The organism is Ewingella allii (genome assembly GCF_044430645.1).
In the GTDB taxonomy this organism is placed as follows: Bacteria; Pseudomonadota; Gammaproteobacteria; order Enterobacterales; family Enterobacteriaceae; genus Ewingella; species Ewingella allii.
The window spans coordinates 689,056-1,148,650 of record NZ_JAWUDN010000001.1 but is presented as its reverse complement, the minus strand read 5'-3'; the positions used below and the strand labels follow the sequence as shown (position 1 = coordinate 1,148,650).

The 459,595-nt window shown below is 53.6% G+C and carries 423 protein-coding genes, 3 tRNA genes, 1 other RNA gene, 2 pseudogenes and 1 other annotated feature (2 of these 430 running past the window's edge); of the genes and pseudogenes, 216 read left to right on the top strand and 213 right to left on the bottom strand.

Features of this window, described 5'->3' with window-relative positions; all coding sequences use genetic code 11:
* Window positions 1-606: the beginning of a maltose/glucose-specific PTS transporter subunit IIBC gene (gene malX, locus SBO83_RS05495; RefSeq protein WP_353502006.1), read on the bottom strand. Its footprint begins 1,008 nt before the window's first position; the window shows 606 of its 1,614 coding nt (coding positions 1-606); it begins with the start codon at window positions 604-606; its stop codon lies beyond the left edge, outside the window.
* 225 nt (window positions 607-831) lie between these two features.
* Here malX and malI point away from each other — a divergent pair, with 225 nt between their 5' ends.
* A complete protein-coding gene (gene malI, locus SBO83_RS05490) occupies window positions 832-1,863 on the top strand; it encodes a Mal regulon transcriptional regulator MalI (RefSeq protein ID WP_353502007.1) in 1,032 nt (343 codons plus the stop codon).
* 397 nt (window positions 1,864-2,260) lie between these two features.
* Here malI and SBO83_RS05485 read toward each other — a convergent pair whose 3' ends face one another.
* Together SBO83_RS05485 and manA are read right to left on the bottom strand one after the other, a co-directional pair.
* The gene (locus SBO83_RS05485) at window positions 2,261-3,814 is read right to left on the bottom strand and encodes a YdgA family protein (RefSeq protein ID WP_396130726.1); all 1,554 of its coding nucleotides are present in this window, start codon (window positions 3,812-3,814) and stop codon (window positions 2,261-2,263) included.
* Window positions 3,815-3,974: 160 nt separating this feature from the next.
* Complete coding sequence (gene manA, locus SBO83_RS05480; RefSeq protein ID WP_396130725.1) at window positions 3,975-5,150, bottom strand: mannose-6-phosphate isomerase; 1,176 nt, start codon at window positions 5,148-5,150, stop codon at window positions 3,975-3,977.
* Window positions 5,151-5,418: 268 nt separating this feature from the next.
* Here manA and fumC point away from each other — a divergent pair, with 268 nt between their 5' ends.
* Window positions 5,419-6,813 carry a class II fumarate hydratase gene (gene fumC, locus SBO83_RS05475; RefSeq protein WP_396130724.1) on the top strand — a complete coding sequence of 465 codons (1,395 nt, stop codon included), beginning with the start codon at window positions 5,419-5,421 and terminating at the stop codon, window positions 6,811-6,813.
* Between the two features lie 386 nt (window positions 6,814-7,199).
* On the opposite strand, the gene tus is transcribed toward fumC, so the two are convergent.
* Window positions 7,200-8,153: a DNA replication terminus site-binding protein gene (gene tus / locus SBO83_RS05470; protein WP_396130723.1), complete on the bottom strand. Its 954-nt coding sequence runs from the start codon at window positions 8,151-8,153 to the stop codon at window positions 7,200-7,202.
* Between the two features lie 139 nt (window positions 8,154-8,292).
* On the bottom strand, window positions 8,293-9,528 hold the full coding sequence (locus SBO83_RS05465; protein WP_396130932.1) for an MFS transporter: 1,236 nt from the start codon (window positions 9,526-9,528) through the stop codon (window positions 8,293-8,295).
* 192 nt (window positions 9,529-9,720) lie between these two features.
* Here SBO83_RS05465 and SBO83_RS05460 point away from each other — a divergent pair, with 192 nt between their 5' ends.
* The 4 genes from SBO83_RS05460 (at window position 9,721) to SBO83_RS05445 (ending at window position 14,546) form a co-directional block, all read left to right on the top strand.
* Window positions 9,721-10,626, top strand: coding sequence for a LysR substrate-binding domain-containing protein (locus tag SBO83_RS05460; protein WP_396130722.1), 906 nt, complete (start codon window positions 9,721-9,723; stop codon window positions 10,624-10,626).
* Between the two features lie 153 nt (window positions 10,627-10,779).
* Window positions 10,780-12,000, top strand: a complete 1,221-nt coding sequence (gene mlc / locus SBO83_RS05455) for a sugar metabolism global transcriptional regulator Mlc (RefSeq protein ID WP_034790343.1) — start codon at window positions 10,780-10,782, stop codon at window positions 11,998-12,000.
* Between the two features lie 206 nt (window positions 12,001-12,206).
* Window positions 12,207-12,893: a dethiobiotin synthase gene (gene bioD / locus SBO83_RS05450; RefSeq protein ID WP_396130721.1), complete on the top strand. Its 687-nt coding sequence runs from the start codon at window positions 12,207-12,209 to the stop codon at window positions 12,891-12,893.
* A gap of 162 nt (window positions 12,894-13,055) precedes the next feature.
* On the top strand, window positions 13,056-14,546 hold the full coding sequence (locus SBO83_RS05445) for an MDR family MFS transporter (protein ID WP_353502015.1): 1,491 nt from the start codon (window positions 13,056-13,058) through the stop codon (window positions 14,544-14,546).
* Here the strand turns inward: SBO83_RS05445 and SBO83_RS05440 are convergent, their stop codons facing one another.
* From SBO83_RS05440 to SBO83_RS05430, 3 genes are all read right to left on the bottom strand, one after another.
* Window positions 14,547-15,488, bottom strand: coding sequence for an ABC transporter substrate-binding protein (locus tag SBO83_RS05440; protein ID WP_396130931.1), 942 nt, complete (start codon window positions 15,486-15,488; stop codon window positions 14,547-14,549). It lies immediately after the preceding gene.
* An 11-nt stretch (window positions 15,489-15,499) separates the two neighbouring features.
* Window positions 15,500-16,597 carry an LLM class flavin-dependent oxidoreductase gene (locus SBO83_RS05435; RefSeq protein ID WP_396130720.1) on the bottom strand — a complete coding sequence of 366 codons (1,098 nt, stop codon included), beginning with the start codon at window positions 16,595-16,597 and terminating at the stop codon, window positions 15,500-15,502.
* 140 nt (window positions 16,598-16,737) lie between these two features.
* Window positions 16,738-17,658 carry a LysR substrate-binding domain-containing protein gene (locus SBO83_RS05430; RefSeq protein WP_396130719.1) on the bottom strand — a complete coding sequence of 307 codons (921 nt, stop codon included), beginning with the start codon at window positions 17,656-17,658 and terminating at the stop codon, window positions 16,738-16,740.
* A gap of 192 nt (window positions 17,659-17,850) precedes the next feature.
* On the opposite strand from SBO83_RS05430, the gene SBO83_RS05425 reads away from it, so the two are divergent.
* Window positions 17,851-18,474 (top strand): cysteine dioxygenase, encoded by a 624-nt coding sequence (locus tag SBO83_RS05425; protein WP_396130718.1) that lies wholly within the window; start codon window positions 17,851-17,853, stop codon window positions 18,472-18,474.
* Window positions 18,467-20,086 (top strand): rhodanese homology domain-containing protein, encoded by a 1,620-nt coding sequence (locus SBO83_RS05420; protein ID WP_396130717.1) that lies wholly within the window; start codon window positions 18,467-18,469, stop codon window positions 20,084-20,086. The genes SBO83_RS05425 and SBO83_RS05420 overlap by 8 nt, the downstream gene beginning before the upstream one ends.
* Window positions 20,087-20,135: 49 nt before the next feature.
* Here SBO83_RS05420 and SBO83_RS05415 read toward each other — a convergent pair whose 3' ends face one another.
* The gene (locus tag SBO83_RS05415; RefSeq protein ID WP_034790355.1) at window positions 20,136-20,402 is read right to left on the bottom strand and encodes a DUF3811 domain-containing protein; all 267 of its coding nucleotides are present in this window, start codon (window positions 20,400-20,402) and stop codon (window positions 20,136-20,138) included.
* A gap of 148 nt (window positions 20,403-20,550) precedes the next feature.
* Between SBO83_RS05415 and SBO83_RS05410 the strand changes: the two genes are divergently transcribed.
* The 4 genes from SBO83_RS05410 (at window position 20,551) to SBO83_RS05395 (ending at window position 24,994) form a co-directional block, all read left to right on the top strand.
* On the top strand, window positions 20,551-21,102 hold the full coding sequence (locus SBO83_RS05410; RefSeq protein WP_396130716.1) for a GNAT family N-acetyltransferase: 552 nt from the start codon (window positions 20,551-20,553) through the stop codon (window positions 21,100-21,102).
* A gap of 303 nt (window positions 21,103-21,405) precedes the next feature.
* Window positions 21,406-23,253, top strand: coding sequence for a hypothetical protein (locus SBO83_RS05405; protein ID WP_396130715.1), 1,848 nt, complete (start codon window positions 21,406-21,408; stop codon window positions 23,251-23,253).
* 275 nt (window positions 23,254-23,528) lie between these two features.
* On the top strand, window positions 23,529-24,644 hold the full coding sequence (locus tag SBO83_RS05400) for an ABC transporter substrate-binding protein (RefSeq protein ID WP_396130714.1): 1,116 nt from the start codon (window positions 23,529-23,531) through the stop codon (window positions 24,642-24,644).
* A gap of 23 nt (window positions 24,645-24,667) precedes the next feature.
* On the top strand, window positions 24,668-24,994 hold the full coding sequence (locus SBO83_RS05395; RefSeq protein ID WP_396130713.1) for a hypothetical protein: 327 nt from the start codon (window positions 24,668-24,670) through the stop codon (window positions 24,992-24,994).
* 1 nt (window position 24,995) lies between these two features.
* Here SBO83_RS05395 and SBO83_RS05390 read toward each other — a convergent pair whose 3' ends face one another.
* Together SBO83_RS05390 and SBO83_RS05385 are read right to left on the bottom strand one after the other, a co-directional pair.
* Entirely contained in the window at window positions 24,996-27,074 is a 2,079-nt protein-coding gene (locus SBO83_RS05390) for a TonB-dependent siderophore receptor (RefSeq protein ID WP_396130930.1), read from the bottom strand.
* Between the two features lie 545 nt (window positions 27,075-27,619).
* A complete protein-coding gene (locus SBO83_RS05385; protein WP_353502023.1) occupies window positions 27,620-28,003 on the bottom strand; it encodes a YebF family protein in 384 nt (127 codons plus the stop codon).
* Window positions 28,004-28,296: 293 nt separating this feature from the next.
* Here SBO83_RS05385 and SBO83_RS05380 point away from each other — a divergent pair, with 293 nt between their 5' ends.
* From SBO83_RS05380 to SBO83_RS05360, 5 genes are all read left to right on the top strand, one after another.
* Window positions 28,297-29,175 carry an NAD(P)-binding domain-containing protein gene (locus SBO83_RS05380; protein WP_396130929.1) on the top strand — a complete coding sequence of 293 codons (879 nt, stop codon included), beginning with the start codon at window positions 28,297-28,299 and terminating at the stop codon, window positions 29,173-29,175.
* Between the two features lie 294 nt (window positions 29,176-29,469).
* A complete protein-coding gene (locus SBO83_RS05375) occupies window positions 29,470-30,483 on the top strand; it encodes a 2-oxoglutarate and iron-dependent oxygenase domain-containing protein (protein WP_396130712.1) in 1,014 nt (337 codons plus the stop codon).
* A 59-nt stretch (window positions 30,484-30,542) separates the two neighbouring features.
* Entirely contained in the window at window positions 30,543-31,358 is an 816-nt protein-coding gene (locus SBO83_RS05370) for a MetQ/NlpA family ABC transporter substrate-binding protein (protein ID WP_396130711.1), read from the top strand.
* Window positions 31,355-32,344 (top strand): ATP-binding cassette domain-containing protein, encoded by a 990-nt coding sequence (locus SBO83_RS05365; RefSeq protein ID WP_396130710.1) that lies wholly within the window; start codon window positions 31,355-31,357, stop codon window positions 32,342-32,344. The genes SBO83_RS05370 and SBO83_RS05365 overlap by 4 nt, the downstream gene beginning before the upstream one ends.
* Entirely contained in the window at window positions 32,335-33,012 is a 678-nt protein-coding gene (locus SBO83_RS05360) for a methionine ABC transporter permease (RefSeq protein ID WP_236942770.1), read from the top strand. Before SBO83_RS05365 ends, SBO83_RS05360 begins: the two co-directional genes overlap by 10 nt.
* Here the strand turns inward: SBO83_RS05360 and SBO83_RS05355 are convergent.
* The 3 genes from SBO83_RS05355 to SBO83_RS05345 form a co-directional block, all read right to left on the bottom strand.
* Entirely contained in the window at window positions 33,009-34,058 is a 1,050-nt protein-coding gene (locus SBO83_RS05355) for an efflux RND transporter periplasmic adaptor subunit (RefSeq protein ID WP_396130709.1), read from the bottom strand. The genes SBO83_RS05360 and SBO83_RS05355 overlap by 4 nt on opposite strands.
* A gap of 5 nt (window positions 34,059-34,063) precedes the next feature.
* Window positions 34,064-35,701, bottom strand: coding sequence for an MFS transporter (locus SBO83_RS05350; RefSeq protein ID WP_396130708.1), 1,638 nt, complete (start codon window positions 35,699-35,701; stop codon window positions 34,064-34,066).
* A 202-nt stretch (window positions 35,702-35,903) separates the two neighbouring features.
* Window positions 35,904-36,359 carry a MarR family transcriptional regulator gene (locus tag SBO83_RS05345; protein WP_396130707.1) on the bottom strand — a complete coding sequence of 152 codons (456 nt, stop codon included), beginning with the start codon at window positions 36,357-36,359 and terminating at the stop codon, window positions 35,904-35,906.
* A 151-nt stretch (window positions 36,360-36,510) separates the two neighbouring features.
* Here SBO83_RS05345 and SBO83_RS05340 point away from each other — a divergent pair, with 151 nt between their 5' ends.
* Window positions 36,511-37,167: an SDR family oxidoreductase gene (locus SBO83_RS05340; protein ID WP_396130706.1), complete on the top strand. Its 657-nt coding sequence runs from the start codon at window positions 36,511-36,513 to the stop codon at window positions 37,165-37,167.
* Between the two features lie 135 nt (window positions 37,168-37,302).
* Here SBO83_RS05340 and SBO83_RS05335 read toward each other — a convergent pair whose 3' ends face one another.
* Complete coding sequence (locus SBO83_RS05335) at window positions 37,303-37,509, bottom strand: hypothetical protein (protein ID WP_396130705.1); 207 nt, start codon at window positions 37,507-37,509, stop codon at window positions 37,303-37,305.
* A gap of 239 nt (window positions 37,510-37,748) precedes the next feature.
* Window positions 37,749-38,369: a hypothetical protein gene (locus tag SBO83_RS05330; protein ID WP_396130704.1), complete on the bottom strand. Its 621-nt coding sequence runs from the start codon at window positions 38,367-38,369 to the stop codon at window positions 37,749-37,751.
* Between the two features lie 216 nt (window positions 38,370-38,585).
* Between SBO83_RS05330 and SBO83_RS05325 the strand changes: the two genes are divergently transcribed.
* Complete coding sequence (locus tag SBO83_RS05325; RefSeq protein WP_353502032.1) at window positions 38,586-39,281, top strand: GntR family transcriptional regulator; 696 nt, start codon at window positions 38,586-38,588, stop codon at window positions 39,279-39,281.
* 93 nt (window positions 39,282-39,374) lie between these two features.
* On the opposite strand, the gene SBO83_RS05320 is transcribed toward SBO83_RS05325, so the two are convergent.
* Complete coding sequence (locus SBO83_RS05320; protein WP_396130703.1) at window positions 39,375-40,268, bottom strand: LysR substrate-binding domain-containing protein; 894 nt, start codon at window positions 40,266-40,268, stop codon at window positions 39,375-39,377.
* A 159-nt stretch (window positions 40,269-40,427) separates the two neighbouring features.
* Between SBO83_RS05320 and SBO83_RS05315 the strand changes: the two genes are divergently transcribed.
* Both SBO83_RS05315 and SBO83_RS05310 read left to right on the top strand, forming a co-directional pair.
* Complete coding sequence (locus SBO83_RS05315; RefSeq protein WP_396130702.1) at window positions 40,428-41,273, top strand: SDR family NAD(P)-dependent oxidoreductase; 846 nt, start codon at window positions 40,428-40,430, stop codon at window positions 41,271-41,273.
* A gap of 1 nt (window position 41,274) precedes the next feature.
* Complete coding sequence (locus tag SBO83_RS05310) at window positions 41,275-42,180, top strand: SMP-30/gluconolactonase/LRE family protein (RefSeq protein WP_396130701.1); 906 nt, start codon at window positions 41,275-41,277, stop codon at window positions 42,178-42,180.
* Window positions 42,181-42,236: 56 nt separating this feature from the next.
* Here the strand turns inward: SBO83_RS05310 and SBO83_RS05305 are convergent, their stop codons facing one another.
* The 5 genes from SBO83_RS05305 to SBO83_RS05285 form a co-directional block, all read right to left on the bottom strand.
* Window positions 42,237-43,325, bottom strand: coding sequence for a sn-glycerol-3-phosphate ABC transporter ATP-binding protein UgpC (locus SBO83_RS05305; protein WP_396130700.1), 1,089 nt, complete (start codon window positions 43,323-43,325; stop codon window positions 42,237-42,239).
* 3 nt (window positions 43,326-43,328) lie between these two features.
* Window positions 43,329-44,294 (bottom strand): PfkB family carbohydrate kinase, encoded by a 966-nt coding sequence (locus SBO83_RS05300; RefSeq protein ID WP_396130928.1) that lies wholly within the window; start codon window positions 44,292-44,294, stop codon window positions 43,329-43,331.
* Window positions 44,295-44,323: 29 nt separating this feature from the next.
* Window positions 44,324-45,163 (bottom strand): carbohydrate ABC transporter permease, encoded by an 840-nt coding sequence (locus SBO83_RS05295; RefSeq protein WP_034790435.1) that lies wholly within the window; start codon window positions 45,161-45,163, stop codon window positions 44,324-44,326.
* The gene (locus tag SBO83_RS05290; RefSeq protein ID WP_353502039.1) at window positions 45,160-46,062 is read right to left on the bottom strand and encodes a carbohydrate ABC transporter permease; all 903 of its coding nucleotides are present in this window, start codon (window positions 46,060-46,062) and stop codon (window positions 45,160-45,162) included. The genes SBO83_RS05295 and SBO83_RS05290 overlap by 4 nt, the downstream gene beginning before the upstream one ends.
* A gap of 74 nt (window positions 46,063-46,136) precedes the next feature.
* On the bottom strand, window positions 46,137-47,381 hold the full coding sequence (locus SBO83_RS05285) for an extracellular solute-binding protein (protein ID WP_396130699.1): 1,245 nt from the start codon (window positions 47,379-47,381) through the stop codon (window positions 46,137-46,139).
* 352 nt (window positions 47,382-47,733) lie between these two features.
* Here SBO83_RS05285 and SBO83_RS05280 point away from each other — a divergent pair, with 352 nt between their 5' ends.
* Together SBO83_RS05280 and SBO83_RS05275 are read left to right on the top strand one after the other, a co-directional pair.
* Complete coding sequence (locus SBO83_RS05280; RefSeq protein ID WP_396130698.1) at window positions 47,734-48,906, top strand: ROK family protein; 1,173 nt, start codon at window positions 47,734-47,736, stop codon at window positions 48,904-48,906.
* Between the two features lie 386 nt (window positions 48,907-49,292).
* Window positions 49,293-50,564: pseudogene (locus tag SBO83_RS05275) on the top strand (cellulose synthase subunit BcsC-related outer membrane protein); the annotation flags it as partial.
* 39 nt (window positions 50,565-50,603) lie between these two features.
* Here the strand turns inward: SBO83_RS05275 and SBO83_RS05270 are convergent.
* Window positions 50,604-51,578 carry a helix-turn-helix domain-containing protein gene (locus tag SBO83_RS05270; protein WP_396130697.1) on the bottom strand — a complete coding sequence of 325 codons (975 nt, stop codon included), beginning with the start codon at window positions 51,576-51,578 and terminating at the stop codon, window positions 50,604-50,606.
* A gap of 143 nt (window positions 51,579-51,721) precedes the next feature.
* Here SBO83_RS05270 and SBO83_RS05265 point away from each other — a divergent pair, with 143 nt between their 5' ends.
* Entirely contained in the window at window positions 51,722-52,363 is a 642-nt protein-coding gene (locus SBO83_RS05265) for an HD domain-containing protein (RefSeq protein ID WP_396130696.1), read from the top strand.
* A gap of 47 nt (window positions 52,364-52,410) precedes the next feature.
* Here the strand turns inward: SBO83_RS05265 and SBO83_RS05260 are convergent, their stop codons facing one another.
* On the bottom strand, window positions 52,411-53,415 hold the full coding sequence (locus tag SBO83_RS05260) for a nitrilase family protein (RefSeq protein WP_396130695.1): 1,005 nt from the start codon (window positions 53,413-53,415) through the stop codon (window positions 52,411-52,413).
* A gap of 108 nt (window positions 53,416-53,523) precedes the next feature.
* Between SBO83_RS05260 and SBO83_RS05255 the strand changes: the two genes are divergently transcribed.
* On the top strand, window positions 53,524-54,396 hold the full coding sequence (locus tag SBO83_RS05255) for a LysR substrate-binding domain-containing protein (RefSeq protein WP_396130694.1): 873 nt from the start codon (window positions 53,524-53,526) through the stop codon (window positions 54,394-54,396).
* Between the two features lie 3 nt (window positions 54,397-54,399).
* On the opposite strand, the gene yqfB is transcribed toward SBO83_RS05255, so the two are convergent.
* Window positions 54,400-54,708, bottom strand: coding sequence for a N(4)-acetylcytidine aminohydrolase (gene yqfB, locus SBO83_RS05250; protein WP_353502057.1), 309 nt, complete (start codon window positions 54,706-54,708; stop codon window positions 54,400-54,402).
* Window positions 54,709-54,849: 141 nt separating this feature from the next.
* Entirely contained in the window at window positions 54,850-55,686 is an 837-nt protein-coding gene (locus SBO83_RS05245) for an oxidoreductase (RefSeq protein WP_396130693.1), read from the bottom strand.
* Window positions 55,687-55,867: 181 nt separating this feature from the next.
* On the opposite strand from SBO83_RS05245, the gene SBO83_RS05240 reads away from it, so the two are divergent.
* Together SBO83_RS05240 and SBO83_RS05235 are read left to right on the top strand one after the other, a co-directional pair.
* On the top strand, window positions 55,868-56,821 hold the full coding sequence (locus tag SBO83_RS05240; RefSeq protein ID WP_396130692.1) for an AraC family transcriptional regulator: 954 nt from the start codon (window positions 55,868-55,870) through the stop codon (window positions 56,819-56,821).
* 16 nt (window positions 56,822-56,837) lie between these two features.
* Window positions 56,838-57,218, top strand: a complete 381-nt coding sequence (locus tag SBO83_RS05235; RefSeq protein WP_396130691.1) for a nuclear transport factor 2 family protein — start codon at window positions 56,838-56,840, stop codon at window positions 57,216-57,218.
* Window positions 57,219-57,661: 443 nt separating this feature from the next.
* On the opposite strand, the gene SBO83_RS05230 is transcribed toward SBO83_RS05235, so the two are convergent.
* Window positions 57,662-58,189 carry a hypothetical protein gene (locus SBO83_RS05230; protein ID WP_396130690.1) on the bottom strand — a complete coding sequence of 176 codons (528 nt, stop codon included), beginning with the start codon at window positions 58,187-58,189 and terminating at the stop codon, window positions 57,662-57,664.
* Window positions 58,190-58,282: 93 nt separating this feature from the next.
* On the opposite strand from SBO83_RS05230, the gene SBO83_RS05225 reads away from it, so the two are divergent.
* Window positions 58,283-58,603, top strand: a complete 321-nt coding sequence (locus tag SBO83_RS05225) for a hypothetical protein (protein WP_396130689.1) — start codon at window positions 58,283-58,285, stop codon at window positions 58,601-58,603.
* A 19-nt stretch (window positions 58,604-58,622) separates the two neighbouring features.
* On the opposite strand, the gene SBO83_RS05220 is transcribed toward SBO83_RS05225, so the two are convergent.
* On the bottom strand, window positions 58,623-59,609 hold the full coding sequence (locus tag SBO83_RS05220; RefSeq protein ID WP_396130688.1) for a helix-turn-helix domain-containing protein: 987 nt from the start codon (window positions 59,607-59,609) through the stop codon (window positions 58,623-58,625).
* A gap of 71 nt (window positions 59,610-59,680) precedes the next feature.
* A complete protein-coding gene (locus tag SBO83_RS05215) occupies window positions 59,681-60,025 on the bottom strand; it encodes an antibiotic biosynthesis monooxygenase (protein WP_396130687.1) in 345 nt (114 codons plus the stop codon).
* 76 nt (window positions 60,026-60,101) lie between these two features.
* On the opposite strand from SBO83_RS05215, the gene SBO83_RS05210 reads away from it, so the two are divergent.
* The 3 genes from SBO83_RS05210 to ydfG all read left to right on the top strand — a co-directional run bounded on the left by SBO83_RS05210 (window position 60,102) and on the right by ydfG (window position 63,196).
* Window positions 60,102-60,788 (top strand): metalloregulator ArsR/SmtB family transcription factor, encoded by a 687-nt coding sequence (locus tag SBO83_RS05210; protein ID WP_396130686.1) that lies wholly within the window; start codon window positions 60,102-60,104, stop codon window positions 60,786-60,788.
* A gap of 128 nt (window positions 60,789-60,916) precedes the next feature.
* The gene (locus SBO83_RS05205; protein ID WP_396130685.1) at window positions 60,917-62,353 is read left to right on the top strand and encodes an MFS transporter; all 1,437 of its coding nucleotides are present in this window, start codon (window positions 60,917-60,919) and stop codon (window positions 62,351-62,353) included.
* Window positions 62,354-62,446: 93 nt separating this feature from the next.
* Window positions 62,447-63,196, top strand: a complete 750-nt coding sequence (gene ydfG / locus SBO83_RS05200) for a bifunctional NADP-dependent 3-hydroxy acid dehydrogenase/3-hydroxypropionate dehydrogenase YdfG (protein ID WP_034790494.1) — start codon at window positions 62,447-62,449, stop codon at window positions 63,194-63,196.
* A 68-nt stretch (window positions 63,197-63,264) separates the two neighbouring features.
* Here the strand turns inward: ydfG and SBO83_RS05195 are convergent, their stop codons facing one another.
* Window positions 63,265-63,591: a YnfA family protein gene (locus tag SBO83_RS05195; RefSeq protein WP_396130684.1), complete on the bottom strand. Its 327-nt coding sequence runs from the start codon at window positions 63,589-63,591 to the stop codon at window positions 63,265-63,267.
* Window positions 63,592-63,720: 129 nt separating this feature from the next.
* On the opposite strand from SBO83_RS05195, the gene SBO83_RS05190 reads away from it, so the two are divergent.
* Both SBO83_RS05190 and SBO83_RS05185 read left to right on the top strand, forming a co-directional pair.
* Window positions 63,721-64,092: a DUF1283 family protein gene (locus tag SBO83_RS05190; protein WP_396130683.1), complete on the top strand. Its 372-nt coding sequence runs from the start codon at window positions 63,721-63,723 to the stop codon at window positions 64,090-64,092.
* Between the two features lie 105 nt (window positions 64,093-64,197).
* Window positions 64,198-64,488, top strand: a complete 291-nt coding sequence (locus SBO83_RS05185) for a DUF1161 domain-containing protein (RefSeq protein ID WP_034790501.1) — start codon at window positions 64,198-64,200, stop codon at window positions 64,486-64,488.
* A 109-nt stretch (window positions 64,489-64,597) separates the two neighbouring features.
* Here SBO83_RS05185 and cbl read toward each other — a convergent pair whose 3' ends face one another.
* Both cbl and SBO83_RS05175 read right to left on the bottom strand, forming a co-directional pair.
* Window positions 64,598-65,557 (bottom strand): HTH-type transcriptional regulator Cbl, encoded by a 960-nt coding sequence (cbl, locus tag SBO83_RS05180; RefSeq protein WP_396130682.1) that lies wholly within the window; start codon window positions 65,555-65,557, stop codon window positions 64,598-64,600.
* Between the two features lie 173 nt (window positions 65,558-65,730).
* Entirely contained in the window at window positions 65,731-66,675 is a 945-nt protein-coding gene (locus tag SBO83_RS05175; RefSeq protein ID WP_396130681.1) for a 2-hydroxyacid dehydrogenase, read from the bottom strand.
* 247 nt (window positions 66,676-66,922) lie between these two features.
* Between SBO83_RS05175 and glgX the strand changes: the two genes are divergently transcribed.
* Window positions 66,923-69,211 (top strand): glycogen debranching protein GlgX, encoded by a 2,289-nt coding sequence (gene glgX / locus SBO83_RS05170; RefSeq protein WP_396130680.1) that lies wholly within the window; start codon window positions 66,923-66,925, stop codon window positions 69,209-69,211.
* 261 nt (window positions 69,212-69,472) lie between these two features.
* Here the strand turns inward: glgX and apbE are convergent, their stop codons facing one another.
* Window positions 69,473-70,537 (bottom strand): FAD:protein FMN transferase ApbE, encoded by a 1,065-nt coding sequence (apbE, locus tag SBO83_RS05165; protein WP_396130678.1) that lies wholly within the window; start codon window positions 70,535-70,537, stop codon window positions 69,473-69,475.
* A gap of 85 nt (window positions 70,538-70,622) precedes the next feature.
* Window positions 70,623-71,192 carry a DNA endonuclease SmrA gene (gene smrA / locus SBO83_RS05160; RefSeq protein WP_353502077.1) on the bottom strand — a complete coding sequence of 190 codons (570 nt, stop codon included), beginning with the start codon at window positions 71,190-71,192 and terminating at the stop codon, window positions 70,623-70,625.
* A 228-nt stretch (window positions 71,193-71,420) separates the two neighbouring features.
* Here smrA and SBO83_RS05155 point away from each other — a divergent pair, with 228 nt between their 5' ends.
* Window positions 71,421-72,218: a mannosyl-3-phosphoglycerate phosphatase-related protein gene (locus SBO83_RS05155; RefSeq protein WP_396130677.1), complete on the top strand. Its 798-nt coding sequence runs from the start codon at window positions 71,421-71,423 to the stop codon at window positions 72,216-72,218.
* A 33-nt stretch (window positions 72,219-72,251) separates the two neighbouring features.
* Window positions 72,252-73,472 (top strand): glycosyltransferase family protein, encoded by a 1,221-nt coding sequence (locus SBO83_RS05150; protein ID WP_353502079.1) that lies wholly within the window; start codon window positions 72,252-72,254, stop codon window positions 73,470-73,472.
* A gap of 56 nt (window positions 73,473-73,528) precedes the next feature.
* Here SBO83_RS05150 and SBO83_RS05145 read toward each other — a convergent pair whose 3' ends face one another.
* Entirely contained in the window at window positions 73,529-74,557 is a 1,029-nt protein-coding gene (locus SBO83_RS05145) for a TerC/Alx family metal homeostasis membrane protein (protein WP_353502080.1), read from the bottom strand.
* 163 nt (window positions 74,558-74,720) lie between these two features.
* Here SBO83_RS05145 and ogt point away from each other — a divergent pair, with 163 nt between their 5' ends.
* The 3 genes from ogt (at window position 74,721) to uspE (ending at window position 77,389) form a co-directional block, all read left to right on the top strand.
* Window positions 74,721-75,305 (top strand): methylated-DNA--[protein]-cysteine S-methyltransferase, encoded by a 585-nt coding sequence (gene ogt / locus SBO83_RS05140; RefSeq protein WP_396130676.1) that lies wholly within the window; start codon window positions 74,721-74,723, stop codon window positions 75,303-75,305.
* 199 nt (window positions 75,306-75,504) lie between these two features.
* Entirely contained in the window at window positions 75,505-76,260 is a 756-nt protein-coding gene (gene fnr, locus SBO83_RS05135) for a fumarate/nitrate reduction transcriptional regulator Fnr (protein WP_353502081.1), read from the top strand.
* A 169-nt stretch (window positions 76,261-76,429) separates the two neighbouring features.
* Complete coding sequence (gene uspE / locus SBO83_RS05130) at window positions 76,430-77,389, top strand: universal stress protein UspE (protein ID WP_034790525.1); 960 nt, start codon at window positions 76,430-76,432, stop codon at window positions 77,387-77,389.
* 82 nt (window positions 77,390-77,471) lie between these two features.
* Here uspE and pntB read toward each other — a convergent pair whose 3' ends face one another.
* Window positions 77,472-78,863, bottom strand: a complete 1,392-nt coding sequence (gene pntB / locus SBO83_RS05125; protein WP_396130674.1) for a Re/Si-specific NAD(P)(+) transhydrogenase subunit beta — start codon at window positions 78,861-78,863, stop codon at window positions 77,472-77,474.
* Window positions 78,864-78,873: 10 nt separating this feature from the next.
* On the bottom strand, window positions 78,874-80,403 hold the full coding sequence (gene pntA, locus SBO83_RS05120; RefSeq protein ID WP_396130673.1) for a Re/Si-specific NAD(P)(+) transhydrogenase subunit alpha: 1,530 nt from the start codon (window positions 80,401-80,403) through the stop codon (window positions 78,874-78,876).
* A gap of 535 nt (window positions 80,404-80,938) precedes the next feature.
* Between pntA and ydgH the strand changes: the two genes are divergently transcribed.
* Window positions 80,939-81,904 (top strand): DUF1471 family protein YdgH, encoded by a 966-nt coding sequence (gene ydgH / locus SBO83_RS05115; RefSeq protein WP_396130671.1) that lies wholly within the window; start codon window positions 80,939-80,941, stop codon window positions 81,902-81,904.
* 107 nt (window positions 81,905-82,011) lie between these two features.
* Here the strand turns inward: ydgH and SBO83_RS05110 are convergent, their stop codons facing one another.
* Complete coding sequence (locus tag SBO83_RS05110; RefSeq protein WP_353502086.1) at window positions 82,012-82,431, bottom strand: hypothetical protein; 420 nt, start codon at window positions 82,429-82,431, stop codon at window positions 82,012-82,014.
* 326 nt (window positions 82,432-82,757) lie between these two features.
* Here SBO83_RS05110 and rstA point away from each other — a divergent pair, with 326 nt between their 5' ends.
* From rstA to SBO83_RS05085, 5 genes are all read left to right on the top strand, one after another.
* Window positions 82,758-83,492 carry a two-component system response regulator RstA gene (gene rstA / locus SBO83_RS05105; RefSeq protein WP_353502087.1) on the top strand — a complete coding sequence of 245 codons (735 nt, stop codon included), beginning with the start codon at window positions 82,758-82,760 and terminating at the stop codon, window positions 83,490-83,492.
* Window positions 83,489-84,796: a two-component system sensor histidine kinase RstB gene (rstB, locus tag SBO83_RS05100; protein WP_396130670.1), complete on the top strand. Its 1,308-nt coding sequence runs from the start codon at window positions 83,489-83,491 to the stop codon at window positions 84,794-84,796. Before rstA ends, rstB begins: the two co-directional genes overlap by 4 nt.
* 24 nt (window positions 84,797-84,820) lie before the next feature.
* Entirely contained in the window at window positions 84,821-86,302 is a 1,482-nt protein-coding gene (locus tag SBO83_RS05095; RefSeq protein ID WP_353502089.1) for a carboxypeptidase M32, read from the top strand.
* A 451-nt stretch (window positions 86,303-86,753) separates the two neighbouring features.
* Complete coding sequence (gene asr / locus SBO83_RS05090; RefSeq protein ID WP_034790559.1) at window positions 86,754-87,185, top strand: acid resistance repetitive basic protein Asr; 432 nt, start codon at window positions 86,754-86,756, stop codon at window positions 87,183-87,185.
* Between the two features lie 300 nt (window positions 87,186-87,485).
* Complete coding sequence (locus SBO83_RS05085) at window positions 87,486-88,355, top strand: trypsin-like serine protease (protein ID WP_396130669.1); 870 nt, start codon at window positions 87,486-87,488, stop codon at window positions 88,353-88,355.
* Window positions 88,356-88,427: 72 nt separating this feature from the next.
* Here SBO83_RS05085 and SBO83_RS05080 read toward each other — a convergent pair whose 3' ends face one another.
* Together SBO83_RS05080 and hrpA are read right to left on the bottom strand one after the other, a co-directional pair.
* On the bottom strand, window positions 88,428-88,760 hold the full coding sequence (locus SBO83_RS05080) for a gamma-glutamylcyclotransferase family protein (protein WP_034790563.1): 333 nt from the start codon (window positions 88,758-88,760) through the stop codon (window positions 88,428-88,430).
* Window positions 88,761-88,773: 13 nt separating this feature from the next.
* Window positions 88,774-92,670: an ATP-dependent RNA helicase HrpA gene (gene hrpA / locus SBO83_RS05075; RefSeq protein WP_396130668.1), complete on the bottom strand. Its 3,897-nt coding sequence runs from the start codon at window positions 92,668-92,670 to the stop codon at window positions 88,774-88,776.
* A 296-nt stretch (window positions 92,671-92,966) separates the two neighbouring features.
* Between hrpA and SBO83_RS05070 the strand changes: the two genes are divergently transcribed.
* Complete coding sequence (locus SBO83_RS05070) at window positions 92,967-93,584, top strand: FMN-dependent NADH-azoreductase (protein ID WP_353502094.1); 618 nt, start codon at window positions 92,967-92,969, stop codon at window positions 93,582-93,584.
* A 127-nt stretch (window positions 93,585-93,711) separates the two neighbouring features.
* Here the strand turns inward: SBO83_RS05070 and SBO83_RS05065 are convergent, their stop codons facing one another.
* Genes SBO83_RS05065 through SBO83_RS05055 form a run of 3 tightly spaced genes read right to left on the bottom strand, consistent with a single transcriptional unit; the run spans window position 93,712 to window position 97,016 of the window.
* Entirely contained in the window at window positions 93,712-94,053 is a 342-nt protein-coding gene (locus SBO83_RS05065; protein WP_396130927.1) for a YdbL family protein, read from the bottom strand.
* 57 nt (window positions 94,054-94,110) lie between these two features.
* Window positions 94,111-94,320: a YnbE family lipoprotein gene (locus tag SBO83_RS05060; RefSeq protein WP_396130667.1), complete on the bottom strand. Its 210-nt coding sequence runs from the start codon at window positions 94,318-94,320 to the stop codon at window positions 94,111-94,113.
* Window positions 94,317-97,016, bottom strand: a complete 2,700-nt coding sequence (locus tag SBO83_RS05055) for a YdbH family protein (protein ID WP_396130666.1) — start codon at window positions 97,014-97,016, stop codon at window positions 94,317-94,319. Before SBO83_RS05055 ends, SBO83_RS05060 begins: the two co-directional genes overlap by 4 nt.
* Before the next feature lie 73 nt (window positions 97,017-97,089).
* Here SBO83_RS05055 and SBO83_RS05050 point away from each other — a divergent pair, with 73 nt between their 5' ends.
* Window positions 97,090-98,076 carry an NAD(P)-dependent oxidoreductase gene (locus SBO83_RS05050; protein WP_396130665.1) on the top strand — a complete coding sequence of 329 codons (987 nt, stop codon included), beginning with the start codon at window positions 97,090-97,092 and terminating at the stop codon, window positions 98,074-98,076.
* Window positions 98,077-98,715: 639 nt separating this feature from the next.
* On the opposite strand, the gene SBO83_RS05045 is transcribed toward SBO83_RS05050, so the two are convergent.
* Entirely contained in the window at window positions 98,716-99,000 is a 285-nt protein-coding gene (locus SBO83_RS05045; RefSeq protein ID WP_396130664.1) for a DUF333 domain-containing protein, read from the bottom strand.
* Between the two features lie 236 nt (window positions 99,001-99,236).
* Here SBO83_RS05045 and SBO83_RS05040 point away from each other — a divergent pair, with 236 nt between their 5' ends.
* Window positions 99,237-99,896 (top strand): MgtC/SapB family protein, encoded by a 660-nt coding sequence (locus SBO83_RS05040; protein WP_396130663.1) that lies wholly within the window; start codon window positions 99,237-99,239, stop codon window positions 99,894-99,896.
* A 235-nt stretch (window positions 99,897-100,131) separates the two neighbouring features.
* Window positions 100,132-103,665, top strand: a complete 3,534-nt coding sequence (gene nifJ / locus SBO83_RS05035) for a pyruvate:ferredoxin (flavodoxin) oxidoreductase (RefSeq protein WP_396130662.1) — start codon at window positions 100,132-100,134, stop codon at window positions 103,663-103,665.
* A gap of 414 nt (window positions 103,666-104,079) precedes the next feature.
* Here the strand turns inward: nifJ and SBO83_RS05030 are convergent, their stop codons facing one another.
* The 4 genes from SBO83_RS05030 to SBO83_RS05015 form a co-directional block, all read right to left on the bottom strand.
* Window positions 104,080-104,787, bottom strand: a complete 708-nt coding sequence (locus SBO83_RS05030) for a FadR/GntR family transcriptional regulator (RefSeq protein WP_185690009.1) — start codon at window positions 104,785-104,787, stop codon at window positions 104,080-104,082.
* Window positions 104,788-104,881: 94 nt separating this feature from the next.
* Window positions 104,882-105,658, bottom strand: a complete 777-nt coding sequence (locus SBO83_RS05025; RefSeq protein WP_396130661.1) for an SDR family oxidoreductase — start codon at window positions 105,656-105,658, stop codon at window positions 104,882-104,884.
* Between the two features lie 45 nt (window positions 105,659-105,703).
* Complete coding sequence (locus SBO83_RS05020) at window positions 105,704-107,818, bottom strand: heparinase II/III domain-containing protein (RefSeq protein WP_396130660.1); 2,115 nt, start codon at window positions 107,816-107,818, stop codon at window positions 105,704-105,706.
* 3 nt (window positions 107,819-107,821) lie between these two features.
* Entirely contained in the window at window positions 107,822-109,162 is a 1,341-nt protein-coding gene (locus SBO83_RS05015) for an alginate lyase family protein (RefSeq protein WP_396130659.1), read from the bottom strand.
* A 283-nt stretch (window positions 109,163-109,445) separates the two neighbouring features.
* Between SBO83_RS05015 and SBO83_RS05010 the strand changes: the two genes are divergently transcribed.
* Together SBO83_RS05010 and SBO83_RS05005 are read left to right on the top strand one after the other, a co-directional pair.
* Entirely contained in the window at window positions 109,446-111,230 is a 1,785-nt protein-coding gene (locus SBO83_RS05010; RefSeq protein WP_353502102.1) for a sodium:solute symporter family transporter, read from the top strand.
* A 217-nt stretch (window positions 111,231-111,447) separates the two neighbouring features.
* The gene (locus SBO83_RS05005; RefSeq protein WP_396130658.1) at window positions 111,448-111,678 is read left to right on the top strand and encodes a hypothetical protein; all 231 of its coding nucleotides are present in this window, start codon (window positions 111,448-111,450) and stop codon (window positions 111,676-111,678) included.
* 60 nt (window positions 111,679-111,738) lie between these two features.
* On the opposite strand, the gene SBO83_RS05000 is transcribed toward SBO83_RS05005, so the two are convergent.
* Window positions 111,739-112,563, bottom strand: coding sequence for a CPBP family glutamic-type intramembrane protease (locus SBO83_RS05000; RefSeq protein WP_396130657.1), 825 nt, complete (start codon window positions 112,561-112,563; stop codon window positions 111,739-111,741).
* Window positions 112,564-113,355: 792 nt separating this feature from the next.
* Between SBO83_RS05000 and SBO83_RS04995 the strand changes: the two genes are divergently transcribed.
* The gene (locus tag SBO83_RS04995) at window positions 113,356-115,863 is read left to right on the top strand and encodes a heavy metal translocating P-type ATPase (RefSeq protein ID WP_396130656.1); all 2,508 of its coding nucleotides are present in this window, start codon (window positions 113,356-113,358) and stop codon (window positions 115,861-115,863) included.
* A gap of 428 nt (window positions 115,864-116,291) precedes the next feature.
* Entirely contained in the window at window positions 116,292-117,227 is a 936-nt protein-coding gene (ttcA, locus tag SBO83_RS04990) for a tRNA 2-thiocytidine(32) synthetase TtcA (protein WP_396130655.1), read from the top strand.
* 73 nt (window positions 117,228-117,300) lie between these two features.
* Here the strand turns inward: ttcA and SBO83_RS04985 are convergent, their stop codons facing one another.
* From SBO83_RS04985 to SBO83_RS04975, 3 genes are all read right to left on the bottom strand, one after another.
* Window positions 117,301-117,984, bottom strand: coding sequence for a hypothetical protein (locus tag SBO83_RS04985; protein ID WP_396130654.1), 684 nt, complete (start codon window positions 117,982-117,984; stop codon window positions 117,301-117,303).
* Between the two features lie 294 nt (window positions 117,985-118,278).
* Entirely contained in the window at window positions 118,279-119,262 is a 984-nt protein-coding gene (gene zntB / locus SBO83_RS04980; RefSeq protein ID WP_353502108.1) for a zinc transporter ZntB, read from the bottom strand.
* A gap of 44 nt (window positions 119,263-119,306) precedes the next feature.
* Window positions 119,307-120,242, bottom strand: coding sequence for a LysR substrate-binding domain-containing protein (locus tag SBO83_RS04975; protein ID WP_396130652.1), 936 nt, complete (start codon window positions 120,240-120,242; stop codon window positions 119,307-119,309).
* A 101-nt stretch (window positions 120,243-120,343) separates the two neighbouring features.
* Between SBO83_RS04975 and SBO83_RS04970 the strand changes: the two genes are divergently transcribed.
* The 6 genes from SBO83_RS04970 (at window position 120,344) to SBO83_RS04945 (ending at window position 126,499) form a co-directional block, all read left to right on the top strand.
* Window positions 120,344-121,561, top strand: a complete 1,218-nt coding sequence (locus tag SBO83_RS04970) for an MFS transporter (RefSeq protein WP_396130651.1) — start codon at window positions 120,344-120,346, stop codon at window positions 121,559-121,561.
* 207 nt (window positions 121,562-121,768) lie between these two features.
* The gene (locus tag SBO83_RS04965) at window positions 121,769-122,848 is read left to right on the top strand and encodes an ATP-binding cassette domain-containing protein (protein ID WP_396130650.1); all 1,080 of its coding nucleotides are present in this window, start codon (window positions 121,769-121,771) and stop codon (window positions 122,846-122,848) included.
* The gene (locus SBO83_RS04960) at window positions 122,841-123,470 is read left to right on the top strand and encodes an ABC transporter permease subunit (RefSeq protein ID WP_396130649.1); all 630 of its coding nucleotides are present in this window, start codon (window positions 122,841-122,843) and stop codon (window positions 123,468-123,470) included. Before SBO83_RS04965 ends, SBO83_RS04960 begins: the two co-directional genes overlap by 8 nt.
* Entirely contained in the window at window positions 123,470-124,138 is a 669-nt protein-coding gene (locus SBO83_RS04955) for an ABC transporter permease subunit (protein ID WP_396130648.1), read from the top strand. Before SBO83_RS04960 ends, SBO83_RS04955 begins: the two co-directional genes overlap by 1 nt.
* 76 nt (window positions 124,139-124,214) lie before the next feature.
* Window positions 124,215-125,114, top strand: coding sequence for a glycine betaine ABC transporter substrate-binding protein (locus SBO83_RS04950; protein ID WP_396130926.1), 900 nt, complete (start codon window positions 124,215-124,217; stop codon window positions 125,112-125,114).
* A 50-nt stretch (window positions 125,115-125,164) separates the two neighbouring features.
* Entirely contained in the window at window positions 125,165-126,499 is a 1,335-nt protein-coding gene (locus SBO83_RS04945; RefSeq protein WP_396130647.1) for an NtaA/DmoA family FMN-dependent monooxygenase, read from the top strand.
* 59 nt (window positions 126,500-126,558) lie between these two features.
* Here SBO83_RS04945 and SBO83_RS04940 read toward each other — a convergent pair whose 3' ends face one another.
* The 3 genes from SBO83_RS04940 to SBO83_RS04930 all read right to left on the bottom strand — a co-directional run bounded on the left by SBO83_RS04940 (window position 126,559) and on the right by SBO83_RS04930 (window position 129,849).
* Complete coding sequence (locus SBO83_RS04940) at window positions 126,559-127,551, bottom strand: fatty acid desaturase (RefSeq protein WP_396130646.1); 993 nt, start codon at window positions 127,549-127,551, stop codon at window positions 126,559-126,561.
* 175 nt (window positions 127,552-127,726) lie between these two features.
* A complete protein-coding gene (locus SBO83_RS04935; protein ID WP_353502116.1) occupies window positions 127,727-128,110 on the bottom strand; it encodes a hypothetical protein in 384 nt (127 codons plus the stop codon).
* A gap of 104 nt (window positions 128,111-128,214) precedes the next feature.
* A complete protein-coding gene (locus tag SBO83_RS04930) occupies window positions 128,215-129,849 on the bottom strand; it encodes a peptide ABC transporter substrate-binding protein (protein ID WP_396130645.1) in 1,635 nt (544 codons plus the stop codon).
* Window positions 129,850-130,080: 231 nt separating this feature from the next.
* On the opposite strand from SBO83_RS04930, the gene mpaA reads away from it, so the two are divergent.
* Window positions 130,081-130,797: a murein tripeptide amidase MpaA gene (gene mpaA / locus SBO83_RS04925; RefSeq protein ID WP_396130644.1), complete on the top strand. Its 717-nt coding sequence runs from the start codon at window positions 130,081-130,083 to the stop codon at window positions 130,795-130,797.
* 5 nt (window positions 130,798-130,802) lie between these two features.
* Here the strand turns inward: mpaA and ycjG are convergent, their stop codons facing one another.
* Window positions 130,803-131,783 (bottom strand): L-Ala-D/L-Glu epimerase, encoded by a 981-nt coding sequence (gene ycjG / locus SBO83_RS04920; RefSeq protein WP_396130643.1) that lies wholly within the window; start codon window positions 131,781-131,783, stop codon window positions 130,803-130,805.
* Window positions 131,784-132,060: 277 nt separating this feature from the next.
* Here ycjG and tpx point away from each other — a divergent pair, with 277 nt between their 5' ends.
* A complete protein-coding gene (tpx, locus tag SBO83_RS04915; RefSeq protein ID WP_396130642.1) occupies window positions 132,061-132,564 on the top strand; it encodes a thiol peroxidase in 504 nt (167 codons plus the stop codon).
* A gap of 81 nt (window positions 132,565-132,645) precedes the next feature.
* On the opposite strand, the gene tyrR is transcribed toward tpx, so the two are convergent.
* Complete coding sequence (tyrR, locus tag SBO83_RS04910; RefSeq protein WP_396130641.1) at window positions 132,646-134,214, bottom strand: transcriptional regulator TyrR; 1,569 nt, start codon at window positions 134,212-134,214, stop codon at window positions 132,646-132,648.
* 256 nt (window positions 134,215-134,470) lie between these two features.
* Between tyrR and xthA the strand changes: the two genes are divergently transcribed.
* Window positions 134,471-135,280 (top strand): exodeoxyribonuclease III, encoded by an 810-nt coding sequence (xthA, locus tag SBO83_RS04905; RefSeq protein WP_396130640.1) that lies wholly within the window; start codon window positions 134,471-134,473, stop codon window positions 135,278-135,280.
* A gap of 14 nt (window positions 135,281-135,294) precedes the next feature.
* Window positions 135,295-135,690 (top strand): pyrimidine (deoxy)nucleoside triphosphate diphosphatase, encoded by a 396-nt coding sequence (locus SBO83_RS04900; protein ID WP_396130925.1) that lies wholly within the window; start codon window positions 135,295-135,297, stop codon window positions 135,688-135,690.
* Window positions 135,691-135,760: 70 nt separating this feature from the next.
* On the opposite strand, the gene SBO83_RS04895 is transcribed toward SBO83_RS04900, so the two are convergent.
* The 3 genes from SBO83_RS04895 to SBO83_RS04885 form a co-directional block, all read right to left on the bottom strand.
* Entirely contained in the window at window positions 135,761-136,066 is a 306-nt protein-coding gene (locus tag SBO83_RS04895) for a DUF1496 domain-containing protein (protein WP_353502125.1), read from the bottom strand.
* On the bottom strand, window positions 136,056-138,023 hold the full coding sequence (locus tag SBO83_RS04890; protein WP_396130639.1) for a DNA topoisomerase III: 1,968 nt from the start codon (window positions 138,021-138,023) through the stop codon (window positions 136,056-136,058). Before SBO83_RS04890 ends, SBO83_RS04895 begins: the two co-directional genes overlap by 11 nt.
* A 261-nt stretch (window positions 138,024-138,284) precedes the next feature.
* On the bottom strand, window positions 138,285-138,836 hold the full coding sequence (locus SBO83_RS04885) for an NAD(P)H nitroreductase (protein WP_353502127.1): 552 nt from the start codon (window positions 138,834-138,836) through the stop codon (window positions 138,285-138,287).
* Between the two features lie 201 nt (window positions 138,837-139,037).
* Between SBO83_RS04885 and sppA the strand changes: the two genes are divergently transcribed.
* The 3 genes from sppA to pncA all read left to right on the top strand — a co-directional run bounded on the left by sppA (window position 139,038) and on the right by pncA (window position 142,705).
* Window positions 139,038-140,894 carry a signal peptide peptidase SppA gene (gene sppA, locus SBO83_RS04880; RefSeq protein ID WP_353502128.1) on the top strand — a complete coding sequence of 619 codons (1,857 nt, stop codon included), beginning with the start codon at window positions 139,038-139,040 and terminating at the stop codon, window positions 140,892-140,894.
* 161 nt (window positions 140,895-141,055) lie between these two features.
* Window positions 141,056-142,066: an asparaginase gene (ansA, locus tag SBO83_RS04875; RefSeq protein WP_353502129.1), complete on the top strand. Its 1,011-nt coding sequence runs from the start codon at window positions 141,056-141,058 to the stop codon at window positions 142,064-142,066.
* 12 nt (window positions 142,067-142,078) lie between these two features.
* The gene (pncA, locus tag SBO83_RS04870) at window positions 142,079-142,705 is read left to right on the top strand and encodes a bifunctional nicotinamidase/pyrazinamidase (RefSeq protein WP_396130638.1); all 627 of its coding nucleotides are present in this window, start codon (window positions 142,079-142,081) and stop codon (window positions 142,703-142,705) included.
* A gap of 70 nt (window positions 142,706-142,775) precedes the next feature.
* On the opposite strand, the gene SBO83_RS04865 is transcribed toward pncA, so the two are convergent.
* Window positions 142,776-143,048: a DUF1315 family protein gene (locus tag SBO83_RS04865; RefSeq protein ID WP_396130637.1), complete on the bottom strand. Its 273-nt coding sequence runs from the start codon at window positions 143,046-143,048 to the stop codon at window positions 142,776-142,778.
* Window positions 143,049-143,156: 108 nt separating this feature from the next.
* Window positions 143,157-143,570 (bottom strand): peptide-methionine (R)-S-oxide reductase MsrB, encoded by a 414-nt coding sequence (msrB, locus tag SBO83_RS04860; RefSeq protein WP_353502132.1) that lies wholly within the window; start codon window positions 143,568-143,570, stop codon window positions 143,157-143,159.
* A 348-nt stretch (window positions 143,571-143,918) separates the two neighbouring features.
* Here msrB and gapA point away from each other — a divergent pair, with 348 nt between their 5' ends.
* Entirely contained in the window at window positions 143,919-144,914 is a 996-nt protein-coding gene (gapA, locus tag SBO83_RS04855) for a glyceraldehyde-3-phosphate dehydrogenase (protein ID WP_154147643.1), read from the top strand.
* Between the two features lie 76 nt (window positions 144,915-144,990).
* On the top strand, window positions 144,991-145,857 hold the full coding sequence (locus SBO83_RS04850; protein WP_396130636.1) for an aldose epimerase family protein: 867 nt from the start codon (window positions 144,991-144,993) through the stop codon (window positions 145,855-145,857).
* 93 nt (window positions 145,858-145,950) lie between these two features.
* Here SBO83_RS04850 and SBO83_RS04845 read toward each other — a convergent pair whose 3' ends face one another.
* The gene (locus tag SBO83_RS04845) at window positions 145,951-146,700 is read right to left on the bottom strand and encodes a MipA/OmpV family protein (protein ID WP_396130635.1); all 750 of its coding nucleotides are present in this window, start codon (window positions 146,698-146,700) and stop codon (window positions 145,951-145,953) included.
* 533 nt (window positions 146,701-147,233) lie between these two features.
* On the opposite strand from SBO83_RS04845, the gene yeaG reads away from it, so the two are divergent.
* Together yeaG and SBO83_RS04835 are read left to right on the top strand one after the other, a co-directional pair.
* The gene (yeaG, locus tag SBO83_RS04840) at window positions 147,234-149,168 is read left to right on the top strand and encodes a protein kinase YeaG (protein ID WP_353502135.1); all 1,935 of its coding nucleotides are present in this window, start codon (window positions 147,234-147,236) and stop codon (window positions 149,166-149,168) included.
* A gap of 34 nt (window positions 149,169-149,202) precedes the next feature.
* The gene (locus SBO83_RS04835) at window positions 149,203-150,477 is read left to right on the top strand and encodes a YeaH/YhbH family protein (RefSeq protein ID WP_353502136.1); all 1,275 of its coding nucleotides are present in this window, start codon (window positions 149,203-149,205) and stop codon (window positions 150,475-150,477) included.
* Between the two features lie 94 nt (window positions 150,478-150,571).
* On the opposite strand, the gene lpxO is transcribed toward SBO83_RS04835, so the two are convergent.
* Together lpxO and SBO83_RS04825 are read right to left on the bottom strand one after the other, a co-directional pair.
* Entirely contained in the window at window positions 150,572-151,477 is a 906-nt protein-coding gene (lpxO, locus tag SBO83_RS04830) for a lipid A hydroxylase LpxO (protein WP_396130634.1), read from the bottom strand.
* A 321-nt stretch (window positions 151,478-151,798) separates the two neighbouring features.
* Window positions 151,799-152,563, bottom strand: coding sequence for a DUF481 domain-containing protein (locus SBO83_RS04825; RefSeq protein WP_353502138.1), 765 nt, complete (start codon window positions 152,561-152,563; stop codon window positions 151,799-151,801).
* A gap of 506 nt (window positions 152,564-153,069) precedes the next feature.
* Between SBO83_RS04825 and nadE the strand changes: the two genes are divergently transcribed.
* Window positions 153,070-153,900, top strand: coding sequence for an ammonia-dependent NAD(+) synthetase (nadE, locus tag SBO83_RS04820; RefSeq protein ID WP_353502139.1), 831 nt, complete (start codon window positions 153,070-153,072; stop codon window positions 153,898-153,900).
* 152 nt (window positions 153,901-154,052) lie between these two features.
* Window positions 154,053-155,243 (top strand): Bcr/CflA family efflux MFS transporter, encoded by a 1,191-nt coding sequence (locus SBO83_RS04815; protein ID WP_396130633.1) that lies wholly within the window; start codon window positions 154,053-154,055, stop codon window positions 155,241-155,243.
* Between the two features lie 22 nt (window positions 155,244-155,265).
* Here the strand turns inward: SBO83_RS04815 and dadX are convergent, their stop codons facing one another.
* A complete protein-coding gene (gene dadX / locus SBO83_RS04810) occupies window positions 155,266-156,339 on the bottom strand; it encodes a catabolic alanine racemase DadX (RefSeq protein ID WP_396130632.1) in 1,074 nt (357 codons plus the stop codon).
* Window positions 156,340-156,413: 74 nt separating this feature from the next.
* Window positions 156,414-157,715, bottom strand: coding sequence for a D-amino acid dehydrogenase (locus SBO83_RS04805; RefSeq protein ID WP_396130631.1), 1,302 nt, complete (start codon window positions 157,713-157,715; stop codon window positions 156,414-156,416).
* 546 nt (window positions 157,716-158,261) lie between these two features.
* Here SBO83_RS04805 and SBO83_RS04800 point away from each other — a divergent pair.
* Window positions 158,262-159,797 carry a SpoVR family protein gene (locus SBO83_RS04800; protein WP_353502143.1) on the top strand — a complete coding sequence of 512 codons (1,536 nt, stop codon included), beginning with the start codon at window positions 158,262-158,264 and terminating at the stop codon, window positions 159,795-159,797.
* A 94-nt stretch (window positions 159,798-159,891) separates the two neighbouring features.
* Here the strand turns inward: SBO83_RS04800 and fadR are convergent, their stop codons facing one another.
* On the bottom strand, window positions 159,892-160,611 hold the full coding sequence (gene fadR / locus SBO83_RS04795) for a fatty acid metabolism transcriptional regulator FadR (protein ID WP_353502144.1): 720 nt from the start codon (window positions 160,609-160,611) through the stop codon (window positions 159,892-159,894).
* A gap of 242 nt (window positions 160,612-160,853) precedes the next feature.
* Between fadR and nhaB the strand changes: the two genes are divergently transcribed.
* Window positions 160,854-162,425, top strand: a complete 1,572-nt coding sequence (gene nhaB / locus SBO83_RS04790) for a sodium/proton antiporter NhaB (RefSeq protein ID WP_396130630.1) — start codon at window positions 160,854-160,856, stop codon at window positions 162,423-162,425.
* A gap of 192 nt (window positions 162,426-162,617) precedes the next feature.
* The gene (dsbB, locus tag SBO83_RS04785; RefSeq protein ID WP_034790680.1) at window positions 162,618-163,148 is read left to right on the top strand and encodes a disulfide bond formation protein DsbB; all 531 of its coding nucleotides are present in this window, start codon (window positions 162,618-162,620) and stop codon (window positions 163,146-163,148) included.
* A 72-nt stretch (window positions 163,149-163,220) separates the two neighbouring features.
* Here dsbB and SBO83_RS04780 read toward each other — a convergent pair whose 3' ends face one another.
* The 5 genes from SBO83_RS04780 to SBO83_RS04760 all read right to left on the bottom strand — a co-directional run bounded on the left by SBO83_RS04780 (window position 163,221) and on the right by SBO83_RS04760 (window position 166,959).
* Window positions 163,221-163,658, bottom strand: coding sequence for a hypothetical protein (locus SBO83_RS04780; protein ID WP_396130629.1), 438 nt, complete (start codon window positions 163,656-163,658; stop codon window positions 163,221-163,223).
* 503 nt (window positions 163,659-164,161) lie between these two features.
* Window positions 164,162-164,611: a YcgN family cysteine cluster protein gene (locus SBO83_RS04775; RefSeq protein WP_034790685.1), complete on the bottom strand. Its 450-nt coding sequence runs from the start codon at window positions 164,609-164,611 to the stop codon at window positions 164,162-164,164.
* A gap of 122 nt (window positions 164,612-164,733) precedes the next feature.
* Window positions 164,734-165,390: a fumarylacetoacetate hydrolase family protein gene (locus SBO83_RS04770; RefSeq protein WP_034790686.1), complete on the bottom strand. Its 657-nt coding sequence runs from the start codon at window positions 165,388-165,390 to the stop codon at window positions 164,734-164,736.
* Between the two features lie 22 nt (window positions 165,391-165,412).
* A complete protein-coding gene (locus tag SBO83_RS04765) occupies window positions 165,413-166,567 on the bottom strand; it encodes a lytic murein transglycosylase (RefSeq protein WP_396130628.1) in 1,155 nt (384 codons plus the stop codon).
* A gap of 119 nt (window positions 166,568-166,686) precedes the next feature.
* The gene (locus SBO83_RS04760) at window positions 166,687-166,959 is read right to left on the bottom strand and encodes a YcgL domain-containing protein (protein ID WP_353502150.1); all 273 of its coding nucleotides are present in this window, start codon (window positions 166,957-166,959) and stop codon (window positions 166,687-166,689) included.
* Between the two features lie 136 nt (window positions 166,960-167,095).
* On the opposite strand from SBO83_RS04760, the gene minC reads away from it, so the two are divergent.
* From minC to minE, 3 genes are read left to right on the top strand one after another with little or no spacing between them, the layout of a single operon-like run.
* Complete coding sequence (gene minC / locus SBO83_RS04755; RefSeq protein ID WP_034790690.1) at window positions 167,096-167,785, top strand: septum site-determining protein MinC; 690 nt, start codon at window positions 167,096-167,098, stop codon at window positions 167,783-167,785.
* Between the two features lie 24 nt (window positions 167,786-167,809).
* Entirely contained in the window at window positions 167,810-168,622 is an 813-nt protein-coding gene (minD, locus tag SBO83_RS04750) for a septum site-determining protein MinD (RefSeq protein WP_353502151.1), read from the top strand.
* 3 nt (window positions 168,623-168,625) lie between these two features.
* Window positions 168,626-168,895, top strand: a complete 270-nt coding sequence (gene minE / locus SBO83_RS04745) for a cell division topological specificity factor MinE (RefSeq protein WP_353502152.1) — start codon at window positions 168,626-168,628, stop codon at window positions 168,893-168,895.
* Between the two features lie 335 nt (window positions 168,896-169,230).
* On the opposite strand, the gene rnd is transcribed toward minE, so the two are convergent.
* From rnd to SBO83_RS04720, 5 genes are all read right to left on the bottom strand, one after another.
* Window positions 169,231-170,352, bottom strand: a complete 1,122-nt coding sequence (gene rnd, locus SBO83_RS04740) for a ribonuclease D (protein ID WP_396130627.1) — start codon at window positions 170,350-170,352, stop codon at window positions 169,231-169,233.
* A gap of 128 nt (window positions 170,353-170,480) precedes the next feature.
* Window positions 170,481-172,178: a long-chain-fatty-acid--CoA ligase FadD gene (gene fadD / locus SBO83_RS04735; RefSeq protein ID WP_353502154.1), complete on the bottom strand. Its 1,698-nt coding sequence runs from the start codon at window positions 172,176-172,178 to the stop codon at window positions 170,481-170,483.
* 206 nt (window positions 172,179-172,384) lie between these two features.
* Entirely contained in the window at window positions 172,385-173,029 is a 645-nt protein-coding gene (locus SBO83_RS04730) for a Slp family lipoprotein (RefSeq protein WP_396130626.1), read from the bottom strand.
* Between the two features lie 63 nt (window positions 173,030-173,092).
* Window positions 173,093-173,794, bottom strand: coding sequence for a tRNA (adenosine(37)-N6)-threonylcarbamoyltransferase complex dimerization subunit type 1 TsaB (tsaB, locus tag SBO83_RS04725; RefSeq protein WP_396130625.1), 702 nt, complete (start codon window positions 173,792-173,794; stop codon window positions 173,093-173,095).
* Window positions 173,795-173,863: 69 nt separating this feature from the next.
* Complete coding sequence (locus tag SBO83_RS04720) at window positions 173,864-175,777, bottom strand: ATP-dependent DNA helicase (RefSeq protein WP_353502157.1); 1,914 nt, start codon at window positions 175,775-175,777, stop codon at window positions 173,864-173,866.
* A gap of 143 nt (window positions 175,778-175,920) precedes the next feature.
* On the opposite strand from SBO83_RS04720, the gene SBO83_RS04715 reads away from it, so the two are divergent.
* Window positions 175,921-176,265, top strand: coding sequence for a RidA family protein (locus tag SBO83_RS04715; protein WP_353502158.1), 345 nt, complete (start codon window positions 175,921-175,923; stop codon window positions 176,263-176,265).
* Window positions 176,266-176,343: 78 nt separating this feature from the next.
* On the opposite strand, the gene SBO83_RS04710 is transcribed toward SBO83_RS04715, so the two are convergent.
* The 3 genes from SBO83_RS04710 to zwf form a co-directional block, all read right to left on the bottom strand.
* Window positions 176,344-176,985 (bottom strand): bifunctional 4-hydroxy-2-oxoglutarate aldolase/2-dehydro-3-deoxy-phosphogluconate aldolase, encoded by a 642-nt coding sequence (locus SBO83_RS04710; protein ID WP_353502159.1) that lies wholly within the window; start codon window positions 176,983-176,985, stop codon window positions 176,344-176,346.
* A 186-nt stretch (window positions 176,986-177,171) separates the two neighbouring features.
* On the bottom strand, window positions 177,172-177,867 hold the full coding sequence (gene pgl, locus SBO83_RS04705; protein ID WP_396130624.1) for a 6-phosphogluconolactonase: 696 nt from the start codon (window positions 177,865-177,867) through the stop codon (window positions 177,172-177,174).
* A 10-nt stretch (window positions 177,868-177,877) separates the two neighbouring features.
* Entirely contained in the window at window positions 177,878-179,353 is a 1,476-nt protein-coding gene (zwf, locus tag SBO83_RS04700; RefSeq protein WP_034790717.1) for a glucose-6-phosphate dehydrogenase, read from the bottom strand.
* 408 nt (window positions 179,354-179,761) lie between these two features.
* Here zwf and SBO83_RS04695 point away from each other — a divergent pair, with 408 nt between their 5' ends.
* The 6 genes from SBO83_RS04695 (at window position 179,762) to SBO83_RS04670 (ending at window position 189,608) form a co-directional block, all read left to right on the top strand.
* Entirely contained in the window at window positions 179,762-180,631 is an 870-nt protein-coding gene (locus SBO83_RS04695) for a MurR/RpiR family transcriptional regulator (protein WP_353502161.1), read from the top strand.
* Window positions 180,632-180,887: 256 nt separating this feature from the next.
* Window positions 180,888-182,330: a pyruvate kinase gene (pyk, locus tag SBO83_RS04690; RefSeq protein WP_353502162.1), complete on the top strand. Its 1,443-nt coding sequence runs from the start codon at window positions 180,888-180,890 to the stop codon at window positions 182,328-182,330.
* Between the two features lie 663 nt (window positions 182,331-182,993).
* The gene (locus tag SBO83_RS04685) at window positions 182,994-184,550 is read left to right on the top strand and encodes a pyridoxal-dependent decarboxylase (protein ID WP_396130623.1); all 1,557 of its coding nucleotides are present in this window, start codon (window positions 182,994-182,996) and stop codon (window positions 184,548-184,550) included.
* A 16-nt stretch (window positions 184,551-184,566) separates the two neighbouring features.
* Entirely contained in the window at window positions 184,567-185,871 is a 1,305-nt protein-coding gene (locus SBO83_RS04680; protein WP_449536232.1) for a lysine N(6)-hydroxylase/L-ornithine N(5)-oxygenase family protein, read from the top strand.
* Between the two features lie 23 nt (window positions 185,872-185,894).
* A complete protein-coding gene (locus SBO83_RS04675; RefSeq protein WP_396130621.1) occupies window positions 185,895-188,276 on the top strand; it encodes a GNAT family N-acetyltransferase in 2,382 nt (793 codons plus the stop codon).
* A 108-nt stretch (window positions 188,277-188,384) separates the two neighbouring features.
* A complete protein-coding gene (locus SBO83_RS04670; protein ID WP_396130620.1) occupies window positions 188,385-189,608 on the top strand; it encodes an MFS transporter in 1,224 nt (407 codons plus the stop codon).
* 73 nt (window positions 189,609-189,681) lie between these two features.
* On the opposite strand, the gene lpxM is transcribed toward SBO83_RS04670, so the two are convergent.
* The 3 genes from lpxM to znuA all read right to left on the bottom strand — a co-directional run bounded on the left by lpxM (window position 189,682) and on the right by znuA (window position 193,104).
* Window positions 189,682-190,653, bottom strand: a complete 972-nt coding sequence (lpxM, locus tag SBO83_RS04665; RefSeq protein ID WP_353502167.1) for a lauroyl-Kdo(2)-lipid IV(A) myristoyltransferase — start codon at window positions 190,651-190,653, stop codon at window positions 189,682-189,684.
* Between the two features lie 180 nt (window positions 190,654-190,833).
* Window positions 190,834-192,150: a murein DD-endopeptidase MepM gene (mepM, locus tag SBO83_RS04660; RefSeq protein WP_353502168.1), complete on the bottom strand. Its 1,317-nt coding sequence runs from the start codon at window positions 192,148-192,150 to the stop codon at window positions 190,834-190,836.
* Between the two features lie 21 nt (window positions 192,151-192,171).
* Window positions 192,172-193,104, bottom strand: coding sequence for a zinc ABC transporter substrate-binding protein ZnuA (gene znuA / locus SBO83_RS04655; protein WP_353502169.1), 933 nt, complete (start codon window positions 193,102-193,104; stop codon window positions 192,172-192,174).
* Window positions 193,105-193,199: 95 nt separating this feature from the next.
* On the opposite strand from znuA, the gene znuC reads away from it, so the two are divergent.
* Window positions 193,200-193,958: a zinc ABC transporter ATP-binding protein ZnuC gene (gene znuC, locus SBO83_RS04650; RefSeq protein WP_396130619.1), complete on the top strand. Its 759-nt coding sequence runs from the start codon at window positions 193,200-193,202 to the stop codon at window positions 193,956-193,958.
* Window positions 193,955-194,740 (top strand): zinc ABC transporter permease subunit ZnuB, encoded by a 786-nt coding sequence (gene znuB, locus SBO83_RS04645; RefSeq protein WP_278880501.1) that lies wholly within the window; start codon window positions 193,955-193,957, stop codon window positions 194,738-194,740. Before znuC ends, znuB begins: the two co-directional genes overlap by 4 nt.
* A gap of 66 nt (window positions 194,741-194,806) precedes the next feature.
* Here the strand turns inward: znuB and ruvB are convergent, their stop codons facing one another.
* The 6 genes from ruvB to aspS form a co-directional block, all read right to left on the bottom strand.
* Complete coding sequence (ruvB, locus tag SBO83_RS04640; protein WP_034790733.1) at window positions 194,807-195,811, bottom strand: Holliday junction branch migration DNA helicase RuvB; 1,005 nt, start codon at window positions 195,809-195,811, stop codon at window positions 194,807-194,809.
* Between the two features lie 8 nt (window positions 195,812-195,819).
* Window positions 195,820-196,434: a Holliday junction branch migration protein RuvA gene (gene ruvA, locus SBO83_RS04635; protein WP_396130618.1), complete on the bottom strand. Its 615-nt coding sequence runs from the start codon at window positions 196,432-196,434 to the stop codon at window positions 195,820-195,822.
* A gap of 96 nt (window positions 196,435-196,530) precedes the next feature.
* The gene (ruvC, locus tag SBO83_RS04630) at window positions 196,531-197,052 is read right to left on the bottom strand and encodes a crossover junction endodeoxyribonuclease RuvC (protein WP_154147776.1); all 522 of its coding nucleotides are present in this window, start codon (window positions 197,050-197,052) and stop codon (window positions 196,531-196,533) included.
* A 107-nt stretch (window positions 197,053-197,159) separates the two neighbouring features.
* A complete protein-coding gene (locus SBO83_RS04625; RefSeq protein WP_353502172.1) occupies window positions 197,160-197,903 on the bottom strand; it encodes a YebC/PmpR family DNA-binding transcriptional regulator in 744 nt (247 codons plus the stop codon).
* A 17-nt stretch (window positions 197,904-197,920) separates the two neighbouring features.
* A complete protein-coding gene (gene nudB, locus SBO83_RS04620; protein ID WP_353502173.1) occupies window positions 197,921-198,367 on the bottom strand; it encodes a dihydroneopterin triphosphate diphosphatase in 447 nt (148 codons plus the stop codon).
* Window positions 198,367-200,175: an aspartate--tRNA ligase gene (gene aspS / locus SBO83_RS04615; RefSeq protein WP_396130617.1), complete on the bottom strand. Its 1,809-nt coding sequence runs from the start codon at window positions 200,173-200,175 to the stop codon at window positions 198,367-198,369. Before aspS ends, nudB begins: the two co-directional genes overlap by 1 nt.
* Window positions 200,176-200,524: 349 nt before the next feature.
* Between aspS and SBO83_RS04610 the strand changes: the two genes are divergently transcribed.
* From SBO83_RS04610 to cmoB, 5 genes are all read left to right on the top strand, one after another.
* Window positions 200,525-201,100, top strand: coding sequence for a hydrolase (locus SBO83_RS04610; protein WP_396130616.1), 576 nt, complete (start codon window positions 200,525-200,527; stop codon window positions 201,098-201,100).
* A gap of 69 nt (window positions 201,101-201,169) precedes the next feature.
* Window positions 201,170-201,988 carry a DUF72 domain-containing protein gene (locus SBO83_RS04605; protein ID WP_396130615.1) on the top strand — a complete coding sequence of 273 codons (819 nt, stop codon included), beginning with the start codon at window positions 201,170-201,172 and terminating at the stop codon, window positions 201,986-201,988.
* A gap of 168 nt (window positions 201,989-202,156) precedes the next feature.
* Window positions 202,157-202,555 carry an MAPEG family protein gene (locus tag SBO83_RS04600; RefSeq protein WP_034790749.1) on the top strand — a complete coding sequence of 133 codons (399 nt, stop codon included), beginning with the start codon at window positions 202,157-202,159 and terminating at the stop codon, window positions 202,553-202,555.
* A 170-nt stretch (window positions 202,556-202,725) separates the two neighbouring features.
* Entirely contained in the window at window positions 202,726-203,469 is a 744-nt protein-coding gene (cmoA, locus tag SBO83_RS04595; protein WP_396130614.1) for a carboxy-S-adenosyl-L-methionine synthase CmoA, read from the top strand.
* Window positions 203,466-204,437: a tRNA 5-methoxyuridine(34)/uridine 5-oxyacetic acid(34) synthase CmoB gene (gene cmoB, locus SBO83_RS04590; protein ID WP_396130613.1), complete on the top strand. Its 972-nt coding sequence runs from the start codon at window positions 203,466-203,468 to the stop codon at window positions 204,435-204,437. The genes cmoA and cmoB overlap by 4 nt, the downstream gene beginning before the upstream one ends.
* A gap of 95 nt (window positions 204,438-204,532) precedes the next feature.
* Here the strand turns inward: cmoB and SBO83_RS04585 are convergent, their stop codons facing one another.
* Window positions 204,533-204,697 carry a hypothetical protein gene (locus SBO83_RS04585; protein ID WP_396130612.1) on the bottom strand — a complete coding sequence of 55 codons (165 nt, stop codon included), beginning with the start codon at window positions 204,695-204,697 and terminating at the stop codon, window positions 204,533-204,535.
* An 830-nt stretch (window positions 204,698-205,527) separates the two neighbouring features.
* Window positions 205,528-206,532 carry a hypothetical protein gene (locus tag SBO83_RS04580; RefSeq protein ID WP_034790757.1) on the bottom strand — a complete coding sequence of 335 codons (1,005 nt, stop codon included), beginning with the start codon at window positions 206,530-206,532 and terminating at the stop codon, window positions 205,528-205,530.
* A 457-nt stretch (window positions 206,533-206,989) separates the two neighbouring features.
* Between SBO83_RS04580 and SBO83_RS04575 the strand changes: the two genes are divergently transcribed.
* Together SBO83_RS04575 and SBO83_RS04570 are read left to right on the top strand one after the other, a co-directional pair.
* Window positions 206,990-208,078, top strand: a complete 1,089-nt coding sequence (locus tag SBO83_RS04575) for a tyrosine-type recombinase/integrase (protein WP_396130611.1) — start codon at window positions 206,990-206,992, stop codon at window positions 208,076-208,078.
* A 50-nt stretch (window positions 208,079-208,128) separates the two neighbouring features.
* A complete protein-coding gene (locus SBO83_RS04570; RefSeq protein WP_396130610.1) occupies window positions 208,129-209,169 on the top strand; it encodes a hypothetical protein in 1,041 nt (346 codons plus the stop codon).
* Between the two features lie 218 nt (window positions 209,170-209,387).
* On the opposite strand, the gene SBO83_RS04565 is transcribed toward SBO83_RS04570, so the two are convergent.
* From SBO83_RS04565 to SBO83_RS04405, 33 genes are all read right to left on the bottom strand, one after another.
* Entirely contained in the window at window positions 209,388-209,591 is a 204-nt protein-coding gene (locus SBO83_RS04565; RefSeq protein ID WP_396130609.1) for a hypothetical protein, read from the bottom strand.
* Between the two features lie 201 nt (window positions 209,592-209,792).
* Complete coding sequence (locus SBO83_RS04560) at window positions 209,793-211,322, bottom strand: recombinase family protein (protein WP_396130608.1); 1,530 nt, start codon at window positions 211,320-211,322, stop codon at window positions 209,793-209,795.
* 135 nt (window positions 211,323-211,457) lie between these two features.
* A complete protein-coding gene (locus SBO83_RS04555) occupies window positions 211,458-212,723 on the bottom strand; it encodes a translesion error-prone DNA polymerase V subunit UmuC (protein WP_396130607.1) in 1,266 nt (421 codons plus the stop codon).
* A complete protein-coding gene (gene umuD / locus SBO83_RS04550) occupies window positions 212,723-213,145 on the bottom strand; it encodes a translesion error-prone DNA polymerase V autoproteolytic subunit (protein ID WP_396130606.1) in 423 nt (140 codons plus the stop codon). Before umuD ends, SBO83_RS04555 begins: the two co-directional genes overlap by 1 nt.
* Before the next feature lie 113 nt (window positions 213,146-213,258).
* Window positions 213,259-214,452 carry a phage tail fiber protein gene (locus SBO83_RS04545; protein WP_396130605.1) on the bottom strand — a complete coding sequence of 398 codons (1,194 nt, stop codon included), beginning with the start codon at window positions 214,450-214,452 and terminating at the stop codon, window positions 213,259-213,261.
* Between the two features lie 17 nt (window positions 214,453-214,469).
* Window positions 214,470-215,480 carry a DUF6453 family protein gene (locus SBO83_RS04540; protein ID WP_396130604.1) on the bottom strand — a complete coding sequence of 337 codons (1,011 nt, stop codon included), beginning with the start codon at window positions 215,478-215,480 and terminating at the stop codon, window positions 214,470-214,472.
* Window positions 215,480-218,641, bottom strand: coding sequence for a TipJ family phage tail tip protein (locus SBO83_RS04535; protein WP_396130603.1), 3,162 nt, complete (start codon window positions 218,639-218,641; stop codon window positions 215,480-215,482). Before SBO83_RS04535 ends, SBO83_RS04540 begins: the two co-directional genes overlap by 1 nt.
* A gap of 80 nt (window positions 218,642-218,721) precedes the next feature.
* Window positions 218,722-219,339, bottom strand: a complete 618-nt coding sequence (locus tag SBO83_RS04530) for a tail assembly protein (protein ID WP_396130602.1) — start codon at window positions 219,337-219,339, stop codon at window positions 218,722-218,724.
* Window positions 219,340-219,386: 47 nt separating this feature from the next.
* A complete protein-coding gene (locus SBO83_RS04525) occupies window positions 219,387-219,737 on the bottom strand; it encodes a hypothetical protein (protein ID WP_396130601.1) in 351 nt (116 codons plus the stop codon).
* Between the two features lie 58 nt (window positions 219,738-219,795).
* On the bottom strand, window positions 219,796-220,503 hold the full coding sequence (locus tag SBO83_RS04520) for a Mov34/MPN/PAD-1 family protein (protein ID WP_396130600.1): 708 nt from the start codon (window positions 220,501-220,503) through the stop codon (window positions 219,796-219,798).
* 3 nt (window positions 220,504-220,506) lie between these two features.
* Window positions 220,507-221,259 carry a phage minor tail protein L gene (locus tag SBO83_RS04515; protein WP_396130599.1) on the bottom strand — a complete coding sequence of 251 codons (753 nt, stop codon included), beginning with the start codon at window positions 221,257-221,259 and terminating at the stop codon, window positions 220,507-220,509.
* 8 nt (window positions 221,260-221,267) lie between these two features.
* Window positions 221,268-221,606 (bottom strand): phage tail protein, encoded by a 339-nt coding sequence (locus SBO83_RS04510; protein ID WP_396130598.1) that lies wholly within the window; start codon window positions 221,604-221,606, stop codon window positions 221,268-221,270.
* The gene (locus SBO83_RS04505; RefSeq protein ID WP_396130597.1) at window positions 221,606-224,956 is read right to left on the bottom strand and encodes a phage tail tape measure protein; all 3,351 of its coding nucleotides are present in this window, start codon (window positions 224,954-224,956) and stop codon (window positions 221,606-221,608) included. The genes SBO83_RS04510 and SBO83_RS04505 overlap by 1 nt, the downstream gene beginning before the upstream one ends.
* Window positions 224,957-225,188: 232 nt before the next feature.
* Window positions 225,189-225,563: a phage tail protein gene (locus SBO83_RS04500; RefSeq protein ID WP_396130596.1), complete on the bottom strand. Its 375-nt coding sequence runs from the start codon at window positions 225,561-225,563 to the stop codon at window positions 225,189-225,191.
* A 63-nt stretch (window positions 225,564-225,626) separates the two neighbouring features.
* Window positions 225,627-226,097, bottom strand: coding sequence for a phage tail protein (locus SBO83_RS04495; RefSeq protein ID WP_396130595.1), 471 nt, complete (start codon window positions 226,095-226,097; stop codon window positions 225,627-225,629).
* Between the two features lie 33 nt (window positions 226,098-226,130).
* Entirely contained in the window at window positions 226,131-226,535 is a 405-nt protein-coding gene (locus SBO83_RS04490) for an HK97-gp10 family putative phage morphogenesis protein (protein WP_396130594.1), read from the bottom strand.
* Window positions 226,532-226,921 (bottom strand): hypothetical protein, encoded by a 390-nt coding sequence (locus SBO83_RS04485; protein ID WP_396130593.1) that lies wholly within the window; start codon window positions 226,919-226,921, stop codon window positions 226,532-226,534. The genes SBO83_RS04490 and SBO83_RS04485 overlap by 4 nt, the downstream gene beginning before the upstream one ends.
* Window positions 226,908-227,243: a phage head closure protein gene (locus SBO83_RS04480; RefSeq protein WP_396130592.1), complete on the bottom strand. Its 336-nt coding sequence runs from the start codon at window positions 227,241-227,243 to the stop codon at window positions 226,908-226,910. The genes SBO83_RS04485 and SBO83_RS04480 overlap by 14 nt, the downstream gene beginning before the upstream one ends.
* The gene (locus tag SBO83_RS04475; RefSeq protein WP_396130591.1) at window positions 227,240-227,566 is read right to left on the bottom strand and encodes a head-tail connector protein; all 327 of its coding nucleotides are present in this window, start codon (window positions 227,564-227,566) and stop codon (window positions 227,240-227,242) included. Before SBO83_RS04475 ends, SBO83_RS04480 begins: the two co-directional genes overlap by 4 nt.
* Window positions 227,567-227,576: 10 nt before the next feature.
* Window positions 227,577-227,840, bottom strand: coding sequence for a DUF7210 family protein (locus tag SBO83_RS04470; protein WP_396130590.1), 264 nt, complete (start codon window positions 227,838-227,840; stop codon window positions 227,577-227,579).
* Between the two features lie 56 nt (window positions 227,841-227,896).
* The gene (locus tag SBO83_RS04465; RefSeq protein WP_396130589.1) at window positions 227,897-229,117 is read right to left on the bottom strand and encodes a phage major capsid protein; all 1,221 of its coding nucleotides are present in this window, start codon (window positions 229,115-229,117) and stop codon (window positions 227,897-227,899) included.
* A gap of 9 nt (window positions 229,118-229,126) precedes the next feature.
* Window positions 229,127-229,975, bottom strand: a complete 849-nt coding sequence (locus SBO83_RS04460) for a head maturation protease, ClpP-related (RefSeq protein WP_396130588.1) — start codon at window positions 229,973-229,975, stop codon at window positions 229,127-229,129.
* 10 nt (window positions 229,976-229,985) lie between these two features.
* A complete protein-coding gene (locus tag SBO83_RS04455) occupies window positions 229,986-231,290 on the bottom strand; it encodes a phage portal protein (protein ID WP_396130587.1) in 1,305 nt (434 codons plus the stop codon).
* Complete coding sequence (locus tag SBO83_RS04450; RefSeq protein WP_396130586.1) at window positions 231,290-233,020, bottom strand: terminase TerL endonuclease subunit; 1,731 nt, start codon at window positions 233,018-233,020, stop codon at window positions 231,290-231,292. Before SBO83_RS04450 ends, SBO83_RS04455 begins: the two co-directional genes overlap by 1 nt.
* Window positions 233,021-233,023: 3 nt before the next feature.
* Entirely contained in the window at window positions 233,024-233,497 is a 474-nt protein-coding gene (locus SBO83_RS04445; protein WP_396130585.1) for a phage terminase small subunit P27 family, read from the bottom strand.
* Window positions 233,498-233,706: 209 nt separating this feature from the next.
* A complete protein-coding gene (locus SBO83_RS04440) occupies window positions 233,707-234,057 on the bottom strand; it encodes an HNH endonuclease (RefSeq protein WP_396130584.1) in 351 nt (116 codons plus the stop codon).
* 58 nt (window positions 234,058-234,115) lie between these two features.
* Window positions 234,116-234,346 carry a hypothetical protein gene (locus SBO83_RS04435; protein ID WP_396130583.1) on the bottom strand — a complete coding sequence of 77 codons (231 nt, stop codon included), beginning with the start codon at window positions 234,344-234,346 and terminating at the stop codon, window positions 234,116-234,118.
* Window positions 234,347-234,823: 477 nt separating this feature from the next.
* Window positions 234,824-235,309: a hypothetical protein gene (locus tag SBO83_RS04430; protein ID WP_396130582.1), complete on the bottom strand. Its 486-nt coding sequence runs from the start codon at window positions 235,307-235,309 to the stop codon at window positions 234,824-234,826.
* A gap of 87 nt (window positions 235,310-235,396) precedes the next feature.
* A complete protein-coding gene (locus SBO83_RS04425; protein ID WP_396130581.1) occupies window positions 235,397-235,630 on the bottom strand; it encodes a hypothetical protein in 234 nt (77 codons plus the stop codon).
* Between the two features lie 8 nt (window positions 235,631-235,638).
* Window positions 235,639-236,145, bottom strand: coding sequence for a lysis protein (locus tag SBO83_RS04420; RefSeq protein WP_396130580.1), 507 nt, complete (start codon window positions 236,143-236,145; stop codon window positions 235,639-235,641).
* On the bottom strand, window positions 236,142-236,774 hold the full coding sequence (locus tag SBO83_RS04415; RefSeq protein ID WP_396130579.1) for a glycoside hydrolase family 19 protein: 633 nt from the start codon (window positions 236,772-236,774) through the stop codon (window positions 236,142-236,144). The genes SBO83_RS04420 and SBO83_RS04415 overlap by 4 nt, the downstream gene beginning before the upstream one ends.
* Entirely contained in the window at window positions 236,771-237,058 is a 288-nt protein-coding gene (locus SBO83_RS04410; protein ID WP_034795801.1) for a phage holin family protein, read from the bottom strand. The genes SBO83_RS04415 and SBO83_RS04410 overlap by 4 nt, the downstream gene beginning before the upstream one ends.
* Complete coding sequence (locus SBO83_RS04405) at window positions 237,045-237,425, bottom strand: phage holin family protein (protein WP_396130578.1); 381 nt, start codon at window positions 237,423-237,425, stop codon at window positions 237,045-237,047. The genes SBO83_RS04410 and SBO83_RS04405 overlap by 14 nt, the downstream gene beginning before the upstream one ends.
* Window positions 237,426-237,598: 173 nt before the next feature.
* Between SBO83_RS04405 and SBO83_RS04400 the strand changes: the two genes are divergently transcribed.
* Together SBO83_RS04400 and SBO83_RS04395 are read left to right on the top strand one after the other, a co-directional pair.
* Entirely contained in the window at window positions 237,599-238,399 is an 801-nt protein-coding gene (locus SBO83_RS04400; protein ID WP_396130577.1) for a DUF3800 domain-containing protein, read from the top strand.
* Between the two features lie 288 nt (window positions 238,400-238,687).
* Window positions 238,688-239,341, top strand: a complete 654-nt coding sequence (locus tag SBO83_RS04395) for a hypothetical protein (RefSeq protein ID WP_396130576.1) — start codon at window positions 238,688-238,690, stop codon at window positions 239,339-239,341.
* Window positions 239,342-239,385: 44 nt separating this feature from the next.
* Here SBO83_RS04395 and SBO83_RS04390 read toward each other — a convergent pair whose 3' ends face one another.
* The 10 genes from SBO83_RS04390 to SBO83_RS04345 all read right to left on the bottom strand — a co-directional run bounded on the left by SBO83_RS04390 (window position 239,386) and on the right by SBO83_RS04345 (window position 244,660).
* The gene (locus SBO83_RS04390) at window positions 239,386-239,748 is read right to left on the bottom strand and encodes an antiterminator Q family protein (RefSeq protein ID WP_396130575.1); all 363 of its coding nucleotides are present in this window, start codon (window positions 239,746-239,748) and stop codon (window positions 239,386-239,388) included.
* 14 nt (window positions 239,749-239,762) lie between these two features.
* A complete protein-coding gene (locus SBO83_RS04385; protein WP_396130574.1) occupies window positions 239,763-240,785 on the bottom strand; it encodes a DUF968 domain-containing protein in 1,023 nt (340 codons plus the stop codon).
* Complete coding sequence (locus SBO83_RS04380) at window positions 240,782-241,471, bottom strand: phage antirepressor KilAC domain-containing protein (protein ID WP_396130573.1); 690 nt, start codon at window positions 241,469-241,471, stop codon at window positions 240,782-240,784. Before SBO83_RS04380 ends, SBO83_RS04385 begins: the two co-directional genes overlap by 4 nt.
* A 14-nt stretch (window positions 241,472-241,485) precedes the next feature.
* Window positions 241,486-241,860, bottom strand: coding sequence for a RusA family crossover junction endodeoxyribonuclease (locus SBO83_RS04375; protein WP_396130572.1), 375 nt, complete (start codon window positions 241,858-241,860; stop codon window positions 241,486-241,488).
* A complete protein-coding gene (locus tag SBO83_RS04370; RefSeq protein ID WP_396130571.1) occupies window positions 241,851-242,012 on the bottom strand; it encodes a hypothetical protein in 162 nt (53 codons plus the stop codon). The genes SBO83_RS04375 and SBO83_RS04370 overlap by 10 nt, the downstream gene beginning before the upstream one ends.
* Window positions 242,009-242,548: a phage N-6-adenine-methyltransferase gene (locus SBO83_RS04365; protein WP_396130570.1), complete on the bottom strand. Its 540-nt coding sequence runs from the start codon at window positions 242,546-242,548 to the stop codon at window positions 242,009-242,011. Before SBO83_RS04365 ends, SBO83_RS04370 begins: the two co-directional genes overlap by 4 nt.
* Entirely contained in the window at window positions 242,545-243,555 is a 1,011-nt protein-coding gene (locus tag SBO83_RS04360) for a conserved phage C-terminal domain-containing protein (RefSeq protein WP_396130569.1), read from the bottom strand. Before SBO83_RS04360 ends, SBO83_RS04365 begins: the two co-directional genes overlap by 4 nt.
* On the bottom strand, window positions 243,552-243,728 hold the full coding sequence (locus tag SBO83_RS04355) for a DUF4222 domain-containing protein (protein ID WP_396130568.1): 177 nt from the start codon (window positions 243,726-243,728) through the stop codon (window positions 243,552-243,554). The genes SBO83_RS04360 and SBO83_RS04355 overlap by 4 nt, the downstream gene beginning before the upstream one ends.
* A 175-nt stretch (window positions 243,729-243,903) precedes the next feature.
* Window positions 243,904-244,437 (bottom strand): YmfL family putative regulatory protein, encoded by a 534-nt coding sequence (locus tag SBO83_RS04350; RefSeq protein WP_084674157.1) that lies wholly within the window; start codon window positions 244,435-244,437, stop codon window positions 243,904-243,906.
* A 19-nt stretch (window positions 244,438-244,456) separates the two neighbouring features.
* Window positions 244,457-244,660 (bottom strand): Cro/CI family transcriptional regulator, encoded by a 204-nt coding sequence (locus SBO83_RS04345; RefSeq protein WP_396130567.1) that lies wholly within the window; start codon window positions 244,658-244,660, stop codon window positions 244,457-244,459.
* Window positions 244,661-244,764: 104 nt separating this feature from the next.
* On the opposite strand from SBO83_RS04345, the gene SBO83_RS04340 reads away from it, so the two are divergent.
* The 6 genes from SBO83_RS04340 (at window position 244,765) to SBO83_RS04315 (ending at window position 249,234) form a co-directional block, all read left to right on the top strand.
* Window positions 244,765-245,412 (top strand): S24 family peptidase, encoded by a 648-nt coding sequence (locus SBO83_RS04340; protein WP_396130566.1) that lies wholly within the window; start codon window positions 244,765-244,767, stop codon window positions 245,410-245,412.
* A 691-nt stretch (window positions 245,413-246,103) separates the two neighbouring features.
* Entirely contained in the window at window positions 246,104-247,027 is a 924-nt protein-coding gene (gene rdgC / locus SBO83_RS04335) for a recombination-associated protein RdgC (protein WP_396130565.1), read from the top strand.
* 80 nt (window positions 247,028-247,107) lie between these two features.
* Window positions 247,108-247,626, top strand: a complete 519-nt coding sequence (locus tag SBO83_RS04330) for an HD family hydrolase (RefSeq protein WP_396130564.1) — start codon at window positions 247,108-247,110, stop codon at window positions 247,624-247,626.
* Between the two features lie 13 nt (window positions 247,627-247,639).
* Window positions 247,640-248,143: a hypothetical protein gene (locus SBO83_RS04325; protein WP_396130563.1), complete on the top strand. Its 504-nt coding sequence runs from the start codon at window positions 247,640-247,642 to the stop codon at window positions 248,141-248,143.
* Window positions 248,144-248,269: 126 nt separating this feature from the next.
* Window positions 248,270-248,764, top strand: a complete 495-nt coding sequence (locus SBO83_RS04320; RefSeq protein WP_396130562.1) for a hypothetical protein — start codon at window positions 248,270-248,272, stop codon at window positions 248,762-248,764.
* A gap of 209 nt (window positions 248,765-248,973) precedes the next feature.
* On the top strand, window positions 248,974-249,234 hold the full coding sequence (locus SBO83_RS04315) for a pyocin activator PrtN family protein (RefSeq protein ID WP_396130561.1): 261 nt from the start codon (window positions 248,974-248,976) through the stop codon (window positions 249,232-249,234).
* A 250-nt stretch (window positions 249,235-249,484) separates the two neighbouring features.
* On the opposite strand, the gene cutC is transcribed toward SBO83_RS04315, so the two are convergent.
* Window positions 249,485-250,243, bottom strand: a complete 759-nt coding sequence (cutC, locus tag SBO83_RS04310; RefSeq protein ID WP_353502239.1) for a copper homeostasis protein CutC — start codon at window positions 250,241-250,243, stop codon at window positions 249,485-249,487.
* 112 nt (window positions 250,244-250,355) lie between these two features.
* Here cutC and SBO83_RS04305 point away from each other — a divergent pair, with 112 nt between their 5' ends.
* The gene (locus SBO83_RS04305; RefSeq protein ID WP_396130560.1) at window positions 250,356-251,504 is read left to right on the top strand and encodes a PatB family C-S lyase; all 1,149 of its coding nucleotides are present in this window, start codon (window positions 250,356-250,358) and stop codon (window positions 251,502-251,504) included.
* Between the two features lie 3 nt (window positions 251,505-251,507).
* Here the strand turns inward: SBO83_RS04305 and SBO83_RS04300 are convergent, their stop codons facing one another.
* The gene (locus SBO83_RS04300; RefSeq protein WP_396130924.1) at window positions 251,508-252,062 is read right to left on the bottom strand and encodes a VOC family protein; all 555 of its coding nucleotides are present in this window, start codon (window positions 252,060-252,062) and stop codon (window positions 251,508-251,510) included.
* Window positions 252,063-252,322: 260 nt separating this feature from the next.
* Between SBO83_RS04300 and argS the strand changes: the two genes are divergently transcribed.
* A complete protein-coding gene (gene argS, locus SBO83_RS04295) occupies window positions 252,323-254,053 on the top strand; it encodes an arginine--tRNA ligase (RefSeq protein ID WP_396130559.1) in 1,731 nt (576 codons plus the stop codon).
* Window positions 254,054-254,149: 96 nt separating this feature from the next.
* Here the strand turns inward: argS and murJ are convergent, their stop codons facing one another.
* From murJ to rimJ, 4 genes are all read right to left on the bottom strand, one after another.
* Window positions 254,150-255,685, bottom strand: coding sequence for a murein biosynthesis integral membrane protein MurJ (gene murJ, locus SBO83_RS04290; RefSeq protein WP_396130558.1), 1,536 nt, complete (start codon window positions 255,683-255,685; stop codon window positions 254,150-254,152).
* Window positions 255,686-255,838: 153 nt separating this feature from the next.
* Window positions 255,839-256,768 (bottom strand): Gfo/Idh/MocA family oxidoreductase, encoded by a 930-nt coding sequence (locus SBO83_RS04285; protein WP_396130557.1) that lies wholly within the window; start codon window positions 256,766-256,768, stop codon window positions 255,839-255,841.
* 10 nt (window positions 256,769-256,778) lie between these two features.
* Window positions 256,779-257,435 carry a DUF480 domain-containing protein gene (locus SBO83_RS04280; RefSeq protein ID WP_396130556.1) on the bottom strand — a complete coding sequence of 219 codons (657 nt, stop codon included), beginning with the start codon at window positions 257,433-257,435 and terminating at the stop codon, window positions 256,779-256,781.
* Window positions 257,436-257,444: 9 nt separating this feature from the next.
* On the bottom strand, window positions 257,445-258,029 hold the full coding sequence (gene rimJ, locus SBO83_RS04275) for a ribosomal protein S5-alanine N-acetyltransferase (RefSeq protein ID WP_396130555.1): 585 nt from the start codon (window positions 258,027-258,029) through the stop codon (window positions 257,445-257,447).
* Window positions 258,030-258,264: 235 nt separating this feature from the next.
* Here rimJ and mdtH point away from each other — a divergent pair, with 235 nt between their 5' ends.
* The 3 genes from mdtH (at window position 258,265) to SBO83_RS04260 (ending at window position 261,007) form a co-directional block, all read left to right on the top strand.
* Window positions 258,265-259,470, top strand: coding sequence for a multidrug efflux MFS transporter MdtH (gene mdtH, locus SBO83_RS04270; RefSeq protein WP_353502245.1), 1,206 nt, complete (start codon window positions 258,265-258,267; stop codon window positions 259,468-259,470).
* A gap of 139 nt (window positions 259,471-259,609) precedes the next feature.
* Window positions 259,610-260,257, top strand: coding sequence for a glutaredoxin 2 (gene grxB, locus SBO83_RS04265; protein WP_185689950.1), 648 nt, complete (start codon window positions 259,610-259,612; stop codon window positions 260,255-260,257).
* A gap of 186 nt (window positions 260,258-260,443) precedes the next feature.
* The gene (locus SBO83_RS04260) at window positions 260,444-261,007 is read left to right on the top strand and encodes a lipoprotein (protein WP_396130554.1); all 564 of its coding nucleotides are present in this window, start codon (window positions 260,444-260,446) and stop codon (window positions 261,005-261,007) included.
* Between the two features lie 94 nt (window positions 261,008-261,101).
* Here the strand turns inward: SBO83_RS04260 and SBO83_RS04255 are convergent, their stop codons facing one another.
* The 4 genes from SBO83_RS04255 to SBO83_RS04240 form a co-directional block, all read right to left on the bottom strand.
* Window positions 261,102-261,686, bottom strand: coding sequence for a molecular chaperone TorD family protein (locus SBO83_RS04255; protein ID WP_396130553.1), 585 nt, complete (start codon window positions 261,684-261,686; stop codon window positions 261,102-261,104).
* A gap of 57 nt (window positions 261,687-261,743) precedes the next feature.
* Window positions 261,744-262,484, bottom strand: a complete 741-nt coding sequence (locus SBO83_RS04250) for a phosphatase (protein WP_353502249.1) — start codon at window positions 262,482-262,484, stop codon at window positions 261,744-261,746.
* Between the two features lie 92 nt (window positions 262,485-262,576).
* On the bottom strand, window positions 262,577-263,518 hold the full coding sequence (gene ghrA, locus SBO83_RS04245) for a glyoxylate/hydroxypyruvate reductase GhrA (RefSeq protein WP_353503978.1): 942 nt from the start codon (window positions 263,516-263,518) through the stop codon (window positions 262,577-262,579).
* Between the two features lie 132 nt (window positions 263,519-263,650).
* Window positions 263,651-265,132 (bottom strand): oligopeptide:H+ symporter, encoded by a 1,482-nt coding sequence (locus SBO83_RS04240; RefSeq protein WP_396130552.1) that lies wholly within the window; start codon window positions 265,130-265,132, stop codon window positions 263,651-263,653.
* Between the two features lie 403 nt (window positions 265,133-265,535).
* On the opposite strand from SBO83_RS04240, the gene SBO83_RS04235 reads away from it, so the two are divergent.
* Window positions 265,536-265,625: transfer RNA gene (locus SBO83_RS04235), tRNA-Ser, on the top strand.
* Window positions 265,626-265,955: 330 nt separating this feature from the next.
* A tRNA-Ser gene (locus SBO83_RS04230) sits at window positions 265,956-266,045 on the top strand.
* Window positions 266,046-266,248: 203 nt separating this feature from the next.
* Here SBO83_RS04230 and SBO83_RS04225 read toward each other — a convergent pair.
* The gene (locus tag SBO83_RS04225) at window positions 266,249-267,343 is read right to left on the bottom strand and encodes a diguanylate cyclase (protein WP_396130551.1); all 1,095 of its coding nucleotides are present in this window, start codon (window positions 267,341-267,343) and stop codon (window positions 266,249-266,251) included.
* 273 nt (window positions 267,344-267,616) lie between these two features.
* On the opposite strand from SBO83_RS04225, the gene dauA reads away from it, so the two are divergent.
* Complete coding sequence (dauA, locus tag SBO83_RS04220) at window positions 267,617-269,308, top strand: C4-dicarboxylic acid transporter DauA (protein ID WP_353502252.1); 1,692 nt, start codon at window positions 267,617-267,619, stop codon at window positions 269,306-269,308.
* Between the two features lie 94 nt (window positions 269,309-269,402).
* Here dauA and kdsA read toward each other — a convergent pair whose 3' ends face one another.
* From kdsA to hemA, 6 genes are all read right to left on the bottom strand, one after another.
* Window positions 269,403-270,257 (bottom strand): 3-deoxy-8-phosphooctulonate synthase, encoded by an 855-nt coding sequence (gene kdsA / locus SBO83_RS04215; protein ID WP_034790806.1) that lies wholly within the window; start codon window positions 270,255-270,257, stop codon window positions 269,403-269,405.
* A 92-nt stretch (window positions 270,258-270,349) separates the two neighbouring features.
* Complete coding sequence (gene sirB1 / locus SBO83_RS04210; protein WP_353502253.1) at window positions 270,350-271,159, bottom strand: invasion regulator SirB1; 810 nt, start codon at window positions 271,157-271,159, stop codon at window positions 270,350-270,352.
* Window positions 271,160-271,161: 2 nt separating this feature from the next.
* Window positions 271,162-271,554, bottom strand: coding sequence for a SirB2 family protein (locus SBO83_RS04205; protein WP_353502254.1), 393 nt, complete (start codon window positions 271,552-271,554; stop codon window positions 271,162-271,164).
* A 54-nt stretch (window positions 271,555-271,608) separates the two neighbouring features.
* On the bottom strand, window positions 271,609-272,445 hold the full coding sequence (gene prmC, locus SBO83_RS04200; RefSeq protein ID WP_396130550.1) for a peptide chain release factor N(5)-glutamine methyltransferase: 837 nt from the start codon (window positions 272,443-272,445) through the stop codon (window positions 271,609-271,611).
* Complete coding sequence (gene prfA / locus SBO83_RS04195; RefSeq protein ID WP_353502256.1) at window positions 272,445-273,527, bottom strand: peptide chain release factor 1; 1,083 nt, start codon at window positions 273,525-273,527, stop codon at window positions 272,445-272,447. The genes prmC and prfA overlap by 1 nt, the downstream gene beginning before the upstream one ends.
* A 31-nt stretch (window positions 273,528-273,558) precedes the next feature.
* A complete protein-coding gene (gene hemA / locus SBO83_RS04190) occupies window positions 273,559-274,821 on the bottom strand; it encodes a glutamyl-tRNA reductase (protein WP_353502257.1) in 1,263 nt (420 codons plus the stop codon).
* A gap of 330 nt (window positions 274,822-275,151) precedes the next feature.
* On the opposite strand from hemA, the gene lolB reads away from it, so the two are divergent.
* The 3 genes from lolB to prs all read left to right on the top strand — a co-directional run bounded on the left by lolB (window position 275,152) and on the right by prs (window position 277,780).
* The gene (gene lolB, locus SBO83_RS04185) at window positions 275,152-275,775 is read left to right on the top strand and encodes a lipoprotein insertase outer membrane protein LolB (protein ID WP_353502258.1); all 624 of its coding nucleotides are present in this window, start codon (window positions 275,152-275,154) and stop codon (window positions 275,773-275,775) included.
* Window position 275,776: 1 nt separating this feature from the next.
* Window positions 275,777-276,637 carry a 4-(cytidine 5'-diphospho)-2-C-methyl-D-erythritol kinase gene (gene ispE, locus SBO83_RS04180; RefSeq protein ID WP_396130549.1) on the top strand — a complete coding sequence of 287 codons (861 nt, stop codon included), beginning with the start codon at window positions 275,777-275,779 and terminating at the stop codon, window positions 276,635-276,637.
* A 195-nt stretch (window positions 276,638-276,832) separates the two neighbouring features.
* Window positions 276,833-277,780: a ribose-phosphate diphosphokinase gene (prs, locus tag SBO83_RS04175; RefSeq protein WP_034790822.1), complete on the top strand. Its 948-nt coding sequence runs from the start codon at window positions 276,833-276,835 to the stop codon at window positions 277,778-277,780.
* 123 nt (window positions 277,781-277,903) lie between these two features.
* On the opposite strand, the gene ychH is transcribed toward prs, so the two are convergent.
* Window positions 277,904-278,176, bottom strand: coding sequence for a stress-induced protein YchH (gene ychH / locus SBO83_RS04170; protein ID WP_353502260.1), 273 nt, complete (start codon window positions 278,174-278,176; stop codon window positions 277,904-277,906).
* A 290-nt stretch (window positions 278,177-278,466) separates the two neighbouring features.
* Between ychH and pth the strand changes: the two genes are divergently transcribed.
* Window positions 278,467-279,057: an aminoacyl-tRNA hydrolase gene (gene pth / locus SBO83_RS04165; RefSeq protein ID WP_353502261.1), complete on the top strand. Its 591-nt coding sequence runs from the start codon at window positions 278,467-278,469 to the stop codon at window positions 279,055-279,057.
* A 78-nt stretch (window positions 279,058-279,135) separates the two neighbouring features.
* Here the strand turns inward: pth and SBO83_RS04160 are convergent, their stop codons facing one another.
* Window positions 279,136-280,617, bottom strand: coding sequence for a SulP family inorganic anion transporter (locus SBO83_RS04160; RefSeq protein WP_353502262.1), 1,482 nt, complete (start codon window positions 280,615-280,617; stop codon window positions 279,136-279,138).
* Window positions 280,618-280,991: 374 nt separating this feature from the next.
* On the opposite strand from SBO83_RS04160, the gene ychF reads away from it, so the two are divergent.
* Both ychF and yajD read left to right on the top strand, forming a co-directional pair.
* Complete coding sequence (ychF, locus tag SBO83_RS04155; RefSeq protein WP_353502263.1) at window positions 280,992-282,083, top strand: redox-regulated ATPase YchF; 1,092 nt, start codon at window positions 280,992-280,994, stop codon at window positions 282,081-282,083.
* Between the two features lie 155 nt (window positions 282,084-282,238).
* Complete coding sequence (gene yajD / locus SBO83_RS04150) at window positions 282,239-282,586, top strand: HNH nuclease YajD (RefSeq protein WP_396130548.1); 348 nt, start codon at window positions 282,239-282,241, stop codon at window positions 282,584-282,586.
* Between the two features lie 73 nt (window positions 282,587-282,659).
* Here the strand turns inward: yajD and SBO83_RS04145 are convergent, their stop codons facing one another.
* Window positions 282,660-283,469 carry a DeoR family transcriptional regulator gene (locus tag SBO83_RS04145; RefSeq protein ID WP_353503979.1) on the bottom strand — a complete coding sequence of 270 codons (810 nt, stop codon included), beginning with the start codon at window positions 283,467-283,469 and terminating at the stop codon, window positions 282,660-282,662.
* Window positions 283,470-283,719: 250 nt separating this feature from the next.
* Here SBO83_RS04145 and kbaZ point away from each other — a divergent pair, with 250 nt between their 5' ends.
* From kbaZ to SBO83_RS03975, 34 genes are all read left to right on the top strand, one after another.
* Window positions 283,720-285,012 (top strand): tagatose-bisphosphate aldolase subunit KbaZ, encoded by a 1,293-nt coding sequence (gene kbaZ / locus SBO83_RS04140; RefSeq protein ID WP_396130547.1) that lies wholly within the window; start codon window positions 283,720-283,722, stop codon window positions 285,010-285,012.
* Between the two features lie 24 nt (window positions 285,013-285,036).
* Window positions 285,037-285,510 (top strand): PTS N-acetylgalactosamine transporter subunit IIB, encoded by a 474-nt coding sequence (gene agaV / locus SBO83_RS04135; RefSeq protein WP_396130546.1) that lies wholly within the window; start codon window positions 285,037-285,039, stop codon window positions 285,508-285,510.
* A gap of 10 nt (window positions 285,511-285,520) precedes the next feature.
* Window positions 285,521-286,303: a PTS N-acetylgalactosamine transporter subunit IIC gene (gene agaW / locus SBO83_RS04130; protein WP_396130545.1), complete on the top strand. Its 783-nt coding sequence runs from the start codon at window positions 285,521-285,523 to the stop codon at window positions 286,301-286,303.
* A complete protein-coding gene (gene agaE / locus SBO83_RS04125) occupies window positions 286,293-287,168 on the top strand; it encodes a PTS N-acetylgalactosamine transporter subunit IID (RefSeq protein ID WP_353502269.1) in 876 nt (291 codons plus the stop codon). Before agaW ends, agaE begins: the two co-directional genes overlap by 11 nt.
* Window positions 287,169-287,183: 15 nt before the next feature.
* Window positions 287,184-287,618: a PTS galactosamine/N-acetylgalactosamine transporter subunit IIA gene (gene agaF / locus SBO83_RS04120; protein WP_396130544.1), complete on the top strand. Its 435-nt coding sequence runs from the start codon at window positions 287,184-287,186 to the stop codon at window positions 287,616-287,618.
* Entirely contained in the window at window positions 287,615-288,748 is a 1,134-nt protein-coding gene (gene nagA / locus SBO83_RS04115) for an N-acetylglucosamine-6-phosphate deacetylase (RefSeq protein ID WP_396130543.1), read from the top strand. Before agaF ends, nagA begins: the two co-directional genes overlap by 4 nt.
* Before the next feature lie 301 nt (window positions 288,749-289,049).
* Window positions 289,050-290,204: an SIS domain-containing protein gene (locus SBO83_RS04110; RefSeq protein WP_396130542.1), complete on the top strand. Its 1,155-nt coding sequence runs from the start codon at window positions 289,050-289,052 to the stop codon at window positions 290,202-290,204.
* 12 nt (window positions 290,205-290,216) lie between these two features.
* The gene (kbaY, locus tag SBO83_RS04105) at window positions 290,217-291,095 is read left to right on the top strand and encodes a tagatose-bisphosphate aldolase subunit KbaY (protein WP_396130541.1); all 879 of its coding nucleotides are present in this window, start codon (window positions 290,217-290,219) and stop codon (window positions 291,093-291,095) included.
* Between the two features lie 91 nt (window positions 291,096-291,186).
* Window positions 291,187-293,079 carry an enterotoxin gene (locus SBO83_RS04100; RefSeq protein WP_396130540.1) on the top strand — a complete coding sequence of 631 codons (1,893 nt, stop codon included), beginning with the start codon at window positions 291,187-291,189 and terminating at the stop codon, window positions 293,077-293,079.
* A 669-nt stretch (window positions 293,080-293,748) separates the two neighbouring features.
* Window positions 293,749-294,246 (top strand): type VI secretion system contractile sheath small subunit, encoded by a 498-nt coding sequence (gene tssB / locus SBO83_RS04095; protein WP_396130539.1) that lies wholly within the window; start codon window positions 293,749-293,751, stop codon window positions 294,244-294,246.
* Window positions 294,247-294,275: 29 nt separating this feature from the next.
* Window positions 294,276-295,823, top strand: coding sequence for a type VI secretion system contractile sheath large subunit (tssC, locus tag SBO83_RS04090; protein ID WP_396130538.1), 1,548 nt, complete (start codon window positions 294,276-294,278; stop codon window positions 295,821-295,823).
* Between the two features lie 14 nt (window positions 295,824-295,837).
* Window positions 295,838-297,190 (top strand): type VI secretion system baseplate subunit TssK, encoded by a 1,353-nt coding sequence (tssK, locus tag SBO83_RS04085; protein ID WP_396130537.1) that lies wholly within the window; start codon window positions 295,838-295,840, stop codon window positions 297,188-297,190.
* A complete protein-coding gene (gene tssL, locus SBO83_RS04080) occupies window positions 297,187-297,876 on the top strand; it encodes a type VI secretion system protein TssL, short form (protein WP_396130536.1) in 690 nt (229 codons plus the stop codon). Before tssK ends, tssL begins: the two co-directional genes overlap by 4 nt.
* Window positions 297,873-299,591 (top strand): OmpA family protein, encoded by a 1,719-nt coding sequence (locus SBO83_RS04075; protein WP_396130535.1) that lies wholly within the window; start codon window positions 297,873-297,875, stop codon window positions 299,589-299,591. Before tssL ends, SBO83_RS04075 begins: the two co-directional genes overlap by 4 nt.
* A gap of 2 nt (window positions 299,592-299,593) precedes the next feature.
* The gene (locus tag SBO83_RS04070; protein ID WP_034790858.1) at window positions 299,594-300,085 is read left to right on the top strand and encodes an Hcp family type VI secretion system effector; all 492 of its coding nucleotides are present in this window, start codon (window positions 299,594-299,596) and stop codon (window positions 300,083-300,085) included.
* Between the two features lie 298 nt (window positions 300,086-300,383).
* Entirely contained in the window at window positions 300,384-303,035 is a 2,652-nt protein-coding gene (gene tssH / locus SBO83_RS04065) for a type VI secretion system ATPase TssH (RefSeq protein WP_396130534.1), read from the top strand.
* Window positions 303,032-305,380, top strand: a complete 2,349-nt coding sequence (locus SBO83_RS04060) for a type VI secretion system tip protein VgrG (RefSeq protein WP_396130533.1) — start codon at window positions 303,032-303,034, stop codon at window positions 305,378-305,380. Before tssH ends, SBO83_RS04060 begins: the two co-directional genes overlap by 4 nt.
* Before the next feature lie 14 nt (window positions 305,381-305,394).
* Complete coding sequence (locus SBO83_RS04055) at window positions 305,395-307,647, top strand: hydroxyethylthiazole kinase (RefSeq protein WP_396130532.1); 2,253 nt, start codon at window positions 305,395-305,397, stop codon at window positions 307,645-307,647.
* A 4-nt stretch (window positions 307,648-307,651) separates the two neighbouring features.
* Window positions 307,652-308,284: a hypothetical protein gene (locus SBO83_RS04050; protein ID WP_396130531.1), complete on the top strand. Its 633-nt coding sequence runs from the start codon at window positions 307,652-307,654 to the stop codon at window positions 308,282-308,284.
* Window positions 308,285-308,565: 281 nt separating this feature from the next.
* Window positions 308,566-309,045, top strand: coding sequence for an XAC2610-related protein (locus SBO83_RS04045; protein WP_396130530.1), 480 nt, complete (start codon window positions 308,566-308,568; stop codon window positions 309,043-309,045).
* Window positions 309,046-309,257: 212 nt separating this feature from the next.
* Window positions 309,258-309,617, top strand: coding sequence for a hypothetical protein (locus SBO83_RS04040; RefSeq protein ID WP_396130529.1), 360 nt, complete (start codon window positions 309,258-309,260; stop codon window positions 309,615-309,617).
* Window positions 309,618-309,696: 79 nt separating this feature from the next.
* Window positions 309,697-310,464, top strand: a complete 768-nt coding sequence (locus tag SBO83_RS04035) for a hypothetical protein (RefSeq protein WP_396130528.1) — start codon at window positions 309,697-309,699, stop codon at window positions 310,462-310,464.
* A 205-nt stretch (window positions 310,465-310,669) separates the two neighbouring features.
* A complete protein-coding gene (locus SBO83_RS04030) occupies window positions 310,670-311,152 on the top strand; it encodes a hypothetical protein (RefSeq protein WP_396130527.1) in 483 nt (160 codons plus the stop codon).
* A gap of 165 nt (window positions 311,153-311,317) precedes the next feature.
* The gene (locus SBO83_RS04025; protein WP_396130526.1) at window positions 311,318-311,953 is read left to right on the top strand and encodes a hypothetical protein; all 636 of its coding nucleotides are present in this window, start codon (window positions 311,318-311,320) and stop codon (window positions 311,951-311,953) included.
* 284 nt (window positions 311,954-312,237) lie between these two features.
* On the top strand, window positions 312,238-313,359 hold the full coding sequence (locus SBO83_RS04020) for a hypothetical protein (protein ID WP_396130525.1): 1,122 nt from the start codon (window positions 312,238-312,240) through the stop codon (window positions 313,357-313,359).
* Window positions 313,356-316,772: an ImcF-related family protein gene (locus SBO83_RS04015; protein ID WP_396130524.1), complete on the top strand. Its 3,417-nt coding sequence runs from the start codon at window positions 313,356-313,358 to the stop codon at window positions 316,770-316,772. The genes SBO83_RS04020 and SBO83_RS04015 overlap by 4 nt, the downstream gene beginning before the upstream one ends.
* 38 nt (window positions 316,773-316,810) lie before the next feature.
* Complete coding sequence (gene tssA / locus SBO83_RS04010) at window positions 316,811-318,406, top strand: type VI secretion system protein TssA (protein WP_396130523.1); 1,596 nt, start codon at window positions 316,811-316,813, stop codon at window positions 318,404-318,406.
* Window positions 318,407-318,426: 20 nt separating this feature from the next.
* Window positions 318,427-319,464 (top strand): polymorphic toxin type 44 domain-containing protein, encoded by a 1,038-nt coding sequence (locus SBO83_RS04005; protein ID WP_396130522.1) that lies wholly within the window; start codon window positions 318,427-318,429, stop codon window positions 319,462-319,464.
* Window positions 319,461-319,916 carry a hypothetical protein gene (locus SBO83_RS04000; protein WP_396130521.1) on the top strand — a complete coding sequence of 152 codons (456 nt, stop codon included), beginning with the start codon at window positions 319,461-319,463 and terminating at the stop codon, window positions 319,914-319,916. The genes SBO83_RS04005 and SBO83_RS04000 overlap by 4 nt, the downstream gene beginning before the upstream one ends.
* 81 nt (window positions 319,917-319,997) lie before the next feature.
* Window positions 319,998-321,761, top strand: coding sequence for a type VI secretion system baseplate subunit TssF (gene tssF / locus SBO83_RS03995; protein ID WP_396130520.1), 1,764 nt, complete (start codon window positions 319,998-320,000; stop codon window positions 321,759-321,761).
* Complete coding sequence (tssG, locus tag SBO83_RS03990; protein WP_396130519.1) at window positions 321,725-322,801, top strand: type VI secretion system baseplate subunit TssG; 1,077 nt, start codon at window positions 321,725-321,727, stop codon at window positions 322,799-322,801. The genes tssF and tssG overlap by 37 nt, the downstream gene beginning before the upstream one ends.
* Window positions 322,773-323,312: a type VI secretion system lipoprotein TssJ gene (tssJ, locus tag SBO83_RS03985; protein WP_396130518.1), complete on the top strand. Its 540-nt coding sequence runs from the start codon at window positions 322,773-322,775 to the stop codon at window positions 323,310-323,312. The genes tssG and tssJ overlap by 29 nt, the downstream gene beginning before the upstream one ends.
* Window positions 323,312-323,746 carry a type VI secretion system baseplate subunit TssE gene (gene tssE / locus SBO83_RS03980; RefSeq protein WP_396130517.1) on the top strand — a complete coding sequence of 145 codons (435 nt, stop codon included), beginning with the start codon at window positions 323,312-323,314 and terminating at the stop codon, window positions 323,744-323,746. The genes tssJ and tssE overlap by 1 nt, the downstream gene beginning before the upstream one ends.
* Window positions 323,747-323,779: 33 nt before the next feature.
* Entirely contained in the window at window positions 323,780-325,144 is a 1,365-nt protein-coding gene (locus tag SBO83_RS03975) for a VasL domain-containing protein (RefSeq protein WP_396130516.1), read from the top strand.
* A 73-nt stretch (window positions 325,145-325,217) separates the two neighbouring features.
* Here the strand turns inward: SBO83_RS03975 and SBO83_RS03970 are convergent, their stop codons facing one another.
* Together SBO83_RS03970 and SBO83_RS03965 are read right to left on the bottom strand one after the other, a co-directional pair.
* On the bottom strand, window positions 325,218-326,300 hold the full coding sequence (locus SBO83_RS03970; RefSeq protein ID WP_396130515.1) for an oxidoreductase: 1,083 nt from the start codon (window positions 326,298-326,300) through the stop codon (window positions 325,218-325,220).
* Window positions 326,293-327,060, bottom strand: coding sequence for a DeoR family transcriptional regulator (locus tag SBO83_RS03965; protein WP_396130514.1), 768 nt, complete (start codon window positions 327,058-327,060; stop codon window positions 326,293-326,295). Before SBO83_RS03965 ends, SBO83_RS03970 begins: the two co-directional genes overlap by 8 nt.
* Window positions 327,061-327,319: 259 nt before the next feature.
* Here SBO83_RS03965 and SBO83_RS03960 point away from each other — a divergent pair, with 259 nt between their 5' ends.
* On the top strand, window positions 327,320-328,372 hold the full coding sequence (locus tag SBO83_RS03960) for an alpha/beta fold hydrolase (protein ID WP_396130513.1): 1,053 nt from the start codon (window positions 327,320-327,322) through the stop codon (window positions 328,370-328,372).
* Between the two features lie 10 nt (window positions 328,373-328,382).
* Here SBO83_RS03960 and SBO83_RS03955 read toward each other — a convergent pair whose 3' ends face one another.
* Window positions 328,383-328,646: a hypothetical protein gene (locus SBO83_RS03955; RefSeq protein WP_396130512.1), complete on the bottom strand. Its 264-nt coding sequence runs from the start codon at window positions 328,644-328,646 to the stop codon at window positions 328,383-328,385.
* Window positions 328,647-328,697: 51 nt separating this feature from the next.
* On the opposite strand from SBO83_RS03955, the gene SBO83_RS03950 reads away from it, so the two are divergent.
* Window positions 328,698-328,997, top strand: a complete 300-nt coding sequence (locus SBO83_RS03950; protein WP_396130510.1) for a YadA C-terminal domain-containing protein — start codon at window positions 328,698-328,700, stop codon at window positions 328,995-328,997.
* A gap of 144 nt (window positions 328,998-329,141) precedes the next feature.
* Here the strand turns inward: SBO83_RS03950 and SBO83_RS03945 are convergent, their stop codons facing one another.
* Together SBO83_RS03945 and ascF are read right to left on the bottom strand one after the other, a co-directional pair.
* Window positions 329,142-330,572 carry a 6-phospho-beta-glucosidase gene (locus tag SBO83_RS03945; RefSeq protein ID WP_396130509.1) on the bottom strand — a complete coding sequence of 477 codons (1,431 nt, stop codon included), beginning with the start codon at window positions 330,570-330,572 and terminating at the stop codon, window positions 329,142-329,144.
* A 24-nt stretch (window positions 330,573-330,596) separates the two neighbouring features.
* A complete protein-coding gene (gene ascF, locus SBO83_RS03940; RefSeq protein WP_396130508.1) occupies window positions 330,597-332,048 on the bottom strand; it encodes a PTS cellobiose/arbutin/salicin transporter subunit IIBC in 1,452 nt (483 codons plus the stop codon).
* Between the two features lie 280 nt (window positions 332,049-332,328).
* On the opposite strand from ascF, the gene SBO83_RS03935 reads away from it, so the two are divergent.
* Window positions 332,329-333,348, top strand: coding sequence for a substrate-binding domain-containing protein (locus tag SBO83_RS03935; protein ID WP_396130507.1), 1,020 nt, complete (start codon window positions 332,329-332,331; stop codon window positions 333,346-333,348).
* Between the two features lie 171 nt (window positions 333,349-333,519).
* Here the strand turns inward: SBO83_RS03935 and gdhA are convergent, their stop codons facing one another.
* Window positions 333,520-334,863, bottom strand: coding sequence for an NADP-specific glutamate dehydrogenase (gene gdhA / locus SBO83_RS03930; protein ID WP_396130506.1), 1,344 nt, complete (start codon window positions 334,861-334,863; stop codon window positions 333,520-333,522).
* Window positions 334,864-335,276: 413 nt separating this feature from the next.
* Between gdhA and SBO83_RS03925 the strand changes: the two genes are divergently transcribed.
* From SBO83_RS03925 to SBO83_RS03905, 5 genes are all read left to right on the top strand, one after another.
* The gene (locus SBO83_RS03925; RefSeq protein WP_396130505.1) at window positions 335,277-337,370 is read left to right on the top strand and encodes a sensor domain-containing protein; all 2,094 of its coding nucleotides are present in this window, start codon (window positions 335,277-335,279) and stop codon (window positions 337,368-337,370) included.
* 164 nt (window positions 337,371-337,534) lie between these two features.
* Window positions 337,535-338,293 (top strand): siderophore-iron reductase FhuF, encoded by a 759-nt coding sequence (gene fhuF, locus SBO83_RS03920; protein WP_396130504.1) that lies wholly within the window; start codon window positions 337,535-337,537, stop codon window positions 338,291-338,293.
* 166 nt (window positions 338,294-338,459) lie between these two features.
* On the top strand, window positions 338,460-338,768 hold the full coding sequence (locus tag SBO83_RS03915) for a hypothetical protein (protein ID WP_034790896.1): 309 nt from the start codon (window positions 338,460-338,462) through the stop codon (window positions 338,766-338,768).
* A 247-nt stretch (window positions 338,769-339,015) separates the two neighbouring features.
* Window positions 339,016-340,362, top strand: a complete 1,347-nt coding sequence (locus SBO83_RS03910; protein ID WP_396130503.1) for an MFS transporter — start codon at window positions 339,016-339,018, stop codon at window positions 340,360-340,362.
* 8 nt (window positions 340,363-340,370) lie between these two features.
* Window positions 340,371-341,243 (top strand): MurR/RpiR family transcriptional regulator, encoded by an 873-nt coding sequence (locus SBO83_RS03905; RefSeq protein ID WP_353502322.1) that lies wholly within the window; start codon window positions 340,371-340,373, stop codon window positions 341,241-341,243.
* On the opposite strand, the gene SBO83_RS03900 is transcribed toward SBO83_RS03905, so the two are convergent.
* The 6 genes from SBO83_RS03900 to SBO83_RS03875 form a co-directional block, all read right to left on the bottom strand.
* The gene (locus SBO83_RS03900; RefSeq protein ID WP_353502323.1) at window positions 341,240-342,328 is read right to left on the bottom strand and encodes an iron-containing alcohol dehydrogenase family protein; all 1,089 of its coding nucleotides are present in this window, start codon (window positions 342,326-342,328) and stop codon (window positions 341,240-341,242) included. The genes SBO83_RS03905 and SBO83_RS03900 overlap by 4 nt on opposite strands.
* A 323-nt stretch (window positions 342,329-342,651) precedes the next feature.
* On the bottom strand, window positions 342,652-343,632 hold the full coding sequence (astE, locus tag SBO83_RS03895; protein ID WP_396130502.1) for a succinylglutamate desuccinylase: 981 nt from the start codon (window positions 343,630-343,632) through the stop codon (window positions 342,652-342,654).
* Between the two features lie 24 nt (window positions 343,633-343,656).
* A complete protein-coding gene (gene astB, locus SBO83_RS03890; RefSeq protein WP_396130501.1) occupies window positions 343,657-345,000 on the bottom strand; it encodes an N-succinylarginine dihydrolase in 1,344 nt (447 codons plus the stop codon).
* Between the two features lie 31 nt (window positions 345,001-345,031).
* Entirely contained in the window at window positions 345,032-346,510 is a 1,479-nt protein-coding gene (gene astD / locus SBO83_RS03885; RefSeq protein WP_396130500.1) for a succinylglutamate-semialdehyde dehydrogenase, read from the bottom strand.
* Entirely contained in the window at window positions 346,507-347,592 is a 1,086-nt protein-coding gene (gene astA, locus SBO83_RS03880; RefSeq protein ID WP_396130499.1) for an arginine N-succinyltransferase, read from the bottom strand. The genes astD and astA overlap by 4 nt, the downstream gene beginning before the upstream one ends.
* Before the next feature lie 33 nt (window positions 347,593-347,625).
* A complete protein-coding gene (locus tag SBO83_RS03875; RefSeq protein WP_396130498.1) occupies window positions 347,626-348,837 on the bottom strand; it encodes an aspartate aminotransferase family protein in 1,212 nt (403 codons plus the stop codon).
* Window positions 348,838-349,569: 732 nt separating this feature from the next.
* Here SBO83_RS03875 and SBO83_RS03870 point away from each other — a divergent pair.
* The 6 genes from SBO83_RS03870 to SBO83_RS03845 all read left to right on the top strand — a co-directional run bounded on the left by SBO83_RS03870 (window position 349,570) and on the right by SBO83_RS03845 (window position 356,573).
* Window positions 349,570-350,559, top strand: a complete 990-nt coding sequence (locus SBO83_RS03870; RefSeq protein ID WP_396130497.1) for an autoinducer 2 ABC transporter substrate-binding protein — start codon at window positions 349,570-349,572, stop codon at window positions 350,557-350,559.
* A gap of 245 nt (window positions 350,560-350,804) precedes the next feature.
* The gene (locus SBO83_RS03865) at window positions 350,805-352,334 is read left to right on the top strand and encodes an ATP-binding cassette domain-containing protein (protein ID WP_396130496.1); all 1,530 of its coding nucleotides are present in this window, start codon (window positions 350,805-350,807) and stop codon (window positions 352,332-352,334) included.
* 7 nt (window positions 352,335-352,341) lie between these two features.
* Window positions 352,342-353,331, top strand: a complete 990-nt coding sequence (locus tag SBO83_RS03860; RefSeq protein WP_353503980.1) for an ABC transporter permease — start codon at window positions 352,342-352,344, stop codon at window positions 353,329-353,331.
* Window position 353,332: 1 nt separating this feature from the next.
* On the top strand, window positions 353,333-354,286 hold the full coding sequence (locus tag SBO83_RS03855; protein WP_100937187.1) for an ABC transporter permease: 954 nt from the start codon (window positions 353,333-353,335) through the stop codon (window positions 354,284-354,286).
* Between the two features lie 30 nt (window positions 354,287-354,316).
* A complete protein-coding gene (locus SBO83_RS03850; protein WP_100937188.1) occupies window positions 354,317-355,954 on the top strand; it encodes an FGGY-family carbohydrate kinase in 1,638 nt (545 codons plus the stop codon).
* Between the two features lies 1 nt (window position 355,955).
* Window positions 355,956-356,573, top strand: coding sequence for an SIS domain-containing protein (locus tag SBO83_RS03845; RefSeq protein WP_396130495.1), 618 nt, complete (start codon window positions 355,956-355,958; stop codon window positions 356,571-356,573).
* Between the two features lie 17 nt (window positions 356,574-356,590).
* Here the strand turns inward: SBO83_RS03845 and SBO83_RS03840 are convergent, their stop codons facing one another.
* Window positions 356,591-358,012, bottom strand: coding sequence for an aminotransferase-like domain-containing protein (locus SBO83_RS03840; RefSeq protein ID WP_353502334.1), 1,422 nt, complete (start codon window positions 358,010-358,012; stop codon window positions 356,591-356,593).
* Window positions 358,013-358,379: 367 nt separating this feature from the next.
* Here SBO83_RS03840 and spy point away from each other — a divergent pair, with 367 nt between their 5' ends.
* The 4 genes from spy (at window position 358,380) to SBO83_RS03820 (ending at window position 362,101) form a co-directional block, all read left to right on the top strand.
* A complete protein-coding gene (gene spy, locus SBO83_RS03835; protein WP_396130494.1) occupies window positions 358,380-358,880 on the top strand; it encodes an ATP-independent periplasmic protein-refolding chaperone Spy in 501 nt (166 codons plus the stop codon).
* 308 nt (window positions 358,881-359,188) lie between these two features.
* A complete protein-coding gene (locus SBO83_RS03830; RefSeq protein ID WP_396130493.1) occupies window positions 359,189-361,255 on the top strand; it encodes a carbon starvation CstA family protein in 2,067 nt (688 codons plus the stop codon).
* Entirely contained in the window at window positions 361,248-361,553 is a 306-nt protein-coding gene (locus SBO83_RS03825) for a YbdD/YjiX family protein (RefSeq protein WP_396130492.1), read from the top strand. The genes SBO83_RS03830 and SBO83_RS03825 overlap by 8 nt, the downstream gene beginning before the upstream one ends.
* Before the next feature lie 450 nt (window positions 361,554-362,003).
* Window positions 362,004-362,101, top strand: a non-coding RNA gene (locus tag SBO83_RS03820) — RtT sRNA.
* Between the two features lie 264 nt (window positions 362,102-362,365).
* Here SBO83_RS03820 and kdgT read toward each other — a convergent pair.
* Both kdgT and fsa read right to left on the bottom strand, forming a co-directional pair.
* A complete protein-coding gene (gene kdgT / locus SBO83_RS03815; protein ID WP_353502338.1) occupies window positions 362,366-363,364 on the bottom strand; it encodes a 2-keto-3-deoxygluconate transporter in 999 nt (332 codons plus the stop codon).
* A 323-nt stretch (window positions 363,365-363,687) separates the two neighbouring features.
* Window positions 363,688-364,353 (bottom strand): fructose-6-phosphate aldolase, encoded by a 666-nt coding sequence (fsa, locus tag SBO83_RS03810; protein WP_396130491.1) that lies wholly within the window; start codon window positions 364,351-364,353, stop codon window positions 363,688-363,690.
* Window positions 364,354-364,507: 154 nt separating this feature from the next.
* Between fsa and SBO83_RS03805 the strand changes: the two genes are divergently transcribed.
* The 4 genes from SBO83_RS03805 (at window position 364,508) to osmB (ending at window position 369,183) form a co-directional block, all read left to right on the top strand.
* Complete coding sequence (locus SBO83_RS03805; protein ID WP_396130490.1) at window positions 364,508-365,407, top strand: glycyl-radical enzyme activating protein; 900 nt, start codon at window positions 364,508-364,510, stop codon at window positions 365,405-365,407.
* Window positions 365,408-365,412: 5 nt separating this feature from the next.
* The gene (locus tag SBO83_RS03800) at window positions 365,413-367,845 is read left to right on the top strand and encodes a formate C-acetyltransferase/glycerol dehydratase family glycyl radical enzyme (protein WP_396130489.1); all 2,433 of its coding nucleotides are present in this window, start codon (window positions 365,413-365,415) and stop codon (window positions 367,843-367,845) included.
* Between the two features lie 55 nt (window positions 367,846-367,900).
* Window positions 367,901-368,647 carry a DeoR family transcriptional regulator gene (locus SBO83_RS03795; RefSeq protein ID WP_396130488.1) on the top strand — a complete coding sequence of 249 codons (747 nt, stop codon included), beginning with the start codon at window positions 367,901-367,903 and terminating at the stop codon, window positions 368,645-368,647.
* A 308-nt stretch (window positions 368,648-368,955) separates the two neighbouring features.
* Complete coding sequence (gene osmB / locus SBO83_RS03790) at window positions 368,956-369,183, top strand: osmotically-inducible lipoprotein OsmB (protein WP_034791472.1); 228 nt, start codon at window positions 368,956-368,958, stop codon at window positions 369,181-369,183.
* Window positions 369,184-369,416: 233 nt separating this feature from the next.
* Here the strand turns inward: osmB and yciH are convergent, their stop codons facing one another.
* Window positions 369,417-369,746: a stress response translation initiation inhibitor YciH gene (yciH, locus tag SBO83_RS03785; protein WP_353502342.1), complete on the bottom strand. Its 330-nt coding sequence runs from the start codon at window positions 369,744-369,746 to the stop codon at window positions 369,417-369,419.
* Between the two features lie 9 nt (window positions 369,747-369,755).
* Window positions 369,756-370,484, bottom strand: coding sequence for an orotidine-5'-phosphate decarboxylase (gene pyrF / locus SBO83_RS03780; protein ID WP_353502343.1), 729 nt, complete (start codon window positions 370,482-370,484; stop codon window positions 369,756-369,758).
* Between the two features lie 202 nt (window positions 370,485-370,686).
* Here pyrF and SBO83_RS03775 point away from each other — a divergent pair, with 202 nt between their 5' ends.
* Window positions 370,687-370,968: an Arc family DNA-binding protein gene (locus tag SBO83_RS03775; RefSeq protein WP_100937199.1), complete on the top strand. Its 282-nt coding sequence runs from the start codon at window positions 370,687-370,689 to the stop codon at window positions 370,966-370,968.
* A 233-nt stretch (window positions 370,969-371,201) separates the two neighbouring features.
* On the opposite strand, the gene lapB is transcribed toward SBO83_RS03775, so the two are convergent.
* The 3 genes from lapB to pgpB all read right to left on the bottom strand — a co-directional run bounded on the left by lapB (window position 371,202) and on the right by pgpB (window position 373,731).
* Window positions 371,202-372,371: a lipopolysaccharide assembly protein LapB gene (gene lapB, locus SBO83_RS03770; RefSeq protein WP_353502344.1), complete on the bottom strand. Its 1,170-nt coding sequence runs from the start codon at window positions 372,369-372,371 to the stop codon at window positions 371,202-371,204.
* A 6-nt stretch (window positions 372,372-372,377) separates the two neighbouring features.
* On the bottom strand, window positions 372,378-372,689 hold the full coding sequence (locus tag SBO83_RS03765; protein WP_396130487.1) for a lipopolysaccharide assembly protein LapA domain-containing protein: 312 nt from the start codon (window positions 372,687-372,689) through the stop codon (window positions 372,378-372,380).
* 271 nt (window positions 372,690-372,960) lie between these two features.
* Complete coding sequence (gene pgpB, locus SBO83_RS03760) at window positions 372,961-373,731, bottom strand: phosphatidylglycerophosphatase B (protein ID WP_396130486.1); 771 nt, start codon at window positions 373,729-373,731, stop codon at window positions 372,961-372,963.
* A 440-nt stretch (window positions 373,732-374,171) separates the two neighbouring features.
* Here pgpB and ribA point away from each other — a divergent pair, with 440 nt between their 5' ends.
* Window positions 374,172-374,762, top strand: coding sequence for a GTP cyclohydrolase II (gene ribA / locus SBO83_RS03755; protein WP_353502347.1), 591 nt, complete (start codon window positions 374,172-374,174; stop codon window positions 374,760-374,762).
* 72 nt (window positions 374,763-374,834) lie between these two features.
* On the opposite strand, the gene acnA is transcribed toward ribA, so the two are convergent.
* Both acnA and SBO83_RS03745 read right to left on the bottom strand, forming a co-directional pair.
* On the bottom strand, window positions 374,835-377,510 hold the full coding sequence (acnA, locus tag SBO83_RS03750; protein ID WP_034790961.1) for an aconitate hydratase AcnA: 2,676 nt from the start codon (window positions 377,508-377,510) through the stop codon (window positions 374,835-374,837).
* A gap of 272 nt (window positions 377,511-377,782) precedes the next feature.
* Complete coding sequence (locus tag SBO83_RS03745) at window positions 377,783-378,643, bottom strand: NmrA family NAD(P)-binding protein (protein WP_396130485.1); 861 nt, start codon at window positions 378,641-378,643, stop codon at window positions 377,783-377,785.
* Window positions 378,644-378,786: 143 nt separating this feature from the next.
* On the opposite strand from SBO83_RS03745, the gene SBO83_RS03740 reads away from it, so the two are divergent.
* Window positions 378,787-379,707, top strand: a complete 921-nt coding sequence (locus SBO83_RS03740; protein ID WP_396130484.1) for a LysR substrate-binding domain-containing protein — start codon at window positions 378,787-378,789, stop codon at window positions 379,705-379,707.
* A gap of 58 nt (window positions 379,708-379,765) precedes the next feature.
* On the opposite strand, the gene cysB is transcribed toward SBO83_RS03740, so the two are convergent.
* Together cysB and topA are read right to left on the bottom strand one after the other, a co-directional pair.
* Entirely contained in the window at window positions 379,766-380,740 is a 975-nt protein-coding gene (cysB, locus tag SBO83_RS03735) for an HTH-type transcriptional regulator CysB (RefSeq protein ID WP_034790971.1), read from the bottom strand.
* A gap of 357 nt (window positions 380,741-381,097) precedes the next feature.
* Window positions 381,098-383,695 carry a type I DNA topoisomerase gene (gene topA / locus SBO83_RS03730; protein WP_396130483.1) on the bottom strand — a complete coding sequence of 866 codons (2,598 nt, stop codon included), beginning with the start codon at window positions 383,693-383,695 and terminating at the stop codon, window positions 381,098-381,100.
* A gap of 436 nt (window positions 383,696-384,131) precedes the next feature.
* Here topA and SBO83_RS03725 point away from each other — a divergent pair, with 436 nt between their 5' ends.
* On the top strand, window positions 384,132-384,383 hold the full coding sequence (locus tag SBO83_RS03725) for a YciN family protein (protein ID WP_353503982.1): 252 nt from the start codon (window positions 384,132-384,134) through the stop codon (window positions 384,381-384,383).
* Window positions 384,384-384,532: 149 nt separating this feature from the next.
* Here the strand turns inward: SBO83_RS03725 and sohB are convergent, their stop codons facing one another.
* On the bottom strand, window positions 384,533-385,579 hold the full coding sequence (sohB, locus tag SBO83_RS03720) for a protease SohB (RefSeq protein ID WP_396130482.1): 1,047 nt from the start codon (window positions 385,577-385,579) through the stop codon (window positions 384,533-384,535).
* Window positions 385,580-385,948: 369 nt separating this feature from the next.
* On the opposite strand from sohB, the gene SBO83_RS03715 reads away from it, so the two are divergent.
* Together SBO83_RS03715 and cobO are read left to right on the top strand one after the other, a co-directional pair.
* Entirely contained in the window at window positions 385,949-386,710 is a 762-nt protein-coding gene (locus tag SBO83_RS03715) for a YciK family oxidoreductase (protein ID WP_396130481.1), read from the top strand.
* Between the two features lie 5 nt (window positions 386,711-386,715).
* On the top strand, window positions 386,716-387,306 hold the full coding sequence (cobO, locus tag SBO83_RS03710; protein ID WP_353502354.1) for a cob(I)yrinic acid a,c-diamide adenosyltransferase: 591 nt from the start codon (window positions 386,716-386,718) through the stop codon (window positions 387,304-387,306).
* 104 nt (window positions 387,307-387,410) lie between these two features.
* Here the strand turns inward: cobO and rluB are convergent, their stop codons facing one another.
* From rluB to rnm, 3 genes are all read right to left on the bottom strand, one after another.
* Window positions 387,411-388,304, bottom strand: coding sequence for a 23S rRNA pseudouridine(2605) synthase RluB (rluB, locus tag SBO83_RS03705; RefSeq protein WP_396130923.1), 894 nt, complete (start codon window positions 388,302-388,304; stop codon window positions 387,411-387,413).
* A 793-nt stretch (window positions 388,305-389,097) separates the two neighbouring features.
* Complete coding sequence (locus SBO83_RS03700) at window positions 389,098-389,718, bottom strand: L-threonylcarbamoyladenylate synthase (protein WP_353502355.1); 621 nt, start codon at window positions 389,716-389,718, stop codon at window positions 389,098-389,100.
* A 15-nt stretch (window positions 389,719-389,733) separates the two neighbouring features.
* On the bottom strand, window positions 389,734-390,630 hold the full coding sequence (rnm, locus tag SBO83_RS03695) for an RNase RNM (protein WP_278879370.1): 897 nt from the start codon (window positions 390,628-390,630) through the stop codon (window positions 389,734-389,736).
* 289 nt (window positions 390,631-390,919) lie between these two features.
* Window positions 390,920-391,021: a sequence feature (Trp leader region), on the top strand.
* Between the two features lie 44 nt (window positions 391,022-391,065).
* Between rnm and SBO83_RS03690 the strand changes: the two genes are divergently transcribed.
* The 6 genes and pseudogenes from SBO83_RS03690 (at window position 391,066) to SBO83_RS03665 (ending at window position 398,198) form a co-directional block, all read left to right on the top strand.
* Entirely contained in the window at window positions 391,066-392,628 is a 1,563-nt protein-coding gene (locus SBO83_RS03690) for an anthranilate synthase component 1 (RefSeq protein ID WP_396130480.1), read from the top strand.
* A gap of 1 nt (window position 392,629) precedes the next feature.
* Window positions 392,630-394,237, top strand: a pseudogene (gene trpD / locus SBO83_RS03685) (bifunctional anthranilate synthase glutamate amidotransferase component TrpG/anthranilate phosphoribosyltransferase TrpD).
* 3 nt (window positions 394,238-394,240) lie between these two features.
* Complete coding sequence (gene trpCF / locus SBO83_RS03680) at window positions 394,241-395,605, top strand: bifunctional indole-3-glycerol-phosphate synthase TrpC/phosphoribosylanthranilate isomerase TrpF (RefSeq protein ID WP_396130479.1); 1,365 nt, start codon at window positions 394,241-394,243, stop codon at window positions 395,603-395,605.
* 44 nt (window positions 395,606-395,649) lie between these two features.
* A complete protein-coding gene (trpB, locus tag SBO83_RS03675; RefSeq protein ID WP_396130478.1) occupies window positions 395,650-396,840 on the top strand; it encodes a tryptophan synthase subunit beta in 1,191 nt (396 codons plus the stop codon).
* On the top strand, window positions 396,840-397,646 hold the full coding sequence (trpA, locus tag SBO83_RS03670) for a tryptophan synthase subunit alpha (protein WP_396130477.1): 807 nt from the start codon (window positions 396,840-396,842) through the stop codon (window positions 397,644-397,646). Before trpB ends, trpA begins: the two co-directional genes overlap by 1 nt.
* A gap of 237 nt (window positions 397,647-397,883) precedes the next feature.
* Window positions 397,884-398,198, top strand: coding sequence for a BON domain-containing protein (locus SBO83_RS03665; protein ID WP_034790995.1), 315 nt, complete (start codon window positions 397,884-397,886; stop codon window positions 398,196-398,198).
* A gap of 84 nt (window positions 398,199-398,282) precedes the next feature.
* Here the strand turns inward: SBO83_RS03665 and ompW are convergent, their stop codons facing one another.
* Complete coding sequence (gene ompW / locus SBO83_RS03660; protein ID WP_353502361.1) at window positions 398,283-398,915, bottom strand: outer membrane protein OmpW; 633 nt, start codon at window positions 398,913-398,915, stop codon at window positions 398,283-398,285.
* A 288-nt stretch (window positions 398,916-399,203) separates the two neighbouring features.
* Here ompW and SBO83_RS03655 point away from each other — a divergent pair, with 288 nt between their 5' ends.
* The 4 genes from SBO83_RS03655 to yciA all read left to right on the top strand — a co-directional run bounded on the left by SBO83_RS03655 (window position 399,204) and on the right by yciA (window position 401,606).
* Window positions 399,204-399,605 (top strand): YkgJ family cysteine cluster protein, encoded by a 402-nt coding sequence (locus SBO83_RS03655; RefSeq protein WP_396130476.1) that lies wholly within the window; start codon window positions 399,204-399,206, stop codon window positions 399,603-399,605.
* 102 nt (window positions 399,606-399,707) lie between these two features.
* Complete coding sequence (locus SBO83_RS03650) at window positions 399,708-400,460, top strand: YciC family protein (RefSeq protein WP_396130475.1); 753 nt, start codon at window positions 399,708-399,710, stop codon at window positions 400,458-400,460.
* Between the two features lie 96 nt (window positions 400,461-400,556).
* Window positions 400,557-401,096 (top strand): septation protein A, encoded by a 540-nt coding sequence (locus SBO83_RS03645; protein ID WP_100937215.1) that lies wholly within the window; start codon window positions 400,557-400,559, stop codon window positions 401,094-401,096.
* A gap of 69 nt (window positions 401,097-401,165) precedes the next feature.
* Complete coding sequence (gene yciA, locus SBO83_RS03640) at window positions 401,166-401,606, top strand: acyl-CoA thioester hydrolase YciA (RefSeq protein WP_034791002.1); 441 nt, start codon at window positions 401,166-401,168, stop codon at window positions 401,604-401,606.
* A gap of 78 nt (window positions 401,607-401,684) precedes the next feature.
* Here yciA and SBO83_RS03635 read toward each other — a convergent pair whose 3' ends face one another.
* On the bottom strand, window positions 401,685-402,428 hold the full coding sequence (locus tag SBO83_RS03635) for an energy transducer TonB (protein ID WP_396130474.1): 744 nt from the start codon (window positions 402,426-402,428) through the stop codon (window positions 401,685-401,687).
* Window position 402,429: 1 nt separating this feature from the next.
* Between SBO83_RS03635 and SBO83_RS03630 the strand changes: the two genes are divergently transcribed.
* From SBO83_RS03630 to SBO83_RS03620, 3 genes are all read left to right on the top strand, one after another.
* Entirely contained in the window at window positions 402,430-402,654 is a 225-nt protein-coding gene (locus tag SBO83_RS03630) for a hypothetical protein (RefSeq protein ID WP_353502365.1), read from the top strand.
* Entirely contained in the window at window positions 402,642-402,938 is a 297-nt protein-coding gene (locus tag SBO83_RS03625) for a YciI family protein (RefSeq protein WP_353502366.1), read from the top strand. The genes SBO83_RS03630 and SBO83_RS03625 overlap by 13 nt, the downstream gene beginning before the upstream one ends.
* A gap of 144 nt (window positions 402,939-403,082) precedes the next feature.
* Entirely contained in the window at window positions 403,083-403,244 is a 162-nt protein-coding gene (locus SBO83_RS03620; RefSeq protein WP_218586968.1) for a YnfU family zinc-binding protein, read from the top strand.
* On the opposite strand, the gene SBO83_RS03615 is transcribed toward SBO83_RS03620, so the two are convergent.
* The gene (locus tag SBO83_RS03615) at window positions 403,245-403,427 is read right to left on the bottom strand and encodes a YciY family protein (protein ID WP_072009887.1); all 183 of its coding nucleotides are present in this window, start codon (window positions 403,425-403,427) and stop codon (window positions 403,245-403,247) included.
* Window positions 403,428-403,698: 271 nt separating this feature from the next.
* Between SBO83_RS03615 and cls the strand changes: the two genes are divergently transcribed.
* The gene (cls, locus tag SBO83_RS03610) at window positions 403,699-405,159 is read left to right on the top strand and encodes a cardiolipin synthase (protein ID WP_034791010.1); all 1,461 of its coding nucleotides are present in this window, start codon (window positions 403,699-403,701) and stop codon (window positions 405,157-405,159) included.
* A 71-nt stretch (window positions 405,160-405,230) separates the two neighbouring features.
* Window positions 405,231-405,554, top strand: coding sequence for an HI1450 family dsDNA-mimic protein (locus SBO83_RS03605; protein WP_013575941.1), 324 nt, complete (start codon window positions 405,231-405,233; stop codon window positions 405,552-405,554).
* Between the two features lie 188 nt (window positions 405,555-405,742).
* On the opposite strand, the gene oppF is transcribed toward SBO83_RS03605, so the two are convergent.
* The 6 genes from oppF to SBO83_RS03575 form a co-directional block, all read right to left on the bottom strand.
* Window positions 405,743-406,780, bottom strand: a complete 1,038-nt coding sequence (gene oppF, locus SBO83_RS03600; protein WP_051899470.1) for a murein tripeptide/oligopeptide ABC transporter ATP binding protein OppF — start codon at window positions 406,778-406,780, stop codon at window positions 405,743-405,745.
* A complete protein-coding gene (locus SBO83_RS03595; RefSeq protein ID WP_396130473.1) occupies window positions 406,777-407,802 on the bottom strand; it encodes an ABC transporter ATP-binding protein in 1,026 nt (341 codons plus the stop codon). Before SBO83_RS03595 ends, oppF begins: the two co-directional genes overlap by 4 nt.
* Window positions 407,803-407,813: 11 nt before the next feature.
* On the bottom strand, window positions 407,814-408,722 hold the full coding sequence (gene oppC, locus SBO83_RS03590; protein WP_034791020.1) for an oligopeptide ABC transporter permease OppC: 909 nt from the start codon (window positions 408,720-408,722) through the stop codon (window positions 407,814-407,816).
* A 15-nt stretch (window positions 408,723-408,737) separates the two neighbouring features.
* A complete protein-coding gene (gene oppB, locus SBO83_RS03585) occupies window positions 408,738-409,658 on the bottom strand; it encodes an oligopeptide ABC transporter permease OppB (RefSeq protein ID WP_396130472.1) in 921 nt (306 codons plus the stop codon).
* Window positions 409,659-409,834: 176 nt separating this feature from the next.
* Complete coding sequence (gene oppA, locus SBO83_RS03580) at window positions 409,835-411,481, bottom strand: oligopeptide ABC transporter substrate-binding protein OppA (protein WP_396130471.1); 1,647 nt, start codon at window positions 411,479-411,481, stop codon at window positions 409,835-409,837.
* Between the two features lie 1,164 nt (window positions 411,482-412,645).
* The gene (locus SBO83_RS03575) at window positions 412,646-413,293 is read right to left on the bottom strand and encodes a YchE family NAAT transporter (protein WP_353502371.1); all 648 of its coding nucleotides are present in this window, start codon (window positions 413,291-413,293) and stop codon (window positions 412,646-412,648) included.
* A gap of 530 nt (window positions 413,294-413,823) precedes the next feature.
* Between SBO83_RS03575 and adhE the strand changes: the two genes are divergently transcribed.
* The gene (gene adhE / locus SBO83_RS03570) at window positions 413,824-416,499 is read left to right on the top strand and encodes a bifunctional acetaldehyde-CoA/alcohol dehydrogenase (protein WP_396130470.1); all 2,676 of its coding nucleotides are present in this window, start codon (window positions 413,824-413,826) and stop codon (window positions 416,497-416,499) included.
* Window positions 416,500-416,603: 104 nt separating this feature from the next.
* Here adhE and SBO83_RS03565 read toward each other — a convergent pair whose 3' ends face one another.
* On the bottom strand, window positions 416,604-417,206 hold the full coding sequence (locus SBO83_RS03565; RefSeq protein ID WP_353502373.1) for a thymidine kinase: 603 nt from the start codon (window positions 417,204-417,206) through the stop codon (window positions 416,604-416,606).
* A gap of 659 nt (window positions 417,207-417,865) precedes the next feature.
* Here SBO83_RS03565 and hns point away from each other — a divergent pair.
* Window positions 417,866-418,273 (top strand): histone-like nucleoid-structuring protein H-NS, encoded by a 408-nt coding sequence (gene hns, locus SBO83_RS03560; protein WP_034791036.1) that lies wholly within the window; start codon window positions 417,866-417,868, stop codon window positions 418,271-418,273.
* 219 nt (window positions 418,274-418,492) lie between these two features.
* Here hns and SBO83_RS03555 read toward each other — a convergent pair whose 3' ends face one another.
* The 3 genes from SBO83_RS03555 to rssB all read right to left on the bottom strand — a co-directional run bounded on the left by SBO83_RS03555 (window position 418,493) and on the right by rssB (window position 422,086).
* Window positions 418,493-419,500: an NAD-dependent epimerase gene (locus SBO83_RS03555; protein WP_396130469.1), complete on the bottom strand. Its 1,008-nt coding sequence runs from the start codon at window positions 419,498-419,500 to the stop codon at window positions 418,493-418,495.
* An 8-nt stretch (window positions 419,501-419,508) separates the two neighbouring features.
* On the bottom strand, window positions 419,509-420,852 hold the full coding sequence (locus tag SBO83_RS03550) for a UDP-glucose dehydrogenase family protein (protein ID WP_353503984.1): 1,344 nt from the start codon (window positions 420,850-420,852) through the stop codon (window positions 419,509-419,511).
* Window positions 420,853-421,072: 220 nt separating this feature from the next.
* Window positions 421,073-422,086: a two-component system response regulator RssB gene (rssB, locus tag SBO83_RS03545; protein WP_353502375.1), complete on the bottom strand. Its 1,014-nt coding sequence runs from the start codon at window positions 422,084-422,086 to the stop codon at window positions 421,073-421,075.
* 208 nt (window positions 422,087-422,294) lie between these two features.
* Here rssB and SBO83_RS03540 point away from each other — a divergent pair, with 208 nt between their 5' ends.
* The 3 genes from SBO83_RS03540 to SBO83_RS03530 all read left to right on the top strand — a co-directional run bounded on the left by SBO83_RS03540 (window position 422,295) and on the right by SBO83_RS03530 (window position 423,942).
* Window positions 422,295-422,759, top strand: coding sequence for a YchJ family protein (locus tag SBO83_RS03540; RefSeq protein WP_396130468.1), 465 nt, complete (start codon window positions 422,295-422,297; stop codon window positions 422,757-422,759).
* A gap of 59 nt (window positions 422,760-422,818) precedes the next feature.
* Window positions 422,819-423,667, top strand: coding sequence for a formyltetrahydrofolate deformylase (gene purU, locus SBO83_RS03535; RefSeq protein WP_034791047.1), 849 nt, complete (start codon window positions 422,819-422,821; stop codon window positions 423,665-423,667).
* Between the two features lie 190 nt (window positions 423,668-423,857).
* Window positions 423,858-423,942 (top strand) — tRNA-Tyr (locus tag SBO83_RS03530).
* Between the two features lie 148 nt (window positions 423,943-424,090).
* Here SBO83_RS03530 and SBO83_RS03525 read toward each other — a convergent pair.
* Both SBO83_RS03525 and SBO83_RS03520 read right to left on the bottom strand, forming a co-directional pair.
* Window positions 424,091-426,190 carry a peptidase domain-containing ABC transporter gene (locus tag SBO83_RS03525; protein WP_353502377.1) on the bottom strand — a complete coding sequence of 700 codons (2,100 nt, stop codon included), beginning with the start codon at window positions 426,188-426,190 and terminating at the stop codon, window positions 424,091-424,093.
* Window positions 426,177-427,463, bottom strand: a complete 1,287-nt coding sequence (locus tag SBO83_RS03520) for an efflux RND transporter periplasmic adaptor subunit (RefSeq protein ID WP_396130467.1) — start codon at window positions 427,461-427,463, stop codon at window positions 426,177-426,179. Before SBO83_RS03520 ends, SBO83_RS03525 begins: the two co-directional genes overlap by 14 nt.
* A 573-nt stretch (window positions 427,464-428,036) precedes the next feature.
* Between SBO83_RS03520 and SBO83_RS03515 the strand changes: the two genes are divergently transcribed.
* Window positions 428,037-428,228 carry a chemotaxis protein gene (locus SBO83_RS03515; protein WP_396130466.1) on the top strand — a complete coding sequence of 64 codons (192 nt, stop codon included), beginning with the start codon at window positions 428,037-428,039 and terminating at the stop codon, window positions 428,226-428,228.
* 110 nt (window positions 428,229-428,338) lie between these two features.
* Here the strand turns inward: SBO83_RS03515 and SBO83_RS03510 are convergent, their stop codons facing one another.
* The 6 genes from SBO83_RS03510 to pspA all read right to left on the bottom strand — a co-directional run bounded on the left by SBO83_RS03510 (window position 428,339) and on the right by pspA (window position 432,438).
* Window positions 428,339-429,406, bottom strand: a complete 1,068-nt coding sequence (locus SBO83_RS03510; RefSeq protein ID WP_396130465.1) for a TIGR01620 family protein — start codon at window positions 429,404-429,406, stop codon at window positions 428,339-428,341.
* Window positions 429,403-430,800 carry a YcjX family protein gene (locus tag SBO83_RS03505; protein WP_396130464.1) on the bottom strand — a complete coding sequence of 466 codons (1,398 nt, stop codon included), beginning with the start codon at window positions 430,798-430,800 and terminating at the stop codon, window positions 429,403-429,405. The genes SBO83_RS03510 and SBO83_RS03505 overlap by 4 nt, the downstream gene beginning before the upstream one ends.
* Window positions 430,775-431,023: a phage shock protein PspD gene (locus tag SBO83_RS03500; RefSeq protein WP_034791061.1), complete on the bottom strand. Its 249-nt coding sequence runs from the start codon at window positions 431,021-431,023 to the stop codon at window positions 430,775-430,777. The genes SBO83_RS03505 and SBO83_RS03500 overlap by 26 nt, the downstream gene beginning before the upstream one ends.
* 69 nt (window positions 431,024-431,092) lie before the next feature.
* A complete protein-coding gene (gene pspC / locus SBO83_RS03495; protein WP_396130463.1) occupies window positions 431,093-431,452 on the bottom strand; it encodes an envelope stress response membrane protein PspC in 360 nt (119 codons plus the stop codon).
* A complete protein-coding gene (gene pspB / locus SBO83_RS03490) occupies window positions 431,452-431,679 on the bottom strand; it encodes an envelope stress response membrane protein PspB (protein WP_034791064.1) in 228 nt (75 codons plus the stop codon). Before pspB ends, pspC begins: the two co-directional genes overlap by 1 nt.
* Before the next feature lie 87 nt (window positions 431,680-431,766).
* On the bottom strand, window positions 431,767-432,438 hold the full coding sequence (gene pspA, locus SBO83_RS03485; RefSeq protein ID WP_034791066.1) for a phage shock protein PspA: 672 nt from the start codon (window positions 432,436-432,438) through the stop codon (window positions 431,767-431,769).
* A 286-nt stretch (window positions 432,439-432,724) separates the two neighbouring features.
* Between pspA and pspF the strand changes: the two genes are divergently transcribed.
* Window positions 432,725-433,735, top strand: coding sequence for a phage shock protein operon transcriptional activator (pspF, locus tag SBO83_RS03480; protein ID WP_396130462.1), 1,011 nt, complete (start codon window positions 432,725-432,727; stop codon window positions 433,733-433,735).
* 232 nt (window positions 433,736-433,967) lie between these two features.
* Here pspF and zigA read toward each other — a convergent pair whose 3' ends face one another.
* Window positions 433,968-435,155: a zinc metallochaperone GTPase ZigA gene (zigA, locus tag SBO83_RS03475; protein WP_396130461.1), complete on the bottom strand. Its 1,188-nt coding sequence runs from the start codon at window positions 435,153-435,155 to the stop codon at window positions 433,968-433,970.
* 227 nt (window positions 435,156-435,382) lie between these two features.
* On the opposite strand from zigA, the gene sapA reads away from it, so the two are divergent.
* From sapA to dtpA, 7 genes are all read left to right on the top strand, one after another.
* Window positions 435,383-437,053, top strand: coding sequence for an ABC transporter substrate-binding protein SapA (gene sapA / locus SBO83_RS03470; protein ID WP_396130460.1), 1,671 nt, complete (start codon window positions 435,383-435,385; stop codon window positions 437,051-437,053).
* On the top strand, window positions 437,050-438,015 hold the full coding sequence (sapB, locus tag SBO83_RS03465) for a putrescine export ABC transporter permease SapB (RefSeq protein WP_353502387.1): 966 nt from the start codon (window positions 437,050-437,052) through the stop codon (window positions 438,013-438,015). The genes sapA and sapB overlap by 4 nt, the downstream gene beginning before the upstream one ends.
* Entirely contained in the window at window positions 438,002-438,892 is an 891-nt protein-coding gene (gene sapC, locus SBO83_RS03460; protein ID WP_353502388.1) for a putrescine export ABC transporter permease SapC, read from the top strand. The genes sapB and sapC overlap by 14 nt, the downstream gene beginning before the upstream one ends.
* Window positions 438,892-439,884 (top strand): putrescine export ABC transporter ATP-binding protein SapD, encoded by a 993-nt coding sequence (gene sapD, locus SBO83_RS03455; protein WP_396130459.1) that lies wholly within the window; start codon window positions 438,892-438,894, stop codon window positions 439,882-439,884. Before sapC ends, sapD begins: the two co-directional genes overlap by 1 nt.
* A complete protein-coding gene (gene sapF, locus SBO83_RS03450; protein WP_034791080.1) occupies window positions 439,884-440,699 on the top strand; it encodes a putrescine export ABC transporter ATP-binding protein SapF in 816 nt (271 codons plus the stop codon). Before sapD ends, sapF begins: the two co-directional genes overlap by 1 nt.
* A gap of 243 nt (window positions 440,700-440,942) precedes the next feature.
* Window positions 440,943-442,154, top strand: a complete 1,212-nt coding sequence (locus tag SBO83_RS03445; RefSeq protein WP_396130458.1) for a CMD domain-containing protein — start codon at window positions 440,943-440,945, stop codon at window positions 442,152-442,154.
* A gap of 582 nt (window positions 442,155-442,736) precedes the next feature.
* Window positions 442,737-444,254, top strand: coding sequence for a dipeptide/tripeptide permease DtpA (dtpA, locus tag SBO83_RS03440; RefSeq protein WP_396130457.1), 1,518 nt, complete (start codon window positions 442,737-442,739; stop codon window positions 444,252-444,254).
* 68 nt (window positions 444,255-444,322) lie between these two features.
* Here the strand turns inward: dtpA and SBO83_RS03435 are convergent, their stop codons facing one another.
* Complete coding sequence (locus SBO83_RS03435) at window positions 444,323-445,309, bottom strand: alpha/beta fold hydrolase (RefSeq protein ID WP_396130456.1); 987 nt, start codon at window positions 445,307-445,309, stop codon at window positions 444,323-444,325.
* Between the two features lie 17 nt (window positions 445,310-445,326).
* Window positions 445,327-446,229, bottom strand: a complete 903-nt coding sequence (locus tag SBO83_RS03430) for an MBL fold metallo-hydrolase (RefSeq protein WP_396130455.1) — start codon at window positions 446,227-446,229, stop codon at window positions 445,327-445,329.
* Window positions 446,230-446,303: 74 nt separating this feature from the next.
* On the opposite strand from SBO83_RS03430, the gene SBO83_RS03425 reads away from it, so the two are divergent.
* From SBO83_RS03425 to gstA, 5 genes are all read left to right on the top strand, one after another.
* On the top strand, window positions 446,304-447,251 hold the full coding sequence (locus tag SBO83_RS03425) for a LysR substrate-binding domain-containing protein (protein ID WP_396130454.1): 948 nt from the start codon (window positions 446,304-446,306) through the stop codon (window positions 447,249-447,251).
* Window positions 447,252-447,370: 119 nt separating this feature from the next.
* Window positions 447,371-447,634 (top strand): hypothetical protein, encoded by a 264-nt coding sequence (locus tag SBO83_RS03420; RefSeq protein WP_353502395.1) that lies wholly within the window; start codon window positions 447,371-447,373, stop codon window positions 447,632-447,634.
* A 215-nt stretch (window positions 447,635-447,849) separates the two neighbouring features.
* Entirely contained in the window at window positions 447,850-449,523 is a 1,674-nt protein-coding gene (locus tag SBO83_RS03415) for a sensor domain-containing protein (RefSeq protein ID WP_396130453.1), read from the top strand.
* A gap of 112 nt (window positions 449,524-449,635) precedes the next feature.
* Window positions 449,636-450,502, top strand: coding sequence for a 4-hydroxy-tetrahydrodipicolinate synthase (gene dapA, locus SBO83_RS03410; RefSeq protein ID WP_396130452.1), 867 nt, complete (start codon window positions 449,636-449,638; stop codon window positions 450,500-450,502).
* Between the two features lie 137 nt (window positions 450,503-450,639).
* Window positions 450,640-451,245 (top strand): glutathione transferase GstA, encoded by a 606-nt coding sequence (gstA, locus tag SBO83_RS03405; RefSeq protein WP_353502398.1) that lies wholly within the window; start codon window positions 450,640-450,642, stop codon window positions 451,243-451,245.
* Window positions 451,246-451,332: 87 nt separating this feature from the next.
* Here gstA and pdxY read toward each other — a convergent pair whose 3' ends face one another.
* From pdxY to anmK, 5 genes are all read right to left on the bottom strand, one after another.
* Complete coding sequence (gene pdxY, locus SBO83_RS03400) at window positions 451,333-452,193, bottom strand: pyridoxal kinase PdxY (protein WP_353502399.1); 861 nt, start codon at window positions 452,191-452,193, stop codon at window positions 451,333-451,335.
* Window positions 452,194-452,304: 111 nt separating this feature from the next.
* The gene (tyrS, locus tag SBO83_RS03395; RefSeq protein ID WP_396130451.1) at window positions 452,305-453,579 is read right to left on the bottom strand and encodes a tyrosine--tRNA ligase; all 1,275 of its coding nucleotides are present in this window, start codon (window positions 453,577-453,579) and stop codon (window positions 452,305-452,307) included.
* Window positions 453,580-453,731: 152 nt separating this feature from the next.
* Entirely contained in the window at window positions 453,732-454,409 is a 678-nt protein-coding gene (pdxH, locus tag SBO83_RS03390) for a pyridoxamine 5'-phosphate oxidase (protein ID WP_396130450.1), read from the bottom strand.
* Between the two features lie 99 nt (window positions 454,410-454,508).
* A complete protein-coding gene (locus tag SBO83_RS03385; protein ID WP_396130449.1) occupies window positions 454,509-454,817 on the bottom strand; it encodes an MliC family protein in 309 nt (102 codons plus the stop codon).
* A gap of 100 nt (window positions 454,818-454,917) precedes the next feature.
* On the bottom strand, window positions 454,918-456,039 hold the full coding sequence (anmK, locus tag SBO83_RS03380; protein WP_396130448.1) for an anhydro-N-acetylmuramic acid kinase: 1,122 nt from the start codon (window positions 456,037-456,039) through the stop codon (window positions 454,918-454,920).
* A 441-nt stretch (window positions 456,040-456,480) separates the two neighbouring features.
* Here anmK and SBO83_RS03375 point away from each other — a divergent pair, with 441 nt between their 5' ends.
* Entirely contained in the window at window positions 456,481-456,951 is a 471-nt protein-coding gene (locus SBO83_RS03375; protein WP_034791109.1) for an outer membrane lipoprotein, read from the top strand.
* Window positions 456,952-457,105: 154 nt separating this feature from the next.
* On the opposite strand, the gene slyA is transcribed toward SBO83_RS03375, so the two are convergent.
* Window positions 457,106-457,543 carry a transcriptional regulator SlyA gene (slyA, locus tag SBO83_RS03370; RefSeq protein ID WP_396130447.1) on the bottom strand — a complete coding sequence of 146 codons (438 nt, stop codon included), beginning with the start codon at window positions 457,541-457,543 and terminating at the stop codon, window positions 457,106-457,108.
* Window positions 457,544-457,725: 182 nt separating this feature from the next.
* Between slyA and SBO83_RS03365 the strand changes: the two genes are divergently transcribed.
* The 3 genes in view from SBO83_RS03365 to SBO83_RS03355 are tightly spaced (at most 10 nt apart) and all read left to right on the top strand, a layout consistent with a single transcriptional unit that may run on beyond the window.
* Entirely contained in the window at window positions 457,726-457,962 is a 237-nt protein-coding gene (locus SBO83_RS03365) for a DUF1656 domain-containing protein (protein ID WP_034791113.1), read from the top strand.
* Window positions 457,963-457,966: 4 nt separating this feature from the next.
* Complete coding sequence (locus SBO83_RS03360; protein WP_396130446.1) at window positions 457,967-458,824, top strand: efflux RND transporter periplasmic adaptor subunit; 858 nt, start codon at window positions 457,967-457,969, stop codon at window positions 458,822-458,824.
* Window positions 458,825-458,834: 10 nt separating this feature from the next.
* Window positions 458,835-459,595, top strand: partial view of an FUSC family protein gene (locus SBO83_RS03355; protein WP_396130445.1) — the 5' end (the start) only. It continues 1,291 nt past the right edge of the window; the window shows 761 of its 2,052 coding nt (coding positions 1-761); it begins with the start codon at window positions 458,835-458,837; the stop codon falls past the right edge of the window.

The following is a 459,595-nucleotide window of genomic DNA, read 5'->3' as shown; positions in this document are numbered from 1 at the left end:
CCAAATCAGAGGAATGACCAGACCAACCAGACCTAATACTACGGTCGTGACAATAGGTACAAAACGGGTACCGCCGAAGAACGCTAGCGCATCCGGCAGGCGGATAGTGTTGTAACGCTCATGCAGCACATAGACGATTACGCCGACAATTACCGCGCCAAGAATACCGGTATCGATAGACTGGATGCCGAGGATCATCTGGATGTTGTTGGCTTTGAGGATCAGCGGGTCCACCGTCGGCAGCACGCCGCTGGCGGTCAGGTAGAAGTTAGTCGCCAGATTCAACACGGCGTAACCCACAAAGCCGGAGAACGCCGCGACGCCTTTATTTTCACGCGCCATACCAAGTGGAATGGCAATTGCAAACATCACTGGCAGGAAGCTGAAGGCGAACGAACCGACTTTGCTCATCCACGTGAAGATCAGTTGCAGGATGGGATTACCTAAAGCCGGTAACAGGGTGGTGACATCATTGCTGCTTAATGAGCTACCGATCCCCAGCATAATGCCGCAGAAGGAGAGCAAGGCTACTGGCAACATGAAGGTTTTACCTAAACTTTGGAAAAACTCCCAAAGCGTGACGCGTTGTCTTTTATTGGCTGGCATACTTATTCCCCTGAAGCGAAAAAAATGAACCGGATTAATCTTATGGCGGATAAGATAAAACGTTTTACCTAAATAAATCGTGCTTTGGTTCACATTACTCACGCATGCCCGCAAGATAAGCTTAGCGGTAGATTAAACGTTTAACCTAAAGTCGATTTATTCAGCATGCGGCGGGTGATGCAATAAACCCGCCACTCATGGAGTTTTAATGAAAGAAGTCACAGGATGAGCCAGAAAAAAGTCACCATAATTGATGTTGCCCAGCATGCAGGCACGTCCGTGACCACTGTTTCACTGGTGCTTAGTGGTAAAGGGCGTATCTCTCCAGCCACCGCCGAACGGGTGAATCAGGCCGTCGAGCAGTTGGGGTTTGTGCGTAATCGGCAAGCCAGTACGCTACGCGGCGGGGAATCCGGCGTGGTGGGGCTGATCGTGCGTGATATCTGCGAGCCTTTCTATGCCGAGATGACCGCCGGTCTGAGCGAGATGTTTGAAGCTCAGGGTAAGGTGTTGTTTTTATTGCAAAGTGGTTCGTCAGGCAAAGGCTTAGCGCGCTGCTTCGAGACGCTGTTGACCCATGGCGTTGACGGCATAGTGATTGCTGGTGGAGAGCACGCCCCGGCAGGACTGAAAGAGAAAGCCTGCGAGCAGGGCGTGCCGCTGATTTGCGCCTCGCGCGCCAGCGGCATCGACGGGGTTGATTTAGTGCGGCCCGACAATATGCTGGCGGCAAAAATGGCGACGGAATATTTAATTAAACGCGGCCATAAGCAGATTGCTTATCTCGGCGGACTAAGTGACTCGCTCACCCGCGCGGAGCGTTTGGGCGGCTTTTGCGCCACGCTGGTGCAATACGGGTTGCCATTTCGCAGCGAATGGATCATCGAGTGTGACTATCAGCAGAAGTGCGCCGCCGACGCCGCCGAGACGTTATTGCGCCACTATCCTAAGATCAGCGCCATCGTCTGCCATAAGTCGTCGGTCGCCATGGGAGCCTATTTCGGCGTAATGCGCACCGGCAATCTCATTGGTGGCGGCGCGGTAGATAACTTCTTCCAGCAGCAAATCGCGTTAATCGCTATGGAAGATGCCCCGGAGGCTGAACTCACCGAACCGCCGTTAACCTCCATCGCCAGCTCTGCCCGCGAGATAGGCCACGCCGCCGCTCGAAGATTGCTGCAGAGAATAGGGGGCCAGAACCTCGAAACGCAGAATATTATTGTGGCACCGGGGTTGATCGAGAGGGCTTCAGCGTAAGGGTTTTATGGGCGGCAGCCCTGACCTGCTTTTAAACTCTTTAACGTCAAATTCAAAACCGCGGGCTCGCCGCCCACACTGGCCCAAAGGGTTTTAAACGAAACCCTTTGGAATCCTGCGTTTTTTGCTGCTGGAAGATCGAGGCTGCGCAGGGTCGGAATGGACATGTTTCAGCGGCCACAGTGCTCGTCGCGAAGTGCCGCCGCTTAGGCGGTTCCCTCGCGGCGGGATTACAACCCGCGTAAAAAGCCACGCGGTTTTCCACCTCTTGCTCGGCGTCACTTCTGAACGCGACCTACTGGCATTTACACAGTGCCGTTCCAGTGGAGTGCTGTTCTGCTCAGTAATTAAAAAAAAAGCCCACCGAAGTGGGCTTTTCACTAAAAAAACTCAATTATTACGGCGTATTAGGCGCTACAGGGGCAACTGGTGGAGCCAGCGGGGAGGCTGCTGGAGCCTGGGTTTGTGGCTGAACCGTGCTGCCGCCGAAGATCCCGAACAGACCGGCGAACTCTTGCAGGGTCATCTTCTGGCCGTTCAAATCAACCTGATTGTCGGCGTAGTGGAAGCTGCTGGAGATAGCGTCGTCTTTTAGCGTGGTGATCTTGAACATCTGACCCATAGCTGCCAGACCTTGAACCTGCTGCTTAGCCAGTTTCTCTGCGTCATCGCCGGTATAACCTTCGATTTTCGCCGTCTGGGTGGTCAGCTCGGTGGCCATGGCCAGTGGAATGTTCAGTTTAGCGTCAAGCTTGCTCACCAACTGGGAAATCAGCTGATCTTCAGTCTGAGCCTGAGAACCGGCCGCCGGATCTTTAAGATCTAACTGAAGGGTGAAGGTACTTTCACCTTTGCTGTTCTTCCAGCTCAGTGGGTCGATACTGATGCTTGGGTTGCCTTTCAATAATAGAGGCAGATTATCCACTAACAGCTCAGTAGCCTGCTGCTGGTAAACGGCCGGGTCAATATCACCCGCCTCAGACAACAGCTGCTGTGACTGCTGGTTGTAGCTGTCAGAGAAGGCTTTCAGCGCGGCGGCGTCCAGTTTGTCGATTTTCACCGTCAACTTACCTGAGCCAAAATCGGTATTCTGAATCTTCAGCGCATCAATGGTGTAATCCTGCTGGCCTTTGATATTGCTGCCTTCTTCGCTGAATTTACTGACCAGCTTGAAGTTATCCAAAGAAGCCGCGTCTTTGCCATCAACATTGACAGCCACTTGCTTAATGGTCAGGTTTTGATCGCCGATGCCCACTTTAGACGCGCCCTGATTGGTGTCGCTATCCAAAGAGAAGCCGTTCAGGGTCACTTTTTCTTGCTGACCAAACTGGTTCTGAGAAGTGATGGCGATGCTGTCGCTCTTCGCATCCAACTTCATCTTGGTCAGCTCTTTATCCACCGCGACATTGATGTCCGCGCCGCCGAACTGCAACTTGCTGTTGTTCTTATCGTAATCAACCGGAATGAAGTTGATTGCTGAAGAGCTGTCGCCGTTATAGGAAACGCGCGTATCTGCCGTCACCAGAGACTTGCCCTTGGTCACGTCAAACAGCGGTTTCAGCGTGGCGGTGTTTTCCAGTTCGCTGTGCACTGACGCCATGCTTGGGATCAGATTGAATTTTTTCAGCTGAGCTGCCGGGAAGGGACCGTGATCGATAGTTTCGATAAAGGAGATTTCATCACCGGTTTTCAGCGCGCTGGTGCCAGCAGCGGCGGCCGCGGCATCAGGTTTCAGAATGATGCGCACCTGGCTGCTGAACAGCCCACGGTGGTAGTCTTGATAGGAGACGTTAACCCCGGCTTTCGGGAAAGAGGATTGGATCTGGCTATTCGCGTTGGTCGCCACTTCAGCCATATGCTGCTCAATCATTTTGCCCGTATACCACGAGACGCCTGTCCAGGCCGCGCCAAGTACCACAATGACGCTTACAGCGACTAACGATTTTTTCATAGTTCTGTTCATCCTTAGATAATGTCCCGAAATAAAAAACGCCTTACGGCGCGATTTATTGTGGTGTAAGTGGGGCGTCAATGGCAAATTTTTCACAAAAATGAAGCATTTCGCCTCAACCCACACTTATATTTACTACTTGATTACATCACGTTCAGCATCAAAGCTTATTAAACACACGTGCAATTCGGCCGTTGCCGCTCACTTCAACCGGCGATTCGCTGGCGGAAAGATAACCAGATTCCCCCGGCTTCAGCACCAGCGTCTCTTCACCTTTTTCCAACACCGTTTGACCTTCAATACAGAAGATAATCGCCGCGCTGTTTTGCGCCAGCGTTTGTGGCTCAGGTGACAAGCTGTGAATCGAGAAAGCAAAGTCTTCGACTGGGATCGGGAAGCTCAGCTCAGCGCCTTTTTCCACCGGCGAGGTTAAAAGCTCCCCAGCAGGTTTAGCAGTGAATTTCAGATTGTCCAGCAGCTCGGCGATATCAATGTATTTCGGCGTCAAACCTGCGCGTAACACGTTGTCCGAGTTCGCCATGACTTCCAGCGCCACACCGTTGAGATAGGCGTGCGGCGTTTCGGCATACAGGAACATGCCTTCGCCCGGCTTGAGGGTGATGACATTGAGCAGCAGAGGGGAGAACAGGCCGCTGTCGTCCGGATAGAATTCGCTGATACTGCGGATGGTGTCCCAAGGCTGGCCTTTCTGGTTATTCAGTGCCGATTTCAATACGCCCAGCGCCAGAGACTTTGCCTCGCCCTCAAGGCTCAGCAGGCTGGCGAACAGGGTGCGCAGATGCTCCACATCGGGGTGCGTGAGGAATTCAGCAATATGCGGGTTAGCGCCAGAAACCGGCTGCAACAGCGACACAATTTCACGCAGCTCGCGGAACCCATTCATCGCCTGGAAAGGCGTCAAGGCATAGACCAGCTCAGGCTTATGGTTGGCGTCTTTATAGTTACGTTCGGCGGCATCAATCGGGATACCGGCGGCGTTCTCTTTGGCAAAGCCACACTCCGCCGCACGCTTGCTTGGGTGAACCTGAATGGACAGCGGCTGATCGGCGCAAAGCACTTTAAACAGGAAAGGCAGCTCGCCGAAACGCGCGGCGACTTTCGCCCCTAGCTCTTGCTCCAGGTTGGCGCTAATTTGGCTGCGCAGGGCGATTTCCTGACCGTCGCTTCCTTTAACGTAGGAGCTGCTTTTTGGGTGAGCACCCATCCAAAGTTCGGCCATCGGCTTACCTTCAGGATTGGCAATGCCATAAAGGCTGGTCAATGCGTCGGTGCTGCCCCAGGCGTAGTTTTGTACACCGTTGTTCATTTTTTGCATATTTCGTCCTGAAATCCCCGTTATGCAGGGGATGATGTGAAGAAAATTACTGTGGCGTAGTAAACAATGAGCGCGGGCGGTTAAGCAACTCCTGATGATGAAAAAGTGCGGTAAATGCGAGAAATTATCAATTAGCGATTCTGAAATGCGATGCCTGACCTATACTCGACGAGTCGCCTAAAGAAGATCTGCGTGGCAGTTCCTGGCGGTAAACCTTTGCAAAGCATAAATATTAAATTTCACCAGAAACGAAATTAGGAGAAATATTATGGCGGCAACACGCACTGAAAAGGACTCAATGGGGCCTATCGATGTACCGGCTGATAAACTCTGGGGGGCACAGACTCAGCGCTCTCTCGAGCACTTCCGTATTTCCTCCGAAAAGATGCCTGAGGCACTGATCCACGCCTTGGCACAGACAAAACGCGCGGCGGCCAGCGTCAATCTGGATCTGGGCCTGCTGCCGAAAGAGCGCGCTGATGCGATCATTGCCGCCGCCGACGAAGTGCTGGCTGGCAAGCATCCTACCGAATTCCCGCTGGCTATCTGGCAGACAGGTTCCGGCACCCAAACCAACATGAACATGAATGAAGTGCTGGCTAACCGGGCAAGCGAGATCCTCGGCGGCGAGCGCGGAGAAGGGCGCAAGGTTCACCCGAACGATGATGTAAACAAGAGCCAAAGCTCGAATGACGTCTTCCCGACGGCGATGCACGTCGCCGCCGTCATTGAGCTGCGCGAAACGCTGCTGCCCGAGTTGAAAGAGCTGCACAAGACGCTGGCGGCGAAATCCGAGGCTTTCAAAGATATCGTCAAGATTGGCCGTACCCACCTGCAAGACGCCACGCCGCTGACGCTCGGCCAAGAGATCTCTGGCTGGGTGGCAATGCTGGCCCACAGCATGGTGCACATTGAAGCCAGTATCCCGCACATTGCAGAATTAGCCTTGGGCGGCACGGCGGTTGGCACAGGGTTGAACACGCACCCTGAATACGCGGTGCGTGTCGCCAAAGCCTTGGCTGAAGAGACTAAACAGCCGTTCGTCACCGCGCCGAATAAGTTTGAAGCGCTGGCGACCTGCGACGCTCTGGTGCAAGGCCACGGCGCGTTGAAAGGCTTAGCGGCGTCGCTGATGAAAATCGCCAATGATGTGCGTTGGTTGTCTTCCGGCCCGCGCTGCGGCATCGGCGAGATTTCCATCCCTGAAAATGAGCCGGGCAGCTCCATCATGCCGGGTAAAGTGAACCCAACCCAGTGCGAAGCCATGACCATGCTGTGCGCACAGGTGCTGGGTAACGACGTGGCGATCAACATTGGCGGCGCGTCGGGCAACTTCGAGCTGAACGTCTTCCGACCAATGGTCATTCACAACTTCCTGCAATCCATTCGCCTGCTGGCCGACGGCATGCGTGGCTTTAACGAGCACTGCGCCGTAGGCATCGAACCCGTCCGCGACCGCATCACCCAGCTACTCAACGAGTCGCTGATGCTGGTTACCGCGCTCAACACCCATATCGGTTACGACAAAGCGGCTGAAATCGCCAAAAAAGCGCACAAAGAGGGGCTAACCTTGAAAGACTCTGCGCTGAAACTGGGTTATTTGACCGAAGCCGAGTTCGACGAGTGGGTTAAGCCGGAGGATATGGTGGGGAGCATGAAGTAGGTTGTAAACTTGGGGCAGTTTTGGAGCCCCTTTTTAAATTCAACTTCAAATTCAAGGTCGTGGGCGTCGGCCCACACCGACCAAGGGAGGCGTAAACGCGCCTCCCTTGGAACCCTGCGTTTTTTCTTTTGTGAGATCAAGGCTGCGCAGGGTTGGAATGGACGTGTTTCAGGCACTTTAGTGATCGTCGCGAAGTGCCGCCGCTTAGGCGGTTCCCTCGCTGCGGGATTCCAACCCGCGTAAAATAACACGCGGTTTTCCACCTCTTGCTCGGCGTCACTTCTGAACGCGACTTACAGGCTTCTCAACCGTGCCTTTTCAGTGGGTTTGACTTTGCTCCCTCTCATTTTTAAGGAGAGGGCTGGAAGGGGGGTATTGCAGCAAACTCAGCTCTCAACAACTTGATCAGCCGACCAATCCGTATATAAATGCAGCCGCTTTATTAACAAGTTCAGCGACTGCGCTTCGGGCTTATATTTGTGCTTCACGGCACTCACATCGTAATCATGCAGCTCGCCAAGCTTGGGCACTTGCACATTGGGTGACTTCAAACAGAGGGCTATGAGGGGCAGTGGGCAAGGGTGCTGAACTTGCTTCTGGCTATTGCGATACCACACACGGGCGATGGGCTGGACCTTTACCGGGCGCTTAATCTTCAAAATAGCATGTTCCGGAATGCGCTTTACGTCATTGATTTCACGAGTGACGTTATCCATCCACTGCTCACGGCTGTAAGGCGGCACAGAGCGACCGGCTTTCAGGCTCTTGTCTAACTGGGCCAGAACATCATCGCGGCTGACATTCTTGATGATGTGCTTATTCGCCCAACCGAAGCGAACTGAATCCGGGTCATTCAAATAAGAAATGGTGCGGTAGGCATTCAAGGTAATCAGACCGCGCAGGTGAGTGTGCACAAATTCAAAACGCTGCTCGCGGGCAAGACCGGATTCCACGGTAACAATGTGTTCCAGCTCGGCTTTCAGCTTATTCACTTCCTCTATCAACAGCAGGGCTGCCTGATGTTCAGAAGCATCAACGGCGTAACACAGCACGCCGGGCAGGCGGACAGCGGACTTACTGCTAACATTCTCCCCCTGATGGTGAATAAACAGATTCTGGAAATGCTGCAGCGCCAGCTGCTGCGCGGCTTCACCGACGTAAGGCGTCACCTGAATTCGGTCGGCAGGGTTGTGCTCCTCGCCTTTGGCGATCTCTGGCAGGCTGAATACCCGCGCCTGTAAAAGCTCCAACTGCTTTAACAAACGGCTGAGATCGCCAAGTGCCAGTTCTAACTCATTGAAACAACTGTTCATTCGCCCAATCAGGTCGTAATTCGCCATACTGCCTCCATTTAGTTACAACATACAATATAGTCGAAAAGTAAAAGGGTGCACAACTCATCTTCTGAGACGTTTTTAAGGTTGAGGAAATTTTGTCAGGCAGAAAGAAAAGGGCGCGAACGCCCTTAGATGGAGGAAGTTACTTAACGGCGACTTGTCGGGATTCGGCGAGATGCATCAGGCGGTAGCCAACCAGCACGGCGACGGCAAGCATCAGGCAGATGAAGCTGGTGATGCCATTCCAGCCGAAGCTGTGCCAGAAATATCCGCCCAAGGTCCCGGCCACGCTGGAACCGGCGTAGTAGGAGAATAAATAGAGTGATGAAGCCTGACCTTTGGCGCGGCGCGCGCGGCGGCCGATCCAGCCACTGGCAACCGAGTGGGCCGCGAAGAACCCGCCGGTGAACAGCACCATGCCGATAAAAATGCTCCAGACAGCGGGCAAAGCGGTGATCAGAATGCCGACCAGCATCAGGCCAATTGACCCTAGCAGGACAGGGCCGCGACCATAAACCCCGGTCAACGCGCCCGCTTTCGGCGAGCTATAGGTTCCCATCAAATACACCACTGACAGCAAGCCAACTATGGCCTGACTGAGATGATAAGGGGTGCCGAGCAGGCGATAACCAATGTAGTTAAACATGGTCACGAAGCTACCCATGATCAGAAAACCTTCGAGGAACAGCAGCGGCAGGCCGCTATCGCGCCAATGCAGTTTGAAATTGATCACCAGTTTGCGGGGCTTCAGCGAACTGGCTCTAAAGTGTTTCGAAGCGGGCAGAATGCGCCAGAACATGATGGCGGAGCACAACGCAAACACCCCAATCACCGCGACGGCCACCCGCCAGGAGAAGAAATCGGTCAAGACGCCGGTCACCAGTCGGCCACTCATGCCGCCGATAGAGTTACCGCTGATATACAGGCCCATCGAAAAGGCCACCACGCTCGGGTGAATCTCTTCGCTTAAATAGGTCATGGCGACGGCGGCCACGCCGCTGAGGGAGAGGCCAATTAGTGCCCGCATCACCAAGATGCCGTTCCAGCTCTGCATAAAGGCACAAATCAGGGTACATCCTGCGGCAAGCATCAGCGCCACCACCATCACCGATTTACGCCCCACGGCGTCAGACACCGGGCCAGTGAACAACAGGCCAATGGCCATTAATCCGGTTGAAGCTGACAAAGAGAGGCTACTGGCCGCCGGTGACACGCCAAACTCTTGCGATAACACGGGCAAAATCGGCTGAACGCAGTAGAGCAGGGCAAAAGTTGCCAGACCGGCGGAGAACAGCGCCAGCGTCACGCGGATAAACTGCGGCGTGCCACGTTTAATAAAAGGTGTTTTGCTCAGAGGCGTGGTCGGCGTGGCGGGCATTAAGTCGTCATCGTTAATTGAGAGCCGATCTTCATTGGGAGTGGCGGTTTTTCGCCCTGCGATGTTCACTGGGTTTCCTTAGCGAGAGCCAAATTAATACAAAAAAGATGTAAAAATTTTATCAGTGAGACATCTTTTGTCTAATATATTAATCTCTGTTGATTAAGACGTTAAACCTCTCAATGGCTAATTATGAATAACATTGAACTTCGCCATTTGCGCTATTTTATTGCTGTTGCCGACGAGCTGCATTTTGGTCGTGCGGCGGAAAGATTGCACATCTCCCAGCCGCCGTTAAGCCAGCAGATACAAGCGCTTGAAGCCGCCATTGGAGCCAAGCTGCTCAACCGTAATAATCGCAATGTGAGCCTGACCGAGGCCGGAGAGGCGTTTCTGAAAGAGGCGCGGCAGATAATCAGCCGGGTCAACGACGCGTCGCTGCAAGCTTCAAAAATCCATCAGGGAATTGCCGGGAATTTGCGTCTGGGCTTGACCTCTTCCGCGCCGTTTCTGCGCCGCGTTCAGCGCACCATTCAACGCTTTCACCTGCAATATCCCGAAGTGAACATTCGGATCGAAGAGATGAACAGCACCCAGCAAATCGAACCATTATTAGAAGGAAGGATCGACCTTGGGATCATGCGTAATCGCCAACTGCCGGAGGTTTTGCACCACCAACTGCTGCTCTCAGAGTCGCTGGTAGCCGTGGTGCATGAGGACAATCCGCTGGTGAATCTTCCAGAAGGGGAGCTGACTTTCCAGCACCTGGCTGACCAGCCCTTTGTGTTTTTCTCCAAGGATTCGGGAACATCGATGTATGACGATATTCGCGCCTTGCTCGGTTCCCACGGCATCACGCCCTTTATTACTCAGGAAGTGGGCGAGCCGTTGACCATTATTGGTCTGGTGTCGGCGGGGCTGGGCGTGTCGATTTTACCTGCGGCTTATTTGCGCATTCAGGTGGACGGCGTGCGCTATTTGCGTTTCGGCAAGCAGCAGGGAAACACGCAGGTTTGGATGGTCAATCACCGTCATCGCGAGCTCAGTGCGCCAGCGACCGCTTTTATGAAACTTATGATGCAGGATAAAAATCCGTGAAACCGCTGTTTTTACAGTCAATTCTTAAAGGGTTTTAATTCAATATGTGCACCAAATCACATAACGAATCAAATAGTTGACGACATATAGCAAAAACCCCACCATAGCCATTAATCTTTATTTTGAAGCGCGAAAAATAACGGAGTTTTTTCTGTGATCCCTGATGGGCAGCCTGGGCATATTGATCAAATAAAGCAAACGAACGTCGGTGCCGTATACCGGCTGATAGATCAGTTTGGGCCCGTTTCGCGTATCGAGCTGTCGAAAAAAGCGCAGCTTGCCCCCGCCAGTATTACCAAGATTGTTCGTGAACTGTTACAAGCTCATTTGGTGCAAGAAACTGAGTTTCAGGAGCCGGGCAGTCGCGGGCGTCCCGCCATCGGTTTGGTGCTCGATACTAATGCCTGGCACTACCTTTCTGCGCGCATAAGCTTGGGTGCCATCACCCTCGGACTGCGTGATCTGAGCAGTAAACTGGTAGTAGAAGAGGAATTGCCTCTTCCCGCCGCCGCGGATAAGCCTCTGCTTGAGCGCATCGTCGCTGAAATCGATCAGTTCTTTATTCGCCATCAGCGCAAACTCGAACGCCTCACCGCCATCGCGATTACCTTACCGGGGATGATTAACGCCCGCGAAGGGGTGGTGCATCGCATGCCGTTTTACGCCGACGTCGATGAAATGCCGCTCGGCGCAGCGCTGGAAGCCCATACCGGCCTGCCGGTTTTCGTGCAGCATGATATTGGCGCCTGGACCATGGCCGAAGCCTTATATGGCGCATCCCGCGGCAGTCAAAACGTGATTCAGGTGGTTATTGATCACAATGTCGGCGCAGGGGTGATCACCGGCGGCCGCGTGCTACACAGCGGCAGCAGCAGCGTGGTGGAAATGGGCCATACGCAGGTCGATCCTTACGGTAAGCGCTGCTATTGCGGCAATCACGGCTGTCTCGAAACCGTCGCCAGCACTGATAATATTCTTGAGTTGGTTCGCCAGCGATTAACTCAGGCGGTCAACTCCAGCCTGCAGGGCATTCCGCTGACAATTGAGGCGGTATGCGACGCGGCAAATCGCGGCGACCAGCTGGCCCGCGATGTAATTATTAATGTCGGCCACAGCGTAGGGCGGATCCTCGCCATCATGGTTAACTTGTTTAATCCTGAGAAAATATTGATCGGCTCGCCGCTTAATTTCGCCAAAGAAATTCTCCATCCGGCAATAATGTCCTGCATTCAACAGCAGTCTCTGCCGGCATATAGCGAAAATATAAAACTCGAATCCACTGAGTTTTATAACAAAGGCACCATGCCGGGCGCGGCATTAGTCAAAGACGCGCTGTATAACGGCTCTCTGTTAATTAAACTGCTACAAGGTTAATTATTGGTATGAATTAACCTTGTTGGTTTCCCGCCAATATAATAAAAATCCCAAATTCAAACTTCTGTTTGCCAGTGGACAAAACATTGCGCTAACGCAAATCGTTATCGATTGGTATCGCCTAGACTTTCCCCTGTACATTGTCTCAGGCGCACTCGCCGGAGATAAATCCTCAGTTAAACGGAAGATCCTGGAGCCAACATTCCATGTTAACGCACTTTTTCGTCACGGGTACGGACGCTCGCGTAGGTAAAACCATCGTGACGCGTGCTTTGCTACAGGCTTTAGCCGCGCAGGGGCACTGCGCATTGGGCTATAAACCGATTGCGACAGGGAGTCAGGAACTGGCAGATGGCATTCGAAATAAAGATGCCGTGATACTGCAAGATTCATCTTCTATTTCTTACCCTTATGACAAAATAACGCCGCTGGCACTGTTAGATGAAGATATTTATGCCAGTAATACGCCAGATAATGTGTTTGAAATAATGACCTCTGGCCTGAAGTTTATGCGTCAGGGCGGTGATATTGTGGTGGTTGAAGGCTGTGATGGCTGGAGAACCTTGATCACCCCCGATCGTTTTTATTCTGATTGGGTTCGTCTGGAAAATATTCCGGTTATTTTAGTCGTGGGTATTCAAGAGGGCTGCGTGAGCCACGCCTTATTAAGTGCTCAGGCTATTAATACCGATGGGTTATCGTTAGCGGGCTGGGTCGCCAATCGTATTAACCCTTGCCTTGCGCATTATCAGCAAACAATTGATGCCATTAGCCATAATATTTCAGCGCCGCTGCTGGGGGAAATTCCCTATTTACCGCGCGCTGAATCTCGCGATATGGCGAAATATATCGATTTATCCCTGCTGCCTATTGGTCATAGCAAGACTGCCTGATTCATTGCAGTGAAAGTGACCACTTTTGCCCCGCCGGATGGCTCTCATCCGGCGGGGCTTTTTCAATTTCGTTAGCACGCGACCGATAAACCTTCCCGCAATCTCGCTGATATACTGCAAAATTCATTCTCGACTGAAACATAAGAACAACAGATTAAGCCTATGAATCAGACTGCTTTCGTCCCCTTAGTCAGCCACAAGCGCCGCCCCCTTATCCTTATCGCCTGCATGCTGTCGATGTTTATGGCGGCAGTCGAAGCCACCATTGTGGCGACCGCCATGCCCACCATCATTGCCGATTTGGGGGGATTCTCACTGCTCGGCTGGGTGTTTGCGGTCTATCTGCTGACTCAGGCGATCACCGTGCCGATTTATGGCCGACTGGCGGATTTATACGGCTGCCGAAAGGTGTTTTTCATTGGTACTACGCTGTTTTTGATTGGCTCAGTGCTCTGTGGCTTCTCGCCGTCTTTGCCGTGGATGATTGGCTTCCGCGCCTTACAGGGGCTGGGCGCCGGAGCGATCACCCCGATTGCCACCACGCTGATTGCTAATGTATATGGCCCGCAGGAGCGCGCCAAGGCGCAGGGCTACCTTGCTAGCGTGTGGGGCGTTTCAGCGATTGCCGGTCCACTGCTCGGCGCGTTTATCGTTTCGCATTTCCACTGGGCGGTCATTTTCTGGGTCAACGTGCCTTTAGGGCTGTTAGCCATGGCGATCCTCTGGCGCTTTTTACCGGCGGAAAGCCAGCGCAAGCAGCACATTCTGGACTTGGCCGGAACCACTTATCTGACCTTGTCGGTCGCCGCGCTGTTACTTGCCATGCTGCAAGCTGAGGCTTTTGGCTACTGGGCCTTAGCGCTGGTTGCCTTCGCGCTGTTCACCGGCTGGCTGCTGGTTCGCCAAGAGCGCAAAGCTCCTGAGCCACTTTTCCCGCTGGCCCTGTGGCAGAGCAAAGTGATTATCGCCGGGAATATTGGCGGGCTGGTGATTGGTGCCACCATGATGGGCATTAGCGCCTTTTTGCCGACCTTCGTGCAGGGGGTGATGGGCGGAACGCCATTAGAGGCGGGCACCACGCTGGCGCTGATGTCTATCGGCTGGCCGTTGGCCAGTATGCTGAGTGGCAGAATTATGCACGCGACGTCATACCGCGCTACGGCGATGATCGGCGGTCTGCTATTGGTCAGCGGCAGTCTGATTTTACTGCTGTTATCGCCATCTTCCGGCCTGTGGTGGGCGCGATTAGCAGCCTTAACTATCGGCGCGGGGATGGGGCTGTGTAACACCACGTTTTTGGTGTCAGTGCAAAACGCCGCCGAGCCAGCGATCCGCGGCATTGCCACGGCGTCAACGGTGTTTACCCGCATGCTCGGGTCGGCCATTGGCACGGCGCTGCTTGGCGCAACCTTGAACCTTAATCTGGAAAAACGCCTGCCGAATATTAGCGATCCGGTGCAACAGTTGATGGAAAAAAGCCAGCGGGCCAACATCGACTCCGCCCAGCTCAGCATGATCACCGACAGCGTGGCGGCGTCGCTGCATTGGGTGTTTATCGTGGCGGCGGTGATTTCGGTGTTTGCGCTCGCCGCCGGAAGATTAATTCCGGCGGGAGAACGCCCAGTGGGCGCAGCGCAGCGGGAAGGGCAGTGATTAAGGCTGTTTGACCTTAAAGCTTTCGTCGAAGGTGTTCTTCACCTCCAGCTTGACCGGCAGTAAGCCCTGATCATGGTAGAAATCAGCGGTTTGTTGCTGCTGGGTTTGAGTCTCTTCATCGATGGATTGCCAGTAAGATTTACGGCGTTCGAAGGAGAGACGAGCCGCAGGCAGCGGGAAGCCGATGATTTTTGCCAACTGCTGGCTGTACTCATCCAGATGCTGATAGGCCCACACTTGCGAATCGCTAAGGCGCTGCAAGTAGTCAGTAATGGCTTGGCGCTTGGCGTTATCTTTCAGCGCTGAATCGGTGGCGGCCAGGAAGCTGTTGCCAGACCACAGTCCGCGCCCATTCACCACTACCCGCAGATGATCCTGCGTTTCGGCGAAGGCGGTGTAAGGTTCCCACGTCGCCCAAACATCTACTGAACCCTGCGTCAGCGCCAGCTTGGCGTCGCTCGGCGGTAAGAAGCGGAAGGTAACATCTTTGGCGGAAAGCCCGGCCGAGGCCAATGCCTTCAGCGCCACGAAGTGACCAATAGAACCACGGTTAGTGGCGATGCTTTTACCTTTTAAATCCGCCGCTGTTTTGATTAGGCTGTCAGGCTTGACCAGCAGCGCCGTGCCGTAGGCGTCTGATTTATCCACCGCAATGGCTTTCACCTGCGCCCCGGCGGCTTCGGCAAACAGCAGCGGCGCGTCGCCAATGATCCCTACGTCCACGGCCTGCGCGTTGAGCGCTTCGGCGAGAGGCGCGGCGGCGGGGAATTCCGACCATTCGATTTTGTACGGCAGGTTATCCAGTTTTCCCGCAGCTTCCAGCTGGGCGCGCATATTGCCTTTCTGGTCGGCGACGCGCAGCGTCACTTGATCGGCCCACGCCAGATTTACGCTGCCCATCAGGGTGGTGGCAACCAGCAATTTTCCCAATGATTTCATTATGGTCATTTTTATACCGTCGATTCGTGTTGAGGGTGTTTTTGAGCCAGACGCGCGGCGATTTTTTTGCGCGTCAGCGGGATCAGCTCTTTGCCATATTCCACTGCATCGTTGAGTGGGTCGAAGCCGCGAATTAAGAAGGTGTGGATCCCTAAATCGTAATATTTCAGCAGCGCGTCGGAAACTTGCTCCGGCGTACCGACCAGCGCGGTGGAGTTTGAACCGCCGCCAATCAGCCCGGCAATGCCGGTCCACAGGCGTTCGTCGAGGCGATCCCCCTGAGCCACGGCGTTGAGCAGCCGCTCGGCGCCGACGCTTTGCGGTTTTGGCGCCTGAGACTGGCCATTGCGGGCAATCAGCGCGGCGGCTTTTTCGCGAATAGTTTCGGCCTTGGCCCAGGCTTCTTCTTCGGTACGGCCGAGAATAGGGCGAAAGGAGATGCTGAATTCAATCTCGCGCTGATGCCGCGCGGCGGAGGCTTTCACCGCCTGTACCGTTTCGGCGGCGCTGGCCAGCGGCTCGCCCCACAGGGCAAACACATCGGCCTGCTTGCCCGCCACGCGGATGGCGTCTTCCGAAGAACCGCCGAAGTACACTGGCAAATGCTGATTGAAAGGTTTGATGGCCGAGAAGGCGTTTTCCGCCTGATAAAACTCCCCTTGATGGTCAAAGTCTTTGGCCGAATACCACTCGTTTTTCAGCACATCGATATACTCGTCGGTGCGTGCGTAACGGCCGGACTTCGGCACAAAGTCGCCGTCGCGGCGCTGTTCGGCGTCGCTACCGCCGCTGATGATATGCACCGCTAAACGGCCGTCGAGCAGGTGATCGAGGGTCGCCAGCTTTCGCGCCGCAAGTGTCGGGGCTACAAACCCGGGGCGATGGGCTAACAGGAAGTGGATACGGGAAGTGTTGGCTCCCGCGTGCGCGGTGACTAAAAAGGCATCAGGTTGGTCGGAGGCGTAAGCCACCAGAATGCGGTCGAAACCCGCATCCTCGTGGGCTTTGGCGAAGTCGGCGATATATTTCTTATCGAATATTGGCCCCGTCGCGGGAATTATTTCGGAGGCCAAACGATGGCCGATCATACCAATGAATTGCACGCTCATGGGCTGTCACTCCTGGTTGCATAAGTTGCCAGCGCATAGGCGATGGCAGGAGCGTATTACCTTAGACAGCCTTTTACTATGTTAGAAATTAATTTTTATCATAAGTTAATATAAAAATTGTGCATTAAAGAGTTTGAACATTATACCTGCGGCTGGTCGACGGCCAAGGGAGCGAGATCCAGCCCTTGGGCGATGGCCGCCGCGAAGGCGTCAATGGCCGGAATTTGGCTGGCGGGCACGTTCGGGTACACCAGCCACAGCTGGCTGCGCGGCGCGAAGTCCTGCAAACTGTAAATTTGCAGTTGCGGGCGCAGGGCGTGGCGCTCGACCAAGGCGCGAGGCATCAGCCCTAATCCGCGACCTTCGGCAATCAGCGACAGCTGCAAGGTGACGCCAAACGCCTCGAGATTCAGCAGCAGCGGCAACCCCTGTTCCGTCAGGGCGCGTTGCAGCGCGGCGCGAAAACCACAACCTTCCGGATTCAAAATCCAGCCACGCTGATAGCCTTCCTCCAGTTTGCGCAATGGCGGCACATTGGGGTCATTCGGCCCAACCACCACTAAATCCACCGAACCTAACGCCTGACTTTCTAAGCCGGAAGGGAACTGCTTGCTGGCGGGAAACAGCACCACCGCCGCCTCCAGCTCCTGACGCTGAACCCGCAGCAACAGCTCTTCACCCCAGCCGCTGGAGAGGCGCGGCTGCACCTGCGGGAAGTCGGAAGACAACATTTTCAGCGCCGGCAGCAGGCTGGTTTCACTCAAACTTTGCGGCACGGCCAGACGCAGCAGTCCGGACGGCGGGTGGTCCGCCGCCACCAAATCGCTCAGGGCTTCTACTTCACGAAGAATGTTGCGGCACTGCTGGAAGACGCGTTTACCCATTAATGTCGGCTTGAGGGGTTTGGTCTGGCGATTGAGTAGCGCGATGCCCAGAGATTCCTCGAAGTTCTGCACCCGGCGGGTGATAGCGGGCTGGGTCAGCCCTAACTCCTCGGCGGCGAGGCGGGTGGATTGCAGACGGATCACTGCGACGAATGCCGTCAGATCTTCTATTTTCATAAGTGGAGCAGTCCCTTTAAGTCGCGTCTTCGAAGACGACAATCAGTCCAGCATAAAGCAAATCTTGGCCCTAAGTCGGCACTCACAGCACATTTTTATGTGTGATTTGCATATTAGCTTATCCATAAAATGAATTTTGCTTGGTCAGTGGCGATGCTAGCCTGCAAAAAGGGCTTATCTTAAGAGGCAATTATGACAATTCGACATTACGCGCCGTTACGCGAGTTTTTGGCGTCGCTCACGCGATTAGTGAGCGAGCCGCACGAGGAGCAGGAGGTGCTGGCGCAGGGGGCGGAGCTTTTGGGCCAACTGGTGGCGAATGACGTCTGGCTGGATGACGAATTTGCCGTGCCGCATCCCGACCATTACCAGCAATATCTGCTATATGCCGATCCGCTGTCGCGCTTTTCGGTGGTGAGCTTTGTTTGGGGACCGGGGCAAATCACACCAATCCACGACCATCGCGTGTGGGGGCTGATTGGCATGCTGCGCGGCGAAGAGATTAGCCAAAACTATGTGCGAAACGGTCTGGGCAAGCTGGTGCCAGAAGGCCAGCCGGTGCGATTAACGCCGGGAGCCGTCGAGAAAATCTCCCCGTCCGAGCTGGATATTCATCAAGTCAGCAATGCGTTTAGCGACCAGGTTTCGGTCAGTATTCACGTTTACGGCGGCAACATCGGCGAGGTGTCGCGCGCGGTTTACCTGCCGGACGGCCAGCAAAAAACTTTTATCTCCGGTTACTCCAATCGCACCTTGCCCAATGTCTGGGACCTGTCGAAAGAGCAACATCTATTGAAAGAGAAACAACATGACTAAAACTTCGTCCACGCCTTTACGTCATTTCGCCGAACTGCGCGACGCGCTGCTCAATCAACAAGAAGTTGCCCTGATCGATTTGCGCGAAGAGGCCGCCTTTGCCACCGGGCATCCGCTGTTTGCCGTCAATCTGCCATTATCCAAACTGGAGATAGAAGCAATGGATCGCCTGCCGCGCCGCAACACGCCCATCACTTTGTACGACAACGGCGAGTTTTGGGACGAAGAGCAGGGCATTCGCAAAACCACCCGCGCTCTGGCGACGTTTAAGGCGCTGGGCTATCGCGATATTGCGCTGTTAGCCGGGGATTTGGCGGGCTGGCGCGAAGCGGGCGGCGAAATCTTTATTGATGTGAACGCGCCGGGCAAAGCCTTCGGTGAGTGGGTTGAACACCATTATCACACGCCATCGTTCAGCGCCGAGCAGGTGCAGGCGCTGCAACAGCAAGGGGCGGACATCGCTATTCTGGATGTACGCCGCTTCGACGAATTCAACACCATGAGCATTCCCAACGGCGTCAGCGTGCCGGGCGGCGAGCTGGTTCTGCGCCTGCGCGACGCAGTGCCGAACCCGCAAACGCAGGTGATTATCAACTGCGCCGGACGCACCCGCAGCATTATTGGTACGCAATCGCTGATCAACGCGGGCATTCCTAATCCGGTGGCGGCGCTGCGCAACGGCACTATCGGCTGGACGCTGGCGGGGCAAGCATTGGCCCATCAGCAACAGGCCAGCTTCCCGCCGCTGTGTTTCTCTTCAAAACAGGCGGTGGCAGAGAGTGCCCAAAACGTAGCCCGTCGCGCCGGGGTGAAATACATTTCAGCCGAAACGCTGGACGAGTGGCAGCAAGACAGTTCCCGCACTCTGTATCTGTTTGACGTGCGCACGGCAGAAGAGTACGCGGCGGGGCATTTCCCCGGCGCGCGCCACGTGCCCGGCGGGCAATTAGTGCAAGAAACTGACCACTACGCCAGCGTGCGCGGCGCAAGAATTGTGCTGGCAGATGACCAGCAGGTGCGCGCCGAACTGGCGGCCTCTTGGCTGGCGCAGATGAACTGGGAAGTTGCGGTGCTTGACGCCGCGGCGGCGGATTTCACCGAGCAGGGTAACTGGCAGGCGAAAACGGCCGCGGCTCCGGCAGTGGAAGAGGTGCTGCCCGCCCAGCTAGAGCAGTGGCTGAAGGAGGGGATTACCGGCGTGATTGACCTGACGACCAGCGCCAACTTCCGCAATCGCCGCATTCCGGGCGCGCTGTGGACCACGCGCGCCAATATCGCGCAGGCGGTTCGCCGCCATCCGGCGGTGTCACGCTGGGTAGTCACCTGCACCAGCGGGCTGTTAGCACGTTACGCTGTCACCGAAGTGGCGGCGCTCACTGGCTCTCCGGCCTATCTATTGCAAAAAGGCACGGTGGGCTGGATTGACGCGGGCCTGCCGCTGGAGCACGGCGACTCTGTGTGGATTGAGAATGCGCAAGACCGCTACCGCCGCCCCTATGAGGGCACCGACGTCAGCCCGCAGGCGATGCAGGATTATCTCGACTGGGAGTATGGTTTAGTGGCGCAGTTGGAGAAGGACGGGACTCACGGCTTTAAATTATTACAGGCTTAGCGGGGAAGAATCAGGGCTCAATCACTGAGCCCTGTAAACAAAATGTCAATCAACGACGGCCGCGTGGATGCGTTCTGGCGGTCCAGTCGTAGGTTGCCGTCGAGCTGGGTACAGCTTTCAGACGACGCTTCTCGGCGCGCGCTTTAGCGGCAACTTTCTCTTTCTCTTCCATCAATTTATCAATGTAATTGTCTTTGATGCGGTTGGTTTCTGAATTGGTCAGATCACGACCTTGAGCTTTACGGCTCTGGTCAAGTAGCGTTTTAAGTTCGCGCTGTTCGCTTTCCGTCATATCTTGCTGGGTAAGTCTTTTCATTGTGCTGCATCCGTGTGAGGAAAGTGACATTCAGTGTAGCGCCTTTTCGGCCCCTTTCATCTATAAGATTTACTTATTATCCAATTCGTCACTGCAGGCATATTCTTTTGTTTAACAATGAAAATGTTAGCTTCTGAGAGAACAAAACATGTCTGTTTTAATGCGCGATACCATCACTCTGCATGATGCAACCATGGCCGACATGGTTCAGGTTCAGGCGATTTACGCTCACCACGTGATCCATGGCATTGCCTCTTTTGAAACTGAGCCGCCGACGCTTGACGAAATGCTCACCCGCCGCGAAAAAGTGCTCAGCCAAAATATGTGCTATCTGGTCGCCAAACGGGATAAACAGGTTTTGGGTTACTGCTATCTGGCACCTTATCGCCCGCGCTATGCTTACCGTTTTACCTGTGAAAGTTCGGTCTATATTGCCGAAGGGCAGCAGGGGCTGGGCATTGGTAAAAGGCTGATGCAGGAAGCTATTCGCCGCGCCACCGAAGGCGGCTGGCGACAGATGATTGCCAACGTTGGCAATAGCGAGAATTTAGGGTCTATTGGCCTGCATCAATCGCTGGGATTCCAGACCATCGGTACATTAAAAAGCGTCGGCTTTAAGCATGGCCGCTGGGTGGACACCGTGCTGCTTCAGCTGGAATTAGGGGAGGGCGATGTGACCCTTCCTTCACCTGCCGTTTAATCCTCCAACTCACGCCTTCTCCCCCTGCGACTGAAGGCGTAACGCCATACCCTGCTAAATTTACTAGGTTTTTTCGCTTTAACTTCCACCCTTGCAATACTCTCCGTGACAGGAGATCTGCATTATCTTCTGCACATCCCTCGCCAGGGTCACCAACCTCTGGACGCCTCATTGCTACCCGTTTTCAGCTGCCGCACGGCTATTGCCGTTGTGTCAGGGACCAGCAATCAACACATCATCGCCTCGAAGCGAGAAATTTGAAAACGTAGAGGTGCTCACTCCAAACATCAATAAGGAATCCCTATGAAAACGCTCAATACTATTTCTGAATTGCAAAACCAAGATCCACAAGAAGATATGAACGTATTTGTAAAAGGCTATTACTCGGCGGGTGACGGCGGCGGCGGGCACTATTATTGGGACCCGCCAAGCAGTAAACCGGTGAATCAGGGCACGGTAATTGGCTCGGACCACAGCCCGAGCGGGCGCTGGCTGCTGCTCGATCAGGATGTGGGCGATTTCCGCACCTTCGGCATTTTTGATAATACTATCCCCGCCGATGATGCCCTCGATGCCTTAGTGAATGACGCCGCGTTCAGTCAGATTTATGCCTACTCCGACCTGCTGTTTCAGCGCCGACATCGTTTTACGCGTTCAGATATCACCCTCGACTTCCAAAATCACACCCTTTATACCCACGGCATTGAGCCTACCGGGCCAGACGATCCCTTTGCCGCCGTGATGTTCTTTCAGGGCGAACTGGTCGGCTCGGCCATCACCTTCACACTCACCAATACCTTACCCGAACTGACGGATATCTACCCGGTCGGAGACTCCACGCAATTTAAGGTGGGGGATTGGTTCGCCGTCGAAGTCAAAGCCATCAAGGGTTCTGCCGAGCGCGAGCTGCAAAAGTTGGTGAAAGTGATCGCCATTATCGACCCAACGCATATTCAGGTGGGTTATGCCAACGGCTGGGAGCTGCAGCCAGGGCGGGTGATTAGCTGGCAGAAGGTTGAGCCAGTTCATCACGTTACGGTTCAAAATCTGCAATTTATCGGTGCCGGCACCGATCAGCTGACCGGCAGCCATCCTGTGGCTTTTGAATACGCCATTTATGCCAACGTGCAGGGCATTCACTCTACTGGCTCTTTCTGGCCGGTGGTGATGCGGCGCTGGAATACCTATTACTTCACCAAACAGTGTTCACTGATGAACCCGCCGAACACCGCCTACGGCGGCGCGGGTTATCTGACCCAGCAAATTTACTGTCTCTACGGCCACGTCAGTGACTGCAACGTCGCCAACGCGCGGCATTTAAATGACTTCACCGGCTCGGCCTATTGTCTGGTAGAAAACTGCCACGCCAACGGGCAAAGTGCCGAAAAGGGGCCATTCGTCACCCACGGCCAGTATGAGCATGACCTGACCTACACCGGCAACTCCGGGCTGATGACCTTCGCCAACTCCGGCGCAACCTGGGGCGGCAGCGCTAAACGCATTAATGTGCGCAAACAGCTTTGCCCGTGGTTTGTGGCGCAGTCCAGCGTGAGCGAACTGACGCTGGAAGACGTGGTGGTGATCGCCGACCCGGCAATTCCCCAGTCCGGCATGTTGTGGGTCAATGTCGATGGTCTGCACATGACGGGCTGTACGGCGGATCGCACACTGAGGATCAGTCAGGTGTCGCGGCGCTCGGCGCGCAAGAATGTGATTCAGCAGTGCCAGTTCTCTTTGCTGGATGACAAAGCGCCGGTGGTGAGGGTCAACGTCACCTCGCCGATCGTCTTTATTGATACGGTGTTCAAAGGGATCAACGGGCATCCGTTCGCCAGCACCGCGCCGCTGAGCTTTGTGCGCTGCGACTTCGTGGGTGATGTGACCAGCACGCCAATCCTGCTTTCTTCGACCCAACTGACCTTTGATAGCTGCCGGATTGATGGCGGGTTATTGACGTGGCAGGGGAGCGGGGCGGCGCAGTACAACATTTTTGCCTCAGTCTTCACCAATAGCCGCCTCGACTTCACGGCCTTTAACCCCGCGACCAGCTCATTGATCGCCGTGAACAATCGGCTGAAAAGTACCGCCGTCGTTGCTCAGCCTGTACCGGCTGACAATGTGATTTTGCAGCAAAATATCACGCTTCCCTAACCGCCAATGCCTGCGAAGAATAGGTCTTATTCATCGCAGGCCTCTACCTCGCCGCTAATCTGAAGAACGATCGGTTACTGATCAATGATGATCCAAGTTGGCGCCACCGATCTCCGCCCTCTATCTCATGAGCAGAGCGGCGCTGCCGTATGCCGCATGAACCCCAAATACACTCAGCGCCCGGACTCAAGAAAGCTTACCCAGATGAGACTCAATTGCGGAATTTAACGATAATCATTATCATCTTTTACCTGCCCATTTGATCCCGAGACGTTATGCGTATCACCTGCCGAATGTTGTTACTTGCTAGCCTGATAGCCCCGGCGCTGGCCAGTGCCAAAACTGTTGTAGATATCTCTAACCGCACTGTTGAAGTGCCCGATAACCCACAGCGCATCGTGGTGGGGGAAAGCCGGATGCTCTACACGCTGGCGCTGGTCGAGGATGGTAATCCGGCTAAAAATATTATTGGCTGGCCGGGGGATATGCAGAATCTCGATCCGCAAAGCTGGCAGTTGTATGTCAAAGCCTTCCCGCAAATCGCCCAGATCCCGCAAATGGGCAAAAACAATTTCACCCAGTTCAATGCTGAAAAAGTGATCGCACTGAAGCCGGATTTAGTGATTTTGCCGCGCTATGCCAAAACGCCGACCGACGAAGACCAAATGCTTGGCCGCCTGACTCAGGCAGGCATTCCGGTGATTTATGTCGATTTGCGCATTGACCAGCTCAACAACACCATTCCGAGCATCAAACTGCTGGGCGACGTGCTGAATAACCCGCAGAAAGCCGCACGCTTTATCGCCTTCTACCAGCAACATATGAACCTGATTAAAGAGCGGATTGCGAGCTACCACGGCAAGAAAACCACCGTGATGTTGCAACTCCAGCTTGGTCGCCGTCAGACCTGCTGCACCACGGTTTCTCATGGCAATCTGGCTGACTTAGTGGCCTTCGCCGGTGGCAACAATATTGCCGGAGGCATTTTCAAAAGCGTTTATGGCCAGATGAACCCTGAGGCGGTGATCGCCGCCAATCCTGATGTCTATATCAGTACCGGAATGGGCACGCCGGACGGCAAGTCGCAAGGGAATATCCAGCTCGGGCCTTTGGTGTCGCAGGAGCAGGCCGAAAGCAGCTTCCGGCAGGTGATGGACCAGCAGCCGCTGCTTGCCAATTTACAAGCAGTCAAAAATGGCCGCGCTTACAGCGTTTGGCATAATTTCTACCTTAGCCCTTATCATATGGTCGATGTGGAAGTGTTCGCCAAAACGCTCTATCCGCAACTGTTTGCTGACATAGACCCACAAAAAACCGTCAAAGCGATCTATGATCAGTTCTTGCCGATCCCGTTTAGCGGCACCTACTGGAGCCAGCTTACGGCTAAGTAGAAGTTAATTAACAAGGGGTTACTATGAAGTCTTTATCATTGGCGCTGTTGACCGGTGCACTTTTACTCTCAACTCAGGCTTTGGCCTCAAGCTCGGATGCCTGGGCGCAGCACGATGCCGACGTCAAAGCAGCCTGTATTAAAGCTAGCGGGTTGAAGAATGCGAAACCATTGGGGGATATCGTGCTTTTTGAGGACAACGTCGGTTCGGCGCTGTTATTGGAAGGAACTATTCCGAGCAAAAACAATAAGGTGCAGCGTGAGCGAAAACTTTGCCTTTACGAGCGCACTGGCGAACATAAAGTGCATATCACCAACGCTGACACCTTAATTGCGACTAAAAAGAAATAACTTAGAAATCGACCACGGCGGACAGCACCAGGTTACGCGGTTCGCCCTCGATAACCCGTAAATTCCCCGCGCTGGACGTGTAATATTCCTTATTAAATAGGTTATTAACGTTCAGCTTCAGTTGAGTATGTTTACCCAACAGCGGGGTATCCCAAGCGACAAACGCATCCGCCACGGTATAAGACGGCATGGTGAAGCTGTTTTCCGGGTCACCCGCGCGGCTGCCCACGTAGCGCGCACCGCCGCCCACCCGCACATCCCCTTGTAACGGCACCCAGCGCAGGGTGTGGCTCAAATACAGCCCGCCCATTTGCGTCGGCGCGTTCACCAGACGGTTGCCGACGTTGGCCGAGTTGATATCTTCGGTGATCTCCGTTTTGTCATAGCTGTAGTTGGCGCTGAGGTTCCAGTCTTTCGCCACTTCGCCATTCACTTCCAGCTCCACGCCGCTAGAACGCGCTTTCGGAATGCTGCGCGTCACGCCGTTAATAAACACCGACATGTCTTTTTCATCAATACGGTACAGCGCCAGCGTGGCATCAACCCGAGGTGACACCTGCCATTTGGTGCCGACTTCATAGGTGGTGCCGGTTTCCGGCTGGGCGACATTGCCGTCATCGTCGGTGTCGGTCGACGGAGTGAAGGAGCGGCTGTAGCTGCCGTAGAAGGATAAATCGTCGGTCAGCTTATACACCAGCCCCAGCTGCGGCAGGAATTTGTTATCGCTGTTATCCAGCGTTTCGGTCGGATTGATAAAGCCGTTAGAGGCTTTCTGGTTGTAATGCTGATAGCGCCCGCCGAGCACGCCGATCCACTGGTCGGTGAGATGGATGCTATCTTTGAGGTAGACCGATTTGTTAAACAAAGTGTTGCGCAGGTTGCTCTGCGCGTCGCTGTAGGTGCTGGCGTTGGTGATAGGTTCAACGCCATACGCCGGGTCGTACATGTTCAGCGGATTATTGCCTTTACCGCGATAGGAGTACTGTTTGTAGGTTTCGTCCTTCTCGTAATCCACCCCGAACAGCACGTCGTGGGTCATGCCGAAGATTTCCGGGGTGCCAATCCAGTCCCATGCGGTGTAATCCGTTTGATGGTTGAAGCCCCGGTTGGCGTCGGCGCGGCGCGACACAATACCGGTATCCACATTGACGGCGGTGGCGCGTACTTCGTTACTGTCGTAGCGGCGCTGCATCCAGCCGTAGGTCAGGCGCGTTTTCCAGTCGGAATTCAGCTCATATTCCCACGTAGTGTTCAGCCGTTTGTTGGTGCCCCAGGCGTGGTTAGCGAGTTCATCCAGACGGCGCTCATAGGGGATATCCAGCGGCTTGCCGTTAATAAAGGCGGTGCCACGGTCATAAGGGATATCATATTTGTACTGCTGATAGCTGATGTTGAAACTGGCTTTTTCGCCATACCAGCTTAGGGAAGGTGCCAGCAGGCTATGCTGGTCTTTGCCGAAGTTTCGCCAGTAGTCTTCCGACTGGCGCTCGGCAATCATGCGGAAAGCAAAGCCGTTGCCCAACGGGCCAGTGACATCAATCCCGCCCGTTCCTCCCCCAAACCCACCGGTGCTGCCGCTGAGGCGGGTGTTCCAGTCATATTGTGGCTTTTTGCTCACCACGTTAATGATCCCGCCGGGGTTCTGGATGCCGTAGAGCAGGGAGGCTGAGCCTTTCAGCACTTCGACATGGTCGGTGGTGGCGTTAAACCCCAGCCCCTGATTGCTGCGCACGCCGTCGAGGAAGATTGAGCCATCGCTGTTAGAGCCAAATCCGCGTTTAACAAACCCGTCTTCAATTCCCCCCAGCGTGTTGCCCTGCGCCACGCCGCTGACGAATTTCATCGCCTCGTCCAACGAAGTGATTTGGTAATCATTAATCATCGACGGCGTGACGACGCTTACCGACTGCGGGATGTCGTTAATCGGCGTTTTGCTTTTGCCAGCAACAGAAGCCTCGCTGGCACTGTAGTTCGTGGAGTAGGCCGGGTTATCGGCGGTAACGGTAAGGGTATCTTCTTTTGGCGCAGCGCTGTCAGTCGCCGCCAGCAGTGGAGAGCAGTGCAATACGGCCAACGCCAGTACGGATTTTTTAAACCCGCTTGTAGCGAAGTGGTTCTTTTTATGAGTAGACACGTGATTTTCCCTGAAATGCAAATGATAACGGTTTGCATTCTAATTAACATTTGTGTGATGTGCATCAGGAAAATGTTGTGAAGAGGCGTGTTGACGGGGGGCTTGGGGTTGCGACCCTTAAGGTCAAAACCGTGCGCTGCCGCCACACCGGCCTTAAGGTCAAAACCGTGGGCTCGCCGCCCACACTGGCCCAAAGGGTTTTGAACGAAACCCTTTGGAATCCTGCGTTTTTTTGCTGTTGGAAGATCGAGGCTGCGCAGGGGGGGAATGGACGTGTTTCAGTGGCCGCGGTGATTGTCGCGAAGGCACCGCCTAAGCGGCGACATTTTGCGGTGGATAACGGAAGCCCCTGAAACACGTCCGCCCAACGAGCGAAGCGCGCAGTGAAAGAGCCTGGGGGTCCAGGGGGCGGTGGCGATAAGCCGCCCCCTGGTCGGTGTGGGCCGACGCCCACGGTTTTGAATTTGCGGGATTGGGCTGCAAGCCCAAACTCAATCTACGCTCTCGTACTTAATGTAATGATTCGTGCAGTTGAAATGCCCCACATACTTCAGCTCGCCGCTCGCGCCTTTAGCCGTGAAGGGTACGCGGTAAGTGCCTTTCTCATCCTTCACATTATCGCTGACAAACGACAGAACAGGCACGGCGGTGCCGATATAGTCTTTATCGTTGCCCCAGTTTGGGATGCGGTTTTGCATAAAATCGCGGGTAACGCTGTCAATGGCGTTCTGCGCGGTGATGTCTTTACAGGCTTCTGGTGTGGTGCGCTGCATCCACATTGGGTACAGGTATACCGTGCCGAGCATCACCACCATGATAATAAACACGGCTGAAATCATGCCGATTAACACCACTTTGCTTTTATTTCCTACCACGTTCTCTCCTGAGCAGTCTGTGCATAGATATCATGCGATTTATAGACTACGTTGATAATCCGATGTAAATCATAACGTCACAACCGGGCATGTTACGATAGAACGCCCAGTGCTGGGACCCTTTTTTGTTGCCAAGATTGTCTCGCCGGGCAGGAAATAACCTCACCCAAGACGTTATTTGACGCATTCCGTTACAGAACCTGTGAGCTTTGGGCTACGGGTCAGTGCTAGCATTTTTTTCATTGCGATCACCACCAGCGTGATCCCGTTTCACATTATCAGGAGAAAGAATGATGAGTAAGAAACCCTCTGTAGCCGTACTGGGTCTGGGCGCGATGGGCCACGCGTTTGCGGCTAACCTGCTGAAAAATGGCTTTGAAACTCACGTTTGGAACCGTACCGCCTCGCGCGGCGAAGCGCTGGTGAAGGCCGGCGCCAAGCAGGGCAAAACCGTGCGCGAAACCGTCGAGGGTGTGGATGTAGTTATCGCCATGCTGGCCGATGGCCCAACCACCCAGTCAGTGTTTTCTGGTGATGACGGCCTGCTGGCAGGCTTGAAGCAGGGCGGCATTATTGCCCAAATGGGTACCATTGGCGTGGAGGCGAATGAAGCTCTGATGGCGCTGGTTAAACAGCAGCGCCCTGACGCGGTGTTCTTCGATGCGCCGGTATCTGGCACCAAAACCCCGGCGGAAAACGCGCAAATCGTGGTGCTTGCCAGTGGCGACCGTGAAGCCGGTCCGGCAGTTGAACCGGTATTTGCCGCCATTTCCAAAGGGGTGAAATGGCTGGGTGAAGCCGGGCGCGCCTCCAAAATGAAACTGGTGGTTAACGCCTGGCTAATCTCCATGATGGAAGGCATCGCCGAGAGCGCGCAGCTGGCCGACGAGTTTGGTTTCACCACCGATGACCTGTGGAACGTGCTGGAAGGCGGCCCATTGGCGGCACCTTATATTAAAATGAAAATGGACATGTTCAAAAGCGGCGATTACACCCCGCAGATGCATCTTACTTGGGCATTAAAAGATATTAATCTGGCGCTGAAAGCCGGTGAAAAATTGCAATTGCCGCTGATGAAAAGCATTAGTCAAACATGGCAAAACGCGGTGGATGCCGGATATGGCGAGCAAGACCTCAGCGTGGTTTACCGTTATTTAGGCGATAAGAAATAATATTGATTAATTATTGAGTTATAAAACTCGCCGCCCCCTCGACTTAAATAGAAGAGGGGGCATTCCCCTTTAGCAATTAAATGCAAAACCTCTCCCGCCGCTCGGCTTAAGTTAAATTTTTCATATCATTGAAAATAAAATACCACGTAGATTCAGAGAGATAACCACCGTTCACTTTCGGTTAGGTGGTGATTTATCATGCAATAAATTCAGGTCATAACTTAGATTTTTTAAATATTAGAGCCAGCAACATCGCCGGTGTTAGCGTTATTACAACCCGCTATATCGGAGAAAATGATGAGCACTATTCCATTAATTGATTTTTCCCAATTCGACGAATCTGGGGGATCTCGCGAAAAATTCCTCGCTCAGTTGCGCCACGCCGCGCGCGATATTGGCTTCTTTTATTTAAAAGGCCACGGCATCGATAAACAGTTATTAAGCGACGTCCAGCAAGCTGCGCGCGACTTCTTTGCCCTGCCGGAAGAGCAAAAACTGGCCGTCGGCATGATCAACTCCCCGCATTTTCGCGGCTATAACCGTGCGGCGTCGGAGATCACCCGCGGCCAGCCTGACTGGCGTGAACAGTTTGACTTGGGGGCCGAACGCCCCGCGCTGAGCATAGATGCCAAGACGCCGGGTTGGGCCAGATTGCAGGGGCCGAATCAGTGGCCGGCATCCTTGCCGGAGCTGCGTCCGCTGCTGCTGCGCTGGCAAAAAGAGATGACCCAGATGTCGCTGCGTCTGCTGCGCGCCTTCGCGCTGGCGCTGCACCTGCCGGAGAAAACCTTCGATCCGCTGTACGGCGAGAAGCCTAACGAACATATCAAACTGATTCGCTATCCGGGCCACAGCGCAGGCCAAAGCGGACAGGGCGTCGGCGCGCACAAAGACTCCGGCTTCCTCAGCTTCCTGCTGCAAGACCACCAGCGCGGACTTCAGGTGGAAGTAGAAGAGGGCCAGTGGGTGGATGCTTTGCCGATTGAGGACACGCTGGTTGTGAATATTGGCGAACTGCTCGAGCTTGCTACCAATGGCTACCTGCGCGCGACGGTGCACCGCGTAGTTTCTCCGCCGTCTGGGCAAGATCGCCTGTCATTAGCCTTCTTCCTCGGCGCGCAGCTCGACGCCGTGGTGCCGCTGTTCCCACTGCCGGCTGACTTAGCCAAGGATGCGCGCGGCCCGGCGAGCGATCCGCTGAACCCACTGTTCCGCGACGTCGGTTTCAACTACCTCAAAGGGCGTCTGCGTTCGCACCCTGACGTGGCCCAGCGTTTTTATGCTGACATTTTGGCGGCTACTGCCTGATTTGCTTACCAACGGATCGACATTTTCTACACACCATCAATAACAATAAGGGTCTCACCATGCTCAAAACTCTGGTCACACGTATTTCTGCGGCAGCTCTATTGGTCGCGTCAGTTTCTGCCTATGCCGCTGAACCCCTGCGCGTGGCGGCGGACCCCATTCCGCACGCGGAAATTCTGGCATATGTGAAAAAAATCGATCCGAGTCTGGATCTGAAAATCATTGAGATCACCAATGGGGTGAACTCCAACGAGCTGCTGGCCCACGGCGATGTGGATGCCAACTACTTCCAGCACGTGCCTTACTTGCGTTCGCAAGAGCAGGCGTTGGGGGTGAAGTTTGCCGTGGCCGCCACGGTACACATTGAGCCGCTGGGCGTTTACTCCAGCAAATACAAGAGTTTCAAGGATGTGCCGGACAACGCTAAGGTCGCCGTGCCGAATAACGTGACTAACCTCAGCCGCGCGCTCTATTTACTGCGCGATCAGGGTTTGATCACTCTGAAACCGGGCTTTAACGATCCGGCGAAAGATCAGGCCACGCCAAAAGACATCGCCGATAACCCGAAGCACCTAAAAATCCTCGAAATCGAGTCACCGCAAATCCCGCGCTCGCTGGATGATGTCGATCTGGCGGTGATTAACGGTAACTACGCCCTTGAAGCGGGCCTCAGCCCGGCGAAAGACGCGCTGGGCCTGGAGAAAGCCCAAGGCAACCCTTACGCCAACATTCTGGTGACCACCGAGAAACTGGCTTCTGACCCGCGTATCAAGCAGTTGGCGAAAGATCTCCAATCGCCAGAGGTGGCGAAGTTTATCGCTGATAAGTACAACGGTTCAGTGATCCCAGTGGCGGCGGCAGGCGATAAATCATGATAGTCGCCGAACATCTGACCAAACAGTACGCCGGACAGGGCGTCGCCGCGCTACAGGACGTCTCCCTGACCATCAACGACGGGGCAGTGTTCGGCATTATTGGCCGCAGCGGCGCGGGGAAAAGCACCCTGATCCGTTGCCTGAATTTACTAGAGCGGCCCGATTCGGGCCGTATTCTTGTGGATGGCCATGACCTGACTACCCTGAATGACGCCGATCTGCGCCGCCAGCGCCAGCGTATTGGCATGATTTTCCAGAACTTCAATCTGCTGCACGCCCGTAACGTCAGCGACAACGTGGCGGTGCCTCTACAAATCGCCGGCGTGGGTCGCGCTGAACGCAAAAAGCGCGTGGCGGAATTGCTCGATTTAGTCGGGCTGAGTGACAAAGCGCAGGCTTTCCCGTCACAGCTCTCCGGCGGTCAGAAGCAGCGCGTGGGCATCGCCCGCGCCTTGGCGGCACGGCCAAACTATTTGCTCTCCGATGAAGCCACCAGCGCATTGGACCCGGAAACCACGGACTCCATCCTCGCGCTGCTGCGCAGCATCAATAAGCAGCTCGGGCTGACCATTGTGATGATCACCCACGAGCTGAACGTGGTGAAATCCATCTGCGATCACGCCGCGCTGCTCTCAGGAGGAAAAGTGCTGGAGTCGGGTGCCATTTCTCAACTGCTGGCTGACCCGCAATCGCTACTCGGCAAGGCGCTGATGCCGGACTGCGGGCTGCCCGAAGCCGCGCCAAATCCGCTGTTGCCGGTCGCCGAACTCACTTTCTATGACACCCTGCTGGCGTCGCCGGTGCTCAGCTCGCTGGCCCAGCAGCACGGCGTCGGTGTGACCCTGTTTGGCGGCGGCGTGGAGTCGATTGCCGGGCAGAGGGTCGGGCGTTTGCGCGTCGGCTTCCAGCCACCCAGCGGCGGGGTGGATTTGAGTGAAGTGATGCTGTTCCTCAACCAGCGTGGAGTAAAAGCCGAATGGGTGTAAGAAACAGCATGGCGTGGGATGACCTCTATGATTTAGTGCTCAACGCCACCGGAGAAACTCTGTACATGGTGGCATTAGCGACACTTTTTACCCTGCTGGTTGGCCTGCCGCTGGGCGTGCTGCTGTTTATCACCCGCCGCCAGGGGTTAACGCCGTCGCCAAAACTCAGCGCGGTGCTGGGCACCATCGTCAATATTGGCCGTTCGCTGCCGTTTGTGGTGCTGCTGATTGCCCTTATCCCGCTAACGCGCTGGGTGGTGGGCACGACGCTGGGCAGTACGGCGGCGGTGGTGCCTATAACTCTTGGCGCTATTCCGTTCTTTGCGCGCATTGTCGAAAATGCCTTGGATGAAGTGGATAAAGGCCGCATTGAAGCCATTCAGGCGATGGGCGGCGGGCTGCGTTATGTGATTTTCACCGTGCTGTTGCCCGAGGCGCTCCCCGCGCTACTGGCGGGGGTGACGCTGACTATCGTGATGCTGATTGGTTTCTCATCTATGGCCGGAGTGATCGGCGGCGGCGGGCTAGGGGATTTAGCCATTCGCTACGGCTACCAGCGTTTTAACAATCAGGTGATGGTCGCCACCATCGTCATATTGGTGCTGATGGTACAAATCATCCAAATGCTCGGCGACCGGATCGTACGCTCGCTGGCGCACCGCCGCTAATCGCGCGCCTGCACCGCAGTATCAATATTCACCACCGTCGACATGCCCGGCCGCAGCTGATTGCCGCCGGGCTGGTTGTCATCAATCGCCACTCTGACGGTAATTCGCTGGGAGATTTTGGTGAAATTACCGGTGGCGTTATCGGCCTTCAATACGCTGAATTCAGAACCTGTCGCCGGAGCAATATAGGCAATATGGCCTTTGAATTGCCGATCCTTTAAGGCATCGACGGTAAAACTCACCGGCATGCCGACCCGCATCTCCGCCAGCTGGCGCTCCTTGAAATTAGCATTGACCCACACATGCTCCGGGGTGACGGAGGTCAACAGGCTGCCTGCCGAGACATACTGGCCGACCCGCGCGCTGACTTCACCCAGCTGGCCGTCAGTGGGGGCCACAATCTGCGTGTGTTGCAAGTTGATACGCGCCACCGCCACTTTGGCCTGTGCCGACTTTAATGCGGCCTGCAACGAGGCTTTACCGGCATCAATCAATCCCAGCTCCTGGCGAGCAATGTTTACCGATGCCTTGGCCTTCGCCACGTCGGCCTGCGCCTTGAGCAGCGCGGCCTGCACTTCGTCCCCGGTGGTTTTAGACACCACGCCGCTGGTGAGCAGCGGGGCATTGCGCCGAGAATCTTGCGCCGCTTTGTTGGCGGCGGCCTGCGCACTTTGTAACTCAGCCTGCGCCAGTTGCAGGCTGGCCTCCGCCGAGCCGCGATTTTGCCCAAAGTTATCCAGCGCCACCTGCTGCTGGGCCTCGGCAGCTTCGGCCTGTAACAGCTCCTGCCGATAGGTGCTGTCGTCAATGCTGAACAGCACTTGCCCCTGTTTCACCGCCATAAAATCCTGCACCTTTGCCGCCGTGATATAGCCTGAAACCTGCGGGCTGATGAGGGTCACGTTGCCGCGCACATAGGCGTTATCGGTGGTTTCCACCTTTGAGGTGAAGGGGAAAAGCTGCCAGCTGTAGAGCACGACAAAAACGCCAACGATGCCCAGACACAGCACAACCAAAATCGACGGATAGCGGAAAATATTCTTCATGGATTTTACGAGTTCTCTTTAGAGTAAAAACTGGCCACCCAGCGATGCAGCAACAGCACGGCGAAGCAGCCCAGCGCCATATAAAACACCACCATAAACACATCGTTGTAGGCCAAAATCCCGGCCTGCTGGGTAGCACTTTGGCTAAGGCGCGCAAGGCTCTGGGCCTGTAACTGGACATCATCGCCAAGGGCGGCTTTCAGCGCCTGGCGGTAGTGCGCCACGCGTTCGGCAATCAGCGGATTTTGCAGCTGGATGCTGTCGGTCATCACGCTGGAATGGAATTTCTCGCGCAGGATCTGGATAGTGCCGAGAAAGGCGCTGCCCAGCTGAGCACCAATGTTCTGCGTGCTGAGGAACACCAGAATAAAGCTGATGATCTGGCTCTGGCCGAACTGTAAGGCGCGAACAAATCCCAGCCACAGGGCGGTCGGCAGGAAAATCGCTCCCGCGAAGGCAATCATGCCCTGACTGAGATAGAACTGTTCGGGATGGGTATCAATGGTCGAGTGGGCGTCCATCCATGCACCGCCGGCGATCAGCAACATGGCAAACAGGTGGATGTAAACAATGCGCTCGGACTTATGAATGATGCTGATAAACACCAGTCCGGCAAAAGTCATCACCAGCACCACCCAAAATAGAGTGATCAGCTGGTCATTTTGCAGGCCAACCAGCGTCAGAAAGCCCACCATGCCGGTGGTTTGTTCACTCAGCAGCATACGGACAAACAGCATTGAGCCGGTAAACATCAGCATTTCCGGGGTCATCAGCCAGCGTAAATCGATAATGGGATTTTTACGTTTTAACTCCACCATAAAGGCCAGCGTTAAGGTCACGATGCCGACCACGAGCACTTCGCCCAGCCAGGTTTTTTCAAACCACCAGTAGTAACGCCCCATGGTCAGCACCACCGAAATACAGGCAATGGCGATACCAATCAGCGGGTAACTCAGCCAGTCGATTCGCTCGAAAACCTTGACTCGCGGCGGGTGGGTCAACGGCAAAACCCAAATGATGGCCAGACAGATCAGCGCCAGCCCTGACTCCAAAAATGCCAGTTGATGCCAGTGCCCGAGGTCCAGTAAATAGGGGGAGATAATGCGCGAAATCGGCAAGGCGATTTGGCTCCCCGCCAGCCCCAGGCACAAACCGGCCGTCAGTTTTTTGGCCGGCGGAAAGATTTCAAACATATAGAAAATCGCCAGCGGGCCGAGAGAAGCCATGGCAAAGCCCATCACGGCGCGAACCGCCACGGCAGTTTGAAAATCATGGGTGAAAACCTGTGCCAGAGAGACGGCGGCGAAAAACAGCAGGCCATATTCCCCGAAGCGGCGAATACCAAACTGGGTGCGAACCTTGTACAGCAGCAGCGTCCCGCTAATGCTGGTCGCGGTATAGGCGGCAACCAGCCAGTAACTTTCCGTGGCGGTAATTCCCAACGAGCCTTGAATGCCCGGCAGATTGGAGGCGACCAGATTAATGCCCAGCCCCTGCGTCATGCCGATAATAAAAGAGGCCATGGCATACACCATGATGCGCCAGCGCGGGTATTGGCTAAGCCATTGGCTCACCTGTTCAGCGAAAGGATGGTGGGGCGAGGCTGGGGCATTTTGCGGGGTTGGGGAAGAAACGGCTGTCATGATGCTGGGCTAAACCTCTTAACTTCTGCCTCAGTCGAGTGATTACCCGGCTAATATGTATCAAGCTACATGTTTAAAATAATGTAAACAGAAGTCACAGATGTGTCTAGCTGAATTATTCAATTTGTGGATATTTACAAGTGTGAATAGCTGAAATATGAATGGTTCAAACTGTCAGATAACCGCAAGCTGCCAAAGCTGACTACATAGCCGCCAGCTTGGCGCTAATGCTGGCCATCACTTTGCGCGCCACGGACACCTCTTCCTCGGGTATCTCCTGCATCACGTTCATGATGATTTCATCAGTCATCACCCGGACTTCATTGGCGAGGGCGGTGCCCGCTTCGGTCAGCACCACGTCTTTTGAGCGGCGATCCAGCTCGCCCGGACTGCGCTGTAGATAGCCCAGGGCCTGCAGGCTGTCGATCAGGCGAATGGCCGTGGGATGCTCGACATCCAGCAGGGTGGTTAACTCAGATTGCGGCAGTCGCCCCTGTGCGGCCTCGAGGTGCAGCAACACCTGACCACGCGCCAGCGTCAGTCCAATCGTCTTAAACCGCGCGTCACAGTAAGTGCGCAATTGGCGGCCGACGTGCATGGTTTCAGGTAAAAAACGCAGTGCTGGGGGGCGAGATTCAGGGCTGTTTGAGCGGGTCACGGGAGCTTCTCGGCAAAAGGTCATGGGATAACAATGTGCATGAGAATAGCACGAAAGGCCCCTCGGCGTGGAGCCAGCCCGCAGTGAAAAGTCTATGTGCTACAGTTAATGTTCCATGTGAAACATGACGTAAACCACCAAGGGAGTATTTATGACCAAGGTCGCAATAGTCGGAGCACACGGTCAAATTGGCCAGTTACTTATCAAACATCTGGTCGCGCAGGGGCTGGGTGCCGTCGGTATCGTTCGCAAAGAAGAGCAGGTTCCCACCATGAAGAAGCTGGGTGCCGAACCCGTGCTGTTAGATATTGAAAACGCCACCGCCGATCAGCTGGCAACCTGCCTGCAAGGGGCCGATGTCGACGCCGTGGTCTTCGCGGCAGGCGCGGGCGGGGGGTCTTCCGCCGAGCGTAAGCGCACCGTAGATTTCGCCGGGTCGGTACTGCTGGCCGAGGCGGCCAATCTGGCAGGCGTTCGCCGCTATGTGCAAATCTCAGCGATTGGCGTCGATAACCCAATCAAGCCAGACACCGATCCGGTTTGGAAAGCTTATATAGAAGCCAAACGCGACGCGGATATCGAGCTGAAAAAAACCGGCCTCGACTGGACTATTATTCGCCCTGGCCCGCTGACTGACGATCCGGCCACTGGGCTGGTCACACTCTCCCCAGACGCCGGGCGCGGTGAAGTCACCCGCGAAGACGTGGCATTGGTGGTCGCCGCCGTCTTACAGGCACCAAGTTCAATCGGCAAACAGTGGGAGTTACGCGGCGGTGAAACGCCAATTCGGGATGCGGTGAGTCAGTAATTTTTTGGTTAACGCCTTCTCCTCTCTGAGGAGAAGGTTGGGATGAGGAGTGGTTTAACTCTTTGTATTAAGCAACAAACCTCACCCCAGCCCTCTCCTTAAAAGGAGAGGGAGCAGACCTCATCGGCTTAAGGACTAATTTTTATCATTCCCTATGTTTATTTTAAAATAAGAGATGACAAAGCCCATAACTAAAGAAAGAGAAATAAGCCATAAAAAGTAATAATTGTTATTATCAATGCTGGTAGTTAAATAGTTAACAACGCAAGGGATTGAAAAAATATAAAAGGCATCATCGAATGCTTTTTTAAAAAAATCTTTGCCGAAACGGTTATTAGCCATATCAAGACCCCCCTCATTAATTCAACCGTATGAACCCCTTGCCAATAAATTAGCAGCACCTAGCTCATGCTAAAATGATAACCATTATCATTTGTTGTTAAGTGATGCTTAATGATTAACAAAGCGTTTGAAGTGAATTGGCGAGTAAACGGTTTTTCGCTCCTCCCCCTGGTAAGGGGGAGGCTGGGAGGGGGTATTGCAGCAAACTCAGTGGCTTATGTAAGAAATAGCCCACTGTTCTAGGCGTTGGCGCTTAAGGTTTTCAACGGTTCCTGACGGCGGAAGAAGGCGATGGCCGCGCCGAGACACAGCACGTAACCCATAAACTCTGTTCCTTCCTCGACGATGTTTTTCACCGTGCGGACATAGTCATCCTGCATCACGGCTCGCCACACTTCATTCATGCCGAACAGCCGTGAGAACACCAGAATCAGCACCAAACCGCAGACAATATAGTGACAGGCCGGATGGGCGAGAAACGCCGACAGCCCGCGGACGCTGGTCTTTGGCGTAATGGCCGCCCAAATCACACAGTACACGGCGAGCAGACTAGCGAAATAGACCCAGGCCCCTAAGTGGATCAGGTCAAACAGCGCGTCCAGTTCGCGAATAAACATACAGCCGAAGAATCCGCCAATAAGCACCATCCCGCCGCGCAGCGCGGGGTGGCGTTTAGCCTGTAAGAAGAACAGGGCGGAAGTACTCAGCAGCGCCGCTTCCTGCAAGATTTCCGTGGCGGAAATTTCGCCCAGTTGATTCTTGAAAATTGCCACGTCGAGATAGATCACCCCGACCACCAGAAAAGCCCCTGCACTGAGCAGTAAAAAGTTGACGACATGCCGTAAAATGACTTGGTTCATTTATAGTTTTCCCGTTTCTGTTCAATGAATCTTCTCCTCGCTACGGGCGCGACGAAAAGTCTGAAAAGGATACGGATGAGAACTATTATCTGCTGGGCAAACCGTGCTGCAATGATAAACTGAGGTGACAATATGTGCCTTTTTACGGCGAGTATTGGGTTTTCACCCGCACCATGCGATCACAGTCAGTCATAGAACACGAGGCAGCCGGTTTTAATGAGCAATCAACCTACTACCGCAAAACAGCTGGAAGTTCAGCGTATTGTCGACGTCCTTTCCAAAGCCATTGCTCAACACCGATTGCGCCCCGGCGCTCGCCTGATAGAAGCGCAGATCGTCGAGGCACTTAATGCCAACCGTAACCACGTGCAGGTGGCGCTACAGCGTCTGGCGATGCAGCGTATAGTCACGATTGAACCCAATCGTGGCGCGATGGTGGCCCAGCCGACCGCCAAAGAGGCGCGAGAAGTGTTCACCGCCCGCCGCGCCATTGAACGCGCCATTGTCGAAACCATTACCCCTGACTTGATGCGCCGCCATCGCCACCGCATCGCCAGCCACTTAAAGGGCGAGCGCGAAGCGACTAACTCTAGCGATCGCCGCGCCATCGTGCGCGAACTCAGCGAATTCCACCTGATGCTGGGCGAGATTTGTGGCAATGAAGTGCTGAGCGAAATCCTCAATAATCTGATGGTGCGCAGCTCGCTGATTGTCGCGCTCTACCAGCGTAACGACGTGCCTTCCTGCCAGTCAGACGAGCATCAGGCGATCATCACCGCGCTGGAAGCGGGGGATAACGAACAGGCCGCCGCCGTGATGATTGAGCATCTGGATGAGCTGGAGCAGCAGCTGGCGCTGGAAGAGAGTTCGTCGAGTGAGGTGAATTTGCGCCAGGCTCTGGCCGATCTTTGAACTAAGGATAAAGCCAGAATTAACTTTAGCTATCCTTATCATGGATAGCTAAGTTGATAAAATAAAAAAGAAATATAATAAATTCCGAATGAGTTAAGGCTTATCGAGCAAAGCCAGAAAATTCGCTAGCGTCGCAGCAACCGGCTGAGAGTCGGCCTGTAGCATAAACAGCGGGACTTCGGCCTGCGGCGTAGGTTCACTGAGTGGCAAGAACCGCACTTTATCATTCAAGGTAATCCCCCTTACCGATTCAGGTACCAGCGCCAATCCAAATCCGCAGGAAACCAGCGCAATCAGGGTGCTGATTTGTGCGGCATGCTGCACAATGCGCGGGTAAAAACCGGCGCTTTGACACAACTGAATCAGCTGCTGGTAGTAGCCTTCGCCGAGCTGCGGCGGGGTGAAGACAAAGGCTTCCTCGGCCAGCGCGGCGAGATCAATATCCCGCTGCGCCGCCAATGGATGCTCGGCAGGCAGGGCGACGACAATCTTTTCGCTCAGAAAGGGCGTCAGCAGGCCGTGTCGCAACTGCATGGCGGGCTGGCGGATAAAGGCTAAGTCACTCTCGCCCTGTTGCACTGCCTGAATTTGCATCGCCGACGGCATCTCTTTAATCACCAGCTCAACCTGCGGATAGTCTTGCCTGAACTGCCGCAGGGCGTTGAGCAACTGGGGGTAGGCCGCGAGAGACACCGAGCTAATGGTCAGCTTTCCCGCCAGCCCCTGCGCCACATTGCGCACGTGGTTCACCTGCGCGTCGAGGGATTGCAGCAGGCCGCGCGCGCTGTGCAAAAAGGCCGTTCCCGCCGGGGTCAGCGCCACACCGCCGCGATCGCGAATCAACAGCCTGACGCCCAGCTTCTCCTCCAACTGCCGCACGGCCACGCTCAACGGCGGCTGCGACATATGCAGCAACTCAGCGGCGCGGTGGAAGTTAAGAGTTTCCGCCACCGTGACGAACTGCTTCAACACTCGGGTTTCAATCATTTTTACTCTCGGACAGCACATTGTGCAGATACATGATGAGTAAGTGTAACCCATCACTTGATATTAATTTTGTATCAATGTCGCGGGCCATCGGTATTCAACTTTTGTTCACCAACTCGCTAGGCTTGGGTTTCAACACTTAACTCGGGGAGTATCAGGATGGATTTCACCAACAGAGTGGCCGTGATCACCGGCGGGGCGCGCGGATTAGGGCTGGCTTACGCCACGGCACTGGCAGAACGCGGGGCGCGGGTGGTGTTAGGGGACGCGGGGGCCGACAATTCGGGCCAGGGCAGCGACGAAAGTGTGGTGCAACAGGCGGCGCAGGCTTTACAGCGGCAGGGCTATCAGGCGCGGGCGCATCAGGGGGACTATGCGCAGGAGGCGGCTTGTAAATCGCTGATTGAGAGGGCAGTCAGTGAGTTTGGCGGCATCGATATCCTTATCCATAACGCCGGATGGGTGGACTATCAGCCCATTGAGCAGACGGACGGCGCATTCCTACAGCGAGTACTGGGCATCAATGTTTATGCGCCGCTGTGGTTATGCAAATACGGCTGGCCACACCTGAAAAAATCCGCCTGTCCTCGCGTGGTACTCACCACCTCGGACAGGGCGATGTTCGCCGACTATGCGCAGGTCGGGCTGGCGGGCTATGCGGCAGGCAAAATGGCACAGATTGGCATCATGAACGCGCTGGCGTTGGAGGGCAAACCGCAGGGCATTCTCATTAACGCGGTGTCTCCGGTAGCAAAAACGCGCATGTGGGGCGTGCAGGGCGCGCCGACAGATCTCACCCCCGAGTCCGTGGTGCCGGGCGTGCTCTATCTGGCGTCGGCTGAGTGTCGCGACAGCGGATATATCCTGCGCGCCAGCAACGGCCAGTTCACCGCCACGCGGTTTGTCGAGAATAAAGGGGGGGATTACCCGCGGGATTTGGCGCGCATCGCCGTGGATAACGCCGAAGACTTTGCCGAACGTTGGCCGCAGATAAGGGAGCAGTAAAATGGACGTTATCCAGTCAGCTCGCCATTTTGCCGGGGTTCAGGCCACTCTGGGGGAAAGCCCGGTATGGGATGCCGCGCGGCAAACGCTGTTTTATATCGACATTACCGCCGGTTCGATTTTCGCCATTCAGCCGGGCGATGCGCCGCAAGAGATTTATCGCTCAGCCCGGCGAGTGGGGGCACTGGCGCTGACAAGGGCCGGAAATCTGATTTTTACCGAAGATGCCCAAGTCGCCATGCTCGAACTTCCCGCCAGACGTGTGGTGGTACGCAGCGCCGAGGACAGCGTCAACCCGTCTTATCGCTATAATGACGGGGCCTGTAGCCCAGAAGGGCAATTCATTACCGGACTGATGGATGAGCAGCACTCCGCCCGTTCTGGCAGTTTGCACAGCTACGGGGCTGAAGGGGAAAAGTGCGATTTGCTCGCTGGAGTGGGGCTTCCCAACGGTATTGCCTGGTCGGCCGATGGCGGCACAATCTACTTTGTTGATTCTGTCGCGCAGGCGATTTATCAGGCCCCGTGGCCGCTATCCAAAGGCCAGCCGCTACAATCGCGCGTATTTGCCCAAACGCCCGCTGAACTTGGCAGACCCGATGGTATCGCCCTCGACGTAGACGGCAATCTGTGGGTTTGCCAGTTCAACGGCGGCTGCCTGCTTTATTACAGAGCCAGCGGCCAACTGCTGCGCAAAGTCGAGCTGCCGGTTCCACGCCCGACCAGCTGCTGTTTCGGCGGCGAGGACCTCAAAACGCTGTTTATCACCAGCGCCCGATTTGGCATGAGCCAAGAGGAGCTGCGGCGTTACCCGCTGGCTGGCGATATTTTTCAGCTCAAAGTGGACAGCCCCGGGCTTACGCCACATTGCTTCGACGACGGCCTTTGGCTCAAGGCCGCACCTTAATCCCTTAGCTCATCCCAACCTTCTCCTCTGAGAGGAGAAGCCGCTAGAACCTTAAATCATTCACTTTCCAGCCGTATCCCGGACTTGGCATCAAACAGATGAATGTTCCCGCTATTCGCTTCTAACCAAACTGGCTTACCGGCGGTGACGGTTGCGCGGCCCGCGCATTGGACGTGCATCGGGAAGCAGCTCCAGGTGACGTGCAGCAGGCTGCTCTCGCCGGTGACTTCTAACAGGCGCAGCTCGGCCGGGGTTTGCAGGCTGCTTTCAACAATTTTTACATCATGCGGCCGCAGACCTACCGTCACCGGCTGGCCTTCGGAATGGCGAGCCTGGGCCCACCACTTCTCGGGAAGAGGGAACCACAGCTGGCCGCAGGCCACGCCCGGCGTGCCACTCATATTCATAAAAGAACCGGCCAGAAGATTCATCGGCGGAGAACCGATAAACCGCGCCACAAAGGTGTTGGCGGGCTGGTCGTAAATCGACAGCGGCGAGCCTTGCTGCACAATATAGCCATCTTTCATCACCACGATATTGTCAGCCAGCGTCATGGCTTCCACCTGATCGTGAGTCACATACACCGTGGTGGTGCGGAATTGCTGATGCACGGATTTGATTTCGGCGCGCAGCTCCATTCGCAGCTGGGCGTCGAGGTTGGATAACGGCTCGTCGAACAGAAATACCTTCGGATTGCGCACCAGCGCGCGGCCCATGGCGACGCGCTGGCGCTGGCCGCCGGAGAGATCTTTCGGCAGACGCTGCAACAGATGATCAATCCCCAGTACCTTGGCGGCCTGCGCCACTTTGGCCTGCTGCTCGGCCTTCGGCACCTTTTTCACCTGCATGTGAAACGCCATATTCTCCGTGACGGTTAAATGCGGATAGAGCGCGTAAGACTGAAACACCATGGCGATATCGCGGTCGGCGGGATCGAAATTGTTGATCTTCACCTTATCCAGCAGAATATCGCCGTCGGACAGCGACTCAAGGCCTGCCAACAGGCGCAAAAGGGTCGATTTACCACAGCCGGACGGCCCGACCAGTACAGTGAAACTGCCATCTTTGATGGTCAGGTCCAGCGGCTTTAACACCTGCTGTTTGCCGTAGTTTTTGGCAACTTTTACTAATTCAACCAATGCCATCGATTATTTCTCCACCGAATTTTTTTCTGCCGAAAGTGAAAGCAAGACCTGCCAATCTGGATACTGACGCGGGTTACTGCTGATGGCGCTTCCCGCCACGCGCACGCCCCATTGCAGCGCCTGCTGCGGCTCTTGGCCATACACCAGCGCCGACAAGAATCCGGCGTTGAAGCTGTCGCCCGCGCCGATGGTGTCAACCACCTGCACCGGATCCGCCGCCTGATGCAGCTGCCCATGGGCCGACCATAGCCGCGCGCCGTCAGGGCCACACTTGGCGACCACAAAGGCGTTTTCCGCCATCTGCGACAGCAGGTAGGCTGCGGCGTCATCCAAGGTATTGCGGGCAGACATGCCCAGTGTTTCTACTTCGTTGAGCAGCAGCGCGTCGCAATAGCCCAGCCACGGAGTGATTTGCTGGCGGAGGGCGTCGCTCCAGTCCTGCGGCGGCCAGCCGCTATCCACTACCACCTGATAACCGCGCTGCTTGAGGGCCGACAGCAGTTGCGGATACTGCTCGAACAGCCGGGTGCAGAGGAAGGTGCCGCACAGCAACACCCAGTCGCCGGGTTGGGCCTGAGAAGGCAGTTGCAGCAGCACGTCGTCGAGATTCAGCCGGACAATGTGCCCCTGATTGCTGAAAAAGGTGCGTTCGTGGTCGGGGTGAGTCACGCCAAAAGTCAGCGAGGTTTCACACTCCACGGTCGGCCAGTGCGGCGCGCTCTGCGGGAACAGGCTCGCCAGCCAGTCGGTGAACTGGTCATTGCCCTGATTAGCCACCAGACGGTGCGGGGTCCCCAGCGCCGCCAGCGCTAATGCACAGTTTCCCGCCGAGCCGCCGGGGCGAATCGAGCTGGTTTCCAGCATGGTTTCAGTGCCTTTTTGCGGCCACTGGTGCAGGGTGCTCATGATCAAATCAACGTTCAGATTGCCCACCACGTATAGGGTGGACTGGATTTCTGGCTTATTCATGTTGTCGAAGTTTCCCATCATGCTGACATTCATCCCTTGCTGCCGCCGCTGGTTAAGCCGCTAACCAGCGTTTTTTGCAGCCACAGAGCAATAAACAGAGGCGGAATAGCCGCCAGAATACCGACGGCGGCGATCAGGCCATCGTCGGTGGCGCGCCCGGCGGTGAAACCGGCAATAGTCACGGGGAGCGTTTGGGCATCAATGTTGTTGGTAAACAGCAGCGCGTAGAAGAACTCATCCCACGCCAGCAGCCAGCCAAACATCGCCGACGCGCCCAGCGCGGGCTTGGCCAGAGGCAGCGTGATACGCAGCAGCACCTGCCAATAGCGCAAACCGTCGAGGCGCGAGGCCTGTTCGATATCCACCGGCAGGGCGTCAAACTGGTTTTTCAGCATCCAAGTCAGGAAAGGCAAAATCATCGAACAATAAACCAGCACCAGCCCCAAATGAGTGTTGAGCAGGGTGAGCTTTTGCAAAATGAAGTACAGCGGCAGCACGAAAGCCACCGGCGGCACCATGTAAATCGCCAGACTGCCGAACAGCCAGCCGTTGCGCCCCGGATAGCGCGAGAAGCTGTACGCCGCCGGGATTGCCAGCAGCAGCGAAATAATGGTCGCGCCGCAGGCAACCAGCAGGCTGTTGCCGAGCGCGTGCAGGAACAGCGCCCCCGGCTGCCCGGCTTGCAGGGTCAGCAGGCTGGCGTAGCGGCTAAAATCCCAGTGGCGCGGCAGCCATTCCAGCGGAATGCGGGTGAGATCTTCCGCCGAACTGACGCTCATCAAGAACATCCACAACAGCGGAGCTAGAATCGACACGGCCAGCAGCAGGGCGAAGGTGTAACGCAGAACCAGACGAATTTTCGATTTCATTCCACGCTCCCTGAACGGCGCTGGCGCAATAACATCAGCATGTAAATCAAGATTAAAATCCCGCAAATCAGGGTCATCAGAATGGCGTAAGCCGCGCCGCTGCCGGCTCTCAGGTAGCTAAACGACTCTTGATAGACGAAGAAACTCACCGTTTTGGTGCTATCGAGCGGGCCGCCACGGGTCATCACGTAGATGATATCGAACACTTTAAAGGCGTCGATGGTGCGCAGAACTAGCGCCACCGCCAGCGGAGCCGCAATCGCCGGGAAGGTGATTTTGCAAAAGCGTCGCCATGGCGAAGCACCGTCCAACCGCGCCGCTTCGAACAGGTCTTCGGGAATGGTTTGCAGCGCCGCCAGAGTCAGCAAGGTGATCAGCGGGTAGTTCTTCCAAATATCGGCGAACATCACCGCGTTCAGGGCTGAACTGGTATCGCCCAGCCAGCTACGGTAGCTATCCAGCACGCCGAGTTGGGTCAGCAGGGCGTTGATGCTGCCGTAATCCGGGTTGAAGTTGAGTCGCCACATGGTGGCGTTAACGATGGTCGGCAGCGCCCAAGGCAGGATAACCAGCACCCGCAGGGCACTGCGCCCCCAAAACTGTTGGTTGAGCAGCAGAGCAACCAGCACGCCGATAATGCCTTCGAACAGCACCGACACCAGCGTGAAATAGAGGGTGCGCCACAGCGCGGCGCGGAAATCCGGGTCGGTTAGGGCATAGATAAAGTTGTCGCTGCCCACCCAGTTAGGCGCGGTGCCGTCGCCAATCAGCCCGGCATCGGTAAAACTCAGCCAAAGCGTGCGGGCCAGCGGCCATGCGGTGAGCAGGAACATCATCAGCAGCATAGGCGCCAGAAGCAGCCAAGCCTGACGTCGCTCTCGTTGCGGTAAAGTAAGCATGTTCTACGTTCCGTGGTGTTGATTTGCCCCGCATATCGCTATTTGGGGCATTGGTTTCGCTAATAAAGTGGAACTTAACGCAGACGGTCTGCGGCTTCGGTCGCCGTGGTCATGCCATCTTTCGCGCTGACTTTGCCTTGCAGCACGCCTTGCAGGTTCTGCTGCAAGATGTTGGACAGGCGGGAGTAGTCAGGCGTGACCGGGCGAGAAAGCATCACGTTGAGTGAGGTTTTCGCCGCGGCGATCAGCGCTTCCTGATCCTTCTGCACGGCCGGGTCATCATAAGAAGATTTCCAAATTGGCAGGCTCAGCTTGGCGTATTTGTCCTGCACCGGCTGAGAGGTCATATAGGTGATGTACTGCCATGCCTGATCCGGATGCGTACTGGCCTTGGCGATGCCCAAGCCCATGGAGCCGTTGACGCCAGACGCCTGACCCGCCACCGTGCCCGGCGCAGGAATGACCCCGACCTGGCCCGCCACTTTGCTCTGTTTCGGGTCATTCGCCATGTTGTACATATAGGTCCAGTTCAGCGCGAAGGCCGCGTCACCGTTGGAGAAGGACTTACGCACGTCCTCTTCCAGATACTCGCGGGAGTTCGGATTAGTCAGGCCTTTATCCAACGTCTCTTTCATGAAATCGACGGCTTTCAGCGCGCCCGAATTGTTGAAGTTCAGCTTACCGTCTTTATAGAAGTCACCTTTAAACGCCGAGACCAGCGTGGTGTAGTCACACAGCAAGGCTTCTGACTGCGACCAGCTCCACACCAGTGGGAACTTGACGATGCCTTTCTCTTTCAGGATCGCAGACTGCTTCTCCACTTCAGCCCAGGTGGTTGGCGGGGTAGTGATCCCAGCTTTGGCCAGCATGGCTTTGTTGTAATAGAGATATTTAGTGTCGAGGATCCACGGCATGCCCCAGCGTTTGTCTTTGTAGGTCACGGTGGAGATAGCGCCGTCAAAGATTTTGCTGCTTTCGTCGGCGCTGATGCGCGATGTCACGTCTTGCAGCAGGCCGTATTTGTTGAATTCAGCAGGCCAGATGGCGTCGAACAGCACCACGTCATAGCCATTGGCTCCGGCACCACGCGCGGCGACGATTTTGTCATGCAGGGCTTCATAAGGAACGAATTCGAGATTGACCTTGATATCAGGATGCTGCTTGGTGAAGTCGGCGGTCATGGCACGGATATCGGCTTCGCTATAGGCTGCCTGAGTCATAAACAGCGCGCTCAGCTGGGTTTCAGCCAGCGCGTTGGTGGAATAGCTGAACGCCAGAGCGGATAGGGCGCAAAGGGTGGCGGCAGGGGTTAATCGCATATCTTCATCTCCAATAACTCGGTAATGGGTGGGTGGATAATTAAATCAATTTGATTGCTTTAATGGGCGAAAAAAAAGTTCCGCCCCTTGCCCATTTTGGGGCAGCATCCATGCCGAATTTCCATCGCTGCTACACGTGGTTTTAAAGATGACGATGAAGATAATGACGAATTTGTATTATCATCACGCAAAATTATAATAAAAACTTAACATGCTCATAACACCGAAAGCTGTGATAGCGGCGTCATTCTCAACACTTAGATCAGAGCAGGGTGATTAATAAAATCAATTTGATTGCTCAATTATCTATCAGCATACTGGTTTCAAGCTTTCCCTTGGTGCATAGGCAGTTATGACAACTTCTGGTACTAACCTCGAGCACGCTCGTGCTCACAATCGCCGCGTAGTTATCGAGGCGATTCGCCTTAATGGTGAACTCACTCGCGCCGAAATTGCCCGTATGACGGCCTTAACGCCGCAAACCGTCTCCAACATTGCCACCGAGCTTGAGCAAGCTGGCGTGCTCTCATCCCATCTGCCGCGTAAAGTGGGAGGAAGAGGGCAACCGGCCACGCCGTTGACGCTCAATCCAGACAGCGCCTACTCCATCGGCATCCATCTCGATCACCAGTCATTGCTCATCGTGCTGGTTGATCTCACCGGCACCGTGCGTTTTCGCCACTGGCTGGCGGTGCAAAAACCGCAGCCGGAACCGACGCTGGCCCTGATTGAGCAGATACTGCAAGAAATGCGCCAACAGGTGAAAATCGACTGGCGAAAAATGTTGGGCATCGGCATCGTAATGCCGGGCCCTTTTGGCGTTGAAGGTATCTCTTCCGAAGGGCCAACCACTTTGCACGGCTGGGATAACGTCGACGTCGAGGCGCGGCTGAGCAGCAGCACCGGCTGGCCGGTCACGCTGGAAAACGATGCCACCGTAGCGGCAATCGGCGAGCGGTTTCACGGCGTAGCCAAGCAGCTCACCTCCTTTATCTATCTCTATATCGGCACTGGACTGGGTGCCGGCATCTTTATGGACGGGCGGATTTACACTGGCCATGCACACAATGCGGGCGAGGTCGGTCACATAGTGGTGCAACCCGGCGGGCGAGAATGCTATTGCGGCAACAAGGGTTGCCTCGAGCGCTATCTGTCACTGCAGGCCGCCTATGAAGCCTGTGGGCTGGATCCGATGTCCGCTAAGCCGGAAGATCTGTTAGAAGTGGGTGACGACGCCTTCGAGCGTTGGCTAGATACCACCGTCGAACCCGCCTGCCAGGCTATCAATATTATGGAGTGCGTGTTCGACGCCGAATGCGTGATCATCGGCGGCATGATGCCGCAACCCCTGCTCGAAAAGCTGATGAAACGCCTGACGCCGCTCTATAGCTCAGTAAGAAGCCGCTATCCGCGCGGCATGCGCGTCAGAATGGGCATGTCCGGCACCGATACCGCCGCGCTGGGTGCTGCCGCACTGCCGATTTTTGATGAGTTTAATCCGCAATATGAGGTGTTGTTGAAGTAGAGCGACTTCTGGGCGCTTTCTTTTCAATTTCATCTTAAGGTCAAAACCTTGCGTTGCCACGCAAACTGGCCCAAAGGGTTTTAAACGAGACCCTTTGGAATCCTGCGTTTTTTTGTTGCTGGTAGATCGAGGCTTCGCAGGGTCGGAACGGACATATTCCAGCGGCCACGATGATCGCCGCGATGTGCCGCCGCTTAGGCGTTGCCTTCGCTGCGGGATTCCAACCCGCGAAAAAAGACTCGCGGTTTTCCACCTCTTGCTCGGCGTCACTTCTGAACGCGACTTACTGGCATTTCAACCGTGCCGTTTCAGTAGTTTTGCCGTTCTGCTCCTCCCCCTGACAAGGGGAGGCTGGGAGGGGGTATTGCAGCAAACTCAGTGGGTTGATGCTCGCCAGCGGCATGACCACCCAAATGCCTGCCGACAATGACAGTTACACCCGGCTGACGCGCAATCAGGCCGGGGATGAGTGGCTCAATCGCAGTATTCGTGCCGATGCCCATGACCTTTACCGGCAGCAGGACGTCAATTTCACTCTCGATCAGGATATGTCCACCAACAGCGGCACGCCGGGCAAATCCGACCTTAAAGCCAGCACCACCATGCTACAGGCCGATATGCCTTGGTATCAGGGGCGCGCCTTCCTGCGTTCCGACATTGTGCGCATGGATAACGGTTCCTTTGAGAATGTCACCAACGATGAGAGCCAGTACGACGGGTACAGCACCTTATTTGGCACCTGTAGCAGTCAGGTGAAATGTGACAGCGATTATGGTCAGCGGGCCAGCGGCGTGAGTCTCGGCGCGGGCTATAAAGACCAAACCTGGGAGGGCGATCTGGGCACCACGCCGCTCGGCTTCCCGGTGGTAGATTGGGTCGGCGGGCTGGCTTACAGCAGTGACTGGCAGGATATTGGCTGGACGGCGATGGCGTCGCGTCGGCCAATCTCCAGCTCCATGCTCTCCTACGCTGGGGCGAAAGATCCGCATACCGGCATCAAATGGGGCGGCGTGCGTGCCACGGGTGTCAGTCTCGGCGTCAGTTACGATCAGGGCAAAGCGCATGGGCTGTGGGGGGACATCAGCGCTCATCAGCTGACCGGCAAAAACGTGGCTGACAACAGCCGCGAACGCCTGATGGGTGGCTACTACTATAAAGTCATCAATGAGGATAACCGCCGCGCCACCCTGGGACTGAACTCCATGCTGTGGCACTACCAGAAAGACCTCAGCGGCTACACGCTAGGACAGGGCGGCTATTACAGTCCGCAGCAGTATTTCTCGCTGGCGGTGCCGGTGAACTATCGCCAGCGGACGGACAACTGGTCATGGGAAGTGGGCGGGTCGGTCTCTTGGTCGCGCTCCTCCACCAAGGACCAGAAGCGCTATCCGCTGCCGGGACTGATCCCTGACGGGTTGGTGGACAAAGACGCGATAGAACAGGGCAGCAGCAGCTCCGGTTTTGGTTATACGGCGCAGGCGCTGGTTGAAAGACGCGTCAGCTCGCACTGGACGGTCGGCGCGGCGATTGATATTCAGCAGGCCAAGGACTACACCCCGAGCCACTATCTGCTCTATGTCCGCTACTCGCTGGCGGGCTGGGAGGGGGATCTGGATATGCCACCGCGCCCGCTGGTGCCTTACGCCGACTTTAAGTAACGGCTTCAATCACTTCCTCTCCTCTATCGGGAGGGGAAGTTAAGCTTTCACCTCGCCATTAGCATAAAACTTCTTATACTGTGACGGTGTCACTTTAAGTTGGCGCAGAAATGCCCGACGCAAAATATCCACGCTGGAAAAGCCACACTCATCGGCGATTTGCTTAATCGCCAGCTCGCCGTTTTCCAACAAGGTTCTGGCTTGGAAGATGCGCTGTTGCTCCAGCCATTCTGCCGGAGTCTGGCCGATTTCCTGATTGAATAGCCGAGTCAGGTGCCTGACGCTAACCCCCATATGCTGCGCCATGGTCTGCACATTGTGCGGCGACGCCAGAGAGCTCAGCACCCAGCGCTGCACATCCTGTAACGCAGAACGGCCGCTGACCGAGGCTTTGCCGTGACGGCTAAACTGCAACTGGCCGCCGGGACGTTTGAAGAACATCACCAGTTGAGCAGCCACCTGCATGGCAACCTCCCGGCCTACGTCTTCCTCCACCATATTCAACGCCAAGTCTAAGCCGGAGGTCACGCCCGCCGCCGTGCGCAGCGGGCCGTCGCAGAGGAAAATGGCATCGGCGTCAACTTGCACCTGCGGGTAGTCACGCGCCAGCTGGTCAGCGACCGCCCAGTGAGTGGTGATGCGCCGGTTATCAAGCAAGCCGCTGGCGGCTAACAGCAGCGCGCCGCTGCATACTGAGCCATAGCGGCTGCTTTGCAAGGCTAGACGACGAATGGAAGCAAGCACCGAGGTATCGGAGACAAAGGTGTCGAGCACTGGCGCCCCGGCCAGTAAAAAGGTATCGATAGGCTGGGTTAGCTCATCAGACAGTCGCAAGTCCGGCAACAGGCGCGCGCCGGAAGAGGAGACAATCGGCTGGTCATCCAGCGCCATCACGCTCAGCTTATACAGCTCGCGACCCAGCTGGGCGTTGGCTTCGGCAAAGACGTCGAGTGGCCCTGAGACGTCAAGCAGCTGCACCCCCGGCACCGCCAAAATAATCACCTGTTTTACCATCTGAGCACTTTCCTCTGTTTTCCTGTCGCGTAACAACGCAATGTCGCTTTTAGTCGTAGTACGACGTTTGAAGACATTTATCATCCCCCTTATTCTCTGCTCATGCAACTCACTGCATCACTACTGACCAACGAGGAACAATCATGAGTCTAAACATTAACGGTATTCGCATTCCCGACAGCAAAATGGCCCGCGAGGCGACAGAACTGGTGCGCGACACCGAGTCATCATTGCTGTTTAACCACTCCAGCCGCGTGTACTACTGGGCAGCATTAGCCGGGCAACAGCGCAATCTGACCGTCGACCAGGAGCTGCTGTATATCGGCTGTATGTTCCACGACATGGGCCTGACCCATGAACACTGTAGCTGCGACAAACGCTTCGAAGTGGATGGCGCCAACACCGCCCGTGACTTTATGCAGCAGTACGGCGTTTCAGCTCAGGATATCGACAAGGTGTGGACCGCCATCGCGCTGCACACCACGCCGGGCATCCCGGAGTTTATGGACCCAGTGATTGCGCTGGTCACCGCCGGGGTAGAGATGGACGTGCTCGGCATTAACTACGGCGGCTATGAGGATAAAGTTCGCGAAGACGTGGTGGCGACTTTCCCACGCACCGCGCAATTTAAAGAAGACATTATTCAGGCATTTTACGACGGCATTAAACACAAGCCGGATACCACTTTCGGTAATGTGAAAGCCGACGTCATTGCTGATAAAGAGCCGAACTTTGTGAAAGGTAATTTCTGCCAGGTTATCCGCGCTTCGCGTTGGAAGGCGTAATTAAGAGGGATTGACCCGCGCCGCAGGCTGTGACGCGGGGTTTTGGCTTAATCCTGTTTGATATTGTGGCTGGCCACGGCGGTTTCTTCTGTGGAGAAACGCGCGCTGATGGCGTCGCGTTCATAGCCCTGTGGCTCAGCCAGAATCTGATACAACGCTGGGCGACGGCCGTAAATCCAGCGCCGCCCGGTGCTCAGCGGGATAAGCGTCAGATCCAGCTCGGCGGTGACCATCCTATCTGCCGCAGCCCAAGTTTCATTGATGATCCGCCCATAGGGGTCGAGGATCATCGCGTTGCCCGTTCGCACCTCATCGTCATCAGCCCCCACGCCATTGCTAAACAGGATAAACAATCCATTGTCGTGCGCCCGTGAAGGCAACCAGCGCATCAGCCATTCACGGCCATTCGCGCCACGGAAGGCGGCGGTAATTTCCTCTTTCTTTTCATGCCGCTGTTGCCATAAATCCAATGGAATCGGCTTCATACCGTGCGGGCTGCGGGAGTTCGTTCCTCCCGTTTGGTGCGGCGCAAGCAGGATATCAGCGCCCAACAGGGTAGTCGCCCGGACGTTTTCCACCAGATTGTTATCCCAGCAGATTAGAATGCCGACCTTCACGCCCCAAGGGGTATCAAACACGGTATAAGCATCGCCGCTGCTAATGGCCTGATGCTCGAAGGCGTGGAGTTTACGATGAGTGTGGAAGCTGCCGTCCGGCATGCAGGCCGCATAAGCATTGAACAGACGCCCGTCGTCGGCCAGCTCGATTAACCCAACGCCAATCAGTATATTGTGGCGCATAGCCAGCGAGCGAATTAGCGCCAGAGAAGGGCTGTCGGACAGCGGCTCAGCCAACTGCCGCACCTCATCCGCGCTGAGTTTCGGCACGTGCCAATAGCCGGTAATACACATCTCCGGGAAGGCGAGGATCTGAATCCCCTGTAGCGCGGCCTGCTCAATATACTTCTCAATCACCATCAAATTGTATTTCTTGTCACCCGCCTGGTGCTGAAACTGCACCACGGCGCTTTTAATCAGATTGCTACCAGTCATGTCATTCTCCCGTTCACTTCGGTTCACTGGCTGGTATTACAGCAACTTCACTGATAACTTTATAATGAAGTATTTTCTGATACTGATTACCAAATGGAATGCAAAACCATGAATATCAAGCTGCTGAAAGCCTTTGCGATGCTGGCTGAGAAGGGCAATTACGCCGAAGCAGCCTCAGCGCTGTCAATGACCCAACCCGCGCTGACCAAGCAGATCAATCTGCTCGAGGCGGAGCTTAACGTGCGGCTGTTTAGCCGTGGCAGGCAAGGGTCGCAGCTTACGCCCGGCGGCGCGCGGCTGCTGCCCGAAGCGCAGAAAGTCTTGAAGCAATCCGCCCTGTTTATGCAGCACGCCGGGCTGGTGGCTCAGGGAATGGAGGGCAAAATCGCCATAGGATTTGGCTTATCGAGCTTTGTCTATGCACCGCAAAGCGTGGCTAAGTTTGGCAAACGTTTTCCGGCCATCAATATCACTTTGCAGGATCTGCCTTCAAGCCAGCAGATACAGATGTTGCAGCAGGGCGAATTGCAGATTGGTTTCGTGCGCGTTCCGTCACCCAGCCCGCTGGCGCATTTGCCGCTGTTTGAGGACCGTCTGGTGCTGATCACCCCGGAGAGCCATTTCCTGTCAGTAGAAGAGTGGCTGGCAAAACATCCGCTGCTGCGGTTGCAGTCCGGGCGCGGGCAGGGGCTGAATCGGCAGATTGATCTGTTTATGCATGAGCAGCATTATCAGGCGAGGAGCGAACAATATGCTGCTGATATTCATACGCTTTTGGCTATGGTGCTCGCCGGGCTGGGCGTGGCTTTGCTGCCACAAAGCATTGTGCATATTGCGCCGTCGGACCTGAATATAGTGCCACTCACAGGGCGCAGCTTAAGCTGGCAGACGGGGATTGCCTGGGACCCAAGAATAGAGGATAGGGCGCGGGATAAATTCATTGAAATGGTGCAGCAGGAGGATCCCGCCGCAGGCAAATAGGCTTTATTTAAGCAGGCGGAACTCAATCATAAACAGCTCATTTAGCCCCGGATAAATCTCTGAAATCACCTGTTTGAGCTGCTCTAAAGTCATGTTTTCCTGATCCGCGTGACGCTGGTTTAACTCTGAAAACAGCACCGGCGTCACCGCAATCACTTCAATGTTGCAGAAAAACACCCCATCTTCGTAGCGCGAAACCCGGACTTTATCACCCGCTGAGAACTGGGCGTCGCTGGCTTCGCGCAGGGTAATGGTTTTGCGCTCGGCCAGAATGTCGGTTTCGAATCGCGAGAAGAAAGTGATGTTTTTCATTGCTGTTCCTATTATATGGCCGGAAAATTATTGCCTGATCATCTGATTGGCGAAAAGTCCCACATGGGCGTCGCCAGCCGTTTTACACCCATTGTATGAAGCGCCGGGAGAATGTAAACGACTGGCGATCATTAAGCGCGGCTATTGGCTGTCAGTTGAGCGAGTCAGGCTTTCCCATTGGTCAATTTCCTCACTCCAGCTGGCCAGTTTTTGTCGAACCAGTTGCAGGGCATCGCTGCCTAATAGCAGGTGAGCGGGTGGATTTTCACTGGCAATCAGCGTCAACATGGCGCGAGCGGCCTTCTGCGGATCGCCAAGCTGCTTGCCACTTTTGGCTTCGCGCGCCTGGCGAATTGGGTCGAACAGGGCGTCGTAATCAGTGAGCGAGCGCGGGCTGCGAACCATCGAGCGGCCCGCCCAGTCAGTGCGGAATGAACCCGGCTCAACCGCCGTGACGAAGATGTTGAAGGGCGCCAGCTCTTTGCTCAGCACTTCAGAAATACCCTCTAAAGCAAATTTGCTGCCGCAGTAGTAGGCGATCCCCGGCATGGTGATGAAGCCGCCCATGGAGGTGATATTCAGAATATTGCCCCGGCGGCGTTGGCGCATAAAGGGCACCACGGCCTTGGTGACGGCCACCGCGCCGAACACGTTAACGTCAAACTGGCGGCGCATCTCTTCCAACGGCGACTCTTCGAACACCCCTTCGTGGCCGTAGCCCGCATTATTCACCAGTACGTCAATTGGCCCGACGTTGTCTTCAATTTCAACAATGGTTTCGTCAATATAGGCAAAGTCGGTGACATCTAAAATGCGCGCAATGGCGTGAGTCGGATGCAGCGCGGTAAATTCTTCAGCGGCTCTTCCGTTGCGCACTGTGCCTATCACGCGATGGCCGTCAGACAGCGCCTCTTGCGCCAGAGCGCGACCAAAGCCACTGCTTACGCCGGTGATCAAAATGTTTTTAGTATCAGACATGGTTATTTCTCCAAGAGCATTGATAAAGCCAATACGGCTTTTCACGGAGCTCAGAGTAGCGCCAATCTGTCATCAGCAAGAGACCTGAAACTCGGAGTTTATTGCCTAAAACTATGAGTGCTGTTTTTATCATCATCACAACTTGCTACACTGCATCAGAGTAATCCATGAGGTGATTGGCATGAACGGCGTAAACGTGGGGCAGGTTGGGGCAGTGCAGCAGGAGATGGTGAAACTGCTGGAAAAGCTGGCGCCGGTTGAAGGCTATAACCTGTCACGGGTGCCCGATGTGCGTTTTTTACGCTCCAATCGGCCATTAAAACGCATGCCGGTGCTCTATGATCCGGGCATTGTGATTGTCTGTCAGGGGACAAAACGCGGCTATTTTGGTGACCGGGTGTACGTTTATGACGCACAGCATTTTCTCGCCGTGGCGCTGCCGGTGCCTTTCACCATGGAAACCGACGCCAGCGCTGAACAGCCGCTGTTAGCCATTTATATGCATCTCGATTTTTCTGTCGCCGCTGAACTGATCATGAAGATTGACCCAAACTCTGCTCAAGAGTCACCAAGGCCGCAAAGCATGGTTTCGACACCCATGGGCGAAGCCATGCAGCACTCCGTGTTGCGTTTTCTTCAGGTAATGAGTGAACCACTGGATGCCGAAATTCTAGGCCCGGCGCTGGTTCGCGAGATCTACTACCGCGTATTAACCAGCGAGCAGGGCGCGGGGATCCGCACCGCGTTACAGCTGCAAGGCCAGTTTGGCCGTATCTATAACGTGATTCGCCACATTCATAGCGCGTATAGTGAAAACTTAGATATCAATCAGTTAGCCCAAATGGCCAATATGAGTCCGGCGACTTTCCACAGCCACTTCAAGCTAATCACTGAGACATCGCCAATGCAATATCTGAAGTCTTTGCGGCTGCACCAAGCCAGACTGTTGATGGTCAGAAAGGAGATCACGGCGCTGACGGCGTCGCTACAAGTCGGTTATGAAAGTGCGTCGCAGTTTAGCCGTGAATTTAAACGCTTATTTGGCCGCACGCCGGTCGAAGAAGTGAAACGCATGAAAGAGAACTTCGCCGTGCCGCCTGAGCATCAGGCCACCGAGTTTATTTCTTCCCACTGAGATGGCTGACGAGCACATGACAAATGACGCCGATTTAATGCAGCACATCATCGAGCTAGAAACGCGTTTGCATCAATGCAATTCACGCCGCGATGATCAAACCCTCGAGCATTTGCTACATAGTGAGTTTGCAGAGATTGGCCGTTCGGGGCAGCTGTACAGCAGGAAGGATGTTGTCGAGGCGTTATTGGCTGAAACCCATCAATCGAAGATAGCAGCCGAAAACTTTGCGCTGGGCAAAATCAGCGAAGGCGTAATGATTCTGACTTATCAAAGTTTCGAGTTAACGGCAGACAACGTGAAAGTGCGGCGCACATTGCGCAGTTCAATTTGGCAATGGTCAGAGCCTTACGGCTGGCAGATGAGATTTCATCAAGGGACAGTAAGAAAGGAGTGACAGTAAGAAAGGCAGGGAAAATGGCGCAAAACTGCAGATCATCGAGCAACACAATGATAGCGCCAAAGCCCCAGATTCTACGTATCCTTATCTAGGTGCGCATAATGTATATTATGTTAAATTAGATATCATAGCGTACCAGCCTGACTGGCTTACCTCATCCCCTGTTGGTGCGTTTAAAACCCTGCTAGCGATAGCTTCAACTAATTCTGTCGGGCGTTGGGCATTTGGAATTAATTCATCGTTAAAATCTGAAATTTTCAGCTTCCTGTAAAACTTCGCCTATCCTGGCTCTAGCCTGTGTTACGGTGATTCTATGCATTTTAAGCCCCTCTGAAATGTACATTTCACTTACTTATATCACGTATTGCTCCCAGTCCAAAGCCACCATACGGTATGTGGTTTCTAGCATAAAAATTGCGACCTTTCGGCCGCAACTCTCTTTAACTCTTAACCGGCGGCGTTGGCGGAACTGGCAAAATAATTTCTGAAGCGATCTTCCATTCTTTTTTAACTTTCAACCAGTTATGAATCAACAGGAAAGGTTTCGGCTTCCCGTCTTGCCCGGCGTAGGACACGGTAATGGTCACCGGCGCGTAGCTTTGGGCCACATCTTTGGTTAATCCCACCACTTTTAACTTACTTAGATCCGGGGTCAAAACTACCGGGCCGGAGTGCGCGATGTCTGACAATTTCTGATCGATAGCCGCATTTCCCCACACTGCCGACCAATTGCCCTCCACTGCCGGATTGGCGCTTTTCGCTACCAACATGGCTGACGGCGATTGCCAGAACATATTGTGAATCCCCGTAATATCGTGCTTGTTCGCCAAATCCGCCAAATGAATAAAATCATTCCTGATGGTTTCTCGGGTGTGTGCTGATAAGGGATCCTGATCCGCAGCCACTGCCTTTGGCAAGCTGGCCAATGTCGAAAGCGTCACAACCAGCCCGACGACTACATTTTTCATCGCTTCATATCCTGCTATTAAGTAAAAGACACGCGGTGTAGCCAAAACCCACGACACTTCTCAGTTCATAGAGACATTGGCCTTAATTCATTAATGACCGATCGTGTACTGAACTTCACTCAGTCGCTGCATCACCAGTTAGCGGATAAAGGCATTAAAGTTCAAGTGGTTCTTCCAGGCGCGACGGCCACCGAATTTTGGGACGTGGCCGGAACTCACGCCTCCAACTTGCCGCAGGACTGGGTAATGAGTGCCGAAGCGATGGTGGACGCATCATTGCGCGGTTTTGATCAGGGCGAAATTGTCACCATCCCGCCGTTGCAGGACGGTGACAAATGGCTGGCTTATGATGCAGCGCGCGTTGAGCTTTCCGGGCTGTTTGCTAATAAAACTCCAGGCCCGCGCTATTTATAACCGATTGAAAATGCAGGCATTACTCGGCTGCGGGTGCCTGTTCCACATAGGGATGGCGGGAACGGATCTCCCGCAATAACGCCTGCGGCGGCTGCCCGAGCGTGCGTAAAAAGGCGCGCCGCATGCGTTCTTCATCACCAAATCCCGTTTTTAAAGCAATCTGAGCAATAGAAGAATGCCCAGCTTCAATCATCGATTTTGCAGCTTCAATGCGTAATTTTTCTACCGCTTTGGCTGGTGAATGGCCCGTCTGATGCTGAAATGCGCGGCTGAAATGTCTTGGGCTCCAGTGAACCTGCTCGGCGAGTTGCTCAACGTTTAAGGGTTCACACAAATTCTCTTTGGCGAATTCCAATGCTTTGCGAACGCGATCGGAATCTGGCTCCATTTCGGCCACGGTTGAAAACTGCGACTGGCCGCCAATTCGGCGATGATAAACCACCAGTTTTCGCGCCACGCTTTTGACCAGTTCCGCGCCTAAATCCTGCTTTACCATGGCGAGAGCCAAGTCAATGCAGGCCGTCATACCCGCAGAGGTCCAGATTTGGCCTTCATTAATATAGATTTTGTCCTGATCGACGCGCAATTTGGGGAATCTTTGTTGCAGCGCGGCCGCCTGTCCCCAGTGCGTGGTGGCGCTGTGGCCGTCTAAAAGCCCCGCCTCCGCCAAGATAAATGCGCCGCTACAGATGCTGGAAACGCGCCGCGTTTGCAACGCAACATGTTGAATTTGGCTGATTAATAGCGGGCCGACGTGTGGAATATCCGTACTGCCGCCGACCATAATGGTGTCGAACTCGAGCTGCTCAATCGGCTGGCTATCAATTTTGACCCCAGCCGAACTGCTGATCAGGCCCCCCTGACTCGAGACAATGTCGAACTGATAATATGGCTCTTCATGGCCGCGCATGGCCATTTCCAGATTGGCAATTTCAAAAACGGAGAGAGCCGCCAGATCCAGCATTTGAAATCCGGGGAAAATCACCAGTCCGATACGTAGCGCCATGATGTCCTCTTTTGAGGGAAGTGATATTTAATAGACTTTGCCATGGACGCCGTATTCAGGTCAATCAGCCTTTAACCATGACAGCATCGACTATCAGCCGGAGCCTGATCGCGCTCCTTCAGGCCATAATCTCGCACGACCTCGGCAACGCGCAGCCGGTAATCCGCCAGAATATTCTCCCGTCCTTTAGTCTGCGCCAGCCGGTGCGGCTCGAGGTTTCGCCACTGCTTTACCGCCTCTTCATCGCGCCAAAAAGAGAGAGAAAGCAGCTTGTTGGGATCGGCAAGGCTTTGGAAACGCTCGATGGAAATGAAGCCGTCGATTTCTTCAAGCAAGGGCTTCAGCTCAGCAGCAATCGCCAGATAACTTTCACGCTGGCCATCTACGGGTTGTAGTTCAAAAATGACAGCAATCATGGGCATTCTCCTGATGTGTTTACAGGTTGCGAGTTTATGACTGGCGCGAACGCCATACTTCGCTTAACCTCGAAGTATGGATAACATTGATTTTGAAGAACGGCTGGCGGCCCTCGCGGCGGCCATGGCCGACAAAACCCGAACCCGCATGCTGTGCCTATTAATGGACGGTCGGGCTTACACTGCCACGGAAATGAGCGCGGCGGTGGATGTCGCGGCATCCACAACCAGCGCACATCTGGCAAAACTGATGGAACAGAACCTGATAAGCTGCGTCAAACAGGGGCGTTATCGCTACTTTCGACTGGCCGGTTTAGAGGTCGCCCAGCTGCTGGAATCGCTGATGGCGATGGTCGGCGTCGAACGCCCGGTGGTGAAAAGCTCGACTCCTGGCGCATTGCAATTTGCCCGCACCTGTTATGACCACATGGCCGGTGACGTGGCGGTGAGGCTGCATGACGGCCTGTTCCGCGCGGGCTGGTTGAGTGGCGATCAGCACTACCAGCTAAGCGAGGAAGGTCGTGAAAATCTGACCGCCGTGGGCGTGGATTGCTCCCAGCCCGCGTCACGTCGCCATTTTGCCTGTAGCTGCCTTGACTGGAGCGAGCGCAAAGCTCACCTTGGCGGTGCTTTAGGCGCGGCAATATTAGCTACTTTTGAACGAAAAGAGTGGGTGTTGCGCCACCTCGACAGCCGCCAGTTGTCGTTCACCGCTAAGGGGAAAATCGCCTTAGCTCGCCATTTTTCACTTCATCTGGATTAGGTCGATTGCCCGCTCAATCCTGCTGCTTTTTATTACATTTCAGTAACATTCCCTGTGACAGCCTCCTCGTGAAAAGGTAGTCTGAACGTAAATGAGTGTCATCGTTAGTCGCCTTTTCGGAGTGGTTCATGTCGTTCAAATTCAGCCTCCCTGCTGGTTCCGCCTTGCCTTTATTAGTGGCGGGCGCATTCTTCATGGAGAACCTAGACGCTACGGTGATTGTCACCGCGCTACCGCAAATGGCGCAGGCGTTTGGCGTACACCCGGTCGATATGAATATCGGTGTATCGGCCTATATTCTTACTACCACGGTGTTTATTCCGGCCAGCGGCTGGATTGCCAATCGCTTCGGCACGCGTAAAGTTTTCTCGATGGCCATCGTGCTTTTTGCACTGGCGTCGATCCTCTGCTCGGTCAGTACCAGCCTCGCCACCTTTACCGCAGCCCGCATGTTACAAGGCTTTTCCGGCGCACTGATGGTGCCGGTTGGGCGACTGGTAGTACTGAGAAATACCTCCAAGTCTGATTTGATCCGCGCCATCGCCACTATCACCTGGCCGGGGCTGGTTGCGCCGATTATCGGCCCGCCGCTGGGTGGTTTTATCACCACTTTTGCCTCCTGGCACTGGATTTTCATCATTAACGTGCCGCTCTCTCTGGTGGCGCTTTATTTCAGCCAGAAGCTGGTTCCCGCGCTGCCCGGTGAAAAAGGGGTGCCATTCGACTGGCTGGGATTTATGCTGACCGGCGCGGCCTGTCTGGGCCTGATGTTTGGTCTGGATCTGTTTAATCAGCAAGGGGTGAGCTGGTTGCCAATCACCTGCGTGGCGGCAAGCATCCTGCTGGGAGCCTTAACGGTGCTGCACTCCATCCGCGCACCTTTCCCACTGCTGCCGATGGTGGCGATGAAGATAAAAAGTTACGCCGTCACTATTTATGGCGGTTCGCTGTTCCGTATCGCCATCGGCGCCCTGCCTTTCCTGCTGCCTTTGATGTTCCAACTGGGCTATGGCATGAGTGCTTTTGATGCCGGTCTGCTGGTGCTGGCGGTGTTTGCCGGAAATCTGGCGATGAAGCCTTTTACCTCGGCCATTCTGCATCGCTTTAAGTTTCGCTCGGTCATGTTGGTCAACGGGGTGCTTAACAGCCTGACTATTTTTGCCTGCGCGCTGCTGACTCCTGAGGTGCCGACCTCGCTGACATTATTGCTACTCTTCGCCAGCGGCATGACGCGTTCCATGCAGTTCACCGCGTTGAATACCCTGACATTTTCCCAGGTGCCGAGTGAGCAAATGGGCGGCGCGAACACCCTGGCTAACACTGTGCAGCAGCTTTCCACCGGGCTGGGCATTACCATTGGCGCCCTTTCACTGCGCGTGGCGGAGCATTTCCAGACCGACGCAGGAAGTTCGGTACACCTCGAGCAGTTCCACGTGGCCTTCATTATTATCGGGCTGTTTTCGCTGGTCGGCACCCTGAATAACCTGTCCCTTAGCCCGACCGCCGGGGATGAAATCCGCCGTAAAAAAGCCCCGTCGGCCTCTGCTGCCCCGGGCGGAAAATAATGGGTTAAGCACACTGCCGATTTGCCTTCATTTATGCTAATACTGTGTGCAGCTTCACATTTTAATGCGTGATAACTATTGAGGATTCTTGGGATGATTATTTTTGTAACAGGCGCAACCGCTGGTTTTGGCGCTGAAATTGCCCGTAAATTTGTTAAAGCAGGTCATCAGGTTATCGCCTCTGGACGCCGAAAAGAGCGTCTGGCCGATTTGAAATCTGAGCTGGGCGATGCGCTGTACGTGGTGCAGCTAGATGTGACCAATCGCGCATCGGTTGGCGAAGCGATCGCCGCGCTGCCTGCCGAATGGCGCAATATCGACGTGCTGGTCAACAACGCGGGCTTGGCCCTGGGTCTGGAAAAAGCGGACAAAGCCGATCTGGATGACTGGGAAAACATGATTGATACCAACGCCAAAGGCTTGGTGTACATGACCCGTGCCGTTCTGCCGGGCATGGTTGAGCGCAACGTGGGCCACATCATTAACATCGGCTCAACGGCCGGTAACTGGCCATATGCCGGCGGCAACGTTTATGGCGCGACCAAGGCTTTCGTTCGCCAGTTCAGCTACAACCTGCGTTCCGACCTGCACGGCACTCACGTTCGCGTGACCAATATTGAGCCGGGCCTGTGCGGCGGCACTGAGTTCTCCAATGTGCGCTTCAAAGGCGATGACGAAAAGGTCAGCAAAACCTATGACAACACCAACCCACTGACCGCGGCCGACGTGGCTGAGTCCGTCTTCTGGGTGTCAACGCTGCCAGCGCACGTCAACATTAATAGCATCGAAATGATGCCCGTCAGCCAGTCTTTGGCGGGCTTGCAGGTGCATCGCGAAGAGTAATTTTGCAAGCTGGAAAGCAAAAAAGCGCCGCTGGGCGCTTTTTTTATGGCTGAATCATGAGATAAGGCTTAACTCGCTTTCCAGCCAGAGACGATGATCAGCATTCCAGCCAGAGCCACGCAGGCTCCCAGCCAGTCGGTATGACTTAATTTCACGCCATCGACAAAACGTAACCACAAAAGCGCGGTCATAATATAGACTCCGCCGTAGGCCGCATAAACACGGCCACTGGCTGCCGGATGCAGGGTAAGCAGCCAGGCAAACGCCGCGAGGCTCAGCGCCGCGGGAAACAGCAGCCAAACGCTTCCTCCCTTTCTCAACCACAGATAAGGCAAGAAGCAGCCGATGATTTCAGCCAGCGCGGTGACAAAAAACAGTATGGTCGTTTTGAGCATGGCGGAAGTTTACAGTCCATAGTTCAATCAGGAATAAACCACTCGTCCGTCAAAGAGTGACGTTCGTGGTCGCAATGGTATAATTTATTTATTCGCCTGAGCGATGTGTAAACCTATAAGGAAGAGCTAATGAATACAATGTTTATGACCCAAATGACCCGCCGGTTGTTACCGGTTGCCCTGTTGGTCATCGCGGCAAGTTGGCAGGTTTCTGCACAGGCCGCAAATACCAACTGTTCCGGCGGTACCTGCGTGTTCAGCGGTACCGGCAGTGACGCGGTGAATAACGAAGCCGCGCGCCAGAGCAAAGAGCAGTGGAATGACACACAGCAGCTGCGTCATTCAATCAACCAGCGGGCGACCAAGAGCTTCAATAAGTTCGACAAAGCCGTGGATGCGCGCGATGCATGCGAAGCCAGCCAAAACCTGAATGCCTACTGGGAACCTAACACTGAGCGCTGTCTTGACCGCCGCACCGGCCGCGCCCTGTTAGCACCGTAACGCAGAGTTAACAGCCAACGAGCGTAAAGGCCCCCCTTTGCGCTCAAGCTGCTAAACTTAAGTAGAAGACCTTCTTTTACTTAATAATCATAAAAGGATTAGATGATGAAAAAAACCATGTTAGCCGGACTGGCCATTCTCGCCCTCGCGCCCTTAGCAGCTCAAGCATCATGCGACAGCGTGAAAGCCGATATCACCCAAAAAATCGTTGCTAACGGCTTGCCTGAAGCCAATTTCAAGTTAGATATCGTGCCAAATGATCAAGCCGATCAGGCTGGCGGACAGGTAGTGGGTCACTGCGAAAACGACACGCAGAAAATCGTCTACACCAAGACTTCCGATCGTATCGATGACAGTGCCAAGACTGGGACGAGTCAGGATGCACCAGCACAGTAATTTGCGCTTTTAAAAGCTTGTCAAATTCAAGGTCGTGGGCTCGCCGCCCACGACCTTGAATTTGAATTTGAATTTAAAGATTTAACAAGCAGGTCAGGGATGCAGCCCCTCAGATCTGATAATCAATAACCACTTCTTCCTCTTGTGGCTGTGCGAAAGCCTTCTCTTTAATCTCATTAACTGACAGCCGTGGGTTGCACAGCTCGATAAATCGCCAAACATAGTTACGTTGTAACTGCGCCCTTTTCAACCCTAGCCAGACGGTGTTGGCTTCGAACAGGTGTTCGGCGTTGATGAGCGTCAGGCCGCTGTCGCGCTCTGCTTCAAAGGCTTTGTCGGCGACGATACCCACGCCCAGACCTAACTCGACGTAAGTTTTAATCACGTCGGAGTCCTGCGCGCTCAGCACGATGTCCGGGCTGAGGCCCGCGCGGTTAAAGGCTTCGTCAATGCGCGAACGGCCTGTGATGCCCTGACGATAAGTGATTAACGGTTGCTCGCTCAGGTGTTGCAAGGTTAACGGTTGCTGGTTAATTAGCGGATGATCGTTAGGCACTACCACCGAGTGATGCCAACGGTAATAAGGGAAAGCGGCGACGGCTGGATCGTTGATCAGCCTTTCGCTGGCGATACCAATGTCCGCCTGCCCGCCTAACAGCATCGCCAACACTTCCTGCGGTGACCCCTGTTGCAGCTCGAGGCGCACGCCCGGATAAATAGCGCGGAACGCCTTGATCACCTTCGGCAAGCTATAGCGCGCCTGAGTGTGGGTGGTGGCGATAGTCAGAACCCCGGCATCTTCCTTAGAAAACACATCGGCCAGACGGCGAATATTTTGCGCCTCATTCAGAATTCGCTCAGCGACAGCCAGCAGCTCTTTACCCGGCTCGGTCAATCCCAGCAGGCGCTTGCCGCGACGGATGAATATCTCCACGCCCAGCTCATCTTCCAGCTCACGGATATGGCGGCTCACGCCCGACTGAGAAGTAAACAGGATGTTGGAAACTTCCGTCAGGTTGTAGTTGCATCTCGCCGACTCGCGAATAATTTTTAGCTGTTGGAAATTCACCGTTTTCTGCCTCTTGAAGTTCGTAAATGTGCGTAAATCTTTTGTGCTTAGCACTATTGTTACGGCCTGTTGCTGCGCAGGACAAATACGAAAAAACGGTTACTTATGCTTTTTCCGACTAAAGAAAAGAAAAACGCCGGAAACCGGCGTTAAGAAATGGCGGCTGATTTCAGTCAGGCACGGACGGGGGTCAGCACCGGCGTGCCGCCAAAATGGGCCAGCAGGTTGTCGATCACCAACGTCATCATGTTGTTCATCGCCTCGGGAGAGCGCCCGCCGATGTGCGGAGTGATCACCAGATTGGTCAGCGGGATGATCTCCTCCGGGACTTTTGGCTCGCCGTCAATGACGTCCAGCGCTGCGCCAGCGATGTCACCCTGCGACAAGCTGGCAACCAAGGCTTGGGTGTCGACCACGCTGCCGCGGGAGATGTTGATTAAGAAGCCCTTCTCGCCCAAGGCGCGCAATACTGACGCATCTACCAGTTTGGCGGTGCCCTGACCGCCCGGCGTGGCGACGACTAAATAATCGGCCCACTCTGCCAAGCCGTGCAGGCTGTCAAAATAGCGCCATAGGCTTTCTGTCAGCGGATTGCGGTTGTGGTAGCCCACCGCCATGTCGAAGCCACCGGCGCAGCGGCGGGCAATTTGTTCGCCGATATTGCCTAGCCCGAGAATGCCGAGTTTTTTGCCAAACATGCCGCCGACGTCAGTACCGGCGCGGGTCCAGTCGCTGCGGCGCACCTTGGCATCCATCTGTGGGATTTGGCGCGTGATCGCCAGCATCAGCGCCAGCGTATGGTCTGCCACCGACGAGCTATTAGTGCCAGGACCGTGAGTCACCACAATGCCGCGCTGCTTCGCGGCGGCCACGTCAACTAACTCATAGCCCACGCCCTGAGCACAGATAATGGCCAGATTCGGCAGCTTATCCATCTCTTCGCCCGTCAGCCCGATAGTGCCAATGGTCAATACGGCGCGGATGCTCTCGGCCACGGCAGGGTCGAGATTCGCCCGGCTTTCCGGAGTTATGGCGTAATGCAGCTGGAAGCCTGCGGCTGCAAAACGTTCTGGATAACCGGCTTCGAGGGGGACATGACTTAGCAGCGGGACATTCATGATAGCTCCTGATTAAACAACGAATATTGGCTTAAAGAGGTTTTGATTATGGTTTTGACTATCGGCGAATGGCACAGCCTTGTACAGCCAATAAGCGCATTATCAGAGGCTTAAAAGGTAAAAAATTGCATCAAGGTCTACACTCAATCGAGGCTTCGTGCACACGGCTTTATCTGCCGCTGATGTTCTTCGCTCAATGTTCCTTCAGGTTTTATTCTGATTTCCCTGTTCAGGAGTGACGTTAAGAATGGCAAAAAAAGCATCCCCTAAATCCACAACTTCCGCCGAAACCCCAGCCGCCAAGCCCTCCACCGCGCCTCACAAGCAAGTGAATGTCGCCGTGGATGAGGGTGGCGTCAGGATCATTCATCCCTACAGCGATGGTGAAATCGTCAAAAGCTTCGACTCGGGGCACCAAACGCGGGTCCGGGAAGGTTTACCCGTGCCTTTGGGCGCCACTTGGGACGGTTTGGGCGTCAACTTCGCCCTGTTCTCTGCTAATGCCACCAAAGTCGAACTCTGCCTGTTCAACGATGAAGGCGAGCAATATGATGTGATTGAACTGCCGGAATACACCGACGAGGTGTGGCACGGTTATCTGCCCGACGCCCGCCCCGGCCTGCTGTATGCCTACCGGGTGCACGGGCCTTATGACCCGCATAACGGTCACCGTTTCAACCCGGCCAAATTGCTTCTCGACCCTTATGCCAAGCAGATTGTCGGCGAACTGAAATGGGACGACGCGCTGTTTGCCTATGACATGCAGAGCGACAAAAAGGACCTGCACCTCGACAATCGCGACAGCGCCGAATTTTTGCCGAAGTGCCGCGTGATTGACCCGGCCTTCTCCTGGGCCAGATCGCGCAAAAACCATATTCCGTGGGAAGAGACGCTGATTTATGAAACGCACGTGCGCGGCTACACCATGCGTCATCCGGCGGTGCCAGAACATCTGCGCGGTACCTTCTCAGGCTTGAGCACCCCGCAAATCGTTGATTACATTAAGTCGCTGGGCGTGACTTCGGTAGAGCTGATGCCGATCCACGCCTTTACCGATGACCGCCACTTGCAGGAGAAAGGGCTGCACAACTTCTGGGGCTACAACACCCTGAGTTTCTTCGCGCCGCACCCACAATACATGGCGACCCACACGGTGAACGAATTCAAACAGATGATCGCCACCCTGCATGCGGCGGGCATTGAGGTGATCCTCGACGTGGTTTACAACCATACGGCGGAAGGCAACGAGCTTGGCCCGACCCTCTCCTTCAAAGGGATTGATAACGCCAGCTACTACCGCCTGATGCCGGACAATAAGCGTTATTACATCAATGACACCGGCACCGGCAACACCCTGAATCTGAGCCATCCGCGCGTGCTGCAAATGGTGACTGACTCCCTGCGCTACTGGGCGACCGAGATGCAGGTTGACGGTTTCCGCTTCGACCTGGCAACTATTCTGGGGCGTGAAAGTTACGGTTTTGATGAAGGCTGCGGCTTCCTCGACACCTGTCGTCAGGACCCGGTGCTCAGCCAGTGCAAACTGATAGCAGAGCCTTGGGACTGCGGCCCCGGCGGCTATCAGGTAGGCGGCTTCCCTCCCGGCTGGACCGAGTGGAATGACCGTTTCCGCGACTCCGTGCGCAAGTTCTGGCGTGGCGACGAAAGCCAGCTGGCGCAATTCGCCACCCGGCTCTCTGGTTCTGCCGACCTATTTAACCACCGCGGGCGCAAGCCTTACGCCTCGGTGAACTTTATTACCGCCCACGACGGTTTCACCCTCAACGATTTAGTCTCTTATGAGAACAAACACAATGAGGCCAATGGTGAAGATGGTCAGGACGGCAGCGATAACAATATTTCCGCCAACTACGGGGTTGAAGGACCGACTGACGATCCGGCGATTAATGAGCTAAGGCTGCGGCAAATGCGCAATATGCTGGCGACGCTGCTGTTCTCACAGGGCACGCCGATGCTGCTGGCGGGCGATGAATTCGCCCGCTCGCAAAACGGCAACAACAACGCCTACTGTCAGGATACCGACATCGCCTGGGTAAACTGGAACATTGAGGATAAAGGCAAGTCGATGATCCTCTTTACCTATCGGCTGATTGCGCTGAGGAAGCGTTTCCCCATTCTGCACCGTGGGCGTTTTCTGACGGGTGCCGTGCATGAAAAGCTGAATGTGAAGGATGTGAGCTGGTTCCAGCCGCGTGGTGAGGAGATGACTGACGAAGCCTGGGCCGATCCTCATGCCAAATGCATCGCCATGCTGCTGGATGGCCGCGCACAGCCTACCGGGTTACTGCGCTACGGCTCGCTAAGTACCGTGCTGCTGTTGTTTAACGCCTCACATGAAGAGGTGGTGTTCACCTTACCGTCGGTGGCTCACGGCGAGAGCTGGCGGCACATTTTTGACACCTTCCAGCCGGATGATGTCAATGAGCACAACTTTGATTTTGGCCGGGAATACATCTGCCCGTCGCGCACCGTGGCGCTGTTCGAGCTAATAAGCGCCGGTAAGCACTCGGCGTAAAACTTTACGTCACAACATCAGGGCGCGAGTCAGACGATTCGCGCCCTATTTTTTGCCTGTCATTTGCCACTGATAGCTTCGCGCAGCGACTGACGCGCCCTCTCCAGCGCGGTTTCCCGGCCAATGGCGCTCATGCTGACGCCTTCGGCGGTGATCACGCTGACGTCATTCATACCCATCAGCGCCAGAATAGAAACTAAATAAGGTTCCTGAAAATCGTGCAGCCGCCCGGCTTCTGAGGAGTAAATCCACTACCTTAGCTTACTCAGGATCGCGCAAATACGCCTTAAACTGCGGGGTCATGTGCACCTCAAAGCCGTCCGGAGTTTTGGTGATCAGGTACACCGCCAGATGCTCTTTCTCTGCCAATGCCATGGCTTTTTTGGTGCCGAGCACCATCAGCCCGGTGTCCCAACCATCGGCCTCCAGCGCGGTAGAGGCAATTACCGTGGCGGAAACCAGTTTATGGGTGATCGGATGGCCGGTCGCCGGGTCAATGATGTGCGACAGGCGCTTACCGTCCAGCTCGTAGTAGTTGCGATAACTGCCCGACGTGCTGATGCCCATGCCCTGTAGATCCACAATGGCCTGCACTTCATTATCTTTATCCGTCGGCTTCTGAATCGCCACCTGCCAAGGATTGCCCTTCGGGTTGTGCCCGCGAGATACCACGGCACCACCGACGGACACCAGATAGTTGCTAATGCCGTTAGCTTCCATCAAACGCGCCAAATGGTCGGTGGCGTAGCCTTCGCCCACGGTGGACAGGTCGACATACATGTTTGGCATATCTTTTTGCAGATACTGGCCGTCACTCTGCTGGATCACTTTCAAATGCTGTAAACCAATCTCCTGACGCGCGGCGGCAATTTGCTCTTCGGTCGGCGTTTTGGTGGGCTGCTTTTGCGGGCCGAAGCCCCACAAATTGACCAATGGCCCGACGGTGATATCCATCTCACCACCGGTTTTCTGCCCTACGCGCAGCGAGGTAACAATGGCGTCGGCCATGCCCGCACTGATGGGCTGCGGCGCAGTACCCAGATATTGGTTAAAGCGTGAAAGCACCGAGTCTTCTTTGTAGGTCGACATCTCGTGGTCATCTTCCGCCAGCTGCGCCTCAATCTGCTTACGCAGCTCGGGTTCGCGGCTCTTATCCACGCCTTGCAGGCTAACCCGGTAGAAAGTCCCCATGGTTTTGCCGTCGATGACCAGCGCATCTTTCGACGAATTAGTGACGTTGTCACAGGATGAGAGCAGGCTTGCCCCGGCAATAACTCCCGCCAGGCTTAATGCCAGCGAGATTGAGGAACGCTTAGAATGGAACATGTAATTGGCTCGCTAAAAAACAAACCGCCTGCAGAGCAAGCGGTAAAAGTGTTGGGACAGTACGACATGTCACTTAAACAAGGAATTAACGACTACGTTTCGCATGGCGTTCCCAGTTCTCTTGTTTAGCCTGGGCGGTTTTCTTCAACGCGACATAACAGGCCCCGGCCCCGCCGTCTCGCTGTAGCGCGACGCTGAACGCCTGCACTTCATCGAGCTGCTTCAGCCATTTTGCGACATAACTTCTGACAATGTTGGCGTGGCTGTCATCGTCGCGACCACGGCCATGGATAATCAGCAGCGTGCGTAAACTGTGAGTTTGTGACTCGCAGAAGAAGTTAAACAGCTCCTGACGACAGGTTTCGACCGGCTTTCTGAGCAGATTCAAACTGGCTTCTAACGGATATTTCCCCGCCCGCAGTTTATCCAACACGCCCTGCTGCACGCCGCTCTGTTTGTACTCTAACGGCTCATCAAAAGGCAGAATATCAAGAAAGCCGGTGGTAAAGGTGTTCTCTGGCCGCTCAGGTTCGGTTTCCACGCTATTCTTTGCCGCCGGATGCCCGCCGCTTTTGAGGTAAACCACGCGTTTATCGCTAGCCAGCGGCCTGACGTCGGCCATTTCCTGACTGAAGAGTTGCTCATCATCTTTCATCTAAACGCCCTCCGTTTACTCACTCAGTTTACCTAATTTTGCCCTTAGTAACAGTACCGTGCTGTAGCCGCTTAGAGGCTGGTTTAGGCTGCTGAAACCTTTCTCCCTTGCTCTCGCAAGTCGCCCCTCGCCCAGTGAATCTGAATTTTCCGTATATACTGAATGATTAGGGAGCGAAATAATCATTCGTGATTGTATTCGGTTCCTTAATGAAATTGAGGAGAAATAATGCCGTACCTTGATGATTCCTTGATCGTTTTTACCGATCTCGATGGTTCTTTACTCGATCACGACAGCTACTCTTGGCAACCGGCACAAGGCTGGCTGGAGAGGTTAGCCCAGCACCAGATCCCGGTGATTATCACCACCAGTAAAACCTCGGCCGAAGTCTCCTCCTTGCAGCGTGATTTGCAGCTCAGTCACTTGCCCTTTATCGCGGAGAACGGGGCCTATATTCATCTCCCCGCCAGTGAGGGGCCGCAGCATCAGGTGATTGGTGCGGATTATCAGCGAGTGCGTGAAATTTTAGTCCAACTTCGCCAAAGGTACGATTTTGAGTTTCGTGGCTTTGGCGATGTCAGCCCGCAGCAAGTCGCAGACTGGACCGGACTGTCTCTCGACGATGCGAAGTTGGCTATGCAGCGCCAAGGCTCGGAGCCTTTGATGTGGTTTGGCAGTCAGCCGGATTTCGCCCATTTGGAAAAACTGCTGGCGGAGGAAGGCCTGGCGCTAACCCGCGGCGGTCGTTTCTGGCACGTCATGGGCCGCGAGGCGGGCAAAGGACAGGCGGTCAAGTGGCTGACTGAGCACTATCAGCAGCAGCGCAGTAAGCCGCTGGTGAGTCTGGGTCTGGGAGACGGCCCGAATGATATTTCCATGCTTGAAGCCGTTGATTTCGCGGTGGTTATCCGTGGAAAGCATGACCAAAAAATGCCGCTAAACAAGGCGGATAACAATATTTATCGCACCACTTTGTATGGTCCGGAAGGCTGGAAACAAGGGCTGGATCACTTTTTATCCTTTTGATTTTAATACTTTACTCATTTACGGGAGTGTTCTATGAGCGATTTTTATCAGGATGGCATCATTACCAATTTCCACAATCTGACTCGTCGCAAGACTGAAGAGCTAGAGTATGACCTGCAGGTCTTCTCCGGTCGTCGCTCAATGGGGCTTATTTTACCTTCGCTGTTCTCCGAGTTGGAAGGTCCGGCGCTGACCAAGATTGTTGATGAACTGACCCAAGTTCCCTATCTGGATGAGATTGTCATCGGCCTTGACCGCGCTGACCGCGAGCAATTTTTGTTTGCCCGTGAATTCTTCTCGCGCCTGCCGCAGCGCCACCGCATTTTGTGGAATGACGGCCCGCGCCTAAAAGCGCTGGATGAAGAGTTGCAGCAGAAAGGACTGTCGCCAATGGAGCCGGGCAAAGGCCGCAACGTCTGGTTCTGCGTCGGTTATACCCTCGCCTCGCGCCGTACCTCGGTGGTCGGGCTGCACGATTGTGACATTGTCACTTATAATCGCGATATGCTGGCGCGCCTGATGTATCCGGTCGCCAACCCGAACTTCAACTATGACTTCTGCAAAGGCTATTATGCCCGCGTGGCGGACGGCAAATTTAACGGTCGCGTCGGCCGCCTGCTGGTCTTCCCGCTACTCAAATCGCTGCAAAAGGTCTACGGCAACTCCGATTTCCTCGACTATCTGCGCACCTTCCGCTATCCGCTTTCTGGCGAGTTCGCTATGCGCACCCACGTGCTGAATGACCTGCGCATTCCGAGCGACTGGGGACTGGAGATTGGCGTGCTGTCAGAGATGCACCGCAATACCGCCACCAAGCGTATCTGTCAGGTGGATATCGCCGACAACTATGACCACAAACATCAGCCGATGTCTGAGGAAGATGCCAGCAACGGCTTGCAGCGTATGAGTATTGATATCACCAAGGCGCTGTATCGCAAGATGGCGGTGCTGGGGGTGAATATCACCAGCGAGTCCTTCCGTATTCTGAAAGCGACCTACTATCGCAACGCGCTGGATATGATTGACGGCTTTGAAAATGACGCGCGGATGAACGGACTGTCCTTCGACCGCCATAACGAAGAGTCCGCCGTGGAGCTGTTCTCCAAAGCGATCATGGAGGCCGGTCAGGCCTTTGTGGATACGCCGAGTGAGAAACCCTTTATTCCGAGCTGGAGCCGCGTCCAGTCGGCCTTCCCGGATATGCTCGATCGGCTGCATGACGCCGTTGAGTTAGATAATGAAGGTGATGTGTAAACCAAAAAGTAAGAGCGCCACTGTGGGCGCCCTTTAAAGCAGGTCAAACGGGACGCTTAGGCGTCCTGTTGTTTTTTACCGGGGAACAGGAAGCTGGCGACGATGCCCAGCGCCAACACGCCCAGCACCACGTACAGGCTGGTCATGGCGCTGATATTGTAGCCGTGGTGCCACAGATGGTCACTGGAGTTCAGCGCCAGTTTCACCGCCACGAAGAACAGCAGTGAAATTACCGATTTTTCCAGATGCACCAGATATTTACGCAGCGCTTCCAGCACAAAATACATGGTACGCAGGCCCAGCACGGCAAACATCATGGCCGAGTAGACAATCAGCGGCTCGCGGCTAACGGCAATTACAGCCGGCACGCTGTCAAAGGCGAACATTACGTCTGAGATCTCTACCACCGCAATACACAGCAGCAGCGGCGTGGCGTAACGCACCCCCTGCTTCACTTTAAAACTAAAATCTTTGTTCTCGGGCTTGGCCAGATCGGCTTCCACTTCCTGACTAGTGACCAAAAATTTTGGCCCAATCAACTTCGGATACACAGGGAAGAAACGACGCACCAGGCGGTTGGCGATGTGGTCGGAGTAGTCATCAGACTCTTCGTCGTCATTGCCCGCGCGCATCATCAAAATCGCGGTCCAGAGAATCACAATGGCGAAAACCATTTCAACCCAAGGTCCTAGCGCCAGCAGGCTGGTGCCAATCACCACGAAAATGCCACGGAAGACGATGGCGCCAATCACGCCCCAGTAAAGAATGCGATGGCGGTAGCCGTCCGGCACTTTGAACCATGCAAAAATCGCCATAATGACGAACAGATTGTCGACCGACAGCACCTGCTCTAAGGCATAGCCGGTGAGGAACAGGCTGGCGACCTCTTTACCATGGTGATAATAGAGAAAACCGGCGAAAGAGAGTGAAACGGCGATCCAAAAGGTGGTCCACAGAGAGGCACTTTTCAGCCCGATAGGCTTGTGACTACGATGAGCCAGAATATCAATAAGCAGCGCCGCGACGGCGACGACAACAAAAACGGCGGTGGTTTCCGGCGGGAATCCCAAAGAGACTGACTGCATTGCACTTCCTGATAAGTAAACAAAAGCTAAACGATTGTTGCATTGTAAGCGGTTGTGCTGATGTTGGGTATTGAAAGTCGAAAAATGCTATGGGTCATGCAATAATTCGCGACGGGTCTTGGTCTTTGTTGAAGAAACTGTCGTAAAACTGTCGGAGAAACCTATGTTGACGTTAAAGAGTGAGACTATCGCCACCCCGCTTGGTGAACTTGAGATCATCACCGATACCCAAGGCCAGCTGCGCGCTCTGGAGTGGGCGGATTTTCACTCGCGTTTGCTGCAACTGTTAGTACGCCATTATGGGCCTGACCATTCGTTAAATCCTTCCGCAGCCTCAACCGCAAAATCTGCCGCTAAACCAGGTTTTTCCCTCCATCAAGATAATGTCGCGCAAAATATTCGCCAGCCAATCGAAGACTATTTCGCCGGAGACTTAGCCGCCATTGACACCCTGCCCGTTGCAACGGCCGGAACTGAATTCCAACGCACGGTGTGGAAGATGCTGCGCACCATTCCGTGCGGGCAAATTATGACTTATGGCCAGATGGCCGCACAGCTCGGCAACCCAGGCGCGTCAAGGGCCGTCGGGCTGGCAAATGGCTCCAATCCCATCAGCGTCGTGGTGCCTTGTCATCGGGTGATTGGCAGCAACGGAACGCTGACCGGCTATGCCGGTGGGGTGGAAAGAAAAAAATGGTTATTGGTGCATGAAGGTTATTTATTTGATCAACAAAATTCACTTTTTTAATACATTTAATCTAATTTAGATCTTATTGATTCTCGATTGACTTATTTTTTAGCAGTCGAGATCAAATAATAAGAAAAAAATCCCTTTAAAAATCGGGTATTTTAATAATTTAGCCCTTTTGGCCTATATTCCCCACTTATCAATTCTGGCAAAAGATGTTAAAATTGACCCATATCAATATTGCCAGAGTGAATCTATTATGATCCCGGAAAAACGTATTATTCGTCGTATCCAATCTGGTGGTTGTGCAATCCACTGCCAAGACTGCAGCATTAGTCAACTCTGCATTCCTTTCACGCTCAATGAGCACGAGTTGGATCAACTCGATAATATTATCGAAAGGAAGAAACCGATCCAGAAAGGCCAGGCGCTGTTCAAAGCAGGCGATGAGTTGAAATCCCTGTATGCCATCCGTTCCGGGACCATTAAGAGCTACACCATTACAGAACAAGGCGATGAGCAAATTACCGGCTTCCACCTCGCGGGTGATTTGGTTGGTTTTGACGCTATTGGTGGTTTAGAGCATCCGAGCTTCGCTCAGGCTTTAGAAACGTCCATGGTCTGTGAAATTCCTTTCGAAACCCTCGACGACCTGTCTGGCAAAATGCCTAATTTGCGTCAGCAAATGATGCGTTTAATGAGCGGCGAAATTAAGGGTGACCAGGATATGATCCTGCTGCTCTCGAAGAAAAATGCTGAAGAGCGTTTAGCGGCATTTATTTACAACCTGTCTCGTCGTTTTGCTGAACGTGGTTTTTCTCAGCGCGAATTCCGCCTGACCATGACCCGTGGCGATATTGGTAATTACCTTGGTTTAACGGTTGAAACTATCAGTCGTTTATTAGGCCGTTTCCAGAAATCGGAAATGCTTAGCGTGAAAGGTAAATATATCACTATTGAAAATCACGCGATGCTTTCCCAGCTGGCCGGTCACTCGGTACCCGTCACCGCGTAGCTCATAAGCTGCTCATAAATAAGTGCTCTCTCCGATCGGATCAGCAAAGGCAATAATTTGTTGATCCGACTCAATTTCTGCTCTGTCCGATTGCTTAATCTTGGTTTACTCTGTACTTAATACACTGAGCTATAACGCTGTTCAATCACAGGTGTTAAGGAGTTTCCTCATGGCTAAGTATCAGAACCTTCTGGTCGCAATTGACCCAAATCAGGATGACCAACCCGCCCTGCGACGCGCGGTTTATTTGGTCCAACGAAACGGGGGGCGAATTAAAGCCTTCCTGTCGATTTATGACTTCTCCTATGAAATGACCACCATGCTCTCCCCCGACGAGCGTTTAGCCATGCGTCAAAGCGTGATTAACGAACGGGCGGCGTGGATCGCAGAACAGGCTCACTACTATGTGGAAGCCGGTATCCCGATTGAAATCAAAGTGGTGTGGCATAACAAACCTTTCGAAGCCATTATTCAGGAAGTGATTGCCGGTGAGCACGACCTGCTGCTCAAGATGGCACATCAGCATGACCGTCTGGAGTCGGTGATTTTCACCCCGACGGACTGGAATCTGCTGCGCAAATGCCCTTGCCCGGTATGGATGGTGAAAGATCAGCCTTGGCCAGAAAGTGGCAAAGCGCTGGTGGCGGTCAACCTCTCCAGCGAAGAGCCTTACCACGACCCGCTCAACATCAAGCTGGTGAAAGAAACCATCGAGCTGGCGGACCACGTGAACCACACCGAAGTGCATCTGGTGGGCGCTTATCCGGTCACGCCAATTAATATCGCCATTGAGCTGCCTGATTTTGATCCGAGCGTTTACAACGACGCGATTCGCGGTCAGCACCTGATTGCGATGAAAGCTCTGCGGCAGAAATTCCAACTGGATGAGAAGTTCACCCACGTTGAAAAAGGCCTGCCGGAAGAAGTGATCCCCGACCTCGCTGAGCATCTGCAAGCCGGGGTGGTGGTTATCGGCACTATCGGCCGCACCGGCCTGTCCGCCGCCTTCTTGGGGAATACCACCGAACAGGTGATCGACCATCTGAAATGCGATTTGCTGGCGATTAAGCCAGATGATTTTGAATGCCCTATTACTTCTGAAGATGTTGAAGAGCACGACGACGAATAACGGGTTTTATTCACCGGGAAACGCCAAAGAAAAAGCCAGTTCATTACGAACTGGCTTTTTTGCTTTTACTGCGGGAAAACCGTCAAAGTGCGCGAAGAATATTCTCAACGCTCTCTTTCGCATCGCCAAACAGCATTTGGGTGTTGTCTTTAAAGAACAGCGGGTTCTGAACGCCAGCGTAGCCGGTATTCATTGAGCGTTTGAACACGATAACGTTCTGCGCCTTCCACACTTCCAGCACCGGCATACCGGCAATCGGACTGCGCGGATCTTCCTGAGCCGCCGGGTTTACCGTGTCATTGGCACCAATGACCAGCACCACGTCGGTGTCGGTAAAGTCGTCGTTGATTTCGTCCATTTCCAGCACGATGTCATACGGCACTTTTGCCTCGGCCAGCAGCACGTTCATATGGCCCGGCAGACGCCCTGCCACCGGATGAATGCCAAAGCGAACTTTGATACCCAGGGCGCGCAGTTTGGCGGTGATATCCTGAACCGGATACTGCGCCTGCGCCACCGCCATGCCGTAGCCCGGCGTGATGATCACCGAGCTGGCGCTTTTCAGCATTTCCGCCACGTCTTCCGCACTGGCTTCGCGATACTCGCCCATCTCTTCGGCATCGCCGGTAGAAGAGCCATCCGTACCAAAGCCGCCCGCGATCACGCTAATAAACGAACGGTTCATCGCTTTACACATGATAAATGACAGGATCGCACCGGAAGAACCCACCAGGGCACCCGTGACGATCAACAGGTCATTGCTCAGCATAAAGCCGGCCGCCGCCGCTGCCCAACCTGAATAGGAGTTGAGCATGGAGACGACCACCGGCATGTCCGCGCCACCGATGGAAGAAACCAAATGCCAGCCGAACGCCAAGGCAATCAGTGTCATGATCAGCAGTGAGAACACCTGCAAACCGACGCTATCGGTGCGAACAAAAGTGACCATCAGCAGGAATGAAATCACCAACGCGGCCAGATTCAGCTTGTGGCGATGCGGCAAGGCGAGTGGCTTGGAAGAGATAATCCCGCGCAATTTACCGAACGCAACGATTGAGCCGGTAAAGGTTACGGCCCCGATAAAGATGCCCAAGAACACTTCGGTGAGATGGATGTTTTCCATTACCGAGTCCATGGCAACCGCGCCGTGGTCAAGGTAGCTGTTGAAGCCAACCAGCACCGCAGCAAGACCCACAAAGCTGTGAAGAATGGCAACCAGCTCCGGCATTTCGGTCATTTCGACTTTACGCGCCAGATAGATACCAATGGCCCCGCCAATCACCATCGCCACGATTATCCAGCCAACGTTGCCGGAATCAGGCCCAAGAATGGTGGCAATCAGCGCGATAGCCATCCCAGTGATGCCGTAGATATTGCCCTGTTTTGACGTTTCGTGTTTAGACAATCCAGCCAGGCTGAATATAAACAGAATAGCGGCAACGATATAGGCTGCTGTAACTAATCCCCCAGACATATGCTACCCCTTAATTCTTACGAAACATCTTCAGCATGCGCTGAGTGACGGTGAATCCGCCAAAAATATTGATACTGGCAATCAGAACCGCAACAAACGACAGGAAGCTAACCCAGCCTCCGTGACCAATTTGCAGCAGCGCGCCAACGACAATAATCCCTGAAATGGCATTGGTGACTGACATCAACGGCGTGTGCAGCGCGTGGCTAACGTTCCATACCACGTAATAACCCACCACGCAGGCCAGAGCGAACACGGTGAAGTGAGACAAGAACTCCTTCGGCGCCACGTTCGCCAGCCAGCCGAACAGGATGATCGCCACGGCCATGATGATGTATTTGGTGTAAGGCGACGCGGGCTTGGACTCGACTTTCTCCTGCGGCGCAGCCTGTTTGGCGGCCTGAGGCTGGGCGGATACCTGAATCGGCGGTGCCGGCCAGGTGACTTCACCGGCTTTCACCACGGTCACGCCGCGTACCACGGTGTCTTCAAAATCGATCTCGATTTCACCGTTTTTCTCTTTGCACAACAGCTTCAGCAGATTCACCAGGTTGGTGCCATACAGCTGGGAGGATTGCGTCGGTAAACGGCTCGGTAAGTCGGTATAGCCGATGATTTTGACGCCGTTTGGCGTGGTGGTGATGGTGTCTGCGACCGTTAGCTCGCAGTTACCGCCGGTTTGCGCGGCAAGGTCAACGATGACGCTGCCCGGTTTCATTGACGCCACCATGTCGGCGGTGATCAATTTAGGTGCCGGACGGCCTGGGATCAGCGCGGTGGTGACGATGATATCCACTTCCGCCGCCTGCGCCGCGAACAGGGCCATTTCAGCTTTAATGAAGGCATCGGACATTACTTTGGCATAGCCGTCGCCGCTGCCCGCCTCTTCTTCGAAGTCCAGCTCGAGGAACTCCGCGCCCATGCTCTGCACTTGCTCTTTCACTTCAGGACGGGTGTCGAAAGCGCGGACAATCGCGCCAAGGCTGCCCGCCGCGCCAATCGCCGCGAGGCCGGCGACGCCCGCACCGATAATCATCACTTTGGCAGGAGGCACTTTACCTGCGGCGGTGATCTGCCCGGTGAAGAAACGGCCGAATTCGTGAGCGGCTTCAACAATTGCGCGGTAACCGGCGATATTGGCCATGGAACTCAGGGCATCCATAGATTGCGCGCGAGAAATTCTCGGTACGGAGTCCATAGCCAGCGCGGTCACATTGCGCTCGGCCAGTTTCTGGATTAACTCGGCGTTTTGCGCAGGCCAGATAAAGCTGACCAGCGTTGAGCCGGGCTGCAGTTGGGTAATTTCATCGCCTTCTGGGGCATTAACCTTCAACACGATGTCGCTGTGCCAGACGTCAGCCGAACTGACAATTTGTGCCCCGGCCTGAATGTAGGCCGCGTCGTCAAAGCTTGCCAGTTTTCCGGCGTCTTGTTCAATGGCAACCGTAAAGCCGAGCTTTAGCAGCTGTTCCACCGTTTTCGGCGTTGCTGCGACTCGGGCCTCATTGGTCAACCGTTCTCTTGGTACACCAATACGCATAGTTATTCCCTTCACCCTTTTTATTGATGATTAACACGCCGACAGCGCTTTTTTATTGCTGAACCTGTCGAATTGTTACCGTACCGAAGTTAATTTTTCCGACTGTTTATAACCTACTGAATTTGTGATTAATAATCTACGTATCGCAGTAATAGCCAGAGAATGAATGATTAATTCATGATGATGGGCAAGAAATTTGCCGCTAAGCGCTAAAAAATAGGGAGCTAATTAACGTTTTCGCAGCAGAACTGCCGCCGTTTGCCGAAAAGAAGAACATTCGGCTCCACGTCTAATCAGCCTTAAGGTTAGCAAAAGGTGAATAATTAACATTTATTTCACCTCTTGGAATATACCTAAAACTTATATAAGTTATGGGCTGAAAAAAAAGTGATGCAGGTAGCGGTTAGCAACATCATTAATGACATAAATTACTGAGACACTCGGTATTGTTACATGCAATAATCGGCCGCTAACCTGTTACACATCAAGAATTCAGCACGTTTCAACATTACTGCGCAAGGTGAAAGGATTTTTTATGAAGCTGACCAAAACGATCATCGCATCGGCTCTGTGTTTATCTTTAACGGCTATTTCCGCCTTGTCAGCAGCACAGGCAGCCCAGGAAATCGCTCCAGAAAAAGCAGCCGCCATCAAACCCTTTGATCGCATCGTAATTTCCGGTCGTTTCAACACGCTGGGGGACGCGGCTGACGCCGTTTCTCGCCGTGCTGATGCACTGGGTGCAGATTATTTTTATATTCAAGACACAAACAGCTCAGGTAACAGCGGTAACTGGCGCGTCGTCGCGGACATCTATAAAAAAGATGCGGCCGAAGTCAGTAAGAAAACCACTTACCGTGAAATTAATGGCGTAAAAGAATTACCGAAAGAAGAGGCTTATTTGCTTGAGCCTTATGACACCGTGACCGTCAGCGGCTTCTACCGTAGCCAGCCAGACGTGAATGATGCCATCACCAAAGCCGCGAAAGAGAAAGGTGCTTACTCCTTCTTCATCGTGCGTCAGGTTGATGCCAACAGCGGTGGCAACCAGTACATTACGGCTTTCATCTACAAGAAAGATGCTGCAAAACGCATCGTGCAGGATCCAGACGCTATCCCAGCTGATTCCGAAGCAGGTAAAGCCGCGCTGGCAGCTGGCGGTGCCGCGGCTAAGAAAGTGGAAATCCCAGGCGTTGCTTCTTCTGGTAGCCCAAGCCGTTCCGTGGGTCGCTTCTTCGAAACTCAATCTTCCACCGGGCAGCGTTATACCGTAACGGCGACCAACGGCGCGAAGATTCAGGAAGTGAACAACGTGACTGCAGCACAGATGGCTCCGTTTGATTCCATCACTTTCACCGGCCACTTCAACAGCATCACCGACGTATCTCAAGAAGTGGCGAACCGTGCAGCAGCCAAAGGCGCGAAGTTCTATCACATCACTCGCCAGTGGCAGAACAAGAGTGGTGGTAACCTGACGGTTAGCGCTGACTTGTTCAAATAATTACCGCGTTAGAAATAACAAAAGGCAGCCTGCGGGCTGCCTTTTTGCTAACGCTCTTTTACTCAATATCTTTATATTGTTACGGCCAACATCAAACTAAACGACGTTTAATGCTGATGCACAGGCTGCAGAATTTCCACACGCAAATGGTCATTACTTTGCACTAGCTGCAAGCTATGTTTGCATTCGCTTTTTATGGTATTCAACTGCTCATCGTTAAGCGCATAGGGCAAATTAATATCCACGCTATAAAGCCCCTGCTGTTCCGCCAATTCAATTAAACGCACAATATTGGTTTCATCGCTTACCTGCGTCGAAACCACTTGTAGCGCTAAACTTCTCAGGCGCTCCTGCTTAGATTTTTCTTGTGAGGTGCGGGATCGAAGTACCATGCCGAAGAAAGGCAGCACTCCATAAATCGCGTCGATAAAGCTCCACTGCTTTTTGCATGATGCAGAAAGGTATTCCATGTAATCGAAGGAAGCTTTTTCACTGCGCACATCGGGTATCAGGCGATTATCGCTCATCCCCTATTCCTCTCCTGGCCAGTGTTAGGACGGTTAAACGCACGAAGAATGAATCAGTTAATATAATGCAGCGTAATATATTTCGTTAAGTATATTCGCCTCTATAATGGCATATTTCACGAAGCGTGCGCTAGTCGGTTAAGCGGCCAAAACGCAATACTGTGTCGCATAATGTGAATGTTAAAATATTGTCAGTTTTTCTTCGTTTGTCTCTACAAAAGGGTCGAAAACTCTGAAAAACTGTCACTTCCTATTACGCATGTCATGTAGCCATAGCCTGTGTCTGCGGCTATGCTGACCATCGGATAATAATTAACAGCAATCCAATGAATAAAATCGTTTTTGTAGAAGATGATCCAGAAGTCGGTAACCTGATTGCGGCCTATTTAGGCAAACACGATATTGAAGTGTTAGTCGAACCCCGTGGTGACACCGCGCAGGATCGCATCGCGCGTGAAAAGCCCGATTTAGTCTTGCTAGATATCATGCTGCCCGGCAAAGATGGCATGACCCTCTGCCGCGACCTGCGCCCTACTTACAGCGGCCCCATCGTGCTGCTGACCTCCCTTGACAGCGACATGAACCACATTCTGTCGCTGGAAATGGGCGCTAACGATTACATCCTCAAAACCACGCCGCCTGCCGTGTTACTGGCTCGCCTGCGCCTGCACTTGCGGCAGCATGCGCCGCAATCGGCGGGTGAAGAAAAACCGGCCAGCAAATCCTTGCAGGGTGGCAATGCGCTGCACTTCGGCCAACTCTGTATTGATCCTGTGAACCGGGAAGTGACGCTGGTTGATGAAGTGATTGTTCTCTCCACGTCTGACTTTGACTTGTTATGGGAATTGGCAACTCACGCCGGTCGCATTATGGACCGCGAAGCCCTGCTGCTAAATCTACGCGGCGTCAGCTATGATGGCTTAGATCGCAGCATCGACGTGGCGATTTCGCGGTTACGCCGCAAGCTTTACGACAACGCCCTCGAGCCGTTCCGCATCAAAACCATTCGTAATAAAGGTTACCTTTTCGCCCCTAATGCCTGGGAGACAGGACAGGAATGAGAAAGCTTTTCATCCAGTTTTTCCTGCTGTTGCTGGTCTGTTTCCTGGTGATGACCATGCTGGTCGGCCTGGTTTATAAAGTCACCGCCGAGCGAACCGGGCGCCAGTCTCTCAACGACTTGATGAAAAGCTCGCTGTACTTAATGCGCAGCGAACTGCGCGAAATCCCCATTAAGGATTGGAATAAGACCATCAACACGCTGGATCTTAACCTCTCTTTTAAGCTGCACATTGAGCCTTTGGGCAAACGGGTTCTTAGCCCTGAACTGGATAAGCGCCTGAAAGATGGCGAAATTATCGCACTCGATGATGAATACACCTTTATTCAACGCGTGCCGCGCAGTCACTACGTCTTGGTAGTCGGCCCTATTCCCTATCTGTTCTACATGCACGAGATGCGCATTCTGGATCTGGTGGTCATGATGCTGATCGGCCTGTCGCTCGCCCTGCCGGTCTTCTTGTGGATGAGCCCGCACTGGAAGGATTTGCTTAAGCTTGAGAAGTCGGCCCAAAGGCTGGGCAATGGCTATCTGGACGAGCGAACCAATTTTGATTCCACCTCCAGTTTGAATCGTTTAGGCATTGCCTTTAACCAGATGGCGGACAACATCAACACGCTGATCGCCAGTAAGAAGCAGCTGATTGACGGCATCGCCCACGAATTGCGTACCCCACTGGTGCGTCTGCGCTACCGTCTGGCGATCAGTGAAAACCTGCCAGAAGCCGAGCAGCAGGCAATTAACCGCGATATCGGCCAGCTCGAATCTCTCATCGACGAACTGCTGACCTACGCGCGTCTGGACCGACCGCAGGTTGCGCTTAATCTTGAGAAAGTAAATCTGGCAGACTGGCTGGCGGATAAGGTTGATGACTTCCGCCTGATCAACGCCGAGCGCGGCATCACCCTGTCGGTGCCAGAAGGCGTAGATTTCGGCGGGGTTGATTTACGTTTAATGGAGCGTGTGCTGGATAACCTGGTGAACAACGCCCTGCGCTATGCCAACGACAAAATCCACATCAGCCTGTGGCTGGACGGCGAGAACGCCAGTTTGCAGGTGGAAGATGACGGACCGGGCATCCCAGAGGAAGAGCGCATTCGCGTTTTCGAGCCGTTTGTTCGCCTGGACCCAAGCCGCGACCGCGCTACCGGCGGCTGTGGCTTAGGGCTGGCCATTGTTCACTCGATTGCCGTGGCGTACCAAGGCCGCGTCAGCGTGGAGTCCAGCCCATCATTCGGCGGGGCCTGCATACGTTTCAGCTGGCCTGCCAAAACCGTTTTTAATCTCAATACAGAACCACGCTAAAAATAATTTCGAAGGAAGTAAATAATGACAACAGCTTATTCACAACTGCGCAGTACCTTCGCTCGCCTGTCCCGCTTTAACCATCTTTCCGCCATCGCTGGCTGGGATATGGCCGCAATGATGCCGCCCGCCGGTAGCAAAGCGCGCTCTGAAGCACTGGCCGAGCTGAGCGTTTTGTCTCACCAGATTTTGACCGCAAAACAGGTTGGCGACTGGCTGGAACAGGCCGAAAGCGAAGACCTGAACGATCTCGAGCGTGCCGACCTGCGCGAGATGCGTCGTAAATATCAGCAATCCGCCGTGCTGCCTGAAAGTCTGGTTGAAGAGAAATCCTTAGCCGGCGCGCGCTGCGAACACGCTTGGCGCGTGCAGCGCAAAGGCAATGACTGGGAAGGTTTTGCAGAAAACCTGCGTGAAGTCGTTCGCCTGAGCCGTCAGGAAGCGAAGTTGCGCTCAGAAGCGACGGGCGTCGGCCTGTATGACTCCCTGCTCGACATGTACGAGCCGGGAATGACTTCCGCCAAACTGGACGTGCTGTTCGGCGACCTGAAAACCTGGCTGCCAAATCTGCTGAAAACCGTGGTTGAGAAGCAGAAATCAGAAACGCGTATCACGCCAGTTGGTCCGTTTGATATTGAGAAACAGCGTCAGCTGGGCCTGCAAGTGATGGCACGTCTGGGCTTCAACTTTGACGCCGGTCGTCTGGACGTCAGCGCTCACCCGTTCTGCGGCGGTGTGCCAGAGGACGTACGCATCACCACGCGCTACAATGAACACGAATTCCTCAGTGCCATGATGGGCGTCATCCATGAAACTGGCCACGCGCGCTACGAGCAGAACCTGCCGAAAGAGTGGCTGGGCCAGCCGGTATCCAACGCGCGCTCAATGGGCGTGCACGAGTCGCAAAGCCTGCTGTTTGAAATGCAATTGGGTTGCAGCGAACCGTTCCTGAAATCTATCTATCCGCTGGTTATCGAGCAGTTCGGTCAGCGCGAAGGCTTAGACGAGAGCAACTTCATCAAGCTTAACCAGCGCGTTGAGGCAGGCCTTATCCGCGTTGATGCCGATGAAGTGAGCTATCCGGCGCACGTGATCCTGCGTTATGAAATCGAAAAAGCGCTGATTGAAGGTGAGATCGAAGTCGAAGACATCCCTGCTCTTTGGAACAGCAAGATGAAGGAATATCTGGGCATCGACACCGTGGGCAACTACCGCGACGGCTGTATGCAGGATATTCACTGGACCGACGGCGGCTTCGGCTACTTCCCAACCTATACTTTGGGCGCCATGTACGCAGCACAGCTGTTCCAGTGCGCCAACCACGCGATCCCAACTCTGCAAGATGATATCGCCCGTGGCGACCTGACCGCCCTGTTCCAGTGGTTGCAGCAGAACATCTGGCAGCACGGCAGTCGTTTCACTACCGACCAGCTGATTCAGAATGCCACCGGCGAGACGTTGAATCCGGCGTATTTCCGCAAGCATTTGGAAAATCGTTATTTGTAGGTTTTGCCTAAGCGAATAGCTTTGGAATTTGGCTTTGCTCCTTCTCCTCTGAGAGGAGAAGGCTAGGATGGGCGTGACTTAAATCACGCCCCATTCAGCAAACCTCGCCCCAGCCCTCTTCTTAAAAAGGAGAGGAAGTAAAACCACCCTCCCTGCTAAGAATCCTCTCAACAAATCTTCCAGATCCCATGATTTCTCAACGATTTGCGGTGCCACAGAGTGTTCAAGTACATAAATAACATTGTATGTTGTAACTAAATACAGGTTTCCCTACGTACAGAAGTTGACGAAACCGAAGTAACCCATTGATTTTATTGCCTTATGGAGTTTGTACAAAGCGTTACACGCCGACACCAATCACTCACTTACAAAGCAGACTGCCGCGCCTACTATTCTCCTACCGGCCCCGCAGTGGGGTGGACATATAAACGAACATTCTGAGGAATTTAAGATGAAAAAAGTATTAGCTCTGGTTGTTGCCGCTGCAATGGGTCTGTCTTCTGTAGCTTTCGCTGCTGACACTACTGCAGCACCAGCTCCGGCTGCTGCCCCTGCTGCAACTACCGCTGCTCCAGCGGCTGCTGCTCCAGCTGCAAAAGCACCAACTAAGCACGCTGTAAAGCATAAGAAAGCACACAAGAAAGCTGCTCAGAAAGCGCAAGCTGCTAAGAAACACAAAAAAGCGAAGAAAGCTGCCCCAGCACAGAAAGCCCAGGCTGCTAAAAAACACGTGAAACATGCTAAGAAAGCCGCTCCAGCACAGAAAGCTCAAGCTGCTAAAAAGCACGTAAAACACGCTAAGAAAGCGGCTCCAGCACAGAAAGCTCAGGCTGCTAAAAAACACGTGAAACACGCTAAGAAAGCTGCTCCAGCTGCTAAATAAGTAAGACTTTTGGTGAGTGATTCCACTCCCTTAGAGTAAGACTGAATATTAACACCCGGTTCGCCGGGTGTTTTTTTCTCCAGTTTTCAGATTGAGGTATTGATGGAAGATGCTGCGCCGATACCTGTTCGAAATCACCCTTAGCGCACTGATACTGTGCGGTTTAATTACCCTGTTCTTCTACTTGTGATATCACCTGAACAAAATCCCTCCGGTGATCACACCGCCAGTTGCAAGCGTCTATAATCACTCCATAATATACGATTCAAGGGATTTCCCTGCTTTCAAGGTCAGAATGTTATGCGCATCGCGTTACCTTTAGTTTTGAGCCTTTTTTGTTGCAACATTTCCTCTGTTCATGCGGACGTTCCTGAACCTGATTCAGATTCCGATGCGCCAACCATTAGTTTGAAAGAAAAGACTGCCCTGTTTTTTGGTCACGATCATCGCACCGCCGTCGCCAATACCAGCGACTGGCCGTGGCAAGCCATCGGACAGATTGAAACCGAAAGTGGCAATCTGTGTACGGCAACGCTGATATCCAAGCATCTGGTCTTAACCGCCGGTCACTGCGTGCTGGCTCCTCCGGGCAAGATTGATAAAGTCGTGGCACTGCGTTTTATTTCTCACAAGCAAAAATGGCGTTATCAGGTCACGGCGTTAGAAACGCTGGTTGACCCAAAGTTAGGCAAAAAACTGAAAGCCGATGGCGAAGGTTGGATTGTGCCCTCTAAAGCCGCCGCGTTTGACTTTGCGCTGGTTCGCCTGACAGATGAGAATATCGCCCTGCCGATCACCCCGCTGCCGCTGTGGGAAGGCACGCGCGACCAGCTTACTGCCGCGCTGAAGCAGAATGGCCGTAAGATCACGCAGGCGGGTTATCCGGAAGATCATCTGGATGATTTATACAGCCATCAAAACTGCCTGATCACCGGCTGGGCGCAGCCTGGCGTGCTGTCGCACCGTTGTGACACCCTGCCCGGCGACAGTGGCTCGCCGTTGTTATTAAAAACCGGCGATAAATGGTCACTGATTGGTATTCAAAGCTCGGCCCCGGCGGCGCAAGATCGCTATTTAGCCGATAACCGCGCACTGGCCGTTCCGGCAATTCGCGACGCACTGAACAAGCTCTCATCAGGTGCCGTGAGCGCCATGCCAGCTGCGCAATAATTGCCGGTAAAGGTGCAAAAAAAACCTAAGTCACATAAGTGGCTTAGGTTTTTTTATTGACGCTGCGGCGAGTTAGGCGTCAGCTTTCAACATATAAATGCAAGAAGTCACCGTGCTGCCGTCGGTGGTGGTTACTTCAACCGGCACGCGCTCGTAGCCCTCGCCTTCGAAATCATCCAGAATCTGCCAGTTTTCAGCGAGCTTTTCAGAGCTGAAGACAAAACCATTTACCCGGTTGCCGCTGTCATCAAGCACAATCCCCGGAAAGCCCATTTCGGCTCCCCAGCCTTTGTGCAGCAGGGTTCCCCCTACGTGCCCTTCTTGCCAACTGCCGCCAATCCCCTCGAGTACATGGGCGTTTGGGCGGCCTGGGCCTAAAGTGCCATAAACGAATAACGTTGCCATCTTCACTCCTTACTCAACCGGTGACTAACTGTTCCATGGTTTGCAAAATACGCTTGTCGGAAATCGGGTACGGCGTGCCCAACTGCTGAGCGAAATAGCTCACGCGCAGCTCCTCAATCATCCAGCGAACTTCTTTGACTTCTTCGCTCTGTTGGCGAGCCGGTGGCAATTTGTTTAGCCACTGCTGCCACAGCTTCTCGACGTGCTCGACCTTCAACATCTGGGCGCGGTCGCGATGAGGATCCATCGCCAGCTTGTCCATACGTTTTTCAATCGCGTTGAGATAGCGTAGCGTATCTGGCAGGCGTTTCCAGCCGTTCTGAGTGACAAACCCGCGGTAGATCAACCCTGACATTTGGCTCTTAATATCAGAGAGCGCCAACGCCATGGTCATATCAATACGGCCTTTAAGGCGCTTGTTGATATTGAATACCGCCGTCAGGATCTGCTCCACCTGCACGGCAATCTGCACCACGGCGTCATTGAGATGAGCGCGAACGTGCTCGTGAAGACGGGCAAACTCCTCCTCTTTCCACACCAGACCGCCACTTTCGGCAATCAACTTATCAATGCCGCAGGAGATACAGTCGTCGATCAGGTCCAGCACTTTGCCATAAGGATTGAAGTACAATCCCAGCTTGGCTTTGTTCGGCAGCTTTTCGTGTAAGTATTTAATTGGCGATGGAATATTAAGCAGCAGTAAACGGCGCACACCCGCCCACATCGCCTGCTGTTGCTCCAGCTCGCTGTCAAACAGGCGAATCGCGATGCTGTCTTTGGTATCGACCAGCGCCGGATAAGCCTTAACTTCGTAACCGCCGCGCTTTTGTTCATAGCGCTCGGGCAGCGTGCCAAAGCTCCAGACGTGCAAATCGCTCTGTTCGATGCCGTCATCGGCCACGGCAGACAGCGTCTGCTGCACCTGCTCTTTCAAACCTGCTTTCAGCGCCGTCAGGTCTTTGCCTTCGCGCAGGGTTTTGTTTTTGTCATCCAAAATACGGAAAGTCATTTTGAGATGGTCTGGAACCTGCTCCAACTGCCAGTCGTCGCGTGACACCGTCACGCCACTCATTTTGCGCAGTTCGCGCTCCATGGCATCCAGCAAAGGCTGTTCGAAAGGCTTGAGGCGGCCTAGCAGCGCGTCGGCGTAGTTCGGCGCGGGCACGAAGTTGCGGCGAATCGGCTTCGGCAGTGATTTAATCAGCGCCATAATTAGCTCGCGGCGAATCCCTGGGATCTGCCAGTCGAAGCCCTGCTCGTCAATTTGATTGAGCAGCGGCAGCGGAATGTGCACCGTCACGCCATCGGCGTCGGTCCCCGGCTCAAACTGATAGGTCACGCGCAGCTTGATATTGCCCTGATGCCAGAAGTTCGGGTAGTCGTGGGCGCTGATGTTACCCGCGCCCTCTTTGATCAACATGCTCTTTTCGAAGTTTAGGCTGTCGGCGGGCTGGGTCTTCCACCAGCTATCAAAGTGGCGAGATGACACCACCTCCTGACCAATGCGCTGCTCGTAGAACAGGTACAGCGTCTCGTCGTCGACCAAAATATCGCGGCGGCGGGACTTGTGCTCCAGCTCTTCCACTTCGCCACGCAGTTTGAGGTTGGCGCGGAAGAACGCGTGCCGCGTCTGCCAGTCACCTTCCACCAGCGCATGGCGAATAAACAGCTCGCGGGATAGTACTGGGTCAATGCTGCCGTAGTTCACTTTGCGGGCTGCGACGATAGGCAGGCCGAACAGGGTGACTTTCTCAGACGCGATCACCGCGCCCTGCGCTTTCTCCCAGTGCGGCTCGCTGAAGCTGCTCTTCACCAGATGCTTGGCCAGCGGCTCAATCCATTCTGGCTCGATGCGCGCGGCGATACGGCCCCACAGGCGGCTGGTTTCCACCAGCTCGGCGACCATCACCCATTTCGGCGGCTTTTTGAATAGACCGGAACCGGGGAAGACGGCAAACCGGGCATTGCGCGCGCCGGTATATTCTTGTTTATCCGCGTCTTTCATGCCGATATGCGACAGCAGCCCGGTCAGCAAGGCGCAGTGAACGCTGCGATAATCGGCAGGTTCGCTGTTCACCGGCAGGCCCAGCTCTTTCACCACTTGGCGCAGCTGGGTATAGATATCCTGCCATTCGCGCACTCGCAGGTAGTTCAGGTAATCGCTGCGGCACATTTTGCGGAACTGGGCTGAAGACAGCTCTTTTTGCTGCTCTTTCAGGTAGTCCCACAGATTCACAAAGGCCATGAAGTCGGAGTCTTTGTCGGCAAAGCGGCGGTGTTTCTCATCCGACGCCTGTTTTTTGTCCATCGGCCGTTCGCGCGGGTCCTGAATCGACAGCGCGGCGGTAATGATCATCACTTCGCGCATACAGCTGTCTTTGCGCGCTTCAAGCACCATGCGGGCCAGACGCGGATCCACCGGCAGTTGGGCGAGCTGGCGACCGGACTGCGTCAGGGTATAACGCCCGTCTTGCGCGTTATTGATTGCCCCCAGCTCTTCCAGCAGGCGCACGCCGTCCTGAATATTGCGTTTATCCGGCGCTTCCACAAAAGGAAACGCGGCGATGTCGCCCAGCCCCAGAGAGGTCATTTGCAAGATGACCGAGGCTAGGTTGGTACGCAGAATTTCCGGATCGGTAAACTCCGGGCGCGACAGGAAGTCTTGCTCGGAATAAAGGCGAATACAGATACCTTCGGAGACGCGTCCGCAGCGGCCTTTACGCTGATTCGCCGAAGCCTGAGAAATCGGCTCGATGGGCAGGCGCTGCACCTTAGTTCGGAAGCTGTAGCGACTAATGCGCGCCGTACCCGGGTCGATAACGTATTTAATCCCCGGCACGGTCAGCGAGGTTTCCGCCACATTGGTGGCCAGCACGATGCGGCGACCGGCATGAGACTGGAACACGCGGTTCTGCTCGCTATTGGAAAGGCGGGCATATAAAGGCAAGATTTCGGTATGCGGCAGATCCAGCTTATTCAGCGCGTCGGCGGTATCGCGGATCTCGCGCTCGCCGCTCATGAAGATCAGGATATCCCCGGCACTTTCACGCCCAAGCTCGTCCACGGCATCAAAAATCGCCTGAAGCTGGTCGCGGTCGGTGTCTTCTGCGTCATCCACCACCGGACGATAGCGCACGTCCACCGGATAGGTGCGACCTGAGACTTCGATAATCGGCGCATTATTAAAATGCTTCGAGAAGCGCTGAGGGTCGATGGTCGCCGAGGTAATAATAACTTTTAAGTCTGGGCGTTTTGGCAGCAGCTGACGCAGATAGCCAAGGATAAAGTCGATATTCAGGCTGCGTTCATGGGCTTCATCGATGATCAGCGTGTCGTACTGCATCAGCATGCGATCCTGTTGGATCTCCGCCAGCAAGATACCGTCCGTCATCAGCTTAACCAGCGTGTTATCCCCCACCTGGTCGTTGAAACGCACTTTATAGCCGACGGTGCCGCCCAGCGAGGTTTCCAGCTCGTCGGCAATACGGTTCGCCACGGTTCTGGCGGCCAGACGCCTTGGCTGAGTATGGCCAATCACGCCTTTAATGCCGCGCCCCAGCTCCATACAGATTTTCGGGATCTGCGTGGTTTTACCGGAACCTGTTTCCCCCGCCACAATCACCACCTGATGGTCGCGAATGGCTTTGAAGATGTCGTCTTTCTTTTGGCTAACCGGCAGATTGTCCGGATAGCTGATTTTAGGTCTTGAGGCTTCGCGGGCGCTGACTTTTTGCAGGCTCTGGGCGATAGCGTTTTCAATCTCTTGGGTAATACCTTCGACCGCTTTCGGGTCGTCCTGCGCTTTATTCAATAGCGCCTTAGCGCCGTGCAAACGTCGTTGCAGGCGTTGGCGGTCACGAAGCATCAGCCCGTCTAATTGCGCTGACAGTGCCGCGAGCGGAGATTTCACGTTCGGCATTCCTTGTTGCTCGTCAGGCGACTCGAGGATAAACCGCGATGTCGGCTGAATTTGAAAGGTTTAGTGTTGAAGTAGCAGCGGATGAACCTATGCCTGGTTAGCAATATGTTACCACAAGCTATTGAAGATGCTGAAAGCAGGCTGAATTTAGCGCCAAACAGAAGTCGTTCAGTAATATTGAACATAGCACTCGAAATATTACGCTATCACTGAATAACTTTTGTGAATAAAGTAACTTTCATTCCGGGGCAACAGCCCTTGCAACGCACTCAGTTAAGGATTTACTCATGAGCAAAGTACTGGTTCTGAAATCAAGCATTCTGGCGAACTTCTCTCAGTCAAACCAACTGTCAGACTACTTCGTAGCGCAATATCAGGCTGCTCACAGCGGTTCACAAGTTACCGTTCGTGACCTGGCTGCTGACCCAATCCCGGTTCTGGATGGTGAATTGGTAGGTGCTCTGCGCCCTTCCGACGCGCCATTGACTCCACGTCAGGAAGAAGCGCTGGCGCTGTCAAATACGCTGATTGAAGAGCTGCAGGCCAATGACGTGATTGTTATCGCGGCACCTATGTATAACTTCAACATTCCGACTCAGTTGAAAAACTACTTTGACCTGGTAGCCCGTGCTGGCGTGACGTTCAAATACACTGAGAAAGGCCCAGAAGGTCTGATTAAAGGTAAGAAAGTTATCGTTCTGACCAGCCGTGGTGGCATCCATAAAGACACTGGCAGCGATCTGGTTGCGCCTTACCTGTCACTGTTCCTCGGTTTCCTGGGAATGAGCGACGTAGAATTCATCTTCGCTGAAGGTATTGCTTACGGTCCAGAAGTGGCCACCAAAGCACAGGCCGCTGCGAAAGAAGCTATCGACGCTGCTATCAAGCAAGTCGCCGCAGCTTAAGACTTAAGATTGCCAAGTATTATCACAATCTGGAAGGGTCAATTCCCCTCAGAATCGGTTGTTAAACCCCTCTCCTGATGATGTTGTGATAACACCATTGCGCGCTGAAAAGCGCGCTTTTTTTTGCCTATTTTTGCAGCCACTGGCCATTAATCCCGCGCACATACTCCCCGGCTCCGGCGCGAGCCACTAGCTTCTGCCCCGCAAGTTTCGCCACGTCGTCGGTGGTCACCTGATTGTTTTGCGCCACTTGCTTATATTGCTCTTCGCGGCCCTGATTAATGCGTTTCACCAATGACAGGGTTTCCGCATCTTGCTTGACCGGCGCCAGATAGCCCGACAGGGTTTCGCCCACCCGACCTTGCTGTTTGGCCTCTTCCAGCGTCAGGGCAAAGGCCGTGCTGCTAAACAGCAGGGTTGAAACCAGCACCAGCAGCGCGGATTTCTTCACCGTGGCGGTTTTAAACATTTTTAAGGTTAACGCACGCATATCCACTCTCCACACCGGCTTGCCAGCCGCGCCAATTTAGAACAGGTCACTCTGGTTTTTCAGCAGATTTTCGACATCTTTATCGACCTTGATGTGGATCTCATGCTCAATCTTGACGTTCATATTGATGGTGATCGGCTCTTTCGGCGCAGAGAGTTCAATGCGCGGCACGCAGCCGTTAAGCATCACGACGGCCAGAGCGGTCGCCGTGCAGAGCGTGGTTCGGTAAGCGATAGCCAGCTTCATGGTAAAGTCCTCAAATTCTTATCCTTAGAGGGTGCATCCGGTTGCTGAGACAGGGAGTTCGCCGGCAGCGAGATCTCCTGTTGCAACCATTCTTGCAAGTTGTCGCCAAAGCGCAAACTGCGCCACAGCTGATAAATGTTTTCCTGATGGGTGTAATTCAGGTTCACTTCTCTGTCCTGCTTACCCGAGGTATTGGCTCCGGTAACGTGAGATTTCATGGTCAGCTCGCCGAGGTTATCCAGATTGACCTTGGCAATCATTTCGCGGATCTCCATATAACGGATCCACTCAATCACCAGCCGGTTAGCCAGATTGCCCGCCGCCATGGCATCGGCAAACTGTGGGTCGAGGCGCAGCGTCAGCCAGCCATCATTTTGTATCCAGCCGTCGCGCACAATCCAGTGCGGGTCATTAACATAAAGTGGCAGCTCGCCGTTGATATTACCGGACATCGCCAACTGTTTGGGTTTCAGCGCGGTGAACAGTTCGCTGAGACTGATTTTTTGCAGTTTAAGTACCGCGGCGTCATGCTGCGGCATGCGCAACGCCGACATGCTGATGTGGCCACGCAGGGTATCCACGCCGAGATTACTCAGGGTCAGCGGCGTGCTCTCCGACCAGGGATACGTCCCTTGCAGGTCGGCGGTAATGTTCTCCAGCTTAACGAGGTTATTCACTTCGCGGATCCGCAGCATTACCGGCTGTTTGACACCCAGCGTCCAAATCTGATTTTGCAGCCGATAAGAGAGGCTGAAGTCCATCCCACTGACGTCGCCGTCCGGCAACCACATGCCGCCGTCCTTCACCACCCAGTGACCGCCGCCGATAAATCCCTGCCCGCGCGCCATGGAGAAAGCCGCCTGCGCATAGAAAGTGCCCTCGCGCAGACGAATATTCAACTCCGGAGTCAGCAGCGACTGGAATACCGCCAGCTGCTGTTTCGGCCACCAGGCTTCACCGCGCAGACGTTCGCCATCCCAACGACCGTTGAGCTTGATCGGCCCTATCGGGTCGGCGTCCAGCGTGCCTTTCATGATGAAGCTCTGCGGGTCGCTACCACTGAGGTGCAGCATTAGCTCGCTGGGTGGCAGGTAGCCGCCGTTATCCAGCGCAATCTTCTTCGCCACCAGCTTGATGTCGCCCATAAACTGTGGCGGCAAATCCGGGAATTGTTTTTTGAAGCGTTCTGGTACCGGGCGACGCCAAGTCAGCGGTTTATCCAGCGTCAGGCGCGGCGCGTCCACATTAATCAAGCCGTAATGTAGCTTGTTAAAGCCGGTCGAGAGCGACGTCAGGGTGATTAAATTGTTATCCCAATTACCTTTACCGGCCATATCCCAACGTCCGGCCAGCGGCGGCAGTTTGCCATTGCCCCAGTATTTGAAATTCCACAGTCCTTGATCCGGCCAAAACTTCTCGGCCTTACCGTCAAGGTGCAGGTCGAAGCTCCCCCAGTAGGTATCCCGAGCTTTAACAATCGCCTGTAGCGGGCCGCTCACCCCTTCGGCAGAAACCTTCACCCCCGCCAGCGGCCAGCGGGCGTCCTGTAACAGTAGCTCAGGAGTAGGTTTGCCCCACGCGCGCAGCAGAGCGCCGCTGCGCAGCGCCAGCGTCGGATTAAGCACCGAGCCGCTCAGCGTACCCGGCAGCGAAGCACTCAGTGAGGTAGCCACCAGGTTAGCTTGGCCAGTGAGCTGGAAAGCCAAATCGCTGTCCAGCAGCCCGACCTTGCCCGGCCCCATGGTCAGCACCACGTTGGCTTTACCATTATGCCCCTGAGTCAGCACGTTGAGCCGCGCCGCGAGCTGGGTCTGGTCGAAAGTATCCGCCCAATCGCTCAGCGTCAGGTTGATGCCACCGGCGAGCGGCTGCGCGGCATAGGGCCAGTGCCACTGCCCCTGGGTTATCTGTAAATTCTTACCGTGCAGAGTCCACGGCAGGGTCGCCAGAGGCTGCTGGCTGCCCTTTTCGGCAATCGTCAGCACGCCTGAGGTTTGCTGCCATTGCAGTAAAATATCTAGCGGATTCGGCACCTGCGCGGTTTGCATTTCGGCGCGCAGTTCGCCGGTTTGCGGCAACTGGTTCAGCGTAGCGGGCAGCGTCAATTTGCCGCTCAGCGCAATGGGCTGTTGGCTGCCCGGCGGTGTCAGGCGCAGGGAGTTAATGGCGAGTTGTTGATTGTCGAGCGTGGCGTCCAGATTGAGATCTTCGCCCTGTAGCGTCAGGTGCTGGGTCGCGCCCTGATTGTCGAGACGCAGTTCACCGGCATAACGCTGCCACGGCGTCACCACCAGACGGTGAATGATCACATTGCCCGCAGGCAGGCTCTGTTGGATATCAGCTAATGAAAGAGGTGAGCTATCGGCGCTTTTCGGCAGGTTGCTCAGACACAGGGTATCGACATTCAGGCTATCGGCCTCCAGCGCCCAGCGGCCACTGGCATGGCTCAGACGCGCATTGGTGGCCTGCGCCAGTTCGCATTCTCCCGCCATATAGCGCATTCCCGGCAGCTCGAGAGTACCATTAGACCAGCTAGGTGACGCGGAAAGGCGTAGACTGGTCCCTGCCGGTAGCCAATGTTGGGCAACCTGAGGCAACCAACGAGGCACGGTTTTCCATAACACCCCGGCCAAAAACAGCAAGGTAAGCACGGTTCCCAGACACACCAGTGCAAAATATCTCAGTCCTTTCCTCATGATATGCCTTGTTTTTCACGAAACCGCTATAAGATACCATAATTAGCATAACAACTTATCGTGGAGAAATAGGATGAAACTCGCCGTTTACAGCACGAAGAATTACGATCGTAAATACCTCGAGTTGGTGAATCAGCATTATGGATATGAGCTGGAGTTTTTCGACTTCCTGCTGACCCCGCAGACGGCGAAAACCGCCATCGGCGCCGATGCCGTCTGTATCTTCGTCAATGACGATGGCAGCCGCGAAGTGTTGCAAGAGCTGAAATCGCTGGGCATTAAGACGCTGGCCCTGCGCTGTGCCGGTTTCAATAACGTGGATTTAGACGCCGCCAAAGAGCTGGGTATTTCGGTGGTGCGCGTTCCGGCTTATTCACCGGAAGCCGTGGCCGAGCACGCCGTGGGCATGATGATGTGTCTTAACCGCCACATTCACCGTGCCTATCAGCGCACCCGCGAGGCGAACTTCTCTCTGGAGGGGTTGATTGGTTTTAATATGCATCAGCGCACGGCGGGGATCATCGGCACGGGTAAAATCGGCGTCGCCGCGATGCGGATTCTGAAAGGTTTCGGCATGCATATTCTGGCTTATGACCCCTATCCAAGCCCATTGGCCCTTGAACTGGGTGCCGAGTATGTGGATCTCGATACGCTGTACGCTCAGTCGGACGTTATCTCCCTGCACTGCCCGTTAACGCCGGAAAACCACCACATGCTGAACGCCACGTCATTCGCCAAGATGAAAGACGGCGTGATGATTGTGAACACCAGCCGAGGCGCGCTGCTGGACGCCACTGCCGCCATTGACGCATTGAAGAAGCAGAAAATCGGCGCGCTGGGGATGGACGTGTATGAGAACGAGCGGGATCTGTTCTTCGAAGACAACTCCAACGAAGTGGTGCTGGACGACGTGTTCCGCCGCCTCTCATCCTGTCACAATGTGTTGTTCACCGGTCACCAGGCCTTCCTGACCAGCGACGCGCTGACCAGTATTTCGGAGACAACATTGCTGAATGTGGATCAGCTGGCGAAAGGGCAGCCATGTCCGAATTTGTTGTAGTTTTGGAAACTACAGGAAATTTTTAGGTCGAGACTGTGGGCTCGCCGCCAGACCGGCCTTAAGGTCAAAACCGTGCGCTGCCGCCACACCGGCCTCAAGGGGCGCCTATCGCCGCGCCCCTTAAGAATCCCCGGCTCTTTACTGCGCGCTGTCGCTGTCTGAATGGACATGTTTCAGCTACTTCCGTTATCCACCGCAAAATGTCGCCGCTTAGGCGGTGCCTTCGCCACGGGATTCGAGCCATAGGTCTCGAACCTCTCGCTCAGCGCCATTTTTGACTGCGGTTTTGATACATCTCAACCGTGCCGTTTCAGTGGGTTTCATATATGTTTTGCGAGGTGGAATGGAACGGCACGGCGTAAATGCTAGTAGGTCGCGTTCAGAAGTGACGCCGAGCAAGAGGTGGAAAACCGCGAGTCTTTTGCGCGGGTTGGAATCCCGCCGCGAGGGAACCGCCTAAGCGGCGGCACTTCGCGACGATCGCCGCGGCTGCTGAAACACGTCCATCCCAACCCTGCGCAGCCTCGATCTTCCAGCAGCAAAAAAACGCAGGATTCCAAAGGGTTTCGTTTAAAACCCTTTGGGCCCGTGTGGGCGGCGAGCCCACCGTTTTTTAAAAGCGCTCAAAGGCAGCCCGCCTTACCCCGCCGTACATCTCCCTGCCATTAACGCGTTTTCCGAACACTGGCGGCCATTCGACATTGAACACATGCCTACGCGGCTGCCGTCTAACTGAGGTGCCATTCGCAGCTGACCACCGGCCATGGAACATGCGGCGAAGGCCGGGCTGTCCATATTGACGCTGTGGTTAGAAAGGTTAACGCTGTTACCCTTCTGGGGAACCTCGTTGGAATCATCGTGGCTGCTACAGGCGGCCAACACCAGAACGGCTCCGGCCAATAATACGCGTAAGGCAGTGATCATCAGTCCTGCTCCTGAAGAATAACGGGGTGTCGGGGAATTAAGTGGAAATCATCATAGCCGAGCCATTCCGCCAGCGTCGAGTGTTAGCAAGAATTAATATCAACTTTTTCCTAAAAATAAACGATTAGATACACTTTATTTCGTTCCGTTATTTCTTTGGCTCATAAACTTAGGGCTCATTCACCGTTTTTGAGTATCAACTACTTAAAATAAGCACAACAGGGAGGCATTTTATAATGGTGACAGATTTTTTAATTCGTATTGCGCTGGCGGGCGTTTTGGGCGGGCTAATTGGTATTGAACGCCAGCTGCGGGCGAAAGAAGCCGGTCTGCGAACCCACGTATTAGTGGGTATCGGCAGCGCGATGTTTATGATTGTGTCGAAATACGGTTTCGCCGATTTACTCAACCTCACCCACGTCAGTTTTGACCCCAGCCGCGTTGCAGCGCAGGTGGTGAGCGGCATGGGATTCTTAGGTGCCGGGACCATCATCATCCAGAAACAGGTGGTCAAAGGCTTAACTACCGCCGCTGGATTATGGGTCACTGCGGCGATCGGTTTAGTTATCGGTAGCGGACTTTATGAGATTGGTATTTATGGCGCCTTCCTGACCTTAATTGTGCTGGAAGTATTCCGCCAAATAAGTAATAGACTGATCGGCCATCATCATCTGATTGAAATACGCCTCGCGCCGCAAAGCGTTCCTTCGGTATTAATTGCATTGCAGAAAATGCGTATTCGTCCGGGCCATATTAAAGTCAATCAGCGCGACGATGGTGATGAAAGTAAATGCGAATTAGTGATGGACGTGGTGTTAAAACCGAAACAAAGCGTTGATAAATTGTATGAAGCCATCATGACCGTTCAGGGTATTAAACGTATTGATATCAATTAACCTCTTACTGCGCTGACGCGTATTTTCTCAAGCTGCGAGGGGAATTGACCCTCGCAGAAGTAATAGAATTCCTACGCCTTCCCCTCTTCCAGTAACCCTATCATTTCACTCAACTATTAACCCTGCACACAATCAGGATAAATCGATCGATGCCCCGCGTGTAAACTTTTTCATATTCGAACCGGTTCGGCATCGCTGTTTCCGGCAAGCATTAGGAAATGAAAAAGGGGTTTTCATGATCACCACTGACGGTAATAACGCAGTTGCTTCCGTGGCCTATCGCACCAATGAAGTAATTGCTATCTACCCTATTACGCCAAGTTCGACCATGGCCGAAATCGCCGGCGCGTGGTCCGGTGAAGGTAAGAAAAATCTCTGGGGCGATGTCCCAACCGTGATGGAAATGCAGTCAGAGGCCGGGGCGATTTCTACCGTCCACGGTGCGCTGCAAACCGGCGCACTCTCCACCTCTTTCACCTCATCGCAGGGTTTGCTGCTGATGATCCCCACCCTCTACAAGCTGGCCGGTGAATTAACGCCGTTCGTGCTGCACGTCGCCGCCCGCACCGTGGCGACCCACGCCCTGTCTATTTTTGGCGATCACTCCGACGTGATGGCCGTTCGCCAGACAGGCTGCGCGCTGCTTAGCGCCGCCAGCGTGCAGGAAGCGCAGGACTTCGCGCTGATTTCTCAAGTTGCCAGCCTCAACAGCCGCGTGCCCTTTATTCATTTCTTCGACGGCTTCCGCACCTCCCATGAAATCAATAAAATCGCCCCGCTGAGTGATGACACCCTGCAGCAGATGCTGCCGCAGGCCCAGATTGACGCCCACCGCGCTCGCGCCTTAACGCCGGACCGCCCGGTTATCCGCGGCACCTCGGCCAACCCGGACACCTATTTCCAGTCGCGCGAAGCCACCAACCCGTATTACGACGCTACCTGCCAGCACGTCATTGACGCCATGGAGGCCTTCTCCGCCCTCACCGGTCGCGCCTATAAGCCTTTCGAGTATGTCGGCCACCCGCAGGCGGAGCGCGTGATTGTGCTGATGGGTTCCGGGATCGGGACGTGCGAAGAGGTGATCGAAACGCTGATTGAGCGCGGCGAAAAGGTCGGCGTGCTGAAAGTGCGCCTCTATCGCCCATTCAGCGCCAAGCATATGTTGGACGTGCTGCCGCAGAGCGTCAAAACGCTTGCCGTCATGGATCGCACCAAAGAGCCGGGTTCCCTTGCCGAGCCGCTGTACCTTGACGTAATGACCGCGCTGGCGGAAGCATACAGCCGCGGGGAACGCGACAGCTTGCCGAAAGTGATTGGCGGCCGCTACGGCCTCTCTTCCAAAGAGTTCGGCCCAGACTGCGTGCTGTCGATTTTCGACGAACTGGCCCTCAGCCAGCCGCGACCGCGCTTTACCGTGGGGATCTATGACGACGTGACCGGCCTGTCGCTGCCGGTGAATGATGAGCAACTGCCGCAGCACGCCACGCTGGAAGCCCTGTTCTACGGGCTGGGTAGTGACGGCTCGGTTTCGGCCACCAAGAACAACATCAAAATCATTGGCAATAGCACGCCGCTGTTTGCGCAGGGCTATTTTGTCTATGACTCCAAGAAGGCCGGTGGCCTGACGGTGTCTCACCTGCGCGTTAGCCAGCAGCCGATTAAATCGGCCTACTTGGTCAGCCACGCGCACTTCGTTGCCTGCCACCAGTGGCAGTTTATCGACCTGTACCAGATGGCCGAGCGCCTGCGCCCCGGCGGCATTTTCCTGCTCAACACCCCTTTCTCGCCACAAGAAGTGTGGGAACGCCTGCCGCTGGAAGTGCAGTCTTCGCTGCATAAGAACAGCGCCCGTTTCTACATCATCAACGCCGCGAAGATTGCCCGCGAATGCCAGCTAGGCGCGCGCATCAATACCGTGATGCAGATGGCGTTCTTCCACCTGACTCAAATTCTGCCGGGCGATCAGGCCCTGAAAGAGCTGCAGGGGGCGATTGCCCGCAGCTACAGCAGCAAAGGCGAAGAGCTGGTGATGCGCAACTGGCAGGCGCTGGGGGCGACTCTTGAACAGCTCATTGAGGTGCCGTTGCAGGCTATTCCAGAGCAGCCGCGCAAGCGTCCGCCGATTGTGTCTGACGCCGCGCCTGATTTCGTTAAAACCGTCACCGCCGCGATGCTCGCCGGTCTGGGGGACGCCCTGCCGGTTTCCGCCTTCCCGCCGGACGGCACTTGGCCGACTGGCACTACCCAGTGGGAAAAACGCAACATTGCCGAAGAAGTGCCCATCTGGCAGCCAGATTTGTGTACCCAGTGCAACCACTGCGTCGCCGCCTGCCCGCACTCGGCTATCCGTGCCAAAGTGGTGCAACCCGAGGTAATGGAAGGCGCGCCGTCCGCCCTGCAATCTCTGGATGTGAAATCTCGCGATATGCGCGGCCAGAAATACGTGCTGCAAGTGGCCCCGGAAGACTGCACCGGCTGTAATTTGTGTGTGGAAGTCTGCCCGGCGAAAGATCGCCAGAATCCAGAAATCAAAGCCATCAACATGGCGGATCGCATTGAGCATTTAGAAGAGGAGAAGGCCAATTACGACTTCTTCCTTAAATTGCCAGAAATCGAGGCCAGCCAGCTTGAGCGTATCGACATTCGCACTTCGCAGCTGATCACCCCGCTGTTTGAGTACTCCGGTGCCTGCTCCGGCTGTGGCGAAACGCCTTACATTAAGCTGTTAACCCAGCTGTATGGCGACCGCCTGCTGATTGCCAACGCCACAGGCTGTTCATCTATTTACGGCGGCAACCTGCCTTCCACGCCTTACACCACCAATGCAGAAGGGCGCGGGCCGGCGTGGGCCAACTCGCTGTTTGAAGATAACGCCGAGTTCGGTCTGGGCTTCCGCCTGACGGTAGACCAGCACCGCCGCCGCGTCACGCGTCTGATTGACTCGCTCTCCGAGCATATTCCCGCCGAGCTGTTGGGCGGCCTGCGCGATGAAACCTCAACGCCAGAAGTGAAACGCCAGCACGTGACCGAGCTGCGTAAGATTTTGGCCGAGATTGATTCTCCAGACGCCCGCCAGTTAGCCACCGACGCCGATTATCTGGTGGATAAATCCATCTGGCTGATTGGCGGCGACGGCTGGGCTTATGATATTGGTTTCGGCGGCTTGGACCACGTGCTGAGCCTGACGGAAAACGTCAATGTGCTGGTGCTCGACACCCAGTGTTATTCCAACACCGGCGGCCAGCAGTCGAAAGCCACCCCGCTGGGCGCCGTCACCAAATTTGCCGAACAGGGCAAGCGCAAGTCGCGCAAAGATTTGGGTGTCAGCATGATGATGTATGGCCATGTCTACGTGGCCCAGATTTCCCTTGGCGCGCAGCTGAACCAGACGGTGAAAGCCATTCAGGAAGCCGAAGCCTATCCCGGCCCGTCGCTGATCATCGCCTACAGCCCATGCGAGGAGCACGGCTACGATCTGGCCCTGAGTCACGACCAGATGAAGCAGCTCACCGCCACCGGTTTCTGGCCGCTGTATCGCTTCGACCCGCGCCGCGTAGAGGAAGGTAAAGCCGCGCTGGCGCTGGATTCCCGCCCGCCAAACAGCAACCTGACGGAGACGCTCAACAACGAACAGCGCTTCAGAAGGCTCAACGCCCAGCAGCCGGAAGTCGCCACCCAGCTGTATGCAGCGGCAGAGAAGGAGCTTCAGGAGAAATATGAGTTCTTGGAGCTGCTGGCGGGTAAGAGAACGAATGGGGAGTCGGAGTAAAGTTAAAGACGTTGTTTGCTCCTCCCCCTTGCCAGGGGGAGGAGCAGAACCAAACCCACTGAAAAGGCACGGCTGAGAAGCCACTAGGCCGTGTTCAGAAATGACGCCGAGCAAGAGGTGGAAAACCGCGAGTCTTTATTCGCGGGTTGGAATCCCGCAGCGAGGGAACCGCCTAAGCGGCGGCACTTCGCGACGAACACTGTGGCCGCTGGAACACGTCCATTCCAACCCTGCGAAGCCTCGATCTTACAAAAGCAAAAAACGCAGGATTCCAAAGGGTTTCGTTTAAAACCCTTTGGGCCAGTGTGGGCGGCGAGCCCACGGTCTTGAAGTTGAATTTAAAAGCGGGCTTGGGCGACGAGCCCCCGACCTTGACGTTGAATTTAAAAGCAGGCTTGGGCTGCCAGCCCAAAATCACCCCCCAAGTCGATGTTTATGCCCTTTCATCAGACTCAGCGATGCTGAATAAGCTGCGCCCTCATCCCCGGCCATAATGGCCTCATAAATCAGTTTATGCTCTTGCAAACACATGCCGCCTTCCTTTGAGGAATACTCAAAGAACCATTTAAAAATGGTGGTCAGCACGTTGCCGAAAGGCACGTAAAAACAGTTGCCAGAGGAGATAAAAATCATGCGGTGAAACTGGGTGTCGATTTCTACCCACTGCGCCTGGTCAAACTGCTCGGCGACCTGACACATCTGCCGATAAATGCGCGACAACTCTATGCGCTGCTCCTTGCTGGCGTTGACCGCCGCCAGCGCGGTGGCGTGCGGCTCAATGGCTTTGCGAAACTCGAGAAACTGCTGATAAATCTCTTCGGTGGCTTCCATCCCCTGCATCCACTCCAGCAGCTGCGGGTCTAGCATGTTCCACTGGGCGCGATCTTTCACTCGGGTACCCACTTTCGGCCGTGATTCCAACAGTCCCTTTGAGGTCAGCAGCTTCAAGGCTTCGCGCAGCGCGGTGCGGCTGACACCAAACTGCTCGCCCAACTCGATTTCGCTCGGCAAAATGGCGCCAGAGGCCAGCTCGCCGGAGAGAATTTTTCGGGCGATGTCGCGAGCGATGTGGGTGTTCAAACCACGGGTTAACCCGGCGGCTGTTTCAAACTGCATCGTCATGCTATTCCCTTTTATTGGTGCAGATGGCCGTCATGATAGTTCAGGATGCGGGGCGGCGCATGTCCTCGTCGCCCCGAATGTGCGCAAAGCCAGATCAAGGTGCCATTTGGCCGCCGTTGACGTCCAGTATCTGCCCGGTGATGTAGCCGCTACAGGCGTGGGAGGCGAAGAACAGATAGCTCGGTGCCAGCTCCTCGCTGGTGCCAAAACGGCCCATGGCGATGCCGCTGGAAATCTTATCGCGCACTTCCTGAGTTTTATCCGCATGGAAAACCGTGTCGATGGTGCCCGGCGACACCACGTTGAAGCGAATATTGTCCTTGGTGAACTCCTTCACCCAGTGGCGGTTCATATTGTGCAGCCACGCCTTGGACGCTGCGTAAATCGAGGCTCCCGGCCCGCCGCCTTCGCGCCCGGCAATAGAACCGGTGCTGATAACCGAGGTGGTTTCGCCGGTCTGCTTGGCCGCGCTGCGCAAGTGCGGAACGGCGAACTTGGTGACCATGAGCGCCGAGCGGGCATTGAGATCCATCACCTGCTGGTAGAACTCATCGTCAATCTCTTGTAGAGGTTTGCGCCCCACCAGCCCGCCGGCGTTATTGATGAGCACGTCCAGCCCGCCGAAGCGCTCCACGAAGGCTGCCACCAGCTGCTGGCACTGGGCGGTGTCGGTCAGGTCGGCGGCGAAATACGCCACTTCGCCCCCCAGCGCCGCCACCTCTTGGGCCAAGCTTTGCAGGCTCGGGTCATTGCGATGCCCGTTCAGCCCCACTTTCGCGCCAGCGCGGGCAAAAGCCTGCGCCGTCGCCAAACCAATGCCTTTGGTGGAACCGGTGATTAGCACGCGTTTGTCTTTCAAGTCATTGAACATAAAAGCTCCTCGGTAAGTTGCTAGGGTACAGGGTCGGGAAATAGGTCAGCCTTGCCACGTGGCGCAAAACGCCGCGCCATGCGCAGGCCGATCCTGATTATTAATGGAAACGCGCAGGCGGCGGCCATCCACACAGTGGATCAGCAACTCGCTGCCGGTGGCGTCTTGGGAGAGCACTTCTACCCGGCTCACCTTGCCCCGCGCGTCGCGCGAGGTTTCAGTGGCTTCGTCAAAATAACCGTGGCTCTCAATCACGCTGGCAAATATTGCGTCGGCCCCCTGCTGGCGCAGCAGCAGCGCAGGCTCATTGCGCAGGTTGAAATGCGGATCGCCCGCGCCGGTTCGTGCCACGATAAGCTCGCCGCCGAGGGGTAATGCGCTGATAAGCGAGGTGTAGCCGTGGCCGTCGAGCCAGCTATAAAGGATAGAGTGCTGAGGAGTGACCTCCGCCCGCGCGCAGTCCCACAGGTGTTGGTAGCCGTGATTGGCACCCAGCGGGTTGAGCTGCTCCGCCACCCGCAGCGGGCTGTCGCTGCGCACAAATTGCCCGAGATGATGCAGGCAGTAGTCATACTGGTGCAGCTGCTGGCTGCTGATGCGCAGCACGTCCACCAGCAGCGGATTTTCGAATTCGGCCAAATTGAGCATCAGCACCGTGCGCTGAAGGGTGACGCCGGGGTAGTAGTCGCGCAATCGCGCACTCATCCCCTGTCCGGCGGGATGCTCGCTGACAAAGAAGTGGCGCTCGCCGTGACGCTTTTCCGCCTCGGCGCTTTGGCCAAGGTTCTGACTCTGCTGATCCACCACCAGCGTGTTGTGCGCCACGGTCTGCTTGCAATAACTGTTATTTTCCGCGATGTAGCGCCCGCCGAATTTGGGTTCGACATTCACCCAGCGGCCAAAACCGTAATCCCGCAGTGTCTCGCGGCCGTGGCTAAACAGGCTCAGGTGCAGCCCGTCAAAGTGGCCGTGATTCAGCGCCGAGTGCAGTCGTGGAATGCTGCCATGCTGGCCGTACCACAGCAGCGCCATGGTCAGCTGGCCGTTTCGCGGCTGGCGAAGGATAGCCACTTCCCCCTGCTGGCCCTGCGGCCCGTCGGTAAGAGCCAAACTGCCCCAGTTCATCGGCTGGGCGGGCGTCTTCTGGGCCGCGTTGGAGAGAGCTAACCCAGCGGCGCTCACCCACAGGGAATCCTGCCAGTGGGCGGCGGCGATCCACTGCGGGTTGCCGTCGTAGCGATAGAAACAGACGCTGGCCGCCACCACCGCGCCGTCATCGCGCAGACTGATGGTTTTCGAGGAATCATTCAGCGCCGGTAAAGTGCCGTCGGGGAAAGCCACCTGCATCAGGGCTTCGCAGGTTTTGCGCACCACCTGATTGCGAAATTGATAAATGGCTAATTCCGGCTGGCGATGGTGAATCGCCTCGGCCAGCAGCAACAGCGGGCGCAGCGCAAATCGCTGATAGTACGGCCCTTCAATGTAGTAGCCGTCCGGGGAGAACAGCTGCGACAACTGGGCAAAGAAACCGCCGCTCTCGCTATCCCCCTTTAGCCCGTACAGGGCTTTATCCACCAGCGACGGGTCGCCTAGCACGTAGCCGCAAATCCCCGCCGCCGCCGCCGACCAGATGCCGTGGTTATGCACGATATCGAAATCCTTGGCGTGCAGCGTCAGCGCGTCGTCCACCATCACGCGGAACAGCTGGCTTTCAATCTTCTGGCACTCGGCGGCGCTCAGGCTGGGCTGAATACAGTGGTACCCCTCGACGGCGTAAAGCAGCCACATATTCTCATTGAGGGTTTGATGAAACAGCCGCCCCGGCGCATTGCCGTCTTTACTTACCGCACTGCCCAAACCGGGATAAATCTCGGCGTAGCCGTTGAGCAGTTGCAGAGCGAAATCGCGATAATCCTGCCGCTGGAAAATCAGCGACATGCGCCCCGCCAGATTGATGAAACGGTAATTCTGTTTGTGCTGCGCATGTTCCGGGCCGCCCGCCTCACCTTGGCCGGGGATCGCCACGGGCTGCGCCATAAATTCATCCAACTCGGCTATTTGCCTGCGCAGCACGCGGCCCATCAAGCTCTCCGCCGTTAGCTCTTCGCGTAACTGCTCGGCGTCGTCCGGGGTGATAAACAGCGGCTGCCAGTGATTCATGTTTTATCCTTCTGAAGACTTTAAGGCGGGCGTCGGCGCAACAAAGCCCTTGGCCCAGGTCGGCAGCGTCAATAGCCAGATTTCGCGCTGCGCCTCAAGGATCGCACCACGAGACACATCCTCGTGATAGCCCGATTTCTGCGACTTGGCGGCAGCGGGCAAGGTGAAACTGGCGCTGCGGATCTGCTGCTGATAACGCGGCTGGCCGGTGGCGTTGTCCGCCCAGGAGAGCAAAGTCACCGGGCGCACGCTGATCCGGTCGAGGGATTTGTAAGGCCACGGCTGGCCGTCGTCGGTATATTTCGCCATGAAATCCAGCGACTTGAGAATACCGCCTCCCCTCGGTGTCTGGTAATGCCACAGGTCAATGCCCTCTTTCTGCGCCAGCACCGCCATCAGGCTAATGGCCTGCAGATCAAAATAGCTGTAATGGAAGGAGCGCGTGCGGGCAAGTTCGGCGGGCTGGGTACCGTCAGGCATCAGTTGCACGTCGAGCTTACTCTTCATTAGCTTGACCATCTTTTTCACCACCTCGGGCTGGTCAAGATACCAGGCGATGCCCGCTACCTGCGTGGCATACCAGTTGCCGTGGTTGTTCTTGGTACGGCTCTCTTTGAGCGCCAGCTTGTTGGTTTGCAGCCAGTCGAGATATTCGGACATCCACTGGCGCATCGCCTCCTGGTCTGGCTTTTTCCACGCTGCGTTGCCGTCAAGCAGCACCAGCGAGTCGACAATTCGGGTCGAGAAGTAGCGCCCGTCGAGCACGCCCGCGTTACGACCCGCCGCAATCCCCGGCACGCCTTGGGCAAAATTCAGGTTCGGGTTCATGCGAGTTTCTGGATTGATGAACCACGTCCTTAGCAGACTGGCGGCCTTATCGGCATATTTCTGCTCGCCGGAGAAGTACCACGCCAGCGTCAGGTTCTGCACTCGCGCGGTAAAGTCGGCCAGGCGCACGCCGTCGCTCTGGTCATTTTTACTGGCCGGATTCACCTTGCCGTCTTTGCGTACCCACGGCAGGCCGTCCGGCTTGCTGCTGTCCGCCCACCAGTAGGCGCTCAGGCTGAGATAGTCATGCTTGGAGCCGCTCGGTGGCGTCATACCTTTGTCCGTCACGCTGAGGTTCGGCCTCTCCAGCGCCTTGTCAGCCGCCGCGAGCAGTTGGCGGTAAGCCTCTTGGGTCTGCTGCGCCGCCTGATGTTGCGCCAGCTGCTGTTTCACCACGGCCAACTGCGCGGGTTGTAAAAATGCCGATTCAGCCGCTAATAGCGATCCGCTAAACCCAAGGCTAATAGCCACCGCCAGTCGGGCAGATGGCCGAAAAATGGAGCTGAATAATGTCATGTCCTTCCCTTGTTCGCGCTGGTCTACCTTTCTTTTAGTAATACAAATAAAGCAGACTATTTTCGAATTTGCCACGTTTCGTTCCGCCTTTTCACTTCATTAATGCGATAAAAGGCTGACAAAGTGACACTCTTCACAACTTAGCAACAAATACCGCCTTTCTTATTTGTCCGACTTTTAATTTCAAATCCCTCTCCTACTATTGCTCACTGAGCATGCGCAAAAGATAACCAAAAGCAGCTTCTCGACAAACACTCACCCAACACCGAAGAGATTAACGACGATGGATATTAACGTTCTAGTGATGATCGGTTACTTCGTGTTAATGATTGCGATCAGTTACGCGTTCAAGAAGATGGCCTCCGGCTCGTCCAGCCACTACTTTCGCGGCGGCGGCCGTATGCTGTGGTGGATGGTCGGCGCGACGGCCTTCATGATTCAGTTTAGCGCCTGGACCTTCACCGGCGCCGCCGGGCAGGCCTATCGCTACGGGTTCAACGTGGTCAGCGTGTTCGCCGGTAACGTGTTTGGTTATCTGGTGGCATGGTGGTGGTTCGCCACCCGTTTTCGCCAACTGCGCGTCGATACCGCCACCGAGGCGATCAATCATCGCTTCGGCAAAGGCAATGAGCAGTTCTTCACTTGGATGATCATCCCGCTAAGCATCCTAAGCGCCGGGGTGTGGCTAAACAGCCTGGCAGTGTTTGCCAGCGCGGTGTTCCACCATGATGTCACCCTGACGCTGTGGGTTACCGGGCTGGTGGTGCTGGTGATCTCCCTGCTGAGCGGCGCCTGGGGCGTGGTCGCCAGTGACTTTGTGCAGACGCTGGTGGTGGCGATTATCTCCATCGCCTGCGCCGTGGTGGCCTTAATCAAAGTGGGTGGGCCGGTCAATTTAGTCACTGAGTTTCCCTCGGGATTCTTCACCGGGCCGGACGTGGGGCCGCACTACATCACGCTGCTGGTGGCCTGCTTCCTGTTCTTCTTCATCAAAAACGTGCAAAGCATTAATAACCTGCAAGATTCCTACCGATTTCTTAATGCCAAAGACAGTTTTAATGCCAAAAAAGCCGCGCTGTTTGCGCTGGTGCTGATGTTTATCGGCACGCTGATTTGGTTTATTCCGCCGTGGGCCGTGGCGGTGCTTTATCCCGACGCCGCCACGGCTCACCCAGAATTGGGCAAAAACGCCACTGACGCGGTGTATTTGATTTTCGCCGAGCGCGCCATGCCGTTGGGCACCGTCGGGCTGCTGATGGCGGGGCTGTTCGCCGCGACGATGTCGTCAATGGACTGCGCGCTGAATCGCAATTCGGGGATTTTCGTGCGCAGCTTCTGGACGCCTATCGTCAACCGCCACAGCGAGCGCAGCGATAAATACCAGCTGCGCGTGGGCCAGGCGGCCTGCGTGGTCAACGGCGTGTTGGTCATTCTGGTGGCGCAATACATGCACACCATGCAGACCGTCAGCCTGTTTGATTTGATGATGAAAGTCGGCACGCTGATGCAGGCGCCGATCGTCGTGCCGCTGTTTCTTGGGGTATTTATTCGCAAAACCCCTGACTGGGCGGGCTGGGCCACGGTGCTGTTCGGCCTGCTCGTGTCTTACGTGGTGGCGAACGTGTTTACCGCGCCAGATCTGGTGAAACTGCTCGGGTTAACTTTCACCAACCGCGAGATGCTGGATATCGCCATCATGTGGAATATCTTCTCCCATCTGCTGTTCACCGGCGGCTTCTTCTGCCTGACCACCCTGTTCTATCGGGAGCAAACCAGCGAACGCTCGGCCATTCGCGACGCCTTCTTCCGCGACATGCAGCGTCCAGTGTATGCCGATGATGAGCAAGACGAGTTTGACCGCCTACAACGAGACAAGATTGGTAAGATTTCCATGTACATGGGGGCTGGGCTGCTGCTGATGGTGCTGGTGCCTAACCCGCTGTGGGGCCGGGGCTTATTCCTCTTATGCGCCCTGAGCATTTTGATTTTTGGCTGGGTGTTGCATCGCAGTGCAGAACGCGGCGCGGCGCTAGCGGCCAGACAACGACTTTCGGCGTCGCAAAGGTGATCTGAGTACAAATTCGCTGCCAGAGGATTATGTCATAAAGACATACATTTAATATGGTTTTCATGTCAATACAGACAAATGACATACGGCGTTAAATAAATACTTCAGTAGTATTTAACCGATCACTTATTTAAATTTCGTCACCGGGGCAACTACATGAACGCTGATGGCGCTGCCCTAACCTTATTAGCCCATCAGCCTTATCAAGGAAAAGATAATGAAACAACTGACAACTCAAGAAATGGAATCAGTACAAGGCGGATTCCTGTTTGATGCTTTGAAAGGTGCACTGACCGCGGGTAACGATAACCCAGGTTATGATGTTGGACACGACGCTGGCAAAATGGTTAACGACGTAATCAACTGCACCCAGAACCTGACCTACAACGTGGCTCAGACCACGACTTCTATGGTGAAAGGTTTCTTCAGTGGCCTGTTCGGTCGCTAAGCCTTATCAGTAGAAGCAAGTAGTGCAATAAAGCCTCTGTTGAAACAGAGGCTTTTGCTTTTATGCCGCTTTGACGTGTTGCAGTACCGGATAGGTAAAGAACAGCAGTTGGCACAGGTTCAACCCAACGTGGAACAGCACCGCCACCCACAGTTTTCCACTCCACATCCACGCCAAGCCGTAAATCAGCCCGGCCAGAGTGGCAAAAATCACTAACAAAGCCCCACCCGCGAAATGCAAGGCACCAAAGAGCAGCGAGGCGATCACCAATGCCAGCACCGGATGCATTACCGACGCTAAACGCTGCTGAATATAGCCGCGGAATAACGCCTCTTCCGCCAGCGAAACGAAGAAGATATTCGCCAACACGAACTGGAACAACCACGCCGGATGGTGAAGTTCCACCTTCAACCCACCCATCGCCACCGCCACCATTAACAGCGCGGGTACCGCCACCACCAACGCCAGCCACTGCCAAGGCTTGGCCTGCGAATGGGCCGGGGCGGTGAATAGCGACTTCAGGCAGATAAGCAATACGAAAGGCACCAGCGCTTTGTCGAGGTTGTAATACATCGAGAACGGCGCGCTTTCCGGCCCGGCTTTAACGCCATCCAGCACTTTGAGGTTATGGAATCCGGGGATCAGGTGCAGCATCAGCCCTACCGAGACCATCACCAGTAAAATCTCCAGCCCAGTGCGCAGCGCCCTGCCGTTGAATTTACAGTAAACCCCGGCAATCACCGCCAGCACGACCAAAAACGCCAGCGCGCGCCAGTCAAGAACATGGGTGACTGCCCCAATAGCGGCAGTCACCACCAGCAGGGCAACGGACAGTTTTTTATTAAATTGGAGTACGAGTAATGATGCAGCCAGTAAGAACCACATATGCTTCCCTTAATTATGTTTTAGAAAATCGCGACGAAACATAGCATTAGGGAGGGGACTCGGGGAATTGGGCGAGATGTTTAAAAAAGTTTTCTTTGATTTCAAATTGAAAAGAAAGGGAAAACCGTGCGCTGCCGCCACACCGGCCTCAAGGGGCGCCTATCGCCGCGCCCCTTGAGAATCCCCGGCTCTATACTGCGCGCTCCGCTCGTGGGGTGGACGTGTTTCAGTTACTTCCGTTATCCACCGCAAAATGTCGCCGCTTAGGCGGTACCTTCGCTTCAGGCTTCGAGCCATAGGTCTCGAACCATTCGCTCAGCGCCATTTTTGACTGCGGTTTTGAGGCATTTAAACCGTGCCGTTTCAGTGAAGTTCTATTCGGCTCCTCCCCCTGACAAGAGGGAGGAGCAAAGCAAAAACAAACAAAAAATCTGAAACGGCACGGTTGAAATGCCAGTAGGTCGCGTTCAGAAGTGACGCCGAATGAATGGTTCGAGACCATAGGCTCGAAGCCTGAAATTCGGGAACCGCCTAAGCGGCGGCACTTCGCGACGATCACAAAGGTGCCTGAAACATGTCCATTCCGACCCTGCGAAGCCTCGATCCTCCAACAACCAAAAACGCAGGATTCCAAAGGGTTTCGTTTAAAACCCTTTGGGCCCGTGTGGGCGGCGAGCCCACGGTCTTGACCTTTGAGGTCGGTTTGGGCGACAGCTCAAAACAAACTCTTGACCTTCCCCTGACTGGAAGGTCTAAGCTTCCTGCAACACATCATGTTCAAGGAGTAACATCATGGCTCTTCCATCTAGCTCCACCCTATCCACGCGTCTGAGTTTGCCGGTCGAAGGGATGACCTGCGCCTCCTGCGTTGGCCGCGTTGAGCGGGCGTTAAAAGCCGTGCCCGGCGTGGAGACTGCGGCAGTAAATCTTGCCAATGAACGTGCCGATATTACCTTCAGCGAACAGGCTGACCCGCAGGCGGCGATTAAAGCGATTGAAAATGCGGGGTATGAGGTTCGCGAAGAAATCACCGAACTGGCTATCGAAGAGATGACCTGCGCGTCCTGCGTCGGTCGGGTGGAAAAGGCTTTCCGCAAACTGCCGGGAGTGCTGGAAGCGAGTGTCAATCTGGCGACCGAACGCGCGCAGGTACGTCATCTGGCGGGCGTGGTGACCATCCGCGACCTTGAAAATGCCGTCGAACAGGCGGGTTATAAATCCCATCGCTTATCGGAGAAAACGGCCGATTCGGCTGACCAGGACAGCGAACGCCGGGAAAACGAGGCCAAGTCGCTGCGTCGTTCGCTGCTGATTGCCTTCGTGCTCACCCTGCCGGTATTTATCCTTGAGATGGGGTCGCACCTGATCCCGCCAATGCATCACTGGGTGATGACCACTATTGGCGAGCAGAACAGCTGGTATCTGCAGTTTGTACTCGCCACGCTGGTGCTGTTTGGCCCCGGCCTGCGCTTCTTTCGCAAAGGGATCCCGGCGCTGTTGCGCGCTGGCCCTGATATGAACTCGCTGGTTTCGGTGGGGACGGCGGCGGCTTACGGCTACTCGGTGATTGCGACCTTTGTGCCACAAATTCTGCCGCAGGGCACGGCGAACGTCTATTTCGAAGCCGCCACGGTGATCGTCACGCTGATCCTGCTTGGCCGCACGCTAGAGGCCCGCGCCAAGGGCCGCACTTCACAAGCGATTAAACGTTTAGTTGGCCTGCAGGCCAAAACGGCACGCGTCGAGCGTCAGGGCGAAACCCTCGAAATCCCTCTCGATCGGGTCACCACCGGCGATATCGTGCTGGTGCGTCCCGGCGAGAAGATCCCGGTCGATGGCGAAGTGGTGGAAGGCTCCTCCTACGTAGATGAAAGCATGATCACCGGCGAGCCCGTACCGGTCTCGAAAAATGCCGGAGCCGAGGTGGTTGGCGGCACAATTAACAAAACGGGTGCCTTTAGTTTCCGCGTCACCAAGGTCGGTTCCAACACCGTGCTGGCGCAAATTATTCGTCTGGTAGAGGAAGCTCAAGGCTCGAAACTGCCGATCCAGGCGCTGGTCGATAAAGTCACCATGTGGTTCGTTCCGGCTGTCATGGCGGCGGCGCTGGTCACCTTCCTGCTCTGGCTGTTCCTCGGCCCGACGCCTGCCCTGACCTTCGCGCTGGTTAACGCCGTGGCGGTGCTGATCATCGCCTGCCCTTGCGCCATGGGATTGGCAACGCCGACCTCCATCATGGTCGGCACCGGCCGGGCCGCCGAACTGGGCGTGCTGTTCCGCAAAGGGGAAGCCTTACAGGCATTGCGCGACGTGAGCGTGATCGCCCTCGACAAAACCGGCACCCTGACCAAAGGCCGCCCTGAGCTGACCGACCTCGAGCCAGCCGCAGGTTTTGAGTATGACGAAGTTCTGTCACTGGTCGCCGCCGTGGAAACGCGCTCCGAGCACCCTATCGCCGAGGCTATCGTCGCCGCCGCCAAGCAGCGTGATATCAAACTTGCCGCCATAGAGAGCTTCGAGGCGACGCCGGGCTTTGGTGTCTCCGCCAAAGTAGATGGCCGCACCATTTCGGTCGGAGCCGACCGGTTTATGACCCAACTGGGGCTCGACGTGGCGGGCTTCCAGTCCACCGCAACGCGCCTAGGCGAACAGGGGAAAAGCCCGCTGTATGCCGCCATTGATGGCCGTTTGGCGGCAGTTATCGCCGTCGCCGACCCTATCAAGGAGAGCACCCCGGAGGCCATAAAAGCTCTGCACGCGCTGGGTCTGAAAGTGGCGATGATCACCGGGGATAATGCGGCAACGGCAGCGGCCATTGCCAAACAACTGGGGATTGATGAAGTGGCTGCCGAAGTCCTGCCGGACGGCAAAGTCGCCGCCCTGAAGCAATTCCGCACCGGCGGCGCGCGCGTGGCCTTTGTCGGCGATGGTATCAATGACGCCCCGGCGCTGGCCGAGGCCGACGTCGGTCTGGCAATTGGCACCGGCACCGACGTCGCCATCGAGGCGGCCGACGTGGTGTTGATGTCCGGCGACCTGCGCGGCGTGCCGAATGCTATCGCGCTCAGTCAGGCCACCATTCGCAACATTAAGCAGAACCTGTTCTGGGCATTTGCCTATAACGTGGTGCTGATTCCGGTCGCGGCAGGCGCGCTCTACCCATTCAACGGCACCCTGTTATCGCCTATCTTTGCCGCCGCCGCGATGGCGCTTTCCAGCGTGTTTGTGCTCGGCAACGCGTTACGTTTGAAAAGCTTCCGCGCGCCGATGGCAGTGGAAAGCTCGAAGGACGCGCAGTAAGGCAATTCAGCACTAAAAAAGGCTTCGCCCTACTTTGTTGGGGAAGCCTGTTCCATACTTTTCAAATCGTTATCCAACTGGATGCGCAGCGTGCGCATAAACTCCCGAGCACTCATCCCAACCTAACCCAGGGATTTACATTAACTATTAACAGATAAGAGTTAGCTAAATATCTAATAACTTTCGGGGATGGCTTGTGTAAGCCGCTGCAAGGATTTGCCCCTAAGATTGATGTGGATAGCCCTTTAAGCACGGAGACAAAATCCCGCCCCGCTCCCGCTCTTGGGCCCTGCTGCTACAAAACGCGCTGACATTCGTCGAGGTAATCCGTATTATACGCGGCACACTTATGCGTGATGCATAACCAGAATCTCGCGGGATAGGCGTTTGGCCTGTACTGCCCATGAACGAATCGGTCACAAAATAAAATGTTAGATAACGCAACTGCCAACAAGAAAGAACAGTACAACCTCAACAAGCTGCAAAAGCGTCTGCGCCGCGATGTCGGTAAGGCGATTGCGGATTTCGGCATGATTGAGGAAGGCGATCGCATTATGGTTTGCCTGTCCGGCGGCAAGGACAGCTACACCATGCTGGATATTCTGCGCAATTTGCAGCAGAGCGCGCCGGTGAATTTTGAACTGATCGCGGTGAACCTCGACCAGAAACAACCGGGCTTCCCGGCGCACATTCTGCCTGAGTACCTTGAGCAGCAGGGTGTGGAATATAAGATTGTCACCGAAGACACCTACTCCATCGTTAAAGATAAGATCCCAGAGGGCAAAACCACCTGCTCACTCTGCTCGCGTCTGCGTCGCGGTATTTTGTATCGCACCGCCACCGAGCTGGGCTGTACCAAGATTGCCCTGGGCCACCACCGCGATGACATCTTGCAGACCTTGTTCCTCAACATGTTCTACGGCGGTAAACTGAAAGGTATGCCGCCAAAACTGATGAGCGACGACGGCAAGCACATTGTTATTCGCCCGCTGGCCTACTGCCGCGAAAAGGATATTGAGCGTTTTGCCATTGCGCGCGAGTACCCAATCATCCCTTGTAACCTGTGCGGATCGCAGCCGAACCTGCAACGTCAGGTGATTGGCGACATGCTCAAAGACTGGGACAAGAAGTATCCGGGCCGTATCGAAACCATGTTCAGCGCGATGCAAAACGTGGTGCCCTCCCACCTTAACGACACCAGCCTGTTTGATTTTAAAAGCATTAAGCATGGTGACGCCGTGGTGGATGGCGGAGATTTAGCCTTTGACCGTGAAGATATTCCGATGCAGCCGGTTGGCTGGCAGCCGGAAGAAGATGACAATGCTGCGCCGATGGAGCGCCTGCAGGTGCTGGAAATTAAATAATTCGAAGCCATAAAAATAGCTGTAACGCGAATTCGCCCGCCTCATATTGATGCGGGCTTTTTTATCGCTGCCGCTAGGCCAGCGTGAACAGCCGCTGCCAGTTATAGCTGCACAGCACCAGCCGCACTGGAAGCTGGACTTGGCCAAAATCCAGGTGCTGGAAGCGTTTAAAGGCTTCGCGGATCTCCGGCGACACCACGTCGGCGCTGTAGCGCATCAGGGTACTGTGCCAAAACAGCTGCGGGATATCGCCAGAGGGATAACGCGCCCTAACCTTCTCGCGCCACGGGGAGTCCAGCAAAACATCGGCCAGACGCTGGCGCACTCGCAGGCTTTTCTCATCCGGGATGCCCGCCAGCAGAATCTGATTGGGCAGCGCCACCAGCCGCAGTTGGCTGATATGCATCACGTGGTCGGCACAGCACCGGGTGAAAATCGCCTGTAGCTGCTCAATGTTCTCGACCTCTTGCGGGCTATCGTAAATATCGCGGGTGATGGGGAAGAAGCTAAAATGCACCCCCTGCGGCGGATTGACGTCCACCAGCGGGTCACTCTGCGCCACCTGATTGAGCGCCATCAGCAGCTCTAACAGTGAATCACACAGATGCGGCCGGTTGCCGCTGGACACCGCCAGCCTGGTCGGATGGTAAAAAGGGGTCTCGATGGGGGTGCCGCGGCCAGCCGAGGTTTCCCACAATGCCAGCGAGTTATTAGTGACCTTCTCATATGCCTGATGAATAGCATCCTTCGACTGCATGGTATTTTCCTGCACAGTAATCGTTTTTCTTGCACGACAGGCGTCGCATAACCCACCGTCCGGCTAACAAATCGTCAAACGCTGGCAAAAATCCCCAAAAGGTTGAGCGAAATCAACATAAGGCCCGCTCAACAGGTTCAGTATCTATTTCGCAGGTGAATGCAACGTCAAGCGATGGGCGTTGTGCTCCATATTGTCTTATTTACTTATTTTAGAATTAAGCGAGTACACTTTAATTCGAACAGCGCCGGTCTTATGACCGGCTTTTTTTTGTCTTTTTTCAGTCACTTCCCGCTATAACCACTTACTCTTCTTCAGCCACCAGGCCACGCCAAGTACCAGAATCAGCAGCGACAGGCAGAAGATGCCGAAGCCGTAAGGCGAGGTATTACCCGGAATGCCGCCGAGGTTGACCCCAAACAGCCCGGTGAGGAAAGTTGTAGGCAGAAACACCATCGCCAGCATCGACATGGTGTAGGTACGGCGGTTCAGCGCGTCGGCCATCAGTGAGCCAATTTCATCCGCCAGCACGGCGGTACGGGCGATATTGGCGTCTAAATCGTCCAATCCGCGCCCCAGACGGTCGGCAATCTCCTGCATGCGGCGGCGCTCGTCGTCATTCATCCACGGCAGGCGCTCACTGGCTAACCGAGCGAAAACGTCGCGCTGCGGAGACATGTAGCGGCGCAGCACAATCAGCTGTTTACGCAAGAGTGCCATCTGCCCGCGCTCTGGCACCTGCTGGTCCATCAGGTCATCTTCGATATCGATAATTTTGTCATGCAGATCTTCAATGAAATCACTGGTGTGATCGGTCATCGCATCGCACATCTCCACCAGCCAGCTGCCGGTGTCGGTCGGCCCCGTGCCGTGCTGCATGTCGTTAATCAGCTCATCCATGGACAAGATTTTGCGATGGCGAGTGGAGACAATCATTTTGTCAGTGAGGTAAACGCGAATGGTCACCAGCTGGTCGGGTCTGGAATTGGCGTTAAGATTGATGCCGCGCAGGGTGATCAGCGTCCCCTCGCCCATGCGCACCACTTTCGGGCGAATGCTTTCCCCCGCCAGCGCTTCACGCACGTTATCAGGCAGGACGGGCGTGCTGTTAATCCACTGTTCGCTGGCCGGGAGCGTGTAATCCAGATGTAGCCAGCAAGGCTGTTGGTCACTGGCGACGCATTGGGTATTGATTTCACTTACACCGCCTTTGCCGTCGAGCTGGTAGGCGTACACCGCATCAGAAACCTGGAGTTCTTTACCCTTAATCACTTCCACGACATTCCTCGCTGTTGTCTTTATTGACTTTTATGCTTCTAATTCTAGCGCTCGCCGCTGGGGATGGCTATTTCTGCAAACTTTGGCACCACCTCACGGATCATGGCGATGAAAGTGCGCAGCCTGGCGGGATAGTAGCTGGAATAGGGATAAACCAGATACACCGGCAGCGCCACGGCTTCCCACTCCGGCAGGACATGCACCAGATCGCCGCAGGCCAAATCGTCGGCCACAATCCACGACGACACCATCGCCACGCCCAGCCCCGAAAGCGCCGACATGCGCAAGGCGTTGAGGCTATCTGTCGCCATTCTCGGCCGGATATTCAGATGATGCATCGAGCCGTCCGCGCCGTGGCGCAGCACCACTTCATTGCGGTAAAACAGGCTCAAGGCCACCCAAGGTGCCTGAGCCAACTCCTCGAGCTGGCTCACCGGATGCTTCTCCAGCAGCGACGGCGCGGCTACCACAATGCGCGGGATTTCCGCCAACAGCACTTTGATGGTCGCAGGATCATTGTCATGCCCCACCTGAATAACACAATCAACGTCCTCGGCGATGAAATCTGGTCGGGTGTCATTCAGGATCCAGTCAACGGTGACGTGCGGATAGCGTTGCAGATAGCGAGTCAGAGGCTCAATCAGCTGGTTTTGTCCAAACGCATGAGGAGCGCGCACCCGCAGCCTGCCCACCGGCTCGGCGTCGCCCACCCGCAGTTCGTCCTCCAGCGCCGCCCAGCGCTCAAGCAGCTGTTTGGCCTGCTCGTAGCAGCGTTCGCCATCGTCGGTGAGTTTCATGGCGTGGGTGCTGCGCAGGATTAACGTCACCCCGAGCATGCGCTCCAGCGTCTGCAACCGGCGGCTCACCGTGGGTTGGCTGGTATTAAGCTGTAAGGCCGCGGCGGATAAGTTTCCACTCTCGACGATACGAACAAAAGTTCGCATCAGGTCTATACGGTCTGTTCCGGAAGAATTCATCATGTTCATACGTTAAGTGTATAACAGTTTTACCTGTTAGCTGGCTACCACTTGCCTTTCTAATCATTAAGAATGCCGATCAAATTCACCGTTGAGAAAATAGCATGTCTGATACTTCGCTTATCGCGTCCTCGCCGAGTGCCGAATCTTTGCCACTTTCGGCCAAAATGATCTTCACCCTAGCCACGGCCGGTGGCCTGTCGGTGGCCTCGATCTATTACAGCCAGCCTATGCTGGGTCTAATGGGTAACGGCGTTGGCGCGTCGGAAGCCAGCATCGGCATGGTGCCGATGTTGACTCAGGCGGGCTACGCGCTGGGGATTTTATTGCTGCTGCCGCTGGGCGATCGTTATGACCGTCGTGCGATTATCCTGCTGAAAAGCCTGTTTTTGACCTTGGCTTTGCTGCTGTGTAGCCTCGTGCCCTCCATTCACGGCCTGCTGTTTGCCAGTCTGGTGACCGGGGTTGCGGCCACCATGACGCAGGACATTGTCCCGGCCACGGCGGCGCTGGCTCCAGAGGCCCAGCGAGGGAAAACCGTGGGCACCGTGATGTCCGGCATCTTGATTGGGATTTTGCTATCGAGAGTAGTCAGCGGCTTTGTGGCGGAATATTACGGTTGGCGAGTGATGTACCAACTGGCGGCTTTCAGTATTGCGCTGATTGGCATTGCGCTATGGCGGATCCTACCGCGCTTCACGCCGGGCGCGCGTCTGGGCTATGGCACCTTGCTGTTATCCATGTACCACCTGTGGCAGCGCTATCCGACACTGCGCCGCGCGGCGATTGCTCAGGGGTTGCTGTCGATGGCGTTCAGCGCCTTCTGGTCAACGCTTGCGATCATGCTGCATGACACTTATCACCTTGGCAGTGCGGTAGCCGGAGCCTTCGGCTTAGCCGGAGCAGCAGGCGCATTGGCCGCGCCGCTGGCCGGCGCCATTGCGGATAAATCGGGTCCGTCGCGGGTCACGCAGCTGGGTTCTGGAATTGTGATGCTGTCGTTCGCGGCGATGTTCATGCTGCCGCTGCTGTCGACAAATGCCCAACTGGTGCTGATCGTTCTCAGTGCGATCGGCTTTGACTTGGGCGTACAGGCCACGCTGGTTTCCCACCAAAGTATTGTGTTTGGGCTGGAACCGGCGGCGCGCGGCAGGCTCAACGCCGTGCTGTTCACCATCATGTTTATCGGCATGGCGGTAGGATCTTCGCTGGGCAGTATTGCGCTGCAAAGCGGCGGCTGGTCTGCCGTGGTGCTGGTCGCCACCCTCGCCGCCGCTGCCAGTCTTTGGGTGCGATTGAGAAGCCATCACCTGCACAACTAAATCTTCAAAAAACAGCGCTTTTATGCGCAAAACCTTCCAAGGCTATATATTTCGGTATATAGCCTTTTTTTGGCAATTCTTAGAACCATGATGGATTTGTGAATGCGATCGACTCTGCAATACTGCCCCGAATAGCGCACTGAAACTTAAGGGAAATCCCTGAGTTTTCAAGCACCGGCTGGGCAGTATGGGAAGTGAAAACGCATTATGATCCAACTCGAAAATATCAATAAGACCTACCCGGGCAACGCCCAGCACGCCATTCACTCGCTGAGTATCACCATTAATGATGGCGAGTTCTGCACCTTTGTTGGTCCCAGCGGCTGTGGCAAAACCACCACGCTGCGCATGATAAATCGTCTGGATATTCCCGACAGCGGCGAGGTCTATGTTCAGGGCCAGCCGCTGTCGACTGCCGATATTATTCAAGTACGGCGCAAAATCGGTTTTGTGATGCAAAGCCCGGCGCTGTTCCCCCATCGCACCGTGGCGGAGAACATTGCCACCGTGCCGCGCCTGCTCGGCTGGGACAAGCGCACTATCGCCCGCCGTATCGACGAGCTGGTGGCGCTGATGTCCCTCGACCCTTTTGTGCTCAAACGCTACCCCCACCAGCTCTCTGGCGGGCAGCAGAGCCGGGTGTCAATCGCCCGCGCGCTGGCCGCCGACCCGCCGGTGCTGTTGATGGATGAGCCTTTCGCCGCCATCGATCCCGTGGTCAGAGATAAGCTGCAAGGCGAGCTGCTCGAGCTTCAGGGGCGGCTGCGTAAAACCATTATTCTGGTCACCCATGACATTAATGAAGCCATTCGTTTGGGGGACCGCATTGCCATCTTCCAACAGGGTGGGCGCCTGGCGCAGTTCGACACGCCGGACAATATTCTCTCCTTCCCGGCCAGCGATTTTGTCCGCGATTTCATCGGCCCGGAGCCTAATCTCAAACGCCTCGGCATGATGCGCGTCGGCGACTTGCCGCACCACGGCGTTTCGCTGTTAACCCAGGACGGGCAGCCGCTGACGGGGGGATATCCCCTGCTCGGCCAGCCACGTGCTCTGGTGCTGGATAACAAGCGCCGACCACTCTACTGGCAGGAGAATGGCCAGCAAGTTGCGGTACAGGTCGCGGAGGAGCACTACTCATTGCGCAAAGCCTACAGCGATTTGCTGGAGGTGCCGCAGGGCGTGCTGGTGCGCGTGGCGGCCGACGGCAGCTACGCCGGAGCCATCGACGCCAGTTTGCTGAGTCAGGCGTTAAGCCATCATCAGGAGCTGCACACCCATGATTGAATGGCAGTGGATATCCGATAACTCGGCAATGATTGGCGAACTGACGCTGCAACATCTGCAAATGGTGCTGCTCTCTTTGGCGCTCGGCACCGGCATCACCGCGCTCATGCTGCTGGTTTCTATTGCCTGGCCCGCAGTGGCTGGCCCGCTGATTTCAGTCAGCGGCGTGCTGTTTACCATTCCCTCGTTGGCGCTGTTTATCCTGCTGCTGCCGTGGACCGGGCTGTCGATGACCACCTCGGTGATTGGCTTGACCCTCTATTCACTGCTGATCCTACTGCGCAACGTGCTGGCGGGCATGCAGAAGCTCCCCGCCGAAGTGCTGGAGTCGGCCCGCGCCCTTGGCTATACGCGCTTTGGTCGCTTTATCGACATCGAAATCTTCCTGATCCTGCCTTCTCTGTTTGCCGGGCTGCGCGTGGCCTCGGTGACGCTGGTCGGGCTGGTGATCGTCACCGCGTTGATTGGCCAAGGTGGCTTGGGGCAGCTGATGATCCTCGGCTTTAACCAAAACTTCCTGACGCCCATTCTAGTGAGCCTGCTGCTCAGTCTGGTGCTGTCGCTGACTCTCGATTTTGCGATAACCCACCTCGGCTATCGCCTGACAGGGTGGACGCGCTGATGAACATCATTACTGAAACCTGGCACTGGTTCTTGCAGGCTGACCACTGGTCCGGCGATTTGGGTATCTGGCAACGCTTTGGGCAGCACCTCTATTACGTGCTGGTCAGTCTGGTGATAGCCGTGCTGATCGCCCAGCCGCTGGGCATTCTGTTTGGTTACTGGAAGCGCGGCGGTTTTCTGGTTATCAACCTGTTTAACATCGGCCAGGCCTTCCCCTCGCTGGGCATTATTCTGCTGTGCATCATGTTGTTTGGCTTTACCGACGTGCCGGTGTTTATCGCGCTGGTGGCGCTGGCTATTCCGCCGATGCTGACCAACACCTATGTGGGCATCAGCAATGCCGACCAAACCCTGTGCGACGCCGCCAGAGCTATGGGCATGACGCCGTTACAGAGCCTGCTGCAAGTGCGCATCCCGCTGGCGATGCCGCTAATTTTCGCCGGTATTCGCACTTCGCTGTTGCAGCTGATCGCTACGGCGGTGGTCGCCGCCTACGCCGGGCTGGATGGGCTGGGGCGTTTTCTGATCGACGGGCTGGGCCAGCGCGACTTTCCTCAGGTCGTGGCGGGTTCATTGGTGATTTCGCTGCTGGCGATTATCTGCGAGCTGCTGATGTCGCTGGTCGCCAAACGCTGGCTGCATTTTTCGATTTCTAACGCGGGTTAGCCGCCTGCACCTAGTTCCACAAAAGCATTCACAACAATATCCATAACAACATCCACCCATAAAAGAGAAGACAATGATGATGATAAAAAATTGGTTGTCCGCAACAGGTAAAGGTTTCCGGCTGAGTCTGTTAGCCGCTGGGATGGCAAGCGCAGCCTTCGCGGCCCACGCCGAGACGGTGACTATCGGCGGTGCCAACTACTCCGAGCAAACCATTCTGGCTAACATCTATGCCAGCGCCCTAAAACAGCAAGGGATTGAGGTGAAAACGCGCCTGAACTTGGGTAACCGCGAAATCATTATTCCGGCGCTGAAATCTGGCGAGTTGGACGTGGTGCCGGAGTATCTCGGCGCGCTGCTCAACTACTATCACGGCGGCAGCAAGGCCACCACCGAGCAGGAAGTTTCTGACGAGCTGAAGCAAACGCTGCCAGCCGACTTGCAGCTGCTCAACGCCTCTCCGGCCGCTTCCATTACTGCGTGGGCAGTGCGGGCGGAAACCGCCAAGAAGTACAACCTGAAAACCCTGTCTGATTTGGCAAAAGTCGCCCCTGAGCTGGTGGTCGGCGGCCCGCCAGAAGTCGCCACCCGCGCCCTTGGTCTGCCGGGTCTGGAGCGCGTGTATGGCATCAAATTTAAGTCTTTCAAATCGCTGGATATCGCCGGGCCTCTGAGCCGTCTGGCGCTTAATTCGCGCAAAATTGACGTGGCGACCATCATCTCCACCCAAGGCGATTTGGCGAAAGAGAACTGGGTGGTGCTGGAAGACGATAAGCACGAGCAGCCCGCGCAGAATCTGGTGCCGCTGATCCATAAAGGCGCGGTATCGCCAAAAGTGGAAGAGGTGCTGAACAACGTTTCCGCGCACCTGACCACCCAAGACATTATCCAACTGAACAAGCAGGTGGACGTGGATCATAAAGATCCGGCCAAGGTCGCCGAGCAGTGGGTTAAAGACAAACTGGCGGCGAAATAGCGCCGTCCGCGGGCCAGGGAGGGTCCTCATCTTCACAGCGAGTAGCCGACATGTCGCAACAAACCGCCATATTCAATCTGTTTTTCTTCAATCCTCAGGGGGATTATCGTTTCTCATGGCGCCACCCCGACGCGCCGGGAAACGAGATCTTTACTCTGAAATATTTCGCCGATCTGGCTCGCAAAGCCGAGGCGGCGACGCTGGACAACATTTTCATCGCCGACCACGTGGCCGTCTGGGACACCGTGCCGAGCGGCATGGCCCACTACGCCAATCCGCGCCTGGAGCCGATCACCCTGCTCGCCGCGCTCTCTGCCGTCACCGAGCACATTGGCCTGATGGCCACCGCGTCCACCTCCTACAACGAGCCTTACAATCTGGCCCGCTATTTTTCCTCCCTGGACTTTCTCAGCGAGGGCCGCGCCAGCTGGAACGTGGTCACATCGTGGCTGCCAGAAGAAGCCGCTAACTACGGCTTAGAGCAGCTGCCGAAGCATGACACCCGCTATCAGCGCGCCGCCGAATTTATCGATGTCGTGCGCAAACTCTGGGACTCGTGGCAGGATGACGCGGTGCTGATTGACAAGCAGAGCGGCTATTTCACTGACCCGCAGAAAGTGCATCAGTTGAACCATGAAGGAGAATTCTTCAGGGTGCGCGGCCCGCTCAACCTGCCGCGCCCGCCGCAGGGCCACCCTATTGTGGTACAGGCCGGCTCTTCGGAATCCGGCAAACAGCTGGCCGCCGCGCAGGCTGACATTCACTTTGTATTTATGCGTGATATCGAAAAGGGGCTGATTTACCGCGCCGACATGGACCGCCGCCTGCGCGAAAACGGCCGCGATCCGGCGCATTTCAAAATCCTCGGTGGCGTGCTGCCGGTGGTGGTTAACAGTGAAGAAGAGAAACAGCAGCGCCAGCGGCTGATCGAATCGCTAATGAACGACCAGATGGCGCTCGACCTGCTCAGCACCTATCTGCGCATGGATCTGAGCGTGTACGATCCTCACGCCCCGCTGCCACCGTTGCCGGATGAGCAGGATTTCGATGGCCTGCGCACCGCGCTCAGCATTATTCGCGGCTACGACAAGAAGCTGACGGTGCTGGAGCTGGGCCGCCTGCTGCTGCAAAGCTCCGACAGCTGGCTGGTACTGGGAACTGCCGAAGAGGTAGCCGACAAGCTGACGGAGGCCTTCCACGCCGGTGCCGTCGACGGCTATAACCTGATGTTCCCCTTCCTGCCGGTGGATCTTGACAACTTTATTGAGCAGGTCGCGCCCCTGCTGAAAGCCCGTGGCGTGATGAAACAGGCCTACCAGCCCGGCACCCTACGTGAAAAGCTGGGACTGCCGCCGGTGGTTAACCAGTTCGCTAAACCTCAGTAAGTCTTCGAACAGAAAGCAAAAAGGCCCGACATGGGCCTTTTTTATCACCAGAGTGTAGTTCACTCCTTCTGCGCCTGTTCCTGCTGCTCAACCCGTCCGTGAGGGAAATAGGTATTGATTTCCACCTTGATGGGTTTAATCAGGTGTTCACGCATCAGCTCGCCATAGCCGTTGACCAGAAAGCCCTGATTGCGCGCCAGATAGTCAGCTTTATTGGCGCGGTAGACCTGCGGCAAGCCGTACCACGGCACGCGCGGCAGGTCGTGATGCACCGAGTGGTAGTTGAGATTAAGGAACAGCAGCCGCCAGAACCAGCCCGCCTCGTTGATCACCGTGCGGGCTTCGGGATCCTCCGCCGCGCGGTGCTCGAAGAAGGATCGCACCTTGGTCATCGCCAGCATCGGCCAGGTCACTGCCAGCAGATAGTAGATCACCCCAAAGTCGTGCTTCACCAGCCAGCCCAGCACCGGAATCAGTAACAGCAGATGCACCGACCACATCGCCATCGATGCCGGGCGGCGATAGCGAAAAGAGTGCCAAATATTGACGAAGGTAAAACGCATGGTTAGCAACGGCGTTAACAGTAGTCGCCCCGGAAAGGTATTGCGCAGTCGCACCAGCTGGCGCTGTAGGCCGTTAAAATGGTGCCAGCGGCGCTCGGTAAAATAGTAACTCTCGGGGTCGGTTTCCGGCACGGTGAGATCTTCATCAAAATGGTGCTTAAGGTGCAGGTCGCGATAGGTGCCGTACGGGTACCAGATGGAAAATGGCAGCAGGCCGAACAGCTGGTTCAGCCGGGGGAAACGGGTCGGATGGCCGTGCAGCAGCTCGTGCTGTAGAGACATATACCAGGTGCTGAACCAGATAAGCAGCAGGGTCGCGGGTAGCCGCCCCAGCGTCTGCCAGTAGGCCACGGTAACAAACCAGCCGCTATAAATGGTGATGATCAGCAGCCAGGTTGGCAGCTCCGTGCGCCACAACCAGCTGCGATGCAGCGCCTGCACCGCCTCGCGCTGCTGCTCATTTAAATAAACCGATGCCCTTCCACTCATGATGATCCACTGGCAAATGTGATGAATTAATCAGCCAGAGATTAATCAGCGAGGGGGAAACCACAAGTGATTTGAATTGCTAAGCTTAGTCACTGAATTGCTTAGAAGAATCCCCCGTAAATGCATGGTTTTACGGGGGTGAAAATAGCGGGGAAAATCCGTGCTGAATTCTCGACTACGCAGCTTTGAAAGCTTTGAGCTTTTTCGAGAAATAGAGATAAATAATGGTCAGAATATAGATCAGCTCGGCGCCCAGCATTTGCGGGTAGAACTCTTTGGGGATCGCCTTGCCGCTGAAGATGATGCCAATAATCGACATATCGAGCAGGATGACTATCGCCACCAGCCCCATCAGCAGGTTAATCGCTTTCACGCCCCCGCCGCGCGTGTTCATTTTAAATACCACGTACGCCACGATCAGCAGCTGTAGCGCCACGATATACACCGTCGGCCCCGACGCCTTCATGACAAAATCCCAGCCAGAAAGCATTTTTAAAACCAAGAATACCGCCAAAACCATCGCTAGTATCGGGCGCTTGGCTTTACTCACTTCTTCCATTTTCTAACTCCGTTTTATGGTTTTTTGTTCATCGCCGCCAAGAGAAAGAGCACCTCTGCGACAGGGTGCTCTTCTTTGCTGCGTTAACTGCTATGAGCCAAATATCAGTGCTTAATAATGTACATCTCTTGACTGTAAGCCACGTCTTCCGGGTTAGTGATCGGATAGCCTTTCACCCAAGGTTTGATCAGGCGGCCGTTGGTGTACTGGTAGATCGGCGCGATCGGAGCCTGCTCGGCGATGATCTGCTCGGCCCGGTTGTAATCGTCGTTGCGGCGCGCGTCGTTGGTTTCACGGCTGGCGTCACTCACGGCTTTGTCGTAATCGGCGTTGCTAAATTTGCTAATGTTGCTGTTGTGGGTAGAGGTCAGCAGCGACAGGAAGGTGGAGGCTTCATTGTAGTCGCCGACCCAAGAGGCGCGGATCACGTCGAAGTTGCCGGTATTGCGGCTGTCGATGTAGGTTTTCCACTCCTGATTGACCAGCTTGACGTCGGCCCCCAGGGTTTTCTTCCACATTGAGGCCACGGCGATAGCAATCTTCTGGTGGCTCTCAGAAGTGTTGTACAGCAGGGTAAGCTTGAGCGGCTTGTTAGGGCCATAGCCCGCCGCCGCCAGCAGCCCTTTGGCCTGCGAGTCCAGCTCTGCCTGCGAGTATTGCTGGAGAATACTTTTGCTCGGCTTGAAGCCGTTTGTGACGTCCGGCGTGAAGTGATAGGCCGGGATCTCGCCGGTGCCCAAGACTTTCTCAGCAATAATTTTACGGTCGATGCTGTAGGACAGGGCCTGACGCACGCGCGGGTCATCGGTCGGCGCACGCTTGGTGTTAAACGCGTAGTAGTAAGTCCCCAGCTGGAACGGGGTATAAACCTGCCCCGGAATGTCCTTCAGCAGCTTCTGATACTGGTCTTTCGGGAAAGATTCGGTGATGTCGATGTCATCGGCCAGATAGCGTTTAGTGGCATTGGACTCTTTGTTAATCGGCACAAAGGTCACTTTGGTCAGCACCGTATGGGCGTGATCCCAGTAGTGCGGATTCGGCTCGAGCACCAGCTTTTCATTCACCACGCGGTCTTTCAGTACGAAAGCGCCGTTACCCACCATATTGCCGGGCTTGGTCCAGTCTTCACCATATTTCTCAACCGTGGCCTGATGTACCGGGAACAGGCTGAAATTCGCCAGCAGGCTGACGAAGTAAGGCACCGGGCGCTCTAACTGCACTTTCAGCTGGGTGTCGCTGACGGCGGTCACGCCAAGTTTATCCACCGGCATTTTGCCCGCAATAATGGCGTCAGCGTTTTGAATTCCGGCCAGGCCAGCAAACCATGCGCCGGTGGACAGCCCTTTCGGGTCCACCAGTCGACGCCAGCTATAAACGAAATCTTTCGCAGTGACAGGGTCACCGTTTGACCAGCGCGCGTCTTTGCGCAGATTGAAGACGAAGGTTTGGTTGTCCTGCGTGTGCCAGCTTTCGGCGACGCCCGGCACGCTTTTGCCATTGGCATCCTGATTGACTAACCCTTCGAACAGGTCGCGCACCACCTGAGCTTCAGGCAGGCCAATGACCTTGGTCGGGTCGAGCGAGGCGGGTTCATCTTTGATATGACGGACAATTTCTTGCTTATCGGCCAACTGGGTCCCGGCCGGAACCTGCGCGGCGCTTACGGTTCCTAGTGACAGCGCCACTAAACCGGCGCAAAGCGAATAAGCGAAGAGATGAGACTGTTTTCCCTGAGGCATGGTCGACTCCCGACAAGCAATTGATTTAATGATGTTACTGAGTTGTACCATTCATTGAATTCATACCCTATAAAAATTCGTTACAGATTTGTCTTGGCGCACAAAACTTCGGCAAGCCGGCGCAGTTTGCAGAAAAAAGGTGATTCGCGCCCTGCTGTAGACAATAAAACTACATTCAACGGGCAAACTGCGGTAAAAAAAGTTATTCAAACCTCTAATAACGGAACTGTTATGAGCGCCTTAATTCCCCGTCCCCTGCGCGGAAAACTCAGTAATCTTGGATTGCCCTACGGCAAGTCGCTGCTTGGCGCGCCGCTGATCTATTTCCCGGCTGCCAAGCCCGATGACAGTACCGGACTGATTCTGGCGGGGACTCACGGCGATGAAACCGCCGCCGTGGTTTCTCTCTCCTGCGCGTTACGCTCGATTAAACCCGAGCAACTGCGCCATCACGTGGTATTGGCGGTAAACCCTGACGGCTGCCAGCTGGGGCTGCGCGCCAATGCCAACGGGGTAGATCTCAATCGCAACTTCCCCAGCGCTAACTGGAAAAGCGGCGACACGGTTTATCGCTGGAACAGCGCGGCGCAGGAACGTGACGTAGTGTTGTCGACCGGGGAAAAGGCCGGATCAGAGCTAGAGACACAGGCGCTGTGCCATTTGATCCACCAGCTTGCTCCGAAGTGGGTGGTGACGTTTCACGAGCCGCTGGCCTGCATTGAAGACCCGCACACTTCGCCGCTGGGGGCTTGGCTGGCTAACGCCTTCAGCCTGCCGCTGGTGACCAGCGTGGGTTACGCCACGCCCGGCTCTTTCGGCAGCTGGTGTGAGGACTTGGGGTTGCACTGCATTACGGCGGAATACCCACCGGTGTCGGCGGACCACGCCAGTGAAGTCTACCTACAGGCGCTAATCGACCTGCTCACCGGCGCGGCGGACGAGCCTTAACTTTTTTACTGGGCGGAGCCTGCGAGGTCAATCACTCCGCAGTGGAAAGCCAGCGGCGGATCGACGTCCTGCGCGAGCCAGGTTGGGCCGTCGAGGTCAACAAACTTCGCCCCGGCGGCCAGCGGTAGCGCGGCGCGCACCGCCCGTGACGTACACAACATGCAGCCCAGCATGATGTCAAAACCTAGCGCATGGGCCCCTGACGCCAACCTTAGCGCCTCGGTCAAGCCGCCGGTTTTATCCAGCTTGATGTTGACCATCTCATAGCGACCTTGCAGCGCCTCCAACCCTTCCAGCGTGTGACAGCTTTCATCGGCACAAATTGGCAGCGGATGGATGAAGTTCTCCAGCGCGGAGTCCTGCCCGGCGGGAAGTGGCTGCTCAAGCATCATGACGCCTAAATCCGCCAGCAGCTGGCAGCGCGACGCCAGCCCTTCGCTCTGCCACGACTCATTGGCATCAACGATTAACGTCGCGTGCGGCACGGCGCTGCGGATCGCCACCATGCGCTCGGCAATCATGCGATCGTCAAGTTTCACTTTCAGCAGGGTTGCGCCGTTTTTCTGGTGCGTTAAGGCGGCGGCGGCCATCGCCTCGGGGGTATCCACACTCAGGGTCTGGGCCATGCTGATGGAGGAAAGCGGCTCAATGCCGGTGAGATCCCAAAGGCTGCGCCCGGTCTGCTGACTCTCCAAATTCCACAGCGCGCAGTCGAGGGCGTTGCGCGCCGCTCCGGCGGGCAGCAGGCGCTGTAGCTCGTCGCGGCTGGCGCCCTGCTCGATAGCGGGCAGCACGCTGGCTATCTGCTCCATCACGCTGGTTTCGCTTTCGCCATAGCGCGGATAAGGGGTGCATTCGCCAACGCCGCGCACGCCATTGTGTTCAATTTCTACCGTGACCACCCTCGCCTCGGTTCGACTCCCCCGTGAAATGACAAAGGCCGTGTGTAACGGCCAGGCTTCTGGATAAAAGCGCACACTTCTCATAACGGCTCCCAATTTTCCTCTGCCACCTTCGGCCCATGCTCAAAGGTTTAACACCGCGTCTCTTTTTCCAAAGTAGTTGAAATTGGCGCTTTTCAGCAAGTCAGAAAATGACCTGAAGTTAATTTGGATCAGTAACTTGGGATATCGCGCACAGCCCCCGCGGCTTCGCCCAAAACTTCGACGGGAAAACAATTATTTAGCAAACTTTATATATCCAATTCACAATTGTTATCCTAAACTGAGGGCCGTTTGTCTCATCTGTACAAAGGAAAATATCATGACCCAGACAGTACATTTTCAGAGCAACCCGGTTAGCGTTGCTGGCCAAATCCCACAGGTCGGCGATAACGTTAAGCCTTTTACTTTAGTCGCAAAAGATCTCTCTGATGTCAGCCTGAGCAGTTTTGTAGGTAAACGCAAGGTGCTGAACATCTTCCCAAGCATCGACACCGGCGTTTGTGCGGCATCCGTGCGTAAATTCAACCAGCTGGCGGGTGAAGTAGACAACACCGTGGTGCTGTGTATTTCTTCCGACCTGCCGTTCGCGCAGTCACGCTTCTGCGGCGCTGAAGGCCTGTCAAACGTAGTTACCCTCTCCACCCTGCGCGGCGGCGAGTTCAAGAATGACTACGGCGTGGCGATCACCGATGGCCCATTGGCGGGTCTGACGGCTCGTGCGGTTATCGTGCTAGATGGCCAGGACAACGTGCTGCACAGTGAGCTGGTGAACGAAATCACTACTGAACCTAATTACGAAGCTGCCCTGGCCGTACTGAAATAGTAGCTCTGGCCTAAGGCTTACAAGACAAAGCCCTGCGTTTGCAGGGCTTTTTTATGATTTTGTTAAAGCTGAATACGGCGATTATTCGTCGCTGCCGTCGGGCTTGCGGCTGCTCAGACCGTACTCGCGCAGCTTGTTGGCAATCGCGGTGTGGGAGACGCCGAGACGCTTCGCCAGCTTACGTGTACTTGGATAAGTGCGATAAAGCCGGGTTAACACCGAACGCTCAAAACGCTTGCTGATGTCGTCCAGCGAGCCGTTCAGCGCCTCTTCCCCCAGCGCCACTTCGGCATCAAAGTCAGGCAGAACCACGTCCTGCGGGCGCAGCTCGCCGCCTTCTAACTGGGTTAACGCCCGGTAAATGGCGTTTTTCAGTTGGCGAACGTTACCCGGCCAGCCGTAGTGCGTGAGGTAATTAGCCAGTTGGGAAGAGAGCTTCGGACGCGGCATCCCCTGCTCGTCGGAGAAACGCGCCACGAACAGCTCGGTGAGCGGCATCACGTCGGCCTGACGTTCGCGCAGCGGCGGCAGCGTCACGGTGAGCACGTTAAGGCGATAATAGAGATCCTCGCGGAATTCGCCGCGCTGTACCAGCTCCACCAAATTCTTCTGGGTGGCGCACATCACGCGCACATCCACTTTCACCTCATGCTCTTCACCCACGCGACGGAAAGTGCCGTCATTGAGGAAGCGCAGCAGCTTGATCTGCATTCTTGGCGACATTTCGCCGATTTCATCCAGCAGCACCGAGCCGCCGTTAGCCTGCTCGAAGAAGCCTTTTTTGCCTTCTACCGCGTTTGGGTAAGCCCCGGCGGCGTAGCCAAATAGCTCGCTCTCCACCACTTCATCCGGCAGTGAGGCGCAGTTCAGGCCGAGGAACGGCTTCTTGCCGCGCGCGCTGCGCAGATGGCAGGCGTGGGCCAGTAAATCCTTGCCGGTGCCGGTATCGCCGACAATCAGCAGCGGCGCATCGAGCATCGCCAGCTTGCGCGCCTGCTCCAACACCTGACGCATTTTGCTGCTCACCGCCACAATGTGGTCAAACTCGCTGTCATCGTTGACGGTTAAGTCTTGCAACTGGCGGCCCATGCGCGCCGTGGATTTGAGCATCACCACCGCGCCGACCATTTCGCTGGCCTGCTGCTCGTCGTTCAGCTCAATCGGCGTCAGGTCCATCAGGAAATCCTGACTGCGGATCACCACGCGCTCGGAGTGCGGGCGGCTGGATTCATTCTCCAGCCAGCGGGTAATGTTATAGCCGGTGATCAGGCTGGCGGCGGGCTGTTGGCGAATTTTGTCTTCGTCCATTTCAAACAGCGCCAGCGCGGCCGGGTTGGCGAGATCAACCTTGCCTTTCATGTCGATGGAGAAAACCGGTTCTGGCATGGAAACCAGCAAGGCGCGCAGCGCACGGTGCTCGCGTTCAGAAGGCATGAATGCCACGGTGCGGACATCCGTCACGCCGTCGATGCGCCGAATTTCGGCCATCAACGCGCGGAAAGTGTCAAAATCCAGTTGGGAGAAATTAAGGTAAATACGACCACTGGCCGCAATCTCAATGCCGCGCAGATCAATGCTACGCAGAACCAATAAATCGAGTAACTCTCGGGCAAGACCCAAGCGGTCTTCGCAAAAAACTTCCAGACGCATCAGTGTTGACCTTTTTCTGCCGGTGCGGAAATCGCTGGTGAGAATAATACTCTCTCAAGTACAGCGGAAGAAGAGACTGTCACAAAATGTTGACAGAAAATTGTAATAATTAGCAGAAAAATCTTAGGACAAGACTCAATTATCTTCAATTTTTGAAAATATGTTCAAAAGCTGAGCAGTGCCGCCCTCGTACCATTGGCAAAAATTATCTGCTAACATCGGCTGCTGATTTCACCGTCTAAAATGGTTCCCGACTATGAAGTTCGTCTCCTTTAATATCAACGGATTGCGCGCGCGTCCGCACCAACTCGCCGCCCTTATCGAGCAACATCAGCCAGACGTTATCGGCCTGCAAGAAACCAAAGTGCATGACGATATGTTCCCGCTGGAAGAGGTTAGCCAGCACGGCTACCACGTTTTCTATCACGGCCAAAAAGGTCACTACGGCGTGGCGATGCTCACCAAGCAGGAGCCAGTTGCCGTGCGCCGTGGCTTCCCGGGCGACGAAGAAGACGCCCAGCGCCGCATCATCATGGCGGATATCGAAACCCCGCAGGGCCTGCTGACCGTGATTAACGGCTACTTCCCACAGGGCGAAAGTCGTGACCACCCGACCAAATTCCCCGCCAAAGCGCGTTTCTATCAGGATTTGCAGGACTACCTGACAAATCACCTGTCGGTACAAAATCCGGTGCTGGTGATGGGCGATGTGAACATCAGCCCGACCGATTTGGATATCGGCATTGGCGAAGACAGCCGCAAACGCTGGCTGCGCACCGGCAAGTGCTCCTTCTTGCCAGAAGAGCGCGAGTGGATGGATCGCCTGAAAGGCTGGGGCTTGGTGGATACTTTCCGTTTCGCCAACCCAGAGGTGAACGATCGGTTCTCGTGGTTCGACTATCGCTCTAAAGGCTTTGATGAAAACCGCGGCCTGCGCATCGACCTGCTGTTAGCCAGCACCCCGCTGGCGGCGCGCTGCATCGCCACTGGCATCGATTACGACATTCGTGCAATGGAAAAGCCTTCTGACCACGCGCCGGTGTGGGCCGAATTCGACCTGAAATGACCGACAAGGCGGCTCTGCCGATAGTGGACGTGGTGGCGGCGATCATTGAGCGGGATGGCAACATTCTGCTGGCTCGCCGCGACGCCTCCAGCGATCAGGCAGGCCTGTGGGAGTTCCCCGGTGGCAAAGTAGAAGCCGGGGAAACTCAGCCACAGGCGTTGATTCGTGAGTTGCAGGAAGAGATGGCCATCGATGTACAGGTGGAAGCTTGGGTTGCCAGTCACGACACTCCCCAGACGGCGCGGATCATACGCCTGCACGCCTGGCGCGTTTCGGCTTTCCAAGGTGACATTACGTTACGTTGTCACTCGGAATATGTTTGGGTGACGCCGCAACAGGCGTTTAGCTACGCGCTGGCCCCGGCCGATGTCCCCTTGCTGGAAGCCTACTGCGCTAGGCACTCAGGCTAGATGAATAAAACTAAGGGCGCCCTCTCGGCGCCCTTTTGCTATTCACTGATCACTTGCAGAACGGCTGGCGTTACTTCTTCATCCGTTCCCATTTCAAATCGTTAGTGCCCACCACCTGCGGGTCGCGCACGCACTGCAATACAATGCTGTCTGCTGTTACCACCGCCCCTTCGGTGTAGCTTTTGTTATTGTAAATGCAGCAGTTATGACAGGTCGGCGCGCTATTTTGATTGGCATTGGCGCTGTTCTCCCACACCTGCGGCGGCAGGGGAACCACGATATCTGCACCATTGCCGATGCCAGGGCGATTGGCCATCGCGGGCGCGGCCAGCAGCAGCGAACTGCCTAACACGGCCATTATCAGTTTATTCATCATGGGTCGCTTCCTTACCTTTTGGCGGTGCCTTACGGCGTTTAGGGGCGCTCTTCGCGCCTTTGGCACCGCTCGCCGCCTTGCCTGCACCCGCCGGTTTGGACGGAATACTGCGAAACGCCGACGATACCCGGTTGGTTTTCGCCTGAATGATCAGGCTCTGTAAGGTCGCGACCAGAGGCTGCATAAAGTCCTGATAGCGGCAATTTTTCTCACTGATACGGGTCAGCGTGGACTCCCAGTCAGCAGTCATATCCGGGCGTCCGGCAATGTCTGGCAGCGAGTGGATCAGCGCCCGGCCAGTGTCGCTCGAGTGAATATAGCGCCCCTTCTTGTAGAGGAACTCGCGGCGGAACAGCAGCTCAATAATCCCCGCGCGGGTGGCTTCAGTGCCTAAACCGTCGGTGGCGCGCAGGATTTTCTTCAATGCCTTGTCCTGCACGAAACGGGCGATCCCGGTCATCGCGGAGAGCAGCGTGGCGTCGGTAAAAGGCCGTGGCGGCTGGGTTTGTCGCTCGACCACTTCACCTCGTTCGCACAGCAATTCATCGCCCTTGGCGACCACCGGCAGCGGCGTGCCTTCATTCTCTTCGTCACGCTCTTTGCTGCCCAACAGGGTGCGCCAGCCCGCTTCGGCCAGAAAACGCGCCTTGGCAATGAACTTGCCCCCGGCGATATCCAGATCAATCACGCATTTGCGGAAAACGGCGTCCGGGCAGAACTGCATCAAATACTGGCGTGCCACCAGATTATAGATCTTCTGCTCGTCGTCGGTGAGATTGACCTTGCTGCTGCGCGCCGTCGGGATAATGGCGTGGTGAGCATCCACCTTTTTGTCATCCCAGCAGCGATTGCGTTTATCCACGTCCACCACCGGCTGCGGCAGTAAATCGGGCTGATGGATGCTGATGGCATTGAGCACCGAGTGCCGCCCGGCAAAATGCTCTTCAGGCAGGTATCGGCAATCCGAACGCGGATACGTAATCAATTTGTGCGTTTCATACAGCCGCTGGCAAATATCGAGGATTTGCTGGGCGCTGAGACCAAAGGCTTTCGAACCTTCAATCTGTAATGAGGAGAGGGAAAACGGCAGCGGCGCGGTGTCGTTTTCGCGCTTGTCGTTGTAGCCGGTGACTAGCGCGGGCTGGCCCGCAATGCGCGCCACCACGTGGTCGGCCAGCGGGCGGTGCAGCAGTCGGCCCTCTTCATCCTGATAGGGCTCGCAGGACTCGCTCGGCTGCCACAGCGCCACAAATCGCTCATCCAGCGGCGTGACGATATGGGCTTTGACTTCGAAATAATCTTTAGGGACGAAGTTTTCAATCTCTTCGTCGCGGCGCACCACCAGCCCGAGTACCGGCGTCTGCACCCGTCCGACGGAGAGCACGCCGTTATAGCCCGCGTTGCGCCCCAAAATGGTATAGGCGCGGGTCATATTGATGCCATAAAGCCAGTCGGCGCGGGAGCGCGCCAGCGCCGAGACGCAGAGCGGAATAAAGTCGCGATTATCGCGCAGGCGCTCAACGGCGCGTTCTACGGCCTGCGGGTTGAGGTCGTTAATCAGGCAGCGTTGCACGCTTTGGCGTTTTTCCGGCGTCAGTTCGAGGTAGTCCAGCACCTCGTCCACCAGCAGTTGCCCTTCGCGATCCGGGTCACCCGCGTGGATAACCTGAGTGGCTTCCAACAGCAGTTTTTTAATAACATTCAGCTGCTTAGCGACCGAAGAGCGCGGCTGAAGCTGCCATTTCTCGGGGATAATCGGCAAGTCGTTGAGGTTCCAGCGCGCATAGCGGCTGTCGTAGGCATCGGGCTGCGCCTGCTCCAGCAAATGGCCGACGCACCAGGTAACGACCTGATCGTTGCCGCAGGCGATAAAACCGTCGCCGCGACGATGAGGTTTTGGCAAAACGTCAGCGATAGCGCGAGCCAGGCTGGGCTTTTCGGCAATAAATAAACGCATCAGGCAGCATCCTTAACTGTCAGATTGGGTAATACCGTTTTTATCGCCCTGAGTCTCATCGTCCATCCTTTGTTCACAGCATCGTTGGGGGTGCAGGTAGGACTATGTTAGCCGTTGGCGGAGGAATTGGTAAGTCACGAAGGGGTCGAGAGTAGAATGGTCGCTCACAAAGTCAGCGAAATACCGGTTTATCGGAATAATGCCCGCTAAACCGGCGAATTTCAGAGCAGCGAATGGCGGTTTATCTGCCACTGAAGCTCATTACAGATAAGAGACGAAAGCGCTGCTGTCGGCCGGGATCACCTGAGTGCTGGACTTCAGCTGCGGCGTGCCGAGGTAGAGGAAGCCGACGATTTTGTCGGTTGGTCCACATTTGAATGCGGCGCGAACGTCTGGGTGATCGGTCCACGCGCCGGTGCGCCAGATGCCGTTAAAGCCCTGAGCCAGCGCGGCCATTTGCATCGCCTGCACCGCACAGCCCGCAGAAACCACCTGCTCCCACTCTGGCACTTTGGCGCTCTCTTTGCAGTTGGCGATAATGGTGATGATTTGCGGCGCACGCAGCGGTGCCTGAGTGGCCTTTTCAATCGCCTTCTCATCGGCACCGTCTTTGATGGCGGCGGCGCGCAGTAACTCGCTAAAGCGCGTCAGGCCATCGTTTTCGGCGATAACAAACTTCCACGGCTGTAAGGCTCCGTGGTCAGGGGCGCGCATACCCGCATTAATGATGTTTTGCAGTGCCTCGCCCGCCGGGGCTGGAGCCGCCAAGCGTGAAGCCGAACGGCGATTCAACAATAAGTCTAGAGCGTCCATTTAAATCTCCCTAAGCGCTTTTGATAATGATAGGCATTTACCTAACGTTAACATAAGCAGCCAGCCTTTTGCTAACCACAGATTTCGCCATAGCACCGCGTGATTACTGCCCCTTTGCCAAATTCTGACATGATTTAAAGCTGACATTTCTCCGGCGGGTCATTAGGATAGCGATACTTTTCCCGTCTTGTTGGAGAGACCATGCGCACATTGTGGCGAATAATCGCCGGTTTTTTTAAGTGGACCTGGCGTCTTCTTAATTTCGTCAGAGAGTTCATCCTCAACGTATTCCTCATCCTGCTCATTTTGCTGTGTGTCGGAGTCTATTTCTCATTCCAATCCAAACCTGCGGATACCACCACTAAGGGTGCCCTGCTGGTTGATTTAAGTGGAACCGTGGTGGACAAGCCGTCGGTGAACAACAAGGTTCGCCAGTGGGGACGCGAGCTGCTGGGTACTTCCAGCAACCGCCTACAGGAAAACTCACTGTTTGATTTGGTCGACACTATTCGTCAGGCCAAAGATGACAAAAACATCACCGGCATGGTGCTGCAACTGAGTGATTTCACCGGCACTGACCAGACGTCGCTGAACTACATCGGTAAAGCCCTCCGCGAATTCCGCGACAGCGGCAAGCCGATTTACGCCATCAATGACAGCTATGACCAGTCGCAATACTATCTGGCGAGCTATGCCAACAAGATCTACCTGTCGCCACAGGGCGCGGTGGATTTACACGGTTTCGCCACCAATAACCTCTACTACAAGTCGCTGCTCGACAAGCTGAAGGTCACCACCAATATCTTCCGCGTGGGGACCTACAAGTCGGCGGTTGAGCCGTTGATTCGCGATGACATGTCCCCTGCCGCGCGTGAAGCCGACAGCCGTTGGATTGGCGCACTGTGGAACAACTACCTCAATACCGTGTCGGCTAACCGCCAAATCACCCCTGAGCAGCTGTTCCCTGGCGCGGCTGGCGTTCTGGCCGGTATGCAGCAGACCGGCGGCGATATGGCGCAATACGCGCTGAAAGCTAAGCTGGTTGATACTCTGGCTTCACGCAACGAAGCGGATAACGACATGGTGAAAGCCTTTGGCTGGAACAAGCAGGCCAAAGACTTTAACTACACCAGCATCTACGACTACTCCACCAAGTCGAAGCCGGATAATAACGATCCGCAAATCGCGGTTATCTTCGCTAACGGTGCAATTAACGACGGTGAAGAGCAAGCCGGTGCAGTGGGTGGCGACACCACCGCTCAGCAAATTCGCGATGCGCGCCTTGATCCAAAAATCAAAGCTATCGTGTTCCGCGTAAACAGCCCGGGCGGCAGCGTCAGCGCCTCTGAAGTGATCCGCTCTGAACTGGCAGCAGCGCGCGCGGCGGGTAAACCTGTAGTGGTTTCCATGGGTGGCATGGCGGCATCGGGAGGCTACTGGATCTCAACGCCGGCGAACTACATTATTGCCAGCCCAAGCACGCTGACCGGCTCGATCGGTATTTTCGGGGTAATTAACACCTACCAAAATACCCTCGACAACTTTGGCGTGCATACCGACGGCGTGGCGACATCGCCGCTGGCCGACGTTGCCGCGACCAAAGCCTTGCCGCCGGAGTTCTCGCAGATGATGCAGTTGAACATCGAGAACGGCTACAAAACCTTCATCGGTTTAGTGGCGAAAGCGCGTAATAAAACCCCTGAGCAGATCGACCAGATTGCCCAAGGCCACGTCTGGATTGGTTCTGATGCCAAAAATGACGGTCTGGTGGACCAACTGGGTGATTTCGATGATGCCGTGAAGAAAGCCGCCGAGCTGGCGAAACTGCCAAAATGGCAGCTGAACTGGTACGTCAACGAGCCAAGCTTCACCGATCTGGTGTTTTCACAGGTGAGCGCCTCGGCGCACGCCATGCTGCCAGCGGCGGTTCAGGCTTACCTGCCTGCGCCGGTGACCAAAATGGCGCTGGAGTTGAAATCTCAGGCTGATTTGTTCAATAACATGAACGATCCGCAAAACCGCTACGCGCTGTGCCTGACCTGCGGCGACGTGAAATAAGTTTCTCCTCGCCCTGCCAAAAGCCCGTGCTTAACCGCCGGGCTTTTTTATTTTTGAGACAAACACCTTGTTGCCCTTATACTTCCAGCCATCGCAGTTTGTATTTCTGAAAAGCTCTATATTCCGAAAGCAATCTTTCTAAAAAAACAAAGAATCCTGTCATGACCAAAAAATCAATTTATGTCGCCTACACCGGCGGTACCATCGGTATGCAACGCTCTGAAAACGGCTATATCCCGGTCTCCGGCCACCTGCAGCGCCAACTGGCGCTGATGCCTGAGTTCCACCGCCCGGAGATGCCTGAGTTCACTATTCAAGAATACGCGCCGCTGATGGACTCCTCCGACATGACGCCGGAAGACTGGCAGCACATCGCCGACGATATTCTGGCCCATTACGATGAGTACGACGGGTTCGTTATCCTGCACGGCACGGATACCATGGCGTTCACCGCCTCGGCGCTCTCCTTTATGCTGGAGAACCTCGGCAAGCCGGTCATTGTGACAGGGTCACAAATTCCGCTAGAGGCTCTGCGCTCTGACGGCCAAATTAACCTGCTGAATTCGCTGTATATCGCAGCGAACCATCCGGTGAACGAAGTCTCGCTGTTCTTCAACAATCGCCTCTATCGCGGCAACCGCAGCACCAAGGCCCATGCCGACGGCTTCGACGCCTTTGCGTCGCCAAATCTTGCGCCGCTGCTGGAGGCCGGGATCCACATTCGCCGTCTGTCTACGCCTTCTATCCCGCCCGCCACTGGCCCGCTGAAGGTGCATGACATCACACCACAGCCGATTGGCGTGGTGACGATTTATCCGGGGATCTCTGCCGAAGTGGTAGAAAACTTCCTGATGCAGCCGGTTAAGGCCTTGATCCTGCGCTCCTATGGCGTGGGTAATGCGCCGCAGAAAGGCGACCTGCTGAAAGTGCTGAAAGACGCCTCCGAGCGCGGCATCGTGGTGGTTAACCTCACCCAGTGTATCTCCGGCCGTGTGGATATGGGTGGCTATGCCACCGGCAACGCGCTGGCGCACTCCGGCGTGATCAGCGGCTTTGATATGACCGTGGAAGCCACGCTGACCAAACTGCATTACCTGCTGAGCCAGCCGCTGTCGGCTGAGGAAATCCGTGTCTTGATGCAGCAAAACCTGCGCGGTGAGCTGACCGAATAACAGGAGTGCCCGATGAAAACCGCATTATTGTTGATCGACCTGCAAAATGATTTCTGCCCCGGCGGCGCGCTGGCGGTGCAGGAAGGCGATGCCACGATTAGCGTGGCGAATCAGGCTATTGAGACCTGTAAGTCACAGGGCATTGCCGTGGTGGCGTCGCAGGACTGGCACCCGCAGGCCCACGGCAGCTTTGCCGTAAACGCCAATGAAGAGCCGTGGACGCTGGGTGAACTCGACGGCCTGCCGCAGGTGTGGTGGCCGGTACACTGCGTCCAGGACCAGCGCGGCGCGGAATTCCACCCGCAGCTTGATAGCCAGCAATTCGATCACGTGGTGCGCAAAGGTCAAAACGTCGCTATCGATAGCTATAGCGCGTTTTTCGATAATGCTCATCGCGCCGCCACCGGATTACACCAATGGTTGCAAGAAAAGCAGGTGCAGCGCCTGATTGTCATGGGGCTGGCGACGGATTACTGCGTCAAGTTTACCGTGCTGGACGCGCTAGAACTGGGGTATAAGGTTGAGTTGCTGGTCGAAGGCTGCCGAGGCGTGAATCTCAACCCGCAGGACAGCCAGCAGGCGATTCATGAGATGCAGCAGGCCGGGGCTGAGCTTATTACCCTGGCTGATCTGAGCTAATACCTCTGACCACCAGATATGACAAAGGGCGCATTAGCGCCCTTTTCTTATTGCTCATAGTGCTGCGCGCTTATTCCGGTTTGATGCGGATTAAGGCTTCCTGAGCAAACTGCTGCTTCAGTTCCTGCTTGCTCTTGGTGACGATTTGGCCGTCAGTGCCAATGCTCATGTGCTGGGCATCGGTGTTGTGGCGGGCCTGATAGAGCATCACCATTTGCAGACTGTTCTCTTTCTGCTCCGGCGTCAGCTTCACGCCGTCCGGCCACTTCCCCAATTCCACGGCTTGCGCCAGTCGCTGGTAAATCTCCGGCGTCATCACGCCGACCAAATCATTAATTTCCATCAACCGCTCTCTCGTCTTGGCTAATTATTCATCGGGTGGTGAATAATGGCTGAATCGATTTTGTCGTTTAAATTACACCCCAGCTTTAACGGGTGTTTATCCCATCATTTAGCCCGCTGTTTTGTCGCCGTTTTCACCATCGATAAAGCTCATCGAGGCCGAGTTTACACAGTAACGGTCACCGGTTGGCTCTGGGCCGTCTGGGAAAACGTGCCCCAAATGAGCGTCACAGTTGGAGCAGCGGATTTCCACCCTTTCCATATTGTGAGAATTATCAGTCAGATACGTGATTGCGTCGTGGGTCACTGGCTGATAGAAACTCGGCCAGCCGCAGCCGGAGTCATATTTGGTATCGGAGTAGAAAAGCGGCGAATTGCACACCAGACAGTGATAGATCCCATCACGTTTATTGTGCAGTAATTTACCGGTATACGGGCGTTCGGTACCGCGCTCTTGCGTCACATAATGCTGGATTTCAGTGAGTTGTACTGAAGAAGATGGATCTTTGGATTCATTGGCCATGGTTGTCATTCTCTGCCAGATAGGAAAATCAACTAAAATAACAGCTTATTATAACAATAAATTAACAACGAGTCTGCACGTTTTGGCTTAAACTGTATGCCATCGGCGTTGAGCCAAAGGGCAATGTGATGCAGATCACATATTTGTACTTGATGCACTTTATATTCGGCGAAATGGCCCCCATGTCTTTTCTAGCCGATTAGAAAACGGAATGTGCAATATCCGAGCAAAAGTGAGTCTGAGCTTTGACTTACAGCAAGTATTGACACGATTCCGCTTGACGCTTAGGAAGGTTTTTGTAATTTTACAACCAACCTTTTATTCACTAAATAATAGCTGGTGGAATATATGACTATCAAAGTAGGTATCAACGGTTTTGGCCGTATCGGTCGCATTGTTTTTCGTGCTGCTCAAGAACGTTCTGACATCGAGATCGTAGCAATCAACGATCTGTTAGACGCTGACTACATGGCATACATGCTGAAGTACGACTCAACCCACGGCCGTTTCGACGGTACCGTTGAAGTTAAAGACGGTCATCTGGTTGTAAATGGCAAAACCATCCGTGTTACTGCTGAGCGTGATCCAGCTAACCTGAAATGGAACGAAGTTAACGTTGACGTTGTTGCTGAAGCAACCGGTCTGTTCCTGACCGACGAAACTGCACGTAAACACATCGCAGCTGGCGCTAAGAAAGTTGTTCTGACTGGTCCATCTAAAGATGACACCCCAATGTTCGTTATGGGCGTTAACCATAAAGAATACGCAGGTCAGGAAATCGTTTCTAACGCTTCTTGTACTACTAACTGCCTGGCACCTCTGGCTAAAGTTATCAACGACAAGTTCGGTATCGTTGAAGCGCTGATGACCACTGTTCACGCAACTACCGCTACTCAGAAAACCGTTGATGGCCCGTCTCACAAAGACTGGCGCGGCGGCCGCGGCGCATCTCAGAACATCATCCCTTCTTCTACCGGTGCAGCTAAAGCTGTAGGTAAAGTTATCCCTGCTCTGAACGGCAAACTGACTGGTATGGCGTTCCGCGTTCCAACCACCAACGTTTCTGTTGTTGACCTGACTGCACGTCTGGAAAAACCAGCTTCTTACAAAGAAATTTGTGAAGCGATTAAAGCTGCTGCTGAAGGCGAGCTGAAAGGCGTTCTGGGCTACACCGAAGATGAAGTGGTTTCTACCGATTTCAACGGCGAAAAACTGACTTCAGTATTCGATGCTAAAGCAGGTATCGCTCTGAACGACAACTTTGTGAAACTGGTTTCTTGGTACGATAACGAAACTGGCTACTCAAACAAAGTTCTGGACCTGATTTCTCATATCTCCAAATAATTGGCTGATGTGAAGAAATGATTGAAGGGCGACGCTAAGTCGCCCTTTTGCTTTCTGCCGATCAAGGATTCAACTCATGACCGCAAAACTCTTTACTCTACCCGTCTTAAAACAAATCACGCCGGCAATCAGCCAGCGTCAGATTGATGAATTACCGGTTCTGGTTATCACCCATCCTAAATTACGCGCAGCCATCACCTTACAAGGTGCTCATTTGGTGGCGTGGCAGCCTGAAGGCGAAGAACCTATTATCTGGCTGAGCAAAGAAACCGCGTTCAAGCCTGGCGTGGCTATTCGCGGCGGCGTGCCAATCTGCTGGCCTTGGTTCGGCCCGGCGGGTAAACCTTCGCACGGCTTTGCGCGCAATTTGGCGTGGGAACTGACTTCTCATAGTGAAAATGAGCAAGGCGTCGAGCTGGCTCTGACGTTGAAAGACAGCGCAGAAACCCGCGAACTCTGGCCACACGAGTTCCAGCTGACCGCCAAATTCACCCTCGGCGAGACCTGTCACATTGAGCTGGAGTCCACCGGTGATTTTGAAACCACCAGCGCCCTGCACGCCTACTTCAACATTGGCGACATCGACAAAGTAAAAGTGACCGGCCTCGGCCAGCCTTTCATCGACAAAGTGAATGGCGGGAAAGAATCTGAGCTGCAAGGCGATTTGACCTTCAACGGCCAGGTTGACCGCATCTTCACCCAGCCACAGGCCACCAGCCTGATCGTGGATTCAGCATTCAACCGCACGCTGGTGGTAGAACATCACCACAATAGCGACGTGATTGCCTGGAACCCGGGTGTGGAATTGTCCACCAGCATGAAAGACATGGCGGATGACAGCTACAAGACCATGGTGTGTGTGGAAACCGGCTGCGTCACGCAGGCGCAGAAGAGCACCGCGTCTAAACCAGCCAAACTGGCTGTAACTATTAGTAAAAAATAGTGCCCTGACTTTTTGTCGCACTGCAGATGTGCAAATGGGGCGAATCGCCCCATTTTGTAGCAAACTACGCCCCATTTTGGGGCGAGTCTGTTTTTAGAAGCTGTAAGTCACGCCAGTCCACAACATCCCGGAGTAAGATTTATCCACCATCGGGCTATCTTTAACTTCGCTATCCAGACGGATATAGCGGCCCATGAAGAAGGCTTGCCAATCTTTGTTGATGTCATACTTGGCAGACAGCTCTAAATACGGGCTGAAGCTGTCATCCGGCGAGTAGCTGCTCAGGCCGCTACGGCGTGATTCGTTGCTGTTAATACCGTAGTAGTATTGGTTTTCGTTACTGCTGCTCCACTGCACACCGATACCCGGTACCAGCGCCCAATTGTCCTGGTGGAAGGTGTAGAGGTAAGCCAGGTCAGCCACCATGCCATCACTGTTATCCAGCACGTCACCGTTGAAGGTGGTACGGATAGTACCCCAGTCTTCGATATGTGAATAAGCCAGACCCGCCATCAATGTCCCACGGCGTTTATCTAAACGCTTCATCTGAGAATCATCAGAATCGTCAGGCTTAAAGCCGAACGGAATGTAAGTCGCGGTCAGGCTGAATTTGTTCTGATCGTCTTTCCACAGGTAATAACCGGCAGTCAGCGTGTGGAAATAAAAATCATCGCCTTCATAACTGATGATCGGAACTGGGAGAACTTTAGTGTCATACCCTTTATACGGATTTACGTCGACTAATGCTGATGCACCCAGCGACCATGTCCCCGCCGCAGCGGCGTGGCTACACAGGACGGCTGCGGTTGCGATGGACAATGTTTTGAAATGCGAAATTTTCATTGTTATTAATTCCCTTAATTTAAAAACCGCCAGTAGTGTAAGCGAAGAATAATCGCTTCGCTTAGCATTTACAGTTGTCGTGAATAACTTACGCAGAAAAACCAAGGCGATCGCATAATTTATATGCAAAGTATGAAATAAAAATGACTAAACGCGAGGCATTACCCGCGCAGCCCACGTCCTACAAGGCTTCAAAGTAGAAACCCCTGAAGTGAGTCATTGATATGTCTTAAAAAATGGGATCTGAGGAGAGGAAATTTTTGTAATGCCAAACTACGCTTATTTATAGATGAAAGACTTCATCTGAGGCACTTCCCGACCCGCTGGTTCACGGCAGTCGCAATAATTTAAATCTGTTCGTGTGAAAAATGGGTTTCTGCAAGTTGGCATAAGGGTTGCTGCACTGAGATGGAGAGCTTTTTTCCGGGAGCTGTTTTTGATTTCCAACGCTCTCATTAACCTGTGCTATATCCAACGTCATTGAAGTCTCGGTTTCAATTGCCGCGGATAAATTAACGAAGGACGGGCAACGTATGAACATATTTGACCATTATCGCCAGCGTTATGAAGCTGCCAAGGACGAAGAGTTCACACTTCAGGAATTCCTTACCATTGCGAAGCAAGACAAAAGTGCTTACGTCAATGCCGCGGAACGCCTGTTGATGGCGATCGGTGAACCAGTGATGGTAGACACCGCGCTAGAACCACGCCTGTCGCGTTTATTCTCCAACCGGGTTGTTGCTCGTTACCCCGCGTTCGAAGAGTTTTACGGTATGGAAGAAGCTATCGAACAGATCGTTTCCTACCTAAAACATGCCGCTCAAGGTTTGGAAGAAAAGAAACAAATCCTCTATTTATTAGGCCCGGTGGGTGGTGGTAAATCCTCCCTCGCAGAACGGCTGAAAGCGCTGATGCAGCGCGTGCCTATCTACGTTCTGAGTGCCAACGGCGAGCGCAGCCCGGTGAACGATCACCCGCTGTGCCTGTTCAATCCGCAAGAAGATGCGACCATTCTTGAAAAAGAATACAACATCCCAACTCGCTATCTCGGCACCATCATGTCGCCGTGGGCCGCCAAACGCCTGCACGAATTCGGCGGTGATATCACCAAATTCAGAGTGGTCAAAGTCTGGCCATCCATTCTCGAACAAATTGCTATCGCCAAAACTGAACCTGGCGATGAGAACAACCAGGACATCTCCGCGCTGGTGGGTAAAGTGGACATCCGTAAGCTGGAAAACCACGCGCAAAACGACCCCGACGCCTATGGCTATTCCGGCGCTTTGTGCCGCGCTAACCAGGGTGTGATGGAATTCGTCGAGATGTTCAAAGCGCCAATCAAAGTGCTGCACCCGTTACTGACTGCCACTCAGGAAGGTAACTATAACGGCACCGAAGGCATCTCCGCCCTGCCGTTCAACGGCATCATTTTGGCTCACTCCAACGAGTCAGAATGGGTGACATTCCGCAACAATAAGAACAATGAGGCGTTCCTCGACCGCGTTTATATTGTCAAAGTACCTTATTGCCTGCGGGTGTCCGAAGAGATCAAGATTTACGACAAGCTGTTGAGCAACAGTGAGCTGGTGCACGCCCCTTGCGCACCGGGAACGCTGGAAACGCTGGCGCGCTTCTCGATTCTGTCTCGCCTGAAAGTACCTGAAAACTCGAGCAGTTACTCGAAAATGCGCGTCTATGATGGCGAAAGCCTGAAAGATACCGACCCGAAAGCCAAGTCTTATCAGGAATACCGTGACTACGCCGGTGTGGATGAAGGGATGAACGGCCTGTCGACACGCTTTGCGTTTAAAATCCTGTCGCGCGTCTTTAACTTCGACCACGCGGAAGTTGCCGCTAACCCTGTCCACCTGTTCTATGTCCTTGAGCAGCAGATTGAGCGCGAGCAGTTCCCGCAGGACGTGGCGGAAAAATACCTCGAGCACCTGAAAGGCTACTTGATCCCGAAATACGCTGAGTTTATCGGCAAAGAGATACAGACGGCTTACCTTGAGTCCTACTCGGAATACGGACAGAACATTTTCGACCGTTATGTCACCTATGCCGACTTCTGGATCCAAGATCAGGAGTATCGCGACCCGGATACCGGCCAACTGTTTGACCGCGAGTCACTGAATGCCGAACTGGAGAAAATCGAAAAACCAGCCGGGATCAGTAACCCGAAAGACTTCCGTAACGAGATAGTCAACTTCGTGTTGCGCGCCAGAGCACAGAACAGCGGCCGTAATCCGAACTGGACCAGCTACGAGAAACTGCGCACGGTTATCGAGAAAAAAATGTTCTCGAATACTGAGGAATTACTGCCGGTTATCTCATTCAATGCCAAAACGTCGACCGATGAACAGAAAAAACACGATGACTTTGTCGACCGAATGATGGAGAAAGGATATACACGCAAGCAGGTTCGCCTGTTGTGTGAATGGTATCTGCGCGTGAGAAAATCTTCGTAACAGAGGATCGTTGGCAACGTCGTTTGGGGGAAATATGACGTACTTTATTGACCGTCGACTGAATGGCAAGAACAAAAGCGCGGTTAACCGCCAGCGCTTTTTACGCCGCTATAAGTCGCAAATCAAACAGTCGATTGCCGAGGCCATCAACAAGCGTTCGGTTACCGACGTAAACAGCGGGGAGTCCGTTTCGATCCCCAATGAAGATATCAACGAGCCTATGTTTCATCAGGGTCGCGGCGGCTTGCGCCACCGCGTTCACCCCGGCAACGATCACTTTGTGCAGAATGACCGCATCGAACGACCGCAAGGGGGCGGCGGCGGCGGCAGCGGCCAAGGTGACGCCAGCAAGGACGGTGAAGGCCAGGATGAGTTCTCCTTCCAGATTTCGAAAGACGAGTATCTTGACCTGTTGTTCGAAGACTTAGCCCTGCCGAATTTGCAGAAAAACCAGTTCCGGCAGATGACCGAGTACAAAACGCACCGCGCGGGTTTTACCTCAAACGGTGTCCCGGCCAATATCAGTGTTGTTCGCTCTTTGCAGAACTCCCTCGCCCGCCGCACGGCGATGACCGCAGGGAAAAAACGGGAGTTGCGCGAGCTGGAGTCCACGCTGACGGAAGTCGAAAACAGCGAGCCCGCGCAACTGTTAGAAGAAGAACGGCTGCGCAAGGAGATTGCGGAGTTACGGCAGAAAATCGCCAGAACGCCGTTCATCGATACCTTTGATTTACGCTACAAGAACTACGAGCGGCGCCCTGAGCCTTCCAGCCAGGCGGTGATGTTCTGCTTGATGGACGTCTCCGGCTCCATGGATCAGGCGACCAAAGATATGGCCAAGCGTTTCTATATTCTGCTCTATCTGTTCCTGAGCAGAACCTATAAAAACGTCGATGTTGTCTATATCCGCCACCATACTCAGGCCAAAGAAGTGGATGAACAGGAGTTTTTCTACTCGCAGGAGACTGGCGGGACTATTGTATCCAGCGCGTTGAAGTTAATGGACGAAGTTATTCAGGAGCGTTACGACCCGGCGGCGTGGAATATTTACGCAGCGCAGGCGTCTGACGGCGATAACTGGGCCGATGACTCACCGCTGTGCCACCAAATATTGGCACAGAAGCTGCTTCCTATGGTGCGTTATTATAGTTATATCGAGATAACCCGGCGGGCTCATCAAACGCTGTGGCGCGAATATGAAGTATTGCAGCAGAAGTTTGGTAATTTCGCCATGCAACATATTCGCGAGCCGGAGGATATTTACCCGGTATTCCGTGAGCTGTTCCATAAGCAAGTTCAAGAAAATTAAGCGTGGCATACTCAAGTTGCCTAATAAAACGGCCAGTTAATTGATTTAACTGGCCGTTTTTCTATTCCGCCTAACCGTTAAAGAATATAATGACTTAACTGATACTCGGCAGAATAATAGCGGCCAAGATGCCAATCATTACCAACCATTTCAACGCATAATAGGTTTTACGGCTACGCGCTTTTAAGGCCTGCCCGCCGTTACGCAATGCATAGACATACTTGAATATCTTATTAATAAAACCGGTGCGGTCCTGCTCATCGTTAGGCGAACTGGCGGCTGACATCAGCGTGCTGCCAACCCAATGGTTAACGCGCTGCGCCCACGGCCACTTCATTTTGCGCTCTACGTCGCAGAAAAGAATAATGCGCGTTTCGTCAGTCTTGTTTTCCGCCCAATGAACAAAGGTTTCATCGAAAATCACCGGCTGGCCGTCGCGCCAGCTGTGCTTGATGCCGTCCACCTCGATAAAGCAGCGGTCATCATTTGGCGTCATCAGGCCAAGGTGATAACGCACGGAACCGGCATAGGGATCACGGTGTTTACCCAAATAGCTGCCCGACGGCAACTCGGCGAACATCGCGGCTTTAACAGAAGGAATGCTGTTTAACAGTTCCACCGTCTTCGGGCAGAGGTTTTCCGCCGACGGATGGTTGTCGCCGTACCACTTCAAATAGAAGCGTTTCCAGCCGCGTTTAAAGAAAGTATTAAAGCCTGCGTCGTTATTGGTCTGTGCTGCTTTAATATGGTCTTGCAGGCGCACGGCCTCATCACGAATAGTTTGCCAGTTATCGGTTAAACGCTGTAATTCCGGGAAATCTTCCGCCGGGAAATAAGGTTTCGACGGCAGTGCAGAAAAGCCGGTCATAAACATATTTACCGGCCCCATAAAAGTCGAGTGATCGAGTAGTTGGCGCGAAAACTTCTGTTTAACCTTGCCGCGCGAATGCGCATAAATAAAGCTAACCACAAAAATGGTAAGAATAATAATGGCCGTCATAGGGTCCATCCTCTACGAATTAGAAATATGACGATATTATAAATCAGATTTATTCTAAATTTGTAGTTACAATTTTATGCTATTTGTGCCTTTTAGGTACAGTTCCCAATGAGTTTAAACAGTAATTAAACCAGCTGTTGTTTTCTGAGATAAGCCGCACTCGCAATCAAATAAGCCCAGTTATTACATGGGTATTTAGCGGCTATTATTGGCAGTTAGCCTGATTGCAGGTAATAAAAAAGCCAGCCGATTGCTCCGCTGGCTTTTAAAACTCAAACTATTAACGACTTAATAAACTGGGGTAGCTTATTAATAGCGAACTTATAAACCGTAAACCAAATTGATTGAGGTCACAGTGTCGGTTTTATCCGGCGCACTGGCTGGTGGTTTGGTGTTGTAAGTCACGTCGTAAGCCAGTTTCAGAGAAAAATGATTGTTGATAGCAACCGTCAACGCCGTCTCTGAGTTATAGGTGGTTTCGTCGTTCGCTAAGACAGACAGGCCTTGGGTAAATTTAGCCGTGTCGCTGATTTTGTAGCTGTAAGCGCCAGATGCGTAAGCCAAAGCACGAGTCGAGTTACCGCCCTGCTCGAACTCATCGTGACGAACACCCGGACCGGCTTCCAGGTTCAGCGTGTGTACCGGACCACTCCAGATCTGACGACCGTAACCGACTGCACCGACATCGCGCGCGCGATAGCCGTTATAGCGGTCACTCAGCCAGCTGCCCTGACCGAACACATAGTTATTATCATCCAGGTTGTAGCGGCTACGCGCGCCAGCCTGATATTTCTCGGATGAACGCACACCGGAAGAAGAAGTGTTGCGTGCTGAACCCCAGATACTGTTAGCCGTATTGGTGTTGAACCACGTCATGGTGGTGTCAGCGCTCAGAGATGAGTTAGTGGTGTTACCGGTTTGCGCGGTATAACCCGCCTGAATATTACCTTCAAACGGCTTTTTCGCCGTAGCAGGATCGTCCAGTGCGGTGAAAATAGTGGTGTCTGCCAAACTTGAAATGCTGAACAGCGCAGCTCCGCAAACTACCGCGCAAGCTGGTAAACGACGAACAACCCGAAAAAACATTTTGCTTCCCCAATCGACTTAAGGCAAATAGTACAAGGTGGCCCAAGATGATTTAACTCTGGATCCCCCTACACATTGAGATAACTGCATATCGAAATAATTTTGCCGTTCATTTAGGTCCTTTAAGCAAACCTGGCAATTCCCTTCAATAGCGCACGAACTGATACATACTGGTTAAACCCGCAACGAATATACAGCACATAGTGGCTAATATCCTTTTTTAACCGGACTTTTTAGAGTGTTCCGAGTGACAAATATTTCCTGAAATAGAACCAAACGTAATCATTACAATTTGTTTCCATATTCTGAGCTTGCGCCCTTGAAAATTTTTTTAACCCGTTTCCCATTTTGGGCGCTCAACGTTTTCCACCCCAAGACTGCACAGATTTCGGCCGAACCGGATGCGCTATCTTGTCCTTTTGAACGAGGCGAGTTAGCTTTAGACCTGTTGAAAATATCTTATTGCGCCGCGAGTTCCTCGACGGCTGCCTTCAGGAGGAGTGGTCATGGCTTTACAACAAGAAATCATTCAGGCTTTGCACGTCAAACCGCAAATAGACGCGGCACAAGAAGTTCGCACCAGCGTCGATTTTCTAAAAAGTTATTTGCTGGCCCATCCCTTTATTAAATCTCTGGTACTGGGCATCAGCGGCGGGCAGGATTCTACTCTTACCGGTAAACTTTGCCAAACGGCAATTAGTGAATTACGTGCGGAAACCTCTGATGAGAGCTATCAGTTCATCGCCGTGCGTCTGCCTTACGGCGTGCAGGCCGATGAATCAGACTGCATTGATGCCATCGACTTTATCAAACCCGATCAGGTATTGACGGTAAATATCAAAAATGCGGTATTAGCCAGCGAAGCGACTCTGCGCGAAATCGGTATCGAATTAAGCGATTTCATCAAAGGGAATGAGAAGGCGCGTGAACGTATGAAGGCGCAATACAGCATCGCCGGGATGAAAAAAGGCGTGGTGGTCGGCACCGACCACGCGGCAGAGGCCGTGACCGGCTTCTTCACCAAGTACGGCGACGGCGGCACTGACATCAACCCTATCTTCCGCCTGAACAAGCGTCAGGGCAAAGCCCTGCTCAAGCACCTCGGCTGCCCAGAGCATCTCTACACCAAAGCGCCGACCGCCGATTTGGAAGAGAACCGCCCTTCGCTGCCGGACGAAGTCGCGCTGGGCGTCACCTATGAGCTGATTGACGACTATCTGGAAGGCAAAACCATTGACCAGAAAGCCGCGTCAACCATCGAGGGCTGGTATCTGCGCACCGAGCATAAACGCCAGCCGCCGGTTACCGTGTTTGATGATTTCTGGAAAAAGAAATAAGACTTCTATTACGACCAACTCTCTGACGGACACCCTGGGGTGTCCGTTTTTTTATCCAGCAATCCCTCTATAATTGTTTAACAATTCCTTTCCATCGCGGGATGAAATCATTACCCTTAGCCTCCCTTCGAACACGGACTGTGATGTTTTATATGCAAAAATTCCTTTTCCTGCTGTTAACGCTGGTCCTGCTTGGACCACTGGGGATTGATCTCTATCTCCCTGCTATCCCGTCGATTGCCAAGGGATTGAATAGCGCAGAAACCATTATCCAATCTTCTATTTCGCTGTTTATTTTAGTGATGGGGCTGGGGCAACTGATTGCCGGGCCATTGGTTGACCGCTACGGCCGCCGCCCGATCGCCATTATTGGCGTGATCGTCTATTTGGTCGGCGCCATTGTCGCCGCCACGGCGGAGACGGCGTTTATGTTTATGTTCTCCCGCGTGATTCAGGGGCTGGCGGTCTGCTGTACCTCGGTGGTGGTGTTTAGTAGCGTGCGCGACCGAATGAGTGGCGATGACGCGGCCCGCGCCTACGGCTTCCTCAACGGCACGCTGAACATCATTCCGGCGCTGGCGCCGCTGATTGGCGGCCTGATTGCCCAGTTCTTTGGCTGGCGTGCGCCCTTCTGGGCGCTATGTGGCTATAGCATACTGATTCTGGCACTGGTGCTGTTCAAACTGCCGGAGACGCGCCCTGCTGACACCCAGTCAGGCGGCCTGCCGTTCAAACAGTACGCCCGGATCTTGTTCAACAAACGCTTCATCACCTTCGCCGCGGTCAACGCCGGAGCGATGGGCATGGCCCTGACCTACGTCTCACTGGCTCCGACGGTGCTGATGAGCCAGGCGGGACTGACGCCGTTCGAGTTTTCGCTGGTCTTCGGCGCAAACGGATTTTGGATCATGGCGGTCAGCTTTATCGCTAACCGTATTATTCAGAAGGTGGGACGCCCGGTCTGTCTGGCTTCCGGCGCGTTGTTGATGTTCCTCGGCTGTGCGGGATTACTGGCGGGCTTAACCCTTATCGCCCCGGATCAGCAGCACGCCACTTGGCTCTACATGCTGCCCGTCGCCAGCGCCTGCGCAGGTTTGGCTTTCCTGATTGGGCCAGCCACCAGCTACGCGCTGGAGCCGTTTTCCAATGAAGCGGGCGTGGCCTCGGCATTGGTGGGTTCTGTACAGATGGCGGGAGGCGCGCTGTTTGGCTTTATCGCCATGGCGTTGCCGCTGCAGCCGAAACTGAGTTTGGCACTGGTGATGCTGGCGGGAGGCTGTCTGGCGCTGTTAGCACGTCGCGCCAGTAAGAAATCAGCGGGCCGCTTGACCCGCCTTGGTTAATAAGAAACTTATGTCACTCGATTCAGTCAACTAACCTGACCGGGACTCTTGGCGCTAAGGCTGACAACAGCTCATAGCCCAGAGTTCCGGCCACGGTCGCCACATCGTCAACCGGCAGGTTGGCTCCCCACAGCTCCACCTTCGACCCTATGGCGGCCTGCGGGCATGGCGTTAGGTCGACCATAATCATATCCATCGACACTGTGCCAACGGTTTGCGTCATCACCCCATCCACCCATACCGGCGTGCCGCTCGGCGCGTGGCGCGGATAACCGTCGGCATAGCCACAGGCGATGATGCCAATGCGCTGCTCGCTCGCCGCGCGATAGCGGCCGCTGTAGCCCACGCGGTCGCCCGCCCGCAACTGCTGGGTGGCGATAATTTCGGTGCTCAGGGTCATCACCGGTTTCAGCCCGCTGTCGGCGATATCCCGCCATTTGCCACTCGGCGACGCGCCGTAGAGAATAATGCCCGGACGGACCCAGTCATAATGGGTTTCGGGGTACCACAGCGTCGCCGCCGAGTTAGCCAGCGATCTTGGGCCTGCGATGTTCTCCCCGGCGGCAAGGATCTGTGTCATCTGCCCCTCGACGCCTTCCGGGCCGTCGGCGTGAGCAAAGTGGCTCATCAGGGTAATTTCCCCGATCTGCGGCAAAGCCTTCAGCGCGTGCCACGCGGCCTCAACCTTTTCCGGCATGAAGCCCAGTCGGTTCATGCCGCTGTTAATCTTCAAATAAACATTGATTGGCGCGCCAGGCTTGGCCTGCTTGATGGCGTCAATCTGCCAGTCGCTGTGCACGGCGGTGGTCAGGCGATATTGATCAATCGCCTCGAGATCGGCCGGTGAGAAGAAGCCTTCCAGCAGCAGAATCGGCCCCTTCCAGCCCGACTCACGCAGCAAAACGGCTTCTTTAAAATCGAGCAAACCAAAGCCGTCAGTGGCCGATAGGCCTTTCAGTACATGCTCAACGCCGTGGCCATAAGCATTGGCTTTGACCACCGACCAGACTTTACTGCGTGGCGCGAAACGGCGGATAACCTGCAAATTATTGGATAACGCAGAAAGTGACAACGTAGCGGAAATCGGACGTGGCATACAGTCTCCAGAGGCGAATCAATGAGCCGGTCTTCCAATAACGCCTGCTGACCGGCTCAACATTGAATGGGCTATTAGCCGATAGGATGCATTTTATGAATGTTTTGATGCGTCGCGGCGAAGCCCGGGCTGTAACGCTCTACGGCTAAATCGTCGGCCGGAATAGCCGGAGTCACGCCGGTGATAATGTCCGACAGCAGCTGGCCGGAGCCACAGGCCATGGTCCACCCGAGCGTACCGTGGCCGGTATTCAGGTAGAGATTTTTCAGGCGCGTTTTACCGACGATCGGCGTGCCGTCTGGGGTCATTGGGCGCAGGCCGGTCCAGAAAGAAGCTTGCTCGACGTTGCCGCCGTTCGGGTAGAGGTCGCGCACCACCATCTCCAGCGTTTCGCGGCGAGCCTTCGCCAGCTGGGTGTTGAAGCCGACGATTTCCGCCATGCCGCCGACGCGAATACGATCGTCAAAACGGGTGATAGCGATTTTGTAGGTTTCATCCAGCACGGTGGAGAATGGCGCGGAGGCCGGGTCAGTGATTGGAATAGTCAGCGAGTAGCCCTTCAACGGATAGACCGGGATCGAGACTAAATCTTGCAACAGGGCCGTCGAGTAGGAGCCGAAAGCCACTACATAGGCGTCGCCTTTGACCACATCCGCGCCGCACTGCACGCCAGTGACCTGGCCATTTTCCACCAGCAGCTTGTCGACGCTGCGGTTAAATTCAAATACCACGCCCGCCTGACGCGCCATTTCAGCCAGTTGACGAGTAAACAGCTGGCAGTCGCCGGTTTCATCATTCGGCAAGCGCAGGCCGCCGGTAAGCTTATGCGCCACCTGAGCCAAAGCAGGTTCAACCGTCGCCAGCTGGCTGGATTCCAGCAGTTGGTAAGGCACGCCCGCCTCTTCCAGCACGGCAATGTCTTTCGACGCACTTTCGAACTGCTGGGCGGTGCGAAACAGCTGTAAAGTTCCGCCCTGACGGCCTTCGTACTGGATGCCGGTCTCTTCGCGCAGCGTTTTCAGGCAATCGCGGCTGTACTCGGCCAGTCTCACCATGCGGCTTTTGTTGGTCTGGTAATGGTCCATGTTGCAGTTACGCAGCATTTGCCACATCCATTTCAGCTGGAAGCTACTGCCGTCGAGGCGGATCGCCAGCGGCGCGTGGCGCTGGAACATCCACTTAATCGCCTTTAATGGCACGCCTGGCGCAGCCCAAGGAGCAGCATAACCGGGAGAGATTTGCCCGGCATTCCCCGCGCTAGTCTCTTCCGCCGGTCCGGCTTGTCTGTCAATGACCGTCACCTGATGTCCGGCCTTTGCCAAATACCAGGCACTGGCAACACCAACCACTCCACTGCCCAAAATAACCACGCGCATACTCGACTCCAATCAAAGGCAATATAAAGCATAATATTCTGTGAGACGGAAACTAACCTGACAGCGGCCAATTGCCAACACCTGCGGCGAAAACCGCGATGGATTTCACAATTATTTATCCTGTATCTACCTCTATTTTTCAACAGTCACATAAAAATAACAATATCCCCCAACCCCGCGCCCTATGCAGTTCAAAGCAGCGGCATATTGCGGCAGTCGCGATAAACCATCACTTTCAGCACGAGCCATTAACCCGAGAATCTTTTTGTTATTTAAAACCAAACAAAAGGCAATTTTGCAGAACAATCCTCTAAAGATTGAGTTATGGGAAATATTGTCTGAATTCATCGTAGCGATTGACTGTTTTCTACCATAAGCGTTTGATGAAGCTGTCGGCTTGATAGCAATAATTCATGCTTATTAAACCAGCGCTATCTGCATAACCAACAGATTGAGCTACGATTATCTATGGGCGCACAAATTTCGTAATAAACAGTTCTGAATCAAACACTCTGTTGCGTCCGTAACTGAATGAGGGTGCGGCTTATGACGACAAAGACCCAAGATTTTAAAATGGCAGACCAGCGTCTGAGCGATGGACCGGACTGGACGTTTGATCTATTGCAGACCTATCTCGAAGAGATTGACCGGGTCGCGAAGTCTTACCGACTTGATACTTATCCGCATCAAATTGAAGTCATCACCTCCGAACAGATGATGGATGCCTATTCAAGCATTGGCATGCCTATCAACTATACACACTGGTCGTTTGGTAAGAAATTTATCGAAACCGAGCAGCGCTATAAGCAGGGGCAGCAGGGTCTGGCTTACGAAATCGTCATCAACTCTAACCCTTGTATCGCCTATTTGATGGAAGAGAACACCATGACCATGCAAGCGCTGGTGATGGCGCATGCCTGCTATGGGCACAACTCGTTCTTCAAAAATAACTACCTGTTCCGCAGCTGGACCGACGCCAGCTCAATTGTCGATTACCTGCTGTTTGCACGCCGTTACATCAGCCAGTGCGAGGAGCGTTACGGCGTAGAGGAAGTTGAGCGCCTGCTCGACTCTTGCCACGCGTTGATGAATTACGGCGTCGATCGCTACAAGCGCCCACAGAAAATCTCACTGCAAGAAGAGAAAGCGCGTCAGGAAAGTCGCGAGGCTTACCTGCAAAGTCAGGTTAACTCGCTGTGGAAGACGCTGCCGCGTAAAGACAGCGTGGACGCGCCCGAGCAGGCCCGCCGTTTCCCTTCCGAGCCGCAGGAAAACATTCTCTATTTCATGGAGAAAAATGCCCCGCTGCTCGAACCGTGGCAGCGCGAGATCCTGCGCATCGTGCGTAAAATCAGCCAATATTTCTATCCGCAGAAACAGACTCAGGTGATGAACGAGGGCTGGGCGACCTTCTGGCACTACACCATCCTCAATCATCTGTATGACGAAGGTAAAGTGTCGGACAAATTCATTCTGGAATTCCTGCACAGCCACACCAACGTGGTGTTCCAGCCGCCTTATAATAGCCCGTACTACAGCGGCATAAACCCTTACGCGCTGGGCTTCGCCATGTTCCAGGACCTCAAGCGAATCTGTCAGTCGCCAACGGAAGAGGACAGGTATTGGTTCCCGGACATCGCCGGTTCAGACTGGCTCGACACGCTGCATTTTGCGATGCGCGATTTTAAAGACGAAAGCTTTATTAGCCAGTTCTTGTCGCCAAAAGTGATGCGCGACTTCAAGCTGTTTACCGTGCTCGACGATGACCGAAATAATTATCTGGAAATCGCCGCTATTCACAATGAAGAGGGATATCGGGCGATACGCGAGGAGTTATCAGCGCAGTATAACCTGAGCCATCATGAGCCGAATATTCAAGTGTGGAACGTGGATTTGCGCGGCGACCGCTCGCTGACGTTGCGCTACATCCCGCAAGACCGCGCCCCGCTGGATAAAAGCCGTCGCGAAGTGATGAAGCACATTCATCGCCTATGGGGCTTTGACGTGTTTATGGAGCAGTTAAATGAGGACGGCAGCGTCGAGCTTCTTGAACGCTGCCCGCCACGGCCAGCGCCGCTTTAACGGTTCATCTGATCCACCACTGACTATCAGCCAGCAAAAAGGGCGCCTAGGCGCCCTTTTCTTTTACTGCGACTAACTGCTGTCTACAGCGAGATTAGCGTTTCTTGTCGGTCAAATCGCCCGGCATGGTGCTTTGCATGCTGTGCCAAATTTCACCACTTTGGCGGCCATATTCGCGCACGCAGTCAACCACCTGATCGTAGCTCTTCTCTTCGCAAATGCGCGACAGGCGCTGATAAAAGGCAATCGCCAGTTTACGCGCTTCAGAGTTGGAGAAGTAATAACGGCCAACTCGGGTGTATAAACCGCGTAAACCATTAATAATCAAACCATAAATCGGGTTGCCGGAAGCGAAAGCCAAACCACGGAAAATGCCGTAATCCAGCTCCATAAAGGCTTCAGCATTGTCAGAAACTTCATGCGCCTTAGCCAGCACTTGCTGAGTCTCTTCCGGGTTTTTGCGCATCGCGCGGCGGATAAAAATCGTCGCAATATTGGTGCGAACCGACAACAGGTTATCAATCAATTGCGGGACGCTGGCGTGGTCCAAACGGGCTAGCGTTTCAAGGATATTCAGCCCTGACGTTTCCCAGAAGTTATTCACTTTGGTCGGTTTGCCGTGCTGAATGGTCAGCCAGCCGTCACGCGCAAGCCGTTGTAAAACCTCACGCAATGTGGTGCGCGTCACGCCAATTAACTCTGAAAGTTCGCGTTCGGCGGGCAGAATTGATCCCGGCGGGAAGCGGCTATTCCAGATACTTTCTATAATGTACTCTTCGGCGAAACCGGCAGGACTCTGCGCCTTAATAACCATGGTGTTTACATTCCGTTTAGGACTTTTATTGGCGATATAATTCTGCTCATCATACCAGACGTAAATGGCATGTTATAGCGGCCTTTCCGAACTTATAGTGAAACTGTGCATAGGCCGTCAAAATTTTCCGATATTTAAGCAGTAATCACCTTATTTATTCAATTTGACTCGCATTGCTGAGTGGAATTACCTAGCCTAGTCAGTTGATTTTGCTGCATTACAAAAATGGAGACGTCCTTACCATGGACATGACTTTTCGACGCGCGTTCGTCAAAAACTTCCTCGGCCAGTCCCCCGATTGGTATAAATTAACCATTATTGGCTTCCTAATTCTTAACCCTATTATTTATTTTCTGGTGAGTCCTTTTCTTGCCGGCTGGCTGTTAGTCGTTGAGTTTATTTTCACGCTTGGTATGGCGTTAAAGTGCTACCCATTACAGCCCGGCGGCCTGCTGGCGATTGAAGCCGTGATGATCGGTATGACCAGCGCGGAGAGAATTAAAGAGCAGGTATTTTCCAATCTGGAAGTAATTTTGCTGCTGATCTTTATGGTCGCCGGCATCTACTTTATGAAGCAGTTGCTGCTCTTCGTGTTCACCAAGCTGCTGCTCAACATTCGCAGCAAAACCGCCCTTTCTCTCTCCTTCTGCCTGGCGGCGGCCTTTCTCTCCGCCTTCCTCGACGCGTTAACCGTGGTGGCGGTGGTGATCAGCGTCTCGGTCGGGTTCTACTCTATTTACCACCGCGTCGCCTCCAACGGCGGGGATCAGGCAGATGTCAACGATGACACTGGCTTCAGTGACTCCCAGCAGCATCAGCAGACGCTGGAACAGTTCCGCGCCTTCTTGCGCAGCCTGATGATGCACGCGGGCGTCGGCACCGCGCTGGGCGGCGTGATGACCATGGTTGGCGAGCCGCAAAACCTGATTATTGCTAAATCGGCGGGCTGGCAGTTCGCCGACTTCGCCCTGCGCGTCTCGCCAGTATCGGTCCCGGTGTTCTTCTGCGGGCTGCTGGTCTGTTTTCTGGTGGAGCGCTTCAAGGTGTTTGGCTATGGCGCGGCACTTCCCGCCAGCGTGTTTGATATTCTGAAAAAGTACGATCTGCAAAACGCCGCCAAAAGGGATAAGCAGGAGCGGATTAAACTCGCGGTACAGGCAGTGATTGGCATCTGGCTGATTATCGCCCTGGCCTTTCATCTGGCGGAAGTGGGCCTGATTGGCCTGTCGGTGATTATCTTCGCGACCGCCCTGTGCGGCGTGACCGATGAACATGCCATCGGCAAGGCTTTTCAGGATGCGCTGCCCTTCACCGCCTTGCTGACGGTCTTTTTCGCGGTGGTGGCGGTGATCATCGAGCAGCATCTCTTTAGCCCGATTATCCACTTTGTGTTACGCGCCGAGCCGGCCAACCAGCTGTCGCTGTTCTATCTATTTAACGGCCTGCTCTCATCGGTGTCCGATAACGTGTTTGTCGGCACGGTCTATATCAATGAAGCCAAAACGGCTTTGGAGAATGGCGTCATCTCACTGGAGCAGTTCCAACTGCTGGCGGTCGCCATTAATACCGGCACCAATTTGCCGTCGGTGGCGACACCCAACGGTCAGGCTGCCTTCCTGTTCCTGCTCACCTCGGCCTTAGCCCCGCTGATTCGCCTGTCCTACGGGCGCATGGTGTGGATGGCCCTGCCTTACACCGTGGTGATGACCCTGGTTGGCTGGCTGTGTGTGCAATATCTGTTACCGGATTTAACCCAGTGGTTTATCGATATGCATTGGATAACACTGCCAAATATCAAAGAAATTCTGCCTTAAGCGTGCGGGGATAAAGAAAAGATATCGGCGGCAAAAATCTTCAGGCATTCTGTGAAATGTAAACACTCTGACAGAATGAAAAGTGTGTGTTTTTACTGCTATTTTTTACATGAATTTTAATTCGGCGGGCTGGCAGCAAATGTGAATTCGTTTACACTGCTTGGCAGTTGCTTACTGCATGGAAACAAAACTATGTTGCAATATCTAAACCGCTGCTCCCAAGGGCGCGGTGCATGGCTGCTGTTAGCGTTAACTGCGCTGGTGTTAGAACTGGTTGCTCTTTATTTCCAACACGTCATGTTATTACAACCTTGCGTAATGTGTATTTATGAGCGTTGCGCACTGTTTGGCGTATTGGGTGCCGGAATTGTTGGTGCTATCGCACCTTCGACCTGGTTGCGCTATGCCGGTATTTTGATTTGGATTTACAGCGCCTACGAAGGGATCCGCCTGTCATGGGAACACACCATGATTCAGCTTCATCCTTCTCCGTTCGCCACCTGTGACTTCGCCGCCCGCTTCCCAAGCTGGTTGCCTCTCGACAAATGGTTGCCGTCCGTGTTCGTTGCTACCGGTGACTGTGCAGAGAAACAGTGGGAATTCCTGACTTTGGGTATGCCACAGTGGTTAGTGGTGGTGTTCAGCGTGTTTATGGTTATCGCTCTGCTGGTATTAATCGCGCAGTTCGTTAAACCAAAACGCCGTGACCTGTTCACTCGCTAATAACCCCATTCTGCATTAAAGAAAAAGGCGCCTAAGGCGCCTTTTTTATTGCATGCGATACGACTCGAAAGTTTACTTGGTGCGCCACAAACGCAGTTGGCCGTACCAGCCGCTGTCAGTTTCATACTCCTGCGGAGTACCATTAGCCTGAATCACGGCTTCAGCCGAACGACCGGTCAGAGTACAAGCCAGGCTCACCTTCACATCTCTTTTGCCGTTGATCAGGTTAAGGTCGACGTATTCGTTAAACTGCAAAGCCGCCACCACTTTATTGTCCACGCGCACGTACAGCGGACAGGTTCTCTCGAAAGGCACCAGCGTCCACTGGTCGGCACGGTGCAGTCTCACTCGCGTTTTGCCCTTGTCCGCTTGCGGATCAACTTCTGCTTTGAGTCTCGGGTCAGTCTGGGTGATCACATCGGATTGAATCACCTGCGGCGCTGCCTGGTAGGGATTTTTCGCACAACCGGCGAGCATCAGCACGGCCAATGCGATAAAGGTTTTATTCATTTTGGTTTTCCTGAATTGACGAACCAATTGATATACAAAAAAATGATAGTCGAATCATAGCAGCGAGGAGAGCGAAGGCAATGTATCAAACGCGGATCGCCGATTTTTCACAAAATTCTGCCAGAAAAAGCGCCAATCGCCGATTTCTTGAGCAAGCATTATTTTAACGATACCTACAAAAAAAACACCTATCACTCAGCGTTTTAGTTGTTTACTAATTGATTAGCTTTAGACATAATCGCCGTCCACTTCATGTAGCAATGATTGGTAGGGCCCTGAGTTGTTTTCGAACACTCGGGGCCTTTTCTTTTTGGGTTTCCCTCCCCTTTGAATCCTCTTACTTCAGCTTCAGCAATGGCATGTCCGAAAGGTGCCCACCCGGCGGCACGGGGTCTCATCATAAAGATGGCACCTGCTATTAAGAATGTTTAGTTCGATAAACAGAAAACCCGCTTTATGGGCGGGTTTTGCAAAATGGCTTTGAGGCTGGAAAAATATGGTTCTTACTTCGCCCAACTCGGCTTATTTAAGATGTGGTCCTGCCAGTCCTCGACGTCGTCTTCGCGTACGGCGATGTAGCGCACGGAAATTCGCTCGGTGTGCATGGCGGATTTGGATGACTTATGCAGCAGCGGGTGCCATGGGAATAGCGGCTTACCCTCGCCTATGAGGCGATACGCGCAAGTTGGTGGCAACCAGTCGAAGGTGGTGAGATTTTCACGGGTGAGTTTGATGCAATCCTCCTCCAGCGTGAAGCGGCGCTCGTAATTACGGCATTGGCAGGACTTAATGTTTAACTGGTTGCAGGCCACGTTGGTGAAATAGATTTCGTCCGTGTCTTCGTCAATCAGCTTGTGCAGGCAGCATTGCCCGCAACCGTCGCACAACGCTTCCCACTCTTCGTCGGTCATTTCAGGCAGCGTTTTTTTCTGCCAAAAGTTGGGTTCAGTCATGGTGGCATCCGGTTCAAGTATAAAATGAGGGGGCTTATATAAACACTTTAGTGCAGAGATGCAAGTAAAGCCGCCCGAAATGTCTCCGGGCGACCCACTGTCTTGAGGTAGATCAGAAAGCGCTAAATAACGCGAGTGGTCACCGACTTGCCGTTAACCGCGACTTGGATAGTGTCGCCGACGGCCATCGGGCCGACGCCCTGTGGCGTGCCGGTGAGAATAATATCTCCCGCGCGCAGCGTGAAGAAACGACTCATATAGGCAATCAGGGGCAGGATCTTAGTCAACATATCCTGCGTGTTGCCACTCTGGCGCACTTCATTATTCACAATCAGCTGGAGATCAGCCGACTGGGCGTCGCCAAACTCACTGACCGGAATAAAACCGCTAATTGGGCAAGAGCCGTCGAAGCCTTTGGCTTTTTCCCATGGCTGCCCTGCCTTCTTGAAGCCTGCTTGCAGGTCACGCAGGGTTAAATCCAGCGCAACGCCGTAACCGGCAATGGCGTTGGCCACGCGATCTTCGCTGGCCTGCTTGAGCGGCGTGCCGATCAGCACCGCCAATTCCACTTCGTGATGCACCGAACCTAAGTTCTGCGGAATGGCAATCGGCTGGCGAATATCGCAGAGCGCGGTTTCTGGTTTGATAAACAGCACCGGCTCGGGCGCAACCTGACTGCCCATCTCTTTAATATGGTCGGCGTAGTTACTGCCAACACACACCACTTTATTCACCGGAAAATCAAGTAATGCACCATTCCAGTCACGGTGTTGATACATGGGAAACTCCTGAAAGTGTCAGTCAGCCGCCAAAGGGATTACGCCCCGTCGGCGCCGGAGAGGTCGCAGCCGGATCTGAGTTTTGCTCAGCTGGTGCAGCCTCTGATTGTTGCGTGACGGCGTCTGCCATCATGCCGATGCTCAATGCGAAATAGGTCGAACGGTTCCAGCGCATTATTGTGCGGAAATTATCATAGACCAGGAAGGCGCGGCCTTGAAGGTCATCCGGGGTGATAATCCATGCGCGGGTAGCGTTAGAAGCCAGTGGGCTACCATCTACCTGCGTCACGCCCTGCTGCTGCCAATAACTGGCCGGGTGCATCTGATTGTTCTTCAGGCCGGTTTTGCTGGCATCAAAGCCGGCAGGCAGTTTCACTTCCTGTCCCCAGCTCTGATTGGCTTTCCAGCCTTCGGTAGACAGGTAGTTAGCGGTGGAAGCAAAGACGTCGTCGGTATTGTTCCAAATATCGATTTTGCCGTCGCCGTCGCCATCAGCGCCGTAGTTTAGATAGGAGGACGGCATAAATTGCGACTGCCCCATGGCGCCCGCCCACGAGCCTTTCATCATGTCGCTGGTTGCGTGGCCGGAATCGACGATTTTCAATGCCGACATCAGCTCTTTAGTAAAGAAGGCTTCGCGGCGGCCTTCAAATGCCAAGGTGGCGAGGGCCGAGAAGACATCTTCTTTACCCTGAATCTTGCCGAAGTTGCTTTCCATAGCCCACAGCGCAACGATGTATTGCGGCTGCACGCCGTAACGCTGGCTGGCCTGAGTTAACGCAGGCAGGTTTTGCTGGTAGTTGATTCGCCCCTGCTCGATTTTGGCTTCAGGCAGAACGCGCTTGAGGTAATCGTCGAGGGTAATTTTCTTTTCGAGCTGGTTACGGTCGGAGTTAATTACCCGATCGATAAAGTGCACATTGGCAAAGGCGCTGTCGATAGTCGCCTGACTAATCCCCTGCTGGCGAGCCTGAGTTTTCAGTTGCTCAACGTAGCCTGGAAATTCAGCCGGGTCACGCCCCTGCTCGGCCAGCGTGGTTTTCGCCGGTTTTTCAGTAGCGGGAGCCTGAGCCGCAGGGGCTTGGGCCGCCGGAGACGCGGGGGTAGCAACACTTTCCTTAGCACAACCACTCAGCGTTACGCTGGTAATAAGCACAGCCAGTACCGACAATTTCATCAATCTGTTCCTTTTATCAAAGCACTTACACGTTGTTTACAACCTGAATGAGCCAGAAGATGAATGCAACCCGACAGCTCTGAATTTACAAAAACCTACCCAGAAGGACAGTATTCGCTTTATTTTTCGCCGTTTTGCAGATGCATATTCAATAAACTTTCCATCGGCGGTGGCACTTGCAAATAATAGCCCTGCTCGAGGAGTGATTGTTTTACTTTCTCAATATCGGCGGTGGCTAACTTTTCTCTTTGCCCCAGATTAATCGACATTGAGAACTGCGGTTGGCCGAAACCTTGTAATAATTCTTCAGGAACGCGAGAGAAATCGTCTTTTTTTTCGACATACAGGTAAGTCTGGTCACGTTTGGTACTTCTATAGATCGCACAAAGCATTTTTTTAACTCTAATTTATTGAAACGGTGGCTTGCCTAGATATAACTGTAACTATAACATGCTTAACGTACATCGGAATATCGCCCCCCGAGTGGTATTCCGGGGATTTAAAGTTGCTGAGACTGAGTCAGGATAGATGTCACAATCGCCAATAGAACTAAAAGGCAGCAGTTTTACCTTATCGGTTGTTCATTTACATAGTTCACAACCTGAGGTTATTTATCAGGCGTTACAAGAAAAAGTGGAGCAAGCTCCTGCTTTTCTGAAAAATGCCCCTGTTGTTATCAACGTCGCTGCACTAACTGGTGAAGCGAACTGGAAAGACATTCAACAGGCTGTCGCTTCTGCTGGTTTTCGCGTTGTGGGCATCAGTGGTTGTAAAGACGAGCGCCAAAAGCGCGCCATCTCTCGCACCGGCTTGCCGCTGCTGAGCGAAGGCCGTGCACAACGCGTAGCCGCCGAGCCGCCTGCTCCTGTTGTACCAGACAATGCGCCAGCGAAAACCCGGATCATTAGTACTCCCATCCGGTCTGGCCAACAAATTTATGCCCGTAACAGCGATCTCATTGTCACCAGCAGTGTGAGCGCCGGTGCGGAACTTATTGCCGATGGTAACATCCACATATATGGCATGATGCGCGGCCGTGCGCTGGCCGGTGCCGCAGGTGATGCAAACTGTCAGATATTTTGCACGCATCTGGGGGCTGAGCTAGTCTCTATCGCAGGACAGTACTGGTTGAGTGACCAAATCCCGTCCGACTATTATGGACAGGCAGCCCGCCTCAGCCTGTTAGATAACGTGTTAACCATACAACCTTTAAACTAAGCCCTTTTGACAAGGAATCCTTTCATGGCACGCATTATAGTTGTTACATCGGGTAAAGGGGGCGTTGGCAAGACCACTTCAAGCGCAGCCATTGCTACCGGTCTAGCTCAAAAAGGTAAAAAAACCGTTGTTATCGACTTCGATATCGGTTTGCGTAACCTTGACCTGATCATGGGCTGTGAGCGCCGCGTTGTTTATGATTTTGTTAACGTGATCCAAGGTGATGCCACGTTGAATCAAGCGCTTATCAAAGATAAACGCACTGACAACCTGTTCATTCTTCCTGCTTCCCAAACCCGTGACAAAGACGCATTAACTCGTGAAGGCGTAGAGAAAATTCTTAACGACCTTAACGACATGGAATTCGATTTTGTGGTCTGTGATTCACCCGCTGGTATCGAAACCGGTGCTCTGATGGCGCTGTATTTCGCTGACGAAGCAGTGATCACCACCAACCCAGAAGTCTCTTCTGTACGTGACTCCGATCGCATTTTAGGTATTTTGTCTTCAAAATCCCGCCGCGCTGAGAAAGGCTTAGATCCAATCAAAGAACACCTGCTTCTGACTCGCTACAACCCAGGCCGTGTAAGCCGTGGTGACATGCTGAGCATGGAGGATGTGCTTGAAATCCTTCGCATTCCGTTGGTCGGCGTTATTCCTGAAGATCAGTCTGTACTGCGCGCGTCTAACCAAGGCGAGCCGGTCATTTTGGATCAGGAATCTGACGCAGGTAAGGCGTACGACGACACCGTCAGCCGTTTGCTTGGTGAAGAACGTGCGTTCCGTTTTATTGAGGAAGAGAAGAAGAGTTTCCTGAAACGCCTTTTTGGGGGATAAACCATGGCCTTGTTAGATTTCTTTCTGTCCCGTAAAAAGCCGACAGCCAATATAGCCAAGGAACGGCTACAGATCATCGTAGCAGAGCGACGCCGCGGGGACAGTGAACCCGCCTATCTGCCAGATCTGAAGCGTGATATTTTAGCGGTCATCTGTAAGTACATTCAGATTGACCCTGAAATGCTCAACGTGCAATTTGAGCAAAAAGGTGACGATATCTCGGTACTTGAGCTTAACGTGACGCTGCCGGACTCGGAAGAAGCGCCTAAATGACAGAGATGGACATGTTCTGTTTGAAGGCGTTTGCTTCAAAATAGCTGCCCCCTGTTCGTCAGGGGGTAACTGTATATTTATACAAGTTACTCGTGTCCGCTGTTAATATTCCATAAAATTCGATTGAGAGTTGTCCCATTCTTACTCACTTAACCTTGCCCTATTCTGCAATAATTGCTGAACCTAATTTGTGTTATATCCCTCTCTTTCATTCCGCTAAAAATACGTTCCTCGATAAATAAAAAAAGAGCAGAACCGGTCTGCCCTTCTTTAATTTGTGATTTATCTCAAACGCTATCCCAAAGCACGGCTGCTTATTTATCAGCTGCTGGGTTTTAATAATCTTTGAGGATTTCCAGCAAGCGCGTTTTTAACAAATCACCGCGCCAACCGCTAATAATTTCCGGCTCGCTTTCTTTGGTTTTTAACTGCCAGTGCCAATTTAATAACTGGTTAATTTGGCGTCTTGAGGCTAATAGCTCGACGCTCAGGCCACTCTCTTCGCTCACGGTTTGAATAAGCGCTTTGATGTCTTTGAACACCTTGCGGTAGCCCGGTTGGTCAATCAGGCTCGACAATGGCGCAGGCAGCTCCTGCTCGTCCATAGCATTGGCTTCGGCCACCAGCGCCAACAGCGTACGGCCGTGGTAGCGAATTTCCGGGCCGCTCAGGCCTAATGCTTCCAGCTCGCCCAGTGACGTCGGCTGATAGCGCGCTACCTGCCACAGATTCTCTTCTCTCACCACGAAGTTCACCGCCAGGTCGCGCTGGCGAGCCTGTGTTAAACGCCATGACGCCAGCTTCTGCAAACAGGCCAGTTGGCGCGGACGTAGCTGGAAAGCATTGGTGATGTCGAGATAAGCCTGCTCCGGCTGCAGCACTTCAGCACGGCGGCGACACAGCGACAGACACTCGTCCAGCGCGGCGTCCATCCAACCTGCTTCCTGCGTTTCACGCATCAACTGCTCGGCCAGTGGTAGCAGATACCACACGTCGGCCGCCGCGTATACGCACTGCTTTTCGCTCAGCGGGCGGGCAATCCAGTCGGTGCGCGACTCGCTTTTATCCAGCTCAACGCCCGTGGTTTCCGCCACCAAACGTGCAAAACCGCAAGAGAGCGGACGACCGCTGAACGCCGCGAGGATCTGAGTATCAATCAGCGGAACGGGAAGCACGCCAAAGGCGTTGAGGAATACTTCGAGATCTTCACTGCCTGCGTGGAGGAATTTCACCACGTTTGGGTTCACCAGCAGGTCAATAAAGGGCTGCCACGCGGTGATCGGCAGTGGGTCAATCAGGGTCAGCGTTTCACCATCAAACAGCTGGATCAGCCCTAACTGCGGGTAGTAGGTGCGGGTTCTGACGAACTCGGTATCAAGGGCAATCTGGCTATGAGCCTGAGCTTGCAAACAAATCTGCGCAAGCGCGTCATTAGTGGTAATCAACTGATAGTTCAAACTTTGATTCTCTTAATCATATACCCGCCTTCTGATTGTCAATCGAAGGATGGATATTATTGCGTAAAACGTAACGACGCCGGACTTAGCCGGCGTCGTGGGAATCTGCGTATGATGAACCTAATTCGCTAGGCCGCGCTCTGCTTTGCGTCTGGCTTAGGTTTTTTATGTTCATCACGGAGCTCACGACGAAGAATTTTGCCAACGTTCGACTTTGGCAGTTCATCGCGGAACTCAACAATCTTCGGCACTTTGTAACCCGTCAGCATGCGTCGACAATGCGCCAGCAGCTCTTCGCTGGTCAGCGACGGATCTTTCTTCACGACGCAGATCTTGACGATCTCCCCGGATGATTCGCTCTCCACGCCGATAGCGGCCACTTCGAGCACTTTCTCATGCTGGGAAACGATATCTTCAATCTCGTTAGGATAGACGTTGAAACCGGAGACCAGAATCATGTCTTTTTTACGATCAATGATGCGTAAAAAGCCCTGCTCGTCCACTGTAACGATATCGCCGGTTGAGAGCCAGCCATCTTTTAACACTTCATCAGTCGCCGACGGGCGCTGCCAATAGCCCAGCATCACCTGCGGCCCGCGAATCAACAGCTCGCCCGGCTCGCCGAAAGGCACTTCCTGGCCATTATCGTCGACAAGCTTCACCTCTGTCGATGGCACCGGCAAACCAATGCTGCCACTATAATGTTTCAAATCATAAGGGTTGCCCGCCACCAGCGGCGCGCACTCCGTCAGGCCATAACCCTCCAGCAGATGCTTGCCGGTGAGTTTTTCCCATTTATCCGCCACTGACTTCTGCACCGACATCCCGCCGCCCACAGACAGTCGCAGCGTGGAGAAATCCAGTTCGCGGAAATCTTCATTATTGAGCAGCGCGTTGAATAATGTATTCACACCACTGATGGTGGTGAATGGATATTTCGCCAGCTCTTTCACCATTCCGGGTATATCCCTTGGATTGGTGATAAGCAGGCTGCGGCCGCCCATTTCGATAAACAGCAGACAGTTCACGGTGAGCGCGAATATATGGTAGAGCGGCAGCGCGGTAACCACTAAATCATGGCCGGGTTTAAGCAGCGGAGAATAGGCGGCTTTAGCTTGTTCGAGGTTGGCCTGCATATTCCGGTGGGTCAGCATCGCGCCTTTGGCCACGCCGGTCGTGCCGCCAGTATATTGCAGGAAAGCCAAATCGCTGTTGATAACATCCGGCTTAATATATTGCATCCGCCGCCCCTGTTGCAGGACGCTGCGAAATGAGATGGCATTTGGCAAATGATATTTCGGCACCAGCTTTTTGACGTATTTCACCACGAAGTTAACCAGCGTGCCTTTGGCGGCGGAGAGCTGGTCGCCCATGCGGGTCAAAATTACGTGTTTAACCTGAGTTTTGTAGACCACCTTTTCCAACGTGTGGGCAAAGTTGGAAACAATGACAATCGCGCATGCGCCGCTGTCATTCAGCTGGTGTTCTAACTCACGCGGGGTGTAAAGCGGGTTAACGTTGACCACCACCAGCCCGGCGCGAAGCACGCCAAACAGGGCAATCGGGTACTGCAACAGGTTAGGCATCATCAGCGCAACGCGGTCGCCCTTCTTCAGCCCTAACTCATTTTGCAAGTAGGCGGCGAAAGCGCGACTGCGCTCTTCGAGCTTACGGAAGGTCATCACCTCGCCCATATTGATAAAGGCCGGGTTGTCCGCGAAACGCAGGGCAGCGTTTTCGAACATTTCGACCAATGAGCTATAGCGATCCGGGTCGATGTTCTCAGGAACATCAGAAGGGTAACGTTTTAGCCAGACCTTTTCCAAGGTATCACTCCTGCAATAATGTGCTGCGGCCATCTCAATATGACGAGTTTTATCACGTCTTTAACAATATTTTAACTCAGCTTACCAGTTGCGGTTCAAACAATGTTGAGGTTGAGAGGCTTGTCACTAATTTGTTGTGGGCTTCCATGGCCCAAAAAAGAAAAAGGCGACCAGAGTCGCCTTTAAAGTCTTACTCTACTGCTTAGTTATTCGGTCACGAAGGTTTCTACACGAGCCGGTTGTGGGTCATACCAGCCCGGTCCCCAGCCTGGACCAAAGCCTCTGCCCCAGCGTGAGTTATACGGACCGTAGTAGCCCCACGGGCCAATTGGCTGCGGCGGCATCACCACCTGTTGAGACAGGCGCCAGCGTTTGTAGCTGTTCACGTCCACGGTGACAAAGTTGTAAGAGGTCTGGCCGATGGTGCCCTTCTCCGCGCCGGTTATTGGCCCGACAACGGTGACCAACTGGTCGCGCAGATCGACCGGATCCACAAAGCCGTTCACATAGGCGTGAATTCGCCCCAGCGACGCGGCGCCCAGAATCGGCCTTGCTGCGTCATCCAGCGGCACGGTGGCGATTTCCAGCCGCGTTTTGTTCTGCTCATTGGTCACGCTGATCACTTTACCGCCGAAGCGCGACTCTTGGCCGACATACAGCTGCGGCGCGCCCTGCACCACTTGCAGATTCATCTGCGGCGTATCGGTGGTACCGCGAATATCCGCAGGCACGGTAACACAGCCGGACAGCAACAAAACGCTTAACCCAATGGCGCTGAGTGCCAGGCGTTTAGACTGAAAAACAGAACGTTTAAAACCAGAAAACTGTTGCACTGCCGACCACCTACGCATTGTGAGAACTCCTGGACGATACTTACACTTTTGACCACGATTTAGTTCACAAGTTGCTAAAACTTAACGGCCAGGAAGCTTTTTCCAGGTCACTTCATTACGCAGATAAACCGGCTCGGCATGCTCTGCGCTTACGCTAACGCCGGATTTCCACATGCTCAGGGCCAGAGGCAGCATATCTTCGGCCTGCGGCAGACACATTTCGCCATCAAATAATTCAACATCGGATGATTCACCCAGCAAATCTGGGTAGGTTTGCCAGCCGGTGCCGACGGTGGCAAAGCGCCCCGTCAGTGCCTGAGCACGGGGTAACAGCTGTTCGGGTTTCAGCACGGCTTCGGACTGCTCGCCCTGCCATTCGCCGTTTTCACCGCGCAGGTATTCACCCCAATAAACTTCACCCATGCGCGCATCAATCGCCGCCAAGACGCGGGTCGCTTGGGTCAGGCGATAGGCGCCCTGCGCCATGGTCATCAGCGTGGAAACGGGCAGCAGCGGCAGCTCAGCGCCAAAGGCCAACCCTTGTGCCACGCCGATGCCGATACGCACGCCGGTAAAACTGCCAGGGCCGCGGCCAAAGGCCAGCGCGTCAACCTGATTCAGCGTCAAGCCGGCTTCGGACAGGATCTGCTGCACCATCGGCAAAATGCGCTGCGTATGTTCACGGGCGCAAAGTTCGAAATGAGCGAGGGTTTCGCCATTATTGTAAAGCGCAACCGAGCAGGCTTCAGTCGCCGTATCAATTGCTAAAATTCGTGTGGACATGCCAAACCTCAGGCGGGAAAGAAAAGTTATGGGCCTTTTTCGCGGCCGAATATTAACACAAGCGCGGCGTTATTTCTGCTGTTGAGACTCTTGCAGGAAGCGGATTGCGCGGTCTAAATCTCGGGTGCGCGGCGTCGGCGGCAGGCTGTTTAAAAATACCTCGCCGTAAGGTCGCATCACCAGCCGGTTGTCGCAGATAATCATCACGCCGCGATCGTCGGTATCGCGAATCAAACGCCCGACGCCCTGCTTCAAGGTGATCACCGCGTCCGGCAGCTGGACTTCATTGAACGGATCGCCACCGCGCAGGCGGCAATCTTCAATGCGCGCCTTGAGCAGAGGGTCATCCGGCGAGGTAAAGGGCAGCTTGTCGATAATCACGCACGACAGCGCCTCGCCGCGCACGTCTACCCCTTCCCAGAAGCTGCTGGTTGCCACCAGCAAGGCGTTACCCGCCTCGACAAACTGCGCCAGTAGCTGGCCCTTACTGGTTTCACCCTGCACCAAAACCGGCAGTGTCATGCTGGCACGAAACTCTTCGGCCAGTTCGCGCATCATCTGGTGTGAGGTGCAGAGGAAGAAGCAGCGCCCCTTGTTGGCTTCAATCACCGGGCGGAGCATGCGCGCCAGCTGGCGCGAGCCGCCGCGCTCGTTGGGCGAAGGCAGGAAGCGTGGCACGCAGAGTAGCGCCTGATTGGCGTAATCAAAGGGGCTGGCGAGCAGCAGCGTTTCGGCGTCGTTCAGGCCGAGACGCTCGGTAAAATGATGCAGCTGATCGTTCACCGAAAGGGTCGCGGAGGTGAAAATCCACGCGCCCGGTTTGTCAGTCATCATTTCGCTGAATTTGTCAGTCACCGATAGCGGCGTCAGGGCCAGCACGAAGTGGCGCGAGTTGCATTCGTACCAGTAGCTGTAGCCGGGAATAGAGACATCTTTCAGACGCTTGAGGCGATTGCGATACAGCGTAGCGCGCTCGAACGCCGCGTCCAGCAAGGCCGAGCGGCCAAGGGAGAGCTTCACCACGTCGTAGCAAAGCTCCAGCGCGTCATCAAGCAACAGAAGCGCGCGCTGGATGGCGGGCTGATTGAGCACGTCACGCAGATTGCCTCTAAAGCCTGGCTCGCCCAGTGCTAGGCGGAAGTCCATGGTACTTTGGCTCAGGCGATCGGCACTCTTTTGCAACTGAACCGAGTCGCGAACCTCGGTGCGATAGGCGATAGTGATGTCTTTCGCCATGTCCAGCAGCTGGCGGCTGGTCACCTGCTGGCCGAAATATTGGCTGGCAATGTCAGGGATCTGATGGGCTTCGTCGAAAATCATCACGTCGGCGGTGGGGATCAGTTCGCCAAAGCCGCTCTCTTTCACCACCATGTCGGCCATAAACAGGTGGTGGTTGACCACCACCACGTCGGCATCCATGGCTTTGCGGCGCGCCTTCACTACGAAGCAGTCTTTGTAGGCCGGGCAGTCGCTGCCCAAACAGTTGTCATTGGTACTGGTGACCAGCGGCCAGACGTGGCTGTCTTCGGCGACCACCGAGCAGGTGCTGATGTCACCCTCTTCGGTCATGCTCGACCAGTTACGCAGATGCACTAAATCGCTCAGCGACTGGCTGGCAAGCTCGCCGCCGGAGAGCGATTGCTGCTCCAGACGCTCAATGCACAGGTAGTTGGAGCGCCCTTTCAGCAAAGCTAATTTGCCTTTGAATTTCAGCGCCGTGGCGACTTTTGGCAGGTCGCGGGAATAGAGCTGGTCCTGCAGGGCTTTCGAGCCAGTGGAGATAATGACTTTTTTACCGGAGCGCAGCGCGGGGGCCAGATAAGCGTAAGTTTTACCAGTACCTGTACCGGCTTCCACCACCAAACCTTGCTTATTTTTGATAGCCGTACTGACGGCCTGCGCCATCAGACGCTGAGGTTCACGGGGTTTAAAACCTTCAATTTTCTGCGCTAACGCGCCGTCTGGTGCAAAATCGTCTATCACGCTGTCTCTCTACCTGTACGGATCAGCAGTGATTATGCCAATCCTTACCCCTCTCTACCACCGACTTGTGCCGGTCCATTGCAATAAGCCTTTGTGATACCCTATTAGCAACATTAAAAAAGATGCCAAACAGGAGCACCTAGATGACTATCGAACGTATCAGACCCGAGCCGCGCATGTCCGACGTCGTGATCCATAACGACACCCTGTATTACACCGCCGTGCCGGAAAATCTGGACGCCGACGCCAAAGCGCAGACGGCTGAGACACTGGCTATCATTGACGCCGTGTTAAAAGAAGCGGGTTCTGATAAGAGCAAAATCCTCGATGCCACGCTGTTCTTGGTGCACAAAGAAGATTTTAAAGCGATGAACGAAGCGTGGGACGCGTGGGTTTCTCCGGGTAATGCGCCAGTGCGTTGCACCGTGCAAGCCAACCTGATGAACCCGAAATATAAGATTGAAATTAAAATCATCGCCGCGCGCTAATTGCTTTCAGCGCCCAATGATGAAGACAAAAAAACCTCCCGTGGGAGGTTTTTTATTGGCTGCGAAAAAGTCGCAGAATTACTGCTTAGCACCCGCCACGGCTTCTTGGGCCAGTTGGGTGATCCGCGCGTAATCGCCGGACTCCAGCGCGTCTGCCGGAACCAGCCATGAACCGCCGATGCACAGCACGCTTTTCAGCGCCAAGTAGTCGCGGTAGTTGTTTGGCGTGATGCCGCCGGTTGGGCAGAAACGCACCTGCGGGAATGGCCCTGCGATAGCTTGCAGCGCTTTCACCCCGCCGTTAGCTTCCGCCGGGAAGAACTTGAACTCGCGCAGACCGGCATCCAGACCCAGCATCAGTTCAGATACCGTGCTAATACCTGGGATCAGCGGAATTGGGCCAGCATTGGCAGCTTTCAGCAGCGGCTCGGTTAAGCCCGGGCTGATGGCGAACTGCGCGCCAGCGGCGGTCACTTCGGCCAGTTGTTCAGGGTTTAACACCGTGCCCGCGCCGATAATCGCGTCCGGCACTTCTTTGGCGATAGCTTTAATAGCGTCAACCGCGCAAGCGGTGCGCAGAGTCACTTCCAACACCCGCACGCCGCCCGCAACCAAAGCTTTCGCCAGCGGCACCGCGTGTTCGAGTTTGTTAATCACAATCACCGGAACCACCGGACCTGAGGTCAGGATCTGTTCCGCGCTTGTTTTCCAGTTTTTCATCGTTGTCTCCGTTCATGCCCGCAGGCATCGTTGTGATTGTTGGCGCGCCCCTGCCACAGGGCCTGCATGTTTGCAGGTTACCGACCACACCACATAGCTACTTTACAGCCGAATGATTGGGGATAGTAAATCTGAAAAAACAAAATAAAAAAACCGCTGCATAGGCAACGGTTTTAGAGAGTGCTGTTAAGCCGACCAATAGACGCTGACCGGCGTTTGCTGCTGATTCAGCACCGCGCGGACCGGCATTTCATTCACGTCGGTCCCCTTTTCAGCGCGCTCATAGACATCGCGCTTGGCTTCGCCGTTCAGATGCAAATAGATATTGCGACTGTCGAGCAGCACCGGCAAGGTCAGCGTAATGCGATCCAAGGGGGCAGTCAGCGGAGTCATACCCAGACATGTGCGCCCCGACGCCAAATCCAAGGCTTCGCCAAGGTTTGCCGCACCGGGGAACAGTGACGCCGTGTGGCCGTCATCGCCCATGCCGAGGATCACCACGTCGATAGGTCGCGGCAATTGCTGCAACGCCACTTCGGTAGCGGATGCCCCTTCAAACGGCGACGCGGCATCGTTCTTCAGGCCAATAAAGGTCGCGGCAAGCGCCGGGCCTTGCAGCAGGTTGTTACGCACCGTTTTTTCATTGCTGGCGCTATTGTCCGGGCTGACCCAACGTTCATCAGCCAAGGTGATCACCACCTTGCTCCAATCCAGCTCCTGACGTGCCAGCAGCGTGAACAGGTCGACCGGCGTGCGGCCCCCTGATACCACCAGACTGGCTTTGCCGTTTGCTTGGATGCCTTCACGCAGCGCATCCGCAATCTTTCCGGCGAAGTTTTGGGTCAGCGCCAGCGCGCCGGAAAATTCGACAAAATTGGCCATCAGTTTCCCTTTATTCGAACTCGTTCCATGAACGACCATCGCGGGTGATCATCGCAACAGAAGCCACCGGGCCCCAAGTACCAGACTGGTAAGGTTTCGGTGCTTCGCTCTCGGCTGCCCACGCGTTCATGATGGAGTCTACCCATTTCCAGGCTTCTTCCACTTCGTCACGACGCACGAACAGCGCCTGAATACCGCGCATGGTTTCCAGCAGCAGGCGCTCGTAAGCATCAGCAATGTGCTGCTCGTTAAAGGTCTCGGAGAAACTCAGGTCCAGCTTGGTGGTTTGCAGACGGTGTTTGTGTTCCAGACCCGGCACTTTGTTCAGAACTTCGATCTCAATCCCTTCATCCGGTTGCAGACGAATGGTCAGTTTGTTCTGAGGCAGTTGCTGGTAAGAGTCGCGGAACAGGTTCAGCGCCGGGCTCTTGAAGTAAACCACGACTTCTGAACATTTGGTTGGCAGGCGTTTACCGGTACGCAGGTAGAAAGGTACGCCAGCCCACTGCCAGTTATCGATATCCACGCGAATGGAGACGAAGGTTTCAGTGGCGCTGGTTTTGTTCGCGCCCTCTTCTTCCAGATAACCCGGCACCTTCTTACCCTGCACGAAACCGGCGGTGTACTGGCCGCGAACGGTGGTTTCACGCACGTTTGACTGGTCAATGCGACGCAGCGAGCGCAGCACTTTCACCTTCTCATCACGGATACGGTCGGTGCTCAGGTCAGCCGGAGGCGACATGGCAATCATGGTCAGGATTTGCAACAGGTGGTTCTGGATCATGTCGCGCATCTGGCCGGCTTTGTCGAAGTAACCCCAGCGGCCTTCGATCCCCACTTCTTCCGCCACGGTGATCTGCACGTGGTCGATAGTGCGGTTATCCCAGTTGCTGGCAAACAAGTTGTTGGCAAAACGCAGGGCCAACAGGTTCAAAACGGTTTCTTTACCCAGATAGTGGTCAATACGGTAAACCTGAGACTCATTGAAATACTCTGCGACCTGGTCATTGATAACCTGGGAGGATTCCAAAGAGGTGCCGAGCGGCTTTTCCATCACGACGCGCGAGGGCTCTTTGTTCAGACCGGCTTCACCCAGACCACGGCAGATGGCACCAAAGGTGCTTGGCGGCATGGCGAAATAGTTGATGGTGGCGCGGTTCTGCTGGTCGAGCATTTTGCCCAACACTTTGAAGTGCTTGAGGTCGTTGACATCAAGGTTACAGAATTCGAAACGAGCGCTGAGTTTTTCCCACAGCTCTGGCTCCATTTTTTCTTTCATGAAAGTCGTCAAAGCTTCTTTAACAACTTCTACATATGCAGCTCTGTCCCACTCCGCGCGACCTACACCGATGATTTTAGTGTCAGGATGGATGTGGCCAGCCTTTTCTAATTGATACAGGGAAGGCAACAGTTTACGGCGCGCAAGATCGCCTTTAGCACCGAAAATAACCAGGTCACACGCCTGGGCTGTCTGGGTTACCGCCATGTTCTTCTCCTTAGTGCAGGAATCACCCTCATAATTCATGTTGCAGGTCGATTCCCACAACCCGATTTATTCGGGGTATCTATTGTAATTTTATTTCAGCCACAATGTACTCTGATCGGTTGTAAGCAGTAAACCTCGATCTAAGACCTTAATAAATGAATTAAAACCACATATTTTGTCATGGTTGTTAAAATCGTTCAAAAATTACGCGAAGATATGTAATTTTATGACAAAACTGATAGCCATTTACCAGATTGAAATTTAGATCTCGGTCATACTCTGGTGATAAAAGCTTGAATTACACCAGTTTGCTCCTGCCAACCGCGGTTAGCTCGTAGTATATTTTCACCAAACCGACATGATTTCCTCTTTTCACAGAAATCGTTGAAACCTATGAGTGGCACCCTAATGAATACATTAGAAAAAATCCAAAGCCATTTGGACATTCTGAGCAAATCCGAGAGGAAAGTCGCAGAAGCAATTCTCGCCTCACCCCAGACCGCCATCCATTGCAGTATCGCGACCCTGGCCCGCATGGCCGATGTCAGTGAACCTACTGTAAACCGTTTCTGTCGCCGCCTCGATACCAAAGGTTTTCCAGATTTTAAATTACATTTGGCGCAAAGTCTGGCTAACGGCACGCCTTATGTGAACCGTAACGTCGATGAAAGCGACGGCGCCGATGCCTATACCGGCAAGATTTTCGAATCCGCGATGGCGACGCTCGACCAAGTCAAAAACTCGCTGGATATCGGCGCGGTAAACCGTGCGGTTGACCTGCTGACTCAGGCGAAAAAGATCTCTTTCTTTGGCCTCGGGGCCTCTGCCGCCGTGGCTCATGATGCGATGAATAAGTTCTTCCGCTTCAATATTCCGGTGGTCTATTTCGACGACATCGTAATGCAGCGTATGAGCTGCATGAACTGCACCGAAGGCGACGTGGTGGTGTTGATTTCGCACACCGGACGCACTAAGAATCTGGTAGAACTGGCCCATCTGGCGCGGGAAAACGACGCCACGGTGATTGCCATCACTTCGCACAACACGCCGCTGGCTAACGAAGCCACGCTGGCGCTGCTGCTGGATGTCCCTGAAGACACTGACGTATATATGCCGATGGTTTCGCGTTTGGCTCAACTGACCCTGATTGACGTGCTCGCCACCGGATTTACCCTGCGTCGCGGGGCAAAATTTAGAGATAACCTGAAGCGGGTCAAAGACGCGTTGAAAGAATCGCGCTTTGATAAGGGTATGCCCGTCCCCAGCGTTTTTGACTAAGCGTAGACCGAATGAAATAGAAGCGCCTTAAAAGGCACATTTTGAACATTGGGACCGCACAAATTAGACATTTTTTAGGGAGTTTGGCACCCTCAGCCTCAATGATGAACCCATCAATGTGCGCAGAAGTGCCTAAAACCAAACACGCGGCGAGTAACGCAGGTGAAACGCAATGGCCTTAAAATCACACACCGCACCGAAGTAGGTTACCGCTGTTTTTTGCACGACAAATGTTCACCAGTCAACGGAGTAATACATGTCCAGAAGGCTCAGAAGAACCAAAATTGTTACTACCCTCGGCCCTGCTACAGACCGTGATAATAATCTGGAAAAGATTATTGCCGCCGGCGCCAACGTAGTTCGGATGAATTTCTCCCACGGAACCGTTGAAGACCACATTATTCGCGCTAACAAAGTGCGCGAAATCGCCGCCCGCCTCGGGCGCCACGTTGCCATCCTCGGTGACCTGCAAGGTCCTAAAATCCGCGTATCGACCTTTAAGGAAGGCAAAGTCTTCCTGAACATCGGCGATAAATTCCTGCTCGACGCCAACATGAGCAAAGGCGAAGGCGATAAAGAGAAAGTCGGCATCGACTATAAAGGCTTACCGGCCGACGTGGTTCCCGGCGATATTCTGCTGCTCGACGATGGTCGCGTGCAGCTCAAAGTGCTCGAAGTTCAGGGCATGAAAGTCTTTACCGAAGTCACCGTTGGCGGCCCGCTGTCCAACAATAAAGGCATCAACAAGCTGGGCGGTGGCCTTTCAGCCGAAGCCCTGACCGAAAAAGACAAAGCCGATATCATCACCGCCGCAAAAATTGGCGTCGACTATTTGGCCGTCTCCTTCCCGCGCACTGGCGAAGACCTGAACTACGCTCGCCGTCTGGCCCGTGACGCAGGCTGCAACGCGCAAATCGTTTCTAAAGTAGAACGCGCCGAAGCAGTGGCAACTGACGCCGCCATGGATGACATCATTCTGGCCTCTGACGTGGTGATGGTTGCACGTGGCGATTTGGGTGTGGAAATCGGGGACCCAGAGCTGGTAGGGATTCAGAAGAAGCTGATCCGCCGCGCTCGCCAGCTGAACCGTGCCGTGATCACCGCAACCCAGATGATGGAGTCGATGATTACCAACCCAATGCCGACCCGTGCTGAAGTCATGGACGTGGCTAACGCCGTGCTTGATGGCACCGACGCCGTGATGCTCTCTGCGGAAACCGCCGCGGGTCAATACCCGTCTGAGACAGTAGCCGCCATGGCCCGCGTGTGTCTGGGCGCGGAGAAGATCCCAAGCATTAACGTCTCTAAACACCGTCTCGACGTGGAGTTCGACAACATTGAAGAAGCTATTGCCATGTCTTCTATGTATGCCGCTAACCACTTGAAAGGCGTAACGGCGCTTATCGCCATGACCGAGTCTGGTCGCACCGCGCTGATGATGTCACGTATCAGCTCCGGCCTGCCAATCTTCGCCATGTCGCGCCATGAGCACACCCTGAACCTCACCGCCATCTACCGTGGTGTTACTCCGGTGTTCTTCGACAGCAATAATGATGGCGTGGCCGCCGCGCACGACGCCGTTACCCTGCTGCGCGACAAGGGTTATCTATTATCCGGTGATTTAGTGATCGTCACTCAGGGTGATGTCATGAGTACCGTCGGCACAACAAATACCAGCCGCGTATTACGAGTAGAGTAATAACCCGTCCAACCATAAGGGGAGTCACCTCCGCTTAGTAATAATCTAGTAATAAAAAGCCGATTCTATGGAATCGGCTTTTTCATATTATTCCCTCCGCGCTATTCATTTTATGCACAATAAATTCACCTCAAGATTAATATTCCGCTTTATTTATCCGCTATTTTTGTGCTTTGTAATTCCACATTGTAATAATGGATTAGCTAGCAACAATCAAAAGACACAATGTTATTAATGGATAATATTCCTTATTTGTTATTTAAAACCTGGCGTAAAGGCGTCATTTGGAATAACAAATGTAGAAAGATCCTATGTGAATATGCCCCAGAACGGCCAAAACCCCACAAAAACGTGATGCAGATCACAAAATATCATTAACGATGCTACTTTGATGAGAATGTTTATCATTGTCATTGAATGATAATGATTTGCATTTATAATGTTCTTCATCGGTTAATGACCTAAAAAATGCCAATCACAGGAATTTACTCAAGACAAAAGACTGATAATTTACCTTAACTAAATATCATTATACTCAACTCGCATTAGCGCGGCGCTTGCCCGTGCCTGATGACTAATAAACTTAATTTAACTATCCCGGCTAAGGCTGGCGGCTTCCCCACGCCTGCTGCAAGCCCAAACGGATAGCAAAAGGAATGTTTCATGAGCCAAATAAATTATTCCGAACTCTCTTTTACCCACGAAATGGTAAATGAAAATCAGGGTTTTATTTTCAATCAACACTCCACAGATGAGTGGCAAAAACACATTGAAAATGGCCTTGAAATAATCAAAGGCCATATTAATAACAAGGAAAAACCTTTTTCCGGCATTACTCCAGCAGAATTAGCCGATCAGTTTCGCCATATTGACCTGACCCAGCCCCTGCCCGGCACCCGATTGGCGCTGGAAGAATTAGATGATTTATATCTGCAACATGCGGTCTATTTTCATCACCCAAAATATATCGCGCATCTTAATTGCCCGACGGTGGTTCCGGCCCAATTAGCCGAACTGTTTATCAGCGCCATCAACTCTTCAGTGGATACTTGGGACCAGAGCGCAGGCGGCACACTGATTGAGCAAAAGGTGATTGACTGGACGCTGGCGCGGATCAAATTCGGCCCGCAGTCGGACGGCATTTTCACCAGCGGTGGCACCCAGTCTAACCTGATGGCGATGCTGCTGGCCCGCGACGCCTTCTGCAAACGCACTCATCCTGAACACAGCATCAAGTATCAAGGGCTGCCGTCAGACGCCAATCGCTGGCGCATTTTCACCTCGCAGGTGAGCCACTTCAGCATCCAAAAATCCGCCGCCCTGCTCGGCCTTGGCTATGACGCCGTAGTGCCCGTGGCCTGCGATGACGCTTTCCGCATGGACGCCGACGCCTTGAAGCAAGAGATGGCGCGCTGCCACGCCGAAGGGCTGATCCCTATCGCCGTGGTCGCTACCGCCGGCACCACCGACTTCGGTAGCATCGACCCGCTGCACGAAATCTCGCAGGTATGCCGCAGCGAAAACATCTGGATGCACGTAGATGCCGCCTACGGCTGCGGCCTGCTGGTATCGCCGCAGCACCGCCAGCGCATTGAGGGTATTGAATTAGCGGATTCCGTCACCGTCGATTACCACAAATCCTTCTTCCAGCCGGTGAGTTGCAGCGCGTTCTTCGTCAACGACCAGAAGCATTTCGAGCATGTCGCTTGGTACGCCGACTACCTCAATCCACTGAGCGCCAAGCTGGAAGGTACGCCGAACTTGGTCAACAAGAGCATTCAAACCACCCGCCGCTTTGACGCCCTGAAAATGTGGCTGACGCTGCGCATCATGGGCCAGCAGGCGCTGGGCGAGTCCTTCGACACCCTGCTGGCATTGGCGGTTGAAGGCCACCAGCAGATGGTGAATCACCAGAATATTGAAGTGCTGCATAAGCCTGAACTCAGCACTCTGGTGTTCCGCTTTGTGCCGCGCCAGTCGCTGAGCGACGAGCAGCTTGACGCGGTAAATGCCGATATTCGCAAAGCCATTTTCCGCTCGGGCAATGCGGTGATCGCCGGTACCAAAGTGGATCAACGCCAGTATTTGAAATTTACCCTGCTCAATCCAGCCACCTCCCCCGCAGACATTGCCGACGTGATTGGTCTGATTGTGCATTACGGCAAAGAGCTGACCAGCGCAGCGCTTAGCTCAGCTTTTCATCAAGGAACTGGCGAGTAAGGAACACACTATGTCTATGACGCAAAACAGCACTCAAACCTATGATTTTATCGCCGTGGGCATCGGCCCGTTTAACCTCGGACTGGCCTGCCTGACGGACCCGATTGAGCAGCTCAACGGGCTGTTTATCGACCAAAATCCGGGCTTTGACTGGCACACCGGCATGATGCTGGAGAGTGCCATGCTGCAAACCCCGTTTATGGCGGATTTGGTGACGCTGGCAGACCCAACCAGCCGCTTCAGCTTCCTAAACTACCTGAAGCAAAAAGGCAAAATCTACTCTTTCTACATCCGTGAAAACTTCTTCATGATGCGCAAAGAGTTCAACCAGTACTGCCAGTGGGTGTGCAGCGAACTGTCTAATTTGAAATTCGCTACTCGCGTCGAAATGGTCATCTGGGACGAAGCCAAGCAGTGCTATCTGGTGCACACCCAGTCCACGCAGAGCAGCGAAAAAGCCGTATACCAGGCTAAGCGACTGGTGCTTGGCACCGGCCCGTCGGCCTGGATGCCGCCCTGCTCGCGCGGCGTGAGCCAGCAAATTCACCACTCCAGCGCCTATTTGCCGAACAAAGAGCAGGTGCAAAGCTCGAAATCCATCACCGTGGTGGGCAGTGGTCAAAGCGCGGCGGAAATCTACTATGACCTGCTTTCCGACATCGAAAAACATGACTACCAGCTGACGTGGGTGACGCGCGCGCCGCGCTTCTACCCGCTGGAGTACAGCAAACTGACGCTGGAGATGACCTCGCCGGAGTATATCGACTACTTCCACCAGCTGCCGATGAGCAAGCGCGATCAGCTTAATCGCGAGCAAAAGGGGTTATATAAAGGCATTAACATCAGCCTAATCAATGACATTTATGACCTGATGTACACCAAGCGGCTCGACGGACCGCTGAATGTCAATCTCTACACCCATTCCGAATTAACCGCCATGTGCCGCAACCCTGACGGCACGCTGGACATGACCTTCCTGCAACAAGAGCAGCAGCAGGAGTATCGCCACAATACCGAATCGGTGATTTTAGCGACCGGCTATAGCTACCAGCCGCCGCAGTGCATTGAAGGCATTCACTCGCGCATTCAGTGGGACGACGCCGGGCGTTTTGCGGTCAATCGCAACTACAGCATTGACGCCAATAACCAGATTTTTGTGCAAAACGCCGAGCTGCACACCCACGGCTTCGTCACGCCAGACTTAGGCATGGCCTGCTACCGCAACAGCAGCATCATCCGCGCCATGCTCAATGACGATATTTACCCGATTGAAAAATCCATCGCGTTCCAGACATTTTGCGCCCGCGAACTGGGTGAATAACCCCTAATCAAGGAGACATGACCATGTTTGATACGCTGCCCAAGACGCTGTTTTCCCGCTCGCGCGATGCCGGAAACCTGACGCTGCGACCGCTGAAATTTCCGCAGGACGCCGACACCCTGCATAGCTGGATGACCAAGCCCTATGCCAAATTCTGGGGCATGCTCGACAGCCACCGCGACGACGTGGAGAAGTTTTACCGTGAGCTGACCGCCAGCAACCCTCACGCCGCGCTGATGGGCGAGCACGATGGCAAACCGGCGTTTTTGATTGAGTGCTATCCGGTGCAGGAAGACCCGCTGCACGAGCATTACGACGTCCAGCCCGGTGATATCGGCATGCACATTCTGCTGGCCCCAGCCGACCGCCCGCTGCCGGACTTCAGCTGGCAGGTGTTCTCCACCGTAATGGAGTATCTGTTCAGCCTGCCGGAGGTGCTGCGCGTGGTGGTGGAGCCGGACGTGCGCAATGACAAGATCCATCGCCTGAATAAACGCGCCGGTTTCCAATACCAGCGCCAAATCACTCTGCCTCATAAAACCGCGTGGCTGGCTTTTTGTGAGCGTGAAGACTATTTACTGGCCCGCCAAAAGGAACAAAACATGTCGAAACACCCTGCCGCCATGCAAACCGGCAAGCACCTTCATCCGGCCAACTGGGCCAAGGCCAACGCCCTGCTGCTGCGTAAATGCTTGTCCGAGTTAGCCCACGAGCGGCTGATTGAACCTAAAGCGCTGAAGAGCGACGAGCACTGGAGCGAGTACCAGTTGACCGCCCCGGCCAGCGAGGTGGAGTACCGTTTCCGCGCTCGCCTGCTGCCGCTGAACGACTGGCTGATTGATCTCGACAGTATCCAGCGCCTAGACAATCTCGCGCCGCAGCCGCTGGATGCCTTGCAGTTCATCATCGAATTTGCCGAACAAATCGGTATTTCGCAGGCTATGCTGCCGACCTACATGGAAGAGATTTCCAGCACCTTGTACGGCAGCGCGTGGAAGCTGGAAAACAACCACAGCACCGCCAAATCGCTGAGTCAGGCTGACTTCCAGACCGTGGAAACCAGCATGACCGAAGGGCACCCGAGCTTCATTGCCAATAACGGCCGCATTGGCTTCGACGCCGCCGACTATGTGCGCTACGCGCCAGAAGCCGCCAGCCCGCTGAAGCTGGTGTGGGTGGCGGTGCATCACGATAAGGCGCACTTCGCCAGCGTCGAGGGCTTGCCGTATGAAAAGCTGATCGCCGAAGAGCTGGGTGAAAAGCAGATTCAGGCTTTCACTCAGCAGCTGACTGACCGCAACCTCGATCCCAAAAATTACTACTTTATGCCGGTTCACCCCTGGCAGTGGCAGAACAAGCTGCTAACCGTGTTTGCGCCGGATATTGCGCGTAATTACCTGATTTACTTAGGTGAAGGGGAAGATGACTATCTGGCGCAGCAGTCGATTCGCACCTTCTTCAATGCCAGCCAGCCGACCCATCGCTATGTGAAAACCGCGCTCTCTATCCTGAACATGGGCTTTATGCGCGGGCTGTCGCCTTACTACATGGCCACCACGCCGGGCATTAACGAGTGGCTGGCCGAATTGGTGGAAAACGACGCCTATCTGCAAGCCAACGGCTTTAGCATTCTGCAAGAAGTGGCCTCCCTCGGTTATCACAACCACTATTTCGAAAATGCGATTAAAGGCGCCAGTGCTTACAAGAAGATGTTTGCCGCGCTGTGGCGACAAAACCCGGTGGCCTGGTTGCAGCCAAACCAGCGCCTGATGACCATGGCGTCACTGCTGCACACTGACTTCAACGGCGATGCGCTGATTGTTGAGATGATTAAATCTTCAGGATTGGACGCCGCCGACTGGCTCAAACGCTACACCACGGCTTACCTCAGCCCGCTGCTGCACTGCTTCTATCACTATGATTTAGTGTTTATGCCCCACGGCGAGAACCTGATCCTGCTGTTCGAAAACAATATTCCGGTCAAAGCCTACATGAAGGACATTGCCGAAGAGATTGCGGTGATGAACCCGGACGCCAAGCTGCCGGAGAAGGCCAAACGCCTTGCCGTGGACGTGCCTGAGCAGCTGAAGATCCTGTCTATCTTCACCGACGTGTTCGCCGGAGTGTTCCGCTTTATCTCGCGCATTCTGGAAGAGCAAAACCTGATGTCTGCCGATGACTTCTGGAAAGTGGTCGCCGATACCGTGCACGACTACCAGCAGCAATATCCTGAGCTGGCGGAGAAGTTTGCCCGTTACGACATGTTTGGCGCGGAGTTCACCCACTCTTGCCTCAACCGCCTGCAACTGGCCAATAACCAGCAGATGATCAATCTGTCAGATCCGGCGCAAAACCTGAAATTCGCCGGTACCCTAGACAACCCGATTGCTCGCTATAAAAACTGATCGTTCACCGTTTTATGCAGTTATTCAGCGCGGCCTTTGCAGGCCGCGTTTTTCAGTTTTCTGGAACCTTGAAAATATTACCCAGACATACTGGGTATGGAGTTTGATATGTCGTCCGTGTTTCAACCCGCAGAACGGCTTGGGCGTCGGCAGTGGCTGTTTCCGCTCTCGCTGGTGTTATTTGAATTCGCAACTTATATCGCCCATGACATGATCCAGCCTGGCATGCTACAGGTCATTAGTGACTTTAGCGCCCGCGCCGACTGGGTATCGGCCTCCCTCACTGCCTACCTGTGTGGCGGCATCATGCTGCAATGGCTGCTCGGGCCGCTGTCTGACAGACTGGGGCGCCGTCCGGTATTACTCACCGGCGTGGCTTTCTTTGTCGTCACCTGCCTCGGCACCTTACTGACCCAAAGCATTGAGCAATTTATTTTGATGCGTTTCCTGCAAGGTATGAGCCTGTGCTTTATCGGCGCCGTGGGTTACGCCGCGATTCAGGAAGCCTTTAACGAAAGTTTGAGCATCAAGCTGATGGCGCTGATGGCCAACGTCACGCTGATCGCGCCTCTGCTCGGGCCTTTGGCGGGCGCGGCCTTTATTCACTACGCGCCGTGGAAAGCCATGTTTGGGCTGTTTGCGCTGGTGTCGCTGCTGGCATGGTGGGGCTTATGGCGCAGCATGCCGGAAACCGCGCCGCGCGACGGCCAGCCGTTCTCCTTCCGCCGCCTGCTGGCCGATTACGGACAGGTGCTGGGCAATAAAAGCGTGGTGTTTGGTTCACTGTCGATCGGGCTTATCACCCTGCCACTGCTGGCGTGGGTGGCGCAGTCGCCGGTGATTCTGATTCAGGACGCGGGCATGTCGCCACTGCAATATGGCTGGCTGCAAGTGCCGATTTTTGCCGGTCTGATCATCGGCAATCTGCTGCTCACCAAGCTCAGCGGCAAAGTGAAAGTCACCACGCCAATTTGGCTGGGCATCGTGCCGATCGTGCTTGGGCTGGCAATCACCGCCGTGGCCGCCACCTTCTTTGCTCACGCATGGGGGTGGGTGATTGGCGGCTTGGGCTTGTACGCGATGGGTTCAGGATTGGTCAATGCAGGCTTATATCGCCTGACGCTGTTCTCAAGCTCGGTGGGAAAAGGCACCGTGGCGGCGGCGCTGGGGCTGATCACTATCTTAGTGTTTGCGCTGGGGATTGAAGTCGCCAAGCTGCTCTACTTCGCCGCCGGCAATGCCCGTTTCAACCAGTTCACGCTGCTGAGCGGCGTGGCGGGAACTCTGTTGATCACCCTGTTCTTAACCTCGCGTAAAAAACCGACCAACTGAGGTCAAACCGCGAAAGCAAAAGGCTGAGATGATCTCGGCCTTTTTACGTTCTATTGGGAGCTAACTCGGCAGATTACTTAGGGAAAAGCTCGTCGCGGGAGTACGGCTCTTCTTCCCCCGGCTTGCGGGTTTTCAGCAGCTTGAGGATCCAGGTGTACTGCTCGGGGTTCGGCCCTACCAGCAGTTCAACCTCTTCATTCATGCGACGGGCAATTTGGGTGTCGTCGGCGGTGGCTAAATCGTCCATTGGCGGGCGAATATAGATATCCAAACGATGCTCGTGGCCGTTGTACACTGGGAACAGTGGAACGATGGACGCGCGGCAAACCTTCATCAGACGCCCTACCGCGGGCAGCGTCGCCTTGTAGGTGGCGAAGAAATCCACGAACTCGCTGTGCTCCGCGCCATGGTCCTGATCCGGCAAGTAATAGCCCCAATACCCCTGACGCACTGAGCTGATAAACGGCTTGATGCCGTCATTGCGCGCGTGCATACGGCCGCCAAAGCGACGACGCACGCTGTTCCACAGATAATCTGTCAACGGGTTTTTCTGATTATGGAACATGGCGGCCATAGGTTGCCCGGTGGCGGCCATCAGCATCGCGGGGATATCCACCGCCCAGCCGTGCGGCACCAAAAAAATGACGTTTTTGCCGTCGGCCTGCATCTGGTCGACAATCTCCTTGCCGTGCCACTTAACGCGGCTCAGCACCTTCTCAGGCGCGCGGCAGGCCAGCTCGGCCATCATCACCATCGACTGCGGCGCGGCGGCAAACATCTCATCAATGATGTGTTCGCGCTCGGCTTCAGGCACTTCCGGCATGCAGTACAGCAAATTGATTCGGGCACGGCGGCGCGCGCCTTTAGCGAGCTTGCCCGCCAGTCGGCCCAGGCTGCCCAAAATCGGGTCACGGACTTTGACTGGAACATACGCCATTGCGGCCATAGCACCGACGCCAAGCCATACCCCCCAGTAACGCGGATGGTAAAAGGCTTTCTGAAATTCTGGAATAAATTCGACGTTCGATTTTTTCTCTGGCTGCATAGATGGCTCTGAATACATAGCTCTTAAAACAATAATTCGGACAATGATAAGTGTAGTGCATGATTTTGCAAAGAAACTCACCATCTCGTCGGAGCAGAAAGACGCAAAAAGCGCTTCAGGCACGTCTTAAAAGAGTGCCTGAAACGTCAGCGTTACGCCGAAACAAACTGATTTGCGGAATTAATTCAGCTTCAACTGCGGAATAACTTGTTTGACCGTAGCCAGATAGTCAGCGCGATCTTTACCCGTCAGCCCTTCTGAACGCGGCAACTTGGCGGTCAACGGATTGACGGCCAGCTGGTTAATCCACATTTCAAAGTGCAGGTGTGGCCCGGTAGAGCGCCCGGTGTTGCCGGACAACGCGATGCGATCGCCACGTTTAATCTTCTGACCCGGTTTAACCAGGATTTTGCGCAGGTGCATGTAGCGCGTCATGTACTGGCGGCCGTGACGGATGGCAATGTAGTTGCCCGCCGCACCGCCATTTTTCGCCACCATGACTTCACCATCACCCACTGCCAACACCGGGGTGCCCACTGGCACAGCGAAGTCAACGCCACGGTGCGGTGCAATACGGCCAGTCACCGGGTTCAAACGACGCGGGTTAAAGTTAGAGGAAACGCGGAACTGCTTGATGGTGGGGAATCGTAAGAAACCGCGGGCTAAGCCGCTACCATTGCGATCGTAGAACTTACCGTCTTCGGCCCGAATGGCGTAATAATCTTTGCCGCTGCTGCGCATACGCACGCCCTGCAGGTGGCTCTGCTCGCTCTTGCCGTCCAGCACTTCGCGGGACATCAGCACCGCGAACTCATCGCCTTTACGCAGTTTTTTGAAGTCTAACTGCCACTGCAAGGCTTTGACGACTGAACTGATCTCACCGCTGGAAAGCCCGGCGGCTTTGGCACTGGCGACAAAACTGCCGTCCAGACGCCCTTTCAGCACGCTGTCTTGCCACTCACCTTTAAGCGTCTCCAGGCTGGCTTTAAAGCCGGAGCCAGAACGGTCATACGTGTAAGTCTCACGACGCGACTTCTCCCACACCACGCGCTGTAATTCACCGTCGTCATTGACTGTCCATGACAGCTGCTGACCGACTTTCAAATTACGCAAATCGCTGTTGGTCGACGCCAGCGCGGAGATATCGGACATATCGATACCGTACTGGTTGAGGATGCTGCTTAGGGTATCGCCGGTGGAAACCACGTACTCGTGCACGCCCGTTTCAGATTCAACTTTTTCGTCGAGATCGTCTTGTGGAATGTCTTCCGCAGGCGGCGGCTGGTCGATGGGTTCACTGGCTTCAGGGAGCAGCGAACGTACTTGCTCGCTGTCGAGTTCGATATGTTTAACGATAGGGTTTTGTTCTGGGTGGTAAACGAACGGTTTCCATACGGCTACTGCGAGAGTAACTACGGTAAGCGACCCCAGCATGACGCGGTGGGGCCGTGGAAGGTTGTTATACGCCAGAGCGATAGAGCGGGCTATCAGCTGCACTTTAATACGGTCCTTTTAATCTTACTTCAGGCAGCTCACGTACTGGTTAGTCAGATGTGACAGGAAGTTCACATAACTGTCCTTACCCAATGCGATGCCGCTTCCCAACGGATCCAATGTGCCCATACGCACTGTTGTCCCTTGGGCAACGGCATTGATTACGGCCGGCCTGAATTGTGGCTCAGCAAAAACACAGACTGCTTTCTGCTCAACCAACTGAGTTCGAATGAGATGTAATCGCTGCGCGCCGGGTTGGATTTCGGGGTTGACCGTAAAGTGGCCAAGTGGCGAAAGGCCAAAGTGTTTTTCGAAATAGCCATAGGCATCATGAAAAACGAAATATCCCTTACCCTGCACAGGCTGCAGCATCTTACCAAGGTTTTTGTCAACTTGTGTCAAGCCGTCCTCAAACTGACGCAAGTTTGCGTCTAATTTGTCCTTGTTTTGTGGCATAAGTTCCAATAATTTGGCGTGGATCGCGATCGCCGTCTGTTTTGCTATCTCTGGCGACATCCAAACGTGCATGTTGTACTCACCATGATGATGATCGTGGCCGCCGTCCGCGTGGTCGTGATCGTGCTCTTCTTCCTCTTCATTGCCTTTCTGTAATAACGGTTTTACCGTCGGTAATGCCGAAATTTCCACCTGACGATTTGGCCCCAGTTGGGCGGCAGATTTGGTCATGTAGGCTTCCATTTCCGGACCGACCCACACCACCAAATCGGCACTGCGTATTTTTTTCAGGTCTGAGGGGCGAAGCGCGAAATCGTGTGGTGACGCGCCGTCTGGCAGCAGCACTTCGGTAGGCGTCACGCCGTCAGCAATCGCCGAGGCAATAAATCCCAATGGACGGACCGAAGCCACGACGTCAGCCTGAGCGCTGGTCACCGCGCATGCACTCAGCAAACTTGTCGCTAATAAAATCCGTTTAAAGGTCTTCTTTGGGTCTGTCATTTGGAATTACCTCTTCATCTTAAAGGTGAAAACTGGTTATTTTCACGGAAATGCAATATTATAACATTCGATTTGTTCTGCAAGACAAGACTGACATGCCCACACTAACCACACTTAATAAAATCTCGGTTGCCTTTGGCAATCGACGCGTGCTGTCGGATATCTCTCTGACATTACAACCCGGTAAAATTCTTACGCTGCTTGGCCCAAATGGCGCAGGGAAATCCACCCTGGTGCGCGTCGTGCTGGGCTTGGTGCCGCCAACCAGCGGAACCCTGACTCGCGAGCCGGGCCTGCGTATCGGCTATGTGCCGCAAAAATTGCATCTTGATGCCACCATGCCGCTGACGGTTAGTCGCTTTATGCGCCTCAAACCCGGCGTGAAGCGCGACGACATCCTCCCTGCCCTGAAACGCGTTCAGGCCGCGCACCTACTCGACCAGCCGATGCAAAAACTCTCCGGCGGCGAGAATCAGCGCGTGCTGCTGGCTCGTGCTTTGATGAATAATCCGCAGCTGCTGGTGCTGGATGAGCCCACTCAGGGTGTCGACGTTAACGGCCAGCTCGCGCTCTATAACCTGATAGACAACCTGCGCTGCGAGCTAGGCTGCGCGGTGCTGATGGTGTCGCACGACCTGCATCTGGTGATGGCGAAAACCGACGAAGTGCTGTGTCTGAACCAGCATATTTGCTGCTCTGGCTCGCCAGAAGTGGTGTCGACCCACCCTGAATTTATCGCCATGTTTGGCAATCGCGGTGCCGAGCAGCTGGCTATTTATCGCCATCATCACAATCATCGTCATGATTTAAAAGGAAAAGTTATTTTGCGTAAAAGCGGAGGCCATGACGCATGATTGAATTATTGCTCCCCGGCTGGCTGGCGGGGATTTTGCTGGCGACGGCCGCGGGCCCGCTTGGCTCCTTTGTGGTCTGGCGACGGATGTCCTATTTCGGCGACACGCTGGCGCACGCTTCCCTGCTCGGCGTGGCCTTCGGCCTGCTGCTGAACGTCAATCCTTTCTACGCTGTGATTGCCGTTACCCTGTTGCTGGCCCTGCTGCTGGTGATCCTTGAGCGAAAACCGCATCTGGCCGTCGATACCCTGTTAGGCATTATGGCGCACAGCGCGCTGTCGCTGGGTCTGGTGGTGGTTAGCCTGATGTCCAACGTGCGGGTCGATTTAATGGCGTACCTGTTTGGGGATCTGCTGTCCGTCACGCTGAGCGATATCTGGATGATTGGCGTTGGCGTGGTGGTGGTGATTGCCGTGCTCTGCTGGCAGTGGCGCTCGCTGTTGTCGATGACCATCAGCCCAGAGCTGGCGCACGTTGACGGCGTTAACCTACAGCGCTCGCGCATCGTGCTGATGCTGGTGACTGCATTGACTATTGGTTTGGCGATGAAGTTTGTCGGCGCGCTGATCATCACCTCTTTGCTGATCATTCCAGCCGCCACGGCCCGCCGCTTCGCAAAGACGCCGGAGCAAATGGCGTTGGTCGCCATCGCCGTGGGTATTCTGGCGGTGTCCGGCGGCCTGACTTTCTCGGCTTTCTACGATACGCCGGCTGGCCCGTCGGTGGTGCTGAGCGCGGCAATTATGTTTATGCTCAGCCTGAGCAAAAAACAGGTCGCCTGACCCAGCTCGACGCATAAAAAAAGGACGCCAAGGCGTCCTTTTTTGTCATTTGCAAACAGCGCAGTTCTACTCTTCGCGCGTCATGCCAAAGTGCTTATAGGCGTGATTGGTCGCCATGCGGCCGCGCGGGGTACGTTGAATAAAACCTTGCTGAATAAGGAAGGGTTCAATCACGTCTTCGATGGTTTCGCGCTCTTCGCCGATAGCGGCGGCAAGGTTATCCAGGCCGACCGGGCCGCCGGTAAACTTGTCAATAATTGCCAGCAGCAGCTTGCGGTCCATGTAGTCGAAACCTTCGGCATCGACGTCCAGCATGTCCAGCGCGCTGGTGGCGATATCGCCACCGATGGTGCCATCACCTTTCACTTCAGCAAAGTCACGCACCCGTCGCAGCAGGCGGTTGGCAATACGCGGCGTGCCGCGCGAGCGGCGAGCAATCTGGTGCGCGCCCTCTTCCGACAGCTCTAAGCCCAGACAGCTGGCGCTGCGCCCAACGATGTGCTGTAGGTCGGCGACTTGATAGAACTCCAGACGCTGAACAATGCCAAAACGGTCGCGCAGCGGCGAGGTTAGCGAGCCAGCGCGCGTCGTCGCGCCCACCAGCGTAAACGGCGGCAGGTCGAGTTTGATAGAACGCGCCGCTGGCCCTTCACCAATCATGATATCTAACTGATAATCTTCCATAGCTGGGTAGAGAATCTCTTCAACCACGGGAGACAGGCGGTGGATCTCATCAATGAACAGCACGTCATGCGGCTCGAGGTTGGTGAGCATGGCCGCTAAGTCGCCCGCCTTCTCTAGTACCGGACCCGAGGTGGTGCGCAGATTAACGCCCATTTCGTTGGCGACGATGTTGGCCAGCGTGGTTTTACCCAATCCCGGCGGGCCAAAAATCAGCAAGTGGTCTAATGCATCACCGCGCTGCTTGGCCGCCTGAATAAATATCTCCATTTGCGAACGCACGTGAGGCTGACCGACATATTCGGACAGCATCTTGGGGCGAATCGCACGATCGATGACTTCTTCTTCGCTGATAACATCAGGCGAAATCAGGCGGTCAGCTTCTATCATCTATTACCTCACAGAGCCGCGCGCAACGCGTCTCTAATCAACGTTTCACAATCCAGACCCGGTTTGGCGATTTTGCTGATCATGCGGCTGGCCTCTGGCGGCTTATAGCCAAGAGAGATCAGGGCCGAGACGGCTTCGCCTTCGGCATCAGACTCTTTCGTCGTCGAGGACGATGCCGGTAGCGTGATATCCGTATGATTACTAAAGAGATCGCCGTTTAATCCTTTAAAGCGGTCCTTCATTTCAACTACCAGACGCTCTGCGGTCTTCTTACCCACGCCGGGTAATTTAATCAGTGCGGTGATCTCTTCTTTCTCGACGGCGCTGACGAACTGCTGGGCCGACATACCGGAAAGAATGGCTAACGCCAGTTTTGGCCCGACGCCGTTTACTTTGATCAATTCACGGAACAGCGCGCGTTCTTGCTTTTCGTTGAATCCGTAGAGTAACTGCGCGTCTTCACGCACAATAAACTGCGTGAAAATAATAGCTTCTTTACCCAGATCTGGTAATTCGTAAAAACAGGTCATTGGCATATGGACTTCGTAGCCCACGCCGTTAGTTTCCAACAGCACGAGCGGCGGCTGTTTTTCCAGAATAACGCCTCTGAGTCGACCTATCACTTTCACCTTCCTTTATGGATCAAATTTTCAAAATGCTGCGCTGTTTATATCATAGAAAAGGCTGGATGAATATCCAGCCTAATGCGATTCAGCTCACTAACGCATCCGCCCGCGTGCCATTTGTAATTTATCCGTGCTCAGACGAATGGCGTTTTGGCTCATGTGGCAATGGGTGATGGCAATCGCCAGGGCATCGGCGGCGTCCGCCTGCGGGTTAGCGGGCAGTTTCAATAATGAACGTACCATATGCTGCACCTGTGACTTTTCAGCAGCGCCGGTGCCGACCACCGTCTGCTTCACCTGCCGCGCGGCATACTCAAACACCGGCAAATCCTGATTCACCGCCGCCACGATGGCCGCACCCCGCGCCTGCCCCAGCTTGAGGGCCGAGTCGGGGTTTTTCGCCATAAATACTGATTCGATGGCAAAAAAGTCTGGATGAAATTGGGTAATAATTTCGCTGACGCCGGCATAAATTAGCTTTAAACGGGTCGGCATATCGTCGACTACCGTGCGAATACAGCCGCTGCCGAGATAGCTGAGTTGACGCCCTGTCTGGCGGATAATGCCATAGCCGGTAACGCGTGAACCGGGGTCAATCCCCAGAATTATAGCCATAGCCAATCAACGCCTTGTGTTGTCGTTTTGCATAAGTGGGGAGTATAGACCGCAGAGAGGGTCTGCGGATAGCCGGCCGGTGAACGAGCCACCGGCGGCAAAGAGCATTACAGAGTTTCTGCAATCTCGTCGGAGATTTCACCGTTGTGGTAAACCTCCTGCACATCATCACAATCTTCCAGCATGTCGATCAAACGCAGCAGTTTAGGTGCTGTTTCTGCATCCATATCGGCTTTGGTCGATGGGATCATGGAGACTTCAGCGGAGTCCGCTTTGTAGCCTGCGGCTTCCAGCGCGTCTTTCACTTCGCCCAGATTTTCCCACGCGGTGAAGACGTCAATCGCGCCATCGTCATAAGAAACGATGTCTTCGGCGCCCGCTTCCAGAGCAGCTTCCATCACGGCATCTTCATCCAGACCCGGAGCAAAAGTGATCACCCCTTTCTTGGAGAACAGGTAGGCTACGGAGCCGTCAGTGCCCAGGTTGCCGCCGGTTTTGGTGAAGGCATGACGCACTTCAGCCACGGTACGGTTGCGGTTGTCACTCAAACATTCCACCATGATTGCCGAGCCACCAGGACCGTAACCTTCATAAATGATGGTTTCCATGTTGGTATCGTCATCACCGCCCACGCCACGCGCCACGGCGCGGTTCAGGGTGTCACGGGTCATGTTGTTGGCCAGCGCTTTATCGATAGCCGCGCGCAGACGAGGGTTAGCACCCGGATCGCCACCGCCCAGTTTCGCAGCTGTTACCAGCTCGCGAATAATTTTGGTGAAGATTTTGCCGCGTTTTGAATCTTGCGCCGCTTTGCGGTGCTTAGTGTTGGCCCACTTACTGTGACCTGCCATAAATATCTCCAAATAGTCTACGTAGACTGAATAGTTACAAATTCTTCAATCGCCTGCTGGTTACTCGGTGACACCGTCAAGGCCGCCGCGGCGGATTTGTCGAGCCACTGGTAAGCAAGATGCTCGGTAATGACCACATCCCGCTCGGCGGGTAACGCCAGACAGAACCAATGTTCTTTGTTTCGGGTCACGCCGGGAGCATAGCGATAACGCAAATGAGCAAACAGCTCAAACTCCACGCAGCGTTGGCAGTCAACTAAATGCAGACTCTCGCCCGCAATATCAATCCCCACCTCTTCCAAAACTTCACGCTGCGCGGTTTGTTTCGGGGACTCCTCGCCTTCAAGACTGCCGGTAACCGACTGCCAAAAATTCGCATCATCCCGTCGTTGAAGCATTAGCACCCGGCCGGTGTTGCTGGCGTAGATGACGCACAGTATCGACTCAGGACGCTTATGGCTCATCAGTTATTCTCTGAATCTGTGTCCGACTTCACTTCTTTCGAGGCGTCTTTCTTCGCAACAACGGCGATACCCAGTTCCAACAGAGAAGCCGGATTGGCAAAGCTTGGTGCTTCGGTCATCAGACAGGCCGCTGCGGTGGTTTTCGGGAAGGCAATCACGTCACGAATGTTTTCGGTGCCGGTCAGCAGCATCACCAGACGGTCAAGGCCGAACGCCAGACCCGCGTGCGGCGGCGTGCCGTATTTCAGGGCGTCGAGCAGGAAGCCAAACTTCTCGCGCTGCTCGTGCTCGTTAATCCCCAGAATGCCGAACACGGTCTGCTGCATTTCGCTGCGGTGGATACGCACCGAGCCGCCGCCCACTTCATAACCGTTGATCACCATGTCATAGGCATTGGCGATCGCGGAAGTTGGGTTAGCACCCAGCTCTTCTGCGGTCATCTCTTTTGGCGCAGTGAACGGGTGATGCATGGCCGACAGGCCGCCTTCGTCGGTGTCTTCGAACATTGGGAAGTCGATGACCCACAGCGGCGCCCAGCTGTTTTCATTGGTAATTTTCAGGTCGCGACCCACTTTCAGACGCAGCGCGCCGATAGCGTCGGTGACGATTTTCGCGCTGGCTGCGCCGAAGAAGATGATATCGCCATCTTGCGCGCCGGTGCGGCCAATCAGCGCCAGCAGCAGCTCTTCATTGAGGAACTTAGCCACCGGGCTTTGAATGCCTTCCAGCCCTTTGGCGATTTCGTTGACTTTGATGTAAGCCAAGCCTTTCGCGCCATAGATCTCGATGAATTTGGCGTATTCATCAATTTGTTTACGGCTCAGCTGAGCACCGCCCGGAACGCGCAGAGCAGCAACGCGACCTTTCGGGTCATTAGCGGGATCGGCAAAGACTTTGAAATCGATATCTTTCAGCAGGTCAGCAACGTCCACCAGCTCCATCGGGTTACGCAGGTCTGGCTTGTCGGAACCGTAGCGGCGCATGGCTTCTGCGAAGGTCATGATTGGGAAGTCGCCCAGATCCACGCCTTTCACTTCAGTCCACAGCTCGCGCGCCAGTTTCTCCATCACTTCACGCACTTGCTCGGCGGTCATGAATGAGGTTTCGACATCGATCTGGGTGAATTCTGGCTGGCGGTCAGCACGCAGGTCTTCGTCACGGAAGCATTTAACAATCTGGTAGTAACGGTCGAAGCCAGACATCATCAGCAGCTGTTTGAACAGCTGTGGCGACTGTGGCAGCGCGTAGAACTTACCTTTGTGCACGCGGCTCGGTACCAGATAGTCGCGGGCGCCTTCTGGCGTCGCTTTGGTTAACATCGGGGTTTCGATGTCGAGGAAGTCATGGGCGTCCATGAAGCGGCGCACCAGGCTGGTGATTTTCGCGCGGGTCTTCAGGCGGTTAGCCATTTCCGGGCGACGCAAGTCCAGATAGCGGTATTTCAGACGCGCTTCTTCGGTATTGTTGTGGTTAGAGTCTAGTGGCAGAGGTTCTGAACGGTTGATGATATTCAGGCCGCTGGCGAACACTTCCACTTCACCCGTTGCCATATCTTTGTTGAACTGGCTCTCAGGACGAGCACGCACCGTACCGGTGATTTGTACACAGAATTCGTTACGCAGTTCGGAAGCCAGCTCATAGGCCGCGCTTTGGTCCGGGTCGAAGAAAACTTGAACAATGCCTTCGCGGTCGCGCATATCGATGAAGATTAAACCGCCTAAATCACGGCGACGATTAACCCAACCACACAACGTTACTTCCTGGCCCACGTTGGACGCATTCAGTTTCCCACAATATACAGTACGCATAACGGTATCCTTTTGATCCCACTACCCGGCCTTACAGCAAAGGGTACGGAAACGGTTATTCACTCTGGTCGCCCGCTCGCAAAGGCTGCGGCGCGCGGAATTAGTTTTATTACAGCTCGAAAAAAGGCGGTCAGTATAAAGGAATTTCCACTTGAGGATAAGAGCGAAGACGCGCCCAAGCTCGCGCAATTCCATAGTTAACCCATAACACACATAATTTAACAAAATTATGCACATTTTCGCCCCTGCCTTGGCATAAACTCGCCCCATCCTTTTTAGATAGCCAACAACGTTATTCACGTTTTCCCTCTCTATATTGTCATCACTTAACATTTCGGGAGCCTCACCGATGAAACTCGACCCAAAAACAACCGCGCTGGTATTAATCGACTTACAGAAAGGCATTTTGCCGTTTGCCGGTGGCCCGCACAGTGCACAGCAGGTTCTGGATAATTCGGCCGATTTGGCAAAACGCTTTCGCAAACTGGGCGCGCCGGTCGTGATGGTTCGCGTCGGTTGGTCTGACACCTTTGCAGAAGCGCTGAAGCAAGAAGTGGATCGCCCGTCCCCTGCGCCAGAAGGCGGCCTGCCGGCAGTTTGGTGGGAATTCCCTGAGCAGTTAGAAGTGACCGACAGCGACATTCAAGTGGTGAAACGCCAATGGGGCGCTTTCTACGGTACGGATCTGGAGCTGCAACTGCGCCGTCGCGGCATCACTACCATCGTGTTGGCCGGGATCTCCACTAACATTGGCGTGGAGTCCACCGCGCGTAACGCATGGGAACTGGGCTTCTCGCTGATTATCGCCGAAGATGCTTGCAGTGCGCACGACAATGACAACCACCAGTCTAGCGTGAAGAACATCTTCCCGCGCATCTCCCGCGTTCGTTCTACCGCCGAGGTACTTGCCGCCCTGCCGCAGTAAGGTTAGTCTGTTTGGTATTGAAATTTTACGCCGCCTCCGGGCGGCGTTTTCATTAAGGAAGGCCAGCGAATGTATATCGGATTGCCACAGTGGAACCACAGCGCGTGGGGGAAAATCGGTCTGCGTGATTTAGCGGATTACTCACGCTACTTCAATTGTGTCGAGGGCAACACCACCTTTTATGCCCTGCCAAAACCCGAAATCGTGATGCGCTGGCGCGATATGACACCAGAGGATTTCCGCTTCTGCTTTAAGTTCCCTTCCCTGATAAGCCATCAATCCGCGCTACGCGACTGCGAGGCAGATTTGGCGGCGTTTTATCAGGTGATTGAGCCACTCGGCTCGCGCATTGGTCAGTTATGGTTACAGCTGCCGAGCGCCTTCGCCCCTCGCGATCTAGACCGGCTGTGGCAGTTTATGGATGCATTGCCAACAGGCTTCGATTACGGCGTAGAGGTTCGCCATCTAGATTTCTTCGCCAAAGGGGAAGATGAGCGCGCCCTTAACCAAGGTTTGCATCAGCGGGGGATCAGCCGGGTGATATTAGACAGCCGCCCGGTGCATCACGCCAAGCCGCTGACCGAAGCCGTGCGCGAGGCGCAGAGAAAGAAACCCGTGCTGCCGGTGCATGCGCTGGTCACAGCCGAGCGGCCAATAGTGCGTTTTATCGGCGGCGACGTGCTGGAGGACAACCAGCACTTCTTCAAGGTATGGGTGGAAAAGCTCAAACAGTGGCAGGCCAATCAGCATCAGCCCTACCTGTTTATTCATACGCCAGATTGCAGCGACGCCCCCCAGCAGGCGCAGAAGCTGTGGCAGCAATTACGCCTGACGCTGCCTGACCTGCCGCCCGCCCCAGACTGGCCGGAGCAGGACTCTTTATTCTAAATCGCGACACCAGTGAGCTGTTCTATTAATGCGTTTTTTTAGCGATTTGCGTTATTCATCAAGACACTGAAATGTTACCTCGTTATCATTGCTTCGAAAATTGTCAGTGGCTTCTGCGGATTATTTGCCTTAGTCCCCAAGCCAACTCTGTAATATCGAGGTTGTAAAATGATCAGCGCGTTATATGTCGTGCTCGCCGCAGTGCTGCTGCTTAAATTGTCATTCGACGTGGTTCGTTTACGCACGCAATACCGCATTTCCACCGGCGACGGCGGCTCCTATGAACTCCAGACCGCGATCCGGGTACACGGCAACGCCGTTGAATATCTGCCGATTGGCTGCTTGTTATTAGTCATGATGGAGATGAACGGTGCCGAAGCCTGGATGGTTCACGTCTGTGGATTGATGCTAATTGCGGGCCGTCTTTGTCATTACTATGGGTTAAAAAATCGGGAATTCGGTTGGCGTCGCAACGGCATGGCCGCGACCTATATCGCTTTACTCCTCATGGTAGGAGTGAATACCTTTTATCTACCCTGGTCGCAGTTTCTCAATATTCGCTGGTAGTGGTTTCTCTCCATAACGGTTTTCCGTAGCCAGCATTTACGGGGAGGAACCTCTGCCTCCCCGCCCCGCCTGAGCAATACGCCTATTTTACCGGTATCTGCCTTACGCGTACTCTGCTAAAATCTGCCCTCAAAATTACGCTCCCTCAATCTTTGGTCTGACTTCGTACTATGGCTAAGCAAGATACTCTTTTTTCGGCACCGATAGACAAACTCGGCGATTGGACATTTGATGAACGTGTCGCAGAAGTTTTCCCCGACATGATCCAACGCTCCGTTCCGGGTTATTCAAATATTATTTCGATGATTGGCATGCTGGCCGAACGCTTCGTGCAGCCTGACTCACGCGTCTATGACCTTGGCTGCTCCTTGGGTGCCGCCACGCTGTCGATGCGTCGTAATATTAAAGTCGCGGGCTGCGAAATTATTGCTGTCGACAACTCCCCCGCCATGGTTGAACGCTGCCGCCGCCACATCGACGCCTTCCGCGCCGAGACGCCGGTCAGCGTGATTGAAGCCGACATTCTCGACGTCGAGCTAAGCAATGCCTCGATGGTGGTGCTCAACTTCACGCTGCAATTCTTAGAGCCTGCGGATCGCCAGCGCCTGTTGAATCAGGTGTATCAGGGCATGCGCCCGGGCGCGGCCCTAGTGCTGTCCGAAAAATTCAGTTTCGAAGATCAAGACGTCGGCGAATTGCTGTTCAACATGCACCACGACTTCAAGCGCGCCAACGGCTATAGCGAGCTGGAAATCAGCCAAAAGCGCAGCATGCTGGAAAACGTCATGCTCACCGACTCGGTGGAAACCCACAAAGCACGTCTGAAGCAGGCCGGTTTCGAGCACTCAGAAGTGTGGTTCCAGTGCTTTAACTTCGGCTCGCTGATTGCTCTGAAAGCGGGAGACGCCGAATGATTGAGTTTGGTGACTTCTATCAGCGCATCGCTAAAGGCCCGCTCAGCCCGTGGCTGAACACCCTGCCATCCCAGCTGACCGCGTGGCAAAAAGAGTCGTTGCACGGCAAATTTAAGATGTGGTTCAACGCGGTGGATCGCCTGCCGCTGTTGCAGCCAGAGAAACTCGACCTGCTGCACAACGTGACGGCCAACATGCTGGAACCTCTGCCTCAGGGCCAGCGCGAAGGGATTGAAAACCTGCTGCGCAACCTGATGCCATGGCGTAAAGGGCCGTTTTCCCTGTATGACGTGGAAATCGACACCGAATGGCGTTCAGACTGGAAGTGGGACCGCGTCTTGCCGCATATCTCCTCGCTGGCCGGCCGCACTATTCTGGATGTCGGCTGTGGCAGTGGCTATCACATGTGGCGCATGATTGGCGCGGGCGCTCATCTGGCGGTGGGCATCGACCCAATGCAGCTGTTCCTCTGCCAGTTCGAAGCCGTGCGTAAACTGCTGGGCGGCGACCAGCGCGCCCATCTTCTGCCGCTGGGTATTGAGCAGTTGCCAGAGCTGAACGCCTTCGACACCGTCTTCTCAATGGGCGTGCTTTATCACCGCCGCTCGCCGCTGGACCATTTATATCAGCTGAAAAACCAGCTGGTGAATGGTGGCGAACTGGTGCTGGAAACGCTGGTAGTGGAAGGCGATAGCCAGCAAGTGCTGGTGCCTGGTGACCGTTATGCCCAGATGAACAATATCTATTTCATTCCTTCTGCTGAGGCGTTGAAAGGCTGGTTAATCAAATGTGGGTTTGTGAACGTGCGTATTGCCGATGTCAGCGTGACTACGCTTGACGAACAGCGCCGCACGCCGTGGATGACCAGCGAGTCCCTGGCTGAATTCCTTGATCCTAAGGATCCGACCAAAACCATCGAAGGCTATCCGGCTCCAAGGCGCGCCCTGCTGATCGCCAACAAGCCCTAGTGCGGCGGTGAAACAGGCCGAAAATGGCCAAGAGCAGGCATAAAAAATGGCGGTCTTATCCGCCATTTTTGCATGTTAAAAACCCTGTCGCAGCGCTACATCGATTGCCTTGAGAAATCCTCATCCACTTCATTAATCGGAGTCTGGCTTATCCAGGTATGCTCGGTGTACACCACGATAGTGTCAGCCCGAGTGGGTGTCCCACAGGCGCGACAAATCAGCGCTTTTACCGCCAAATCCATCGGTTTGGTTTTGCTCACTGTAAATCTATCTGACCCACAGTTTTCGCAATAAATTTGCATATCCGGCATATTGTTGTGCATTAGGACTATGCCTATTGCAATCTCCGCGAAGTGAAAAATCCAGTTCTATAAAGATAGCCAATGCCGCGAAAAATAGCGATAGGGCTTAAGAGAAAACGCACTTAAAGATCTTATGGTTAAATTGTGCTTATGATTGAAAGCTGAGCGGGTGGGATTACGAGTGGAGGCATTGAGAAAGCAAACCTTAACTAGCAGGAACTGAGGATGTTATCAGCTGCATGGAATTCGCGGTTATCTTCGAGGCTTTACTGTATGGAAAATGGTCTGCTTGATAGTTTGGAACTTGAGTTAGAAACCGCAAACGTTGGACTTTTTAATGTCCTAATGGCGAGATAAAAAGCCCCGCCAATTCATGGTTAAAGCGATTTTGATTTATTACTTTATGAAGAAGTTCGAATAAGCAGCGCGATCATTCCAAGCAGCAGACAACAAACAAAACCAATTAAAAATGAGTAGTAGAGTGGTTTGAGTTTATTTATCGCAGCATAATTCTCACCTTCGACCGGGAAATTGTAGGCTTGGCTGTTCTTCTCGATAAAAAAGATCTTTTTTCTCTCTTTTAACCGTACAAAAAAATAGGTCATGAGTGGCGACCCCAAGTAACCCATGTTGCAATGCAATGAGTAAGGTGCGGGTAAGCTATGGTTATTTTGAAAGTCAGAAATCAAATTGTTGTATCTGCCTCTATTGATGAGATACAGCAGAACGCTCACCAGCAGGCAAACCGAAGGCACTATAATTAGGATCAAGATGGCAGACTTCACTCTTCAAATTCCCATGTATTCATAAATCGTATCCATTACAGAGTCACTGGCTTTAGCCCCAAGATAACCAGCAGCTATCGAGCCAACAGCCGCACATACAACTGCGCCAGCTCCTGCTGTTGCTATGCCAATTGCAGCGCATACTCCCACGCCCGCGACGGAACCGACTGCACCAGCTCCGACACCAGTCAATGTTGATGCGCCAAATTTACCATACTCTTTGAAAGCTGTTTTTTTGCATTCACTTTCACGCCCCTTAGTACAAGCATTGACGACATCGTTAGTTGTGCCCGCAAAAGCAAAGCCTATACCTATATAGCCCCCTGATTTCAAAAATTTTGCAGCTTTAGCTGCATTCCCTACATAACTTGAATAGCCCGGTATTCCTCCGAGTCCAACGGTTGACCAATCATGCACTATGGAACGGCTGGAAAGATTCAACGCTCTACGCATGTCTTCATAAGGTTTAAATTTGACGGCATAGCGGCTTAAAGATTTCAATAAGGGTTTGTTCACTAGCTCTTTTAATTGATTGAAGAGTTGATTGCGTTCTACAAAAAATTGCTGACTTATTAGTGTTCCCTGAGTACGAAATTGGTTTTGGTAGGTGGTTTCAATCTTTTTGAGAGTATTTTCTATCTCTGAAAAGTATCTTTCGCCAACGTCCCCAATGGTACCGAAAACTTTATCACCCGCGGTAGTAAGTGCAGCAATAAGCCCGTAGTGTTTTTGCATAAAACTAGCGTCGTCAGAACTAACACCAACAAAAGCATTGTTAGTTTGTTGTTTTGCCTGCCGCAGAGCACTGAGCATGTGCATGGTTTGAGAAGAAGCAGGGTCCGCTACGATCACAATCTGCCCTGGATTCAGCCAAGGCGTGTCTGAGTTATTTTGCATGAAAAGACGAGCAGCTTCTGAATTGCTGTCACGAAAAAGGAGCCTAGCCTGAAAATCAAGAGTACCAGGTTGTTGGATAACACAGTATGCAGGTGCCAGATTGCGCGACATTCCATTCCCTCCATCGAAACAATCATTGAGCTAATGAGTGGGAACTCGTTCCTTCCCATGGCATTTCTAGAACAACGTTAAGATATTGTAAATAAATCTAATGATTTAAACAAAAAATGGCACTGACAAAGTAGGTCTCTATCCCAAATTTTCGGGCAAGTTACCGGGAGGGAATACCGAGAATGATTCATTTTAATGATATGACCGATCATTAGGCAGGCAATAAAAGAAAAGGAAGGAGCTGTTTTAACAGTACAAAAGTGGCTGGTATAAATAAAAAAAGCCCCGCCAAAATGACGGGTGAGGCAGATAACTCAAGATTATATTCTTATTAATAAACATGTAGTTATGAATATAACTGTATATTCATACTGTATATTTATATCGATTTTAGACCCATTTTAAGCTATTTTACCCTACTCAGCACCCCGTACAGCACCCCCTGAGGCAGTTGAGCATGGCCTATTACAGTATTGAAAAGAGACTCACCTCCGCGGGTGATGTTAGATACCGTTGCACCGTCGGTGTTAAACAAGATGGAAAATATATCCATCGTGAGCGTAAAACCTTCGCTAAACAAAGTTTAGCCAAAGCCTGGGGCGTCAATCGCGTCGCTGACATTGAACAGAATGGATTACCCCTGCCCGCTAAATCAGCCGCAAAAACTCTAACCTTAGGTGAGTTGATTCAAAAGTATATGGATCATCCGCATGTGAAATTTGGACGCTCAAAAAGAGAAACCCTTAACTTGGTACTCAGGACGCACATCGCGACAACACCTTTAAATGAACTTACAACGAGCTCGTATATTGACCATGCAGTTATGAGACGGACAACCGTTCAACCCTCTACTGCCGCTCATGACATAAATTATATTGGCAAGGCTCTCAGCTCAGCAAAACCACTTTTCGACATCTCTATCGATTACGAGGCTTTTATCACCGCTAGAGAAACAATGCGGCAGATGGGGATCATTGGAACGGGCAAGACTCGGAACCGAAGACCTACGGGTATTGAGCTAGATAGGATTATTGAACGGTTAAAGGAAAAAACAGCTACGTCCTATTCGGGAGCACCATTCGCTGACATTTTGATGTTCTCTGTTCTTTCCTGCATGAGGATAGGAGAAGTTACCAGAATACAGTGGTCCGATGTTGATAAAAAGAATCGGGCGGTTCTGGTTCGTGACCGGAAAGACCCGCGCAAAAAACAGGGCAATCACATGATTGTCCCTCTTCTTGGTCAGGCATGGGAAATACTGGAAAGCCAACCAGAGAAAGGTGATTGTGTGTTTCCCTTTAAGGAACGTTCTCTAACTCAAACGTTTCGTCAGGTCACCAATGAACTAGGCATTCAAGACCTTCACTACCATGACCTGCGCCGAGAAGGTGCCAGTCGATTGTTTGAAGCAGGGTTTAGTTTAGAAGAAGTGGCTCAAGTAACTGGGCATAAGTCACTGGATATCTTATGGAAGGTATACCGTGAGATATTCCCACAAACACTTCATGATAAATTTGAACTACTAAAGCTAAAATCTTCCAGCTAATCTATTTAAAATTAAATTTGAAACTCGAATCTCGCTATCATGGAGTTACTATGTCGAACATGGCTATTTATTCGCGAATACTTAAAAAAATTTCCACATTCTCCATAGTCAATGAAGAAGATATTTTAAAGCAATTTTCAGGACGACATGGAATAAATGTAACTGTCGAAAAAAGTGATTTATGTCATGGTGGATTTACTGTAAGTGTTGAAGGTATGAAATTCTTTCTCTCAGAACGGCCTATTTCATACTTAAATAAACATTGGGGCAGAAGCCTGCTTATTCAAGAGCGTTCCAACCCCTTCGGTATAGCACTCCCTCTTTATATTGGGGAGGGAAATTTATCTTCAGAAATTCATAAAATATCGAATAGCAATAACCCAATTAAGAACGCTAATGAATGGTTATTTAATAACTTTTCTATAGAAATTGCGATCGCCTATTTTAATCAATACTTTCAACCAAGCGAATCTTTTTCACCGTATAAAACCATTATATTTGAAGCTATTGAAGCATTCTATTCAGGGTACGACCATATTGCAATAATGTCACTTTTCCCTGTTTTTGAAGGGGGGCTCCGTAATCTTTTAGTCAAATTTACTGGTAGTGATGATACAAATACCAATGCGGAAATTTTTGAAAAAGGGCTTAGGAATCTTTTAATTAACTGGGGGACCCAACAGTTAGGTGATTATGATTGGCACCCTGGAAAAGGGTATGACGTAGAGACTGAGATTAATTTTTTCACGCATATAAACCCACAATGTGACGTTCTAAATTGTACTAGATCATTTTTCAAGAATGTAATATATAAGCCCACTCACGGAGTTAACTCAGGAAGTTTCAATAGACATTTAACCCTTCACCTTTTAAATAATAATTTTAATGAACCTTCAAATTTTGTAAGAATATTCCTTGCATTGACACATATTACATTTGCAGAGAGCCTCTTTAACCCAAAGGTTCCTTTTTCTTGGAAAGGTGTTAGCAAAAATGACGAATTTATAGCTAATTATATTAGAGGGTTTACTGATTCCATATTCACTCATCGTAGAGATATCATTAAACACTTGGGTTTATTTCTTTACTAATTTATCTGATTAATTTCAGAGGGTTAAAATCTCTTCAGCCTCACCAATTTAGATAGGACTGTGGCAGGACGAGCTCATTAAAACCAGTAATTCATGAGCACGGTTAGGACCAAGCACTCACAACTTCTAGAAAGAATAGGATACGTAACAGATACGCAGCCCTTTCTGTTAAAAGAACCTCTGCCACCAGCTAAGGTTTTTTTCATCTATTGCCCAATCTACCGCCCTTTGCCCACAAACTCAGCAGCACCGCGCAAGATCCCTTTGTGAATGGTGTTACCCACGCTCTTGCGCTTATCCTCCAGCCTTTCGACGATGGTATCCCGGTCAATCACAACGCCCTCGGCTACCAGCTCAATCACCGCACCGCCAATCTCACCAGCTATGAATGCAGAACGCTCTTCTTCCCATGAATCACTCATAAATCACCCATCAGTTTGGATTGTTTGTCTGAATAACATGCCTGATTAGATTAGCGCCTACAACATGGCAAATCTGACAGGTCTGTCTAAACTAAAGGCAGCTGACGAAGAACAGCTGGTCCGCCAAGACCATGACTACCTACTGATTGCAGCCCACCGTTAACGTGGGCTTTTTTTCCATTCATTATTATTCTTTTGGCATTAAAAAAATAACATATCCTCATCAATATATGCTAGGGCTTCAACAATAGCCTCTCCACGCGTGGTTTTATATAGTGGGAAGTCTATAAACTTGAGGCCATTAATAAAAAGTATGCAGCATGTTTTTCTGGATGTGTCTATTTTTATATCTTTGAATATCTTAAATGCATACTTCTGGCAAGTTTCACGATCGGCTTTGACTTTCAGGTCTAACTTATTAATATCATCAATTATGCTTATTCTTTTTTTCTCTCTTAAAAGTCTCAATGTCGTCTCATTTTTACGAAGTTCTTTATCTAACTCCTTAATTTCCCCAGCAAGTATTGACACCTCGGGAGCCATTTTGAGAGCGCCAATTAGTTTCTCTATTTGCTGATTAAGTTCAGAGTTGCGCGCCGTTATTTGTTGAACCAAGCTTTTTGCGTTACCTGACTTTGTAAACTTGGTTGTGAACACTAAAACCTGATGGATCAGAACTGAATCTATTAGCCCTCTCTTAATTGGCGGCGCGTAGCAGCGATGTAGTCGCCTCATGGGACACACATAATAGCCCGGATTATCCCCCGCAACAGTCGTCACTATCATTGAGTGGTTACACACGCTGCACTTCATGATTGAACGAAATATGTTTATTAAGTTTGGATTGTCTCGTTCGCTTAATTTTCCGAAAGGTGAAAGCTTAATATCTTGTACCGAATTAAAAACATGATCACTCATAGCAGGAGGGTAGTAGTTTTTGATTTCCTTCATCCCTTTTAGCTTTGATGCATATGATGGAACGCAAGTTCCGATCAATGCTTTATTTGATAGCAAGTGTTCAATCGTGGAAGGGTTCCACTCCTTAATTTTTCCTTTAAAGGTTGGGATACTTTCATCATTTAATATTTTTGTTATTTTATTGAAAGACATCCCTTTGATCCTGTATTCAAATATTTCTCTTATTACTTTAACCCGATCATTGATAAGTTCAAACTCTCGCGTTTGTGGATTCAGTTTCATCCATCGAGGGCATGCACTTGTCATTACTCTCCCTGTTTGGGCTGCTTCTTCGCGTTTTTTCTCCCAAGCTGATTTTAATCTTTTCGACTTTATTTCACTTTCTTCATTTGCTCTCTGTGCTATCAGAATTGCTTTAATAGAAGCATAAGGGTCATCCAAAGATGAGGCCGTGTAATGAGATCCATCGCATAACGTGACAACATCTATACCGGCTTTGAGAATACTCCTCAATCTCTCAGTTGCTTCACCTATGCGTTCTCGAGATAGGCGGTCAAGGCTTTCTATAAGTAATACCGTACCTGGCTCTATCAGCCCAAGATCAACCGCCTCCATAAATTCACCAAAGGCACCTCGTTCAGCATGGGCCCCTGTGTAAGCACTCAAGCCTAAATCCTCATAATTAGTGTCATCCAAATCATACTGCGGATTTAAATCTAACCACTGATTAATCAGATTTCTTTGTCTTCTTACAGAATCGCCATTTTGTTGGATAGCATTGGAAAACCTCAGGTAAGCAATTGCTCTGCTCATGACATATTCCCACAAATAGACAGTCATCTATATTTCCACACTATCGGTGTTCATTTTGTGAACAAAATCAAACCTGATTAACACCCGCTCTTCCTCTTTCAGGTGTTCAAATCTAATCAGATTATTTAGGGCAGATTAAACCTTCACACGCAGCAGATCACTAAAGCGGGTCGTATACGCGGGCGAGAGCATTTGGCGCTTCATCTCCCAGCTCTTTTGCACTCCCTGCCCTGCAAACCAAACTCGGCCCTTCCCGCTATGGTTAATTCCGTCCAGCACGGCCATTAGCTGTTCGCTGTTGGACCGTGGCTTGTACTCGTCAAATAAACCCAGTTGCGCGACACCTTGGCTGTAAAAATCACCGAGCATCACCCCGCACTTCTGAAACCGATGCCCGTCCTGCCATATAGCATCCAAGCATTGAGCAGCGGCGGCCACAATGTCACGGCTGTCCTGCGTGGGTATCTGGAGCTTTGTCCCAGCGGTCTTGCCGTAATAGACCTCATTCACTGAGAACGGGCTGGTTTTAACGAATGCGGAAATGTGCCGGCAATACTGCCGTTCTCCGCGCAGCTTCTCAGCGGCTCTGACCGCATGACTGCAAATGGCTTCGCGCATAAGCTCGTATTCGGTAACGCGGTCGCCGAAGGAACGGGAGCAGACTATCTGCTGCTTGGTTGGTGCAAACTCTTCCAGCTCTAAGCATGGCTCTCCGCGCAACTCCCTGACCGTGCGCTCGAGCACTACGTTGAAATGCTTCCGTATCAGGCCGGTAGGCGCGTCGGCCAGTTGAAGGGCTGTTGTGATGCCCATGTCATTGAGCTTTTTCGATATCCGGCGGCCGACTCCCCAAACATCGCCGACCTCGACCAGCGCCATGAGTTTTCGCTGGCGCGCCAAGAGCGACAAATCCACCACGCCGCCGGTCTTGGTCCATTTTTTTGCAGCATGATTAGCCAGCTTGGCGAGTGTTTTCGTCGGCCCTATGCCCACACCAACCGTTAGCCCAGTCCATTGCAAAACCTTTGCCCGGACCTCGCGCCCGAACTCCTCGAGATCCTTGCAATTGCTGACCCCTTGGAGGTTCATGAAAGCTTCATCAATCGAGTATATTTCCACAGCGGGCGCCATCTCTTCAAGCACCGTCATGACGCGGGAGCTCATGTCTGCATAAAGTGCGTAGTTGCTGCTGAAGGTCACAATCTTGTGCCGCTCAAACAGGTCGCGCATTTTGAAGAACGGATCCCCCATCTTGATGCCAAGCTTCTTTGCCTCCGCGCTGCGGGCGATGACACAGCCATCGTTATTGCTTAAAACGACAACTGGCCGCCCTTTGAGGTCAGGCCGGAATACCGTCTCGCAACTGGCATAAAAGCTGTTCACATCCGCCAGGGCAAACATCACTGCAACCCATTAATGGTGAACGTAACGACGCCGAATACTTCCAGCTCGTCCCCGCCGTCATGCAAGACAATAGGCGGAAAATCCGGATTCATGGGGATAAGCTGGAATACTGGGTGAGTACACAGTCGCTTTACCGTGTACTCACCTGCCACGGACGCGATGATGATGTCACCATGCTTTGCCTGCAGGCTTCTATCCACTACCAGCAATGACCCTTCGTATATCCCCGCATCAACCATACTCATACCCGTAGCCATCACAAAGTACGTGGCCGCCGGGTGGTTAACGCAAAGCTCATTGAGATCGATGCCTTTTTCAATGTAGTCCTGCGCGGGCGAAGGGAAACCCGCCTGCACTTTGTCTTGAAAAAAGGGGATGGAAAGCTTTAAAGGTTCTGGAACTGGGTAAAAGATATTCATAATGCACGCCCGAAATAACTGGTTATGCATACAGTATAATCATGAGATTTTTAGGTTGGGAAGTACGATTTTTAAAACTGCCGGTATGGTGCTGATCGGGAAGGAAAGAAAGTTTATTGCTCTATTTCTTCGGGGACTGTATCCACCACGTGCAATTTTTGCGGCATCTGCAGACGTAAGTCCACCCAGCGGCCCTCTGGAATATCCATTGGGTCACCTGCGACGATCATTGCTGAATCAGGGTCAAATCTGCGCTTAAAGGTGCTGACAGTTATATCCCCGTTGTCAGCAATTTCTGTCTTCACAAAAATTAGCCGGTTACCGTTCACGTCCTGTGGTATTTCAACAGTCCACCCTTCTTTAGCGAGTCCCTCGGAACCACTGACGCGATAGATGCCAACCCCCACTCTTTCTCCAGTGACACCTTCTGCCTCCTCATTCACCGACACTGCGCCAGCCGATTTAAAGCCATCCGTGAAGTCCTGCTGCATTTTTTTTGGGTCATATGAAAGCCGCGCAATTGGGGAGGACTTTTTAATAAACCCATTACCATCGACCGTTACACTCTTGCCCATGGCACATATCTCAAATGAGTCTGTAAAGCTCCCATTGATAATTGCCTGAATGAAGGCTCTGCCCGCCGTATCTCCAATCCATCTCATCACATATTTATTATTTCCGGCGTAAGGGACGTTAATAATGCTTCCCTGTCCACTTCCTGCCATTCCTGGTATTTGAGCCGTTGATGACAGAATCATTAGTCGGTCGTTGTAATCAAAAACACTGCTTATTGGCGTTGCAGGGTCACCAACAAGTCGCACATTGCCAACAGACGTTCCTGTATTCTTAGATGCTACAGTGCCCAAGTCAGTTTTATTAGCTTTCGCATTCATATCATCCGTAAGCTTTTTAAAGCTGCTTATGGTGACTGTCTGACCGTTAGGAGTTGTTAGTGTAACACTCCCTGTGCCAGTCATTATCTGCTGCCAGCCATCCATTTGGCTTTGGTAATAGCTGAGTTGGGCAGATAAGCGGCGCGCGAAATCAGGTACCGAGTCCGTATAGAAAGAAGGTATTGCGTACACGGACGCTGCTGCGGTCGTACCTACAAAATTATCCTTCAGCGTTAGCTGGGTGTTGCTATCTACCCGTAGAATCTCATAAACCTGAACTGTGCCAGCGGCAGGAACAAGTAGCATCTGCCCCGGACCTATGCTTTGTTTATTGTCACCCCACAAAGTGCCAGTGCCGGTTACCGTCGCACTGCCATTTGTAACTCTTACAGTTCCGTCTCTATACCAAGCCATAATGTTTCCTATTAAAATTAAAAGTAGTCTGTAGCGTAAATGAATGGAAGTGGCTTTGATTCGTACGCAACAACTTGCTGATTTTGATTATTGTTATCACCGCCATTTATAAATCCTGCCGGCCTTCCAAAGAACGAATTTCCGCTTCTCGCCATTCCTAAATGAAACCAACTTTTATTTATAAGTTGCCCTCCGATTTTTAAAACAGGAATCATTGGCCTATTAGACTGGGCTTGGTCAGAGAAGTAAGTAGCTGCCCCGCCTCTGCCCGGCGAATTTATATTACCCCTATAAACAATTGGCATTTCCTCGCTGGTAAAACTCGTTTTTCCATCTAAACCGTATACTTGGATCCCCCAATCAGGAACGGTAGGACTCTTCATTGAAAATGCGCATACCTGTATGTTTATTGAAATACCGGATTGACTCCCCCCGCTGGAGTAGCCTCTTATTGTTTTTGTAGACTCTTCAAAATAAATAGCAACCTCGGGATGATCCCAGTAACAAAAAACGTTTGATGGGGTGCTAATAGGCAGTTGCATGTTTCCATTGAATATACCGTTATAAGAATATGTCAAAAACATACCTCTTGAGCTATCTACCACGTAGGGAAAAGAGCCCCCCTGAGATACTTCAAAGCCAAACCCACCAAGGTTTACCACTGGCGGGTATACGCAATAGACGTTTACTGATTTGGGCCTGTCAGCTGCGCTGCTTCGAAATACAGGGCTTTGCAGGTTGGTTCTAAGGTCAAGGGTAACTGAAACCGTTCTAGCACTATTATCTATTCCAGTATTAAGAGATTTAAACTCCATTACGGGTGATACTGACGAACCAATAATTGCGATTGCATTATCTGGGATGCAAATCAATTGGGAGCCAGCGGGACATAAGGAGGAATAGTCACCATTCGATGAGTTTATATTCCCCATATTTGCCCCGATTGCCAAGCTACCCAAGAATGTAAGAGGTCTGGCATCGTCCATGTTATAAGACTTCATACCAGATACTTCTATTCCGTATGGCATTATCTTAAGTCCCCAATTTTTACCTTAATATTTCCTGACGCGTCATATACACGGAGCCCTCTTGAATCAAGGGTTACTCGTCCCTGTCCGGGGGCGTAACCATTAAACTCAAACGAACCATCTGCACGCATAATTGTTCCTGATTGTCCCGCTATATAATTTGCAGAATACCAAGATCCGACTTTTGCCAAGGTGAACACCGCGTAATCAATAAAAGCTTCTTTGATAAAGGTTTGTCCGTTTTTAATAACGAAAGCCAAATCAAATGAACCATTATTCGGGTTGTACACACCAAAGGTATCTGCGCTGAATAAGGCGTATGACTGAACCGAACCGCCGCTTCCCTCTACACCAAGTTGCATCCCTGCGCCGTATTTGACGCCGTTACTGTCTACCTGAACCTTGATCCCCCATTGGGCAGATAGCTTCCCATTCAAGTCAGCAACAGCGGTTGAAACCTGCTGAACAGCAGCTGAGTTCTGACCTGAGATCGCCGTTAGCTGCTCAAACTTCTGCGCATAGGCAGAATCATTGGTCGCAATAAGAGTTGTGATGCTAAGGAATTCAGCCGCATTTTTCCCATCAACAACCCTGCGGCGCTGAATATCAGCATCATTCGCAATCGCGGTTTCAATAAGAGCCTCAGTGTTGACATCAATTTGACCAGAGAGATTTTTAAACGCTTCAGATGCCTTTATCTGATTATCTAAATCCTCTATGTAATCGCTCGGATTATCGTTAGCGATTCCTCTAATCCAATCAGTCCAATCACTTTCATTTCCTGTTTTATCGACCAGGCGCGCGTGGTACCAAAATACCTGCCCCGCTTTCAGACCTAGCTGCGTATAGGTGCGAGCCGGATACGGCACATCTGTCAGCAGCAGGGCGTTAGCGCCATCACTGCTTTGAGCATATTGAATCTCAATATGCCGCGTATCTTCAGCAGCGTCTGGATACCCCCAATCCAATTGAATTCCCCAGTTGATTGCGGTCGCTCTGAAGCCAACCGGCATTGGTGGCTTTCCTTCCTTTCCGTTGAGCTGAGTCTCAATAGACGTAGCCCACACAGAAGATATTTCGCTGGCATTTATAGCGCGCACACGCACCAGATAACGCCCCGCATATATCCCTGTCACATCGAAAGAAGCCGTCGACGTGCGAGGAATGGAGATCCAGTTGCCATTGTCTTTTCGCCATTGTGCCTCATAGGCAACTGCGTTATCCGGCGCGTTCCACTGAGCGTGCATCGTCGTCACAGCGATGCCCTGCGATACCGAAGAAAAACTGCTGATCACAATGCCCGTTGGAGGGGACTGAACGCCCGGCGGTATCACTGAAATTGGACGGTCTTCAATGCGCGCGCCGGTGTCAATACGCTCGTATTTATCCGGATCATGGAATACCGCTGAAATCGTGAAGGTATTGTCGCCGTTGTCTGTCAGGCTGGTGACACGGTACTGCTGCACAAACAAATCATCGGCGTCAACAGCCCACACGGTTTGAGCCTCCGGCACTTCGCTATACGCTGCTGTTACGGTCACCACCTTGCCGACGACGGCCTGAACTGTCCTTGCCTGCGATTTCCCGCTAGGCAGGTTCAGCAGCAACCGATCATTGGGTTTGACATCAGCAACACGGTCTAACGTAATATTTCGACCTGAAACCTCACTGATGCGCCCACCCATTGCACGCCCTGCGCGGCGCGGGTCGGCGACGGCAATAATTCGACCAGGAGGCGAAAGATGCCCGTCTAAGCCAACGTTGAACGTAACCACGCTGTCTTTGGCATTGCTGAGTAGCGCCCAGCGGCCACGGCGGTTCGCTTCGGACTGTCGTGTGCATCCTATGGCAGTAATATCGAGCGGATTAAAACCATAGCGTTTAACCAGATCTGGCTCTGGCACAGGCTCAACATCATCAGCGTAGTGGTTTATTGGGTTTGAATATCCAACCATCGCGCTGCTGTAGCGCACTCGCTCGCTGCCCGAGGAATAAGTGAACTTCCCATTAATCACGCTGGCGCGAGTGTAGGTATAGTCGATGTCGCGGGGCATATCTGCCAGCGCCACCATTTGATTATCACCCCAATAGGTCATGCCTCGAAAGATACCGGCGAGGTCAGTCAGAACGGTCCAAGCCTCTTCCTGTGACTGAAGATAAACGTCACACAAGAAGCGCGGCTCCATTCCGGTACCGCCGCGCCCATCTGGTACTAACTGATCGCAATACTGTGCAATCCTGTAAAGCTCGTAGCGATCAATTTGTGTCGCATCAATACGGTGGCCGAGGCCATACATCTCAGATGTGACAATGTCGTAGAACACCCACGCGGGGTTATTAGACCAAGCCCACTTAAAATTCCCCAACCAAGTCCCGGTATAGGTTCGGGCAATTGGGTCATAGTTATCCGGCACGCGGATAATCGCCATTTTTGGCTTACAGCTGATCTGAGGAATGCGGTTCGGGAACTGCTTAGCGTTAAATTCGACATAAAGCAGCGCCGTATTCGGATAGCGTAATTTAGCGTCAATGACCTCTGTAAGCATGCCAAGCTTCATGGTGTCGGCGATTCGAGCGCTATTCGCGTTTGCCGTAATTCGGCGGATACGAATCTGCCAACCCGTGGTAGCCTTTGGCAGTGTTATGCGATGGCTTCTTTGGTAAGTCGTGGTGGTCTTGCCGTCTACGGCTGTTGAGATAATTTGCTGGAATGCGCCGCCGTCTGTCGCTAAGTCAATTGCATACTCAATGCGGTAGCCAACAACATCACCATTTGTCTTCTGCTCCTGCAACGCAGGCCAGTTAAAGGTAAGTCGCACTGCATCAAGTTGGGTATTGCTGATGGCACGCACCCAATTGGTATTGCTCTTGATCTCTGCATCAATGGTTATGCCATTTTCAACACTTGGCATCCCCTGAATATAGGTTTGCTGCTGAGTGCCGGGCCTAAACTCCCACTTGATGTTCCCACCAAGAGAATCGATATCAGTACCGTCTAGGTAGATATTCGAGCCACTCAATCCCCCAAACCACTCGCCGTTACCCAGCGCGACGAGGATTTTCGCAATGTCATTGGATTGTAGGTCGTCAGGTGATTCTGTCGGCGTGCTGCCGCCGCTGCTCCCGCCTTTTCGGCCTTTAATCAGAGTTGCAGTTTCCATATTGCGCCCATAAAAAAAGGCCGCCTAAGCGACCTTTAATTTGAAGAGAACTGAGCGCCTTCTGGCGCTGAGTGTAATTTTTACTGCTGGTCTTCGGTGTAGATTCCGGCCGAGATTATTGCCCCACCGACCTCCCGCTCCCCGTATCCAACTGACACGGGGTTACCCTGAGCGGTTGTGTTAACTGGGCCTCCGAAAGCGTATGAGGGTTTATTATCTGGATCTTGTCGCGTTCGTAGACCCGTTGTTTGTGGAGAAAGCATCTGGGCTACACCGCCAAGTGCTATCGAGGCACCTGCTAGGGCGGTCGCTCCGGTCAATCCACCAGCCCCAAAAGCGGCACCTACGCCACCAGAGAAATATGCGGCTGCTGCTATCAACGCTACACCCAAGATAGTTTGAAACATTCCCGCCCTTTTGCTTCCGATAATCACTGGGACAATATGGATTTCCTTTCCCGCTGTAACATTTCCCAACTCATCTAAACCGATATTTCTCTTCCCCTTGAAAATTGCGAAAGTTAGCCCGCGTTGCTTAGATGAAATAAGGAATTGTTCAAACCCCGGAATAGTATTTTTTAAAGCGCTTATTGCTTGTTTTGGGCTATGAATCACACGCTGGTGTTCTCTATCAAAAAGTCTTGCCAACGACCCGCTGAGTTTGATTGTCGTGAGTTCTTCTGTAGCAATAGCATTCATAAATATCACCCAAAGAAAAAGGGGCCGAAGCCCCTTGTTTTTTTTAATTATTTACATCGTTCTATGACCGATGTTCTCGCATTTAGTCGCTTATCGAATAAGCCGCCGCGATGGTAAAACTTAATGTTAGTTTTTCCGGAAACCGTTTGGATATCGGCTGTCTCATTATGCCCGTCAGAATATACGGAATAACCGTCCCCATATGGTTGAATGAAGGACTCACCGTAGTTGAACATACCGCTAGAATTATCTTGCCAACCAGTGAGAATACATTCCGATACTGATTTTGCATTTTTATCGGTCTGATATTCTTTTGCGGGACCAGACTGCCTCATCTCACTGACCGACGCACATCCGGTTAATACCAATGCCGCCAAAAGGTAAGTTGCTTTGATCATTTAATCCTCCTGATTTCAGAAGATGATATTAGCATCACACCCCTATCAGGAAAGACAATCAGAGCAAATCTTTGTGCCGGAGTATCTTGATTGTTCGATCAAGATAATAGCCACCATACGGAACGCGCTGGCTCAGCATGCCGTGCATGTGGTGAAGCAGCATGCCGTCTTCGGTCAGCACCCCCGCGTGATTCGCCACTGGCGCAGACACCTGCATGATCACCATGTCTCCGGCCCGCGGCTGCCCGGCAAACTCTCGGAACCCGCATTCGTACCAGTTATCCATATAGAGGTTTTCCTCGCCTGACTCCCACCAATAACGGTCGACGCGGTAATCTTTGAGCTCAATGCCGTGGGTTTGCCGGAAATAGGACATTATCAGTCCCCAGCAATCGGTGTGGCCAATCACAAACTGGCGGCCAATCAGCGGCAATTCCCCGCGCGGCTGAATGGTTCGTAAATCGCCCTCCGGCCAGCTCACGATATGCCATGGCAATTCGTGGTTATCGCACTGAGCTAAATCAAGCTCACTCGGCTGGGTGGTGGCGTCGGGGTGGCTGTGAACAATAGCCGTGATAGTCCCCCACTCTTCAGCCTCGACATACCCCTCAGGATCTAAATAAAACTGCTCGGTGGCGTCGGTCGCCAAGTTCAGGCAGGGGAAGTATCGCTCTACCCGAGATTTCTGAGCAACAACCCCGCAGCACTCATTGGGGTATTCGGCAGCAGCATGCGCCAAAATCGCCTGTAGCGTTTTATCTTTCATCGCTTAACCTTTTATCAGCGCGGCACCGGGGAACCCGCCAAACGGGATTGGCTCGCCGTCGCCAAAACGTTTCTGGCAATCGGAGCGGAAGCCTCCGCAAACATCCTTTGATGGATCATCGACTGGATTGCCTTTCACATCGAAATACCGCGTTCCTGCGTAATCACACCCTCGGCCGGTTCTATACCAACCTCGATGGCACCACGTGCACAGGCCATGAATTTGCCGCGTCGGTATGCGAATGCCCCGTAGGTCGGCCGGGCTGGCTAATTCAAACTCCACGGATTCGTCATCTTCCGAAGATTTTCGGTCGATGTAGTAGACCTGCACCTTCTCTTCCGTTGGGTCGGCGCTGGGGTTTCCATTCTCAAAATTTCTCGCGTCAAGAAATTCCGCGAAGGTGTCGTGTATGGTGACTTTGAATTTCGCCATGTCATCGAAGGTGAGGCATAGCGCGGTGACAACCCCGGAGACGTTGGAAACCTTCATTTTTGGCTGAGGGGCTTGCCCGTCACTCGTCATCTCTAAATCTTCAACTTCGAAGGGCCAAGGGCCGTATTCAAGCCCCTGCCACCACATCGACTTTCCGGCTAACTTTGATTCATCATCACCGGCGGCGAGAATCTCCGCCTCTGAGTAAGTAAGCGGTGCGTCGTGAAAGCGAAGAATTTCGGCACCATACTCAGTGCCGTCGATTTCAATAAGCCGAACTGTTTCCCCAGGTTCTAATTTTTGAATGTTCGAATTAAAAGACATACGGATCCCTATGCCTGATAGGCCTGCTCAAATGTTGCTGAAAGGGAGTAATTTCCCCCGCCAAGCGCGGTCGGTTTGTATCCTTTACAACGGTACAAACCAAGCTGGCTTAGCGGGGGAGTCCAGCGAAATGATTTACTGCCAGCGTGGTGGTCCAGAAAATCTTTGATGGCCTTGATATACGCCTCGGAACCAACAAAGTTTAATTCCCAAGATTGTTTTTTTGGGTTGAGCCCAACACCGGCCACTTGGGAGTAACCATCATCAAACTGTGCTTCTCGTACTCTAAAATTTGCATCCCCACCCGCATTCAGCCGGGGACTCCAAGAGAAGGTTTCGATTGCCATTAGGTGCTCCGGGCGTTTCGCCACAGCGCGCCGCCGGGCCTGAGGTCTTTATTTCGCATTTCGACATAGGTCCGTTGCGCCAGCTTCATCAACTCAGTCCCCATCTGCTCAAAGCCTGATGAAGACTGAACGTTATCCGTGCCCTGCTCTCCCCCGTAAATATTGAGGGTGATTTGTGGTGCTGGGTAATTACCGGACATAGTCGCGTTACTGTCACCAATAGAACGAACGCCGAGTGAGCCGTTTGCCGCACGCGTCAGCGGCATGATCGCCTCTGGCCCGGATTCCCCCATCAGGCCCGCGCCTTTTGCAAAGGCGAACATGGTCGGCGAACTGACGACCGTGTTGCTATAGCCACTCAGATCGGGTGAGGAGTAAACACCACCTTTTGCATTGGCCACGTAACTGCCGAAGCTTGTCCCCATGCCCATCGCACCAGCGCCCGAGCCAGCAGCAGATGCTCCGCCACCGGCTGCTGCTCCGCCAAAACTCATAAACGATGAAAGAATGGTCCGCGTCAGTAACGCCTGCGTGCCCATGTCGATCAGGTTTTGGATGATGGTTTGAGAGAGGCTGGCAAAGAGGCTGCTCATGCCATCCTTGAAATCCTTAGTGCCATTCAGCAAGCCTGTAAGCGTGTTAGTCATGCGCTCTTTGACCGTATCAACCAGACCAATTGAGAGCTTGTTTAAGCGACTCTGCCCGGTATACAGGCTCAACGCCGCGTTATACTGCGCCTCTGCCGAATCTTCTGAGGCTTTCGCCATCAGCGACTCATACTGCTCTTTGTTGATTCTCCCGTTATCGTAATAAGCCTGATAAAGCGCCTGCTGCTGGGCCAGCTGGTTTTGCAACTGAGCTACAGGATCTACCTCACCAGCAATGTTCTGCTTAGGTGCGGCGATAATATCGGCCTGCGCCTTAAGGATGTCGCGGGTAGAGCTTTGACTGAGGTTTAACCGTGCTGCCTGATACTCTTTTTCAGTCAGCAGGCGTGCATCAAATAGTTGCTTGAGGTCACGGCTCGTTTCCTGCTCTTTACGAAGCGTCGCCCGCGCCGGGGAATACTGCTCCGCCAGATCCATTCGTTGCCGCTGGTAGTTTTGAGCATTCAACAGGACAAGCTTTTGAACGACTGATTGCGCCACGCCAGCTGCTTTTGCCGTTTCAATCAGCTTCTGCTGAGCGGCCTTTTCCTCGATATCAATTTTTGCCAGACTGCTGGCATGTTCCTTCTCAATCTCAAGGCGCAACTGCTTATAGGTTTTTAAGGCCTGCTGGCCTTTTTTATCGGCTTTGGCCGGGTCTTCACCGCCCCAAGGACTTGCGGCGCCATCCGCTGCTTTTCCTGCGGCGGTAATGGCCTTGACGTCACTGGCAAGATTATTGGCAAATCCTGCGATGTTCGTTTGAACAAGGAACCGCGCCTTATTCACGTTATCAAGAGAGTCCTTAGCCTTATCGATCCCCTTTTTGACGTCCTCAAGCTGCGCCTCCGCCCGGACCTTTCCTGACTGAACGCCGGACAACTGCCCAAATGGGTCAAAACTTTGCAGACTGCTGATACGACTGTCGGCATCCTGAATTTCTTTGACGATCTGGTTTTTCTGCGTGATCTGGTTTTGATACTGATCCTGCAAGTCGAGCTGCTTAACGGCCAGCTGCTTGTCAGAAAGCTGCATCAGGGCTGCTGTTGTTTCAACAACTGCATCTTTAAGGCCCAATGCCGACTGGCGCGCCTGAACGTTTTGCTGATGCAGATAAAAAATGGCCGAACCTGCCAACATGGCAGCGCCCACCGGGCCGCCCACCAGCGACAAGGCTCCTTTTGCCAATCCGACTGCGGCTGCCATTGCCCGTGCAGAAACAGAGACCTGTCGATTTGCAGCTGCTAGGCTTAGTTTGGCCGCGTCTTGCGTCCTTACCAGTTCTAACTCTTGCCTACCGAGTCGATTAAAATCCTCGTTGTACTTGATGAGATAACCATGCTGCTGAGCATTTTTTTCCAACAGTCGATAACCGGCATAATCAGCATCATTACGGGCCAACGCCGCTTTCGTGGTTTCAATCGTTTTTTTGGCAATTTCGGCTTGCGCGTTTGCCGACTCCCTTACCGCCTTCTGATTTGCTACCCACTCTGCGGTGCTACTACGTATTCCCGCCGTTAACTTTGTCGCAAGCACCGGTATAAGTGTGTATAGCGCGACCGAAGCCACAGCATTAAAGTTATCAGACAGTAAACCAACTGCTTCTGTGATGCTTTGCACGCCTGAGCGCAACGGACCGTTGCCACTTTGCCCAACCTTGATGATCAGCCCCTCAAAGGCGCTGGTCAGCCCCATCAGATCGCCGTTAAGGTTATTCACCCTTACCGACGCCTGTTCGTGGGCGGTTTGTGTCCCGGTCAAAGATTTGGTTAGGTCATCGAGATTCTTTCGGTTATCCACCAAAATCGAGGCGGCATTGATATTTTCCAGACCAAAAACTTTAACAGCCTGCGCCGTCGAGAGATTCTTTTTGGAGAGGTTTTCCAGCGCCGTGCTCAGGCCTACAACCGAAGGTTTGAGCGTCTTATCAGTCCCTTTCTCCAACTGCAAAATGACGTTACGCAGCGCAGTACCCGCTTCACCACCTTTGATTTCTCGGGACGCCAGCACCTGAATAGCTGCGTTGAGCTGCTCAAATCCGACTCCGGCCTGCGCTGCGGCCACGCCGCCGTTTTTGATCGCGGCGGCAGTATCGGCAATTTCTGATGCACCATACTTCGCGCCGGCGGCCAGCACGTTGATATAACGATCAGCCTGGTCAGCGCCCGCGCCAAACTGGTTTAGAGACAGGGCCAGCGTCTTTGTTGCATCAGGCAGCGTGGAGCCTGCGGCCTGTGCCAGCACCAACGCGCTCTTCGTTGCTTGGGTAAGTCCGTCAGCCGTTTCAAGCAGTTCAGGCTTAGCCGATGCCATTAGCTTGAGGGCTTCGACCGCCTGACTGGCGCTGTACTCCGTCGTGCGGCCCATTTCCTGCGCCGCGGCGTCGAGAGATTTTAGCTGTTCTCCGGTCGAGCCGGTGATCGCTGACAGGTCGGAAAGCGCCTGTCCATACTGGCGAGAAGTATTGATGATCGAACCAAGGGACAGGCCAACACCGGCGAAAGCTGCCAGCCGCCCGGCGAGGCCGGTAATGGTTGAACCCACCTTGGCATACGCGGCATCTGTTTTTTTCGCATCGTCCTGCGTGCTGCGGTTGAATTTACGCGATTGGCCTTCCGCGTCACCGTAGGCACCAATCAGCTGTGATTTAAAGTTCGCGGCGTTCAGGTGTAGCCCGACCGCCAATGATGCCACGTCACCCATTACATTAGCGCCCGCATTACGGCAGCACATTCATCCTGTTGAGAATGAACCGGTGTCTGCACTGGTTCTGGTAAAGCAGGCTGTGATTCATCCGGGGCCAGAATGCCTTGCTGAATGAAGTAAGCCCGCCAGTGAAGAAGAATTTCGACGGGAAGATCTGCAATCTTTCGGGGGTCAGACTCGCCCCAGCGGTCGGCCAGTTGAAAAATAAACGTCAGCCAAGGCGAGTCAGTTAGTTTTTTTGCGCTTCTTCCAGTTTGCCGAGGGAGTGCTCTTTAACGGTTGTGATAGCGTCGATCAGCGTGGCATTGTCATGGGCCTCGAGCAGTTCGGCGGCTGTTGGCAAATCAGAGGGGTCGATAGACGTACCATCCGGATTAACCAGGCAACTGATAATGAGCTGAACACTTATCAAGGATGAGCCACGAACATCTAATTCTTTGGCTGCCGCGTCGATTTGCTCTTCATGCCCAATCAACTCGGCGGCGGTCAGACGGCGAATAAACACCTGTGCGCCAAAAAGCGTAGTTTCAATTGCGGTATTCGTTGGTTTTAACAGCGCGGATTTCAGTGCTTTGTAGTCGAATTTTTCTGTTTTGTTAGCCATGAGATTGCCTAATTTTGATGTAAAAAAACCGCCCGAAGGCGGCTATAAGTTTTAGGGGGCTGGTTATGCTTTTTTGGCATCCGGAGCCGGAACAGTTCCCCATACAAGGTTGTTCTGTTTACCCTGTACGGTCACCTGAATCACCTCGCTGGCTGGCGCTGTGATTTCGTTCATCTGCCAGCCTGACAATGCCAACAGCATGGTTGCGGTTCGACCATTCGGTAATTCAATGTAAAACTGAACGGTTTTGCGCTGCTCGGCGGCGGTAAGGAATGCGGCAAAATCGGGGTTGGCTGGATCATCAATAAAGCCCAGTGATTTTTCCGGCCCTTCTGGCAAGTCCGAAATAAACTGCTTGGACATATCGATCAGCGTGGTGCAGTCCACGAAGCTACCGGTTTGCCCCGTGGCTCCCAGCGCCTTACAGTTAATAAGTGGTTTCATTGCCGCAGCTGCGGCACCCAACTCACCATATTTCACAATAGTGCCAGCCGGAAGCATTGCGTATTCCGGCGATGTTTTAGGATCGGCCATGATTTTCTCTCTTTAGTGAATAGGCAGCGGGCGCTACCGGTTGGATTGGATACGGTCTTTAATTTCTACAGCGAGGATGCGCAGAACTTTGATTCGGTTGTAATCGAGCGCAGGGCGTATAAACGGATCGGGAACCTGTTTTACGGTACCGAATTCTTGCGCCAGCGCTTTCATGAAGTGCGCCTTACTTGGCCCGACACGAAGAACAACTACGGCAGTCCCTTTGGTTTTGCGTGTTGTGCTTCTAATTTTTATCGTGTCGCGCATGTGCTGGCCGCTGGCGGTCTCATCAAAACCAGCGTGCTTAATCATGTCCTCCTGAACGACTTCGAGCGCGGCGCGCCCCGCCTCTCGCAGAACCTTTGTTCCCACCTTTTCGCCGAGTGCGATCAACTGGCGTTCAAGTTCCGCTAGCCCCTCGACTTTCATGGAAATCATGAGGCGTCCTCCGGGTAACAAATGATGAAATCTCGGGTTAGTCGGTACTGCACACGGTTATTGGTCAGGGTCTGCTTGTTCTGGCTAATGCCGCCGCGCGTCACGGTCTGCACTGGCCAACGACCAATTCGACCATGAGCAATAGGCTCCCACGCGTCACGTACGGTTTTATCTAGACTCAGTAGCCGCGGATAATCATCAATGACGTGATAGCTGATTTGAAAGCGGGCTTGAACCAATGATGTGACTACCATGCCTGTTTCAAGCCGTGGGTCGCTAATGCGCTGGTATGTGACACCCTCTTGCTCTGGATCAGGCAAAAGCAAGGGGTAAGCATTTAACCCAGATAGCGCCTCAAGGGCCGCTTTGATTTCATATTCGATCATGGCGGGTATCGGCCTCTCCGGTGAGTTGCAAGCGGTCGGAATGAGTGCGGTCAGCAGCCCGAATGGTGTAAACCTGACCGTTTAACACTGCCTGCCAGTCGACTAGCACATCGGTACGGGGTCGCATCACGAACATCATTGTTTCGACAATTTGCCCCTGATCTAAAGAGCGGATTTTTCGATTTGAAATTGCCTCAGCCGAAGCCCATACCGTGGCAACATCCACAACGGTCTGTTTGGTTCCCCCGGATTCGTCTCTGATGGTCACCGTCTTTCGGAGTAAAACTCTTTTATTGAGATCGCCTGCACGAAGACTTTTCATAGGCCATAGATCCTGTAAGGCTGGAGTAGAGCTTGAACGGCCAATGGAAGATTCACCGCAGTCTCTCCAATAACCACACCCTCACGATTTGCATACCAATGTCCGATGCAAAGCAACATTGCAGACCGTATGTCATCGTCCAGCAACAGCGCATCGTCGTCCTCCGCGAACCCAGGCTCATCGATAGCCTGGTATAGCTTTCGACGGGTCCATTTCTCAACGTGCCGCTTTGCTGATCCTGAATAGATTTTAAAAAGCTCATCATCCAACGTGAAGTCTGCATCGACCCGGCAATGAGCCTTAACCGTGTTGAGTTCAAGCATGGGTTGAACCTTATTTTTTCTTACTGGATGATTTCGGCTCTGGCTCTGGCTCTGGCTCTGGCTCTGGCTCTGGCTCTGGCTCTGGCTCTGGCTCTGGCAGGTCATTATTCAGCTCGCCATCAGGCAAACTTTGATTTAAGAGTATTTCAATAACCTCCATTGCATACCCTTTCGCTACCAACTCGCGCGCGTGTTGCTCGTTGGTTTCAAATTCTTCCTTCTCAACCACGACATTGCCATTGTGATAGATAGGCTTGAGTGCGATTAATTTCATGCTTTGCTCCTCAAATAAAAAGCGGCCAATAGGCCGCTTTCATTGATGGTTAGGGGCTACTGGCCGCCGCCAGCAACGGGCGTAGTGAAGGCGCCGTAGATAAATGCCTCTGGGCGCTTAACTGCCAGCGCCAGGCGCTCTTCACAACGAATCGAAATCATGTTCTTTTCGAAATCGTCAGCGTTCTCAGTGCTGATCACCACGTTGGCATCTTCGCGATCAAATAGCTGAGCTGCTGCGTTGAATGCCCCGGTAAGGAACTTGCCCTTGAACGCCGGTGCCTCAGTGGCAACGACTGGCAGCCCCCACAACGTCGGCCCGGTTAAACCGGACGGATTTGCAAGAATGTAGCGACCGAGAGTATCTTTCGTCAGTTCAATCTTCGCCCAGTCAATGAAGTGAAGAACGTGGCCGGATGCCGGGAAGCGCGCCAACTGGGCCTGAAGCATTGCCAGTCGCAGATCATCAATGCCGTTCTGCTTATCCACTTCGAACTCGGCCTTAAATGCGGTCGCCTGCGGCACGATGCCGTGAAGATGCACGCCAGTGCCATCACCGAAGAGGATTTCTTGTTCTTCAACATACTTCAGACCAAAGCGCATTTCGGCATCAACGGTCGATTGTAGTTGGGCAAAATCATCGAGGATCTGCTTCGACGCTTTGAACATATGTGCAATCGTCGTAACAGGGGTGATCTTAGTTGCGAACTCGATATCGCTGTATGGTTTGGTAGTACCTTCTGCGACCACTTTGGCAGCGTTTGTGAAGCCCGTCTGCTGAACCCAGAAGATTGCAGGTGAACCAGTGCGGCCGGGTGCAATCAGATCACGGATGAATAAGCGTTGCTTTGGTGCAGTATCAATGCCAGGCAAACGCTGTGGCTCGACTACGCCCTGAGCAACGTCAGTTGATAGCAAGGCCGCACTTACCGGAATACTGACGCGTTTACCGCCCTCTACGCTGGCCGAAAACGCCTTCAGTGCATCGGAGCTGATAACCACTTGCCCCACGGTCTCAATCACCTTCGCCGCGCTGTTCAGAGGCATCTGCGCAACGTGCTGCTCAAGCTCCCCAACTGAAGCCTTCAGTGATTTGTTCGCCTCATTCAGCGCGTTGAACTCGGTGGCAATTTTATCAACCGCCTCTTTGGTCTGTGCTGAAAGCTGACCAGAGCTTTTGGCTTCTTTCAAAGCATCCTCAGCCTTCTGACTGAACGTGCCGGATACTTCTTCGAGCTTGGCTGATACTTTTTTCAATAATTCATTTACGTCAGACATGGTGCTTCCTTATTTGCCGAACGCGGCCAGCGCGTCTTCAAGTTGTTTGATGTTTTCAGGTTTTGGTGCATCGGTAGCGCTCGGCTTACCTTGGTGATTGTCAGTAGCGCCCGGCGTACTGGCAGATAAAGATTTGAGAAGTTTTCTGCGCTCAGAGCGCGGGGTATTAGCTTTTGCCAGCAGCGCGTCGAGTTTTCGCAGCGCGGCCGCAGGGCTTTCGTCCCCATCGGAAATTTCATCCGCGGAAAGAAGCCGGTCAGCAAAGCCTTTCTCGACCGCATCGTTGCCGCCAATATAAGTTTCGCTGTCCATCATTCCCGATACGGTTACGGCATCAAGTCCACTGCGCGCGGAGTAAATGTCCTGCATTGCACGGTCAAAGGGCTCCATGTCCTGAGCTGCGCGCGCGAGGTCATGCCGGTTTCCGACTGCTATAACCCAACAGTTGTGGATCATCAGGAAAGCTCCGCGCCCAATCTGAATTTCATCACCTGCCATGGCGATAATCGACGCAGCAGAAGCGGCAATCCCCAGCACTTTCACAGTTACTTTGCCGCTGTATTCTCGCAGCTGGTTATAGATCGCCAGCCCTTCAAACATGTCCCCGCCCGGCGAGTTAATGCTCACAGTGACGTCTTCGCCGTTCATTGAACGAAGAGCGCCAGCGATACGGTTGGCTGTCACTCCATCTCCCCAATAATCAGAACCAATGACATCGAAAATAGAGATCGTGTTGTCATTGCTGTTGGCAGCCTTAATGCCACCGTCCCAGCGGTCTAACGCGGCCGGTGATAGCTCACTGGTGACTTTCGCGCACGGGCGCCCCTCCGGCGCTGCCGGAAGATGTTTTAATGACATGGGTTTACTCCTAGGCCGCCTTTTTCAGCGGGGAATGTTCGAAAGAAATATCGGGGAACAGTTGGTTATGAAGTTCGAGCAGTGCATTAGCTCTGGCAGCCTGGTTATTTTGTCGTAAATCCTCAAGCGCAGTGAGGTTCAGCTGCACGGTATAAATGTCCCCGCCCGGTATTGGAGGCAGGTTTTCCAGCCGGCGGACGTCGTTGCGACTCATCCAACCATTCTGCAAGGCTGTGGTGTAATACGCCGCGCGCCCGGCGCTGTCGGCACGGAGCAAACCCTCTACCGAGAACTCAGCAAAATAATCTTCATCGTTCCCAAGCAGGCAGCGTGCTATCTCCTGCTCGATATTGACCAGCAGCGGACGCAGCGTGTTTGTGAGGAATAAAAGGTTCATGCCTTCAACGCTTGACGCCCAGCTGCTTTGCTTCGTCATGTGGCCAACCATAAATGGCGGGATCCGGAACCAGCGGCAGATTTCTTCAATACTGAAGGAGCGACTCTCCAGCATCTGCGCAGCCTCAGGGTTCATGGTTACACCCTGATAAGTCATATCGCCTTCCAGCACCATGACCTTACCGGCATTCTTTGAACCAACAAACGTGCTCAAGTTTTGCTTTAAACGCGCTCTTTGTTCCGCGTTGATATCGGTCTTAGCACTAATGAACCCTGAGTTCTGTATTCCGTTCTCAAAGATTTTCGCGGCAGATTCTTCAACCGCCATTGCCGAGCCAATAACATCGCGCCCGGCCATCATCGGCATCATGCCGCAGACGCCATCCAGTCCAAACCCGCGAATATGCATCATGTTTTTCACGGGGATATCGCGTTTACCATTTTTATCGGTGTAGGTGTACCGCAACTGCCCACTATCAAGGCGCTCAACGACCATGTTTTGAGGAAGAAGCGGGTTAAGAGCAACAACCTTTTGCCCGATCATCAACTTTTCAATGAAGGCATTACCACGCATGCAGATGCTGGCCACGAGCATTAGCATGAATCTGGACGGCGTCATTTCTCCGTTGGGCTGTTTACAGAGTACTTTGTATGCTGGGTGGTCGGTCGCCAGCGCGCGAGAACCGTCTTTTTCCCGCTTATAAACTTTCAATGGCAGCGTGGAGACTGATTCACTCAGCAGCCGTGCACAGGCCCAGACAGCGGAGAGCATGATCGCCTTATCGACGGTCACCGTTTTACCGCTGCTGCTGGTACCCATCCACTCCTGCCAAAACGTGCCGGTGGTCAAACTGATAGGTACACCGAGCCAATTTAAAAGGGCGCTTTTTACGCGCCCCGGTTGTTTTGTGGATTTCATCAGACACCTATCATTATCGGATCTTCAAAGAAGTCGGTTAAGTCCTGCTTATCATCGCCACCATTAACGATTAATCGACTCTTGGCGGTAAACAGTGCCACCGGACCATCGATTTTGTTTTCAGGTGTTGATTTGTTTGGGAAGACGTTGTTGTTTTTGTCCGGTTTTACGGTCACGTTGGACATCATCCACGTCATTACCGGATTACCGTCATGGTGGAATTTGTTGCCGTAAATATCCGCCTGCACCGTCTTCATAGACTCGGAGAGGTTTTTGACCGTCTGAGCTACTTCTACGAGAGGAAGCCCCTCCTCGGCCAGCGCCAGGCTAAACTGCGTGGCACTCCATGGGTCAAATGCGATTTCTCGCAGGCTTTCCCCTTTTACCCACGCCTCTACTTCCGCCTTGATGTAACCGTGGTCGATAACGTCACCGTCCGTCAGTTCCAGATAACCTGCGTCAGACCACTTTTTATAAAGCTCGGCGATATGATTAGGGGCTGTTTCTAATCGGCCCTCAGGGATCCAAAATTTGAATTTAGAGTGTGTATGACCGTTCGGCGCAAGCCATGTTTTGGCGGCCGCGCAGATATCGATTTTATTCGAGAGGTCGATACCTACCCACAGCGGCCATGCACATAGCTGTTCATCCGGCGCAACGCCTTCACATTTGGCCCAGCGATCCATATCCATCCAAGCGCTTTCGGCCGTCACCCAGATATTGAGGTGCTTGGTGAAGAAGTTAGGCCGCGCGGCGATCTGCTCTTTGGCCTTTTTAGCCAGTCGGCGCATATCATCCCAGCGCTTACAAATCCCTAGTCCGGGATTTGCCTTCGGCCAGTTCTTTTCATCAAACGGATCGTCGTCTTCATCAAGGGTGTAAATGACAGCAAAATAAGTGTCGTCTTCAACAACACCGCGCAAAACTTTGATTGCATAGTCTCGCTGCTCAAAACAGATCCCTTCCTTGTTTGTTCCCGCGGTTGTTATGGCAAACAGAAGTGATTGGAGACGCGCACCGGTCGCCGTTTCTAAAACATCCCAAACGTCACGGGTGCGGTGAGCATGCAGCTCATCGACAATCCCGCAATGAATGTTCAAGCCATCAAGGTTATTCGCATCACTGGAAAGAGGTTCGAACTTAGAGGCCGTTCTCTCCTGATGGATATTAAGTTTTACATGACCAAATAACCTACCCAGCGTGCGGGGTGCCTTCTTGATCATGTTCTTGGCATCATCGAAAACGATGCGTGCCTGATCTCGCGTGGTAGCGGCTGAATAAACCTCGGCCCCGCCCTCGCCGTCCGCGCCAGTCATGTAAAGGCCAATGCCAGAAGAAAGGGTGGATTTTGCATTTTTACGTGCAACCTCGTTATAGGCAGTTCGGAATCGGCGAACCATGATGGCGTCGCCGTCGTCATCGAACATCTGTTCCCCCGTCATTTCATCGATCAGGGGGATAACGAAGCCAAAGAGGTTTATCAAAATGAAAACGTCCCAAGCCATCAGCTCTATTGGCTTGCCTGCTAATGCACCTTTAACGTGGGGAACGAAATTATAAAAATCGAGGATGTGCTGGGCGCGCTCCTCGCTGAAGTAGACGCCGCGTTCCGGCCCATGCTCTAAATCGTTAAGGAATCGTTGGCACGAAAGCCGCACCAGTTCGCCAGCAACAATCTCGCCGGTGAGCACGCGCTCTGCGTACTGGATACCTTCCGAAACGGTTGCCATTCATCATTTGCGCTTTTTCAAAAATTCATCGAGGGGGTCGACTTCCGCCGGGCTTTTACCGCCAACCTTTGCCCGGCTTGCTGGAGTCATGCCAAATTCACCGAGCATCGCCCGGATACGTTTCCATGCATCAGATTTCATCACGGCGGCGGGATGAGCTTTCACCATATCGTCACCGGTTGCTGATTTTGATTTGTAGGTGTATCCCTCTTCGGCCAAAACATCGCAGTGATGGCGATATTCTGTATAGGCTTCGATCAACAGTTCGAGTGCCTTGCCATCGAGCTTGGTCATCACGCCAATAGCGTCGAGTTCATCCCCGATCCGCTTAAACCAGTACTTCCCCATCTTGTCCAAATGCTTCGGAATTGGGGGTACCCCTGAAGGGGGTTTTGGTTCGTTTTTATTGATGGCTCGTTTTGATGGGTTCCCTGTCAATAAAACCAGATGCGTCGGGGTTTTCGGTGGTCCGGACATAATCGAAAACTCCTATTAATAGTTTGTTGGGGTACCCCTAAAAATCTTTTCCAACCTGCGGGCGTGCGACAAAAACTTAGGCGGCGGTCCTTTAAGGCGAGAGGGGTGAACTCTTTGCCCGCCCCTCCCTCACAGATGAGAATCATTATCATTTGAATTGAAATGATTCAAAATGCAACTATCCACCACCCTTTAGTTGATAATGATTATCATTTCAGTCTTTCAGTTGCTGTCTTCGTTCGGTGATGTGGCCAGCACAGGCTCTCGAGGTTGCCGTGGTCATCAGTGCCACCATTTGCTTTGGCAATGATATGGTCAACGGTTTGTGCGGCAGTCACTCGCCCTTCACGCTTACACTGCTGACACAGGTGTTTGTCACGCGACAGTATCAGAGGGCGCAGCTTGTCCCATTGCACACCATAACCTCGCTCATGCCTGCTCTTACCTTGCTGGTGGGCTTCCCATCCGGCGTTTATATGGTCAGGGCAATAGCCTGACCGTTCGATGGTTGTTTTTGGGCACCCATGCTTTCGGCATGACCGTGGGATTCTTGCTGGCATATTTCACCCATAAAAAAAACCGCCCGGAGGCGGTTTAGTGTTTCATTAATTTTTAGCGCTACTCGTCTCTATACCACTCGCCCTGCACTGTGTGATAAAACGAGCAAACTATATTCTCTTCCTGAATATCGTAAATCTCTATCGTGTCGCTGTTATTTCTAGCTTCGTCGCTTTGAGCGGCATCCTCTGCATCTTTGAGAGTCGAAGTGACACAATGAATATCACCAGTACCGCCAGCGCCTTCACAGTGGTCGTAGGCGAATACAATAAATCGATTATCTGCTGACATTATTTCACCAATGATTGTGTTTTTTTGCCAGTATAAGGCGATTTCTTTCCCATGAAAACTTGCAGTCAATGGTAATTAGGAATGCATTCGATTTGATACCCATAGCACGGCGGGCTAAGTCCCCAGCTCTTGGCATTGAACATTGCGCACTACTCAATGTTGCAACCAGTTTCCTGAACCCGCCATGCTATGGGCAGCATTATCACAGGCACTCAGTGAATGCCTGCTGTAATGCCTAATAGGGCTTATTGATTACGCTTGCAAACTGTTATCCAAGGTGGCAAATGGTCATCTGTTAATTGAGCATTATGCAAAAAAATACAGTCGGCAACGGGGCAACCCTCGTAACGCTGGTAACTTATATTCAGTTCTTTTAACACTTCGGCTGGATGTCGATTTTCACCATTAACCCCAGCACCGAGCAGGTCGTATCTAAGCTTCATATATTATTACCCTTACGCTTTGGGTAGGAAATTATCATTTCAAGGATATTTTTATCGATTCCTGTAAATTTATTGCCGCCCTAAAAACCTTGGTCCACTCAGAGGCCTGATCTCTATGAAGGTTATGCTCCACGCATAACTCTCCAAATAAAATAGCTTGTGGACATTCCTCCTCGTCCAAACCAGCCAAAACTAACTCATGAAAAATATTAGATAAAAGTGGTTGCAATTCATTATTTACTGCTAGGTTAAATTCATCCTTTGAAAGCACGATCAGTTCTTCTATCTTTCGCCGATAATCAAATACTGCTCTTTTTAACCTAATAAGCTGTTGCTGTTTTGCTTGCTCCTTCCAAGAATTCATTGTTTTGAAAGCAATAAATCCAGCAGCGCCCGTTATTAATAACGCTATAAATGAAAATATCGAGCCAACTCCGGTTAATACCATCGCCCAGAATGCCCAATTTGCTGAATCCCTTGCCACTTCAAGTGATTGGTATGCTAAGTAGTGCTCGTCCATTATCCCTCCATGATTTAATAAACTTACTTTAGCGCAAAGCATTATCACAGGCACTCAGTGAATGCCTTCTGTAATGCCTAAGTGCATTCACTCTGAAAATGTTACGCCAAGCTGTTTGAGGTGATCCTGCTTTGCCTCAATACGCTTAATGATCTCAGCCAATACGTGAGGCCGAATGGCATTAACGAATGCGTCATCCTGATATTGCGACTGAACCGTTACGCCTAACCCGCCACCACCAGCAACTATGTCATGCTCACGCTTAAGCTCACTTATCTTTTGTAGCAGCCCGTGGGCCTGGCTTAAATATTTAACATCCATCGTTCCACCTATTTAATTTTGCACTGCTTCACAACCTTGGTGATGTAGCCTTGAAGGTACTGAATCACTTCGCCGTCTTTGATGGCGCTGGCTCGGAGATCGAGAACAGCCCGTCCACCAGCGTCAGAGAGTTCGACTTGTACTGCATTGCCCACGCTGCTGCCTCCGGTATTGTTGCCCCGGGTGAGCTCACAGGTTGCAAGGTTGGCTGATGCGATCCGCACGCGGCGAGTGCCAGCGGCAACGTCAGCGCGAAGGGCTTCATTTTTTGCCAGTTCATTGGCTAATTCCTCGGTATGCTTCTTATCTAATTCAGCTGCCGCGGCCTGCGCTTCAGCGGTGCGCTGGTTGGCGGCGGTTAGATCTGCGAAGGCTTTATCGCTGATCTTCTTCAGTGCAAGGGCGTGGGACTCTTTCAGGCTGGCAACGTCTTTATCCCAGCGCATGCCCTCAATCCACCACGTCACACCAGCGGCCAGCAGCGCAGCGGCAATCACTAACGCCTTAACGTTCATTTCAGCCCCAGCGCCTTTTGCGCCACCAGCAAGCGGGCCTGACGGTCTGGCAGCCCGTTAATGCCGCCATTGATGCACTTCGTCAGCCCGGTGAAGTCGCTTGAGTCTGCAAAGCGATTGCAGTTATTGGCCTTCCAGAACCAGCCCGCCGACCGCGCCGCGTATTCGTCCTGCAATAGCAGGTCCGGGTCGCTGATAAGGTCGATGCCCAGCGCGCGGCCACAGGCGAGGTAGTTGTCGAGGAACGTGATCTGCTTCAGGCCCCGCCCACGGAATTTATAGCCGTCTCCGGCCGCTTTGTTGCCGAAGCGGTTTGCATACGCCAGATTGGCAATAGCACGCTGGCGCTCGAGCGATAACGGGCCTTCCCCGTTCCGGCGGCCCAGCTGCTCGCGCTGCGACGCGGTGAGGCGGTTTCCGAACACTGACAGGCCAGCAATCGAATAGTTGAACGACTCGGACAGCGTTTTGAACCCGCCGGACTCAGTGCCGATCTGCGCGATGAATGCCGCCTGCCGCGCCGGTGTCGTGATGCTGAATTCGGTCATGGTAGAAACCAGATGCGGATACCAGCGCGTGGCTAACTCGGCGCTGAGTGAAGCCGCCCGTTGAAATTGGTCTTTTGTCATTGTGGATGTCTCAGAACACTGAAGAGTTTGGCGACGTTCCCGCCAGCGCGGTATATCGCGATGCAGATGATGGCGTTAAGTGCGAACGACGCCCAGTGCGTGTTGTGGTAGTGATCGAACCAGAAGCGGATCGGCACACTGCCGTAAGCCAAGATAAGCAGGTAAGCCAGCCAAGCAGCCCAGCGTCGGTGCGTTGCCCCATTCTTTCGAAAGAAGCACAACCGGATCACCACCAGACTGCACAGCACCACGTTAGAGATAACAAGCGGGTCATTTAGTACCACTTTGCCCCCTCCACCGATCAATCAGTGATGTTGGGTTCTTTGCCCTGTTGCTGGCGAACGTAAGCAACTGCACCGCCAGTGCGGAGATGATCACCGCGCCCAAGGCATCCAATGGTTTATCGGGATAGTTGAGCCAAGCCGCTAACTTTGCGCCAGCGACGCCAGCACCAAACAGGCCGCACAGGAACGACACACCGAAATATGAGATACGCCGCCACGCTGACAGGTCTACTGCTGATGTGACATAGAACACAGCCCCAGCAAACGCCCCAAACACAACGCCGTAATCAAGGCCAGTAAACCACCCAAACACACCGACCGTAGCGAGTGCCGCTGAAGCTGCTGTTGCTGATACAGGCTCAGACATTGATAAACCCCTTATCGCTGTTGTTGTCCTCCATCGAATCGAGGGCATAAAAAAAGGCCGCCAAAATGGCAGCCTAAGTGGATTGGATATACGTGGATAAAAACACAGCCTTATCCGGAAATAAAAGATATGTTTAAATGTTTATAATTAAGCCAAATTTCTGAGAGTAACCTATGACAAATATTGCCAGCCCCGGAAAACTTATCTGGCATGTTGCATGCGATGAATCCGGTATTGATGGGCAGAGATTTTACGGCTTTGGTAGTCTTTGGATGAAGTATCAAAGACGAGGTGATTTTTCAAAATTAATAAGAGATTTAAGAGAAAAACACCAGTTTTATGATGAAATCAAATGGCAAAAAACAAACTCGAAAAGGTTTGCCCCTTTCTATCAAGAGTTGATTGACGTCTTCTTCAGCCATCACTGGTTAGCTTTTCACTGTATTGTTGTTGAGAAATCAATCGTTAATAAGAAATTCCACAACAACGATTACGATTTGGCTATGCGCAAGCATTTTACTAAACTCATCGTCACTAAGGTCTCGAGTGTTATCAAAGCTCATCCAGAACGTGATTGTAACTTTCGTATTGAAGTTGACCCACTCCCTTCTCGCTATAAGAAGGCCGATGAAGCATTTCATGTAATAGCTAACAACACATTAAATCGGGATTTTGGGGTTAAAAATATAATTAGTTCAGTAGTCGTCAAAGATTCAAAGTCTTCAGAGAACATACAAATTTCGGACTTTTTATTGGGTGCCGTTATGAGCTCTTTTCAGGGTAAAATTTCTTCTGAAACGAAAGTCGCCCTAGCCAATAAATTAGCCGAAAATTTAGGCTGGGAAAATCTTTGCCACGATACATGGCCAGGTGAGCGCAAATTTAATATTTGGTATTTTTACGACAAGGCAAGGGGAATCAGAGATATTGAAACCAAGAAGGTAACGCTGGCTAAACCTCTTCCGGGAAGGTAATAACGTTTGTTTGAGTGTAGACCTCTCAGCCTACGCGGTTGGAGTCCCAGGCCGAAGCCGAAGTGACCAACTTGGCGGTTTTGGTTTGGGAGCCGCCTCTTCATTCCCAAATTTGATAGTTAAAGTATAAGTTTGGTTACCATTTTCGTCAAACTCTTAACTCACTCACACAACATAAACCTCAGAGAAATGAGGCTTCAGATTGTCTAAGCTTTGTGACTACGTAACCACTCTTAACACAATACAATATATAATTCGGGCCGAGTTAGTCTTTTTTAAGGAAATTTTATGTCAAGCTTTATAGCTGCACTCACTTTTCTTCTCGCCGCTATTGCCTTCTTGTATGGATTAAACTCCTGGAGACGTGAGTTTTTAGGGAAGCGTCGCCTAGAGGCTTTAGAAAAAGTTTTAGCCATGTTTTATGAAGCAAGGGATGCTATACGCTATATCCGCAGCCCCTTATCCTTCGGAAACGAAGGGGGGTCAAGACCCAAACAAGATGGTGAGAATCCAGCAGAAGGTGGGCAACGAGATAGAGCATTTGTGCCATATGAGCGATACCAAAAATATGAAAAAATATTTTCCGAACTAGCTTCTCAAAAATACTCGATTATGGCCTTGTTTGGGGAAAAATACTCAGAGCCATTTGAAGGGATTAGAATAGAGATAAACAACATTTTGGGAGCTGCACACTCCCTAGGTACGCATTATTGGCTGCCTATAGAAGAAGGTCTGACTGAAGAACAAATTCGGCAACATCGCGAAATGCGGCATGATTATGAAAAAACTATCTGGTTCGGAATTGATGACGATTTACTAGCAGCTAAAGTAAACAGCCATATTTCTGTAATTGAGGAGCTTTCCAGAAAGCAGTCCATAGCTATTGAAACATCGAAACTTGATGAACTTCTAGAATCACTTATTAAAAAAATAAAAAAATAAGCGTATAAAAGGCGCGCTGAGAGCTCAGTGCGCCTACATCTTATTTAGTCCATGTCTAATTTTTTACCTATTATGGAAAGGCAGCCATCAATAAACCCCTCAGCAACTTGTAACTGCCTTCTAATCTCTCTTTCATTGCATTTTTTAGCTCTTGCAATCGCAGATTTAGATTGTCCGAAAACATAGTGTTTTAAAATCAATTCCAACTCTTCAGGCTTTCTAACTGCTTTTAGACGCCCGACAGCATGATCGATTGTGATACCGTCATCATCAGAACAACTTTTTTTACTGCTACCTTGTTCTGGCAGTAGTCCCTTGAAACCAGCAGCAATATGAGAAAAATCGACCCCACTATTATCGCGCGCCCAAAAACCCCACCTCGATAAAACTTCCTGAATATCTCGCATTATTCTCTCCACACTTATTTTGCTTTGCCCGTAGCGATAACACCCATCGCCAGCGCGCTGTCCATTGTCCGCATAGCCAGAAGTAACTGGCTGCCATTCTCTTCTTCCCACTCGGCCGTATTCGCATGGAGCCTGTCGTGACACTGCCTGCACAGCGGGATCACGAACATGTCATGCGCTTTGGTTCCCATACCGCCGAAGCCATTACCCGTGATGTGGTGCGGGTCGTCGGCCTGATTACCACAGCCGCAGCACGGCTGACGCTTAACCCACTGCGTGTACTTGGCGCTCTCCCAGCGGCGGCGCTTCGGTCGCAGCATAAAGGATTCCGGCGTCTCCGGGTCAATGGCAACGTGTAGAACTGCCTTAACCGGCTCAACGCGCTCTTTCAGCACCTGAACAGGATGCGCCTCCGGCACAATGTCCGACTCGCGGCCAACCGACTTAATCGGCTTTTCTGACTGCCAGCCCAGCGCGTGGCGCGCGGCATCGTAGGGCATCAGGTCAACCAGTCCCCGCAGCGTGGCCCACCAGCACAAGTCATAGAAGCTCAGCTGGTGGCCTTCCGATAGCTTCAGCTCTCTCACGGCGCTTACGATGATAAACTCAGCGCGGTTCCGGTCGGCCAGCCTGTCCAGCTCGTCCAGAATGTGCTCTCTGAACTTATTTTCGTGGTGCCAGCACAGGCGGACGCCGCTGTGGCCATATTTAAGCGTGTCCATTTCCTTGGTGTGATACTTGTCATCGCTGCGCGTCCACTGGCAGGTCATGATCCGTTTTAACCAGTCTCTCAGCGCCCACTCGCCGCCAGCAGCGTTCAATACTCGCTCATTCATGAAGAAATCTTTCAGGCGCTGGTCATCCACCAGCGAATGAATGACATCCGGCAGTTTGCCGTCAGGCTGGTCCGCTAACTCCGGCGGAACCGTAGAAACGAGCAGCTGCTTTTGGTCGAACAGCCACATCAAGTCGGTACCGGGCGTAAATATGCCAACACCGGCCGCGCGCTGGGCGTAGGGCTTAAGTAATGCTCTCACGCTGCGCTCTCCTGTTTCTTGCGCTGATGGTCGGCCCAAAGCCCGGCAATCCACTGAACCCCCTTTGGCGTAAACCGCGTCTGACGAAATGCATGCTGGCTAACATGGCTTGTGCCGGTCTTCACTTCGAATCGTCCCGTTTCCAGATGGACGCTGTATGGCGTGTACTGCCCGTCCTGCCGGTACATGATTTTTTCATCAATCATGAACAGGCGGAATTCCGGCTCCTTGGCCTTCAGAAGCTTGCAGACTGACCGAAATCCCATTGAACCTTTAGCGGCCACATACCGATCGACAAATTCAGCCTTCGGTGCGACCAGCGCCAGCTGAGATTCCAAAGCCTGTTTCTCATCGGCGAGATCCGCAGCAAGGCGCAAAGCCTCCGGCAGTGTCTGCGGCACCAGACTTTTAGATTCCAGTTCTTGCCAACGGTCAATTACCGCAGCGGTGAACTGCGGAGACAACTGAGCAACCAGAACCAGCGAATCGCGCTTATTGAATCGATACTCAAAATAAATATTACCGTTATGCTCAAATTCGAACTGCGCCAACGGCGCGGTTAAAACTCCACCAACTGCGAGACGTTCAGCCGACCGCTTCACATCGCTGTGCTTACTCTGCACCAGCGCGGCAATCTCTCGGCTCGACATCGTTACCACTTTTCCTGACAGCAGACTGTTCGACATAATTACCCCACACGTTAAACCGGCTGCACACCGGCTGGTTTGAAATCGATGATCCGTACTTCTGCTTTTCCCTCTTTCGTTAACTCTCCCCATTCAACAGTCATTCTTTTCACTTGGCTGTCGTCCGCCCAGACCCCTGCATGCGTCAGGCTGTCAAACAGCGCCTTCTGGAAGTTATCCAGATCCCGGCGCGCGCGGGTCGGCGGAAACAGCACGACGTGAACGTCCAACTCGGCGGTCAGCGGCTTGGGCTTGCGTTTGAGTTGCTCATAAACGGCGGCTACAGCGTTTGAACGGTAAACCCTGCCGCGTGCGCTCATCAGCATGCCTTTGCTGGTGGCGCGCCAGTAGCCGTTAACGCTCGGCGGGAATGGCAGGGTCAGCTGCATGCAACCTCCCCCGCCTTGATCAGGCTGTTCAGCACAGCATCTGCATGTTCCCGCGCCGCGGTGTAATCAGTGGGATGCAGCTCCCCCGAAGGGGAGACAGCAACCAGCCAGCCGTTGTAGGCGGCAAGCCAGATTTTCTGGAACTCGTTCACGCTGCCACCTCCTGCAAATAGCCAGCGCCAATACTCAGCAGCACGTCGCGACACACTGTCGTGAACTGCCCACGCGGTTTGATAAAAGGACGCCAGATCACCAACATGCTGCCCTTGCTGTTGCCGTTCTTGCCCGGCTTGCCGGTTCCGGCATTGATAAACGACAGACGGCCCTCGGTGATAAACCGGATTTCGTCGGCGGTGGCCAGCGCCTGAGCAAACCAACCTGTCGAAGTGTCGGCGGGAAGGAGCATAACTACGGGCTGATTTTGGGCTCGGCACTGCTCGGCGGCCTTTTCTACCCATGGCGTTATTGCGCTGTATGGCGGGTTGCACCAGATGGCACCGTAGCTTTCCCACTCGGTGGTCAGTGCATTGGCGGCTTCGGTCAGGTACCGGGCGCACAGCGCGTTCTGGTCGTCGGCAGCTGCGTCCAAGTAGAAACCAAATTCCAGATCCAAAGCGGTGAACACTTCCAGCGGCGTCTGCCAGCGGTCTTTGTGCTCTACCGGGGTATGGCTAGCGAATTCATTCATACTGCGGTCCCCTGCTGCTGGCGCTGCGCGCACTCTTTCCAAACACGGTTCCATGCTGATATCGCGAAATCGCTACGCATCCCACGAACGTTTGCCCGGCTGGCTTCGGCACAAACCTGCTTTTCCAAATCGCTTGGTGCTTTCGTTCCGGCCACTCCGCTGATGAAACGGCGGTAAGCCATGTCGCGCTCTGTCGTGTCAACGGAAACATCACCGCCGCGATCCCACTTCCCATTTTTGCGGGCCGGACGACCATCGCGCTTCCACGCGTTTGCGCCTTCCAGATAGCCGGGGAATTTCGAAGGCTGGAACAGCGTCGCCGGACGCAGGTATTCGGCCATTTCCAGATCGCCGCCCCACTTGGCATGCAGGTAATCCACCGTCAGTTGCTGCTCTTCAACAGTGAAGCCTTCTCGCAGTCTGGCGCGGATGTTATCCAGCGAGGATTTGCTGACCTGATAGCGTGAGCCAGTGATTTGGTTCAGGTAGTTCAAGACCTGTTTAGCCCGATCAGTAATTTCAACCTCGGCGTCGGTCAGCGCAGCAGGCTGACAAAGGGTTTTAATATCTGATGGATCTTGTTTTGAATTTACTAACGGATCCCCCCCAGATTCTGGCGGGTGAAAACCGGTATTCGTGTTGGATTTTGATGCATCAGATTTTGAACGGTCAGAATTTGATGTGTCAGATTTTGACGTGTCAGAATCTGACGCCTCAGCAGCAGCGCGCAGCTTGGCGATGTTCAACTGGTACATGTTCGATGTGTTGCGGTTTCCCTTGCGGCGCTGGGTGCTGCTGACCCAGCCGTCGGCCTCAAGTTTGCCTAGCGTGGTGCGCACGGTACTTTCTCCGGCACCCAGCTGGCGGGCGATGGTTGCAATAGACGGCCAGCACAAGCCCTCGTCAGAGCTAAAGTCAGCGAGGCGCGCCATAATGGCCACCGCCGATATTTTTAAACCGGCAGCCGCGCAACCATCCCAAACGTATGCGGATAACTTAACGCTCATAGAATCCTCGTGAACCTCTTACGGAATCTCTCAACTGGATAGGCGCATTCATGCTCATACCCTTCTCGCATGTAGATGACTCGTTCGCCGGGTCTATCAAATCCCACGACGTGGACCAGAACGCCCTGCCAATCTTTGTAACGCCTGTCCAGCTTTTGGATTTCTTCTGACATGCGTCCACCTTCTTACGCTGCGCGGTCACGTAACCTACCCAACGGACGGCAAACTGGTAGTTGCACGGCACCCAGCTGCCACCTATCATCACTTCATACGAGAAAGAGCCACAGGTACTGCTAGGCACTGCCACACAGCGCATTTGCGGTATCCCAGCTTTTACGAGTAAACTGTTCATGCGTTATCTACTCCACACTGTTTAGTTAATGCACCCGAAGCCCCGAGCTGCACACTTGGGGCTTCAACCTTTCCGGCCTTCGACTTCTTGCTGAACAGCGCAATCACCGCCCTAACCTCTGCATCACGTGCCGCCAAGTGGCGCTGGTGATATGTCATGATTTCTGCGGCCTCTGCCGAATCAATCACACCATCTTCAAGCGATGCCTGAATAATCATGTCGACGTGGCCACGATGCGCTGCTGTGCGCATGCTCCGGCTGAACAACTCAACCTGATCCAACTCATCCAATTGCGGGATATCTACGAACAGGCCGCCGCGGCGTTGGGCGAAGTACTCAGCCAAGAAACTGGTACCGCTCAGATCCTCGATTGCTTCCAGCTCGGTCACTTCGAAAAAACGGCAGCCATTCTTCTCGTAAAGGTTGTTGTTGAACTGCGTTTCAGTCATTCCCAGTCCACCAGCCATTGCAGACCGACCGCCGGGGAAGGCTTTGCACATCGCTTTTACTGCTGTTTTGATGTCTACCATTTCGCTTTTCCTTGGGTAGTTATGCCTGCGGTGCGGTGGTGATAGTCTTTTCGTAGAAAGAAGGGGAATATTTGATTTTTCCCTTCGTAATTCTCTCGACTTTCATTGCCTGTTTTTCTGGAATCACTTCTCCCCACTGGCAAACAGCACTGTGAGAAATATCTAATGCGCTTGCCGTTTTTGAAGTACCACCGAAATGCTTAAGAACATCACTTTTGAACATGCTTCCTCCACCATAAAAGTAAGTATGCTTACATCGTATATTCACAGAATACTTACGTCAACAAAATGTAAGATAGCTAACATTGAAAAAGGCGGAGGTGGCTGATGAATACAGTGGGGAGCCGAATAAAATTTAGGCGGCGTCAGTTAAAAATGACTCAGAAGGATGTTGCGGAATTCGTAGGTGTTTCTGCGTCTGCTGTAACCCAATGGGAAAATGATACCACTATCCCATCAAGCGAAAGCCTTCTTAAACTGGCTAGCTTCCTCGAAGCCTCTCCTGATTGGCTTCTTAAGGGCCAAGGTGAGATTGATTCCCCAGCACGCGCAAATTCTGGAAGAACTCGCAGTGTTCCTTTGATTTCTTGGGTTCAGGCGGGGGCGTGGACCGAGATAATTTCTGAAACAATGGCATCATCATCCACGCGGTGGGTAGATACCACGGCCAGAGTATCTGACCAATCTTTTGCCCTAAAAGTGAAAGGTGAATCGATGACATCTTCTGGATTATTGAGCATCCCGGATGGCTCTATCGTAATCGTAGATCCTGAATTTGGTTTCTTGGATGAGGCAAACGGAAAAATTGTCGTTGTTCATATCGACGGTGGGAAAAAGGCCACACTTAAGAAATTAGAAATCGATGGTCCAAACCAATATCTGATGCCCCTCAATCCAGATTTTAAACCTATCCCCGTTGATCACACATGTAAGCTTGTTGGGGTTGTTAAACAGATCGTCATAGATTACGACTAAGCAAACCCGCTATTTCAAAGCCCGCTACGTGCGGGTTTTTTTGTATCCAAAAACAAAATGTAAGCTTACTTAATTTTATTGTTGACACAAAATGTAAGTTTGCTAATACTAAATATCAGTAAGACGTAACGGCTAGAACACTGGGTGCAGAGTAATGCTCGACATTTAGTTAGCACAGCGGCGGGTGCTCGGTACTGCACCACACAACAGAGAAGATTTTGAGAGGGGTTACAGAGCAAAGCCTGATAAGCGGCGCTCGTAGTCTAAATCCGATAGCCGGTGACGATAACCAAGTCAGGATCACCCAAAACCGGTAGGGAGCGCTCGAAGTATGGGTTTATCACCCGAGCGCCCCGCTCAAAATCTTCTCTGTTGTGGCAAGCATCAGGGGATGGTCGGGTTACCCTGCCCGGTTGCGGTTTCGACTACCGCCGCCACACGCTTAATCGACGTGGAAAACCGATAATTGCTGTGTGTAGTTCTTGGCGACTGGCCTGATCCTTCAATCAACCAACACCAGGGGGAGTGAGGATAATGTTCTATCAGGTCAGTCGCCCCTTTTTTACAGACATAGATAAGGGTTCGTTGGCCCCGTCCAGCACGCCCTGTGCATTCTCCGGCGGCCCTTTATCTATGTGTGTGAGCAGAATTCTTTAAGCCCTGTGCAGGGGCATAAACAGGAGTAGTTAACGTGAAAGAACTTTGGTTTAAAAACTTGCTGATTTACCGCCTCAGCCGTGAAGTCGAGCTGAATGCCGAGGAAATGCAGCCACAGCTCGAGCGCTTCATCTTCTCGCCGTGCGGTAGCCAAGATATGGCGAAAACTGGCTGGGTGTCTCCTATGGGGTCATTCGGCGGCGGCCAGCTGGTTCATTCAACAGGCAGCCAGCAGATTTTAATCTGCGCCAAGAAGGAAGAGAAAAACCTTCCAGCGTCGGTAATTAAGCAGGAGCTGCAGGCGAAGGTTGCCCAGTTGGAAAGTGAGCAAAGCCGCAAGCTGAAGAAAACAGAAAAGGACTCGTTGAAAGATGAGGTGCTGCATACCCTTCTGCCGCGCGCGTTCAGCCGCTACAGCCAAACATTAGTCTGGATTGATGCGGTCAACGGCCTAATCATGGTAGCCGCTGGCAGCGCCAAAAAAGCCGAGGACGTTCTCGCCCTGCTCCGCAAAAGCATAGGCTCACTCCCAGTGGTGCCGCTGACCATGGAATCCCCTATCGAGCTGACGCTCACTGAATGGGTCCGTTCCGGCGTAACACCAGCAGGTTTCCAGCTGCAAGATGAAGCGGAACTGAAAGCAATTCTGGAAGAAGGCGGGACCATCCGCTGCAAGAAACAGTCTCTGGTCAGCGACGAGATAGGCAGCCATATAGAGAACGGCAAGCTCGTTACTCAGCTCTCAGTTGACTGGCAGGAGCGCATTAGCTTCCAGATCAACGACACCTTTTCCCTGAAAAAAATTAAGCCGAGCGATACGCTTATCGACCATAACGACGATATTGACCGCGAAGATTTCGCTCAGCGCTTCGAGGCCGATTTCCTGCTGGTTACCGGCGAATACTCAACCTTCATTTTCGCTTTGATTGCCGCGCTAGGCGGCGAAGCCAAAAGATAATTTAACCCTATCGTATTTGATTTATTGCCGTAACTGGCAAGGGATTCGCTCAACCTAAAAATGACGTGTGGAGTAATTTCATGACTTGGCTAACCACTTTCTCCGGCCAGCACTTGGACTTCTCAAACCCCAATGCGCTCGCCTTCAACATTACCGATATCGCACAGGGGCTGTCCCACGAATGCCGCTTTGCCGGGCAGATCTCCGACTTCTACAGCGTGGCCCAGCACTCCGTGCTGTGCAGCCTGATTGTACCACCAGCGTTTGCCCTTGAAGCGCTGCTGCACGATGCGGTTGAAGCCTACTGCAAGGATATCCCAGCGCCGCTGAAACGCCTGCTGCCCGACTACCAGCGCATTGAAGACAGCATGGACCGCCTAATCCGCGAGAAGTATGACCTGCCTCTTCAAATGAGCTCAGCTGTTAAAGAGGCGGACCTAATCATGCTAGCCACCGAACGGCGCGATCTGGAAGTCGATGCTGATAACCACTGGCCGATGCTCGAAGGAGTGGCACCGGCGGGCGTTCGCATTTTCCCACTGAACCCATCACAGGCCCGCGCCGAGTTTCTTCGCCGCTGGGAATACCTGACTAACTGAGAAGATGCAAATCATGACTGAGTCAACAAAAACTCACAGCGAGCTTTGTGTAATTGCGGAGCGTTTCCTCAGGAATAATGGTTTCAAGGTTGCGTTTCATGATCGGTTTATTGCTGGTGTTTCAACGGGAGAACAACCTGACGCAATCGGATTCCGCAACCTCTCCTCCTGTCTAATCGAGGCAAAGTGCTCTCGCGCTGATTTCCTCGCAGATAGGAAAAAACGGTTCCGAGTTAACCCTGAATTAGGCATGGGCGACTGGAGATTTTTCATCTGCGAACCGGGCCTGATCAGCATTGAGGAACTACCAGAAGGCTGGGGGCTGCTAAACGTAAAAAATGACCGAGTCTATAAAATTTGGGGCTGGCCGGGCAATGCGGTTTGGTTCTCGCGAAAACCGTTTCAGGCCAACAAGCAGGCCGAATGCGATTACATGTACAGCGCGCTTCGCCGTCTTCAAATTCGTGGCCATTTACCAGAAGTCTATGCCGGATTGCCGGTGAAGGAGGCTGTATGACTAAGGCTACATTCTGGCCCGCATACGGAGAGCTCTGCAAGAAGCGCTCCCGCACATACGTCGGTAATAGCCGTTTCTATTACGGCTGCATGAATCAAATTCAGGACGAGAAATGGAGAGCATGCCATGACTGAGAAAACTGATATCGCGGCGCTGCTGCTTGATATGCGTGATTTGGCGGAGCGCATTAAGGCAGCAATGGCGTCATGTGTAGAAAGCTTCTGCATGGACGTCGCAGATTCAATCGAAAACGAAATTGGCAGGGGGCTGAGTGAACAGGAGCACCAGCAAATCAGCGAGACAGCCTCTGGCCTTCTGGTTGCACAAGACCAGCTCGAAGCAGAACGCCAGCAGCGAGAGAAAGCAGAGGCAGAACTCGCCGCGCTTCGGGGCCAGAAAGGCCAAATAGCTTTTCGCTACCGGTGGGTGGCAGATGAAGAACATGAAGCGTCACGATGGATGTACGAAGATAGGCCGGAAGAGTTTGATTCCATCATGAAGCTCGAAGGTGCGGAGTGGGAAGAGTTTCGCATTACGCCTGCGAGCAAGCTAACCATAAAGGAAGCTGTTTCTGCCTATATATCTAAGTCCGCTGGCATCGTCGTTAAGGATGGTGAGTGATATGGCGGACCGCCTGCCCCGCGTGCGTGGGGAATTCGTATCATATCCGGGGTTTTGGTGGTTCACTCCACCAGTTCCTTCGGCACGACTGCCGGCTGGCGTGAAAATGATTAACCTCTTCGAGGGTCGGTATTACGGCCGGGCAAGAGGGCGTAACAACCAATAGCAACTCTGTGTGCAGCAGAAATTAACCAATGTGGAGTCCTCTCATGAACACAACGTTTTTATTAATGGCTGAGTTTGAAACTTCAACAATAGCCCTGTCAGATATTGCCGAACGCTATTTTGGAATGAAACCTTCAACGGCAGAAAATAAGGCGGCTCTCGGTCAGTTCCCGGTCCCTACCTTCCGCGCCAGCGATAGCCAAAAAGCACCGAGAATGATCCATATTCAGGATTTAGCTGACCATCTCGATAAGCAAAGAAAGAAAGGTAAGGACCTTTTTGAGAGTATGCAAAGCAAAGCTTGAATAGCCGGGGGGAACCCGGCTTTTTACGATTATTATTTAGTTTTCTTAGCTATGAGGTGGGTATTTTTAGATACTCCAGCACCCCACAAGCTCCCCTTGAACACATAAACCATTGATATTAATAAAAGAAGCCCCGCCAAAATGACGGGGCTTGGTACTTGCGCAGGGCGACGCAATAAGGGCCGTAAGGCCCGGTTAAATCTGTGGTGCAAAGAGTTCGCCCTTCTCTTTGCCCGGCAATCTGTGACTGTTACGCCGTGCGAGACATCTCATCGCCAAATTCTAATGCCGTTTTCATCGCCGCCACGATATCGCCATCCACGCAGTAACGACTAAATTCGTCAAAATCGGTATCAGAACTCATGGTCACGCCCGCCTTGCGGTAGCGCATTTGCGACGGAACCTGACGCCCGGCCGAGCTGTGCAGCTCGCTCAAACCGATGTCGACAAACTTCTGCAAGTTGGTCAAACGAACACCTGCACCGGCCATAATAATAGGACCACGACTTAGCTCGTTGAGTTCCCGAAGCATCGGTAATCCGACTTCGGCATTCTGTTGCTGGCCCGACGTGAGAATGCGCGCAACGCCCAATTGAGTGAGTTGCTCAAGTGCCACTTTCGGATTCAGACACATGTCGAATGCGCGGTGGAAGGTCACCGCCATGTTGCCGCACAGCGCCATCACTTCCCACATTTTTGGCATATCAATATGGCCTTCTTCATCCAGAATACCCACTACGACGCCGGGGAAGCCGAGATCGCGAATACAGGCGACGTCGCTTTTTAGGATGCTAAATTCACTCTGGCTGTAGCAAAAGTCGCCGCCCCGCGGACGCACAATGGGATGTACGGGGATAGTGACCTGCTCTCTGGCCAGTTTTAACGTGCCGTAACTTGGCGTGACGCCACCGTCGGCCTGGCTGGCACATAACTCAACCCGGTCAGCGCCGGCTTGCTCTGCCGTTAACGCACAGTCCACGCTATAACAACACACTTCTAACTTAGTCATGTGATCTCTCCTGATTACGGCATCATGCTACAACACTTGTCTGTAGCGGGCCATGTCGCGTAGGCTTTAGCATGAGCACTCCCGCCCAATTGCCTGCTTTGGAAGGCTAACTATGACACTCAATTTTGATCAATGGGTAGACCGTAGTCACAGCGATAGCGTTAAGTGGAACAAATATAAAAATCAGGACGTCATTCCACTTTGGGTCGCTGATACTGACTTCGCTTCACCACCAGAAGTGGTAGCTGAACTGCAACAGCGCGTCGCCGAAGGGGTTTTCGGCTACGGCTTTACGCCGCCAGAATTGATCGAACTTTTCATTGATCGCGCCAATAAGCGTTACCAATGGAATATTAAACCTGAATGGATTGTTTCACTGCCCGGCCTGGTTTGCGGGCTGAATGTCGCGGTGCGCGCCACGGTTAGCCAACATCAAACCAGCCTGCTGCCGTCACCGATTTACCCGCCCTTTATTCAGGCCGCAGAGTCGGAAGGTCGCCAATATAAAAGCATTCCGGTCAGAGAAGTTGACCAACGCTGGGTGGCTGATTTTCACTCTCCCGAACTGAAAATGGACGGCGGCGAACGCCTGCTGATGCTCTGCAACCCTTACAACCCCGGCGGCACTGTTTACCGTCGCGATGAGTTGATGCAGCAACTGGCCTTTGCCCAAATGCATGACTTGGTGGTGTGCAGCGATGAGATCCACTGCGACCTGCTGCTTGACCCGCAGGCTAAGCATATTCCTTTTGCGTCGCTGAATGACGATGCCGCACAGCGCAGCATCACGCTGATGTCGCCGTCGAAAACTTTTAATCTGGCAGGTCTTGGCGCCTCAATGGCAATTATCCCCAATGCCGGACTGCGTAAAAAGTTTGAGAAAACCGCCGAAGGCATCGTGCCACACGTCAATATTTTAGCCTATGTCGCCGCCACCGCCGCCTATAGGCATGGCGACGACTGGCTGGAGCAGCAGTTGGCTTATCTGCGGGGCAATCAGCAGCTCGCTACCCAAAGGATCAACGCCATGCCGGGGCTGAAAATGTTGCCGATTGAAGGCACCTATCTTGGCTGGATTGATGCCTCCGCCCTGCCGCTGGATAACCCGTATCGCTTCTTTGTGGATGCTGGAGTGGGCTTTACCTCAGGGCTGGCTTTCGGCGCGCCTAAGTTTGTACGCATCAATCTGGGCTGCCAGCGCGCCTTGCTGGAAAAGGCGCTGGTGAGAATGGAACAGGCGCTGGCAACCTTGAACGGCTAGAACTTACTCTTTTTCGCTGGCAACAATATCCCGCAAACTGTGCGGATGAAACTTAATGGTCACCGTGCCGTCAGTGATGGCTAGCGTCGGGTTAGGTAAACGCTCGTGCTCCCCCTTTGGCGAACTCTGTTTTAATTTAATGCCCGGCGCGGTCAGTGCTTCATCGGCCAGCTCTGCCAAAGCCCGGGCATAAAAACCCTCTTCGCCGCCGCTCAACACAATTTCAATATGCTCCCAACCTTCGTGCGGGTAACGCTTTTCGCCCGGATAAGGCAGTTCAACCAAATCTATGCGCAGCGGCCCGACCTCCAGCGGCTGGTTCAAGGAATATAAGCAGATTGGGCGGCCATTGATCTCCGTCTCATTGAGCAACGACGCGCACTGCTCGAAGCCTTTGCGCCAGCGTTCCGCCGTGGTGTTTTGGTGGCAGCGCAATGAAATATGATCAGCATAATAAGCCGACAAATCGAGCTGTAACTTCTCCGCAAAGGCGCTAAGCGCGGTAACAAAACGCGGCATGTCCGCGACTAAATCCTCTAAGTCGGCGACATCTTTCATGTTCAGCATGGTAGCTATTTCCTTAAAATTAATCTCTGTCGGCGGCTAATTTACACAGGGTTTCATGCCGTTGCCAGATACGTCCCGCATTCTGCGCGTTTGCTGTGCGGCAAACGTGCGCCAATACTGACGCCGCGGGGCTTATATGATATAAACACGCATCATTTTTGGTTCATCTGCGTTAGGTGAACAGCAAACCATCAAACTCCTACCCAAACTCATCTGCGAAGGTGAAGGGTATTGATTCAAAAGGTAACTCGGTGAATATACAGGCTCTCCTTTCAGATAAAGTCAGTCAGGCGTTGACTGCAGCAGGCGCGCCTGCTGATAGCGAAGCGCAAGTCCGTCAGTCAGCCAAAGCGCAATTTGGTGACTATCAGGCGAATGGCGTGATGTCCGTGGCGAAAAAGCTGGGCATGGCCCCACGACAACTGGCAGAGAAAGTGGTTGGGCTGTTAGATCTGAGCGGAATTGCCTCTAAAGTCGAGATTGCCGGTCCGGGCTTTATCAATATTTTCCTCGACCGCGCCTTTGTGGCGGCGAATGCCGACAACGCGTTGCAACATGCCAAACTGGGTATCTCCCCGGTTGAGCCGCAAACCATTGTTATCGACTACTCTGCGCCGAACGTGGCGAAAGAGATGCACGTCGGCCACGTGCGTTCCACCATCATTGGCGACGCCGCGGCGCGTACCAACGAATTCCTCGGCCACAAAGTGATCCGCGCCAACCACGTCGGCGACTGGGGCACCCAGTTCGGCATGCTGATTGCCTATCTGGAAAAAGTGCAGAACGAAAACGCCGGTGAGATGAAGCTTTCCGACCTTGAAGAGTTCTACCGCGCAGCGAAAAAGAACTATGACGAAGACGAAGAGTTCGCGGTACGCGCGCGTAACTACGTGGTCAAGCTGCAAGGCGGCGATGAGTATTGCCGCCAAATGTGGCGCAAGCTGGTTGATGTCACCATGGCACAAAACCAGATCACCTATGACCGTCTGAATGTCACCCTGACCCGCGACGACGTCATGGGCGAAAGCCTGTACAACGACATGCTGCCGGGCATCGTGTCTGACCTGCAAGAGAAAGGTCTGGCAGTGGATAGCGAAGGCGCGGTGGTGGTTTATCTCGACGAATATAAGAACAAAGAAGGTGAGCCTATGGGCGTCATCATCCGTAAAAAGGATGGCGGCTACCTTTACACCACCACGGATATCGCCTGTGCGAAATACCGTTACGAAACCCTTGGCGCAGACCGCGTGCTCTATTACATCGACTCCCGCCAGCACCAGCATCTGATGCAGGCGTGGACCATCGTGCGTAAAGCCGGTTATGTGCCAGAATCCGTGCCATTAGAGCACCACATGTTTGGCATGATGCTGGGCAAAGACGGCAAGCCGTTCAAAACCCGCGCTGGCGGCACCATCAAGCTCTCCGAACTGCTGGACGAAGCCATTGAGCGCGCGCGCAAGCTGATCACCGAGAAGAACCCAGAGCTGGGCGGCGAAGAGCTGGAAAATCTGGTTAACGCCGTGGGCATCGGCGCGATCAAATACGCTGACCTGTCGAAAAGCCGCACCACCGACTACATCTTCGACTGGGACAACATGCTGGCCTTTGAAGGCAACACCGCGCCTTACATGCAGTATGCTTACACCCGCGTGGCGTCCATCTTCAAGCGTGCTGATATCGACGTTAACAGCCTGACTCAGCCGATGGTTATCAGCGAAGAGCGCGAAGCCCTGCTGGCAACTCGCCTGCTGCAATTTGAAGAAGTACTGACTACCGTGGCCCGCGAAGGTACACCGCACACCATGTGTGCTTACCTGTATGACGTGGCTGGCCTGTTCTCTAGCTTCTACGAGCACTGCCCAATTCTCAACGCTGCTGACGAAACCAGCCGTCAAAGCCGCCTGAAACTGGCCCTGCTGACCCAAAGAACGCTGAAAACCGGTCTGGATACCTTGGGTATTGAAACCGTAGAACGCATGTAATTCTCGCGCTTGCTACGTTATAAAAATACGCCATAAGAAAGGCCAGCATCTGATGCTGGCCTTCTTGTTATTGCTTGGTTATTGGCGGGCTGGAAATCAATCCAGACGGCGGGCGAACTCTTTGACGCGGAAGCCCAACAGCCCCAGCACGCCGAAGTAGGCAATCACCCCGACCACGACCACCGCCATCAGGCGCGCCAGCCGATAAGCCATGCCGCCAATGTCCCACGCGGGCATCACGTACATCATGCCGAGCAGCGCGGCGGACATCGCTACAACCGCCAGAATCAGTTTGATCAGGAAGATGCGCCAGCCCGGCTGCGGCTGGAAGATATCCTGTTTGCGCAGTTGCCAGTAGAGCAGCGCGGCGTTAAGGCAGGCTGCCAGACCAATCGACAGCGACAGACCGGCATGCTTCAGCGGACCGATAAAGGCCAGGTTCATCACCTGAGTCATCGCCAGCGTGATAATGGCAATCTTCACCGGCGTCTTAATATCCTGACGAGAATAGAAGCCCGGAGCCAGCACCTTGACCACGATCAACCCCATCAGGCCAACGGAATAGGCAATCAGCGCGCGTTGAGTCATAGAGGCATCAAAGGCGGTAAATTTGCCGTATTGGAACAGGGCTACGGTCAGCGGCTTCGCCAGAATCCCCAGCGCGACCGAGCTTGGCAGCGCCAGCAGGAAGCACAGGCGCAGGCCCCAATCCATCAGGCGGTTGTACTGCATATGGTTGCCGCTGGAGAAGCTGCGCGCCAGCGATGGCAGCAAGATGGTGCCCAGCGCCACGCCCAGCACGCCGGACGGGAACTCCATCAGGCGGTCAGCGTAATACATCCACGACACTGAGCCTGACACCAGGAATGAGGCAAAAATGGTGTTGATGATCAGCGAGATTTGGCTGACGGACACCCCGAGAATGGCCGGTCCCATTTGGCGCATAACGCGCCAGACACCGGCATCCTTCAGGTTTAGGCGCGGCAATACCAGCATGCCGATTTTCTTCAAGTGCGGCAGTTGGTAGCCCAGTTGCAAAAGGCCTCCGGCCACCACCGCCCACGCCAGCGCTAAAATCGGTGGGTGGAAGTAAGGCGCGGCAAACAGCGCGAAGCCAATCATGCTGACATTAAGGAAGGTCGGCGCAAACGCCGGAATGGAAAAACGGTTCCAGGTATTGAGTATCGCCCCCACCAGCGACGCCAGCGAGATAAGCAAAATATAGGGGAAAGTGATACGCAGCAGCGCGCTGGTTAAGGCAAATTTGTCTGGAGAATCAACAAAGCCCGGCGCAGTGACGTAGATAACCCAAGGCGCAGCAATCATCCCCAGCACGGTGACCACGGCCAACACCAGCGTCAGCAGGCCAGAAACGTAAGCAATAAAGGTGCGAGTGGCTTCTTCGCCCTGCTGAGTTTTGTACTCGGCGAGGATCGGCACAAAAGCCTGCGAAAACGCGCCTTCAGCAAAGATACGGCGTAACAAGTTAGGCAGTTTGAAAGCCACAAAGAAGGCGTCCGTCACCATTCCTGCGCCAAACACCCGCGCGACAATGGCGTCGCGAGCAAAACCTAATACACGGGAAAACATCGTCATTGAACTGACGGCGGCCAAAGATTTCAGTAGATTCATATCAATTTTCTTATTTGCCAGCGGCTAAACAGCCACGCCTGCGGCAGCAGGCGTGGGAGATAAGAACTGGCAGAGCTCTAACGTGCGCCATAGTCTACGCATCCGAAACGCAATAGCTACTGGCAGTTGTTATATAATATTACCTGTCAGTCATCAGGTGGTGACAACGTCACTTTCTAACATCTTCTCAATCAGCCTTTGGGCGTAAATCCCCTGCTCGCCGCTGGTATCCGGCGTGGTGTGATTGCTGATACTTTCAATGAAATGGTGAATCGCCCCTTCGAATCCGCGCTGGGCCAGCGTGGTCTGCCAACCGGCAACCGGCAGTTGAGTCAGCAGGTCGTGCTTCTCTTCCTGCCACTGTTTCATATCCGCCAGCTGGTAGGCCGCCCCATCCGTCACCGCCTGCACGGTTTCACGGGAACTCCCCGCCCGGCGGTGCATTGAGGTAGTGATGATGCTGCCGTTACAGTTGAAATGGTGCTCGGCATAAATCATCTGCTGTTCGGCGTTTGCTGTGATCTGGCCGCTGAGCAACTTGGCGTCGCCACCCGCAAGCCATAGCGCGGTGTCTACCACGTGCAGGTAATCGTCTAACAGTGTGAAGCGCAGGTTATGCCCTACGCTGTCGGAACGGTGTTTGTCCATGCGCAGCGAGGCCGCGGGCTGCTGCTGTAACTGCTGATGCAGCTGGCGGTAGCGCGGTGCAAAGCGGCGGTTGAACCCCACCATTAGGCTTTTGCCGGTTTTATCAGCCAGTTCAATCAACTGCTCGGCCTGATCTAACTCGGCCGCCAGCGGCTTATCCACGTAGACATGCACCCCGGCCTTGAGCAGTTGGCTGACCACCTCGAAGTGGCTCGCCGTGCTGCTGTGAACAAACACAGCGTCACTCTGCGCGGCCAGCTCATCCAGCCGCGAAAAACAGTTCATGCGATAGCTGTCGCAAACGGCCTGCGCTTTCTGCTGACTCGGCGAGAAGCCGCCCACTAAGTTCCATTGTTCGGCATGGCTAAGAATGGGCAGATAGGCCTTCTGCGCTATGCCGCCTAACCCCACCACGCCAATACGTAATTTTGTCACCGCGTTACTCCTAGTCGGCCAAGCGTTCAAGTAAATGCTCAAGGCGCTGTTTTAATTCTGCCACTTCGCTTTCCAGCGCGGCGACGCGTTCTTCCAGCGCCAAACTCACTGCCGCAGGCACGCTAAAAGGCTCGTCCTCGGTGGCTAAGGCCGCGTGGCTCACTTCACCACTGAACAGATGCATATAGCGGCTTTCGCGTTTGCCCGGCTCGCGCGCCAGACGCACGCAGAACGGGCCATCTTCGCGCTGGCTGAGGTCAGTCAGGGTTTGCTCGACTTCACTGACATCGGCGAAATCATGCAGGCGGTTGGTGCGGGTGCGCAGCTCGCCCGGCGTCTGTGCGCCGCGTAGCAGCAGAGTGGTAACCACGGCCACTTCCTGCGGCGAGAACTTCAAATTGCCGAACTCGGAGTTACAGAAGCGGTGCTCGTACTTCATGGTGCGGCTGCCGCTGAGGGTGCGGATAATGTGCTTACGCAGCAGTAAATCCAGCGTTTGCTGCACGTCGCTTTCGCTCAGTTCCATTACCGGCTCGCGGTTGGTTTTCTGATTACAGGCGGTGGTCAGGCCGTTGAGCGACATGGGATATTGTTCTGGCGTGGTCAGCTGTTTTTCCAGCAAACAGCCCACCACGCGGGCCTCTTTGGCGCTTAATTCATGTTTCATGCTGCTTCCTTAACGTGATGCGGTCCAATCCTGATAGGTCAAGGCGGTGAGGATGTGATCCTGCCACTTGCCGTCGATCAAGAGATAATCTTTCGCATAACCTTCGCGCTCAAAGCCGAGGCGATGCAGCAACGCGCCGCTGCGCTGGTTGTGCGGCATGTAATTAGCCATGATGCGATGCATCTTTTGCTGGCGCTGCATGTAGCGAATTAGCGATTGCAGTGCTTCAAACATCAACCCTTGGCCCTGCCATTTTTCACCCAGCGAGTAGCCGAGAAAACAGGCGTGGAAGGAGCCGCGCAGTACGTTGCTAAAGTTCGCCACGCCCTGCACGTTGTTCTCATCCGGGTCGAGCAGGATGAAGTAATAGGCATTGCCCTGCTTTTGCATCTCAGTTATCAGCCCAAGACGCGCCTGCCAGCCGGAAGGATAACAGTGGCTTTCATCGCGCACCGGCTCCCAGGGTTTAAGGAAAGCGCGGTTTTCAACATAGTAATCAGCCATACGGTGCGCGTCGCGTTCGTGCACTAAACGCAATACCATTCGGTCAGTGGTAAGCCGCACTCTTGGTGTGGCAGATTTATAGCCAAACATCCCTTCCCTCCACAGTCCGCATGGGTCGATAAGAAGTATTGATAGGAAACCATAAGCAGGATGAATAATCCGCCGATTAAACGTCAATTCTGCCAGTCTGAGCGCGGCTTGACGATAAAAAAATATTATCTATAGCACCCTATCCAATTGCCCGTTTGAGGTTCAGAATTGAACGGTCTTCTTTCCCCCTCGCAGCACCTGTCGGATCGGGTGCCCACAACCTTTCAGGTGAAGCATGTCATTGGTCTCGCAAGCTCGGAGCTTGGGTAAATACTTCCTATTATTAGATAATGCGCTGGTTATTTTAGGCTTCTTTTTAGTATTCCCCCTGATTTCGATTCGCTTTGTAGACCAGCTAGGCTGGGCCGCGATGGCCGTCGGGTTAGCACTGGGCGTCCGCCAACTGACCCAACAGGGTCTGGGCATCTTTGGCGGCGCGATTGCCGACCGCTTTGGTGCCAAACCGATGATTGTCACCGGCATGCTGCTGCGCGCCTCCGGCTTCGCCACCATGGCGATGGCCGACGCGCCGTGGATCTTGGTCTGCTCCTGCATCTTATCCGGCCTAGGCGGCACCTTGTTTGACCCACCGCGCACCGCGCTGGTAATTAAACTCACCCGTCCTCATGAGCGTAGTCGCTTTTACTCTTTATTGATGATGCAAGACAGCGCGGGTGCCGTTATTGGGGCCTTGATCGGCAGCTGGCTGTTGCAGTATGACTTCCACTACGTCTGCTGGGCCGGGGCCGCGGTGTTTGTGCTGGCGGCCCTATGTAACGCTTGGCTGCTGCCCGCCTACCGAATCTCCACCATGCGCACCCCGATGCGTGAAGGCATGATGCGCGTGCTGCGCGACCGCCGCTTTGTGGCCTACGTGCTGACCCTGACCGGCTATTACATGTTGACCGTGCAGGTAATGTTGATGCTGCCGATTGCCGTGAATGACATTGCGGGCAGCCCGTCGGCGGTGAAATGGATGTACGCCATTGAGGCCGTGCTGTCGCTGACCCTGCTGTACCCGATTGCTCGCTGGAGCGAAAAACGTTTTCGCCTCGAGCAGCGTTTGATGTTCGGCCTGCTGATCATGACCTTCAGCCTGCTGCCCGTGGGCATGGTGACCTCTATCAACCCGCTGCTGATGCTGATTGGCTTTTTCTATATCGGCTCAATCATTGCCGAACCGGCGCGTGAAACGCTGGGCGCCTCGCTGGCCGACGCCCGCGCACGCGGCAGTTACATGGGTTTCAGCCGTTTAGGTTTGGCTCTCGGCGGCGTGATTGGCTATACCGGCGGCGGCTGGATGTACGACACCGGCCGCGCGCTGGAGCTGCCTCAGCTGCCGTGGTTCTTACTGGCGATTGTCGGCCTGATCACCCTCACCGGCCTCTACTGGCAGTTCAATCTGCGACGCATTGAACCTGCGATGCTTAGCGGTAACTGATTGTGATTAAACGCCGCTCTCGGCTGAGAGCGGTTTGATCTCCCCCTAATCTTTACCCATACTCCTTAATGGCGTCACACACGGCTGGCCTTTTTGCAGTCCCTTGTAGGCCCGCCACGGATTAAAGGAGTACCGCACTATGAAACTCTATATCTACGAACATTGTCCCTACTGTGTTAAAGCTCGAATGATCTTCGGCCTTAAAAACATACCCATTGAAATCAAAGCGTTAGCTAATGATGACGAAAAGACCCCGATTTCAATGGTGGGTAAAAAAGTTGTCCCTATCCTGCAAAAAAAGGATGGCAGCTTTATGCCAGAAAGCATGGATATCGTGCACTTCATCGATAAGAGCGACGGCAAGCCGCTGCTGACCGGCGCGACCAATCCGAAGATTGCCGCCTGGCTGCGTCAGGTGTCTGAATACACTTCCAAGCTGCTTTTGCCGCGCTTTGTGCAGGCCCCGCTGGAAGAGTTTGCCACCCCGGAAGCTAAGAAGTATTTCACCGAGAAAAAGCAGGCGTCCATTGGTGACTTCAAAGAGCACCTTCAGCACTCTGAGGGGCTGGTGAAGAAAATCAGCCACGACCTGCGTGCGCTGGATGAGCTGATTCAGGAGCCTAACGCGGTGAATGGCGAACTGTCAGAAGATGACTTCAGCCTGTGGCCGCTGCTGCGTTCGCTGTCGATTGTCAAAGGCGTGGTGCTACCTTCTCGCGTGCAGGCCTATCGCGACAATATGGCGAAGCAGACTCAGGTCAATCTGTTTACCAGTCTGGCGATTTAATCGCCTTAGCAGCCGGAGCCTCTTCTGGCTGCTCTTCCCCTGCCTCTTCTTCTGCACAATTTGGACTTTTAATCTCCCCGCCAAGCACTTAGGCTAATCAGCGTTGTCTGATAGGCATTGTCATGGAATTAGAACATGCTGCGATGGCTTTAGGCTGTTCACGCGGTATCACGCACAGAGGATAAGATGAGAAAGCTATTTTTAGGGGCAGCTGCCCTGGTGTTCGCCGGCCTGCTTGCCGGATGTAACCAGCTCACGCAGTACACGCTTAGTGAGCAGCAAGTGAATGAATATTTGCAGAAGCACAATGATTTCCAGAAACAGCTGGGCGTGCCGGGGCTGGTCGATGCAAAAATTACTCTGACCAACCTTAATAGCCAAATCGGCCGCGCCGAGCCGGGTAAAGTGACGCTGACGGGTAACGCCAGCGTGGACGTCACCTCGCTGTTTGGCCCGCAAAAAGCCGACATGACGCTGACGCTAAAAGCCCAGCCGAGCTTTGATAAAGCCCAGGGCGCTATTTATCTGAAAGATATGGAAGTGGTGGATTACACCATCCAGCCAGAGAAGATGCAGTCGGTGATGAAAGGCCTAATGCCTTATCTCAACCAGTCGCTGAAATCCTACTTTGATCAAAAGCCGGCCTATGTGCTGAATGCCGATAAGAGTAAGGGCGAAGCGATGGCGAAGAAACTGGCGAAAGGTATCGAAGTGAAGCCGGGTGAGTTGGTTATTCCATTCACGGACTGAACAAATTCGCTGCCATAAAAAAGCCCGGCTGAGTGGCAACACCAGCCGGGCTTTTGCATTTCTAGCTTTTAGATTTCAACCTAAAATGGGCAGATCACTGCTCGTCGTCGTCTTCATTCTCGATGTCGGACGCCGCCAACTCTTCCAGCTCGTCGCGCATGGCTTGCAGCGCTTCACGGCTGATTTCCGCCAGCGTGCGATAGAAGCCGCTGGTCGCATGGGCTTCAACTTTGCCCAAGAACTTGCCGCACCATGGGAACAGGTACTCGTCAAACAGCGCGGTCTGCGCGCCCACTTCATCCTCAGCGGACTGGTCTTCCAGCCATGAGGCGGCCAGCAGCATGGAACCGAAGCTGTCTGCCGGGTTCTCGCCCAAAGGCATGCCGCGCTGTTGCAGGAAAGCACGCACGTCTTGCTCAGTCGCCCCTTCAACATAGTCGCTGCGATAAGGCGATACCGCGCGGTTTTCACCGACAAAAAGGTGGTCGTACTCAGCGGCCAGCGCTTGTGGATCGGCACTTTCGCGCAGGCGGGCGAGCAAGGCGTCCTGCTCCAGTGGCCAGTGCTCTTGCAGCTTGCCCTGTTGAATCAAACCAAACAGCGGAGCCAGCACCGGATCTTGCGGCGAGCGGTTAAACAACGAGCCGAGTACGCGGCAAACAATCGAAAATTCATTCATAGCGGCAACCTGTTAAGCCAAAGGAAAAAGTGAAAGCGAGCAAAGGGCGTGACAATGTCACAGATCCTTTAATTCAGCAATGGGCTGACGACCGCGCGCTTCGAGAAAATCGAGGAAACGGCGCGGGCTGACATTAAGGATACGATCTTCTGGGAAATCCACCTCACGCAGAATGCGCTCGCACTGCTCAAAGCCGCCCAGCGAGTAGGCAATGTGCGAGTCAGAACCCAGCGCCAGCCAGCCCCCCGCCTCTTTTACCGCCTGCGCAATGGCACGGCAGTTTGGCTCGCTGCCAGCGCGCGAATGGGTAAAGGAGGAGTTATTCAGCTCAAGCGCCACATTGTATTTTGCGGCCGCGGCAGCAATGGCCGGGATGTCCACCGGATAGCGCGGATTGCCCGGATGGCTGATGATGTGCACTTCGCCACCGGCCATGGCGGCAATCATCGCCGCCGTGTGGGTCTCTTTGTCTGAAGGCGGCATCACCGGCTCGTGGAAACCGGCGATGATCACGTCAATGGCGGTCAGCATCGGGCCGGTGCAGTCGATGTCACCCTCAATATTTTTAATGTTGGATTCAATACCGCGCAGAATGCCGACGCCGTTCACCAGTCGCGGCCACACATGCATATTCATAAAGTGCCAGTAGTGCGGCGCATCGGCCATGTCCGGGCCGTGGTCGGTGATCGCAAACAGCTTGATTCCCTTTTCTGTGGCTTCATCAATATAGTCATGCAGCGTGCTGTAAGCATGGGTGCTGGCAACGGTATGCATGTGTAAATCAACGGGATACGGCATGTAAACTCCTCACAATGAACCATCAGGGCGGCGATGTTCGCCATGATGGTGTAACAGGTAGCGGGCGGTTTGAGTCAGATGCGCGACGGCCATCAGTATCCGCGCTGCAAATCCACCAGTCCGGTCGGCGTTCGCCCTTCCTCAAGTGCCAATATATTGGCCACGATATTGTCCATCGCCTGTTCGGGTAAGGTGTTGGCGGCGATGTGAGGCGTGATGCTAACACGCGGATGTGACCAAAATGGGTGCATGCCCGGCAACGGCTCCTCGACAAACACGTCGAGGGTGGCGGCGGCAATTTGGCCAGCGTCGAGGGCGCGCAGCAGATCACCTTCTACCAGATGCATTCCGCGAGCAATATTAATCAAATATGCCTGCGGGCGTAACGTGGCAAACAGGTTTTTATTCAAGATGCCGACGGTCTGTGGCGTGTTCGGCAGCAGGTTGATCAACAGTTTGCAGCCGGTGGTGAATTCATCCAGCTGATCATCCCCCGCGAAGCTCTGCACTCCGACGATGTTTTTCGGGCTGCGGCTCCAGCTGCGCACTTGGAAGTTCATCTCTACCAGCTTCTCGGCTACGCTTTGGCCCAACACCCCCGCGCCCAGAATACCGATGGTGAAGTTCTGATGCTCATGGGGAGCCAGCGGACGCCACTGCTTTTGCTGCTGGAACAGCTGGTATTCGTCCATTCGGCGGAAATAGCGCAGCACGGCGGCCAGCGTGTACTCCTGCATTTGCAGCGACATGCCGGTATCTTCCAAACGCAGCAGCGGCACGCCCGCAGGCAGAGTGCCCGGATTACGCTGCTCTTGCATCAGTATGGCATCCACACCGGCACCGAGGGCAAAAATGCCTTTTAGCTGGGTGCGCGGAGCCAGCATTTCATGAGGGGGTTGCCAGACCAGAGCGTAGTCTGCGGGTTGGTCGTCACCACGGTGCCAGGCGCGAACCTTGGCCTGTGGCAGTCTGTTACTTATTCCGTCAATCCATTGTTTCGAATCAAATGTAGGGTGGTAAAAAATTATATTCATCATGGTTGCCTCCTAAGCCCTGATAGATTTCCCCGAATATCATCAGGATGCAACCCATAGAGACAAAAAAGAACAGGCCCCGATATTCGGAGCCTGTTGGCATCAATTGATTTGATGAATAACTACTGCAAATTACGCCGGAACGCGTTGGATCAGGCGGCGTAGCAGTGGGATCAGCACGATGAGCACCACGCCAGTGGCGACAGAGCCCCAACCCAGCACGCTAAACACCGAGCTGTAACCTGGGTTGGTCAGCGCCGCCGTGCTGCCGGTGTTTTCAGGCATCAGCCCAGAGACGTAACTTGCCAGCACCGAGGCCACGCCGGTCACCATCATCCAGCAGCCCATCATCACGCCCTGATAGCGCGCCGGAGCCAGTTTGCCAATCATCGCGTAGCCGATTGGCGAGATAAGCAGCTCGCCAATACTTTGCAGAACGTAGCTAATCACAATCCATTTAAAGGCCACCAGGCCGTCACCGCCCGTCAGACTAATTCCCCACGGCAGAACCAGCATCCCCAGACCGATACAGAACAGAGAAGCGGAGAATTGCAGCGGAATGTCGAGGTTCCAGCCGCGCTGGCGCAGCTTTTTGAACCACAGCGCCATCAATGGGCCGCCGACCACAATCACCACGGTATTGATGTCTTGGATCCACTGAGGTGCGACCTGGAAACCATACACATTCAGGTTGATATTGTTCTCAGAGAACAGCATCAGGCCCATAGGCGCGAGTTGGTAAAGCGTCCAGAACACCAGCGAGCCAAGGGCCAGAATCAGGTAGGCTTTCATGCGGCGGCGCTCATCGTGCTCGCGATGGCGGAAAGTCAGCAAGGCCATGGCGGCAAAGATAATAATGCCCAGCACCACCACAAAGTAGCTGCTGAATTCAGCATGGGTCAGCAGCACGCGGATAATCGGCACCAGCACCACCAGCACGGCTAAGCCAATCACCATGCGGCGCATAAACACGCTGCGGCTCGCTTCGCGCAGCGGCGTGCTGATGTCGGCCAGAATTCGCCAGTAATAAAGCGTGACGATAATCGCCAGCACGTTGCCCAAGGTGGCGAACAGGAACAGCGACTTATAGTTTTCAGTCAGCTGGTAGTAACCCGCCACGGCGAAACCGATGAAGAAGCCGAGGTTCATCCCGGCGTAGTTCCACAGGAAGGCGGATTCACGGCGGTCATCTTCTGGCGCAAAGCGCTGAGTCAGCATCATGTTCAGGCAGGTAACGTTCAGCCCGCTGCCGGTGAGGAACATGGCCAGCCCCCAATACAGCCCTTCTACCCCTTCCATGGCGATCAGGCCACAGCCGAAGACTTGCAGCACCATGCCCAGCACGAACAGGTTACGGTTACTCAGGTAGCGCCCGCCGAGGTAGCCGCCAAACATGTGCAGACCATAGTTAAATGCGCCGAACACGCCCATGATGGCGTTGGCATTGCCTTCGCTAAAGCCAAGGCGTTTTGTGGCGTACAGCACCAGCGTGGAATACAGCACGGCAAAGCCGAGTGTGGCAAAGGTCTGGATGAAGAATAAAGCCCCTGAGCCTGCCGGTATCTTCGACCGGTGCGGCTGCTGCGGCGACGCCGCGTGTTCGAACTGACTCAAATTTGACCCCGTCTTACAAAAAATGTACTGAATGTACTGATAGAAGTTAGATCTGCCAGAACCCTCATACAGCTGGTTTTTATATGGCAATAACCCGATAGGGCCGTTGTTATACTCCCGTCACCGCGTTTTTTCCCAACATAATTTTGTTATTTACTTGGTGTTAAAATCGTTTGCCTGATAATTGTTCTGCTACGAAGCATAGCTAATGACCCAGCGCGTATCATAAGCAAGATTAATAATTGGGCTTTTGCGGCCGCTTAAGGGTACTTTTGCTCTGTAAATCAGCAAATTGCTCTAACTTTGAGTAAACGATCGCTTTCCTGCAAAAGAGTGTTGACGCTGAGGGTGCTTTTCCCTACATTAGCGCCGGTCAGCAGCGCTACGGCGTGGAATGACTTACGGTGAGGTGTCTGAGTGGCTGAAGGAGCACGCCTGGAAAGTGTGTATACGCTAACGCGTATCGAGGGTTCGAACCCCTCTCTCACCGCCAAATAAAAGCAAAAGGGGCTTGGATGAAAATCCAAGCCCCTTTTGCTTTTATTCGTTGGGAGCGACCCGGTGAGAACCCTATGTTCGACAAATTGGCAGGATAGCCAGTTTGCACAGTCGCAGGCTGCCCGCAGGGTGAGGGCCATGGACTGCCCGAGTGCACCCCTGAGCACCGATCTTACAGCGTACTCTCCCCCTCTTTTGCCTTTGCACCGCCCACATTGCCCACGTCTTAACCATCCAAACCTAATCCGGCAAATTATGCTTGACCCTTTGACCTGCTCTCCCTATAGTAGCGCCCCGTTGCACCGCACAGCGATGTAACGACTACGGTGAGGTGTCTGAGTGGCTGAAGGAGCACGCCTGGAAAGTGTGTATACGCTAACGCGTATCGAGGGTTCGAACCCCTCTCTCACCGCCAAATAAATGAAAAGGGGCCCTGATGAAAATCAGGGCCCTTTTTCATTTATTCAGCTGAGGGCGGCTCGGTGAAAACCCTTCGGTTCGACAAACTGGCAGGATAGCCAGTTTGCACAGTCGAAGGCTGCCCGCAGGGCGAGGGCCATGGACGGCCCGAGTGCCCCCCTGATCACCTTGGCTATAGCGTAACCCACAGTTTGCTTTTCAAACCTCCCTATCCCCCAATTGCGCCAACTGCAAAATAGAGCTGCCGACCACCTGATTCTTCCCCTGATGCTTGGCTTTATAGAGAGCTTCATCCGCCAGTTTTATGGCTTTGCGAATTTGCATCCCAGGTAGATACAGCGACACGCCGAGCGAGGCGGTGACCTTCAGCGGACTGCCATCTTCCAGCATCATCAGATTAAGCTCGATTTCCTGACGTAGCCGCTCGGCGATTGCCAGTACCGCCTCGGGCTGATAGGCGGCGGTGATCACCAAAAACTCTTCGCCACCGTAGCGTCCGGCAAAATCTTTGCTGCGGGTGACATTGCGCAGCACGCGCCCGACTTCACTCAGCACCCGGTCGCCAATCAAATGACCATGGGTATCATTCACCCGCTTAAAATTATCAATATCAATGATGATCAGCCCACAGCTTTGGCGACGGCTCTGTTGAACCGAGAGCCGATAATCCAGACTGGCGCGGTTGCTGATTTGTGTCAGAGGGTCAGTGGCGGCCTTCACCCGAATGGCGAACACCTTTTTCATGTAGATTTCTTTAAAATTCAGGGCGTGATAGCACAGGATCATGCAGCTCGCGGTGACCAGTTGATAAAGCACCAGCGTCGCCCACGGCACTACCGAACCATAAAGGCTCGATACCAACGCAATTCGTCCCAGCCCTACCAGCAGCAAAGTGATATAAAACACCCGATGCTGGCGCTTGCGCCACACGCGAAATAAAAACAGTCCGAGCATAATGCAGCCAATCAGCAGATTATTGAGCGAATAGCCGCCGTTAAGCGCAAACAGCAAGAGATAGCACGACAGTCCGCTGAGCCAGCCACCAAAAAAGGTCACCAAAATCATCGGCAGCATTTCGAAGCTGTAATAGATATTATCGTTGAGGATCAGCCGATCCTGGGAAAGAAATAGCGCCGCGACGCCGGCCATCAGGCCAAAAGCGATGCGTTTCCAGATGTCGCCGTGGGAAGTGAAAGGCTCACTGCGGCTGAGAATAAAATAGCCGACGGATAGCGTGGCGTAAGTGACGCAAACGTCAGCATATAATTTCCCTAAGGAGGTAAAATCGGGCATTGGGAATCACGCTTCCTGAATAATAAACCCAGAGAAATAAGGACTTATCTTGAATATAGATGAACTCTTAGTTTGCTGATATCCCCGTACCGAAATTATGTCGATAGCGGCACTATTCTCACAAAAATCGGCGGATACTATCCAGCTTGTCACCCGTCGTGTCCTTGATTTGCATCTATAACTGTTACAGAAAAAGAGCGTATCTTTACTGCTTAGCCGATGACGGGGTTGTTTCCCGCCTTAATATCCTCATCGCCATGGACGCCCGCTGTTATGCATACTTCTGCCAATCGCCCTCTTCGCCTATTTAGCGCCTTAAAAGACGCCTGCGTTAACGAGAAATACACTGCCCAGCGTCTGCTCAAGGATGCTATTGCCGGGGTCACCGTCGGCATCATCGCCATCCCGCTGGCTATGGCGCTGGCAATCGGCAGCGGCGTACCGCCGCAAAATGGCCTTTATACCGCCGCCGTCGCCGGGATCATCATTGCCATCTGCGGCGGCTCGAGATTTAGCGTCTCGGGGCCGACGGCGGCCTTCGTGGTGATCCTCTACCCGGTTTCTCAACAATATGGCTTATCCGGCCTGCTGCTGGCGACATTAATGTCCGGGCTGATGCTGGTGCTAATGGGCGTGTTACGCCTTGGGCGGCTGATAGAATATATTCCACTGCCGGTGACGCTCGGATTTACTTCAGGGATTGGTATCACCATCGCCACCATGCAGATTAAGGACTTTTTCGGTTTGAGCGTGGATGCCATGCCGGAACACTATCTTAGCAAGCTGCTGGTGCTGGTTCAGGCCTTACCAAGCTTTGATATAGGCGACGCCGCGATTGGCGTCGTGACGCTGGCGGTACTGATTTTCTGGCCGAAGCTTGGCTTGAAGTTGCCCGGCCATCTCCCGGCCCTGCTGGCGGGCTGCGCCGTGATGGCGATATTTATGCAAACCGGCCATTCAGTGGCGACCATCGGCTCGCGCTTCCACTACCTGCTTCCCGACGGCTCGCAGGGCAGCGGCATTCCGGCAATTTTGCCGCAATTTACCCTGCCTTGGGCTGCCACCGGCGGCGGCTCAGGTTTTAGCCTCGACTTAGTACAGGCACTTCTGCCCGCCGCGTTTTCTATGGCGATGCTGGGGGCAATTGAATCCCTGCTGTGCGCGGTAGTGCTCGACGGCATGACCGGCAAAAAGCATCATTCCAACAATGAGCTGATCGGTCAGGGGATTGGCAACATCGTGACGCCGTTTTTTGGCGGCATTACCGCCACGGCGGCGATTGCCCGCTCCGCCGCCAACGTGCGCGCCGGAGCGACCTCTCCGGTGTCTGCCGTCATTCACTCGCTGTTGGTGCTTCTGGCACTACTGATGCTCGCCCCGCTGCTCTCATGGCTGCCGCTGGCGGCCATGGCGGCGCTGCTGCTGATGGTGGCGTGGAACATGAGCGAAGCCCATAAAGTGGTCAACCTGCTGCGTCGCGCGCCCAAAGACGACATTCTGGTGATGCTGACCTGCATGAGCCTCACTGTGCTGTTCGACATGGTGATCGCCATTACAGCGGGGATTGTGCTGGCATCGCTGCTGTTTATGCGCCGCATCGCCAAGATGACCCGCCTGAGCGAAGTGGCCGGAGATTTCGCCGCCGATGAGGCCGTCTGGCGAGTCAACGGCCCGCTGTTCTTTGCCGCCGCCGAGCGGGTTTTTGGTGAGCTTTCAGCCCGCACCTCGCAGGCCAAACGCATTATTCTGGTATGGGACCGCGTGGCGATCCTCGACGCGGGCGGGCTGAGCGCCCTGCAACATTTCATTGACGAGTTGCCGGAGAACGTTGAGCTGGTGATAACCGATATTCCCTTCCAGCCTTTGAAAACGCTGGCGCGGGCGGGCGTCAAACCTATCGAGCAGCGTTTAAGTTTCTACAGCACGCTGGCCGATGCTCAGGCCGCGAGCCAGCCAGATATTTAGAATGTATCAAGGCTGAAAAGCAAAAAGGCGCCCTGTTTGCAGAGGCGCCTTTTTTGTCTGGTGTTCGGCAATAAGCTCGCCGTACTACAGAATTTTACTTGCTGGTATCCAGAGCCGGGAAGCTTTTCACCAGGTCATCAATGGCTTTCATCTGAACCAGGAACGGCTCCAGTTTAGCCAATGGCAGCGCAGACGGGCCGTCACACTTGGCGTTAGCCGGATCTTCATGAGCTTCAATGAACAGACCTGCCAGACCGACTGCCATGCCAGCACGCGCCAGTTCTGCTACCTGAGCACGACGGCCGCCAGAGGCTGCGCCGAACGGGTCGCGAGTTTGCAGGGCGTGAGTCACGTCGAAAATCACCGGATGGCCGCCAGTGGCGTTGATCATCACGTTGATGCCCAGCATGTCGACCACCAAGTTGTCATAACCAAAGTTACTGCCGCGGTCGCACAGAATCACCTGATCGTTGCCGCCTTCTTTGAACTTCTCAACGATATTGCCCATTTGGCCTGGGCTGACGAACTGTGGCTTTTTCACGTTAATCACCGCGCCGGTCTTCGCCATAGCTTCAACCAGGTCAGTTTGGCGAGCCAAGAAGGCTGGCAGTTGGATCACGTCAACCACTTCAGAAACCGGCTGTGCCTGCCAGCTTTCGTGGACGTCGGTGATGATTTTCACGCCGAAGGCTTGCTTCAGGTCTTGGAAAATCTTCATCCCTTCGTCCAGACCTGGGCCACGGTAAGAATGAATAGATGAGCGGTTGGCTTTATCAAAAGAGGCTTTGAACACGTAAGGGATGCCCAGTTTCTGGGTCACGGTCACGTAGTGTTCGCAGACGCGCATCGCCATATCGCGGGATTCCAGCACGTTCATACCGCCGAACAGTACAAATGGCAGGTCATTGGCGACGTTGATATCTTTAATGCTAACCACTTTTTGTTTCATGCTTTGGCCTTATTGATTGTCTATCAGGGGCAGTTGTACAGGTAATGCACTGTATTTAAATGCCTATTTAATTTTCTGCGGCTAATTCTAACTCAGTGCAAGGTAACTTGCTTGTGCTCAATCGCGTGGATTTGCACTTTAATCACTTCGGAAATCGGGTCTTCAGGACACTGCTCGACGAAGTAATTTAAATCAGAGAGCGCGACATGATTGCAATCCAAATGGGCATAGATCAAACCGCGGTCACGAATTTCGTAAGGATCATCTGGATCGAACTCCAGCAGGGTTTCGCTGGCGCGCAGGGCCATCTCCATCTGCTTCTCTTCCATCAGCGCGGCTTTTAGCGTGTCGAGCATTCTTCGGACGATGACGTTATTTTCCGCCTCTTCCAAATCATCATCTTCAATCTCGGCGGTGACGCCCAGATTGCCCTTCAGCCAGACATGCAGAATATGTTCGCTCAGCGTGTCGCCGTTAATCGGGTTAATCAGCCACATCTCTTCGTCGAGCCAGTCGGCGCGCATAATCAGCTGAGTCGGGAAAATCACCGGCATCAGCGGCAAGTCCAACTGGTGGGCGATGTGCAGGAAAATAACCCCGAGCGAAACTGGCGTGCCCTGGCGCGAAGCCAGCACTTTGTCGAGCCAGATGGCGTCTGACAGGCGATAGATGCCCCCCGCGCCTCCAAAGCCCCAGGTGCGATAAAACAACTCAATTAACACTTCAAGCTGCTGATCCTGATTGAGATCTTCCGGGATGGCCCGGCGAGCCTCCTCAACCAGCGACTGTAACTGGCGACTGACGTCATCCGCGTTGAAATCATAGCGGATGGCCTGAGTGACCAGAATGACACCGGCGCTGAGCGGCGCGGCGTTAAATTCGAAATCAGCAATGGTACTCATAGTTATCCCAATAGCAGCGGTATTTGTGTCAAGGCGAGCTTAACGATCAAGGCTAAGCATCCTATTGCCAGAATAAACGCAATCCACCGAGTGGTTTGCCGACGTGGCCGTTTACTGAGTGCAACAAACCCCAATGCGATATAGATGATAACGCCAAAAAGCTTTTCAGTCAGCCAAGGAGTCTGCGGGCTGAATGGATAAAGTCGAGCAATGATTAGCAGCGCAATGCCGCTCACCAGCAAAAGCGTATCCACCGCGTGAGGCGTGATTTTCACCCAACGCTGTTGCAGCATAGCAGAACCTGTCGATTTCCAAAAAAAGCGCAATACAAACAGAAAAATACTCACTATGACGGTGGCAATATGCAGGTATTTAAAAGCCATAAAAGCAGACATTTTACTTCCTTGTGTATTAAGGGTTACGGGCAGGCAATGAAGCAGCAAGAGTCATTACGCTCCCTGCCACTGCCCGAGACTGACGCGGTCATTGCCGCCGTAATCTTTCACCGTGGCGACCTGGTGGTAGCCCGCCTGACGAAACAGCTGTTGGACTTCTTTCGCCTGCTGCCAGCCGTGCTCCAATAATAGCCAGCCTCCGGCTAATAAATGCTGCGGCGCTTGCTCAATGAGAGTCTGTAAGTCAGCAAGTCCGGCGTTGTCCGCCACCAGCGCACTGGCAGGTTCGAAGCGCACATCGCCTTCAGCCAGGTGTGGGTCGGCAGAATCGATATAAGGAGGGTTACTGACGATAACGGCAAACTGCTGGCCCGTAACGGGAGCAAACCAGCTGCCCTGCACGAAACTGGCATTGGCGATCGCCAGCTTTTGCGCATTATGCTGGGCCAACTTGACGGCTTCGGGCTGTAAATCAACGCCGGTAAGCTGGCAATCGGGCCGTTCGCTGGCAATCGCCAAGGCCACGGCTCCGGTGCCGGTTCCCAAATCCAACACCTTTTGCGGCGAAGGCGGCAAACGCAGCAATGCCTGTTCAACCAGACATTCAGTATCGGGACGGGGGATGAGCGTGGCGGGTGAAACAGAGAGAGGCAAAGACCAAAACTCGCGCTCGCCGACCAGATAGGCCACCGGCTCGCCCTGCTCGCGTCGCGCCAGCAGAGCCTCTAACTGTTCAAGTTCGCTGGCCGTCAGCGGCGTTTCGCCAAAGGCCATAATAAAAGTACGCGACCGGCCGGTGACGAACCCGAGCAGAATTTCTGCATCGCGCTTGGGGCTTTCACCCGCCGACAGGCGACGGGTGGCGTCATGCAACCAATATTGAAAATCCATTATTCCTGCTCGGACAACGCAGCAAGCTGGTCTGCCTGATACTCCTGCACAATCGGCTGGATCAGCGCGTCCAGCTTGCCTTCCATCACTTCATCCAGACGGTAAATCGTCAGGTTGATGCGATGGTCGGTCACGCGGCCCTGCGGGAAGTTATAGGTGCGGTTACGATCGGAGCGGTCGCCGCTGCCCAGCAGATTGCGGCGGGTTGACGCCTCTTCTGCGTGGCGTTTAGCCATTTCAGCCGCGCGAATACGCGCGCCCAGCACCGACATCGCCTTGGCTTTGTTCTTATGCTGTGAACGCTCATCCTGACACTCAACCACGATGCCAGTTGGCAAGTGGGTGATACGAATGGCCGAGTCGGTGGTGTTGACGTGCTGACCACCCGCGCCCGAGGAGCGGAAGGTGTCAATTTTCAAATCACCGGCGTTAATTTCTGGCAATTCGGCCTCTGGAATTTCTGGCATCACGGCGACGGTACAGGCCGAGGTGTGAATACGCCCCTGCGACTCGGTTTCCGGCACGCGCTGCACGCGGTGGCCGCCAGACTCAAACTTCAGTTGGCCGTAGGCACCCTCGCCTGACACCTTAGCGATCACTTCTTTGAAGCCGCCGTGCTCACCTTCGTTAGCACTGACGATTTCAACGCGCCAGCGGCGAGTTTCAGCGTAACGGCTGTACATGCGGAACAGATCACCGGCGAAAATCGCCGCCTCGTCGCCGCCAGTTCCGGCGCGAATTTCAAGGAAGCAGCTGCGTTCGTCATCGGGATCTTTCGGCAGCAGCAGCAGTTGCAGCTTCTGCTCTAACTCTTCCAGCGTGGCTTTGCAGGTTTTGATTTCATCCTGCGCCATTTCGCGCATCTCTGGGTCATCGAGCATCTCTTCGGCCGCGGCCAAATCTTCCTGCGCCTGACGCCAGGTCAGAAAACAGGCAGAGACATCGCTCAACTGAGCATATTCGCGGGAGAGATTGCGGAATTTTTCTTGGTCGGCAATAACAGTTGCGTCGCCGAGCATCGCCTGCACTTCTTCATGGCGCTCTTGTAACACTTCCAGTTTGGCAACAATAGAAGGCTTCATGCGTGGTGTTTAACCCTGTAATAAATAGGAACTATTGCTGATCCAGCCCGAGGCTGTCGCGTAAAATTTGCAAGCGCTCGACATCGCCATCGCTGGCGGCCTGCTGCAGGGAACGGGTGGGTGCGTGAATAAGACGGTTAGTCAGTTTGTGTGCTAATTCGTGAATAACGGCAGAAACATCTGCTCCCTGAGCAATGGCAGCCAGCGCTTTGGCTTCTGCTTCGGCACGGACGAGATCCGCACGGGAACGGTAATCACGAATAATTTCCACAGCGCCCTGCGATCGCAGCCACGCCATGAAATTAGAACTTTCTTGCTCAACGATAGATTCCGCCTGCACGGCGGCGGCCTTACGTTGAGCCATATTGTTTTGAATAATGCTGTGCAGATCATCAACGCTATAAAGGTAGGCGTTGGCGAGTTTGCCCACTTCAGGCTCGATATCACGCGGCACGGCGATATCTACCATCAGCATCGGCTGGTTGCGGCGAGCTTTCAGCGCGCGTTCTACCATGCCTTTACCAATGATCGGCAGCGGGCTGGCGGTGGAGCTGATAATAATGTCGGCATCGGCCAGACGCGCGTCAATATCTTGCAGCGTGATCACTTCAGCGCCCACTTCGCTTGCCAGCACCTGTGCCCGTTCGCGGGTACGGTTAGCAATCATCATGTGGCGAACTTTGTGCTCACGCAGATGGCGCGCCACCAGCTCGATAGTTTCCCCCGCGCCCACCAGCAATACACTGACGTCAGACAAGGATTCGAAAATCTGTCGAGCCAGAGTACAGGCAGCGAAAGCCACTGAAACCGCGCTGGCACCGATATCGGTTTCAGTGCGTACGCGCTTGGCGACGGAGAAGGATTTTTGGAACAGGCGCTCAAGTTCACCCGAAACCGCCTGCCCGTGTTGGGACTCAGCGAAGGCTTTTTTCACCTGACCGAGAATTTGCGGCTCGCCGACGACCAGCGAATCAAGGCCGCTGGCCACGCGCATGAGATGACTGACGGCGGCGTTATCCTGATGCCAATAAAGGCTTTTACGCACTTCATCGGCACTGAGATGGTGATAATCACATAACCATTTAACCAACTGTTCCTGAAGATTTTCCTGCTGTTCCACGCTGAGATAAAGCTCAGTTCGGTTACAGGTGGACAACACGACACCGCCCTGCACCAGGGGTTGCTGGAGCAGACTAGAGAGCGCCTGTTCAATGGTCTCGGGAGAAAAAGTTACCCGTTCACGCAAAGAAACCGGTGCGGTTTTGTGATTGATACCTAATGCAAGCAGGGTCATAAGGAAGCGTTTTTCGAGTAATACTTATGTTGGTATGGGTTTACGTCTGTGGCGCATTCTACAAGATGAGCCGGATCAATAAAAGCAAAGCAGCATTATCCGTTAAAGTTGTTGAAGCAACAGACGATTTCGATGACTTCGAGCTTACTGGATCTCCTCACTGCGTACTTCAATATCAATGATAGCCATGATCTATCAAGGGCTACTCTTTTTTCTTGAAACAATTGCGGCCTTTCTCAGTGGCTAACGTGCTCGACGTCAGTATGCTAAACTGACAATCGCCGAATTTGCCCAGGCATTTTGCCTCAGCACCCAAGGATTTAATCTGTTATGCCAATGCGTAAAGCTCATTTAGTTCGTCTTCTTCCTCTTGCAAGCCTGGTGCTTGCCGCCTGTTCCATCAATGCTCCTAAGGGTCCGGCGACCAGTCCGACTTCCCCTCAGTGGCGTGAGCATGAGGCGCAAATCAAGCAATTAGAGCACTATCAAACGCGTGGCTCCTTCGCCTATATCTCAGATAAACAAAAAGTTTATGCCCGCTTCTTCTGGCAGCAATACACGCGTGACAACTACCGCCTGTTGTTGACCAACCCACTTGGCAGCACCGAGATGGAGCTGAAAGTCCAAAGCGGCGTCGCCCAGTTGACCAATAATGAAGGCAAGAAGTACACCAGTAACAATCCTGATGAGATGATTCAGAAGCTGACCGGCATGTCGATTCCGCTGGCTAACCTGCGTCTGTGGATGCTGGGCCTGCCGGGCGATGAGAGTGATTTCACCCTCGACAGCCAGTACCGCCTGTCCAAAGTTAACTACAGCCAACACGGCCAGCAAGGTACCGTGGTGTATCAGAGCTACAGCGACGATATGATCCCATCATTGCCGAATCGCCTGGAACTGACCGAAGGCGACCAGCGCATCAAATTGAAAATGGACAGCTGGACCTTAAACTGAGATGACGCAATTGTGGCCTTCTCCGGCTAAACTCAATTTATTCCTTTATATCACCGGCCAGCGCGCCAACGGTTATCACGAACTGCAAACCCTGTTTCAGTTTGTCGATTATGGCGACAGCCTCTCTTTCGTGCCGCGCAACGACGGACGAATTGTCCTCACTACCCCCGTCGAGGGCGTCGCGGATGAAGATAATTTGGTGGTTCGCGCCGCGCGTTTGTTACAACGTCACGCAAACTGCTCGCTTGGCGCGGACATTTCGCTCATCAAACGCATCCCGATGGGCGGCGGACTGGGCGGGGGTTCCTCTAACGCCGCGACGGTATTGGTAGCACTGAATGCCCTGTGGGAGTGCGGCCTGTCAGATGAACAACTGGCCGCGTTGGGCGTCTCCTTAGGCGCAGATGTTCCGGTGTTCGTGATGGGCCATGCCGCCTTTGCCGAAGGCATTGGCGAGATACTGCAACCCGTCGCGCCTGAGGAAAAATGGTATTTGGTGGCGCATCCGGGTGTGCATATCCCGACCCCGATGATTTTTGGCGATCCTGAGTTAACCCGCGACACGCCAAAACGGCCGATAAATGTGCTTTTAAGCACAGCGTGGACAAATGATTGCCAACCGATTGCGATAAAACGTTTTTGCGAGGTTGAACAGCTTGTTTCTTGGCTGTTAGAATACGCGCCGTCACGTATGACGGGCACGGGTGCTTGCGTTTTCGCCGAATTTGCGACCGAGCATGAAGCCCGTCAGGTTTTGAATCAGATTCCATCGTCGGTCACCGGGTTTGTAGCTAAGGGCGTCAACGTCTCTCCCCTGCACCGTTTCCGCAAAGAATGGCTGAGAGCAGCAGGCAAAGCGTAGAGCGTCACGGTCCCGTTTCCCGTGTCTGTTCTTTGCCAGCCTCTCACTCTGTAACAGAGCCAAGATTTTCGTAGTATTGGTTGTAAAGATGTACCGAAGTATTTTTTCTCGTAAGCATAATGCTGTGGCATCGCTCACCGCCCGGTGGTGCCATAAGCCAATGTCTTCCCTGGACGCAAGCCTGAGGTTCTTCTCGTGCCTGATATGAAGCTTTTTGCTGGTAACGCCACCCCGGAACTAGCACAACGTATTGCCAACCGTTTATACACCAGCCTTGGTGACGCCGCCGTCAGTCGTTTTAGCGACGGTGAAGTAAGTGTGCAAATCAACGAAAATGTACGTGGCGGAGATATTTTCATTATCCAGTCCACCTGCGCACCTACTAACGATAACCTGATGGAACTGGTCGTGATGGTTGATGCCTTACGCCGCGCTTCCGCCGGCCGTATCACTGCGGTCATCCCTTATTTTGGTTATGCACGTCAAGATCGCCGGGTGCGTTCAGCCCGTGTGCCAATCACCGCCAAAGTGGTTGCAGACTTCCTTTCTAGCGTCGGTGTTGACCGCGTTCTTACCGTAGATTTACACGCCGAACAGATCCAGGGCTTCTTCGACGTACCGGTTGATAACGTGTTCGGTAGCCCGATTCTGCTGGAAGACATGCTGCAACAGAATCTGGAAAACCCAATCGTGGTTTCCCCAGATATTGGTGGTGTTGTCCGTGCTCGCGCCGTGGCAAAACTGCTCAACGACACTGACATGGCTATCATCGACAAACGCCGCCCACGCGCTAACGTTTCTCAGGTGATGCACATCATCGGTGACGTTGCTGGTCGTGACTGCGTGCTGGTTGACGACATGATCGACACCGGCGGCACGCTGTGTAAAGCCGCTGAAGCCTTGAAAGAGCGCGGTGCTAAGCGCGTTTTCGCTTATGCCACGCACCCAATCTTCTCTGGCAATGCCGTCGAGAACATCAAGAACTCCGTGATTGATGAAGTGATTGTCTGTGACACCATTCCGCTGTCTCCAGAAATTCGCGCACTGAAGAAAGTTCGTACTCTGACTCTGTCAGGCATGCTGGCTGAAGCGATTCGCCGTATCAGCAACGAAGAGTCTATCTCTGCGATGTTCGAACATTAATCTGATTCCCTTCTGCTTGCGGAAGGGGCTGATTAGCGAGCATAAAAAACCCGTTATTGTTCGCGCAATAACGGGTTTTTCTTTGGCCGATCGGCAAAGCTATAGGTTGTTAATCGCCTACCGTTAAGAATGACGATGATTCTTGCGGCAGCGGGCATCATAATGACGAACCCAAAAATAACGGTCGGCAACGCGTTCACGGCCACCGATTCGCGCCCCTGCTAGCCATAAAATCGCACCAATAAAGATGCTGGCTATTGCGCCATGGGCTAAAAATTGCGGTAAATTCAGACTCGGCATCTGATTCAGAATGGAGTATCCAACCCCGCCGACCATAGTGACCAGACCAAGCCCCATCAGCACGTTACCTAATACTGTTGCGGTTTTACGTTTCATATGTCACCTCCAGTAATCCATCAATTGAACAGGTCTATTTCTGTTTTCCTAGCTCAAAGTGTAGTCGTCGGGTGGGTTTTACTTTGCGGCAACGATCACAGACAGAGAACATAGCATGACAAATCTTTACGTTTTATTGTCACTTTCATTTGAAGGGTGAATGGTTTTCCTGCTCAACTATTCACCTTTAAAATCATTATCCTGAAATTCCCCTCCGCAGGTTTGGCACAACTGCCTCACGCGGGTAAACTAACGCCCTGATCGTCACCTCATGAAGAAGCGAAACCAACGTGAGCAGCATTAAATTAATTGTGGGTCTGGCCAACCCTGGCGCCGAATACGCCCAAACGCGGCACAATGCCGGAGCCTGGTATGTGGACCTGTTGGCGCGCCAGCATAATCAACAGCTAAAAGAAGAGAGTAAGTTCTACGGCTACACCGCGCGTTTGTCGCTGGCGGGCCAGGATGTTCGTCTATTAGTGCCGACGACCTTTATGAATCTCAGCGGCAAGGCCGTGCTGGCGATGGCGAATTTTTATCGCGTCGAGCCGAATGAGATTTTGGTAGCCCACGACGAGTTAGACATCCCGCCGGGCTTGGCGAAAATCAAACTGGGCGGCGGCAACGGCGGCCACAACGGCCTGAAAGATATTCAGAGCAAGCTGGGTAACAACCCTAATTTCTATCGCCTGCGCATTGGTATTGGTCATCCGGGCGATAAAAATAAGGTGGTGGGATTTGTTCTCGGCAAGCCCCCGGCCAGCGAGCAGAAGCTGATTGATGACGCCATCGACGAGTCGCTGCGCTGTACCGAGATGCTAATGAAAGAAGGTTTAGAGAAAACCATCCAGCGTCTGCACAGTTTTAAAGCCCAGCCGTAACTCAGTTAAAACTCTATTAAAAGCAAAAAGGCGCGAAATTCGCGCCTTTTCTTATTCAGATTGCCTGACTGCCTGCCTTCACAGATTGTCTTCCGCGACGTAATACTGCGGGTCATCCAGCTCGTGGCTACAGAACGGACCAGCCTTTTTTAGCAGGCTCACGCAGTCATCGCTGAGGTGGCGCAGCCGAATCGACTTGCCCGCCTCGAGATAGCGCGCGGTCAGTTTATCAATCGCCTCAACGCCGCTGGAGTCCATCACTCGCGTTGCGGCAAAGTCCAACACTACGTTTTGCGGATCGTTCATCGGCTCAAATAACTCGCCAAAGCTGGCCGAGGAGCCAAAGAACAGTGGCCCTTCAAGCTTATAAATCGCCAGATCGCCCTTGGTTTTATGTTCACGAATGCGGATACGCGCCTGCTGCCAGGCGAAGACCAGCGCGGAGATAATTACTCCACTAATCACCGCCACGGCCAGATCGGTGAAAATAGTGATTAAGGTAACAATCACCATCACCAGCGCGTCGGCCTTTGGCATGCGTCGCAGCCTGCGCAGCGAACTCCACTCAAAGGTGTTGTAACACACTACCAACATGATCCCTGCCAGCGCCGCTACCGGCAACAGACCGATGTAACCCGACAGGCTAATCACAAATAAAATCAGTAAAATAGCCCCGACCACGCCTGAAATGCGCCCGCGCCCGCCCGAGGTAAAGTTGATAATTGACTGCCCAATCATCGCGCAACCGGCGAAGCAGCCAAAAAGCCCGCAAATGGTGTTTCCCGCGCCCTGCGCGATGCTTTCGCGATTGCCATTACCCTTCTTATTGCCCATTTCGTCCAGCACGGTCATGGTCAGCAGGGATTCAATCAGGCCGACCAGCGCGATCACCACCGCGTAAGGCAGCACCACCTTCAGCATCTCAAGGTTAAACGGCGCAACCGGCAGGCTGAAGTGAGGCAAAGCGCCGGAGATATCCGCCAAATCTCCGACTCGGAGCGTATGCAGATTAAAGCCAATCGCCACCGCCGCCACCACTATCAGGGCGGCCAGCGAAGAAGGAATAACGCGGGTCAGTTTTGGGAAGAGCACTACCACCAGAATCGCCAGCAGCACTAACCCGTACATCAGCGGCCCCTGCCCGGCAATCATGTGCAGTTGCGCCAGCATGATGACGATCGCCAGCCCGTTCACAAAGCCGTGAATAGCCGGAAGAGGCACCAGACGGATAAATTTCCCCAAACGGAAAACGCCGATCAGGATCTGAATTATCCCGGCAAATATCGTCGCCCACAGCACGTAGCCCATGCCGTGCTGTGCCGCGAGGCTCATCAACACCACCACAATCGAGCCCGCCGCGCCGGAGACCATGCCCGGCTTGCCGCCAAATAGCGCCGTGACTAAGCCAATAATGAAAGCCGTGTGCAAGCCGACAATGGGTGACAGACCGGCTACCAGCGAAAAACCTACGGCTTCGGGGATCATCGAAACCGCGACAACAAATCCCGCCAGAACTTCATTCTTGACGTCAGAAATCCTGAAATCTTTCAGGTTAAACATGATGTTATTCACTTTTTATTAATAGAAACCATTTCTCGCAGACGGAGAAACGCGTGCCGCAGAAGGCTTCACACAGTGGCAAAGCGCGGCAAAATGCACGGTGAAAACCGTTTACGGAAGGGAAAAACTCAAGGTGGCGTAAGCAAGAAAGACATCTGGCGCGTTTCCGGTTGGTTAAAACATTGTGATCAGTATCTAAAATGATCGGAATACTGGCAAGATTTTTAATCTCGAGTACTAGTAAGAGCCAACGCAGAGACGGTGCGAAGGATGCCGGAGATCGGCATTCTGTGTATAATGGCGGGCATAACGGTCATTACATCGTGCAATTAAACTTAATTGCTTGATAATTAAGATATTAAGGTGATAACAACATGGGATTCAAATGCGGTATCGTGGGCCTGCCGAACGTCGGTAAATCTACATTGTTCAACGCGCTGACTAAAGCGGGCATCGAGGCGGCGAACTTCCCGTTCTGCACTATCGAGCCTAACACTGGCGTGGTGCCAATGCCTGATTCACGTCTTGACCAACTGGCCGAGATCGTAAAACCGCAGCGCATTCTGCCTACTACCATGGAATTCGTTGATATCGCCGGTCTGGTGAAAGGCGCGTCTAAAGGTGAAGGCCTGGGTAACCAGTTCCTGACCAACATCCGTGAAACCGAAGCTATCGGCCACGTTGTGCGCTGTTTCGAGAATGACAACATCATTCACGTGAACAACAAAGTTGACCCGGCGGAAGACATTGATGTCATCAACACCGAGCTGGCCCTATCCGACCTCGACACCTGTGAGCGTGCGATCCACCGCGTGCAGAAACGTGCTAAAGGCGGCGATAAAGACGCAAAAGCCGAACTGGCTGCGCTGGAAAAATGCCTGCCACAGCTTTCCGAAGCTGGCATGCTGCGTGCGCTGGATCTGACTGACGAAGATAAAGCGGCGATCCGCTACCTGAGCTTCCTGACGCTAAAACCAACCATGTATATCGCTAACGTTAACGAAGACGGTTTTGAAAATAACCCGTACCTCGACACCGTTCGCAAAATCGCCGCTGCTGAAGGCTCTGTCGTAGTGGCAGTCTGCGCCGCGGTTGAATCTGATATCGCCGAGCTGGACGACGCTGATCGTGATGAGTTCATGGCCGAGCTGGGTCTGGAAGAGCCGGGCCTGAACCGCGTGATCCGCGCCGGTTATGAGCTGCTGAACCTGCAAACTTACTTCACCGCAGGCGTGAAAGAAGTCCGCGCCTGGACCATCCCTGTCGGCGCCACTGCCCCACAAGCAGCCGGTAAAATCCACACCGACTTCGAGAAAGGCTTTATACGCGCGCAAACCATCGCTTTCGAAGACTTCATCACCTACAAAGGTGAACAAGGCGCGAAAGAAGCCGGCAAAATGCGTTCAGAAGGTAAAGAGTACATCGTGAAAGATGGCGACGTGATGAACTTCTTGTTTAACGTCTAAGCCAATATTTGGGTAGCACAGACCCGAATAGTGTTAAAGAAACCCCATGCAGATGCGTGGGGTTTTTGTTTGATGGCATCCCAGATGACCTTCCACCTCAATAAAGGATATATTGAGGCACTAACCAAAATCATCACACTACAACGGACACCACCATGGCACTGATCCCCAAAAACTACTCGCGGTTGGAAAGCGGCTATCGCGAGAAAGCCTTAAAAATCTATCCGTGGGTTTGTGGGCGCTGCTCGCGTGAGTTTGTTTATTCCAACCTGCGCGAATTAACGGTTCACCATATCGATCACGACCACACCAACAACCCGGCGGATGGCAGTAACTGGGAGTTGTTGTGCCTGTATTGCCACGACCATGAACACTCGAAATACACCGAGGCGGACCAGTACGGCACAACCGTCGTCGCGGGGGAAGACGCGCAGGACGATATTGAAGCGGCGACTTATAATCCCTTCGCAGATTTAAAGTCGATGCTAAATAAGAAGAAGTAATTATGTAGATGTCAGCTTATGGCTGCATAAGCTGACTATAAAAACGACCATGTAACCGCGTTCTCCGCCCTACCTACCCCTCAACCACCATCACTTCAACCCCGGCTTTTCGCAGTCCGCTCAAACTCTCTTCAGGAATGCCGCTATCGGTAATAACCGTATGAATACGTTGAGTATCAATAATCTTGTGCAGGCTGGAGCGGTTAAATTTGCTGGAGTCGGTGACCACAATAATGTGCTCAGCGACTTCACACATCCGGCGGTTCAGGCGCGCTTCGTCTTCATTGTGGGTACTGACTCCGCGCTCGAGGCTGATGGCGTCGACGCCGAGAAAAAGGATATCGAAGTGGTAATTTTGCAGCGACTGGTCGGCCTGTTCACCATAGAAAGAGAGAGACTGGCGGCGTAGGTGCCCGCCGGTCATCAGCACGTCCACCCCTTCGGCTTCCACCAGCGCGTTGGCCACATTCATGCCATTGGTCATGGCAATCACCTCTTTATGATTACGCATATGGCGCGCAATTTCATAGGTGGTGGTGCCTGAGTCGAGAATGACGCGGTGGCCCGGCTTGATAAGATTGGCGGCAACCCGCGCAATGCTGCGCTTTAAAGAAGTATTAAGGGAGCTTTTATCTTCTACCGTCGGTTCAATCCCCGGCGTGTTGGCGTCGCAGACCAGCGCACCGCCGTAGGCTCGCACGGCGATGCCCTGCTTTTCCAGAAAGGCTAAATCGTTGCGGATAGTGACCGTGGAAACATTAAAAAATGCTGACAAATCATTAACCTGAACACTACCCTGTTGACGAAGACGCTGAATAATCTGCTCACGCCTTTCACTGGTCCCTGTTACCCGTTTTTCCATTGCCGAATCGGTATTGCTCATCATTAATCCTTTCTCGCGGCCTTTCGTTTCATTTCGCTTTACCTATTAACGCCTTTCTTTTGCTGAAATGCAAGCCTTTGCACGACGCGAAATCGGTGGAGCAATGGATAAAAAAACCTTTCACTACGTTTCTTTTGCGAAACAGATCGCATTTCCATTATCTTTCGTTTTGTTTTTATTGTTCGTTAAAGCAATATCCAACGAAATGAACCGAAAGAAAAATAACCATTAACCCCTTATGGAGTGGAAAGTGAAACATTTAACCGAGTTTGTGGCTGACCATAAGCAGGATAAAGGATGCGGCATCTTTGCCGTCTGTTCCGCGCATCCATTAGTGCTTGAAGCGGCAATACGTCACGCCAGGGAAACACAATCGCTCTTATTAATAGAAGCCACCTCCAATCAAGTGGATCAGTTTGGCGGCTACACCGGCATGACCCCGATAGACTTTCGTCACTTCGTTGAGCAAATGGCCGATGAGCACCACTTGCCGCGCCAACAGTTGATATTAGGTGGCGACCATTTGGGGCCAAATCGCTGGCAAACGGCGCCTGCCGCAGCAGCTATGGCGCATGCTGAAGAGCTGATTCGCCATTATGTTGCCGCGGGTTTTAAAAAAATCCATCTGGATTGCAGCATGTCCTGTGCCGATGACCCGGTGCCATTAACCGATGAGATCGTGGCTGAGCGTGCCGCACGACTTGCGCGAATTGCCGAGCAGACCGGCAAGGAAACATGGGGTTCCTCTGATCTGGTGTATGTCATTGGGACAGAAGTGCCGGTTCCGGGGGGCGCGCACGAAACGCTGTCGGCACTCACCGTGACCTCACCACAAGCAGCAAAAGCCACGCTGCAAGCTCATCGCCATGCTTTTGAACAACAGGGGCTGAACGAAATTTGGCCACGGATTATTGGGCTGGTCGTGCAGCCCGGCGTGGAATTCGATCATGCTCATATTATTGATTATCAACCTGAAAAATCTCTTGCTCTGAGTCAGACTATCGAAGAATTTGACACCATGGTCTTCGAAGCGCACTCCACCGATTATCAAACACCACTCGCCCTACGGCAGCTTGTTCAACATCACTTCGCTATTTTGAAAGTCGGCCCGGCGCTCACTTTTGCATTGCGCGAAGCCCTCTTTTCGCTGGCCGCCATCGAGCATGAACTTCGCCCTTCTCACCAGTGTTCTGGGCTGAGAGATGTCTTAGAAAGCGTGATGCAACAGCACCCCCAGCACTGGGAACAGCATTACCACGGCAATAACAATGAGCGCCGTCTGGCGCGCGGGTACAGCTATTCCGACCGCGTTCGCTACTACTGGCCGGATCACGACATTGACGAGGCTTATTCCCGTTTGATGACGCATTTGGCGGATCAATCTATTCCACTGCCGCTGATTAGCCAGTACCTACCCCTTCAATACAGCAGGGTTCGTGAAGGCCGACTGGCAGCCACACCGCATGAACTAATTATTGACCACATTCAGGATGTACTGCGTCAGTACCATGCTGCCTGCATGAGCACTTCGTCATCCCAATAACACAATGATAATAAGGAAGAAAATATGCCAAACATTGTTTTAAGTCGTATTGATGAGCGTCTGATCCACGGCCAGGTGGGTGTTCAGTGGGTCGGGTTTGCCGGGGCGAATCTGGTGTTAGTAGCCAATGATGAAGTGGCCGAAGATGAAGTTCAGCAGCATTTAATGGAAATGGTGTTGGCGGAGGGTATCGCCGTGCGCTTTTGGCCGCTGCAAAAGGTTATCGACAATATCCATCGTGCCAACGACAGGCAGAAAATCTTGCTGGTCTGCAAAAATCCGGCTGATTTTCTCATCCTCGCTAACGGCAAAGTGCCAGTAACACGCATCAACGTCGGCAACATGCACTATGCCGAAGGCAAGCAGCAGATTGCCAAAACCGTCTCGGTCGACGATCAGGACATTGCCGCTTTTAATGGCCTGAAAAAAGCCGGCGTGGAATGTTTTGTTCAGGGCGTACCTACCGAGCCAGCACAGGATCTCTACAAACTCCTTTGAGGTATTTTCTATGGAAATTAGCTTATTACAGGCAACGGCGTTAGGGATCCTGGCCTTTATTGCGGGATTGGATATGTTCAATGGCCTGACGCATATGCATCGCCCGGTAGTCCTTGGCCCCCTGGTCGGCCTGATTATGGGTGACCTTCACGCGGGAATATTGACCGGCGGTACGCTGGAATTGGTATGGATGGGGCTTGCGCCGCTGGCCGGTGCCCAGCCGCCGAATGTGATTATCGGCACAATTGTCGGCACCGCATTTGCTATTACCGCCAGAGTGAAGCCTGAAGTGGCCGTCGGCGTGGCCGTTCCCTTCGCCGTGGCGGTACAAATGGGCATTACCTTCTTATTCTCCATTATGTCTGGCGTGATGGCGCGCTGCGACCGCATGGCGGCCAACGCGGACACCAAAGGCATCGAAAGAGTTAACTATCTGGCGTTACTGACACTGGGGGCTTTCTATTTTCTCTGTGCCTTCCTGCCTATCTACTTCGGCGCGGATCACGCAAAAGCGGCCATTGATGTCTTACCGGCGCGCCTGATTGACGGCCTTGGCGTGGCGGGCGGCATTATGCCAGCCATCGGCTTTGCCGTGCTGCTGAAAATCATGATGAAAAACGTCTACATCCCCTATTTCATTCTTGGATTTGTTGCTGCCGCTTGGCTAAAACTCCCGGTACTGGCGATTGCCGCCGCCGCACTCGCCATGGCAATCATCGATTTTATGCGCAAAGACTCAGCCCCACTGCAGCCTTCCAGCTCTAAACAAGAGGAATTCGAAGATGGTATCTAATACTCAGGTTTTGCCAGGGATCAGCACCAGTGAGAAAACCGTGACGTCTGGCAGTGACAATATCTATGAAGATCAAACTATTGGCACCGAGCTGACTAAAAAAGATATTAACCGCGTGGCGTGGCGCTCCATGCTGCTGCAAGCCTCCTTTAACTATGAGCGTATGCAGGCTTCAGGCTGGCTATATGGGCTGCTGCCCGCTTTGAAAAAGATCCACACCAATAAAAATGATCTGGCGCGAGCCATGAAAGGCCATATGGGGTTCTTCAACACTCACCCTTTCCTGGTGACATTTGTCATCGGCATCATTCTAGCGATGGAGCGTTCCAAGCAGGATGTGAACAGCATTCAGAGCACTAAAATTGCCGTCGGCGCGCCACTGGGCGGCATTGGCGATGCCATGTTCTGGCTCACGTTACTGCCAATTTGCGGCGGGATTGGGGCCAGCCTGGCGCTGCAAGGCTCGATTCTCGGTGCGGTGGTGTTTTTGGTGATGTTTAACGTCGTTCATCTCGGGCTGCGTTTCGGGCTGGCTCACTATGCCTATCGCATGGGGGTTGCCGCCATTCCGGTTATCAAGGCCAACACGCTAAAAGTGGGCCGCGCCGCCTCTATCGTTGGGATGACGGTGATTGGCGCGCTAGTGGCAACCTATGTTCGTTTAGCCACCACGTTGGAGATCAATGCCGGTGACGCGGTAGTTAAACTGCAAACCGACGTTATCGACAAACTAATGCCAGCGTTTCTGCCCCTGCTATATACCCTGACGATGTATTGGCTGGTACGCCGTGGCTGGAGCCCGCTGCGCCTGATCGGGCTGACCGTGGTGTTGGGCATCGTCGGCAAATTTGGTCACTTCCTGTAAGCAAGAGGACGCAACATGTTAAGTATTATTCTTACGGGTCACGGCGGGTTCGCCACCGGGCTTGAGAAAGCCATGAAGCAAATTCTTGGCGAACAGCCACAAATCATGGCAATCGATTTCCCCGAAAGCTCGTCAACCACCCTGCTGACCTCCCAGTTTGAACAGGCGCTGAGCCTGCTAGATGAGAGTGAGGGGCTGGTTTTTCTGACCGATTTACTGGGCGGGACGCCTTTTCGCGTGGCATCAACATTAGCCATGCAGAAACCCGAGCGGGAAGTGATCACCGGCGTGAATCTACAGCTTCTGCTGGAAATGGTTCTGGAGCGCGAGGGTTTGAGCAGTCAGGAATTCCGCCTTCTGGCCCTTGAATGTGGTCATCGGGGGCTAACCAGCTTAGTGGATGAGCTGGGCCGTCATCGTGAGGCCGTACCCATAGAGGAAGGGATATGAGCATGCTATTGCGCGCGCACCGAGTGCTCACTGAACAAGGCTGGCTGCAAGACCACCAGTTACGGCTCAACGGCAACAAGATTATCGCCATTGAGCCAATCCCTGCAGGTGTTCCAAAGCGCGATGCCGAGCTGCTATGTCCGGCCTACATAGATATCCATGTTCACGGGGGCGATGGCGTTGACGTCATGGATGACGCTCCCGAGGTGTTGGACAAGCTGGCGATGTTTAAAGCGCGTCAGGGCGTCGGCGGCTGGTTGCCGACTACCGTCACGGCACCGCTTGACGAGATAACGGGCGCACTGCGACGCATTGCCCTGCGCTATTATCAGGGTGGGAAAGGCGCGACGGTGCTGGGAAGTTATCTGGAAGGGCCTTACTTCACGCCGCAGAACAAGGGGGCGCATGCCCCAGAGCTATTCCGCGAACTGAGCATCGCCGAGCTAGATGGCCTGATTGATGTGTCGCAAAACACCCTGCGCGTGGTGGCTCTGGCACCTGAAAAACCCGAGGCGATCGCGGCCATTCAGCACCTTAAAAGTCAGGGGATCAGAGTGATGCTCGGCCACAGTGCGGCAAGCTATGAAGAGACAGTCCGGGCCTTTGACGCCGGAGCCGATGGTCTGGTGCACTGCTTTAACGGCATGACGGGGCTTCATCACCGTGATCCGGGTATGGTTGGCGCGGGGTTGACGGATAAGCGAGCCTGGCTGGAGTTAATTGCCGATGGTCACCATGTTCATCCCGCGGCGATGGCCCTTTGCTGTGACTGCGCGGCGCCTCGAGTGGTGCTGATCACTGACGCTATGCGCGCTGCTGGCATGCCCGACGGCGAGTATTCAATTTGCGGGCAACCCGTCACCCTACAGCAAGGCATGGTGCGCACGGCTGCGGGCGGACTTGCCGGAAGCACCCTGTCGCTGGATGCCGGGGTGCGCAATCTGGTCAATAACCTCGAGATATCTGAGGCGGATGCCATTCATATGGCGTCACTGCATCCGGCCAAAATGCTCGGCCTTGAACAGAGTTACGGTTCACTCTCAGAGGGGAAAATGGCCAACATCATCGCGCTAGACTCACAACTTAGGGTGCAAAAAATATGGGTTGATGGTCAGTCTGTCGAGATCTAATCCTTTCACTGCACAACACTTTGGTTTGTGACCCGCGTGGTCACAGACCTTTCCTTTCCTTTCGACTGTTGCAGGTCTACTTCCCTAAGAAATAGCCTTATTCATATAAAACAATCAGTTAAATAAATTCATTCCAACTTTAGATCACAGTTTTAGTTTTATTTCCTTTCTTTCGTTGATCTTTCACTTTCTTTTGTATAGATTTCATTTAACCATAAAACAAGCCAAATGAAACGAAACGAAAGATAGTCATGCATGAATTTGTATTGGCTCACTGAAAGGTACGACTAAGGACTAAGTGATGAGCGAAACCGAATTTGCCAGTATTTCAGGTACGGCAACCTGGACCGAAAAAGAGATCCGCCAGCAACCGGGATGCTGGATCCAATCCTTAAAAAACATTCAAAGCCAACGCCGCGAGATAGAGACTTTTCTCAGCCCTCTGCTGCAAAAGTCTGATCTGCATATCGTCCTGACCGGCGCGGGAACATCGGCGTTTATCGGCGATATTATTGCGCCTTGGCTTGCGCGCCAGACGGGTAAAAATTTCGTCGCCGTGCCGACCACCGATCTCGTGACTAACCCTGCTGATTATTTATCCTCCCATCGCCCGACGCTGCTGGTCTCTTTTGCCCGCTCGGGCAACAGTCCGGAGAGCGTCGCGGCAGTGGATTTAGCCAATCAGCTAGTCGGCCAGTGCCACCATTTGGTTATCACCTGCAATGAAGCGGGCAGCCTGTATCAAAATGCTGTCAGCAGTAACAACGCGCTAGCCCTGCTGATGCCTGCGCAAACGCACGATCGCGGGTTCGCCATGACCAGCAGCATCAGCACCATGATGACCAGCTGTCTGGCAGTTTTTGCACCTGAAATCATCAACAGCCAGAGTTTTCAGGACGTGGCGACGCGCTGCGAACAGATCATCGATTCTCAAGGTGACTTCAGCGAGCCGGTATTTGGCGGCTTGCCATTCAAACGCATTGTTTATCTCGGCAGTGGCGGCTTGCAGGGCGTGGCGCGGGAATCCGCCTTAAAAGTGCTGGAGCTGACGGCGGGAAAACTGGCGGCATTTTATGACTCGCCGACAGGTTTTCGCCACGGGCCAAAATCCTTGGTCAATGATGAAACCCTGGTCGTGCTGTTTGTGTCGAGCCATCCGTACACCCGCCAATACGATCTCGACTTGCTCAACGAGCTGCGCCGCGACCAGCAGGCGATGCGCGTGGTGGCAATCTCGGCCACCAGCAGCCCTGAAATCGTTGCCGGGCCACACATCTTGTTACCCGCCTCCCGAGATTTTATCGATATCGAACAGGCTTTCTGTTTCCTGATGTACACCCAAATTTTCGCCCTCGGTGAATCAATCAAAGCGGGTATTACCCCTGACACCCCTTCCGCCAGCGGCACGGTTAATCGCGTGGTGAAAGGCGTCATTATTCATCCATGGAAAAGCTGAGAGGATCACCACATGAGCATTATTTCGACCAAATATCTTTTACAGGACGCTCAGGCGCGGCGTTACGCCGTTCCCGCTTTTAATATCCATAACGCAGAAACCATTCAGGCGATCCTCGAAGTCTGCAAAGAGATGCAGTCTCCGGTGATCCTTGCCGGTACGCCGGGCACCTTCAAACATATCGCTTTTGAAGAGATCTACGCCCTATGTGAAGCCTATTCCGCCAGCTACGGCATGCCGCTGGCTCTGCATCTCGACCACCATGAGTCACTGGAAGATATTACCCGCAAGGTCAATGCCGGGGTGCGCAGCGCGATGATTGACGGCAGCCATTTCCCGTTTGCTGAGAACGCCCGTCTGGTGAGAAGCGTGGTGGATTTTTGCCATCGCAACGATTGTAGCGTTGAGGCTGAATTAGGCCGACTAGGCGGCGTTGAAGATGACATGGACGTCGACGAAGAGAGTGCTTTTCTCACTGACCCACAGGAAGCCCGCCGATTTGTCGAGTTAACCGGCATTGATAGCCTTGCCGTCGCCATTGGTACGGCACACGGCTTATACACCAAGCGGCCAAAAATAGATTTCCAGCGTTTGGGAGAAATTCGCGAAACAGTGGACATTCCGCTGGTTTTGCATGGCGCGAGCGATGTGCCTGACGACTATGTGCGTCGCGCCATTGAATTGGGCGTTTGCAAAGTGAATGTCGCCACCGAGCTGAAAATTGCCTTTGCGGCGGCGGTTAAAAAATGGTTTGGCGACAACCCCGAAGGCAACGACCCGCGCTATTACATGCGCGTCGGCATGGACGCCATGAAAGACGTGGTGCGCAGCAAAGTCACGGTCTGCGGCTCGGCGAATAAGCTCATCCCTGAAGCCGTTGCGTCACATTAAATCTCTTATATAGGTTACCCTGTCACTTATCGGGTAACCTTTTCCATCTCAGCACCCATCCCTTTTTTACTCTGAGATATCAGGACATCCTATGAAAACCCTCATAAAAAGTTCTCTATTATTATTGCTGATCAGCAATGGCGCTCTCGCCTCCGAGTACCAGTTAAACAACGATAACTTGGCTTTCTCTTTTGACGACACCCACTCCGCCGTGGTGTTAAAAGATAAGCTTTCGGGCCACCAGCTAGCGCCTATTGAATTGTTTTTCCTGACATTACCTGATGAAAAGGTGATTCACGCTGCCGATTTTAAAATTAAGAGCGTGCAGAAAAAAGATGACGCGATCCTCATTGATTATGAGCACCAAGACTTCAGCGTCAGCGTCGCGTTGCATAGCCTGAAAGGCAAATACGCCAGCATCGACTACAGTATTCAGGCCAAAGGCCAGCCGCAGAAAGTAGCAAAAATCACCTTCTTCCCAACCAAAGGTCAGGCTCAAGCCCCCTACGTTGATGGCGCCATAAACAGCTCGCCGATCATCGCCGACAGCTTTTTTATTCTGCCGGAAAAACCTATCGTTAATACCTATGCCTATGAAACCACAACCAATTTAAACGTTGAGCTGAAAACGCCGATTGGCACGGATACCCCCGTCACCTTCACCACCTACTTTGGGACTTTTGAAGAAAGCAATCAGCTGCGCCGCAGCTTTAACCAGTTCATCAACGCCGTGCGGGCGCGCCCTTATCAACCCTATCTGCACTATAACAGCTGGATGGATATCGGCTTCTTCACCACCTATACCGAACAAGAGGTGCTGAATCGCATGGACACCTACGCCGACGAGCTGATTAAAAAGCGCGGCGTGAAGCTGGATGGTTTTTTACTGGATGACGGCTGGGACGATCGCACTGGGAAATGGCTGTTTGGCCCGGCATTCAGCAAAGGGTTTGGCGCGGTGAAGGAGAAAGCCGATAGCCTGCATACTTCGGTCGGGCTGTGGCTCTCACCCTGGGGGGGCTATAACAAGCCGCGCGACATCCGCGTTTCGCACGCCAAAGAAAATGGTTTCGAAACCGTCGATGGCAAGTTCGCTCTTTCTGGCCCTAATTACTTCCGCAATTTTAATGAACAAATCATCAAACTTATTAAAAATGAGCACATTACCTCTTTCAAACTAGACGGCATGGGCAACGCCAACTCGTATATACCAGGCAGTCAGTTCGCCTCTGACTTTGATGCCTCAATCGAGTTGATTAAAAATATGCGTCTGGCCAATCCTGATCTGTTTATCAACCTGACTACCGGTACCGACGCCAGCCCGTCATGGCTGTTCTACGCCGACTCTATCTGGCGTCAGGGGGATGACATCAATGTGTTTGGCAAAGGCTCGCCGGTTCAACAGTGGATGACTTATCGCGATGCCGAAACCTATCGCTCCATCGTGCGCAAAGGCCCGCTCTTCCCAATAAATTCATTGATGTATCACGGTATTGTCAGCGCGGAGCACGCCTATTTTGGACTGGAGAAAGTGCAGACCGACGGTGACTTTGCCGATCAGGTGTGGAGCTATTTTGCGACAGGGACCCAGCTGCAAGAGCTGTACATCACGCCGTCAATGTTAAACAGCAATAAGTGGGACACGCTGGCAGCGGCGGCAAAATGGTCACGCAACAACAGTGACGTGCTGGTCGATACCCACTGGATTGGCGGCGATCCGACTGCATTGGAGGTCTACGGCTGGGCATCCTGGAGCAAAGAGAAAGCCATTCTAGGGCTGCGCAACCCGTCGGACCAAGCACAGAGTTACTATCTGGACCTCAGCAAAAGCTTTGAAATTCCGCAGGGTGAAACGCGCCAATTTACCCTTAAAAATATCTATGGTACTCATTCCACCCTGCCCGCCGATTACCGCCAGCCTGTTATCGTGACGTTAAAACCGTTACAAACTCTGGTCATCGAAGCCATCCCCGTCACCCAGTAAAAATTACCCGCCACATTCCGGCCTGATACCCCAACAATCAGGCCGGACTCCCTATCCTTAACATCCTCTGCCGACAGCTCTCCCAAAAACAGGTTATAACTATTATTGGCTTACGTGAGTTTTAACGGCCGTTATTTTCACTTCCGATTATTTATTCTAAGAACTTTATTATGAGCAAAAAAAACAATTAACTGATTGATTAATCTTTGCATACGAAAACTCTTAAGTAAAAATATGACATGAAAATCCTACGGACTTGAAAGAATACTCCTGCATCACGAGAAAACTCTTAAAGAAAAATCTTAGAAATACCCACTAAATGTAAAATAATAAAAATAAATATCTCTCGCGCGGATCAATTTACCACCCTCAGCCCGACACTAGAAAAAACAAACAAAATCAATATAAAACAGTTGGATATAAGAGAAACATTTTCTTATATTTACTTAGTCATTTAATTGGGAAAGTTCACAAATATATTAGCCAGCAAGTCAAAGCATTGATTAATTCAAAGTATTCAATATTATCAACCAATAGATTCGCGGTTTTTAACTCATAGATATGAGTGAATCTTGACGTAATATCGTTTGTGGCCTTGCAGGAAGCAAAGCTCTTCGTTTCTGCTTGTCGCAAAAAATCCCCCCCGAATCACAAGCAGGGAAAATAACTATGTCTAATAGCTTTCAAAATGAAATACCTAAAGCTCGCGTTAATATAAAGCTTGATCTCCATACCGGCGGCGCACAGAAGAAAGTCGAACTGCCATTAAAGCTGGTGGTGATGGGTGACTACAGTAATGGGAAGGAAACTCGCCCGTTATCCGAGCGCGAAAAAATCAATATCAACAAAAACAATTTCAATAGCGTACTGGCCGAGTATGGCCCTTCGCTCAACCTGACCGTGGAAAACACGCTGGCAGGCGATCGCAGCGAAGAGAGCGTTAAGCTCTCGTTTGGCGATATGAAAGACTTCGAGCCTGAACAAGTTGCCCGTCAAATCCCCCAACTTCGCGCCATGCTGGCAATGCGTAATTTATTGCGCGACCTCAAATCTAATCTGCTAGACAACGCCACTTTCCGCAAAGAGCTCGAAACCATCCTTAAGGATGAAACCTTGAGCAATGACTTGCGCAACGAGCTGGCCGCGCTGGCCCCTAAAGACGCTTAACCCTTCCTGAATCGGACCAACCTGAGATTATGCTTATGTCTGCAAATACAGAAAATACTCATGAAAGCCGCACAACCGTGCTGGCACATTCCGACGCAGGAAGTGTTTACGCGTCCCTGTTTGACAAAATCAACCTGACGCCAGTCTCCTCGTTGGGCGACGTCAACCTCTTCCAGGACAATCAGGCGATGTCTGATGTCACCACCGACGAGCGCGTGACCGCCGCTGTGCAAGTGTTCCTGCAACGTCTAAAGGCATCCGGGCAGAAAGTTGAGCGTCTGGATAAAACACTGCTCGACGGCCATATCGCCATGCTCGACGAGCAGATCAGCCGTCAGTTGGACGTGGTCATGCACCATCCTGACTTCCAGCGCGTAGAGTCCGGCTGGCGTGGCCTGAAGTTCCTGATTGATCGCACCGACTTCCGCCAAAATGTCAAAATCGAACTGCTTGATGTCTCCAAAGAAGACCTGCGCCAAGACTTCGAAGACTGCCCGGAAATCATTCAAAGCGGCCTGTATCACCACACCTATATTCAAGAATACGACACACCGGGCGGCGAGCCGATTGGCTCTATCATCTCTAACTATGAGTTTGACGCCAGTGCGCAAGACGTGGCCCTGCTGCGTAACATTTCTAAAGTATCAGCCTCGGCGCATATGCCATTTGTAGGCTCCGTCGGCCCGAAATTCTTCCTGAAAGACTCTATGGAAGAGGTCGCGGCAATCAAAGACATTGGTAACTACTTCGACCGCGCCGAGTACATCAAGTGGAAATCCTTCCGCGACTCCGATGACTCCCGCTACATCGGCCTGACCATGCCGCGCGTACTGGGTCGTCTGCCTTATGGCCCAGACACCGTGCCGGTTCGCAGCTTCAACTATGTGGAAGAAGTCAAAGGCCCGGACCACGAGAAATACCTGTGGACCAACGCCTCTTTTGCTTTTGCCGCCAATATGGTGAAAAGCTTTATTAAGAACGGCTGGTGCGTGCAGATCCGTGGCCCGCAGGCCGGTGGTGCAGTAACCGACTTGCCAATCCACTTGTACGACTTGGGTACCGGCAATCAGGTGAAAATCCCGTCAGAGGTGATGATCCCTGAAACCCGCGAGTTTGAGTTCGCCAATCTGGGGTTCATTCCGCTCTCTTACTACAAAAATCGCGACTACTCCTGCTTCTTCTCGGCTAACTCCACGCAGAAGCCGGCTCTGTATGACACCGCTGACGCCACGGCCAACAGCCGTATCAACGCCCGCCTGCCTTACATCTTCCTGCTGTCGCGCATCGCGCATTACTTGAAGTTGATCCAGCGCGAGAATATCGGCACCACCAAAGACCGCCGCTTGTTAGAGCTGGAATTGAATACCTGGGTGCGTTCGCTGGTAACTGAAATGACCGATCCGGGCGACGACCTGCAGGCCTCTCACCCCCTGCGCGACGCAAAAGTGACCGTCGAAGATATCGAGGACAACCCTGGCTTCTTCCGCGTGAAACTCTACGCCGTTCCACACTTCCAGGTGGAAGGCATGGACGTCAACTTGTCGTTGGTTTCTCAGATGCCTAAAGCGAAAACTTGAAGCCCGGAGGCAGGATGAAGATTGAACGTCCGCTATGGACACGCGGAATTCTGGTTTCTCCACAGCAATTTCAACAACAGGCCTCTCTGGAGGCCTGGACTAACGAATGCATTGCGCAAATGGGCGTTTTGCATCCGTGGGGAGTGCTGCATGCCAGTTTCGAGCAGGACGCGCTGGCCCAAGGCCGCCTAAAAGCTGAACACTTACACGTCCGCTTTCAGGATGGCACTTTGGTGGATACCGGCTGTGCTGATTTGCTGCCACCCACCTTAACGCTTGCCGCCAACCTGCCAGCGCAGGCCAATGAAGCGACCGTCATGCTGGCGATACCTCAAACCTATGCCAATGGGGGTAACTGTCTGCAACCTGACGAGCTGGCGGAACGCCCGGTACGTTATCGTCAGGCTTGGCGGGATGTGCAAAATCATTATGGCGACGATAAAAAGCAGATCGCCGTCATGACGCATGAACTCTCCCTGCGTCTAAGCACGCAGGAGAACGGGGATTATCAGACCTGCCCGGTTGCCCTTCTGCGCCGTGACCAGCAAGGTCGCTGGACTCAGGACAAGAGCTTTATTCCGCCGTTGCTCAGCCTGCAAGCGAGCCACTGGTGTAGTGAGCAATTGGAAATATTGATGGTTCAACTGCGGGCGCGCCTGCAACGGCTGATGGGCATGCGTCGTGAAAGCAATGCCCGCATGGCTGACTTCGCGGTGGCCGACGTTTCCCTGTTCTGGCTGCTTAACGCCCTCAACAGCGCAGAACCCGTGCTGGGGAATTTCCAGCGCTACCCGCAAGTTCACCCGGAGCGTTTATATCAGGAGCTGGCAAGGCTGGCTGGCAGCTTGCTGACATTCTCTTTAGAGGACGACTGCACGGCTATTCCCGTTTACCAGCACGACCGCCTAACCGCCGTTTTCCCGCCGCTTTTCGCATTACTGAATATCTTGCTCGAGGCAAGCCTGCCTTCGCGCCTTGTAGCTGTTGAACTGGTTCACGATGCGCGGATTAACCAGTGGCGTGCTGATTTACATGATCCACGGCTGCGCGAAGAGGTGGATTTCTATCTCTCCGTTCGCTCCACGCTCTCATCGGCTCAGTTGCAAACTCAGTTCCCTCAGCTGTGTAAGGTTGGCGCGCCAGATGATGTCGGCAACGTGGTCAACGTGGCACTGAGCGGTATTCCGCTGCGCGCGCTGACTCACGTGCCTGCTGCCATTCCACTGCGCCTCGAAAACCAATATTTCTCCCTTGATCTCAACCATCCGGCGGCGAAACAGATGATGGAAGCCGGGGCCTGCGTGTTCTATGTGCCGGGCACTTTAGGTGAGATCCAGCTTGAACTCTTTGCGGTGTTACGCGCATGAATCAATCAATAACAGTATCTACACAACCCATAGATATCGATGCGCTGCTCGCTAACACCTGGCTGCAAATCATCAGCCTGCGTCAAGGAATGACCTGCAGCGAAGGTGAAGGTCGCGCTTTTTGGCAGCGCTGCGTAGATGATATCGAGCATGTTCAGCAGGCGCTGAAGGCCGCCCATATCAGTGAGCCAAGCTGCCAGCACATCATGTATGCCCAATGCGCGCTGCTGGATGAGACAGTAAAAGGCCGCAGCACCCATGATGATATCTATTTCGTATGGTGTGATTCTCCGCTTCAGGCACATTTTTTCAAAACTTTGGATGCAGGAAGCCAGCTTTACGAGCGCGTCAGGCAGGTGTTGCGAGAACCGGCGCCGGATTCAGCCGTTTTAATCTGTTTTCATCGCGTGCTGATGCTAGGTTTTCAAGGGGGTCTAGGCCCACAGGCGGGTGTCGAGCGCCAGCAATTGGTCGACCAACTCTCTGCTCGAGTTCCCGCCTTTAACTCTGCACCAACCAATCCCGTGCTGGCGATCGCCCCGTCGCGTCACCGCATTGGGTTATGGCTACGTTATTGGCCGTTACGCCTTGGCTTAGCTGCGCTATTAGTGGCGCTACTGTGGTTAGGTCTTGATCACTGGCTGTCAGGGCTACTGTCGACCTTGTTACCGGGGTCATTGCGATGAGTAAGTTCTGGCAACGAGGATTGTGGTTATGGGCGGGGATCTTAGCCGGAATAATATGTCTGGTCTTTCTGCCTTTTTCACCGACCGTTCGCTGGGTTAGTTTTGCGCTGGTCATGGTGATATGCCTGACTGGCCTCTGGCTGGCCGGACGTAAATCCCTGCTCGAATTGGAAGTGATAAACCTCGACAGCCTGCCGCCGGAAAGCTATCGCTTGCCGGTGGTACTGGTTTGCGGCGATGCGCTGCCTGCGCTGTTTGGTGCCGACACTATTCATCAATCGGCGCAGGGCTGCTGGCTTCGCGTCAATGAGATCACAGCGCTTCGGCAATTCGCGCAGAAATTGTTGGAACAGCGTCCTGAGTGGGCCAGACAACTGAGCGTCATGTTCGCCGTCAATCCACAGCAGCAGGGGGATGAACAAACACTTTCCACCCATTTATTCGAGCTTCGCTGGCAGCTGGTGCAACTTCGTCGAGACAGTCGTTGCGCTGCGCCGCTGGTGGCTTATAGCACGGTGGCAAGCAGTCTGGTTGAAACGCCAGTTTGGCTGTCACAACAGCAGTCGCCGCCCTCGACAGTCTGGCCAAGCGTCACGATGCCGGAAACCCTAAGTGATTGGCAATTTACTCAAGATAATGAGGAACGAGCCGTTCGTCTCAAACAAGCCGTGATTTTCTTTAAGCACGATGAATGGCTAAAAGAAAAAGTCTTACCTGCTTTTGTACAACGCAATGATGACGTCAACTGCGTACAACCCCAGCAGGTGATTCTGCATCAAGTCGCCAGTTTGCCAGACCTCGAGCCAGCTTCTCTGTGGTTGCGCTGGCTATCCTCACTGACAGCGCTGAACACAGTATCTGGCTGGCAGCCCGCACCCGAGTCTGAACCAAGCCGCCTGCCTTTCCCAGATTTTCTCTTTTCCACCCTTCCTCTGGGCTATGGAAAATCAGCCTGTCAACGCGCGCTGCGCCAAGGTTTCACCCTACTCGTCTTGGCTGCGGTCGTGGCGCTGTGCTGTAGCGCATGGCACAACCGGCAACTGCTGCATCGCGTGGCTTTTGATATCCGTCATTATGAAAGCATTGATATGCACAACTACGCCCCGAAAGCCAAAGCCGTGGCCGTCCTGCGCGACGATACCGCCCAGCTTGATGACTGGTTCCGTAACGGCGAGCCGCTTCGCCTTGGGTTAGGGCTGTATCAAGGGGAGCGTCTGCGCTTACCTCTGCTAACCGCCATCAAAAACTATCTGCCTCCGCCGCCACCGCCAAAGGTCGTGGAAACTGCCCCGAAAACCGTGCGACTCGACGCTCTGTCGCTGTTTGATACCGGTAAATATCAGCTCAAAGCCAACAGCACGAAAATGCTGGTTAATGCGCTGATTGGCATCAAAGCCAAGCCCGGCTGGCTCATCGTGGTGGCAGGACATACCGACATCACCGGCGACGCACGCGCCAACCAGATCCTATCACTCAAACGCGCGGAGGCCTTACGCGACTGGATGCTCTCAACCAGCGATGTCTCGCCAACCTGCTTTGCCGTTCAGGGCTACGGTGCGACACGCCCGATTGCAACAAACGACACAGCAGAAGGCCGAGCAGCCAATCGTCGTGTCGAAATTAGTCTGGTGCCGCAGGCGAATGCATGTCAGGCAACAGCATCTCAATCCACTTCAGGATCTGAAGTGGCTACAACACCAAGCAAGGAGAACTAACCATGGCAATTCCCGTTTACTTATGGCTGAAAGACGACGGCGGCGCGGACATTAAAGGTGCCGTTGATGTGAAAGATCGCGAAGGCAGCATCGAAGTCGTGGCTCAGGAGCATAACGTCTACATCCCGACAGACAACAACACCGGCAAACTGACGGGGACCCGCATTCACACCCCGTTCCTGTTCACCAAGGAAATCGACTCCTCCAGCCCGTATCTCTACAAAGCGGTGACCACCGGCCAGACGCTGAAATCTGCCGAGTTCAAATGGTATCGCATCAACGATGCAGGTCAGGAAGTGGAGTATTTCAACACCAAGCTTGAGAACGTCAAGCTGGTCAAAGTTGCGCCGAAAATGCACGACATCAAAGACGCCTCTTTCGAGAAACACAACCACCTCGAAGAGATTGAGCTGCGTTACGAAAAAATCACCTGGACTTACAAAGACGGCAACATCATTCATTCCGATTCATGGAATGAGCGTACCACCGCCTAGTTACCCGTCATTCTTCGCGCCGCTGGTGCGTTGGCTGCCTTCCCTCGCCCCGGTCACATAGTTATCTATGCTCCCGAGGACTTGCGAACTTGCCGCCTTCCCGCGACACGAATTATTTAGGGTAAACCCCAAGCAGGCGGTTCGCCGTCTGCTGTTTTTGTGGTTTTCAAAACTGCTTATTGAGAGTCAGTGGCAGTTTCGCAAACAGCAAATAATTCGAACATCGACCTAATGGGCCTGGGTTCCTGCAAAGGAAGGCTATGGGCGGTAGCGTACCCAAAACACAAGGAATTTCAGCATGGAACATCAATCAGCCACCCTACTTCGTCGCCTTAATCCTTACTGCGCACAGGCGCTGGAAGCCGCTGCAACGCTGTGCCAGACCCGCGCCCACGCTGAGATAACGCTAGAACACTGGCTACTAAAATTACTGGAATTGGGCGAGGGCGATATTACCGTGCTGGCCCGCCGCTACGAGTGGGACATGGACAGCCTGTGGCAGAGCCTGCTGGCGCACCTTGATACCCTGCCACGCTCGGTGCATGCCCGCCCGGTGTTATCGGACTCGCTGACCGAGCTGATGCAGAGCGCCTGGCTGATTGCATCCCTGCAAGACGGCGATGACCGCATTCGTAGTATTCACCTGCTCGAAGCCCTTAATATGCACCCTCATTTGCTGCGTTGTGACGGAGCCTGGCCGCTGTTTAGCCTGAGCACGACCCATATATCTCGCCTAAAGCCCTTGTTGAATGTCCAATCCGACGAGCGCCCTGAGTTGCAGCAGCAGGCCAGTCTCAATATGCCTACTTCGCCGCTGAATGAGCCAGCATCCCAACCCGGCGCTGATGCCCTTTCTGGTCAGACATTGAGTGAAGCACTACAGGCCGCGCTGGATAAATTCACGCTGGACGTGACGGCTAAAGCCAAAGCTGGACAGATTGACCCGATCTTTGGCCGCGATACCGAGATCCGCCAGATGATAGACATCCTCTCGCGCCGCCGTAAAAACAACCCGATTCTAGTGGGCGAGCCGGGCGTGGGAAAAACCGCACTGGTGGAAGGTCTGGCGCTACGCATCAGCGAAGGCAATGTTCCCGACAGCCTGAAGTCAGTCAGCCTGCGCACCTTAGATCTCGGCCTCCTTCAAGCCGGTGCTGGGGTCAAAGGCGAGTTTGAGCAGCGTTTGAAGAACGTGATTGAAGCCGTTCAGCAGTCGCCAACTCCCGTTTTACTGTTTATCGATGAAGCGCACACCATCATCGGCGCTGGCAATCAGGCCGGTGGCGCAGATGCCGCCAACCTGCTCAAACCAGCGCTGGCCCGTGGCGAGCTGCGCACCATCGCGGCCACCACCTGGTCTGAGTACAAACAGTATTTTGAGCGCGACGCTGCTTTAGAGCGCCGCTTCCAGATGGTCAAAGTCGACGAGCCGGACGACGCCAAAGCCAGCCTGATGCTGCGCGGCCTTAAAGGCCGTTACGCCCAGCACCACGGCGTACACATTCTTGACGCCGCTATCACCGCCGCCGTCACCCTTTCCCGCCGCTTCCTGACCGGCCGCCAACTTCCGGACAAAGCCGTGGACCTGCTCGACACGGCAGGTGCTCGAGTGCGCATGAGCATTGACACGCTGCCCGAAGCCTTGATGGAGATTAATGCCGAACTGGCGGCGCTGGCCATGGAGCAACAGGCTATCGAGCAAGACCTGCTGCTGATCCCTGACACCGCGTCAACCCGCCTGCAAGACATTGAACAGCGCCGTGAACAGCTAAGCGGCGAGCAGCAAAAGCTCGAGCAGCAGTATAAAGAAGAGCAGCGCCTGACCCAGCTAATTGTCGAAGCCCGTCAGGAGATTGCCGACGTGGCCCAGCTGGCAGCCTTGCAGCAAGAACTCAGTCAGGTTCAGGGAAACGCGCCGCTGCTCTCTCTCGACGTCGATGCCCGCACCGTCGCCACCGTCACTGCCGACTGGACCGGCGTGCCGCTGAGCAGCCTGTTAAAAGATGAACAGACTGACCTGCTGCAACTGGAGAACCATCTCGCCACGCGGGTGGTGGGGCAAGATGCCGCCTTGGTGGATATGGCGCAGCGCCTGCGCGCCGCTAAAACCGGCCTGACGTCAGAAAACGGCCCGCTCGGTGTATTTCTATTGGTCGGCCCAAGCGGCGTAGGTAAAACCGAGACCGCGCTGGCGCTGGCTGACACCCTGTTTGGCGGTGAAAAATCGCTGATCACTATCAATATGTCCGAGTATCAAGAAGCCCACACGGTTTCCCAGCTCAAGGGCTCACCTCCGGGCTACGTGGGCTACGGCCAGGGCGGCATTTTGACCGAAGCCGTGCGCAAACGCCCGTACAGCGTGGTACTGCTCGACGAAGTAGAAAAAGCCCACCGCGACGTGATTAACCTGTTCTATCAGGTGTTTGATCGTGGCTTTATGCGCGACGGTGAAGGCCGCGAGATTGATTTTCGCAACACGGTCATTTTGATGACCGCCAACCTCGGCAGTGACCACCTGATGCAACTGTTGGATGAACAGCCGCAGGCCAGCAATGGCGAGATGCATGAACTGCTGCGCCCTATCCTGCGCGATCACTTCCAACCCGCCCTGCTGGCCCGTTTCCAGACGCTGATTTATCGCCCGCTGGATGCCGAAGCGCTCAAAAAAATAGTCGAGATGAAGCTGGCTCAGGTCGCAAAACGCCTCAACCGACATTACGGCCTGAAATGCACCATCCAAGAGAGCCTTTACGACCAGCTTGTCGCCGCCTGCCTACTGCCGGACACCGGCGCGCGCAACATCGACAGCTTGCTCAACCAACAAATTCTGCCAGTGCTGAGTCAACAGCTTCTCAGCCGGATGAGCGGTCAGCAGCGCACAACCTCGCTGACGCTGGGCTGGGATGATGAGGAAGGGATTTTGTTGGAGTTTGAAGGAGCAGAGAGATGAGTACCACGTCTAAGACACCCTTTTTCGACCACAGCCACCACAAGCTCGCCGTGCGCGACTGCGACACGCCGGTTGACGTGGAAGGCTTTGTTGGCAACGAGAGCCTGAGCCTGCCGTTCAGCTATGACATCACGTTCACCAGCGGCGACCAAAACATTGACCCGGCAACCCTGCTGCTGAAGGACGCCTCGCTGACCCTGCAGGCCCCCGTGATGGAGGCCTTCGGCGTGGCGGTGCAGCAGCCGCAGCGGGTCATACAGGGCGTGGTCACCGGCTTCAAACGCCTCTCTGCCTCGCGCGACGAAAGCCGCTACGCCCTCTGCCTGCAGCCGAGGCTGGCCCTGCTGTCGCGCAGCCACCAGAACCGCATTTATCAGGATATCTCCGTGCCCGGCATCGTGGAGAAAATCCTGCGCGAGCGCCACGCCATGCGCGGGCAGGACTTCGTCTTCACGCTGGTAAAAGCGTATCCGCGCCGCGAGCAGGTAATGCAGTACGGCGAGGACGACCTGACCTTTATCTCACGCCTGCTGGCCGAGGTGGGTATCTGGTTCCGCTTCACCGCCGACCCCAAGCTCAATATCGACGTGGTCGAGTTTTATGACGACCAGCGGCACTACGCGAGCGGCCCGACCCTGCACGCCGTGCCGCCGTCCGGCATGCACGACGTCGGCGTTGAGTCGGCGTGGGATTTGGCCAGCGCCTATCGGGTGGTAGAAAAATCCGTCAGCACCGGGGATTACAACTACCGCACCGCCAACGCCGACCTGGCATCGGCGGCGGACGTCACCCGCGGCGACACCACCACCTACGGCGAGGCTTATCACTACGCCGACAACTATCTGGCAGCGGGCTCCGAAGGCCGTGACCCCGAGCCGGAAAGCGGCGCGTTCTACGCCCGCCTGCGCCACGAGCGCTACCTTAACCAGCAGGCGCGGTTCTCGGGCGTCGCCAACGCCGCGTCCCTGACGCCGGGCCACGAGCTAAAGGTCATTGGCAGCAATATCCCGACCCCGTTCACCAAAGGCGTGATAATCACCCACACCCGCAGCACCGCCGCGCGGGATAAAAGTTTTGAAGTGGCGTTTGAAGCTATTCCTTACTCGGAAGATTACTGCTTCCGCCCGACGCCCGTTAGCAAGCCGGTGATGGCCGGCACCCTGCCCGCCCGCGTCACCAGCACCACGACCAACGACACCTACGGGCATATCGACAAGGACGGGCGTTATCGGGTCAACATGCTGTTTGACCGCGACGGCTGGGAGCAGGGTTACGAGAGCCTGTGGGTCCGCCAGGCGCGGCCTTACGCCGGTGACACCTACGGCATGCACCTGCCGCTGCTGGCGGGCACCGAGGTGGCCATCGCCTTTGAAAATGGCAACCCCGACCGCCCCTATATCGCGCACGTCCTGCACGACTCCGCGCACGGCGACCACGTCACCATTCGCAACTACCGCCGCAACGTGCTGCGCACGCCGTCCAATAACAAGCTGCGCCTCGACGACGAGCGCGGCAAGGAGCACATCAAGCTTAGCACCGAGTACGGCGGCAAAAGCCAGCTTAACCTCGGCCACCTGGTCGACGCCGACAAGCAGCCGCGCGGCGAAGGCTTCGAGCTGCGCACCGACAGCTTCGGCGCCATCAGAGCCGAGAAAGGCATCTTCATCAGCGCCGACGGGCAGGCCAAGGCGCAGGGGAAGGCGCTGGAGATGCAGTCGGCAATGGATTTGCTGAACAATGCTCACAAGCAGATGAACTCAATCTCTTCTGATGCTCAGGCTTCAACGGCCAGCCCTTCTGACCTGCAGGCTCAAATCAATCTTTTGCAGCAAAACCTTAAAGAATTAAAGCAATCCGTTCTTTTGCTGAGTGCCCCCAAAGGTATTGCCCTCAGCAGCGGCGAGCACCTGCAAATAAGTGCCAGCGATAATCTGATTTCCACCGCGGGTAAAAATGCCGACGTCAGCGTCGCCAAGAACTTCTTTATCGGCGTGGGCAATACTATGAGTATTTTTGTCAGAAAACTGGGAATGAAGTTAATTGCTAATCAAGGACCTATCACCGTTCAAGCGCAAAACGACCTGATGGAATTGCTGGCCCGCAAGGCAATCACCATCACCAGCACCGAAGATGAAATTAAGATCACGGCGAAGAAAAGGATCACGCTGAATGCTGGAGGCAGCTATATCACACTCGATGAGAACCGGATCGAATCTGGCACCGCAGGAGAATATCTGACTAAGGCTGGGCATTATGGGAGGTTGGAAAAGGCAAATATCCCAGAAGATTTCCCGAGTGTTGCACCGGAAACTACAGAACCTGCCAGTCATTTCACTTTTTCCTGACAAGGAGTCACAACATGATTATCAGTCCTCCATTTCTGAGAAATAGAGATGCAAGCCAGTCTGATGCTGGCTGGGTTGATGCGATGATGCCTGTTAGTTCCAGTAGAGGGTATCCTCTTAATGCATCGGATTCATGGCATGGTGGGATCCATATTTCACACACTGACTCAGGCGCAGTGCCGAATAAAGTCAGGGCTATAGCTGACGGTACTGTTGAGTCGTTTCGTGTCCCATCAAAGCCTTGGAAAAGAGATCAATTCCCGCTGAAATATTCGCCTATCAGAGGAACGGATGATGGGTATGTTTTATTAAAACATGAGACTGAAATAGGTTCAGGTGAAGACGGAAAGATTGTTTTTTACTCTTTATACATACACTTGAAGCATCTGGAAGCAGAGATTCACACGGGCTCGAAAATCTATCGTAAAGCCCCTATTGGCTCATCTGGAATGACTGATGGCAAAAATGAATTTCATTTTCAGATTTTCTGCGATGACGCCAACATAAGTAAATTGGTTGGTAGAGCTACCGGCAAGTTGAATATTGATGAAAATGGAAGAACGGATGTTATCTATGGCGATATTCATTTTTATCTGCCAGCAGGCACTAAATTTTATGAGTCTCGCCCCTCGGCTAATACCGATATCACAACAAACTTGAATGAAATCCATACTAGCGAAGTGCCACTGTATGCAAGCATGAGCTTCTGTAAAGGAGCATGCACGATGATTACGCGGCAGGCATGCGCCAATGCAGAAGATGCTTTTGAAACAGTTGGCTCTCCTTTGGTCAATGCCGATGGCAAGGACTATGAGTATAACCTCTATAAAACAGCTACTTCACGCTACCCGCAAAGTCCGAGTGCCGGCTATGAACTTCTACGTTTTGGGCGGATTATTAACACCGAGCATGAAACCTTGGTTCCTGCTACAGCCCCCCTCTGGATGACAGTAAATTACCCTGGTGGACAAGGTGTGGTGAACCTTGCCGTGGCAGCCGTTAAAAAGTTCAGCGATGCGGATTTCCCCCACTGGACAGGCTGGCAGCTGGTTGATGATGATAAAGACACGCATAGCCAGTGCAATTCAGCAGCAATAAGGAAGCTCAGGGAGGAAGACAGGTATGCAGCACAAAGCCGCAAACTTATCTGCTGTATGCCGTTTGAGTGGGAAAAAAGCACTATTGATGCCCGGTATAAATGGCTAATGACTGGTCTGCCATGGGAGCAATGTACACCAGAAAAAACGGCAATATGGCAGATATCGGGAACAAATGAATCGAAGGATCGTGTTCTGATGAATGAAAAGGACTATGACAGATTCAAGCAACACGCAGAGGCCCTGTGTTTTGATTCAGGTGCCTTGGGTTCAGGGAAAGTATGGCATTTTGATCCACGCGGGTTTATTGAGCATTTTAGGAAGTGCGGGTGGTTGAGCTTATCTGAAATAACGCAAACAGTTCCAAGTAGCGCAGTGAGAAAAACAGGCAAAAACAGATATGCGTGGGAAGCAATAAATAGTCGTTTAAAAAATCCAGGTTCAATACTGGTTAGTCATATCAATAACCTCAACAATATGATGAGAAAATATTGCATAAATACGCCTTATCGGATCTCATGTTTTTTAGGTAATGCAGTACAAGAAACCCAGTGGCTAACCACTCTTCATGAAGGGAACGGAGGTAATTTATGGTATGCACCATGGTATGGACGTGGCTTTCTTCAACTAACTAATCCTGAAAATTACCTTAACTACTTTGAACATACAGGGGTATTTGTAAATACATCTCTAAAAAATAGCCTTGTAAATGCATATGCTTTAATCGCTGCTCAACCTACCGCTGAAAGATCTAATGTAACATTACAAGACCGTCAGTTTCCTACATTACCTTCTGAGATTATCAAGTTGAGAGAGAGAGTTAGTGAGAATAATTCATCTAACATATCAGCCGCAGATAGTGCAGGATTTTATTGGGTTAAAAATAAGATGGCAAAATATGCAGACATGGAGCATATTCTTGAAAGAGTTTCAGTTAATTCTAATAGTGGAACGAAGCATTATTATCGTAGCCCATCGTTTTGGAAAGCTAGCGCGGCAGTTAATTTACCGGGCAGGATAAATAACCTTTATAGCTCTTCACTAAATGGTTTTGATGCACGGTGTTGTGCATATGGAGTTGCATTGGCCATTTTATCCGAAGATAAATTCCCCGACACTTCCGGAAATTTAACAATTTTATTCCCTGAAGGATATATTCATAGGAAGTAATAGCATGAGACTAGCATATCTAACTCTTTTCTTAAGCTTTAACACACTCGCATTAGATACAACTTCATCACAACAAGATAAACCACCTTCAGTGATTAGGAGTTTGTCATCAAATTCCAATGCTGATATTTCAGCATCATCAAATTTTGATGCTTGCAACGTACACTTCAAAGACTATGTTTATCCCGCACTGTCAGATGATGAGTATTTCAAAAAAAAATCTCCTATTTCAGAATGGTACTGCCTGTATTCTGGAGAAGCTTTTGAGGCTGGATATGATACTCAGCATACTAATGATAATGGCATTGATGAAAGTAGTACTGACAACAAAATTATATATGATTACAAAAGCAAAGATTGGAAGTCTGTGCCAGATGATAATTACAAAAAAAAAGGGAAAGCTAATCACTTAGAGCTAATTAAAATAAAGAGTAAAAACTCTAGTGGATTCATGGCCATAAATAGCATGAAGAAATTAAAAGATGGCAGTAATGTTGAAGGATTTTACTTTTGTTTAATTCATAATAATAATGCACTCTGTGGCTCTGGTGAGAGCGTTAAAAGCAGTTGGGAATTTATCTTTTCTCAAGATGCATTGAAACTATTAAATAGCATTTCCTTTGACAAAAATCAATAGCACTTAATTAATATAGTAGCTAAATGATATGACATCTAGCATCATTTGTGTCATGGATACATGCAGAATTCAATCAACCAACGATGATAACTGCTTTGACTTTATGATGTAAATCATTCCTTGCATGTCAAAAACATTTAAAATTAACATAATATGATAGTAAAAACACAAGACATATAGTAAAAAACCTAGGATACATACTGAATTAGCATAAATAGTAATTACACCACCCACGGGAAAATCCACTGTACAAGTCAACTTAAGTTCCGCGAGATAATGATATGATACATTCAAAAATTATTTTCTTTATTTCTTCCCTTGTATCTTTTAACGCTTTCTCATCAAATACAATAGAATTCAACATATCTAAAAAATACAATGCGGAGATCACAGCAGTAGGGCAAGAAGGAGACTATAAAGTAAAATATAAAATCTTCGAAAAAACCAGATTAATACAAGAAAAAATCATTCATGTCGACTCAGAAAGAAAAATAAACATGTTGATTGATGATTTTAATTTTGACGGAAAGAAAGATTTTTCTATCTGGCACATGGACGAAGGCATGGGAACATATAAAATATTCAGAATGTTTATTTTTACAGATAAAAAAAATGACTTTAATGAGATACATTCACCTTGTGGAGATGATTATATTGATGTCAGAGTTGATAACCAAAAAAAAGAATTAATTAGCTCATATTTCGACGACAACCAAGTTAAAAAATGCATCACTGTAAAAAGAAATATAATGATTAAATAATTACGCATATACATCACTCTAGTAAATTGCATATCCGACTTTTCTATCTATCTAGTCGTATTAATTATACTCATTACCGAGGGTTAAACGGCTTTGATACTCGTTGTTGTGTCTGTGGAGGCGCTATCTCTGTACTTACGGAAATGAAATTCCCTAATGATAATCGTGCCTTCGTGCTTGAAATCCCGGGATCAAATCAACTTAGGAGAGAAATGAACAAATTAATATACTTCCTAATCTTTTTTAGTGGGATGATTACCATTAACGTTTATGCACAGGAAATGGTATTTGAATGTCTGACCTCAAACAATAAAGCCGTATCACTTTATCAAGATGGAGATGACATTACTTACAATTTCGGCAAAACGAATTCAAAACCAGACATTATGATTAAGAGAAAATCGCAAAAATTAAATATAAAACAAGAAACACTAGTAGGGTCTGGACTAGATAGTTCTATTGAGTTTAAAAATGGAACCTATAGCTATACGATTAATGAAAGTTTAAACAGAGTAAGTGAAGATCACGAATCAACAGCATGGCTAGATGTGAAAAAAATGGAAAAATTATAAATTCAATTGATTGCAATGTGAATAACGGCTCTCTAACTGATATAAATATTAGCCACAAATAATGTATATTTAACTAAAAATGACCAAATATAAAATTAATTCTTTCTTTTGGATACTACTTACTGCTATGACCCCAAATTCAAATTGTTGGGGCGCATATTATAACTCCGTAGAATTTGATGATATCATTGTGAGGTTGAATAAGGATAAAGTCGGCTACATTACGGTTCATAATAAAAAATCTGGTATAGATCATTCTTGTGAAATCGCTAATTGGGATAATTCAATGCTAACTGGGGCCGGGGAAATATCATTAACAAGCGATCATGTGGGAGTACTTATAGCGTCCGGTAATAAATATCTTGAAACTGAAGACGTGAAGAATTGTAACGGAAATGCTATTAGTGTTTATTCTACTCCGTATTTTGATCAAGAAATATCCACCATTATAGACATGAACTTTGAAAAGAAGTTGGTTCTAGCGTTGGTGGTAGTTGATGCTCACTTCAGATCATACCAAGCGATAGTTTCTAATTTTAATGGAACAAAAAATATTTTTTCAGATAAGGGATTTTGGAGTGACTCCGTAAAAAATACTGATGACACATTTTCCCCAGGCAACACTCTTTATTTAGGAAAAATATCGCCAAATGGCAGATTTGTTTCGCCTAACGATTTAGATTGTTCTATTGATTCATTCCCTGGAGTATGGGATATAGCAACAAGAAAGAAAGTGATTTTCCCTTCGGATAAAGATGCATCAGTGATTGATAGTAAATGCCGGGAACTGTTTTCTGGGAAACAATCCCTAAATGAATTAGGTGGCAAACTTGCTCCCATAAAATAACATTTAATTTATTAAAAATTCTTTTAAATATTTATATTGCATTAAGTGCATCCTCAACGACTCTTGCTTAAGAAAAATCAAACCCAGAAAATTCCCACAACAACTTAATATAGTTTAGCAACGTAATAAGCAATGGCATCAACTATCTTTTAAAAACAGGTATCAATCAACTCAGAATGTATATTCTATTGTTGGAGATGAATAAGTGAAAAAAATAATAATATTATTTCTGTTTTCCTTTACAACTCCTTGCTTTAGCGAAGATCATCCCAAATCAACATCTCTAGACGAGGCCACAATAAATATCCCTGAGAAATGGAATGTCAAAAAAAACAACAACTGTTTAATCATTAGGGCGGAACATGTATATGCATCCGATTACCTTAAACTATGTAGAAATATATCAAATGAAGAAAGTGATTACTTTACCATGAATGATGACCGAAAGTGGGAGGCAATAACTGACGGCATTCCTGTTTTAGCAAATATAAACACCAACTCAAAATTTACTGGAATGAGTGCTGTAGTTTCATGTAAGTATAAAGATGATGCTGGATACCATTCTGAGCAGTGTTTTCAGGCGGAAATAAAATTACCACAAAAGGTAAATTTCATATTTACTGGTAGAGGCAACCCATCTTTATTTAGCGATTACAATAAAGTATACCTGTCATCCCTGATAAAATAATATTTCAATTTATTACATGCAAATATTAAAAAATAGGCATTATCAGGATATGTCAATATAAACACCACGAGCATGAGAAGCCCAACAAAGATATTTCCCCCTTAGGGGGGGTATAACGCCGTATAAATAAAAACAGACAATGGCCAAGTAATTTTGCAAACTTCAATGCTGCCACTTAATTATATTACCACCCAGAATCCATCAAAGAAAAATAATGACACCAACCTATTTGATGCATTCAATAAACTAAAATGTGGCAATATGTTAAAACATCATTTATTAATTCTATTATTAGCAATTACGACATTTAATACAAAAGCGGAATTAAGCTGCAAATTGGACGCAGTTGGCTGTGAAACCATAAAAGGCAAGTTAACATCAGCTGTTATTGGAAAAGATATTGTAGGGATATATTTGAATAATGAATTAATTACAACTATAAAATCCAGTGATGTAAATGAAGCATTTTCATACTATGATCTTCCTCACAAAAAAGGAAAATCAAAACTAATTGAAAAATTAATAATTTCCTATGACTCCACAGATTGCATTTCAGAGAATGTGAAATTTCGCTGTCATAAATTTAGAGTCATTGATCTGTTTCGTAAAAATATATTATCCAATTCATTTTACCCACCCGTATTAAACTCCCTGCTAATAAATATTACATGGGGAGAAGAAAAATCAAAAATGATGTTTGAAGACAAATCGGAATTCACTTATGAAGATGGAAATGTGACTATGTCAAATAGTGGTGTTATCGCCGAACAAGAAGTAGTTGATAAAGAAAATAATCGATAAATACAATATGACAAAAGCTACTTACAAGCAAAAAAACACGAGGTAAAAACAGAAAAAAGAGCGACACACTTGCTCTCAGTTTTTAGCAAAAGCAATACTAAGACGAAACTAATACCAACTCACCACCTGAATAAATTCAATTAACTAAAAACCTGTCTAATCAGGACACCAAAATGCCAGTAAACCTAAATAACATACCTGCCCCCTATCTACGTCCTACTCCGCCCAAGCCATTGCGCTGGTTAGCTGCGTTGGTATGCCTTGTCGCGACAGGAATATTACTGATGCGATTATTAGGGAAATTGGTGGGCGATGCCACTTTCTGGTGGTTTGCCATGGGGATTCCCGTCATTTTTTGGCTGGTATTAATGGGAATTCGAATGGCCGTTTATATGATCCATCAAATAAAAGCTAATGCTTGGGATAAACGCCGAGAGCAGGTGATTTTGCAGGAAGTACAGCGGGGAAGTCGCGCATTACAAATTTTGGCAGCGACTTTCAGCACGGCGCATATAGCCAATGCAGAATTTACTGACTGCACCGAAGCTATGCTTCGTAATCAGCAAATGTTAACACCGCAAACTAGCTGGAAAAAAGAAAATACCATCCGGCACAGTAAGTTGCCCGCTTCAAATGACCTTGAACCTCAAGAACGAATAGCCGCTGCCTTTGCTGAGCTTTTGGAAAGTTTCGTCGATACGTTTGCCTTTATCCGGCCAGATCATCCTATCGCTGTTTTACTCGAATCCACCTCTTCAATACCTGAAGCACAGGTCAAAGAGATCTGGCTGAATGCCTGGGAAAAGAGAGCGTTTCCTCCGCCTACGCATTTTCTTCGGGGGAGCGGGCTTAGGGTGATCGACAACTGGCTGGATAACCATATCCAAGATGAAGATTTGCTGCTGGTCGTCGCAGTGCATATCGCACCTGATGTAACCCTGTTCAGCGCAGAAGCCGTGGTCGGAGTGTTACTCGGCAACCGGCTGACACAAAAGGATTTGTTACCCCTTGCTCTGCTTCATCGGCCAGAACTTTCGGAAGCGAATGATGAAATGTTACGCGCCACTGCTGTGCAGGCTGCAGACTGGGTACCTATGAGCATCGATAAAGTGCAGCACCTGTGGTTAACAGGAATATCGGCTAAAAGCGATGCTTACAGAGCGATCCTCAAAGTCAAAACTGCGCTGCCATTTACCGGCCTTGAGCAACAAAGTGACATGCACCATATAGACAGTTTTCTTGGAGATACGGCACTCGCAGCCCCTTGGCTAGCCATTGCCGTTGCTGCCAAGTCGATGAGTTATTCCCCAGCACCACATTTTATTTTTAGCGGCGAACAAGGCAGCGAAAGTGTCTGGAGTTGTGCCGTCTCTCCCAATGCTTCTCACAAGGAGAACATAACGTGAAGCGCATTGCCTTACCGATTAAAAAACCAGAAGTCTGGTTCTGGATTATTGCCTTGGTATTTTTACTCACCGGCGCGCTACTTTGCTGGCTAGTCTGGCAGCACCCAGAACAGGTTGGGTTAATGCCAGACACGCCGCAGCAGGATCGCTGGCTGACAGGGTTGATGGTAGGAACTGGCGTTCTGAGCTGTTGCGCGTTGTTAACCTATGCCGGTACGCGCCTTTCGGGAAAAAAGCATTTTGATGAAATTCGTCAACAAGCCCAAGGGGATGATGTTCCTAAGCCTGAAAAAGTAGCGAAAGATAAATCTCTGAACAAAATGGTGTTTCTGAAGCGCCATCTGCGCCTTCGCTACGGCCTGTTCTGGCGCAATAAAGTTCGTTTGCTGATGGTGATGGGCGAAGCCGAACAGGTTGCCGCGCTGGCGCCTACTCTGGCAACTCAGGGCTGGCTTGAAGGTCAGCGCACGTTGCTCATTTTTGGTGGCAGCCTGCATGAAGAAGGCGATCACTCGCGTCTGACTGCGTGGCGCAAGCTGCGCCGCACTCGGCCCTTAGACGGCATCGTCTGGGCGATGGCTGATACGCAAAGCCGAAACGCTCAGTGGGTCGATGACAGCCTGCGATCTTTGGAAAAAATCGGCGATACGCTGCGCTATCAGCCTGCGGTTTATCTCTGGCAGGTGGTTGCAGGGAAAGCTGAGGGTCTCTCGCGCACGGAACAATCGATAGGAGCCATTTTCCCTGCAAAAATGTCATCCGAGTCGATTCAGTCTCAACTTAAATCCTTAACACCGCAGCTGCGCGAGCAGGGTTTACAGCAGGTATTTGTCGATCAGCAACATGACTTCCTGCTGCGCCTTGCTCAATCACTGGAGAGCAGCACCGCCGCGCATTGGGGGAAAATACTCACCCCGTGGCTCGCCAGCTATGGCAAACGCATCCCTTTACGCGGCTTAATGTTCAGCCAGCCGGTATCATCGGCCACCTCTGCCGGTGTCCATGAAAAAACGTGGTCGCCCCCCGTGACTTGGCAAGGGGTTTTAGAGGATTGTCGCGCAGCGCGTGGACAACGCGTTGGCCTGCCTTGGGAGCAAACCCTGTGTTACAGCCTGCTGGCGCTGATTATGCTTTGGGGTGCGGGAAGCCTAATGTCGTTCGCAGTCAACCGCCATCAAATGGTCTCGGCCAGCGAACTGGCGCAGAATCTGGCGAAGCCGCTGCCTGTATCTGATGCGCAACTTATTGCTTTGCAAGCCCTGCGCAACGATATCGGACGCTTACAAACCCGTATTGAGCACGGCGCACCTTGGTATCAGCGTTTTGGCTTAGACCAAAATGCGGCACTGCTTGATGCCCTACTCCCTTGGTATCGTCAGGCCAATAATCGCCTGATACGCGATGCCGCTGCGGACAGCTTGCAGCAGAAACTGAGCGTGCTGGCCAACCTTCCGGCGAACAGCCCGAAACGCGCTGTGCTGGCGAAATCAGGCTACGACCAATTAAAAGCCTATTTGATGATGGCGAGACCGGAAAAAGCCGAAGGCCAGTTTTACGCGCAAGTCATGAAATTCACTGAGCCGCGCCGTGCAGGCGTCTCTTCCGGCCTATGGCAGAGCCTGGCGCCTGATTTATGGCAGTTTTATGCTTCCAACTTACCCACTCAGCCAAGTTGGAAAATCAACGTCGATAGCAGTCTGGTCACTCAGGCGCGTCAGGTACTGCTAGGAGAAATCGGCCAGCGCAATGCCGAAAGCACGCTATACGAAAATATGCTGCTGTCGGTACGCCGCAACTATGCGGATATGACGCTGACTGATATGGCGGGCGATACCGATGCCCAGCGCCTGTTCCACACTGATGAAAGCGTGCCAGGCATGTTCACGCGCAAAGCCTGGGACGAGCAAATCCAGCAGGCGATTGATAAAGCCGTGGCGTCGCGCCGCGAAGAGATTGACTGGGTGCTGAGTGATAACCGTCGGTCAGTTGCTGATGAAATCTCACCTGAAGCCCTGAAAAAACGCCTGACAGAACGCTATTTCACTGATTTTGCAGGCAGTTGGTTGAACTTCCTCAACAGTCTTCATTGGAACGACGCTCATAATTTATCTGATGTTATTGACCAGCTCACCCTGATGAGCGACGTGCGCCAGTCGCCATTGATTGCCTTAATGAACACGCTGGCGTGGCAGGGGCAGACCGGGCAAAAAGATCAGGCGTTGTCGGACTCTCTGGTGAAATCGGCGAAAGCCTTGATCAACAAAGATGCGCAGCCAGCCATCGACCAACAGGCCCATGGCCCGGTCGGGCCTCTGGATGAAACCTTTGGTCCCCTGCTCGCCTTGATGGGCAAAGGCAGTGCACAGAATATGATGCCTTCCGACAGTTCGCTCAGCCTGCAAACGCTGCTGACCCGCGTGACTCGCGTCCGTCTTAAACTTCAGCAGGTTGCCAATGCCTCTGACCCACAGGAGATGACACAGGTACTGGCGCAGACGGTATTCCAAGGCAAAAGCGTCGATCTGACCGACACCCAAGAGTATGGCAGCCTAATCGCGGCGAGTCTGGGGGAAGAGTGGAGCGGTTTTGGGCAGTCGATGTTTGTTCAGCCCTTGACTCAGGCTTGGGAAACGGTGCTGCAGCCCTCTTCCGCCAGCCTCAACGATCAGTGGAAAAAAGCTATTGTCGCCAATTGGAAATCAGCGTTTGACGGGCGTTATCCGTTCGCCATCAGTAAGAGTGATGCGTCACTGCCGATGTTGGCCGAATTTATTCGCAAAGACAGTGGCCGTATCGACAGCTTCCTGACCCGCGAACTGAGTGGCGTGCTGCATAAAGAAGGGACTCGCTGGGTGCCGGATAGAGTCAACAGTCAGGGGTTGACTTTTAACCCAGCGTTTCTCGAGGCGATTAATCAACTCAGCCAGATTTCCGACATCCTGTTTACTGATGGCAGTCAGGGTATGCGCTTCGAGCTGCTCGCCCGCCCGGTGCCTAATGTGGTGGAAACCAACCTGTCGATTGACGGCCAAAAACTCACCTATTTCAACCAAATGGAGAGTTGGCAGAGCTTCCGCTGGCCGGGCGATACCTACAAACCGGGCACCATGCTGACTTGGACCAGCGTGAATGCAGGTGCCCGTTTATACGGCGATTATCAGGGAACCTGGGGATTGATTCGTTGGCTGGAACAGGCAAAACAGCAAAAGCTTGATGAGGGGCGCTATCAGCTCACCTTCACAACCACCGATAAACAGCCGCTCCAGTGGATATTGCGCACCGAGCTCGGCAAAGGCCCGCTGGGACTGTTGCAGCTGCGCAACTTCACGCTGCCGACAAAAATCTTCCTGACGTCAGAGACGCAAGCTGCGGCTGAAAAGCCATTTGATGCCGATGCCATAGCCCAAGAGTGATCTCCGCCCCTCTCGCTTAAAATTCAACAGGACCCGTAATGACCACATTAATCACGCTGCAAGAGGCTTGCAGCGCCGAGTCTTCATCACTCTTGCAATTGGCAACTGAGCAGGCCGCACTCTGGAATAACTGGTTAAAACCGATCTCAGCGGATCTGCCTGCCGGTGAAGATCCGTGCTACGACGACGACTTCCAGCAAATGCGCGAAGAGGTGAATAAGCTCTCGGGGGCCAATACCACGCTCATCTACGAGCTGTCGGAGAAATTGCTCACCGCCTATTGCAAGGATGTACGGGTCGCCACCTATTACATCTGGGCGCGCCTGCATCGCGATGGCGAAGCCGGCTTTGCCGATGGTCTCTCCCTGTTGACAGGACTTATCGGGGATTTTGGTGAGATGCTGCACCCGCAGCGCGCCACCAGCAGAAAAACGGCGCTCGAATGGCTTGCAGGGTCGCGCATGCTGGACAGCCTTTCACTCTATCCCGAGGTCGATAAAGCCGATTTTTCCCGCATCGTGGCGGCCCTGACACTTATCGAACATGGCGTAAGCACATGGCCTGAAGCGAGTCGCCCACAGTTCGGCGCGCTCTACGCCGTGCTGGAAAATCGCCTCGCGCAGTCTGGCGGGATGCATGCCGTGGTGCCGCAAAATAGCGGCTCTTCAAGCCCCTCGACGGAATCCGTCAGCGCGTCCCCCTCACTGCGACCAGTGCAGTCCGGCCGCGACTTGCTGGATCAGGCAAAGACGCTGGCAAAATACCTGCGCGACCAGCCTCAGGGGTGGCTCTCGGGCCATCATCTGATCAAGAGCGTGCGTTGGGATACGGTTCATGAGCTTCCTCCACTGGACGCCAGTGGCCGTACTCGCTTACTGCCGCCGCGCCCGGAGTATCGCGCGCAGCTCAAGCGTCTTTACCTGCAACAGAGCTGGATAGAACTGCTGGAACAGGCAGAGTCGATGTTTGCCGAAGGCGTTAACCACTTCTGGCTCGACGTACAGTGGTATTTGCATCAGGCACTTAGCAAGGCGGGAGCGCCCTTCGACAGCTGGACCAGCTGTATTACTCAGGATTTGCGCCTGCTGCTGACCCGACTCACCGGGCTGGAAAGCCTGTGCTGGAGCGACGGCACGCCCTTTGCGGATGAAGTCACTCAAGATTGGATTAATCAGCAGGTGTTGGAATCGGTTACTGGCTGGGGCAATGAACCCGCCGCTGCCGTCACCTCCGGCGAGGACGATATTCTTCAGCTTGAAAGCGAGGCGCTGGCACAGGCCGACAGTGACGGCGTGGAAACTGCGATCCTCTGGTTGCAAGCACGTCCGGGAGTCACCACCCCACGCCATCAATGGTTGTTACGGCTGGTGATGGCCCGCGTGACCGAGCAATATGGCAAGAACGACATGGCGCTCCACCTGCTGGCGGATCTGGATAGCGGCGGCTCATCCCTCACCCTAAACCACTGGGAGCCGGGATTGGTTTTTGAGGTTAAAGCCCGACGCCTCAAGTTACTGCGTATGAAGGCGCAGCGCAGTGACAGCGACAAACTTCGCCTGCACAGCGATATGGAAACCTTGCTCAGCGGGCTAATAGCGTTAGACCCGGCAAGGGCTGCGGTGTTGTGTGGTTAACACTTAATAAGGGATTATTTATGGCAAAAGGTTATTACTTGGTGGTGGAAGATGAAACCACCTGTGGCGGTATCATCATTGAAGGCGATACAACCCACACACTGTTCGGCAGAGCCGTGGCTCGCGAGGAAGATCGCGTAACCTGCGGCAAACACCCCGGCACTTACTATATTATCGGCCATATTCCCGGGGATAAGATCCACGGCCGAAATTTTGCTGGCACCCTGCACAGCAAAAGCAGCTGTCCTTGCGAAGCAGAGTTTATTCCGTCAATGGTGGATGATACGTATGATTTAACTCCTTCTGATTCTTCTAAACCAAGTACTCAAGCAAGTGAATCCGCCGACAACAATAACCAAGCTAACTCGCCAAAAAATAAAATAATCTGTACGCACACAGATGGCGCCTTAGTTGTTGCCGAATATATTGTTAATGAAATTAAAAAGAATGTAAAAAGTCAGACTGCGGAACAGATTAGGTACCTTATAGACAAAGAAACTTATAACGAAAGTATGAAAGAATGGGAAAATAGTCCTTGGTATAATAAATTGAATCCACCACCGCAACTTTCACCGGTTACTGCGATGGCAATTTGGTTTCAAGCAGTAAAAACAGGATCGATTTGGGATCATAAGCATTTAATAAAATCCAAATTTAGTGAGGTAGCTGTAGAGCGTCAATTAAAAAGCCGCCAAATCTCAAAGAGCCATTATCACAAATACAAAAATCACGATTACTTCTATGATGTCTGGTCTAATATACATTATGGTTATGTAGGGTTAAGCACTGGGTTTTCAGTTGAAACTTTACTTGCAGGCTCAAACATGGAACAAATTAGAACCAGCATTGATTCGGTAAAAGATCCAATTGACGATATTGCTTGTATGAACATAGGGTTTTCTCTATTTAAAGAATTTGGAAAATACGCAGAAGAGCTGACAGCTCAAGATATCCTAAATGCATTAGAATCTGAAAGTGACAATGTTCTTACGGAGTCGAGAGATGAACATTGGTGCATAAAAATCTCTAGTAATGGCTCGTTAGGGGAAACTAAATGATTAGCATCATAAAAAGAAGAAAAATCATCACAACTATATTAGCCCTGCTAATTATAATTACATTGGCTTATAAGTTAAAGCCACGAATTATAATAAAAAACAACACAAACGAGATCGTCCGTGTTTATGTTATGGAAAGAGTTGTTTCCGAAGACGAACCGTCCATAGAGGAAGTAGACCAGCTAAAAAAAGTAAGGATTTTAAATCCTCAGGAAGAGATAAGCATAGCGCCCTCTTTCAGCACTTTACTACATAGAAATAAAGAAATAGACATTGGCTGGAGAACTATGCCTCCTGAAAAAAACAATACCAAAGTGGGCCATAAATGGTTTTTCATAAAAGCGACAAAAGGGAACTGTAGTTATTCCTTAACGATAAGTAATGATAACTACACTTTAAAAAATGAACATAGCCATATATGTATTAAACGTCTCACTCCAATAACTGACTGATTCTGATTAATATTTAAATCTTTGCAACTACCAACTCAAAGATTACCCCCCCAAATCACCACTCTTTATCATTGAGATCCCATGGACGACTTAACCCTGCGTTATTTTGACGCCGAAATGCGCTACCTGCGCGAAGCGGGCGAAGAATTTGCTCGTGCGCACCCTGACCGCGCTGCCGGATTGAATCTGGATAAAGTCGGGGCTCGCGACCCCTATGTTGAACGCCTGTTTGAAGGCTTTGCTTTCCTGATGGGCCGCCTGCGTGAAAAGCTTGATGATGACCTGCCGGAACTTACCGAAGGGCTGGTCAGCCTGCTTTGGCCGCACTACTTGCGCACCATCCCTTCCCTGTCGATCGTGGAATTCACCCCAGACTGGCGGGAAATGAAAGAGCGGATGACGATGCACAAAGGGTTCGAAGTTTTGTCGCGCCCGATTGGTGAACGCGCAACGCGCTGCCGCTATACCACGACTCAGGACATCGAGCTGCTGCCGATCTCGCTACAGCGCGCCGCGCTGGACAGCGAGCCGGACGGTCGCTCGGTGATTCGCTTGCGTTTTAACTGCGGAGAATTGGCTGACTGGAGCAAAATTAGTCTCAAGCATTTGCCGATCTATCTTGATGCCGACGCCCCGCTGGCCTGCGCCCTGCATGAAGCGTTGACGTTAAATACGGCCAAGCTGTGGATCCACCTACCGGGCCAGACCGACCGCCAGCTGTTAGACGGCTTCTTTGCCCCGCAAGGTTTTGCTGAACAAGACCAGCTGTGGCCGAAAGGTGACACCGCGTTCAGCGGCTATCAGCTCTTGCTGGAGTACTTCACTTTCCGCGAAAAGTTTATGTTCGTCACCCTAAAAGGGCTGGAATCGGTGACACTGCCGGACACCCTCCCATGGTTCGAGATTGACGTCGTGCTGGAAAAACGCTGGGAACACGACTTCTCTTTCTCAGAAAAACACCTGCGCCTGCACTGCGTGCCGGTGATCAATTTGTTCTCACTGGAGTCGGATCCTCTCACCCTCTCCTCCTTGCAGACGGAATACCTGCTGCGCCCAATGCGGGTGCAGGATGGCTATACCGAAATCTACTCGGTGGACTCGGTTATTTCGTCGAAGCACTCGGGTTATCAGGTGTACGTGCCTTTCACCAGCTTCCGCCACAAAGGGGGCATGCTGCGCCACGACGCGCCGGAGTATTACTACCACACAAAGGTGAAACGCGGTCCTTCGGGCCTGCATGACACTTGGCTGGTTCTCGGTGGAGAAGCTTTTGACAACCACACGGTGCCGGAAAATGAAAATCTCTCCCTTAGCCTGACGGGCACCAACGGCCAACTGCCGCGCAAATCCTTACAGAGCACGGTGCTGGATACCGTCGTTAAATCTACCGGCGCCAACGTGCGGGTGCGCAACCTGTCCGTGCCGTCGATGCCCTGTTACCCGCCAAACCGCGATCGTTTTCACTGGCGGGTGCTCAGCCATCTGGGCAGCAGCTTCCTGTGGATGATGGACAGTGCCGAAGTGCTGCGCGGCACGCTCGCCCTGTATGACTGGACGGAAAGCGAGATGAACCGCCGCCGTCTGGATGCCATTGCCGACGTCAAACACAGCGAAATTGAGCGTTTTGAACGGGGGTATTTGCTGCGCGGCGTGCACATTGAAATCACCCTCGACAGCAACGGATTCGCCGGTACAGGTGATATTTGCCTGTTTGGCGAAATGCTTAGCCGCTTCTTCGCACTGTATACCGATATTCATCTCTTTAACCGCCTGACCCTCATACTGCAACCCACCGGAGAACGACTTGAATGGGAAGAGAATCACAAAACCCGCCTTCCCGACTAAGTGCCAGGCTGGAACGGGATATCGGCAAGATTAATTTCTTCCGATTTTGCCAGTTGCTCGAACAACCCGGCATGCCAAAACTGGGAAGTACCGCCAACCCAGCGGACGATCCGGTGCGTTTTCGGCCCCATCCGGGAATGGGTTTTCCTGTCAGCGAACTCAAGGCGCTGGAAACCGATGCCGACGGATTGCCGACGGTACGCACCACCTTTATGGGGCTGTATGGCGTAGATTCCCCACTGCCAACATCCTATATCGACGACATCACCCAGCAGCGCGAAGGTCACGAGGCGCTGGCGGGATTCCTCGATATTTTCAACCATCGCGTCATGACTCAGTTTTATCGCATCTGGCGCAAATACTCCTATCCGGCGACCTATGAGGCGGGCGGCAAAGACAGTATTTCGCAGAATCTATTGGGCCTGATTGGTATGGGAATTCCCGGCTCGCAGCAGCATTTTGCTACGCCGACGTCGAGATTTTTGGCGCTGCTCGGCGTGATGCGCCAGCCGGGCAGAACGGCTGAAGGCGTGCAGGCGCTGGTGCGATTACTGGCTCCTGAAACGCGGGCAGAGGTCACACCCCACTGCCTGCGTACTGTACGTATTGCGTCACCGATGGCATTTGCCGACGACGGCGCTGACTGGCTCGACGGCTCCACCCTGTTAGGGGATGAAGCCACTGATGCCAACAGCCAATTGCTTATCTCACTGCACACTGAAGACAGAGATGAAGCCAAAGAGTGGCTTCCTGATGGCTCAATTTATGCCGATTTTCTGGTGCTGTTGCGTGTTTATCTCGGCTGGCGCTACAAAGCACACATTCAACTGACCGTGCCCACCCGGCTGCTTCCGACTCCCGTATTGGGTGATATGCCCATTCGGCTTGGGCTCACCGGCGTGCTTGGGCTTGATGATGAAGCGACAACTCAAGACATACCTGACTATTTTACCGTGGAGCTGGGCCACTACAGCGGCATGGCTGCTCACTCGCATCAAGAAGGAACACAGCGTGTTATTAAATACCGTTTGGAAAAGTAAAATCGGACTCCCCGTCTTGGCCCTATTATTGAGCGGCTGCGGGCTGACTCAAACCGTAACGGATGGCACCGTTGCTGCCACTAAATCGATATTCTATAAGCAGATAAAAGTTCTACATCTTGATTTTACCGCCCGTGAGGCCTTGAATACCGATGATAACGAACAGAATTCCGCCTCTGAGCCGGTGATGGTGCGGGTCTACCAGCTGCGCGACGACAAAACCTTCCAGAAAACGGTTTATCAACAGCTCGCCGAAGATGGCGAAGACGCGCTGAAAGAGGAGCTTCTGGCGACTCGCAGCCTAGTGGTGAAGCCGGGAACCTCGGTGTCACTAGACATGCCAATGGAAAAAGATGCCAAGTTTGTCGCCATCGTCGGCCTATTCCGCCATCCGGATATGAATAAAGACCACTGGCGGCTGCTGATCAATCGCGAAGAGCTCGATCCCGATTCCCCTCGCGTCATTGAGCTGGGTAACAATAACCTGACGCTGCGCGAGGAGAAAAAGTGATGTCGCAAAGTCACTCGCCCTCACTCTACGAAATGCTGCTCGGCAACTTTGCCGGCGGGATTAATCTGCATCAGGTCAGCGAGCAGGATCAGGTGATCCTCTCGGTACTCGACAATATGCAGCGTATTCTCAACTGTCGCGCGGGGACGCTGAGCCATTTGCCGGACTACGGGTTGCCGGACATGAGCAAAATCCTGCAAGGGATGCCCGGCACCGCGCACTCGCTGTTGACCACGCTTTCGCACACCTTGTTGAAATATGAGCCGCGGCTAAAAAAAATCAAAGTGCTTCTGCTGCCGCAATCCACGCCGGGCCAGTTGGAATACGGCATTGACGCCGAGCTGAAAGAATTCGGTCTGGTGCATTTCGGCACGGCTTTTATGCCCGAAGGCCGGGTGCTGATCCGCCATTTAAAACAGCAGCAGTATCTCTAACCCCCCTACGACACGTCTGAAAGGAATCGATCAATGTCTATTGAGCGCCAGCTACGCACGGGTGGCGATCCCCGTCAGCTCGCTGATTATCGCGTTATCCGTGAAGAACTCGGCAAATTAACCCATCCGGCACGGCCAGAAGTGAACTGGCATAAGGTCGAACAGCTGTGCCTCAATCTGTTCCAGCAAAACGGAATCGAGCTGCAAACCGCCTCTTGGTATACCCAAGCGCGAGTGCAGCTGGCCGGTTTATCTGGTTTGATCGAGGGGTTGGCTATTCTTGAAGCCCTGCTGTCTCATCAATGGTCGGGGCTGTGGCCGCAGGCGGTGCATGCGCGCATCGAGATCCTCAACGGCCTCAGCCAGAGGTTGCAGCAGGCTCTGCGCTGTATCACGTTGGAATACCGCGACCTGGCGCAGATTTATCAGGCAGAAAAGCTCATCAACTCACTTTGCGAGCAACTTCAGCGCCTTGAGCTGAAACATCTCAGCCAGTTGCAGACTCTGAGTCGGCTGCTGCAAAACGCCGCGGTGCGGCTGGAAAACAGTCAGGACACCAGCGTGAGCGCCGTGGTGCTGCCCCCGTCGGCAGAGGTTGCTGCAACCGAAATGCCCATCGATCAGGATCGGCACTGGGTGTATGTGGCACAGGCCGAACCGGCCACGCCCCGGGTAGTGATTGCCCCCGCTGAGGCTAAACCCCCTATCCAGTGGAAAGGGTTTGTGGCGGGCGTGTTGGTCACGGTGATAGTTGCCAGCGGCATCTCGGCGAGCATCAAGACCTTTAAACATTCTCCGGTTAACCAACAGCTGGCAGCGACTTTGCCCGTTTTGCCACAGCCGGTGAGTTCGCAGGAGCTGGCCGCGCTGAAGATCCAATACGCCGAGCAGCTGAATAAAGCCGCGCCGACGTTTATCGCCAGCACCCAGCGCCAGACCGAGCAGCTTGCCAGACTTTCACCGCGCTGGGCGTTGGATAGCGGCACGCGGCTGGCCGAGCAGGCACAAGCCCTGTGGCCCACGGATCCAGCGGCCATCGAGCTCGCAAAAAGCTGGAATCAACAGCTGAATGCCAACGCCGCGCCGCTAGACAGCCTAAACGGCTGGCACTCGGCCAGTATCCAGCTTCAGCAACTTGCCGATAAGTTAAACGGTCTAGACGAGCAGCGCGGGAAATACATGACCGTCTCGCAGCTCAAATCCTCGGTATTCGCCGTCCAGCAGGCGCTGAACGCCGCGCCGCCGGTGGAGGAGTCGCTGCGAAAACTGGCCGCAGCGCGCCAGCAGAATGATCAAGTGCCGCCACAGCTGGTGAAGCAGCTGGATAACCAGTTTGTTCAGCTGCTGAGTCGGTATGTCTTGTTGGCACCACTAAATGACAGCTCAAAAGCCAACTGAGCCTGACTCGAAGCCACAAAAAAGCCGCCCATCTCAGGCGGCTTTTGCATTTATTGGCGAACCACCAAGGCCATTAACGCAAGCTGGCTTGCTCGTCGCTGGTCAGATCCAAGGATTGGGATTGTCCCGTCTCGGATGATTTTACCGCCGCTTCCAGCACGGCCATCACGGCCAAGGCTTCAACCGCAGGCACCGGGTTGGCGCGCTCGCCGTTTAAAGCGTCGCGAATTTGCATATAGTACTGGCGCTGATCGCCGTTCGGGGTGGCGATAGTGCGCGACGGGTTGCTGCCTTCAAACAGCACCAAGGCATCATCATCCTGCCCCCAGACACCACTTCCCGGAACCACGCCCGCCAACAGTTGGCTCTCCTGGCGGTCGGCGTTGGCCTTCACCACACTTCCCTTCTCGCCGTGAACCGCAAAGCGGGACGCGCCACCTGCCACCAGCATGCTGCAATGCAAAATCACTTTATGCGTCGGGTAGTTCAGCACCACGTGTGCCCAGTCGTTGATCTCCGCGTTCGGGCGCAGCGTGGCAATATTGCCCTGCACCGTCTGCGGCAGGCCGAACAGTTGCAGCGCCTGATCAATCAGGTGTGGGCCGATGTCGAACCACAGGCCGCTGCCCGGCACGTTTTGCTCACGCCAGCGCACCCGCACTTCGGGACGGAAACGGTCAATGTGCGACTCAAAATGCGCCACTTTGCCAATCAGCCCCTGCTCAATCACCTGCTTCACGCCGAGGTAATCACTGTCCCAGCGGCGATTGTGGAACACCGACAGCAGGCGCTGTTGCTTATCCGCCAGCACAATTAGCTCGCGCGCTTCCTGCATATCCAATGTAAATGGCTTATCCACCACCACGTGTTTCCCGGCCTCCAGCGCCACTTTGGCCAGCGGCGCGTGGGTGGCGTTAGGTGACGCGATGACCACCAGATCCACATCAGGATGGCGGATAGCCTCTTCTGGAGAAGCAATCACCAGAGCCTCCGGCAGGTCCGCATGGACTTTATCGGCATCGCGCGACGCCACCACCAGCAAATTTAAGCCCGGCGTCGCGCCGATCAGCGGCGCGTGGAAGGTCTTGCCAACAAAGCCGTAGCCGATTAACGCTACGTTGAGGCTTTTAGTGGCGGTGCGGGTCGTTTCACTCATGGTTTTCTCCTTGCGTCCCCGAGGCGGTGACGCTGACTTTGATCGAATCTTGCTCACCCAGCTCGCCCCACGGGCGGTCGATGAACAAATGATGAATATCAGTTAGCTCGGCCACCAGATGCGGCTCGCAGCGATTGAGTTTGAGGTGATCGGCGACCAACCAGTGGGCGGCGCTCAGCTTGAGCATGGCGCGTTTCACTTCGGCATCCGCCTCCTGACTGGCACTCAGGCCAAGCTGGGCGTGGATAGCGCAGGCCCCCAGCACGGCGATATCTGCACGGTAGTGGGCCAGCATCGCAAGGGTGGCGCTGCCGGCAAACAGCCGCTGTTTGGCATCCCAGCTGCCGCCTAGCAGGATCAGCTGAATGTCCGCCCGCTCGCTCAGGCACTGGGCGATATCCAGCGAGGTGGTGATGACGGTCATCGGCCCGCGCAGGGCATCCGCCACCGCCAGCACCGTGCTGCCCGCATCAAGGAAAATCGTGCTGCCTGCGGGGATCTGCGCTGCCACGGCCTGCCCCAGCGTTCGCTTGGTGGTAGCAAGCAGATGGCTACGCCCCTGACGGTTCATGGCCGACAGGTCTAAGGCAATCGCCCCGCCGTGGTTCTTCTGCGCCAGCCCCTGACGCTCAAGGTCCGCCAGATCGCGCCGCACGGTATCCGCAGAAACCTGCATTTTTTGCGCTAAATCCGCGACACTCACTTGCCCTTTTTCACTGAGCAGTTCCAGCAAAACCTGCTGGCGAGCCACTTTGTGCATTCGCCCTCCACTCGCAAATAACAGCATAAAAACGCAATATACTGCAAAAAGTAGCAAGTGTGAACGACCATTTTGCCGAATGGCATAGAAGGTTAAAGGGCTAACGGCACAGTTCAGATACCTGAACATACAATTGAGCGGCTAAACTGACACACAGGAGATACATCGGCCGTTTTAAATAAAGAGGTGCACAGAGCAGTGTCATCTCGCGCGTCATTCTGCTGCATATCGATCCATCTGACCTTTGAGGAAGAGAGCTATGCCAGACATTGATAACCCTGCCCGCCGCCGCTTTATTCAGACTGCCGCAGCCGGACTTGCCGCTTTTGAGCTGGGGCTGACGGCCTTACCTGCCAGTGCAAATTCCGGCACAGCTGGCGCATTGCCCGCAGCTTCTGGCAACAAAGTGCTGGGCACCTTTAAAAATATTCAGCAGATCCGCGCCGGAGATTTAAACATCGGTTATGTGGATGTCGGGCCGAAAAACGGTGAACCGGTGTTGTTGCTGCACGGCTGGCCTTACGATATCTACAGTTTTGTTGATGTCGCGCCGATCCTGGTGTCAGCGGGATACCGCGTGCTGATCCCTTGGCTGCGCGGTTACGGCTCGACGCACTTTCTCTCAGAATCTACGCCGAGAAACGGCCAGCAGGCAGTGGTCGCGGTAGATGCAATTGCATTTTTAGACGCGCTGGGGCTTGAGAAGGTGGTGGTTGGCGGATTTGACTGGGGCGCGCGCACCGCCAATATTCTCGCAGCAATTTGGCCTCAGCGTTTTAAAGCCTTGGTGTCGGTGAGTGGCTATTTGATTGGTAGCCAAGCCGCCAATAAGAAGCCACTGCCCCCTGCCGCCGAGCTGGCGTGGTGGTATCAGTTTTACTTCGCCACCGAGCGCGGTCAGGCGGGATATGCCGCCAATACGGAAGCTTTCGCTAAACTCATCTGGCACACCGCCTCGCCAAAATGGCAGTTCAGCGACGAAGAGTTCGCCCGTTCGGCTCAGGCGCTGCACAACCCAGACCACGTCGCGGTGTCTATCCACAATTATCGCTGGCGCTTGGGTCTGGCCGAGGGGGAGTCAAAATACAATGATTTGGAGAATCGCCTCGCCGCATCTCCGCTGATTAAGATCCCGACCATCACGCTAGAAGGTGACGCCAACGGCGCGCCGCACCCGGCCCCAGAAACGTATGCCAATAAGTTCACGGGTAAGTATCAGCATCGAACCATTAGCGGCGGGATCGGCCACAATCTGCCGCAGGAGGCTCCCGAGGCTTTCGCGCAGGCAATTTTGGATGTGGCGAATGGGTAGAGGTGTGGGGTTAGCTTTTACTCAGCAACTTTCGGATCGGCAGGCTTGGCTCTTTCTTGATGGTCTGAAGGAACTCCTGCGCGCGCTCGTTAAGCGCGTTTTCTGCCGTCATGCCGAAATCTTGGACATAGGCCCACTTGGAGAACATCACCGGATCGCTCTCTTTCATAAACCACAGCATCTTGATGGCCGTCACCGCCACGGCGGGAATTTGCGTCACCGTGCCATTCAGCCACTTATTCAGCGTTGATCGCTGAAGGCCGAGTAGAATCACGCAGAAGTCCTATCAGAATCCCACGCGCGCGCGGCGGGCGATCAGCAGACGTTGCAGCAGTCGCAGAACTTCACCAATCAGAAATTCTCCGACCTTAAATCTCAAGTGGACGATAATAAGAAGCAGGCGAATGCCGGCATTGCTGGCGTCGCGGCGATGGCGAACATCCCGCAGTTGTCGCAAAACGCCACCTTCTCGGTGGGTGCCGGTGCGGGTGAATATGCATCAGAGGCGGGAATTGCCGTAGGCTTCTCGGCTCGCATCAACCATAGCTGGGTGACGAAAGCCACTATCGCCGGTACCACCTCCAATGACCCGGTGATTGGCGCAGGTTTCTCCGCCGAGTGGTAACGGATTGACCCAAGGCGGGGAGCCATCCCCCGTCTTATTAATGCATGATGAGCCAACTACCCAGAATCCACGCAAGTGGCGCTGCTGCGCGACGGCAAGTTTGTGGCGAAAACCAAGATTTGACCACCCGCTAGCGCGGCGGCCTTAATCCAAATCCGCCCCGTTGCTGGCAATCACCTTCTTATACCAATAGAAGGATTTTTTGCGGGTGCGCGCCAGCGTGCCCTGCCCGGCGTCGTCGCGGTCGACATAGATAAAGCCGTAGCGTTTGCTCATCTCCCCGGTCGACGCCGACACCAAATCAATGCAGCCCCACGAGGTGTAACCCATCACAGGGATGCCGTCTTCGATGGCTTCGCCCATGGCTTTGATGTGCTCGCGCAGATAGCTGATGCGATAGTCGTCGTTGATTTCCCCTTGCCCGTTGACCACGTCTTTGGCCCCTAAACCGTTTTCCACCAGGAATAGCGGCTTCTGGTAACGGTCATACATCATGTTCATGGTGATGCGCAGGCCCAGAGGATCAATGCCCCAGCCCCACTCGCTGCTTTCGATATAGGGGTTGCTCAGGGATTTAACGATGTTGGCCGCGCTGCTGTTGTTATCATTCATCTCCGCCGAGGCACAGCGCGAGGCGTAATAGCTGAAGGAGACGAAATCCACGGTGTTTTTGAGAATGTCGTCATCGCCCGGCTCTATATGAATCTCAATCCCCTGCTCTTTAAACTGTCGGCGGGTGTAAGACGGATAAGCGCCGCGCGCCTGCACGTCGATAAAGAACAGGTTTTCGCGGTCTTTTTGCAGCGCCGCCCACACGTCTTCTGGTTTACAGGTTCGCGGGTAGAAATTCCCCCCGGCCAGCATGCAGCCCACTTGGTTGTGCGGGTTAATCTCATGGGCAATTTTCGTGGCGAGCGCGCTGGCGAGAAGCTCGTGGTGCGCCGCTTGATATTTCACCTGCTGCTTATTCTCTCCCTCCTCAAACGCCAATCCCGCGCCGGAAAACGGGCTATGTAGCAGAATATTAATCTCATTGAAGGTCAGCCAGTACTTCACCAGCCCGTCGAAAGCTGTAAAGCAGGTGCGGGCGTAGCGGGTGAAAAACTCCACCATTTTGCGGTTACGCCATGAACCATATTCGGTGACCAGATGCATCGGCACGTCGAAGTGGCACAGCGTCACCAGCGGCTCAATATTGTGCTTTTTGCATTCGGCAAACAGATCGCGATAGAAGGCGATGCCCTCGGCGTTGGGCGTCAGCTCGTCGCCCTGCGGGTAGAGGCGGCTCCAGGCAATGGAGGTGCGAAACACGCTGAAGCCCATCTCGGCCATTAGCGCGATATCTTCTTTATAACGATGATAAAAATCGATCGCCTGATGGCTCGGGTAAAACTCGTCATCGCGCAGGGTAAAGCGTTTTTCCAGCCCGGTTTTCACTGCCAGCCGATGCTCGCCGTGAGGCAAAGTGTCTACCGTCGCCAGCCCTTTTCCCCCTTGGTTTACGCCGCCCTCGGCCTGATTGGCGGCAATCGCGCCGCCCCATAAAAAACCGTCAGGAAATGTGGATGTGTGCATCAGAGGTCCTCTCTCGTTACTCAATCAAATATTTTTCAGTGGCGTCAGCGGGTTATTTTCTGGCTGAGTTGTTTCACTTTTTGGCTGCTCGACGGGGATATCTTCGAAGCCGAGCAGCAAAGTGGTAATAAAGGAGATCACCACCGCCAGCACCATCACGGCGAACACCCAGACGATGCTCATCGGGTTAGCCGGGTCGAAGAATTGCACGCTGGTGAACAGCCCCGGCGAGGCCATAGAGTGGCTGGCAAGGCCGCCAATCCCGGCGATACCGCCACAGATAAAGCCGCTAATCAGGCAGGCAATCAGCGGGCGTTTCAGGCGCAGCGCCACGCCATACAGCGCCGGTTCAGATATCCCCGCAACAATCGCCGACGCGGCGGCGGCCAGCGCGGTTTGGCGCAACTCCGGGTTTTTTGTGCGCCACGCTACCGCCAGCGATGAACCGCCGAGCGACAGGTTGGCACCGATTTCCGATGGCATCACCATCGCCTCTTTGCCGGTTTCCGCAATGGTTTGAATAATGGTCGGAGTGAAGACGCGGTGCATGCCGGTCATCACCAGCAGCGGCCAGATAGCCCCCATAATGGCGACGGAGAGCCAGCCGAGATAGCTGTGCACGGTGTAAACCAGCGCGGAAATGCCGCTGCCGATCCAGATACCCAGCGGACCAATCAGCATGATGGCGATCGGCGCGGCGATCAGCACAATCAGCATCGGCTTGAGGAAGTTTTTAGTCACCGCAGGGGTGATTTTATCCACCCAGCGCTCTATGTAAGAGAGCAGCCAGGTCATGCACAGCGCGGGGATCACGGTGTAGGTATATTTCACCGCCGTGACCGAGAAGCCGATAAACTCCACTGGCTGGCCCTGCGCGGCTTTCGCCATCAGGTCGATAAAGTTCGGGTGAACCAGCACCCCGGCGATAGCAATCGCCAGCGACATATTGGTTTTAAATTTGATTGCCGCCGAGGCCGCCACCATCACCGGCAGGAAGAAGAAGGCACCGTCGCCAATCACGTTGAGGATAATCAGCGTGGACGAGCCTTTGTCAAAGACCCCGGTCATGTCCAAAATCATCGCCAGCAGCTTGACCATCGAGCCGCCAATGATCGCCGGGATCAGCGGCGACATGGTACCTATCAGCGCGTCGAGAATGCCCGCGCCAATGCGCCTCAGCGTCAGGCGTTTTTTCTCCGGCTGCGCGGGCTGCCCCGTCGCGCCCTGCGGCAAAAGTTTCACCACCTCGGCATAAGCCTGAGAAACCGTATTACCAATAATCACCTGACACTGCTGGTCAGTGTTGACCACGCCCATCACGCCGCTGATGACTTTCAGCCGCGCCAAATCCACGGCGGTTTCGTCCACCAGCGTGAAGCGCAGCCGGGTCATACAGTGAGTCACCGCCGCCACGTTGCCCGCGCCGCCGACGGCATCGACAATGGATTGCGCTACTGCCGCATAATTTTTTGACATGAGTGGTAATTCCCTCGTAGAGACGCATTATTTTTTTAAATTCATGGCGTTATGTACTGATGTAGGGATGAAACTCAGCGTTCCGTGATGAGTTTCAAGAAATAAGTAACCGGTTCCACATAAGAGTGTTCATATGCGAGAATGAGTTCAAGAGCTTGAAGGGGAGAATTTTTGATTTGTGATCTTGATCGGCTTGGGCAATTCGTGGCGCACAAGCCATGCCTATGGGCGTGGGCTGCGTGTAGAATGACAATAATTTTCAAGGATTCAGGAACACCCGATGTCTACGATGAAAGAAGTGGCGATGAAGGCAGGTGTCTCAAAGGCCACCGTGTCACGGCTGTTGTCAGGGAAAGGGTATGTCAGCGAGGCCACCAAGGTCGCGGTCTATCAGGCGATTGAAGAGGCGGGATATCGGCCCAATTTGCTGGCCCGCAATCTTGCCACCAGCAAGTCCCAGTGCATTGGCTTGGTTATCACCAACACGCTGTATAACGGCAGCTACTTCAACGAATTGCTGTCTCAGGCCGCCAAAAAGCTCGAGGACAACGGGCGGCAGCTGATTCTGGTCGACGGCAAACACAGCGCCGAGGAGGAGCAGCAGGCGATTCAGTTCCTGCTCGATTTGCGCTGTGACGCAGTGATTGTCTACCCGCGCTTCCTGACCGTGGATGCCATGGACGCCATCATCAGCCAGCACAAGCAGCCGATCATGGTGGTGAACAGAAAGCTGCGCAGCCACCAGAGCCACTGCATCTTCTGCGACCACAAAGGCTCGAGTTTTCAGGCTACCCGGCATCTGCTGGCCCAAGGGCATCGCGATATCGCCTTTATCACCGGCTCCCTCGACTCCCCGACCGCCATTGAGCGCCTGTCGGGTTATAAAGCAGCGCTAGAGGCCCAGGGTTTGCCTATTCGCCAAGAGCTGATTGTTAAAGGGAAATGGACCCCGGCCAGCGGCGCGGCGGCGATAGAATCCCTGCTGGCGGCCAATACACCCTTTAGCGCGATTCTAGCCAGTAACGATGATATGGCGATTGGCGCGATGAAAGCCCTGCACGCCGCCAAACTCAGCGTGCCGGAAAACGTCTCGCTGATTGGCTTCGACAACATCCCTACCGCCCCCTTCTTGCAGCCCGCGCTGTCGAGCATTAAAGACCCGGTCAGCGGCATGGTGAACGAAGTAATTAATCGCCTGATCGCCATGCTCGACGGCGGCTATCTGTCGCAAAACAATGCCTTTTCCTCAGAACTGATCCTCAGAGACTCCGTCGCCCCCGGCCCCTATTTCGGGCAATAAAAAATCCGCGACAAGCGCGGATTATTTTATTTTTTAAACTCCAACCATCCTCTAAGTCATTCGTGTTGCGGGAAGGCGGCAAACTTAGGCTCCCGATGAGCTTACACAGGTAAGTGATTCGGGAGACTGAGCGCAGCCAACGCCCCCGCGGCGCGAAGGATGACGAGGATATTAGAGGACGCCTTGGGCGAGCATCGCATCTGCTACCTTCACAAACCCGGCAATATTCGCGCCGTGCACATAATGCGTCTGCTTGCCCTCGCCGCCGTGCTCGACGCAGGCTTCGTGGATATCACGCATGATGTGCTGCAAGCGGGCGTCCACCTTCTCGGCATTCCAGCTCATCCGCGCCGCATTCTGCGCCATCTCCAAGCCTGAGGTTGCCACGCCACCGGCGTTGGCCGCCTTACCCGGCGCGAACAGCACGCCAGCGGCGAGGAAGGCGTCGGTAGCCTGAATGGTGGTGGGCATGTTGGCCCCTTCCGCCACGGCTTTCACCCCGTTAGCGATAAGCCGATGCGCCGCGTCGATGTCCAACTCGTTTTGCGTGGCGCAAGGCAGCGCGATGTCCACCGGCACGTTCCACGGCTGCTGGTCGGCCAAGAAGTCCAGACCGCGCTCGCGGGCGTACTCTTCAACTCGGCCATAGCGGGAGTTTTTAATCTCCGCCAGGTGCGCCAGTTTGTCCGGCGTAAAGCCCGCTTCATCCACCACGGTGCCGCCCGAGTCAGAGGCGGTGATCACCCGCGCGCCCAGCTCCATGGCTTTTTCAATGGCGTACTGCGCCACATTGCCCGCGCCGGAAACCGCCACTTTGCTGTCGGCAAAGCCCAAACCGTGGCGTTTTAGCATCGCCTCGGTGAAGTAAACCAGCCCGTAGCCCGTGGCTTCAGGGCGGATCAGGCTGCCGCCGAATGACAACCCTTTGCCGGTAAACACGCAGGCAGTATTGTTGGAAAGCTTCTTCATCATGCCGGACATAAAGGCCACTTCGCGCCCGCCCACGCCGATATCCCCGGCCGGGACGTCAGTATCCGGCCCCAGATGGCGATACAGCTCGGTCATCAGTGCCTGACAGAAACGCATGATTTCAGTTTTGCTTTTGCCTTTCGGATTAAAGTCAGAGCCGCCCTTGCCGCCGCCCATCGGTAGCGTGGTTAAGGCATTTTTGAAGGTTTGCTCGAAGCCGAGGAACTTCAAAATCGACAAATTGACCGACGGGTGGAAGCGCATCCCGCCCTTGTAAGGACCAATCGCCGAGTTGAACTGCACGCGCCACGCGCGGTTAACTTGCACCGTGCCGCTGTCGTCAATCCAGGCCACGCGAAACTGGATCACCCGTTCAGGTTCAACCAGACGTTCGAGCAGGCTCTGTTCAAGATAATGAGGATTTTTTTGCAGAAAGGGCCACAGCGAGGTGAAGACTTCGCGCACGGCTTGTAGGTACTCAGCTTGGTGGGCATCGCGTTGTTGTAACTGTTCTAAAAATGACTCCAGAGAAGTTAAACCATTCATCAGTAATTCCTTTTTTTCTAAAAACTCCCCCGGTAATTTTTTGTTCAAGCTTATTATGAAAACCGCCGGGGCCGATGTTGTGCCCCCCGAATATAACATTGGTTCATATTCAGACTTCAAGGCGGATGGGCAAAAAGAGTGCAAGTTTCCCCTAAAGTTTTCCCACCAATGGCCGATAACTCCCAGTTGTCACTTCGATTGAACATTAAAAATTTTGCTTAAGTCCGATCTTTTTACTGTATCTGCTTGAAAATAGGCTAGTTACTGCCAACACAAGGCGAACTAGGAATATTCTTATGATACCGTCTACCCCACACATCACAGCAAAAATGCGTCGGGACAGACGCAACTTACAGCCGGCCTAGCGTTTGGGAGGAACCTGAACCTTAGCGGCACGCTATCAGGCAAAAAAGATGAACGAAGATTCTGATGTAATGTATCGGTTGCTGGTTCAAAGCGTTGAAGACTATGCCATTTATATGCTGACCCCCGAGGGTATCGTCGCTAATTGGAATGCCGGTGCGCAACGCGCCAAAGGCTATACCCGCGACGAAATTGTCGGCAAACACTTCTCTTGTTTCTATATCTCTGAAGACCGCGACAGCGGCTGGCCCGCTCACGGGCTGGAAACCGCGCGCCGCACCGGCCGCTATGAGTCCGAAGGCTGGCGGCAGCGCAAGGATGGCTCGCGATTCTGGGCGCACGTCATCATTGAGGCGGTGCGCGACGCCGGCACCTTGCTGGGCTTTGCCAAAGTGACCCGCGACGTCAGCGAGCGCCGCCTCTACGAGCAGGAATTACTGGCGGCGAAAGAGATTGCCGAAGCCAGCAATGAGAAAATGACCGCCCTGTCGCAGTTCCTCGACACGGTGATCGCCAATATCCCCTCTTCGGTCATTGTCGAAAATGCCGTCTCGCGGGAGATCTTGCTGGTCAACCGTCAGGCCGAATTGCTGCTGGGCAAGACGCGCGAACAGCTGATTGGCAATCGCCCGCAGGATTGCCTGAATCGCGGGATCAGCGATTATCTGAATAAACAGTCGGATGAGTGCCTGCGCTCCGAAGGCCTGCACAAAAGCGAGCAACAGCTGGCGACGCCGATTGGCGAACGCACGTTGCAAACCACGGCGTCGATGATCAACGGCAGCGATTCACACACCAGCTATGTGTTGATGATTGCCGATGACGTCACCGACCAGCACGCGGCCAACGCCCGTATTCACCACATGGCTCACCATGACAATCTGACCAGCCTGCCCAACCGCGTGCTTTTTAGCCAGCGCCTGAACGAAGCCTTGCAGCTGTCGAAAATCACTCATCGCCTGACCGCTACGCTCTGTCTGGATTTGGATAACTTCAAAAATGTGAATGACGCCCTCGGCCACCAGATTGGTGACGAATTGCTGCGCGGCATCGCCAAACGACTGCGCTTTGTGCTGCGGGAAAGGGACACGCTGGCGCGCGTCGGCGGCGATGAGTTCGCCATCGTGCTGCCGAGCCTGCCTTATATCGACAAGGCCTACCAGATTGCCCAGCGGCTGATTGAAGCCGTGAAGCCGCCCATCACCATTGAAGGCCACTCGCTGACCGTCGGCCTGAGCGTTGGGATCGCCATCGCCGAAAACAGTGACGACACGCCGGAGCACCTGCTGCGCTGCGCCGATATGGCGCTGTACGAAGCCAAGCGCAACGGCCGCAATCGCTATGAAATGTTCCGCGAAGAGATGGACGAGGCCGCGCGCAAACGCCGCGATATTGAGCTTGATCTGCGCGACGCCATCACCAGCAAACAGCTGAAACTTTATTATCAGCCGATCACCGACAGCGCCCACGACGCGGTGATTGGCTATGAGGCCCTGATGCGCTGGAACCACCCGATTAACGGGCTGATCATGCCGATGGACTTTATTCCGATCGCCGAAGAGACCGGGTTGATTCACAGCATTGGCGCCTATGCGCTGCACGAAGCCTGTCACGAAGCGGCCAGCTGGGTCGGCAATCAGACCATCGCCGTAAACCTCTCGCCGGTTCAGTTTAAAAACAGCTCGCTGATTTCAGTGATTGAGTCGGCGCTGAGTGAGTCCGGGCTGGCGCCGAATCGGCTGGAGGTCGAAATCACCGAATCGGTTCTGCTCGACAATAACAACGCCAACGTGGCGACGCTGGCGCGCCTGAAGGAGCTGGGCGTGCGCATCGCGCTGGATGATTTCGGCACCGGTTATTCATCGCTGAGCTATCTGCGATCTTTCCCCTTCGACAAAATCAAAATCGACAAGTCGTTTATCAATGATATGCAGGACAGCCGCGAGGCGCTGGCGATCATCCGCGCCATTACAGGCATGAGCCGCAGTCTGGATATCCAAACCACCGCCGAAGGGGTGGAGACGCCGGAGCAGTTCCGCCGCCTGAAAGAAGAGGGTTGCTCGCTGTTTCAGGGCTACTACTTTGGCCGCCCTCAGCCGTCTGAGTCGCGTTTGACCGGTTTCACCCCCGCCGCCCCGCTGTAACTGCTGAAATATCAATGCTGACCGGGCACGTTTCTGCGCCCGGTCACATCCTCGCGGCAAACCCTGCCCAAATGCCAATACAAATAGAAATCATTATTATTTCACTTTATTATTCGTTACCCTGTTTCTATTAGCTTGGTTTATCAATCTCTCTGACAGCGACGATGCAAACAATTCTTGATAGTTTCCGCGATGGCCCGATCAGCTGGGTCGCCGACAGTTTTAAGCCGATGACGCCGCTGGTGACTAACGCCCTGCCAATGTCGCTGCTGACCACCGCCGACGGCTGCGCCAGCGTGCTCGAGCGTTATTTGACGCTGCACGCCGAAGACGCCAGCCACGTGGAAAAACGCCGCGCGCGCATCTCGATGTGGTCCCAGTGGTATTTCGCCAACCTGTTGCCGAGCTGGGTGATCATCTCCCTCAGCCACGGCTGGCAGCTGCCAATCGCCGCCGACAATGTCTATCTCGCTCTGCAAGATGAAGGTTTGCCTCACCAGATTTACCTCGATGGCCCCGGCGCGGCTTTTACTTCGCCGCAGCCGTTGGACCGTTTCGCAGAGATGATCGAACAGCATCTGCGCCCGGTGTGTCAGGCCATGGCGGAGATTTCCGGCCTGAAACCGGGGATTTACTGGAGTAACGCGGGGATCCGCGTCGGATGGGGAATTAAGCAGGCGGAGTTGGTTGACGCGGATATCTCCGACGGCATGGCGCTGCTCAATGCGCGCGAGCTGCCCGACGGCGGCAAGAACCCGCTTTTCCAGCCGATGCGCCCGGAAAATCCGCAGGATGAAAACAGCCCGCAGTTTCGCCGCCAATGCTGCCTGCGCTACGAATTAGCCGACCACGCCATGTGCCCTTCCTGCCCATTATTGCTAGCAGAACGAAAATCTGGAAAAAAACGCAAAAGTCCGGCCTGAGAACTGCTTACGTTTCCAGCACATACAAAAGCGCCTAAGCTTAGCGTAAAAAATCATTGGATCTTAAACTGAGAAAATTATAAGAATTGAGTTATAAGCCCCGTCAATCAGACAACTGACTGATGACGGGGATAGACCAACGAGCTTTTCATTGAGAGAAACCATCATGAATAAGAAATCGCTGGCCTCAGATGTGCTCGGCACACTGGCGCAACCCGTTAGCCGTGTTTGGAATATGTTAACTGGCAAGCAAGAGCCACTCAGAGCAAGGATTGTTCACCGTTACGCCGTACCTTCGTCGCGCACTATCAGTGTTGCAGAAGGTTTCTTTGGGTTCATTCCCATCGAATCCTACGAGAACGAAAGATACATTCTGGAAGTGGCATACGCCGACCAGCAGTATCAGGTAGAAGTCCCGCGTAACTATTATCAGAAAAGTAATATTGGCGACGGCATTGATATCCACACGCTGTAACCCTGAAACTGACTGATAACCCTTTGATGTGAAAAAGGCTACTCCTGCGGGATGTAGCCTTTTTTATTGCCTTAATTCTCCCGCTCGGCATAAAAACCTCGGCCTGCCGCACAGTTTTGCTTCAATTTCCGCCAAAGCATGAAAATTATTGACATAATAGCTCAGAGAATTAAGAAAATTGTTTACACGATTTTAACCCATCACGCGACTCATTATAAAAACAAACCGACTTCCTCTGAGGTACTACATGACCATTTCTCAACCAGGATCCACGCCCACCTCCCTCCCCGAAACTCCCGCCGTTAGCGCCGCCCAGTCTCGGCGGGCGCTGGTTGCCGGTTCCGTCGGCAACTTCATCGAATGGTATGAGTTCGGCGTCTATGGCTATCTGGCGACGCTGATCGCCGGCAACTTCTTTACCCTCGAAGGGCAAAGCGGATTATCGGGACTGATCCTCACCTATGCTTCCTTCGCGCTGGCCTTCTTCTGTCGCCCGATTGGCGCGATTGTTTTCGGGCGAATTGGCGACCGCATTGGCCGCAAGCCGACGCTGATTGCCGTGGTCTTGCTGATGACCGTCGCCACGGCGCTGATTGGCCTGTTGCCAACCTACGCGCAAATTGGCGTCGCCGCACCGCTGCTGCTGACGCTGCTGCGCATGTTGCAGGGGCTGTTCGCCGGTGGTGAATTTGGCGGTGCTGTGTCCCTGATGACCGAGTTCGCCCCCAAGGGGAAACGCGGGCTGTACGGCGCGTGGCAGTCCTTTACGGTTTCTCTCGGCCTGCTGACCGGCGTGGCGCTGGTCGCGCTGTTGGTTCACAACCTGCCGGACGCCGACATGAAATCCTGGGGCTGGAGAATTCCCTTCCTGCTGGCCCTGCCGATGGGCTTCGTGGCGCTGTGGCTGCGTTTAAAATTGGATGAGACACCCAGCTTTGAAGCCAGTAAGCAGACTCCCGCCAAAGGCCCAAAAAGCGCGGCGGATAAAGCCTCTGCGGCGGCCACTTTCAAAGCCATCGTGCTGGGAATTGGCCGCATGATGGGCTGGTCCGCCGGTGGCTACACCTTCCTGGTGGTCATGCCCTCTTATCTGCAAACCTCGCTGCACGCCACCTTCCTGCAAGCCTTGGTGGCCACGGTGTTGGCGAACGTCGGCTTTGCGCTGGCGATCCTACCTGCGGGTATCCTTAGCGACAAAATTGGCCGTAAAAAAGTGATGATTGGTGCCATGCTGGTGGTTATTCTGCTGACCTTCCCGCTGTTGCATCTGTTGCAAAATACCGAAAGCAGCCTGATTGCCAAAGGCATCGCAGTGCTGATCGCCGGTGCGGCCATCGGCATGATTGCCGGTCCCGGACCGGCGATGCTGGCCGAAATGTTCCCGACTCGCGTGCGTTATACCGGCCTCGGCCTCTCCTACTCGCTGTCCAACGCCGTGTTCTCCGGCTGCGCGGGGCTGATTATCACCAGCCTTATCAAGCAAACCGGTAATTTGGATATCCCCGCCTATTACGTGGTGGCGACCTGCGTGGTTAGCCTGTTTGCGCTGATGACCCTGCGCAAAGACGACCACCTGCGCGAACTGGAAAAGTAGGCTATAAGATGAATACATTTTCGAGCTCTTTAGGTTTGGAAGCTCGCCTGCGGGCTTTGCAGGGCAGTTTTTCACAGGCAGAAGAGCGGGTGATTCGCCTGATAGCCGAAGACCCGCAGCGCGTCGCCAAGCTGAGCGTCACGGCGCTGGCTAAACAGGCCGCCACCAGCAGCGCCACCGTGGTGCGAGCCAGCCGCACGCTGGGATTTGACGGCTACCCGGCGCTGCGTCTGGCGCTGGCGGCGGAAAACTCGCGCGCGGCTGCCCACTCCAACCCCCCGTTAGTGGCGGATATTAGCGATCAGGACAGTCCACAGCAGGTGCTGAAAAAGCTGTTGGCTTTTGAGGTGGAAGGGGCAACGGCGACGGCGGAGTTGATCGACGAAGGCAGTCTGGAGCAGGCGGTGGCGGCATTGAGCCGCGCCCGGCGCATAGACGTCTATGGCGTCGGCGCCTCGGCGCTGGTAGCTCAGGACCTGTGCCAGAAACTTCGACGTATCGGCATCGTCTGCCAAACCTACGGCAGCGGCGATGAGAGCCTGGTCAGCGCCTGCCTGCTCGGCTCGCAGGACGTCGCTCTTGCCATCTCCCATTCGGGGGAAACCCTTGAGGCGCTTGAGCCTTTGCAGCAGGCGAAAAACGCCGGGGCCTATACGCTAGCGATCACTGCTAACGCGCGCTCTGCGCTGGCCCGTAAAGCTGACTGCCTGTTATTAACCAGCGGGCGGGAGCTGGGTTTTCGCGCGGCGGCGATGGCCAGCCGCACCAGCCAGTTGTTGATCATCGACTGTCTGTTTATTGGCGTTACCCAGCGACTGCCCGCCGCACGCGAGGCGCTACAGCGCACCCACGAGGTGGTTGCCAACCAGCGGAAACGCTAAATCAGGCTACGTCCCAGACTGTCGACCCTTTCTATTGCCGCCCTCATGGCGGCAAAATCTACGTCAAACGGCATATTGGCCATATCGGGCGCGGTCAGGCTGTGGTCAATTATGCTGGCGATATCCTGCTCGGTGAGTTCGGCTGAAAGCTGTGCCAGCTGGGTGGGAATGGCGCTGGCCCGCGCCAGTGCCAGCGCGGCGTGCAGTTCATCATCACTGCGGTTTTCCAGCGCCAGCAGGCAGAGGTTGCCAAAGCCCACCAGCAACCCGTGGGGGAAATGGCGGGTTTTACTGCACGCGGTGAAGCCTTCATAGAGGGCATGGGCCGCGCCGGTATGCGCACCGTTACTCATAATCGAGGTCAAACCGGCATAGAGGAAGATGGCGTCCAGTACCTGTTCCAGCGCGTTATTCGCCTTCCCCTGCTCCACCGCCAGGCAGGCATCGGCGGCAAAATGTTCAATTTGGGAAAAGCACAGCGCGCTGTTGGTCCGCGCCACGCCCGCCAGCCCGGTGAGGTTATTTTCATCGCTGATGGCGCGATATTCATACCATTTCGCCAAGGTGTCGCCGATCCCGGCCGCCAGCCAGTTAAGCGGCGCCTGAGCCAGTAAATCCGCATCAATCACCGCCGCCGCCGGGCCATAGGCCAGTGGCAGCATGTCGCGAAAACGGCCATCCTGATGGTAACGAAACGCCAGCGACGTCACCGCCGCACAGGTGCCCGGAATGCTCGGCAGCGTCACCACCGGCAGGTTACAGGCCACGCCCGCCGCCTTGGCGGTGTCCAGCGCCCGACCGCCGCCGGTGGCGATAATCACCTCGACGCCCTGTACCCGAAACGCATCCGCCAGCCGGGAGATCTCTTCCTGACAGCACTGGCCACTGAGCACTGCATGTCCCAGATAGCTGACCATCTGCTGTTCGAGCTGGTCAATCACGCTCGCCTCAACGCTGGCAATCGCCCGTTTCCCGCCAACCAGCAATGCCCGCTGCCCCAAACGGCCACACATCGACCCTAAATGTTTTATCGCCCCGCGACCGCGCAGCACGCTAGCGGGGAATACCAAGCGATGAGTAAACATGGTGACCTTTTGAAATCGCAATAGGGTTAATGGAAGATTAGTCGTTGGCGGGGGGTTTTGCTGGTAAAAGGTTGGCGGCGGGCCAACTTCCGCTAAAAAACTTAAATTCAATTTCAACTACAAGGTCAAGGTCGAGGTCAAGGTCGTGGGCGTCGGCCCACACCGACCAAGGGAGGCGTAAACGCGCCTCCCTTGGAACCCTGCGAAGCCACGATCACACAGCAATTAAAGCGCGGGTGTCCAGAGGGCGCGCGCTTACGCGCCTTCTGGGCCAGTTTGCGTGGCAACGCAAGGTTTTGAATTTAAGAAGTTTCAGCGCTTTCTCAAAAGCGCTCCAACATCAGCCCCGCTCTTAACCCCATGGCGACAGAAGGATTCGGAAACAACACGAACTCCTCATTCTTTTCGACTCGATACGCCTTGCCGCTCTCCTCGGCTATCAAAAAACCTTTCGGATAAGGGGTAAAGTTCAGAGCCGTTGCCGGGACGTGAAGCTGGAAATCCTCTTGCGAGCGGATGATATCCTGCGTGACGCGGTAACTTTCCAGCGGCTGGTCGGCGTGCCTTGACGGCAATGGGGTGGCGCTAACCAAGGACTGCAATGCCTGACGGATTCCGGTGAACTGCTGGTGATCGTTGCTGCCGAACGGCAATGCCTTGCCTAGCTCTAGCGTGCAGCTGTCGGCGCCAAAAACTTCGCTGCTGAAATGGGTAAAAGTGCCGCCGGGGGAACGGTGATAAACCAGTGCGTCGAGGCCCGCGGCGTCGAGCCATTTCAGCATGTCGGGGCTGTAGGGCCTGTCCTGCAACGGCAACAGGCCAAAGCGCACGTGCAGTGAACCACGGATGGCGGTGTGCAGATCATAGTGATAACGATAGGTCGCCCCCGCCGCGGTCGAGGTGCGATAGAACAGCGCCATCGCCTGTTCTAATTCATGGGCGCGACGGGTTTCGCCGTTGGGGCAATAGCGGGTGTGCCTGCCGCCGAACATGCGGTTCATATCGGCATCGACAAAACGCTTATTCACGCGCATTGATGCCGGGTTGCCGAGCAGCACCAGCAGCCTGACATGCAAAGGCCGCTGGCCGCTCAGCAGCTCGCTCACCAATTGGTTGAGCAGCTCAATGGGCGCGGTTTCATTGCCGTGAATGCCCGCCGAAATCACTACCGCGCTGTGGCAGGTCTGGTGCGGCGATAGCTCAAGAATACCCTCCTCGCGCCAGATCCAGTCGAGATTGGGGGTCTGCCCGGTGATGGCTACCGGGGCTTCGCCGCTGAGGGTTTGCGCCAGAAAATCAAACATATTTCGCTCCTTGATGGCGGCAACTTAGCGCTGGAAGGGATAAATCACTCCAAGGCCCAAAATTTGCGTCAGTTCATCTAAAGCATAGCGAACTTCGGTCAGCAGCTGTGGGTCAGCGAGATCTTCAGCGTGCATTCGGTCACGATAATGGCTGTCGACCCACTGGTTGAGGCGGGCGAAAAGCGCGTCATTCATCAGCGAACCGTCATTGACCGCCGCCAGCTCGGCGCGGTTCAGCGCCACGCGCAGGCGCAGACAGGCCGGACCGCCGCCGTTACGCATACTTTCGCGCAGGTCGAACACTTCCACCTGATTAATCGGCCCGCCGCTGTCTTGCAGCTCGCACAGGTAGTCCCACACGCCGCTGTGCTGGCGCGACTCCTCGGGCACCACAATCATCATCTTGCCGTCGTTCTTACTCAGCAACTGGCTGTTGAACAAATAAGTGGCCACCGCATCGTCAATCGACACCTTAGACTGAGGCACTTCAATGGGATGGAAATCCAACTCCAGCGCGGCCATTTTGCGGCGGATCTCCTCCAGCGCGGCGTCGCTATTAGCAAAAGCCTGCTGATGGTGAAACAGCACGTTGCGGTTGCTGACGGAAATCACGTCGTTGTGAAATACGCCGCGATCGATAGCTTCCGGGTTCTGCTGCACAAACACGGTCCGGTCGGCGGAAAGCTGGTGCAAGCGCGCCACCGCGTCGCTGGCCAGGCGGGTTTGTCGCGCCGGATAGCGCACCGGCTCATTTTCCCCGGTGACTAATCCGTCGCGGCCATAGACAAAGACCTGCACGCCCGGCTTATCGTAATCGCCGCACAGCCGGTTGTGGTTGGCCGCCCCTTCGTCCCCTAGCGCCGCCACCTGCGGCAGCGCGTCGTGGTGGGCGAAATGGCCGTCATGCTTAAAAGTGGCGCGCAAAATCGCCGAGGTGGTGTCGGCTTCAATAGCGCGGTGAAACTTATTATTCAGGTTAGCCACGGTGAAATGGGCGCGGCCGTCGGCGCTGTCGGCCGATGGCGACACCGTCGCGGCGTTAGCCACCCACATGGAGGATGCCGAACTCAGAGAGGACAGCAGGCGCGGCGAATAAGCCTGCGCCTGCGCCAGCACGTCGCGATCGCTGCCGCCAAAGCCCATCTGGCGCAGCGTGGCGAGATGCGGACGCTCGTGCGGCGGCAACACCCCCTGGGCGAAACCCAAATCCGCCAGCGCCTTCATCTTCAACAATCCCTGCTTGGCCGCCAGTTTTGGGTTAGCCGCCGCATTCTGATTGCGGGTGGACGCTTCATTACCAAAAGAGAGACCGGCGTAGTGGTGGGTCGGCCCAACCAAACCATCAAAATTCGCTTCACTTCCCGACATAAACCTCTCCTCTCGCCGTCTGCAATGCGGCTTAAGCGCCGCTAAAATCAATGCCCGGTGACAACGTCACAGGCAGTTCAAGTTTTTCTGTTTCCAGCGAAGCCATCGGCCAGGCGCAGTAATCCGCCGCGTAATAGGCGCTTGGGCGATGGTTACCCGAGGCACCAATGCCACCGAAAGGTGCGTTGCTGGACGCGCCAGTTAACGGCTTATTCCAGTTCACAATCCCGGCCCGGGCTTCGGTTAACAGCTGGTCGAACTGGGCGCGGTCGGTGGAAATCAGCCCGGCGGCCAAGCCGTAGCGCGTTTGGTTAGCTATCTCGATGGCCTGATTGAAATCGTCATAGCGCAGCACGCTGAGCAGTGGGCCGAAGATCTCTTCGTCCGGCACGCCCGCGATGCCCGTCAGGTCAATAATGCCCGGCAGCAGCAGCGAGCTGTGTAGGTCAGGGCGAGTCATGGTCAGCAATGGCTTGCCACCGAGAGCAATCAGCTCATCTTGCGCCGCCAAAATGTGTTTGGCCGCGACGTCGGAAATCACGCCGCCCATAAATGGCTGCGGCTGGTCATCCCAGTGCCCTACCACCAGTGCAGAAGTCACTTCCACCAGACGTTTGAGGAATCTGTCCCCCGCCTCGCCCTTCTTGACCAACAGGCGGCGCGCGCAGGTGCAGCGCTGCCCGGCAGAGATAAAAGCCGACTGGATAGTTAGGTTTACCGCCGCGTCGATGTCTTGGACCGGCTCGACGATCAGCGCGTTATTGCCGCCCATCTCCAGCGCCAGAATTTTCTCCGGCTGGCCCGCCAGTTGGCGATGCAGCTGGTAGCCGGTCCCGGCGCTGCCGGTAAACAGCAAACCGTCGATTTGCCCGGACGCCGCCAGGGCTTCGCCCGTGCTACGGCCGCCCTGCACCAGATTGATCACGCCATCAGGTAAACCGGCCTGCTGCCAAAGTTTGACTGTCTCTTCGGCGGTTTTCGGCGTCAGCTCGCTCGGCTTAAAGACAATGGTATTTCCCGCCAGCAGCGACGGCACGATGTGACCGTTTGGCAAGTGGCCGGGGAAGTTATAAGGGCCAAACACCGCCAGCACGCCGTGTGGGCGGTGGCGCAGCACCGCCTCGCCGTCGGGCATTGGGGTATGTTTCTCGCCGGTGCGCACCTGATTGGCTTCAAGGGAAATCGCCACTTTGCCGATCATCGCCTGCACTTCGGTCAGGGTTTCCCAGTGCGGTTTGCTGGTTTCAAGGCTGATAACCTCGGCCAAGCGGCTTTTATGCTCGGTCAGCAGCTCGGCGAAACGGGCAATGACCGCCGCGCGGTCTGCCAGAGATTTACGCGCCCATGCGGGGAACGCCGTGCGCGCCGCCGTGCAGGCCGCTTCGACATCTTCCGGGCTGGCGCACAGCGCCGACCACAGCCCGACATTATTGGCCGGGTTGGTTTTCTCCAGCAGCGCGCCCTGTCCGCTACGCCACTGTCCTTGAATAAAGAGTGCTGGATGCATCATGCGAGACTTTCCTCTGGGTTTGAGTCGGTTACTTGATTTGGCGCGACGCGGTTCTCCCGAAAGGGATAGAGCGCGACGGCGCGCACGCGGTCGCCCTCTTTCACGCCCAACTGCTCGGCGGTGGCTGCGTCAAGGGTCAGCCGGTTCATCACCGGATCACCGGCGACCAGCGTGGCGCAGAAGCCCTGATAATCTTCACGCGCGACCACGTACAGCGGCGCGTCCTGCTCTTGATTTGGCTGGCCGATATGCACCGGCAGCAGGCGGCTCTCTCTCACCGCGCGCAGCTGGTCGATTTCCCCTTCCAGCGTCGGACCGCCGTCGAAAATATCCACGTAGCCGGTGTAACGCAGCCCTTCACTTTCCAGCACGGCCCGCGCCGGGGCGGTGTGCGGATGCACTTGCCCGATGACCGAGCGCGCCTCGGGGCTAAGTAGTTCAGTGTAAAGCGGGTGTTTCGGCATCAGCTCGGCAATAAAAGATTTCTGCCCCATGCCGGTCAGGCGGTCGGCTTCGACAAACTCCATGCCGAAGAAGTGCCGCCCGACGCTGTCCCAAAACGGGGAATGGCCGTGGTCGTCGGACACGCCGCGCATCTCGGCAATGACTTTCGGCGAGAAGTGCTGGCGGAAGGCGGCCAAGAACAGGAAACGCACCTTAGATAACAGGTGGCCGTTTTTGCCATTGCGGTGGTCCGGGTCGAGGAACAGGGTGCAGAGTTCGGTAAAGCCGGTGTGGTCGTTGCTGAGAAACAGCGTCGGCACTGGCTTATAAATGTTCAGGCTTTTCGAGGCGTGAACCAAGGTGCCGAGGCGGAAGTTGTACCAAGGCTCGCTCAGGCCGACCGCCACCTCAATGGCGCTCACGCCGACCACTTTCTCCTGCTCGGTATCTTCCAGCACGAACAGGAAACCCTGCTCGGCCTTGTCCAGCTTCCCCGCCCAGGTGGCGAGCGAACGTTCAATTCGCGCGCGCAGCTGGGTTTCATCTTTGGGTAATGAGGTCAAACCGATGCCGGTTTTACCGGATAACTTCAAAATATCGGCGAGGTCGCCAAGCCGCACGGGTCTAATTAACATCATATTGTCTACCTCGCTAATAGGGGGGAGCTTAACTTAGGCGCAAAGGCGTTTTACGGCGCGCTCAAGTCGGTTCAAGCCTTCTTCAATATCCGCCCCGGAAATAATCAGGGATGGCGCAAAACGCAGCACGTTTGGTCCGGCAATCAGCGCGATCAGCCCCTCTTCCGCCGCCAAGGTGTTGAGCTGCTTGGCCTGACCGTTGAAGCGTTCGCTCATCACCGCGCCGAGCAGCAGGCCCGCGCCGCGCACTTCGGAGAACACCTGATACTGCTCGTTGATGCGTTTCAGGCCATCGATAAACCACTGGTGGCGCTTCTGCACGCCGTTGAGCACCTCTGGCGTGTTAATCATCGACAGCACGGTACCCGCCACCGCCGTTGCCAGCGGGTTACCGCCGTAAGTGGTGCCGTGAGTGCCCGGCTGGAACAGCACGCCGTACTTGTCGAGCGTCAGCATCGCGCCAATCGGGAAGCCGCCGCCCAGCGCCTTGGCGGTGGTCAAAATGTCTGGCACCACGCCGTAACCCTGATAGGCATACAGCTCGCCGGTACGGCCTACGCCGGTTTGCACTTCGTCGAAAATCAGCAGCGCGCCGTGCTTGTCGCACAGTTCACGCAGCCCTTGCAGGAAGCTCGCCTCGGCAGGCACCACGCCGCCCTCGCCCTGAATTGGTTCGACGATCACCGCGCAGGTGCGCTCAGAAATGTGATCAGCTACCGCGGCTAAATCGTTAAACGGCAGGTGGGTGATGTCTTGCGGCAGCGGCGCGAAATCTTCTGAATATTTCGGCTGACCGCCCGCCGTCACGGTAAACAGCGTGCGACCATGGAAAGCATTTTTGAAGGCGATGATTTCGCTCTTATTGCCGCCCTGCTTGTGGCCGTACAGGCGAGCCAGTTTCAGCGCGGCTTCGTTGGCTTCGGCCCCAGAGTTACAGAAGAAGACTTTTTCCGCGAAAGTGGCGTCAATCAGCTGTTTCGCCAAGCGCAGCACGGGTTCATTGGTGTAGCCGTTGCCCAGATGCCAGACTTTATCGGCCTGCTCCACCAGCGTTTTCTTCACTTCTGGATGCGCGTGGCCCAGTGCGTTAACCGCAATGCCGCCAGCGAAATCGACATAGTCTTTGCCCTCTTGATCCCACAGCCATGAGCCCTCTCCGCGTACCAATACGAAGGAGGCTGGCGCGTAGGTCGGTACCAGCCAGTCATCAAAGTTTTCACGGCTAACGTTGAGTTGTTGTTGCATATCTACCTCAGAGTCAAAGGGGACCAAACTGCTGTGAAGTTGTTACATTTAAGTTAAAAATTTTACTCTCTTTGGTTGATGATAGATTGCAGTCTTCGTGCCAGCAAAGGGAATAAATGCATAAAATCGGCTACGTCACGAAAAAACAACCACTTAATAACTCCATTTATTCACTTTAAATGAATAAAAAGTGAATAATAGAAAATCAAACCCTTTTGCGCCTTGAAGGTGTTCCGACTGAATATGCAGCAAGATTTGGAGGAATATTTCGCTCAGGATTGTGATCGAAGGCATGTTGGCGGTGAGTGCAAGAGAGGATGTTGCTCGATATGGGTGAAAGTGACGCACCCTTTTGGGGAGATTGCTCCTTGCTGGGTCAGGGGCAATTCGTGATAGTTCTCACAATCTGGGCATTATGTTGCTGATGTCGATACCTCGCGGGTGGCGAAAAGCAATTCCTCACTTTTAATGTTATTTTTATGTTATAAAAATGATACCAACTTGATCTAAAACCGCACTATTTCACCTCCCAACCCTGCTCATTTCTCATGCCTTGAATTTTATTTAACTATTAATTAACAATTAAAATCATATAAATTAACATTTTCGGACTTTGATCACATTTTGTTTACTTTATGGCGAGAAGCGCATGGCGGCTTGTTAATCTCATTCCGTGGAAAAAATAACCACTACCCCACGCCCTACACATAAGATCATAAGAAGGTACCAGCCATGAAATTTAACCTCGCATTAGTCAGCGCATGTGTGGTTTCTGCATGCATGTTGATCTCAACACCAAGCTTTGCTGCCGACAAACCCTACGACATCGCTCTGGTGGCTAAAGTCACCGGTATTCCTTGGTTCACTCGCATGGAAGTGGGGGTGAAAGATGCCGCCGAGAAATTGCACGTCAATGCCTACCAAGTGGGTGCTTCTACTCCAGACCCGGCGGCACAGGTTAAAGTCATCGAAGATTTAATCGCCAAGAAAGTTGACGCCATTATTGTGGTGCCTAATGACGCCAAAGTATTAGAGCCGGTACTTAAAAAAGCCCGCGACGCCGGTATCGTGGTATTAACCCACGAATCTCCAGACCAGCAAATTGGTCAATGGGATATTGAAACCATCGACAGCCAGAAATATGCCGAAGCGAACATGGATGAATTAGCCAAAGATATGGGTGGCAAAGGCGGTTACGCAATTTATGTCGGTTCACTCACCGTGCCATTACATAATGCCTGGGCCGATGCGGCTATTAAGTATCAGAAACAAAAATACCCGGATATGCATGAAGTGACTTCTCGCCTGCCGGTTGCTGAGAATATTGATAAGTCCTACTCCACCACGCTGGATTTAATGAAAACCTATCCTGAAATGAAAGGGATTATCGGTTTTGGTTCATTAGGCCCAATTGGTGCAGGCCAGGCCGTTCAACAAAAACGTGCGAAGAATAAAATCGCCGTGGTGGGTATTGCGATGCCAGCCCAGGCCGCGCCTTACTTGATGCGCGGTGATATTAAGAAAGTCCTGCTGTGGGATCCTAAAGATGCCGGTTACGCCTTAGTTTCCGTGGCTGACCAGATGCTGCAAGGCAAGCCTGTCACCAAAGATTTAACCATCGATGGTCTGGGCAAAGCCGACGTAGATATGGATAAACACGTGATTCGCTTTAATAAGATTCTGGAAGTCACACCAGACAACGCGAAATCATTGGGCTTCTAATAGGTCAGTATTTACTTATTTTTTAAACCCTGAATTATTTAAGTTGTATCAAGGCGGCAACTGAATGAATCCCAGTCACTTACTCAAGTAAGTGACTGGGATGAATGAAGGCAGCCAACGCGTAGGCAGCTTAAAGGATGACGGGTTTTCGCCACACCAGAGAAATAGGAAGGGATACGGCGTAGTTTGTTGTGCCGTATCTGCTTTCTTAACTGACCAGCTTGAACGCAGTAAGGATTCAGTCGATGACGATTAATTCCAGTTCACCTACCTCCCCTCATTCCGCCGAGGCATTTATTAGCCTTGAGGGAATAAGCAAAAAATTCCCCGGTGTACTTGCACTGGATAATGTCACGCTGACATTAAATAAAGGTGAAGTGCATTGTCTTGCCGGCCAAAACGGCTGCGGCAAAAGTACCATTATTAAAGTGATTTCCGGCGTCTATCAGCCAGAAAAAGGCGCGGCTATCACCATTGATGGCAAATTGTTCCACTCTTTAACGCCACAACTCTCTTCTTATTACGGCATTCAGGTTATTTATCAGGACCTGTCGTTATTCCCCAATTTATCCGTGGCCGAAAATATTGCCATTCACCGCTATTTGCCGGGCGGCGATTTCTGGGTACATCGCGAGGCAATGCGCAAAAAAGCCGTTGCCGCAATGCAACGCGTAGGGGTTTCTCTCGACCCGGATCGTAAAGTGGAAAAGCTGTCGATCGCCGACCGCCAATTGGTGGCAATATGCCGGGCAATCGCTGCTGACGCGAGTCTGGTTATCATGGACGAACCGACCGCCTCCCTCACCCGCACCGAGGTTAACGGCCTGCTGCGCGTGGTCAACGAATTGAAAGCCGCCGGGATTTGCGTGGTGTTTGTTAGCCACCGTCTGGACGAAGTGATGGAAGTGGCCGATCGCATCAGCGTGATGCGCGACGGCAAACTGGTGGGCACTTACCCGGCCAGCCAGCTCGACAGCAATGAGTTGGCCTTCCTGATGACCGGCCAGCGTTTCAGCTACAGCCACCTGCCGCATCGCGCACCGGCGGACGTCACGCCTTTGCTGGAAGTGAGCCATCTCAGCCGCGCCGGGCAGTATCAGGATATCTCCCTGTCACTGCGCCAGGGGGAGATCACCTCGATTATTGGCCTGTTAGGCTCCGGGCGCACCGAACTGTGCATGAGCCTGTTTGGTATGAGCCAGCCGGACAGCGGCGACATCAAAGTGAATGGCAAGAAAGTCACTTTACGCAGCAACCGCGATGCCATTCGTCACGGCATTGCCTATGTGTCAGAAGACCGCCTGACCCAAGGCTTAATCATGGAGCAGTCGATTTACGACAACACGCTGGTGTCAATTTTCAACAAACTGCACACCCGCGTGGGCTTGATGGATCATCACAAAGCCGCGTCAGTGGTTAAAGACCTGATCCGCGATTTGAACATTAAAGTCTCGGACAGCGGCCTGCCGGTGAAAACCCTCTCGGGCGGTAATGCGCAGCGTATTGCTATTGCCAAGTGGGTGGCGACTCATCCGCACATTCTGATCTTGGATTCGCCGACCGTGGGCGTAGATATCGCCAACAAAGAGGGGATCTACCGAATTGCGCGCGACCTCGCTGAGTCCGGAATGGCGGTTTTGATGATTTGTGACGAGATCCCGGAAGCCTATTACAACAGTCACCGCGTGCTGGTGATGCGTAAAGGCGAACTGATTGCTGAATTCGCCCCGCACCAGTGCAGCGAAGCGCAGATTGCGGAGGTGATTAATGGGTAGTTCAAAAATGGAAAGAAGTTGGCTGAGTAAAGCCATCGGCCAGCACGAGTTCTGGTTGGGTTTACTGGTGTTGGTTCTGGCGATTGGCCTGAGCGTCAGCACCAAAGAGTTCTTAACCCTCGGCAACCTGACTGACGTCGCCACCAGCTACGCCATTCTTGGCATTCTGGCCTGTGGCCTGTTTGTGGTGCTGATTGCGGGAGGCATCGACATCTCCTTCCCAGCCATGACCTCCATTGGCCAATACGTGATGGCGAGTTACATCATCCACCACGGCGGCAGCTTCCCGCTGGCGTTTGGTATGGCGATGGGCGTGGGCCTGCTGCTCGGGCTGGTCAACGGCTTCTTGGTTTACTGGCTGCGCGTTCCGGCGATTATCATCACTATCGCTACTCTGAACCTGTTTTACGGCCTGCTGGTGTATCTGACTAACGGCACCTGGCTGTACGGCTTCCCGGACTGGTTTATGAATGGCATCAACTGGTTCTCATTTACCGCCGGCGATGGCTATGACTATGGCCTGACGCTGCCGCTGCTCAGCCTGCTGGGGGTGATTATCGCCACCGGCGTGCTGATGAACCGCACTCGCGTCGGGCGTCAAATCTACGCCATGGGCAGCAACCGCGACGCGGCCTCACGCCTTGGGCTAAACATCCTGCGTCTGCACTTTTATGTTTACGGCTTTATGGGGCTATTGGCGGGCATCGCGGCAGTGGTACAAGCACAAATCACCCAGTCGGTGGCTCCTAATTCGCTGCTGGGTTATGAGCTGACGGTGCTGGCTGCCGTGGTATTGGGCGGCACTAGCATGACCGGCGGGCGCGGTTCACTCACCGGCACCGTGCTGGGCGTGATGCTGCTGGCCTTCCTGCAAAACGGCCTGACACTGCTGAGTATCTCCTCTTATTGGCACCAAGTTTTCAGCGGCGTGATCATTCTGGTCAGCATCAGTAGCACCGCATGGAACGAAAAACGCAAACTGGCGAAGGGAATGTAACATGACAACCTTAACCCGATTTTTCCCCGGTGACCGCATCATCCGTTTGCAGTTGCTGATCATTCTGGCCGTCGCCGTACTGTTCTCTTTCACGCTCGGTGGCCGCTTCTTTAGTCTGGGTAACTTCCAGTCAATCTCCTCCCAGTTGCCAATCTTGGGCATGCTGGCGCTGGGAATGGGTATCACCATGCTGACTGGCGGGATCAACCTGTCGGTGATCGCCGGAGCCAACGCCTGTTCGCTGGTGATGGCAGCGATTCTGGTCGCCCATCCTGACCAGCCAGCCTTCTTCCTGCTGGCAATGCTGGCCGGTTTGGCGGTGGCGCTGGTGATTGGCTCACTGAACGGCGTGCTAATTGCCTATATCGGGGTGTCGCCAATCCTTGCCACCCTCGGCACCATGACGCTGATTTCCGGGCTGAACATTCTGCTGACCAACGGCACCGTTATCTCCGGTTTCCCGAAAGCCATTCAGTATTTAAGCAACGGCAGCCTGCTGGGCATTCCTGTCGCTCTGCTGCTGTTCCTGCTGGTCGCGGTACTGCTGTGGGTGCTGCTGGAACACACCACGCTTGGCCGCAGCCTGTATCTGATGGGGTCAAACGAGCAGGCCACGCGCTTTAGCGGCGTGAACACCCATAAAGTCACTATCGCGGTTTATGTGCTCTCCGCCCTGCTGGGCTGGGGTGCAGCGCTGTTGATGATGTCGAAATTCAACTCGGCCAAGGCCGGTTATGGCGACTCCTATTTACTGGTGACGATTTTGGCTTCGGTCCTCGGCGGCATTAACCCGGATGGCGGCTTTGGTCGCGTGTTGGGACTGGTTCTGGCATTGGTGGTACTGCAAATGCTGGAAAGTGGTCTGAACCTGATGGGCGTGAGCAGCTACTTAACTATGGCGTTATGGGGCGGAGTATTGATCCTGTTTATCGCTTTACAGAATCGTAAGTCCTGACAGACTTTTAGAACATTAAGGGAAAGAAACATGGCGAGTTATTTTATTGGCGTTGACGTCGGGACAGGCAGCGCTCGCGCAGGCGTGTTTGATATGACGGGACGCCGGGTGGGTCAGGCCAGCCGCGATATTACCTTATTCCGCCCTAAAGCTGATTTTGTCGAGCAATCTTCCGACGAGATCTGGCAAGCAGTGTGTAACGCGGTAAAAGACGCGATGAGTCAGGCCGATATCAACCCGATTCAGGTGAAAGGTTTGGGTTTCGACGCCACCTGCTCACTGGTGGTGCTGGATAAAGAAGGCAAACCGCTGACCGTAAGCCCGTCCGGGCGCAACGAGCAGAACATTATTGTATGGATGGACCACCGCGCTATCACGCAGGCCGAGCGCATCAACGCCACCGGCCACCGCGTGCTGGAGTTCGTCGGCGGCATCATCTCCCCTGAGATGCAAACCCCAAAACTGCTGTGGCTGAAGCAGCACATGCCGAGCACCTGGAACAACGTCGGTCATCTGTTTGACCTGCCAGACTTCCTGACCTGGCGCGCCACGCAGGACCCAACCCGCTCTCTCTGCTCCACCGTCTGTAAGTGGACCTATATCGGTCACGAAGACAGATGGGATCCGAGCTATTTCAAACAGATCGGGCTGGAAGATTTGCTGGAAAACAACGCGGCGAAAATCGGCAGCGAAGTGAAAACCATGGGCCAACCTTTGGGCCATGGGCTGACTCAACGCGCCGCCAGTGAAATGGGCCTGATGCCCGGCACGGCGGTGAGTGTGTCAATCATCGACGCCCACGCGGGGAGTTTGGGGATCTTAGGTGCCAGCGGCGCATCTGGTGAAACGGCCGACTTTGACCATCGTATCGCGCTGATTGGCGGCACCTCGACGGCGCACATGGCGATGTCGCGCAGCGCGCGCTATATCAGCGGCATCTGGGGGCCATACTACTCGGCGATCCTGCCGGATTACTGGCTGAACGAGGGCGGGCAGTCCACCACCGGCGCGCTTATCGACCACGTGATCCAGTCGCACCCTTGCTATCAGGATCTGCTGAAACAGGGCAAAGACAGTGGCAAAACCATTTATGAAGTGCTGAACGGCATTCTGCGCAAAATGGCCGGCGAGCCGGAGAACATCGCTTTCCTGACCAAAGATATTCATATGCTGCCCTACTTCCACGGCAACCGTTCGCCACGCGCTAACCCAACGCTGACCGGCACCCTGACCGGCCTCAAACTGTCGCGCACCCCGGAAGATATGGCGCTGCACTATTTGGCGACCATTCAGGCGCTGGCGTTAGGCACGCGCCATATCATTGAAACCATGAATCAGAGCGGCTACTCCATCGACACCATGATGGCGAGCGGCGGCGGTACCAAGAACCCGGTATTTGTGCAAGAGCACTCCAACGCCACGGGCTGCGCGATGTTACTGCCGGAAGAGAGCGAAGCCATGCTGCTGGGCAGCGCCATGATGGGCACCGTGGCCGCCGGAGCCTATGACTCCCTGCCGGAAGCCATGGCGGCGATGAGCCGCATTGGTAAAACCGTGACGCCGCAGACCAACAAAATTAAAGAGTATTACGACCGCAAATATAAAGTGTTCCATGAGATGTACCACGATCACATGAAATACCGCCGCCTGATGCAGGAGGATGTTTGATATGTCGCCATCCCTTGACGTCACTGAGTGGCAGCTAGCCTGTACGGGCTGGCAGACCTATAGCCAAGAGATTCTGGCTCTGCAGCAGAATATCGACCAGCAGGTCTGGCAGCGGGTGCTCAACACCCTCGCGGAATGTAAAGGCAAGATAGCCGTGACCGGCGTCGGCACCTCGGGTATCGCGGCACGCAAAGTGGCGCACATGCTGGCCTGTGTCGAGCAACCGGCGATTTACCTCAATCCGACTGATGCCGCCCACGGCGACCTCGGTTTCTTGCGCAGCGACGACGTGGTTATCATGATTTCGCGCGGCGGGAATTCGGAAGAGCTGACTCGTCTGTTGCCAACCCTTGCCAGCAAAGGGGTGACGCTGATTAGCGTGACGGAGAATCTGGATTCGGCCATTGCGCTGGCTTCAAAGCTGGTGTTGAAGACCCATATCCAGCGGGAAATTGACCCGCTGGATATGCTCGCCACCACCTCGATTGTGCTGGTGCTGGCTATCTTCGACGCGATTTGTGGCTGCATCATGCTGCGCAACGGCTTTGATAAGCAGACGCTGCTGGCGGTTCACCCCGGCGGCAACGTTGGTAAAACCTTGCGTGAGAATGAAGCCTAGTCGCCTTTCAGATCAGGTCAGTGCTTCAGCTCGTCAGTCACAATATTGGCAATAATCTGGATGGCCCGCGCGGTGTGCGGGCCCCATTCAAACGAGGTATTGATACGAATACAGTGCCGGTAGCGATCGTCCACCGCGAACATGGTGCCGGGCGCAATGCTCACTCCCTGCGCCAGCGCACGCTGATAGACCTTCGCCGCATCCACCTTTTCGCCTAAATCCAGCCATAAAAAATATCCCCCTTGCGGCTGAGACACAGACACGCTCGACGGAAAAGTCTCGGTGATGGCGTTGAACATCGCCATTTGTCTCTGTTCCAGCTGGCGACGCAGGCGGCGCAGATGGGTGTCATAGCCGCCCTGCTGCATATAGTCGGCCAACGCCAGCTGAACCGGCACGCTGGCTGACAAGGTGCTCATCAGCTGCAATCGCTGGATGCGCGCGGCGTAGGCCCCCGCCGCCACCCAGCCAACGCGAAAGCCGGGAGCCAGACATTTTGAGAATGAGGAGCAGTGCAGAATTTCACTGCGATTTTCCGACGCTTTGAGCGGCATAGGTCGCTCACCGCCGAAGTACAGCTCGCCATAAACATCGTCTTCAATCAGCGCCACGCCGTGGGCCTGCAAAATCGCCACCAGCCGGGCTTTCTTCTCCACCGACAGCGTGCAGCCGAGAGGGTTCTGGAAGTTGGACATCAGCCAGCAGGCTTTGATCGGATAGGTATCCAGCGCCTGCTCCAAGGCGTCGAGATCCATGCCGTTGCGCACGTCGGTCGGGATCGCCACGGCTTTCAGCTTACGGCGCTCAATCGCCTGTAGCACCCCATAGAACGCGGGCGACTCAATCGCCACCCAGTCTCCCGGCTCGGTGACGGCTTGCAGGCTGAGGCCCAGCGACTCCATGGCCCCCGAGGTAATGACAATTTCGTCCGGCGGCACTTCCATGCCGTTTTGCGCGTAACGCTGGGCTATGTTGCGGCGCAGCTCCTCGTTGCCCGGCGGCAGGTTGGCCATGGCGCTATGAGGCGACATACGGCGCACCGCGCTGGCCAGGGAGCGGGCAAGACGCGGCTGGGGGAACAAGGTTGGGTCGGGGAATGCCGAGCCTAAAGGCACCACCGACGGGTCTTGGCCGCCTTTGAGAATGTCGAAAATGGCGTCATTAACATCCACCTGCTCGGCGGCGTGCAGAGTTTGATTGGCACGGCGATTCAGCTCGCGCACCTTGCGCGGCGCGACGTAATAGCCCGACTGCGGTCGGGCAACGATTACGCCCTGACTTTCTAGCAGCTGGTACGCCTGTAGGACGGTCATCAAGCTCAGGCCGGACTGTTTACAGCTATCTCGCAGCGACGGCAGTTTGTCGCCGGGCAGCCACACTTGAGAATCAATCTGCCGACGCAGGGTCTGCGCCAGATTTTCATAACGAGAAAGTGCCATAGAGTCATTCACTGTTATAGATGATGTTAATGAAATGCCAACTATTATAGGCAGATTGGTTAATTCAAGGCGAACGAAACCGAGGTTAAACGGAGAATGATTAGTTTGAGTGTCGTCTGGTGGCCAAACATTAACCGTGATAATGTTTTTGCAACCCGCTTTGCGGTCGGATAATTCCGAGCAAGTGCTAAGGGATCGTTTGCAACCTTACGCTTTCTAAACGTTTTCTCCACTTTCGGCGGAAAAACGTTAGCGCACCTTTCACTCTTTTACATCTTCCTCGTATTACTATTCATTCATAGGTTTAGACTTTCCTTCGTCAACACAAAACGGGCAACGTGCCTGAAACCCTATGAGGAATCTAATAATGCGTAAACTTACCGCAATGATTGTGGCTTCAACTCTGGCTCTGAGCTCGGCTTCTTTCGCTTTCGCCGCTGACACTACGCCAGCACCTGATGCACCTGCCCCTCAAGGCAAAATGATGCACCATAAAGGCCCGCACCACATGAACCCGTTTGCTGGCCTGAACCTGACTGAGCAGCAAAAAACTCAGATGAAAGAGATCATGAAAGACAGCGGCGCGCGCCCTGACCGCGCGGCCATGAAAGCGCAGATGGACACCATGCACGGCCTGATCGCCTCTGACAGCTTCGACGAAGCCAAAGTGAAATCGCAGATTGATACCATCACCCAGGCGCAGTCCCAGCACATGCTTGAACGCGCCCGTGCTGAGAACAAAATGTACAACCTGCTGACGCCAGAGCAGAAGAAACAGTTCAATGAGAACTACCAGAAGCGCGCTGAGAAAATGGAAAAAATGCGCGACCATAAACCAGGTCAGCCAAAACCGGCTGCTGCTGAATAATCGCTTAAACGCTCAGGCTCAACCGGTCAGCTTTGCTGGCCGGTTTTTTTTGTATTTATTCATCTTATTACGCATTTTTTCTGTGCTCCCCGCCCCCTTACCCAACGAAATCCCAAGCCATATCACAATTCTGTTGTTCTCATTTCACCTGTCGCCGCCAAGCCACTACCTTAAAACTGGGATTTAAGCTGATCGTTCAGGAGTTTCTGCGCTGCGGTTGGGCATTTTCCATTCATACCTCACCCAAATTCTGCACCTATAAAACATAAAACGGGCCTACAGGACCCGTGACACAAGGAGTAGTACACATGAAAAGCGTCAAGTCCGGGATAACCTGGCTGGTAGTGGCGTTAATCGGCGCCTTTGCCTTTGGCATGTTGGCCCTCAGCCGCGGAGAGCACGTCAACGCGGTGTGGCTGGTAATAGCCGCCATTGCCTGTTACAGCATCGCCTATCGTTTCTACAGTCTGTTTATTGCCAAGAAAGTGTTCGAACTGGATGACCGCCGCATGACGCCCGCCGAGCGCCACAATGACGGTCTGGACTATGTTCCCACCAATAAATGGGTGCTGTTCGGCCACCACTTTGCAGCAATTGCCGGTGCAGGCCCGCTGGTCGGCCCGATCCTGGCCGCGCAGATGGGCTTCTTGCCGGGCACTATCTGGATCCTGGTCGGCGTGATGCTGGCGGGCGCGGTGCAAGACTTCCTTATTCTGTTCATCTCAACCCGCCGCGATGGTCGCTCGCTGGGTGAAATGGCCAAGCAGGAACTGGGGCAATTCGCCGGAGTGATCACCATGCTAGGCGCGCTGGGCGTGATGATTATTATCTTGTCCGCGCTGGCTCTGGTGGTGGTTAAAGCGCTGGCAGACAGCCCATGGGGCCTGTTCACCATCGCCGCCACCATTCCTATCGCGCTGTTTATGGGCGTTTATATGCGTTTCCTGCGCCCGGGCAAAATTGCCGAAGTATCGATTATTGGCTTCGTGCTGATGATGCTGGCGATTATTTACGGCGGCAACGTGGCGGCGGATCCTTACTGGGGGCCATTCTTCACGCTGCACGGCACCACGCTGACCTGGGTGTTGGTGATTTACGGCTTTATCGCCTCGGTTCTGCCGGTTTGGCTGCTGCTGGCCCCGCGTGATTACCTCTCCACTTTCCTGAAAATCGGCGTCATTGCCGGGTTGGCGGTGGGCATCGTATTTGCTATGCCTGAAATGAAAATGCCCGCGGTGACGAAGTTTATCGACGGCAGCGGCCCGGTATTCTCCGGCGGCCTGTTCCCGTTCCTGTTTATCACCATTGCCTGCGGCTCGATTTCGGGCTTCCACGCGCTGGTTTCCAGCGGCACTACGCCTAAGCTGGTCGAGCGCGAAAGCCATATCCGCTTTATCGGCTACGGCGCGATGCTGATGGAATCCTTCGTGGCGATTATGGCGATGATTTGCGCCTCGGTTATCGATCCGGGCGTCTATTTTGCCATGAACTCCCCGGCGGCGCTGATTGGCACCACGGTAGAGAGTGCTTCGCAGGTGATTAACAGCTGGGGCTTTGTGGTGACGCCGGATACGCTTGCGCTGATTGCCAAAGACGTGGGTGAGAACTCCATTCTCTCCCGTGCCGGTGGCGCACCGACCTTTGCTGTGGGCATGGCGCACATCATCACCGAAGTGTTTAACAGCCGCGCCATGATGGCGTTCTGGTATCACTTCGCCATCCTGTTCGAAGCCCTGTTCATCCTTACCGCCGTGGATGCCGGTACCCGCGCCTGCCGTTTTATGGTGCAAGATTTGGTGGGCGTCGCCGTACCTTCGCTGGCCAATAACCGTTCTTGGGTTGGCACCATAGCCGGAACCACCGTGGCGGTCGCTGGCTGGGGCTTCTTTGTCTATCAGGGCGTGGTCGACCCACTGGGCGGCATCAACACGCTGTGGCCGCTGTTTGGTATCGGCAACCAGATGCTGGCGTCGATGGCGCTGATCCTCGGCACCGTGGTGCTGTTTAAAATGAAGAAGCAGCGCTATGCGTGGGTGACCATTCTGCCGACCGTGTGGTTGTTTGTGACCTCCATGACAGCGGGCTGGCAGAAGATTTTCCACGAGAAGCCGTCGATTGGTTTCCTCGCTCAGGCGAAGAAATTCTCGGCAGGCATCGACAGTGGTGAAATCATTAAACCGGCCAAAACTATTGCCGATATGCACACCATCGTGATTAACAATCAGATCAACGCCGCGCTGTGCGCCTTCTTTATGCTGGTCGCCGTCACCATGCTGGTGTCGTCGTTCTTCGTGATCCGCCGCGCACTGAACTCCGCCACCCCGACCGTGCATGAAACCGCCGTGGTGCAACGCCGGGAGGCCCGCAATGTCTGAAAACGCTCTACTGTTAAAAGCGCCGCGGCCCGCGGCGCTAGTCATCCACCGCTGCCAGCCGCTGTTCGTGGTCGAGCCTCGCCCAAAGAACGCTTTGCAGTGGCTAAGACTCGCCGGACGCCGCGTCGCCCAGAGCTTCCGGCTGATGGTTGGCGTGCAGGATTATGGCAATTACGTGGCGCACTTTCGCGTTCGCCACCCAAGAGGCACGCCGCTGTCGGAGCGCGAGTTTCATCGCAGATGTTTGGAAGCCAGATTCCCGAGTGAAGGCGGCAAGATGGGGAAATGCCCATGTTAGGATCAGGTGGGTGAACTGCTGTTCACCTTTTTAAGGTCTAGGTCAAGGTTGTGGTCTCGCCGCCCACACTGGCCCAAAACTCAAGGTCGTGCGCTGCCGCCACACCGGCCTTAAGGTCAAAACCGTGGGCTCGCCGCCCACACTGGCCCAAAGGGTTTTAAACGAAACCCTTTGGAATCCTGCGTTTTTTGCTGCTGGTAGATCGAGGCTTCGCAGGGTCGGAATGGACGTGTTCCAGCGGCCACTGTGTTCGTCGCGAAGTGCCGCCGCTTAGGCGGTTCCCTCAGTTCGGGCTTCGAGCCTTTGGTCTCGAACCGCTCCCTCGGCGTCACTTCTGAACGCGACCTACTAGCATTTACCCCGAACCGTTCCATTCCACCTCGCAAAACAAATAAGAAATCCACTGAAATGGCACGGTTGAAATGCCTCAAAACCGCAGTCAAAAATGGCGCTGAGCGAATGGTTCGAGACCTATGGCTCGAGCCGAGCGAAGCGAGACAGCGTTGCAAAGCAACGACCCGAAGGGCGAGGCCAGAGGCCGAGTAATCCTGAAGCGAAGGCACCGCCTAAGCGGCGACATTCTTTATTGATAGGGAGGGCGGTGGATAACAGGTGTACCTGAAACACGTCCACCTAGCGAGCGGAGCGCGCAGTAAAGAGCCGGGGATTCTTAAGGGGCGCGGCGAAAGGCGCCCCTTAAGGCCGGTGTGGCGGCAGCGCACGGTTTTGACCTTAAGGCCGGTTTGCGCCGACGCCCACGGTCTTAAATTTGAATTTGAATTTAAAAAGCGCCCCCGTGCAGCACCCCCTACTTACTTAATTCTCGCCATTTGGTCATCCAAATTCACTTTCCCCTTGATGGCTTTGTTCTTCACTCTGCGCGACCACATCGCGGTAATAATCGGTACCAGAATCGAGGTTACGATGACCGAGGTGGCGACTAGCGCGGTGGCTGCCGGGGCGGCGGCTTTGAACTGGGGGACCATTTCGGCGATTAACACCGGGGTGGCGACGGCGGCACCGGCGGAACTTGATGCTGCGATGCCTGCCGTGCCGTCACCTCCACCGATAAACTTGTCGGCCAGAATCAGCGGGATGCCGGTGACGATAATCACCGCGATACCCAGTGCGATACCTAACAGGCCGGTTTGTGCAATCACCGCCAGATTGATGGTATTCCCCAAAGCGAAAGCGAAGAATGGGATCAGCGTCTGCACGGCTTTGCCGAAGAACTCGCGCAATTCAGAATCAAGATTACCCAACGCAAACCCAACCAGGAAAGGCAGAACGGCGCCGACGAACACGTGAGGTTCGAAAGAGGCGATACCGGCAGTGCCGAGAATGATCATGGTCATCAACGGGCCGGATTCTAGAGACATCAGCACGAAAGCGCCCGCCTCTTCTTTGGTGCCGTATTGCTGCATCACCGAGGCGTACAGGCCGCCGTTGGTCATATCCATCGCCGCCACTAAGGCCAGCGTAGACAGCCCGGCGAAGAAGCCAAACTCGACGCCGTTTTCCGGAATAAAGTGCGACGCCAACGCGGCGACCACCCAGGCCACGGCGATTTTAGTCACCACCAGCGTGCCGGACTTACGCAGCACCGTCCCCGTTGCGCTGAGCTTGATTGACGCGCCCATACAGAAGAACCACACCGCCAGAATCGGCACGGTGCCGGAAATCAGCCCGTTGGTGAATGACCCGAAATATTTACCCGCGTCCGGCGCAAAGGTATGGCAAAGGGCACCGATAAACAGCGGCACCAGCATCATCCCACCGGGAATTTTTTCTATAGCACGTTTGATTTGCATGTTGTTTCCACCTGATCGTTTTATTCGCTCACGGCACTGTTTTGCCAGCGCCGGGCGGTGTTGTAGTGAAAGCTAGGGTTAAGGGTGTAACGTGCCATTCCCGGTTGGCGTGACGACTTGGTTCTCTCATCGGCTCTTTCAATGATCGCTAAGGTATCCATTTCCGGAAGTTATAAAAGTGATCAAACACATATTTTTGAAACGACGTTTCTTTTTTATAGATCGCTAGTTTCATTTAAATCTCTGGAGGATTTTCAGGCATAAAAAAACCCGCGTCGGGGATGCCGAGGCGGGTTAGATAAGTCGATGAGTAGAGTGAGGAATTAATCCAGCGTGCTGCGCCCGAAAGCCTGTTGCCAGTCATTGTCGAACTGCGCCACGGCGGCGGTCACGGCGGGCGTGGTCAGCAGCTGCTCGGCGACGTCCACCGGCAGAGTGATTGACTGACAGCCCGCGAGCAAGCAGTCCATCGCCTGACGCGGCGTGCGGAAACTGGCGGCCAGCACTTTAGCGCCGGGCGCATGCAGGCTCAGCAGCTGTTGCAGCTCTGTCACCATGGTGATGCCGTCACCGCCCTGCGCGTCCAGACGGTTGACATAGGGCGCGACATATTCCGCCCCGGCCAACGCAGAAAGTAACCCCTGCCCCGCGCCATAAACCGCCGTTCCCAGCGTGGGAATGTTCATCAGCTTGAGCTTTTTGATCGCCGCCAAGCCTTCCGCCGTCACCGGAACTTTGACCACTAAACCCGGCACGCGCTGGGTCATGCTCACCGCTTCAGCAACCATTTGCTCGGCATCAGACGCCAGCACCTGCGCAAAGAGTTTGCCGGTTCCGCCCAGTGCGTCACGCAAGGCAGGCAGGACTTCCCATAGCGATTTGCGCTCTTTCGCCACAATGCTCGGGTTGGTGGTAACACCCTGCAACGGCAGGATGCGTGATAGTCGTTTTACCGCGCCAACGTCGGCGGTATCCAGATAAAGCTCCATCCCTCTCTCCTTAAACTTGTGAACCAAAACAAAGTATCGATGAGTCTACTCTTTCAAACGCCTATTTTGTTGATCGCAGTCAAAATCACTTTCGAATGAAAGTAGCTTAATTGCGAAAGAAAATAAATAGGCCGTTTTTGCTTGGAGTACCTCGATGATTTTTAACCTTCAACGCTATTCAACCCACGACGGGCCGGGAGTGCGTACCGTGGTGTTCCTCAAAGGCTGTTCTCTGGGCTGCACCTGGTGCCAGAACCCGGAGAGCCGCTCGGCCGAGCCGGACATTTTGTTCGACCCGCGCTTATGCAGTGAAGGCTGCAGCTACTGCGCCAGCGCCTTTCCGCACGCTATTAATGTAGAAGACAGCAAGCTGATTATCCGCCGCGAGAACTTCAGCGCCGCCGACCGGGCCGCCATTGAGCGCGTCTGCCCCGCCGGGGCCTTGAGCCTGTGCGGCGAGTCGGCGGATGTAGACCATCTGATGCAACAGATCCTGCGCGACAAAGCCTTCTATCTGCGCACCGGCGGTGGCGTCACCCTCTCCGGCGGCGAGCCTTTCATGCAGCCGCAGGTGACTCACCGGCTATTGCAACGCTGCCGCCAAGAGGGGTTGCACACGGCAGTTGAAAGCTGCCTGCACGTGCCGTGGAAATACATCGAACCCTCACTGGACGTGCTGGATCTGCTGCTGGCCGACTTAAAGCACGTAGATGAAACGGCGTTTAAATGCCTGACCGGCGGCTCAGCCAAGCGCGTGCTGGATAATTTCCGCCGACTGGCTCATGCCGGGCAGTCACTGATTGTCCGCGTGCCGCTGATCCCTGACTTCAATGCCGACCGCGCCTCGGTACGGGCGATTGTCGACTTCGCCGCTGAGGAAACCGGCTGCCAGGAGATCCATTTTCTGCCTTACCACACGCTGGGCATCAATAAATACGCTCTGCTCAACCAACCCTATCTGGCCCCGCGCCAGCCGCTGAATGACCCCGATCTGCTGACGTTTGCCCAAGATTACGCCGCCGAAAAGGGGCTGACTGCCCTACTAAGAGGATAATAATAATGACTCAACTGAAGCTGGAACATCTGTCTGACCGCATCAAAGCACACAAAGAGGCGCTGATTCATATCGTCAAACCGCCTATCTGTACCGAACGCGCGCAGCACTATACCCATGTTTATCAACAGCATGCCGACAAACCGCTGGCCGTGCGCCGGGCAATGGCGCTGGCCGAGCATCTGCAACAACGCACCATCTGGATTAAGCACGACGAGTTAATCATCGGCAACCAAGCCAGTGAAGTGCGCGCCGCGCCGATTTTCCCTGAGTACACTGTCGGCTGGATTGAAAGTGAAATTGACGCACTGGGCGACAGGCCGGGAGCCGGTTTCTCGGTCAGCGAAGCGAACAAGGCCATCCTTCACCAGCTGTGCCCATGGTGGCGCGGCCAGACGGTGCAAGATCGCTGCTACGGCATGTTCACCGATGAGCAGAAGGCCCTGCTCGACAGCGGCATCGTCAAGGCGGAAGGCAATATGACCTCCGGCGACGCGCATCTGGCGGTCAACTTCCCGCTGCTGCTCGATCTCGGGCTGGACGGGCTGCGCAACAAAGTGGCCGAGCGCCGCGAACGGCTGCAACTCACCGACTGGGAAGACCTGCATAAAGAGCAGCTGCTGAAGGCGATTGATATCACGCTAGCGGCGGTGGGCGAGCACATCCTGCGTTTTGCTGCGCTGGCGCGGAAAATGGCGGCGACGGAGAGCCGCGAAGCGCGCCGCAGCGAACTGCTGAGCATGGCCGAAAACTGCGAGCTTATTGCCCACCAGCCGCCGCAGACCTTCTGGCAGGCGTTGCAGCTGTGCTACTTCATCCAGCTGATTCTGCAAATCGAATCCAACGGCCACTCGGTCTCCTTCGGCCGCCTCGACCAATATCTCTATCCTTACTATCGCCGCGATGTGGAAGTGGCTGAAACCCTGAGCCGCGACGCTGCCATCGAGCTGCTGCAAAGCTGCTGGCTGAAGCTGCTGGAGGTCAACAAAATCCGCTCCGGCACCCACTCCAAAGCCTCGGCGGGCAGCCCGCTGTACCAAAATGTCACCATTGGCGGCCAGCAGTGGCGCGACGGCCAGATCAGTGACGCCGTCAACCCACTCTCTTACGCCATTCTGGAGTCATGCGGCCAGTTGCGCTCTACCCAGCCCAACCTCAGCGTGCGCTATCACGCCGGGATCAGCGATGACTTCCTCGACGCCTGCGTACAGGTGATTCGCTGCGGCTTCGGCATGCCGGCTTTCAATAATGATGAAATTGTCATTCCTGAATTCATCAAACTCGGCGTCGAGCCGCAGGACGCCTATGACTACGCCGCGATTGGCTGCATCGAAACCGCCGTCGGCGGCAAGTGGGGCTATCGCTGCACCGGCATGAGTTTCATCAACTTCGCCCGCGTGATGCTGGCGGCGCTGGAGCAAGGCAAAGACGCCAAAAGCGGCCGCTGCTTCCTGCCGCAGCAGCGCGGGCTGTCGCTGGGTAACTTCGACAATTTCGAACAGGCCTTCGCCCAGTGGGATGAGCAGATCCGCTACTACACCCGCAAATCGATTGAAGTCGAGTGCGTGGTAGACACCGTGCTGGAAGAAAATGCCCACGACATCTTATGCTCGGCACTGGTTGATGACTGCATCGAGCGCGGTAAAACCATCAAACAGGGTGGTGCGAAATATGATTGGGTGTCGGGCTTACAGGTGGGGATCGCCAATCTGGGCAACAGTCTGGCAGCGGTGAAAAAGCTGGTGTTCGAGCAGGGTCAGATTGGGCAGCAAGAGCTGGCGGCGGCGCTGGCGTCCGACTATGACGGGCTAGACGGCGAGCGCCTGCGCCAGCGGCTCATCAACGGCGCGGACAAATATGGCAATGACTGCGACGAGGTAGACGACCTGCTGGTTCGCGCTTATCAGTGCTATATCGACGAGCTGTCGAACTATCACAACACCCGATTTGGGCGCGGCCCGATTGGTGGCACCTATTACGCGGGCACCTCATCAATTTCCGCCAACGTGCCTTTCGGCGCCGCCACCACCGCCACGCCGGATGGTCGCAAAGCCTTCACCCCGCTGGCTGAGGGTGCCAGCCCCTCTTCCGGCACGGACCATCTTGGGCCAACGGCGGTGTTCAACTCCCTCGGAAAACTGCCGACCGAGGCGATCCTCGGCGGCGTGTTGCTCAATCAGAAGTTGAACCCGGCTTCGCTGGAAAACCCGCACGACCGGCAAACGCTGATGCTCATGCTACGCACTTTCTTTGAAGAGCATCGCGGCTGGCACGTGCAATACAACATTGTGTCGCGCGAAACTTTGCTGAAAGCCAAAGAGACGCCGCAGCATTACCGGGATTTAGTGGTGCGTGTCGCCGGATACTCGGCATTTTTCACGGCCTTATCACCTGAAGCGCAGGATGATATCATCGCCCGTACCGAGCACTCGCTCTAACCCTTCCCTACCACAATGCGGGCAATCAACATGTTGCCCGCTGTTTCGGAATCGCATGAACGACAGACAGCAGATTATTTTGCAATGGGTGAATGATAAACAGCGGGTTAGCGTCAGCACGCTGGCGCAGGTATGTCAGGTATCAGAAGTGACCATTCGCCATGATCTGACTTTGCTCGAAGGGCGCAACTATCTGCGCCGAGAGCACGGGTTTGCCGTGGCGGTGCAGACCGATGATGTGGACCAGCGCATGATGTCCAATTTTGGCCGCAAGCAGAAGCTGGCCCAATATGCCGCGTCGCTGATCCAAGAAGGTGAAACCGTATTTTTCGAAAGCGGCAGCAGCGTCGCGCTGTTGGCGCAATATCTGAGTGATAAGCGCAGCCTGACGGTGGTCACGGTCAGCAGCTACATCGCCACCCTATTAAAAAGCATGCCGTGCGAGGTGATTTTGCTCGGCGGGATGTATCAAAAAGCCAGCCAGACGCTGGTCGGCCCCCTGACCAAGCTCTGCTTGCAGCAGGTCAACTTTAGCAAAGCCTTTATTGGTATCGACGGCTATACCCCTGAAACCGGCTTCACCGGCCGCGATATGCTGCGCGCCGACATCGTCAACGCCGTGCTGGCCAAAGGCGTGGAAAATATCGTGCTGACCGATTCCAGCAAGTTTGGCCAGATCACCGGCCACTCCCTCGGCCCTATGCGCCACGTCAGCCGGGTGATCACCGATGACCAACTTGCCGTCCCCGTGAGGCAGCACCTCACCAGCGCCGGGATTGCGGTGGATTGCATCAGCCAATAATGAGGTTTTTGTGCTTTGACCCAAAGACTTTGCAGTGAATTAGGACTATTCACCTAGTGCAAAAATGCCAATTTCATTAGTTTTATTCCACTGGGTCGCTATTGCGCCCGGTGAAAATGTGAAATTGAGCAAGTTGAGATAACTGTTTGACCCACTCTGAATATTGTTAGTTTTTCGCGGAGGTCTCGCGTTAAACACCCAGGTGATAGCAGCAATATTGCGTTGGTTAATTTCTCAGCGAAATATTGGTTATTACCTATACTTATGAGTGTGTCGGAGAGTTAATCCTATTAAGGAGAGTTACCATGATGCAATTATCAAGTCTTACTTCTAAACGTATTGCCAGCATTGCTTTAGTGATGACCTTGGCAATGTCAGTCACTGCTTGTGGCAACTGGTCTAAACGCGACCGTAATACCGCCATTGGTGCGGGTGCCGGTGCATTGGGTGGTGCAGTACTGACCGATGGCAGTACTTTAGGGACATTAGGTGGTGCAGCAGTCGGCGGGATCGTAGGACATCAGGTCAGTAAATAGTAGTAAAGAATGGTTAAAGCAGAATAAAGGATTAAAACAAAAATAGGTTGTTTGCTTTTTTCAGGTCTTTTTAATTTGTCTTCTACTAAGAAGACAAACCGGTATTCTCAAGATGCTGCTTTGATGAGAGAGCAGCATTTTGGCAATCACGTTTTTAATTTGTCTTTCCGGGTGAAATCGGCAAAAAATAAAATTTTTGCCGATTTAGCGCTGCGTCTAAAATGCAGACAATATCAGCCACCGGCTAATTTCACCTTCATGCCTTTGGCTTCAAGCAGCTGTTTGAGCAAATCCCGCTTATCCCCCTGAATCTCGATCACCCCCTCTTTCACCGAACCGCCGCAGCCGCACTTCTTCTTCAGCTCAGCAGCCAGTTTCTCCAGATCGGCGTCATCACCGTCTACGCCGGTGATCAGGCAAACACCCTTGCCTTTGCGCCCGCTGGTCTGGCGCTGAATACGCACAATACCGTCACCTTTCGGGCGTTCTACTTTGGCTTTTGGCTCATCAATTCGGCCGGTATCTGTGGAGTACACCAGACGGCTGTTATCATCATTTTTCATTGGCTGGCCTTAACGCAGTGAAGCGCGAATATCACGCAGGGTCTGGGCTGGATCGGCAGATTGGGTGATCGGACGCCCAATCACCATATAGTCGACACCCGCCGTCAGTGCCTCAACGGGAGTCATCACGCGACGCTGGTCGTCGGCTTTGCTGCCCGCCGGGCGAATCCCCGGCGTCACCAGTTTAAACTCTTGCCCCAGCGCGGCTTTGAAACGGCTGGCTTCCTGCGCGGAGCACACCACGCCGTCCAGGCCGCAGTCGCGTGTCAGGCGCGCCAAACGCTCGGCGTAGTCCGCCGGAGAGAGCTGGATACCTAGATCAGCCAAATCGCTGCCTTCCATGCTGGTCAGCACGGTGACGGCAATCAGCAGGGGCGCGTCGGCTCCGAATGAGGTTAACGCCTCTTTGGCGGCAGTCATCATGCGTGCCCCGCCGCTGGCGTGAACATTTACCATCCACACGCCGAGATCGGCGGCGGCAGCCACCGCGTGGGCGGTAGTATTAGGAATGTCGTGGAATTTCAAATCGAGGAATACGTCAAAACCGCGTGACTGCAGGTCTTTGACGATTTGCGGGCCGAAGTGAGTAAACATCTCTTTACCCACTTTTAGGCGGCAATCGCGCGGGTCGATGCGATCGGCAAAGGCCAGCGCCGCCGACTTATCGGCGTAGTCGAGAGCAACGACAATGGGTGAGGATTTTAAGTCATTGTTATGGATATTATTTTCAGACTTCATGTCGTCAACCTCTTGTCAGTTTTTAAGGATATCGGGCTAAGGCAAATTCATCAGTGGAAAAAGCCGCCCGCATTTTACCTGTCATCTCCCCTAAATCCCAGTCGCGCGTTGTGTTACATTTTTATGAATTATTTGTTACACACTAGACAGCTTAACTTTGCTGACATAGCGTAAAGCTTTAGGCTGAAGGAAATAGAATAAAATGAGCGAGATATCTACCCTGACCATCAAGATACCTGTGGAATTAAAAGAGTTAATTCGTGCCGCAGCGGCTGAATCAGAGCGTTCATTAAGTGCCGAAGTGTGCGAGCGCCTAGAGGAAAGCTTTGCACCGAAGGGGAAAAAGGCCGCCAAAAATCCAGAACATGAAATCGACAATCAGCACACCAGCGAAAACACCGAACCGGCGCTGACTCAAAAAGAGATCAAAAAACTCCGCACCCTGCTGGTCTCCGTCCGTAAAACCATCAGTAAGAAGAAGTAAGCGAAGTTTTTCTCGCCCCGATCATCGGAAATCCTCTAAGTCATTCGTGTTGGGTCAAGGCGGCAACGATGTGAATCCCCAGGAGCTGACATTAAGTCAGTGACTGGGGTGACAAATCTGCCGGGAGCAGATTTGAACGCTGCTCGCAGCGGCCCCGAAGGGGTGAGGCCCATGGACGGGCCGAATAACAGAGGAAGCCAACGCAGAAGCAGCGCGAAGGACGACGAGGATTTTTATTGGCCGTCGAGACCACGGATAGGCTTGATGGTCGACCAAGCACGGCAAGACGGGCAATGCCAATACAACGAATGCGCGGTAAACCCACACTTATGGCAGCGATAGCGCGGCTTAGTGCGGATCTGCTCCCCTACCATGTCACGCAGTAAGACCAGACTCTCCTTGGCACGCCCCTCTTCTGCATCCGCCAGATGGTAATCCATCAGGTGATGGAACACGCGCATGGTCGGATGGCGCTGAAGCTGGCGGTTGATGTACAACTGCGCCACTTCGCGGCCTTCAGCTTGCTGGATGATCTCAGCCAGAATCAGCTCGGCGCTGGCCCCGGTGTTTTCATCCACGCAGCGTTTGAGGAATTCGGCCCAGGCTTGCAGCTGGCCTAAGTGCTGATAGCACTCTTGCAGCATCGGCAAGGTTTCGCTCACCAGCTCTTTATCCTGCTCCAGCACGCGTTTTAAGGCGTCCGCGGCCTTAGCGTAGTCGCCCTGAGCCATCAGGATGCGGCCCTGCATGATCGAGACGCGGGCGCAGAGTTTGTCGGCCGAGGCGGCCTTCTTCAGCAGGCCGGTGGCTTTATCTAGGTCGTCGCTGGACATGGCTTGCAGCGCAAGTTCACACCAGAAATGGGCAATCTCTTTGCGGCGATTGTCTTTACCCAGCTTAACCAGACGCTCGGCCACCTCGATGGCGCTTTGCCAGTCGCTGGTCGCCTGATGAATGACCAGCAGCTGTTCCAGAGCAAAGACTTGGTAATCCTGCTCTTTCACCAGCTGGTTGAACATGTCTTCTGCGCGGTCATACAGCCCGGCAGCCATGTAGTCACGGCCCAGTTGCTGCACGGCAAGCAGACGTTGTTCGAAGGTCAGCGAGGCGCTCTCCATCAATGACTGATGGATGCGGATGGCGCGGTCAACTTCACCACGCGAACGGAACAGGTTGCCCAGCGTTAAGTGAGCCTCGACGGTGCTGCTATCCTCTTTAAGCATTTCAAGGAACAGGTCGACGGCTTTATCTTGTTGGTTGGACAGCAAAAAGTTAACGCCCGCCACGTACTCACGCGACAGGCGGTTAGCATTTTCCTGTTTATCCTGCTGAGAACTTCTGCGCCCCATGTACCAGCCATAGGCGGCCGCAACGGGCAACAACAGAAACAGCAGCTCTAACATAAAGGATTATTCCTTACTGATAACAGTAGGCGTGACAGCGGGAACAACCACAGGTTCAGGTTCGATTTGCTGTTCCAGACGCTTGATTTTACGCTGAGCGCGGCCAAGAGACAGGCGAACGCGCAGATAGAACAGACCACAGATCACCCAACCCAGCACGAAGCCAGTCGCAAATAGCACAGCCAGCAGCGTGGAGACGCGATAGTCGCCCTGCGCCAGCAGATAATTGAAAGTTACCACCTGATCGTTGTGGGCGCCGAGGGTGATGGAGATCACCAACACGACCAACACAACTAAAAATATCAGCAAATATTTCACATTCATTCCTGTAATGCCGGATGTACCGGATGAATTATGCCAAAAATACGCGTCCTAACCTAATAAGTTAGCATTTCCAAACAAAGCAGGGAAATGCTCAGAACGGATAAAACCGACTTAGGATAAACTTCAGACAAAAGCGTAGCATAACTCCCTATTTGGCTTTGCGCCCCACAGTAAAAAGGGCGTGATAGTTAATATATGGGGACGCCACTCCCCGGTTAAAAGGGTAAACGGCCAGTTGTTGCCATGCGCCGTCTACCCTGAGGGGCTATTTTGTCTCTTCGGCCTCGCGCTCGGCTATCTCGCGCTGCTCTGCCGGAGGCGGCTTGAGTGGCCCAATAAACTTTTCCGTCAGCCAACAGGCGATGATCACCAGCACCGCGCTTATGGCGGTAGAGGCCATCAAGTCTCGCGGCCAGTGCATGCCGAGCATCAAACGGCTGCCCATTACAATTACTGCCCAGGCCATCATAAAGGCCACGGTTTTGAAGTGGCGACGCGGCCAGAGAATGCCCAGAGCCAGCAGCGCCCAAGTAGCGGCGAACATGGTGTGGCCCGATGGGAAAGCGTAGCCAGTGTCACTCTGCCAGCTCTTTTTCAGCCATTTCGGCAGGTCGCTGTCATCACCCAGCAAGGCTTTCACCTCTTTGCCCCGCTCCTTGCCTTTCATGGCGTAGAACTCCAGCACGTCCATCTCATGAGAAGTGCCCAGCCATGCAACATAAGGGCGCGGCTCCTTGACCTCTGCCTTAATGAAATCCTTCACATACTGGCCGATGACAACGGACGCGCAGAGAATAACCACCAGCATTACCGCCTCCTTGAGCCGGAAACGCAGGCACCACAGGAACCAGGCGCAAAACACGAGGGTGGTGAGAATGCCCCAAGGCTCACTCACGGTTTCCGTCACCCAGAACAGCGGGCGCAAAATGTCCGGATTCAGCCCCGGCGTCCATAACCATCCCGAAGCCCACACGACGGCGGGCATGGCCAATAGAATCACTGTGCCTAGCAAGACACGTCTGACAATGTGATACATAAGCATCCTTAAACAGCCAAAGAATCGCAGTGTAACAATCTTGTTACTGCTTAACATCTAATAAGAAAATCGGCTTTAGCTGCGACCGATAATTCATAACTTATGACGTAATCATTCAAATATTCGCGCTAAGCGCCGCTGCGATTTGTGGCAGAATATTCATAGGATTGTTGCAATCTCTGCTGTCGCTGAGATTTTTACTGGTCAATCCGCGCATTGGAACGTAGCATGCGCAACAATAAATAAAATACTGAACGTTAATAAACACTCTATCACCCTCACCTGCGACCCCGCGCTAAGATTGCGATGAAATGACGCAACCCGGCATGAAAGATGAGGAGTTACTCAGCATTATTCGCGCTGCGGCAAGGCAGTAACCGAATGAATGAGAGTCGCTAACGCAGCCCCAGCGTGAAGGATGAAGAGTATTGGAGTATAAAATGCAGCTGAAACGTGTGGCAGAAGCCAAATTACCTACACCATGGGGTGATTTCCTGATGGTGGGTTTCGAAGAACTGGCAACCGGTCACGACCATCTGGCACTGGTTTTTGGTGATATTACTGGCGACACGCCAGTACTCGCTCGCGTTCATTCCGAATGCCTGACGGGAGACGCGCTGTTCAGCCTGCGCTGTGATTGTGGTTTCCAACTGGAAGCTGCGCTAAATCATATCGCCGAAGAAGGACGTGGCATTCTGATGTACCACCGTCAGGAAGGTCGTAACATCGGTTTGCTGAACAAAATCCGCGCCTATGCATTACAAGATAAAGGCTACGACACCGTAGAAGCCAACCACCAGCTAGGCTTTGCCGCCGATGAGCGTGACTTCACCCTGTGTGCCGATATGTTCAAGCTGCTGGGCGTCCCTGCCGTTCGCCTGTTGACCAACAACCCGAAAAAAGTCGAAATCCTCACCGAAGCCGGGATCAACATCGTCGAGCGCGTGCCGCTGATCGTCGGAAAAAATCCGAAAAACGAACACTATCTGGCAACCAAAGCCGCCAAGATGGGCCACCTGTTAGAAAAGTAATCTTGGTTTAGGTTGAATGCTAAAAAAGCCCCTTACGGGGCTTTTTTCATTTCATCGCCAAACTGACGGCACTTAGAGCATTTTGCGGATCACATAGTGCAGGATGCCGCCGTTCTCAAAGTAGGTCAGCTCATTGCCGGTGTCGATACGGCAACGGGCATCGACGGTTTCGACATGGCCGTCGGCAAAGGTGATTTTTACTGGCACCGTCTGGCCCGGCTTGAGGGACTGCATGCCGCTGACGCTGATGGTTTCGTCACCCGTCAGTTTCAGCGTTTTGCGCGTCACGCCCTGTGGGAATTCCAGTGGCAGGATGCCCATGCCGATCAGGTTCGAACGGTGGATACGCTCGAAGGATTCGGCAATCACCACGCGAACGCCCAGCAGGCGAGGGCCTTTCGCTGCCCAGTCCCGGCTGGAGCCGGAGCCATACTCTTTACCGGCGATGACCGCCGTCGGCACGCTTTCATGCTGATAACGCATGGCGGCGTCGTAAATCGCCAACTGGTCCTGCGACGGAATGTGGCGAGTGAAGCCCCCTTCCACGCCCGGCACCATTTCGTTGCGAATACGGATGTTGGCGAAGGTCCCGCGCATCATCACTTCATGATTACCACGGCGAGAACCGTAGGAGTTGAAGGATTTTGGCGGTACGCCGTGCTGCTCTAAATAGCGTCCTGCCGGGCTTTCAGCCTTGATGTTCCCCGCCGGTGAAATGTGGTCGGTGGTCACCGAGTCGGCCAGTATCGCCAGAATACGCGCGTCTTTGATGTCCTCTACCGGGTCCGGTTGGGCTTTCATGTCGCTGAAGAACGGCGGATGGCGGATGTAGGTGGAATCTTCCTGCCACGCGTAGGTTGGTGTGCCTTCGACCTTGATAGCCTGCCAGTTGGCGTCGCCGTTGAATACTTCGGCGTACTCTTTGTGGAACATGTCGGTTTTCACCTGCTCCACGGCTTTGGCAATCTCATTGGCTGACGGCCAGATGTCTTTCAGGTAGACCGGCTTGCCGTTTTGGTCCTCGCCCAGAGGATCATGGGTCAAATCAACCTTCATGTTACCCGCCAGCGCGTAGGCCACCACCAGTGGCGGAGAAGCCAGCCAGTTGGTTTTAATCAGCGGGTGAATACGCCCTTCGAAATTACGATTGCCGGAAAGCACCGCGCCAACGGTCAGGTCGCCCTCTTTGATCGCCGCTTCGATCGGGTCAGGCAGTGGGCCTGAGTTCCCGATACAGGTGGTACAGCCGTAGCCGACGAGATTGAAGCCGAGCTTTTCCAGATGCGGCATCAGGCCAGCGGCGTTGAGGTAGTCAGTCACCACTTTCGAGCCGGGTGCCAGCGAGGTTTTCACCCAAGGTTTGCTGGTTAAGCCGCGATCCGCCGCGTTTTTCGCCAGCAGGCCCGCCGCCATCAGCACGCTCGGGTTGGAGGTGTTAGTACAGGAGGTGATCGCCGCAATGACTACTGCGCCAGTGGCGAGTTGGTGATGCTGGCCGTCGAGGGTGAAGCTTTCGGACTGGCTCTGCTTGCCTTTGGCATTGCCGATTTCCAGCTCGGTCGCGGCATTGAAGGCTTTTGGCACGTTCGGCAAGGCGACGCGGTCCTGCGGGCGTTTCGGGCCAGCGAGGCTCGATTCCACCAGTGACATGTCCAGTTCCAGCGAGCTGGTGAAGATGGGCTCGTCGCCTTCGTGACGCCACAGGCCCTGCGCGCGGCTGTAGGACTCGACCAGTGCGATCTGTTCGTCACTGCGCCCGCTGAGTTTCATGTAGCTGAGAGTGACTTCGTCCACCGGGAAGAAGCCGCAGGTAGCGCCGAACTCAGGGGACATGTTGGCGATGGTCGCGCGGTCGGCCAGAGGCAGGTCCGCCAAGCCATCACCATAGAACTCAACGAATTTGCCCACCACGCCGTGTTTACGCAGCATCTGGGTGACGGTCAGCACGAGGTCGGTGGCGGTGATGCCTTCACTCAGTTTGCCGGTGAGTTTAAAGCCCACCACGTCTGGGATCAGCATGGAAACCGGCTGTCCGAGCATCGCGGCTTCCGCTTCGATACCGCCCACGCCCCAGCCGAGAATGCCGAGACCGTTAATCATGGTGGTGTGGGAGTCGGTGCCAACTAAGGTGTCGGGATAGGCGACGGTGCGGCCGTCAATCTCTTCGTGCCAGACGGTTTGGCCGAGATACTCAAGGTTGACCTGGTGACAAATCCCGGTGCCCGGCGGCACAACGCGGAAACGGTTGAAGGCCTTTTGCCCCCAGCGCAGAAAGATGTAACGCTCGTGGTTACGTTCCATTTCGAGACGGACGTTTTCGTCAAACGCCTCGTCGTCGCCGAACTCATCCACGGTGACCGAGTGGTCAATAACCAAATCCACCGGGGAGAGTGGATTGACTTGGTCGACATTCCCACCCAGTCGCTTGACCGCCTGGCGCATGGCCGCGAGGTCAACCACGGCGGGAACGCCGGTGAAATCTTGCATCAGTACGCGGGCCGGTCGGTAGGCAATTTCGCGGTCGGCGTGGCCGGTTTTCTGCCAATCCACCAGCGCCTGTAAATCCTCTTCGGTGACAGTGTCACCATCGACGTTACGCAGTAAATTTTCCAGCAGGACTTTTAGAGATTTTGGCAGGCGTTGAATGTCACCCAGCTTTTGTGCCGCTTTCGGCAGGCTGTAATAGTGATATTCCTTATCGAGGGCTGCCAGCTTATCCTGACTATTCTTGCGAAGATCGGACGACATAGCTTCTCCTTTTTATAACGCTTATCTTTCAGACTTCTGTTCTTTCTCAATGCTTTTCAAGGCGTTTTTACCTTGAAAAGTGCAAAGCGGGTGAAAGACCAATAACCGGACGGTCAATAAGTCCACTTATAAAGATAACACAAATTCTGGTTAACATTTTGATAACAACACGAAGTGTTCATCACTTGCCGTATGCCACCCTGCTGATACAGGATGGCATACCCATCGTTCATGTCGCCGCTGCATTATAAAAAGCAGATGTTGGCCTGAGTTTAGGCTTGCAGCAGGTTACGCAGCACCTCTTCCAGCTCGGTTTCGCCAATGACGCGTTCTGACTTTGGCCCTTCGAAACAGATCCACTCTTGGTTAAAACCGTCGATCATCTGCATACGCGGTGACGGATACTGATGCCCCTGGGCGCGGAAAACGGCTTCCCATGAGTGGCGCTCGACCACTTCGGCCACCACCGGGCGACCCAGAATCTGCGCGAAGGTGCTGGCGATGTCGTTTGGCGTCACGCGGCGCGGCCCTTCCAACTCGACCACGCGCTTACCTTCCCAGCGCTGCTGGAGCAAATTGGCCGCCAGCTTGCCGACGTCGGCGGTGGCAATCATCGGCACGGGTTTATCCAATGGCTGAAGGTAGCTGTGAATAACGCCCGCGTCGCGCGCGGAAGCCACGTCCAGCGCGCAGTTTTCCATAAACCAGCCCGGACGCAGGAAGGTAACTGGCAGCGCCAACGCATTAAGCGCCTGCTCCAGCAACGTGCGCTGAGTCAGCAGGTTAATTTGCGCCGCCTGCGCACCAATGGTAGAGAGGCAAACCACCTTCTCCGGCGAGGCCGCCTCAATCGCCGTGACCATGGCTTCAATGAAAATACGCGCCACCGGGAAGCCCGGTGCCGGGTCAAAGTCAGAAGGTGGAAGGATAAACACGCCGGTCGCGCCTTTAAAAGCCTCGGTCAAGGCGCCGGCATCGTCCATCTCGGCAATCGCCACCTCACAGCCCAGAGCCAGCCACTTATCGGCTTTGCTGGCATCACGCATTACGCCGCGAACAGGAAGATTTTTGCTCAATAAAGCGCGGGCAACCGCGCCACCGACTTTTCCGGTAATACCTGTGATCACATACATTGGATAGCTCCTGTTTGCAGAAAAATAGCCTGAGGCTAAATCAGTGAACGGGAGTATAGAGAAAGGCATCACTTGACAGAATGCACGTCTGATCACTACTTTGATGATTTTAAATCACCATTCGATGATCAAGAGAAATCCCCATGAGCTTTGATGGACGCCTGCTGTCGAATATCAGCATATTAGCCGCCATTGTGCACAGCGGCAGTTTTGCGCGTGCTGCAGAAGCCCTGAACTTGTCCCCTTCAGGCGTCAGCCGGGCAGTCACGCGGTTGGAAACCAGCATCGGCGTGCGGCTGTTTGACCGCACGACTCGCGCCGTCACCCTGACCGATGAGGGGCGCACCCTGTATGAAGAGATAAGCCCGCTGCTGGCGGGCATCGGCGACGCGGTGAGCCTGGCATCCGGCGCTTCTACCGCGGTACACGGTCGGCTGCGGGTCAATGTGGATACCTTCTTCTCGCGGCGCATTCTGGCTCCGCACATCCACACCTTTATGCAGCGTTACCCGGAAATTGCCGTCGAGCTGGTCGTGCGGGATCAACTGGGGGATTTGGTGTCGGAAGGTTTTGATATCGCGGTGCGCTTCGGCCATCCGCCCTCTTCTTCACTGGTGGCGCGTAAGCTGCTGGAGACGCCCACCGCCACCGTCGCCTCGCCAGAGTATCTGCGCCAGCACGGCGTGCCGCAAAGCCCTGAGGACCTGATTCATCACGCCTGCATTCAGGTCAGAAGCTCTATGACCGGCCAGCCGCTGGAGTGGGAATATTCGCTCAAGGGGGAAGTGTTTCCGGCTAAGATTTCCAGTCGACTGATGGTGAATGAGTCCGGCACCCTGCTTGGTGCCTGTCTGGCGGGCGCGGGAATTGCGCGAATGAAAACCAGCGGCATTGAGGATCTGCTGGCCGATGGCCGATTAGTCGAGCTACTGACCGACTGGAAGGGAGAAAGCTTCCCACTGTACGCCCTCTATCCTTCACGCCATCTGCCTCCCGCCAAAGTGCGCGCCTTTATCGACTTTGTGATGCAAATTCTCAAAATTGACGGGCCGCTGGCATCCTGAAAAAATTCAGCCCCGCATAAGCAGGGCTGAATGATAGGATTGCCGACTAAAACTGGGCTTATTTCACCGGCAGCTTGATGTCTTTGAACATCGCTTCGATGTCTTCATTGGAGCGCAGGGCGATGGCGGTATCTACGACGTCGCGCGTCAGGTGCGGGGCAAAGCGCTGGATGAAGTCATACATGTAGCTGCGCAGGAAGGTGCTGCGGCGGAAGCCGATTTTGGTGGTGCTGTAGGTGAAGATGTCGCGGGCGTCGACAGTGACCAAGTCCGGGTCTTGGATGGGGTCAACCGCCATGCTGGCGATCACGCCCACGCCCAGGCCGAGGCGCACGTAGGTTTTGATCACGTCGGCGTCGGTGGCGGTGAACACAATGCGCGGGGTCAGACCGGCGCGGTTAAAGGCGGTGTCCAGCTCTGAACGGCCGGTGAAGCCGAAGGTGTAGGTCACAATCGGGTACTCGGCCAGCTCTTCAATCGTCACTTTCTCTTTGCCAGCAAGCGGATGGTCCGGCTGCACCACGACCGCGCGGTTCCAGTGGTAGCAAGGCAGCATGATCAAATCGTCGTACAGGTGCAGCGCTTCGGTGGCGATAGCAAAATCGGCATTACCTTTGGAAACCGCCTCGGCGATTTGCGTTGGCGAGCCTTGATGCATATGCAGGGAGACGCGCGGATAGCGTTCGATAAAGCCTTTGATGACGTTGGGCAGCGCGTAACGGGCCTGAGTATGAGTTGTTGCGACATACAGCGAACCCTTGTCAGGGTAAGTGTGTTCCCCAGCAACCGCTTTGATGGCGTCGACTTTTGACAGCACTTCGCGAGCAATACGGATAATTTCCTGCCCGGCTGGCGTGACCTGCGTCAGATGCTTGCCGCTACGGGCAAAGATCTGGATACCCAGTTCGTCTTCTAACATACGAACTTGCTTACTGATGCCGGGTTGCGAGGTGTAGAGACCTTCCGCCGTCGAAGAAACGTTAAGATTGTGATTAACAACCTCGACGATATAGCGCAGTTGCTGCAATTTCATAACTTATACCATCCTAGTTTTCAAACCCTGTCAGCCATCCCTGTCGCCCTGCGGCTGAGAGGTCTGGAAACATACTGTTATCTACTTATTGATACCCAAAATTCACTCCGTACCGACAGGCAGGGTCGGCGGATATCTATAATTTTTAAGTATAAGAAGAGATTTTATATAACAATTATATCAACTATTTGCACGTTGTATAGTCGGATGCGAATGACTTCAGCACGTGAATCAATAGCCCAAAGGCCTTGGCATGAAAAGGCGTAAAGCTTTGCGATGATAGATCTTAACCTAATAAAAAAACCAGCCCGAAAGGCTGGTTTTTTGCACGTTTGCTAGCGACTTAAAACACTTTGCTTACTTTTTGCCTTCAACCCACTTGCCGTCAACGTAAAACGCTGACCAACCGGTGGCTTTACCGTCTTTCTCGGAAGAGACGTATTGCTGCTTGGTTTTACGGCTGAAGCGAACCATGGACTTGTTGCCCTCTGGGTCAGCAACCGGCGCATCGGCCAGGTAGCTCAGTTTCTCCGGCAGGCGATCTTTGAAGCGAGCTAACTCTTCCACCAGCGGCGCACGGGTTTCGCGCGATTTAGGGAAGGTATTGGCCGCCAAGAACACCCCGGCTGCGCCATCGCGCAGAACAAAGTAGGCATCTGATTTTTCGCAAGGCAGCTCGGGCAGCGGCACCGGATCTTCTTTCGGTGGCGCGACGTCGCCGTTACGCAAAATCTTACGGGTGTTTTTACAATCGTCGTTGGTACAGCCCATGTACTTGCCGAAACGCCCCATTTTCAGGTGCATCTCAGAACCGCATTTCTCACACTCAACGATCGGGCCGTCATAGCCTTTGATGCGAAATTCGCCCTGCTCGATTTCATAGCCATCACACTCTGGGTTGTTACCGCAGACGTGCAATTTACGCTGGTTGTCGATCAGGTAGCTGTCCATCGCCGTGCCGCACTTGCCGCAACGACGCTTAGCGCGCAGTGCGTTGGTTTCGGCTTCGTCGCCTTCCAGCACGTTAAGGATTTCAGCATCAGCAATCAGGTTGATGGTGGTTTTGCAGCGCTCTTTCGGCGGCAAGGCATAGCCTGAACAGCCGAGGAACACGCCGGTGCTGGCGGTGCGGATACCCATCGGGCGGCCGCAGGTTGGGCACTCGATGCTGGTCAGGACCATCTGATTCGGGCGCATGCCGCCCTCTTCTGGCTCTTTCTCAGCGGTTTCCAACTGCTTGCTGAATTCGGTGAAGAACTCGTCCAGCACGGCTTTCCACTCGGCCTGGTTATTAGCAACCTGATCAAGACCGTCTTCCATGCGCGCGGTGAAATCATAGTTCATCAATTCGCGGAAGTTATCTTCCAGACGATCGGTGACGATCTCGCCCATTTTCTCGGCATAGAAGCGGCGGTTTTCAACGTGTACATAGCCGCGATCCTGAATGGTCGAAATGATCGACGCATAGGTAGACGGACGGCCAATGCCGCGTTTTTCCAACTCTTTAACCAATGACGCTTCGCTAAAACGCGCTGGCGGCTTGGTGAAGTGCTGCGTTGGCAACAGCTGTTGCAGGCTAAGCTCGGTACCCACTTCCATCACTGGCAGCACGCGATCTTCATCGCCTTTGCGCAGCGCTGGCATGACCTTAGTCCAACCGTCAAAGCGCAGAGTACGGCCTTTAGCACGCAGCGAGTAGTCGCCCGCTTTCACCGTCAGGGTGGTGGAATCGTACTGAGCTGGCATCATCTGGCAGGCAACAAACTGGCGCCAAATCAGCTGGTACAGCTTCTGCGCGTCGTTTTCCATATCCTTCAACTGCTCGGATACGACATTGACGTCGGAAGGACGAATCGCTTCGTGCGCTTCTTGTGAATTCTCTTTGTTGCTGTAGTGGTTAGCGGCTTTTGGCAGGTATTTCGCGCCAAAGTTATCGCCGATATAACCACGCACCATTTCTACCGCGTCCTGACTCAGGTTAGTGGAGTCGGTACGCATGTAGGTGATGTGGCCCGCTTCGTAGAGACGCTGCGCCATCATCATGGTTTTCTTCACGCCGAAGCCCAGACGCGTACTGGCCGCCTGCTGCAACGTGGAGGTAATAAAAGGTGCACCCGGCTTACTGCTGGTCGGTTTGTCTTCGCGATCAACAACGGTGTAGCGCGCCTTTTCTAATAAAGAGACGGCGGCATGGGTTTGCTCACGATTCACCGGTTTGAACGGCTTGTCGTTGTGATGGGTCACCTGCATTTGCAGCGCGGTTTTGTCTTGCGCGTTCAGATCGGCGTGCAGTTCCCAATACTCTTCTGGAACAAAGGCTTTGATCTCTTTTTCACGCTCAACCACCAGCCGCACGGCGACGGACTGAACGCGGCCGGCAGACAGGCCACGAGCAATTTTCTTCCACAGCAGTGGCGATACCATGTAACCCACCACGCGGTCCATAAAGCGACGCGCCTGCTGAGCATTAACACGATCAATATTCAGCTCGCCCGGTTCTTTAAAGGCGTTCTGAATCGCGTTCTTGGTAATTTCGTTAAACACCACGCGGCTGAAACGTTTGTCATCACCACCAATCACTTCCCGCAAATGCCAGGCAATGGCCTCTCCTTCGCGGTCAAGGTCGGTTGCGAGATAGATGTGGTCAGCTTTTTCCGCTAAGGCTTTTAACTCGGCAACCACTTTTTCTTTGCCGGGCAGAATTTCGTATTGCGCTTCCCAACCGTGGTAAGGATCAACGCCCATGCGGTTAACTAACGCCGTTTTCTCATCCTTTTTTACTTTTTTCTTTGTTTTTTCTTCGGCTGAGGCGGCGGTTTTTTTGCTGGCAGAACCACTGGTAGGCAAATCGCGGATATGACCGACGCTGGACTTAACCACGTAGTCATTTCCTAAATATTTATTAATCGTTTTGGCTTTTGCCGGGGACTCAACTATTACGAGAGCTTTGCCCATAATTACCTTTTACCTAATTTGTTCTTCTAATGAAGAAGATTTTAACTTGTTATGCCGCGGCACAATGTAACGTCTTTTTTTATATTGCGGCAGTGAGTCAGGAGATCAACTAATTTTTTCTTTTAGCGAATCAAACAGACTTCCAGAGGCACAATTCTCTGATTTAACGGAGGTTTAACGCTATCCCTCCCACAGACTTATAGAGCATGAAATGATAAAATTTTGTGAAGCGTAAACAAAACATTCCACCTAAAGCCACAAAATCCCACACTCTACCTGATAAAAATTGCCACGCAACTTAATTAGCACGGAAAACCGTTTTTCGCCAACACGAACAAAATTGCAGCAATACATTTGCTATAACCTCAGCAGGTTTGCGGTTTTGTTCGGCGTGGGATTACAATATCGGCAGAAATTCTTCATGGGAGTAAATATCATGCAGGGAAATACAACGGCAATTAGTCGAGAATCTTTACTGGCCGAGGCGAATAAAGTCATTCGCGCACACGGTGATTATCTGCACGGCATGGAGGCAACAGACGTCGAGCAGAAAGGCAATGTGTTGGTGTTTCGCGGGGAATTCTTTCTCGATGATAATGGATTGCCGACCTTAAAAACCACCGCCGTATTTAATATGTTTAAACATTTGGCACATCTTTTTTCAGAGAAATATCATCTGCAAGATTAACCAAATTGTCACCAAAATGACCGTGTTTCCTTAACGTAATAAAGGAAGAAAATCTGGCTGTTTACTTTTAGTGCGCATTAACGCGCTGTGGCCAATAAAAAAGGGACCGAGGTCCCTTTTTTCATTACTCAAATTCTTAACTTATTCTATTACAAAAGCGGCTTCTGGCTGCGCTGTAACCAGCGTAAGAACAGGCGATCGGCGCTTTCTGCCGCGCTGCCGGTAAATCTGTCCATCATGCGTTTGCGACGGCTATAACGCACCGCGATAACTTCGTGATTTTGCATCTCGGCAATCAGCAAATCATCACTGGTACCAATGGCGTCAATCAGCCCTTTTTCACGCGCCTGAGTGCCAAACCAGTGCTCGCCGGTGGCAACACTGTCGATATCCAGCGACGGGCGATGCTGATGAACAAACTCTTTGAACAGCACGTGAGTTTCATTCAGGTCTTCACGGAATTTCTCGCGCCCCTCTTCGGTGTTCTCGCCGAACAGCGTCAGAGTACGCTTGAACTCACCGGCGGTGTGCAATTCCACATCGATATCGTTCTTTTTCAGTAGGCGGCTGAAGTTAGGGATCTGCGCCACAACGCCGATAGAACCGATGATGGCAAATGGTGCCGCCACGATTCGGTCAGCCACGCAGGCCATCATATAGCCACCGCTGGCTGCGACTTTATCCACTGCCACGGTCAGGCGAATGCCGCCTTGACGTAAACGCACCAGCTGCGAAGAAGCCAGACCATAACCATGAACCACGCCGCCTGGGCTTTCCAGACGCAGCAAGACTTCATCTTCAGGCGTGGCAACCGCCAGCACCGCCGAGATCTCTTCGCGCAAAGAAGTGACTTCGTGAGCGTCCATACTGCCTTTGAAATCAAGCACGTACAGGCAAGGTTTGCTTTTGATCGTCGCGCCGCTTTTCGCCTGTAACTTCTTCTGTTTGGCGTCCGCTTTTTCCTGCTTTTTGAACGCTTTGTTAGTCAGTTTTTGCTCGATTGGGTTGAGGCGAGCCGTGCGCATTTCGCGCTGCATTTCACGGTATTCTTCACCTAAATCAATCAGATGTAACTGACCTTTGCCATGAGACTTACGCTGTCTCAGGCCGATAACCAGCACCACTAACGCGCCAATGGCGATCACTACGGTGACCACTTTGGCCAAAAACAAACCATAAAGAGATAATAGATCCACACATTCCGCCTTTTACGCTGTGGTAATAAGATGCTGCTTATTCTAGACAATTGGCGCTAAAGCGTCTTGCGTGATTGTGTCCGAATGCCGCCGTTTGGGCATTACCTGCCCGCTTAGGCCACGCAGAAGGCAAAAAGGGGTGCAGGCTTGTTCCATTTTTGTTACAAAAGATCCGCCGATAATCGGGGTAAACGTTGAAACCGATGGGCATTTAAGGCATATAAACCCAGTATTCATCTTCATGATGATCCATTTTCCAGCCAAGCGCCCGCCCGCGGTTGAGCCTTTTGCTCCTGCCAGCGCGCCGCTTTGCGCCGATGTGGCGATGCACTCCGTCGCCGTGTCCTGACTCAGGTAAGAGGAATTCCCGTGCATTACCATCCAAAATCCGATCTGCTCAATCAACGCATCATTCTGGTCACTGGCGCAGGCGACGGCATTGGCCGCGAAGCCGCGCTAACCTACGCTCGCTTCGGCGCACAGCTGATTCTCCTTGGCCGCACCGAAAGCAAATTGGCGAAAGTTCAGCAAGAGATCGCCGAGCGCGGTTACCATCCGGCGCACATTTATACTCTCGACCTGCTCACCGCCTCACAGGCCGACTGCCAGCGCGTGGCTGAACAAATCGCTGAGTGGGTTCCACATCTTAATGGCGTGCTGCACAACGCCGGCCTGCTGAGCGAAATCGTGCCGATGGCCGAGATTAAGCTCGAAGACTGGCACAACGTCATGCAGGTGAATGTGAATGCCACCTTCATGTTGACCCAGTCACTGCTGCCTCTGCTGCTGAAAGCGCCGTCTTCGTCGCTGGTGTTTACCTCTTCCAGCGTCGGCCGCGAAGGCCGCAGCGGCTGGGGGGCCTACGCGGTGTCTAAGTTCGCTACCGAGGGCATGATGCAGGTGCTGGCAGAAGAGTACAAACAGACCAACTTGCGGGTGAACTGCATCAATCCGGGCGGAACGCGCACCAGTATGCGGGCATCTGCCTTCCCGGATGAGAACAGCGCCAAGCTGAAAACTCCGGCCGATATTATGCCGCTGTACCTCTATTTGATGGGTGAAGACAGCCGCCGTAAAACTGGCATCAGCTTCGACGCCCAGCCGGGGCGTAAAGCCGGTCCTGCGGAATAAATGTCATGAGCGAAGATCGCCACAAGCAGCGCCAACAGCGGCTTAAAGAGCAGGTTGATGCGCGGATTGAAGCCGCACAGGAGCGGCGCGGCATTCTGATTGTCTTCACTGGCAACGGCAAAGGCAAAACCACTGCCGCCTTTGGCACGGTGACGCGCGCCGTCGGCCACGGCCAGCGCGCGGCGGTGATTCAGTTCATCAAGGGCGAATGGCCAAACGGCGAGAAAAACCTGCTCGAGCCGCACGGCGTTGAGTTTCAGGTGATGGCCACCGGCTTCACCTGGGAGACGCAAAACAAAGAGACGGACACCCTCGCCTGTCAGGCCGTTTGGCAGCACGGCAAGCGCATGCTGGCCGACCAGTCTCTGGACTTAGTGGTGCTCGACGAGCTGACCTACATGGTCAGTTTTGGCTATCTCGACTTACAGGAAGTGATTGACGCGCTGAAAGCGAGGCCTGTGCATCAAACCGTGATTATTACCGGGCGTGGCTGCCACCGCGACCTGCTGGAACTGGCAGATACCGTCAGCGAATTGCGCCCAGTGAAGCATGCTTTCGACGCGGGAATTATGGCCCAGCAGGGTATTGACTGGTAGCCTCCCCCTTCTCTTATTAACTAACTCGCTGAATTATGAACAAAAAAACCGCAGTCAATGGCTGCGGTTTTTCATTTATTGGCTACGAACTTATAAACTAATCGTTAGCTGCGTTTTGACGGCGTACCGTTACGACGGGCGGGAGCAACCTGAGTGTGGCGCTTCACGGCGCGACGGATCTGGTTAGCTTTCACACGGCGACGATCGCGCTCAACCGGCAATTTGCTGACGGTCTCTTCCGGCATCTCCACCAGCGTGCGCAGGTAGTTAGTTTCCGGCAGATCCAGCTCTTTATAGCCACCGCGCGGCAAGCCTTTCGGCAAGGTCAGGTCGCCATAGCGAACGCGGATCAGGCGGCTAACCTGCACGCCAACCGCTTCCCACAACCGGCGAACTTCGCGGTTGCGGCCTTCGGTCAGGGTCACGTTGTACCACTGGTTCAGACCTTCGCCACCTTGATACTTGATAGTGCGGAATGCCGCCGGGCCATCTTCAAGCTGCACACCACGACTCAGCTGTTTGATTTTTTCATCATCAATCTGGCCAAAGACGCGTACCGCGTACTCACGCTCAACTTCTCGGCTTGGGTGCATCAGGCGGTTCGCCAGCTCACCGTCGGTGGTGAACAACAGCAGGCCCGAGGTGTTAACGTCAAGACGCCCTACGGCAACCCAGCGTGAACCACGCATTTTTGGCAGACGGTCGAACACGGTTGGACGGCCTTCCGGGTCGCTGCGGGTACACAACTCGCCTTCCGGCTTGTAGTAAGCCAGCACGCGGCAGACGGTGTCCTGAGACTCGATAATCGACAGCACGTGGCCATCAAGACGGATTTTGGTGCCCGCGTGCATTTCTACACGGTCGCCCAGAGTCGCAATCTTGCCGTCAACGCTGATACGGCCAGCCTGCAACATGGCTTCCACTTCGCGGCGTGAACCGTGACCGGCGCGAGCCAGAATTTTTTGCAGCTTTTCACTCTGGCCTTCGGTGGAGTCCAGCGCGTTCTTCGGCTTTTCGTATTTTGGTTCGTCGTCTTCAACTTCATCAGCCACATTTTTCAGCGCCGCAGGAGCCTTTGGCTTGGCTGCGTTACGTGAATTTTCAAAACGTGGCTTATCGGCACGCGCGCTGTCTGGACGGCCTTTGCCAGCCGGACGCGCTTTTTCGATACGTGATTTTTCACCGCGCGGTTTCTCATTGCGCGGCTTTTCAATGCGTGAGTCATCACGACTGTTGTCTGAACGTGAACGGCCGCGTGATTGGTCTGAACGTGCTTTGTCAGTCTGTGGCTTGTCGCCACCGGCTTTTTTACCACGTGAATCACTGCGCGTTGACTCAGGGCGCCCTTTGGCTGCACCGGAATTTCTGCCGTTTTTTGGTTTGTCGGTGGCCGGACGGCCTGATTTGGATCTGTCGCCTGACGGCTTCTGGGAATTAAACTTCTCGCTCATTGAGCAACCTCATTTGTCGCCTTCACAGGCGTCGGGGAGAGCCAGCAGCACAATGTGACCCATTGTCTGCCCGCCAGAATATATATCGGTAATGTTTGTCTGACCTATTGAGAACGGGTTAATGGATAAAGTATTAACCCATAAATCGGTCAGCGGGCTGTCGCGGAATGCCTGATAAACAGGAAAGTCTCGTCATCGCGTTAACAGCATTGCTCAACATAACTCAGGATTGAAAAACAAAGAGTTATGAAAAGTCAGCCCGCCATTATACACATTTACCGTGCTTTTGTATCTATTAGCCGCCCGCAGGCTGGTTTAATTATAACCAAGAATCGCGCAATTATCTGAACGGCGCGGGGTCACCGGCACCTTCACGCACCACTTCCGGCGTGGACTCGGTGAGGTCAACTACGGTGGTCGGCTGTTGGCCAATCGAACCGCCGTGAATAATCAAATCGACCACTTTCTCCAGACGGTCTTTAATGTCTTCTGGATCAGATTCGGCGAAGTCATTGCCCGGCAGCATCAGCGTAGTGGACATCAGCGGTTCGCCCAGGACGTCCAGCAAGGCCAGTGCAATCGGGTTGGACGGCACGCGCAGGCCGATGGTTTTACGCTTCTCGCTCATCAGGCGGCGCGGCACTTCTTTGGTCGCCTTGAGGATGAAGGTGTAGTTACCCGGCGTGTTGTTTTTAATCAGGCGAAATGCCGTGTTATCGACATACGCATAGGTCGACAGCTCGGACAGGTCGCGGCACACCAGGGTGAAGTTGTGATTGCCATCGAGTTGGCGAATGCGGCAAATACGCTCCATGGCGTTTTTGTCTTCCAGACGGCAGCCCAGCGCATAGCCGGAATCCGTTGGGTAAACGATAACCGAGCCTTTACGCAGCATTTCCACTGCTTGGTTAATCAAGCGCGGCTGCGGGTTCTCGGGGTGAATATAGAAAAATTGACTCATAATTCCCTTCTTAACTCATTCTGTAATGGTCGCGGTCTGGGTCCAGTCTTTCCACACAGGCTCGACACCCGCGGGCAGCCAGAGTTTGCGTCCCAGTTCTATCCACGAGCAGGGCTGATGGAAATCAGATCCCTGCGATGCCAGTAAATTATAGTCTCTCGCGAAAGCGGCGAGCTGGGTGCGTTCATTTGGCCCCTGCTGACACTGCGCCACTTCCATCGCGTCTCCACCCTGCTCGGCAAAATAGGCCAGCAGCCGTTTTAACCATTTGGTGGAGAGGTCATAGCGCCCGGGATGGGCGACAACTGCCTGACCGCCGGACTGATGAATTGCGGCAATTGCTTGTTCTATTGTACACCAGTGTGGCGGAACGTAGCCGGTCTTGCCCTTAGCGAGGTACTTTTTGAACACCTGCGCGATGGTGTCGCACTTACCGATTTCCACCAAATAGCGGGCGAAGTGGGCGCGGGTCACGGCGCCGTTTTGCGCCAAACGCAGCGCCCCTTCCCAGGCACCTTCAATGCGGGCTTTCTCTAAGCGGCGGCCCATTTCCTGTGCCCGTTCGATGCGCAATGAAGTTTGTAATGCCAGTAAATTCACCATCGCGGGGTGTGCCGGGTCGATGCCCAAACCCACAATATGGATTTCGTGATTTTCCCACAGGGTCGAGATTTCGACGCCGTTCACCAGATGCAGCGGCAGATTCTGCGCCGCAATGGCCTGAGCGGCGCGAGCAAGACCGTCAGTGGTGTCGTGGTCGGTAATAGCCAGCACGCCGACTCGCATCTCTACCGCGCGGCTGACCAGCGCCTCGGGCGTTAAATAGCCGTCGGAGGCCGTGGTGTGGCTGTGCAAATCGTAGAGAGTGAAGGCGGAACCGAGCTCTGGCGTTTCTGTGGCAAGTAAAGTCATAAGGTAAGGGTTGTAAACCTGTTGCTGAAAGCGACGGTTATCATAACCCGTTAACCCTTTGCGGTTAACCCTATTGGCCTGAATCAGCCGAGATACTTGGGGATAGCGGCCAAAGCTTGGCTGCCAAATGGCAATTCCCGAGAGAAAGAGTAAAAAGAGGGTTGACTATCGCCTCCCGAACTAGTTTACTAGTACGCAAGTTCACGGCATAACGTGATAACCCTTTTATGCCCGATATATGAAATATGACGCAAGGTATCTGATGATGAATATTTTAATGATTTCTGTACTCAGCTGGTGGCGCCACTTCCCTTCGCGGGCGGTGTGATCACGCATTTCGGTTTACAGACCATGCAGATACCCGAAGCCCGCTGAACGCGGGCTTTTTTATGGCCGTCTTCTTCACCATTTGGTAGAAAAATTTTAGGAACTATCATGACAATTCAAAAACCTCGCTTAGAACTGCTGACAGTACAAGGAAGCTACCGTGGTGACCCGACGGCCATCTTCCACCAGCTTTGCGGCGCTCGCCCGGCAACTTTATTGCTCGAATCGGCGGACATCAGCAGCAAACAGAATCTGAAAAGCCTGCTGGTTATCGACAGCGCGCTGCGCATTACCGCCCTTGGCAACAAAGTTTCAGTACAGGCATTGACCCCGAACGGCGCGTCCCTGCTGCCGCTGATGGACGCCGCGCTGCCACAGGACGTGCAGAATGAAGTGCGCCCAAACGGCCGCGAGCTGACCTTCCCGGCTATCGACCAGATGCAAGAAGAAGACGCCCGTCTGCGTTCACGTTCGGTGTTCGACGCTCTGCGCAGCATCCTCGATCTGGTGGAAACGCCGGACGAGGAGCGCGAAGCCATGCTGCTCGGTGGACTGTTCGCTTACGACTTGGTTGCCGGTTTTGAAGACCTGCCGCAGCTGCGCGCCGACCAGCGTTGCCCGGACTTCTGCTTCTACCTGTCCGAAACCTTACTGGTTCTCGATCACCAGAACCGCAGCAGCCGCCTGCAAGCCAGCCTGTTCACGCCAGATAGCGATGAAAAACAGCGTCTGCACGGCCGTCTGGAGCAGCTGCAACATCAGCTGCAATTGCCGCCGCACGCCATCCCGCACCAAGACGTGACTGACATGCAGCTGAGCATCAATCAGAGCGATGAAGAGTTCGGCGCGGTGGTTGAGAAGATGAAAGAAGGCATTCGCGCCGGGGAAATCTTCCAGGTCGTGCCTTCACGCCGTTTCTCCCTGCCTTGCCCTGCTCCGCTGGCGGCTTATGAAACGCTGAAAAACAACAACCCAAGCCCGTACATGTTCTTCATGCAAGACAACGATTTCACCCTGTTCGGCGCATCGCCGGAGAGCGCGCTGAAATATGACGCGACCAACCGCCAGATTGAAATTTACCCGATTGCCGGGACTCGCCCTCGCGGTCGCCGTGCCGACGGTTCGCTGGATAACGATTTGGATAGCCGCATCGAGCTGGAAATGCGTACCGACCACAAAGAGCTGGCCGAGCACCTGATGCTGGTTGACCTGGCGCGTAACGACTTAGCGCGCATCTGTGAGCCGGGCAGTCGCTACGTGGCGGATTTGACCAAGGTTGACCGTTACTCCTTCGTGATGCACTTGGTGTCTCGCGTCGTCGGCACCCTGCGCGCCGATTTGGACGTGCTGCACGCCTATCAGGCCGTCATGAACATGGGCACCCTGACCGGCGCACCAAAAGTTCGCGCCATGCAGCTGATCGCCGGTTCTGAGAAAACCCGTCGCGGCAGCTACGGCGGCGCGGTGGGCTACTTCACGGCGCAGGGTGATTTAGATACCTGCATCGTGATCCGCTCGGCCTATGTCGAAGACGGCATTGCCACCGTACAGGCTGGCGGCGGCGTGGTGCTGGACTCCGTCCCTCAAGCCGAAGCTGACGAAACCCGTAATAAAGCCCGCGCCGTGCTGCGTGCCATCGCCACTGCCCACAATGCCAAAGAGGTGTTCTAAGATGGCCGATATCTTACTGATTGATAACGTAGATTCCTTCACCTACAACCTGGTGGACCAACTGCGCTCCAGCGGCCACAACGTGGTGATTTACCGTAACCAGATCCCTGCTGAGGTGATTATCGAGAAACTCAGCCAGCTAGAAAAACCGGTGCTGATGCTCTCTCCGGGTCCGGGCGCGCCGTCTGAAGCAGGCTGCATGCCTGAACTGCTGAAACGCCTCCGCGGACAACTGCCGATTATCGGCATCTGTCTGGGGCATCAGGCGATTGTCGAAACCTACGGCGGCTATGTCGGTCAGGCTGGCGAGATCCTGCACGGTAAAGCCTCTTCTATCACTCATGACAACGAAGGCATGTTCGCCGGGATGAACAACCCGCTGCCGGTGGCTCGCTACCACTCACTGGTCGGCAGCCAGATCCCAGAAGGTTTGGTGGTCAATGCGCGCTACGGCGACATGGTGATGGCAGTGCGTCATGAAGAAGATCGCGTTTGCGGCTTCCAGTTCCACCCGGAATCAATTTTAACCTCTCAGGGCGCGCGTCTGCTGGAACAGACGCTGGCCTGGGCGTTGGCGTAAGGTAAGGAGCCGATCATGCAAAAACACACTATTTCCGGCATCCTCGAAAATCTGTATCGCGCCCAGGTGATGACACAGGAGGAGAGCCAGCAGCTGTTTACCGCCATTGTGAATGGTGAACTTGAACCCGCTCAGCTAGCCGCTGCGCTGATCAGTATGAAAGTGCGCGGCGAGCAACCGGCAGAAATCGCCGGAGCAGCTCAGGCGTTGCTGGCCCACGCCGAGCCTTTCCCGCGCCCGGATTACGCTTTTGCTGACATCGTCGGCACCGGCGGCGACGGCACTAACAGCATCAATATTTCGACCGCCAGCGCCTTTGTGGCGGCGGCCTGTGGCATCCGCGTGGCGAAGCACGGCAACCGCAGCGTGTCAAGCCGCTCTGGCTCTTCCGACCTGCTGGCGGCCTTCGGCATCCAGTTAGATATGGCGGCGGAGAAATCCCGCGCCGCGCTGGACGATTTGGGCATCTGCTTCCTGTTCGCGCCGCAGTACCATACCGGTTTTCGCCACGCGATGCCGGTACGCAAGGCGCTGAAAACCCGCACTCTGTTCAACGTGCTAGGGCCGCTTATCAACCCTGCACGACCGCCGCTGGCGCTGATTGGCGTCTACAGCCCCGAGCTGGTGCGCCCAATAGCTGAAACCCTGCGCACCTTGGGTTATCAACGCGCCGCCGTGGTTCACGGTGCCGGGATGGATGAAGTGGCGATCCACGCCGCGACGCAAGTGGCCGAGTTGAAAGATGGCGAAATCACCACTTATGAGCTGACGCCGCAGGACTTCGGTCTGGACAATTACCCTCTCGAAGCCCTGCTGGGCGGCGAGCCGGAAGAAAATCGTGACATTCTGGCACGCTTGCTACAAGGTAAAGGCGACCCGGCGCACGAAGCCGCCGTGGCGGTAAACGTCGCCATGCTACTGCGCCTGTTTGGGCAGGAAGATTTAAAGCAAAATGCGCAACAGGCGCTAGAAGTGATTCGCAGCGGAGCCGCCTATCAGCGCGTGACCGCACTGGCAGCAAGAGGATAAGTCATGCAGAAGGAAACCGTGCTTAACAAGATTGTTGCTGATAAAGCAATTTGGGTTGCAGCACGTAAAGAACAGCAACCTCTGGCGAGTTTTCAAAACGAGATAAAGCCCAGCGAGCGCAACTTTTACGACGCACTGCAAGGAGCACGAACAGCGTTCATCCTTGAGTGCAAAAAGGCATCCCCTTCCAAGGGCACCATTCGCGAGAACTTTGACCCGGTAGAGATTGCCGGCGTCTATAAAGAGCACGCTTCCGCTATCTCGGTGTTAACCGATGAGAAGTATTTCCAGGGCAGCTTTGATTTCCTGCCGCTGGTGAGCAACGCCGTGACGCAGCCGGTGTTGTGCAAAGACTTCATCATCGACCCTTATCAAATTTATCTGGCTCGCCATTATCAGGCGGATGCCATTTTGCTGATGCTCTCGGTGCTCAGCGACGAACAGTATGTCCAGCTGGCCGCCGTGGCGCACAGCCTGAAGCTGGGTATTCTGACCGAAGCCAGTAATGAAGAAGAGTTAGACCGCGCCGTGCAGCTGAAAGCGCGCGTGGTGGGCATTAATAACCGTGACCTGCGCGACCTGTCGATTGACCTCGACCGCACTCGCCAGCTGGCACCGCGCGTGCCGCACGGCGTGACGGTGATCAGCGAATCAGGCATTAACACCTATGGTCAAATCCGCGAACTGAGCCGCTTCGCCAATGGTTTTCTGATTGGCAGCGCCCTGATGTCCGAACCTGACCTGAGCGCCGCAGTGCGCCGCGTCACCTTAGGCGATAATAAGGTCTGTGGCCTTACTCGCCCGCAGGACGCCTCGGTAGCCCATCAGGCGGGAGCCATTTACGGCGGATTGATCTTCGTCGAAGCCTCTCCGCGCTACGTCACGCTGGATAAAGCCCTCGACGTGCAGGCCGGCGCGCCGCTGAAATACGTCGGCGTGTTCCGCGATCATGCGCCAGGCAGCGTGGCCAACATCGCTAATAACTTACAGCTCGCCGCCGTTCAACTTCACGGCAGCGAAGATCAAAGCTACATCGACAGCCTGCGCCCGCTTCTTCCGGCAGACTGCCAGATTTGGAAAGCGCTGAGCGTCAAAGAGACCATGCCAGCGCGCGAACTGAATCAGGTTGACCGTTACGTGCTCGACAACGGCAAAGGCGGCACGGGCCAGCGTTTTGACTGGAGCAAGCTGGCCGGGCAAGACCTGAGCAACGTTTTATTAGCCGGTGGGCTAGGCGCAGATAACTGCGTTGAAGCCGCCCAGCTAGGCTGCGCGGGGCTGGATTTTAATTCCGGCGTTGAACGCGAGCCGGGCATCAAAGATGCCGACAAGATCACTGCGGTATTCCAGACGTTACGGGCTTATTAAACTCCCCTTAGCGATGAAAAAATTGACAGACAGGATGGAATAACATGACTTTACTAAATCCCTACTTCGGCGAATTCGGTGGTATGTATGTACCGCAGATTTTGATGCCTGCGCTAACGCAATTAGAAGAAGCCTTCGTCAGCGCCCAGCGTGACCCGGAGTTTCAGGCCGAGTTTATCGACCTGCTAAAGAACTACGCGGGTCGTCCGACGGCCCTGACGTTGTGCAAAAATCTGACCGCCGGTACTAATACCAAGCTGTACCTCAAGCGTGAAGATTTGCTGCACGGCGGCGCGCACAAAACTAACCAAGTGCTGGGTCAGGCTCTACTGGCGAAGCGCATGGGCAAAACTGAGATCATTGCCGAAACCGGCGCGGGTCAACACGGCGTGGCTTCGGCACTGGCCTGTGCCCTGCTCGGTCTGAAATGCCGCATTTACATGGGTGCCAAAGACATTGAGCGCCAGTCGCCGAACGTGTTCCGTATGCGTTTGATGGGCGCGGAAGTGATCCCGGTGCACAGCGGCTCCTCCACGCTGAAAGATGCGTGTAACGAGGCACTGCGCGACTGGTCTGGAAGCTATGAAACCGCGCACTACATGCTCGGCACGGCGGCAGGCCCGCACCCATATCCAACCATCGTGCGTGAATTCCAACGCATGATTGGTGAAGAAACCAAGGCGCAGATGCTTGAGCGCGAAGGTCGCCTGCCGGACGCGGTCATTGCCTGCGTGGGCGGCGGTTCCAACGCCATCGGCATGTTCGCCGACTTTATCGATGAAACCACCGTTAAGCTGATTGGCGTTGAACCAGCGGGCCTCGGGATTGAAACCGGGCAGCACGGCGCGCCGTTGAAACACGGCCACGTGGGTATCTATTTCGGCATGAAAGCCCCGATGATGCAGACCTCAGAAGGCCAAATCGAAGAGTCTTACTCGATTTCCGCCGGTCTGGACTTCCCCTCCGTCGGCCCGCAGCACGCCTTCCTGAACAGCATTGGCCGTGCCGACTATGTTTCAATCACTGATGATGAAGCACTGGACGCGTTCAAAGCGCTGTCGCGCAGCGAAGGCATCATCCCGGCGCTTGAGTCCTCTCACGCACTGGCTTATGCCCTGAAACTGATTAAAGAGACGCCGCAGAAAGAGCAAATTCTGGTGGTTAACCTGTCTGGCCGTGGTGATAAAGACATCTTTACCGTCCACGACATCCTGTCCGCGCGGGGAGAAATCTAATGGAACGTTATCAACAATTATTCAAGCGTCTGGAAAGCAAAAAAGAAGGCGCTTTCGTTCCCTTCGTTACGCTGGGCGATCCGGGCGTGGAGCTGTCGCTGTCTATCATCGATACGCTGATTGAAGCCGGTGCCGACGCCTTAGAGCTGGGTATTCCCTTCTCTGATCCCCTGGCCGACGGCCCGACCATTCAGGATGCAAACCTGCGCGCTTTCGCCGCCGGTGTTACGCCAACCCAGTGCTTTGGCATGTTGCAACGCATTCGAGAAAAGCACCCGGACATCCCGATTGGCCTGCTGATGTACGCCAATCTGGTGTTCCACAACGGCATTGATACTTTCTATCAGCGCTGCGCCGAAGTGGGCGTGGACTCCGTGCTGGTCGCCGACGTGCCGTTTGAAGAGTCAGCGCCATTCCGTGCCGCAGCCATGCGCCACGGCATCGCGCCAATCTACATCTGCCCGCCGAACGCTTCAGATGACCTGCTGCGCGAGATCTCTTCTCACGGCCGTGGCTACACCTACCTGCTGTCACGCGCGGGCGTTACAGGTACTGAGAAACGCGGCCTGCTGCCATTGAACCACTTGGTCGATAAGCTGCGTGAATATAACGCGGCTCCGCCACTGCAAGGCTTCGGTATCTCTGAACCTTCTCAGGTCAAAGAGACGCTGGCCGCAGGTGCAGCAGGCGCTATCTCCGGCTCGGCTACCGTGCGCATCATCGAAAACAATCTCCACCAGCCGTCCGAAATGCTGGCCCAGCTCTCGCGCTTCACCAGTGAGATGAAAGCCGCGACTCGCGCCTGAGTCATTTCCACGCTTTAAAGCCCAAGGCCTTATCTGTTTGCACAGATAAGGCCTTGTTTCTTTATGAGTAAAATGAGACGGAACGTGCTTTTTTTATCTTGATGAGTTTGTATATCCGGCGACCTTACACCACAATCATACTACCCGCAGGATCCGTTCTGTTTGAGTGACCGCGCGGGAAGTGCGCGTTATGAATGATAAATGGTGAGTTTCAAACCTAGCATGGAGAGTTATTTTATGAAGCTATTCAAGACTTTGTCAGCATTTTGCATGGCAGCGGTGGTAGTGATGTCCGTTGCGGCCTGTGCTCCTACCCAGAAATCTGAAGGGACCGGCGGCTATATCGACGACACCGTGGTGACCACCAAAGTTAAGTCTGCACTGTTGGCCGACAAAAACATTAAATCGCGTGAAATTAGCGTGGAAACCTTCAAAGGCCGCGTACAGTTGAGTGGCTTTGTGACCTCAACGGCCGAGGCGAATCGCGCAGTGGAAGTGACGCGTGGCGTGGCGGGTGTGAAATCGATTGAAAATGATACGCGGGTGAAATAACCCAAGTTTTGATGCACAACGTCAAACATCATAGAGGCGCCGAGAGCGCCTCTTTTTTTTGGATATTCACACCAGACGGATGGATCAGAAACGATAACCCGCGGCGAACATAAATACCCAAGGGTCGATGCGCGTATGGATTGACTGATCTTCCCCTGCTGCTTTGAATTTGATGTCAGTGTCGATGTCCATCCACCAGACCGACATGTTCAGCAGCCAGTTGTCATTCAGGTTGTAATCCATCCCGACCTGCGTCGCCACGCCCCACGAGTCTTTAACGCTCAAATCTGACAAGCCGGCATCGCGCCCGGTTTGGTTGAAATCAGCATCATAGAAGGTGGTGTAGTTGACGCCCAGACCGACATAAGGACGCAATTTATCCTGACGGTCGCCAAAGTAGTATTGCGCCATTAATGAAGGCGGCAGCTGTTTCACTTCAGCAATGGTGCCAGTGCTGTTTAAACCGACTTTATGCTTGAAAGGCGTGGCGCCCAGTAACTCCACGCCAATGTTGTCGGTAAACATATATCCCAGCGTTAACCCCATCTGAGTATTGTTATCAATGTTGAACGATCCCAGACCCATAACGTTGTCTGACCCTTCGGTCGGGCGTACCGTTGCGGTACCAACGCGAAAAATGATATCTCCAGCCTGATTTGCACTGGCGATTGACGGCAGAACTGCCGCCGCGAGAAGAACCCAAGATGCTGCTTTCATATCCATTCCCTTTATGTGGATTTATCACCTGCACGAATATACCTACTCTGGGTTAGGAATTGATCCGTGTCGGGTCACATCTTTAAATGATTTATTTAGAAAATGCATCCCTCGCAATTCATTCTAAACCTTTAAAAAACAAGGAATTGATCTAGATCAAAATAACCCCTTCACCTGCCACCTCTCAACCTTGATAAATATCTATTGCTTAAAAAAAATGGCCTGAGTAATTTGCTTGCTCGTAGGTTGGTTTTGGGTCAGTGCCGTGAGGAGTCGGTGGCGTCCAAGATGAGCGAAATTAACAATCCCTGTGTATCCTGTGGCGCATGCTGCGCTTACTTCCGCGTTTCCTTTTATTGGGCTGAATCTGAAGAAGCCGGAGGCGTGGTCCCTCAGGCTTTAACTGAGCAAGTCACCCCCTTTCTAAGTTGTATGCAAGGCACCAACAGTAAATCTCCGCGCTGCGTGGCGCTGGAGGGTGAGATTGGCCAGTCTGTGTCCTGTTCTATTTACCTCAATCGCCCGACGCCCTGTCGTGAGTTCGACCAATCGGGTTTGAACGGCGTGGGTAACGAATCCTGTGATCGCGCGCGGGCCAAATATGGTTTACCGCCGTTGGAGATGGAGATCCCCCTGTCACTGGTGGCCGCAGCCATCATGCCGGATCCGGTTAGCTATCACGTCGATTGATAAGAAATCAGTGAGATAACCTATGGCGGGGTGCCACCTGTTCACATTACAGGGTACAATCCCCGCCTGATTGTCTTTTGATTATTTTGCCAAGGAGCGTTCATGCCTATCGCGGCCAATACCTTGTACCGTGACAGTTTTAATTTCCTGCGTAATCAGTTCACCAGCATCCTGCTGTTGGCGTTACTGACCGCGCTGATCACCGTCATTTTGAATCAGATTTTCACTCCAAGCGCTGAACAGCTCAGCCTGCTGAGTGCTAACAGCGATGATTTGTCCGGTACCGCAGGCATGAGCCTTCAGGAACTTATTCAGAACATGTCGCCTGAACAGCAAATGGTGCTGTTGAAAGTCTCCGGTGCGGCCACCTTCTCCGCGCTGGTCGGCAACGTGCTGTTAGTGGGCGGGATGCTGACGCTGATTCAGATGGTGTCCAGCGGGATGCGCACCAGCGCCCTGCGCTCAATTGGTGCTTCCGCGCCAATCCTGCCTCGCCTGCTGGGCCTGATGCTACTTTGTACTCTGCTGGTGCAGTTGGGTATCACCCTGTTCGTGGTGCCGGGCGTGCTGGTGGCGGTGGCGGTTTCGCTGTCGCCGGTGATTAGCAGCGTCGAAAGAATGGGCGTCTTTAAGTCGATTAAAGTCAGCAGCAAGCTGGCCTTTAGCAATGCGCGCCTGGTGCTGCCAGCGATTATGTTCTGGCTGGCTGCCAAGATGCTGGTACTGCTGGCGGTGAGCCATCTGAGCGCCCTGCCAACCATGGCGGCGACCATTGTCTTAAGTACGTTGAGCAACCTGATCTCAGCTTTCCTGCTGATCTACTTGTTCCGTCTGTACTCCAAATTGCGTGCCTAATCTCGGCGATGACAAAAGGGTGCTCTGGCGCCCTTTTCTTTTGTCGAAGAAATGATTCCGGTATAGTCAAACCCTACATTAGCTATGGAATGAAGTATGAAGCAGCTCCTCGATTTTCTTCCCTTGGTGGTCTTTTTTGTTTTTTATAAGCTTTACGACATTTATTACGCGTCCGGTGCGCTGATTGTCGCCACCGCCCTCGCGCTGATTTTCACGTGGATTAAATACCGTAAAGTGGAGAAAATGACGCTGATCACCTTCGCCATGGTCGCCATTTTCGGCACCCTGACGCTGGTCTTCCATAATGATGAATTCATTAAATGGAAAGTGACGGTGATTTACGTGCTGTTCTCCGGCGCACTGCTGGTCAGCCAGCTGATCCTGAAAAAGCCGCTGATTCAGCGCATGCTGGGCAAAGAACTGACCCTGCCGGATCACGTCTGGAACAAGCTGAACGTCAGCTGGGCAATCTTCTTCCTGCTGTGCGGATTAGCAAATATTTACGTTGCTTTCTGGTTACCGCAAGAAGTATGGGTTAACTTCAAAGTGTTCGGCCTGACCGTGCTCACGCTGGTCTTTACCCTGCTGAGTGGGGTCTACATTTACCGGCATATGCCGGACGAAGAAAAAAAATAAGCATTCTCCTGCATGGGTCTTTCTGCTTGAAAGACCTTAATTTTGATTAATTCAGTGTGAAGCAACTCAATGAACGAAAAACATAGCTTACCTAATGGTGAAATGGTGTTGCGTACACTGGCTATGCCAGCGGATACCAATGCTAACGGTGATATTTTTGGCGGATGGCTGATGTCACAAATGGACATGGGCGGCGCGATCCAGGCGAAGGAAATCGCTAAAGGCCGCGTGGTGACTGTTCGTGTTGACGGCATGACGTTTCTGAAGCCCGTTGCTGTAGGTGATGTTGTATGTTGTTACGCACGCTGTATTCGAACCGGTAACAGTTCGATTACCATCAATGTGGAAGTGTGGGTGAAGAAGGTTTCTTCTGAGCCTATTGGTCAGCGCTATCGCGCCACCGAGGCCGTGTTTACCTACGTGGCCGTGGATGATGAAGGCAAGTCACGCAAACTGCCAGATGGCAGAAGCAACTTCAGCGTAGACTCTGACGGCGTTTCGCAGGACTAAGCCGCCGGTTAAAGCCGCGCCATAAACAAAAAGGTCGCCCTAAGAGGCGACCTTTTTGTTTTTCACTTGGCGGCGATGTTACTCGACGGTGGATCCGCCGTTGATTTTAAACACCAAGTTGACTACCAGATTGTTGGCGGCTTTCGGCTCATAGCGCCATTTACGCATCGCCTGTTTCACCTCGCGTTCAAACATATTGCGCGGCTCGGCGGACAGAATGCGGATGTTATCTACCCGACCGTCACTGTCCACGTCAAACTGCACTCGCACACGCCCTTCTATCTGCAACGCGAAGGCTCGGGCCGGATACTGTGGCTTAGAGCGATCTAACGGGCGCGGCCCGCTGCTGGCACTTGGCGTGGACTGCGCTGGCGGCTGAGCCGCAGGCTTGATGTCCGGCTTGCTGTTGTTGAACGGCGACGCGTCATCGGTGACTTTCGGCTTCTCAACCTTTTGTACCGGCTTCTCAACAGGTTTCACTTTCGGCTTCGGCTTCTCAACCGGCTTTTTGACCGGCTTAGGTTTTGGCTTCGGCTCAGGAAGCGCGACGGCCTCTGGCGGCGGTGGCGGTTCCGGCTTCACTTCTGGCTCGGGTTCTGGCTCTGGCTCTGGCTCCGGTTGCACCTGTGGTTTCGGCGGCGGAGCGAAATCCGCTGGGTTCACCATGGTCACGCTCATGACCTGCTGCTCTTGTTTGGGCAGTGTCACGGCGTCCTTCATGGTGACATAAAGCAAGGCACCAATAACCGCGCTGTGGAAGGCGACAGAAAATACCAGTGGCAGTGTGACCTTGCGAACAAATCTAAACTTTTTTAGCGGCATAATGAGTCTGTTTCCCCGTGAAGCCGCAAGTTTAAATGCAAATAGCAATCATATTCAACACCGCAATGACAACTATTCTCAAATCAAAGCTGAATTGATCCAACGCAAAGCACTTTCCAGCGACTACGGGTTTCGCTATGGTGTTAACACCTGCCGTGATGACAGGCATTTCGCGTTATTCCCTGTTAAAGCTAATGATTTTAAAGGTGATGCATGCTCTATGTAATTTATTCTGAAGATGTACCCGACTCTTTGGAAAAACGTGCCGCTGCGCGTCCTGCACACGTCGAACGTTTGCAAAAGCTCCATGATGAAGGCCGCGTGATCGTCGCTGGCCCAACGCCTGCAATTGACAGTGCAGATCCGGGCGCGGCAGGCATGACCGGTTCAGTGGTTATCATTGAATTTGAAACCCTGAAAGATGCTCAGACCTGGGCCGATGCTGACCCTTACGTTGCCGCTGGCGTCTATAAAAGCGTGACCGTGAAGCCGTTTAAGCGTGTTTTCTAACACCGCGCTTGAAATAATAAAGGCCACTCAGGTGGCCTCTTTTTTTGCTGGTACTCAGGGATATGTCACAGACGCTAAAGCAATCACAGTGTACGAGCAGTGGCTGTGTTAGACTGCCTCTCCCTACCCCAGAGGTAAGCTACTATGTCATTCTTCGACGGATTGAAGTTTCTTTCTAGCCAGAAAACTAAAGTCACCTGCCCGGAATGTAAAGCGGTGAGTGAACAAATGAGCACCAAAGTGCGCAAGAATTCAACGCTGGTCTGCCCGAAATGCGGTGCTTTATTTCAACCGAAATCACAGTGATCACGAGCGCCATTCATAAGTAACGGCATATAAAGAAAGACGTTGATGCTGCTGATGGTGAATCTGCCGAATGCGGTAGATGTGGCGATAACGTCTTGATTGACCTTCCAGCCAGCGGCTTCTGCGGCGCTGAGACTGGCGTAGCATGCGCCAGCGCCCTACTTCATTCTTACTACGTTTCATGCACATTGTTCCCGTTGACAACTTTCCCTGCGTTTTAAAACGCAGAATGCGTGCACATTATAGGCCGATGAAATTGTGATCCAAGCCCTGTTTCACCCTAATGTGTCAGTTATCAGCTACCCTTGATGACAATCAGATGAAATTCACGGTTTCTGATAATGATTTCGGAGGTAGCTGATTGATTGAAAGGTTTAAATTCGTTAAAAAGTTTCCCCTTTCACCGACTCTGCGTACACTCTCTCAACGGCTTGCGAACAGGACTTTTCGCCCAATGACAACTTTTTATGCGGTAATTAGCTGGCTTCTTATTTTTGGCTACTGGTTACTGATTGCCGGCGTGACGCTGCGCATTTTAATGAAGCGCCGCGCGGTGCCTTCGGCTATGGCATGGCTGCTGATCATTTATATTATTCCGTTGGTCGGCATTATCGCCTACCTGTCGTTTGGGGAGTTGCATCTTGGGAAACGGCGTGCAGAACGCGCCAAGGCGATGTGGCCTTCTACCGCGCGCTGGCTGAATGATCTAAAAGGCTGTCATCGCATTTTCGCCACCGAAAATAGCGAGATTGCCAGCTCACTGTTTCAGCTTTGCGAACGCCGTCAGGGCATCGCGGGCGTGAAAGGCAACCAGCTGCAACTGCTGACCACTAGCGATGACACGCTGCACGCCATGATGCGTGACATCGAACTGGCGCGGCATAACATCGAGATGGTGTTCTATATCTGGCAACCCGGCGGTTTGGTCGATCAGGTGGCTGAATCCCTGATGGCGGCCTCGCGTCGCGGTATTCACTGCCGCCTGATGCTCGACTCCGCGGGCAGTGTCGCCTTCTTCCGCAGCCCTTATCCCGCCATGATGCGCAACGCCGGTATCGAAGTGGTCGAGGCGCTGAAAGTCAGCCTGTGGCGAGTCTTCTTGCGCCGCATGGATTTGCGCCAGCACCGTAAAGTGGTGCTGATCGACAACTATGTGGCTTATACAGGCAGCATGAACATGGTCGATCCGCGCTATTTCAAACAGGACGCGGGCGTGGGTCAGTGGGTCGATTTGATGGCGCGTATGGAAGGCCCGGTGGCGACCACCATGGGCATCGTCTACTCCTGCGACTGGGAAATCGAAACCGGCAAACGCATTCTGCCGCCCGAGCCTGACGTCAATCAGATGCCGTTTGAGCAAGAGAGCGGCCACACCATTCAGGTCATCGCCTCCGGCCCGGGCTTCCCTGAGGATATGATCCATCAGGCGCTGCTCACCGCCTCGTATTCGGCGCGCGAGCAGTTGGTGATGACTACCCCTTATTTCGTGCCGAGCGACGATTTGCTGCATGCGATCTGTACCGCAGCCCAGCGCGGCGTTGACGTCAGCATCGTTATGCCGATGAAGAACGACTCGATGATGGTCGGCTGGGCCAGCCGCGCCTTCTTCAACGAGCTGTTGGAAGCCGGCGTGAAAATCTACCAGTTCGAAGATGGCTTGCTGCATACCAAGAGCATTCTGGTCGACGGCCAACTCAGTCTGGTGGGCACCGTGAACCTCGACATGCGCAGCCTGTGGCTGAACTTCGAAATCACGCTGGTGATTGATGATGACGGCTTTGGCAACGATTTGGCGCAGGTGCAGGCCGACTATATCGCCCGCTCGCACTTGCTGGACGTCGAAGCCTGGTTAAAACGCCCCTTCTGGCATCGCATTATTGAACGGCTGTTCTACTTTTTCAGCCCGCTGCTGTAAAAGCCGCAGCGAGAATGTTCTAATAGCCCGAGACACTCTTTTATTGATCACCATTTATTGATAGGAACGTTATGGATTTAAATAACCGCCTGACCGAAGACGAAACCCTTGAGCAAGCCTATGACATTTTTCTGGAACTGGCGGGCGACAATCTCGATCCGGCGGATATCTTGATCTTCAATCTGCAATTTGAAGAGCGCGGCGGTGCCGAACTGTATGACCCGGCCGAAGATTGGGTTGAGCACGTGGATTTCGACCTGAACCCGGACTTCTTCGCCGAAGTGGTTATCGGGCTGGCCGATGCTGAAGATCAGCCGATTAATGATATTTTCGCGCGCGTTCTGCTGTGCCGCGAAAAAGACCACAAGCTGTGCCATATTTTGTGGAAAGAATAATCCCCCTGCTTCCTTCAACCTGACTCGGCGTTGGCTGCCGACATTCACCCCGGTCACATACTGATGTATGCTCCCAGAGTTCATGCCGTTGCCGCCTTGATTCAGGTCGAATGATTTTGGGGATAGATTTGATAAAAAAAACCTGCCATGGGCAGGTTTTTTTATGCTTCAAGACTGGCGCCAGTGGCTTAGAGCGGGTCCACTTTCAAGCAAGAGACCGCGTGGCGGAAGCTGCCTTCCAGCAGTGGCCGAGTTACCGCGCACTCTGGGCCAGCAATCGGGCAGCGGGTGCGGAACACGCAGCCTGACGGCGGGTTGATTGGCGACGGCAAGTCCCCTTCCAACAGCTGAATCACTTTATTGCGTTCTTTGTCCGGGTCTGGAACCGGCACGGCTGACATCAATGCGCGGGTGTAAGGGTGTTGAGGATTGTGGTACACCTCATCGTAAGTCCCTAACTCCACGGCGTGACCGAGGTACATCACCAGTACGCGGTCGGAGATGTGTTTCACCACCGCCAGGTCATGCGCGATGAAGATCAGCGACAGGCCCATTTCACGCTGCAAGTCTTGCAGCAGGTTCACCACCTGCGCCTGAATCGACACGTCGAGGGCAGAAACCGGCTCGTCACAGATAATCAGCTTCGGCTCGAGGATCAGCGCGCGGGCGATACCAATACGCTGACACTGGCCGCCGGAGAACTCGTGCGGATAACGGTTGATCAGGTTTGGCAGCAGGCCAACCTTCAGCATCATCGCCTTCACTTTCTCTTTAACCTGAGAGCGAGGCATTTTCGGGTGATAGGTTTTCAGCGGCTCGGCAATGATTTCGCCGATGGTCATGCGCGGGTTAAGCGACGCCAGCGGGTCCTGGAAAATCATCTGAATGTCGCTACGGGTGTGTTGCCACTCCGCCGCAGACATGCCCAGCAGGTCTTTACCCAACCAGGCCACTTTGCCATCGGTGGCTTTCACCAGACCGATAATGGCGCGGGCGAAGGTCGATTTGCCGCAGCCTGACTCACCCACAACACCCAGAGTTTCCCCTTCATACAGGCGCAGCGTCACGCCATCCACCGCTTTCAGGGTTTTGGATGGCTGCCAGAACCACTGTTTACCATCTTTGATATCAAAGTGGACTTTTAAATCCGCCACTTCCAGCAGGACTTTTTTGTCTGGTGGCGCTTCGTGCTTAGACGGGCTGTGAATTACTGTGTGATCTGTCATACCAACTCCTCAACCGGCTTAAAGCAGGCGCGTAAACGCCCTTCACCGAAACGCTCCAGTGGAGGTGCGGTGTTACAGATTTCCATCGCGTACTGGCAGCGAGGCTGGAATGGGCAGCCTTTTGGCAAGCGCAGCAGGTTTGGCGGGTTACCGGCAATGGTGGTCATCATGCCACCCTCGGAATCCAAACGAGGAACGGCATTAAGCAGGCCGATAGAGTAAGGATGAGACGGCTGGTAGAACACGTCGCGCGCCTGACCATATTCCATGGTGCGCCCGGCGTACATCACCAGCACTTTGTCACAGATCCCGGCAACCACGCCCAGGTCATGGGTGATCATGATGATGGCGGTGTTGAACTCGCTCTTCAGCTCATTCAGCAAGGTCATGATCTGCGCCTGCACGGTGACGTCCAGCGCGGTAGTCGGTTCGTCAGCAATCAGCAGTTTTGGTCGGCACAGCAGCGCCATGGCAATCATCACGCGCTGGCGCATACCGCCAGAGAACTCGTGCGGGAACATCTTCATGCGCTTGCGCGCTTCAGGCATTTTCACCGCGTCCAGCATGCGCACTGATTCGTCGAAGGCTTCGCGACGGCTCATATTCTTGTGCAGCATCAGGACTTCCATCAACTGCTCGCCAACGCGCATGTACGGGTTCAGCGAGGTCATTGGATCCTGAAAAATCATCGAAATCTGCTCGGCACGCAGCTTGTTAAGCTCGCGCGGCGGCAGGTTCAAGATTTCACGGCCGTTAAATTTAGCCGAACCGCCAATGCGGCCGTTGCTTGCCAGCAGGCCCATCAGCGCAAACGCGGTCTGGGATTTGCCCGAGCCGGACTCCCCTACGATGCCCAGTGTTTCACCAGCACGCAGGTCAAAGTTCAGATCGTTAACTGCCGTAACGTCGCCGTCTGGCGTGCCGAAGGTCACGCGCAGGTCTTTCACATCAAGCAGGATTGGCGGCGCTTTGCCGTCAACGGACGCCGGTGACGCGAAAGTTGAATGTTCAATGGTGCTCATGATTGCACTCCTTAACGATCTTTCGGGTCGAGGGCATCACGCAGGCCATCGCCGATAAAATTGAAACAGAACAGAGTTACAACCAGGAAGCCTGCCGGGAACAGCAGTAACCAAGGTGAAACTTCCATAGAGTTGGCACCGTCGCTCAGCAACGCACCCCAACTGCTTAACGGTTCTTGCGTACCCAATCCCAAGAAGCTGAGGAAGGATTCGAATAAGATCATGCTCGGTACCAGCAGTGAGGCGTAAACCACCACCACGCCCAGTACGTTTGGCACGATGTGGCGCAGAACGATGTTGCGGGTAGACACCCCGCTCACCAGCGCCGCTTCGATAAACTCTTTACGCTTGAGGCTCAGAGTCTGTCCACGCACGATACGCGCCATGTCCAGCCATGAAACCATGCCGATAGCGACGAAAATCAGCAAAATGTTTTGGCCGAAGAAGGTCACTAGCAGGATAACGAAAAACATGAATGGGAAGGAGTTGAGGATCTCCAGGAAGCGCATCATCGCGGAGTCAATTTTGCCACCAAGGTAGCCGGAAACTGTGCCATATAAGGTGCCCAGAATAACCGCGACCAGTGCTGCCGCCACGCCCACCATCAGAGAGATACGCCCGCCGATGGCCACGCGTACCAGCAAATCACGGCCCGAGGAGTCGGTACCGAAATAGTGGTGAGAAGCAAAGTCCGGCGCAGCTGACATCATATTCCAGTCAGTATCTGCGTAGGCAAATTGTGAAATCATTGGCGCGAAGGTCACGAATAACGCAATCACCGCCAACACGATAAGACTGGTGACAGCCGCGCGGTTGCTGATGAAACGGCGACGCGCGTCCTGCCATAAGCTGCGGCCTTCAACTTCCATCTTTTCGGTGAAGTTTTCCAGAGCTTCGCTGTTTTTCTTACTTAACATCATTGATAAGCTCCAGCATTAATAACGGATTTTTGGATCGATAACGGCGTAAAGCACGTCGACGATCGCATTGAACAAGATGGTCAGTGCGCCAACCAAAATGGTCAGACTCAGTACCAGCGAGTAGTCACGGTTAAGTGCACCGTTAACAAACAGCTGGCCGATGCCCGGCAATCCGAAAATGCTTTCGATAACCATTGAGCCGGTGATGATACCGACGAAGGCAGGTCCCATGTAGGACAGTACCGGCAACAGTGCAGGCTTCAACGCGTGGCGCATAATAATGCGGCGCAGCGGTAAACCTTTGGCACGCGCTGTACGGATAAAGTTGGAGTGCAAGACTTCAATCATTGAACCGCGGGTAATACGCGCGATGCTGGCGATATAGGCCAGTGACAGAGCCACCATTGGCAAGATCATAAATTTGATCCCACCGCCGTTCCAACCCCCGCCCGGTAACCACTTCAGGGTAATGGCGAAAATCAGCACCAATAAAGGTGCCACCACAAAACTCGGGATAACAACGCCGGTCATGGCTACCCCCATTACCGTGTAATCCCATTTAGTGTTCTGATTAAGCGCGGCAATCACGCCGGCGGAAACACCAAATACAATCGCCATGACGAAAGCAGCCAGACCCAATTTCGCAGAAACCGGGAAAGAGGCGGCGACCAGATCATTAACGGTATAGTCTTTATATTTGAACGACGGGCCGAAATCACCTTTCGCCAGTTGCCCTAAATAGTTGAAGTACTGCTTATAGATTGGATCATTGAGATGATATTTCGCCTCAATGTTCGCCATAACTTCTGGCGGAAGATTACGCTCACCTGAAAATGGACTTCCCGGTGCGAGACGCATCATAAAAAACGAGATGGTAATTAAGATGAATAGCGTCGGAATCGCTTCCAGACAGCGGCGTAAAATAAACTTTAACATTGCCCGTACCTGTTTCTAAGCCTGCACTACAGCTTGATAGTTTTGGCTTTATCGCCGCAATAATAAAAATATTGCGACGGTGGCTCTCTGCTTCAGCGCTGAAACGGTCAGCGCCAAGAACGATACCTTTATCAAAAATAGGCAGGGCATCTCGGGGATACCCTGCCAGACACTAATTAGTGTTTGATAATGTACAGATCTTTAACGTAGACGTTGTCCTGTGGATCTTTACCGGTGTAACCACCCACGTATGGTTTCACCAGACGGGCGTTCACGTAGTAATAAACAGGCACGATGGCGGAATCTTTGTCCAGTTGCTGTTCAGCTTTCTGGTACAGCGAAGCGCGCTCTTCGTCAGTCTTGGCAGTAAGAGTGTCAGCAATCGCTTTGTCGAAGGCTGCGCTCTTATAGTGAGCCGTGTTGTTGCTGCTGTTAGACAACAGCATGTTCAGGAAGGATGAAGGTTCGTTGTAGTCAGAACACCATGCCGCACGAGAAACATCGAAGTTACCCTGATGACGGGTATCCAGGAAGGTTTTCCACTCTTGGTTTTCCAGCTGAACGTTAACGCCCAGGTTTTTCTTCCAAATTGCCGCTGCGGCGATTGCCAGCTTCTTGTGCAGGTCAGACGTGTTGTAAAGCAGTTTGAAGGTCAATGGCTTAGCGTCGGTATAACCGGCTTCTGCCAACAGTTTCTTCGCCTGTGCATTACGTTGATCCTGAGTTTCTTTGAACCAGGCTGGAGGAGTCAGTTTGCCGTCAGCGCCGTCAGTATATGGCGGGGTGAAGCCGTAAGCTGGCAGATCGCCCTGGGCTTTAACTTTTTCAACAATGATGTCGCGATCCAGACCCAGTTTCAGAGCTTCACGAACGCGTTCGTCGGTGAATGGCGCTTTCTGGTTGTTGATTTCGTAATAATAAGTACACAGATATGGGTCAACATGGACTTCAGTTGGGATCTCTTTCTTCAGTTTCTGGAACAGTTCGATCGGCATGTTGTTGTAAGTCATGTCGATTTCGCCGCTGCGGTAGCGGTTAACGTCAGTCACTTCTGAAGAGATTGGCAGATAAGTTACCTGATTGATAACAGTGTCTTTGTTATCCCAATATTGTGGGTTACGTTCCAGAACGATACGTTCGTTGACGGTCCAGGTTTTCAGTTTATAAGCGCCGTTGCTCACGTAGTTTTCTGGCTGAGTCCATTTGTCGCCAAATTTCTCAACAGCATTTTTGTTTACCGGCTTCATCGCGGTGTGAGACAGCATTTTAACGAAGTAAGGAACTGGCTCAGTCAGAGTCACTTCCAGAGTATGGTCGTCGATAGCCTTCACGCCCAGAGTGTCAGGGCTTTTCTTACCGGCAATGATGTCATCGATGTTAGCGATGTGACCATATTGCAGGTAGCTTTCGTATGGGGATGCAGTTTTCGGGTCAGCCAGGCGCTGCCAGCTATAAACGAAGTCCGCAGCAGTCACTGGGTCGCCGTTGGACCATTTAGCGTCTTTACGCAGGTGGAAAGTCCACACTTTAAAGTCTTTGTTGTCCCAAGTTTCAGCTACGCCTGGGATCACGTGGCCGTCAGCGTTAGAGGTGTTAACCAGGCCTTCCAGCAGGTCACGGATAACGTTGGACTCTGGCACACCTTCCACTTTATGTGGGTCAAGGGATTGCACTTCAGAACCGTTGTTACGAACCAGTTCTTGTTTGTCAGCCAGTTGCACACCGGCTGGAACGGTAGCAGCAAAAGCGCTTCCCGCGGTCGCCACGCCCAATGCTGCTAATACGCAGGCAGCGAGGATAGTTTTCTTTGTGATGTTGGTCATTTTATATTCAACTCCAGTTTTTATTATGAACTTGCGCACGATGGAGCAAGATAAACCCTTGCTGGGCTTTTGGTTAATCGCGGGCAGGAACGAATTACCCGATAGAAAAACCGCATGTATTTAGTCGCTGTGAATAAGACGACTATCACCTACTACATTTCTAACTTTTGAAGTTTGAGACTGTTAATCGTCTTTCATCTTCAGAGATCCTTTAAGGAAGACCCCGCTCCTTTTGCTCGCCCTGTTGATTAGTATTTCACGCAGTGTGGTAATACCTTTTTCAAACACGGCAGGCTAATGCTTAATTTGACTTAACAATGCAATTTCAGACGAACACTCTCGGACTGCAGTTTTTAGCAGCCTGAAAAAAGAATTTTAATGGGAACTAATGTGCAGCGTTTCTGACTTAAACGAAGACATGCATCAACAGTGCCAAGGAGTGCTTTTGGGAAAAGCAGTGACACTAAAAGCGCGTTGGCTCTGTAAGGATGCAAAGTTTCGACCACGACATTCTCCAACAACAAATGAAATTGCTAAATTTAAATCTCTTTGCAAGATCCATTCTCACTTCGGCATAAGCCCGAAACAACTTTCCATTTGTGAAGACGTCCCGAAAATTATCAGAAGCCTGTTAACTGCGCCAATAAATTTTGCGAAAATGTTACGCGTTTCTCCTTTACTGGGCTTGGAAGTCATTTAGCCGTCTGGCATGCCAGTAAGAGGATCTTATATAACGTGTTGTTTTTATTCTGTTTTAACCGATTTACAACCTACAACCATCTTACGCTTCTGTTTAAAAATTCGACTGATACAAAAAGTTAACATTTTGTAGGTTTGAAGAATAAATGGCTGTTTCTGACAGAGTAAACACTAATAACATCTCGATACAGCATGCACAAGCCCTACAGAATGATGTGGTTAAATTAACATCGATTCGGGCAGAGAAAGTCATAAAAAAGGGATTTTTTGGGGAGGGAAACGTATAGAAATAGCTGTTTGAGTTATAAATAGGCTCAGGAAAGGAGTTTAAGCCACATTTAGGTGCAACTGGTCATAAATAAGTCATTAGTTGCACTATATTGAGGCATTCGGTTATTAGCAAAGTTAATACAGTAGACACAAATAACCGAATGTTTAGAAAGATAAAGAGTAGCCCAAAGAATATTATTGCAGCAGACCAGGGAAAATAGCTTTAATCCCGGTCACGATAAACTCAATACCCAGCGACATCAGCAGCAAGCCCATAATACGGGTGATGACGTTAATGCCGGTCTGTCCAAGCAGTCTCACCAATAAAGGTGCCGCGCGGAACAGCAACCAACAGCTGAAAGCAAAGAGCGCAATGGCTACGGTCAAACCCAACAGGTTCTGCCAGCCGTGGAAACGTGAACTCCAGACAATGGTCGAACTGATGGCACCCGGCCCCGCCATTAAAGGTAACGCTAATGGCACAACCCCGACGTTTTCGCGGATCGCCGTTTCCGACTTCTCCTGCTTGTTCTGTTTATCCTCGCCTAACTTCCCGCTAATCATCGACATCGCAATGGACACCACCAAAATGCCGCCCGCGATACGGAAAGAATCAATAGAGATGCCGAAGATATGCAAAATGGCGTCGCCGAGGAATAAAGCTGTCCACAATATAATGGCAACCGACAGGTTGGCGGTCATATTGGTTTTATTTCTACCGGCGGCGGCTTGGTAGCTGGTCATGCTAATAAAGACCGGCAAGATCCCCACGGGGTTAACCAATGCGAATAGCCCGACGAAAAATTTAATATAGCCTGAAAGATCTAACAGAGATTGGCTCACGCAGAACTCCGCACAACACGCCAGAAGAGGAAGGTTTCAATGGGCGCTAATGTACTGTAATTGGCGCTGGGATTCCACGAGACTTTTTAGCGCGTACCACCAGATTTTTTAATATAAGCAGTGATTCATGCTAATGTTAAAAATAATAGGGGTCAATCCGACCAAAATTCGCACATTTTGTTAAATAAAAACGGGTTAATGATAACCAATCTCATCAATGGCCTGCTGAAAGGTGTCAGCAAGTCACTTTAGTGATCCAGATCAAAAATCGCCTGCCCCCAAGTGAGTATGCTTTTCACGTAGTCAGTGAGTAGGCGACAGGATAAACACCTTGCAAGCTGGCGAAGTTAACTCGTTTTCTCCTACAGGATGTTCAACCTTATTAAAAGCTGTTTGAGCAAATAATGAGACAGATGCAACCGACTGATAATAAATGTGTAAATTTGTATCGGACGGTATGTCATAGCACAGCTATACTGAATTCTGGCGGATTATTTACTAAAAGAGTTTAACTTTATCAGGAGAGCATTATGGCTGTAACAAATGTCGCTGAATTGAACGCACTCGTAGCACGAGTCAAAAAAGCCCAGCGCGAATATGCTAACTTCACCCAAGAGCAAGTTGATAAGATCTTTAGTGCCGCCGCGTTGGCCGCTGCTGATGCCCGTATCTTACTTGCGAAACTGGCTGTTGAAGAATCTGGAATGGGGATTGTTGAAGACAAAGTCATCAAAAACCACTTCGCCTCTGAATACATCTACAACGCTTACAAAGACGAAAAAACCTGCGGTATCCTGTCACAAGATGACACCTTCGGCACCATCACTATCGCTGAACCTATCGGCATCATCTGCGGTATCGTACCGACGACCAACCCAACTTCTACTGCGATTTTTAAAGCGCTGATCAGCTTAAAAACCCGTAACGGTATTATCTTCTCCCCACACCCACGCGCTAAAAATGCGACCAACAAAGCTGCAGATATTGTACTGCAGGCTGCTATCGCGGCGGGCGCACCAAAAGACCTGATTGGCTGGATTGACGAGCCAAGCGTTGAGCTTTCCAACCAACTTATGCATCACCCGGACATCAACCTGATCCTCGCTACCGGTGGTCCAGGCATGGTGAAAGCGGCATACAGCTCTGGTAAACCAGCCATCGGCGTAGGTGCAGGTAACACCCCGGTTGTGGTGGATGAAACCGCTGACATCAAACGCGTTGTTGCTTCTATCCTGATGTCCAAAACCTTCGATAACGGCGTTATCTGTGCTTCTGAACAGTCCATTATCGTGGTTGATTCCGTATATGACGCCGTTCGTGAGCGTTTCTCCACTCATGGCGGTTACTTGCTGCAAGGCAAAGAGCTGAAAGCAGTTCAAGACATCATCTTGAAAAATGGTGGCCTGAATGCCGCTATCGTGGGTCAGCCAGCGACTAAAATCGCTGAAATGGCCGGCATCAAAGTGCCTTCACACACCAAAGTATTAATTGGTGAAGTGAAAAACGTTGATGAGTCAGAGCCTTTTGCTCATGAAAAACTGTCCCCTACCCTCGCGATGTACCGCGCTAAGAACTTCGAAGACGCGGTAGAGAAAGCCGAGAAATTGGTAGAGATGGGCGGTATCGGCCATACCTCTTGCCTGTATACCGACCAGGACAATCAGCCAGAACGCGTAAACTATTTTGGCGACAAAATGAAAACCGCGCGCATCCTAATTAACACTCCAGCGTCTCAGGGTGGTATCGGTGACCTCTACAACTTCAAACTTGCTCCATCACTGACTTTAGGTTGCGGCTCATGGGGTGGTAACTCCATCTCTGAAAACGTCGGTCCTAAACATTTGATCAACAAGAAAACTGTAGCGAAGCGAGCAGAAAACATGTTGTGGCATAAACTTCCGAAATCTATCTACTTCCGTCGCGGTTCATTACCTATCGCTCTGGAAGAAGTGGCGACCGATGGTGCAAAACGCGCCTTTATCGTAACCGACCGTTTCCTGTTTAATGCCGGCTATGCCGACCAGATCACCAGCGTACTGAAAGGTCACGGCATCGAAACTGAAGTCTTCTTCGAAGTGGAGGCTGACCCAACGTTGAGCATCGTTCGCAAAGGTGCTGAGCAGATGAACTCCTTCAAACCAGACGTGATCATCGCACTGGGTGGGGGTTCACCAATGGACGCAGCCAAAATCATGTGGGTACTGTACGAACATCCGCAGACTCAGTTCGAAGATTTGGCACTGCGCTTCATGGACATCCGTAAACGTATCTACAAATTCCCGAAAATGGGTGTGAAAGCGAAAATGATCGCCGTCACCACCACTTCAGGTACGGGTTCAGAAGTCACGCCATTCGCCGTTGTAACCGACGATGCGACAGGTCAGAAATATCCACTGGCTGACTACGCGTTAACACCAGACATGGCTATCGTTGATGCCAATCTGGTGATGAACATGCCTAAGTCACTCTGTGCCTTCGGTGGTCTGGACGCAGTCACTCACGCACTGGAAGCTTACGTTTCTGTTCTGGCTAACGAATACTCAGACGGTCAGGCTCTGCAAGCGCTGAAACTGCTGAAAGAGTTCCTGCCAGCCAGCTACAAAGACGGCGCGAAAAACCCAGTGGCTCGTGAACGTGTTCACAATGCTGCGACCATCGCGGGTATCGCGTTCGCCAACGCCTTCTTGGGTGTCTGTCACTCCATGGCCCACAAATTGGGTTCAGAGTTCCACATCCCACACGGCCTTGCTAACGCGATGTTGATTGCCAACGTTATTCGCTATAACGCCAATGACAATCCGACTAAACAGACCGCTTTCAGCCAATACGACCGTCCACAAGCGCGGCGTCGCTATGCAGAAGTTGCTGACCATTTAGGTCTGAGTGCACCGGGCGACCGTACTGCACAGAAAATTGAGAAACTGCTGAACTGGCTGGATGAAATCAAAGCTGAGCTGGGTATCCCAACCTCTATTCGCGAAGCGGGTGTTCAAGAAGCTGACTTCCTGGCGAAAGTGGACAAACTGTCTGAAGATGCCTTTGATGACCAGTGTACCGGTGCTAACCCACGTTACCCACTGATCTCCGAGCTGAAACAGATTCTGATGGACACTTACTACGGTCGTAAATTCACCGAAGAAGAAGAGGCAGAAGTGGTTACTACTGCTCCAGTATTTAAAGCTGAAAAGAAGTCCGCTAAAAAATAATCATTAAGTGAAGATTAAAAAGTGATTATGAAAAAACCCGCCTTATGGCGGGTTTTTTATTTGTGCTCAAGTTTGAGTGCTTTAGCTAAATATAACGTGGCTTATTACGCCTTTGGGGCCTTCTCAGCGCATGCCGCCATGGCCTCTTTAAAGTGCTTACGGCATACCGATACATAGCTCTCATTGCCACCTATAACCACCTGTGCGCCATCGTGCATAGGTTCGCCTTGCTCATCCAGACGCAGCACCCTATTCGCCTTACGACCGCAGTGACAGATGGTTTTCAACTCGACCAGCTTATCGGCCCAGGCTAAGAGATATTCACTGCCCTCAAAAAGCTCACCGCGGAAGTCTGTCCGCAGTCCGTAGCAGAGAACGGGAATATCCAGACTGTCCACAACATCGGTTAATTGTGCAATTTGTGCTTTAGTGAGGAACTGGCTTTCATCTATTAATACGCAGTGCACGGTCTGCTCACGATGCTCGTGTGCAACCAAACCAAACAGATCACTATCTTTATTATATAACTGGGCTTGCGAAGACAATCCGATACGCGAGCTCACCTTCCCCACGCCAAAGCGATGGTCAAACTCTGCAGTTAATACCAAGGTGCGCATACCACGTTCTTGGTAGTTATAAGATGACTGCAGTAGAGAGGTCGATTTCCCTGCATTCATGGCCGAATAGTAGAAATAAAGCTGAGCCATAAAATGGTGACTCCGTAAGTATATTGAAAGGTTAACCACTAAGTGGCCAATTGTATCATAAGCCTTACGCTGACTGACATTCGCTTGTGAGCGAGCAGCAAGTGGCCGTAAAACAGTGCTTTATTTCAAATTTCAAAGTCACAGTTATTTACAATCGAATATTAGGAATAAGTTTAAAGTTTATAAGTGTTTTGCTTTTTTAGCCGGTCATAGAACCCGCGCCAAGACCCATATAACAGAACTAAAACAACATTTAGCCTTATTAAGCCCCCCCCCCTTAACCTCAGTTGCCTAAGCATTTAGTGTTCTCAAACTGTTCAGCCGTGGCACTAATAGACAAGAACTTGTTAACGCTCCCCTTACATTACAAGCCACACCAGGCGTGGGTTAGAACTCAATTTATTTGTGAGCTGTGGCCACTGAGTTATAAAAACTGCTGCATCAAGTCACAAAAAAACGCCTGCCAACATATTGAAATTTAGCTTACAGCCACCCGTTAAATAGTGCTCTTTAAGACGGTTATATTTTTATCAGTGAATGTAATTATGCTTATAATTGGTAAATTCGAGTGAACTAAACAAATTGGCTATTGCAGAACGCTAAAGAGCAATCTATTATTAGCTCAACGCCCCCCACCAATATAATTCGAGACTAGTATAATGAGCGAAGCATTAAAGATTCTGAACAACATCCGTACTCTCCGTGCCCAAGCAAGAGAATGTACTCTGGAAACATTGGAAGAGATGCTTGAGAAATTAGAAGTTGTAGTTAACGAGCGCCGCGAAGAAGATACTCAGGCAGCTGCTGAAATCGAAGAACGTACTCGCAAACTGCAACAATACCGTGAAATGCTGATTGCCGATGGCATTGACCCTAACGAATTGCTGCAAACTATGGCTGCTACTAAAGCTACTGGTAAAGCGAAACGTGCTGCGCGTCCTGCTAAATACAAATACATCGACGAGAACGGCGAAAACAAAACTTGGACTGGCCAAGGTCGTACTCCAGCTGTGATCAAGAAAGCTATCGAAGAGCAAGGTAAATCACTCGACGATTTCCTGCTGTAATCTTCTTGATGTAATAAAGTATTACCGCTTCAGCTTAATACGTTTTGAAAAAAACCTGCCTTTCGAGGCGGGTTTTTCATTTTTAAATCTGCATATATTTCCTTCTATCAATACTTGAATGCCGTTAACGCATCGATGAAATATCCATCACTTCCCCATCTATGAAAAATGCGGGCATAAAAAAGGCCGCCTAAGCAGCCTCTGTTATCCGGATTGCGGTTACCGCTGATAGAATTCGCGATACCACTCCACGAAACGTTTTACGCCTTGCTCAACTGACGTCTCAGGACGGAAACCAATCGCCTTATACAAAGCCTCTGTATCCGCGCTGGTGTTCAGCACGTCCCCAGCCTGCATTGGCAGCATGTTCTTATTCGCTTCAATGCCCAGAGCCGTTTCCAGCGCTTTTATATAGGTCATCAGGCTGATGGGATCACTGTTACCGATGTTATACACCACATAAGGCGCTGAGCTGCCGGCGGTGGAGCCCTCTTCAACCGTCCAGTCCTTATTCGCCACCGGTACGACGTCCTGCAGGCGCACCACGGCTTCTGCGATATCGTCAATATAGGTGAAGTCGCGGTTCATTTTGCCGTGGTTATAAACATCAATGCTCTCACCCGCCAGAATAGCCTTAGTGAACTTAAATAAGGCCATATCTGGACGGCCCCAAGGGCCGTAGACGGTAAAGAAGCGCAGCCCAGTGGTTGGCACGCCGTAAAGGTGCGAATAACTGTGAGCCATAAGCTCATTGGCTTTTTTGGTGGCGGCATACAATGAAATAGGATGGTCAACCGAATCCTCAGTAGAGAACGGCTGCTTTCTATTTAAGCCATAAACCGAGCTGGATGAGGCATACAGCAAGTGCCCCACTTTATTATGGCGACAGCCTTCCAGCACATTAACGAAGCCGATCAAATTAGAATCAGCATAGGCTAAAGGGTTTTGCAGCGAATAACGCACACCGGCCTGAGCACCTAAATGAATCACCCGCTCAAACTTATGCTCGGCAAACAGATCGGCCATGGCGCTGCGATCCGCCAGATCTAATTTAATAAATTCAAATTTTGAATTATTTTGCAGAAGTGCTAAGCGCGCTAATTTCAGATTAACGTCGTAATAATCATTCAGATTATCAATGCCAACGACCTGATGCCCCTCTTCCAGCAACCTTTTGGCCACAAAGCATCCAATAAATCCAGCAACTCCTGTAACTAAAAACTTCATATACTCCCCTATAAAACTGGATTAATTGAAGCGCCACGGCCAATCGCGTAGTAAGTAAAACCACGCTTAAGCAAACGCTCAGGATCAAACAAATTACGACCATCAAAAATAACCGGATTTTTTAACGCGTCTTTTAACACGTCAAAATCTGGCGCGCGGAAGTTTTGCCATTCGGTACAAATGACTAAGGCATCGGCCCCATGAAGCGCTGCTTCTTTGGTTCCCATTAATTCTAAATCGTCACGATGACCATAGATGCGCTGAGTTTCATTCATCGCTTCGGGATCATAAGCCTTAATTTTTGCACCTGCCGCCCACAATTGCTCCATCAGCACCCGGCTTGACGCTTCGCGCATGTCATCGGTATTAGGTTTAAATGAAAGCCCCCACAATGCGAAGGTCTTACCCTGCAGGTCTTTACCAAAGTGGCGATAAATAAACTCAGGAAGCTTATATTTTTGCTGATAATTAACTTGCTCAACGGCTTGTAATATTTTCGGCTGGTAACCAATCTGTTCAGATGTGCGAATAAGCGCCTGAACATCTTTTGGGAAGCAGGAACCGCCATAGCCGCAGCCAGGATAGATAAAGTGATAACCAATGCGGGAGTCTGAACCTATGCCCTGACGCACTTTTTCAATATCGGCGCCCAGTAACTCAGCCAAATTAGCCATTTCATTCATGAAACTAATTTTAGTCGCCAACATACAGTTAGCGGCATATTTGGTCAGCTCGGCGCTGCGGATATCCATCAGGATCATGCGATCATGATTGCGGTTGAAAGGTTCGTAGAGTTCGCGGATAGGATCGATGGCGTTGGGGTTATCTGTCCCAATAACAATTCGCTCAGGACGCATACAGTCGGCAACTGCCGCACCCTCTTTCAAGAATTCTGGGTTGGAGATGACGTCAAATGCAATCTCACAGCCACGCGCGACTAAAGCAGCACTCATCACTTCGCGAACTTTATCCGCGGTGCCGACAGGAACGGTGGATTTATCAATCACCACTTTTGGCGATGTCATGTGTTCAGCAATAGTGCGGGCCACCGCGGTGACGTATTTCAGATCTGCCGAGCCATCTTCATCTGGCGGCGTACCCACGGCGATGAATTGGATCTGGGCATGGGCTACGCCCTCTTTGGCGTCAGTGCTGAAACGCAGACGACCAGCTTCATAGTTTTGCTGTACTAGTGGGGTCAGACCCGGCTCAAAGATCGGGATTTGGCCATTCTTCAGGTTTTCGACTTTTTTCGCATCAACGTCAATACAGAGAACTTCATGGCCAACTTCTGCCAAAACCGCAGCTTGTACCAGTCCAACATAACCGATACCAAATACAGTAACTTTCATTGGAAAATTCCTAGCGTAAAAATTTTTAAGGGGATTCAGAACACCCGCTATTATTACTGCCGCGCAGTATAACAGGTTCGCTGTGTAGCGCGCCTTCAAAGGCATACCTTGGATGACAAAACAGCGGACTAGAATGAGAAAAACCAGAAAAGCAGGCGTTCAAAATCCATTATTTGGCTACTGAACAGGCTCTCAAAAGCAGTCATCTTTCTCCAGCCTGTTATTCAGTCGAAAGCATTAACCTTAAGCGGCCACCGGCGCCCCACACCTGACACTGGAAGGCGTCACAGCGCTGGCTTATTTGATTCGAAAAGGTCGAGCCAGTGGTGCCCAAAGGCACGCCATTGCTCAATTGAATCTGATTACTGCCGGTATTAACGTTGGCATGCAGCCCGGCGCTCACCAAAATAAGGTTCTTTTGCTCGGCGTGATAATACCCCAACAGCAGCGGAAACTGACCTTCAAGTCGTGCCTGTTTGAACACTTGATTAACTTGTTTAAGCAGCGTTGACATCTGGGGAAGGCGTTGGTGTTGGTTACTCAGGTGCTCGCGCAATAAACCGTTGAAAATCGCCCGCAGCAGTAAAGCCGCCAAGACGCCGTTTTCTTTCGCCCGAGTCACATCGAGGCAGTAAAAACCGAGATCTTTAGAAGAGAGAGCCGCGATGTCCAACACCAAACCGGCATTTTCGGCCATCGTCAGCTGGCGATAGTTAACCCGGCAGCCAGCCAAGGTTTGTTGCACCGGAGGCTGTAATTCTTGCAGCAGCCTTGCGGCTTCATTGGGGTTGCGACACAAAGCTTCCCAGTCATTCATCAGATCGCTTTTTTGTAAAACGTCGGAAGAGAAGAGTTTTGGATAGAGGCTAGTCAGCAAGGCATCGCGCAGCCGTTGGAGGTCATTGATTGGCTTTAGCAGCACGTCTTCCACGCCCAGTCTGAGCATGGTGGCGACGTCGGTCATTTTGTCAGTGGCGGAGATAACCAGCACGGGAATTTTAATCCCCTGCAATCTCAGGTTTTCAACAAACTCAATGCCGCCCATCTCTGGCATCGCCAAATCGCACAAAATCAGGTCCGGGGGATGGTCCTCTACCAGCTCAAGCGCATCAAGGCCGTTAACTGCTTCCGTGTAGGTTGCCCCCAACGAGCTCACGAACCCCGCCAGCACCGACCGGAAAACGGCTTCGTCTTCGACGATCAGAATGTGCTTGCTTGTAAGTGGCTTATCCATCGGGGTCCCCCTGCATATCTTCTCTTAATAGTGGCCCATAAAACCCGATTTTGCTTGTCAGAATTGTCAGATTCGTGCAAGGACGAGTTAATGACCGAGGAACAACCCTCAGTAAGTGCGTTGTCAGCCAGCGAGGTTGTTAGGTAACATATCGCCAACTTGCATTCAATAGCGCGCCTTGCGCTGCCAACGCCATTCAGGAGCTATTTTGTCACAGCCTTGCCCTTGCGGGAGTGGAGAAGTATTCGAAAAGTGCTGCCAGCCTTTTTTACTTAACGCCCAAATTGCCCCGACGCCTTCAGCCTTGATGCGCTCGCGCTACAGTGCTTATGCCATGCAAGATGCTGATTATTTGATTGCCACCTGGCATGCAGACTGCCAGCCAGAACGCTGGAGAGAGAGTCTCGAAGAGGGTTTTAAAAATACCCATTGGTTGGGGTTGAACGTCATCGACGCACAGCCGGGTAAGCAGGCAGATGAAGGTTATGTAGAATTTGCCGCTCGTTTTAAAGAGCCAGATACAGAAGAGATTCATTTAGTTCACGAGCGTTCGCGCTTTCTTCGCGTGAATGAACGCTGGTACTATATTGACGGAATTAAACCCCAGCCGGGCAGGAACGACATTTGCCCCTGTGGTTCAGGTAAAAAATATAAGAAGTGTTGCGGTCGCTGATTCTGCCCGCACTATTTTAACGATATCCAGTAGACGCTTAGGACAGGATCCACACCCCCATGCCGCAACAAAATATACAAACTAAGGTATTACGCACCATTTGCCCGGATGCTAAGGGCCTGATCGCCAAGATCACCAACATTTGCTACAAGCATGAATTGAACATCGTGCAAAACAACGAGTTCGTTGATCACCGCACCGGGCGTTTTTTCATGCGTACAGAGCTTGAAGGGATTTTCAACGATAATACGCTATTGGCCGATCTCGACAGCGCGCTGCCGAAAGGCTCAGTGCGCGAGTTGCATAGCACCGATCGCCGTCGCATTGTGATTTTGGTGACCAAAGAAGCCCACTGTCTGGGCGATTTGCTGATGAAATCGGCCTATGGCGGTTTGGATGTTGAAATCGCCGCAGTTATTGGCAACCATGACACGCTGCAAACGCTGGTTGAGCGTTTTGATATTCCGTTCCACTTAGTCAGCCACGAAGGCCTGACGCGCGAGCAGCATGACAGCGCAATGATGGAGCAAATCGACCAATATCAGCCGGATTACGTGGTGTTAGCGAAATACATGCGCGTGCTGACGCCGGGCTTTGTACAGCATTATCCGCATCAGGTTATCAACATTCACCACTCCTTCCTGCCCGCCTTTATCGGCGCGCGCCCTTATCATCAGGCCTATGAGCGCGGCGTGAAAATTATCGGCGCGACGGCGCACTATGTGAATGACAGCCTGGACGAAGGTCCAATCATCATGCAGGACACTATCAACGTCGATCACACCTATACGGCAGAAGATATGATGCGCGCCGGTCGTGACGTGGAGAAAAACGTGCTGAGTCGCGCGCTGTATCGCGTACTCGCCCAGCGCGTGTTTGTTTACGGCAATCGCACTGTTATTCTGTAATTCGCCTAAATTGGCGGTGTTTTTTGTTCAGAGAAGCACCGCCAAGGGCAAAAAAACAACAAACGAACATTTTTAGCGGTTTCAGGACTTTACACCGCAGTTTCATTTGGTATTATGCGCCCCGTTCACCGCAACAGCCGAAGCGTTGAATGCAGTATGTAGTAAACAATTCGAAATCCACGAATTTCGTGGTGGGGTTCCCGAGCGGCCAAAGGGAGCAGACTGTAAATCTGCCGTCATCGACTTCGAAGGTTCGAATCCTTCCCCCACCACCATCTCCAAGCATCAAGTCTGAATTCCTTCTCGATAAAAAAAACAATCTAAAACAACAACATTTATCTTTTATTGTTTTAATTCCAACCCTATTCTAGACCTTAAACCAAGCCTTCCCCCCAATCCCGAAGAGAAGGCCTGATTCAATCCCTAGCCGAGCTTAATCACCCGATCTGCCGTTTCTATGGTGGATGGCCGATGGGCGATGAAGATCCTGGTGATCTCCAGTTCGCTGATGGCCTGATTAATCTTGGATTCATTATCCAGATCTAAATGGCTGGTCGCTTCATCAAGGAACAGAATCGCCGGGCGACGGTAGAGCGCGCGGGCAATCAATAACCGCTGTTTCTGCCCGCCAGACAAACTGTTGCCTAACTCGCTGATCAGCGTTTCATAGCCCATCGGCATCTTTTCAATATCATCATGAATGTTGCAACGGCGAGCACAATCCACAATGCGCGCCTCATCCTTCTGCTCATCAAAGCTGGCAATGTTCTCGCCAATTGAACCGGCAAACAGCGTGTCGTCCTGCAACACACAGGCAATACAGCTGCGGTAATTGTTCAAACCGGCGGTAGTAATATCCATGCCGTTAATCAATACGCGGCCCTGCGTAGGCGACAGCAGCCCGGTCATGATCTTCATCAGCGTGGTTTTACCTTGCCCAGACGGCCCAACAATCGCCACACTCTCTCCCGCCGCCACGGACAGGTTCAGGCCGTTGATTAATGGCGCGGACAGGCTGTCATACTGGAACACCAGGTCGCGCACGTCGAGGGACGCCGCCTCGCCGCCGCGCAGCAGTTCGCGCTCGGGCAAGCTCTTCTCGGTGTCGGTCAGCGCGATATCGGCGATACGATCGCGGTGTAGCGAAAGCATCCTCAGCTGTAAAACCATATTGAGCAGGTTGGCCGCGCGCTCGGAGAACTGCCCGCGATAGGTGTTGAAGGCGACAAACATCCCTAATGTCATATGGCCGTCGATCACCTGACTCGCCCCCAGCCACAGCAACGCCACCTGATCGAGAGTGGCAATCAGCGTATTACCGCCGGCAAACATCATCTCAAACTTAGTCTTGCGCACCGTGGCATTGGCGTTATCAATGTTCATATTGAGCCAGAAGTTGGCGCGCGTCTTCGACAGCCCCAGCGCCTTCAGCGTACTAATGCCATACAAGGTTTCCATAAAGTGGGAACCGGCACGGGCGCTTTTGACAATTTGCTCCTCGGACACCTGCCGATAGGCGTTATAGGTCGAAAGCCTAAAGATGACGTAAATCGCGGTGAAGCCAAGAATGACCCATATCAGCCAGCCGCCGTACAGCACCATCATCACAATCAGGCCGATGGACATGATGCCGTCGATAATACTGTTGACCACGTTAGTGGTCAGCGTGGTGCGCAGCGTGTCGAGAGAGGTAAAGCGCGACTGAATATCGCCCAGTTTTCGCTTCTCGAAATAGTCCAGCGGCAGCTTGAGCAGGTGGTCAAACAGCCGCGCTTTCCACTGCACGTCAATCAGCGTACTCATCACCAAAGAGGTCCAGGCGCGCAGCATGCTCACGCCGGTGCGGAAGATGATGAAGAACAGCAGCCCGAGGCAAATCAGAGTCAGCAGGTCGGGGTCTTTGGCGGGGATCACGTGGTCCATGACCAACTGCATGCCGACCGGCAGTAGCAGGTTGACCGACTCAATCATCAGCGATAGGCAGAAAATCTTGGTCAGCGCCGGGATTAAGCCGCTGACGTTGCCCATCATTTTGCGCAGATTCAGGCGAACGCGCGGCTTTTCCGAGGTAAAGCCGCTGTCAGGCCACAGCTCCAGCGCCACGCCGGTGAAATGTTCAGACACCTCGCGGATACCCAGCGAGCGCTGACCAAAGGCCGGGTCGTGAATAATCACTTTGCCCTGCTTCACCGCCACCAGCACCACGAAATGGTTAAGATCCCAGTGCAGAATGCAGGGGGTTTTCAGCGCATTCAGCTCATCAATGTCGAGCTTAAGGGCGCGAGACTTCAGCTCCACCGAGGTGGCAATATCCATCAGGGTGCGCAGGGTCGCGCCACGAGATGAAATGCCAAAACGCTGGCGCAGACTCTGCAAATCAACATGCTTGCCGTGATAACCGCAGACCATCGCCAGACAGGCCAACCCGCACTCGGCGGCCTCGGTTTGTATGATTTGCGGGACTTTATGACGAAAGCCGAAATGCAGACTGTTTGCCAGTTCGCGCACGTTATCGAGATTCATTGATCGGCCCCACCACACTTTTCTTCATGCTGTAATACGGAGATAGCATCCACTGATAGAGCGGGCGTTTTTCGAGGAACATCGTAGACTCCGCTTTCATGCCACTGGATAAATTGAGCGTTTCGCCATGCCAGTTGAGCTGGCTTTTATCTAAGGAAACAATCACTTTGTAATAAGGCCCGCTGACCGTGCCATTAGGGTTCTTCGGCGCGCTAGAGTAAGAGTTCAACTCCTGCTCGGACACCGGTGCGGAGGAAACGGACTCAACTCTTCCGGGGAACTGGCCATATTTTTCAAACGGATAGGCTTCGTAGCGAATATTGATCTCCTCCCCCGGCTTGACGTAAGGCACGCTTTCATTGGGCAGCCACGCTACCAGAAAGAAAGGTGAATTCTTGGCCGGAACCAATTGCGCCAGGCTGTCACCGGCATTGACCATCTGCCCCGGCGTCACGCTGAGTGAGGAGATCTTGCCGTCGGTCGGCGCAGTGATCAGTAGCGAGCCTTTAGCATCGGCCTCGGCCAGCTGGCGGTCTAAGTCATTGCGCTGCACGCCGTACTGCGAAATCTGGTTGTCGAAATCGGCGGCGCGTGTCACCAGCTCACTGCGCAAGTTGGTTATCTGCAATGATTCTTGGATGGATTGCGTATTAAGGCTTTGGAAGGAGGTTTGCTGTTGATAGAACAGATAGCGCTGGTTATTCAGCTGATCGGTATTAATTAATCCCTTGCGCTGATAAGCGCCATAGTTCTGCATGCTTTTTTTCATCGCATCCAGCCCTTGCTGCGCCGACGCCACCATGTCCTGCGACACCTTGTGCGCCTTCTCATATTGCTCGAGCTGCTGCTGCAAATTGTCCAGCGTAGTGCGCTTGTTGTTTTGCAACTGATTAATGATGGTGTCTATCTGGTCACGCTGTTTATTAATCGCCGACAGCGTGGTGGTGCTGACATTACCGGCCTGAGTCACCCGGCTGACGTCAATTTGATACAGCGGCTGGCCCTTTTTGACCGTTTTGCCGGTTTCCACCATCAGATTAGTGATCACACCCTGCTCCGGACTGAATAAATTAATGCTATGAGGCTGAGTGATCACTTCGCCACTCACATTAATCCGGCGAGTGTAATTGGAGAAAATCAAGAAACTGAGCAGCGCGATAAGAAAGAGAGCAGTCAGCGAGGTGACTACCCAAACCGGCCACCCCGCTAACAGAAGTGCCTTACCGGCCCAGTGGTTCTGTTGATGTTCATTTACTTCTTTGCGAAAGAGCATCTAGCTTAACCCTCAATGAACATGATGTTGAAACCTCTGGATAATGTTCATTGAAAGATAGTCAGGGGTGGGTAAAGTGGCAACCGTGATTCCTCTGAAATAGATGAGTTTATTGATAAAGTTGACCTCTGCTTTATTTATCACCAATTTAAAAGTTTCGGCTCTAATATTCAATTACGCTGCGTGAATATTTCCTTTGCTGATTATCTGCTAAGCAATAGCAAAATAGTTATATCAATCTCGGCTTTAAATAAACAAAAACTAAACAGGTTGATCAGCGGGAAATAGACATTTTCGCAATGCTCTCATCAGCTTATTTAATAATCACTAAGAATGATGAATGACGGATAAATATAAATATCAAAAAGCTAAAATTTTAATTCATTTAAAATCAATGAATTACATAGATATTACATTTATGGAGATTATTCCTAATCCCCTCAGCCGCTGAGTGTCCTAGGCTTAAGTCACATGAAGACATGAGTACGAAACAAATATCTTTCTTACTCCTGTATTCATCGGATCTCAGGACGTCGGGATCTCAGTTTTCACAAACTAAGAGGATGACCCAAGATGAAACAGTTAACAGAACGTGACATTGAAATGGTTAATGGTGCTGGTTGGTCGGAAGATGTAAATAAAGTTGCTGACCGCCTGTCAAACTTTGGTCAAAAAGCGGTAGATGATACCAGTAATGCGGTGAATAAGGCTTATGGCCAAATTTCAGACGGGCTGGGTAGAGCTTACAATTATTTGAACTCCTAGTCTGGCGGTTAATAGCATCTAAACCTAAGAGCTCACAACCTGAGTTTACGATTGGGTTCATACAGGCGCTCACCTCGGTGAGCGCCTTCTTTTTGCCGAAAACCAATTAGCTACACCCCAACATTGCGCTTATCGGTTTTCACCATGCTAGCCTTCAGCTTGCCGATTAACTCACTGCGGAAATCTCCCAGCTTCGGCTTATCCCCTTCCAGCCAAGGCAGCGGGCGGCAAAGCTCCATGGTTTTGATACCTAAACGGGCGGTCAGCAACCCGGCACCAATCCCCTGCGCCGCACGGGCCGAAAGGCGAGCCGCCAAGTCCTGCGACATCCAGTCCATACCCACTTCGCGCACCATTTCAGACGCCCCGGCAAAAGCGATATTCAACATCACCAGTCGGAACAGGCGCAGGCGGCTGAAATAGCCCAACTCAATGCCATACAGCACGGCGATGCGATTCACCAGACGCAAATTGCGCCAGGCGATAAAGGCCATATCCACCAGCGCCAGCGGGCTGACGGCGATCATCAGCGCCGACTCGGCCGCCGAATTGCTGATTTCGCGCCGCGCCTGAGCGTCTAATACCGGCTGGACCAGCCGGGCATAAAGCTCAACCACTTCGCGATCATTCTGGGTTTCGTGCAGAGAAGCCTGCCAACGCTGCAAGGCCGGATGGCTTTTATCCAGCCCGGCCTGCCCGGCCAACTTCTCACAGAAAGCGCGCCCCTGCCCTAACCCATGACTGTGCAGCAAATCGCGAGCAACGTCGCGCTCGTCGGCACGCTGGCGCAGGCGATACAAACGCCGCCATTCGGTGAGCAGCGAACCGACGCCCGCCACCACGATTAGCCCGCCCGCGGTGCAAGCACCCAGCGCAACCCAATCCTGCTGGATCCACGCGGTATGCACCCACTGCACGCCCTGAGCTATCACGCTGACGCCAAACACGGCGGCGCCAAGACGCACCATTTTGCCCCACAGGCTGCGGCGCGGCTTCAGCGCGCGGTTAATCACCGCCTCGGCTTCGCCCTCTTGCTGCTCAATCTCGGCTTCGCTGGAAACCGGCAAAAAGCGCTCGGCCTGAACGCCGTCAAACGCCTGACCGGCGCGCAACACGGGCTGTTCCGGCTCCTTGATATTCTGTTCGAAATCGATACGCGGTTTGATAGGTTCGCTCATCGCATTTTATCTCCCAGTAAAAACTCCATCACGGCGTCCAGCCGAATGTGCGGCAAAGGCGCGTCCACGCTGGTTTCGCGCGGGCGGAATTCATCAAAATGGAATCCTTGCTGCTGCCAAAATGCCGCGCCTGGCAGTCTGGCAGGCACTTCTCCGGGGAACACTGTGAGGGGCGCGCCGTCTTGCAGACGATGCCCCTTCAAGGCAGGCACTGACTGGCCCTGATATTCCACTATCCCGGTTTCGGTGGCCTGTACCGAGGCTAAACCCGCGCAGTCCATGCTGATGCCTTCAAAGGCGGCGTTCTGCCACGCCTCCTGCACCAATTGTTGGAGCAGCGACACCAGATTGGCATGCTGATCGCCCGTAATATGGTCAGCCTTGGTGGCGGCAAACATCAGCTTGTCGATGCAAGGATTGAACAGCCGGCGGAACAGCGTGCGCTTGCCATAGTGGAAACTCTGCATCAGCTGCGTCAGCGCCAGTCGCATGTCGTTAAACGCCTGCGGCCCGCTGTTTAAGGGCTGGAGGCAGTCCACCAGCACAATTTGGCGGTCGAAACGGACGAAGTGATCCTTATAGAAGCCCTTCACCACCGACTGGCAGTAATAGTCAAACCGCGCACGCAGCATGCCTAAATTACTGTTCTTGTCGGCCTGCGCCAGCTGGGCGTCGCTGTACTTTTGCATCTCAGGCCATGGGAAGAATTGCAGCGCCGGTGCGCCGGCCAAGTCACCCGGCAGCACAAAGCGCCCCGGCTGAATGAAGTGCAAGCCTTCCTGTTTGCAACGATGCAGGTAGTCGGTATAGGCCTGAGCGATGGCCGCCAACTGGTTTTCGTCGGCCGGGTCCAGTGGGTCACACTGCTGACAGAGTTCCAACCAAGGCTTGGCCCATTCGGCGCGATCCCCTTGCAGCAGGCCCGCCATCTGCCGCGACCAGTCGAGATAGTTCTGCTCCAGCATTGGCAAATCCAGCAGCCATTCGCCGGGATAATCGACAATTTCTAAATAGAGCGTGGAAGTATCTTTGAAGTGGCGCAGCAGCGACTCATTGGAGCGATAGCGCAGGGCCAGGCGGATTTCACTGACGCCGCGCGTCGGCGTCGGCCAGTTCGGCGGCGTACCGTGCAGCTGGGCAATGCCTTCATCGTAAGTAAAGCGAGAGATACCGAGATCGCGCTGCGGCACGCGCTTGACGCCAAGCAGGCGCTCTTCGCGGGCGGCGGAGAAAAGGGGTAAACGTGCGCCGCTGTGTAGGTGCAGCAGCTGATTGACGAAGGCGGTAATAAAGGCGGTTTTGCCGCTGCGGCTAAGACCGGTCACCGCGAGGCGCAGGTGCCGGTCCATACCGCGATTGACCAGTGAATTAAACTCGTTTTGTAGTCTTTTCATTGCTCTCCGTGGCGTAGCGCCCAAATAACGCGGTCAATATTCTTTTGAACAGGGGCTCTAATAATAGTGCTAAAACATAACGCAGTGGACCTTTTCCTACCACGCCCAGGACGCGAGCGGCCATACCAGCAGGCACAAAAGTCAGTGCAACCATAACGGCGAATCTGAACACTTTCTTCAGCAGGCTGCGATTACCCGGCAGCGAGGAAGTCAGAGTACGCATAAATAAACTCCTTAGCGGGTGGAGGAAAAGGTCCGAAGCCGCACAAAGCCGCTTCGGCAAATAGGGGTGTTATAACTGGCGGAAACGGCTGCGAACGCCAAAAGTTTCCGAGGTCACGTAACGCTCAACCTGACGCAAACGCTGCTCGCTGGCTTTCAATTCGCGGTCTGCTTCATCCAGCAAATTTCTCGGTGACGGCTGATTTTCATCATCAAACTCATGGGCCGGAGCCGGTTCAAGCACAAAGCACAGCACGATGTATGCCACGACGGTAAACATAAACAGGCCGAAGAAAATAGACAGCACGGCCATCACGCGCAGTAACATCACCGGCACGCCAAGATAGTGGGCTAGCCCGGCCAGCACGCCTTTAAACACGCCCTCTTCCGGCACGCGGTACAACTTTCGTTCTGAAAGACTCTTCGCCATTATGACTGCCTCCAGCTTGGGTGCTCGGCATCCAGAATCTCTTCTAGCGCCTGAATACGTTCGCGCATGCGGCGCGCGTCTTGTGTTAACTGAGCGAGGTTTTGCTTCTCATGCTGGGTTAACTGATTGCCACTTTGCGATCGGTTGCTGTAGTGCAGCCACAACCAGATAGGTGCGACAAACAGCACAAAGATGGTCAGTGGAATGGCTAAAAACAGGAAGCTCATTGCATCTCCTTATGAGTCTTATTACTGCCGGGAACGACATTTATCCTGCAACAACCTGCCTGCGAACAGGCAGGTTTCTCAAGCGAATTACGCGTCCTGATTGCCTTGCATCTTAGCTTTCAATGCCGCGATTTGCGCACTGATTTCATCGTCAGCTTTCAACTCAGCAAACTGCTGGTCCAGTGACTTCTTTTTGCCGATGCTAACGCTTTCAGCTTCAGCTTCCATGTGGTCGATACGGCGTTCGAACTGCTCGAAACGCGCCATGGCTTCGTCAATTTTACCACTGTCTAGCTGGCGGCGAACGTCGCGTGAAGAAGACGCCGCCTGATGGCGCAAGGTCAGCGCCTGCTGGCGAGCGCGGGTTTCGGTCAGTTTATTTTCCAACTCACCAATTTCCGACTTCATGCGATCCAGCGTTTCTTCAACCACCGTCACTTCATTTTTCAGCGTGGCGACCAGATCAGCCAGCTTTTGCTTCTCAATCAGCGCGGCGCGAGCCAAATCGTCTTTATCTTTACGCAGAGCCAGCTCGGCTTTGTCCTGCCATTCGGCCTGTTGGGCTTCGCCTTGCTCGATACGGCGGTTGAGCTGTTTCTTTTCCGCTAAGGCGCGAGCCGAGGTAGAACGCACTTCCACCAGCGTATCTTCCATTTCCTGAATCATCAGGCGCACCAGCTTCTGTGGATCTTCAGCTTTGTCCAACAGGTTATTGATGTTGGCATTTACGATGTCAGCGAAACGAGAAAAAATACCCATAGTCAAAATTCCTCTTTGATTCTGTTGGCCTCCGGCAACTCCGGGCAACAAGTCTTAAAACGTCCGGCTACATGTTACCGGTGAATACTGCCAGCCATTCAAAACGACTGCGTGTAATACCTATATCAAATCCCGTGCCAACTTTTTTATTTCACTATCCATATGATTTATATCTATTTTTATTTTTAGGTCGATTTGTGGTTATTTGACGTATGATTAAATTAACTAAAAATTAGTTTTTTTCACCACCCATTTTAGCCACTAAATCACCGTACATGGAGAAATAATGACCGAGACCACCGACAACCTATTGGGCGAAGCCAATGCGTTTATCGAAGTATTGGAGCAAGTTTCTCAATTGGCGAAGTTAAATAAACCGGTGCTGGTCACCGGCGAGCGCGGCAGCGGCAAGGAGCTGATCGCCCACCGTCTGCACTATCTTTCCCCGCGCTGGCAGGGACCTTTTATCTCTTTGAACTGCGCCGCGCTGAATGAAAACCTGCTCGACTCCGAGCTGTTTGGTCACGAGGCGGGGGCCTTTACCGGCGCGCAAAAACGCCATCTTGGGCGATTCGAGCGCGCCGACGGCGGCACCCTGTTTCTTGATGAGTTAGCCACCGCCCCGATGCTGGTGCAGGAAAAGCTGTTGCGAGTGATTGAGTATGGGCACTTGGAACGCGTCGGCGGCAGCCAGCCGCTACAGGTGGATGTGCGCCTGGTCTGCGCCACCAATGACGATCTGCCCGCCTTAGCCGCCGAAGGTAAATTCCGCGCCGACCTGCTCGACAGGCTGGCTTTCGACGTGGTTCAGCTGCCGCCGCTGCGCGAGCGCCAGCAGGACATCATGCTATTGGCCGAACACTTCGCCATCCAGATGTGCGGCGAGCTGTCACTGCCGCTGTTCCCCGGCTTCACCCCTCACGCGCAACACACCCTGCTAACCTATCGCTGGCCGGGCAACGTGCGTGAGCTGAAAAACGTGGTGGAACGTTCCATGTATCGTCACGGCAGCAGCGACGTCCCCCTCGACAACATTATTCTTAATCCCTTTGCTCGCCATAACGCGGCCTCAGAGGAGCCTGCACCTGAGACTCCCCCCGCCAGCGCTTTACCTACCCTGCCGGTGAATTTGAAGCAGTGGGTCAACACGCAGGAGAAGCAGTTAATAGAGCAGGCGTTGCAGCAGGCGCGTTTTAATCAGCGTAAAGCTGCCGATTTACTGGATGTGACTTATCACCAGCTGCGGGGAATGTTGAAGAAGCATGATATTCAGGTGAAGGGCGATGAGAACGGCTAAAAAAGGGCAAAAAAAAAGCCAGCACCCGAGCTGGCTAAGTAATACTGGAAGCAATGTGAGCAATGTCGTACCGATTAAGTGAGTCCCAAGCGGGTCCCCCTCAAGCGATGAAAGGATGATAATGGTTATCAGTATCGTCTGTAAAGTGGTTTGTTGAGAATTTTTCTCATTACCACACTAACCATGCAACTACTTGTTTCTTCTGAACTAATAGCCCTAATTTCCCTATGGATCACCATTCTGGAAAGGGATCGGCCATTTCTAGCCATCTATCAATACCTTCCGCCATTTGCTCGACGCTTAACAGGCAGTCGTCGAGCCTGCGCACGATCTCTTCCTTATTTAAGTTCTGCCCGATAAACACGATCTCTTGGCGCATATCGCCAAACGGCTCCTGCCACTTTTCCATAATATGGGCTCGGGTTTCTTCATCTTGCGGCCAGTCGCGCTCCGGCAAAGCTTTCCAGAAGATCCCGGCCAGACCATAGCGCGCGATGCCCCCAGCCTGACTCCAGTTCCCCGCGTGTCGCGGACGAGTGGCAAGCCAGAAGAAGCCTTTGGAGCGCAATAAGGTGCCGCCGCCCCAGTCGCCGTGCACCACGCGATAGAACTTATCGGGATCAAAAGGCCTGCGTGCGGTGTAGACAAAGCTGCTGATGCCGTACTCTTCGGTTTCCGGCTGGTGCTCGCCGCGCAGCTCTTTTAGCCAGCCCGGCGCTTGTTGCGCCTTGGTAAAATCAAAACGATGGGTGTTGAGCACGCGATCCAGCGGCAAGGTGCCCGGCGCAATCGGAATAATGTCAGCTTGTGGATTGAGACTTTGCAGCAGCGCAATCACTTCGCGCTGCTGGAAGCTGTCGAGCAGGTCGGTTTTGCTCACCAGCAGCACGTCGCAGAATTCGATTTGATCGATAAGCAGGTCGGTCACGCTGCGCTCATCATCTTCGCCGAGACTCTCCCCGGCCTCCTGCACGCTACGCGCCTCTTGATACTGCTGCATAAAGTTGAGGCCATCGACCACCGTCACCAGCGTGTCGAGACGGGCAAATTTCGACAGGCTGTTGCCCTCTTCGTCTTCAAAGGTGAAGGTTTCAGCTACCGGCAATGGCTCAGAAATGCCGCTCGACTCAATCAACAGATAATCAAAGCGCCCGGTTTGCGCCATTTCGCGCACGGAAATCAGCAAATCTTCGCGCAGCGTGCAGCAGATGCAACCATTGCTCATCTCCACCAGCTTCTCCTGCTGGCGGTCGAGGGTGATTTCATTGGAGACCAGCGCGGCATCAATGTTGACTTCACTCATATCATTCACGATAACCGCCACGCGCAGCCCCTGACGATTATTCAGAATATGGTTAAGCACGGTGGTTTTACCTGCGCCAAGAAAACCTGACAGCACGGTAACGGGTAATAACGCCATAAAGACCTCAGTAGAAATGAAGCAGGCCGAAACGACTCAGCCTACCTCACGATGAATTGTTATATTATAACATTACAATTGACGCATAATTTCAAGGTCTTTATTTCACGCCGTTGCATCAAATTGCGTGAAGTCTCGACAGATCAACCGGAGTTTTGCGCAATGGATTGGGGAGGCTGGCAGAGTACGGTACACTTAAGGCATTGCTACTTAACATTGAAGCCCTTATGCGTCGTCTAACATTGTGGATGCTATTACTGGGTGGTTTCGCGAATGCGGCTGTTTCAGCCACACCGCCTGAACAGCCCCCTGTCACCAGCCCGCGCCCCGTGGTGCAAAACGCCGATATCCGCCAGAGCGGTTTCGTCTATTGCGTGAACGGCATGGTGAATACCTTTAACCCGCAGAAAGCCAGCAGCGGCCTGATCATTGATACTCTTGCGGCGCAGCTGTATGACCGGCTGTTAGACGTTGACCCTTATACCTACCGGCTGATTCCGGAGTTGGCACAGAGCTGGGAAGTGCTGGATGACGGCGCAACCTATCGCTTCCACCTGCGCAAAGACGTGCCTTTCCAGACCACGGCGTGGTTCACCCCGACGCGTAAAATGAATGCGGATGACGTGGTGTTCAGCACCCAGCGCATTATCGACCCGCAAAATCACTATCACAGTGTGAACGGCGACGATTACCCCTACTTCGACAGTCTGCAATTCGCCCACGCGGTGAAAAGCGTCAAAAAGCTGGATGATTACACCGTTGAATTTCGCCTGAACAAGCCGGATGCCTCTTTCCTGTGGCATTTAGCCACCCACTACGCGCCGATTTTGTCCGCCGAATACGCCGATGATTTGCAGAAAAAAGGCAATGAGGAGCAGATTGACCGCCAGCCAGTCGGCACCGGTCCCTTCCAGCTAGGGGAATACCGCACCGGCCAATATGTGCGTCTGGCGCGCAATGGCCAATACTGGAAAGGCGTGCCGCGCATGGCGCAGGTGGTGATTGATATGGGCGTCGGCGGCACCGGGCGCCTGTCCAAATTGCTCACCGGCGAGTGCGACGTGCTGGCCTATCCGGCGGCCAGCCAGCTCTCTATTTTGCGCGATGACCCGCGCCTGCGGCTGACCCTTCGTCCCGGCATGAACGTGGCTTATCTGGCTTTCAATACCAATAAAGCGCCGCTCAACGATCCGCGCATTCGTCAGGCCATCGCGCTAGCGATTAACAACCAGCGTTTGATGCAGTCGATTTACTACGGCACGGCGGAGACGGCGGCGTCCATTTTGCCCCGCGCCTCTTGGGCTTATGACAGCAATGCCACGGTGACGGAGTACAATCCCGACAAAGCCCGGAAAATCCTTAAAGATCTTGGTCAGGACAAACTCACTCTGCGCCTGTGGGTGCCGACCGTCTCCCAGTCCTACAACCCTAGCCCGCTGAAAACCGCCGAGCTGATTCAGGCGGATTTAGCGCAGGTGGGGGTCAAAGTGATTATCGTGCCGGTCGAGGGGCGTTTTCAGGAAGCGCGCCTGATGGAGATGAACCACGACCTGACGCTGGCGGGCTGGGCAACGGACAGTAATGACCCGGACAGCTTCTTCCGCCCTATGCTCAGCTGCGCGGCAATTCGTTCGCAGACCAACTATGCTCATTGGTGTGATCCCGACTTCGATCAGCTGTTGCGCCAAGGGCTGCTGTCTCAACAGCTTTCCCAGCGCATCGAGTATTATCAGCAAGCTCAGCACATCCTTGAAGAGCAGCTGCCGGTGCTGCCGCTGGCCTCTTCTCTGCGGCTTCAAGCCTACCGCTACGACATAAAAGGGCTGGTGCTGAGTCCCTTTGGTAACTCCTCATTTGCTGGGGTATTCCGCGATATCGAAACCAAGGAAGCGCCATGATTATCTTCATTTTACGGCGTTTACTGCTGCTGATAATCACCCTGTTCCTGCTGAGCATGGTGGCCTTTAGCCTGAGCTATTTTACGCCGAATGCCCCGCTGCGCGGCGCATCGTTATGGGATGCCTACCACTTCTATTTCACTGGCCTGTTCCAGTTTGACTTCGGGGTGTCGAGCATCAACGGTGAGAACATCAGCACCCAGCTCAAGGCGGTATTCCCGGCGACCATGGAGCTGTGCGTTCTGGCCTTCACGCTGGCTTTACTCGTGGGCATTCCACTGGGGATCACGGCGGGCGTGATGCGCGGGAAATGGCCAGACGTGGCAATAAGTACGCTGGCCCTGCTCGGCTTCTCCATTCCGGTGTTCTGGCTAGCCCTGCTGCTGATGCTGTTCTTCTCGCTCCAGCTCGGCTGGCTGCCAGTATCCGGGCGGCTGGATTTGCTCTATCAATTGAAGACGGTGACCGGCCTGACGCTGGTTGACGCCTGGCTCTCCGACTCGCCTTATCGCCATGAGATGATAGTCAGCGCCATTCGCCATATGATCCTGCCTATCGCCGCGCTGGCGGTGGCGCCGACCACCGAAGTGATTCGCCTGATGCGTATCAGTACCGACGACGTGTTGACCCAAAACTATGTCAAAGCCGCCGCCACTCGCGGGCTGTCGCGCTTCACCATTATTCGCCGCCACGTGCTGCACAACGCCCTGCCGCCGATTATCCCTAAACTCGGTTTGCAGTTCTCCAGCATGCTGACGCTGGCGATGATCACCGAAATGGTCTTTAACTGGCCGGGGGTTGGGCGCTGGATGATTAACGCCATCCGCCAGCAAGATTACGCCGCCATTTCCGCCGGGGTGATGATTGTCGGTAGCCTGGTGATTGTGGTCAACGTCCTGTCTGACATCCTTGGCGCATTAACCAACCCATTGAAACATAAGGAATGGTATGCCCTTCGATAACGTATACCGTGAAAAACAGATGCCAAGCCCGTTCCGCCAAATGTGGGGGATCTTTTATCGCGACACTTTGTCGATGATTGGCTTCTATGGCGTGCTAGGTTTGCTGTTCCTATGTGTTTTTGGCCACCTGCTGGCGCCTTATGCTCTGGACCAACAGTTCTTAGGCTCACAGCTGTTGCCGCCATCCTGGTCGCGAAACGGCAATGTGGCCTTCTTCCTCGGCACTGACGATCTGGGTCGCGATTTGCTGAGCCGTATTCTGACCGGCGCAGCGCCGACCTTTGGTGGCGCGGTGCTGGTGACTCTGGCGGCGGCATTCTTTGGCGTCATTATCGGCGTGCTGGCTGGCATCACCCGCGGGCTGAAATCGGCAATTCTTAACCATATTCTCGACACCTTGCTGTCTATCCCGTCGCTGCTGCTGGCGATTATCGTGGTGGCCTTTATCGGCCCGAAACTTGAACACGCCATGCTTGCGGTTTGGCTGGCGCTGTTGCCACGCATTGCCCGGACTATCTATAGCGCGGTGCACGACGAGTTGGAAAAAGAGTATGTCATCGCGGTGCGTCTGGACGGCGCGTCGACCTGGCAAATCCTGCGCTACGCGGTGCTGCCGAACATCGTGGCGGTGCTCGTCACCGAGTTTACCCGCGCCCTGTCGATGGCCGTGCTGGACATCGCCGCGCTGGGCTTCCTTGATTTAGGCGCACAGCTGCCGTCGCCGGAATGGGGAGCCATGCTCGGGGATTCGCTGGAGTTGGTCTATGTCGCCCCATGGTCGGTGATGCTGCCCGGCGCGGCGATTTTGATCAGCGTGTTGCTGATAAACCTGCTAGGTGACGGTATGCGTCGGGCAATTAATGCGGGAGTGGAATAATGCCGTTACTCGATATCCGCAATCTGACCATTGAATTTATGACCTCCGACGGCCCGGTCAAGGCCGTCGACCGGGTCAGCATGACGCTCAGCGCGGGTGAGATTCGCGGGCTGGTGGGTGAGTCTGGCTCAGGCAAAAGTTTGATTGCTAAAGCCATCTGTGGTGTCACCAAAGACAACTGGCGCGTCACCGCCGACCGTATGCGTTTTGACGACATTGACCTGTTGCACCTGTCGCCGCGCGAACGCCGCCGCCTGATTGGCCAAAACATTTCGATGATTTTCCAAGAGCCGCAGTCCTGTCTCGATCCGTCCGAAAGCATCGGCAAACAGCTCATGCAGGCGATCCCCGGCTGGACCTACAAAGGCCGCTGGTATCAGCGTTTCGGCTGGCGCAAGCGCCGCGCCATTGAGCTGCTGCACCGCGTGGGCATTAAAGATCACAAAGACATCATGGCCAGCTTCCCCTATGAGCTGACCGAGGGCGAGTGTCAGAAAGTGATGATTGGCATTGCGCTGGCCAACCAGCCACGTCTGCTGATTGCCGATGAACCGACCAATGCCATGGAGCCGACAACACAGGCGCAGATTTTCCGCCTGCTTTCGCGGCTCAATCAGAACAATAACACCACCATTTTGCTTATCAGCCACGACCTGCAAATGATGAGCAAATGGGCCAACCGGGTTAACGTGCTCTATTGCGGGCAGACGGTGGAGAGTGCCGTTTGCGAAGACCTGCTGGTGGCACCGCATCATCCTTATACTCAAGCCTTGATCCGCGCCATGCCGGACTTTGGCCGCTCGCTGCCGCATAAAAGCCGCCTGAACACCCTGCCCGGCGCCATCCCTTCTCTGGAGCATCTGCCAGTAGGTTGCCGTCTGGGGCCGCGTTGCCCTTATGCACAAAAGAAATGTATTGAGACACCGCGTCTGCGAGTGGTTAAGACTCACGCCTTCGCCTGCCACTTCCCGCTCAACATGGAGGAGCAATGATGGTTGAGACCCTGCTTGAAGTACGCAACCTGAGCAAAACCTTCCGTTATCGCACCGGACTGTTCCGCAAAATGGACCTTGATGCCGTGAAGCCGGTGAGTTTCACCCTGCGCGAGCGGCAGACGCTGGCGATCATTGGCGAAAACGGCTCGGGCAAGTCAACGCTGGCGAAAATGCTCTCGGGAATGATTGAACCGACGGGCGGCGAGATCCTGATTGACGATCAACCGCTGAACTACGGCGATTACCGTTTCCGCAGCCAGCAAATCCGCATGATTTTTCAAGACCCGAGCACCTCGCTCAACCCGCGCCAGCGCATCGGACAACTGCTGGAAGCCCCGCTGCGCCTCAACGGCGAGCTGGACGGCCCGCAGCGCGAGCAGCGCATCAATCAGACTCTGCGCTTAGTCGGCATGCTGCCGGACCACGCCTACTACTATCCGCACATGCTGGCCTCCGGGCAGAAACAGCGTGTCGCGCTGGCCCGCGCGCTTATCTTGCAGCCAAAGGTGATTATCGCCGATGAAGCCTTGGCCTCGCTGGACATGTCCATGCGTTCGCAAATCATCAACATGATGCTTGAGTTGCAGGAGAAGCAGGGTATCTCCTACATCTACGTGACCCAGCATCTGGGCATGATGAAGCACATCAGCGATCAGGTGATTGTGATGCACGGCGGTGAAGTTGTGGAGCGCGGCAACACCGCCGAAGTGCTGGCCGCCCCGCTGCACGACCTGACCAAAAGGCTGATTTCCAGCCACTTCGGTGAAGCATTAAGCGCTGATGCATGGCGACGCGATGGTGGAAAAAGCTAGATTAAATTTCATTGCCAGTGAAATTAAGTAAAAATTTGGACTAAAGAAGAACCGACGGTAGATTTTTACTGGCCGGTTTTTTTATTCTCTGCCAGCAGTGAACCCCGCCTTATGGCTTTCTGTCGCTATTCATTAGCTTTCTATTCTTTTTAGCTATTATTTATCGCTTAACATTATTTTATATGGCAACGCGTATCAGCAAGGATAGGGTCTGAAATTTTGCCTCATGCAAAGGACCCGATCATGGAACAACAGCGCCGAGCCGTTCATAACGGCTGGTATCACGAAACACAATCCAGTCAGCATGGTCATTTGCCGCATGACCCGCACGCTGCTCTTGTGCAAGATCGTTTTCTTCTTGGGCTAGATGCCCAACTCGACCCATCACTGCGTCGCCTTTTTGCCGAACATTCAGGCCTGCTGGAAGCTTCTCGCGCGGCTTATGACGCGCTTTTTCCGGAAAAAGTCGTTTTATCGCGCACTGAAACGCTGTCACTTTATGACCGTTTAAGCAGTGCGCTCACCGTCGCTCAGGTCACGGGGGTACAGCCACTTTGTAGCCATTACGCTGCCCGCCTCGCCCCGCTATCCAGCCCTGATGCCTCCCGTGAAAGTAATATCCGCCAAACCCACATTACCCAGTTCGCTCGCCTCTTGGCGACGCACCCGACGCTTATCACCCCGCCGATGCTGGCCCAGCTCACCGAGGTTGGCCTGAGCACTAAGGACATCGTCACCTTTACCCAATTGATTGGCTTTGTCAGTTATCAGGCGCGGGTATTAGCTGTGCTGGGCGCCCTGCGCGGGCGCGTGGCCGCCGTGCTTCCCGGTTTCCCGGCACCGGAGAGTGGCGCGCAAAACGGCTTCTCTTTGACTTTGCGCCAATGGCAATCTCGCCTGCCGGAAGTGGATTTAGAAAAAGCCAACAAGTATCAGTTGGACGTGCTGGACCTGATCGCCCCTGACGCGCGCTCGTCCTCCTTCTACCGGCTTTTAGTGCAGGATGCCCCCTGTCTTAGTGAGTTTTCGGCCGTGTTCAATCACGTTATGCACGCGCGGGAGCAACATAAGGCCACGTGGCGCGAACTGGCGGCGGTCACCACTTCGCGCCTGAATGGCTGTTTATATTGCGCCAGCATCCATGGTCGTTTCTATCTTGAAGCGGGGGGTGAGAAAGGGCTTATTGAGTCGCTATTTGGCGCGGACAGCGATGTCGCCAAGACCGGGCTTTTAGCTCTAAAAGCGCCGTCGGATGCCGCGCCGGAGCAAGTCTTGTTGCATACCACGGCGGCGTTAACGCGCACGCCAGAACGCTTTAATGTCGAAGCTCTACAGGCCCTGTCCGATGCTGGCTACAGTGCGGCGCACTCTCTGGATATTCTGCTGACCAGCGCTCTTTTCGCCTGGTCAAACCGACTGATTCAGACGCTGGGTGACACCACAGAGCAGCTTTAAGACTCCGTTTCATCCCCTCGCTATTTTTAAAGCTACCGGCAGAGTTTTAACCTGCAGGTAGCTTTTTTGTTACAGCCTTTTCCCTGCATAACCGCTATAAGTCGTATTAATCTTATTTCCTAGCGAAAATTTAGTGTTAAAAAGTGAAGTAGATCACACTACAATCGCCGCCGCCTTTGTAAAGCCCCACCCCACACAACCCCATAAATACAATAAACTGGCTATAAAATCCTATGCGGCGTTTATGCTTGGTTTATTCATTAAAAATCAAACACATTCACCATAAGAATTAATAAACCCCATACATTAGGTGGTGAAATTCTTAGTTTGTTATTTGAACGATATAATCATTTGATTCATGACAAAAACATAATTTTTAATTCTGCATAACATTTCGAACACAGTTTCATCAGCACGGGTCGGTTATATGTAACAGAACATGTCAAACTCCTTGCCTCGTTTACGAAGATAGGGAACATTACCCGCCGTCATCCCATCTTATAACAATGCAAAGGGTGCTTATTTCGCGCCACTTATGTGTCTCCTGTCGTTCAGGGCAGGGAGTGATAAACCGAGGTTCTAGTGTCAACAGCAAACAAAAACACATCCAAAGAAGAAAGCGTCAGTTTGAACGCTTTTAAACAGCCTAAGGCGTTCTACCTGATCTTCTCTATCGAGTTGTGGGAGCGTTTTGGTTACTACGGCCTGCAAGGGATCATGGCCGTCTATCTGGTCAAAATGCTTGGCCTAAGCGAAGCGGACTCCATTACCCTCTTCTCTTCCTTCAGTGCGCTGGTCTACGGTTTCGTGGCTATCGGTGGCTGGTTAGGAGATAAAGTTCTCGGCTCGAAACGTGTGATTGTTCTCGGTGCTATCGTGCTGGCGCTAGGCTACTCATTCGTTGCCTACTCTGGGCACGACATCTTCTGGGTCTATCTGGGTATGGCGACTATCGCCGTTGGTAGCGGTCTGTTTAAAGCAAACCCATCCTCATTGCTTTCAACCTGCTACGAAAAAGATGACCCGCGTCTTGATGGCGCATTTACCATGTATTACATGTCGGTGAACATCGGCTCCTTCTTCTCTATGCTGGCGACCCCTTGGTTGGCAGCGACTTACGGCTGGAGCGTGGCCTTCTCCCTGAGCGTGGTCGGTATGTTGATCACCCTGCTGAACTTCATGTTCTGCCGCAAATGGGTTAAGCGTCAGGGTTCTAAACCTGACTTCCAACCGCTGCAATTCAAAAAATTGTTGATGGTGCTGGTTGGCGTGGCCGCGCTGGTGATTATCTCTAGCTGGTTGCTGCATAACCAAATGATTGCCCGTCTGGTGCTGGCAGTGGTGTCCGTGGGTATCATTATTGTCTTTGCTAAAGAGACTTTTGGTATGCAGGGCATTGCGCGCCGCAAAATGATTGTGGCTTTCATTCTGATGTTAGAAGCCATTGTGTTCTTCGTGCTCTACAGCCAGATGCCGACCTCTCTGAACTTCTTCGCTATTCACAACGTGAATCATGACCTGCTGGGCATCAACTTCCAGCCAGAGCAGTTCCAGGCGCTGAACCCGTTCTGGATCATGGTAGCCAGCCCGATTCTGGCAGCGATTTACACCAAAGTTGGCGACAAAATGCCAATGCCGCACAAGTTTGCGATTGGTATGGTGCTCTGTTCCTGTGCATTCTTAGTGCTGCCTTGGGGCGCAACCATGGCCAACGATCAGGGCATCGTCTCTGTTAACTGGCTGGTGATGAGCTACGCGCTGCAAAGTATTGGCGAATTGATGATTTCTGGTCTGGGTCTGGCAATGGTGGCACAGCTGGTTCCACAGCGCCTGATGGGCTTCATCATGGGTGCCTGGTTCCTGACCACGGCAGCGGCGGCGATCATTGCCGGTTATGTTGCAGGTCTGACTGCCGTTCCGGCGACTGACATCACAGACAGCCACGCTTCACTGGCGATCTACAGCCACGTGTTTATGCAAATCGGTATTGCGACCGGTGTGATTGCCCTGCTGATGCTGTTGACGGCTTCTAAACTGCATCGCATGACGCTGGATCGCGAAGATGACAACAAAGAGCACGAGCTAGAGGCTGCACGCTAAGCGACGTACTCTTTATGCAGATGGTTGACGAACGCCTCCCCAGGGAGGCGTTTTTTATTGCCTGCGCCTCAGCTCACATAGAAATCCGCCACCGCGCGGAACACCTGCCAGCGGTTTTTCTCCATCAGCATCATGTGCGTCGCCTCGCCGATTTCCACCCAGCGCCTTTCCGGCGACGAGGTAAAAGAGGTGAAGTAAGGCGTCATCAGCCGCAGCGGCACGTCGGCATCCCACTCGCCGTGAACCAGCAGCACCGGCCGGGTGATATCCTGCGGGCGATAAAAGGGTCGGTTCGCTCCCCAGTAATCACGCACATCCTGAATCGTGCCGTTAACCGCGCGCAGCGTCGGCGGTTGGGTCTGCTGGCTTTGTGGGTCTTCAGCCAGCGAGGCCGCGGCCCAGGCCTCAAACCAGCCTTCTGGGATCAGGTCATGGCGATGCGCCTCGGGCGCGGCGTTGACCCAGCGCGGCCTGCTCTCGCCCACCGCCACTCGCCGATAGGCCCCCAGCTGCCCGCCTTCGTCCAGCCGCGAGCCCCCTTCGTTCACCCACTGTGGTGCCAGCACCACCAGCCGATTCACCTTGTCATTATTCTGGCTGGTGTAGGCCGCCGCCACGCTGCCGCCCCACGACATGCCAAACACCTGTACTCGCTCCAAGCCCAGCTTTCTGCGCACCCAGTCCACCGCGCTGGCTAAGTCGCGCACGCCGGTTTCAGTCCCAAACAGCGGCGGGTTGTCGAGGGGCGGTGCGTCCATTTCCGCCGGGCGGGTAGAATGGCCGTAGCCGCGCACGTCGACGGCGTAGACATTCAGACCGCGCAGCGCCAGCGCATCCATAAAGGAGACGCCGTCCAGCCTGACGTCATACAAACTGCCGGAGGAGTAAGTCGCACCGTGTACCATCACTAGGGTGTTGTCGGCGGTAAAGGCGTTTGGCGACGGCAGATATTTGCGGCGCAGGTGCAGGCTAATCCCCGGCGTGTCGCTATCAATCATCAGGGATTCGCTGTGGATCTCATCCACCCGCGCCTGACTGTCTTGTTGTGATTTCATCTTGTTGTTCTCAGTGATTAGGCTTGAAGAAAAGTCCATTGGAAATCATCCCCCCGCTGGGTGACGCGCCCCACCGAGCTGTCGGCGAAGTGGGTTGAAAACCACGTCACCTGATTTTCAGCCGCATGGTGCAGCGCCCACAGGCGCGAGGCCCGCGCTGGCCCATCGAAACCGCAGTACATTGAATTCAGCTCTGGGTAGTAGACCTGTAGCGGATGGTGCAGCAGGTCACCGGCGAAGAAGGCCTCTTTCCCCCGTGACAAAATGCTGACCGACATATGGTCAATGCTGTGGCCCGGCGTGGGCGTATAGCGAATGCCCGCCAGCACTTCCCCGCCGCCCGGGGGCACCAGCTGGAACTGCCCGGCGTCGATAATCGGCTGCACGCTGTCGGCAAACACCTGCCGATTATCCACGACCGCCGGGCTATCACTTTCGGCATCGCCATAGAAATCAGCCTCGGTCTGCGAGAAGAAATAGGTGGCGTTGGGGAATGTCGGCTGCCACTTGCCGTCCACCAGACGGGTGTTCCAGCCCACGTGGTCAACGTGCAGGTGGGTCAACAGCACGTAATCGACGGACTCCGGCGTCACCCCCGTGCGCTCCAGCTGGGCGAGAAAGTCGGTCTGGAGATGGTGAAAAATGGGTTTGTTCCCGCGCTCTTTATCATTGCCCGACGCCGTATCCACCAGCAGAGTAAAGTTTGGCGACTGCACCAGCCATGCGTGGGTGCTCTGGATAAGCTTTCCCGTGGAGAAATCGAAGTTCTGCGGGCTGAGCCATTCCCGGTGCTGTTCTAGCGCATCGGGGTGCCAGTCACCGGTAAATAACACCTCGGGTGCCGAGCCGGTCAGGGTTAACTCATCAAGGCGGGTTATCTTTAAATCGCCGACGTGGAACACAGAGTTTGAACGTTTCATTGCATACCTTCACTTGTGGAGTCAGTAAAAGCATCGTATAAACAGTAGAACCATTACTCAAATCGATACCAAGCATGAAGACTATCGACCATTTCAATTTACGCAATTTTGACCTGAATCTGCTGATTGCTTTCGACGCGATGATGGAAGAACTCAACGTCACCCGCGCCGCCGCCCGACTGAAGATCCAACAGCCGGCCATGAGCCACGCCCTGAAAACCCTGCGCATGCTGTTTGATGACGAGCTGTTTGTCCGCGTCGGGCAAGTGATGAAGCCGACCTCGCGGGCGATAAGCCTCGGCAGCCGGGTGCGCTCGGTGCTGCAAAAGGCAGAAGATGCTCTGTCATTCAGCGAGCAATTCTCGCCACTCACCGAGCAGCGCACCTTCCGGCTGGGCTTCTCCAGCGAGTTGGAAGTGCACCTGCTGCCGGAGCTGATGGCGCATTTGCGCAAGGTGGCACCCGGCGTGCGGGTCATCGCCAGCTATGCCGGGCGGCAGACCCTGCACGGGCTGCTGGAGCGCGGGGAGATCGATTTGGCGCTGGGCTGCTTTGGCGAACAGGCCCAGTGGCATCGTAGTGAAGAGTTGTTCGCCGAACAGCTGGCCTGCTGCTTCAATCCAGAGCTGATGCCCTTCGGCACGCCTTTGTCGCAGCATGACTACCTCAGCCAGCCTCACGCGCTGATGTCTTTTTCGGGTAACCTGATGGGCTGCGTCGAGAATGCGTTTAACCGCGCGGGAGCCACGCTGAATGCGGTATTTTCGGCACAGAACTTTTTGGCGCTGCTCTCCTTTGCTCAGCATTCGCAAGTGTTGGTGACTCTGCCCAATCGCATCGCGCGCCGCTACTGCGCCATGTTCGGGCTGGTCTATTGTGAAGTGCCGCTACAGCTTGAAGTCTTCCCAAATTCGATTGTCTGGCCGGTGAATGCCGAGAACGATCCGGCGCTAGAGTGGTTAAGAGAGCAAATAAGGGCCGTTAATCAACGAATTGAATCCGCTGACGTCATGTTACATTAATGCGATAATGAGACGTTTCTATCTGCGCTCGTCCCAGCAATAATTAGCCAAAGTCGGTTGCAATGTCATGTCGGATGCAGCGTTGCATCTTTTCTCCCAACGAATACCAGGAAGCCGTGATGGAAAAAAAGAATGTCCTGGATGAAGGGCGACAATTAAAACGACTTAATGCGGAAATTCGCCGCCAATCGCATATGCATAAATGGTTTGCCATGGTGGCGGCGTTAGATTGCGTGCTGGTTATTTTTTATGACCAAGATATGCGCAATATCGTTTTTTCCGCAGGCGTTTGTATTGTCTGCACCTATTTGTGGCTTAAAGGCCGCCGCCAGTCGCGCAAATATCGCCGCGAGTGGGACGAAAAGTATGGCCCGAAACCATAGCACTTAAGTGGTTGTTATATCGCCATATATTATGCCGGGCTGCGCACTTAAGTCGTGATTATTGATTGAAATAGTCAATTTCAAAACAAGCGTAATCTTCCTACAACAATGTAGGCAATAATCAGAATTCTTAACGATTTTTAGGTCACTCTTATTTTGCGTTGCTCTTATTAAACGCCACGATCTTTTCATTTTCCGTTCAGGGTTTTTAACTCATGTTTACTGATATTGCGATATGCCAGGCAGTTCTCGACGCGCTTACCGAAGCGACCGTCTTGAAAGATGATCAGCGCAAATTGGTCTTTCTTAATCAGAAAGCCTGTGAGTTATTTGGCCGGCGGCGTGAAGATCTTATTGGCCGAGACGTCTCCTTTTTCACCGAAGAGAATCAGTCAGCGCGCCAGCGAGAGAGAGATATTGAAGTGCTGACCAGCGGCACTAAAAACGTCAGCGAAGAGATGTTGATTGATGCCAATGGCAAAATTCGCAATGTATTGGTGCGCAAATCCCGCGTCACGCTGGAAAGCCGCCACTATATTTTGACCTCTATTATGGATATTTCATTGCAGCGCAGCTCAGAGGCGCAAATTCGCTATTTAGCGCGCCACGACGTGCTCACCGGCCTGCCAAACCGCACTGCCCTGAATGAAGATCTCAGCCAAATCGCCGCCCAGCGGATGTACCGCCCCGAGCCTTACGCCCTTTTTCTGCTCAATCTGAATGAATTTAATTACATCAATGACACCTACGGCTATCAGGCCGGGGACGCCATTTTGTGTGAGTTTGGCCAGCGCCTGCGCAATGAGATTGGCAGCAGTGGCACGGTGTCGCGCATCGGCGGCGATGAGTTCGCCATTATTTTGCGCAATAGCCCGACCCATGAACAAGCCAATAATCTGGCGCTCGAGATTCTGGTGATGATGCGCCAACCCTTTAGCCTGACGCGCGCCAACCCGATGGTGACGCTCTCTCTGGGTATCGTCATGTTTGGTGCAGAAAATATTACCGCCGGTGAAATCATGCGCCGCGGCAATACTGCCCTGCTGGAAGCCAAGCAGCGTGGCAAAAATATGTTCTCGTTTTATTCCGAATTGCTGGATGCCAGCAGCGTGAGTAAGCGAATTATGGTCAAAGCGCTGGCGGAATCCCTCTCCCGCCAAGGGGATTTGACCTGCGTCTATCAGCCGATTTTACGCAGTTCCGATGAGAAAGTGGTGTGCGTCGAAGCCTTGGCCCGCTGGAATCACGGCGTGCTGGGGGCCGTTTCTCCAGTGCAGTTTATTGCGCTGGCAGAGGAAACCGGGCTGGTTATCCAGCTGGGGGAAATCATTCTGCGCCAAGCCTGTCAGGATATTCTGAGCCTCAGCGAGCTGAATTTGGCGATTAACGTTTCCGCCGTACAGCTGGGCGAAAGCAATTTTGCCGACCGAATTTTGACCCTGCTGGAAGAAGAAGATTTCCCGGCCAGCCGCCTTGAACTGGAACTGACTGAAACCTCGGTGATGAATGCTAACTGCACCAGCCTGACCCATCTGGTTGAACTGCGGAAAGCCGGGGTGAAAATCTCTCTCGACGACTTCGGTACCGGCTATTCCAGCCTCAGTTTGCTGAAAGACATTTCCGTGGATAGTGTGAAAATAGACCGTTCTTTTGTTCAGTACGTCACAGAAGTGAATGATACTGCGGCGATTGTTTCAGCCGTTTCACAATTGGGAAATAAGATGAAATTAAACGTCATTGCCGAAGGCGTGGAAAATCAGCTACAGAAAACATTTTTAATATCAGCGGGATGCTCACATCTTCAGGGCTATTTGTTCTCTCGCCCGGTGCCCATCGAGGTACTGCGCAGTTTGCTGGATAGCTCACTAAATATGCAAAACGAACCCTGATATTAGCCTGACAAATAACTCAAAACCCGCGATAAATTCTTTCAATTGGCGTCGCCCCCCGATCTCCTGACATGATCGCGGGTAATAATCACGCCGTCGAAGGAAGTAAATCATGCCATCGTTTTCAGGTATTTGGGTTCCGCTAGTCACACCTTTCCATCAGGGAGATATTGATTTCCCCGCTCTGCGCAAGCTTTGTGTTCATTTGCTGAAACAGGGGGTGGATGGCGTTGTGGTTTGTGGCACGACCGGCGAATCCCCGATGCTGACCAAAGACGAGCAGCTGCAAGTCCTCGATACCGTGTTAGAAATCGTGCCCGGCTCTCAGGTGATGATGGGCCTGTCAGGCACTCACCTGCCGACCGTCAGAGCGATGCAGGACGCCATTCAGGAGCGCCCTGTTGCCGGCGTCTTACTGCCAGCCCCTTACTACATTCGCCCGTCACAGGCCGCCCTCAGCGCCTGGTTTACCGAGCTGGCTAACCACTCCAGCGTGCCAATCGTGCTGTACAATGTGCCTTATCGCACCGGAATTCACCTCGAGCTGGCCACCCTGCGTGAACTGGCCGCCCACCCGCGCATTGTGGCGGTGAAGGACTGCGGCGGAAGCTGGGACCTGACCTTGTCGCTGATTGCCGACGGCCAGCTTGACGTGCTGTGTGGCGAAGACGCGCAGATCCTCGCGACCCTCAGCCACGGCGGCACAGGGGCGATTGCCGCCTCTTCTCATCTGTACACTGATGAGTTCGTGCGTTTGGTGGAAGAGGTGAAATCTTCCGATCTGACCGCCGCGCGCCAAACCTTCTTCAAGCTGTTGCCGATGATTCGTTTAATGTTCAGCGCGCCTAACCCGGCGGCGATAAAATACGCGTTATCCCTCTCCGGCATGATGCACAACGAGCTTCGCGCCCCGCTGCTGCCCGCGCCGGAAAGCGTAGAACGCGCAGTCCGTGACCACTTAAATCAGCATTCTCGCTAACATCACGATTCTGTCACTGACATTTGTCAGCGGTAGATCTAGGATAGCGGCAGCTTTATTTTTCCCGCGGCGCTGAGCCTTTTTTCACCTCAGGCCGCGGGTCTGCATGCTACTCAAGGTAACCTCACGGAGTCACTATGAAACTTTATTACAAACCCGGCGCTTGTTCCCTTTCTCCGCATATCGTTCTGCGCGAAGCCGGTCTGGATTTCAGCATCGTCAAAGTTGATTTGGCGACCAAGAAAACCGAACACGGCGATGACTTTTTTGCCATCAACCCTAAAGGCCAGATCCCAACTCTCGAACTCAACGACGGCACCTTGCTGACCGAAGGCGTGGCTATCGTGCAGTATCTGGCCGACCAGAAGCCAGACCGCAACCTGCTGCCAGAGTTTGGCACTATTGCGCGCTATCACGCGCTGGAGTGGCTGAACTACATCGCCACCGAGTTGCATAAAGGCTTCAGCCCGCTGTTCAATCCGAAAACGCCAGACGAGTTCAAAACCGTCACCCGCGAAGCGCTGATGAAGAAATTCGCCTACGTCAACCAAGAGCTGCAAGGCCAGCAATTCCTGCTGGGCGCGCGCTTTAGCGTGGCCGACGCTTACCTGTTCACCGTGATGGGCTGGGCCAAAGCGCTGAAGTTTGATTTGAGCGCCTTCACTGACTTGAACAGCTATCTGGATCGCGTTGCAGCACGTCCGGCAGTTGACGCCGCGCTGACCGCCGAAGGCCTGAAGTAATAGACTAAACCCTAAGCGAAACGCAATAAAAAGCCCCGCTCAGTAAGCACTGGCGGGGCTTTTTTACAATTTAAACGCAGCGAGAAATTACAGCTTTACCGCCGCAAAATGGTGCTCTGGCGTGACCATCTTGTCTTGCGCTGCGACCACCTGAAGCTCATATTCGCCCATCGCATGGGTCGCTAACATCACCTCATAAACTGCGGCAGTGACGTGCTCCAAGGCTTTATCCAGAGCTTCGCCTTTCAGCAGGTTCACCAGCAGCAGGCCGCTGGTCAAATCACCGACGCCAACCGGCTGGCGCACGCCGAAATCCACCAGCGGGCGGTCGATGTGCCAGGCCTGATCGGCGGTCACCAGCAGCATTTCGAAACGATCGGTGTGATAACCCGCGCGGCTCAGATGCTTCACCAGCACGATTTTCGGCCCTTTGGCAATCAGCTCGCGCGCCGAGGAAACGGCCTCTTCGACGTTGTGCACCGCGTGCCCACTGAGCAGCTCCAGCTCGAGCAGGTTTGGAGCAATAATGTCGCAGTTCAGCAAAGCCTGATTGCAGTGGAACTCCGCCACGCCCGGCGCCACGATGCAGCCTTTCTCCGGGTGACCCATCACCGGATCGCAGAAATACCACGCGTTGGGATTGGCTTCCTTCACCTGACGGACAATCTGTAAAATGCTCTGGCCCTGCTCCGGCGAACCGATGTAGCCGCTAAGCACCGCGTCGCAATCCTTCAGACGGTCGATATCGGCAATGCCCTGAGCAATTTCAGTGAGATGGCTGGCTGGCATCACGCAGCCGGTCCATTTGCCATACTGGGTATGGTTGGAGAATTGCACTGTATTGAGAGGCCAAACGTTTGCGCCCATGCGGCGCATTGGAAATTCTGCAGCACTGTTTCCGGCGTGTCCAAAAACGGTATGCGACTGGATAGAAAGGATATTTTTCATGTGAGGTCCCGATACTGACGTCATCGGCGGATGGCGCATATAAAGATGTTGAAACACGGCCTTTGGAATAGATAAAGGGGCCGTAAAGCCCCTTTTCTGACTGCTGCTCTCTTAGTTCCAGATAAGCAAGCTGTAGTTCTTTTTACCACGGCGCATCAGGGCATAGCGGCCGAACAGGCGGTCACTGTCGCTGAAGCGGAACTCAGGATCGGTTTGCTTTTCGCCGTTCAGGGTGATGGCGTTGGAAGAGATCATAGTGCGCGCCTGGCCGCGAGAAGGCGCTAAGCCACCGGCGACCAGCGCCTGTTGCAGATCGGCGTCAGCTTCCAGATTCACTACCGGCATGCCGTCTTGCTCCAACTGAGCCAGATCAGCCTCGGTCATGTCGTTCAGCGCGCCGGAGAACAGGCTTTCGGTGATACGGCGAGCCGCCGCCAAACCTTCTTCACCATGAACCATGCCGGTGACTTGCTCCGCCAGCACGTACTGGGCGCGTGGCGCTTTGCCGCTGGCTTTGTCTTCCTCTTCCAGCGCATTAATCTCTTCAAGGCTCAGGAAGGTGAAGAATTTCAGGAAGCGATAAACGTCGGCGTCCGCGGTGTTGATCCAGAATTGGTAGAATTTGTACGGACTGGTTTTCTTCGGATCCAGCCACACTGCGCCACCTTCGGTTTTACCGAACTTGGTGCCGTCAGACTTGGTGATCAATGGCACGGTCAGGCCGAATGCTTGTTGCTGGTGCAGACGACGGGTCAGGTCGATACCTGACGTGATGTTGCCCCACTGGTCAGAACCGCCGATTTGCAGCACCACCTTATGGCGGTTATACAGCTCAGCAAAGTCATAACCCTGAAGCAGGTTGTAAGAGAACTCGGTGAAGGAGATGCCGCTGTCGTCACGGTTCAAACGCTGCTTAACCGCTTCTTTATTGATCATCTGGTTAACGGAGAAGTGTTTACCGATGTCACGCAGGAAGGTCAGCACGTTCATGCCGCCAAACCAGTCGTAGTTGTTAGCAGTGATCGCGCTATTTTCGCCACAGTTGAAATCCAGGAAAGGCGAAACTTGCTGGCGGATTTTCTCCACCCACTCGTTGACCGTTTCGTTGGTATTGAGCTTGCGCTCAGTGGCTTTAAAGCTTGGGTCACCAATCAAACCGGTGGCACCGCCGACCAGCGCAACGGGCTTGTGGCCGTCTAACTGGAAGCGCTTCAGGCAAAGCAAAGGCACCAGATGACCCAAATGCAAGCTGTCTGCGGTAGGATCGAAACCGCAATAGAGTGCAATTGGCCCTTGCGCCAGTCGCTCTGCTAACGCTTGTTCGTCCGTCACCTGGGCAATGAGGCCCCGCTCTTGCAGTTGTTTAATCAAGTTGCTGCTTGCCATCAAAAACTCCATTAATTTTGTGCATCACGTCGATGCAACATCACGCCTGACATCATGCCGCGCATGTGCCCGTTCTCTCGCCTTTACAGGGGAATGGCATAGAATAAAGCGCCCGCGACGCGAGCGCTAGGATTTAGCATTTTTTTTCGTGGTTAAGGCGCGAGGCGGTCTATTTTCCAACCAGTTACCGGCTGGCCGGGGGCTGAAGCTGGTTCTCGCTGATAAATAAAGCGGTCGTGCAGGCGATGCTCGCCGCCCTGCCAGAACTCCATCGAGTCCACGCTGACGCGGAAACCGCCCCAGAAACTCGGCAATGGCACGTCGCCCTGACTGAACTTCTGCTTCAATTCAAGGAATTTACTTTCCAGCACGCCACGGGCCGAAATGCGGGTCGACTGCTGCGACACCCAGGCGCCAATTTGGCTGTCTTTCGGGCGGCTGGCAAAATACTTCATCACTTCCAGCGTCGATAAACGCTCGGCGCGGCCAATCACCGCCACCTGGCGGTCCAGCATATGCCAGGGGAACAGCAAGCTGATGTGGGCATTGTTAGCTAGCTGCTGCGCCTTGCGGCTGCCAAGGTTGGTGTAAAACACCAGCCCTTTTTCATCGTAATGCTTGAGCAACACGATGCGCTGATACGGCTGGCCGTTCTCGTCTACCGTCGCCACCACCATCGCCGTGGGGTCGGCGAGTTTGGCTTCGCAAGCCTGCTTCAGCCAGTGTTCAAACAGCGGCAGAGGCTCGGCCGGTAAATCGCCACGACGCAGCCCGCCGCGGGTATATTCACGCCGCGAGGCTGACACATCAAATTCATTATTATCAGTCATATGAAGTTCTGTACGCGAGAAAGTGTGGTGGGGCTATTCTGCGCCTGACGCGTTGGGATCTCAATCACCCAACGCGTCAGTTAGGAGGGAATGCGGAGATTATTTTTGTACGCAGTCGTTAAGGATGATGTCATCGCCGCGCTGTACAAAGGCCTGCGGCCCTTTCGACCAGAAAGTGTAATGGCCGTCGCTATAGCGCGTGCCGGAGGCGGCGGCAACCTGTTTCAATTTAAGCTGATTGCCATCAAGCAGGAAATTGACCTGCTGCGCCGGTTTGTCCAGCGTAACGGTCAGCGGCGTGGTGCCGCATTGATAGTGCAGTTGCTCGGTGGTGGCTTCCTGCTGATGGTGGAACTGGCTACAGCCAGCCAAGGTTAACGCCGCTAAAGCGAAAATCGCCTTTTTCATCCTGATGTTCCTCATGAGTCTCGATTTACTCCGTTTAGTACCACGCCTGACGGCGTAGCACATTGAGATTAAACCGATAACGTCATAAATCGCTCAGGCTTTAGCGCGGCCCCTTATTGGGCACGGGGTAAATCGCCCCCAGCACGGTTTCCTGCGATGCGCCGGTGACCGATGGTAGATTGCCCGCCTTGCCCGACAGCGTGCGAAACGCCAGCCACGCGAAGGCCAGCGCTTCCATATCATCGCCGCTGATACCAAAGCTGTCGGTGGTGGAGACTTCGGTACCCGGCAGCATGGCTGACAGGCGCGCCATCACCAGTGGGTTGCGCGCCCCGCCGCCACAGACCATCAGGCGATCGCAGCTTCCGGCCAGCTGCACCTGCTCGGCGATGCTCACAGCGGTCAGCTCGGCCAGCGTGGCCTGCACGTCTTCAGGAGCCAGCTCGTGAACCTTGCTGAGCTGCTTCTCAAGCCAGGCAATGTTGAAATATTCGCGCCCAGTGCTTTTCGGCGCAGGCTCGGCGAAATAAGGGTCTGACAGCATCTGCTGTAACAGCGTCAGGTTGACTCTACCGCTGTTGGCCCACTCGGCGTTTTTGTCATAAGGCTGGGCGCGGTGACGCCAAATCCACGCGTCAAGCAGCATGTTGCCCGGCCCGGTGTCGTAGCCGCGAATTGGCTGGCCCGGCAGCAGTAAGGACAAGTTGGCGATGCCGCCAATATTCAAAATCATCCGGCGCTCGGTCGGGTGTGCTAACAGAGCCTGATGGAAAGCGGGCACCAAGGGCGCGCCCTGCCCGCCAAAGGCCATATCGCGGCGGCGGAAGTCGCCAATAGTGGTCACGCCGGTCATAGCGGCAATGCGATTGTTATCGCCCAGTTGCATAGAGAAGGTGGCGTCACCCTTGGGCTGGTGCCAGACCGTCTGCCCGTGACAGCCAATCGCCGTCACCTCTTCGGCAGTGATCCCGGCCTTTTTCATCAAACCTAATACCGCCTCGCCAAATAACATGCCAAGTCGGGTATCCAGTTCGCCAACCTGCGCCAGCGTCACTTGCTGGCCCTGACACATACCCAAAATGGCGTTTTTCAATTCAAGAGGAATAGGATGAGAGTAGCTGGCCTGCTGCGCCACCATGCGCTCATCAATGGCGGCCAGAACCACGTCGACACCATCCAGACTGGTGCCGGACATCACGCCAATGTAGCGTCCTGATTTCATAGATAACATCCTCGAATCTCCCGTGAAAAGGCCAATAAAGGCGGCTCACTTAAATAAAAATATTACTGCGTCAACTTAACCAGAATTCATCTAGCAACGCTATGAGTTGAACAGGTTTTATTGCGCTATGTGATTGGTGTATTTGTTTTTTGTTAATCAGAGACTATTTTGGGAACCAACCGGAAATAAAAAGTGACTAAGAGTGCAATTGACTCACCGACGGCCCGAATCCCAGACAAAGCTGTCTAAAACCTAAACCACCGTTTATTATTAGTTGAAGAGGCCTAATGTACTATGGGTCTTAAGTACCTTAGTCCTGGTTCGCTAAAAAGAAGACTCGACACCCTCGACAGGATGTTGAAATGTGGAATGCATCATCTACGCTATTGCTGGTTATATGATATGACGCTGCGATGACGTGACTTTAAACAGGAGCAATTTATGATTAAGCGTTTTCTGGCTGTCGCCCTTGCGGGTGTGACTCTTGCTGGTTGTGTCAGCGACAACACCGCCTCTGGCGATGTGTACTCATCCTCGCAGGCGAAACAAGTTCAACAAGTCTCTTACGGCACGATTCTGTCTACACGTGCGGTACAGATCCAAGGCGGCGATGACAGCAACATCATCGGTGCTCTGGGTGGTGCGGTTCTGGGTGGCTTCCTGGGTAACACCATCGGTGGCGGTGCAGGTAAAAGCCTGGCAACAGCCGGCGGTGCGGTACTGGGTGGCGTAGCAGGTCAGGGTGTACAGAGTACGCTTAACCGTTCTAACGGTGTTGAGCTGCAAATCCGCCGTGACGACGGCAGCACCATTCAGGTGGTACAGAAAGTCGGCCCAACCAAATTCAGCGTGGGCCAGCGTGTTAGCTTAGCCACCAGCGGCAGCACTGTGACGGTATCTCCAAGCGCCTGATAATATCGGCATGGAGTTAACCCAATAAAAAAGCCGGGAGTGAAAGCTCCCGGCTTTTTTTTGGTTTGGCAACATCGTCGCATTACCAAAAAAGAGTGTGCTGTATGCAAAAATAAAACAGAAAGCCGTTTATTCAACGGCGGGTATTAGCGAATTATTGTGATTTACTTTGTAAAGAAGCGATGTTTTGTTCAAGGCGCGCCAACATTCCCGATAGCTGCTGGATATCCGCCGGGGACATGCCGCTGAGGATCTCTTTGCGCGTTGAATCAATCACTGACTCCATCGCATTGATGATCGGAGAGGCTTCCTCGGTCAATTTGATGCGTTTTGCACGGCGATCGCTGGCGCACGTTTGACGGGTGATCAGTCGCTTTTCTTCCAACTGGTCGAGCGTTCTCACCAGAGAAGGCTGCTCAATACCAATGGCTTTTGCCAGCTGAATCTGCGACTGTTCAGGCGGTAACATGTTGATATTGTGCAAAGTTACCCAATGAGTCTGCGTCAACTCCAGCGGTTTTAAGCGTTCATCTATCAACGAGCGCCACGCACGAACTAATCGTGCTAGATCTGATCCAAGGTTCGATTCCAATTATCCCCTCCTTATAATTAGCATGCTAAGATAACTCCCCAGAGTTTAGCCTAGTTTTCGGAATTTTAATCGTGTAATTACATTTCTATATATACTGGATCTTATTACCGTCAGTTAACGAGTTAGCTTCAACTCCCTGATTGACCTTGTTTATAACACAATCACCCGCAGAGATTAATATTGTGGATGCGCAAATCTTTCATACAGGCTACCCGCTCACGGATTTAGTCTTAGGGGCTTCGCTTTATTTCCCTCCGATCTTCAAAGCCATTTTACTGGGATTGCTTTTCTGGATTTTAATCCACCACCTTTTACGCGATTGGATCTATTCCGGCGAAGTGTGGCATCCGACCTTGATGGACTTATCTCTTTTCGTCATTTCTATTTGTGGTGCCCTGCTACTGCTGATCAACGAGTAAGAAAATGAAATTTAAAACGCTTAAATATTTCTCCACGGTGTTGGTCTTTGCGGTCGCTTTATGCGCGGGTTGGTGGATGTGGAATTACTACATGCAGTCGCCGTGGACCCGCGACGGCAAGGTGCGCGCCGAGTTAGTGGACATCACACCAGAAGTCTCCGGCCGAATTATTGGCATCAATGTGCATGATAATCAACTGGTTAAGAGCGGTGACCTGCTGTTTACGCTCGACCCACAGCCTTTCCAAATCGCTCTGGATAACGCACAGGCCGCGCTGGCCAAGGCCGCCGCCGACCTTGATAAAGCCAATCACGAGGCGCAGCGCCGCCGTGGGCTGGGTGCCGGGATTGTCTCTGCCGAGACGCTGGATGAGTCCAATATCGCCGCCAAGGCGATGAAAGCCCAGTATGAAGCCGCGCAGGCCTCTCTTGAGCAAGCCCAGTGGAATCTGAGCAAAACCAAGATCTTTGCGCCAACAGACGGCTATATCACCAATCTGCAAACCCGCCGTGGCAACTACGCCACTACCGGCACGCCGCTGGTGGGGCTGGTTGATACCCACTCCTTCTATATTTTGGGCTATTTTGAAGAGACCAAGCTGCGCCATATCAAAGAAGGCAGCCGGGCGAATATCACTCTTTATAACGGCGATATTCCGTTGCAGGGAGAGGTCGAAAGCATTGGGCGCGCCATCTATGACCAGAGCGTCGACCCGTCTGCCGACTTGCTGATGAATGTGAAACCCAACGTGCCTTGGGTCAGGCTGGCCCAGCGCGTGCCGGTGCGCATTAAGCTGCTCAATGTGCCCGCCAACGTGGTGTTAGTCGCCGGAACCACTGCCACTATTTCCGTGCACGACTAAGGCCGGTGACGTGAATCTCTCTTGGCTTGAATGGAAAAATACTCCGTGGGGCAAAGCTACTGGTGGCCAGTGGCGCTACGCTCTGCGCAATTCAATCGCCATGTGCCTGTCGCTGTACATCGCCTTCGTATTGCAGCTGGATGACCCATACTGGGCGCTGACCTCCGCCGCCGTGGTGAGCTTCCCCACCGTGGGCGGCGTTATTAGTAAGAGCATTGGCCGGGTAATTGGCAGCCTGCTCGGCGCGCTGGCCTCGGTGCTGATTGCCGGACACTGCCTGAATGAACCTTGGTTATTCACCTTTGCCATCGCCGCGTGGCTGGGGCTGTGCACTTACGTTTCCAACCACTATCAAAACAACGTCTCCTACGCTTTCGCTCTAGCGGGCTACACCGCCGCCATCATCGCGTTTTCCACCGTTAACGTGACTGACACTGGCAAAATTTTCGACATCGCCCAGGCCCGCGTGTGTGAAGTGATCACCGGCATCCTGTGCGGCGGCTTTATGATGATGATCCTGCCTAGCACCTCCGACGGCGACGCCCTGCTCACTTCGCTGCGCAAGATGCATGCCCAGTTGCTGGATCACGCAAAACTGCTGTGGCGGCCAGATATCACCGAGCAAATTCGCACCTCGCACGAGGGCGTAATTGGCCAGATCCTCACCATGAATTTGCTGCGTATTCAGGCGGTCTGGAGCCACTATCGGCTGCGGCGGCAAAATAATCTGCTCAATTACCTGCTCCACCAGCAGCTGCGTATGACCAGTTA

What these genes read in the sequence shown, in the direction of transcription:
- SBO83_RS03935 (WP_396130507.1), top strand. Translation starts at nt 332,329, where the DNA reads ATGTCTACGATGAAAGAAGTGGCGATGAAGGCAGGTGTCTCAAAGGCC.
- SBO83_RS04525 (WP_396130601.1), bottom strand. Translation starts at nt 219,737, where the DNA reads ATGATCAAAGCAACTTACCTTTTGGCGGCATTGGTATTAACCGGATGT.
- ompW (WP_353502361.1), bottom strand. Translation starts at nt 398,915, where the DNA reads ATGAAAGCAGCATCTTGGGTTCTTCTCGCGGCGGCAGTTCTGCCGTCA.
- SBO83_RS05055 (WP_396130666.1), bottom strand. Translation starts at nt 97,016, where the DNA reads ATGAGGAAAGGACTGAGATATTTTGCACTGGTGTGTCTGGGAACCGTG.
- SBO83_RS05295 (WP_034790435.1), bottom strand. Translation starts at nt 45,163, where the DNA reads ATGAAATCGAAAATTCGTCTGGTTCTGCGTTACACCTTCGCCCTGCTG.
- SBO83_RS04420 (WP_396130580.1), bottom strand. Translation starts at nt 236,145, where the DNA reads ATGAACGTTAAGGCGTTAGTGATTGCCGCTGCGCTGCTGGCCGCTGGT.
- SBO83_RS05030 (WP_185690009.1), bottom strand. Translation starts at nt 104,787, where the DNA reads ATGACGATGCAGTTTGAAACAGCCGCCGGGTTAACCCGTGGTTTGAAC.
- apbE (WP_396130678.1), bottom strand. Translation starts at nt 70,537, where the DNA reads ATGTTCCATTCTAAGCGTTCCTCAATCTCGCTGGCATTAAGCCTGGCG.
- SBO83_RS04985 (WP_396130654.1), bottom strand. Translation starts at nt 117,984, where the DNA reads ATGCAGTCGAAGGATGCTATTCATCAGGCATATGAGAAGGTCACTAAT.
- SBO83_RS05360 (WP_236942770.1), top strand. Translation starts at nt 32,335, where the DNA reads ATGGGTGTAAGAAACAGCATGGCGTGGGATGACCTCTATGATTTAGTG.
- pntA (WP_396130673.1), bottom strand. Translation starts at nt 80,403, where the DNA reads ATGCGTATTGGTGTACCAAGAGAACGGTTGACCAATGAGGCCCGAGTC.
- SBO83_RS03740 (WP_396130484.1), top strand. Translation starts at nt 378,787, where the DNA reads ATGAGCTTTGATGGACGCCTGCTGTCGAATATCAGCATATTAGCCGCC.
- SBO83_RS05280 (WP_396130698.1), top strand. Translation starts at nt 47,734, where the DNA reads ATGACAACTTCTGGTACTAACCTCGAGCACGCTCGTGCTCACAATCGC.
- tus (WP_396130723.1), bottom strand. Translation starts at nt 8,153, where the DNA reads ATGGCGAATTACGACCTGATTGGGCGAATGAACAGTTGTTTCAATGAG.
- malI (WP_353502007.1), top strand. Translation starts at nt 832, where the DNA reads ATGAGCCAGAAAAAAGTCACCATAATTGATGTTGCCCAGCATGCAGGC.
- prfA (WP_353502256.1), bottom strand. Translation starts at nt 273,527, where the DNA reads ATGAAGCCTTCTATTGTTGCCAAACTGGAAGTGTTACAAGAGCGCCAT.
- adhE (WP_396130470.1), top strand. Translation starts at nt 413,824, where the DNA reads ATGGCTGTAACAAATGTCGCTGAATTGAACGCACTCGTAGCACGAGTC.
- SBO83_RS04540 (WP_396130604.1), bottom strand. Translation starts at nt 215,480, where the DNA reads ATGCCATACGGAATAGAAGTATCTGGTATGAAGTCTTATAACATGGAC.
- pgl (WP_396130624.1), bottom strand. Translation starts at nt 177,867, where the DNA reads ATGGCCAATTTTGTCGAATTTTCCGGCGCGCTGGCGCTGACCCAAAAC.
- SBO83_RS03865 (WP_396130496.1), top strand. Translation starts at nt 350,805, where the DNA reads ATGACGATTAATTCCAGTTCACCTACCTCCCCTCATTCCGCCGAGGCA.
- lpxM (WP_353502167.1), bottom strand. Translation starts at nt 190,653, where the DNA reads ATGCAGCCAGAGAAAAAATCGAACGTCGAATTTATTCCAGAATTTCAG.
- SBO83_RS05400 (WP_396130714.1), top strand. Translation starts at nt 23,529, where the DNA reads ATGCGTATCACCTGCCGAATGTTGTTACTTGCTAGCCTGATAGCCCCG.
- SBO83_RS03855 (WP_100937187.1), top strand. Translation starts at nt 353,333, where the DNA reads ATGACAACCTTAACCCGATTTTTCCCCGGTGACCGCATCATCCGTTTG.
- SBO83_RS04695 (WP_353502161.1), top strand. Translation starts at nt 179,762, where the DNA reads ATGAATACATTAGAAAAAATCCAAAGCCATTTGGACATTCTGAGCAAA.
- SBO83_RS04280 (WP_396130556.1), bottom strand. Translation starts at nt 257,435, where the DNA reads ATGAAACATGAATTAAGCGCCAAAGAGGCCCGCGTGGTGGGCTGTTTG.
- SBO83_RS04110 (WP_396130542.1), top strand. Translation starts at nt 289,050, where the DNA reads ATGAGCGAAACCGAATTTGCCAGTATTTCAGGTACGGCAACCTGGACC.
- SBO83_RS04865 (WP_396130637.1), bottom strand. Translation starts at nt 143,048, where the DNA reads ATGGAAATTAATGATTTGGTCGGCGTGATGACGCCGGAGATTTACCAG.
- SBO83_RS04935 (WP_353502116.1), bottom strand. Translation starts at nt 128,110, where the DNA reads ATGGAAGAAGTGAGTAAAGCCAAGCGCCCGATACTAGCGATGGTTTTG.
- astD (WP_396130500.1), bottom strand. Translation starts at nt 346,510, where the DNA reads ATGATGCATCCAGCACTCTTTATTCAAGGACAGTGGCGTAGCGGACAG.
- SBO83_RS05240 (WP_396130692.1), top strand. Translation starts at nt 55,868, where the DNA reads ATGAACGGCGTAAACGTGGGGCAGGTTGGGGCAGTGCAGCAGGAGATG.
- tssH (WP_396130534.1), top strand. Translation starts at nt 300,384, where the DNA reads ATGGAACATCAATCAGCCACCCTACTTCGTCGCCTTAATCCTTACTGC.
- SBO83_RS04330 (WP_396130564.1), top strand. Translation starts at nt 247,108, where the DNA reads ATGACTTGGCTAACCACTTTCTCCGGCCAGCACTTGGACTTCTCAAAC.
- yajD (WP_396130548.1), top strand. Translation starts at nt 282,239, where the DNA reads ATGGCACTGATCCCCAAAAACTACTCGCGGTTGGAAAGCGGCTATCGC.
- SBO83_RS04970 (WP_396130651.1), top strand. Translation starts at nt 120,344, where the DNA reads ATGTCTGATACTTCGCTTATCGCGTCCTCGCCGAGTGCCGAATCTTTG.
- SBO83_RS04070 (WP_034790858.1), top strand. Translation starts at nt 299,594, where the DNA reads ATGGCAATTCCCGTTTACTTATGGCTGAAAGACGACGGCGGCGCGGAC.
- SBO83_RS03690 (WP_396130480.1), top strand. Translation starts at nt 391,066, where the DNA reads ATGACAATTCAAAAACCTCGCTTAGAACTGCTGACAGTACAAGGAAGC.
- cobO (WP_353502354.1), top strand. Translation starts at nt 386,716, where the DNA reads ATGAGCGAAGATCGCCACAAGCAGCGCCAACAGCGGCTTAAAGAGCAG.
- SBO83_RS05015 (WP_396130659.1), bottom strand. Translation starts at nt 109,162, where the DNA reads ATGACATTATTCAGCTCCATTTTTCGGCCATCTGCCCGACTGGCGGTG.
- SBO83_RS03975 (WP_396130516.1), top strand. Translation starts at nt 323,780, where the DNA reads ATGTCTATTGAGCGCCAGCTACGCACGGGTGGCGATCCCCGTCAGCTC.
- tssA (WP_396130523.1), top strand. Translation starts at nt 316,811, where the DNA reads ATGACCACATTAATCACGCTGCAAGAGGCTTGCAGCGCCGAGTCTTCA.
- oppF (WP_051899470.1), bottom strand. Translation starts at nt 406,780, where the DNA reads ATGACAGATCACACAGTAATTCACAGCCCGTCTAAGCACGAAGCGCCA.
- uspE (WP_034790525.1), top strand. Translation starts at nt 76,430, where the DNA reads ATGGCTAAGTATCAGAACCTTCTGGTCGCAATTGACCCAAATCAGGAT.
- SBO83_RS04780 (WP_396130629.1), bottom strand. Translation starts at nt 163,658, where the DNA reads ATGAATAAAACCTTTATCGCATTGGCCGTGCTGATGCTCGCCGGTTGT.
- ruvB (WP_034790733.1), bottom strand. Translation starts at nt 195,811, where the DNA reads ATGATAGAAGCTGACCGCCTGATTTCGCCTGATGTTATCAGCGAAGAA.
- SBO83_RS03415 (WP_396130453.1), top strand. Translation starts at nt 447,850, where the DNA reads ATGTTTACTGATATTGCGATATGCCAGGCAGTTCTCGACGCGCTTACC.
- SBO83_RS03850 (WP_100937188.1), top strand. Translation starts at nt 354,317, where the DNA reads ATGGCGAGTTATTTTATTGGCGTTGACGTCGGGACAGGCAGCGCTCGC.
- SBO83_RS04680 (WP_449536232.1), top strand. Translation starts at nt 184,567, where the DNA reads ATGACGCAAAACAGCACTCAAACCTATGATTTTATCGCCGTGGGCATC.
- astE (WP_396130502.1), bottom strand. Translation starts at nt 343,632, where the DNA reads ATGTTTGATTTTCTGGCGCAAACCCTCAGCGGCGAAGCCCCGGTAGCC.
- SBO83_RS04670 (WP_396130620.1), top strand. Translation starts at nt 188,385, where the DNA reads ATGTCGTCCGTGTTTCAACCCGCAGAACGGCTTGGGCGTCGGCAGTGG.
- SBO83_RS05230 (WP_396130690.1), bottom strand. Translation starts at nt 58,189, where the DNA reads ATGAAAAATGTAGTCGTCGGGCTGGTTGTGACGCTTTCGACATTGGCC.
- SBO83_RS04060 (WP_396130533.1), top strand. Translation starts at nt 303,032, where the DNA reads ATGAGTACCACGTCTAAGACACCCTTTTTCGACCACAGCCACCACAAG.
- SBO83_RS04530 (WP_396130602.1), bottom strand. Translation starts at nt 219,339, where the DNA reads ATGAATGCTATTGCTACAGAAGAACTCACGACAATCAAACTCAGCGGG.
- SBO83_RS03965 (WP_396130514.1), bottom strand. Translation starts at nt 327,060, where the DNA reads ATGCACAAAGTGGCTCGCCAGCAGGTTTTGCTGGAACTGCTCAGTGAA.
- nhaB (WP_396130630.1), top strand. Translation starts at nt 160,854, where the DNA reads ATGGACATGACTTTTCGACGCGCGTTCGTCAAAAACTTCCTCGGCCAG.
- SBO83_RS03970 (WP_396130515.1), bottom strand. Translation starts at nt 326,300, where the DNA reads ATGAGTGAAACGACCCGCACCGCCACTAAAAGCCTCAACGTAGCGTTA.
- SBO83_RS04950 (WP_396130926.1), top strand. Translation starts at nt 124,215, where the DNA reads ATGATGATAAAAAATTGGTTGTCCGCAACAGGTAAAGGTTTCCGGCTG.
- SBO83_RS04520 (WP_396130600.1), bottom strand. Translation starts at nt 220,503, where the DNA reads ATGAAAGATAAAACGCTACAGGCGATTTTGGCGCATGCTGCTGCCGAA.
- SBO83_RS03910 (WP_396130503.1), top strand. Translation starts at nt 339,016, where the DNA reads ATGACCATTTCTCAACCAGGATCCACGCCCACCTCCCTCCCCGAAACT.
- hns (WP_034791036.1), top strand. Translation starts at nt 417,866, where the DNA reads ATGAGCGAAGCATTAAAGATTCTGAACAACATCCGTACTCTCCGTGCC.
- SBO83_RS04445 (WP_396130585.1), bottom strand. Translation starts at nt 233,497, where the DNA reads ATGTCCGGACCACCGAAAACCCCGACGCATCTGGTTTTATTGACAGGG.
- dauA (WP_353502252.1), top strand. Translation starts at nt 267,617, where the DNA reads ATGCATACTTCTGCCAATCGCCCTCTTCGCCTATTTAGCGCCTTAAAA.
- zigA (WP_396130461.1), bottom strand. Translation starts at nt 435,155, where the DNA reads ATGGCGTTATTACCCGTTACCGTGCTGTCAGGTTTTCTTGGCGCAGGT.
- purU (WP_034791047.1), top strand. Translation starts at nt 422,819, where the DNA reads ATGCCGCAACAAAATATACAAACTAAGGTATTACGCACCATTTGCCCG.
- cmoB (WP_396130613.1), top strand. Translation starts at nt 203,466, where the DNA reads ATGATTGAGTTTGGTGACTTCTATCAGCGCATCGCTAAAGGCCCGCTC.
- smrA (WP_353502077.1), bottom strand. Translation starts at nt 71,192, where the DNA reads ATGAAAGATGATGAGCAACTCTTCAGTCAGGAAATGGCCGACGTCAGG.
- SBO83_RS04760 (WP_353502150.1), bottom strand. Translation starts at nt 166,959, where the DNA reads ATGCTTTGTGCGATCTATAGAAGTACCAAACGTGACCAGACTTACCTG.
- SBO83_RS05205 (WP_396130685.1), top strand. Translation starts at nt 60,917, where the DNA reads ATGTCGTTCAAATTCAGCCTCCCTGCTGGTTCCGCCTTGCCTTTATTA.
- yqfB (WP_353502057.1), bottom strand. Translation starts at nt 54,708, where the DNA reads ATGAAAAACATCACTTTCTTCTCGCGATTCGAAACCGACATTCTGGCC.
- tssB (WP_396130539.1), top strand. Translation starts at nt 293,749, where the DNA reads ATGTCTAATAGCTTTCAAAATGAAATACCTAAAGCTCGCGTTAATATA.
- SBO83_RS04480 (WP_396130592.1), bottom strand. Translation starts at nt 227,243, where the DNA reads ATGAAAAGTCTTCGTGCAGGCGATCTCAATAAAAGAGTTTTACTCCGA.
- SBO83_RS04430 (WP_396130582.1), bottom strand. Translation starts at nt 235,309, where the DNA reads ATGGACGAGCACTACTTAGCATACCAATCACTTGAAGTGGCAAGGGAT.
- SBO83_RS03595 (WP_396130473.1), bottom strand. Translation starts at nt 407,802, where the DNA reads ATGAGCACCATTGAACATTCAACTTTCGCGTCACCGGCGTCCGTTGAC.
- SBO83_RS04255 (WP_396130553.1), bottom strand. Translation starts at nt 261,686, where the DNA reads ATGAATGAATTTTCGATTGTTTGCCGCGTACTCGGCTCGTTGTTTAAC.
- SBO83_RS05070 (WP_353502094.1), top strand. Translation starts at nt 92,967, where the DNA reads ATGAGCAAAGTACTGGTTCTGAAATCAAGCATTCTGGCGAACTTCTCT.
- SBO83_RS05050 (WP_396130665.1), top strand. Translation starts at nt 97,090, where the DNA reads ATGAAACTCGCCGTTTACAGCACGAAGAATTACGATCGTAAATACCTC.
- SBO83_RS05080 (WP_034790563.1), bottom strand. Translation starts at nt 88,760, where the DNA reads ATGGCAACGTTATTCGTTTATGGCACTTTAGGCCCAGGCCGCCCAAAC.
- SBO83_RS05040 (WP_396130663.1), top strand. Translation starts at nt 99,237, where the DNA reads ATGGTGACAGATTTTTTAATTCGTATTGCGCTGGCGGGCGTTTTGGGC.
- yeaG (WP_353502135.1), top strand. Translation starts at nt 147,234, where the DNA reads ATGAACATATTTGACCATTATCGCCAGCGTTATGAAGCTGCCAAGGAC.
- pyrF (WP_353502343.1), bottom strand. Translation starts at nt 370,484, where the DNA reads ATGAAGTCTGAAAATAATATCCATAACAATGACTTAAAATCCTCACCC.
- SBO83_RS05235 (WP_396130691.1), top strand. Translation starts at nt 56,838, where the DNA reads ATGACAAATGACGCCGATTTAATGCAGCACATCATCGAGCTAGAAACG.
- SBO83_RS04965 (WP_396130650.1), top strand. Translation starts at nt 121,769, where the DNA reads ATGATCCAACTCGAAAATATCAATAAGACCTACCCGGGCAACGCCCAG.
- SBO83_RS03795 (WP_396130488.1), top strand. Translation starts at nt 367,901, where the DNA reads ATGAACGACAGACAGCAGATTATTTTGCAATGGGTGAATGATAAACAG.
- SBO83_RS05145 (WP_353502080.1), bottom strand. Translation starts at nt 74,557, where the DNA reads ATGCAGTCAGTCTCTTTGGGATTCCCGCCGGAAACCACCGCCGTTTTT.
- SBO83_RS04895 (WP_353502125.1), bottom strand. Translation starts at nt 136,066, where the DNA reads ATGATGAATAAACTGATAATGGCCGTGTTAGGCAGTTCGCTGCTGCTG.
- SBO83_RS04315 (WP_396130561.1), top strand. Translation starts at nt 248,974, where the DNA reads ATGAACACAACGTTTTTATTAATGGCTGAGTTTGAAACTTCAACAATA.
- SBO83_RS04460 (WP_396130588.1), bottom strand. Translation starts at nt 229,975, where the DNA reads ATGTCATTAAAACATCTTCCGGCAGCGCCGGAGGGGCGCCCGTGCGCG.
- SBO83_RS05000 (WP_396130657.1), bottom strand. Translation starts at nt 112,563, where the DNA reads ATGTGGTTCTTACTGGCTGCATCATTACTCGTACTCCAATTTAATAAA.
- SBO83_RS05325 (WP_353502032.1), top strand. Translation starts at nt 38,586, where the DNA reads ATGAGCAATCAACCTACTACCGCAAAACAGCTGGAAGTTCAGCGTATT.
- sapB (WP_353502387.1), top strand. Translation starts at nt 437,050, where the DNA reads ATGATTATCTTCATTTTACGGCGTTTACTGCTGCTGATAATCACCCTG.
- SBO83_RS04260 (WP_396130554.1), top strand. Translation starts at nt 260,444, where the DNA reads ATGAGAAAGCTATTTTTAGGGGCAGCTGCCCTGGTGTTCGCCGGCCTG.
- nadE (WP_353502139.1), top strand. Translation starts at nt 153,070, where the DNA reads ATGGCTTTACAACAAGAAATCATTCAGGCTTTGCACGTCAAACCGCAA.
- SBO83_RS04710 (WP_353502159.1), bottom strand. Translation starts at nt 176,985, where the DNA reads ATGAAAAACTGGAAAACAAGCGCGGAACAGATCCTGACCTCAGGTCCG.
- SBO83_RS05110 (WP_353502086.1), bottom strand. Translation starts at nt 82,431, where the DNA reads ATGAGCGATAATCGCCTGATACCCGATGTGCGCAGTGAAAAAGCTTCC.
- SBO83_RS04100 (WP_396130540.1), top strand. Translation starts at nt 291,187, where the DNA reads ATGAAAACCCTCATAAAAAGTTCTCTATTATTATTGCTGATCAGCAAT.
- SBO83_RS04505 (WP_396130597.1), bottom strand. Translation starts at nt 224,956, where the DNA reads ATGGGTGACGTGGCATCATTGGCGGTCGGGCTACACCTGAACGCCGCG.
- lpxO (WP_396130634.1), bottom strand. Translation starts at nt 151,477, where the DNA reads ATGACGGCCATTATTATTCTTACCATTTTTGTGGTTAGCTTTATTTAT.
- SBO83_RS05270 (WP_396130697.1), bottom strand. Translation starts at nt 51,578, where the DNA reads ATGGTAAAACAGGTGATTATTTTGGCGGTGCCGGGGGTGCAGCTGCTT.
- pspF (WP_396130462.1), top strand. Translation starts at nt 432,725, where the DNA reads ATGACCGAGACCACCGACAACCTATTGGGCGAAGCCAATGCGTTTATC.
- oppC (WP_034791020.1), bottom strand. Translation starts at nt 408,722, where the DNA reads ATGATGTTAAGTAAGAAAAACAGCGAAGCTCTGGAAAACTTCACCGAA.
- SBO83_RS03605 (WP_013575941.1), top strand. Translation starts at nt 405,231, where the DNA reads ATGGATTTAAATAACCGCCTGACCGAAGACGAAACCCTTGAGCAAGCC.
- SBO83_RS03445 (WP_396130458.1), top strand. Translation starts at nt 440,943, where the DNA reads ATGGAACAACAGCGCCGAGCCGTTCATAACGGCTGGTATCACGAAACA.
- ansA (WP_353502129.1), top strand. Translation starts at nt 141,056, where the DNA reads ATGACCAAAAAATCAATTTATGTCGCCTACACCGGCGGTACCATCGGT.
- SBO83_RS04775 (WP_034790685.1), bottom strand. Translation starts at nt 164,611, where the DNA reads ATGACTGAACCCAACTTTTGGCAGAAAAAAACGCTGCCTGAAATGACC.
- SBO83_RS03375 (WP_034791109.1), top strand. Translation starts at nt 456,481, where the DNA reads ATGATTAAGCGTTTTCTGGCTGTCGCCCTTGCGGGTGTGACTCTTGCT.
- SBO83_RS03830 (WP_396130493.1), top strand. Translation starts at nt 359,189, where the DNA reads ATGAAAAGCGTCAAGTCCGGGATAACCTGGCTGGTAGTGGCGTTAATC.
- minC (WP_034790690.1), top strand. Translation starts at nt 167,096, where the DNA reads ATGTCACAATCGCCAATAGAACTAAAAGGCAGCAGTTTTACCTTATCG.
- rnm (WP_278879370.1), bottom strand. Translation starts at nt 390,630, where the DNA reads ATGACTTTACTTGCCACAGAAACGCCAGAGCTCGGTTCCGCCTTCACT.
- msrB (WP_353502132.1), bottom strand. Translation starts at nt 143,570, where the DNA reads ATGGCCAATGAATCCAAAGATCCATCTTCTTCAGTACAACTCACTGAA.
- SBO83_RS05415 (WP_034790355.1), bottom strand. Translation starts at nt 20,402, where the DNA reads ATGAAAAGACTTACCCAGCAAGATATGACGGAAAGCGAACAGCGCGAA.
- SBO83_RS05405 (WP_396130715.1), top strand. Translation starts at nt 21,406, where the DNA reads ATGAAAACGCTCAATACTATTTCTGAATTGCAAAACCAAGATCCACAA.
- topA (WP_396130483.1), bottom strand. Translation starts at nt 383,695, where the DNA reads ATGGGCAAAGCTCTCGTAATAGTTGAGTCCCCGGCAAAAGCCAAAACG.
- SBO83_RS05410 (WP_396130716.1), top strand. Translation starts at nt 20,551, where the DNA reads ATGTCTGTTTTAATGCGCGATACCATCACTCTGCATGATGCAACCATG.
- ribA (WP_353502347.1), top strand. Translation starts at nt 374,172, where the DNA reads ATGCAGCTGAAACGTGTGGCAGAAGCCAAATTACCTACACCATGGGGT.
- xthA (WP_396130640.1), top strand. Translation starts at nt 134,471, where the DNA reads ATGAAGTTCGTCTCCTTTAATATCAACGGATTGCGCGCGCGTCCGCAC.
- SBO83_RS04940 (WP_396130646.1), bottom strand. Translation starts at nt 127,551, where the DNA reads ATGAGTGGAAGGGCATCGGTTTATTTAAATGAGCAGCAGCGCGAGGCG.
- SBO83_RS04555 (WP_396130607.1), bottom strand. Translation starts at nt 212,723, where the DNA reads ATGTTTGCCCTGGCGGATGTGAACAGCTTTTATGCCAGTTGCGAGACG.
- trpB (WP_396130478.1), top strand. Translation starts at nt 395,650, where the DNA reads ATGACTTTACTAAATCCCTACTTCGGCGAATTCGGTGGTATGTATGTA.
- SBO83_RS03875 (WP_396130498.1), bottom strand. Translation starts at nt 348,837, where the DNA reads ATGCAACAACAACTCAACGTTAGCCGTGAAAACTTTGATGACTGGCTG.
- kdsA (WP_034790806.1), bottom strand. Translation starts at nt 270,257, where the DNA reads ATGAAACAAAAAGTGGTTAGCATTAAAGATATCAACGTCGCCAATGAC.
- SBO83_RS03665 (WP_034790995.1), top strand. Translation starts at nt 397,884, where the DNA reads ATGAAGCTATTCAAGACTTTGTCAGCATTTTGCATGGCAGCGGTGGTA.
- SBO83_RS05010 (WP_353502102.1), top strand. Translation starts at nt 109,446, where the DNA reads ATGGATATTAACGTTCTAGTGATGATCGGTTACTTCGTGTTAATGATT.
- agaV (WP_396130546.1), top strand. Translation starts at nt 285,037, where the DNA reads ATGCCAAACATTGTTTTAAGTCGTATTGATGAGCGTCTGATCCACGGC.
- ydgH (WP_396130671.1), top strand. Translation starts at nt 80,939, where the DNA reads ATGAAGCTGACCAAAACGATCATCGCATCGGCTCTGTGTTTATCTTTA.
- SBO83_RS05465 (WP_396130932.1), bottom strand. Translation starts at nt 9,528, where the DNA reads ATGCCCGCCACGCCGACCACGCCTCTGAGCAAAACACCTTTTATTAAA.
- SBO83_RS05460 (WP_396130722.1), top strand. Translation starts at nt 9,721, where the DNA reads ATGAATAACATTGAACTTCGCCATTTGCGCTATTTTATTGCTGTTGCC.
- astB (WP_396130501.1), bottom strand. Translation starts at nt 345,000, where the DNA reads ATGTCGGGAAGTGAAGCGAATTTTGATGGTTTGGTTGGGCCGACCCAC.
- nagA (WP_396130543.1), top strand. Translation starts at nt 287,615, where the DNA reads ATGAGCATGCTATTGCGCGCGCACCGAGTGCTCACTGAACAAGGCTGG.
- SBO83_RS04960 (WP_396130649.1), top strand. Translation starts at nt 122,841, where the DNA reads ATGATTGAATGGCAGTGGATATCCGATAACTCGGCAATGATTGGCGAA.
- fumC (WP_396130724.1), top strand. Translation starts at nt 5,419, where the DNA reads ATGGCGGCAACACGCACTGAAAAGGACTCAATGGGGCCTATCGATGTA.
- umuD (WP_396130606.1), bottom strand. Translation starts at nt 213,145, where the DNA reads ATGAATATCTTTTACCCAGTTCCAGAACCTTTAAAGCTTTCCATCCCC.
- tssG (WP_396130519.1), top strand. Translation starts at nt 321,725, where the DNA reads ATGGGAAGAGAATCACAAAACCCGCCTTCCCGACTAAGTGCCAGGCTG.
- ychF (WP_353502263.1), top strand. Translation starts at nt 280,992, where the DNA reads ATGGGATTCAAATGCGGTATCGTGGGCCTGCCGAACGTCGGTAAATCT.
- aspS (WP_396130617.1), bottom strand. Translation starts at nt 200,175, where the DNA reads ATGCGTACTGTATATTGTGGGAAACTGAATGCGTCCAACGTGGGCCAG.
- SBO83_RS03425 (WP_396130454.1), top strand. Translation starts at nt 446,304, where the DNA reads ATGAAGACTATCGACCATTTCAATTTACGCAATTTTGACCTGAATCTG.
- murJ (WP_396130558.1), bottom strand. Translation starts at nt 255,685, where the DNA reads ATGAATCTACTGAAATCTTTGGCCGCCGTCAGTTCAATGACGATGTTT.
- SBO83_RS05210 (WP_396130686.1), top strand. Translation starts at nt 60,102, where the DNA reads ATGGATAACATTGATTTTGAAGAACGGCTGGCGGCCCTCGCGGCGGCC.
- cmoA (WP_396130614.1), top strand. Translation starts at nt 202,726, where the DNA reads ATGGCTAAGCAAGATACTCTTTTTTCGGCACCGATAGACAAACTCGGC.
- SBO83_RS03860 (WP_353503980.1), top strand. Translation starts at nt 352,342, where the DNA reads ATGGAAAGAAGTTGGCTGAGTAAAGCCATCGGCCAGCACGAGTTCTGG.
- SBO83_RS05225 (WP_396130689.1), top strand. Translation starts at nt 58,283, where the DNA reads ATGACCGATCGTGTACTGAACTTCACTCAGTCGCTGCATCACCAGTTA.
- SBO83_RS04405 (WP_396130578.1), bottom strand. Translation starts at nt 237,425, where the DNA reads ATGTCTGAGCCTGTATCAGCAACAGCAGCTTCAGCGGCACTCGCTACG.
- SBO83_RS05185 (WP_034790501.1), top strand. Translation starts at nt 64,198, where the DNA reads ATGAAAAAAACCATGTTAGCCGGACTGGCCATTCTCGCCCTCGCGCCC.
- SBO83_RS03905 (WP_353502322.1), top strand. Translation starts at nt 340,371, where the DNA reads ATGAATACATTTTCGAGCTCTTTAGGTTTGGAAGCTCGCCTGCGGGCT.
- SBO83_RS05195 (WP_396130684.1), bottom strand. Translation starts at nt 63,591, where the DNA reads ATGCTCAAAACGACCATACTGTTTTTTGTCACCGCGCTGGCTGAAATC.
- SBO83_RS04305 (WP_396130560.1), top strand. Translation starts at nt 250,356, where the DNA reads ATGACACTCAATTTTGATCAATGGGTAGACCGTAGTCACAGCGATAGC.
- SBO83_RS05285 (WP_396130699.1), bottom strand. Translation starts at nt 47,381, where the DNA reads ATGCGATTAACCCCTGCCGCCACCCTTTGCGCCCTATCCGCTCTGGCG.
- SBO83_RS03725 (WP_353503982.1), top strand. Translation starts at nt 384,132, where the DNA reads ATGCAGGGAAATACAACGGCAATTAGTCGAGAATCTTTACTGGCCGAG.
- dsbB (WP_034790680.1), top strand. Translation starts at nt 162,618, where the DNA reads ATGTTGCAATATCTAAACCGCTGCTCCCAAGGGCGCGGTGCATGGCTG.
- SBO83_RS04605 (WP_396130615.1), top strand. Translation starts at nt 201,170, where the DNA reads ATGTATATCGGATTGCCACAGTGGAACCACAGCGCGTGGGGGAAAATC.
- tyrR (WP_396130641.1), bottom strand. Translation starts at nt 134,214, where the DNA reads ATGCGTCTGGAAGTTTTTTGCGAAGACCGCTTGGGTCTTGCCCGAGAG.
- sppA (WP_353502128.1), top strand. Translation starts at nt 139,038, where the DNA reads ATGCGCACATTGTGGCGAATAATCGCCGGTTTTTTTAAGTGGACCTGG.
- SBO83_RS04625 (WP_353502172.1), bottom strand. Translation starts at nt 197,903, where the DNA reads ATGGCAGGTCACAGTAAGTGGGCCAACACTAAGCACCGCAAAGCGGCG.
- nudB (WP_353502173.1), bottom strand. Translation starts at nt 198,367, where the DNA reads ATGAGCCATAAGCGTCCTGAGTCGATACTGTGCGTCATCTACGCCAGC.
- SBO83_RS03565 (WP_353502373.1), bottom strand. Translation starts at nt 417,206, where the DNA reads ATGGCTCAGCTTTATTTCTACTATTCGGCCATGAATGCAGGGAAATCG.
- SBO83_RS05375 (WP_396130712.1), top strand. Translation starts at nt 29,470, where the DNA reads ATGATGAGCACTATTCCATTAATTGATTTTTCCCAATTCGACGAATCT.
- ycjG (WP_396130643.1), bottom strand. Translation starts at nt 131,783, where the DNA reads ATGAGAAGTGTGCGCTTTTATCCAGAAGCCTGGCCGTTACACACGGCC.
- glgX (WP_396130680.1), top strand. Translation starts at nt 66,923, where the DNA reads ATGGCAAAAAAAGCATCCCCTAAATCCACAACTTCCGCCGAAACCCCA.
- SBO83_RS04355 (WP_396130568.1), bottom strand. Translation starts at nt 243,728, where the DNA reads ATGTCAGAAGAAATCCAAAAGCTGGACAGGCGTTACAAAGATTGGCAG.
- SBO83_RS04545 (WP_396130605.1), bottom strand. Translation starts at nt 214,452, where the DNA reads ATGGCTTGGTATAGAGACGGAACTGTAAGAGTTACAAATGGCAGTGCG.
- spy (WP_396130494.1), top strand. Translation starts at nt 358,380, where the DNA reads ATGCGTAAACTTACCGCAATGATTGTGGCTTCAACTCTGGCTCTGAGC.
- cls (WP_034791010.1), top strand. Translation starts at nt 403,699, where the DNA reads ATGACAACTTTTTATGCGGTAATTAGCTGGCTTCTTATTTTTGGCTAC.
- mpaA (WP_396130644.1), top strand. Translation starts at nt 130,081, where the DNA reads ATGAGCGCCTTAATTCCCCGTCCCCTGCGCGGAAAACTCAGTAATCTT.
- SBO83_RS04885 (WP_353502127.1), bottom strand. Translation starts at nt 138,836, where the DNA reads ATGGACGCTCTAGACTTATTGTTGAATCGCCGTTCGGCTTCACGCTTG.
- grxB (WP_185689950.1), top strand. Translation starts at nt 259,610, where the DNA reads ATGAAACTCTATATCTACGAACATTGTCCCTACTGTGTTAAAGCTCGA.
- SBO83_RS04485 (WP_396130593.1), bottom strand. Translation starts at nt 226,921, where the DNA reads ATGATCGAATATGAAATCAAAGCGGCCCTTGAGGCGCTATCTGGGTTA.
- SBO83_RS04025 (WP_396130526.1), top strand. Translation starts at nt 311,318, where the DNA reads ATGCTGCCACTTAATTATATTACCACCCAGAATCCATCAAAGAAAAAT.
- zwf (WP_034790717.1), bottom strand. Translation starts at nt 179,353, where the DNA reads ATGGCGGTAACCCAGACAGCCCAGGCGTGTGACCTGGTTATTTTCGGT.
- pdxH (WP_396130450.1), bottom strand. Translation starts at nt 454,409, where the DNA reads ATGACTGATAATAATGAATTTGATGTGTCAGCCTCGCGGCGTGAATAT.
- SBO83_RS04055 (WP_396130532.1), top strand. Translation starts at nt 305,395, where the DNA reads ATGATTATCAGTCCTCCATTTCTGAGAAATAGAGATGCAAGCCAGTCT.
- pntB (WP_396130674.1), bottom strand. Translation starts at nt 78,863, where the DNA reads ATGTCTGGGGGATTAGTTACAGCAGCCTATATCGTTGCCGCTATTCTG.
- SBO83_RS05440 (WP_396130931.1), bottom strand. Translation starts at nt 15,488, where the DNA reads ATGAAATCATTGGGAAAATTGCTGGTTGCCACCACCCTGATGGGCAGC.
- tpx (WP_396130642.1), top strand. Translation starts at nt 132,061, where the DNA reads ATGACCCAGACAGTACATTTTCAGAGCAACCCGGTTAGCGTTGCTGGC.
- SBO83_RS04455 (WP_396130587.1), bottom strand. Translation starts at nt 231,290, where the DNA reads ATGAAATCCACAAAACAACCGGGGCGCGTAAAAAGCGCCCTTTTAAAT.
- SBO83_RS03650 (WP_396130475.1), top strand. Translation starts at nt 399,708, where the DNA reads ATGCCTATCGCGGCCAATACCTTGTACCGTGACAGTTTTAATTTCCTG.
- SBO83_RS05420 (WP_396130717.1), top strand. Translation starts at nt 18,467, where the DNA reads ATGACTAAAACTTCGTCCACGCCTTTACGTCATTTCGCCGAACTGCGC.
- tssE (WP_396130517.1), top strand. Translation starts at nt 323,312, where the DNA reads ATGTCGCAAAGTCACTCGCCCTCACTCTACGAAATGCTGCTCGGCAAC.
- SBO83_RS04360 (WP_396130569.1), bottom strand. Translation starts at nt 243,555, where the DNA reads ATGAGCGTTAAGTTATCCGCATACGTTTGGGATGGTTGCGCGGCTGCC.
- SBO83_RS05260 (WP_396130695.1), bottom strand. Translation starts at nt 53,415, where the DNA reads ATGACTGGTAGCAATCTGATTAAAAGCGCCGTGGTGCAGTTTCAGCAC.
- SBO83_RS05095 (WP_353502089.1), top strand. Translation starts at nt 84,821, where the DNA reads ATGACAACAGCTTATTCACAACTGCGCAGTACCTTCGCTCGCCTGTCC.
- SBO83_RS04510 (WP_396130598.1), bottom strand. Translation starts at nt 221,606, where the DNA reads ATGGCAATCGAAACCTTCTCTTGGAGTCCCCGGCTGAATGCGGGTGGG.
- rstB (WP_396130670.1), top strand. Translation starts at nt 83,489, where the DNA reads ATGAGAAAGCTTTTCATCCAGTTTTTCCTGCTGTTGCTGGTCTGTTTC.
- SBO83_RS03645 (WP_100937215.1), top strand. Translation starts at nt 400,557, where the DNA reads ATGAAGCAGCTCCTCGATTTTCTTCCCTTGGTGGTCTTTTTTGTTTTT.
- SBO83_RS05290 (WP_353502039.1), bottom strand. Translation starts at nt 46,062, where the DNA reads ATGCTTACTTTACCGCAACGAGAGCGACGTCAGGCTTGGCTGCTTCTG.
- SBO83_RS04075 (WP_396130535.1), top strand. Translation starts at nt 297,873, where the DNA reads ATGAGTAAGTTCTGGCAACGAGGATTGTGGTTATGGGCGGGGATCTTA.
- agaE (WP_353502269.1), top strand. Translation starts at nt 286,293, where the DNA reads ATGGTATCTAATACTCAGGTTTTGCCAGGGATCAGCACCAGTGAGAAA.
- SBO83_RS04000 (WP_396130521.1), top strand. Translation starts at nt 319,461, where the DNA reads ATGATTAGCATCATAAAAAGAAGAAAAATCATCACAACTATATTAGCC.
- SBO83_RS04955 (WP_396130648.1), top strand. Translation starts at nt 123,470, where the DNA reads ATGAACATCATTACTGAAACCTGGCACTGGTTCTTGCAGGCTGACCAC.
- SBO83_RS04470 (WP_396130590.1), bottom strand. Translation starts at nt 227,840, where the DNA reads ATGAAATTAATCGCACTCAAGCCTATCTATCACAATGGCAATGTCGTG.
- SBO83_RS04475 (WP_396130591.1), bottom strand. Translation starts at nt 227,566, where the DNA reads ATGCTTGAACTCAACACGGTTAAGGCTCATTGCCGGGTCGATGCAGAC.
- SBO83_RS05085 (WP_396130669.1), top strand. Translation starts at nt 87,486, where the DNA reads ATGCGCATCGCGTTACCTTTAGTTTTGAGCCTTTTTTGTTGCAACATT.
- SBO83_RS03515 (WP_396130466.1), top strand. Translation starts at nt 428,037, where the DNA reads ATGAAACAGTTAACAGAACGTGACATTGAAATGGTTAATGGTGCTGGT.
- SBO83_RS04845 (WP_396130635.1), bottom strand. Translation starts at nt 146,700, where the DNA reads ATGAAAATTTCGCATTTCAAAACATTGTCCATCGCAACCGCAGCCGTC.
- asr (WP_034790559.1), top strand. Translation starts at nt 86,754, where the DNA reads ATGAAAAAAGTATTAGCTCTGGTTGTTGCCGCTGCAATGGGTCTGTCT.
- SBO83_RS05065 (WP_396130927.1), bottom strand. Translation starts at nt 94,053, where the DNA reads ATGTTTAAAACCGCCACGGTGAAGAAATCCGCGCTGCTGGTGCTGGTT.
- mdtH (WP_353502245.1), top strand. Translation starts at nt 258,265, where the DNA reads ATGTCATTGGTCTCGCAAGCTCGGAGCTTGGGTAAATACTTCCTATTA.
- SBO83_RS05150 (WP_353502079.1), top strand. Translation starts at nt 72,252, where the DNA reads ATGAGCGATTTTTATCAGGATGGCATCATTACCAATTTCCACAATCTG.
- SBO83_RS04390 (WP_396130575.1), bottom strand. Translation starts at nt 239,748, where the DNA reads ATGCGAGATATTCAGGAAGTTTTATCGAGGTGGGGTTTTTGGGCGCGC.
- minD (WP_353502151.1), top strand. Translation starts at nt 167,810, where the DNA reads ATGGCACGCATTATAGTTGTTACATCGGGTAAAGGGGGCGTTGGCAAG.
- SBO83_RS05425 (WP_396130718.1), top strand. Translation starts at nt 17,851, where the DNA reads ATGACAATTCGACATTACGCGCCGTTACGCGAGTTTTTGGCGTCGCTC.
- tssL (WP_396130536.1), top strand. Translation starts at nt 297,187, where the DNA reads ATGAATCAATCAATAACAGTATCTACACAACCCATAGATATCGATGCG.
- tssK (WP_396130537.1), top strand. Translation starts at nt 295,838, where the DNA reads ATGAAGATTGAACGTCCGCTATGGACACGCGGAATTCTGGTTTCTCCA.
- tyrS (WP_396130451.1), bottom strand. Translation starts at nt 453,579, where the DNA reads ATGGCAAGCAGCAACTTGATTAAACAACTGCAAGAGCGGGGCCTCATT.
- SBO83_RS04850 (WP_396130636.1), top strand. Translation starts at nt 144,991, where the DNA reads ATGACCGCAAAACTCTTTACTCTACCCGTCTTAAAACAAATCACGCCG.
- SBO83_RS04415 (WP_396130579.1), bottom strand. Translation starts at nt 236,774, where the DNA reads ATGACAAAAGACCAATTTCAACGGGCGGCTTCACTCAGCGCCGAGTTA.
- SBO83_RS05060 (WP_396130667.1), bottom strand. Translation starts at nt 94,320, where the DNA reads ATGAAGCTGGCTATCGCTTACCGAACCACGCTCTGCACGGCGACCGCT.
- SBO83_RS04975 (WP_396130652.1), bottom strand. Translation starts at nt 120,242, where the DNA reads ATGATGAATTCTTCCGGAACAGACCGTATAGACCTGATGCGAACTTTT.
- agaW (WP_396130545.1), top strand. Translation starts at nt 285,521, where the DNA reads ATGGAAATTAGCTTATTACAGGCAACGGCGTTAGGGATCCTGGCCTTT.
- yciA (WP_034791002.1), top strand. Translation starts at nt 401,166, where the DNA reads ATGAACGAAAAACATAGCTTACCTAATGGTGAAATGGTGTTGCGTACA.
- oppB (WP_396130472.1), bottom strand. Translation starts at nt 409,658, where the DNA reads ATGTTAAAGTTTATTTTACGCCGCTGTCTGGAAGCGATTCCGACGCTA.
- gdhA (WP_396130506.1), bottom strand. Translation starts at nt 334,863, where the DNA reads ATGAATGGTTTAACTTCTCTGGAGTCATTTTTAGAACAGTTACAACAA.
- SBO83_RS03635 (WP_396130474.1), bottom strand. Translation starts at nt 402,428, where the DNA reads ATGCCGCTAAAAAAGTTTAGATTTGTTCGCAAGGTCACACTGCCACTG.
- SBO83_RS04570 (WP_396130610.1), top strand. Translation starts at nt 208,129, where the DNA reads ATGTCGAACATGGCTATTTATTCGCGAATACTTAAAAAAATTTCCACA.
- SBO83_RS04440 (WP_396130584.1), bottom strand. Translation starts at nt 234,057, where the DNA reads ATGCCAGCAAGAATCCCACGGTCATGCCGAAAGCATGGGTGCCCAAAA.
- fsa (WP_396130491.1), bottom strand. Translation starts at nt 364,353, where the DNA reads ATGGAGCTTTATCTGGATACCGCCGACGTTGGCGCGGTAAAACGACTA.
- SBO83_RS03655 (WP_396130476.1), top strand. Translation starts at nt 399,204, where the DNA reads ATGAGCGAAATTAACAATCCCTGTGTATCCTGTGGCGCATGCTGCGCT.
- SBO83_RS05435 (WP_396130720.1), bottom strand. Translation starts at nt 16,597, where the DNA reads ATGAGCGTGCAATTCATTGGTATGATCGGCCATCGTTTGGCCTCCGAA.
- SBO83_RS04005 (WP_396130522.1), top strand. Translation starts at nt 318,427, where the DNA reads ATGGCAAAAGGTTATTACTTGGTGGTGGAAGATGAAACCACCTGTGGC.
- ydfG (WP_034790494.1), top strand. Translation starts at nt 62,447, where the DNA reads ATGATTATTTTTGTAACAGGCGCAACCGCTGGTTTTGGCGCTGAAATT.
- oppA (WP_396130471.1), bottom strand. Translation starts at nt 411,481, where the DNA reads ATGACCAACATCACAAAGAAAACTATCCTCGCTGCCTGCGTATTAGCA.
- SBO83_RS03925 (WP_396130505.1), top strand. Translation starts at nt 335,277, where the DNA reads ATGAACGAAGATTCTGATGTAATGTATCGGTTGCTGGTTCAAAGCGTT.
- fadR (WP_353502144.1), bottom strand. Translation starts at nt 160,611, where the DNA reads ATGGTTATTAAGGCGCAGAGTCCTGCCGGTTTCGCCGAAGAGTACATT.
- SBO83_RS04575 (WP_396130611.1), top strand. Translation starts at nt 206,990, where the DNA reads ATGGCCTATTACAGTATTGAAAAGAGACTCACCTCCGCGGGTGATGTT.
- SBO83_RS03555 (WP_396130469.1), bottom strand. Translation starts at nt 419,500, where the DNA reads ATGAAGTTTTTAGTTACAGGAGTTGCTGGATTTATTGGATGCTTTGTG.
- gstA (WP_353502398.1), top strand. Translation starts at nt 450,640, where the DNA reads ATGAAACTTTATTACAAACCCGGCGCTTGTTCCCTTTCTCCGCATATC.
- SBO83_RS04300 (WP_396130924.1), bottom strand. Translation starts at nt 252,062, where the DNA reads ATGAAAGATGTCGCCGACTTAGAGGATTTAGTCGCGGACATGCCGCGT.
- SBO83_RS04730 (WP_396130626.1), bottom strand. Translation starts at nt 173,029, where the DNA reads ATGCGTAGGTGGTCGGCAGTGCAACAGTTTTCTGGTTTTAAACGTTCT.
- SBO83_RS04805 (WP_396130631.1), bottom strand. Translation starts at nt 157,715, where the DNA reads ATGCGCGTGGTTATTTTGGGCAGTGGAGTGGTTGGTGTTGCCAGTGCC.
- SBO83_RS04045 (WP_396130530.1), top strand. Translation starts at nt 308,566, where the DNA reads ATGATACATTCAAAAATTATTTTCTTTATTTCTTCCCTTGTATCTTTT.
- SBO83_RS05445 (WP_353502015.1), top strand. Translation starts at nt 13,056, where the DNA reads ATGAATCAGACTGCTTTCGTCCCCTTAGTCAGCCACAAGCGCCGCCCC.
- SBO83_RS05350 (WP_396130708.1), bottom strand. Translation starts at nt 35,701, where the DNA reads ATGACAGCCGTTTCTTCCCCAACCCCGCAAAATGCCCCAGCCTCGCCC.
- SBO83_RS04320 (WP_396130562.1), top strand. Translation starts at nt 248,270, where the DNA reads ATGACTGAGAAAACTGATATCGCGGCGCTGCTGCTTGATATGCGTGAT.
- manA (WP_396130725.1), bottom strand. Translation starts at nt 5,150, where the DNA reads ATGCAAAAAATGAACAACGGTGTACAAAACTACGCCTGGGGCAGCACC.
- SBO83_RS04535 (WP_396130603.1), bottom strand. Translation starts at nt 218,641, where the DNA reads ATGGAAACTGCAACTCTGATTAAAGGCCGAAAAGGCGGGAGCAGCGGC.
- SBO83_RS04205 (WP_353502254.1), bottom strand. Translation starts at nt 271,554, where the DNA reads ATGTCTGCTTTTATGGCTTTTAAATACCTGCATATTGCCACCGTCATA.
- trpCF (WP_396130479.1), top strand. Translation starts at nt 394,241, where the DNA reads ATGCAGAAGGAAACCGTGCTTAACAAGATTGTTGCTGATAAAGCAATT.
- SBO83_RS03430 (WP_396130455.1), bottom strand. Translation starts at nt 446,229, where the DNA reads ATGAAACGTTCAAACTCTGTGTTCCACGTCGGCGATTTAAAGATAACC.
- SBO83_RS04600 (WP_034790749.1), top strand. Translation starts at nt 202,157, where the DNA reads ATGATCAGCGCGTTATATGTCGTGCTCGCCGCAGTGCTGCTGCTTAAA.
- SBO83_RS04500 (WP_396130596.1), bottom strand. Translation starts at nt 225,563, where the DNA reads ATGGCTAACAAAACAGAAAAATTCGACTACAAAGCACTGAAATCCGCG.
- SBO83_RS05045 (WP_396130664.1), bottom strand. Translation starts at nt 99,000, where the DNA reads ATGATCACTGCCTTACGCGTATTATTGGCCGGAGCCGTTCTGGTGTTG.
- gapA (WP_154147643.1), top strand. Translation starts at nt 143,919, where the DNA reads ATGACTATCAAAGTAGGTATCAACGGTTTTGGCCGTATCGGTCGCATT.
- SBO83_RS03915 (WP_034790896.1), top strand. Translation starts at nt 338,460, where the DNA reads ATGAATAAGAAATCGCTGGCCTCAGATGTGCTCGGCACACTGGCGCAA.
- SBO83_RS05335 (WP_396130705.1), bottom strand. Translation starts at nt 37,509, where the DNA reads ATGGCTAATAACCGTTTCGGCAAAGATTTTTTTAAAAAAGCATTCGAT.
- SBO83_RS04580 (WP_034790757.1), bottom strand. Translation starts at nt 206,532, where the DNA reads ATGTCGCGCAATCTGGCACCTGCATACTGTGTTATCCAACAACCTGGT.
- ghrA (WP_353503978.1), bottom strand. Translation starts at nt 263,518, where the DNA reads ATGAATATAATTTTTTACCACCCTACATTTGATTCGAAACAATGGATT.
- SBO83_RS04160 (WP_353502262.1), bottom strand. Translation starts at nt 280,617, where the DNA reads ATGTTTAACCTGAAAGATTTCAGGATTTCTGACGTCAAGAATGAAGTT.
- pspA (WP_034791066.1), bottom strand. Translation starts at nt 432,438, where the DNA reads ATGGGTATTTTTTCTCGTTTCGCTGACATCGTAAATGCCAACATCAAT.
- SBO83_RS05300 (WP_396130928.1), bottom strand. Translation starts at nt 44,294, where the DNA reads ATGAATAAGCCAGAAATCCAGTCCACCCTATACGTGGTGGGCAATCTG.
- SBO83_RS03700 (WP_353502355.1), bottom strand. Translation starts at nt 389,718, where the DNA reads ATGAGTCAATTTTTCTATATTCACCCCGAGAACCCGCAGCCGCGCTTG.
- SBO83_RS03825 (WP_396130492.1), top strand. Translation starts at nt 361,248, where the DNA reads ATGTCTGAAAACGCTCTACTGTTAAAAGCGCCGCGGCCCGCGGCGCTA.
- SBO83_RS04515 (WP_396130599.1), bottom strand. Translation starts at nt 221,259, where the DNA reads ATGTCTTTTAATTCGAACATTCAAAAATTAGAACCTGGGGAAACAGTT.
- SBO83_RS03500 (WP_034791061.1), bottom strand. Translation starts at nt 431,023, where the DNA reads ATGCGTACTCTGACTTCCTCGCTGCCGGGTAATCGCAGCCTGCTGAAG.
- fnr (WP_353502081.1), top strand. Translation starts at nt 75,505, where the DNA reads ATGATCCCGGAAAAACGTATTATTCGTCGTATCCAATCTGGTGGTTGT.
- SBO83_RS04425 (WP_396130581.1), bottom strand. Translation starts at nt 235,630, where the DNA reads ATGGATGTTAAATATTTAAGCCAGGCCCACGGGCTGCTACAAAAGATA.
- acnA (WP_034790961.1), bottom strand. Translation starts at nt 377,510, where the DNA reads ATGTCGTCCGATCTTCGCAAGAATAGTCAGGATAAGCTGGCAGCCCTC.
- SBO83_RS05025 (WP_396130661.1), bottom strand. Translation starts at nt 105,658, where the DNA reads ATGTTCAATGACTTGAAAGACAAACGCGTGCTAATCACCGGTTCCACC.
- SBO83_RS04945 (WP_396130647.1), top strand. Translation starts at nt 125,165, where the DNA reads ATGTCGCAACAAACCGCCATATTCAATCTGTTTTTCTTCAATCCTCAG.
- SBO83_RS03900 (WP_353502323.1), bottom strand. Translation starts at nt 342,328, where the DNA reads ATGTTTACTCATCGCTTGGTATTCCCCGCTAGCGTGCTGCGCGGTCGC.
- SBO83_RS03960 (WP_396130513.1), top strand. Translation starts at nt 327,320, where the DNA reads ATGCCAGACATTGATAACCCTGCCCGCCGCCGCTTTATTCAGACTGCC.
- SBO83_RS04675 (WP_396130621.1), top strand. Translation starts at nt 185,895, where the DNA reads ATGTTTGATACGCTGCCCAAGACGCTGTTTTCCCGCTCGCGCGATGCC.
- hemA (WP_353502257.1), bottom strand. Translation starts at nt 274,821, where the DNA reads ATGACCCTGCTTGCATTAGGTATCAATCACAAAACCGCACCGGTTTCT.
- SBO83_RS04375 (WP_396130572.1), bottom strand. Translation starts at nt 241,860, where the DNA reads ATGCAGCTGACCCTGCCATTCCCGCCGAGCGTTAACGGCTACTGGCGC.
- SBO83_RS05315 (WP_396130702.1), top strand. Translation starts at nt 40,428, where the DNA reads ATGGATTTCACCAACAGAGTGGCCGTGATCACCGGCGGGGCGCGCGGA.
- SBO83_RS03775 (WP_100937199.1), top strand. Translation starts at nt 370,687, where the DNA reads ATGAGCGAGATATCTACCCTGACCATCAAGATACCTGTGGAATTAAAA.
- SBO83_RS04465 (WP_396130589.1), bottom strand. Translation starts at nt 229,117, where the DNA reads ATGTCTGACGTAAATGAATTATTGAAAAAAGTATCAGCCAAGCTCGAA.
- pgpB (WP_396130486.1), bottom strand. Translation starts at nt 373,731, where the DNA reads ATGTATCACATTGTCAGACGTGTCTTGCTAGGCACAGTGATTCTATTG.
- SBO83_RS04825 (WP_353502138.1), bottom strand. Translation starts at nt 152,563, where the DNA reads ATGTTTTTTCGGGTTGTTCGTCGTTTACCAGCTTGCGCGGTAGTTTGC.
- SBO83_RS05005 (WP_396130658.1), top strand. Translation starts at nt 111,448, where the DNA reads ATGAAACAACTGACAACTCAAGAAATGGAATCAGTACAAGGCGGATTC.
- SBO83_RS04050 (WP_396130531.1), top strand. Translation starts at nt 307,652, where the DNA reads ATGAGACTAGCATATCTAACTCTTTTCTTAAGCTTTAACACACTCGCA.
- SBO83_RS04400 (WP_396130577.1), top strand. Translation starts at nt 237,599, where the DNA reads ATGACAAATATTGCCAGCCCCGGAAAACTTATCTGGCATGTTGCATGC.
- ascF (WP_396130508.1), bottom strand. Translation starts at nt 332,048, where the DNA reads ATGTCAAAAAATTATGCGGCAGTAGCGCAATCCATTGTCGATGCCGTC.
- SBO83_RS04560 (WP_396130608.1), bottom strand. Translation starts at nt 211,322, where the DNA reads ATGAGCAGAGCAATTGCTTACCTGAGGTTTTCCAATGCTATCCAACAA.
- SBO83_RS03630 (WP_353502365.1), top strand. Translation starts at nt 402,430, where the DNA reads ATGAGTCTGTTTCCCCGTGAAGCCGCAAGTTTAAATGCAAATAGCAAT.
- SBO83_RS03520 (WP_396130467.1), bottom strand. Translation starts at nt 427,463, where the DNA reads ATGCTCTTTCGCAAAGAAGTAAATGAACATCAACAGAACCACTGGGCC.
- SBO83_RS05320 (WP_396130703.1), bottom strand. Translation starts at nt 40,268, where the DNA reads ATGATTGAAACCCGAGTGTTGAAGCAGTTCGTCACGGTGGCGGAAACT.
- rimJ (WP_396130555.1), bottom strand. Translation starts at nt 258,029, where the DNA reads ATGTTTGGCTATAAATCTGCCACACCAAGAGTGCGGCTTACCACTGAC.
- SBO83_RS03525 (WP_353502377.1), bottom strand. Translation starts at nt 426,190, where the DNA reads ATGAATCTCGATAACGTGCGCGAACTGGCAAACAGTCTGCATTTCGGC.
- SBO83_RS05340 (WP_396130706.1), top strand. Translation starts at nt 36,511, where the DNA reads ATGACCAAGGTCGCAATAGTCGGAGCACACGGTCAAATTGGCCAGTTA.
- SBO83_RS04930 (WP_396130645.1), bottom strand. Translation starts at nt 129,849, where the DNA reads ATGCCTCAGGGAAAACAGTCTCATCTCTTCGCTTATTCGCTTTGCGCC.
- SBO83_RS03550 (WP_353503984.1), bottom strand. Translation starts at nt 420,852, where the DNA reads ATGAAAGTTACTGTATTTGGTATCGGTTATGTTGGACTGGTACAAGCT.
- cutC (WP_353502239.1), bottom strand. Translation starts at nt 250,243, where the DNA reads ATGACTAAGTTAGAAGTGTGTTGTTATAGCGTGGACTGTGCGTTAACG.
- SBO83_RS04365 (WP_396130570.1), bottom strand. Translation starts at nt 242,548, where the DNA reads ATGAATGAATTCGCTAGCCATACCCCGGTAGAGCACAAAGACCGCTGG.
- SBO83_RS04380 (WP_396130573.1), bottom strand. Translation starts at nt 241,471, where the DNA reads ATGTCGAACAGTCTGCTGTCAGGAAAAGTGGTAACGATGTCGAGCCGA.
- SBO83_RS05305 (WP_396130700.1), bottom strand. Translation starts at nt 43,325, where the DNA reads ATGGCATTGGTTGAATTAGTAAAAGTTGCCAAAAACTACGGCAAACAG.
- SBO83_RS04145 (WP_353503979.1), bottom strand. Translation starts at nt 283,469, where the DNA reads ATGAGCAATACCGATTCGGCAATGGAAAAACGGGTAACAGGGACCAGT.
- SBO83_RS04995 (WP_396130656.1), top strand. Translation starts at nt 113,356, where the DNA reads ATGGCTCTTCCATCTAGCTCCACCCTATCCACGCGTCTGAGTTTGCCG.
- SBO83_RS03625 (WP_353502366.1), top strand. Translation starts at nt 402,642, where the DNA reads ATGCTCTATGTAATTTATTCTGAAGATGTACCCGACTCTTTGGAAAAA.
- SBO83_RS04225 (WP_396130551.1), bottom strand. Translation starts at nt 267,343, where the DNA reads ATGCCCGATTTTACCTCCTTAGGGAAATTATATGCTGACGTTTGCGTC.
- SBO83_RS03870 (WP_396130497.1), top strand. Translation starts at nt 349,570, where the DNA reads ATGAAATTTAACCTCGCATTAGTCAGCGCATGTGTGGTTTCTGCATGC.
- znuC (WP_396130619.1), top strand. Translation starts at nt 193,200, where the DNA reads ATGCCCACACTAACCACACTTAATAAAATCTCGGTTGCCTTTGGCAAT.
- SBO83_RS05245 (WP_396130693.1), bottom strand. Translation starts at nt 55,686, where the DNA reads ATGTCTGATACTAAAAACATTTTGATCACCGGCGTAAGCAGTGGCTTT.
- SBO83_RS04350 (WP_084674157.1), bottom strand. Translation starts at nt 244,437, where the DNA reads ATGGTAGACATCAAAACAGCAGTAAAAGCGATGTGCAAAGCCTTCCCC.
- SBO83_RS05485 (WP_396130726.1), bottom strand. Translation starts at nt 3,814, where the DNA reads ATGAAAAAATCGTTAGTCGCTGTAAGCGTCATTGTGGTACTTGGCGCG.
- SBO83_RS04250 (WP_353502249.1), bottom strand. Translation starts at nt 262,484, where the DNA reads ATGCCGTATCCCGTTGATTTACACATGCATACCGTTGCCAGCACCCAT.
- cysB (WP_034790971.1), bottom strand. Translation starts at nt 380,740, where the DNA reads ATGAAATTGCAGCAACTGCGCTATATCGTCGAGGTTGTTAATCACAAT.
- kbaY (WP_396130541.1), top strand. Translation starts at nt 290,217, where the DNA reads ATGAGCATTATTTCGACCAAATATCTTTTACAGGACGCTCAGGCGCGG.
- SBO83_RS03800 (WP_396130489.1), top strand. Translation starts at nt 365,413, where the DNA reads ATGACTCAACTGAAGCTGGAACATCTGTCTGACCGCATCAAAGCACAC.
- SBO83_RS05355 (WP_396130709.1), bottom strand. Translation starts at nt 34,058, where the DNA reads ATGAAGAATATTTTCCGCTATCCGTCGATTTTGGTTGTGCTGTGTCTG.
- SBO83_RS03420 (WP_353502395.1), top strand. Translation starts at nt 447,371, where the DNA reads ATGGAAAAAAAGAATGTCCTGGATGAAGGGCGACAATTAAAACGACTT.
- SBO83_RS04345 (WP_396130567.1), bottom strand. Translation starts at nt 244,660, where the DNA reads ATGTTCAAAAGTGATGTTCTTAAGCATTTCGGTGGTACTTCAAAAACG.
- SBO83_RS04800 (WP_353502143.1), top strand. Translation starts at nt 158,262, where the DNA reads ATGACGACAAAGACCCAAGATTTTAAAATGGCAGACCAGCGTCTGAGC.
- SBO83_RS05330 (WP_396130704.1), bottom strand. Translation starts at nt 38,369, where the DNA reads ATGAACCAAGTCATTTTACGGCATGTCGTCAACTTTTTACTGCTCAGT.
- SBO83_RS03620 (WP_218586968.1), top strand. Translation starts at nt 403,083, where the DNA reads ATGTCATTCTTCGACGGATTGAAGTTTCTTTCTAGCCAGAAAACTAAA.
- pspC (WP_396130463.1), bottom strand. Translation starts at nt 431,452, where the DNA reads ATGGCGAAGAGTCTTTCAGAACGAAAGTTGTACCGCGTGCCGGAAGAG.
- SBO83_RS05255 (WP_396130694.1), top strand. Translation starts at nt 53,524, where the DNA reads ATGAATATCAAGCTGCTGAAAGCCTTTGCGATGCTGGCTGAGAAGGGC.
- SBO83_RS04040 (WP_396130529.1), top strand. Translation starts at nt 309,258, where the DNA reads ATGAACAAATTAATATACTTCCTAATCTTTTTTAGTGGGATGATTACC.
- sirB1 (WP_353502253.1), bottom strand. Translation starts at nt 271,159, where the DNA reads ATGAGTACCATTGCTGATTTCGAATTTAACGCCGCGCCGCTCAGCGCC.
- SBO83_RS03615 (WP_072009887.1), bottom strand. Translation starts at nt 403,427, where the DNA reads ATGAAACGTAGTAAGAATGAAGTAGGGCGCTGGCGCATGCTACGCCAG.
- dadX (WP_396130632.1), bottom strand. Translation starts at nt 156,339, where the DNA reads ATGCCACGTCCGATTTCCGCTACGTTGTCACTTTCTGCGTTATCCAAT.
- SBO83_RS03845 (WP_396130495.1), top strand. Translation starts at nt 355,956, where the DNA reads ATGTCGCCATCCCTTGACGTCACTGAGTGGCAGCTAGCCTGTACGGGC.
- SBO83_RS04890 (WP_396130639.1), bottom strand. Translation starts at nt 138,023, where the DNA reads ATGCGTTTATTTATTGCCGAAAAGCCCAGCCTGGCTCGCGCTATCGCT.
- SBO83_RS05310 (WP_396130701.1), top strand. Translation starts at nt 41,275, where the DNA reads ATGGACGTTATCCAGTCAGCTCGCCATTTTGCCGGGGTTCAGGCCACT.
- SBO83_RS03360 (WP_396130446.1), top strand. Translation starts at nt 457,967, where the DNA reads ATGAAATTTAAAACGCTTAAATATTTCTCCACGGTGTTGGTCTTTGCG.
- SBO83_RS04815 (WP_396130633.1), top strand. Translation starts at nt 154,053, where the DNA reads ATGCAAAAATTCCTTTTCCTGCTGTTAACGCTGGTCCTGCTTGGACCA.
- SBO83_RS04685 (WP_396130623.1), top strand. Translation starts at nt 182,994, where the DNA reads ATGAGCCAAATAAATTATTCCGAACTCTCTTTTACCCACGAAATGGTA.
- prmC (WP_396130550.1), bottom strand. Translation starts at nt 272,445, where the DNA reads ATGGATTTTCAATATTGGTTGCATGACGCCACCCGTCGCCTGTCGGCG.
- ruvC (WP_154147776.1), bottom strand. Translation starts at nt 197,052, where the DNA reads ATGGCTATAATTCTGGGGATTGACCCCGGTTCACGCGTTACCGGCTAT.
- tssC (WP_396130538.1), top strand. Translation starts at nt 294,276, where the DNA reads ATGCTTATGTCTGCAAATACAGAAAATACTCATGAAAGCCGCACAACC.
- sapF (WP_034791080.1), top strand. Translation starts at nt 439,884, where the DNA reads ATGGTTGAGACCCTGCTTGAAGTACGCAACCTGAGCAAAACCTTCCGT.
- SBO83_RS04340 (WP_396130566.1), top strand. Translation starts at nt 244,765, where the DNA reads ATGAATACAGTGGGGAGCCGAATAAAATTTAGGCGGCGTCAGTTAAAA.
- rstA (WP_353502087.1), top strand. Translation starts at nt 82,758, where the DNA reads ATGAATAAAATCGTTTTTGTAGAAGATGATCCAGAAGTCGGTAACCTG.
- SBO83_RS04770 (WP_034790686.1), bottom strand. Translation starts at nt 165,390, where the DNA reads ATGTATCAACACCGTGACTGGAATGGTGCATTACTTGATTTTCCGGTG.
- SBO83_RS04395 (WP_396130576.1), top strand. Translation starts at nt 238,688, where the DNA reads ATGTCAAGCTTTATAGCTGCACTCACTTTTCTTCTCGCCGCTATTGCC.
- SBO83_RS04035 (WP_396130528.1), top strand. Translation starts at nt 309,697, where the DNA reads ATGACCAAATATAAAATTAATTCTTTCTTTTGGATACTACTTACTGCT.
- SBO83_RS05265 (WP_396130696.1), top strand. Translation starts at nt 51,722, where the DNA reads ATGAGTCTAAACATTAACGGTATTCGCATTCCCGACAGCAAAATGGCC.
- fhuF (WP_396130504.1), top strand. Translation starts at nt 337,535, where the DNA reads ATGCAAACAATTCTTGATAGTTTCCGCGATGGCCCGATCAGCTGGGTC.
- SBO83_RS05215 (WP_396130687.1), bottom strand. Translation starts at nt 60,025, where the DNA reads ATGATTGCTGTCATTTTTGAACTACAACCCGTAGATGGCCAGCGTGAA.
- dapA (WP_396130452.1), top strand. Translation starts at nt 449,636, where the DNA reads ATGCCATCGTTTTCAGGTATTTGGGTTCCGCTAGTCACACCTTTCCAT.
- SBO83_RS04325 (WP_396130563.1), top strand. Translation starts at nt 247,640, where the DNA reads ATGACTGAGTCAACAAAAACTCACAGCGAGCTTTGTGTAATTGCGGAG.
- SBO83_RS05365 (WP_396130710.1), top strand. Translation starts at nt 31,355, where the DNA reads ATGATAGTCGCCGAACATCTGACCAAACAGTACGCCGGACAGGGCGTC.
- minE (WP_353502152.1), top strand. Translation starts at nt 168,626, where the DNA reads ATGGCCTTGTTAGATTTCTTTCTGTCCCGTAAAAAGCCGACAGCCAAT.
- agaF (WP_396130544.1), top strand. Translation starts at nt 287,184, where the DNA reads ATGTTAAGTATTATTCTTACGGGTCACGGCGGGTTCGCCACCGGGCTT.
- trpA (WP_396130477.1), top strand. Translation starts at nt 396,840, where the DNA reads ATGGAACGTTATCAACAATTATTCAAGCGTCTGGAAAGCAAAAAAGAA.
- lolB (WP_353502258.1), top strand. Translation starts at nt 275,152, where the DNA reads ATGCCAATGCGTAAAGCTCATTTAGTTCGTCTTCTTCCTCTTGCAAGC.
- astA (WP_396130499.1), bottom strand. Translation starts at nt 347,592, where the DNA reads ATGATGTTAATTAGACCCGTGCGGCTTGGCGACCTCGCCGATATTTTG.
- SBO83_RS05220 (WP_396130688.1), bottom strand. Translation starts at nt 59,609, where the DNA reads ATGGCGCTACGTATCGGACTGGTGATTTTCCCCGGATTTCAAATGCTG.
- nifJ (WP_396130662.1), top strand. Translation starts at nt 100,132, where the DNA reads ATGATCACCACTGACGGTAATAACGCAGTTGCTTCCGTGGCCTATCGC.
- osmB (WP_034791472.1), top strand. Translation starts at nt 368,956, where the DNA reads ATGCAATTATCAAGTCTTACTTCTAAACGTATTGCCAGCATTGCTTTA.
- ispE (WP_396130549.1), top strand. Translation starts at nt 275,777, where the DNA reads ATGACGCAATTGTGGCCTTCTCCGGCTAAACTCAATTTATTCCTTTAT.
- rssB (WP_353502375.1), bottom strand. Translation starts at nt 422,086, where the DNA reads ATGGATAAGCCACTTACAAGCAAGCACATTCTGATCGTCGAAGACGAA.
- SBO83_RS03385 (WP_396130449.1), bottom strand. Translation starts at nt 454,817, where the DNA reads ATGAAAAAGGCGATTTTCGCTTTAGCGGCGTTAACCTTGGCTGGCTGT.
- SBO83_RS05155 (WP_396130677.1), top strand. Translation starts at nt 71,421, where the DNA reads ATGCCGTACCTTGATGATTCCTTGATCGTTTTTACCGATCTCGATGGT.
- SBO83_RS04610 (WP_396130616.1), top strand. Translation starts at nt 200,525, where the DNA reads ATGAAACTCGACCCAAAAACAACCGCGCTGGTATTAATCGACTTACAG.
- SBO83_RS05175 (WP_396130681.1), bottom strand. Translation starts at nt 66,675, where the DNA reads ATGAATGTCCCGCTGCTAAGTCATGTCCCCCTCGAAGCCGGTTATCCA.
- SBO83_RS04495 (WP_396130595.1), bottom strand. Translation starts at nt 226,097, where the DNA reads ATGGCCGATCCTAAAACATCGCCGGAATACGCAATGCTTCCGGCTGGC.
- SBO83_RS03840 (WP_353502334.1), bottom strand. Translation starts at nt 358,012, where the DNA reads ATGGCACTTTCTCGTTATGAAAATCTGGCGCAGACCCTGCGTCGGCAG.
- SBO83_RS05370 (WP_396130711.1), top strand. Translation starts at nt 30,543, where the DNA reads ATGCTCAAAACTCTGGTCACACGTATTTCTGCGGCAGCTCTATTGGTC.
- SBO83_RS04020 (WP_396130525.1), top strand. Translation starts at nt 312,238, where the DNA reads ATGCGATTATTAGGGAAATTGGTGGGCGATGCCACTTTCTGGTGGTTT.
- tssF (WP_396130520.1), top strand. Translation starts at nt 319,998, where the DNA reads ATGGACGACTTAACCCTGCGTTATTTTGACGCCGAAATGCGCTACCTG.
- SBO83_RS03435 (WP_396130456.1), bottom strand. Translation starts at nt 445,309, where the DNA reads ATGAAATCACAACAAGACAGTCAGGCGCGGGTGGATGAGATCCACAGC.
- SBO83_RS05395 (WP_396130713.1), top strand. Translation starts at nt 24,668, where the DNA reads ATGAAGTCTTTATCATTGGCGCTGTTGACCGGTGCACTTTTACTCTCA.
- SBO83_RS03745 (WP_396130485.1), bottom strand. Translation starts at nt 378,643, where the DNA reads ATGTATGTGATCACAGGTATTACCGGAAAAGTCGGTGGCGCGGTTGCC.
- SBO83_RS05380 (WP_396130929.1), top strand. Translation starts at nt 28,297, where the DNA reads ATGAGTAAGAAACCCTCTGTAGCCGTACTGGGTCTGGGCGCGATGGGC.
- SBO83_RS04565 (WP_396130609.1), bottom strand. Translation starts at nt 209,591, where the DNA reads ATGAGTGATTCATGGGAAGAAGAGCGTTCTGCATTCATAGCTGGTGAG.
- SBO83_RS03510 (WP_396130465.1), bottom strand. Translation starts at nt 429,406, where the DNA reads ATGAGCGAACCTATCAAACCGCGTATCGATTTCGAACAGAATATCAAG.
- pspB (WP_034791064.1), bottom strand. Translation starts at nt 431,679, where the DNA reads ATGAGCTTCCTGTTTTTAGCCATTCCACTGACCATCTTTGTGCTGTTT.
- SBO83_RS04435 (WP_396130583.1), bottom strand. Translation starts at nt 234,346, where the DNA reads ATGTCAGCAGATAATCGATTTATTGTATTCGCCTACGACCACTGTGAA.
- SBO83_RS04450 (WP_396130586.1), bottom strand. Translation starts at nt 233,020, where the DNA reads ATGGCAACCGTTTCGGAAGGTATCCAGTACGCAGAGCGCGTGCTCACC.
- SBO83_RS03945 (WP_396130509.1), bottom strand. Translation starts at nt 330,572, where the DNA reads ATGCACACATCCACATTTCCTGACGGTTTTTTATGGGGCGGCGCGATT.
- kdgT (WP_353502338.1), bottom strand. Translation starts at nt 363,364, where the DNA reads ATGCAAATCAAACGTGCTATAGAAAAAATTCCCGGTGGGATGATGCTG.
- SBO83_RS04490 (WP_396130594.1), bottom strand. Translation starts at nt 226,535, where the DNA reads ATGATTTCCATGAAAGTCGAGGGGCTAGCGGAACTTGAACGCCAGTTG.
- ogt (WP_396130676.1), top strand. Translation starts at nt 74,721, where the DNA reads ATGTTGACGTTAAAGAGTGAGACTATCGCCACCCCGCTTGGTGAACTT.
- lapB (WP_353502344.1), bottom strand. Translation starts at nt 372,371, where the DNA reads ATGTTAGAGCTGCTGTTTCTGTTGTTGCCCGTTGCGGCCGCCTATGGC.
- sapD (WP_396130459.1), top strand. Translation starts at nt 438,892, where the DNA reads ATGCCGTTACTCGATATCCGCAATCTGACCATTGAATTTATGACCTCC.
- pyk (WP_353502162.1), top strand. Translation starts at nt 180,888, where the DNA reads ATGTCCAGAAGGCTCAGAAGAACCAAAATTGTTACTACCCTCGGCCCT.
- znuB (WP_278880501.1), top strand. Translation starts at nt 193,955, where the DNA reads ATGATTGAATTATTGCTCCCCGGCTGGCTGGCGGGGATTTTGCTGGCG.
- sapC (WP_353502388.1), top strand. Translation starts at nt 438,002, where the DNA reads ATGCCCTTCGATAACGTATACCGTGAAAAACAGATGCCAAGCCCGTTC.
- anmK (WP_396130448.1), bottom strand. Translation starts at nt 456,039, where the DNA reads ATGAAATCAGGACGCTACATTGGCGTGATGTCCGGCACCAGTCTGGAT.
- tsaB (WP_396130625.1), bottom strand. Translation starts at nt 173,794, where the DNA reads ATGTCCACACGAATTTTAGCAATTGATACGGCGACTGAAGCCTGCTCG.
- yciH (WP_353502342.1), bottom strand. Translation starts at nt 369,746, where the DNA reads ATGAAAAATGATGATAACAGCCGTCTGGTGTACTCCACAGATACCGGC.
- ttcA (WP_396130655.1), top strand. Translation starts at nt 116,292, where the DNA reads ATGTTAGATAACGCAACTGCCAACAAGAAAGAACAGTACAACCTCAAC.
- bioD (WP_396130721.1), top strand. Translation starts at nt 12,207, where the DNA reads ATGTTAACGCACTTTTTCGTCACGGGTACGGACGCTCGCGTAGGTAAA.
- SBO83_RS03805 (WP_396130490.1), top strand. Translation starts at nt 364,508, where the DNA reads ATGATTTTTAACCTTCAACGCTATTCAACCCACGACGGGCCGGGAGTG.
- SBO83_RS04765 (WP_396130628.1), bottom strand. Translation starts at nt 166,567, where the DNA reads ATGAAATTGTCGGTACTGGCTGTGCTTATTACCAGCGTAACGCTGAGT.
- SBO83_RS04835 (WP_353502136.1), top strand. Translation starts at nt 149,203, where the DNA reads ATGACGTACTTTATTGACCGTCGACTGAATGGCAAGAACAAAAGCGCG.
- sapA (WP_396130460.1), top strand. Translation starts at nt 435,383, where the DNA reads ATGCGTCGTCTAACATTGTGGATGCTATTACTGGGTGGTTTCGCGAAT.
- SBO83_RS03505 (WP_396130464.1), bottom strand. Translation starts at nt 430,800, where the DNA reads ATGAAAAGACTACAAAACGAGTTTAATTCACTGGTCAATCGCGGTATG.
- pdxY (WP_353502399.1), bottom strand. Translation starts at nt 452,193, where the DNA reads ATGAAAAATATCCTTTCTATCCAGTCGCATACCGTTTTTGGACACGCC.
- SBO83_RS05430 (WP_396130719.1), bottom strand. Translation starts at nt 17,658, where the DNA reads ATGAAAATAGAAGATCTGACGGCATTCGTCGCAGTGATCCGTCTGCAA.
- pncA (WP_396130638.1), top strand. Translation starts at nt 142,079, where the DNA reads ATGAAAACCGCATTATTGTTGATCGACCTGCAAAATGATTTCTGCCCC.
- SBO83_RS05020 (WP_396130660.1), bottom strand. Translation starts at nt 107,818, where the DNA reads ATGAATCACTGGCAGCCGCTGTTTATCACCCCGGACGACGCCGAGCAG.
- SBO83_RS05190 (WP_396130683.1), top strand. Translation starts at nt 63,721, where the DNA reads ATGAATACAATGTTTATGACCCAAATGACCCGCCGGTTGTTACCGGTT.
- SBO83_RS04715 (WP_353502158.1), top strand. Translation starts at nt 175,921, where the DNA reads ATGACTATCGAACGTATCAGACCCGAGCCGCGCATGTCCGACGTCGTG.
- ychH (WP_353502260.1), bottom strand. Translation starts at nt 278,176, where the DNA reads ATGAAACGTAAAACCGCAACAGTATTAGGTAACGTGCTGATGGGGCTT.
- znuA (WP_353502169.1), bottom strand. Translation starts at nt 193,104, where the DNA reads ATGACAGACCCAAAGAAGACCTTTAAACGGATTTTATTAGCGACAAGT.